At 67.3% G+C, this 354,228-nt stretch carries 306 protein-coding genes, 2 tRNA genes, 2 rRNA genes, 1 other RNA gene, 5 pseudogenes and 1 riboswitch (1 of these 317 running past the window's edge); of the genes and pseudogenes, 131 read left to right on the forward strand and 185 right to left on the reverse strand.

Annotated elements, in window-relative coordinates; genetic code table 11:
* The 4 genes from efeB to HWX00_RS17845 all read left to right on the forward strand — a co-directional run.
* Positions 1 to 1,091 carry the 3' portion of an iron uptake transporter deferrochelatase/peroxidase subunit gene (gene efeB / locus HWX00_RS17830; RefSeq protein WP_175868130.1) on the forward strand. It extends 217 nt beyond the left edge of the window, so 1,091 of the gene's 1,308 nt are visible here — the last part of the coding sequence; the start codon falls outside the window, past its left edge; the stop codon is at positions 1,089 to 1,091.
* Positions 1,092 to 1,152: 61 nt separating this feature from the next.
* Positions 1,153 to 2,187 carry an iron ABC transporter substrate-binding protein gene (locus tag HWX00_RS17835; protein ID WP_175029415.1) on the forward strand — a complete coding sequence of 345 codons (1,035 nt, stop codon included), beginning with the start codon at positions 1,153 to 1,155 and terminating at the stop codon, positions 2,185 to 2,187.
* A 14-nt stretch (positions 2,188 to 2,201) separates the two neighbouring features.
* A complete protein-coding gene (locus HWX00_RS17840; RefSeq protein ID WP_226194050.1) occupies positions 2,202 to 3,788 on the forward strand; it encodes an ABC transporter permease in 1,587 nt (528 codons plus the stop codon).
* A 28-nt stretch (positions 3,789 to 3,816) separates the two neighbouring features.
* On the forward strand, positions 3,817 to 4,866 hold the full coding sequence (locus tag HWX00_RS17845) for an ABC transporter ATP-binding protein (protein WP_175029123.1): 1,050 nt from the start codon (positions 3,817 to 3,819) through the stop codon (positions 4,864 to 4,866).
* Positions 4,867 to 4,894: 28 nt separating this feature from the next.
* Here HWX00_RS17845 and HWX00_RS17850 read toward each other — a convergent pair whose 3' ends face one another.
* The 9 genes from HWX00_RS17850 to HWX00_RS17890 form a co-directional block, all read right to left on the reverse strand.
* Positions 4,895 to 5,410: an SRPBCC family protein gene (locus HWX00_RS17850; protein ID WP_069707162.1), complete on the reverse strand. Its 516-nt coding sequence runs from the start codon at positions 5,408 to 5,410 to the stop codon at positions 4,895 to 4,897.
* 44 nt (positions 5,411 to 5,454) lie between these two features.
* A complete protein-coding gene (locus tag HWX00_RS17855) occupies positions 5,455 to 6,087 on the reverse strand; it encodes a LolA family protein (RefSeq protein WP_034187254.1) in 633 nt (210 codons plus the stop codon).
* Positions 6,084 to 6,506, reverse strand: coding sequence for a cupredoxin domain-containing protein (locus tag HWX00_RS17860; protein ID WP_034187455.1), 423 nt, complete (start codon positions 6,504 to 6,506; stop codon positions 6,084 to 6,086). The genes HWX00_RS17855 and HWX00_RS17860 overlap by 4 nt, the downstream gene beginning before the upstream one ends.
* 26 nt (positions 6,507 to 6,532) lie before the next feature.
* Positions 6,533 to 7,315, reverse strand: a complete 783-nt coding sequence (locus tag HWX00_RS17865) for an anti-sigma factor family protein (RefSeq protein WP_175029122.1) — start codon at positions 7,313 to 7,315, stop codon at positions 6,533 to 6,535.
* On the reverse strand, positions 7,312 to 7,827 hold the full coding sequence (locus HWX00_RS17870; protein ID WP_059557251.1) for a sigma-70 family RNA polymerase sigma factor: 516 nt from the start codon (positions 7,825 to 7,827) through the stop codon (positions 7,312 to 7,314). The genes HWX00_RS17865 and HWX00_RS17870 overlap by 4 nt, the downstream gene beginning before the upstream one ends.
* A 33-nt stretch (positions 7,828 to 7,860) precedes the next feature.
* Entirely contained in the window at positions 7,861 to 8,220 is a 360-nt protein-coding gene (locus HWX00_RS17875) for a COG4315 family predicted lipoprotein (RefSeq protein WP_059557254.1), read from the reverse strand.
* Positions 8,221 to 8,504: 284 nt separating this feature from the next.
* Complete coding sequence (locus HWX00_RS17880) at positions 8,505 to 10,904, reverse strand: beta strand repeat-containing protein (RefSeq protein ID WP_175029121.1); 2,400 nt, start codon at positions 10,902 to 10,904, stop codon at positions 8,505 to 8,507.
* 538 nt (positions 10,905 to 11,442) lie between these two features.
* Positions 11,443 to 12,687, reverse strand: coding sequence for an NAD(P)/FAD-dependent oxidoreductase (locus HWX00_RS17885; protein WP_069706556.1), 1,245 nt, complete (start codon positions 12,685 to 12,687; stop codon positions 11,443 to 11,445).
* 67 nt (positions 12,688 to 12,754) lie between these two features.
* A complete protein-coding gene (locus HWX00_RS17890) occupies positions 12,755 to 13,534 on the reverse strand; it encodes an ABC transporter substrate-binding protein (RefSeq protein ID WP_034187454.1) in 780 nt (259 codons plus the stop codon).
* A gap of 378 nt (positions 13,535 to 13,912) precedes the next feature.
* Here HWX00_RS17890 and HWX00_RS17895 point away from each other — a divergent pair, with 378 nt between their 5' ends.
* The 5 genes from HWX00_RS17895 (at position 13,913) to HWX00_RS17915 (ending at position 19,246) form a co-directional block, all read left to right on the forward strand.
* A complete protein-coding gene (locus tag HWX00_RS17895; protein WP_124607834.1) occupies positions 13,913 to 14,875 on the forward strand; it encodes an ornithine cyclodeaminase family protein in 963 nt (320 codons plus the stop codon).
* A complete protein-coding gene (locus tag HWX00_RS17900) occupies positions 14,872 to 15,666 on the forward strand; it encodes a helix-turn-helix transcriptional regulator (RefSeq protein WP_124607835.1) in 795 nt (264 codons plus the stop codon). Before HWX00_RS17895 ends, HWX00_RS17900 begins: the two co-directional genes overlap by 4 nt.
* A 182-nt stretch (positions 15,667 to 15,848) precedes the next feature.
* Positions 15,849 to 16,580: a DsbA family oxidoreductase gene (locus HWX00_RS17905; protein WP_069706555.1), complete on the forward strand. Its 732-nt coding sequence runs from the start codon at positions 15,849 to 15,851 to the stop codon at positions 16,578 to 16,580.
* Between the two features lie 138 nt (positions 16,581 to 16,718).
* Complete coding sequence (locus tag HWX00_RS17910; protein ID WP_175029120.1) at positions 16,719 to 18,158, forward strand: DHA2 family efflux MFS transporter permease subunit; 1,440 nt, start codon at positions 16,719 to 16,721, stop codon at positions 18,156 to 18,158.
* A gap of 299 nt (positions 18,159 to 18,457) precedes the next feature.
* Positions 18,458 to 19,246 carry a sulfite exporter TauE/SafE family protein gene (locus tag HWX00_RS17915; protein WP_034187453.1) on the forward strand — a complete coding sequence of 263 codons (789 nt, stop codon included), beginning with the start codon at positions 18,458 to 18,460 and terminating at the stop codon, positions 19,244 to 19,246.
* Between the two features lie 159 nt (positions 19,247 to 19,405).
* Here the strand turns inward: HWX00_RS17915 and HWX00_RS17920 are convergent, their stop codons facing one another.
* From HWX00_RS17920 to HWX00_RS17930, 3 genes are all read right to left on the reverse strand, one after another.
* Positions 19,406 to 21,241 (reverse strand): S10 family peptidase, encoded by a 1,836-nt coding sequence (locus HWX00_RS17920; RefSeq protein WP_049029236.1) that lies wholly within the window; start codon positions 21,239 to 21,241, stop codon positions 19,406 to 19,408.
* A gap of 612 nt (positions 21,242 to 21,853) precedes the next feature.
* Entirely contained in the window at positions 21,854 to 23,944 is a 2,091-nt protein-coding gene (locus HWX00_RS17925; protein WP_175029119.1) for a D-(-)-3-hydroxybutyrate oligomer hydrolase, read from the reverse strand.
* A gap of 138 nt (positions 23,945 to 24,082) precedes the next feature.
* Positions 24,083 to 24,448, reverse strand: a complete 366-nt coding sequence (locus tag HWX00_RS17930) for a BON domain-containing protein (protein WP_059557268.1) — start codon at positions 24,446 to 24,448, stop codon at positions 24,083 to 24,085.
* Between the two features lie 439 nt (positions 24,449 to 24,887).
* Here HWX00_RS17930 and HWX00_RS17935 point away from each other — a divergent pair, with 439 nt between their 5' ends.
* The 3 genes from HWX00_RS17935 to HWX00_RS17945 all read left to right on the forward strand — a co-directional run bounded on the left by HWX00_RS17935 (position 24,888) and on the right by HWX00_RS17945 (position 28,083).
* Positions 24,888 to 26,333: a TAXI family TRAP transporter solute-binding subunit gene (locus HWX00_RS17935; RefSeq protein WP_124607838.1), complete on the forward strand. Its 1,446-nt coding sequence runs from the start codon at positions 24,888 to 24,890 to the stop codon at positions 26,331 to 26,333.
* Positions 26,334 to 26,427: 94 nt separating this feature from the next.
* Positions 26,428 to 27,066, forward strand: coding sequence for a DsbA family protein (locus HWX00_RS17940; RefSeq protein ID WP_175027601.1), 639 nt, complete (start codon positions 26,428 to 26,430; stop codon positions 27,064 to 27,066).
* Positions 27,067 to 27,135: 69 nt separating this feature from the next.
* Positions 27,136 to 28,083, forward strand: a complete 948-nt coding sequence (locus HWX00_RS17945) for a LysR family transcriptional regulator (protein WP_034187239.1) — start codon at positions 27,136 to 27,138, stop codon at positions 28,081 to 28,083.
* An 11-nt stretch (positions 28,084 to 28,094) separates the two neighbouring features.
* Here the strand turns inward: HWX00_RS17945 and HWX00_RS17950 are convergent, their stop codons facing one another.
* The 4 genes from HWX00_RS17950 to xdhA form a co-directional block, all read right to left on the reverse strand.
* Positions 28,095 to 28,496 (reverse strand): nuclear transport factor 2 family protein, encoded by a 402-nt coding sequence (locus tag HWX00_RS17950; protein ID WP_034187238.1) that lies wholly within the window; start codon positions 28,494 to 28,496, stop codon positions 28,095 to 28,097.
* Between the two features lie 93 nt (positions 28,497 to 28,589).
* Positions 28,590 to 29,207: a xanthine dehydrogenase accessory protein XdhC gene (xdhC, locus tag HWX00_RS17955; protein WP_034187237.1), complete on the reverse strand. Its 618-nt coding sequence runs from the start codon at positions 29,205 to 29,207 to the stop codon at positions 28,590 to 28,592.
* A 1-nt stretch (position 29,208) separates the two neighbouring features.
* The gene (gene xdhB, locus HWX00_RS17960) at positions 29,209 to 31,572 is read right to left on the reverse strand and encodes a xanthine dehydrogenase molybdopterin binding subunit (RefSeq protein WP_175027602.1); all 2,364 of its coding nucleotides are present in this window, start codon (positions 31,570 to 31,572) and stop codon (positions 29,209 to 29,211) included.
* Between the two features lie 18 nt (positions 31,573 to 31,590).
* Positions 31,591 to 33,135 (reverse strand): xanthine dehydrogenase small subunit, encoded by a 1,545-nt coding sequence (gene xdhA, locus HWX00_RS17965; RefSeq protein WP_175027603.1) that lies wholly within the window; start codon positions 33,133 to 33,135, stop codon positions 31,591 to 31,593.
* 339 nt (positions 33,136 to 33,474) lie between these two features.
* On the opposite strand from xdhA, the gene HWX00_RS17970 reads away from it, so the two are divergent.
* Positions 33,475 to 34,689: an MFS transporter gene (locus tag HWX00_RS17970; protein WP_034187234.1), complete on the forward strand. Its 1,215-nt coding sequence runs from the start codon at positions 33,475 to 33,477 to the stop codon at positions 34,687 to 34,689.
* A 109-nt stretch (positions 34,690 to 34,798) separates the two neighbouring features.
* On the opposite strand, the gene HWX00_RS17975 is transcribed toward HWX00_RS17970, so the two are convergent.
* Positions 34,799 to 35,689 (reverse strand): DMT family transporter, encoded by an 891-nt coding sequence (locus HWX00_RS17975; protein WP_034187233.1) that lies wholly within the window; start codon positions 35,687 to 35,689, stop codon positions 34,799 to 34,801.
* A gap of 134 nt (positions 35,690 to 35,823) precedes the next feature.
* Between HWX00_RS17975 and HWX00_RS17980 the strand changes: the two genes are divergently transcribed.
* Complete coding sequence (locus HWX00_RS17980) at positions 35,824 to 36,759, forward strand: AraC family transcriptional regulator (RefSeq protein ID WP_034187232.1); 936 nt, start codon at positions 35,824 to 35,826, stop codon at positions 36,757 to 36,759.
* A gap of 27 nt (positions 36,760 to 36,786) precedes the next feature.
* Here the strand turns inward: HWX00_RS17980 and HWX00_RS17985 are convergent, their stop codons facing one another.
* The gene (locus HWX00_RS17985) at positions 36,787 to 37,998 is read right to left on the reverse strand and encodes a pyridoxal-phosphate-dependent aminotransferase family protein (RefSeq protein ID WP_175027604.1); all 1,212 of its coding nucleotides are present in this window, start codon (positions 37,996 to 37,998) and stop codon (positions 36,787 to 36,789) included.
* Between the two features lie 753 nt (positions 37,999 to 38,751).
* Between HWX00_RS17985 and HWX00_RS17990 the strand changes: the two genes are divergently transcribed.
* The 5 genes from HWX00_RS17990 (at position 38,752) to HWX00_RS18010 (ending at position 44,292) form a co-directional block, all read left to right on the forward strand.
* Positions 38,752 to 39,735, forward strand: a complete 984-nt coding sequence (locus tag HWX00_RS17990) for a LysR family transcriptional regulator (RefSeq protein ID WP_034187231.1) — start codon at positions 38,752 to 38,754, stop codon at positions 39,733 to 39,735.
* Between the two features lie 30 nt (positions 39,736 to 39,765).
* Positions 39,766 to 40,764: a 2-hydroxyacid dehydrogenase gene (locus HWX00_RS17995; protein ID WP_034187230.1), complete on the forward strand. Its 999-nt coding sequence runs from the start codon at positions 39,766 to 39,768 to the stop codon at positions 40,762 to 40,764.
* 111 nt (positions 40,765 to 40,875) lie between these two features.
* Positions 40,876 to 41,625, forward strand: coding sequence for a 5,6-dimethylbenzimidazole synthase (gene bluB, locus HWX00_RS18000; protein WP_175027605.1), 750 nt, complete (start codon positions 40,876 to 40,878; stop codon positions 41,623 to 41,625).
* Between the two features lie 243 nt (positions 41,626 to 41,868).
* Positions 41,869 to 43,038 carry an MFS transporter gene (locus HWX00_RS18005; protein ID WP_175027606.1) on the forward strand — a complete coding sequence of 390 codons (1,170 nt, stop codon included), beginning with the start codon at positions 41,869 to 41,871 and terminating at the stop codon, positions 43,036 to 43,038.
* A 93-nt stretch (positions 43,039 to 43,131) separates the two neighbouring features.
* Positions 43,132 to 44,292 (forward strand): MFS transporter, encoded by a 1,161-nt coding sequence (locus tag HWX00_RS18010; RefSeq protein WP_175027607.1) that lies wholly within the window; start codon positions 43,132 to 43,134, stop codon positions 44,290 to 44,292.
* A 64-nt stretch (positions 44,293 to 44,356) separates the two neighbouring features.
* On the opposite strand, the gene fahA is transcribed toward HWX00_RS18010, so the two are convergent.
* The 5 genes from fahA to HWX00_RS18035 are packed head-to-tail and all read right to left on the reverse strand — an operon-like array spanning position 44,357 to position 50,285.
* Positions 44,357 to 45,661, reverse strand: a complete 1,305-nt coding sequence (gene fahA, locus HWX00_RS18015; protein WP_175027608.1) for a fumarylacetoacetase — start codon at positions 45,659 to 45,661, stop codon at positions 44,357 to 44,359.
* Positions 45,658 to 46,992, reverse strand: coding sequence for a homogentisate 1,2-dioxygenase (gene hmgA, locus HWX00_RS18020; protein WP_175027609.1), 1,335 nt, complete (start codon positions 46,990 to 46,992; stop codon positions 45,658 to 45,660). The genes fahA and hmgA overlap by 4 nt, the downstream gene beginning before the upstream one ends.
* Positions 46,993 to 47,007: 15 nt before the next feature.
* Entirely contained in the window at positions 47,008 to 48,369 is a 1,362-nt protein-coding gene (locus HWX00_RS18025) for an MFS transporter (protein WP_049033129.1), read from the reverse strand.
* Positions 48,366 to 48,596 carry a DUF2783 domain-containing protein gene (locus HWX00_RS18030; protein ID WP_034187223.1) on the reverse strand — a complete coding sequence of 77 codons (231 nt, stop codon included), beginning with the start codon at positions 48,594 to 48,596 and terminating at the stop codon, positions 48,366 to 48,368. Before HWX00_RS18030 ends, HWX00_RS18025 begins: the two co-directional genes overlap by 4 nt.
* 27 nt (positions 48,597 to 48,623) lie before the next feature.
* Positions 48,624 to 50,285 carry an FAD-dependent oxidoreductase gene (locus tag HWX00_RS18035; RefSeq protein ID WP_059557287.1) on the reverse strand — a complete coding sequence of 554 codons (1,662 nt, stop codon included), beginning with the start codon at positions 50,283 to 50,285 and terminating at the stop codon, positions 48,624 to 48,626.
* A 352-nt stretch (positions 50,286 to 50,637) separates the two neighbouring features.
* Here HWX00_RS18035 and HWX00_RS18040 point away from each other — a divergent pair, with 352 nt between their 5' ends.
* Positions 50,638 to 51,441, forward strand: coding sequence for an EAL domain-containing protein (locus tag HWX00_RS18040; protein ID WP_034187221.1), 804 nt, complete (start codon positions 50,638 to 50,640; stop codon positions 51,439 to 51,441).
* 144 nt (positions 51,442 to 51,585) lie between these two features.
* On the opposite strand, the gene HWX00_RS18045 is transcribed toward HWX00_RS18040, so the two are convergent.
* Both HWX00_RS18045 and HWX00_RS18050 read right to left on the reverse strand, forming a co-directional pair.
* Entirely contained in the window at positions 51,586 to 51,996 is a 411-nt protein-coding gene (locus HWX00_RS18045) for a GFA family protein (protein WP_175027610.1), read from the reverse strand.
* A gap of 143 nt (positions 51,997 to 52,139) precedes the next feature.
* Positions 52,140 to 52,931, reverse strand: a complete 792-nt coding sequence (locus HWX00_RS18050) for an IclR family transcriptional regulator (protein WP_034187219.1) — start codon at positions 52,929 to 52,931, stop codon at positions 52,140 to 52,142.
* Between the two features lie 115 nt (positions 52,932 to 53,046).
* Here HWX00_RS18050 and HWX00_RS18055 point away from each other — a divergent pair, with 115 nt between their 5' ends.
* Positions 53,047 to 54,234: an acyl-CoA dehydrogenase gene (locus HWX00_RS18055; RefSeq protein WP_034187218.1), complete on the forward strand. Its 1,188-nt coding sequence runs from the start codon at positions 53,047 to 53,049 to the stop codon at positions 54,232 to 54,234.
* Positions 54,235 to 54,357: 123 nt separating this feature from the next.
* Here HWX00_RS18055 and HWX00_RS18060 read toward each other — a convergent pair whose 3' ends face one another.
* Entirely contained in the window at positions 54,358 to 54,996 is a 639-nt protein-coding gene (locus HWX00_RS18060; RefSeq protein WP_034187217.1) for a peroxiredoxin, read from the reverse strand.
* A gap of 317 nt (positions 54,997 to 55,313) precedes the next feature.
* On the opposite strand from HWX00_RS18060, the gene HWX00_RS18065 reads away from it, so the two are divergent.
* The 3 genes from HWX00_RS18065 (at position 55,314) to HWX00_RS18075 (ending at position 56,616) form a co-directional block, all read left to right on the forward strand.
* The gene (locus HWX00_RS18065) at positions 55,314 to 55,616 is read left to right on the forward strand and encodes an ElaB/YgaM/YqjD family protein (RefSeq protein WP_006494044.1); all 303 of its coding nucleotides are present in this window, start codon (positions 55,314 to 55,316) and stop codon (positions 55,614 to 55,616) included.
* A gap of 123 nt (positions 55,617 to 55,739) precedes the next feature.
* Complete coding sequence (locus tag HWX00_RS18070) at positions 55,740 to 56,129, forward strand: phage holin family protein (RefSeq protein WP_034187216.1); 390 nt, start codon at positions 55,740 to 55,742, stop codon at positions 56,127 to 56,129.
* 43 nt (positions 56,130 to 56,172) lie between these two features.
* The gene (locus HWX00_RS18075) at positions 56,173 to 56,616 is read left to right on the forward strand and encodes a DUF3318 domain-containing protein (RefSeq protein ID WP_034187215.1); all 444 of its coding nucleotides are present in this window, start codon (positions 56,173 to 56,175) and stop codon (positions 56,614 to 56,616) included.
* A 54-nt stretch (positions 56,617 to 56,670) separates the two neighbouring features.
* Here HWX00_RS18075 and HWX00_RS18080 read toward each other — a convergent pair whose 3' ends face one another.
* The 7 genes from HWX00_RS18080 to glyA all read right to left on the reverse strand — a co-directional run bounded on the left by HWX00_RS18080 (position 56,671) and on the right by glyA (position 61,462).
* Positions 56,671 to 57,117 (reverse strand): type IV pilin protein, encoded by a 447-nt coding sequence (locus HWX00_RS18080; protein WP_124669265.1) that lies wholly within the window; start codon positions 57,115 to 57,117, stop codon positions 56,671 to 56,673.
* Positions 57,114 to 57,587: a pilus assembly protein gene (locus HWX00_RS18085; protein ID WP_264166330.1), complete on the reverse strand. Its 474-nt coding sequence runs from the start codon at positions 57,585 to 57,587 to the stop codon at positions 57,114 to 57,116. Before HWX00_RS18085 ends, HWX00_RS18080 begins: the two co-directional genes overlap by 4 nt.
* Positions 57,588 to 57,781: 194 nt before the next feature.
* A complete protein-coding gene (locus HWX00_RS18090) occupies positions 57,782 to 58,621 on the reverse strand; it encodes a PilW family protein (RefSeq protein ID WP_175027611.1) in 840 nt (279 codons plus the stop codon).
* Positions 58,605 to 59,015, reverse strand: a complete 411-nt coding sequence (locus tag HWX00_RS18095) for a type IV pilus modification PilV family protein (RefSeq protein ID WP_034187213.1) — start codon at positions 59,013 to 59,015, stop codon at positions 58,605 to 58,607. The genes HWX00_RS18090 and HWX00_RS18095 overlap by 17 nt, the downstream gene beginning before the upstream one ends.
* The gene (locus HWX00_RS18100; RefSeq protein ID WP_175027612.1) at positions 59,012 to 59,575 is read right to left on the reverse strand and encodes a GspH/FimT family pseudopilin; all 564 of its coding nucleotides are present in this window, start codon (positions 59,573 to 59,575) and stop codon (positions 59,012 to 59,014) included. Before HWX00_RS18100 ends, HWX00_RS18095 begins: the two co-directional genes overlap by 4 nt.
* A 153-nt stretch (positions 59,576 to 59,728) precedes the next feature.
* A complete protein-coding gene (nrdR, locus tag HWX00_RS18105; RefSeq protein WP_006476792.1) occupies positions 59,729 to 60,208 on the reverse strand; it encodes a transcriptional regulator NrdR in 480 nt (159 codons plus the stop codon).
* Between the two features lie 6 nt (positions 60,209 to 60,214).
* On the reverse strand, positions 60,215 to 61,462 hold the full coding sequence (gene glyA, locus HWX00_RS18110; RefSeq protein ID WP_175027613.1) for a serine hydroxymethyltransferase: 1,248 nt from the start codon (positions 61,460 to 61,462) through the stop codon (positions 60,215 to 60,217).
* 137 nt (positions 61,463 to 61,599) lie between these two features.
* A riboswitch (ZMP/ZTP riboswitch) is annotated at positions 61,600 to 61,701 on the reverse strand.
* A gap of 180 nt (positions 61,702 to 61,881) precedes the next feature.
* On the opposite strand from glyA, the gene HWX00_RS18115 reads away from it, so the two are divergent.
* The 9 genes from HWX00_RS18115 (at position 61,882) to HWX00_RS18155 (ending at position 68,442) form a co-directional block, all read left to right on the forward strand.
* Positions 61,882 to 62,628, forward strand: coding sequence for an SDR family NAD(P)-dependent oxidoreductase (locus HWX00_RS18115; protein WP_034187210.1), 747 nt, complete (start codon positions 61,882 to 61,884; stop codon positions 62,626 to 62,628).
* A 107-nt stretch (positions 62,629 to 62,735) separates the two neighbouring features.
* Positions 62,736 to 63,221, forward strand: a complete 486-nt coding sequence (gene ybgC, locus HWX00_RS18120; RefSeq protein WP_034187209.1) for a tol-pal system-associated acyl-CoA thioesterase — start codon at positions 62,736 to 62,738, stop codon at positions 63,219 to 63,221.
* Positions 63,222 to 63,352: 131 nt separating this feature from the next.
* Positions 63,353 to 64,030, forward strand: a complete 678-nt coding sequence (tolQ, locus tag HWX00_RS18125; protein WP_021157170.1) for a protein TolQ — start codon at positions 63,353 to 63,355, stop codon at positions 64,028 to 64,030.
* Positions 64,031 to 64,040: 10 nt separating this feature from the next.
* Positions 64,041 to 64,490: a protein TolR gene (tolR, locus tag HWX00_RS18130; protein ID WP_006484943.1), complete on the forward strand. Its 450-nt coding sequence runs from the start codon at positions 64,041 to 64,043 to the stop codon at positions 64,488 to 64,490.
* Positions 64,487 to 65,554: a cell envelope integrity protein TolA gene (gene tolA / locus HWX00_RS18135; protein WP_034187208.1), complete on the forward strand. Its 1,068-nt coding sequence runs from the start codon at positions 64,487 to 64,489 to the stop codon at positions 65,552 to 65,554. Before tolR ends, tolA begins: the two co-directional genes overlap by 4 nt.
* 108 nt (positions 65,555 to 65,662) lie before the next feature.
* A complete protein-coding gene (tolB, locus tag HWX00_RS18140; RefSeq protein WP_034187207.1) occupies positions 65,663 to 66,958 on the forward strand; it encodes a Tol-Pal system beta propeller repeat protein TolB in 1,296 nt (431 codons plus the stop codon).
* A gap of 17 nt (positions 66,959 to 66,975) precedes the next feature.
* A complete protein-coding gene (gene pal, locus HWX00_RS18145) occupies positions 66,976 to 67,488 on the forward strand; it encodes a peptidoglycan-associated lipoprotein Pal (RefSeq protein WP_011883386.1) in 513 nt (170 codons plus the stop codon).
* 19 nt (positions 67,489 to 67,507) lie between these two features.
* Complete coding sequence (gene ybgF, locus HWX00_RS18150; RefSeq protein ID WP_034187206.1) at positions 67,508 to 68,257, forward strand: tol-pal system protein YbgF; 750 nt, start codon at positions 67,508 to 67,510, stop codon at positions 68,255 to 68,257.
* Between the two features lie 108 nt (positions 68,258 to 68,365).
* Positions 68,366 to 68,442 (forward strand) — tRNA-Lys (locus HWX00_RS18155).
* A 477-nt stretch (positions 68,443 to 68,919) separates the two neighbouring features.
* On the opposite strand, the gene HWX00_RS18160 is transcribed toward HWX00_RS18155, so the two are convergent.
* From HWX00_RS18160 to HWX00_RS18180, 5 genes are all read right to left on the reverse strand, one after another.
* Entirely contained in the window at positions 68,920 to 70,728 is a 1,809-nt protein-coding gene (locus HWX00_RS18160) for a coiled-coil domain-containing protein (RefSeq protein WP_175027614.1), read from the reverse strand.
* 838 nt (positions 70,729 to 71,566) lie between these two features.
* Positions 71,567 to 71,953, reverse strand: a complete 387-nt coding sequence (locus HWX00_RS18165; RefSeq protein WP_226194035.1) for a fatty acid desaturase family protein — start codon at positions 71,951 to 71,953, stop codon at positions 71,567 to 71,569.
* A 3-nt stretch (positions 71,954 to 71,956) separates the two neighbouring features.
* Positions 71,957 to 72,334 carry a hypothetical protein gene (locus tag HWX00_RS18170; RefSeq protein WP_226194033.1) on the reverse strand — a complete coding sequence of 126 codons (378 nt, stop codon included), beginning with the start codon at positions 72,332 to 72,334 and terminating at the stop codon, positions 71,957 to 71,959.
* Between the two features lie 179 nt (positions 72,335 to 72,513).
* A complete protein-coding gene (gene yiaA / locus HWX00_RS18175; RefSeq protein ID WP_034187204.1) occupies positions 72,514 to 72,957 on the reverse strand; it encodes an inner membrane protein YiaA in 444 nt (147 codons plus the stop codon).
* A gap of 103 nt (positions 72,958 to 73,060) precedes the next feature.
* Positions 73,061 to 74,008 carry a cupin domain-containing protein gene (locus HWX00_RS18180; protein WP_034187203.1) on the reverse strand — a complete coding sequence of 316 codons (948 nt, stop codon included), beginning with the start codon at positions 74,006 to 74,008 and terminating at the stop codon, positions 73,061 to 73,063.
* A gap of 130 nt (positions 74,009 to 74,138) precedes the next feature.
* Between HWX00_RS18180 and HWX00_RS18185 the strand changes: the two genes are divergently transcribed.
* Together HWX00_RS18185 and HWX00_RS18190 are read left to right on the forward strand one after the other, a co-directional pair.
* The gene (locus tag HWX00_RS18185) at positions 74,139 to 74,468 is read left to right on the forward strand and encodes a carboxymuconolactone decarboxylase family protein (RefSeq protein WP_034187202.1); all 330 of its coding nucleotides are present in this window, start codon (positions 74,139 to 74,141) and stop codon (positions 74,466 to 74,468) included.
* 195 nt (positions 74,469 to 74,663) lie between these two features.
* Positions 74,664 to 75,497 carry a class II glutamine amidotransferase gene (locus tag HWX00_RS18190; RefSeq protein ID WP_069706541.1) on the forward strand — a complete coding sequence of 278 codons (834 nt, stop codon included), beginning with the start codon at positions 74,664 to 74,666 and terminating at the stop codon, positions 75,495 to 75,497.
* Positions 75,498 to 75,518: 21 nt separating this feature from the next.
* Here HWX00_RS18190 and HWX00_RS18195 read toward each other — a convergent pair whose 3' ends face one another.
* The 20 genes and pseudogenes from HWX00_RS18195 to HWX00_RS18280 form a co-directional block, all read right to left on the reverse strand.
* Positions 75,519 to 76,193, reverse strand: coding sequence for a GNAT family N-acetyltransferase (locus HWX00_RS18195; RefSeq protein ID WP_175027615.1), 675 nt, complete (start codon positions 76,191 to 76,193; stop codon positions 75,519 to 75,521).
* Positions 76,190 to 77,520 (reverse strand): annotated as a pseudogene (locus HWX00_RS18200) (aminotransferase class I/II-fold pyridoxal phosphate-dependent enzyme). The gene HWX00_RS18195 and the pseudogene HWX00_RS18200 overlap by 4 nt, the downstream one beginning before the upstream one ends.
* 64 nt (positions 77,521 to 77,584) lie before the next feature.
* Positions 77,585 to 78,502 (reverse strand): UDP-3-O-acyl N-acetylglycosamine deacetylase, encoded by a 918-nt coding sequence (locus HWX00_RS18205; RefSeq protein WP_175027616.1) that lies wholly within the window; start codon positions 78,500 to 78,502, stop codon positions 77,585 to 77,587.
* On the reverse strand, positions 78,499 to 86,130 hold the full coding sequence (locus tag HWX00_RS18210) for a type I polyketide synthase (RefSeq protein WP_175027617.1): 7,632 nt from the start codon (positions 86,128 to 86,130) through the stop codon (positions 78,499 to 78,501). The genes HWX00_RS18205 and HWX00_RS18210 overlap by 4 nt, the downstream gene beginning before the upstream one ends.
* 3 nt (positions 86,131 to 86,133) lie before the next feature.
* Positions 86,134 to 87,662 (reverse strand): annotated as a pseudogene (locus tag HWX00_RS18215) (LTA synthase family protein).
* Complete coding sequence (locus HWX00_RS18220) at positions 87,659 to 88,450, reverse strand: SDR family NAD(P)-dependent oxidoreductase (RefSeq protein WP_175027618.1); 792 nt, start codon at positions 88,448 to 88,450, stop codon at positions 87,659 to 87,661. The pseudogene HWX00_RS18215 and the gene HWX00_RS18220 overlap by 4 nt, the downstream one beginning before the upstream one ends.
* Positions 88,443 to 89,648 (reverse strand): capsule biosynthesis protein, encoded by a 1,206-nt coding sequence (locus tag HWX00_RS18225; RefSeq protein WP_175027619.1) that lies wholly within the window; start codon positions 89,646 to 89,648, stop codon positions 88,443 to 88,445. Before HWX00_RS18225 ends, HWX00_RS18220 begins: the two co-directional genes overlap by 8 nt.
* Before the next feature lie 369 nt (positions 89,649 to 90,017).
* Entirely contained in the window at positions 90,018 to 90,977 is a 960-nt protein-coding gene (locus HWX00_RS18230; protein WP_034187193.1) for a phytanoyl-CoA dioxygenase family protein, read from the reverse strand.
* A 131-nt stretch (positions 90,978 to 91,108) separates the two neighbouring features.
* Positions 91,109 to 93,400, reverse strand: a complete 2,292-nt coding sequence (locus tag HWX00_RS18235) for a glycosyltransferase family 2 protein (RefSeq protein ID WP_244131180.1) — start codon at positions 93,398 to 93,400, stop codon at positions 91,109 to 91,111.
* Positions 93,401 to 93,591: 191 nt separating this feature from the next.
* Positions 93,592 to 95,880: a glycosyltransferase family 2 protein gene (locus tag HWX00_RS18240; protein WP_175027620.1), complete on the reverse strand. Its 2,289-nt coding sequence runs from the start codon at positions 95,878 to 95,880 to the stop codon at positions 93,592 to 93,594.
* The gene (locus HWX00_RS37170; RefSeq protein WP_257786211.1) at positions 95,877 to 95,999 is read right to left on the reverse strand and encodes a hypothetical protein; all 123 of its coding nucleotides are present in this window, start codon (positions 95,997 to 95,999) and stop codon (positions 95,877 to 95,879) included. The genes HWX00_RS18240 and HWX00_RS37170 overlap by 4 nt, the downstream gene beginning before the upstream one ends.
* Positions 95,996 to 96,880, reverse strand: a complete 885-nt coding sequence (rfbA, locus tag HWX00_RS18245) for a glucose-1-phosphate thymidylyltransferase RfbA (RefSeq protein ID WP_034187192.1) — start codon at positions 96,878 to 96,880, stop codon at positions 95,996 to 95,998. The genes HWX00_RS37170 and rfbA overlap by 4 nt, the downstream gene beginning before the upstream one ends.
* Before the next feature lie 237 nt (positions 96,881 to 97,117).
* A complete protein-coding gene (gene rfbB, locus HWX00_RS18250; protein ID WP_034187190.1) occupies positions 97,118 to 98,176 on the reverse strand; it encodes a dTDP-glucose 4,6-dehydratase in 1,059 nt (352 codons plus the stop codon).
* 101 nt (positions 98,177 to 98,277) lie between these two features.
* Complete coding sequence (locus HWX00_RS18255) at positions 98,278 to 100,371, reverse strand: HAD family hydrolase (RefSeq protein WP_481971369.1); 2,094 nt, start codon at positions 100,369 to 100,371, stop codon at positions 98,278 to 98,280.
* 145 nt (positions 100,372 to 100,516) lie between these two features.
* Positions 100,517 to 100,861 (reverse strand): annotated as a pseudogene (locus HWX00_RS37175) (rhamnan synthesis F family protein); the annotation flags it as partial.
* Positions 100,862 to 101,181: 320 nt separating this feature from the next.
* Positions 101,182 to 103,044, reverse strand: a complete 1,863-nt coding sequence (locus HWX00_RS18260; protein WP_175027622.1) for a methyltransferase domain-containing protein — start codon at positions 103,042 to 103,044, stop codon at positions 101,182 to 101,184.
* Between the two features lie 76 nt (positions 103,045 to 103,120).
* Positions 103,121 to 103,774: an ABC transporter ATP-binding protein gene (locus tag HWX00_RS18265; RefSeq protein ID WP_034187188.1), complete on the reverse strand. Its 654-nt coding sequence runs from the start codon at positions 103,772 to 103,774 to the stop codon at positions 103,121 to 103,123.
* Between the two features lie 12 nt (positions 103,775 to 103,786).
* The gene (locus HWX00_RS18270) at positions 103,787 to 104,581 is read right to left on the reverse strand and encodes an ABC transporter permease (protein ID WP_034187187.1); all 795 of its coding nucleotides are present in this window, start codon (positions 104,579 to 104,581) and stop codon (positions 103,787 to 103,789) included.
* Positions 104,571 to 105,677, reverse strand: a complete 1,107-nt coding sequence (locus tag HWX00_RS18275) for a KpsE/RkpR family capsule polysaccharide export protein (RefSeq protein WP_034187186.1) — start codon at positions 105,675 to 105,677, stop codon at positions 104,571 to 104,573. Before HWX00_RS18275 ends, HWX00_RS18270 begins: the two co-directional genes overlap by 11 nt.
* Before the next feature lie 2 nt (positions 105,678 to 105,679).
* Positions 105,680 to 106,864, reverse strand: coding sequence for a polysaccharide biosynthesis/export family protein (locus HWX00_RS18280; protein WP_034187185.1), 1,185 nt, complete (start codon positions 106,862 to 106,864; stop codon positions 105,680 to 105,682).
* A gap of 439 nt (positions 106,865 to 107,303) precedes the next feature.
* Between HWX00_RS18280 and HWX00_RS18285 the strand changes: the two genes are divergently transcribed.
* From HWX00_RS18285 to HWX00_RS18295, 3 genes are all read left to right on the forward strand, one after another.
* Positions 107,304 to 108,455 carry a glycosyltransferase family 4 protein gene (locus HWX00_RS18285; RefSeq protein WP_049034365.1) on the forward strand — a complete coding sequence of 384 codons (1,152 nt, stop codon included), beginning with the start codon at positions 107,304 to 107,306 and terminating at the stop codon, positions 108,453 to 108,455.
* Between the two features lie 27 nt (positions 108,456 to 108,482).
* Positions 108,483 to 110,486 carry a capsular polysaccharide biosynthesis protein gene (locus HWX00_RS18290; RefSeq protein WP_059557369.1) on the forward strand — a complete coding sequence of 668 codons (2,004 nt, stop codon included), beginning with the start codon at positions 108,483 to 108,485 and terminating at the stop codon, positions 110,484 to 110,486.
* Between the two features lie 233 nt (positions 110,487 to 110,719).
* Positions 110,720 to 111,532, forward strand: a complete 813-nt coding sequence (locus tag HWX00_RS18295) for a mechanosensitive ion channel family protein (RefSeq protein WP_034187183.1) — start codon at positions 110,720 to 110,722, stop codon at positions 111,530 to 111,532.
* A 75-nt stretch (positions 111,533 to 111,607) separates the two neighbouring features.
* Here HWX00_RS18295 and HWX00_RS18300 read toward each other — a convergent pair whose 3' ends face one another.
* The gene (locus HWX00_RS18300) at positions 111,608 to 112,291 is read right to left on the reverse strand and encodes a DedA family protein (RefSeq protein WP_034187182.1); all 684 of its coding nucleotides are present in this window, start codon (positions 112,289 to 112,291) and stop codon (positions 111,608 to 111,610) included.
* A 183-nt stretch (positions 112,292 to 112,474) separates the two neighbouring features.
* Between HWX00_RS18300 and mutL the strand changes: the two genes are divergently transcribed.
* Together mutL and miaA are read left to right on the forward strand one after the other, a co-directional pair.
* The gene (gene mutL / locus HWX00_RS18305) at positions 112,475 to 114,475 is read left to right on the forward strand and encodes a DNA mismatch repair endonuclease MutL (RefSeq protein WP_175027623.1); all 2,001 of its coding nucleotides are present in this window, start codon (positions 112,475 to 112,477) and stop codon (positions 114,473 to 114,475) included.
* Complete coding sequence (gene miaA, locus HWX00_RS18310) at positions 114,472 to 115,449, forward strand: tRNA (adenosine(37)-N6)-dimethylallyltransferase MiaA (protein WP_175027624.1); 978 nt, start codon at positions 114,472 to 114,474, stop codon at positions 115,447 to 115,449. The genes mutL and miaA overlap by 4 nt, the downstream gene beginning before the upstream one ends.
* Before the next feature lie 5 nt (positions 115,450 to 115,454).
* On the opposite strand, the gene tetR is transcribed toward miaA, so the two are convergent.
* The gene (gene tetR, locus HWX00_RS18315) at positions 115,455 to 116,087 is read right to left on the reverse strand and encodes a tetracycline resistance transcriptional repressor TetR (protein WP_175027625.1); all 633 of its coding nucleotides are present in this window, start codon (positions 116,085 to 116,087) and stop codon (positions 115,455 to 115,457) included.
* Positions 116,088 to 116,149: 62 nt separating this feature from the next.
* Here tetR and tet(64) point away from each other — a divergent pair, with 62 nt between their 5' ends.
* Positions 116,150 to 117,343 (forward strand): tetracycline efflux MFS transporter Tet(64), encoded by a 1,194-nt coding sequence (tet(64), locus tag HWX00_RS18320; RefSeq protein ID WP_175027626.1) that lies wholly within the window; start codon positions 116,150 to 116,152, stop codon positions 117,341 to 117,343.
* Between the two features lie 22 nt (positions 117,344 to 117,365).
* Here the strand turns inward: tet(64) and HWX00_RS18325 are convergent, their stop codons facing one another.
* Positions 117,366 to 117,761: a YybH family protein gene (locus tag HWX00_RS18325; protein ID WP_069707109.1), complete on the reverse strand. Its 396-nt coding sequence runs from the start codon at positions 117,759 to 117,761 to the stop codon at positions 117,366 to 117,368.
* 112 nt (positions 117,762 to 117,873) lie between these two features.
* Positions 117,874 to 118,929 (reverse strand): phosphoribosylformylglycinamidine cyclo-ligase, encoded by a 1,056-nt coding sequence (gene purM, locus HWX00_RS18330; RefSeq protein WP_034187177.1) that lies wholly within the window; start codon positions 118,927 to 118,929, stop codon positions 117,874 to 117,876.
* Between the two features lie 250 nt (positions 118,930 to 119,179).
* Between purM and hda the strand changes: the two genes are divergently transcribed.
* From hda to panB, 6 genes are read left to right on the forward strand one after another with little or no spacing between them, the layout of a single operon-like run.
* Positions 119,180 to 119,914 carry a DnaA regulatory inactivator Hda gene (hda, locus tag HWX00_RS18335; protein ID WP_034187176.1) on the forward strand — a complete coding sequence of 245 codons (735 nt, stop codon included), beginning with the start codon at positions 119,180 to 119,182 and terminating at the stop codon, positions 119,912 to 119,914.
* A gap of 11 nt (positions 119,915 to 119,925) precedes the next feature.
* Positions 119,926 to 120,603 (forward strand): histidinol-phosphatase, encoded by a 678-nt coding sequence (locus HWX00_RS18340; protein ID WP_049028593.1) that lies wholly within the window; start codon positions 119,926 to 119,928, stop codon positions 120,601 to 120,603.
* Positions 120,604 to 120,608: 5 nt separating this feature from the next.
* Positions 120,609 to 122,147 carry a polynucleotide adenylyltransferase PcnB gene (pcnB, locus tag HWX00_RS18345; protein WP_069707102.1) on the forward strand — a complete coding sequence of 513 codons (1,539 nt, stop codon included), beginning with the start codon at positions 120,609 to 120,611 and terminating at the stop codon, positions 122,145 to 122,147.
* A 35-nt stretch (positions 122,148 to 122,182) separates the two neighbouring features.
* Positions 122,183 to 122,725 (forward strand): 2-amino-4-hydroxy-6-hydroxymethyldihydropteridine diphosphokinase, encoded by a 543-nt coding sequence (gene folK, locus HWX00_RS18350; RefSeq protein ID WP_034187173.1) that lies wholly within the window; start codon positions 122,183 to 122,185, stop codon positions 122,723 to 122,725.
* Positions 122,722 to 123,408, forward strand: a complete 687-nt coding sequence (locus tag HWX00_RS18355) for a deoxynucleoside kinase (RefSeq protein WP_034187172.1) — start codon at positions 122,722 to 122,724, stop codon at positions 123,406 to 123,408. Before folK ends, HWX00_RS18355 begins: the two co-directional genes overlap by 4 nt.
* A 43-nt stretch (positions 123,409 to 123,451) precedes the next feature.
* Positions 123,452 to 124,267: a 3-methyl-2-oxobutanoate hydroxymethyltransferase gene (gene panB, locus HWX00_RS18360; RefSeq protein ID WP_034187171.1), complete on the forward strand. Its 816-nt coding sequence runs from the start codon at positions 123,452 to 123,454 to the stop codon at positions 124,265 to 124,267.
* Positions 124,268 to 124,383: 116 nt separating this feature from the next.
* Here panB and pabB read toward each other — a convergent pair whose 3' ends face one another.
* From pabB to grpE, 5 genes are all read right to left on the reverse strand, one after another.
* Positions 124,384 to 126,249: an aminodeoxychorismate synthase component I gene (gene pabB, locus HWX00_RS18365; protein WP_175027627.1), complete on the reverse strand. Its 1,866-nt coding sequence runs from the start codon at positions 126,247 to 126,249 to the stop codon at positions 124,384 to 124,386.
* A 4-nt stretch (positions 126,250 to 126,253) separates the two neighbouring features.
* Positions 126,254 to 127,390 carry a molecular chaperone DnaJ gene (gene dnaJ, locus HWX00_RS18370; RefSeq protein WP_175027628.1) on the reverse strand — a complete coding sequence of 379 codons (1,137 nt, stop codon included), beginning with the start codon at positions 127,388 to 127,390 and terminating at the stop codon, positions 126,254 to 126,256.
* 265 nt (positions 127,391 to 127,655) lie between these two features.
* On the reverse strand, positions 127,656 to 129,608 hold the full coding sequence (gene dnaK, locus HWX00_RS18375; RefSeq protein ID WP_021162213.1) for a molecular chaperone DnaK: 1,953 nt from the start codon (positions 129,606 to 129,608) through the stop codon (positions 127,656 to 127,658).
* Between the two features lie 147 nt (positions 129,609 to 129,755).
* On the reverse strand, positions 129,756 to 130,175 hold the full coding sequence (locus tag HWX00_RS18380; RefSeq protein ID WP_049036284.1) for a thioredoxin family protein: 420 nt from the start codon (positions 130,173 to 130,175) through the stop codon (positions 129,756 to 129,758).
* Positions 130,176 to 130,185: 10 nt separating this feature from the next.
* Complete coding sequence (gene grpE / locus HWX00_RS18385; RefSeq protein WP_034187167.1) at positions 130,186 to 130,731, reverse strand: nucleotide exchange factor GrpE; 546 nt, start codon at positions 130,729 to 130,731, stop codon at positions 130,186 to 130,188.
* 353 nt (positions 130,732 to 131,084) lie between these two features.
* Here grpE and HWX00_RS18390 point away from each other — a divergent pair, with 353 nt between their 5' ends.
* Positions 131,085 to 131,246 carry a hypothetical protein gene (locus tag HWX00_RS18390; protein ID WP_006476841.1) on the forward strand — a complete coding sequence of 54 codons (162 nt, stop codon included), beginning with the start codon at positions 131,085 to 131,087 and terminating at the stop codon, positions 131,244 to 131,246.
* On the opposite strand, the gene HWX00_RS18395 is transcribed toward HWX00_RS18390, so the two are convergent.
* The 3 genes from HWX00_RS18395 to hrcA all read right to left on the reverse strand — a co-directional run bounded on the left by HWX00_RS18395 (position 131,218) and on the right by hrcA (position 133,931).
* Positions 131,218 to 131,625 carry an RNA-binding S4 domain-containing protein gene (locus HWX00_RS18395; RefSeq protein WP_034187166.1) on the reverse strand — a complete coding sequence of 136 codons (408 nt, stop codon included), beginning with the start codon at positions 131,623 to 131,625 and terminating at the stop codon, positions 131,218 to 131,220. The two genes, HWX00_RS18390 and HWX00_RS18395, sit on opposite strands and share 29 nt — an antisense overlap.
* 84 nt (positions 131,626 to 131,709) lie before the next feature.
* Positions 131,710 to 132,774, reverse strand: coding sequence for a ferrochelatase (gene hemH, locus HWX00_RS18400; RefSeq protein ID WP_034187165.1), 1,065 nt, complete (start codon positions 132,772 to 132,774; stop codon positions 131,710 to 131,712).
* A gap of 134 nt (positions 132,775 to 132,908) precedes the next feature.
* Positions 132,909 to 133,931 (reverse strand): heat-inducible transcriptional repressor HrcA, encoded by a 1,023-nt coding sequence (hrcA, locus tag HWX00_RS18405; RefSeq protein WP_034187164.1) that lies wholly within the window; start codon positions 133,929 to 133,931, stop codon positions 132,909 to 132,911.
* A gap of 131 nt (positions 133,932 to 134,062) precedes the next feature.
* Here hrcA and HWX00_RS18410 point away from each other — a divergent pair, with 131 nt between their 5' ends.
* Positions 134,063 to 134,965 (forward strand): NAD kinase, encoded by a 903-nt coding sequence (locus HWX00_RS18410; RefSeq protein ID WP_034187163.1) that lies wholly within the window; start codon positions 134,063 to 134,065, stop codon positions 134,963 to 134,965.
* 19 nt (positions 134,966 to 134,984) lie between these two features.
* The gene (gene recN, locus HWX00_RS18415) at positions 134,985 to 136,634 is read left to right on the forward strand and encodes a DNA repair protein RecN (protein WP_175027629.1); all 1,650 of its coding nucleotides are present in this window, start codon (positions 134,985 to 134,987) and stop codon (positions 136,632 to 136,634) included.
* Positions 136,635 to 136,726: 92 nt separating this feature from the next.
* On the opposite strand, the gene glnE is transcribed toward recN, so the two are convergent.
* On the reverse strand, positions 136,727 to 139,531 hold the full coding sequence (gene glnE / locus HWX00_RS18420; RefSeq protein WP_175027630.1) for a bifunctional [glutamate--ammonia ligase]-adenylyl-L-tyrosine phosphorylase/[glutamate--ammonia-ligase] adenylyltransferase: 2,805 nt from the start codon (positions 139,529 to 139,531) through the stop codon (positions 136,727 to 136,729).
* Between the two features lie 230 nt (positions 139,532 to 139,761).
* Here glnE and HWX00_RS18425 point away from each other — a divergent pair, with 230 nt between their 5' ends.
* The 4 genes from HWX00_RS18425 to aroG all read left to right on the forward strand — a co-directional run bounded on the left by HWX00_RS18425 (position 139,762) and on the right by aroG (position 147,866).
* The gene (locus HWX00_RS18425) at positions 139,762 to 143,967 is read left to right on the forward strand and encodes a YhdP family phospholipid transporter (RefSeq protein WP_059557325.1); all 4,206 of its coding nucleotides are present in this window, start codon (positions 139,762 to 139,764) and stop codon (positions 143,965 to 143,967) included.
* Between the two features lie 48 nt (positions 143,968 to 144,015).
* Complete coding sequence (locus tag HWX00_RS18430; protein WP_049028365.1) at positions 144,016 to 144,843, forward strand: carbon-nitrogen hydrolase family protein; 828 nt, start codon at positions 144,016 to 144,018, stop codon at positions 144,841 to 144,843.
* A gap of 85 nt (positions 144,844 to 144,928) precedes the next feature.
* Positions 144,929 to 146,395, forward strand: coding sequence for a metalloprotease TldD (gene tldD, locus HWX00_RS18435; protein ID WP_175029311.1), 1,467 nt, complete (start codon positions 144,929 to 144,931; stop codon positions 146,393 to 146,395).
* 397 nt (positions 146,396 to 146,792) lie between these two features.
* A complete protein-coding gene (aroG, locus tag HWX00_RS18440) occupies positions 146,793 to 147,866 on the forward strand; it encodes a 3-deoxy-7-phosphoheptulonate synthase AroG (RefSeq protein ID WP_034187157.1) in 1,074 nt (357 codons plus the stop codon).
* Positions 147,867 to 148,115: 249 nt separating this feature from the next.
* Here the strand turns inward: aroG and hmpA are convergent, their stop codons facing one another.
* Both hmpA and HWX00_RS18450 read right to left on the reverse strand, forming a co-directional pair.
* Positions 148,116 to 149,324 carry an NO-inducible flavohemoprotein gene (hmpA, locus tag HWX00_RS18445; protein ID WP_175029312.1) on the reverse strand — a complete coding sequence of 403 codons (1,209 nt, stop codon included), beginning with the start codon at positions 149,322 to 149,324 and terminating at the stop codon, positions 148,116 to 148,118.
* A 95-nt stretch (positions 149,325 to 149,419) separates the two neighbouring features.
* Complete coding sequence (locus HWX00_RS18450) at positions 149,420 to 149,971, reverse strand: cob(I)yrinic acid a,c-diamide adenosyltransferase (RefSeq protein ID WP_175029313.1); 552 nt, start codon at positions 149,969 to 149,971, stop codon at positions 149,420 to 149,422.
* A gap of 136 nt (positions 149,972 to 150,107) precedes the next feature.
* On the opposite strand from HWX00_RS18450, the gene HWX00_RS18455 reads away from it, so the two are divergent.
* From HWX00_RS18455 to proC, 6 genes are all read left to right on the forward strand, one after another.
* Positions 150,108 to 151,517 carry an FAD-binding oxidoreductase gene (locus HWX00_RS18455; RefSeq protein ID WP_175029314.1) on the forward strand — a complete coding sequence of 470 codons (1,410 nt, stop codon included), beginning with the start codon at positions 150,108 to 150,110 and terminating at the stop codon, positions 151,515 to 151,517.
* Between the two features lie 41 nt (positions 151,518 to 151,558).
* Positions 151,559 to 153,052, forward strand: a complete 1,494-nt coding sequence (locus HWX00_RS18460; protein WP_034187153.1) for an FAD-linked oxidase C-terminal domain-containing protein — start codon at positions 151,559 to 151,561, stop codon at positions 153,050 to 153,052.
* A 185-nt stretch (positions 153,053 to 153,237) separates the two neighbouring features.
* On the forward strand, positions 153,238 to 154,326 hold the full coding sequence (gene glcE / locus HWX00_RS18465) for a glycolate oxidase subunit GlcE (RefSeq protein WP_034187152.1): 1,089 nt from the start codon (positions 153,238 to 153,240) through the stop codon (positions 154,324 to 154,326).
* A 7-nt stretch (positions 154,327 to 154,333) separates the two neighbouring features.
* Complete coding sequence (glcF, locus tag HWX00_RS18470) at positions 154,334 to 155,560, forward strand: glycolate oxidase subunit GlcF (protein WP_034187151.1); 1,227 nt, start codon at positions 154,334 to 154,336, stop codon at positions 155,558 to 155,560.
* Between the two features lie 120 nt (positions 155,561 to 155,680).
* Complete coding sequence (locus HWX00_RS18475) at positions 155,681 to 156,379, forward strand: YggS family pyridoxal phosphate-dependent enzyme (protein ID WP_034187443.1); 699 nt, start codon at positions 155,681 to 155,683, stop codon at positions 156,377 to 156,379.
* Between the two features lie 52 nt (positions 156,380 to 156,431).
* Complete coding sequence (gene proC, locus HWX00_RS18480; RefSeq protein ID WP_034187150.1) at positions 156,432 to 157,244, forward strand: pyrroline-5-carboxylate reductase; 813 nt, start codon at positions 156,432 to 156,434, stop codon at positions 157,242 to 157,244.
* 90 nt (positions 157,245 to 157,334) lie between these two features.
* Here the strand turns inward: proC and ubiA are convergent, their stop codons facing one another.
* From ubiA to recG, 7 genes are all read right to left on the reverse strand, one after another.
* On the reverse strand, positions 157,335 to 158,198 hold the full coding sequence (ubiA, locus tag HWX00_RS18485) for a 4-hydroxybenzoate octaprenyltransferase (protein WP_034187149.1): 864 nt from the start codon (positions 158,196 to 158,198) through the stop codon (positions 157,335 to 157,337).
* Positions 158,199 to 158,388: 190 nt separating this feature from the next.
* Positions 158,389 to 158,877, reverse strand: a complete 489-nt coding sequence (gene dpsA / locus HWX00_RS18490) for a non-specific DNA-binding protein DpsA (protein WP_034187148.1) — start codon at positions 158,875 to 158,877, stop codon at positions 158,389 to 158,391.
* A 129-nt stretch (positions 158,878 to 159,006) separates the two neighbouring features.
* Complete coding sequence (locus HWX00_RS18495; RefSeq protein ID WP_167361864.1) at positions 159,007 to 159,168, reverse strand: hypothetical protein; 162 nt, start codon at positions 159,166 to 159,168, stop codon at positions 159,007 to 159,009.
* A 110-nt stretch (positions 159,169 to 159,278) separates the two neighbouring features.
* Entirely contained in the window at positions 159,279 to 161,465 is a 2,187-nt protein-coding gene (gene katG / locus HWX00_RS18500) for a catalase/peroxidase HPI (RefSeq protein WP_034187147.1), read from the reverse strand.
* A 101-nt stretch (positions 161,466 to 161,566) separates the two neighbouring features.
* Positions 161,567 to 161,695 carry a hypothetical protein gene (locus HWX00_RS37180; RefSeq protein ID WP_260435749.1) on the reverse strand — a complete coding sequence of 43 codons (129 nt, stop codon included), beginning with the start codon at positions 161,693 to 161,695 and terminating at the stop codon, positions 161,567 to 161,569.
* A 396-nt stretch (positions 161,696 to 162,091) separates the two neighbouring features.
* Positions 162,092 to 163,051 (reverse strand): hydrogen peroxide-inducible genes activator, encoded by a 960-nt coding sequence (locus HWX00_RS18505; protein WP_175029328.1) that lies wholly within the window; start codon positions 163,049 to 163,051, stop codon positions 162,092 to 162,094.
* Positions 163,052 to 163,177: 126 nt separating this feature from the next.
* Positions 163,178 to 165,499 carry an ATP-dependent DNA helicase RecG gene (recG, locus tag HWX00_RS18510; RefSeq protein ID WP_034187145.1) on the reverse strand — a complete coding sequence of 774 codons (2,322 nt, stop codon included), beginning with the start codon at positions 165,497 to 165,499 and terminating at the stop codon, positions 163,178 to 163,180.
* Positions 165,500 to 165,666: 167 nt separating this feature from the next.
* Between recG and queA the strand changes: the two genes are divergently transcribed.
* The 6 genes from queA (at position 165,667) to HWX00_RS18540 (ending at position 173,571) form a co-directional block, all read left to right on the forward strand.
* The gene (queA, locus tag HWX00_RS18515) at positions 165,667 to 166,734 is read left to right on the forward strand and encodes a tRNA preQ1(34) S-adenosylmethionine ribosyltransferase-isomerase QueA (RefSeq protein ID WP_175029247.1); all 1,068 of its coding nucleotides are present in this window, start codon (positions 165,667 to 165,669) and stop codon (positions 166,732 to 166,734) included.
* 261 nt (positions 166,735 to 166,995) lie between these two features.
* Complete coding sequence (gene tgt, locus HWX00_RS18520; protein WP_049028475.1) at positions 166,996 to 168,183, forward strand: tRNA guanosine(34) transglycosylase Tgt; 1,188 nt, start codon at positions 166,996 to 166,998, stop codon at positions 168,181 to 168,183.
* Positions 168,184 to 168,415: 232 nt separating this feature from the next.
* Positions 168,416 to 168,739, forward strand: coding sequence for a preprotein translocase subunit YajC (gene yajC / locus HWX00_RS18525; protein WP_006476868.1), 324 nt, complete (start codon positions 168,416 to 168,418; stop codon positions 168,737 to 168,739).
* A gap of 106 nt (positions 168,740 to 168,845) precedes the next feature.
* Positions 168,846 to 170,867, forward strand: a complete 2,022-nt coding sequence (secD, locus tag HWX00_RS18530) for a protein translocase subunit SecD (RefSeq protein ID WP_034187143.1) — start codon at positions 168,846 to 168,848, stop codon at positions 170,865 to 170,867.
* Between the two features lie 18 nt (positions 170,868 to 170,885).
* The gene (gene secF, locus HWX00_RS18535; RefSeq protein ID WP_034187142.1) at positions 170,886 to 171,836 is read left to right on the forward strand and encodes a protein translocase subunit SecF; all 951 of its coding nucleotides are present in this window, start codon (positions 170,886 to 170,888) and stop codon (positions 171,834 to 171,836) included.
* 220 nt (positions 171,837 to 172,056) lie between these two features.
* Entirely contained in the window at positions 172,057 to 173,571 is a 1,515-nt protein-coding gene (locus tag HWX00_RS18540; protein ID WP_226194016.1) for a S41 family peptidase, read from the forward strand.
* 12 nt (positions 173,572 to 173,583) lie between these two features.
* On the opposite strand, the gene HWX00_RS18545 is transcribed toward HWX00_RS18540, so the two are convergent.
* The 4 genes from HWX00_RS18545 to HWX00_RS18560 form a co-directional block, all read right to left on the reverse strand.
* A complete protein-coding gene (locus HWX00_RS18545; RefSeq protein WP_124607867.1) occupies positions 173,584 to 174,861 on the reverse strand; it encodes an MFS transporter in 1,278 nt (425 codons plus the stop codon).
* A gap of 187 nt (positions 174,862 to 175,048) precedes the next feature.
* Complete coding sequence (locus tag HWX00_RS18550; RefSeq protein ID WP_034187441.1) at positions 175,049 to 175,630, reverse strand: YceI family protein; 582 nt, start codon at positions 175,628 to 175,630, stop codon at positions 175,049 to 175,051.
* Positions 175,631 to 175,695: 65 nt separating this feature from the next.
* The gene (locus HWX00_RS18555) at positions 175,696 to 176,256 is read right to left on the reverse strand and encodes a YceI family protein (RefSeq protein WP_175029245.1); all 561 of its coding nucleotides are present in this window, start codon (positions 176,254 to 176,256) and stop codon (positions 175,696 to 175,698) included.
* An 8-nt stretch (positions 176,257 to 176,264) separates the two neighbouring features.
* Complete coding sequence (locus HWX00_RS18560; RefSeq protein ID WP_175029244.1) at positions 176,265 to 176,825, reverse strand: cytochrome b; 561 nt, start codon at positions 176,823 to 176,825, stop codon at positions 176,265 to 176,267.
* A gap of 259 nt (positions 176,826 to 177,084) precedes the next feature.
* Here HWX00_RS18560 and HWX00_RS18565 point away from each other — a divergent pair, with 259 nt between their 5' ends.
* The 6 genes from HWX00_RS18565 (at position 177,085) to HWX00_RS18590 (ending at position 184,738) form a co-directional block, all read left to right on the forward strand.
* Positions 177,085 to 177,750: a paraquat-inducible protein A gene (locus HWX00_RS18565; protein WP_175029243.1), complete on the forward strand. Its 666-nt coding sequence runs from the start codon at positions 177,085 to 177,087 to the stop codon at positions 177,748 to 177,750.
* Positions 177,747 to 178,376: a paraquat-inducible protein A gene (locus HWX00_RS18570; protein WP_049028430.1), complete on the forward strand. Its 630-nt coding sequence runs from the start codon at positions 177,747 to 177,749 to the stop codon at positions 178,374 to 178,376. The genes HWX00_RS18565 and HWX00_RS18570 overlap by 4 nt, the downstream gene beginning before the upstream one ends.
* Positions 178,369 to 179,988, forward strand: a complete 1,620-nt coding sequence (locus HWX00_RS18575; protein WP_049028429.1) for a PqiB family protein — start codon at positions 178,369 to 178,371, stop codon at positions 179,986 to 179,988. Before HWX00_RS18570 ends, HWX00_RS18575 begins: the two co-directional genes overlap by 8 nt.
* Entirely contained in the window at positions 179,985 to 180,710 is a 726-nt protein-coding gene (locus HWX00_RS18580) for a PqiC family protein (protein WP_034187135.1), read from the forward strand. Before HWX00_RS18575 ends, HWX00_RS18580 begins: the two co-directional genes overlap by 4 nt.
* 455 nt (positions 180,711 to 181,165) lie before the next feature.
* Entirely contained in the window at positions 181,166 to 183,280 is a 2,115-nt protein-coding gene (locus HWX00_RS18585; RefSeq protein WP_175029242.1) for a site-specific recombinase, read from the forward strand.
* 153 nt (positions 183,281 to 183,433) lie between these two features.
* A complete protein-coding gene (locus HWX00_RS18590; protein ID WP_034187133.1) occupies positions 183,434 to 184,738 on the forward strand; it encodes a THUMP domain-containing class I SAM-dependent RNA methyltransferase in 1,305 nt (434 codons plus the stop codon).
* An 88-nt stretch (positions 184,739 to 184,826) separates the two neighbouring features.
* Here the strand turns inward: HWX00_RS18590 and HWX00_RS18595 are convergent, their stop codons facing one another.
* Positions 184,827 to 184,988 carry an SRPBCC family protein gene (locus HWX00_RS18595; protein ID WP_083286615.1) on the reverse strand — a complete coding sequence of 54 codons (162 nt, stop codon included), beginning with the start codon at positions 184,986 to 184,988 and terminating at the stop codon, positions 184,827 to 184,829.
* A gap of 379 nt (positions 184,989 to 185,367) precedes the next feature.
* Between HWX00_RS18595 and HWX00_RS18600 the strand changes: the two genes are divergently transcribed.
* Entirely contained in the window at positions 185,368 to 185,772 is a 405-nt protein-coding gene (locus HWX00_RS18600; RefSeq protein ID WP_034187132.1) for a VOC family protein, read from the forward strand.
* Between the two features lie 73 nt (positions 185,773 to 185,845).
* The gene (locus tag HWX00_RS18605) at positions 185,846 to 186,532 is read left to right on the forward strand and encodes a helix-turn-helix transcriptional regulator (protein ID WP_034187131.1); all 687 of its coding nucleotides are present in this window, start codon (positions 185,846 to 185,848) and stop codon (positions 186,530 to 186,532) included.
* 73 nt (positions 186,533 to 186,605) lie between these two features.
* On the opposite strand, the gene HWX00_RS18610 is transcribed toward HWX00_RS18605, so the two are convergent.
* Positions 186,606 to 187,529, reverse strand: a complete 924-nt coding sequence (locus HWX00_RS18610; protein WP_175028614.1) for a carbon-nitrogen hydrolase family protein — start codon at positions 187,527 to 187,529, stop codon at positions 186,606 to 186,608.
* 80 nt (positions 187,530 to 187,609) lie between these two features.
* Between HWX00_RS18610 and HWX00_RS18615 the strand changes: the two genes are divergently transcribed.
* The 4 genes from HWX00_RS18615 to HWX00_RS18630 all read left to right on the forward strand — a co-directional run bounded on the left by HWX00_RS18615 (position 187,610) and on the right by HWX00_RS18630 (position 192,188).
* Positions 187,610 to 188,530, forward strand: a complete 921-nt coding sequence (locus HWX00_RS18615; protein WP_034187129.1) for a LysR family transcriptional regulator — start codon at positions 187,610 to 187,612, stop codon at positions 188,528 to 188,530.
* Between the two features lie 250 nt (positions 188,531 to 188,780).
* The gene (locus HWX00_RS18620; RefSeq protein ID WP_049030822.1) at positions 188,781 to 189,290 is read left to right on the forward strand and encodes an NUDIX hydrolase; all 510 of its coding nucleotides are present in this window, start codon (positions 188,781 to 188,783) and stop codon (positions 189,288 to 189,290) included.
* Positions 189,287 to 190,450, forward strand: a complete 1,164-nt coding sequence (mnmA, locus tag HWX00_RS18625; RefSeq protein WP_034187127.1) for a tRNA 2-thiouridine(34) synthase MnmA — start codon at positions 189,287 to 189,289, stop codon at positions 190,448 to 190,450. Before HWX00_RS18620 ends, mnmA begins: the two co-directional genes overlap by 4 nt.
* 118 nt (positions 190,451 to 190,568) lie before the next feature.
* Positions 190,569 to 192,188, forward strand: coding sequence for an FMN-binding glutamate synthase family protein (locus tag HWX00_RS18630; RefSeq protein ID WP_034187126.1), 1,620 nt, complete (start codon positions 190,569 to 190,571; stop codon positions 192,186 to 192,188).
* 107 nt (positions 192,189 to 192,295) lie between these two features.
* Here HWX00_RS18630 and HWX00_RS18635 read toward each other — a convergent pair whose 3' ends face one another.
* Positions 192,296 to 192,910 (reverse strand): glutathione S-transferase family protein, encoded by a 615-nt coding sequence (locus HWX00_RS18635; protein ID WP_175028615.1) that lies wholly within the window; start codon positions 192,908 to 192,910, stop codon positions 192,296 to 192,298.
* Positions 192,911 to 193,091: 181 nt separating this feature from the next.
* On the opposite strand from HWX00_RS18635, the gene HWX00_RS18640 reads away from it, so the two are divergent.
* From HWX00_RS18640 to HWX00_RS18685, 10 genes and pseudogenes are all read left to right on the forward strand, one after another.
* Positions 193,092 to 194,477 carry an aminopeptidase P N-terminal domain-containing protein gene (locus tag HWX00_RS18640; protein WP_175028616.1) on the forward strand — a complete coding sequence of 462 codons (1,386 nt, stop codon included), beginning with the start codon at positions 193,092 to 193,094 and terminating at the stop codon, positions 194,475 to 194,477.
* A gap of 37 nt (positions 194,478 to 194,514) precedes the next feature.
* Entirely contained in the window at positions 194,515 to 195,702 is a 1,188-nt protein-coding gene (locus HWX00_RS18645) for a UbiH/UbiF/VisC/COQ6 family ubiquinone biosynthesis hydroxylase (protein WP_175028617.1), read from the forward strand.
* A gap of 138 nt (positions 195,703 to 195,840) precedes the next feature.
* Positions 195,841 to 196,908 (forward strand): tRNA dihydrouridine synthase DusB, encoded by a 1,068-nt coding sequence (gene dusB, locus HWX00_RS18650; protein WP_175028618.1) that lies wholly within the window; start codon positions 195,841 to 195,843, stop codon positions 196,906 to 196,908.
* Positions 196,905 to 197,138 carry a Fis family transcriptional regulator gene (locus HWX00_RS18655; RefSeq protein WP_006476892.1) on the forward strand — a complete coding sequence of 78 codons (234 nt, stop codon included), beginning with the start codon at positions 196,905 to 196,907 and terminating at the stop codon, positions 197,136 to 197,138. The genes dusB and HWX00_RS18655 overlap by 4 nt, the downstream gene beginning before the upstream one ends.
* 44 nt (positions 197,139 to 197,182) lie before the next feature.
* Positions 197,183 to 198,748 carry a bifunctional phosphoribosylaminoimidazolecarboxamide formyltransferase/IMP cyclohydrolase gene (gene purH / locus HWX00_RS18660; protein ID WP_034187122.1) on the forward strand — a complete coding sequence of 522 codons (1,566 nt, stop codon included), beginning with the start codon at positions 197,183 to 197,185 and terminating at the stop codon, positions 198,746 to 198,748.
* A 151-nt stretch (positions 198,749 to 198,899) separates the two neighbouring features.
* On the forward strand, positions 198,900 to 199,442 hold the full coding sequence (ruvC, locus tag HWX00_RS18665; protein WP_006476894.1) for a crossover junction endodeoxyribonuclease RuvC: 543 nt from the start codon (positions 198,900 to 198,902) through the stop codon (positions 199,440 to 199,442).
* A 164-nt stretch (positions 199,443 to 199,606) separates the two neighbouring features.
* Positions 199,607 to 200,188 (forward strand): Holliday junction branch migration protein RuvA, encoded by a 582-nt coding sequence (ruvA, locus tag HWX00_RS18670; RefSeq protein ID WP_031402135.1) that lies wholly within the window; start codon positions 199,607 to 199,609, stop codon positions 200,186 to 200,188.
* Positions 200,189 to 200,296: 108 nt separating this feature from the next.
* Positions 200,297 to 201,367: a Holliday junction branch migration DNA helicase RuvB gene (ruvB, locus tag HWX00_RS18675; protein ID WP_006483430.1), complete on the forward strand. Its 1,071-nt coding sequence runs from the start codon at positions 200,297 to 200,299 to the stop codon at positions 201,365 to 201,367.
* Between the two features lie 23 nt (positions 201,368 to 201,390).
* Positions 201,391 to 202,344 (forward strand): oxygenase MpaB family protein, encoded by a 954-nt coding sequence (locus HWX00_RS18680; RefSeq protein WP_175028619.1) that lies wholly within the window; start codon positions 201,391 to 201,393, stop codon positions 202,342 to 202,344.
* A 152-nt stretch (positions 202,345 to 202,496) separates the two neighbouring features.
* A pseudogene (locus HWX00_RS18685) lies at positions 202,497 to 203,626 on the forward strand (ParB/Srx family N-terminal domain-containing protein).
* 54 nt (positions 203,627 to 203,680) lie between these two features.
* On the opposite strand, the gene HWX00_RS18690 reads toward HWX00_RS18685, so the two are convergent.
* Genes HWX00_RS18690 through tyrS form a run of 3 tightly spaced genes read right to left on the reverse strand, consistent with a single transcriptional unit; the run spans position 203,681 to position 206,063 of the window.
* On the reverse strand, positions 203,681 to 204,343 hold the full coding sequence (locus tag HWX00_RS18690; protein ID WP_175028620.1) for a histidine phosphatase family protein: 663 nt from the start codon (positions 204,341 to 204,343) through the stop codon (positions 203,681 to 203,683).
* Between the two features lie 23 nt (positions 204,344 to 204,366).
* The gene (gene dtd, locus HWX00_RS18695; protein WP_034182741.1) at positions 204,367 to 204,825 is read right to left on the reverse strand and encodes a D-aminoacyl-tRNA deacylase; all 459 of its coding nucleotides are present in this window, start codon (positions 204,823 to 204,825) and stop codon (positions 204,367 to 204,369) included.
* Positions 204,822 to 206,063, reverse strand: a complete 1,242-nt coding sequence (gene tyrS, locus HWX00_RS18700; RefSeq protein ID WP_175028621.1) for a tyrosine--tRNA ligase — start codon at positions 206,061 to 206,063, stop codon at positions 204,822 to 204,824. Before tyrS ends, dtd begins: the two co-directional genes overlap by 4 nt.
* Positions 206,064 to 206,205: 142 nt before the next feature.
* Here tyrS and HWX00_RS18705 point away from each other — a divergent pair, with 142 nt between their 5' ends.
* Positions 206,206 to 207,354 (forward strand): anhydro-N-acetylmuramic acid kinase, encoded by a 1,149-nt coding sequence (locus HWX00_RS18705; RefSeq protein ID WP_175028622.1) that lies wholly within the window; start codon positions 206,206 to 206,208, stop codon positions 207,352 to 207,354.
* Positions 207,355 to 207,461: 107 nt separating this feature from the next.
* Here HWX00_RS18705 and erpA read toward each other — a convergent pair whose 3' ends face one another.
* From erpA to rplM, 3 genes are all read right to left on the reverse strand, one after another.
* Positions 207,462 to 207,833, reverse strand: coding sequence for an iron-sulfur cluster insertion protein ErpA (erpA, locus tag HWX00_RS18710; RefSeq protein WP_034187117.1), 372 nt, complete (start codon positions 207,831 to 207,833; stop codon positions 207,462 to 207,464).
* A gap of 228 nt (positions 207,834 to 208,061) precedes the next feature.
* The gene (gene rpsI, locus HWX00_RS18715) at positions 208,062 to 208,454 is read right to left on the reverse strand and encodes a 30S ribosomal protein S9 (protein ID WP_006476904.1); all 393 of its coding nucleotides are present in this window, start codon (positions 208,452 to 208,454) and stop codon (positions 208,062 to 208,064) included.
* Positions 208,455 to 208,464: 10 nt separating this feature from the next.
* Positions 208,465 to 208,893, reverse strand: coding sequence for a 50S ribosomal protein L13 (gene rplM, locus HWX00_RS18720; protein ID WP_009687896.1), 429 nt, complete (start codon positions 208,891 to 208,893; stop codon positions 208,465 to 208,467).
* Positions 208,894 to 209,204: 311 nt separating this feature from the next.
* Here rplM and HWX00_RS18725 point away from each other — a divergent pair, with 311 nt between their 5' ends.
* Together HWX00_RS18725 and HWX00_RS18730 are read left to right on the forward strand one after the other, a co-directional pair.
* Entirely contained in the window at positions 209,205 to 209,510 is a 306-nt protein-coding gene (locus tag HWX00_RS18725; RefSeq protein WP_069706505.1) for a DUF1090 family protein, read from the forward strand.
* 411 nt (positions 209,511 to 209,921) lie between these two features.
* Positions 209,922 to 210,386, forward strand: a complete 465-nt coding sequence (locus HWX00_RS18730) for an OsmC family protein (protein ID WP_175028623.1) — start codon at positions 209,922 to 209,924, stop codon at positions 210,384 to 210,386.
* Positions 210,387 to 210,456: 70 nt separating this feature from the next.
* On the opposite strand, the gene rnpB is transcribed toward HWX00_RS18730, so the two are convergent.
* The 3 genes from rnpB to pyrC form a co-directional block, all read right to left on the reverse strand.
* Positions 210,457 to 210,868: RNase P RNA component class A (gene rnpB / locus HWX00_RS18735), an RNA gene on the reverse strand.
* A 12-nt stretch (positions 210,869 to 210,880) separates the two neighbouring features.
* On the reverse strand, positions 210,881 to 211,759 hold the full coding sequence (locus HWX00_RS18740; protein WP_175028624.1) for a DUF3025 domain-containing protein: 879 nt from the start codon (positions 211,757 to 211,759) through the stop codon (positions 210,881 to 210,883).
* Positions 211,756 to 212,820: a dihydroorotase gene (gene pyrC / locus HWX00_RS18745; RefSeq protein WP_011350953.1), complete on the reverse strand. Its 1,065-nt coding sequence runs from the start codon at positions 212,818 to 212,820 to the stop codon at positions 211,756 to 211,758. The genes HWX00_RS18740 and pyrC overlap by 4 nt, the downstream gene beginning before the upstream one ends.
* Before the next feature lie 205 nt (positions 212,821 to 213,025).
* On the opposite strand from pyrC, the gene HWX00_RS18750 reads away from it, so the two are divergent.
* Positions 213,026 to 213,937, forward strand: coding sequence for a class II glutamine amidotransferase (locus tag HWX00_RS18750; RefSeq protein ID WP_034187113.1), 912 nt, complete (start codon positions 213,026 to 213,028; stop codon positions 213,935 to 213,937).
* Positions 213,938 to 214,541: 604 nt separating this feature from the next.
* The gene (locus tag HWX00_RS18755) at positions 214,542 to 219,767 is read left to right on the forward strand and encodes an autotransporter outer membrane beta-barrel domain-containing protein (protein ID WP_175028625.1); all 5,226 of its coding nucleotides are present in this window, start codon (positions 214,542 to 214,544) and stop codon (positions 219,765 to 219,767) included.
* A gap of 84 nt (positions 219,768 to 219,851) precedes the next feature.
* On the opposite strand, the pseudogene HWX00_RS18760 reads toward HWX00_RS18755, so the two are convergent.
* The 6 genes and pseudogenes from HWX00_RS18760 to HWX00_RS18785 form a co-directional block, all read right to left on the reverse strand.
* Positions 219,852 to 220,578, reverse strand: a pseudogene (locus HWX00_RS18760) (amino acid ABC transporter ATP-binding protein).
* Positions 220,575 to 221,252, reverse strand: a complete 678-nt coding sequence (gene gltK / locus HWX00_RS18765) for a glutamate/aspartate ABC transporter permease GltK (protein ID WP_034186442.1) — start codon at positions 221,250 to 221,252, stop codon at positions 220,575 to 220,577. Before gltK ends, HWX00_RS18760 begins: the two are co-directional and overlap by 4 nt.
* Complete coding sequence (locus HWX00_RS18770) at positions 221,252 to 221,992, reverse strand: amino acid ABC transporter permease (protein ID WP_175028626.1); 741 nt, start codon at positions 221,990 to 221,992, stop codon at positions 221,252 to 221,254. The genes gltK and HWX00_RS18770 overlap by 1 nt, the downstream gene beginning before the upstream one ends.
* An 84-nt stretch (positions 221,993 to 222,076) precedes the next feature.
* A complete protein-coding gene (locus HWX00_RS18775) occupies positions 222,077 to 222,970 on the reverse strand; it encodes a glutamate/aspartate ABC transporter substrate-binding protein (protein WP_034186451.1) in 894 nt (297 codons plus the stop codon).
* A gap of 218 nt (positions 222,971 to 223,188) precedes the next feature.
* The gene (locus HWX00_RS18780) at positions 223,189 to 224,475 is read right to left on the reverse strand and encodes a Glu/Leu/Phe/Val family dehydrogenase (RefSeq protein ID WP_034186440.1); all 1,287 of its coding nucleotides are present in this window, start codon (positions 224,473 to 224,475) and stop codon (positions 223,189 to 223,191) included.
* A gap of 283 nt (positions 224,476 to 224,758) precedes the next feature.
* Positions 224,759 to 225,712, reverse strand: coding sequence for a LysR substrate-binding domain-containing protein (locus HWX00_RS18785; protein ID WP_034186438.1), 954 nt, complete (start codon positions 225,710 to 225,712; stop codon positions 224,759 to 224,761).
* 270 nt (positions 225,713 to 225,982) lie between these two features.
* Here HWX00_RS18785 and purB point away from each other — a divergent pair, with 270 nt between their 5' ends.
* Positions 225,983 to 227,371: an adenylosuccinate lyase gene (gene purB, locus HWX00_RS18790; RefSeq protein WP_034186437.1), complete on the forward strand. Its 1,389-nt coding sequence runs from the start codon at positions 225,983 to 225,985 to the stop codon at positions 227,369 to 227,371.
* Between the two features lie 93 nt (positions 227,372 to 227,464).
* Here the strand turns inward: purB and HWX00_RS18795 are convergent, their stop codons facing one another.
* Positions 227,465 to 228,889 (reverse strand): NAD(P)/FAD-dependent oxidoreductase, encoded by a 1,425-nt coding sequence (locus HWX00_RS18795; protein WP_175028627.1) that lies wholly within the window; start codon positions 228,887 to 228,889, stop codon positions 227,465 to 227,467.
* Between the two features lie 277 nt (positions 228,890 to 229,166).
* Between HWX00_RS18795 and HWX00_RS18800 the strand changes: the two genes are divergently transcribed.
* On the forward strand, positions 229,167 to 229,814 hold the full coding sequence (locus HWX00_RS18800; RefSeq protein ID WP_175028628.1) for a TetR/AcrR family transcriptional regulator: 648 nt from the start codon (positions 229,167 to 229,169) through the stop codon (positions 229,812 to 229,814).
* 73 nt (positions 229,815 to 229,887) lie between these two features.
* Here the strand turns inward: HWX00_RS18800 and HWX00_RS18805 are convergent, their stop codons facing one another.
* From HWX00_RS18805 to edd, 4 genes are all read right to left on the reverse strand, one after another.
* On the reverse strand, positions 229,888 to 230,391 hold the full coding sequence (locus HWX00_RS18805; RefSeq protein WP_034186434.1) for a gluconokinase: 504 nt from the start codon (positions 230,389 to 230,391) through the stop codon (positions 229,888 to 229,890).
* Between the two features lie 13 nt (positions 230,392 to 230,404).
* Positions 230,405 to 231,766 (reverse strand): GntP family permease, encoded by a 1,362-nt coding sequence (locus tag HWX00_RS18810; protein WP_034186433.1) that lies wholly within the window; start codon positions 231,764 to 231,766, stop codon positions 230,405 to 230,407.
* 219 nt (positions 231,767 to 231,985) lie between these two features.
* Positions 231,986 to 232,612 (reverse strand): bifunctional 4-hydroxy-2-oxoglutarate aldolase/2-dehydro-3-deoxy-phosphogluconate aldolase, encoded by a 627-nt coding sequence (eda, locus tag HWX00_RS18815; protein ID WP_034186432.1) that lies wholly within the window; start codon positions 232,610 to 232,612, stop codon positions 231,986 to 231,988.
* Between the two features lie 19 nt (positions 232,613 to 232,631).
* Complete coding sequence (gene edd / locus HWX00_RS18820) at positions 232,632 to 234,488, reverse strand: phosphogluconate dehydratase (protein ID WP_059558028.1); 1,857 nt, start codon at positions 234,486 to 234,488, stop codon at positions 232,632 to 232,634.
* Positions 234,489 to 234,781: 293 nt separating this feature from the next.
* Between edd and HWX00_RS18825 the strand changes: the two genes are divergently transcribed.
* Positions 234,782 to 235,630: a MurR/RpiR family transcriptional regulator gene (locus HWX00_RS18825; protein ID WP_021158790.1), complete on the forward strand. Its 849-nt coding sequence runs from the start codon at positions 234,782 to 234,784 to the stop codon at positions 235,628 to 235,630.
* A 141-nt stretch (positions 235,631 to 235,771) separates the two neighbouring features.
* Here HWX00_RS18825 and HWX00_RS18830 read toward each other — a convergent pair whose 3' ends face one another.
* The 9 genes from HWX00_RS18830 to HWX00_RS18870 all read right to left on the reverse strand — a co-directional run bounded on the left by HWX00_RS18830 (position 235,772) and on the right by HWX00_RS18870 (position 244,982).
* A complete protein-coding gene (locus tag HWX00_RS18830; RefSeq protein ID WP_107938103.1) occupies positions 235,772 to 236,194 on the reverse strand; it encodes a CopD family protein in 423 nt (140 codons plus the stop codon).
* Between the two features lie 19 nt (positions 236,195 to 236,213).
* Positions 236,214 to 237,485 carry a glutamate-5-semialdehyde dehydrogenase gene (locus HWX00_RS18835; RefSeq protein WP_175028629.1) on the reverse strand — a complete coding sequence of 424 codons (1,272 nt, stop codon included), beginning with the start codon at positions 237,483 to 237,485 and terminating at the stop codon, positions 236,214 to 236,216.
* A 167-nt stretch (positions 237,486 to 237,652) separates the two neighbouring features.
* Entirely contained in the window at positions 237,653 to 238,747 is a 1,095-nt protein-coding gene (gene holA, locus HWX00_RS18840) for a DNA polymerase III subunit delta (RefSeq protein ID WP_034186429.1), read from the reverse strand.
* A gap of 18 nt (positions 238,748 to 238,765) precedes the next feature.
* Positions 238,766 to 239,317 carry an LPS-assembly lipoprotein LptE gene (locus tag HWX00_RS18845; protein WP_034186428.1) on the reverse strand — a complete coding sequence of 184 codons (552 nt, stop codon included), beginning with the start codon at positions 239,315 to 239,317 and terminating at the stop codon, positions 238,766 to 238,768.
* A gap of 38 nt (positions 239,318 to 239,355) precedes the next feature.
* A complete protein-coding gene (gene leuS / locus HWX00_RS18850; RefSeq protein WP_034186427.1) occupies positions 239,356 to 241,950 on the reverse strand; it encodes a leucine--tRNA ligase in 2,595 nt (864 codons plus the stop codon).
* Between the two features lie 181 nt (positions 241,951 to 242,131).
* Positions 242,132 to 242,590, reverse strand: a complete 459-nt coding sequence (locus HWX00_RS18855; protein WP_034186426.1) for an ExbD/TolR family protein — start codon at positions 242,588 to 242,590, stop codon at positions 242,132 to 242,134.
* A gap of 24 nt (positions 242,591 to 242,614) precedes the next feature.
* Positions 242,615 to 243,283 carry a MotA/TolQ/ExbB proton channel family protein gene (locus HWX00_RS18860; protein WP_175029126.1) on the reverse strand — a complete coding sequence of 223 codons (669 nt, stop codon included), beginning with the start codon at positions 243,281 to 243,283 and terminating at the stop codon, positions 242,615 to 242,617.
* Between the two features lie 17 nt (positions 243,284 to 243,300).
* Positions 243,301 to 244,098 carry a 4-hydroxy-tetrahydrodipicolinate reductase gene (dapB, locus tag HWX00_RS18865; RefSeq protein WP_049031358.1) on the reverse strand — a complete coding sequence of 266 codons (798 nt, stop codon included), beginning with the start codon at positions 244,096 to 244,098 and terminating at the stop codon, positions 243,301 to 243,303.
* A gap of 62 nt (positions 244,099 to 244,160) precedes the next feature.
* Positions 244,161 to 244,982: an outer membrane protein assembly factor BamE gene (locus HWX00_RS18870; protein ID WP_034186423.1), complete on the reverse strand. Its 822-nt coding sequence runs from the start codon at positions 244,980 to 244,982 to the stop codon at positions 244,161 to 244,163.
* A gap of 141 nt (positions 244,983 to 245,123) precedes the next feature.
* Between HWX00_RS18870 and fur the strand changes: the two genes are divergently transcribed.
* Positions 245,124 to 245,552 (forward strand): ferric iron uptake transcriptional regulator, encoded by a 429-nt coding sequence (fur, locus tag HWX00_RS18875; protein ID WP_006753314.1) that lies wholly within the window; start codon positions 245,124 to 245,126, stop codon positions 245,550 to 245,552.
* 114 nt (positions 245,553 to 245,666) lie between these two features.
* On the opposite strand, the gene HWX00_RS18880 is transcribed toward fur, so the two are convergent.
* The 3 genes from HWX00_RS18880 to HWX00_RS18890 form a co-directional block, all read right to left on the reverse strand.
* Positions 245,667 to 246,200, reverse strand: coding sequence for an ureidoglycolate lyase (locus HWX00_RS18880; RefSeq protein WP_034186449.1), 534 nt, complete (start codon positions 246,198 to 246,200; stop codon positions 245,667 to 245,669).
* Between the two features lie 14 nt (positions 246,201 to 246,214).
* Positions 246,215 to 247,222 carry an allantoicase gene (gene alc / locus HWX00_RS18885; protein ID WP_034186422.1) on the reverse strand — a complete coding sequence of 336 codons (1,008 nt, stop codon included), beginning with the start codon at positions 247,220 to 247,222 and terminating at the stop codon, positions 246,215 to 246,217.
* Between the two features lie 118 nt (positions 247,223 to 247,340).
* Positions 247,341 to 248,663, reverse strand: a complete 1,323-nt coding sequence (locus HWX00_RS18890; protein ID WP_034186448.1) for a C4-dicarboxylate transporter DctA — start codon at positions 248,661 to 248,663, stop codon at positions 247,341 to 247,343.
* A gap of 212 nt (positions 248,664 to 248,875) precedes the next feature.
* Between HWX00_RS18890 and HWX00_RS18895 the strand changes: the two genes are divergently transcribed.
* The gene (locus HWX00_RS18895; RefSeq protein WP_175029127.1) at positions 248,876 to 249,598 is read left to right on the forward strand and encodes a FadR/GntR family transcriptional regulator; all 723 of its coding nucleotides are present in this window, start codon (positions 248,876 to 248,878) and stop codon (positions 249,596 to 249,598) included.
* A gap of 36 nt (positions 249,599 to 249,634) precedes the next feature.
* Here HWX00_RS18895 and cynR read toward each other — a convergent pair whose 3' ends face one another.
* On the reverse strand, positions 249,635 to 250,525 hold the full coding sequence (gene cynR, locus HWX00_RS18900; RefSeq protein ID WP_175029128.1) for a transcriptional regulator CynR: 891 nt from the start codon (positions 250,523 to 250,525) through the stop codon (positions 249,635 to 249,637).
* A 310-nt stretch (positions 250,526 to 250,835) separates the two neighbouring features.
* On the opposite strand from cynR, the gene HWX00_RS18905 reads away from it, so the two are divergent.
* The gene (locus tag HWX00_RS18905; RefSeq protein WP_034186420.1) at positions 250,836 to 252,035 is read left to right on the forward strand and encodes an MFS transporter; all 1,200 of its coding nucleotides are present in this window, start codon (positions 250,836 to 250,838) and stop codon (positions 252,033 to 252,035) included.
* Positions 252,036 to 252,140: 105 nt separating this feature from the next.
* Here HWX00_RS18905 and HWX00_RS18910 read toward each other — a convergent pair whose 3' ends face one another.
* Positions 252,141 to 253,199 carry an L-idonate 5-dehydrogenase gene (locus HWX00_RS18910; protein ID WP_175029129.1) on the reverse strand — a complete coding sequence of 353 codons (1,059 nt, stop codon included), beginning with the start codon at positions 253,197 to 253,199 and terminating at the stop codon, positions 252,141 to 252,143.
* A 15-nt stretch (positions 253,200 to 253,214) separates the two neighbouring features.
* Positions 253,215 to 253,988 carry an SDR family NAD(P)-dependent oxidoreductase gene (locus tag HWX00_RS18915; RefSeq protein WP_034186418.1) on the reverse strand — a complete coding sequence of 258 codons (774 nt, stop codon included), beginning with the start codon at positions 253,986 to 253,988 and terminating at the stop codon, positions 253,215 to 253,217.
* 151 nt (positions 253,989 to 254,139) lie between these two features.
* On the opposite strand from HWX00_RS18915, the gene HWX00_RS18920 reads away from it, so the two are divergent.
* Positions 254,140 to 255,021, forward strand: coding sequence for a LysR family transcriptional regulator (locus tag HWX00_RS18920; protein ID WP_034186417.1), 882 nt, complete (start codon positions 254,140 to 254,142; stop codon positions 255,019 to 255,021).
* A 96-nt stretch (positions 255,022 to 255,117) separates the two neighbouring features.
* Here the strand turns inward: HWX00_RS18920 and gap are convergent, their stop codons facing one another.
* On the reverse strand, positions 255,118 to 256,128 hold the full coding sequence (gene gap / locus HWX00_RS18925) for a type I glyceraldehyde-3-phosphate dehydrogenase (protein WP_006485712.1): 1,011 nt from the start codon (positions 256,126 to 256,128) through the stop codon (positions 255,118 to 255,120).
* An 87-nt stretch (positions 256,129 to 256,215) separates the two neighbouring features.
* A complete protein-coding gene (tkt, locus tag HWX00_RS18930; RefSeq protein WP_034186416.1) occupies positions 256,216 to 258,288 on the reverse strand; it encodes a transketolase in 2,073 nt (690 codons plus the stop codon).
* Between the two features lie 215 nt (positions 258,289 to 258,503).
* Between tkt and speE the strand changes: the two genes are divergently transcribed.
* From speE to HWX00_RS18945, 3 genes are all read left to right on the forward strand, one after another.
* Positions 258,504 to 259,361, forward strand: coding sequence for a polyamine aminopropyltransferase (speE, locus tag HWX00_RS18935; protein WP_175029130.1), 858 nt, complete (start codon positions 258,504 to 258,506; stop codon positions 259,359 to 259,361).
* A 118-nt stretch (positions 259,362 to 259,479) separates the two neighbouring features.
* Positions 259,480 to 259,896 carry a VOC family protein gene (locus HWX00_RS18940; protein WP_034186414.1) on the forward strand — a complete coding sequence of 139 codons (417 nt, stop codon included), beginning with the start codon at positions 259,480 to 259,482 and terminating at the stop codon, positions 259,894 to 259,896.
* A gap of 17 nt (positions 259,897 to 259,913) precedes the next feature.
* Positions 259,914 to 260,681: a 16S rRNA (uracil(1498)-N(3))-methyltransferase gene (locus HWX00_RS18945; RefSeq protein ID WP_034186446.1), complete on the forward strand. Its 768-nt coding sequence runs from the start codon at positions 259,914 to 259,916 to the stop codon at positions 260,679 to 260,681.
* Between the two features lie 78 nt (positions 260,682 to 260,759).
* On the opposite strand, the gene HWX00_RS18950 is transcribed toward HWX00_RS18945, so the two are convergent.
* From HWX00_RS18950 to HWX00_RS18965, 4 genes are all read right to left on the reverse strand, one after another.
* Positions 260,760 to 261,467, reverse strand: coding sequence for a hypothetical protein (locus tag HWX00_RS18950; protein WP_049028426.1), 708 nt, complete (start codon positions 261,465 to 261,467; stop codon positions 260,760 to 260,762).
* 210 nt (positions 261,468 to 261,677) lie between these two features.
* Positions 261,678 to 262,241, reverse strand: coding sequence for a barstar family protein (locus tag HWX00_RS18955; RefSeq protein WP_034186412.1), 564 nt, complete (start codon positions 262,239 to 262,241; stop codon positions 261,678 to 261,680).
* Between the two features lie 16 nt (positions 262,242 to 262,257).
* The gene (locus HWX00_RS18960; protein WP_034186411.1) at positions 262,258 to 262,689 is read right to left on the reverse strand and encodes a guanyl-specific ribonuclease; all 432 of its coding nucleotides are present in this window, start codon (positions 262,687 to 262,689) and stop codon (positions 262,258 to 262,260) included.
* Between the two features lie 376 nt (positions 262,690 to 263,065).
* Positions 263,066 to 265,408 carry an NADP-dependent malic enzyme gene (locus tag HWX00_RS18965; protein ID WP_269465996.1) on the reverse strand — a complete coding sequence of 781 codons (2,343 nt, stop codon included), beginning with the start codon at positions 265,406 to 265,408 and terminating at the stop codon, positions 263,066 to 263,068.
* Positions 265,409 to 265,542: 134 nt separating this feature from the next.
* Here HWX00_RS18965 and thiL point away from each other — a divergent pair, with 134 nt between their 5' ends.
* The 3 genes from thiL to HWX00_RS18980 are packed head-to-tail and all read left to right on the forward strand — an operon-like array spanning position 265,543 to position 267,608.
* Positions 265,543 to 266,541 (forward strand): thiamine-phosphate kinase, encoded by a 999-nt coding sequence (gene thiL, locus HWX00_RS18970; RefSeq protein ID WP_059558041.1) that lies wholly within the window; start codon positions 265,543 to 265,545, stop codon positions 266,539 to 266,541.
* The gene (locus HWX00_RS18975; protein ID WP_034186408.1) at positions 266,531 to 267,076 is read left to right on the forward strand and encodes a phosphatidylglycerophosphatase A family protein; all 546 of its coding nucleotides are present in this window, start codon (positions 266,531 to 266,533) and stop codon (positions 267,074 to 267,076) included. Before thiL ends, HWX00_RS18975 begins: the two co-directional genes overlap by 11 nt.
* A gap of 31 nt (positions 267,077 to 267,107) precedes the next feature.
* A complete protein-coding gene (locus tag HWX00_RS18980; protein WP_034186407.1) occupies positions 267,108 to 267,608 on the forward strand; it encodes a CinA family protein in 501 nt (166 codons plus the stop codon).
* Positions 267,609 to 267,643: 35 nt separating this feature from the next.
* Here the strand turns inward: HWX00_RS18980 and HWX00_RS18985 are convergent, their stop codons facing one another.
* The 18 genes from HWX00_RS18985 to mpl form a co-directional block, all read right to left on the reverse strand.
* The gene (locus HWX00_RS18985) at positions 267,644 to 268,702 is read right to left on the reverse strand and encodes an HAD family hydrolase (protein WP_049030189.1); all 1,059 of its coding nucleotides are present in this window, start codon (positions 268,700 to 268,702) and stop codon (positions 267,644 to 267,646) included.
* 195 nt (positions 268,703 to 268,897) lie between these two features.
* Positions 268,898 to 269,740: an orotidine-5'-phosphate decarboxylase gene (gene pyrF / locus HWX00_RS18990; protein ID WP_034186405.1), complete on the reverse strand. Its 843-nt coding sequence runs from the start codon at positions 269,738 to 269,740 to the stop codon at positions 268,898 to 268,900.
* Between the two features lie 39 nt (positions 269,741 to 269,779).
* Positions 269,780 to 270,841 (reverse strand): aldose 1-epimerase, encoded by a 1,062-nt coding sequence (locus HWX00_RS18995; protein ID WP_059558043.1) that lies wholly within the window; start codon positions 270,839 to 270,841, stop codon positions 269,780 to 269,782.
* A gap of 51 nt (positions 270,842 to 270,892) precedes the next feature.
* On the reverse strand, positions 270,893 to 271,690 hold the full coding sequence (locus HWX00_RS19000; protein ID WP_034186403.1) for an SDR family NAD(P)-dependent oxidoreductase: 798 nt from the start codon (positions 271,688 to 271,690) through the stop codon (positions 270,893 to 270,895).
* 28 nt (positions 271,691 to 271,718) lie between these two features.
* Positions 271,719 to 272,735 carry an L-arabinose ABC transporter permease AraH gene (gene araH, locus HWX00_RS19005; protein ID WP_034186402.1) on the reverse strand — a complete coding sequence of 339 codons (1,017 nt, stop codon included), beginning with the start codon at positions 272,733 to 272,735 and terminating at the stop codon, positions 271,719 to 271,721.
* 69 nt (positions 272,736 to 272,804) lie between these two features.
* Positions 272,805 to 274,316 (reverse strand): L-arabinose ABC transporter ATP-binding protein AraG, encoded by a 1,512-nt coding sequence (gene araG / locus HWX00_RS19010; RefSeq protein ID WP_034186401.1) that lies wholly within the window; start codon positions 274,314 to 274,316, stop codon positions 272,805 to 272,807.
* A 68-nt stretch (positions 274,317 to 274,384) separates the two neighbouring features.
* Positions 274,385 to 275,380, reverse strand: a complete 996-nt coding sequence (locus HWX00_RS19015; protein WP_049030988.1) for an arabinose ABC transporter substrate-binding protein — start codon at positions 275,378 to 275,380, stop codon at positions 274,385 to 274,387.
* Between the two features lie 102 nt (positions 275,381 to 275,482).
* Positions 275,483 to 276,262 (reverse strand): SDR family oxidoreductase, encoded by a 780-nt coding sequence (locus tag HWX00_RS19020; RefSeq protein WP_059558089.1) that lies wholly within the window; start codon positions 276,260 to 276,262, stop codon positions 275,483 to 275,485.
* A complete protein-coding gene (locus tag HWX00_RS19025; protein ID WP_059558047.1) occupies positions 276,262 to 276,939 on the reverse strand; it encodes a 2-dehydro-3-deoxy-6-phosphogalactonate aldolase in 678 nt (225 codons plus the stop codon). The genes HWX00_RS19020 and HWX00_RS19025 overlap by 1 nt, the downstream gene beginning before the upstream one ends.
* Positions 276,940 to 276,961: 22 nt before the next feature.
* Positions 276,962 to 277,987: a 2-dehydro-3-deoxygalactonokinase gene (locus tag HWX00_RS19030; protein ID WP_124609731.1), complete on the reverse strand. Its 1,026-nt coding sequence runs from the start codon at positions 277,985 to 277,987 to the stop codon at positions 276,962 to 276,964.
* Entirely contained in the window at positions 277,984 to 278,883 is a 900-nt protein-coding gene (locus tag HWX00_RS19035) for an IclR family transcriptional regulator (protein ID WP_034186397.1), read from the reverse strand. The genes HWX00_RS19030 and HWX00_RS19035 overlap by 4 nt, the downstream gene beginning before the upstream one ends.
* Positions 278,884 to 279,232: 349 nt before the next feature.
* Positions 279,233 to 279,634: an EF-hand domain-containing protein gene (locus tag HWX00_RS19040; protein WP_034186396.1), complete on the reverse strand. Its 402-nt coding sequence runs from the start codon at positions 279,632 to 279,634 to the stop codon at positions 279,233 to 279,235.
* A gap of 82 nt (positions 279,635 to 279,716) precedes the next feature.
* On the reverse strand, positions 279,717 to 281,327 hold the full coding sequence (locus HWX00_RS19045) for a S10 family peptidase (protein WP_059558049.1): 1,611 nt from the start codon (positions 281,325 to 281,327) through the stop codon (positions 279,717 to 279,719).
* A gap of 424 nt (positions 281,328 to 281,751) precedes the next feature.
* Positions 281,752 to 282,489: a monofunctional biosynthetic peptidoglycan transglycosylase gene (gene mtgA, locus HWX00_RS19050; RefSeq protein ID WP_034186394.1), complete on the reverse strand. Its 738-nt coding sequence runs from the start codon at positions 282,487 to 282,489 to the stop codon at positions 281,752 to 281,754.
* Positions 282,490 to 282,503: 14 nt separating this feature from the next.
* Entirely contained in the window at positions 282,504 to 283,370 is an 867-nt protein-coding gene (gene aroE / locus HWX00_RS19055) for a shikimate dehydrogenase (RefSeq protein ID WP_034186393.1), read from the reverse strand.
* Positions 283,367 to 285,454 carry a ribonuclease catalytic domain-containing protein gene (locus HWX00_RS19060; RefSeq protein WP_034186392.1) on the reverse strand — a complete coding sequence of 696 codons (2,088 nt, stop codon included), beginning with the start codon at positions 285,452 to 285,454 and terminating at the stop codon, positions 283,367 to 283,369. The genes aroE and HWX00_RS19060 overlap by 4 nt, the downstream gene beginning before the upstream one ends.
* An 80-nt stretch (positions 285,455 to 285,534) precedes the next feature.
* On the reverse strand, positions 285,535 to 286,104 hold the full coding sequence (locus HWX00_RS19065; protein ID WP_034186391.1) for a YqiA/YcfP family alpha/beta fold hydrolase: 570 nt from the start codon (positions 286,102 to 286,104) through the stop codon (positions 285,535 to 285,537).
* Complete coding sequence (gene mpl / locus HWX00_RS19070; RefSeq protein ID WP_175027943.1) at positions 286,101 to 287,486, reverse strand: UDP-N-acetylmuramate:L-alanyl-gamma-D-glutamyl-meso-diaminopimelate ligase; 1,386 nt, start codon at positions 287,484 to 287,486, stop codon at positions 286,101 to 286,103. Before mpl ends, HWX00_RS19065 begins: the two co-directional genes overlap by 4 nt.
* 247 nt (positions 287,487 to 287,733) lie before the next feature.
* Here mpl and HWX00_RS19075 point away from each other — a divergent pair, with 247 nt between their 5' ends.
* From HWX00_RS19075 to HWX00_RS19120, 10 genes are all read left to right on the forward strand, one after another.
* Positions 287,734 to 288,378, forward strand: a complete 645-nt coding sequence (locus HWX00_RS19075) for a UDP-N-acetylmuramate--alanine ligase (RefSeq protein ID WP_175027960.1) — start codon at positions 287,734 to 287,736, stop codon at positions 288,376 to 288,378.
* Positions 288,379 to 288,385: 7 nt separating this feature from the next.
* Positions 288,386 to 288,937 (forward strand): TlpA family protein disulfide reductase, encoded by a 552-nt coding sequence (locus HWX00_RS19080; RefSeq protein WP_175027944.1) that lies wholly within the window; start codon positions 288,386 to 288,388, stop codon positions 288,935 to 288,937.
* 194 nt (positions 288,938 to 289,131) lie between these two features.
* Positions 289,132 to 289,584: a type II 3-dehydroquinate dehydratase gene (aroQ, locus tag HWX00_RS19085; RefSeq protein WP_175027945.1), complete on the forward strand. Its 453-nt coding sequence runs from the start codon at positions 289,132 to 289,134 to the stop codon at positions 289,582 to 289,584.
* Positions 289,585 to 289,650: 66 nt separating this feature from the next.
* On the forward strand, positions 289,651 to 290,124 hold the full coding sequence (gene accB, locus HWX00_RS19090; RefSeq protein ID WP_034186388.1) for an acetyl-CoA carboxylase biotin carboxyl carrier protein: 474 nt from the start codon (positions 289,651 to 289,653) through the stop codon (positions 290,122 to 290,124).
* An 87-nt stretch (positions 290,125 to 290,211) separates the two neighbouring features.
* Positions 290,212 to 291,579, forward strand: coding sequence for an acetyl-CoA carboxylase biotin carboxylase subunit (accC, locus tag HWX00_RS19095; RefSeq protein ID WP_034186387.1), 1,368 nt, complete (start codon positions 290,212 to 290,214; stop codon positions 291,577 to 291,579).
* Between the two features lie 2 nt (positions 291,580 to 291,581).
* A complete protein-coding gene (gene prmA / locus HWX00_RS19100; protein WP_034186386.1) occupies positions 291,582 to 292,484 on the forward strand; it encodes a 50S ribosomal protein L11 methyltransferase in 903 nt (300 codons plus the stop codon).
* A 45-nt stretch (positions 292,485 to 292,529) separates the two neighbouring features.
* Positions 292,530 to 293,879, forward strand: coding sequence for a zinc-ribbon and DUF3426 domain-containing protein (locus tag HWX00_RS19105; RefSeq protein WP_175027946.1), 1,350 nt, complete (start codon positions 292,530 to 292,532; stop codon positions 293,877 to 293,879).
* A gap of 74 nt (positions 293,880 to 293,953) precedes the next feature.
* The gene (gene tpx / locus HWX00_RS19110; RefSeq protein WP_034182673.1) at positions 293,954 to 294,457 is read left to right on the forward strand and encodes a thiol peroxidase; all 504 of its coding nucleotides are present in this window, start codon (positions 293,954 to 293,956) and stop codon (positions 294,455 to 294,457) included.
* An 85-nt stretch (positions 294,458 to 294,542) separates the two neighbouring features.
* A complete protein-coding gene (locus HWX00_RS19115; protein WP_034186384.1) occupies positions 294,543 to 295,481 on the forward strand; it encodes a carbohydrate kinase family protein in 939 nt (312 codons plus the stop codon).
* 19 nt (positions 295,482 to 295,500) lie between these two features.
* Positions 295,501 to 295,974: an outer membrane lipoprotein gene (locus HWX00_RS19120; RefSeq protein ID WP_034186383.1), complete on the forward strand. Its 474-nt coding sequence runs from the start codon at positions 295,501 to 295,503 to the stop codon at positions 295,972 to 295,974.
* 213 nt (positions 295,975 to 296,187) lie between these two features.
* Here HWX00_RS19120 and HWX00_RS19125 read toward each other — a convergent pair whose 3' ends face one another.
* The 7 genes from HWX00_RS19125 to HWX00_RS19155 all read right to left on the reverse strand — a co-directional run bounded on the left by HWX00_RS19125 (position 296,188) and on the right by HWX00_RS19155 (position 304,127).
* Complete coding sequence (locus tag HWX00_RS19125; protein WP_034186382.1) at positions 296,188 to 296,838, reverse strand: histone H1-like DNA-binding protein; 651 nt, start codon at positions 296,836 to 296,838, stop codon at positions 296,188 to 296,190.
* Between the two features lie 28 nt (positions 296,839 to 296,866).
* The gene (locus HWX00_RS19130; RefSeq protein WP_175027947.1) at positions 296,867 to 297,193 is read right to left on the reverse strand and encodes a hypothetical protein; all 327 of its coding nucleotides are present in this window, start codon (positions 297,191 to 297,193) and stop codon (positions 296,867 to 296,869) included.
* Positions 297,194 to 297,276: 83 nt separating this feature from the next.
* The gene (locus HWX00_RS19135; protein WP_034186381.1) at positions 297,277 to 298,488 is read right to left on the reverse strand and encodes a ribonucleotide-diphosphate reductase subunit beta; all 1,212 of its coding nucleotides are present in this window, start codon (positions 298,486 to 298,488) and stop codon (positions 297,277 to 297,279) included.
* Between the two features lie 365 nt (positions 298,489 to 298,853).
* Entirely contained in the window at positions 298,854 to 301,859 is a 3,006-nt protein-coding gene (locus HWX00_RS19140; RefSeq protein WP_124609726.1) for a ribonucleoside-diphosphate reductase subunit alpha, read from the reverse strand.
* Between the two features lie 456 nt (positions 301,860 to 302,315).
* A complete protein-coding gene (gene ampD, locus HWX00_RS19145; RefSeq protein ID WP_034186379.1) occupies positions 302,316 to 302,906 on the reverse strand; it encodes a 1,6-anhydro-N-acetylmuramyl-L-alanine amidase AmpD in 591 nt (196 codons plus the stop codon).
* Positions 302,903 to 303,220: a PP0621 family protein gene (locus tag HWX00_RS19150; protein ID WP_034186378.1), complete on the reverse strand. Its 318-nt coding sequence runs from the start codon at positions 303,218 to 303,220 to the stop codon at positions 302,903 to 302,905. The genes ampD and HWX00_RS19150 overlap by 4 nt, the downstream gene beginning before the upstream one ends.
* A 13-nt stretch (positions 303,221 to 303,233) precedes the next feature.
* Complete coding sequence (locus HWX00_RS19155) at positions 303,234 to 304,127, reverse strand: cytochrome C assembly family protein (protein ID WP_034186377.1); 894 nt, start codon at positions 304,125 to 304,127, stop codon at positions 303,234 to 303,236.
* An 89-nt stretch (positions 304,128 to 304,216) separates the two neighbouring features.
* Between HWX00_RS19155 and ffh the strand changes: the two genes are divergently transcribed.
* Both ffh and HWX00_RS19165 read left to right on the forward strand, forming a co-directional pair.
* The gene (gene ffh, locus HWX00_RS19160) at positions 304,217 to 305,584 is read left to right on the forward strand and encodes a signal recognition particle protein (protein WP_034186376.1); all 1,368 of its coding nucleotides are present in this window, start codon (positions 304,217 to 304,219) and stop codon (positions 305,582 to 305,584) included.
* Between the two features lie 95 nt (positions 305,585 to 305,679).
* Positions 305,680 to 306,231, forward strand: coding sequence for a hypoxanthine-guanine phosphoribosyltransferase (locus HWX00_RS19165; protein ID WP_034186375.1), 552 nt, complete (start codon positions 305,680 to 305,682; stop codon positions 306,229 to 306,231).
* Between the two features lie 82 nt (positions 306,232 to 306,313).
* Here the strand turns inward: HWX00_RS19165 and HWX00_RS19170 are convergent, their stop codons facing one another.
* Together HWX00_RS19170 and HWX00_RS19175 are read right to left on the reverse strand one after the other, a co-directional pair.
* Positions 306,314 to 306,916, reverse strand: coding sequence for a MarC family protein (locus HWX00_RS19170; protein WP_034186374.1), 603 nt, complete (start codon positions 306,914 to 306,916; stop codon positions 306,314 to 306,316).
* Positions 306,917 to 306,937: 21 nt separating this feature from the next.
* Positions 306,938 to 308,674, reverse strand: coding sequence for a proline--tRNA ligase (locus HWX00_RS19175; RefSeq protein ID WP_049030429.1), 1,737 nt, complete (start codon positions 308,672 to 308,674; stop codon positions 306,938 to 306,940).
* A 218-nt stretch (positions 308,675 to 308,892) separates the two neighbouring features.
* Here HWX00_RS19175 and HWX00_RS19180 point away from each other — a divergent pair, with 218 nt between their 5' ends.
* Together HWX00_RS19180 and HWX00_RS19185 are read left to right on the forward strand one after the other, a co-directional pair.
* The gene (locus HWX00_RS19180; RefSeq protein WP_034186372.1) at positions 308,893 to 309,540 is read left to right on the forward strand and encodes an RNA pyrophosphohydrolase; all 648 of its coding nucleotides are present in this window, start codon (positions 308,893 to 308,895) and stop codon (positions 309,538 to 309,540) included.
* A gap of 13 nt (positions 309,541 to 309,553) precedes the next feature.
* Positions 309,554 to 310,162 carry a CNP1-like family protein gene (locus HWX00_RS19185; protein WP_034186371.1) on the forward strand — a complete coding sequence of 203 codons (609 nt, stop codon included), beginning with the start codon at positions 309,554 to 309,556 and terminating at the stop codon, positions 310,160 to 310,162.
* Positions 310,163 to 310,265: 103 nt separating this feature from the next.
* On the opposite strand, the gene proB is transcribed toward HWX00_RS19185, so the two are convergent.
* From proB to rplU, 4 genes are all read right to left on the reverse strand, one after another.
* Positions 310,266 to 311,384, reverse strand: a complete 1,119-nt coding sequence (gene proB / locus HWX00_RS19190; protein ID WP_034186370.1) for a glutamate 5-kinase — start codon at positions 311,382 to 311,384, stop codon at positions 310,266 to 310,268.
* Between the two features lie 90 nt (positions 311,385 to 311,474).
* A complete protein-coding gene (gene obgE / locus HWX00_RS19195; protein WP_175027948.1) occupies positions 311,475 to 312,587 on the reverse strand; it encodes a GTPase ObgE in 1,113 nt (370 codons plus the stop codon).
* A 187-nt stretch (positions 312,588 to 312,774) separates the two neighbouring features.
* A complete protein-coding gene (gene rpmA, locus HWX00_RS19200) occupies positions 312,775 to 313,038 on the reverse strand; it encodes a 50S ribosomal protein L27 (RefSeq protein WP_006476999.1) in 264 nt (87 codons plus the stop codon).
* A 24-nt stretch (positions 313,039 to 313,062) separates the two neighbouring features.
* Positions 313,063 to 313,374, reverse strand: a complete 312-nt coding sequence (gene rplU / locus HWX00_RS19205) for a 50S ribosomal protein L21 (RefSeq protein WP_027783472.1) — start codon at positions 313,372 to 313,374, stop codon at positions 313,063 to 313,065.
* A 210-nt stretch (positions 313,375 to 313,584) separates the two neighbouring features.
* On the opposite strand from rplU, the gene HWX00_RS19210 reads away from it, so the two are divergent.
* From HWX00_RS19210 to HWX00_RS19250, 9 genes are all read left to right on the forward strand, one after another.
* Complete coding sequence (locus HWX00_RS19210) at positions 313,585 to 314,580, forward strand: polyprenyl synthetase family protein (RefSeq protein WP_031398933.1); 996 nt, start codon at positions 313,585 to 313,587, stop codon at positions 314,578 to 314,580.
* Positions 314,581 to 314,760: 180 nt separating this feature from the next.
* A tRNA-Pro gene (locus tag HWX00_RS19215) sits at positions 314,761 to 314,837 on the forward strand.
* 141 nt (positions 314,838 to 314,978) lie between these two features.
* Positions 314,979 to 316,271 carry an HlyC/CorC family transporter gene (locus HWX00_RS19220; protein WP_175027950.1) on the forward strand — a complete coding sequence of 431 codons (1,293 nt, stop codon included), beginning with the start codon at positions 314,979 to 314,981 and terminating at the stop codon, positions 316,269 to 316,271.
* An 83-nt stretch (positions 316,272 to 316,354) separates the two neighbouring features.
* Entirely contained in the window at positions 316,355 to 317,632 is a 1,278-nt protein-coding gene (locus HWX00_RS19225) for a GspE/PulE family protein (RefSeq protein WP_049030432.1), read from the forward strand.
* Positions 317,629 to 318,840: a type II secretion system F family protein gene (locus tag HWX00_RS19230; protein ID WP_175027952.1), complete on the forward strand. Its 1,212-nt coding sequence runs from the start codon at positions 317,629 to 317,631 to the stop codon at positions 318,838 to 318,840. The genes HWX00_RS19225 and HWX00_RS19230 overlap by 4 nt, the downstream gene beginning before the upstream one ends.
* Positions 318,841 to 318,886: 46 nt before the next feature.
* Complete coding sequence (locus HWX00_RS19235) at positions 318,887 to 319,798, forward strand: prepilin peptidase (protein WP_175027953.1); 912 nt, start codon at positions 318,887 to 318,889, stop codon at positions 319,796 to 319,798.
* 1 nt (position 319,799) lies between these two features.
* Positions 319,800 to 320,408 (forward strand): dephospho-CoA kinase, encoded by a 609-nt coding sequence (gene coaE / locus HWX00_RS19240; RefSeq protein WP_059558070.1) that lies wholly within the window; start codon positions 319,800 to 319,802, stop codon positions 320,406 to 320,408.
* Between the two features lie 109 nt (positions 320,409 to 320,517).
* Positions 320,518 to 321,273: a cell division protein ZapD gene (gene zapD / locus HWX00_RS19245; RefSeq protein ID WP_034186363.1), complete on the forward strand. Its 756-nt coding sequence runs from the start codon at positions 320,518 to 320,520 to the stop codon at positions 321,271 to 321,273.
* Between the two features lie 25 nt (positions 321,274 to 321,298).
* Positions 321,299 to 321,499 (forward strand): DNA gyrase inhibitor YacG, encoded by a 201-nt coding sequence (locus HWX00_RS19250; RefSeq protein WP_080287726.1) that lies wholly within the window; start codon positions 321,299 to 321,301, stop codon positions 321,497 to 321,499.
* Between the two features lie 62 nt (positions 321,500 to 321,561).
* On the opposite strand, the gene HWX00_RS19255 is transcribed toward HWX00_RS19250, so the two are convergent.
* From HWX00_RS19255 to secA, 4 genes are all read right to left on the reverse strand, one after another.
* A complete protein-coding gene (locus HWX00_RS19255) occupies positions 321,562 to 322,005 on the reverse strand; it encodes an NUDIX domain-containing protein (RefSeq protein WP_034186362.1) in 444 nt (147 codons plus the stop codon).
* Positions 322,002 to 322,871 (reverse strand): ATP-binding protein, encoded by an 870-nt coding sequence (locus HWX00_RS19260; RefSeq protein WP_069706783.1) that lies wholly within the window; start codon positions 322,869 to 322,871, stop codon positions 322,002 to 322,004. The genes HWX00_RS19255 and HWX00_RS19260 overlap by 4 nt, the downstream gene beginning before the upstream one ends.
* A gap of 19 nt (positions 322,872 to 322,890) precedes the next feature.
* Positions 322,891 to 324,132, reverse strand: coding sequence for a bifunctional glutamate N-acetyltransferase/amino-acid acetyltransferase ArgJ (gene argJ / locus HWX00_RS19265; protein WP_175027954.1), 1,242 nt, complete (start codon positions 324,130 to 324,132; stop codon positions 322,891 to 322,893).
* Between the two features lie 143 nt (positions 324,133 to 324,275).
* On the reverse strand, positions 324,276 to 327,074 hold the full coding sequence (gene secA, locus HWX00_RS19270) for a preprotein translocase subunit SecA (RefSeq protein WP_034186359.1): 2,799 nt from the start codon (positions 327,072 to 327,074) through the stop codon (positions 324,276 to 324,278).
* A 256-nt stretch (positions 327,075 to 327,330) separates the two neighbouring features.
* Between secA and HWX00_RS19275 the strand changes: the two genes are divergently transcribed.
* A complete protein-coding gene (locus HWX00_RS19275) occupies positions 327,331 to 327,807 on the forward strand; it encodes a DciA family protein (RefSeq protein ID WP_034186358.1) in 477 nt (158 codons plus the stop codon).
* Between the two features lie 80 nt (positions 327,808 to 327,887).
* Here HWX00_RS19275 and lpxC read toward each other — a convergent pair whose 3' ends face one another.
* The 18 genes from lpxC to coq7 all read right to left on the reverse strand — a co-directional run bounded on the left by lpxC (position 327,888) and on the right by coq7 (position 348,174).
* Positions 327,888 to 328,805, reverse strand: coding sequence for a UDP-3-O-acyl-N-acetylglucosamine deacetylase (gene lpxC, locus HWX00_RS19280; protein ID WP_006487145.1), 918 nt, complete (start codon positions 328,803 to 328,805; stop codon positions 327,888 to 327,890).
* Positions 328,806 to 329,045: 240 nt separating this feature from the next.
* Positions 329,046 to 329,552 (reverse strand): peroxiredoxin, encoded by a 507-nt coding sequence (locus HWX00_RS19285; protein ID WP_124609720.1) that lies wholly within the window; start codon positions 329,550 to 329,552, stop codon positions 329,046 to 329,048.
* A gap of 188 nt (positions 329,553 to 329,740) precedes the next feature.
* Complete coding sequence (gene ftsZ, locus HWX00_RS19290; protein WP_021159911.1) at positions 329,741 to 330,937, reverse strand: cell division protein FtsZ; 1,197 nt, start codon at positions 330,935 to 330,937, stop codon at positions 329,741 to 329,743.
* A gap of 111 nt (positions 330,938 to 331,048) precedes the next feature.
* Positions 331,049 to 332,281, reverse strand: a complete 1,233-nt coding sequence (ftsA, locus tag HWX00_RS19295) for a cell division protein FtsA (protein WP_006487138.1) — start codon at positions 332,279 to 332,281, stop codon at positions 331,049 to 331,051.
* Between the two features lie 26 nt (positions 332,282 to 332,307).
* The gene (locus HWX00_RS19300) at positions 332,308 to 333,060 is read right to left on the reverse strand and encodes a cell division protein FtsQ/DivIB (RefSeq protein ID WP_034186356.1); all 753 of its coding nucleotides are present in this window, start codon (positions 333,058 to 333,060) and stop codon (positions 332,308 to 332,310) included.
* 19 nt (positions 333,061 to 333,079) lie between these two features.
* Positions 333,080 to 334,021 carry a D-alanine--D-alanine ligase gene (locus tag HWX00_RS19305; RefSeq protein ID WP_034186355.1) on the reverse strand — a complete coding sequence of 314 codons (942 nt, stop codon included), beginning with the start codon at positions 334,019 to 334,021 and terminating at the stop codon, positions 333,080 to 333,082.
* Positions 334,022 to 334,153: 132 nt separating this feature from the next.
* Positions 334,154 to 335,551: a UDP-N-acetylmuramate--L-alanine ligase gene (gene murC / locus HWX00_RS19310; RefSeq protein WP_034186354.1), complete on the reverse strand. Its 1,398-nt coding sequence runs from the start codon at positions 335,549 to 335,551 to the stop codon at positions 334,154 to 334,156.
* The gene (gene murG / locus HWX00_RS19315) at positions 335,548 to 336,648 is read right to left on the reverse strand and encodes an undecaprenyldiphospho-muramoylpentapeptide beta-N-acetylglucosaminyltransferase (RefSeq protein WP_124670804.1); all 1,101 of its coding nucleotides are present in this window, start codon (positions 336,646 to 336,648) and stop codon (positions 335,548 to 335,550) included. The genes murC and murG overlap by 4 nt, the downstream gene beginning before the upstream one ends.
* The gene (gene ftsW, locus HWX00_RS19320) at positions 336,645 to 337,928 is read right to left on the reverse strand and encodes a putative lipid II flippase FtsW (RefSeq protein WP_034186352.1); all 1,284 of its coding nucleotides are present in this window, start codon (positions 337,926 to 337,928) and stop codon (positions 336,645 to 336,647) included. The genes murG and ftsW overlap by 4 nt, the downstream gene beginning before the upstream one ends.
* Complete coding sequence (murD, locus tag HWX00_RS19325) at positions 337,925 to 339,436, reverse strand: UDP-N-acetylmuramoyl-L-alanine--D-glutamate ligase (protein WP_175027955.1); 1,512 nt, start codon at positions 339,434 to 339,436, stop codon at positions 337,925 to 337,927. Before murD ends, ftsW begins: the two co-directional genes overlap by 4 nt.
* A gap of 28 nt (positions 339,437 to 339,464) precedes the next feature.
* Entirely contained in the window at positions 339,465 to 340,634 is a 1,170-nt protein-coding gene (mraY, locus tag HWX00_RS19330; protein ID WP_006477019.1) for a phospho-N-acetylmuramoyl-pentapeptide-transferase, read from the reverse strand.
* Between the two features lie 16 nt (positions 340,635 to 340,650).
* Positions 340,651 to 342,057 (reverse strand): UDP-N-acetylmuramoyl-tripeptide--D-alanyl-D-alanine ligase, encoded by a 1,407-nt coding sequence (locus HWX00_RS19335; RefSeq protein ID WP_175027956.1) that lies wholly within the window; start codon positions 342,055 to 342,057, stop codon positions 340,651 to 340,653.
* A complete protein-coding gene (locus HWX00_RS19340) occupies positions 342,054 to 343,592 on the reverse strand; it encodes a UDP-N-acetylmuramoyl-L-alanyl-D-glutamate--2,6-diaminopimelate ligase (protein WP_059558080.1) in 1,539 nt (512 codons plus the stop codon). Before HWX00_RS19340 ends, HWX00_RS19335 begins: the two co-directional genes overlap by 4 nt.
* The gene (locus HWX00_RS19345) at positions 343,589 to 345,436 is read right to left on the reverse strand and encodes a peptidoglycan D,D-transpeptidase FtsI family protein (RefSeq protein WP_034186348.1); all 1,848 of its coding nucleotides are present in this window, start codon (positions 345,434 to 345,436) and stop codon (positions 343,589 to 343,591) included. The genes HWX00_RS19340 and HWX00_RS19345 overlap by 4 nt, the downstream gene beginning before the upstream one ends.
* Entirely contained in the window at positions 345,433 to 345,774 is a 342-nt protein-coding gene (gene ftsL, locus HWX00_RS19350; RefSeq protein WP_034186347.1) for a cell division protein FtsL, read from the reverse strand. Before ftsL ends, HWX00_RS19345 begins: the two co-directional genes overlap by 4 nt.
* Positions 345,771 to 346,712, reverse strand: a complete 942-nt coding sequence (rsmH, locus tag HWX00_RS19355) for a 16S rRNA (cytosine(1402)-N(4))-methyltransferase RsmH (protein ID WP_175027957.1) — start codon at positions 346,710 to 346,712, stop codon at positions 345,771 to 345,773. Before rsmH ends, ftsL begins: the two co-directional genes overlap by 4 nt.
* A 23-nt stretch (positions 346,713 to 346,735) precedes the next feature.
* Positions 346,736 to 347,164, reverse strand: coding sequence for a division/cell wall cluster transcriptional repressor MraZ (gene mraZ, locus HWX00_RS19360; protein WP_006487094.1), 429 nt, complete (start codon positions 347,162 to 347,164; stop codon positions 346,736 to 346,738).
* A 386-nt stretch (positions 347,165 to 347,550) separates the two neighbouring features.
* A complete protein-coding gene (gene coq7 / locus HWX00_RS19365) occupies positions 347,551 to 348,174 on the reverse strand; it encodes a 2-polyprenyl-3-methyl-6-methoxy-1,4-benzoquinone monooxygenase (RefSeq protein ID WP_034186346.1) in 624 nt (207 codons plus the stop codon).
* 279 nt (positions 348,175 to 348,453) lie between these two features.
* On the opposite strand from coq7, the gene HWX00_RS19370 reads away from it, so the two are divergent.
* Positions 348,454 to 349,605, forward strand: a complete 1,152-nt coding sequence (locus tag HWX00_RS19370; RefSeq protein ID WP_034186345.1) for a porin — start codon at positions 348,454 to 348,456, stop codon at positions 349,603 to 349,605.
* A gap of 231 nt (positions 349,606 to 349,836) precedes the next feature.
* Here the strand turns inward: HWX00_RS19370 and HWX00_RS19375 are convergent, their stop codons facing one another.
* The 4 genes from HWX00_RS19375 to HWX00_RS19390 form a co-directional block, all read right to left on the reverse strand.
* The gene (locus tag HWX00_RS19375) at positions 349,837 to 351,510 is read right to left on the reverse strand and encodes a long-chain fatty acid--CoA ligase (protein ID WP_034186344.1); all 1,674 of its coding nucleotides are present in this window, start codon (positions 351,508 to 351,510) and stop codon (positions 349,837 to 349,839) included.
* Positions 351,511 to 351,646: 136 nt separating this feature from the next.
* On the reverse strand, positions 351,647 to 353,722 hold the full coding sequence (locus HWX00_RS19380) for a molybdopterin-containing oxidoreductase family protein (RefSeq protein WP_175027958.1): 2,076 nt from the start codon (positions 353,720 to 353,722) through the stop codon (positions 351,647 to 351,649).
* 180 nt (positions 353,723 to 353,902) lie between these two features.
* A 5S ribosomal RNA gene (gene rrf / locus HWX00_RS19385) occupies positions 353,903 to 354,015 on the reverse strand.
* A gap of 122 nt (positions 354,016 to 354,137) precedes the next feature.
* A 23S ribosomal RNA gene (locus HWX00_RS19390) occupies positions 354,138 to 354,228 on the reverse strand; the annotation flags it as partial.

A 354,228-nucleotide genomic window follows, 5' to 3' on the forward strand; every position in this document is an offset into this window, starting at 1 on the left:
GCAACGCATATTTCGCGGCGCTCGACCTCACCACGACCCAACGCGCGGACGTGATCGCGCTGCTGAAGACCTGGACCGACGCGGCCGCACGCCTCACGCGCGGCGCCCCCGCGCAGCCGCTGCCGGCGAACGGCGGCGACGACGTCGCGCCGGCCGACTCGGGCGACGCGCTCGGCATCGGCGCGTCGCGGCTGACGATCACGTTCGGCTTCGGGCCCGGCCTGTTCGCGGTCGCGGGCAAGGACCGCTACGGCCTCGCGAAGCAGCGCCCGGCCGCGCTCGTCGACCTGCCGCGCTTCAACGGCGACCAGCTGATTCCGGAGAAGACCGGCGGCGACCTGTTCATCCAGGCGTGCGCGAACGACGCGCAGGTGGCGTTTCACGCGGTGCGCCAGCTCGTGCGCCTCGGCGGCAAGGCCGTGCAGATGCGCTGGGGCCAGGCCGGCTTCACGTCCGGCAAGCCGGGCGAGACGCCGCGCAACCTGATGGGCTTCAAGGACGGCACGATGAACCCGTCGCGCGACGATCCGGCCGCGATGAACGAATTCGTGTGGGCCGGCAACGAAGGCCCGGCGTGGATGAACGGCGGCACCTACACGGTCGTGCGCCGCATCCGCATCACGCTCGAACACTGGGACAACACCGAGCTCGGCTTCCAGGAACAGGTGTTCGGCCGCAAGAAATACAGCGGCGCACCGATCGGCGGCCAGCACGAGTTCGAGGCGCTCGACCTCGACGCGGTCGACAAGGACGGCAATCCGGTGATCCCCGACAACGCGCATGCGCGTCTCGCATCGCCTCAGGTGAACAACGGCGCGCAGATCCTGCGCCGCGCGTATTCGTACAACGACAGCACGAACTTCTACATCGAGCGCTGGCCGCCGTGGCGCCAGCAGACCGAGTACGACGCGGGACTGATGTTCGTCGCGCACCAGCGCGACCCGCGCCGCGGCTTCATCCCGATCAACGAGAAGCTCGCGAAGCTGGACATCATGAACCAGTTCACCACGCACGTCGGCAGCGCGATCTTCGCGTGTCCGCCGGGCGCGCAACCCGGTTCGTACATCGGCGCCGCGCTGTTCGAAGCGTAACGGCATCGCGACGCCACGCTCCATTTCCCCGGCCCGCCCGGATGCAACTCACGACGACGACATGAACACTTTTCCCGTTAGCCGCCCGCTGCGGCACCTGATCGCCGCGGCCGCCGCCGCGCTGATGCTGACCGGCGCGCTGCACGCCACGCGCGCGCACGCCGCGACGCTCACGCTGTACAACGCGCAGCACGAGCAGGTCGTCAACCAGCTCGTCAAGGACTTCGAGGCACAAAGCGGCATCACCGTGAAGGTGCGCTCGGGCGAAGGCCCCGCGCTCGCCGCGCAGATCGTCGCGGAAGGCGACCGCACGCCGGCCGACGTGTACTTCACCGAGAACTCGCCGGAACTCGTGCTGCTCGACCGCAAGGGCCTGCTCGCGAAGACCGACAGCGCAGCGCTGCAGGCGGTCCCCGCCCGCTTCAACCCGGCCGACGGCAACTGGGTCGGCGTGCTCGCGCGCGAGAACGTGCTCGTCTACAACACCGCGAAACTCCAGCCGCAGCAACTGCCCGCGTCGCTGCTCGATCTCGCGAAACCGGAATGGAAGGGCAAGGTCGGCATCGCGCCGAGCGATGCGGACTTCCTGCCGCTCGTGAGCGCGGTGCTCGCGCTGCACGGCGAAGCCGCGACGCTGCAATGGCTGAAGGGCCTGAAGGCCAACGCGCAGATCTTCGACGACGACGAAGGCGTGACGGCGGCCGTCAACCGCGGCGGCGTGCAAACCGGCATCATCAACAACTACTACTGGGACCGCCTGCACGCGGAGCTCGGCGACAAGTCGACGAAAAGTGCGATCCACCACTTCGGCAACCATGACGTCGGCGCAGCCGTGAACGTGTCGGGCGCCGCCGTGATGAAGGCATCGAAGCACCAGGCCGATGCGCAGAAGTTCGTCGCGTATCTTGTCGGCGAGCGCGCGCAGAAACTGATGGCGAACGGCCGCATCAGCTTCGAGTATCCGCTGCATCCGGGCGTCGCCCCCGATCCGATCCTGAAGCCGTTCAACGAACTGAGCCCGCCGGCACTGACGTTCGAACAGCTCGGCGACGACAGCCAGGCCGGCAAGCTGCTGCGCCAGGCCGGCCTGCTCTGACCGTGAGCGACGCCGTGTCCCGCACGGCGCGCATCGCGCGCGACGCAGCGCGCCCCGCGACGCGTCGGCGCCCGTCGCGCGCGCTCGTCGCCGCGGCCGCGTGCGGGCCGCTCGCGATCCTGCTGCCGCTCGCCTTCACGCTGTACCGCGCGGCCACCTTCGGCGTCGACGATGCGATCGCGCTGCTGTGGCGCCCGCTCGTCGGCGAGCTGCTCGTCAACACGCTGTCGATCGCATGCGCCGCGACGCTCGCATGCGCGCTGCTCGGCACCGCGGCCGCGTGGTTCATCGAGCGCACCGACCTGCCCGCGCGGCCGCTGTGGACCGCGCTCGCCGCGGCCCCGCTCGCGGTGCCGCCGTTCATCACGAGCTACGCGTGGGTGTCGCTGAGCCTCGACCTGCAGGACTTCGCCGGCGCGCTGATCGTGCTGACGTCCGCGTACTTCCCGCTCGTCTACCTGCCGGTGGCCGCCGCGCTGCGCGAGCTCGACCCCGCGCTCGAAGAAAGCGCGCGCACGCTCGGCTGCCCGCCGTGGCAGACGTTCTTTCGCGTCGTGCTGCCGCAATTGCGCCCCGCGCTGTGCGGCGGGATGCTGCTCGTCGCGCTCGGCGTGCTGTCCGAATTCGGCGCGTTCCAGCTGCTGCGCTTTCGCACGTTCACGACCGAGATCTATGCCGAGTACCGCACCGCGTTCGACGGCGGCGGCGCATCGCTGCTCGGCTGCGTGCTGATCGCGCTGTGCCTGCTGTGCCTCGCGATCGAGGCGCGCGCTCGCGGCCACGCGCGCTACGGTCATACGCACCGCGCCGCACGCCGCGTCGCGATGCGTTATCCGCTCGGCCGGTGGCGCGGCCCCGTCACCGTCGCATTCGCCGCGCTCGCGGCCGCGACGCTCGGCGTGCCGCTCGCGATGATCGGCTACTGGCTCACGCAACAAGGGGCCGCCGCCGTCACGCCGGCCGACGTGTCGCCCGAACTGCTGTGGCAAGCCACGCTCGCATCGTCCAGCTACGGCCTGATGGCGGCAGCCGTTACCACGCTGCTCGCGCTGCCGCTCGCGTTCCTGCTGGTCCGTTATCCGGGCCGCGTCGCGACGCTCCTCGAGCGCACGGCGATGACCGTGCAGGGCGTGCCGGGCATCGTCGTCGCGCTCGCGATCGTGTCGATCACGGTGCGGCTGCTGCAGCCGCTCTACCAGAGCGCGCCGGCGCTCGTCGCCGCGTACGCGATCCTGTTCCTGCCGCTCGCGGTCGTGAGCGTGCGCGCGGCGCTGTCGCACGTGCAGGTCCGGCTCGAGGAAACCGCACGCTCGCTCGGCCTCGGCTGGCGCGCAACGCTCACGCGCGTGGTGCTGCCGCTCGCGGCACCCGGCCTCGGTGCGGCCGCGACGATGGTGTTCATCTCGGTCGTCACCGAACTCAACGCGACGCTGCTGCTGTCGCCGATCGGCACACACACGCTCGCCACACAGGTATGGAGCGATACGGCGACGCTCGCGTTCGCGGCCGCGGCACCGTACGCGGCGCTGCTCGTCGCGCTGTCGCTCGGCGCATCGGGACTGCTGTTCCTGCTGCTCGGCCGCGCGTCGGTGCGCAACTGAGCATCGCCCCTTTTTCCCGGAACCGCCCATGAGCGAACTACGCATCCACGGCCTGTCGAAATCGTTCGGATCGCATACCGTCCTGCACGACATCGATCTCACGGTACGGCGCGGCTCGCGCCTCGCGCTGCTGGGCCCGTCCGGCAGCGGCAAGACGACGCTGCTGCGCGTGCTGTGCGGCTTCGAGCGCGCCGAGCGCGGCACCGTCGAGATCGACGGACGCCGCGTGGCCGCCCCCGACGTGCACCTGCCGCCCGAACGGCGCCGGATCGGCTACGTGCCGCAGGAAGGCGCGCTGTTTCCGCACCTGTCGGTGGCCGACAACATCGCGTTCGGGCTGCCGCGCGCGGCACGGCGCCGCCATCACCGCGTCGACGAACTGCTCGAGATGGTCGGGCTGCCGGCGTCGTATGCGAGCCGCGCGCCGCAGCAGCTGTCCGGCGGCCAGCAACAGCGCGTGGCCCTCGCGCGCGCGCTGGCGCCCGAGCCCTCGCTCGTGATCCTCGATGAACCGTTCTCCGCGCTCGACACGTCGCTTCGCCATGAAACGCGCAGCGCGGTGGCCGACGCGCTTGCCGCGGCCGGCGCGACGTCGGTGCTCGTCACGCACGACCAGCCCGAGGCGATGACGCTCGGCGACGAAGTCGCGGTGATGTGGCAAGGCAGGCTCGTGCAGACGGCCGCGCCGCAGATGCTGTACCGGCAGCCCGTCACGCGCGACGTCGCGTCGTTCGTCGGGCAGGCCGTGCTGCTCGCGGGTCACGTGCGCGATGCGCGCATCGCCTGTGCGCTCGGCGAGCTGCCGCTCGTCGCCCCGCTGCCCGACGGGCCGGCCGACGCGATGCTGCGTCCCGAGCAGATCGACATCGTGCCGGTCGCGCAGGCCGGCGCGGCGAGCGGCCGGACGGCGCGCGTCGAAGCCGCGCAGTTCGCGGGCCAGGATGCCGACGTGCTCGCACGCCTCGATGCCGATCGCGACGTGCTCGTGCGTATCCGCGTACCGGGACACCGGTGCCCGGCCGTCGGCGAACGCATCGCGCTGGCGGTGGACGGCGCGGTGATGGCGTACGCGCGCTGACCGACGCGACGCGCGTCCTCACGCGCTGCTACGCATCGGCGCAGCCTGCGCCGGACAGCGGCCGGAAGGTCCGGCCATCCGTCTCGACGGCCGCCCCCAGCAATCGCGCGAGCCCCTTCGCGCCTTCGCGCATCACGACGTCGTGATTCCAGCGGAACAGCGGGCGCGCGAGCGGCTCGAGCCAGTTCATCCAGCGCACCTGCGTGCGAATGTGCCAGTCGTAGCGCACGACGGTGTGCGCGCCGTCGCCGGCGAACGACCAACGCCCGTCGCCTTCGATCGCGCCGCTTGCGCGGCCTTCGAGCGCATGCGGCCGCTCGACGCGCCGCACGCGCATGTCGAACGTCAGCCGGTACGGCAACGCGCCCTTCCACGTATACCGGTGCAGCGCCCCGACGCCGCGCGCGTCGCCATGCTCGATCTCGACGGTGCGCACGGCGCCCTTCCACCAGTCGGGCCAGCGGTCGACCTGGTAGATCGCGTCCCAGACCGCCGCGAGCGGCGCGTCCACGCGCCAGGTCGTCGAGAACCGGTATTCCGCCATGCAGCCTCCGGGCTGTCCGTCACGGACACGCGCCCACTCGTCGGTCAAGGTGCGAAGAAACGCTCGGGGAACGCGACGTCGATTTCGACGTCGTCGAGCGTCACGGTTTCGAGCGGCACGTCGTCGCCGTCGGCGAAGCTGACGACCTTCAGCGGAAAGCCGTCCCCGGCGTCCAGCCACAGCCGGTAGCGATGCACGCCGTCGACCGCGTGCGCGGGTGCGCCGGTGACCGACACGCGCAGCGCGGTCCGGCCGCCGACGGCCTCCTCGCCTTCGGTCACCGTCGCGCCGCCCTGCTGCAGCGCATGCACGTTGCGCAGCAGTTCGCCGACGTCCGACCGGTCGACCCGGTGGCCGCTGCGGTCGCGCACGAGCGGATTGGACGGCGACAGCGTCAGCGCGGGCGGCGCGTGCGCGCCGAACGGGCGCAGCCGCACCTTGCCGTCGCCGGGATCGTACGCGAGCACCGCGCCGCGGTGCGGCGACACGAAATCCATCCGGACGAAGCCCGGTTTCAGGTAGGCGTAGCGGATTTCGGTGTGTTCGCCACCGCGCGCCGACGAGCGGATCGTCGCGCGATACGAGCGGACGTGGTCGAAATGCGCCTGGGCGACGGTCACGGGGTCGGCTGTCATGCTCGCTCCTATCAGGCTCGCGGCCAGCAACGCGGCGATCACGGCGCCGCCTCGACATCGAGCACGCCTTCCATTCCGCGCTCGCGATGGCTCCTGAAAAACAGCAGCCGATGCGTGCAATAGTAGGCGAACCGGCCCGGCTGCGCCGGCGTGAAGCGGAACGTCTTCGGCGTCGTGCCGAGCTCGGTGCGCACCGCCATGCCGGCCTGCGGCGGCGCAGCGATCTCGAAGCTGTGCGGCACGACGCCCGGCTCCGCCGACACGGTCAGCTCGACCGGCACGTGCGCGCGCACGATCACATGGTTCGGCCGGAAGAAATAGCTGCCGCCGACGATGGCGACCCGCTGCACGCCGTCGGCGTCGACCGGCACGCGCACGGGCGCGTCGCCGTCCGCCCGCGCGAGGGTCGCACCCGCGGCGAGCGCCGCCGCCACGAGCACCTTCGTCATCGTCGTCTTCATCGCCTGCTCCCTGCCGGTGGCACGCGTCAGCTCTTCCACGCGTCGGTCGGGCCGCCGAGCGCGCCGCACGCCTCGATCGCGAGCGCGCGCAGGCGCCGTTCGTCGCCGCGGCCGGACAACGCATAACCCATGCCGCGATCCGACCAGAAATACGTGTAGCGGCCGTCGGCCGACATCGACTGCGGCGCGAGATGCCGCGCATCGTAGGCGGTCACGTAAAGCGTCACGCGTGCGCCGTCCGCGCGCTGGTACATGAACTGCGCGGCCGGCCCGCCATCGCCGGGGAGCAACCGGCCGCCCAGCAGCACGTAGCCGTATTCGTCGAGCGACGGGGCGCGCACGGGCCGTCCGACGCGCGCCGACAACCACGCGGCGAGATACGCGGGATCGCCCGCGCCGACCTCGACCGGATGGTCGCGATCGGCTGCGTACACGGCATACGCGACATCGGCGCGCGCGGCGAACGCCGGGTCGCGGCCGATCGCCAGCCAGCCCGCAGGCAGCGCAACGCCGATCAGCAGCCCGGCGGCCAGCCCCGCGAACGCATACGCGAAGGCACGACGGCGCGGCGCGCGACGCTGCACGAACAGCGCGGGGGCCGCGCCCGGCAGCGGGAACAGCGCCTTCAGCGCGTCGCGCTGCGCGCGGTAATGCGCGAATCGTTCGGCCTCCTCCGGATCGGACTGCAGGCGCTCGAGCATCTCGCGCCGCTCGCTCCCGGACAGCTCGCCGTCCAGCAACGCGGACAGCAGTTGCGCCGACGCGTCCTCGTCCCGCCCGTTCGAAGGCTTGTGCGGATCGTCCATCATGTTTTCCCGATCACCCGTAACGCGGCCGTGCCGTGCGCCGACGGCTCGTCCGACAGCAAGGCGCGCATCTGCGCGCGCGCCCGCGCGAGCCGCGACATCACCGTGCCCACCGGTACGCCGAGTACCTGCGCGGCGTCGCGATAGCTCAATTCTTCAAGCGCGACCAGCAGCAGCACCTCGCGCTGCTCGACCGGCAACCGGTACAACGCGCGCTGCACGTCGCGCAGCACCAGCCCACCGATCTCGCCGGCCGGCGCGGCCATCGTCTGCCACGGCGCGGTCGCATCGTCGACCGCGATCTCGCGCCGCGCGCGCAACTGGTCGATGAAACGGTGCCGCAACAGCGTCAGCAGCCACGCGCGCAGGTTGCCGCCGTCGCGCGGCGGCCGGTTCAGCGCACGCTCGAGCGTGTCCTGCACGAGATCGTCCGCCCACGCGCGGTCGCCCGTCAGCGCACGCGCATAGCGCGTGAGACGCGGCAGCCACACCAGCAGATCCGATTCGTAGCTCATCAGGAAGCCTTGCGCATCCGCATCGCCGCGCGGTCACGGGTGCGCGACGTGCCACATGCCGCCGATCCCGTCGCCGCCCGCGTCGCCCGCCTTGCGGTCCATCTTCCAGCGATACAGCGGGCGGCCGCGGTACGCCCATTGCTTCTTGCCATCGTCCCGCGCGACGAGACTCAGTGCGCCCGATGCCTTGTCGTACGCGTCCGCGATCGCGGGCGGCCAGTTGGCCGCACACGCGCTGTCGCACGCGCTCTTGCCGGGCGCATCGCGATCGAACACGTACAGCGTCATGTGTGCCTCGTCGACCAGTTTCCCGTCGCTCACCTGAGGCGGTTCCGCGGCCGCCGGCCGCACGATCGCCGCCGTCAGCGCGGCGGCAAAGACCATCCGTTTCATTCCCGTTCTCCTTGGCAGGGCCTGGCGGCACGGCGCCGCCGGACGGGACGATCGGTTTCGTTGCGACCATTATCCCGCCGGCGGGCCGGGCCGGAACTCGGTAGGTAAACGGACGGCGGGAACCGGTTATTCCATGCCGCGTTGAAATAGTCGGCGGCGGTTGCTCATGCGACGCAAGACAGCGGGAAGCCCGAAAAGACAACGCGGCATGACATCGCTGTCATGCCGCGTTGCGCGAGCGCGGCGCACGGCGGCCATGCGGCGCCGCCGTGCGGATCCGGCCCTTACTTCGGCAGTGCGCCGGTCAGCGACTGGAGCAGCGACGTCACCGGCGCGAGCGGGTTGTTCGGCGCGCTATTGCCCGAATGCGGCGTCACCGACAGGCTCGGCGCGGAACCGAGCGCCGTACCCACCGACGTGCCGGCCGCATTGACGACCGTCGCCGTCGCGTTGGCGCCCGTCGTCAGCAGCGAGCCGACTGCACCCGCCGTGCCGCCGGCCGCGTTCGCGCCCGAGCCGAGCAGGCTGCCGCCCGCCGCGGCCGTCGAACCGGCCGCGCCCGACAGCGCACCGGCCGCCTGGCCGAGGGCTGCCGGGCCGTTCGCGAGTGCGCCCGTCACCGAGCCGAGCGCACCGGTCAGTGCGCCGGCCGGGTTGCCGCCGCCCGTCAGGCCGTTCACGAGGTTCGTGATCGGGGCGATCGGGCTGCTGCCCGCCGCGCCCGACAACGCGCCGACGACCTGGTTCACGACGCCTTGCACCGGCGCCAGCGGGTTCGTGCCGCCGAGGTTGCCGAGCGTCCCGACGACCTGGTTGACGACACCCTGTACCGGCGCCAGCGGGTTCGTGCCGCCCAGCGCGCCGAGCGCACCCGCAACCGAGCCGACCGCGTTGCCGAGGGCGCCCGTGGCCGTCCCGACCGCGTTGCTCAACGTGCCGGCCGGATTGCTCCCGCCGAGCGTGCCGACGACCTGGTTGACGACACCTTGCACCGGCGCCAGCGGGTTCGCGCCGCCGAGGTTGCCGAGGGCGCCCGTGACCGAACCCAGTGCGCCGGTCAGCGCACCGGCCGGATTGCCACCCGGCAGCGCGTTCTGCAGGCCGTTGACGAGGTTCGTGATCGGCGCGATCGGGCTGCCGCCGCCCGCACCCGACAGCGTGCCGACGACCTGGTTCACGACGCCCTGCACCGGCGTCAGCGGATTCGCGCCGCCGAGCGCACCCGTCACGGCGTTCAGCGCGTTCGTCAGCTCGCCGGCCGGATTGCCGTTGCCGAGCGTGCCCGCGAGTTGCGTCACGACGCCTTGCACCGGTGCCAGCGGGCTCCCGGCGCCGCCGAGGTTACCGAGCGAGCCCGTGATCGTGTTGACCGCGTTGCTCAGCGTGCCGGCCGGATTGCCGCCGCCAAGCGTACCCGTGACCTGGTTGACGATGTTCTGGATCGGGGTAATTGGATTCGTGCCGCCGCCGATGCCGCCCAGTGCGCCCGTGACCGTACCGAGGGCGCCGGTCAGCGCGCCAGCCGGGTTGCCGCCGCCGATTCCGCCCAGTGCCCCCGTGACCGTACCAAGTGCGCCGGTCAAGGCACCTGCCGGGTTCCCGCTACCGAGTACGCCCGTGACACCGTTCACGACGCCTTGCACCGGCGCCAGCGGGTTCGAGCCGCTGCCGAGATTACCTAGCGCCCCCGTCACCGTGTTGACGACACCCGTGAGTGCGCCCGCCGGATCGCCGCCACCAATCGACCCCGTAAGCCCGTTCACCACACCCTGCACCGGCGCCAGCGGGTTCGAACCGCCGCCGATACCACCCAGTGCACCCGTCACCGTGCCGAGTGCGCCCGTCAGCGCCCCGGCCGGGTTGCCACCACCCAACGCGCCCGTGACTTGATTCACCACACCTTGCACCGGCGCCAGCGGGCTCGACCCGCCGCCGATACCGCCCAGTGCGCCCGTCACCGTGCCGAGCGCACCGGTCAGCGCGCCGGCCGGGTTCCCGCCACCGAGCGCACCCGTGACCTGATTCACCACACCTTGAACCGGCGCCAGCGGGCTCGACCCGCCGCCGATGCCGCCCAGTGCGCCCGTCGCGGTGCCGAGCGCATTGCTCAGCGCGCCGGTCGCCGTATTCAGCGCGCCCGTCAGTGCACCGGCCGGATTGCCGCCGCCGAGCGCGCCCGTCACCTGATTCACCACGCCCTGCACCGGCGCCAGCGGGTTCGAACCGCCGCCGACATTCCCCAATGCGCCCGTTACGGTGCCAACCGCATTGCTCAGCGTCCCCGTCGCCGTATTCAACGCACCGGTCAGCGCGCTTGCCGGGTTGCCGCCATTCAGCGCCCCCGTCACCTGGTTCAACACACCCTGGACCGGCGCGAGCGGCTGCACCGTGCCGCCGCCGAGTGCGCCCGTCACCGCCCCCACGGCTCCCGACAGCACTTGTCCCGGATCGCCGAGCGACGTCTGGATCGCGCCCGACCCGCCCGCCGTCACGGTGACCGAGCCCAGCGGCGACGTGCCCGTGGCGACCAGCCCGACCGACACGCTGTTCGTCGGCGGGTTGACGATCACTTGCGGGATCGGCAGCGAATCGAGGGCACCCGCCACTGCGGAACCCGAAGCCAGTACCCCGAACACCGTCGCGACCGACAGCGCCACACCCGTCAATTTAAGATTGTGTCCCATCGTTATTTTCCCTATCTCGGTTGGCACTACGTTGATAAAGCATGGGGACGGATTGCACGAAGCGTGCCAATTCAAAAAAAGGACGGATTCGTCAGCCTATTGACCGGCAATAACGATTTTTTAATCGATTTAAGACGAAATTCAGGGGTTGCCCAGGGATTGACGGGCATCAATCGTCTGATGAAAAAGGCGGACAGGGCGTGGATGTAACGTAACGTTTGCGAGCCCCGCAGTAACGTGTTCCGGTACATTCCACGCGGCGCCGGAACAGCCGGTCGCGATGGTGCCCGATACCGTCATGGACGGCTGCCCATTACGCATTTCACCGATATGAAAATGCATTGATAAATCGCTGATTTACTAATTTTTTGATTCGCGATTTTCTTTCTTGACGATTACGCAGATCATTTTCGATCACGCGGCTCTCGATTATCCGGACAGCAGAATGAAATACTGTGAATGCCCTCTCGTGATCGGCGCGCGTGACGCGACGCACGGCGGCGGCGGCAGGCGCCGCTTCGCCGCGTAGCGTCGCCGGTCAACCGAAGCGCGCGGGCCGGTATGGACGGGGATCGATGTAGGTCGGCGCGCCGGTCATCATTTCGGCGAGCAGGCGCCCGGTCGCGGGGCCGAGCGTGAGCCCGTGGTGGCAATGACCGAACGCGAACCACAGATGGCGATGGCGCGGCGCGGGCCCGATCACCGGCCGCATGTCGGGCGTGCACGGCCGCATCCCGAGCCACGGCTCGGGATCGAGCCGCTCGCCGATGCCGAACGCGTCGCGCGCCAGCGGTTCGGCGCGCGCGAGCTGCACGCCGGTCGGCGGCGCACCGCGCAGCGCGATCTCGACGCCGGTCGTGAGCCGCAGGCGGCCGCCCTCCATCGGCGCGACGACGAATCCTTCCTCGGTATCGCACACGGGCACGTTCAGCGGCGTGCGCGTCGGCCGGTAATGCATGTGATAGCCGCGCTTCGCGCGCAGCGGAATGCGGTAGCCGAGCGGCGCGAACACATGATCGGACCACGGTCCGAGCGCGACCACGGCCGAACGTGCCGAAATCGGCCCGTGTTCGGACCCGACCCGCCAGCCGCCGTCCACCTGCGCGAGCGTCCTCGCGTCGCCGAGCGCGAACGTGCCGCCGTCGCGCTCGAACAGCCGCGCGTAGGCCTTGGTCAGTCCGCCCGGGCTCGACACGGTCTTTGGGTCCTGCCAGTGGAAGGCGCCGCAGAATGCGTCGCCGATGCCGGGCTCGCGCTCGCGCAGCGCACGCGCGTCGAGCACGGCCATCCGCAGGCCGTGCTCGACAGCCACGCGTTGCTGCGCGCGCGCTTCGGCATCGAACAGCGCGGGCGAGCGGAACGCCTCGATCCACCCGCCGTCGTGCACGAGCGGCTGGGCATCGGTACGCGCGAGCAGCGCGTCGTGCTCGACGACGCTCGCCGCGACGAGCGGCAGCAGGTCGCGTGCGGCGGCCGCGAGCCGCTGCGGCGACGATTCGCGCCAGAACCGCGCGAGCCAGCCCGCATAAGCGGGCAGCGCGCGGTAGTCCCAGTACAGATCGACCGAACGGTTGCGCGCGTAGCGCAGCAGCGTGCCGAGCCGGCGCGGAAACGCGTACGGCACGACCGACGAGCGTTCGATCAGCCCGGCATTGCCGTGGCTGGTTTCCTCGCCGGGCGCGCGCCGATCGACGAGCGCGACGCGCAGCCCGCGATCCTGCAGGTGCAGCGCCGACGACACGCCGACGATGCCGGCCCCCAGAACGATGACGTCGAAATCCATGGTTCCCCGTCCTGCGTCGAGATTCGATGCGCCGCGCGCCGGCACCGCGGCCGGCGCGCGGCGGTGCTTATTTCGCGATGATGTCGCGCTTGAAGTACTTCTGCGACAGCGCGCTCAGCGTACCGTCCTTCTTCAGCGCATCGAGCGCGCCGACGATCTTCGCCTGCAGCGCCTTGTCGCCCTTGCGCATCCCGAAGCCCGTGCCTTCGCCGAGCGTCGCCGGATCCTTCAGCGCGTCGCCGACGATCTGGTAGTCGCGGCCGGCCGGCTTGTCGAGGAACCCGTCCTGCGCGGTCTGCGCTTCCTGGACGGCCGCGTCGAGCCGCCCCGCGACGAGATCGGCGTAGATCTGGTCCTGATCCTGGTACGACACCACGGCCACGCCCGCATTGGCCCAGTGCGCCTTCAGGAAATCCTCCTGCGACGAACCCTGCAGCACGCCGACGTGCTTGCCGCGCAGGCTCGCGACGTCGGGCCGCAGCGGCGAGCCGCGCTTCGCGACCATCACGATCGGCACCACGTAGATCGGCGGCGTGAAATCGATGCTCTGCTTGCGCTTCGCGGTGATGTTCATCGCCGAATTGATCGCATCGAACTTGCGCGCCTGCAGCGCCGGGATCAGCCCGTCGAACGCGTTCTCGACCCACACGCATTTCACGTTCAGCTTCGCGCACACCGCGTTGCCGAGGTCGACGTCGAACCCCTGCAGCTGGCCGGCCGGCGTCTTGCTCTCGAACGGCGGATAGGCGGCTTCGATGCCGAAACGCAGCGTGGTCTGTTCCGCATGGGCCGTGACGGCCGCGCACGCGAGCGCCGCAGCGGCGCAAAGGGAAAGCTTCCAGTTCATGACGGTCCTTCTGTTCCGGATTGAGGCGAGGAAGATCGGTCGCACGACGCCGTCGGACAGGCGCCGGATCGGCCGATGCAGGCGGCCGCCGCAACGCGACATGCCGTATCCCGCAGCCGAAATATAGACTCAAAGTCTACTATAGACTATAGGGGATACGATGATCGTGCGTCGTCGCGTGACCTCCCCGCTTGTGCCCGCCACGACGAACACCGTTGATTTACCTATGTTTTCCCGGAAAACCACGGCGAAACACGGTCTCGAAAAGAAAAATTCTCCAGATCTTGTTTGTCTATATTAGACTTTTCGTCCATCACGAACACCGCCGGACACCGTCTTTCGAGACCGTCCTGTCCGGCCCCGACCGGAGATGTCCCCATGACGCAAACCGCCCCGACCCCGCCACTGACCGTCGACGAAGCCGCGGTGCGCGCGGCCCTGCCGTCGCTCGACGTGCTCGGCACGTTGCGCCGCATGTTCGCGTCGCTCGCCGCGGCGCGCGCGGTGCAGCCGCCGCAGACGCTCACGCTGTTTCCCGACCAGGCCGGCGACTTCATCACGTATCTCGGCGCGCTCGCCGATGCGCAGGTGTTCGGCGCGAAGTTGTCGCCGTACGTCGTGACGGGCGGCAAACCGATCGTCACGGCCTGGACCGCGCTGATGTCGATGCAGACCGGCCAGCCGCTGATGTGGTGCGACGCGGGGTTGCTGACGGTCGAACGCACGGCCGGCACGACGGCGCTGGCGGTCGACTGCCTCGCGCCGCGCGACGCACGCCGTCTCGCGATCGTCGGCGCGGGCGCGGTCGGTCTCGCGCATCTGCGGCACACGGCGGCGCTGCGCGACTGGGAGACGATTCGCGTGTACTCGCCGGCGCTGGCCGGCAATGCGCCGCTGCAGGCCACGCTCGCCGAACTCGACCCGCGCGCCCGTGCGGCGGCGAGCGTCGCAGCCTGCGTGCGCGACGCGGACGTGGTGATGCTGTGCACGTCGTCGGGCACGCCCGTGCTCGGCGACGGGATGCTCACGCGCCCGGCGCTCGTCACGTCGATCAGCACGAACGTCGCGCGCGCGCACGAAATCCCGCCCGCCTGGCTGCCCGACATGGATGTCTACTGCGACTACCGGCACACGACGCCCGCCAGCGCCGGCGAAATGCAGATCGCGACGGCCGATCACGGCTGGGATGCCGGGCGGATCGTCGGCGACCTGCCCGCGCTCGTCGCCGGCACCTGCGCGGCGCCGTCGCGCACGCGTCACGCGTTCTTCCGCTCGATCGGCCTCGGGCTCGAGGACATCGCGATCGCGCACGCGCTGTACACGCACCTGACGCACGCATGAGCGGCGCGCGCGCGCGGGGCCGATACAATGGCGCAACCGCCGCGGCGGCCGCGCGCGGGCGCACGGGCATGCCGGCCACCGGTATGCCCGTGCGCCGGCCCGATGCGCTGCCCGGCCCCCGCCCACCCGAGATGGCGACACCGATGCGCAAGAAGAAATCCCCCGTCAAAGACCTGCTGCTCACCCGCTATGCGCCGATCGCCGACGGTATCGCCGCGCTGTTCTTCCCGTACGCGGAAGTCGTGATCCACGACCTGCACGACCAGACCGTGCTGTATCTCGCGAACAACCTGTCCAAGCGCGAGGTCGGCGACGATTCCGCGCTCGAGGAAATCGATCATTCCGCGCGCGAACGCGTGATCGGCCCGTACGAGAAGCTGAACTGGGACGGACGGCGGATGCGCTGCGTCAGCAACGTGCTGTTCGACGACGAAGGCCGCCCGGCCGGGATGATGTGCATCAACTTCAACATCGCGGTGTTCGACGAGGTGCGCGCGACGCTCGACCTGTTCATCAAGGGCGCGGGCGTCGTCGCTCAGCCCGACGAGCTGTTCCGCGACGACTGGCAGGAGCGCATCAACACGTTCCTGCACGGCTGGCTGCGCGAGCGGCAGGTCGGGCTGAACGGGCTCACGCGCGAGCACCGGCGCGAGCTCGTCGAGGCGCTGTACGCGGAAGGCGCGTTCCGCGGCAAGAGCGCGGCCAACTACGTCGCGAACGTCCTCGGGATGGGGCGCGCGACAGTCTACAAGCACCTCAAGCACCTGAAGGAAACGCAGGGCGACGCGTAAGCGCCCTGCGGCGGGCGCACGACGGCCGCCTCGGTCATCGCTATCGGGATGCCGTTTCCCTGTCTATGCTTCGTGGTACGCCGGGCGCGCCCCCGCTCCACACGGAGCTTCGCGCGACCGGCGGTGTCGAAGCACGAAATGATACAATCACGGTTACATTTCATTGCCGCCCGGAACCACCCATGACGACTGCTCCCGCCCCGACTGCCCGCCCGACCCTGACCGTCGAAATCTGGTCCGACCTGATCTGCCCGTGGTGCTGGATCGGCAAGCGCCGCTTCGACGAGGCGCTCGCCGCGTTCGCGCACGCCGATCGCGTCGATGTCGTGCTGCGCGCGTACCGGCTGATGCCCGGCCAGCCGGTCGAGCCGGTCGAGGTCATGCTCGCGGGCAAATACCGGATGTCGCCCGCGCAGGTCGACCAGATGCTGCGCCAGGTGACCGATGCGGCCGCGAGCGTCGGACTGCGCTACGACCTGCCCGGCACGCTCGTCGGCGATACGCTCGACGGCCACCGGCTCGTGAAGCTCGCGGAAGCGACGGGCCGCGCGCACGCGCTGACCGAACGGCTGTACCGCGCGTATTTCTGCGAACACGGCTCGCTGTTCGATCACGCGGCGCTGACCGAATTCGCGGTCGAGGCGGGGCTCGAACGCGCGGCCGTCGAAGCCGTGCTGCGCAGCGATGCGTACCGCGACGAAGTCGAAGCCGACATCGCGCGCGCCGCGCAGATCGGCGGGCGCGGCGTGCCGCTGTTCGTGTTCGGCGGCCGCTACGCGGTGTCGGGCGCGCAGCCGGCCGACGCCTTCGCGCAGGCGCTCGACCAGGCGTGGCGCGACGGCATCGTCGAACTCGACGGCGCCGACGCGGCCGCCTGCGGCCCCGACGGCTGCGCACTGCCGGCGCGCGCGTAACGCGCGTCGATGCGTCCGGCCCGCCCGTCCGCGGATGCGTGCCACTACGCGACGCTCCTGCCACAAACCGGCAGGAAGCGCGCACCGATGACGTCTACAATGCATCCCTTCAAATAACTGTCAGAAGGCTGCGAGCCCATGACTCACGGGATCCACGGCGAGAAACGCTGGTACGCGCTGATCGTTCTCTGTCTCGGCGTGCTGATGATCGTGCTCGACAGCACGATCGTGAACGTTGCGCTGCCGTCGATCAGCACCGACCTCCATTTCACCGAAACGGCCCTCGTGTGGGTCGTCAACGCGTACCTGCTGACGTTCGGCGGCTGCCTGCTGCTCGGCGGCCGGCTCGGCGACCTGTACGGCCAGCGGCGCATGTTTCTCGCGGGCCTCGTCGCGTTCACGCTCGCGTCGCTCGCATGCGGCCTCGCGCAATCGCAGACGATGCTGATCGCCGCGCGCGCGGTGCAGGGGCTCGGCGGCGCGGTGGTGTCGGCCGTCTCGCTGTCGCTGATCATGAATCTCTTCACCGAGCCCGGCGAGCGCGCACGCGCGATGGGCGTCTACGGCTTCGTCTGCGCGGGCGGCGGCAGCATCGGCGTGCTGCTCGGCGGGCTGCTGACGAGTTCGCTGTCGTGGCACTGGATCTTCCTCGTCAACCTGCCGATCGGCATCGCGGTCTATGCGATGAGCGCGGCGCTGCTGCCGCGCAGGCGCGCGCCGGCCGGCGCCGCGCGGCTCGACGTCGCGGGCGCGATCACCGTGACCGCTTCCCTGATGCTGGCCGTCTACGGGATCGTCGGCGGCAACGAGGCCGGCTGGCTGTCGACGCAGACCGTCGCGCTGATCGGCGCGGCCGCCGTGCTGCTCGCGCTGTTCATCGCGATCGAGGCGCGCAGCGCGCATCCGCTGATGCCGCTCTCGCTGTTCGCCGCGCGCAACGTCGCGCTCGCGAACGTGATCGCCGTGCTGTGGGCGGCCGCGATGTTCGCGTGGTTCTTCCTGTCGGCGCTGTACATGCAGCGCGTGCTGCAATACGGGCCGCTGCAGGTCGGGCTCGCGTTCCTGCCGGCGAACCTGATCATGGCCGCGTTCTCGCTCGGGCTGTCGGCGCGGATCGTGATGCGCTTCGGGATCCGTGGCCCGATCGCGGCCGGCCTGCTGATCGCGGCCTGCGGCCTCGCGCTGTTCTCGCGCGCGCCGGTCGACGGCGGCTTCGTGTTGCACGTGCTGCCCGGCATGACGCTGCTCGGCATCGGCGCGGGCGTCGCGTTCAACCCGATGCTGCTCGCCGCGATGAGCGACGTCGATCCGGCCGATTCGGGGCTGGCGTCGGGGATCGTCAATACCGCGTTCATGATGGGCGGCGCGCTCGGCCTCGCGGTGCTCGCGAGCCTCGCGGCCGCCCGCACCGATGTGCTCGCGGCCGCGCAGGCCGCGCCGCTCGCCGCGCTGAACGGCGGCTACCACGCGGCATTCGCATTCGGCGCGGTGTTCGCCGCCGTGGCCGCGCTGATCGGCTTCGCGCTGCGGATCCGGCGGCAGGAAGCCGTCGAAAGCACCGGCCCCGCGATGCACTGAGCGGCGGCCGCCGCCATCGAACCGGGGCGCGCACTGTCGCGCCCTTTTTTACGCATGCCGGGCGCGGCACGCGCCGGATTCGTCATGCGTTTGGCGCGATCGCGCACGATCGGCCGCACCGCCCGTGCGAACGACCGCGCCCCCGCCGTCCGCCGCCCGCCGTCCCGTCGCACGGGCTTTCCCGGCCTATTTTTAACGCAGTCGTACGCCGACGCGCCACATTTGCGACAATGGCGGACTTTGATGCGCGCGCCGCAGCCACGCGCCGCCGCAGAACGCCGCATAACCGCCTGCTTCCGATGTCGCTTCCCCATATCGATCTGCTGTACTCCCTGTCCGGCCTGTTCGTCGGCATTCTCGTCGGCTTGACGGGCGTCGGCGGCGGTTCGTTGATGACGCCGATCCTCGTGCTGCTGTTCGGCGTGCACCCCGCGACGGCGGTCGGCACCGATCTGCTGTACGCGGCCGCGACCAAGGCCACCGGCACGCTCGTCCACGGCCTGAAAGGGTCGATCGACTGGCGCATCACCGGCCGGCTCGCGGTGGGCAGCGTCCCGGCCGCGGCCATCACGCTGTGGTGGCTGCATACGCACGGGATGAATGCGCCCGGCACCGCGCGGATGATCCAGCTCGTGCTCGGCATCGCGCTGCTGCTCACGTCGATCGCGCTGATCTTCCGGCCGCAACTCACCGCGTTCGCCGCGCGCAACCCGCTCGCGCCGAGCCCCGCGCGCACGCTGTGGTCGACCGTGCTGACGGGCGCCGTGCTCGGCGTGCTCGTGTCGATGACGTCGGTCGGTGCCGGCGCGATCGGCGTCACCGTGCTCCTGCTGCTGTATCCGCTGCTCGCGACGACCCGCATCGTCGGTTCCGACATCGCGCACGCGGTACCGCTCACGCTGGTCGCCGGCATGGGCCACTGGCTGCTCGGCTCGGTCGACTGGTCGATGCTGCTGTCGCTGCTGCTCGGCTCGCTGCCGGGCATCGTGATCGGCAGCCTGCTGTCGGCGCGCGCGCCCGAGCGGCTGCTGCGCAACCTGCTCGCCGCGACGCTCGTCGCGGTCGGCGTCAGGCTCGTGCTCGCGTAAGCGGTTCCGGCGTCGCCCTTCCCTCGCGGTTGCGCCTTTTCCCGGCGGGCGCCTCCGATACGCCGCCCATCCTCCGCGGACCCAGGAAAAAACAGCCCGGCCGGCCTGCGCCGATCGGGCTGTCGTCCATCCGGGGCGGCGACGTGCCGCCCGCGCCGCTTACTGCCCCTGCTGCTGCAGTTTCTGCTGCTTGAGCTGCTGCGTGCGCGCCTGCAGTTTCAGCACGCGCTGCAGTGCGGTACGGTTCGCGAGGATGCCGTCGTAGAAGTTGGCGAGATCGCCCTTCAGCGCGGTCCGCGACGCGTCGTTCAGGTAGATCATGTGGCCCGACGGGTAGTTCTTGATCGTCAGGTTCTGCGCCTTGAGCGTCGGATCGAGCGGCATCTGCGCGAGCGTCAGCTCCGTCTGGTGGAACGGCGTGACGGCGTCGAAATAGCCGTTCGCCGACAGCACCTTCAGGTCCGGGTTCACGCTCATCGTCGATGCGAGGTCGCCGGCCGTGTACAGCGTATTGCCGCCGCCCTTGTTCGCGCCGGTCGGGTCGATGTGACTGAAATCCCAGTTGTTGAAGACCTGGTCGTTCAGGTCCACGAACGACGACGTCGACGTGTACTTGAGGTCGGTGTTGATGTAGCTGTTCCACAGCACCGTGTACGCGCCGCCGACGTTCGTGATCGACGGATCGTTGCTGCCCGAGTTCGGCAGGATGTACGGCGCGATGCCCTTGCCCGTGAAGTTCGCGCGGCCGTCGTACTGGCCGATCTGCGTGCCCGGCACGAGCGTCAGGAAGAACGTGTACGGCGGGTTGTCGTCCGACGACGGCACGTTGCCGAGCGCGGCCGGGTTGCCGAACGTCTGGATCAGCGACGTCGGATCCGTGCCGATGTACGCGCCCATCTGCTGCGCGGTCTGCAGGTTCAGGTTCAGCCGCACGTTGACGAAGCCGCCGTCCTGCGGGTTCGGCTTCTGCGCGAGCGGCGCTAGCGTGTTGTCCGCGTAGTTGCGGGCCTGGATCATGTACGCGTCGAGATCGGTCGGCGTCGGGTTGAGCGTCGTCTTCTTCCAGTAGAACGCATCGGCCGCGAGCGTCGGGAACGTGCCCGGCGCGGACAGCGCGTTCGCATAGTCGAGGATCGACGACTGCAGCGTGATCCCGTTCAGGTCGATGCCGTCCTCGTGCAGCACCCATGACACGACCGCGCTGCGCGCGGTGCCGTACGACTCGCCGTACAGGAACTTCGGCGAATTCCAGCGCGAGTACTTGGTCAGGTAGCGCTGGATGAAGCGGTCGATCGAGTGGGCGTCCTGGTCGGTGCCCCAGAAATCCTTGTTCTTCGCCGGGGCGATCGCCGTCGAATAACCGGTGCCGACCGGGTTGATGAACACGAGGTCGGTGCGGTCGAGCAGGCTGTCCGGGTTGTCGAGCAGCTTGTACGGCGCGGGCGGCGTGAAGTTCGGGAACGACGACTGCAGGCGCTTCGGCCCGTACGAGCCGAGCAGCAGGTAGACCGACGACGAGCCGGGGCCGCCGTTGTAGAAGAACGTGACCGGGCGCGGCTTCGACGGGTCCGGGTTGTCCTGCGTGTACGCGACGTAGAACATCTTCGCGTTCGGCGCCGACGTGACCGGATCGATCGTCGTCAGGTGGCCCGTGGTGGCCGTGTACTTGATCGTCTTGCCGCCGATCGTGACCTGGCGGTGCACGACCGCCGCGCCTTCGGTCGAATCCGTGACCGCGTCGTTCGGCCCGGTGCCGTACACGTCGGTGTCGACGTACGGCTGGTCGGCCGCGGCGGCGGCCGTCGCATTGGTGTTGGCCTGCGTGCTGCCGCTGGACGTCGCGGCCGCCGCGGCGGCCGAAGCAGTCGGGCTCGGCCCGTCGTCGCCGCCGCACCCCGTGACGAGCAGCGCCGCGGCCGCTGCGGCGGCGAGCGGCACGCTCAAGGTCGTTCCGAATAGCGCGAAACCGTCTTTCAAGGACTTCCGTGTCGTCATTATTGCCTCTCGAACAGAACGATAAATACCGCCGGCCGCAAAGGATCATTTGCGCCGGCGCTCCGCACCGGGAATGCATTCGTTATGCGACGCACTCCGAGTTTTTTACCGGGTCGACGAATATCGACCGGCATGATTTACCCCACCCATTTTTTGCGACTGCACAATGGAAGCAATTCCATTGCAAACGACAATTCAATAATCCGCAGCAATTCGGATTCATTCCGCCAATCCGCATTTGCACAAAATCGACGGCAATGAGACGCCCCGCAAAGCATGCCCGGCAAGGCACCTTCGCTTCAGATAGACGAACGAACCCCCTCGGCGAGATGCAGATTAATCGCCAAACGGCGACCAAGCGCAGCCCGAGCCGATTTAACAAAATCGAAAGGATCGATTAACTAAACGGAAAGGAATATTCTCGTATCTGGAATTTATTAAATTAAGTGAAAATACCGGCGCATAATAGGTTCCGGATTTTCCGCCGTAAAGTAACAATTTGTTACGGCGCTCGCCAATCCGATAAAAGGCTATACGGGACCGATTCCAGACGACGAAAAGAAAAAAGCCGGACGACTGTCCGGCCTGGCGGGGGCGGCGCGGCGGCGGCCGTCAGAGCGGCACGTCGATCGCGCCGGCGCCGGTCGTGATCGCGTTCGCGCCCGGCGCGGCCGAGATCGGCGGCAGGTTCGCGCTCGTCAGCGCCGGCGCGGCGCCCGGGCTGCCGCCGCGCGGCACCGTGCGGATCACCTGCGACGGCGGCAGCGGCGCGCCGTTCTTCAGGTGCTGCCACATCAGGTTCAGCGCCTGCAGGTTGTAGTAGTGGACCGGCACGAAGCGCGTGTCGAAGCCCGCAACCGGCAGGAACGCGTCGAAGTGCTGGCCGTTCGTCACCTCGTAGAACACGAGCTGGCTGCGCCCGGCTTCGCTGATGCCGTTCTGCGCGACGTATGCGCGCGACGCGTGGTTCACCGGCACGAGCGCGTCGCTGCGGCCCTGCACGATGATCGCCGGCTTGCCGTGCAGGTTCGCGTTCACGCGTACCGCATCGACGTTCGCGGGCATCCCGAGCATCCCGTTCGTCCACAGCTGGCGCAGGCACAGCGCGCCCGCGAAGCTCGCATCGGGCGTCGCGAGCCGGTGGTCGACACCCGCGCCGTTGTTGAACACGAGGTTGATGCCGGCCGTCGGCGGCACGCCGTTGCCGACGCCGAACACGGCCGGCATCGGCGAGGCAGCCGGCGCCGCGACCGCGCCCGTCGCCGGATCGGTCGTCGCGAAGCTGAAGTTGCACAGGTTGTCGGTGACGCGCGAGCGCGTGTACGCATTCGCGTAGGTGACCGCGATCGCCGGAATCGCCTGCGAATCCCACATCGGCGCCTGCAGCAGGTCGGAATCGGCCAGATAACCGGCCGCATGGAGCTGCGCGAGCGCGTCGGCCGCCTGGCTCTGCGTGTCGGCGCCCGACACGAGCCCGGCCGCGGCGAGCGTCGCGCAGCGCTGGGTGCGGATCGACTGCGTGGTCGCGGCCGGCAGCGCGCTCAGGTACGGCGCGCCGGCGAGCGACGCCGACGCGGCCGCGCACGGCTGCAGCAGGTTCGCGAGCGTCGCGTAGTCGGCCAGCGGCCGGCCGAACGACGGCACCGGCTGGCCGCCCGTGCGCACGACCGCATTCGGCGACATCCGCACGTTGATCTGCGGCTCGCCGACCACGACCGCGGTGATCCAGCCGCGGCTGTCCTGCTCGGCCGCCGCGAGCGACGCGCCGCCGCCGTTGCTGACCGACGCGGCGATCGTCGTGATGTCGCCCGCGCGATAGCGCACGCCGTGATGCGAACCGTCGATCAGCGGCCCGAACTGCTCGTTGAGCGCCCAATACGCGAACTCGACCGACTGCAGCGTCACGCGTCCCCAGTCCTGCTCGGGATTCTGCTGCGAATGCGCATGCTTGAATGCGTAGCGGTTCGGAAAGCGGTTGTTGAACGCGGCGAGATCGCCGCTCGTCACGTTCGCGGTGAACAGGCTCGCGGTGCCGGCCAGCACCGCGTTGGCGAGCGTGCCGTCGATCAGCGTGACGGTGTCGGTACCGAGCTCGTGCGCGCCGTTGCCGCCGCCCTTGTCGTTGTAGGCCACCGCGCAGCCGCGCTTGAGCGCCCACTCGCCGGCCGCGGAGATCGCGCCGTACACGCCGCGCGAGCCCGACGACGTCGCGGTGACGATACATGGCTGCGCGGGATCGAAGCGGGCGGGAACCTGCACGAGCAGCGTCACGTTCCTGGTGCCGCTGCCGTCGTCGGAGTACGCGAGGTATTCGGTGCCGGGGATCTTGCCTTCGCCGAGCGTGTCGTTGCCGTCGAGATCGACGTTCGGCCCCCAGAAGCGGCCGTAACCGCCGTTCGCGCTCATGTCGACGAGCGCACGGTAGTTCGACCAGATCGCGAGGCGGCGCAACTCGGCGCTCGTCGGCCGCGCCGGATTCGCGAAGCCGGGCGCACTCGCCGCCGCCAGCCCCGTCTTGCCGAGGCCGGCCGTCAGCAGGTCGTCGCTCGCGCCGTCGTAGGCCGTCGTGCGCACGCTGCCGGACACGAAGCCGGGCAGCCGATTGCGCTCGGCCGTATCGTCGCCGTTGCACGCACCGAGCATCGCGAGCGCTGCCAGCACCGCGCCCCACCCCATCCGCCTGCCCCACCCGAGTCTCGTCATCGCCGCCCCCTCGATTTCGTTATCGGTCCGCCGCCGCGTCGCGCGCGGCCCGCGGCCTCTGAAGCGCAAACGGGCCCCGGCATGCCGGGGCCCGCCTGGAAACGGGCGCGCGCGGCGCTCGCGCGCCGCCGCCCGGCGTCACTGCTGCTGAACCGTCAGCTTGTTCGTGACCGACGTCACGCCCTTCACGTCCTTCGCCGCGGCTTCGGCCTTGTCGATCTGGTCCTGGGCCGGCATCGTGCCTTCCAGCGTGATCGCGCCGCCCTTCGAACGAACGACGAGGTTCGACACGTTCACGCCCTGTTCCTTCGAAATGGCCTTGCGCACCGCGTAGCCGAGCTTGCGGTTGGCCTTCTTCGCGGTTTTCGCGGCGGCCTTCGGCGAGCTGGTCGCGGCCGCCGGCGCTTCCGTTGCCGCTGCGTCGCTCGACTGCGCATACACGCTGCCCGACAGGCAGGCCGCCACGGCGGCAACGCCCAACGCTCTCAACACGATCGACTTCATGCTATCTCCTTATCACTCCGGAACGGCCGTGCACAGTACGGCCGGATACCCCCAAAAACAGCCGGCCCGCGCGCGAACGGGCGGGACAGCCGGTGTTTTCCACGGCGATACGAGAGAGGCGACACGGGCCGGCGGCCGGCGCACGCTGATAGCGGGCCGGCCGGGCCGGACAGCCGCCGGCCGGACGCGCCCGGTCTCATTGCGTGCCGGGTCGCGCGCGAATCGGGCGCGGCTGCGTCGCACAATGTAATCCAGCGCCCGCGGAAGCGCAAAGCTTTTGACGCGGGGCCGCCCGCCGCTGTCGCCGCCGCGCCGCGCCGGGCTGCCCGATTCGCGCACGCACGGTGAAACCGGGTACCATCGCCGCGAGCATCCGCATCGCCCGCGACAATCGCCCGACCGTCATCGATGCGTCACGCCAGCGTCATCCGCCGACCCCATGAAGCCTGCCCGCCCTCGTCCGCCTCGTCGCATCCTCGCCCGCTTCGTCGCGGTGTCGTGGCGCGACCTCGCGCTGTCGATCGGCCCGACCGTCCTGCTCGCCGCCGCGGCCGTCTGGCTCGCCGTCAGGCTGATCCAGCCGGCGCCGCCGTCCACGCTCGTGATCTCGTCCGGCCCGCCCGGCAGCACGTACTGGAACGCCGCGCAGAAGTACAAGACGATCCTCGCGAAGAACGGCGTCACGCTCGACGTCCAGTCGTCTGAAGGATCCGCGCAGAACCTCGCGCGGCTGTCCAACCCGAACGCGCCGGTCGACGTCGGTTTCGTGCAGAGCGGCATCGGCCCGAAGGAGCGCGACGAGCACCTCGTGTCGCTCGGCAGCATCGGTTACGTGCCGCTCGCGATCATGTACCGCGGCCCGGTGGTCGCGCGCCTGTCCGACTTCAAGGGCAAGCGGCTCGCGCTCGGCGCGGAAGGCAGCGGCGCGCGCGAGCTGAGCCTCGCGCTGCTGAAGATGAACGGCATCGTGCCGGGCGGCTCGACCGAGCTGCTGCCGACCGCCGGCGAGGACGCGGCAACCGCGCTGCTCGACGGCAAGATCGACGCGGCGTTCCTGTCCGGCGACTCGACGCAGATCCCGGTGATGGCGAAACTGTTCCGTGCGCCGGGCGTGCACGTGTACTCGTTCACGCAGGCCGAGGCGTACGCGCGGCGCTTTCCTTACCTGACCGCGATCACGCTGCCGATGGGCGTCTACGATCTCGGCCGCAACCTGCCGCCGGCCGACATCCACACGGTTGCACCGACGATCGAACTCGTCGCGCGCGATTCGCTGCACCCCGCGCTGTCGGACCTGCTGATCGAGGCCGCGCGCGAGGTGCACGGCCACGCGACGATCCTGCAGCACGCGGGCGAGTTCCCGTCGTCCGTCACGCGCGGATTCCCGCTGTCCGACGACGCCGCGCGCTACTACAAGTCGGGCAAGACCTTCCTGTACCGGCGGCTGCCGTTCTGGGTCGCGAGCCTGGTCGACCGGCTGCTGGTGGTGGTCGTGCCGCTGATCGTCGTGCTGATCCCCGGGCTGCGGCTCGTGCCGTCGCTGTACGGCTGGCGCGTGCGCTCGCGCATCTACCGCTGGTACGGCGCGCTGATCGCGCTCGAGCGCAGCGCGCTCGGCGAGCACACCGCCGAGGAACGCGTCCAGCTGCTCGACCAGCTGGACGACATCGAGGAAGCCGTGAACCGGATGAAGATGCCGCTCGCGTACGCCGGGCAGTTCTACGTGCTGCGCGAGCACATCGGCTTCGTGCGCGAGCGGCTCACGTCGCACGACCCGGATACGCCGACGGCCCCGCCCGGCGCGGGCGGGCCGCCGCCGGCACGCGCCGAAGCCGCGCCGCCGCCGGCCGACGGCGCCCCCCGGGCGACTCCCGGTTCCGCGTGAGCGGACGATCCGCGATCATTGCTGCATGCGCGTGCCGCCGCGTAACATGGAGGCCGCCGCCAGGCGCCGCACGCCCCACCCTCTGGAGAACGACATGACAACCGGCCTCGATACCGCCCAACCTGCCTGGTTCTTCGACTTCGTGTCGCCGTTCTCGTATCTGCTGCTCGAGCAGCACGACAAATGGCCGGACGCGCCGTTCGAACCCGTCGCCGTCTCGCTGCTCGACCTGCAGCGCCACTGGGGGCAGCGCCCGAGCGCCGACGTGCCGGCCAAGCGCGTGTTCACGTACCGTCACGCGCTGTTTCGCGCGGAACAGCTCGGCATCCGCTTCAAGATGCCGCCCGCGCACCCGTTCGATTCCGACAAGCTGCTGCGCCTCGCGATCGCGCTGCGTGCCGACATCGCGACCGTGCTGGAAATGTTCCGCTTCATCTGGCGCGAGGGCAACGATCCGTCGACGCCGGAAGGCTTCGCGGCGCTGTGCGAGCGCGTCGGCGTCGGCCATGGCGATGCGCTGATCGAATTCGAGGAAACGAGCGCGCAACTGGCCCGCAACAACGCCGATGCGATCGCGCTCGGCGTGTTCGGCGTGCCGACGTTCTGGATGAACAAGCAGTTGTTCTGGGGCGAGGATGCGCTGCCGATGGTGCTGTACTGCGCACGCACGCCGAACTGGCTCGAATCGCGCGAGGTCAAGCGGATCAGTGCGCTGCCGAAGGGTCGCGCGTGATGGCCGGTATCACGCACGCCAACGCGCGGCTGCGGTAAGGTTACGCGTCACCCGAATCACCCCCATCCGATGGAAGACGACGACCGTACCGCCTCGCTCGATATCTGGCTCGTGCGCGTGTTGCGCACGCTGCTGCTCGAGCGCAGCGTCACGCAGGCCGCGCTGCGGCTGAACCAGACCCAGCCCGCGATCAGCACCGCGCTGCGCAAGCTGCGCGAGACGCTGAACGACCCGATCCTCGTGCGCGGCAAATCCGGCATGGTGCCGACCGAATACGGCGCATCGCTGCTCGAGGCCGCGTCGCGCGCGCTGCGCGAGGTCGACTTCATCGCGACGCCGCACGGCGACTTCGATCCGTCGTCCGCGCGGCGCACGTTCCGCGTCGCGGCGCCCGACTACCTGAACGATTTCTTCATGCCGACGCTGATCGAGCGCTTTCGCGACGCGGCGCCGCATGCGCATCTGGAAATCGACTCGCTGAATCCCGCGCTCGACCACGCGGGCGCGCTCGAATCGGGCGCGCTCGACCTCGTGATCGGCAACTGGCCGAAGCCCGACCCGCGGTTCGTGCGCCAGGATCTCTTCTCCGACACGATCGTGTGCCTGATGCGCGATACGCATCCGCTCGCGCACGTGCCGCTCACGCGCGAAGCGTATGCGTCGGCCGCGCACGTCGCGCCGACGCCGTACACCGGCGACAAGCGCAACGCGATCGAGATCGGCCTCGCTCGTGCGCGCCTCACGCGGCGCATCGTGACGACGCTGCCGTACTTCGGGATCGTGCCGCAGGTGCTGCTGCAGTCGGACCTGATCTTCACGACGACGCGCCGCTTCGCGACGCACTATGCGCAGTTGCTGCCGCTCGTCGTCGTCACGCCGCCCGTGCCGTTCCCGCGCATCAAGAGCTACCTGCTCACGCATCCGCAGCCCGACCGGCCGACCGACATCGCGTGGCTGGGCGCGCTGATGCAGAGCGTGTCCGACGAATTGACGGTCGCCCGCACGCGCAAGCGCTGATACGCGGCCGCTCAGGCCGTGCAGAAGGTTTCCTGCAGATGGGTCCAGCGCACGACGCCCGCCGCGTCGCGCTCGAACACGGCCGTCGCGCGGCGCGCAGGCAGCGCGCCCGCCGCCGCGTGCTGCGCTTCGAGATAGGTGATCACCGCATGCGATGCGTCGGCCGCGAGCACGCGGATCTCCGACAGCGTGATGCGCAGCCCCGGCTTCGCGCCGACGAGCTTCGCGAACAGCGCGCGCGTGCCGTCACGGTCGACCACGCGGCCATCGGTCAGGATCATCGTGAAGCCGGGGGAAAACGCGGCGAGCAGCGCGTCGAGCGCCGCGGGCGCGGTGTCGATGCCGGACAGCCAGCGCTCGATGGCGGCGACGCTCGCATCGAGCGCGTCGAGATAGATCGGGTGATCGGACATGGCATGTGCACGGTGACGGGATGCGCAGCCCGATGCCGCGCGTTGCCGTGCAGTGTATGCAAAAACGCGCGGCCCTGCGCCGGCCGCGCGGTGCTACCGCGAGCAGGACACCTCGTCGCATGCGCGGCCGGCCGCCAGCGCCTTCGCATCGGCCACCGGCATGCCCGAGCGCGCCTGCAGCAGCTCCGCGCACACGGCCACCGCGATCGCGCCCGGCGCCTTGTCGACGATACCCGCGACGCCGATCGGGCACACCATCTCCACGAGCCGCGCCGGATCGACACCGCGCGCGGCGAGCCGGCGCTCGAACTTCACGCGCTTGGTGCGCGAGCCGATCATCCCGAAGTACGCGTAGTCGCGCCGCCGCATGATCCGCGCGGCGAGCGAGAAGTCGAGCGCGTGGTTGTGCGTCATCACGAGGAAGTACGCGCCCGGCGGCGCCGCGTCGACGACGGCCTCCGGCGTGTCGGTCGGCTCCGGCTGCACGTTCGGCGGACATTCGTCCGGGAACAGCTCGTCGCGCGTGTCGACCCACTGCACGACGCACGGCAGCGCGCCGAGCAGCGTGACGAGCGCGTGACCGACGTGCCCGGCGCCGAACAGCACGATGTGCATCGGCGCCGGCGCGCCGCTCGCGCGGTTGCGCTGGCCGGTGCCCTGCGCGAACGCCGGGGCCGGCGCGGTGCGAAGCGAACGTGCGGGGCCGTTCATGTCAGCCTGCCTGCGTGGCGCGGGCCGCACGCACTGCCGTGATCGCGCGCAGGATCGACTCGCCGGTGGCCGGCGCGTCGAGCGGCGGGTTCACCCGGTAGTCGCCCACGGCCGCGACCGCGTCGCGCACCGCGAAGAACACCGAGAACGGCAGCAGCAGCGGCGGCTCGCCGACGGCCTTCGAACGGTGGATGCTGTCCTCGATGTTGCGGTTCCGGAACAGCCGCACGTTGAACTCGGGCGGCGTGTCGTTCACCGTCGGGATCTTGTACGTCGACGGCGCGTGCGTCATCAGCTTGCCGCCCTTGTTCCACCACAGCTCCTCGGTCGTGAGCCAGCCCATCCCCTGGATGAACGCGCCTTCGACCTGGCCGACGTCGAGCGCCGGGTTCAGCGACGCGCCCACGTCGTGCAGCGCATCGACGCGCAGCGTGCGCATCTCGCCCGTCAGCGTGTCGATCACGACTTCCGACACGGCCGCGCCATACGAGTAGTAGTAGAACGGCCGGCCCTGCAGCTTCGACTGGTCCCAGTACAGCTTCGGCGTCGCGTAGAAGCCGTCGGACCACAGCTGCACGCGCGCGAGGTACGCCTTCGCGATCACTTCGCCGAACGGCACGCCGTGGCCGCCGACCGACACGACGTCGTTGCCGAACGTCACGTCGGCCGCCTCGACCTTGCCGTCGCCGAACTGCTTCGCCGCGAACACCGCGAGCCGCTCGCGCAGCTGGCGCGCCGCATCCTGCGCGGCCTTGCCGTTCAGGTCGGAGCCCGTCGACGCGGCCGTCGCGGACGTGTTCGCGACCTTGCTCGTGTCGGTCGCCGTCACGCGGATCCGGCCGAAGCGGATGCCGAGCTCGTGCGCGACGACCTGCGCGACCTTCGTGTTGAGCCCCTGCCCCATCTCCGTGCCGCCGTGGTTCACGAGCACCGAGCCGTCGGTGTAGATGTGCACCAGCGCGCCGGCCTGGTTGAAGTGCGTGACGTTGAAGGCGATGCCGAACTTCACCGGCGTGATCGCGATGCCCTTCTTCAGCACCGCGTTGCGCGCGTTGAATTCGCGCACGCCCGCGCGCCGTGCGCGATAGTCGCTCGTCGCCTCGAGTTCGCCGAGCAGCTCCTGCAGCACGTTGTCCTCGACCGTCTGCCCGTACGGCGTCACGTTGCGTTCGGTCTTGCCGTACAGGTTCGCGTAGCGCACGTCGAGCGGATCGCGGCCGAGCGAACGCGCGACGTCGTCGAGGATGTACTCGATCGCGAACGCGCCCTGCGGACCGCCGAAGCCGCGGAACGCGGTGTTCGACTGCGTGTTGGTCCTGCCGCAGTAGCCGGCGATGGCGACGTCGCCGAGCCAGCACGCGTTGTCGAAGTGGCATACCGCGCGCGTCATCACCGGGCCCGACAGGTCGGCCGAGAAACCGCAGCGCGACGTCATGTCGAGCGCCACGCCGTCGATGCGGCCGTCGTCGTCGTAGCCGACGTCGAAGCGGTAATGGAAGTCGTGCCGCTTGCCGGTGATCATCATGTCGTCGTCGCGGTCCGGCCGCAGCTTCACCGGGCACAGCAGCTTCCACGCGGCGAGCGCCGCGCAGCACGCGAACAGGCCCGACTGCGATTCCTTGCCGCCGAACCCGCCGCCCATCCGGCGGCATTCGACGAGCACGTTGTGCGACGCGACGCCGAGCACGTGCGCGACGAGGTGCTGCATCTCGCTCGGGTGCTGCGTCGAGCAGTACACGTGCATCCCGTCGTCGTCCTTCGGCACCGCGTAGGCGATCTGCCCTTCGAGATAGAACTGCTCCTGGCCGCCGAGCAGCATCTCGCCCGACTCGCGGTGCGGCGCGACGGCGAGCCGCGCGGCCGCGTCGCCGCGCGCGAGCTTCAGCGGCGGGATCACGTAGGTTTCGGCCGCGCGCGCCTCCTGCGCGGTCAGGATCGCCGGCAGTTCCTCGTAGTCGACCTGCGCGCGGCGCGCGGCGAGCCGCGCGATTTCGTGCGACGTCGCGACGACGATGAACATCGGCTGGCCGACGAACTGCACGATGCCCTTCGCGAGCACCGGGTCGTCGTGGATGATCGGGCCGCAATCGTTGACGCCAGGAATATCGTCGGCCGTGAACACGGCGACCACGCCCGGCGTCGCGCGCACCGCGTCGAAGTTCATCGACACGATCCTCGCGTGCGGCTTCGCCGACAGGCCGAGCGCCGCATGCAGCGTGCCCGCGACGACCGGAATGTCGTCGGTGTAGGTGGCGCGTCCGCTGACGTGCAGGTGCGCGGATTCGTGCGCGCGCGACACGTGGACCTGCGCGGCGTCGGCTTGCGGGTCGAGGGTGCTCAGGAACGGTTCTGCTTGCTGGTTCATTGTCGGGGTTCTCCGTCTTCAGACGCGCGCCGCGCCGGCGCCGGCTTCGGCGGCCACTTCACGCACATTCAGGGCTTGCGGCGGCAGCGGGTCGTGCGGGCGCGTCTCCAGCCAGAATCGGTACATCAGGTTCTTCGCGGTATCGAGGCGGTACGCGCTCGTCGCGCGCATGTCGGACAGCGGCTGGTAGTCGCGCTCGAGCGCCTGCATCGCGGCCTGCGCGGTGGCTTCGTGCCATTGCGCGCCGTCGAGCACGGCTTCGGTGTGGGTCGCCCGCTTCGGCGTCGCGGCCATCCCGCCGAACGCGATGCGCGGCTCGCGGATCGTGTCGCCGTCCGCGATGAACGCGAAGGCCGCGCACACGGCCGAGATGTCGGAGTCGAACCGCTTCGACAGCTTGTACGTGCGGAACTGCAGCTTCTCGCGGGCGCCGGTGCGGGTCGGCACCTTCAGGCCGACGACGAATTCGTGCGGCGCCATGTCCTTCTGCTGGTACCCCGTGTACAGCGCTTCGAGCGGCAGCTCGCGCACCGTGTCGCCGCCGCGCAGCACGACGCGCGCGCCGAGCGCGATCAGGCCCGGCATCGAATCGCCGATCGGCGAGCCGTTCGCGACGTTGCCGCCGATCGTGCCCGCGTTGCGGATCGGCAGCGACGCGAAGCGCTTCCACATCTCGGTCAGTTCCGGGTACGTGCCGGCCAGTGCCGCATAGGCCTTCTCGACCGTCACGCCCGCGCCGATCTCGATCCAGTCGCCGCGTTCGGCGAGGCGCTGCAATTCGGCGATCCGGCCGACGTAGATCAGGTCGTCGAGCCGGCGCATCTGCTTGGTGACCCACAGGCCGATGTCGGTACTGCCTGCGAGGATGCGCGCGTCGGGACGCTCGGCCTTCAGCGCGGCCAGCGCGTCGAGCGTGCGCGGCGCCGCGAAGCGCGCGCCGTCGCTCGTCGTGTAGTCGAACGTGTCGTCGCGCTTGAGCGACGCGAGCGTGCGGGCCAGCGCGGCCGTGTCGACCGGTGCCGACGGCGCCGGCGCATCGAACATCTGCACGGCCGCATCGACGATCGGGCGATAGCCGGTGCAGCGGCACAGGTTGCCGGTCAGCGCATCGGCGATCTCGGTGCGCGTCGGCACGTCCTTCGCCTTCGTGCACGCGCCGGCACAGCCTTCGTGGCCATGCTTCTCGTACAGCGCCCACATCGACATCACGAAGCCGGGCGTGCAGAACCCGCATTGCGAACCGTGGCAGTCGACCATCGCCTGCTGCACCGGGTGCAGCGCACCGTCCGGCTGGCGCAGGTCCTCGACCGTGAGCAGCGCCTTGCCGTCGAGCGTCGGCAGGAACTGGATGCAGGCGTTGACGGCCTTGAACTCGACCGCGCCGGCGTCGTTCAGCTCGCCGACGACGACCGTGCACGCGCCGCAGTCGCCTTCCGCGCAGCCTTCCTTGGTGCCGGTGCAATGCGCGTCCTCGCGCAGGTACTGCAGCACGGTGCGGGTGACGTCCGCGCCGCTGACTTCGCGGATCGCGTGACGATGGTAGAAGCGGATCGGCTCACTCATGTCTCGATGGTTCTTCAATTGGGGGGGCAAGGCGGCCTGCGCGGAGCGCCCGACCGACGTTTTTCTGACAGTTTGCACGCTATCACCATCAAATTTCGCAACCCATAGCCCATCACGCATGGGGCCCATATAACTGCCGCGATATGAGCGCCGGGGCCGCCTGCGGCCCTTTCCGCACGGTACTCCGCGCCCGTGCCCGACGCGCCCGCAACCATCCGCCATCGCCGAAAACAGGTCGCGATGAACTAAATGGTACCTGCGGGAAAACCGGTTCCATGGGAAAATCCCGATTCCCTTTTTCGCCGTCTTCCGTCTGCTTCGTTCATTCGTTCCGACCCCATGTCCTCCGATTCCGCCACACCGCCGCGCAGCGGGTTCGCGGTCACGCTGCAAATCGTGTCCGTCGTTTGCTTCACGTTCATCTGCTATCTGACCATCGGCCTGCCGCTCGCGGTGCTGCCGGGCTTCGTCCATGGCGACCTCGGCTTTTCCGCGATCGTCGCGGGCGGCGCGATCAGCGTCCAGTACTTCGCGACGCTCGCGTCGCGGCCGCTCGCCGGGCGCCTGGCCGATACGCTCGGCCCGAAGCAGACGGTGCTGCGCGGGCTGATCGGCTGCGGCGCGTCGGGCGTGCTGCTGCTCGTCGCGCTGCTGCTCGCGCGCTGGCCGGTCGCGAGCCTCGTGCTGCTGGTCGCGAGCCGGCTCGTGCTCGGCGTCGGCGAAAGCCTGTGCGGCACCGGCGCGATCCTGTGGGGCATCGGCCGCGTCGGCGTCGCGCACAACGCGAAGGTGATCTCGTGGAACGGCATCGCGACCTACGGCGCGCTCGCGCTCGGCGCGCCGGTCGGCGTCGCGATCGCGAATACGCTGAACCCGGCGCTGATCGGCGTGATCGTGATCGCGCTGGCCGCGAGCGGCTTCTACCTCGCGCGCCTGATCGCCCCGGTGCCGCTCGTGCACGGCGAGCGGATGTCGTATGCGAGCGTGTTCACGCGCGTGCTGCCGCACGGCCTCGGCCTGGCGCTCGGTTCGGCCGGCTTCGGCTCGATCGCCACCTTCGTCACGCTGTACTACGCGGCGCGCCACTGGCCGAACGCCGCACTGTCGCTGACCGTGTTCGGCACGCTGTTCATCGGCGCGCGGCTGCTGTTCGCGAACACGATCAAGACCTACGGCGGCTTCCGCGTCGCGATCGTGTCGTTCGCCTTCGAATGTTCGGGCCTGCTGCTGCTGTGGCTCGCGCCGGTGCCGCACATCGCGCTCGTCGGCGCCGCGCTGACGGGTTTCGGCTTCGCGCTGATCTTCCCGGCGCTCGGCGTCGAGGCCGTCGCGCTCGTGCCGCCCGCGAGCCGCGGCGCGGCGCTGTCCGCGTATTCGGTGTTCCTCGACCTGTCGCTCGGCATCACGGGCCCGCTCGCGGGCTATGTCGCGGGCGCGTTCGGCTATCCGCAGGTGTTCCTGTTCGCGGCGGTGGCCGCCGCCGCGGGCGTCGCCCTGTCGATGATGCTGTACCAGCGGCAGGGGCGCGTGGCGGGGAGCGGCGCCGCGGCCTGACCATGCCGTGCGTCGGACGGCAGCCGGTCGCGCCCGTCGCGCCGCCGGCGCCTCAAGAAAAACGCCTGCATCGCGCAGGCGTTTTTTTATTCGTCGGCGACCGCGACGCTCAGGCCGTCCGCAAGAACAGCCGGCGCGTCAGGTCGAACGCGACGAGATTGCCGGCCACCACGAGCAGCAGCCCGATCACCGCGAGCGGCGACCACTGGTAACCCTCGAACACCGTCGACACGGCCAGCGCGACGATCGGGAACAGCACCGTGCAGTACGCGGCGCGTTCCGGCCCGATCCGGCCGACGAGCGTCAGGTACGCGGTGAAACCGATCACCGAGCCCGGCACGGCGAGGTAGACGAGCGCCCCCAGATAGCGCGGGCTCGTATCGAGCGTGAACGGCATCCCGGCCGCCACGCTGCCGACGGTCAGGATCGCCGCGCCGATCAGCATCGCCCAGCCGTTGGTCACGAGCGGGTGCAGCCCCATCGACTGCATCCGGCTCGACAGCAGGTTGCCGATCGAGAAGCACATCGTGCCCGCGAACGCGATCGCGAGCCCCGTCCAGGTCGCATGATCGTCGAGATGGCCGGCCATCTGCTGCCAGAACAGGCACGCGATGCCGGTCAGCCCGAGCAACGCGCCGGCGATCGCCGACGGCCGCAGCGGGCGGCCCATGAACAACCGGCCGTTGATCGAATTCAAGAGTGGCGCGGTCGAGAAGATCACCGCGACGAGGCCGCTCGGCACGACCTGCTCCGCATAGTAGAAGCACAGGAAGTTCACGCAGAACAGCGCGAAACCCTGCGCGACGAGGAAACGCCACGCGTCGCGCGGCGGGCGCACCGGCCGGCGCATCACGCGCAGCAGCGCGAACAGCACGACGGCCGCGAGCCAGAAGCGCCATGCGATCGACACGGGCGGCGGCACCGAGCCGAGCTGCCACTTGATCGCGATCCAGGTGGTGCCCCAGATCAGCACGGTGACGAAATAAAGCGACAGGTTCATGGCGGCAATCCGGAAAATCGGGTGAATCGGGATCCCGACTATGCCGCCGCACGGGGTGGGATGATTGTCCGGAATTGCGGTCTTTTTCGGGACGCCGCACGCGCTGCCGCGCGCCCGCTTATACTCGGCCCATCATGAGCCTCTCCCTCTCCGCCCCACCCGTCGACCACGCCGCCGCCCTGGCCGGCGGCGATCTGCCGTTCGGCCTGCAGTCGGTCTGCCGCACCCTCGCCGAGGCGAACGCGACGCTCGAGCGCTTCGCGTGGCTCGGCGACCACCTCGCGATCGCCGAATGGACGCGGATCACCGACGAAAGCGAGACGGTCTACGAACAGCCCGGCCACCACACGCTGTCGTGCTACCTCGACGGCGGCTACCGGACCGAGCGCCAGCGCGTGCCGCGCTACGGCGCGCCGAGCCTGCTGTGCGCGCTGCCGGGCGACCATGAATCGCGCTGGTGGGTGCGCGGCGAGATGCACTTCGTCCACCTGTATTTCCTGCCCGAGCACTTCACGCAGCGCGCGATCCGCGAACTCGACCGCGAGCCGCGCGAGCTGAAGCTCGCCGATCGCACCTATTTCGAGGATGCGCGCGTCGCCGCGCTGCTGCGCTCGCTCGCGCTCGACGGCTGGGACGACGCCGACGAGCGGCTGCGCGTGAACGAGACCGCGCACGAGGTGCTGAGCCTGCTGCTGCGCGGGCAGAGCACGACGCGCACCGACACGACCTTCCGCGGCGGGCTCGCGCCGGCCGTGCGCCGCCGCGTGCGCGACTACATCGACACCTATCTCACGCAACCGCTGACGCTCGGCGAACTGGCCGAGGTCGCCGCGCTGTCCGAATACCACTTCTCGCGGATGTTCCGGCTGTCGTTCGGCCGCGCGCCGCACGCGTGGGTGGCCGAGCAGCGCCTCGCACGGGCGCGCGAGCTGCTGCGCACGACGGCATTGCCGCTCGCGCAGGTCGCGGCCGACTGCGGCTACGCGAACGCCGGCCACTTCAGCCACCGCTTTCGCGACGCGCACGGCACGACGCCGAATACGTACCGGCGCGCGATGCAGGGCCGCTGAGCGCGGCCCGTTTTCACGCTTTCCCGCTTACGCGCCGCGCCGGGACAGTTCCTGCTCGAGCGCCGCGACACCGGCCGGCAGGTCGACCGGCACCTTCAGGTCGACCATCGTGCGGCCGAACGCATGCAGCGTGCGGAACAGGTTGTGTTCGCGGCATTGCTCGCCCATCTGCCCGATCCGTACGATCGGCAACCCGAACGAGCCCGAGATCTCGACCTGATACTGCTTCGAGATATGGCCGCAGACCATGCCGGGCGTCAGCCCTTCCGGCGTCTCGATCCCGACCACCGAATTGAGCCGGCAGTCCTTCGGCGCGTAGAGCCTGAGCCCCATCGACTCGACCCCCGCCTGCAGCGCGAGCGAGCAGCGCAGATGGCGTGCAAAGCGGCTTTCGAGCGTCTCCCCGCAGACGAGCCGCAGCGCCTCGTGCAGCGCCAGCACGCCGGACACGGGCGCCGTGTAGTGATAGCCGGCGTTGTGCCAGAAGTTCTCCGCGAGCGCCATGTCGAGGCACCAGTGCGCGTTCGGCTCGGGGCGATGCTTCATGCGCTCCCACGCGGCGTCGGAGAAGGCGATCAGCGACACGCCCGGGATCGACGACAGCCCCTTCTGGCCGCCGGTGATCACCGCGTCGATACCCCACGCGTCCATCTCGAGCGGCATCGTCGACAACGTGCACACCGCGTCGACGACGACCAGCGCGCCGGCCGCCTTCGCGAGCGCCGCGATTTCGCGCAGGTCGCGGTTCCATACCGTGTTCGACGTCTCGCCCTGCACGATCGTGACGATCTCGGGCCGCTCGCGCGCGATCGCATCCGCGATCTCGTCGAGGCTCGCGACCGCGCGGTCGGCCACCTCGAGCGTCGCGACGTCGGCGCCGACGCGCGTGGCCATCTCGGCCATCCGCGCGCTGAAGAAGCCGTTGCGGATCGACAGCACGCGCGTGCCGCGCCACGCGAGGTTCGAGATCGCCATCTCCATCGCCGCCGAACCGGGGCCCGCGACGCCGAGCACCCACTTCGTGCGGGTCTGGAACACGTAGCGCGCCATCTCCTTCACCTGCTCGATGATCTTCGCCATCGTCGCGCCGAGGTGGTTGATCACGATCGTGTTCGCCTTCGCGACGGCGGCCGGGATCGGAACCGGGCCGGCCCCCATCATCAGCAGCGGTTCTTCGGGCAGGATCGCGTCGAGCGGCACGACGACGGGACAGGGAATCGGCGAGTAATCGATGGACATGGCTGGCAAGAGGTGAGGAAAGGACATGCTCGGACGCTCGCCGCACGGCATGGCGAACTGATCGATCATTCCGCGTTCCGCGGCCTCGCGCAAGAGGCACGCGCGGCCGGACAGCGCGACGGTGGCCCGGTCGCCGGACCGGGCCAGCCGGCCGCGTGCGTGTCGCGCGATGGCCATCCCGATTGAAAAGGGATGGCGGGCCGGTCGTGAAACGGTTCCATTCGGCTTCCGCCTCGCGTGATTTTCTTCGCCAATAACGTCGCGATTCGCCGATACCGGTGGCATGCGACGACTTTCGCGTCAGTCGAAATAGACCGGCTGCCCGATAAAAACCGCCGCCCGGAATGCGGCATGCAATATCGCCCCCACCCGAAAAACATCCATTACCGCAGCATGTATTGGGGAACGACTCCGCAAATTAACGAAACCAGGCCACCTTATCACCCGACAAGCCATTGATTAACATAGATAATATTCGCCACCTTGGCGCATATTCCAATACCGCGTCAGTTTTGCGCGGTACGCAAATGCTGCATTGCAACGTTTAACCGTTACCCGTGATTTCGATTTTCCGCAACCCGCCCATTTTCTCAGGTTGACGAATATAGGTTCAGTATTGAACAATCGTCTGCGGAATCGAAAAAAACGATTTTTCGATACGAGGGAGAACTGGGGTCGTGCGATGGGCTTTCGAGGTCGCATGGCGAAAAATCACAACCATAATCAATCAACCGGGCCAGAAATACGCAAGCCATGAACCAGATTCAGACCATGCGTGTATTCGTCTGCGTCGCCGAGCAGCAAAGCTTCCGGCGCGCGGCGCACCATCTCGGCGTGTCCAATGCACTCGTCACGCGTTCGATCGCGATGCTCGAGGGCCATCTGAACACACGGCTGATCCACCGCACCACGCGCAACCTGTCGCTCACCGAGGCCGGCGTGCGCTACCTCGACGGCTGCCGCGCGCTGCTCGAGGAATTCGACCACCTCGAGTCGTCCGTCACGCATGCCGTGCGCGAGCCGGCCGGCACGCTGCGCGTCGTGGCGTCGGGGCTGCTGTCGCCGCTGGCGCTGACGCCGCTCGTCAGCAGCTTCCGGCTCCGCTACCCCGAGCTGCGCGTACAGCTGACCGTCGCCGAGGGGCCGCTCGACGTGCTCGATTCGGGGTACGACGTCGGCATCGTCACGGGCAACCGGTTCGACGGCAATCCGTCGCTGATCGGCCATGCGCTCGCGCCGAACCCGTTCGTCGCATGCGCGGCGCCGGCCTATCTCGACCGGCGCGGCGAGCCGCGCGCGCCCGACGACCTGCCAGGCCACGACTGGGTCACGCTCGCGCCGCACCAGCATGCGCCATCGTGGCAACTGGTCGGCCACGACGGCGTCGCGCATTCGGTCACGGTGCGCCCGGCATGCACGGTCAACCAGCTCGCGCTGGTGCAGGCCGCCGCCGTGGCCGGCGCGGGCATCGCGGTGCTGCCCGAGCCGTGCGTCGCCGACGCGCTCAACAGCGGCACCCTCGTGCGCCTGCTGGCCGGCTACCGGATCGACGATCCCGACACGCAACTGTCGCTCGTCTACCCGAACCGCCAGTACGTGCCGGCCCGCACGCGCAGCTTCGTCGAGCACGCGCTCGACCACTTCAGCGCACCGACGCCCCGCGACCGGACCGACTACGGCTTCCTGCGGCCGCCGCGCGGGCCCGAGCGGCCCGACATCGTCACGGGGCTGCAGTAAACTGCGCGCGTCAGCCATCGGAGGTGCAGCGTGCGCGTGATCCTGTTCAGCAGCCGGCAGTACGACGACGATTCGTTTACCGCCGCCAACCGGCAGTTCGGCTATCGGCTGCATTTCCAGCCGTCGCACCTCGATGCGGAAACCGCGATCCTCGCGCACGGCTATGAAGTCGTGTGCCCGTTCGTCAACGACACCGTCGACGCGGCCGTGCTCGAACGGCTCGCCGACGGCGGCACGCGGCTGATCGCGCTGCGCTCGGCCGGTTTCAATCATGTCGACCTCGCGGCCGCCGCACGGCTCGGCATCACGGTCGTGCGCGTGCCCGCGTATTCGCCGCATGCGGTTGCCGAGCACGCGGTCGCGCTGATCCTCGCGCTCAATCGCCGGCTGCCGCGCGCGGTCGCGCGCACCCGCGAGGGCGACTTCTCGCTGAACGGCCTGCTCGGCTTCGACCTCCACGGCAAGACCGTCGGCGTGATCGGCACCGGCATCATCGGCAGCGTGTTCGCGAAGATCATGATGGGCTTCGGAATGCACGTGCTCGCGCACTCCGTGCCGCCGTACAACGACGAGCTGATCGCGTTCGGCGCGCGCTACGTCGAGCTCGACGAGCTGCTGCGCCACGCCGATATCGTCAGCCTGCACTGCCCGCTGCTGCCGTCGACGCACCATCTGATCAACGGGCAGACGCTCGCGCGCATGAAGCACGGCGCGATGCTGATCAACACCGGCCGCGGCGGCCTCGTCGATGCACAGGCGCTCGTCGACGCGCTCAAGAGCGGCCAGCTCGGCCACCTCGGGCTCGACGTGTACGAAGAGGAAAGCGGGCTGTTCTTCGAGGATCACTCCGACCTGCCGCTGCAGGACGACGTGCTCGCGCGCCTGCTGACGTTCCCGAACGTGATCGTCACGTCGCACCAGGCGTTTTTCACGCGCGAGGCGCTGGCCGAGATCGCGCATACGACGCTGCTGAACATCGAGGCGTGGCACGCGGGCACGCCCGCGAACGTCGTGAGCGCGAATCGCTGACGCATCGCACGCATTCCCTCAACAATCCCGCCTTTTGTTTCGACTGACGTAACGCGGCACGTGCGCGGTCTGCTATCGTTGCGCCGACGTCCTTCCCTGCTCCTGCCGCTCATGCGTTTCGACGACTCCGACATCGCCGCGGTCTACCGCGCCATTTTCGAACGGCGCGACATGCGCCACTTCACGCCGGCGCCCGTCGATCCAGCCGTGCTCGCGCGCTTGCTGCGCGCGGCGCATCATGCGCCGAGCGTCGGCTTCATGCAGCCCTGGCGCTTCATCCGCATCACCGATCCCGCGCTGCGCACCGCGATCCACGCGCTGGTCGAGGCCGAGCGGCGCGCGACCGCCGATGCGCTCGGCGAACGCCAGGACGCATTCATGCGGCTGAAGGTCGAGGGCGTGCGCGAATGCGGCGAGCTGCTGGTCGTGGCGCTCGCCGACGGCCGCGAGCGCCACGTGTTCGGCCGCCGCACGCTGCCGGAGATGGATCTGGCATCCGCCGCATGCGCGATCCAGAACATGTGGCTCGCGGCACGCGCGGAAGGGCTCGGGATGGGCTGGGTATCGCTGTTCGACGTCGATGCGCTGCGCATGCTGCTGCGCATGCCCGACGGCGCGAAGCCGATCGCCGTGCTGTGCATCGGGCACGTCGACGCGTTCTACGCGAAACCGATGCTCGAACAGGAGCGCTGGGCCGCGCGAATGCCGATCGAGGCATGCCTGTTCGAGAACGGCTGGGACGACCCGGCTGCCATCGACGGCGCCCGCGCAGCCTCGTCTCCCGTGAATGCGGATTCGGATGCCGACGTGACGAACGCGTCCGATGCCCTTCCCGACGGCGCACCCGAACGCATCGCGTGACGGCGGCGCCTCGCAATTTCCTCCGCTCTGGCCCCGATACGGCCCGACGCGGAAAATCGCCGTCCGATCCCACACTGTGAGCTTTCGGCATCGCGCCCCGTCGCACGCCGGCAACAACCGTTTTGGCCCCGAGCGTAGGGGTTTTCACTGAAGTAGAATCGCGGCTGTCGACCGTCTTACCGTCCGCCCGTCCCGCGCATCCCGCGCCCGGCATGAGCGGCGGCTTTTCCCGAGCCTACCGCGATGCCCTTGCCTCTTTTCGCCCTTGCCGTCGCCGCCTTTGGAATCGGTACCACCGAATTCGTGATCATGGGGCTGCTGCCCAATGTCGCGCGCGATCTCGGTGTGTCGATTCCGGCCGCCGGGATGCTCGTGTCGGGCTACGCGCTCGGCGTGACGATCGGCGCGCCGATCCTCGCGGTCGTCACCGCGAAGATGCCGCGCAAGCGCGCGCTGATGGGCCTGATCGGGCTGTTCATCGCCGGCAACCTGTTCTGCGCGATCGCGCCGGGCTATGCGGTGCTGATGGCCGCGCGGGTCGTCACCGCGTTCTGCCACGGCGCGTTCTTCGGGATCGGCTCGGTCGTCGCGAGCAGCCTCGTCGCGCCGAACCGCCGCGCGCAGGCGATCGCGCTGATGTTCACCGGCCTCACGCTCGCGAACGTGCTCGGCGTGCCGCTCGGCACCGCGCTCGGCCAGGCATTCGGCTGGCGCGCGACGTTCTGGGCCGTCACCGGCATCGGCATCGTCGCGGCCGCCGCGCTCGCGGTGGGCCTGCCGAAGCACCTCGCGATGCCCGACACCAGCATCACGCGCGAATTCAGCGTGCTGAAGCACCCGCAGGTGCTGATGGTGCTCGGCATCAGCGTGCTCGCATCCGCGAGCCTGTTCAGCGTGTTCACGTACATCACGCCGATCCTCGAGGACGTGACGGGCTTCTCGCCGCATCAGGTCACCTATGTGCTGCTGCTGTTCGGTCTCGGCCTGACGGTCGGCGGCACGCTCGGCGGCAAGCTCGCCGACTGGCGCCGGATGCCGTCGCTGATCGCGACGCTCGCGCTGATCGGCATCGTCCTCTCGCTGTTCGCGGGCACGATGCACGTGCCGTTCGCCGCGCTCGCGACGATCTTCGTGTGGGGCATCCTCGCGTTCGCGATCGTGCCGCCGCTGCAGATCATGATCGTCGATCGCGCGAGCGATGCGCCGAATCTCGCGTCGACGTTGAACCAGGGGGCGTTCAACCTCGGCAACGCGACCGGCGCATGGCTCGGCGGGATGGCGATCGGCTCCGGCGTCTCGCTCGTGAACCTGCCGTGGGTCGGGGTCGCGATGGCCGTCGCGGCGCTCGCGCTCACGCTGTGGTCGGCATCGCTCGAACGCCGCCCCGTGGCGGTGCCGACCCACTACGTATAACGCAACCCTGCCGCAATCGTTGCGGACACAACCCCATTCGATCCTGATGGCCTTCATGGACCTTTCAAGGACCGCGGTGTAGCATCCCGGCCGATGAAAGCCATTCTCAATCGCGATTTCCTCGCGCTGATCCTGAGCGTCGCGGTCGTCGGCCTCGGCACCGGCGCCACGCTGCCGCTCACCGCACTCGCACTGACCGAAGCCGGGCACGGCACCAACGTCGTCGGCATGCTGACGGCCGCGCAGGCGCTCGGCGGCCTCGCGATCGTCCCGTTCGTCACCGCGCTCGCGCGGCATATCGGCTCGCGGCGCGCGATCGTCGTGTCGGTCGTGCTGCTCGCGGCCGCCACCGCGCTGATGCAGTTCACGTCGAACCTGATCGTGTGGGGCGCGCTGCGCGTGCTGTGCGGCGCCGCGCTGATGCTGCTGTTCACGATCGGCGAAGCGTGGGTCAACCAGCTCGCCGACGATGCGACGCGCGGCCGCGTCGTCGCGATCTACGCCACCAATTTCACGCTGTTCCAGATGGCGGGCCCCGTGCTCGTGAGCCAGATCGCCGGCGCGACGCGCATCCGCTTCGCGCTGTGCGGCGCGCTGTTCCTGCTCGCGCTGCCCACGCTCGCGACGATCCGGCGCGCACCGCTCGCCGGCGACGACGCGCATCACGCAGCGCACGGCCGCTGGCTCGACGTGCTGCCGCGCATGCCCGCACTGATCATCGGCACCGGCTTCTTCGCGCTGTTCGACACGCTCGCGCTGTCGCTGCTGCCGCTCTATGCGATGGATCACGGCGTCGCGAGCGCGACCGCCGTGCTGCTCGCGTCGATCATGCTGTTCGGCGATACCGCGATGCAGTTCCCGATCGGCTGGCTCGCGGACAGGCTCGGCCGCGAACGCGTGCACCTCGGCGCCGGCTGGATCGTGCTGGCCGGCCTGCCGCTGCTGCCGTTCGTCATCGCGAATCCGTGGCTGTGCTGGCCGCTGCTGTTCATGCTCGGCGCGGCGGCCGGCAGCATCTATACGCTGTCGCTCGTCGCGTGCGGCGAACGCTTCCGCGGCGCGGCGCTCGTCACCGCGAGCTCGCTCGTGTCGGCATCGTGGAGCGCCGCGAGCTTCGGCGGCCCGCTGGTGGCCGGCGCGCTGATGGAGCAACTGGGCAGCCATGCGCTGGTCGGCGTGCTGCTCGCCTGCGTCGCGGCGTTCGTCGCGGCCGCGCTGTGGGAACGCCGCGCCGCGTTGCAACGCGCGGTCTGATCCGTATCGACGAAACGACAACGGCCCGCACGATGCGGGCCGTTCGGTCTTGCCGTGCGACGCGTTATGCGTGGCGCGCCGGCAGGATCTTCCCGACGCACGTGCCGAAGCCGACGCGATAACCGTCGCCCTGGCACCAGCCGGCGAGCGTGAGCTCGTCGCCGTCCTCGAGGTACGTCCGGCTGCCGCCGCCGTTCAGCGCGACCGGCTCCTTGCCGTTCCACGTCAGTTCGAGCAGGCTGCCGAACGAATCCTTGGTCGGCCCGCTGATCGTGCCCGAGCCCATCAGGTCGCCCACGCGCGTGTTGCAGCCCGCGACCGTGTGATGCGCGAGCTGCTGCGCCATCGTCCAGTACATGTGCTTGAAGTTGGTGCGGCAGATCGACGTCGCGTCGGCCGCGCCTTCGGCACGCAGCGTCACTTCGAGCGCGATGTCGAACGCATGCCGGCCCGCGTGCCGCAGATACGCGAGCGGCTGCGGCGACTGTTCGGGTTGCGCGGTGCGGAACGGTTCGAGCGCGTCGAGCGTGACGATCCACGGCGAGATCGTCGTCGCGAACCCCTTCGAGTTGAACGGGCCGAGCGGCACGTATTCCCACTGCTGGATGTCGCGCGCGCTCCAGTCGTTCAGCAGCACCATCCCGAAGATATGCGCTTCCGCATCCTCGCACGCGATCGGCTCGCCGAGCGCGTTGCCCTGGCCGACGATGAAGCCCGTCTCCAGCTCGATGTCGAGTTTGCGGCAGGCACCGAACACCGGGCGTTCCTGGTCGGGCAGCTTCAGTTGCCCGTTCGGCCGCCGCACCGGCGTGCCGCTCACGACCACCGACGACGCACGGCCGTTGTAGCCGATCGGCATCTCCGACCAGTTCGGCAGCAATGCATTCTTCGGATCGCGGAACATCGAGCCGACGTTGGTCGCATGCTCCTTCGACGAATAGAAATCGGTGTAGCCGGGAATCTCGACCGGCAGATGCAGCGTCGCGTCGCGCTGCGCGACGAGCACCTGCGCGCGCAGCGCCGCATCGTCTCGCAGCGTCGCGTTGTCGCGCGAGAACAGGCCCGACAGCTGCACGCGCACGCCGCGCCAGGCGTCGCGGCCGAGCGCGATGAACGCATTGAGCGTCGGCGCGGCGAACGCGTCGGCGCCGGCCGGCAGCGTCACGAGGCCCGCGCGCGCGAGCGCCGCGAGATCGACGATCTGGTCGCCGAGCGCCACGCCCGCGCGACGCGCCGGCTGCTGCGCATCGCTGAAGATCCCGAACGGCAGGTTCTGGATCGGGAAATCGCAGGCGGGATCGTTCGCGGTGTCGAGCCAGCTCTTGCGAGCCGGGTCGAGCGTCGCGCGCCAGTCTTGGGTGTCGCTCATCGTTGCTCCGGATTGAAGTGTTTCTTGATGCCTTGCCAGCATTCGAAGTAGTCGGCCTGCAGTTGCGCGGTGTCGAGCGCGTAACGCGTCGGCCGGATCAGCGTGCGGGTTTCGAACATGAACGCCATCGTCGCGTCGACCTTGTGCGGTTTCGTCGTGTCGCTCGCGGACGCCTTCTCGAACGTGTCCGCGTCGGGCCCGTGGCCCGACATGCAGTTGTGCAGGCTCGCGCCGCCCGGCACGAAGCCTTCGGCCTTCGCGTCGTACGCGCCGTGCACGAGTCCCATGAACTCGCTCGCGACGTTGCGGTGGAACCAGGGCGGGCGGAACGTATCCTCGGCCGCGAGCCAGCGCGGCGGGAAGATCACGAAGTCGATCGTGTCGACGCCCGGCGTGTCGCTTTGCGCCTGCAGCACGAGGAAGATCGACGGATCGGGATGGTCGAAGCTGATCGAGCCGATCGTGTTGAACAGGCGCAGATCGTACTTGTACGGCGCGTAATTGCCGTGCCACGCGACGACGTCGAGCGGCGAATGGCCGATGTCCGCGCGCCACAGGCGGCCGTTCAGCTTCGCGATCAGTTCGAACCCCCCTTCGCGGTCTTCGTACGCGGCTTGCGGCGTCAGGAAGTCGCGCGGGTTCGCGAGCCCGTTCGAGCCGATCGGGCCGAGATCCGGCAGGCGCAGTTGCGCGCCGAAGTTCTCGCAGATATAGCCGCGCGCGTCGCCGTCCGGCAGCGCGACGGAAAAACGCACGCCGCGCGGGATCACCGCGATCTCGAACGGCTCGACGTCGACCCGGCCGAATTCGGTCGCGATATGCAGCCGCCCCTGCTGCGGCACGATCAGCAGCTCGCCGTCCGCGCTGTAGAAGAAGCGGTCCCGCATCGAGCGGTTCGCCGCGTACAGGTGGATCGCGCAACCGTTCATCGCGGCGGCCGAGCCGTTGCCGGCCATCGTCACGAGCCCGTCGACGAAATCGGTCGGCTCGACCGGCATCGGCAGCGGATCCCAGCGCAACTGGTTCGGCGGCGTCGGCGGCACGTCGGCCGAATCGCCGAATTCCGCCACGAGCCGCTGCGGGCCCGCGTACGGCTCGAACGGCCGGTGCACGGCCGCCGGGCGGATGCGGTACAGCCACGAACGGCGGTTGTGGCCGCGCGGCGCGGTAAACGCGGTGCCCGACAGTTGCTCCGCATACAGCCCGTACGGCGCGCGCTGCGGCGAGTTGCGGCCGTGCGGCAACGCGCCGGGCAGTGCCTCGGTGGCGAATTCGTTCCCGAAACCGCTCAGGTAGCCGGCGTTCGCCGGTTTCGACAGGTCAAGCGTCATCGTTTCCTTTCTCCCTCAATTCGTGGCGGCGGTCGGCGCCTGTACGCCGTTGCGCCGCGTTACGCCCGCGAGCCCGAGGACGAACAGCGCCGAGCACAGCACGGGCACCGCGGCCGCGTGGAACAGCGCGCCATTCGACCAGTTGAGCGCAATCAGTTGTCCGCCGACGAGCGGCCCGAGCACCGAGCCGATCCGGCCGATGCCGAGGCTCCAGCCGATGCCCGTCGAGCGCAGCGACGTCGGGTAATACTGGCCCGCGAGCGCGTTCACGGCCGGCTGCCCGCCGACCACGCAGAACCCGCCCGCGAACACGACGACCAGCAGCCACGGCAGCGCGTGCGCGACCGAGCCGATCAGCCCCACCGACACGGCCGCGCAGGCGAAGCACACGAACAGCACGCGCACGAAGCCGTGACGTTCGATGAACCAGCCGAGCGACAGCGTGCCGATCACGCCGCCTGTCTGCAGCACCGTGCCGACGATCACCGCGGTGCCCGGCGAATAACCGGCGTCGCGCATCACGGTCGGCAGCCAGTTCGACAGGAAATACAGATCGATCAGGTTCATGAAGCTGATCGCCCACAGCAGCAGCGTGACCGGCAGGCGGCCGTGGCTGAACAGTTCGGCGACCGGTGCGCCGCTCGCCGCGCGCTCGCGCACGACGAGCCGCGTGTTCGCGTCGATACCAGCCTGCGGCGCGAATCGGGCGAGCCAGCCGCGCGCCTGCGCGACGCGCCCTTTCAGCACCAGGAACTGCAGCGACTCGGGCAGCCGCGCGAGCATCGCGATCGTCAGCACGAGCGGCACCGCGCCGCCGACGAAGAACACCGAACGCCAGCCGAACGCCGGAATCAGCGCGGCGCTGATGAAGCCGCCGAGCGCCGCACCGAGCGTGAAGCCGCACGACACGATCATCATCCGCTTCACGCGATGCGCGGCCGGGCTGAACTCGCCGACCAGCGCCATTGCGTTCGGCATGATGCAGCCGAGGCCGAGCCCGGTCACGAAGCGCAGCGCCATCAGCACCGGGATCGAACCCGCGAACGGCGTCGCGAGCATCGTCACCGCGAAGAACAGCGTCGAGCCGATCAGCACCGGGCGGCGCCCGATCCGGTCGGCCAGCACCGACAGCCCGAGCGCGCCGAGCAGCATCCCGAACAGGCTCGCGCTGAACACCGGGCCGAGCGCCTGCTTCGGCACGCCCCATTCGGCGATCACGCTCGGCGCCACGTAGCCCATCGCCTGCGCATCGAAACCGTCGATCACGAGGCACAGCCCGCACAACGCGAGCAGCATCCAGTGAAAGCCCGGGCGATGGGTCTCGTCGATCACGCGCTCGACTTCGAGCACGCGTGCGTCGGCCGGCGCCGCGCTCATTGCGCCACCTCGGCGGCCGGGTGCACGGGCGGCGTCACGCCCTGGCGCGCGAGCGCCATCGCTTCGCGCAACACGTCGGCATCGCCGATCTGGTTCGCGAGCAGCAGGATCAGCTTCGCGTTGACGAGCTGGCTGTCGCTGTCGGACAAGTCGCGATGCATGTCGATCAGCGCTTCATAGAACGCGTCGGGGTCGGTCAGGCGCGGGCGGGTGTCGAGTGAAGGCATGACGGGTCTCCGGTGTCTTTATCGTATTCAGCGTGCGCAGGTCGCGCGCGCCAGCGCGTCGGCAATCGCCTGACGGTCGAGCGTGCGCGTGCGCGCGCAGACGTGCTGATCGGGACGCAGCAGGTAGAAGGTGCCCGGCTGCGCGTCGTAGCGTTGCGCGGCGAGCCCGTCGACGTCCTCCACGACGTCGACGCCGGCCGCCGGCCGCGCATGACCGGCCGGCACGACGAGCACGGGCCGCACCGGCAGCGCGAGGCCGTCGACGGCCTTCGCGAGCGCGGGCGCATCGCCCGGCAACCCGAACAGCACGCCGGTGAAGCCATCGCGCAGTCGCTGCAGCAGCCAGCCCGGCGCGCCCTGCACGCGCACCGGCGCATCGGCTGCCGCCGCGCCCGGCCGCATCGCGCACGCGAACGCGTCGCCGCCGCGATCAGGCGTATTCAGCGGGGAATCGGCGAGCACCGCCGGCACGGACAGGCGGCCGCTGTTCACGAGCTTGCGCGCGAACTCGCAGTCGCGCGCCAGCTTCAGCGTCGCGTCGCGGAACACGCGCGACACCGCGCTCTTCGGCGTGATGAAGTCGGTCGAACGCGTCGAGTTGCGGATGTTCTCGTCGGCCGCGAATTCGCGTTCGCTCGCATACGTATCGAGCAGGCTGTCGGCCGAGCGGCCGTCGAGCACGAGCTTCAGCTTCCACGCGAGGTTGTCCGCGTCCTGCACGCCGCTGTTCGCGCCGCGCGCGCCGAACGGCGACACGCCGTGCGCGGAATCGCCCGCGAACAGCACGCGCCCGTGGCGAAACGTGTCCATCCGCTGGCAGCGGAACGTATAGACGCTCACCCATTCGAGTTCGAACTCGGCATCCGGCCCGAGCAGCGCGCGCACGCGCGGGATCACCCGCTCCGGCTGCTTCTCGGCGACGGGGTCGGCGTCCCAGCCGAGCTGGAAGTCGATGCGCCACACGTTGTCCGGCTGGCGATGCAGCAGCACCGACTGGTTCGGGTGGAACGGCGGATCGAACCAGAACCAGCGCTCGGTCGGAAACTCCGCCTTCATCTTCACGTCGGCGATCAGGAAGCGGTCCTTGAACGTGCGGCCGCGGCTTTCGAGCCCCATCATCGTGCGCATCGGGCTGCGCGAGCCGTCGGCCGCGATCACGTACCGCGCGCGCAGCGTCGCGACGCCGTCCGGCGTCTCGATCGTCAGCACCGCGTGTTCGGCCGACTGCTCGATGCCCGTCACCTTGTGCTTCCAGCGGATGTCGATGTTCGGCAGCTCGAACGCGCGGTCGGCCAGATAGCCTTCGACGTAGTACTGCTGCAGGTTGATGAACGCGGGGCGCGCATGCCCTTCCTCGGGCAGCAGGTCGAACGCATACAGCTGCTCGTCCTGCAGGAACACCTTGCCGACGTGCCAGCTCACGCCCTTGTCGACGAAGCGCTCGCCGCAGCCGAGCCGGTCGAAGATCTCGAGCGTGCGCTTCGCGAAGCAGATCGCGCGCGAGCCGGTCGACAGCGTGTCGTCGTCATCGAGCAGCACGACGGGCACGCCTTGCTGCGCGAGGTCGATCGCGGCCGCGAGGCCCACCGGGCCGGCGCCGACGACGATCACCGGATGGACGGCCGCGTCATGGGCGCGTGCGCGGTACTCGAACTTCAGCGTCTGGTAATCGATGCTCATGGTCGCCATCCGCTCGTCAACCCTGCCGTGCGCGCACCGGCGCGCCCGTCGTTCCTTTCGTCTCCTGCCGGCGTGCCCGCCCGCCTGTGCTGTCATCCGCCACGTCTCGCTCCTTGCTTCCTGTTGATTCGCGAACGGCGCCGTCCCGCGGCGCCCGCATGCCGCATTTCTTGATCGGCGACAAATTCTGAATTTACGAATAGTAAAACCAATTACGAATAGTGAAATCAACGTAAACCCTAGGCGCTGCCTCCGGGATGGGATAACCATATGAATGAAACGGCGAGCCGAGCGCGGCGCGCGCTGCTAATATCAAGAGACGAGGCGGCCCTTTCGGCCGCCATTTTTCCTTTTCACGCCGATGATTCCGCCCACCATCCCCGAGCTGGTCGCCCGTGCCGGGCAACTGCCGTATCTGCGGGAACACCTCGCGCTGGCCGAAGGCGGCACCGCGTGCGCGAATCTGCCCGAGCGCACGCTCGCCAGCGCGTACGAACCGATCTACGACGTGACGATGCCCGGCGCGCCGCAATCGACGTCGTTCGCCGACGCGATCGAGCGCTACGGCGACGAGCTCGGCTTCCAGGCGGTCACCGTCGTCACGGGGGCGGCGCACGATCCGGTCGACTCGGCCGTCGACGACCAGACGCTGGTCGCGATCGACCGCCTGTCGCGCGCGCTGCATGCAATCAACTTTTTCGGCGCGCAGCGCCACGGGCTGCTGTTCCTGCGCGTGCACGAACGGCTGCTGAAGAGCGTGAAGTACGACCACGGCAAGCACTTCTCGTCGGTGCTGCAGCGCTTCGGGCTGCCGCCGGAGCGGATCGTGATCGAGCTGCCGGCGGTCGCGGTCGCGCACAAGACCTTCCTCGGCTACCTGACGCGCAGCTACCAGCATCACGGCTTCAAGGTCGCGGACAAGCTGCCCGATCCGGGTCGTATCCTCGCGGTCGAATCGGACATGGCGCGGCCCGACTTCATCAAGATGGATGCGGGCATCGCATTGCGCGACGGGATGGTCAAGGCGCTCGTCGCCTATGCGCAGCGCGTGCGGATTCCGCTGATCTTCGACGGCGTCGTCGACGAGACGCAGTGCGAGCTGCTGCGCCAGTACGACGTGCGGTTCATGCAGGGGCCGGTGTTCGCCAAGGTCGTGACGGCCTGATCGGCAGGCGGGGACCGCGCGTGCGGGCAGCGGCGCGCGGGATGCCGGGCCCGGATGTCGCGTGGCGCGCGGGCCGGGGGAGAAACAGGCCGTCAGGCACGCGCCGTCGACTCGCGCCTGTCCGCCCGTGTCGACGGTTACCGCTCACGGCACGCCATCATCGTCGTACTTGGGCAACGCGTCGTCGATCTCGATGCCCGGGAAACGGTCCCGATACCAGACGTGCCAGGCCGGACGCAGCCGCGCCGGCTCGTCGAGCGTCGCGTAATTGATCTCGACCGTCTGCGGCGCCTCGGCGAGCCGGTATTCGAGTTGCGCGCCGCACCGGCCGCAGAAGCGTCGCTCGCCCCACGCGCTCGACACGTAGACGGTCGGTTCGCCTTGCAGGTATTCGAACGCGCCGATCGGCACCGATGCCGATGCGACGACCGCCGCACCGGTCGTGCGCTGGCAGAGCCGGCAATGGCAGAAACCGGCATCGGTCGGCACGTCGGCGATACGGTAGCGGATCGCCCCGCACGCGCATCCGCCTTCCATCGGTTCCGGGTCGGGCATCGCACACCTCGTCGTCGGGAAGCAGGCGAACGATGATGAGCGCGCTCCGGCCACAGTACAAGTGGCAGCGCCGTCGCCCGCCCTCACGCACGACGCGGAAGGCGCGCTTGCGGAGCGACGGCGATCGCCGCGCGCCGCGTTGCTCAGGCCGTCGGCCCGAGCCGCTGCGCGAGCGCCTTCAGCTTCGGCCCGACCTGCGTGCGGAACACGTCCTCGCCCATCGACGACGCGGGGCCGCTGCAGCTCAGGATCAGCCAGCGCCCCTCGCGCGGCTCGCGAAACGGAACGGCCGCCGCGTTCACGTCCATGTGCCACGCGCGGAACGAATAACAGCACCCGCCCGCCGAGAACTCGGCCACCGCGTGCTGCGCGGCCGCGACGAGCGCATCGGCATCGGCCGCGCCGCCGGCCGCGCGGTGCAGTTCCGCGTACAGCGCGCGGCGCACGTCCTCCGGCTGCACGGCCAGGTACGCACGCCCCATCGAACTCGTCAGCATCGACAGCCGCGAACCGGGCGCAAGCCCGAGCGTCAGCGCCGTCTCGCTGCGGATCGTCTCCAGATAGATCATGTCGAGCCCGTCGCGGCAGCCGAGCGACACGGCCGCGCCGATCTCGCGCGCGAGCGCCTGCATGTGCGGGCGTGCGAGGTCGATCGTCCCCGAACCCGCCAGCAGCGCGTAGCCGAGCGACAGCACGCCGGCGTCGAGCGCATACTTTCCGAGCGTCTCGTCGTAGCGCAGGTAACCGAGCACGGTCAGCGTGTAGGCGAGCCGGTTCACGGTCGCTTTCGGCAATCCCGTGCGCTCCGCGAAGTCGCGGTTGCCGAGCATCGTCTCGCCGGGCCGGAATGCGCGCAGCAGGTCGAGCCCGCGTGCGAGCGCGACGACGAACTTGCGCTCGTCGATCGTGGTTTCGTCGATGGTTGAAAGTGTCATCTGGTGCTACACTGGGTTCGATTTGCAAAACATTGTTCCGCACAGCGGAACTACAGTCAAGCGAACTTTGGGCATGGGGCCCGGCTGGAAGACCGGACCAACAGGAGATGAAACGATGACCGCTGCAACTTTTCACTGGGACGATCCGCTGCTGCTCGACCAGCAGTTGACCGAAGAAGAGCGGATGATCCGCGACGCGGCGCAGGCGTACGCACAGGACAAGCTCGCGCCGCGCGTCACCGAAGCGTTCCGCCACGAGCGCACCGACGCCGCCATCTTCCGCGAGATGGGCGAAATCGGCCTGCTCGGCCCGACGATTCCCGAGGAATACGGCGGCCCCGGCCTCAATTACGTGAGCTACGGACTGATCGCGCGCGAAGTCGAGCGCGTTGACTCGGGCTACCGGTCGATGATGTCCGTGCAGTCGTCGCTTGTGATGGTGCCGATCCACGAATTCGGCTCCGACGCGCAGAAGCAGAAGTACCTGCCGAAGCTCGCGACCGGCGAATGGATCGGCTGCTTCGGCCTGACCGAGCCGAACCACGGCTCCGATCCGGGCAGCATGGTCACCCGCGCGAAGAAGGTGCCCGGCGGCTACGCGCTGTCCGGCGCGAAGATGTGGATCACGAACTCGCCGATCGCGGACGTGTTCGTCGTGTGGGCCAAGCTCGAGGAGAACGGCAAGGACGCGATCCGCGGCTTCATCCTCGAGAAGGGCTGGAAGGGCCTGTCGGCGCCCGCGATCCACGGCAAGGTCGGGCTGCGCGCGTCGATCACGGGCGAGATCGTCCTCGACGAGGTGTTCGTGCCCGAGGAGAACCTGATGCCGAACGTGAGCGGCCTGCGCGGCCCGTTCACGTGCCTGAACTCGGCACGCTACGGGATCGCGTGGGGTGCGCTCGGCGCCGCCGAGTCCTGCTGGCACACCGCGCGCCAGTACGTGCTCGACCGCCAGCAGTTCGGCCGGCCGCTCGCCGCGAACCAGCTGATCCAGAAAAAGCTCGCCGACATGCAGACCGAAATCACGCTCGGCCTGCAAGGCGTGTTGCGCCTCGGCCGGATGAAGGACGAAGGCACCGCGGCCGTCGAGATCACGTCGATCATGAAGCGCAACTCGTGCGGCAAGGCGCTCGACATCGCCCGCCTCGCGCGCGACATGCTCGGCGGCAACGGCATCTCCGACGAATTCGGCGTCGCGCGCCACCTCGTGAACCTCGAAGTGGTCAACACGTACGAGGGCACGCACGACATCCACGCGCTGATCCTCGGCCGCGCGCAGACGGGCATCCAGGCATTCTTCTGATCATCCGGGCGTGACGCACGCGACAGCGGTGCCGCGTGTGCGCTCCCCAAGCAAACGGCCCGCCCGGCATCACTGCCGGGCGGGCCGTCGTTCATCGGAACCGCGGTTGCGGGCCGCCGATGCTTACTTGTTCGGCTGCGGCGTCAGGCGCAGATACGGACGCACCGCGTTGAAGCCCTTCGGGAAACGCTTCTTCAGCTCTTCCGGATCCTGCAGCGACGGCACGATCACGACGTCGTCGCCGTCCTTCCAGTTACCGGGCGTCGCGACCTTGTAGTTGTCGGTCAGCTGCAGCGAGTCGATCACGCGCAGCACTTCGTCGAAGTTGCGCCCCGTGCTGGCCGGATAGGTGATCGTGAGCCGCACCTTCTTGTTCGGGTCGATCACGAACAGCGAGCGCACCGTCAGCGTTTCGTTCGCGTTCGGATGGATCATGTCGTACAGCTGCGACACCTTGCGGTCCGCGTCGGCGATGATCGGGAAGCCGACGACCGTCGACTGCGTTTCGTTGATGTCGTTGATCCAGCCCTTGTGCGATTCGACGCCGTCGACCGACAGCGCGATCACCTTCACGTTGCGTTTCTCGAATTCGCCCTTCAGCTTCGAGGTCAGCCCGAGTTCCGTCGTGCACACCGGCGTATAGTCGGCCGGATGGGAGAACAGGACGCCCCAGCTGTTGCCGAGCCAGTCGTGAAACTTGATGGTGCCCAGGCTCGATTCCTGCTCGAAATCCGGTGCGATGTCGCCAAGACGCAGACTCATGATGTTCCCTCCTCGAACGATGCTGGTTGAAACCACGCGCCTGACGGCGCGGGACAGTCCATCAGCTTACGGGAAGCAATGGGCCGTGCGAACGATTATTCCGTTTGATATACATACTTTTTTGTCATTTTTACCCGGTGTCGAGCGGAACAGTCGGCCGCGAGGGAAACTTTTCACCCCGTTTGCCGCTCTGTTCATGATTACAAGTCGTTTACCATGCAGTCTTGCACTGCCGCCGTGTGTCTTCCCGGCTCGCCAGCAGGCAGGGGTTTCGCTACGATGTGAACCTGCAGCATGACAGCATGAAGGGAGTTGCAATGTCGGAAATCAACAAGGAGAAACTGATGTCGGATATCAAAACCGTTCTCTCGGACGCCGAAGACCTGCTCAAGCAAGCGGCGAGCAGCACGGGCGACCGTGCGGCCGAGCTGCGCGAGAAGGCGATGTCGCGCCTGAAGCAGGCCAAGGAAAAGGCAGCCGACGTCCAGGTCGTGGTGGTCGAGAAAGGCAAGAAGGCCGCACGCGCCACCGACGATTACGTGCACGAGCACCCGTGGACGTCGATCGGCGTGGCCGCCGGCGTCGGCGTGCTGATCGGCCTGCTGATCAACCGCAAGTAACGGGCTCTGCGCCGTTTCGTCCCGCGGGCCGCGTCACGCGGCTCGCGGGCGTCGAAGCCAGCCTGCGGAATTCGCCGGCCGGCTTTGTTCTAGCTGCTCACTGCACGCGCACGCACCTCATCCATGACGACAGACACCACCTCGCAGCCGTCCGGCCAAGGACCGCTGCGCCGCCTCGTCGGCTCCGCGATCGGACTTCTGCAGACGCGCCTCGAACTGGTGGGCATCGAGCTTGCCGAGGAGAAGGAGCGCCTGATGGGCGTGCTGTTCCTCGGGCTCGCCGCGATGATGCTCGCGACGATGGCGCTCATCAGCCTGACCGTGCTGGTCGCGATCGCGTTCTGGGATACCTATCGCTGGCAAGCGCTCGCGGCGATCACCGCGCTGTATGCCGTTGGCGGCATCGCGTGCGCGCTGAAGGCACGCTCGGGCCTGCGCGATGCGCCGACCGTTTTCGAGGCGACGCTCGCCGAACTCGAGAAAGACCGCGAACTGTTCCGCGGCAAGCCGTGAGCGCCATCGCGCTCGCCCCATCCACCTACTTCGCCGACGCGCCATGAGCCAGAACGTCACGGGCAATTCACCCCGCTCCCATTCGTCGCGATCGAACTGGAGTGCGTCGCAGCATCGCGCGCTCCGCAAGGAATTGCTGATCCTGAGATCCGACGTCGAGCGACTCGAACTCGCGGAAGCCGCCGGCGAGATGCGCCACGCCGTCACGCGCTTCAGCTGGCTCAAGGTGTTCATCCCCGGCCTTTCCACCAACAAGTTCAGCCAGTCCGCGAAGAACCTGAACGCGAGCCTCGGCAATCTCGTCAACCAGTATCCGATGCTGAGTTCGCTCGCGTCGCTCGTGCTGGCGAAGCCCGTTCGCTCGCTGCTGCGCGCGAGCGCGGGCCCCGCGCTGAAGTGGGGCACGCTCGGCTTCGCCGCATGGGAGGTCTACCGGATCTGGAAGCAGTCCCGCGACGAGCGCGGGCTCGACACGCACGACGACTGACCGCCGGCATCCCGCGCGCGCGGCCATGGGCCGTTGCGCGCCGTTCCTGCAGAGTCAACGCGTACCCCAGCACGCCGTGCCCGGTTCGTCCGCGTCATCGCGCCGCGCATTGCCTTTCGTTCCGGCCGAATCCAGCGTGAAGGTACCGCAGGTATCGTCGTGCATCGGACCCGTGTCCAACGGGCTGGCCTCCAGTTCGTAGCTCACCGGCGAATCGTCGCCATCCGGCCGCCGCAGCGTCAAGCGATACACGGCTCGCCCGTCCGGCGGTGCCAACGCGAGCGCGTCCGGTAACGCCGAAGGCGGAGAACCCTGCAGCGTTTCGAGATACTGGGCCGCGCGGTACAGCGCGGCGACCGCCGACGCGCGATGAACGCGCGCGACATGCTCGCGATACGACGGGACGGCCCATCCCGCCAGCACCGCGACGATCGCGAGCACGATCATCAGCTCGACCAGCGTGAATCCCGTCGATCGGAAGACGATAGAGCGACCGTTCATTGCAGCACAGTCGCGACCCGACGCCAGCGCAGCGCGACGACACGCGCGTCGCGTATCGCGACCTGGTGCTGCAACCAGACCGCGCTCGATGGGTGCGCACCGATGCCGCGCGCGGTGACGAGATAAGCACGGCTACCGGGCGGCCCAGCTCCGCGCCATGCCTCGATCAAACACCGCGGCGGCCCTGCGGCCATCGGCCATCCAGCGAACGGCGTGAATGCTTCGGCGGACGCGAGCGGCGGCATGCGCCGCCAGCTGTCCGGCTCCACGTGCGATTCGCGCTCCCTCACATAGGGTGCCGAGCCACCGAGCAATCGCGCGGTGCACGCCGCCAGCGCGGCATCGGCTGCGTGGAATGCGATCAGCCGATCGGACAGCGCTCGCGTACGGCGCGCTTCCGTCAGCGCGGCTTCGAACCACGTGCCTGTCAGCGCTGCAATGGCCGCACCGACCGCAATGACTGCCGGCAATGCGAGCCCTGCGTCGCGACGCCAGGGCCGGTGTGCTGATCGGACGCGGATGCGCGGTAGCTCGTGCGCGTTCGCGGCCACGGCGCTGGTGCACGCAGCCTGTCCTCGTTCGTCGCCGCTTGCGGCGACACACCCATTCGCGTTGCCTGTTGCAACGCATCGCGCTATTGCCCGCGTGCATCGATCGGCTCCGCTCATCGCAACACCTCACGCGTGTGCGCTGCATCTGGCAACGCCGCGTCGAAGCCGAGCGCGACGTTCCGCAACGCGATGATGCGATCGAGCGTCAAACCTGCGCGGCCGTCCCGGGCAACGACAACACGACCGTTGCAGTCGACATGGCTGGCCGGCTCGCGCATCGGCTCGCCGCGTGCCCGCACGCAGACATGCACGGCTACGACATCGCGCCAGTCGTCGACACGCATCGCGTCTGCGTCGACAAACTGCGCGCCGCCGCGACGCAAATAGCGCACGCGCAATTGATCGATGCCCGACACGACGGGCTGCGGCGTCCCCGGACGGCCGCTACCTTCGCAATACAGCTCGGGCTCGCCCGTCGACGGACTGACATGCGCGTCGAAACGGTTCTCCACCTGCGGCCGTGCGCCGGGTGCGCCTACGCCCTGCCCGAGACAATCCGACACCTGGCCGCTCACCGTCGACCACGTCGACACCGCATCGCCGACATACCGGACCAGGAGGGCGTCCGATGCAGCGCGCGCGGACTCGCACTGCGCCTGTGCGCCCTCACCCCGCACACGCGCCATCGAACAGCCGAACACCGGCGGCAACGATGACGCACCATCCGTATCGAGCGGCCGGAACCCCGCCATCTGGATCTGCTGGCCGATCAACAACAGCGCGGTGCCTGCCGCATCGCGCATCCGGAATCCGTCTTCCGCACGCCGTTGCGCAATGCGCTGTGCATGATGGAGCGCGCCGGCCGCTGCCAGCACGAGGAAACCGACGGTCATCGCAATCAGCACCTCGAGCAAGGTGTGTGCGCGCATACGACGATCAGCGTGCATCGGCATCAGTCTCCCGAAATGGAATCCGGACGCACGAGGGCGGCTGCGCCGACGCGCCCGCGGCTTCGCAACGCGGCGACGCAGCCGTGTTGCCGCTGCGCCAGCCGACGACCGCGTAGCGGGCACCGCCCGGCCCGGCGTCGAGTGTCATCGTGCCGCCGGGCAACGACGCAGCCGCCAGCGCCGCAAGGCCGTCGTTTGCCCCTGCGCCTGCGTACGAGCGCTCGATACGCGCATCGGCCAGCCACAACGCACGCTCGCGCCAGATCGTCGCCCGCTGAGCGCGCGCCATCGCGAGCTGACTGCCTGCCACCGCCAGCATCACGGTCGCGAGCAGCGCGATGGCCAGCGTCGCCTCGATCAGCGACGTGCCGCGCATGGCGTTGCGCCGCGCGCTCATGCCGAGCCGCAGCGGCCGGCGACGACCCGCGCCCGGCCGCCTGCCGCAATCCGCACGCAACGCGCCCAGCGTGCGTCTTCCGCGTCGGACACCCCGCGCCGCGGACGCAATTCGAAACGCCGGATTCCGCCGATGGCCTGACCGGCCGGCGGTGCGAAAGCCAGATCGTGCGCGGCGCCCGCGACGACCACTTCGGCATCGCGCGGGTAGCGTCGCAGCACGCGCGACTGCCCGTCGACCCGCCCGCTGACGATCCAGTCGCACGACCATTCGGCCGCGTCGCCCTGCTCGCCGGCACGCAGGCAGGTGCCGTCGTTCCCGGCCCGGCACAGCGTGACACGCGTGCCAAGACGCGTCGCTTCGGTACGCGCAAACGACAGCGCGCCGAGCAGCGCACGCGAGCGTGCATCCACGCGCTCGCGCATGCGCCACTGGTCGAATGCAGGCGCCGCGTAGAGCGCGAGCCCGGCCGCCAGCGAGAGCGCGACCATCAGCTCGACGAGCGTGAACCCGCCCGCGAGCCGCGCCGAACTTTTAAAGGGATGAGCGCGCAGTTCCATCGCAATCGTCCTCCACCAGGATGAGACGAGGACTGTAGCGACGCGTGCGGACGCGCGCCATTTGCCGAACGGCCGACTGGCGACAAACGATCGCGGCCGACACAATCGGCGCGAACTGGACCAACGGAGGAAACGATGAACGGACGCAGCGCGTCAGCGCTTACGCGGGGTCTTGGCGGGAGAGGCGCGACGGAACTCTTCGATCACGTCGGCAAATTCGGAAACGTCCTCGAAGCGGCGATACACCGATGCGAAGCGGACATAAGCGATCGTATCGAGGCCGCGCAGCTCGTTCATCACGAGTTCGCCGAGCTTCTCGCTACGCACTTCACGCTCGCCTGTCGCGAGCAGTTGATATTCGATACGAGCGACCGCCGCGTCGATCGCGTCGGCAGCAACCGGCCGCTTGCGCAGCGCGAGTTGCATGCTGGCGACGATCTTGCGACGGTCGAATTCGGTGCGACTGCCGTCCTTCTTCACGACGAACGGCAGCGACAGCTCGACCCGCTCGTACGTCGTGAAGCGCTTGTCGCAAGCCGAGCAGCGACGGCGCCGGCGAATCGCGGCGCCATCCTCGGACACGCGCGAGTCTACGACCTGCGTGTCGTCATGCCGGCAGAACGGGCAGCGCATCGTCGATCAGCGATAGACCGGGAAACGCTTGGTCAGCTCGGCGACCTGCGCACGCACGCGCTCGATCGTCGCCGCATCTTCCGGGTTCTCCAGCACGTCGGCGATCAGGTTGCCCACTTGCTCCGCTTCCGCCGGGCCGAAGCCACGCGTCGTCATCGCCGGCGAGCCCAGACGGACACCGCTCGTCACGAACGGCTTTTCCGGGTCGTTCGGGATCGCATTCTTGTTCACCGTGATGTGTGCCGCGCCGAGTGCCGCTTCCGCTGCCTTGCCCGTGATGTTCTTCGCACGCAGGTCCACCAGCATCACGTGGCTTTCCGTCCGGCCCGACACGATCCGCAGCCCGCGCTTCACCAGCGTCTCGGCCAGCACGCGTGCGTTCTCGACCACCTTCTCCTGGTATGCCTTGAACTCCGGCGACAGCGCTTCCTTGAACGCCACCGCCTTCGCCGCGATCACGTGCATCAGCGGGCCGCCCTGGATGCCCGGGAAGATCGCCGAGTTGATCGGCTTCTCGTACTCGGCCTTCATCAGGATCACGCCGCCGCGCGGGCCGCGCAGGCTCTTGTGCGTCGTCGTCGTCACGAAATCCGCGTGCGGCACCGGGTTCGGGTACACGCCGGCCGCGATCAGGCCTGCGTAGTGCGCCATGTCGACCATCAGGTACGCGCCCACCGACTTCGCGATCTTCGCGAGGCGTTCGAAATCGATCTTCAGCGAGAATGCCGATGCGCCCGCGACGATCAGCTTCGGCTTGTGCTCCTGCGCGAGCTTCTCGGCCGCTTCGTAGTCGATGTCTTCGTTTTCGTTCAGGCCGTAGCTCACGACGTTGAACCACTTGCCCGACATGTTCACCGGCGAGCCGTGGGTCAGGTGACCACCGTGCGCGAGGCTCATGCCCATGATCGTGTCGCCCGGCTTGAGCATCGCGAAGAACACGCCCTGGTTCGCCTGCGAACCCGAGTTCGGCTGCACGTTCGCGGCTTCCGCGCCGAACAGCTGCTTCACGCGGTCGATCGCGAGCTGCTCGACGATGTCGACGTACTCGCAGCCGCCGTAGTAGCGCTTGCCCGGATAACCTTCCGCGTACTTGTTCGTGAGCTGCGAGCCTTGCGCGGCCATCACGGCCGGGCTCGTGTAGTTTTCCGACGCGATCAGCTCGATGTGATCTTCCTGGCGGCGGTTTTCCTGCTCGATCGCTGCAAAGACTTCGGGATCGACGTTCGCGATGGTGCTTTGGGCTCTGTCAAACATACGGTTTCCGTTAAGTGTGTACAGGTTGACCGGGGCGGCCTAGTACGGTGCGCTGCTGGCGGGACCAGCTCGACGTGGCGGAAGAATCCGTATGACGCGAGGCAGGACAGCCACCGGCGATGCACGCGACGGCGCACAACGGCTGCCCAGGCGAACGGCAAAAACGGCGCCCCGCGCTTCACGGTGGGATGCTCCACCTTGACCCCGAAAGGGTTCTATCGCCAGTCACGCAGGGGTGATGAGCGCATTAGTGTATTGGATGCGTCATGATTAGGCAACCGCACGGCAGTGGCCTCCAAACAATAAGGGCCAGACTCTACGCGCCCGTGCCGAAACACTTCGCCGTCTTGCCGCGGTGCGGCATTCTCAGTAGGCTTGCGGGATTCCACCCGCTATTCCGTTACCGACCAGGAGCAGCAATGATCGTGTTCGTCACAGGTGCGTCCGCCGGCTTCGGCGCCGCCATCTCCCGCGCCTTCGTCAAGGGCGGCCATCGCGTCGTCGCCACCGCGCGCCGCAAGGATCGCCTCGACGCGCTCGCGGCCGAACTCGGCGACGCCCTGCTGCCGTTCGAGCTTGACGTGCGCGACCGCGCGGCCGTCGAAGCCGTGCCGGCCGCCCTCCCCGCCGAATTCGCGGCGCTCGACGTGCTCGTCAACAACGCCGGCCTCGCGCTCGGCGTCGAGCCGGCCCAGAAGGCAAGCCTCGACGAGTGGCAGACCATGATCGACACGAACTGCTCGGGCCTCGTGACCGTCACGCACGCATTGCTGCCCGGCATGATCGCGCGCGGTCGCGGCCATATCTTCAATCTGGGCTCGGTGGCCGGCACCTATCCGTATCCCGGCGGGAACGTATACGGCGCAACCAAGGCTTTCGTCAGACAATTCAGTCTGAACCTGCGTACCGATCTGATCGGCACGCCGTTGCGCGTAACCGACATCGAGCCGGGCCTGTGCGGCGGTACGGAATTCTCGAACGTCCGCTTCCGCGGCGACGACGCAAAGGCGGCGAACGTCTACGAGAACGTCCAGCCGCTCACGGCCGAGGACATCGCCGATACGATCTACTGGATCGCCACGCGTCCCGCGCACGTCAACATCAATACGATCGAAATGATGCCGGTCGCGCAAGCCCCGGCGGGCCTCACGATCCATCGCGGCTGACACGTCGCCCGCGGCCGCAGGCCCGCCCGCGGCCGGCCGCGGTGTGCCACGACGCACTACATTCCGTTACGAAACGGTTACGAATCCGGCCTTTGCCTTCCGGTAGAATGCGCGCCATGACTCAGCCTACCCGCTCCCCGGAAGCGCCGTCCGGCTTCACCTGGCCGGTGCGCGTGTACTACGAGGATACCGATGCAGGCGGCATCGTCTTCTATGCCAACTACCTGAAGTTCTTCGAGCGCGCCCGCACCGAGTGGCTGCGCGCGTGCGGCATCGACCAGCGCCAGCTCGCCGACGATACCGGCGCGATCTTCATCGTCCGCAGCACGTCGCTCGACTACCGCGCGCCCGCGCGACTCGACGACACGCTGACGATCACGAGCCGGCCCGGACGCATCGGCCGCGCGTCGGTGGATTTCACGCAGGAAGCCTGGTGCGGCGACACGCTGCTCGTGGCCGGACACATTCGCCTCGGCTGCGTCGACCGCGACGGTATCCGGCCCGCGGCCATCCCGCCGGCTGTGCTCGACGCGCTGCAACGCGGGCCCGTCATCGACGCCGGGCACACTCCATTGTCAACGAAGCTCGCATGAGCGCCGTTTAGACAAAGCCTATGAACTTGCGGTTCTGATTCGATACTAAGCAAGGTTCGGCGTCAGGCATGGCCGGCGCGCCGCGCCGCACGCATACCGGGCGCCCCCGAAGGGCCGTTACTCAAACCTCTATGAACACTTCTCAAGACCTGTCGATCATTTCCCTCGTCCTCAATGCGAGCGTGCTCGCCCAGGCCGTGATGGGACTGCTGCTGTTGCTGTCGCTGATGTCGTGGACCTTCATCTTCCGCAAGTGGTTCGCGATCCGCCGCGCGCGCGCGCAGACCGAACGCTTCGAGAAGGATTTCTGGTCGGGCGGCGACCTGCAGGCGCTGTACCAGAGCGCGGCCAACAACCGCCACACGATCGGCGCGCTCGAGCGGATCTTCGAATCGGGGATGCGCGAATTCCTGAAGGCGAAGGAAAAGCGCATCAGCGATCCGGGCCTCGTGCTCGACGGTGCGCGCCGCGCGATGCGCGCGTCGTTCCAGCGTGAGATGGACGTGCTCGAAGCCAACCTCGCGTTCCTCGCGTCGGTCGGCTCGGTCAGCCCGTACATCGGCCTGTTCGGCACCGTCTGGGGGATCATGAACTCGTTCCGCGGCCTCGCGAACGTGCAGCAGGCGACCCTCGCGAACGTCGCACCGGGCATCGCCGAAGCACTCGTCGCCACCGCGATCGGCCTGTTCGCCGCGATTCCGGCGGTGGTCGCGTACAACCGCTACGCGCACGACATCGACCGCCTCGCGATCCGCTTCGAGACCTTCATCGAAGAGTTCTCGAACATCCTGCAGCGTCAGGCCCAGTAAGGAGCGCGCCATGGCAGGAAGTCCCATCCGATCCAGCATGCGCGGCGGCCGCTCGCGCCGTGCGATGGCCGACATCAACGTCGTGCCGTACATCGACGTGATGCTGGTGCTGCTCGTGATCTTCATGGTCACCGCACCGCTCGTCGCCCCGTCGATCATCAACCTGCCGACCGTCGGCAATGCCGCGCCGCAGGAGCAGACGCCGCCCGTCGTCGTCAACATCAAGGCCGACCGCACGATGAGCGTCAAGTACAAGGGCGACTCGGGCGCGACCCAGGAAGACACGATGACGAAGGCCGAGCTCGACAGCTTCATCTCGGCCCGGCAGGCCGATCACCCTGACCAGCCGGTCGTGATCGCGGCCGACAAGACCGTGCAGTACGATGCCGTCATGACCGTGATGTCGGATCTGAAGGCGCGCGGCGTCAAGCGCGTCGGTCTCCTCGTCAAATCGCAATGAACCGGCAGCAATCCACGCGCAGCGCCGCCTACCCGCCTCAGCCTCCCCGCGAGCGCGGCACCTGGCGCGCGTTCGCGCTCGCCGCGCTGATGCACGTGCTGCTCGCGCTGTTCCTCTATCACGGCGTGCAGTGGCAGAACAGCACGCCGGCCGGCGCCGAAGCCGAACTGTGGACCGAGGTGCCCGACGTGCCCGCGCCGCGGCCCGTCGTCACGCCCGCGCCGCCCGCGAAGGTCGCGCCCCCCGCTCCGCCGGTGCGCGACGAGCAGGCCGACATCGCGCTGCAACAGAAGAAACGTCAGCAGGAAGCGGCCGCGCGCGAAGCGCTGCTCGAGCAGCAGCGCCGCGCGCAGCAGTTGAAGCAACAGGAAGAGGAAGCGCGCCGCGCGCAACTCGCCGCGCAGCAGGCCGCCGCGCTCGCCGCGGAAAAGGCCGCCGAACGCGACAAGCAGAAGCAGGCGGCGAAACTGAAGCAACAGCAGCTCGCGGAGCAGCAAAAGCTCGAACAGCAGAAGCTCGAGCAGCAAAAACTGCAACAGCAGAAGCAGGCGCAGCTCGAAGCACAGCAGGCAGCGAAGGCCAAGGCGGACGCCGCCGCGAAAGCGAAGGCGGAAGCGCAGGCGAAGGCAAAGGCCGAAGCGGCTGCGCACGCGAAGGCCGACGCGGCCGCCAAGGCGAAGCTCGACCGGGAACGAAATGCGCGCCTCGCGCAGATGCAGGGCCTCGCGGGTGCCGGTGAAGGCGGCGGCCAGGGCCTCGCGAAAAGCGGCACCGGCACGGGTTCCGGCGGCAACGCCGCATCGCCCGGCTACGCCGACAAGGTGCGCCGCCGCGTGAAGCCGAACATCGTCTGGGGCGGCGAGCGCGCGGGGCTCACGACCATCGTCAAGATCCGCTGTACGCCCTCGGGCGACCTGCTGAGCGTGTCGGTCTCGCGATCGAGCGGCAATTCCGGGTGGGATCAGGCGGTCGTCAATGCGATCCAGGCGTCGGTTCCGTTACCGCCCGATACTGACGGTCATACCCCGTCGAGCATTACGATTACCTTCAAGGCGGCGGAGTGAGCGCAAATGCGCTTAAACTCCGTGCGTCGCTGCCGGACGGGAACGAATCGGGTATTTTTACTGTCTCTGCGGTTGCGCAGCGATCCAAGTCACATGGGAAGCAGAAGCATGAGTTTGATGACAAAGCTAGGTTTCAGGGCACTCGTGGCCTCGTGTCTGATTACGGCGGGCAGCGCCGCTAACGCCCAGGTCAACGTGCTGATCACCGGTGTCGGGTCGACCCAGTTCCCCATCGCCACCGCGAATTTCACGAACGAGGCGAGCCTGCCGCAACAGGTCACGTCGATCGTTCGTGCCGACCTCGCCCGCAGCGGCAAGTTCACCAACATCGACGCCGGCAGCACGCCCGTGCCCGAGACCGCATCGGTCGATCTCGGCGCATGGAAGGCCAAGGGCGCGAACGCGTTCGTCGCCGGCAGCGTGAACCGCGACGCGAACGGCCAGTACAAGGTCAACTTCATCCTGTACGACACCGTGAAGCAGCAAAGCCTCGGCGGCCTGTCGCTGACGGCGACCGACACCACGCTGCGCACGGCCGGCCACAAGATCGCCGACTACATCTACCAGAAGCTGCTCGGCGTGCGCGGCGTATTCGCCACGCGCCTGTCGTACGTGATCAAGACCGGTAATCGCTACCAGTTGCAGATCTCCGATTCGGACGGCCAGAACGCGCGCATCGCGCTGTCGAGCACCGAGCCGATCATCTCGCCGGCGTGGTCGCCGAGCGGGACGAAGGTCGCGTACGTGTCGTTCGAGCGCAAGAAACCGATCGTCTACATCCATGACCTGCCGACCGGCCGCCGCTACATGGTCTCCGACCAGAAGGGCAACAACAGTGCGCCGGCGTGGTCGCCGGACGGCAACACGCTCGCCGTCGCGCTGTCGCTGACGGGCAATACGCAAATCTACACGGTCAACGCGAATGGCGGCGGCCTGCGCCGTCTCACGCAGAGCAGCTCGATCGATACCGAGCCGTTCTACTCGCCGGACGGCCGCTGGATCTACTTCACGAGCGATCGCGGCGGCGCGCCGCAAATCTACCGGATGCCCGCACAGGGCGAAAGCGCCGGTGCCGCGCAGCGCGTGACCTTCACCGGCAGCTACAACACGAGTCCGCGGATCAGCCCGGACGGCAAGCTGCTCGCTTACATCTCCCGCACGGGCGGGGGCTTCAAGCTGTACGTTCAGGATCTGCAATCCGGCGCGGCGAACGCCATCACGAATACCAATCGCGACGAATCGCCGAGCTTCGCGGCAAACGGCCAGTACGTTCTGTACGCTACCCAGTCGGGTGGTCGCAATGTTCTGGCCGCAGTGCCTTCCGACGGCAGCGCGCCGCCGCAAATCCTGTCCGTCCAGGGCGGCTCCGTTCGCGAGCCGTCGTGGGGGCCCTTCATGCAATGACCACAAGGAGAGTAACCATGATGTCGAATAAAGCTCGTCTGGCCCTGGCCGTGATGATGATCAGCGCGCTCGCCGCATGTAAGTCGGGCGTGAAGCTCGACGACAAGGCGAACAACGCGGGTGCCGTCAGCACGCAACCGAGCGCCGACAACGTCGCGCAAGTGAACGTCGATCCGCTGAACGACCCGAACAGCCCGCTCGCGAAGCGCAGCATCTACTTCGACTTCGACAGCTATTCGGTGAAGGACGAGTACCAGCCGCTGCTGCAGCAGCACGCTCAGTACCTGAAGAGCCACCCGCAGCGTCACGTGCTGATCCAGGGCAACACCGACGAACGCGGCACGAGCGAGTACAACCTCGCGCTGGGCCAGAAGCGTGCGGAAGCCGTCCGCCGCGCGATGGCACTGCTCGGCGTGAATGACTCGCAAATGGAAGCCGTGAGCCTCGGCAAGGAAAAGCCGCAGGCAACGGGCCACGACGAAGCATCGTGGGCGCAGAACCGTCGCGCCGACCTCGTCTACCAACAGTAAGTAACGGAAGAATCGCCGTATGACGCACCGTGTAACCTGGCTGCGTGCAGCCGCAGCTCTCTGCGTCGCCGGCGCGGCGTGGTCGGCCGCGCCGGCGCACGCCGGCGTGTTCGACGACAACGAAGCGCGCCGTGCCGTGCTCGATCTGCGTAGCAAAACCGACAACCTGGCGAACCAGTTGTCGGCCGCCCAGCGTACGATCCTCGATCAATCCGGCCGTCTCGACCAGCTGAACCAGCAGGTCGCGACGCTGCGCGGCGAGAACGAGGATCTGACGAACCGGCTGACGACGCTCGAGCGGCAGCAGAAGGAGTACTACCAGGATCTCGACACGCGGCTCAAGAAGTTCGAGCCGCAGCAGGCGACGATCGATGGTGTCGAAGGCACCGTGCAGCCGGGTGAAACGGATGCGCTCAATGCGGCGCAACAGCAGTTCCGCAACGGCAACTTCAAGGCGGCCGCGGCTTCGTTCCGCGCGTTCATCGCGAAGTATCCGCAGAGCCCCTACCAGCCGACCGCGCAGTACTGGTACGGCAATGCGCAATACGCGCTGCGCGACTACCGCGGTTCGACCGCGACGTGGCAAGGGATCGTCAGCAAGTTCCCGCAGCACCCGCGCGCGGCCGATGCCCTCGTGGCGATCGGGACGAACCAGCTCGAACAAGGCCAGAAGGCGGCCGCGAAGAAGACGTTCGAGCAAGTCGTGTCGCAGTACGCCGGGTCAAACGCGGCGCAGACGGCGCAGGGCAAGCTCGAAACGATCAAATAATTATCGCGGCGGGTTGTTGACACCCCATCAATCCGCCGCTATAATCTTTTGCTCTTTGGGTCGCTTGCCAAGTTGTTAAAGCAACGAACCAACAGGTTTCAAGAACGTGGGGTGGTAACTCAGTTGGTTAGAGTATCTGACTTTTAATCAGAGAGTCGAGGGTTCGAGTCCCTCCCACCCTACCAACTATCTTTGATAGTGCATTCAAGCCTCCCGCGTGGAGGCTTTTTTGCGTCTGTCGCTCCTGTGCCGAATCCGACATTTCTGCTTACCTGCGCGGAGTGCGCGTTCGAGCCACGCGCGCCCCACTCAGGGGTTAGCTCCGCCGCCCGCCAGTTCATTTCAAGTCGGTGCTCGCATGCACGCGATTTTCGCTTGAAGACTGCCGTATCAAAGGCTATCGAGATCAGCAAGCCCGCGCTCGCCGCGCCAGCAAATTCCCTGAGGTAAAAAATCCAGCACCTAGTTACGCTCAACGGCGAATCAGCTGGCGAGCGACCTCTCGGGCCGCCAGATCCGATCGGCACTGACATATCCCGAACCACCTAACCCGCGTTGGCCAAACACGACCCCGAGCAGGTCGCCAATCATTCTCGATAGCAAGAGCGCGAGACGCCCCAAAACGCGTCTCGGCACTCAGATCCGGCACTCAAGGCCGTCGTCTATTCATGGGTCGATTGCCGCTCAAGGTCCGCCGTTCTACGTAACAGCGCCTCGATCTCGCTCCGTGACGCTTCGAATTGACTTCGCATCCTTGAAAGTTCGCTTTCAAGGATGCTGGCCCGCTGTTCAAACTCATCCACCAAGATCGACTGCTTCTTATTGGCGGCGTCGATCATTACGGCACGCGCCTCATCCATACCCAAATGCAACCGCGCAATCTGCTCTGCGTGGGCTTGCGAGCGCTCCAGTTGCTGACGAAGCAGCAGCTCAATCTCCTGACGCGCTTTATGCAACTGGTCCTGCGCATCCAGCAGACGCTTCTCCAGGGCACTCGTGCGCCTCACATGCTCTTCAATCAGCGGCGTGTACGTTTTCTCGGCGGCCTCGATCGAAGCAAGGCGCTCTCGATCGATTCTCGAATGTGCATGAGCAAGTTCCTCTGCGTACTTTCGCTCTCTTTCCGCCTGCTGCCGCAGCAATGCTTCGACCTCGCCGCGGATGCTCACCGTTACCTTCGCGCACTCTGCGTCCGATTTGATACGTTCGCGAGCCAACTCTTCCTTGAGTTCATTCAACTCCTGCGACTTCTCTGCAAATCCCTCTTTGGCTTTCGACCAGCCACCATTCGCCCCTGCCATCCAGATCCGTCCTGTCTCGTACCGGCCATGGGCAATGAAATGGGCATAGGGGGGCGTACCCGCCGCAAGAATGTCGGTGTTATTAAGCAAGTAAGCAATTGGATCAAAATCCTGCGGGATCAACGGATCATTTGCCAGATGCCAATCGATGTTCAACAAGGCACTCGCTACGTGCGAGGCGCCGGACTGCTGAGTCAGCGCAATTTTTTCCAACGCCCAGTTCAGCACCAGATCGCGCACGCGTGCCTCGTGGCCGACCATCTCGCCTTCTATACTCAGCGAGGTCTCAACGGCTAAGGCTTGGCAATCGGTCTTGTTACGCTCGCCGGAAAGCGAAACAACATCAGCGCCACCAAAGAAATGACTATTGACCCAGTCGATATCGGCCCTATACCGCTTCTCGAGCCCTCCCTCGACCTCGTCAGTCATCTCGACAGACTCTGATTTGGCAAACGGCTCCGCATAAATCATTCGATCCGAAACTTCCTCGGAGAACGAAGCACCAAACTCCCGATTAATTCTACGAAGAAGGCTACGCTCCACGCCAGTCAGGGATCGATTGACAATTCGATCCTGATTCTCAAGGGTAGAAACTCCAATCAGGTCAACAAAGGAATCAACCACCCGCTTTTTGATTGCCTCGTAGCTGACGACAGTTACTTCATCGCTGGATAACACTTCGGAGAGGGATCTGAGTGTGGATATATGCAACCATTCAGCCGTATCGACCCATACCTCGAAATCCTCACACAATCCGTGACGCTTGATGAGCTGATCATAGACTGACTTCATGAACGGGATCACGTTTCGCACGTAGAAAACCACACGCAGACGAATGCCCTCTCCTCGACAAACATCGGCTAACAAACGCCAATTTTCGGAAGAAAATTCACTGAACAATTCAGATGAACAAATCGCGTTTGAATACTCACCAAAATAAGACCTAATTACAGCAGCAATTATCGAAACATCATTTCTTTCATCGCAAATGGCCTCACGCAACATCTCACCATTTCCGCTCGAAATCTGATGTTCGAACACCATCCCGGTTTTATTCAGATATCCTATGTCGCGCGCACCGAGCTTTTCGGAGTTGAATTCAAGAAAACTCTGCAGCGCAGACGATCCTGTTTTCGGGCCACCCGCATGCAAGAACAATGTAGATTTCATGTTTTTATAACCGACTCAGATCGACTTGAGTTGCGCGAATTGCGACCCACTTCCCGCCGAAATAAAATATCCGTACATCAATGAAAATTTCTTAAATTTCATGCCTTTTATCAACTCACTGAGGCCGCCTCACTCGCGATGGTTTGCAACAACCAAATTCGAATTCTCAATGTAAATATTCGTGCACTGAAACCAACACGCTTGCTTACCGCAATCTTACTGCCTTTCCTTGCACTTCTCCACGAAATTCATCCATTCGGCAGGTCGAATATCCGCTGACGAAATTGGACGGGCAACAAGCCATCAAGGAAAAAGGGGCAAATGCACGCTTCACACTGAGGCAGCGACGGTTACGAAAAATCGGCCTATGTTCAAAGCAGAATCACTGGAACAGCCAACACGGGCAGTCCACAAGCTACTGCATGCGCCCGCGGTCATTGCGGACTCCAGTTCTATCACCGCAACCGGCACCTGTGCTGCCGGCGCTCCAGGCTCGCGCGCGATAGCAAGACTTGCTTCTTTCCGGTTCCGACAAGCAGTTCGCCTGCTGCGCGACGACAATCCATTCGGACGATCCAGCGCTTCGGTAACACAAAATGCCGCCCCCCCCTGCTGCTCTATGGTCATCACGCATTGCTCCTCGTATCGATCTGCAAATGTCAATGATTGCTGCCGTCGCTTGTGCATGCGCCGCCGCTCGCATTAGGCCGGATGCGGACAGGCACGCCCCGCTACTCTCATCCCAGGCGTCAACGAAAGTAGCGCCGGATTCAGTACCCGTCACTCGAAATCGACTCGCGCGCTTTTTTGAATAGAAACGAGTTTGCCGAACAAAACGTCAGCGCTCACTCACGTCCCGCAGCCCACCCCATATCCCGTGCACAGATGCCCTCAGGCAGCAGCAGCCGCTGCGAGAGTTGCCGATGCGCGATCGTGCAGGCAATGAAACTGCATCCGCGCGAACAGTGACGTTCGATATGAAAATGAATCGTACATGCGGGCCGAACAGGAACGTCTGCCACGAACGCTCGACGATCGTGCGCGCGTTGCAGCTCCGGCCCTCGCCAGCCGGCAACCCCGCGCGCTCGAAGATCGCGCGCACCCGCCCGGCAAGCGACACCAGCGTGACGAACGGCACGATCCACAATGCGATATACAGCAGCGGGCGTCCGGTGAACGCGAGCGCGCCGAACAGCAAGCCATCGCAGGCCAGCATCAACGCCACCTCTCACGCCGCATACGCGCGCGAATTTCCGTCCTTCGGCACCACATGCGCGAACTTGCTGCGCGCAAGCTTCACGACGCTCGTCACACAGCCGATCCCGCACGCAAAAGCGAGCAAGCGGCCGTTCTTCGCATCGTAGTTAGCGGTATTTACGCCGATCTCGACGAAGTCGATCGGGCGGCCGGCCAGCGCGGTGATTTCGGCGCATGCATCCGCCGGCAAGCCGTGGTGCGTGATGACCCATTGCACCAGTGCCGCTGGCGGCACGGTCTGTTGCAACAGCGCAGACACGAGGCGCTTCAGGCTGTCGACGGTCTGCGCCATGCCCGCGCCGCCACGCAGGCTGTTCGTCTCCAGCACGAGCGCGGTCTTCGCCGCCACGGAACGAGCGACCGCGGTGCGGCTTCATTGAAGTTAGGCATCCGGAATATCTCCGCCGTCATGCGCGGCGGCATGGATGAACCGACAGTAAGGAGGCTTGTGGCACGCCGACGAAAGCGGGCCGCCGCGACCCTCATCGCGAAGCGGGCCGCCCGATCAGGCGCCCGCCGTGCGCAGCATCACTCCTGGATCGACGGCGCGGACTCCGCGTCGGCAAAACGCGGCTTCGCGTTCTGCAGGTCGCGCGTGTTCTTTTGCACGGCCACCGAGCCGAACAGCGCGAGCACGAACGACATCGCGTAGAAACCCTTTTCGCTCAGTTGCAGCGTGGCATTGAACAGGCCGACGATCAGCAACGCGATCGACAGCAGCAGCGCGATCCAGCTGAGGCCGTAGTAGATGCCGGTGACGGGAATACCTTCCGCGCGGTCGCGCACGCTCTTCTGCAGCGAGATCGCCGCGTAAAGGCCGAATACCAGCACGGTGAAGTAGTAACCCTTCTCGTTGAGCTGCATGCCGGCGTTCCAGAGGCCGATCAGGAATGCCGCGAAGCCGGCGAGCAGCGCGGCCCACGATGCTGCCACGAACGCGAACGACGGCTGATGGATGGTGGTCTGGTTCATTGCTTTGCCCTCTCTCTCTTCTTGTTCGAAATCGTTTTCGTTGAACTGCGTTTTGCGCATGGTAGCAGCTTTGGTCCGCGAGACGACAGCCGCCGGTGCAGTCTTACATGCCGCGCTGCGCGCGGCGCCAGCGCCCGGGCGTCATGCCGAGCACCGCGCGAAACGCCTTGCCGAAGGCAGCCTCGGACTGGTAACCGACCGCCTGCCCGATCTCCGCCTGACCGCGCTGCGTGTCCTGCAGCAACGCGCATGCATGCATCATCCGGATCTGCGCGACGAACGCGCCGACACTCATCCCGGCTTTCTCGCGGAAATGCCGCGCATACGTCGCGCGCGACATGGCCGCCGCGTCGCCAAGCGACTCGACCGTCCACGGCTGCTCCGGCGCCCGCAGCACGGCCTGGACCGACGGGCCGAGCCGCGCGTCGGCCGCGAGCGCGAGCCAGCCGGACGGCACGCTCGCGCCGCGGCCATAGGCGCGCAGCGCATACGCGAGCAGCGCCTGGCCGAGCGCGTTCACGATCGCGCCGGCGCCCGGCTGCACGTTCGACGCCTCGGTGCGCAGCACGCTCGTCAGCAGTTGGAGCGGCTCGAACCCCGAGGCCTCTCGCAATCCGACGTGCAGCACCTGCGGCAACGCGCGCATCAGCAATTCGCCTGCACCACGCGCGTAGACGAACCGTCCGCACAGCAGGTCCACACTCGCGCTGTGCGGCGCGGCCGGATCGAGATTCGACTTGACCGGCAGCACCGCGCCGTCGCCGGCACCCGAATCGCGTAGCGGCACGACCGGCTGCGACCGGTCGCGCCCCGTGTCGAGCAAATCGTGTGCGCCGCCGGCTGGCAACAGCAGGAAATCGCCTTCGGCGAGCTGCAGCATGCGCCCGTCGGCCGTGCGCAGCCGGCACGTGCCGGTCAGCACCAGATGGAACGCCGCCTCGCCGGGCGGCAGCGGGTCGTGCGGCATCGCGAATGGCCCGTCGAGCAGGCATCGCACGTCGAGCTCGACATGGCTGCGCCCCAGCGACAGCAGTTGACTCAAGGCATCCATGAGACGATTGCGCTAAAAATTGACACTCTAGCGTATCGAAACCCTCAGCGCGAACGATCAAAATAGGTCTGCATCGCCCGAGATCGCGGCGCCCGCCGCCCTCCTCACCTCTTCTCGAAAAGGACGCATCATGCTGAACTGGAACGAATACCGGAAGGAACTCTCGACGCGCATCGGCGACATCGCCAAGCTGTCGCCCGATACGCTGGCCGGGTACAAGGCGCTGTCCGGCGCCGGCGCCAAGACCGGCCATCTCGACGCGAAGACGCGCGAGCTGATCGCGCTCGCGGTGGCCGTCACGACGCGCTGCGACGGCTGTATTGCCGTTCACACCGCCGAGGCGACGAAGCACGGCGCAACCAAGGAGGAAGTGGCGGAAGCGCTCGGCGTCGCGATCGCACTGAATGCAGGCGCGGCGCTCGTCTATTCGGCGCGCGTGATGGACGCGCTCGGCGACTGACCGTCACCGCAGTGCCGTCGCGGGCCACCCTGCTGCGTGGCGCCCGGCCGTCCGGCCGGGTGGCCACGCACCTCGCGATGGTTGAAGATTGGCCGGCGTGCTCGCGCCGGCAGCCGCCGCTGCGCCGCGCGCAGGCGCGGGCATGCCGCGAAGTCGGCTACCATGCGCGAACGATCCATCGTGAAGGAGCGTTCCATGTGCCGCTGGCTCGCCTATACGGGTAATCCGATCCATCTGGAAACCGTGCTGTTCCGCGCGAAGCATTCGCTGATCGACCAGAGCCTGCATTCGGAACTCGGTGCCACGACCACCAATGGCGACGGCTTCGGCATCGGCTGGTACGGGCGCCCCGACGAGCTCCCGTTCCGTTACCGGTCCGTCCATCCGGCATGGAACGACCGCAACCTGCGCGAAGCCGCGCGCGCGATCCGCTCGCGAATGTTCATCGCACATATCCGCGCGGCGACCGACACGCCGGTACAGGAAACCAACTGCCACCCGTTCCGCCACGGCCGCTGGCTGTTCGCGCACAACGGGTTGATCCGCGACTTCCACAAGCTGCGCCGCGACCTGACGATGAAGGTCGATCCCGCGCTGTTCCCGACGCTCGAAGGCTCGACCGATTCGGAGCTGATGTTCCGCCTGGCGCTGACTTACGGCCTCGAACAGACGCCGCTGCCGGCACTCGAACGAATGGTCGGCGTGGTCGAGGAAACCGCCGCGCGGCATCGCGTGGCCGATCCGCTCAACATGACGGTCTGCGCGACCGACGGCGACCGGATCATCGCGGTGCGCTATTCGAGCGAACGGCAATCACGCTCGCTGTTCCACAGCACGTCGTTCAAGCACCTGCACGAGTTGTATCCACATAACCCGCGCATCGCCGAAGCCGGCGACGACGCGTTCATGGTCGTGTCGGAACCGCTCGTCGACCTGCGCGGTGCATGGGAGGAAGTGCCGGAGGGGATGGCGATTGTCGCGCATGGCGCGGATGTACTGCAGCAGCCGTTCGCGCCGCGGCACAAGTAGCGGGCGGCGCCGTGCGCGCCGTCAGCCGCGGCGCGAGAACCGCATCCGGATCGAATCGAGCTCGGCCGGCAGCCGGCGCGAACGCTCGCGCCGCCGCGGCAGCGCGGCGAACCCCAGCCGCTCGTACAGCGCCCGGGCGCGCCCGTTGCGGGTCAGCACGTCGAGCACGACCTCGCGGCTGCCGTCGGCCGGCAACGCACCGGCGTCCAGCGCATCGCGGAACAACGCACTGAAGATACCCGTGCCGCGCTGCCGCTCGTCGGTCGCGCAATGCGCGACGAGGATCTGCGAACGCTTCGGCGCCGGGAGCTCCGTTTCGAGGATCAGCCCGCGCAGCAACTGGCCGATCGTGCGGCGCACGCCGAAGAAACGCGCGAGGGCCCACACGACATGCACGTCGTCGAACATCGTCCGATGCCCGTCGTGAATCGCCATCACGGCAAGCACGGTGCCGTCTTGCGCAACCGCGACGCGGTGCCGGCGCCACGAGAAGCGCCCGTGACGCGAGCGGAATGCCCGCTGCAGGAACGCGATGCAGCGCGCGTCGCTTTCGCCGAGAAAGAACCCGAATTCGGCCACGCCGGACGCAAACACGAGCGGCCCGCACGCCGCCGCATCATCCGCATCAGCCGCGCGAAACCGCACGGGCTCGCCGGCGCGCGGAACCGCCCGCACAAACGCGGCGGCCTGCGTCATGCGCTCCGTCCCGCCAGGCGCGACAACACCCGAACCGTCCGGCTGATCTGCTCCGGTTCGTGCGTCGAGCAGATGAAGAAACGCAACCGCGCCGCCTTTTCCTCGACGGCCGGATAGAAGATCGGCTGCACGTTGATCCCTTCGTCGAACATGGCATTCGCCCATTGCGCGGCCTTCAGCGAGCTCCCGGTAATCACCGGCACGACCGCATAACCCGCACTCGTGCCGGTATTCAGCCCGGCGGCGCGCGCCTCGGTCAGGAACTGCCCCCCCCGCGCGCCTGCAGTTGCGCGACGCGCGCCGGCTCCGCCTGCAGGCGTTCGAGCGCGGCCAGCGACGCTTCGGCGAGCGTCGGTGCGAGTCCGACGCTGTACAGAAAACCCGGCGCCAGATGACGCAGCATGTCGACGAGCGGCTGGCAGCCGGCGATGAAACCGCCGCAGCCGGCCAGCGTCTTGCTCATCGTGCCCATCCACATGTCGACCTGATCGGGGGCGACGCCGCAATGCTCGCGGATACCCTTGCCGGTCGCGCCAAGCACGCCGAGCGAGTGAGCCTCGTCGACCAGCAGGAACGCGCCGTGGCGCGTCTTCACGTCGACGAAGCGCTGCAGGTCGGGGAAATCGCCGTCCATGCTGTACAGCCCTTCGATCGCGATCAGCACGTGCCGATATTCGCGGCGCACGCGCGACAGCAGTTCGTCGAGCGCCTGCCAGTCGTTGTGCGGGAAGCTCAACCGCTTCGCGCCGCTCAGCTGCGCGCCCTGCACGATGCTGTTGTGCGCGAGCGCATCGTGGACGACAAGGTCGCCCGGGCCGAACAGCGCGCCGATCACGGTCACGTTGGTCGCATGCCCGCTCACGAACGCAACGCAGTCGTCGGTCTCGTAGAACGCGGCCAGCGCGCGTTCGAGGTCGCGCTGCACCGGGCGTTCGCCCGCGACCATGCGGCTTGCCGATGCCGACGTGCCGTAGCGGTCGATCGCGGCTTTCGCACGCGCGGACACGTCCGGGTCGCCGGCCAGGCCGAGGTAATTGTAGTTCGCGAAGTTCAGGTATTCGCGGCCGCCGATCTGCGTCGTCGCACCGGCGACGCCGTCGTGCACGCGGAAAAACGGCGAGTCGACGCGCAGCTTCTCGCCCATCTCGCGCATGATCCGGACCTGCTGATACTGCGGCATCGATTCGAAGCGGCTGCGCGCCGACGCGGTCTGCGCAGCTGGCGTGCCGGGCACGCCGGGCGCCGCCGCGGCATCGGTCGCGCGTTCCAGTTGCCGTTTCAGGGCTTTCGCCGCCAGTTGCTGGCGAAGATGCTCTCCCAGTGCCATCGCTTCCTTCGCTTTATCTCGAAAAGACGCTATGTTACGCCGCGTATTTTGAAAAAGCGTGGATTCAAGTCTCGGAAAAGTCGGCCCACTGCCACGCATCGGGCGTAGCGAGCAGCGCATCGACCAGCCGGAAGTTCATTTCGTGGCTCGGCCGCAGCGCGCTCACGCGCGCCAGCAGCGGCGCACCGGCCAGCGCGAGATCGCCGACCAGGTCGAGCACGCGATGCCGGACGAACTCTTCCGGCAGCCGCATCCCGCCCAGCACGCGATTGCCGACGATGGACGCGGTACACGACGGCCGCGCGCCGCGCAGGATCGGCACGCCGCGCAGATACCCGGCGACGATCGCCGGCACGGCCCACTTCACGCGCCCGTACGAGCGCGACGGCGCGATTTCGGTCGCGAATGCGGCCGGCGTCAGCGCGCCGTCCCAGTGCATGTCGCCGAAGCCGCGCAGGTCGTTGCGTACGCTCAGTTCATAGCGCGACGCCGGCTCGATCCGCATTTCACGCCGCTGGTCGCCCTCGCCGTCCGTGACGACGACGGGCCGCAGCACACGGATGAAGCGTTTCGGCGCATCGAGCGCGACGCGGCCGCATGCGCGGATCGCATCGACCCACGGCGTTGCGCTGCCATCGAGAATCGGCACCTCCTCCGCGTCGAGCTCGACGATCGCGTGATCGATTTCGCACGCGAGCAGCGACGCAAGCAGATGCTCGACGGTGCGCACGCCGACGCCGTCGGCATTGCGCAGCATCGTGCAGAGCGGCTGCGCGCGGCGCAGCGCGGGATCGACCGGCAGCGTCGCGAGTGTGCGCCCGTGCGCGACGCGGCGGAACGCAATGCCCGTCACGCCGTCTTCCGGGCGTCCGGGCAGGATCCGCACGCCCACCCGGCGCCCCGTGTGCAGCCCGTGCCCGTCGATCGTCAGCGGCTGTGCCAGCGTACCCTGGCGCGTCGCCCAGCCTGCCGGTGCGCTCATCGCGCGACCTCCAGCGTCGGCGACACCTGGCCCGCCACGGGCGCCGGTCGCGTATCGAGCATCGCGCGCGCCTCGCCTTCGATCGCGTGTTTTGCGGCAAGCGCCGCAACCGCCTCCTGAGCGGCATCGGTCGCCGCCCCGGCGTCGGACGCATCGGCCGACGCGCCGATCGAATCGACGATGCGCCCGGCCAGCGTCGTGACCGACGCGCCTTCGGCAATCGCCATCACCGACAGCTTGACCTCGAACGCTTCCTCGACGGCAAGGCCGAGCTCCATCCCCATCAGCGAATCCATGCCCATGTCGAGCACCGACTTGTCGAGCGCGATGCGGTCGGGCGTCATGTGCAGAATCCGCGCAATCTGCGCCTGCAGCGTCCGCGCCACCAGCGCGATCGCTTCGTCGCGCGGCAACGCGAGCACCTCTTCGCGCAGCTGCGTGCCGCCGTCGCGCGCATCGCCGCCGCTCGCGTGCGATTGCAGCAGCGCATACCGGCGCGCCTTCGCGGCCGGCATCCCGCGCGCCACCGCGTGCCAGTCGAGCCGGACCACGGCTTCGCCGGCCGCGCCTGCAACCAGCGTGCGCTCGAGCGCGACCATCGCCTCGTCGGACGTGATCGACGCACCGCCGATCCGCGACTGCAACGCTTCGCGCGTATCGGCGTGGCGTGCGAGGAAACCGACGTCCTCGAGCGGCCCCCAGGCCATGAACGTGCCCGGCAACCCTGCCGCGCGGCGATGTTCGACCAGCGCTTCCAGGAAGGTGTTGGCCGCGACGTAGTTCGATTGCCCCGGATTGCCGAGATAGGTCGTCGCCGACGAATAGACCACGAACAGGTCGAGCGGCAGCGCGCGCGTCGCGCGATGCAGGTTCCACGCGCCGGCCACCTTCGGTGCGAGCACCGCGGCCATGCGTGCATCGTCGAGATTGCGCACGAGACCATCGTCGATCGACATCGCGGAATGCAGCACGCCCTTCAGCGGCACGTCGCGCCGGACGATCGCGGCGATCATCGCGTCGACCGCCGCGGCATCGGTCACGTCGCACGACACGACATCGACGGTGACGCCCAGCGTGTCGCGCCAGCTCGCGACCTCGTCGCGCGCCGCGGCGGCGAGTTCGCCGGAGCGGCTCGCCAGCGTGATCCGGCGCGCGCCGCGCTCGACCATCCAGCGCGCGCTCGCGAAGCCGAGCCCGCCCGTGCCGCCGACCACCAGGTACGCACCCCGCGGATCGAGTGCGAGCGAGCCCGCGCCCGTCACACCGCGCGTCGGCGCCGGCGTGCCGGACGGATAGGTCACGAGCACCTTGCCAATCTGGCGCGCCTGCTGCATGTAGCGGAACGCATCCTCGGCCCGTTCGGCGGGGAACGCGCGATACGGCAGCGGATGCAGCACGCCTGCCGCGAACAGCGCCATCACTTCGCCGAACAGGCGTTCGGTCAGCTCCGGCAACGCGCCCATCAACTGGTCGGCATCGATGCCGAAATAGCTGATGTTGTTGCGGAACGGCCGCAGCCCGATATGGCTGTTTTCGTAGAAATCGCGCTTGCCGAGCTCGAGGAAACGACCGAACGGACGCAGCGTGTCGATGCTGCGCACCATCGCTTCGCCGGCCAGCGAGTTCAGCACGATGTCGATGCCCTGCCCGCCCGTCATCGCGCGGATCTCGTCCGCGAACGCGAGACTGCGCGAATCGAGCACGTGATCGGCGCCAAGCAGGCGCACGAATTCGCGCTTCTCGTCGCTGCCGGCCGTCGCGAACACTTCCGCGCCGAAGTGGCGCGCGAGCTGGATCGCGGCGATCCCGACGCCGCCCGCGCCGCCGTGCACGAGCACGCGTTCGCCGCGGCGCAGCCGCGCGAGTTCGACGAGCGCGTAATACGCGGTGAAGAACGTGGTCGGCACGGTCGCCGCTTCCTCGAACGACAGGCGTTCGGGCTTCGGCGCGATCGCTTGCGCACGCGTCCTGACGCGCGTCGCGAACGATGCCGGCGCGAAGCCGAGCACCGCGTCGCCCGGCGCAAATGCCTTCACCGCGCGGCCGACCCGGACGACGCGGCCGGACAGCTCCATGCCGATAGACGCGCCCGCGAAGCCGGTTTCGACCGCCTCATCGGACAGGAGCCCCATCGCATACATCACGTCGCGGAAATTCAGGCCGGTGGCAACCGGCTCGATTTCCACCTCGTCCTCACCCAACGGGCTTTCGGGCAACGCAAACCATTCGAGATTGCGCAACGAGCCCGGCGCGTCGAACGCGAGCACCGACGCGCGCGCGATCGCGCCATTGCTGCGCGCCGCGGCTTGCGCGGCCGTCAGCATGCGCGGCACCCGCCGCCCGTGTGCGCTCAGGACGACTTCCTCCTCGACCGCCGAGCCGGTCAGCTCGCGAATCAGCGCATCGGGAATCCCGTCCGCCGTCTGGTCGACGTCGATCAGGCGGCACGCGAGTTCGGGATGCTCGTTCGCGAGCACGCGACCGAGGCCCCACAGCGTCGCCTGTTCCGGGTGCGCATTCGCGGCCCCGGCAAACGGCGCGCCGCCGCGCGTGACGACGGTCAGCCGCGTGGCCGCGTTCGGCTGCGCGCCGAGCGCGCGCACGAGTGCCGCCAGCGCGATCGCGCCGTGACGCTGCGCGGCCATCAGGACGTCGCCCGTCGCGGCCTCGGCGAGCGGCGTTTCCGGTGCGCAGAACACGACGTGCGCCGGCTGCCCGGCCGGCAACGACGCAATCGCGTCGGCCGCATGCGCGAGGTCGACGATATCGGCCGGATAGCCCGCCTGCGCCAGCGCATCGGCCAGTTGCCCGCCGAAACCGCCGACCGCATCCGGCGCGTGCATCACGAGCCAGCGTTCGTTGCGTGCGAGCGTTTCGAGATCGCTCGGGTCGCTGCCATGTTGGGCGGCCTTCGTGCTCGCGGGATTGCGCGCGACGACGAACGTCGGCGTGCCGTCCAGGTCGAGCGATTGCTCGACGTGCCGCACAACGTCGACGTAGCCTGCGCGCGCGAGCGCGGCCTCGAGATCGGCCGGCGCCAACGGCACGGGCGTGTCGGCTTCCGTCGACGCCGCCTGCGCGGCGAACACGATGTCGGAGAAACGGCCGCGGCGCGACTCGGCCAGCAACAGCAATCCACCGGGCGCCAGCCACGACCGCATCGCATGCAGCGCGTCGGCCACGTCGTGACGGCCGCTCAGCGCGCGGTTCGCGACAATCAGGTCGTAAGGCCCAGTGTCGTCGGCCGACAGCGACAATCGCTCGCCCGACTGCAGCGCCACCGTGCGCACCGCCGCTTCCGCGTCCGTGTCGAACCCGGCCAGCTGGCCGGCCGTCGCGGCAATCGTGTGATCGCAGCGTGCGGCCGCGAGATGCATGCCGAGCGTCTGCAGCACGTCGCCGTCCGTCGCACCGAGTTCGAGCACGCGCAGCCGGCGTGCCGGCTGCCATGCGTCGACCGCGTGCCCGACGCCGGCCGTCAGCAGCGCGTGCACGTGCTGCCAGGTCGGCGACGCGGCAAGGAGTTGCTCGACCAGACTGTGGCCGGTCGGCGACAGCCAGCGTGCGCCATCCTTCGCGCCGCTCAGCACGTCGGCCAACGCCGCGCCGCAATGCGCAAGCAGCGTCAGCTCGGCCACGTGCGCCGGCGATTCGGCCAGCAGCCCGCGCCACAGCTCGTCGAGCGGCGGCAACGCCGCGCACGCCGCGTCGTCGCGTACGAGGTGCCCGCCGTCGCGATGGGCCAAGCCGTCCTCGACGAGCATGTCGGCAAGACGCGCCGCCAGCGCCGCACGCCCGGGCGCCGGCTGCCAGGTGTCGGCGAACGCGCCGAGCGCATCGAATGCGCGCAGCACGTAGAGGCTCGCGAGCACGTCGAGCAGCGGCAGGATTTCGGTCAGATGCCGCGTGCGGCGGCCGTCGTCCTCGGCCGTCTCGAGCCGGGCGACCGCCTGCGCAAGCAGCGCGTCGGGCGCCGGCAGACCGGCCGCATCGACATCGCCCGGCAGCGGCGCCTCTTCGAGGCGGTACACGAAGCGCGCAGGCAGGTTCTGCCGGCGGCCGACGAGGTCGACGCGCCGGAACCGGCAAGCGCCGAGCCGCGCGACGATCGCGCCTTGCGCGTCGAGGAATTCGAAATGCGCGACGACCGAATGCGGGCTGCGCCGGTCGATCCGCGCGAGCACGCGAGCGACCGTATCGCCGCGCAGGTAGTCGACCCGGCCGATCTGCACCGGCACGTAAGCCGGACGCTCGCCATCGCGCGCGTGCGCGGCGAGCAGCGCGAACAGCGGATGAAACCCGCTGTCCATCAGCGCCGGATGCAGCAGATAGGCGGACAACGCCCGCGCATCGCCGCATGCGGCGGGTGCCGAGACATCGGCCAGCGCCGCGTCGTCGCCCGCGGCGACCCGCAGGCTCCGGACCCAGCGGAACGCCGGCCCGTACGTGAGGCCGATCGCTGCGGTGTTCGCGTACAGCGTGTCGCCGTCGGCGGCCGGCAGCGCAAGCAGGCGCTCGAGCGTACCGGACGGGACGACCCGCGCGGCGCCGAGCGCGCAGCCGCTTTCCAGCATCCGCCCCGTCACGTTCAGCGTCCATGCGCCGTCCGACATCCGGTCGCGCGTCTCGATCGTGAAGGTCGCGGTGCGCGGCTCGATCACGAGCCGGAACAGCTTCGACTGCTGCGGCTGGAACACGACCGGCGTGCGGATCTCGACGTTTTCGAGTGCCGCATCCGGCGTATCGAAAAAGGTGCGCGCAGCGGCAAGCGCCATTTCGACGTAACCCGCGCCCGGGAACGCCACGCCGCCGTCGACGACGTGATCGGCCAGCATCGGCAGCTTCGCCGGATCAAGCTGGTTTTCCCAGCCGAATGCATGTTCATGCAGGCGATAGCCGAGCAGCGGATGCTCGCGGCGGCGATTGACGAGGCCGTAGCCTTCGACGGTCGGCGTCAGCCAGAACCGGTCGCGCTGCCACGGATAGGACGGCAATGCCGCGCGCGACGTGCCCGGTGCAAAGCGATCCGGATCGACGCTCGCACCGTGCGCGATCGCCGCGAGAATCGCCTGTCGCAGCGTCGCCGCGCTGCCGTGATCGCGCTTGAGCGTCGGCAGCGCCGTGCCGGCCACGCCGGCAGCCGTGAACGCCTGCTTCACGTACGTGCGCAGGATCGAATGCGGCGACACTTCCACGAACAGCCGGACGCCCTGCTCGATCAGGTACGCGATGCCGTCACCGAAGCGCACGGGCTCGCGGATGTTGCGCCACCAGTAGCGCGCGTCGAGCTCGGTACCGGAGAACGCCCCGCCGGTCACGGTCGATACGAACGTACCGTTGCCCGGTTGCGGCCGCAGGCTGGCCAGTTCGGCCAGCACGATCGGCTCGATGCGATCCATGTGGCTGCTGTGGAACGCGTAGTCGAGATCGAGCATCTGGAAGAACTTGCCGCTGCCGCGCAGCGCGGCCTCCAGTGCCTGTAGGCCCTGCAGTTCGCCCGCGAGCGTGACCGCGTCGGGGCTGTTGATGCCGGCGATTTCGACGCGCCGCGCGAGCCCGTGGCGCGCGATCAGTTCGCGTGCGGCCGCGTCGCCGATGCCGACCGCGGCCATCCGGCCGCTGCCGCGCGTCATCGCCTGCGCGCGGCTGCGGATCTTGATCACGCGCACCGCATCGGCGAGCGACAGCGCACCCGTCACCCACGCCGCGGCAATCTCGCCGACGCTATGGCCGATCGCCGCGTCGTAACGCATCCCGCGCGCATCGATCACGCGGATCATGCCGACCTGGATCGCGAACAGCAGCGGCTGCGCGTTCTCGGTCGCGGCGAGCCATTCGGCGCCCGCGCCGGCCAGCCATTCCGCGCCCGGGCCGCCGCGCATCACGTCGACGAGCGATGGGCTGCCGTCGGCGCACCACAGCGCGTCGACTTCGTCGAGCGCCGCGCGGAAGACGGCGTTTTCCGCGTAGAGTTCGTTGCCCATCCCGACCCACTGGCAACCGTTGCCCGAGAACACGAGCGCGGTGCGCGGCGTGTCCGCGGGCGCCTGACCGGTGACCACGCAGGCCGGCACGCCTTCCCGCGCCGGCTGAGCCAGTGCCGCCAGCGCCGCGCGGCCTTCGGCCACGTCGGCCGGCGCGATGATCGCGCGATGTTCGAGCCATTGACGGCGGCGTGCGGCCGCGGCGGCAAGCGCCTGCCAGTCGCCGCCGTTGTCGAGCGTCGCCAGATAGCGGCCCGCGAGCGCGCCGAGCGCAGTCGCGCTGCGCGCGGTCAGCACGAGCGGAGACAGCGCATCGGCCGGTTCCGGCGCAGCCGTCGACACGTCGCGGGCAGCCGGCGCCTCGGTCAGCACGACGTGTGCGTTCGTGCCGCCGAAACCGAACGAGTTGACGCCGACCGTCAGCGGCGCGTCGCCCGCGTCGAGCGGCATGAAGCGATCGACGACGCGCAGGTGCCCGCCGTCGAAATCGATGCCGGGATTGGGCGTGACGAAATGCAGCGAGCGCGGCACCGCGCGATGCTTCAGGCACAGCACGGCCTTCAGCAGGCCGGCCATGCCGGAGGCCGTTTCAAGGTGGCCGATGTTGGTCTTCACCGAACCGATGAGTAGCGGACGGTCCGCCGGGCGCTGGCCCGACACGACGTCGATCAGCGCGCGCGCCTCGATCGGATCGCCGACCGCCGTGCCGGTGCCGTGCGCCTCGAGGTACGCGAGCGACTGCGGATCGATACCGGCGCGCGCGTACACGCTGCGCAGCAGCGACGCTTGCGCGGCCGCGCCGGGCACACTGATGCCGCCCGGCGAGTGGCCGACCGAGTTCACGCCGGAGCCGGCGATCACCGCATGGATCGTGTCGCCGTCGGCGAGCGCGCGATCGAGCGGCTTGAGCACCACGAGCGCGCCGCCTTCGGAGCGAACATAACCATCGCCGGTCGCATCGAATGCGCGGCAACGGCCGCGCGGCGACAGCATCGACGCCTTGGAGAAGCTGACGAAGCCGAACGGATGCAGCAGCAGGTTGACGCCGCCCGCGAGCGCCATCTCGGCTTCGCCGGACTGCAGCGCCTTGACGGCCTGGTGGAGCGCGACGAGCGACGACGAGCACGCCGTGTCGACGGACATGCTCGGACCGCGCAGGTCGAACAGGTAGGACACGCGGTTCGACGCGATGCTCAGTGTGTTGCCGGTCGCCGAATACGGATCGATCACGTTCAGATCGTCCATGTTGCGGTTGCCGTAATCCATGCTGGCAGCGCCGACGAACACGCCGCAGTTGCTGCCGCGCATGTCGGCCGGGCGCACGCCCGCGTCCTCGAACGCTTCCCATGCGAGTTCGAGCAGCAGGCGTTGCTGCGGGTCCATCTGGGCCGCTTCGCGCGGGGAAATGCCGAAGAATGCGGCGTCGAAGCCGGCGACGTTGTCGAGCACGCCGGCCGCGAACGTGTAGCTCTTGCCCGGTTCGCGCTTGGACGGGTGCTGGTAGAAATCGGTGCCGAAGCGGTCGGCGGGGATTTCGGTCACTGCGTCGCGTTCGTCGCGCAGCAGTTGCCAGAAGTCGCCGAGATTGTTAGCGCTCCCGGGAAACCGACAAGCCACCCCAATTATTGCAATCTTACTGTTCATCTTTTATGTCGCTTTCTCGGATGCGTGCGGCTCTTCCACGCGATTTCCGTCATCTTGTACCACATGCAAAAGTACCGACCCGAGTTCTTCGGCAGCCAGGTCACGGCGTTCGGGAGTATCCGTGCCGTAGTTCCGCCATATGAAGTAGTCGCTGTTTTGCGGTGTAACGCCTAGTTTTTCGAATACATGAGGCAGCGCGGGAACGTGGTCGCCGTAGAAACAAACGACTGTTTCACGATCGCTGGTACGCAAATGATCGAGCAAGCGCCCGATCATTGCGTCGGCATTTTCAATGTGCCGTAGATATGCGGTCAGGTCGCGCCAGGAGGCGTCTTCGCCAAGAGTATGCCTCGAAGACGATTCTCCGGGTAAAACCTGCTCCAGGTGCAGGGGGCCGTGGTTTTCCATTGTCATTGCGAAGATGAAGCGCGGTTTCTTGCGCTCGCCTTCCAGCAAGGCAATCACTGCGTCCAGCACGGCGGCGTCGGAGATATACGGGCCGGCACGCGGCGCGTCGGCAAAGTATTCGATATCGAGAAATGTGTCGAATCCCAACAACGGAAAGACACGATTGCGGCCAAAGAAATCGGCGTAGTACGGATGAAGCGCCAGCGTCTCGTAACCGCCGCGGCCGAACCAGCTTGCGATCGACGCGCCCGCGCGACGCACGAACGCATATGGATAAAAGCGCGCGTAACCGAGGCGCTCGAACGACAGGCCGGTCAGCATCGAGAATTCCGTGCGCATCGTGTTTGCGCCCCATGCCGGCACCGAAAGCTCGCCATAGCAGACCGCTTCGCGTTTCGCGCGATCGAAACGGGAAAGGACGGCAGGCGCAATCGCGGGTGAGATGCGTCGCACGTCAAAGAGCGATTCGCTCTGGATCACGATGACGTCGGGGCGCTGCACCGACGTACCCGAGACGAAGGGGCCCGCTTCGACCACGCGCCGGAAGGCTTCGAATGCCGCGGGACGCATGCCGTTCAGCAAGTATGCGATGAAGACTGCGAAAAACCGTGACGGCGCTGATCTTCCTCGGCGTCGAGCGCCAATGGCAGGTGAGCTGCAATGTATCGCGCCAGTAAGAATGTAAAAACTGCAACAGCCGCCAGCGCGAGCACCGGACTCGGCGTGACGGGCGCCTCGGCGAGATAGCCAGTGACGACGAGCACGATCCCCGCGCCGATCGCCACGACCTTGCCCGCGCTCAGGAACGGCAGATAGAGCCGCGGGTGCGAGAACAACTGACTGAACAGGCTGAGATCGGTAAAAACGAACGGTTCGCGCAGGGATTCATATTTGGCATTGCTCACAACCGCGACGAGCCCGACCAGCGCGACCGCGACGGATGCAGAAAAGATCGGGCGCGCGGTGGCTAGCAGCATCAGCGCCGCGAAGAACACAACAGAAACCACGTGCAACAGCAGCGCATCTGTGCGACGCCGCAACGACGCACGCGGAATTGCGATCAGGTCCGGCAGAAACGATATGCCTGCCGCAACGGCGAGCGCGAGCCAGATAGCGCCCGTCAATTTACGTCTTCCTTGCCGGGCAGATACGAAAGCTTGTCGAGAATTGCATCGGCCAGCGTGATGGGCAACACGGTCAGGATGCGCATGCCGAACGCAAGCAGGCCCGGGAATGCGATTTCCGCGCGCCCGGCATCGAGCTTTCTGCGGATATATGCCGCGGCCTGCCCGGCAGTCCACATGAACGGCTTGTCACCGGGGAAAACGTCGCTCATCGACGTCTTGACAAAACCGGGAAGAATGACCGAGACACCGATTCCGTCTCGCTTCAGCAGCGGACGAACAGAATCGGCATAGGCCTTGATCGCCGATTTGCTTGCGCAGTACGCGGGCGAAATCGCCATGCCGCGAAGCGCAGCCAGGGAACTGACCGCGGCGATGCGGCCGCGCTTGCGGGCACGCATGCGTTCGACAACCGGGAGGACCGTGTGCATCGCACCGTAGAAATTCGTATCGACGACGGTGGTGATACGGTCGAGGTCCTCCCGGTCAGATGCGGAGGACAGCGTGCTCGCGACGCCAGCATTGGCGATGAGCAGCTCGATCGGATACTGATCGTCGAAACGATGCAGCCACTCGCGAACCGGTTCGGCGTCCCGCACGTCGACGATACCGACAATCACTGTCGCGCCTCGCGCGCGGCAGGCCGCCGCGGTCGATTCGAGTTGCGCTTCGTTCCGTCCGATGATGCCGAGCACGGCGCCGGATTGCGCATACGCAAGCGCAAGCGCACGCCCGATGCCCGCGCTTGCTCCCGTGACTACGACGCTCCGGATCGGCGCCCTAGTCATCCGCACGCTCTAGCCGGGCGACCGCGCCCGCAATGGCCATTGCGATACCGGACCGGGTGTAGAAATCGCCGTTGATCTGCGTGTGATGCATCACATAGTCGAGGAACGCGTGATAAAGGTCCATATCAGGAGGCATCCCGCCAAGCCAAAAGTCATCGAGATCACCCTGCCAGGTCAGGCCGCTCAGATTGTAGATAGCCGATCCAAGCGCGACCAACGGCCGCTTGTGATGCAGCGCGGACAACCCGACCGTGCTATTGATGACCACGACCCCGCGTGCGCGTTCAAGCAATGTCGGAAGATGGCCGGCGTCGATGAAACGAATCCGATCTTCCATGCCTGCGGCACGCGCAATTTTAAGCGAAAAATTGCGATACTCGATCAGCCCTGTGTCCAGCGGGTGATTTTTGATGACCAGCAGCGCATCTGGCGGCGCATATCGCGCGAAGGATTCCAAAACATGGCTGATTGCCGCCCGAATTCCATCGAAAGAAGAATGCACGACGATTTGCGCATCCGAATTCAATTGAAGAGGAAACAGGTAGTAAGGCCGCACGCCGTCGAGCAATTCCCGCGTTACGCGCTCTGCTTCACGCCGGTGCTTGCGCTGCAGAAGCATCCGGACAGCGAGCCCTGAATACTCGAGAAATCCATTTTTAGGCCGGTGACTGCGATACTTCGGAAAACGGGGCCAGCACATCGCGTTTGCAAAACGATACGCAATGTCGTGGAACGCGCGCTCGTACAGGTTATAGCCCGTGGCCTGCCACTGCTCGGCAGGCGGTGTCACGCTGCGTTGCTGCAGATACCAGGCGGGATCGCGCGGCAGCAACGAGCGCCCGTTGACACCGTGGCTCTCCAGCGTGATCCAGTGCGGCCGGACGTAACCTTCTTCGAATACGTGAACCCGCAGATCATGCTCAGCCGAGACCGCCAGCATCTCGCGATGTATGTCGCGGCAGTCGCCGAACATGACGACGTCGGTGATTCCTTCTCGCCTCACGACATCGTCGTACCACTGCGGCAAATTCCCAACCTCGCCGCGATAATTCAAAACAGCCCCTGTCCCACCATACAACAAATCGCCACCGCAAAAATTTACTCGATGGACGGCAAACCCCTTGTCCTGGAGGGCACGCGCGAGTTGATAGAAAAAAAGCGAGGCAGTGCCTTGCAGCACGAGAAACGAGCGCGGCATCTAAGTTATTGAATCGAGGATCGAAGAGACGCTAAGCACGAGCGCAATGATTTGGAAAGGCACATGTAATGCGCGCAATCCCCGTAATCTCTCGTGTCAGCCTCAATGGCTGAATGAGGCGGCGATGACCGCCGCAAGGTAGGGAGGATACCTCATTGCAATGCAAATGAGAAATATGCGTGATCGTCAAAAAAACGACATATACCCCTCTCCGAATCCGCTTTCGCACGAGCGTCGCATATTTGCGGGTGGACCGGCTCGACAGGAGGCCGGCATCCGCACCGATTGCTTCTCCATGCCGTCCGCCTCGTCGCCGGCCTGGGGCCCGGCGCGTCGCAGGGACGCCCCGCCTTCCGCATTCGGCACGCATCACCCCTGCATCCACTTGCGCAGTCGTCCCGTCAAGGTTCGCGATTTGCGCGGCATGCCGCCGGCCGGCGACTGCGTGACCATCTCGCCAAGATAGGAATTGGGTTTGGGTGTACCGTCGACGATGTTGACCAGATTGCGAAGCTGCAAACGGCCCAGGTATTCGTCGGAAAACGCGGGCGTATAGTAGACGCAATCATCGAAAAAATAGTGCGTCACTTGCGACCAGCGTGACATGGCGGGATCGATTTGCGGACTCCCGCCGTGCAGCAGATTGGCACACCAGATCAGCGCCTGCCCTTTACGCGCTTCGAATGTCTTGATGGTGGCGCCCTTTGCCGCCACCATGCAATCCCAGATTTCCTGATAGGGCAATTGCGCCGATTCGCCGGACACCCCAAACCCGCGCCGACCGGCCGTTGCATTGTCGATCATCGGCCAGTTGTGCGATCCGGGGACCAGTTGAAGCGGCCCTGACTCCGGCGAGATGTCTTCGAGAGCGACCCACACCCCGCACATGAAGCGCTGCGGGATCGACGAGAAATGCACCGCGTCGGTATGCAACGGTTGCTGCGTACCAACCCGGAAATTGAGCGTCTGGAATGGAAATGCGGCCCGACCATACAAGCGTTCGAGCAAATCCAGCATCTGACGATTGGTGGCAATCGCCTTGACGTCCGGGTCCTTTATCCACGCGTCCTGGATACGGCCAGCACCATGGACCACGCCATCGCTACTCAGTCCCGTTTCGACAAACTGCCCGGCCAGGCGCTCGCGAATACGCGTAATCCGCGCATCGAGTTCAGCATCGGGAAAATCGATCACCGCATAGCCGTTGCGATTCAACGCCCGCGCAATCTCGCGCTCGCCGGACGTCAACTCCGCCTGCTCAATCTCGGCGTCGAACAGTGGGGACTCGATCAACGGAATGCCCGGAAGCAGACGCTTTTTTACATCCATGAATACTCCTTTTGCGTTACCTTACCCTCTCCGGGATACACCAGGGGGGGGATCACATAACAGCCAAAAATCCTATTCCTTCACGGAATCCCGCCTGTATTCCGGAAGAATTTTAAAATAGCAAAAACAACTCATTTCGCTCGAACTTGCCAGGGATTATATACCCTTGAAAAATCCGAAATAGCAAAATCCTCCCGATCAAGGGTCAAATTTTCATTGTAGTACGGATCATTAAATTGATCGGTTCGCCACCTGGAAAGCATGAAGCTCTTCTCCCCATTAAATCTGGCGCGCTTCTCGGGAGACATCTGATCATCGCCCCTGCTATAGGATTCATAGTGATACAAGACTGCGTAAGGGGTCCACAATATTCGATAGCCCGCTTCCCGCACACGAAGGCACAAATCGACATCGTTGAATGCCACCGGAAGATTTTCTTCGTCAAATCCACCAACAGCTTGAAACACTTCACGCCGCATGACCAGGCACGCTCCCGTGACTGCCGAGAAATTCTGCGTCAACATCGCACGCCCGGCATAGCCCGGGTGCGCCGCGGGATACAACTTGTGCGCATGGCCGGCGAAACCGCCAATCCCCATCACCACGCCCGCATGTTGGATGAATCCGTCCGCGTAGAGCAGCTTCGCCCCTACGGCACCGATCTCCGGGCGCCACGCGTGCGAAACCATCTCTTTCAACCAGTCCGGCTCGCTTGCTTCCACGTCGTCATTCAAAAAACACAGCACATCGCCTGATGCATGCTTGACAGCGAAGTTGTTTATTGACGAGTAGTTGAAAGGGAAATCATACTTCAAAACCATCACACCGATTTTCGCCGACAGGGACTGCAAATAATCAACCGTCTCCCGGCTTTCGCTTTGATTATCGACCACGATGACCTCCAGGTTCTCATAGGAGGTTCCGTGAAACAGGCTATGGATGCATTTCTTCAATAACGGGCCGCCATCTCGAGTCGGTATGATGACGGTGACCCTTGGTGCGGGCGTGGGCACCGGATACTGCACCCGATAAGTTCCAGCTAGATGCCCGCAGGAAACGCTCACTCCGGGTTGATCCTTGAAGTAATCCGAAAGCGCCCTCTGCCCGGCCTGGCCAATGCCATTGTCCGGATCGCATCCGGGCCCATTCCCACGCCGGGAATGATAGAGCACGCGCGGGATATGACAAATCTGGGACGCCGTGCTCGCTTTCACGCAACGAAGTGCGAGATCGTAGTCCTGAGCGCCCTCGAATTCGACCCGAAACCCGCCTATCTCGCGCAAGACGGATGTTCTATACGCAGCCAGATGCGAAATCAGATCGCAGGAGAAAAACAGGTCAGGGTTCCAGGAACTCTTGAAACAGCCATCGCCTCGAATCCCGTTTCGATCGATTTCATCCTTGTCTGAATATATTACATTCAGTCCATCAATTTCATTGACCTTCAAGGCAACGAAATAAAGTGCGTGAAGCGAGAGAACATCATTTCGGCCGAGAATCGTGGCGAACTCCCCCGTCGCCATCTCGAGGGCACTATTTTCAGCGATTGATACGCATCCACCCATCTCCCGAGAAACAATCTTTACCCGATCATCTTTTCCAGAAACCGACTCCAAATACGAAACCACTTCCGGATCATTCACCTCGTCGGCAGCAATGCATAATTCCCAATTTTCATAGATCTGCCCGAAAACGGACTGCACGGCAGATTTCAAGTAATCGATCGATGCCTCACACGCCGGCATCAGAACCGAAATCAACGGCTTCTTGATGAAAGAATCGATGTGCTGCCTGATCTCTGAAATATCGGATTGACGCAAGGTATCAAATTTTCTTACATACGATTCGTAATCCATCGGAGCAGAATGGAATCGCAATTTTGCACAATCCGCGTATGCGCCCTCCAGATCCGTCAACAAACGAGTCCAAGTGAGATTGTATTTTCTTGCTTGATTGGTATTTTTGAATTTTATCAGATCACCGATTACCTGCCCGGCCATTCTGATAACCTTCTCTGCACGAGTTATTCGAGTGATTCGCAGAAACTCCAACCGGACGATACCTTCGCCACACATGGGCGACAGCCGCAAACGGCGCGCCCCGGGCGAGATTCTGACGACATGTTTGACAATTCCCAGCCGAGTCGCGGGAATGACAAAGGACTCTGCATCGGTAAAACCCAATCCGGTATCCACGTGGAGCCGGGCCACCAGATGCGCGCCCCGCCGGATCATCCTGGATTCGATATGCACCCAGCCCGTCGGGACGACATCGGCCCCGCTCTCCGGCGCCAGATCGAAGAGGGGATGCTCGCCTGTCGACATCCAGTCGGAAGACGTCGGCCCGGACAAAGCCAGATCCCGGACAGGATTGACCTTGAATCGAACGGTTCGACGCACAATCGACAGGAGAAAATCTTTCATATTGATCGAAAATGGAGAAGCTACCGGCGACAAATCGGTCCCGCCGCCCGAGATGTCGCGCGCGGCGCGCAAGCGGAGACAGCGTACATACAGTCTCGCGCCCCCGTCATGCACCGTCCGAGCGAGTACGGTGAAGCACATCAAGTCCGCACGGGGCAAGCCTTGACAAGACTACGGTCAAGGATCGGCACTCAATCTGCCGCTACCCCGGGCGTACGAAGCGCGAGACGCCGGAGCGATGCAACACGCGGCGGCCACGCCAACTGGCAATCGAATCGATCGAGCGAGAGATTCGGGCTATAAGCCGGATCGTTCGCGATCAGGTCATGCCAATGACGCCGCATGTAATCGATCTCCCGAGCGGCACGGGCCATCTTCTCGGCGGTATCGTCCTGCCCCCGCGTTGCGGATTCGTGGTGATACAGCACGGCGTGCGGTGTCCAGAGCACCGTATAGCCGGCTTGACGAACGCGCAGGCAAAAATCGACATCGTTGAATGCAACGGCGAGGTCGACCTCGTTCAAGCCACCCAGTTGCTGATACAACGACCGCCGAACGACAAGACATGCACCGGTGACCGCGGACAAGGACTGCGTCGTGACCGCACGTGCCTGATATCCCGGCTCGTCGCGTCCCAACCCGCGATGCAGGTGATCCGCGCAGCCGCTGAGCCCGACGATGACGCCCGCATGCTGAACGCTTCCGTTTGTATAGAGCAGCTTGACACCGACGACACCGACTTCCGGCCGTAACGCGTGCCCCATCACTTCATCGAGCCAGTCGCCATCGATGACTTCCACATCGTTATTGACGAGCGCGACGAACTCCCCGCTCGCCATTTCGACCGCACGATTGTTGAGGGCCGAATAATTGAACGGACGATCGTCCCGGAGGATGCGTACCCCGTGATCGACTGCAAGCCGCGCCATGTAGTCGAGCGTATCCGGGTCGTCCGATCCGTTATCGACAATGATGATTTCGAATGCTCGATAGTGCGTCTTGGTGATAATCGAATCGACGCAACGGCTAAGCAACGAAAACCCGTTGCGGGTAGGAATCACGAGCGTGACGAGCGGCGCCCGTTCGGGCACGGGGTACCGTACGTGATGGCCGTATGCCGTCGACGAAACAGTCGCTTGAATACCGGCCCGCGACAGGTGACGTACGACCGCAAGCCTGCGTGTATCGCGCGCATCACGTCGGGCAACCGGGTCCTGAGTCGATCCGGGTTCGGCACGCTTGTGGTAAAGCACACGCGGAATGTGCAGGATCCGATCCTGAGTGGTATGCGGGAGACACCGCAGTGTCATGTCGTAACGCGACGCCGCCCCGTGGCGATGATCCCGCCCGCCGGACAAAGTAAACACTTCGGTTCGGTAAACGCCAAGGCCGGAAAACAGATCAGACGAGAGCATCAGATCCTCGTCCCAGTCGCTCTTGAACCGTGGACTGTGCCGAACACCGTCGATGTCGATGCAGTCTTCGTCCGAATAGAGCAGATCGACATCGGGGCGCCGGTCGATCGCATCCGCCACGACGTAGAGACCATGTCGCGGCAGTACGTCATCCTGTCCGAAGAACACGACCCAGTTGCCACTTTCGGCAAGCGTGCGGTCAAGCGTCGAATGTACGTTTGCCAAAGCGTGATCCGGAATCGCACGGATGCGCGCATCGTCACGAAGGTCCCGCGGGATCAAATCGGTACGGTCGGCGCCGGGGCGTCGATCGACGATCAAAAGTTGCCAATTCGGGTAGATCTGCGCTGCAACCGAACGGATCGCCGTTTCCCAGTGCGGCGACGGCACATCGGACACCTCCATGCCGATCGCGAACACCGGGCTGGTGGCGAAGCGATGGAGACTATCCTGCATGATCTTGTACGTGTCGAGGCTTGGCGTATCGAAATGTCGAATCCAGTCCGGGTACCCAACCAGCAGCTCCGATTCCTCGAACAGGCAACAGTAGTCGCGCCACGCTTGCGCCATGTCGCCGCGCCCGCGACGGCTGTCCGCAAGATCGTAGTCATCGCCGCACGGCTTGTATCTCGGATGCAGCGCTTCGAGCTTGGTCATGATGCGCGAATGCGCAAACCGCGACGTGACCCGGGCAAGGCGGAACGTCTCGATGCGATCGGCAGACGGATCGTCGAAATCAATCTCGATCTCGATCTTTCCCCGCGCCGGGAGATGCACAAGCCGCTTGCTCACTTGCCGTGAGCCGAGCGCCATTGCAAGCGTTTCAGCCGACGGCCCGCCGGGCAGCCTTACCCGCGCTCGCAGCTGCGCCGCATGACTGCTCGTGCGCAGCTCGATCATGTACCAACCCGGCAGCAACCGGACGTCGACCAGATACACTCGGGTTCCCGGCCGATCCTTCGACGCGTGCATTTCGGCACTGGTTGAATCGACCAGGAACGGCATCCCCCACGTCAGGCGCAGGGCATTGAAGTCAAACATGGGCTTGCGCAGGAGGCGGCTCAAAAGTATTCGGCATCCTCGAAAGCAGGCGCCGCTGCATCCGTTTCGGATAACAGCGCGTCGCCCGATACCTTCGGCTTGAAAAGCTTCACACCCGGAGTGGTGGTCGCAATTGCGTTCACCGGCCCGTTCCTTCCTTCAGAATGCCCTGCAGGTAGCGGCCATAGCCGTTTTTGCTGAGGGGTTGCGCGAGACGCTCCAACTGCTCGTCGTCGATGTAGCCAAACCGATAGGCAATCTCTTCGACACACGCAATCTTCAGCCCCTGCCGGTGCTCCATCGTCGCGATGAACTGCGAGGCCTCGAGCATCGAATCGTGCGTACCGGTATCAAGCCACGCAAAACCGCGCCCCATCGTCTGCACGTTGAGCAAACCATCCTTCAAATACAGCGCGTTGAGATCCGTGATCTCCAGTTCTCCACGCAAGGACGGCTTCAGCGATTTCGCAAACTCCACCACCTGCTCATCGTAGAAATAGAGTCCGGTCACCGCATAATGCGACTTCGGCACTTCGGGCTTTTCCTCGATACTGATTGCCTTGCCCGCCGAATCAAACTCGACAACACCGTATCGCTCCGGATCCTGTACATGGTAGGCGAAGACCTGGGCGCCGACGCTCTTGCTGACCGCGCTCTTCAACAGTCCGCCGAGATCGTGCCCATAGAAGATATTGTCGCCCAGAATCAGCGCCGAAGGATCGCCATCGATGAAGGACTCGCCCAACAGGAACGCCTGTGCGAGCCCGTCCGGACTGGCCTGCACCTTGTATTGCAGACGGATCCCCCACTGCGATCCGTCACCCAGCAACTGCTCGAATCGCGGCGTGTCCTGGGGCGTCGAAATGATCAGGATATCCTGGATCCCCGCCAGCATCAGCGTGCTCAACGGGTAATAGATCATTGGTTTGTCGTAGATCGGCAGCAGTTGCTTGCTGACTGCCTGTGTCGCCGGATAAAGGCGGGTACCCGACCCTCCGGCAAGAATAATGCCTTTGCGCTTCATGCTCGTTCTTCTTCCGTTTCAGTCGTGCAGTTGCTCGAATACGTCACCGTGCCATGTGGCAATCGAGACGGGCCTCCATGGGTCGCTTTGCGGGATGCTGAAACTCATGTGCCGCAACCGCCGCGATATCGCAAGTGCACAACGCCAGACCGACGCTACGCACTTCCGCAAACGCCGCGATGCGCATACTCGCGCCCGTTCCTCTCCCCTAATGCCGCGACTTGTCAGGCGAGGCGACTATTGTGCGTAGTGGCGGTCGATCCACGTACGATACTGGCCACTCGTGACGTTTTGCACCCACTGCTGATTCGTCAGGTACCACTCGACCGTCTTCCGGATACCCGTGTCGAAGGTTTCGGCGGGCTTCCAGCCGAGCTCGCGCTCGAGCTTTCGGGCATCGATTGCGTAACGCCGGTCATGGCCCGGCCGGTCCTGGACAAAGCTGATCTGCTCCGCATACGACTCGCCGTCATCGCGCGGCTGCAGTTCGTCGAGGATCGCGCAGATCGTCCGCACCACTTCGATGTTCGGCTTCTCGTTCCAGCCGCCGACGTTGTAGGTCTCGCCGGGCACACCATTCGCCAGAACCGCGCGGATCGCCGAGCAGTGATCCTTGACGTAGAGCCAGTCGCGAATCTGCTGGCCATCGCCGTAGATCGGAAGCCGCTTGCCGGCCAGCGCATTCAGGATGATCAGCGGAATCAGCTTCTCGGGAAAATGATAGGGACCGTAGTTGTTCGAACAATTGGTGGTCACCACCGGCAACCCGTACGTATGGTGCCAGGCGCGTACCAGATGATCCGATGCGGCCTTGCTCGCCGAATACGGGCTGTTCGGCTCGTACGTGTTGGTTTCGGTGAATGGTGGATCATCCGCACCGAGCGTGCCGAACACTTCGTCGGTAGAGACATGCAGGAAGCGAAACGCCTGGCGTTCGTCTGCCGCGAGGTCGGACCAGTAGGCACGCACTGCTTCGAGCAGATTGAAGGTCCCGACAACGTTTGTCTGAATGAAATCTCCCGGGCCGTGAATCGACCGGTCGACATGCGACTCGGCAGCAAAATTGATCACCGCACGCGGCCGATGCTCGGCGAGCAACCTTGAAACAAGGTGACAATCACCGATATCACCCCGGGCGAAATGATGCCGCGCATCGCCTTCCAGCGATTTCAGGGTGTCCAGGTTCCCCGCATAAGTCAACTTGTCGAGATTGACGACGGGTTCATCCGAACCGGCAAGCCAATCGAGGACAAAGTTTCCGCCGATGAACCCTGCGCCCCCCGTGATAAGCAACATACTCGCTACCTTTACTCATTTCAGAAAATTGATGTCCCGTGCGTGATTGCGAGGCATTCGCCGACATCGGACCCCGCCCCCGCCGCAATCACACACCATGCTCACTCGGCCACGATGCCTCTGCCGCAGTAGAAATCGTCGAGCGCGAGAGACGAGAAAATTCGCTTTTCGTTGCTGGACAATCTCGCAACGAACCGCGAAAACAGTTCCTCACAACGCGCCTTGCTGATTTGCAGCGACCCAGACATGTCGTCGCGGAAACGAACCGCTTCCTTGACGAAATCCATGGCCCCCTGCTGCAACTCGTGCCGGCATTTCCGCCCTTGATCGATGTAGTCACCCGATTCACGAAACTCGACGGAATCGGTAGAGGCGTAACGAATCACCTGCTCGTCATCTGCACTGAGCATCTTTTCCAGCAGGAAGCTGTTCAGGAACATGAGCGGCGCGGTAGGCGCACGTTCGACACCCTCCGCGAAGCATCCTGCCGCCCGAACGCCGGCACCGGCCTCCAGCGACTGTCCCTTGGTATCGGTCATCAGATACAGGCCGTGCACCTTCTGATCGAGCAGCTTGATCAAATGCCGCTGGATGGTCGCGCCATAACCGACATCGACCACGGCGCCCCGGCTATCGGTATCGAGCCCCTTGTCGCGCAGATAAGCGACCGCGTTCGCACGCTCCAGCCCGGCCTGCTTGAGGATATGCGGCGTGATGAAGTGCAGGAAGGGGCGAATATGATCAATATCGTGATCCATGATCGTCAGCGGCTCGTGCCGCGCCCATACCTTCGCCCGTTCGCATTCGGCCCATTGCCGATCGTCCAGTACGGTGCCGAACCGTTCGTCCAGGAACATCGCCATGGACGCGCCATAGAAGTTGTTGGCAGCCGCGATGTCGAAGATGTCCTCGACCGTGCGAATGCAGGGCACGGTGACAGCCCGGCGAGAGATCAGCAGATATTCGCTGCGAACCGCTTGCTCCAGGCCGCCCTGCCAGCAATCGAAGACCTCTTTAAGGAACTTGCCCTCGCGCGCCAGGAAATACAGACGATCGAGGTTGTTGTCCCGCACCTGGCCACGCAACCATTCCGAAAACGCGACCACGATCGGACCGAGCAGGCTGTAGCCGATCGACCGTGCGCTCGAGCCGAACATGTCGTCGGCCGAGAAATCGGGATAACTGACAGGTCCGTAATTTTCCGACGCAAGCGTGCCGAACAGGAACTGATCGGCCGCCGGTGCCGTTTCCGCATCCGGGATCAGGTCGGTGAGTAGCGGCATCGCACGCATCATGTTGATCGGCTTGACGACGTGCGTTGCCCGGATGCCCATGTCCGCAGGGATCTGGAAATCCGATCGCTCGTTATCGCCGATCATCACCATCTGGTACGGCAAAATTTTCTCTTCTGCCAGAATATGCTCGTACAGCTTGCCGCTATCCTTGCGCACGCCGACTTCGGACGACAGATAAAGATGGTCCCAGCCGTCAACGCCGCAACGCCGCAGCATCTCTTCGATGACTGCCCGCGTCAGGAACATGTCGCTGGCCAGGATGACCTTCTTGCCCTTTTGAGCGGCGAATTTCAGGAGCGCCACCATTTCATGCCGCGGCCGGACCGACTTGATCTCGAGATCGATTTCCCGGTCAGGCGTCAGCGATTTCCGCTCCCCGCGGTCGTCGACAGCAAGGTGCCGGTAGATATCGTGGATGTCGACATCGCGTCCCTTGGCTTCCCGCGCCCGACCTTCGGCCTGCACGCGAAGCTCGCGGAAACCGGCGATCCCTTGCCGCGCATATTCGGCGTCCAGCAAACACTTGACGTAGTCGGCATCGAGAAATGGTCGGGTCAGCAGGGTGTCGAAAATGTCGAACGCAACGACCTTCACATCATCGCTTTCGATCATCGAGTGCAGATGCGCGAGCGGCCGGTCGATGTACTGATTGAGCCGCCAACGCGACCAGCTCGGCGTCCGCGTGTCACGAATGACACCGAGCTGGAAATTCCGGGACGTCGGAATAACACCCAGCATCCGTTCGATGCCGTGAGCCAGCGTTCCGTCGGTCTGCCCTTGTTCCGGCGGGAAATTGCTCCACTCCAGCCCCGCTTCCAGCAAAGGCCGCACGGCTTCCGTACACGCCCAGAACATCGATCCGGCCGGAAAATCGAAATACCCGTCTGGGAGCTTCTCCACTCCGAAACGCGGCGCCCACGCTCGCGCCACGCCCGAATTGGCCAACCAGGTATTGGCCATGTAGGGCAAGTTGTAGAAGCACTGCGGATAAATCATCCCGTAGCGACCGCTCTTGAGCGCGCAAGAACAGTGCGATTCTTTCCGGCTGCTCGAACAGCGAACCTAGCAGATACTCCCGCCAGCCGTCCGTCTTCCCGTTGTTGTACAACGACTTTTTCGTCTGGATGTGCGAAATGACGTCATATTTCGCCAGATCCTTGCCGAACTCGACAACGAACGGAGCGATGTCACGGCCGATATTGGGCACGACACGAACATCAACGCGGGCGGCATTCGGGATGGTCGCAAATACCTTCTCGACGGACTCGCGGGCCGCCTCGTTTGCCGTGGAAGCATAGAGATCGAACGAACACGGGATCCGGCTCAGGTACTGCGCGAACTCGCCGGCCAGATCCGCATAGTACATATGCGCGTGTACGGCCACGGACATGCCTTGAACCGCAGCCACGTCGATGCCGCCCGGGCCGACGAACTCCGCCGGCTGCGCGCGCACATGCCCGATATCCGGCCGATCCGAAAAATCGCCTTCATCGATTCTTTTCAGGAGATCTCTGGTTCCGGAATAATTTTCCGTGAAATAAGTAAAGTTGGCCGACGGCCGTCGGCCGATCCGGGCGCCTATCCACAAATAGTGATATGCCGGCTCGAGACCAATCCAGCCGACATCCGGATACTCTCGCAAATACCACTCGGCATCGAAATGCTTCCACCCGCGAATAGCGGCTACTTCTCTCTCATTGATAGTGTCGATCACAGTCGCACCCCTTTTTTAATAATGCGTCCCTCGTTGATGCCGTGATTGATGTAGTGCCGCAGAGGGTCTGCCCTGCCTTCCAGAACGTCGGGATAGGTAGCGACATAATCATCCGGATCGAACAAGCCTTGCTCTTTCAGCGAGACCTTCTGTCTCTTGTGGCTGAAATACGCCGGCAGCCAGGCGAGCGCTCGCGCCTTGCTGGAAGTCGAAAAACCTTTCGTCAACACCGAAATAACCCGGCATAACCATTCGATCTGCATCTTCAAGCCGGAAATTTGCTGATCGCGCTGTTGAATGTACTGATCGCGCTCCACAATGAGCCGCGTCAGCCCGCCGATCTCGCGAAAACGCTCGTGCAGGCGCTCTTCGCTTGTCGCCTTCTGCGCGGCAAGTTCCGCGAGCCGCGCTTCCAGAGCAAGCTGCATCTCCGTGGAGTCGGCGTGCTCCCTCGCGCGGTCCGACGTCATTGCCTGCAACTGCGTGCGCAATTCCGCGATATGGTGATCACGTTCGTGGATGTGTTGATCACGCTCCTGGATAAGCCGCGTCAGCCCGCCAATCTCACGGAATCTCTCCTGCAGGCGCTCGTCACTCGCTGCCTTTTGAACAGCAAGCTCCGCAAGCGCGGCCTCGAAAGCCCCCTGTCTCGCAGTCGCCTCTGCCCGCTCCGTCGCAAGCTCGGAAGTCAGCGCCTGCAGCTGCCCGCTCTGTTCGTCCAGATGCTCGTCATGCTCGCGAATCAGTTGTACCAATTCGCCGATCCGTTCCTGCAAGCGCACTTCGCTCGCCGTTTTCTGAGCGTCGAACTCGGCATGCTGGGCCTCCAAAGCACGCTGCAATACAGCAGAGCCGGCCTGCTCCTTCTCGAGTCTCTCCGTCAGCACCCGCAACTGATTGTCCTGATCCGCAAGATGCTGGTCGCGCGTCCGAACAAGCGTCGTCAATTCATCGATTCGCGTCTGCAAACCGGCTTCGCTCGATGCCTTCTCGGCCGCAAGTTCCGCCAACCGAGCCTCGAAAGAGCGCTGCGACGCCATGGCGTCGGCACGCTCCTTCTCAAGTTCCTCGGTCAGTGCCCGCAATTGACCGCCCTGCGTCTCGAGTTGCTGGTCGCGCTCCTGAAGAAACTGCGTCAGACCGCCAATCTGGATGTGCAAGTGCTTTTCGCTCGCCGCCTTCTGATCAGCCAGTTCCGCGAGACGCGCCTCGAAAGAGCGCTGGTGCGCGACAGCCCGCTCCGCGTCGTCACGTGCCTGACGCAGAAGACGCATGTCCTCTGTCGCTTCCATCGAATCGACAATCAGCGACGACCGCCAGTTGAGCGCATTGGTACAACGCACCTTGTTGTGGACGAAGTCCAGATTGAGCTCGGCATCGCACGGCCCGCGCCGGAACACGGCACAGAAATCGTTCCACGAATCAGCTTCCCGCTCTGCGACGAAGCTTTCCACGAGGGTCAACTCAAAGCCTTCGGTGCGCGCCAACTCTTCCAGTGCAAGCCCGGAATCCGGGTAGAAGCGCCAATAATCCTTCGGATAGCGGTGCACCGACCCATTGGAAGGCGCACTGACATAAACATGCCCACCCGGCTTCGCCTTCCGACACATCTCGATAAAGGTCCGCCAGAAGGCATTGTCATGTTCGAAGACCGATGACGCGATGACCAGATCAAAGTGATCGTCCGGTACGCCCCAATCGCTGATGCCGGTGATGACGACATCGACCCCGTCTCCCGCCACAAAATCCAGCCCGACATACTCGGCATTGCGCGGAGAATGATCTCGCAATGTGCCGTTGATGTTCTGCGCGCCGATCTCGAGTATCTTCGAAGGGATCGATGGCAAATAGGTATCCATGACCAGACCACCAATCTTATATGCAGTGTCATGCATACGCCGCTTCCTTATACATAGAGTTCACTCTCGCTTTATTTCAAAGCGACTCATAAAGTCGAATCGCGTCCTCAACGGTCTCGCAAGTCTTGAGCACGCCGTTTTCCAGAACCGCGGCATGAGTGCAGACATTGCGAATCAGATCCGTCTGGTGCGCAACGATGATCATGGCGCGATCACCCCGTTTTTCGAACAGCTCGACATTGCATTTCTGATGAAAACGGTGATCGCCGACCGACATGCCCTCGTCGATCAGGAAGCAATCGAATTCGATCGACATCGAAATGGCAAAAGCCAACCTCGAGGCCATCCCGGAAGAGTACGATTTGACCGGCTCGTCAAGATACGCACCGAGTTCGGCAAAATCCTCGACCAGATCAAGGGTCTTGCGATAATCGACGTCGTATATGCGGGCAATCAGCCGCACATTGTCCTTGCCGGTCAGGCTACCCTGGAACGTCCCGCCGAATGCCAGCGGCCACGATACCGACATCGTCTTGATGACCTCGCCGGAATGCGGTTTGTCCGACCCGCTGATAATGCGAATCAGAGTAGATTTTCCCGCTCCGTTGCGGCCGAGGATGCCCCACCGCTCGCCCGCCTGAACACGAAGGTTGACGCCTTTGAGCACTTCGCGATGCGATCGCCCGTGATGGATCGAATACCGTTTGGTGACATTACGCAGTTCAATCATGCCGGCCTCAACTCAGTTCAATTGCACGCGCCGGATGGCGATGTGCGCAATCGACAGAGCAAAGAGAGTAAAAAACAACAATACGGTTACCGTATAGCCAAGGTAGTACAGCGTAGGCATTCGGTCCCCGTAATATCCGTAATGGAAATACTCCACCGCGTCGACCAACGGAAAGTACGTCAGCAATTCCGCGAGCCGCGGCGGCAGGACGTATGTCGGAATGAAAACACCCGAAAAGGGGATCATCAGGTACAGGATGACGTGCGAGACGCGCTCCACCGCCTCGCTCAGCTCGGACAACGCCGCCATCGTCATGACGAAGTTGAACGAAAACCAGACGACCAAAAAATATCCGAGAATCATGCTGAGCGGATCAGCGGGAAGCTGGCAAATGCCGATCACCACCAATACCGTGTACAGCAGGAGAAACGAAGCGGTAGCGCCTGCAAATTCAAGAATGATGCGCGAGTACAGTATGTCGATCGGGCGGATCGGCTTGTGATGCAGCAACGAGCGATTATATTCGATGGCCTTGATTACCCGGCTGGCTGTATTTCGCCAGAACAGCAGGGTCGGATAGCTGACCGCCAAATATTCGGCAACCGAATACTTGGCCTTCGATTCCGTATGACTGAAAATAATCATCACGCCGACAACAAACATCGCCGGCTCGGCCATCATCCACAATACGCCGAGCCCTTCGCGACCGAAACGCGTGATCATCTCGCGCATGACCAGCGCCCAGATCACGCGGATCTGAATGCGCGACTGCTCCCAAAATGTCGGCGGACGATAGTCAGCGGTCATAGTGTTCTTTCACTCCACCGATGACGATGGTCAACACGCCCCACAAGACAAGGCCAAGCAGGAAAGTGGCGAGAATGGCTCGCCCCCGGCGCGGGCTCATCGCATAGTCGGGCAGACTGGGTTCAGCAATACGCTCAAGGTAAAGCTGCTTGCGCTCGGCCTCGACGCGCGCCTGATCCAGCAAGGTGATGGCGCCTGCAAGGATTTTGTCGGCCACCTCCTTCTCCAGTGTCAGACGCTGGAATTCGGCGGCCTTGCTGGCCAGCGAAGCCCCTTGCGAACCCGCCACGCGCTGGCTCACCTGATCGATCGCCTGCTGCAGCAGCTTCGCGCGATCGCGCAGGGTCGGCAGTCCCGGATTGTTCGGCGACAATCGTTCCATTTGGGCAATCTGCACACGTGTGGCAATCAAATCGTCCTGAAGCTTTCCAACCTGCTGCAGCGGGATCGTGGACTGGCGCTCGGGGTCGATCACGCCCGCACTGTTCCGATAATGCGCCAATGCCAGCGTGGCGACCCGGTCACGTTCCTTTGCCACGTCAACATCGTGCTGGGCCGTATTGATCAAGTCTGCCCGGGCGCGCGTATTCATCTGATTGACGATCCGCTCACCCAGTTCCAGCAGGCGCTTGTTCATGCTCCATGCAAGATGGGGGTCGTATGCGTTGGTATTCAACGTCACGATCGAGGAATCGGTCTCGACCTTGGCATCGACGATATTCTTGCCGTAGTAAAGATAAAACTCTTCCAGGCTGCTGTTGAGCCCGAAGATAGAAAAACGATTAATAAAGTCAATCGATCCACTCTGAAACGCCGACTTGATGTGCTGTTCTTTATCCAACACCATCATCGCATCACGAGAAAGAATGTATTTCTGAACCGTATAGGCATCGCCGTCTGATTGAGAAAATCCACCGACGCCTTTCAGCAATCCGCCCAACCCTGACGCACTGGACTGTTGCGGACTGCGAATCAGAAAACTGCTAACCGACGTATATTGATCGCTGGCAACAAGACCAAAATAAACAATCGAAGCAGCAGTAGGAATGACGACCGTTATCAAAAACAAACGGTTAATTCGCTTCAAAAATTTCATAATCACTTAAACGTCTGGACGCCAGACACGATCGGATAGGCTACGGAGAACACGAGGTTCAGCACTTTCTGCAGTTCTGCCACCGGCGCATTGGAGACGTAGAGAACGTCCCTGTTGTCCATCATGAAGCTCTGCGCCACGAAGAACGAATCCGGGTCTTTGAGGTTGATGTGATAGATGACCGGGACTTTGCCATTTGCCGTCGTTCGCACCGGCTGGTTGGGCCAATTGAGCGCCTGCTGATCCTCCAGCCGGAAGATGAACACGCCCTGCGCATCCGAACGCGAGTCTTGCAAGCCGCCTGCCCGCGCCAACGCCTGCGCCAGCGTGATGCCCTGCGCCTCGAAATTGATTTCCTCGTTCTTGCCGGTCGCACCGAACGCGGTGAAGCTGTAGGGCTGGAACAATGCCGTAACGACATCGCCCGCCCTGAGCGGGACATTCTGGCGCGGATCACGTATCACCGTCTCCAGGGGCTCGAGCGCAACCGTCTCGCCACGCGTCACCTGAATCATGATTTTGTTGATCGGCTGTTTAACGCCACCGGCCGCGGCAACCGCGTCGAGAACGCGCTCGCCGCGTGCGCTCAACTGCATGCGCGTGCTGCTCGATACGTCGCCCACCACCGTGACGTACGACGTTTCGTTACGCGCCAATTGCACCAGCACCTGCGGGTCGTGCGCGATATTCTTGAGGCGCGCTGCTACAAGCGCCTGCAACTGACTCGGCGTACGGCCCGACGCCTTGACGGCACCGACGAACGGCACGTGGATGTTGCCACTCCCGTCGATCACTTGCGTCGGCAGCTTGGTCAGCCGTGCGCCAGTCGGTAGACTGCTGGATGTCGGGGCGTCACTCGTGCCGCCGCCGAACAGCGTGGCAGGCGGCGCTTCCCAGATCGACACCTCCACCACGTCGCCCACGCCCAGCTGTTGCTGAAACGCCGAGTTATCGCCTAACGTTGCAGCGAAATCAGTGTTCTTGCGGCCGGCGTAGAGTTGCCGCGCAATCTGATCGGTCACATTGACGACCTGGATTCCTTGCGAACTGACCTGATTTGTGCCGCTACCACTAGCATTAATCTCGGAACGACTCGGCCCGGACGTGGGAATGGCCCCGCAAGCAGCCAGCCCAATGGCACCGCCGATGGCAGCAGCCAACCAAACACTGCGATTTAAACTCTGCATTTAACAATCCAGTCATTCAAAGGCCGCCGGATTTTACCGCACAATGTAAGATGTACCGGGGAATTCACCGGCGTGGAGCACCCGAATCGCCGACAGACACCCGTGGGGCTCCTTCGGTTTTTCGCCGCCCAGCGGCCCTGGCTTACAAGCAGCCAAATCCTTCGCCCGCCAAGGCGCGGGCCGATTTGGTGCAAACAGGCGCGGTCTCAAAAGTCCATTGCAGCCGCGCGCGACGGCGCGAGCGGATCGGTAAATCTGACATCAAGCTTCAATTGGGTTTGGCATGCTCGGCATTTGCACGGGTCAATAGACGCGTGCGCGATTTGTCCCGTCATCCGAGATGCCATAGAATTACCCGGCGGAATTGTTGCATGAGCCGTCAAGCTTCGGCAAACAGAAACATTTTTCATTTCCGCAAGCACAACCACATTGCACCCGCGTGACCAAAATACTTCTAGACGTCACTCGTCTTGCCACTCGCTTTTATGATGGCCTGATCCCCACCGGGGTAGACCGAGTCGGACTGGCCTACATCCGCCGGTATGGCGACCGCGCACGTGCAGTCCTGAGCGAACGTGGCTTTTCCACGGTTTTAACGGAAAAAGACTCGCAGAAGGCCTTCTCGCTGCTGCTGTCGTCGAGTCACGATCGATGGGCGCTGCGCAGAATTGTTGCTTCCGCGTTGCTGAACCAGCTTTATCCGCCACGATTCGATCGCGCAATTTTGTTGCATACCAGTCACAACGGGATGGAGTTCACCCGGTACTATCGGGCGATGGCGCAACGTAACGCGCGCTCGGTCTTCATGGTTCACGACCTCATTCCGTTGACGCACCCGGAGTACTGCCGCCCGGGTGTGGACGCGTCGCATCGCACCCGCATCCATACTGCGCTACGGCATGCGAGTGGCCTGATCAGCAATTCACAGGCGACTTACGACGAACTGGCGAACGAAGCGCGACAAGCGTCGCTGCCGCTTCCACCGGTCGTCGTCGCGCCGCTCGCCCCCGCGGTAGAGCCTCATCCGCCGAGCCCGCCGCCGATCGAGGCGCCTTATTTCGTGATGCTCAGCACGATCGAGCCGCGCAAGAACCACTGGTTCATCCTGCACGTATGGCGACGCCTGGTCGAGCAGATGGGCGACGCCGCCCCCAAGCTCGTCGTCATCGGCCGGCGCGGCTGGGAATGCGAGAACGTCGTCGACATGCTGGAGCGGTGCGCCACAATTCGCGGTGCGGTCATCGAGGAATCGGATTGCAGCGACGATCGGCTGCATGCGTGGTTGCAGCATGCGCGAGCGCTCGTGTTCCCGTCGTTCGCCGAAGGCTACGGCATGCCGCTCGTCGAGGCGTTGATGCTGGGCGTGCCGGTGCTCGCCAGCGACCTGCCGGTCTTTCACGAGATCGCGTCGGACATTCCCGACTATCTCGACCCGCTCGACGGGCCGGGATGGCTCTCCCGGATTCGCGCGTACGCCCGGCCGGACAGCGCCGAGCGAGCGAACCAGATCGCGCGGCTCGAATGCTTTCGAGCGCCGACGTGGGCCGAGCACTTTGAACGAATCGACGGCTTTCTCGAGTCGCTCCGCTAAATGATTCCGGCACCGACCGAATCTCAGATGACGCCCGAAATCAAGCCACCCGCCGCAACCGACATTGTGCCCGGCAAGCGCAGAAGCAAGTGGCCAACCGGAAAGTCGCCGTTCGTGTGGATCGATTCGTGGCTCGGCATCACGCTTGCCCGCACGTCGGCATCGCTCGGACGTACCGTCTGCCCGGTCTGTCCCGGCCCCGTCTTCGTTCGACATGCGCCGCCTCTTTCCTGGTTCCGCATTCCGCCGGATCTGGTCGCGCGCGGCGGGCTTGTCGCCGCACTCGACCGCGTGCTCCAGGCTTCGCCCGTCGCCGACGCGAACGCACGATGTCGCGATCTGATCCACCGAGTCCTCGATAGCGATGCGTTGCACGTTCGGCACCGGGTGGCCGAATTGCCGGACGCATGGCACGCATCCGGTCGCGACAGGCGCATCGTGCTGATCGACGAACGAGAAACGTCGCATGCCGATATCTGCACACCGGCAGGGCACCGCCGCGGAAACTTTGCTGCGATGGCAGATGCAGCACGTATTGCGCACCCCGGCGCCGACGTGTGGATCCTTCGCTCCGCCGACGCAGGCGCCGGCGATTGGTTGTCGAACAAAACACAACTGCCCGGGAATGCCGGAGTCCTCGACGCCGCACATTCGTTGAGGGACATCCTTCGACGGGTGGACGCCGTCTATGTCGTCGGCGCGTCCGAAGGGATGGCGGCGCTTCTGTCCAGCATCCCGGTCCATGTGTTCGGTACACCCTATTACGCCGGCTGGGGACTGACCCAGGATCGCACCACGATGGCGGAGCGGCGTGCGCGCCCGTCCGTGTTTGCGTTGTTCGATGCCGTGTTCCTGCAACTCGCGCATTACCTCGACCCGGCACGCGGCACCCGGGGCACGCTCGAAAACGCCCTCGACTGCATTGAGCTGCAGCATACCGTCGCCGCCCGCTACAGCGACCTCGGACGGGTTGCCGGCGTGCGCTTCCAGTGGTGGAAGCGGCCGTATGCGACGCCGTACCTGTCGGCAGGGGGCGGGACATTACGTTGGGTTGCGGATCCACGCGACACGCACAGCGACGAACATGCAGCGATATGGGGCGGACGTTCCGCCGAAGGCCTGCCGGACGGGGCAGCACACATCCGGATTGAAGACGGTTTCATCCATTCGACGGGACTCGGTTCCGACATGTCTCCGCCGTGCAGCCAGGTGATCGACCGCCGCGGCCTGTATTTCGACGCGAGTCGCCCGAGCGACCTGACCGTCATTCTCAACCAGGCGACGTTCAGCGAACCGGAATTGCGGCGCGCGGCAGCGCTACGGCAGACGATCGTGCAGTTCGGGCTCACGAAATACAATCTCGGCCGCCAAGCGCCGACATGGCGCATTCCGCATGACAAGCGCATTGTCCTCGTCGCGGGCCAGGTTGCGGACGATGCGTCGATCCGGCTGGGAACGGGCACGATAGCCACGTCGGAAGCCTTGTTGCAGGAAGTGCGTGCTCGCCGACCTGACGCATTCGTCATTTACAAGCCGCATCCGGACGTGCTGTCCGGCAATCGCGCCGGGCTCGTCGACGCAGCGCACCTCGCAGACGTCGTCGATGCGCACGCTGATCTCATTTCGCTGATCGACGTGGCGGATGAACTGCATACGCTGTCCTCACTCGCCGGCTTCGACGCGTTGATGCGCGGGAAAGAAGTCCATACCTACGGCTTGCCCTTTTACGCAGGCTGGGGACTGACGCATGATGCGCTGGACCAGCCGTGGCGCGAACGCCGACTGTCGCTCGACATGCTGACAGCGGGCGTGTTGCTGCGTTACGCGATCTATTGGGACTGGCAGCGCTCGCTGTTCACGACGCCCGAGGCAATCGTCCGGCAACTCGCGCCGAATGCGGCTCGACCGCTCGAGAAAATACGTGGCAACCGCGCTCGCCCGCTCGTCAAGGCGATACGCTGGACGCGCAATGCGATACGTTATGCCGGTTGGCAAGGGCGGCAATATTTTCGCGATCGAACGATGCGTTGACGGCACTCGATACTCGGTCGCCGAATCATCAGGTACAACCTGTTCGAGCCATTTCAGACGCCTTTGGCACGAGGCCGACACCCACCACGGGCAGCACGCACACGCGTCCTGCCCGTCTTTCATTTCGTCAAGCAACGTAAGACAGGTTGCCCGCCGCTCCCCGCTCAGGTTATAAAAGCGCCACCCATTCCGGTGCATGCGCCGCCCTTTCTACCCTTGACTTCGGAGAACGCATGATCGATCTCGCCACCGCCCAGCAATTCCTGATGACCCGCGGCCTCGACTTCGGCCTCAACCTCCTCGCCGCGATCGTCCTGTGGTTCGTCGGCCGCTGGGCGATCCGCATCGGTACCCGCCTGCTCGGCAAGGTCGTCCGCCGCAGCGGCAAGGTCGACCCGACGCTCACCGACTACCTGACCTCCGTCGTCGGCGTGTTGCTGACGATCCTGCTGATCCTCGCGATCCTGCAGATCTTCGGCGTGCAGACCACCTCGTTCGCCGCGCTGCTCGCCGGCCTCGGCCTCGCGATCGGCACGGCCTGGGGCGGCCTGCTCGCGCATTTCGCCGCCGGCGTGTTCATGCAGGTGCTGCGTCCGTTCAAGATCGGCGACGTGATCAGCGCGGGCGGCGTCACGGGCACCGTGAAGGAACTCGGCCTGTTCGGCACGACGATCATCACGCCCGACAACATCGTCACGATCGTCGGCAACAACAAGATCTTCTCGGACAACATCGCGAACTACAGCGCGACGTCGCACCGCCGCGTCGACCTGACCGCAAAGATCGCGAACAGCGTCGACGCCGTCGACGCGATCAACCGCCTGAAATCGTCGATCCAGCAGATCCCGAACGTGCTGACCAACCCGGCGCCGGACGTCGGCGTGCTGCAGTTCACGCCGGAAGGCCCGTTGCTGTTCGTACGCCCGTCCACGGCACCCGAGCACTACTGGCAGGTGTACTGCGACACCAACCGCGTGATCCTCGAGACGTTCCGCGACGCGCAATACCCGACGCCCGAAACGCCGGTCGCGCATCGCAACGCGTAACGGCATCGGCGGACGAAAAAAAGCGTGGCACTCGCCACGCTTTTTTATTGCGCCAAAGAGACGGCAAACGCGCGCTCAGCGCCCGCCCGTCTTCTGCGCATTGTCCGACTGCTTCCCGCGCACCAGCTTCCACACGGCGCCGAGCGCGACCGGCACGATCGCCGCGCCGATCCCGACCAGCACGATCACGTTCAGGTACTGGCGGATAAACGGGATGTTGCCGAAGAAATAACCGAGCAGCACGAGCAGCAGCACCCACACCAGCGCACCGATCACGTTGAAGAGCTGGAAGCGCGCGGCGCTCATCGACGACGCGCCCGCAACGAACGGCGCGAACGTGCGCACGACCGGGATGAAACGCGCGAGCACGATCGTCTTGCCGCCGTGCTTGTCGTAGAACGAGTGGGTCTTCTGCAGCGCGGCGCGGTCGAGGAAGCGTTCGAGCACCGGGATGTGCGTATTGAACACCTTCGGGCCGACCCAGCGGCCGATCAGGTAGTTTACGGTGTTGCCGGAAATCGCCGCGACGAGCAGCAGCACGATCAACAGGCCGACGTTCATTTCGCCCGTCGCCGCGAACGCACCGCCGATGAACAGCAGCGAATCGCCGGGCAGGAACGGGAACACGACGAGCCCCGTCTCGCAGAACACGATCAGGAACAGCACGAGATAGACCCACGCGCCGTACTGCCGGATGAAATCGCCGAGGAAAGCGTCGATATGCAGGACAAGATTGACGAAATGAAGCAGCGTATCCAAATGCGATTCCTCGAAGGCGAGAGGGCCGGAGCGGCCGGAAGAGACCAGACATGGCAGAGGCGCCCGCCAGCCAGGGCGGCGCGCGCAGTGGAGCCATGATACCGAAACTACCTTAAGGCTCCGTGAAAAAACGTAACGGATCGCCGCCCCGGCACGCGGGCGCAGCCTCGCTATAATTCGGCCATGTCCGATATCACCGAAACGGCCGCGGGCGCCGCGCCCGCCCCCGCTCCGCGCCCGCTGCGCGCGATCCAGCCCCTGCCCGACCAGCTGATCAGCCAGATCGCCGCCGGCGAGGTCGTCGAACGCCCGGCGTCGGTCGTCAAGGAGCTGCTCGAGAATGCGATGGACGCCGGCGCGACGTCGCTGCGCATCGTGCTGGAAGAAGGCGGCGTGAAGCGCATCTCGATCACCGACGACGGCTGCGGGATTCCGCCCGACGAGCTGGCACTCGCGCTGATGCGCCACGCGACCAGCAAGATCCGCTCGCTCGAGGAGCTCGAAGCCGTCGCGACGCTGGGTTTTCCCGGCGAAGCGCTCGCGTCGATCGCGTCGGTGGCCGAAATGTCGATCACGAGCCGGACGGCCGATGCCGCGCACGCGATGAAGATCGACGCGCAGACGGGCGTGCTGTCGCCCGCCGCCGGCTCGACCGGCACGACGATCGAGGTGCGCGAGCTGTACTTCAACACGCCGGCGCGGCGCAAGTTCCTCAAGAGCGAGCAGACCGAATTCGGCCACTGCCTGGAAATGATCCGCCGCGCGGCACTCGCGCGGCCGGACGTCGCGATCTCGGTGCTGCACAACGGCAAGGCCGTCGAGCACTGGAATGCGACCGAGCCCGCGCAGCGCGTCGCGAAAATCCTCGGCGACGGTTTCGCGACCGCGCACCTGCCGCTCGACGAGCAGGCGGGCCCGCTCGCCGTCTACGGTTGCGCCGGGCTGCCGACCGCCAGCCGCGGGCGCGCCGACCAGCAGTATTTCTTCGTCAACGGCCGCTTCGTGCGCGACAAGCTGCTGACGCATGCGGTGCGCGCGGCCTACGAGGACGTGCTGCACGGCGACCGCTACCCGTCGTACGTGCTGTTCCTCGACCTGCCGCCCGAAGCCGTCGACGTAAACGTGCATCCGTCCAAGATCGAGGTGCGCTTCCGCGATTCGCGCTCGATCCACCAGTACGTGTTCCATGCGGTCCAGCGGGCGCTCGCGCGCCATGCGGGCGCGTCGCCGGAAACCACGGCGGGCGGCCATGCCGCGCATCTCGAGCCCGCGCCGCGCGGGCCGTCTTCGTTCCTGGACACGCCGCTCGGGCAGAACCTGGGCCACGCGACGGGCGGCGGCGCCGGCAGCGGCGGCGGTGGCTTCTCGTCGCCGTCGTCCTCGTCGTCAGGCAACACCTGGATGCGCCAGGCGCGCATGACGCAGGGCACGCTGCCCGTCGCGCAGCCGCTGGCGCTCTACGACGCGCTGTTCGGCCGCAAGGACACCGGCGCCGGCACGCCGGACGGCACGACGCCCCTCGCACGCGATTCGGCCGGCGCACCCGTCGCGCCCTTGCCGGGCTTCGCCGCCTCGCCGATCGCCGCCACCCCGCACGACGAGCAGCCGCTCGGCTTCGCGCTCGGCCAGATCCACGGCATCTACGTGCTCGCGCAGAACGCGCACGGCCTCGTGATCGTCGACATGCACGCGGCGCACGAGCGGATCCTGTACGAACAGTTCAAGAACGCGCTCGCCGACCGCACGGTCGCCGTGCAGTCGCTGCTGCTGCCGATCTCGATGACGGCCACGCCGGTCGAGATCGGCACGGTCGAGGAAGAACGCGACACGCTCGAATCGCTCGGCTTCGACCTGGCGGTGCTGTCGCCGACGACGCTCGCGATCCGCGCGGTGCCGGCGCTGCTGAAGGACGCCGACCTGCAGTCGCTCGCCCGCGCGGTGCTCGCCGACCTGCACGCGTTCGGCGGCTCGCGCGTGCTCACCGAGCGGCAGCACGAGCTGCTCGGCACGCTCGCATGCCATCACGCGGTGCGCGCGAACCGGCGGCTGACGCTCGACGAGATGAACGCGCTGCTGCGCCAGATGGAGGCGACCGAGCGCGCGGACCAGTGCAATCACGGCCGGCCGACCTGGTATCAGCTCACGCTGAACGATCTCGACCGTCTCTTCATGCGCGGCCAATGAGCGCTACGCTGCACCCCGCTCCAACGACGATCGCCTGCCTGCTCGGCCCTACCGCCTCGGGCAAGACGGCCGCGGCGCTGGCGCTCGCCGCGCGTCGCCCGATCGAGATCGTCAGCGTCGATTCGGCGCTCGTCTACCGCGACATGGACATCGGCACCGCGAAACCGTCGCGCGAAGAACGCGCGAGCGTGCCGCACCACCTGATCGACATCATCGACCCGGCCGACGCGTATTCGGCCGCGGAATTCCGCGCGGACACGCTGCGCCTGATCGGCGAGATCGTCGCGCGCGGCCGCACGCCGCTGCTCGCGGGCGGCACGATGCTGTACTACAAGGCGCTGACGCAGGGGCTCAACGACCTGCCCGGCGCCGATCCGGACGTGCGCGCCCGGCTCGACGCCGACGCCGCACGCGACGGCTGGCCCGCGCTGCATGCGCGGCTTGCGCAGGTCGATCCCGACACGGCCGCGCGGCTCGCGCCGAACGATTCGCAGCGGATCCAGCGTGCGCTCGAAATCTTCATGCTGAGCGGGCAGCCGATGTCGGTGCTGCTCGCCGCGCCGCGCCGCACGGACGATGCGGCGGCCGCGTACCGCTTCGTGCCGGTCGCGCTCGAACCGTCGGATCGCGCGGTGCTGCACGCACGGATCGCGCAGCGCTTCGACGCGATGCTCGAGGCGGGCTTCATCGACGAAGTCGAACGGTTGCGCCGCCGCGACGATCTCCATCCCGACCTGCCGTCGATGCGCTGCGTCGGCTACCGGCAGGCGTGGGAATTCCTCGACGGCGATACCGACTACCGGACGATGCGCGACAAGGGCATTTTCGCGACGCGCCAGCTCTGCAAGCGCCAGATCACGTGGCTGCGCGCGATGCCGGAGCGGATCGTCGTCGACTGCATCGCGCCGGATTCTACGGTCCGCGCGCTCGACGCGCTCGAACGCGTCCTCGACAGCAGCACGCCGGGGAGCTGAACGCGTCAGCCGTCCCGGCGCGCCGCGAGCCGCGCACGGGCGCCGTCGACGAGCCACGCGATGCCGCGCTCGAACGCCTCGTCGCCGCTGCGTTCGCGCAGCGCGGCCCAGCCTTTCGCGAGCAGCGGATACTCGGCCGCATCCGGCAGCGGCGCCTCGGCGTCGCCGTCCGGTTGCGCCTGCTCCTCCAGCACCCATCCGACCACGAAGCGGCCCAGCGCATACATCACGTCGACCGCCTCCTCTGGCGCGAAACCCGCTTCGCCGAGCAGCGCGACCTTGCGTTCGATCGAGCTGAAATGCAGCGCCCGCGGCCGCGTCCCGGCATGCAGGCGCGCGCCGTCGCGATAGGCCAGCAGCGCGTGGCGAAAACTGCGCGCGTTGTCGAGAAGCCACGCATCCCACGCGTCGCCCGGCCGCGGCAGCGACGCGTCGTGGCGCTCGAGCATGATCGCCTCCGCCATCGCGTCGAGCAGTTCGGCCTTGTTCCTGAAATGCCAGTACAGCGTCGGCGACTGCACGCCAAGCCGCTCGGCGAGCCGCCGCGTCGACAGGCCATCGATCCCCACTTCGTCCAGCAAGTCGAGCGCCGCGCGCAATACCGTGTCGCGCGTCAGTCGCGCCCCTGTGTCCTTCATCTCTATCACCGATAGGGAAACTATGGAATAATCACCACTCTATCATCGATAGAGTGACCTTCTTGAATCCATCCCTGATTGCCATCCTGGCCACGGTTTTGCTCGACGCGATCGGCGTCGGAATCGTGATGCCGATCCTGCCCGGGCTGCTGCGCGCGCTCGCCGGCGCGGGCGGCATCGATACCCACTACGGGATCCTGCTCGCGCTGTACGCGTTCGCGCAGTTCCTGTGCGCGCCGCTGCTCGGCGCGCTGAGCGACCGTTTTGGCCGCCGCCCGGTGCTGCTCGCGTCGCTCGCGGGTGCCGCGCTCGACTATCTGCTGATGGCGCTCGCGCCGACGCTCGCCTGGCTTTACGTCGGGCGGCTGATCGCGGGCATCACCGGCGCGAACGTCGCGGTCGCGACCGCCTACGTGACCGACGTGACGGCCGAACCCGACCGCGCCCGGCGCTTCGGCCAGCTCGGCGCGATGATGGGCATCGGCTTCATCGCAGGCCCGTTGATCGGCGGGCTGCTCGGCGCGCTGCATCTGCGCGCGCCGTTCGTCGCGGCCGCGCTGCTCAATGCGCTCAACCTCGCGCTGGTCTGGCGCGCGCTGCCCGAATCGCGGCCGCGTTCGGCCCGCGAAGGCCACACGGCCGGCACGCTCAACCCGTTCGCGAGCCTGCGCCGGCTGAGCGGCGCGCCCGCGCTTGCGCCGCTGGTCGGCATCTACGTGATCGTGGCGCTCGTGTCGCAAGCGCCCGCGACATTGTGGATCCTGTACGGCCAGGAACATTTCGGCTGGTCGACGCCGGTCGCGGGGCTGTCGCTCGCCGGCTACGGCGCGTGCCACGCGCTTGCGCAGGCGTTCGCGATCGGGCCGCTGATCGCGCGGCTCGGCGAGCGCCGCGCGCTCGCACTGGGCCTCGCGGGCGACGCGCTCGGGCTCGTGGCGATTGCGTTCGCGACCGCCGCGTGGGTGCCGTTCGCGCTGCTGCCGCTGTTCGCGGCGGGCGGCATGACGCTGCCGGCGTTGCAGGCGATGCTCGCGCGGCAGGTCGACGATGCACGCCAGGGCGAACTGCAGGGTACGCTCGCGAGCGTGGCGAGCCTGATCGGCGTCGCGGGGCCGCTGGTCGTCACCGCAACCTATGCGGCGACGCGCGCAACGTGGCCGGGGCTGGTGTGGGCTGCCGCCGCGCTGCTCTACCTGCTGGTGCCGCCCTTGCTGGCCGGCGCGCGTCCGGCGAACGCGCCCCGGCCGTCCGCCTGAGCGGCGGCGCGCGCCGCCGCGCTCAATGCACGCGCGTCACGAGATTCGCGTCGCGCACGAGCTGCCAGCGGCCGTCGGCCTTGCGGAAGATCGTCAGCGTAGGGCCCGAGCGGCGAATCGTGTCGCCGCCCGGCGGCGTCGCGTCGATCTCGATGAAATTGCGCATGTACGCCCAGTCGCCGATCACGCGCAGTTCGTCGATCCGGTAGCGGCCGTCGATCGTCGGCGCATGCTCGGCGCCCGCGTTCGCGTCGCGCGACGCAGCCGCGAACGCCGCCTTGTCGAACGGCGGCTTGCCGGCCACCATGAAGATCGCGTCGTCGGCGATCAGGTCGAGCACGGTGGCCAGATCGCCGCGCCGGCTCGACACGAACCAGTTTTCCACGAGCGCGCGGATCGCATGTTCGTCTTCGGTCATCGTCGTCCCTCCTTCATCGGCGCGCGTCCGCATGCCGCGCGGCGCCCGAAAAAAAAGCCGCCCGGATCGACTCCGGGCGGCTTTCCTTGCGGCATCTGCTGCTGGCGGCGCGTCAGACCACGACCGTCTGCGCCTCGCCTTCGCGGGTCGCACGCACGGTGCCGATCTTCCACACCTGTTCGCCGGCGGCGGTCAGGTCCGCGATCGCCGCGTCGGCATCGGCCGCCGAGACGATCACGGCCATGCCGATGCCGCAGTTGAACACGCGGTGCATTTCCGCATCGGCGACACCGCCGTGCTCCTGCAGCCACTTGAACAGCGGCGGCAGCGGCCAGGCGTTCTGGTCGAGCTCGGCGGTGAGGCCTTCGCGCAGCACGCGCGGGATGTTCTCGACGAGGCCGCCGCCCGTGATGTGCGCCATGCCTTTCACCGGCAGCTTCTGCATCAGCGCGAGCAGCGGCTTCACGTAGATGCGCGTGGGGGCCATCAGCGCGTCGGCGAGCGAGCGGCCGTGGAAATCGGCCGACAGGTCGGGGTTCGCGCGCTCGATGATCTTGCGCACGAGCGAGAAACCGTTCGAATGGATGCCGCTCGACGCGAGGCCCAGCACCACGTCGCCTTCGGCGATCGTGCTGCCGTCGATGATCTTGCTCTTCTCGACCGCGCCGACCGCGAAGCCGGCCAGGTCGTATTCGCCGTCCGGGTACATGCCCGGCATTTCGGCCGTTTCACCGCCGATCAGCGCGCAGCCCGACAGTTCGCAGCCCTGCGCGATGCCCTTGACGACCGTGGCGGCCGTGTCGACGTCGAGCTTGCCGCACGCGAAGTAGTCGAGGAAGAACAGCGGCTCGGCGCCCTGCACGAGGATGTCGTTCACGCTCATCGCGACCAGATCCTGGCCGACCGTGTCGTGTTTGTTCAGATGAAACGCCAGCTTGAGCTTGGTGCCCACGCCGTCGGTGCCCGACACGAGCACGGGCTCCTGGTACTTCTTCGGCACTTCGAACAGCGCGCCGAACCCGCCGATGCCGCCGAGCACGCCGTCGCGCAGGGTTTTCTTCGCAAAAGGCTTGATCTTGTCGATGAGCGCGTCGCCTGCGTCGATGTCGACACCTGCGTCACGATAGGACAGACCCTGAGCGTCGGGAGCGGATTTCGGAGGATTCATGGGGGAATGCGAGAAGGTCGGTAAAATGCGATTTTACCCGAAGCCGGCCCGTTGGCCGGAATTCCCAGCACCGAATCGTCAGGGATTGCATCTTGGTCAACACGTCCCCGTTTTCATCGCCGAGCCGTCCGCGCCGAAACCCGCGCGGCGCCGTGCGTGCGGCCGCGCGTGAAGCCCACGGATCCGCAAGCCCCCGGGCGCGCCCGGCGTACGGCGCGCGTATTTTCAACCGACCTGCATTGTGACTGTTGTGTCCCGTCAACTGACGCTCGATCTCGGCACGCCGCCGCCCGCCACGTTCGACAACTTCATCATGAACGAGGAGAACGACGAGCTCATCTCGCGCCTGCAGAAGCTCGACCTCGCGCTCGCGGCGGGCCCCGTGCCGGACCGGTCGTTCTATATCTGGGGCGAGCCCGGCAGCGGCCGCACCCACCTGCTGCAGGCGCTCGTGAGCGATGCGTCGTACGGCTATGCGCGCTACCTGACGCCGCAGAGCCCGCTCGGCGCGTTCACGTTCGACCCGCGCATCGGCATCTACGCGATCGACGACTGCGACCGGATGAGCGACGCGCAGCAGGTCGCGCTGTTCAATCTGTTCAACGAAGTGCGCGCGCACCCGTCGAGCGCGTTCGTCGCGGCGGGCCCCGCGGCGCCGCTCGCGCTCGACGTGCGCGAGGATCTCCGCACGCGCCTCGGCTGGGGGCTCGTGTTCCACCTGTCGCCGCCGTCCGACGCCGGCAAGATCGCGGTGCTCAAGCTCGCCGCGAAAGAGCGCGGGATCGCGCTCACCGACGACATCGCCGCCTACCTGCTGACCCATTTCCGCCGCGACATGCCGAGCCTGATGGCGCTGCTCGACGCGCTCGACCGCTTCTCGCTCGAGCAAAAACGCGCGGTCACGCTGCCGCTGCTGCGCCGGATGCTCGCGCGTCCCGGCGACGACATCACACCACCGGGCACGGGCCCGAACCGCTTCGAGTAAAATGCGCTTCCATGACTAATCTGGCACTCTTTGACCTCGATCACACGCTGATCCCCACCGATAGCGACCACGAATGGGGCCGCTTCATGGTGAAGCTCGGCATCGTCGACGCGGAAAGCTTCTCGCGGCAGAACGATCAGTTCTTCGCCGACTACAAGGCCGGCAAGCTCGACATCCACGCGTACCTCACGGCGATGCTCACGCCGCTCGCGAAGTATTCGCGCGCGCAGCTCGCGCAATGGCACGAGCAGTACATGCACGAGGTGATCCGGCCCGCGATGACGCCCGCCGCGCTCGAACTGGTGCGCAAGCACCTCGACGCGGGCGACCTGTGCTGCGTGGTGACCGCGACCAACGAGTTCATCACGCGCCCGATCGCGACCGCGTTCGGCGTCGATACGCTGATCGCGTGCGAGGTCGAGACGACCGACGGGCATCCCGACTCGCCTTACACGGGCCGGCCGACCGGCACGCCGAGCTACCGCGAAGGCAAGATCGTGCGGACCGAAGCATGGCTCGCATCGCTCGGCAAGCACTGGGACGACTTCGCGCACAGCTATTTCTACAGCGACTCGCACAACGACATCCCGCTGCTCGAGAAAGTCACCGACCCGATCGCGACCAACCCTGACGACACGCTGCGTGCGCATGCAAGCACCCGCGGCTGGCGTATCCTCGATCTTTTCTGAACGTCGTGATCAAAAAATTCATCCGCAAGCTGCTCGGTCAGGACGAAACCGGGCAAACGTCTCCCGCAGCGGCCCCGGCCGACGAAGCGGCCCCTGCTGCCCCGCGCGCGCCGAAGGGCGCCCGCGGCGCCGGCACGAAAAAGCCGCGCAGCAACCATGAGCCGACCGTCGTGCCGGCCAGCGTGCACGGCATCAATCCAGCGCTGATCTCGAGGAACGCCGTGCGCGTGACCGACACGCTGCAGCAGGCGGGCTTTCGTGCGTTCATCGTCGGCGGCGCGGTACGCGACCTGCTGCTCGGCATCGCGCCGAAGGACTTCGACGTCGCGACCGACGCGACGCCGACCGAAGTCCAGCGCCTGTTCCGCCGCGCGCGCCTGATCGGCCGCCGCTTCCAGATCGTCCACGTGCAGTTCGGCCAGGAACTGATCGAGGTGTCGACGTTCCGCGCGCTGGTCGACGCGCCGCCCGAGGCCGCCACCGCCGAGCCGCCGAAGCGCCTGAAGCGCGACGAACTCGATCGCCGCACGCATGCGGTCGACGCCAGCGGCCGCGTGCTGCGCGACAACGTGTGGGGCGAGCAGCACGAAGACGCCGCGCGCCGCGACTTCACGATCAACGCGATGTACTACGACCCGTCGACGCAGACGGTGCTCGACTACCACGACGGGATGGCCGACATGCGCGCCCGCCTGTTGCGGATGATCGGCGATCCGGCCACGCGCTTCCGCGAGGATCCGGTGCGGATGCTGCGCGTCGTGCGCTTCGCGGCGAAGCTCGGCTTCGAGATCGAGCCGCATACGCGCGAGCCGATCCACGCGCTCGCCGACCTGATCAACAACGTGCCGGCCGCGCGCCTGTTCGACGAGATGCTGAAGCTGCTGCTGTCGGGCCACGCGCTCGCGTGCCTGACGCGGCTGCGCAAGGAAGGCCTGCACCACGGGCTGCTGCCGCTCCTCGACGTCGTGCTCGAACAGCCGCAGGGCGAGAAATTCATCACGCTCGCGCTGAACAACACCGACGCCCGCGTGCGCGCCGGCAAGCCGGTGTCGCCGGGCTTCCTGTTCGCGACGCTGCTGTGGCACGACATGCGCCAGCGCTTCGAGCAATACACGGCCGACGGCGAAATTCCGGTGCCGGCGCTCCATCGCGCGATGGACGACGTGCTCGACATGCAGACCGAGAAACTGGCGATCCACAAGCGCTATTCGGCCGACATGCGCGAAATCTGGGGCCTGCAGCTGCGCCTCGAGAAGCGCTCGGGCCGCAGCGCGATGCGGCTGCTGGAACACCAAAGGTTTAGAGCGGGGTATGATTTCCTCCTGTTACGCTGCGAATCCGGCGAGCTCGATGCGGAAGTCGGACAGTGGTGGACGGATTTCATCGAAGGCGACGCGGCCGCTCGCGAGGCCTTGCTCACGCAGGGCGGCTCGAAGGAAAAATCGCCCCGCAAGCGGCGCCGCCGCGGCGGTGTGCGAAACCGCAAGCCGGGCGAAGGTGCGGCCGAGCAGGTGCCGGATACCTCGGGCGGGTCCGACGACTGACGCGCTCGCCGGCGAACGACGTAGGAAGTGATGCCATGACGGTTGCATATATCGGACTGGGGGCGAATCTCGGCGATGCGCGCCAGACCCTGAAGGACGCGGTGGTGTGCCTCGCGCAGCAGCGCACCATCTCGATCCTCGGCAAATCGAGCCTGTATCGCACGGCGCCCTTCGAAGCGGGCGGCGACGACTACTACAACTGCGTCGTCAAGCTCGATACGACGCTGTCGGCCCGCGAACTGCTCGCGCTTTGCCAGAAGATCGAACATCACTTCGGGCGCGAGCGCCCGTATCGCAACGCGCCGCGCACGCTCGACCTCGACATCCTGCTGTTCGGCGCCGATTCGATCGACGAACCCGACCTGATCGTCCCGCACCCGCGCCTCACCGACCGTGCGTTCGCGCTCGTGCCGCTCGTCGAGATCGAACCGGCGCTCGACATTCCCGCGCGCGGCCGTGCCGATGCCTTCCTCGCCGCCGTGGCAGACCAGCGCGTCGAGAAGGTGCAAACCTGCCAGTGCCCGATGCAGAAGGCGCTCGCTGCCGGCGAAGACGCCGACAAGACCCGCTGCCGATGAACTCCACTCCGCTGACCGTCACCGCACCCGACCTGCGCGCCCCGCACCGTTATCTCGTGATCGAAGGCCCGATCGGCGTCGGCAAGACGACGCTCGCGCGCCTGCTCGCCGAGCGCTGGTCGATGCAGACGCTGCTCGAACGCCCGCAGGACAACCCGTTTCTCGAACGTTTTTACCGCGACACCGCGCGCTACGCGCTGCCCGTGCAGCTGTCGTTCGCGCTGCAGCGCGCGCAACAGGCGCGCGAGCTGATCGGCGCGCTCGACACGGGCCGCCCCGTCATCGCCGATTTCATGCCGCAGAAGAACGACATCTTCGCGCGGCTGAACCTGCCGGAAGACGAATGGCAGCTGTATCGTGCGGTCGCGACGCACGTCGACGTGCCGCAGGCGCCGTCGCCCGACCTCGTCGTCTATCTGCAGGCAAGCCCCGAAGTGCTGTTCTCGCGCATCCAGAAGCGCGGGCTGCCGATGGAGCTGCAGATCAGCGATGCGTACCTGCGCTCGCTCGTCGACGCGTACAACGAATTCTTCTACCACTACGACCGCACGCCGGTGCTGACGGTCGCCGCGGAACACCTGAACCCGCTGGATTCCCCCGAAGATCTCGCCCTGCTGATCGAGCGCATCGAGACGATGCGCGGCCGCAAGGAGTTCTTCGTCAAGGGCGAGACGACGCGCTGACGCGTCCCGCCTGTCGTTCCTCACTTATCGACCCGGATTTCCCATGACCTATCTCCAGGAATCGAGCCGGCCTGCCGTGACGGTGCCCAAGCTGCAGGCAATGCGCGACGCCGGCGAGAAGATCGCGATGCTCACCTGCTACGACGCGAGCTTTTCCGCGCTGCTCGATCGCGCCGGCACCGACGTGCTGCTGATCGGCGATTCGCTCGGCAACGTGCTGCAGGGCCATACGACCACGCTGCCCGTGTCGCTCGACGACATCGCGTACCACACGGCCTGCGTTGCTCGCGCGCAACCGCGCGCGCTCGTCGTCGCCGATCTGCCGTTCGGCACGTACGGCACGCCGGCCGAGGCGTTCGCGAACTCGGTCAAGCTGATGCGCGCCGGCGCGCAGATGGTCAAGCTCGAAGGCGGCGAATGGCTCGCCGATACGATCCGCTTCCTCGTCGAGCGCTCGGTGCCGGTGTGCGCGCACGTCGGCCTCACGCCGCAATCGGTGCATGCGTTCGGCGGCTTCAAGGTGCAGGGCAAGACCGAAGCCGGCGCCGCGCAACTGCTGCGCGATGCGCGCGCGGTCGAGGACGCGGGCGCGCAGCTCGTCGTGCTCGAAGCCGTGCCGACGCTCGTCGCGTCCGAAGTCACGCACATGCTGAAGATCCCGACGATCGGCATCGGCGCGGGCGTCGACTGCTCGGGGCAGGTGCTCGTGCTGCACGACATGCTCGGTGTATTCCCCGGCAAGCGGCCGCGTTTCGTGAAGGATTTCATGCAGGGCCAGCCGAGCATTCAGGCGGCTGTCGAAGCCTATGTGAGCGCGGTGAAGGATCGGTCGTTCCCCGGCCCCGAGCACTCGTTCTGACGCGTCATCGGCCGGATGTGAAAAAGCGCGGCGCCCTTTGCGGGGCGCCGCGCTTTTCGTTGGTGCGCTGAAAGTCCGGTGGCCGGCGCGAGCGCGAGGCCCGCTCCGTCACATCGTCACGTCAACACCGCGTCGAGCGCACCGCGCAATGCATTGGTCAGCAGCAACCCTTGTGCGCGCGCAAGATCGTCGCGGGTCACGACGCGCTCCACCGCGCCGAACGCCCGGTCGTCGAGCAGCACGCCGCGCATCACGCCCGGCAGCACGCCGCACGCCAGCGGCGGCGTCACCCACTGGCCGTCGAGCTTCACGAACAGGTTCGAGCGGCCGCCCTCCGTCACCTCGCCGCGTTCGTTGACGAACAGCATGTCGAAACCGCCGAGCGACTCGGCCGCCTGCCACGCGCGGTCGTATTCGGCACGGCGCGTGGTCTTGTGCAGCAGCAGCGCGTCGCTCGCGCGGGTCGGCGCGAAACCGTGCGCGGACGCCAGCAGTACGCCGACCGGCCCCGCCGGCAGCGGCTTCAGCGGCGCCGCGACGATCTCGATCGTGCCGTCCTTAGCCAGCGCGAGCTTCATCCGGTACGCGCCGTCGCCGTCGAGCGCCGCGCAGCGCGCGTCGATCTCGCGACGCAACGCGTCGGCGTCGAAGCGGAAGCCGAACGCATCCGCGCTGCGCTGCAGCCGCGCGAGGTGTCGATCGAGATGCCGGATGCCGTCCGCACGCGTGGCCGCGGTCGTTTCGAACAACTGGAAACCGGGATCGGCATCCGTCAGGAATCGCGCTTTCAATTCGCACTCCGCATATTCGTCGGCCGCGACGCTGTCGAGCACGATGCCCGCGCCGACCCCCATCGTGCCATGATGCCGCGTTGCCGCACCGGATGGGTCGACACCGGTCTCGGCTCCGTCGAGCGTCAGCGTCCGGATCGCGACCGACAGGCAGAAATCGCCGCAGCCGGCCGCGCGGTCACCCGGCGCGTCGAGCCAACCGATCGCGCCCGTATAAAGCCCGCGCGGCGTCGACTCGATCGCATCGATCAACTGCATCGTCTTGTACTTCGGCGCGCCCGTGATCGACCCGCACGGAAACAGCGCGCGCAGCATCTGCGCGAACGTCGTGCCGTCGCGCCAGCCGGCCTCGACCGTCGACGTCATCTGCCACACCGACGCATACGGTTCGACGGAGAACAGCGCCGGCACCTTGACGGTGCCGGTGCGCGCGATCCGCGACACGTCGTTGCGCAGCAGGTCGACGATCATCACGTTTTCCGCACGGTTCTTCGGATCGCTCGCGAGGAACGCGGCGGCCGCCGCATCGTCGCGCGGATCGGCCGAACGCGGCGCGGTGCCCTTCATCGGCCGCGCGCGCAGCACGTCGCCGTGCTTCTCGACGAACAGCTCGGGCGAGCACGACACGACCCACGCGCCGCCGGGCAGCGCGATCAGCGCGCCGTACCGCACGGGCTGGCGCGCGCGCAGCCGCCGGTACAGTGCGAGCGGCGTGCCGAACACGTCGAAATCGAGCCGGTACGTGTAGTTGACCTGGTAGGAGTCGCCCGCGCGCAGCGCGTCGTGCACCGCGGCGATCGCTGCATCGAACGCGTCGCGCGACACGCTCTTCGCGACATGCGCAACGCCCGCGATCGACGGCGCGCCGCCGTCGTCTTGCCGCGCGAGCCATGCGTCGACCTCGTCGCGCGACAGGCGCTCGCAGCGCGCATACAGCAAAAAGCGCAGCGGGGCCTGGCCCGGCTGCGCCCGTTGCAGGTTGCGTCCGAATTCATAATCGCCGACGACGACCGCGTGCAGCCCGTCGCGCAGGTCCTGCGCGACCGCCGCATCGATGTCGTCGAGCCGCGCCGGATCCGTGCACACGCGTTCGCGCACGAATCCCGAATACAAACGACTCGACCGCGCGGACGCGGTCGAGTCGCAATCGTCCAAGAGCGCGAACGACGCGCTCTCGTTGCCTTCAGTCATGCCGTTACTCGAAGAAGCTCTTCACACGGTCGAACCAGCTCTTGCTCTGCGGGCTGTGACGCGCGCCGCCCTCGGCCAGCGACTTCTCGAACTGCTTGAGCAGATCGCGCTGGGTGTCGGTCAGCTTCACGGGCGTCTCGACCTGCACGTGCACGTACAGATCGCCCGCGATGCTCGAACGCAGCCCCTTGATGCCCTTGCCGCGCAAGCGGAACGTCTTGCCCGACTGCGTGCCTTCCGGCACCGGGAACGACGCACGGCCGGCCAGCGTCGGCACCTCGATCTCGCCGCCGAGCGCGGCGGTCGTGAACGGGATCGGCATCTGGCAATGGAGATCGTCGCCGTCGCGCTCGAACACCGCGTGCGGCTTGATGTGGATCTCGACGCACAGGTCGCCCGGCGGCCCGCCGTTGATGCCCGGCTCGCCGTTGCCGGCCGAGCGGATCCGCATCCCGTCGTCGATCCCGGCCGGGATCTTTACTTCGAGCGTCTTGGTTTCCTTCACCTTGCCCGACCCGTGGCAGTGCACGCACGGCTCGGGGATGTAGGTGCCCGTGCCATGGCACTTCGGACAGGTCTGCTGGATGCTGAAGAAGCCCTGCGACATGCGCACCGTGCCCTGGCCATGACAGGTCGGGCAGGTTTCCGGCTTCGTGCCGGGCTTCGCGCCCGACCCGTGGCACACCTCGCACGACACCCAGCTCGGCACGCGGATCTGCGTGTCGTAGCCGTGCGCGGCCTGCTCGAGCGTGATTTCCATGCTGTAGCGCAGGTCGGCGCCGCGGTACACCTGCGGGCCGCCGCGGCCGCCGCGTGCGGCGCCGCCCGCGGCCTGGCCGAAGATGTCGCCGAAGATGTCGCCGAATGCATCCGCGAAGCCGCCGAAGCCCTGTGCGCCCGCACCGCCCATGTTCGGATCGACGCCCGCGTGGCCGTACTGGTCGTACGCGGCCCGCTTCTGGCCATCCGACAGCATTTCATAGGCTTCCTTCACCTCCTTGAAATGCTCTTCCGCATCCTTGCTGTCCGGATTGCGGTCAGGGTGATACTTCATCGCAAGCTTGCGATATGCCTTCTTGATTTCGTCGTCGCTCGCATTCTTCGCGACGCCCAGAACCTCGTAGTAATCCCGTTTCGCCATATCGATTCACTGTGCCGCCACGCATCGCGCACACGGCGGCTCCTTTCGCCTGCAGTAAAGTCTCTCGACTCGTCTGGCGCTGCGCCGTCCGCGGACGGCTCGCGCAGCACCCGCCAAAAAACAAATGTGCCCGGAGGGCCGCGAGGCCCGCCAGGCGTGGAGTCGATCCGGCCATCCGGAAGGAAAGACAGACCGCTTTTCAGCCGCTGGTCAGTCGCGCCGCGCGCGGTCTCGCGCGCGGCGTGCGGTGCCATTGCAACCCGGCTTAGTCCTTCTTCACTTCCTTGAACTCGGCGTCGACGACATCGTCGGCGGCCTGCTGGGCACCGCCCGCGTGGGCCGCGCCTTCCGCCGCACCGGCCGCGCCAGCCGCACCTGCCTGCTGGGCCTGCATGTCGGCGTACATCTTCTCGCCGAGCTTCTGCGACACCTTGCCAAGCTCCTCGACCTTCGCGTCGATCGCCGCCTTGTCGGCCGACGTGTCCTTCAGCACTTCCTCGAGGGACTTCAGCGACGCTTCGATCGCTTCCTTCTCGCCCGCGTCCAGCTTGTCGCCGTACTCGGTCAGCGCCTTCTTGGTGCTGTGGACCAGCGCGTCGCCCTGGTTGCGCGAATCAGCCAGCTCGCGCAGCTTGTGGTCTTCCGCCGCGTTCGCTTCCGCGTCCTTGATCATCTGGTCGATTTCGGCTTCGGACAGGCCCGAGTTCGCCTTGATCGTGATCTTGTTTTCCTTGCCGGTCGCCTTGTCCTTCGCGCCGACGTGCAGGATGCCGTTCGCGTCGATGTCGAAGGTCACTTCGATCTGCGGCACGCCGCGCGGTGCGGGCGGAATGCCTTCGAGGTTGAACTCGCCGAGCAGCTTGTTGCCCGCTGCCATTTCGCGTTCGCCCTGGAACACCTTGATCGTCACGGCGCCCTGGTTGTCGTCGGCCGTCGAGTACACCTGTGCGTGCTTCGTCGGGATCGTCGTGTTCTTGCTGATCATCTTCGTCATCACGCCGCCGAGCGTCTCGATACCGAGCGACAGCGGGGTCACGTCGAGCAGCAGCACGTCCTTGCGGTCGCCCGACAGGACCTGGCCCTGGATCGCCGCGCCGACTGCGACGGCTTCGTCCGGGTTCACGTCACGGCGCGGATCCTTGCCGAAGAACTCCTTCACCTTCTCCATGACCTTCGGCATGCGCGTCTGGCCGCCGACCAGGATCACGTCGTCGATGTCCGACACCTTGACGCCTGCGTCCTTGATCGCGATGCGGCACGGTTCGATCGTGCGCTCGACGAGGTCTTCCACCAGCGCTTCCAGCTTCGCGCGGGTGATCTTCAGGTTCAAGTGCTTCGGGCCCGACGCGTCCGCCGTGATGTACGGCAGGTTGATTTCGGTCTGCTGGCTCGACGACAGCTCGATCTTCGCCTTTTCGGCGGCTTCCTTCAGGCGCTGCAGCGCGAGCACGTCCTTCGACAGGTCGACGCCCTGCTCCTTCTTGAACTCGCCGATGATGTAATCGATGATGCGCTGGTCGAAGTCTTCGCCGCCGAGGAACGTGTCGCCGTTGGTCGACAGCACTTCGAACTGCATTTCGCCGTCGACGTCCGCGATCTCGATGATCGACACGTCGAACGTGCCGCCGCCGAGGTCATACACGGCGATCTTGCGGTCGCCCTTCTCGGCCTTGTCGAGGCCGAACGCGAGCGCGGCCGCGGTCGGCTCGTTGATGATCCGCTTGACCTCGAGGCCCGCGATGCGGCCGGCGTCCTTGGTCGCCTGGCGCTGGCTGTCGTTGAAGTACGCCGGCACCGTGATCACGGCTTCCGTGACCGGCTCGCCGAGGTAGTCTTCGGCCGTCTTCTTCATCTTGCGCAGCACTTCCGCCGAAACCTGCGGCGGCGCGAGCTTTTCGCCGTGTGCTTCGACCCATGCATCGCCGTTGTCGGCCTTGATGATCGAGTACGGCATCAGGCCGATGTCCTTCTGGACTTCCTTCTCTTCGAAGCGGCGGCCGATCAGGCGCTTCACCGCGAACAGCGTGTTCTTCGGGTTGGTCACCGACTGACGCTTGGCCGGCGCGCCGACGAGGACTTCGTTGTCGTCCATGTACGCGATGATCGACGGCGTGGTGCGCGTGCCTTCCGAGTTCTCGATGACCTTGACCTGGTTGCCTTCCATGATGGCGACGCACGAGTTCGTGGTGCCGAGGTCAATACCGATGATCTTTCCCATTTTTCCTAATCTCCAGAAATGCCTGTTTGCTGCGCGAAAACCCGCGTTTTGGGGCGGTTTCGCGCGCCAGAATTCAACTCTGTTCCCGAAATGCGTCCGTCCGGTTCGTTTTCAAGACCCGACGAGCGATGCGGATATTAAATTTTTTCAATCGCCGCCGGTAGCCGGATCGTGCGGGCCATCGCCCGCCGCCGCGACCTTCGCGCGCGCCGCCGACACGGCCGCCTGGAACTGCGCGAGGCCATGCCAGCCCGTCGCGCGGCCCAGCCGCTTGCCGCGGTGGAAAAAGAACCACGTCGGCACGCCGTGCAGCCCGAAGCGGCGCCCCAGCTGATGGTGTTCGTACACGTTGCAATGGAACCACTTCAGATCCAGCGCGCGGATCGCGTCGGGCTGGGCGAGCATCGCCTTCTTCGCGATTTCGCAGTTGAAGCAGTCGACGCCCCAGAAGAACACCACCGCCAGCGCGTCGCCCGCGCCGTCGAGCGCCGCGTCGAACGAACCGGCGTCGAGCGCCTGCATGTCGAACGCGTCGAACGCGGCCGGATCGACGCCGGCGGGCACCATGGCGGCGGCCTTACTTCGGCTGGGCGACGGTGACGAGCGCCGGGCGCAGCACGCGGTCGGCGATCGTATAGCCCTTTTGCAGCACGGTGACGACGGTGTTCGGCTCCTGCTCGGCCGGCACCATCGAAATCGCCTGGTGCTGGTGCGGATCGAACTTCTCGCCGACCGGGTTGATGGCGACGACGCGGCCCTTCTCGAGCGCGCTCGTCAGCTGGCGCAGCGTCAGCTCGACGCCTTCCCGCACCTTCGCGATGTCGCCGGAGGTGTCGCTGACGGCCGCTTCCAGGCTGTCCAGCACGGGCAGCAGGTGTTCCGCGAAGCTCTCGATCGCGAACTTGTGCGCCTTCGACACGTCGTCCTGCGCGCGGCGGCGGACGTTCTCGGTCTCGGCCTTCGCCCGCAGGAAGCTTTCCTGCAGCTCGGCGACCTTGGCTTGAGCCTCCGCGAGCGCCGCGTCGGCGGCTTCGGCGGCGGGCGCGGCGCCTTGCGCCGCCTGCTTCTCGCTGCCGTTGTCTTCGGCCGATTGGGGTGCCGGGTTCTCTTGCGTGTTTTCCATGTCGCTGAAAGTCGATTAGAGGTTGAAGCCAAATCGGCAATCGCCGGATCGTATAACCGGCGGTACCGCACATTGCTGGTGCAGATAAGGGCGGAAACTGCGATTTCAAGAGGGTTATTCGCCGGCATTCTCCAATGCCGCGAAACAACCGCGCGTTTCGCCGGTGCATGCGCCGCATAGTCCGCCAGATCGGGCGAAACGGCCTGTAACAACGCTTACCGGGCAAGGACTAGCTCCGCACAGGCCGGCTGCACTACACTCCACTCAAGCGTCGGAAAAGCGTGTTTACCCTAGCTGACCGACGCCTTACACCACCTGGCGCCGTTTTCACCCTTGTGTTCGAGGGGAGTACCGTGAAACTGACCTTTGCGATATCGGTGGTCGCGCTGGTACTCATTGCCGGCACCACCACCATCTGCCTGTCGGGAGCCGTCACCGACCGCACGACCGAATACGGCAGCGCGCGGGCGACCTTCGACCAGATGTTCAGCTCCCACCAGAAAATCTGTCGATGATGCGCCGGTCGCGCTTCGTCGGCCGGCCGTGCAGTTCGGCCGCCGGCTCGCGATACGTGCGGCGCCGCTCCAGTTCGGCGAGCCGCGCGGCCCGCCCCGCTTCCGTTTCCTGGTAAAGCGTCTGCGCGACGCTCGCCGGCCCGCGCACGTCGCACACGCCCAGCACGGCAATGTGCCAGACGATGCCGTCGATCGCAATCTCGACCTCGTCGCCGACCCGCACGTCCTTCGCCGGCTTGACCGCCGCGCCGCCGATCTTCACGTGCCCCTTGTCGACCGCATCGGTCGCAAGCGAGCGCGTCTTGAAGAAGCGGGCCGCCCATAGCCATTTGTCGATGCGCAGCTTCGCGCCCGGATCCGTGGAAATCCTGTAATTCATGTCGGCCTCCGCCGGGCCGCCCCAGGGAGGCTCGCCGCCCCGTCGGGCGGCGGCGAACCAGGCGGGCGTGAGAGTCGTTTCATCTCAGTTCACCGTCTCGGGCTGCGCGGCCTTGACCGGCCAGCCCTGCAGATTCTCGGCGACGATCTCGCCGAGCGCGCCGATCCACGCGTGCGCGCCGTTCAGGCACGGAATGCGGTGGAACGTCTTGCCGCCGCCGGCGAGGAACTCGTCGCGCACTTCCATGCCGATCTCCTCGATCGTCTCCAGGCAATCGGCCGTGAAACCGGGACAGAACACGTCGGCCCGCCGCACGCCGGCCTCGCCGAACTCGCGCAGCGTCGGCGCCGTGTACGGCTGCAGCCATTCGGCCTTGCCGAAGCGCGACTGGAACGTGACGCGGCACTCGGTCGTCGACAGCCCGAGCGCGGCCATCAGCAACGCGCCCGTCTGCTGGCACTGGTCGTGATACGGGTCGCCGAGGTCGAGCGTGCGCTTCGGCACGCCGTGGAAACTCAGCACGAGCTTGTCGCCGGCCGCGAAGTCGGGCCGGCCGTGCTGTGCCCAGTACTGGCGCACCTGCTCGGCCAGCGCGTGGATATAGGCCGGATGGTCGGCGTAGTGCCGCACCGTGCGGACTTCCGGCTGGTTGCGCATGCGCGCGAGCGCGTCGAAGGCGGCATCGAACGCGGTGGCCGTGGTCGACGCCGAATATTGCGGATACATCGGCATCAGCAGCACGCGCTCGACGCCCGCGCGCTTGAACTGCGCAAGCGCGTGCGAAATGTTCGGGCTGCCGTAGCGCATCGCGTAGTCGACCATCACGTGATAACCGTTCGACGCGAGCAGGTGCCGCACGCTGTCGGTCTGGCGCTCCGTGTACACGCGCAGCGGCGAGCCTTCGGGCATCCAGACGGCCGCGTACTTCTTCGCGGAGGCGCGGCCGCGCAGCGGCAGGATCAGCGTGCGCAGCAGCACCTGCCAGACGGCCTGCGGAATCTCGACGACGCGCGGATCCGACAGGAATTCGGCCAGGTAGCGCCGCACGGCGCGCGGCGTGGGTGCGTCGGGCGTGCCGAGATTGATCAGCAGCACCCCGATGCGATGGGCAGCAGCGATGCTCGAAGGCGGCTCAAGATCGAAACGCATGGGCAAGAACGTGCTCGGGGCACGGGACCGGACGGCTCTCAATTATAGCGGGCCGCCCCTTGCCGTTCGGCCGACTGTCGGCGCGGGCGGCATGACGACATGATGACGGGGCGGGATCAGGTGCCGATTGCAGGCTATTGCTGGCTCAGCGTGAGCGACAGCAGGCGCGCGGTGATGTCGACGATCGGTATCACGCGGTTGTACGCCATCCGGGTCGGGCCGATCACGCCGAGCGTGCCGACGATCTTCCCGTTCACCTCGTAAGGCGCGGTGACGACGCTCATTTCCTCGATCGGCACGAGCGTCGATTCGCCGCCGATGAAGATCTGCACGCCCTGGGCGTGGCTCGACACGTCGAGCAGTTGCAGGAGGCCCGTCTTTTGGTCGAACACGTCGAACAGCTTGCGCAGCCGCGCCATGTCGGACGACAGATCCGCCACTTCGAGCAGGTTGCGCTCGCCGGAAATCAGCACGGTGTCCTCGGTGTCGGGCACCTCGGTACTGGCCGTCACGGCCGCGTGCATCAGCGTGGTCATGTCGCCGCGCAGCTGGTCGATCTCGTCGCGCAGGCGGCGGCGCACCTCGTCGAACGACAGGCCGGCGAAATGCGCGTTGATGTAGTTGGACGCCTCGGTCAGCTGCGACGGCGAATAGTCGCGCGGCGTCGCGAGCATGCGGTTCTGCACGTCGCCCTCGGGCGTGACGATGATCAGCAGGATGCGCTTGTCGGACAGGCGCATGAACTCGATCTGCTTGAATACGTGGCTGCGGCGCGGCGTCAGCACGACACCCGCGAACTGCGACAGGTTCGACAGCACGCTCGCGGCGGCCGCGACCACCCGCTGCTGCGGCTCGCCGGCCTGCAGCGTGTGCTGCACCTGCCGCGCGACGGCCTCGGCGTCGATCGGCGCCTCGACCGTCAGCATCGTGTCGACGAAGAGCCGATAGCCGCGCGGCGTCGGCACGCGGCCGGCCGACGTGTGCGGGCTCGACACGAGGCCGAGCTCCTCCAGGTCGGACATCACGTTGCGGATCGTCGCCGGGCTCAGCTCGAGCCCGGAGTAACGGGACAACGTGCGCGATCCGACTGGCTGACCGTCGGCGATATACCGTTCGATCAGGGTTTTCAGGAGGGTTCGTGCGCGAGGATCTAGCATGGTGGAAAATTTTAGCGCAACCGCGCGACCGCGGCGAGTGGCGTCGGCCACCATTGCGCGGGCCGGCCCGATCCGGCCCCGTCGGCGCACAGCCGGTTCTTTTCGTCAACGAGCTATGGTGTAATGCCGGCATGAAAACCGGTAATCAGTTCAATACTGTCGCGCTCGTCGGCCGGAGCAACACGCCCGGCATCGCCGAACCGCTCGCCACGCTGGCCGCCAGCATCGCGAAGCTCGGCTTCGAGGTCGTGTTCGAAGGTGACACCGCGCGCGAGATCGGCATCACCGGCTACCCGGCGCTCACCCCGGCCGAAATCGGGGCGCGTGCGGACGTGGCGGTCGTGCTCGGCGGCGACGGCACGATGCTCGGCATCGGCCGCCAGCTGGCGCCGTACCGGACACCGCTGATCGGGATCAACCACGGGCGGCTCGGCTTCATCACGGACATCGCGGCCGCCGACATGCACGCGCTCGTCCCGGTGCTGCTGTCCGGCAAGTTCGAGCGCGAGGAGCGCGCGCTGCTCGAGGCGCGGATCATGCGCGACGGCGAACCGATCTACCACGCGATCGCGTTCAACGACGTCGTCGTGAACCGCAGCGGCTTCTCCGGGATGGTCGAGCTGCGCGCGTCGGTCGACGGCCGATACATGTACAACCAGCGTTCCGACGGCCTGATCGTCGCGACGCCGACCGGCTCGACCGCCTACGCGCTGTCGTCGGCCGGCCCGATTCTGCATCCGCAGCTGGCCGGCGTCGTGCTCGTGCCGATCGCGCCGCACGCGCTGTCGAACCGGCCGATCGTGCTGCCCGACGACTCGAAAATCGCGATCCAGATCGTCGGCGGGCGCGACGTCAACGTGAACTTCGACATGCAGTCGTTCACGTCGCTCGAGCTGAACGACACGATCGAGGTGCGCCGCTCGAAGCACACGGTGCCGTTCCTGCACCCGATCGGCTACAGCTACTACGCGACGCTGCGCAAGAAGCTGCACTGGAACGAACACGCCTCGAACGAAGACGACAAGGCGTCCTGACGCCGCTCCGCCCGACACCATGCTCCGTCACCTCTCGATCCGCGACTTCGTCATCGTCGCCGCGCTCGATCTCGAATTCGACAGCGGCTTTTCCGTCTTTTCCGGCGAGACCGGCGCCGGGAAATCGATCCTGATCGACGCCCTTGCCCTCGCGCTCGGCGAACGCGCCGACGCGAGCGTCGTGCGCACCGGCTGCGGCCGCGCCGACATCACGGCCGAATTCACGCCGCACGACCGCGTCGCGCGCTGGCTCGACGAACACGCGTTCGACACCGAGGACACCGTGATGCTGCGCCGCGTGATCGACGCGAACGGCCGGTCCCGCGCGTTCATCAACGGCACCAGCGCGACGCTCGCGCAGCTGCGCGAACTCGGCGAAATGCTCGTCGACATCCACGGCCAGCATGCGCACCAGCTGCTGATGCGGCCCGACGCGCAGCGCGAGCTGTTCGACACGCACGCGGGGCTCGTCGCCGATGCGGCGAACGTCGCGCGCGCATGGCGCGTGTGGCGGGACGCGACACAGGCGATCGACGCCGCGAAGGCGCACGAGCGCGAACTGCAGCTCGAACGCGAAAAGCTCGCGTGGCAGCTCGCCGAACTCGACAAGCTCGCGCCGCAGCCCGGCGAGTGGGACGAAGTCAGCAACGAGCACAAGCGGCTGTCGCATTCGGCGAACCTGATCGAGGGTGTGCGCGGCGCGCTCAACGCGCTGTCCGAATCCGACGACGCGATGCTCGCGCAGCTCGGCGCGATCGTGTCGAAACTGCGCAGCCTGGCCGACTACGACACCGCGCTCGGCGACGCGCTCGCGTCGCTCGAACCGGCCGAGATCCAGCTGCAGGAAGCCGTCTATTCGCTGTCGCACTACGCGCAGCGCGTCGATCTCGATCCCGAGCGGCTCGCGCAGGTCGAGACGCGTCTCGATGCGCTGCACTCGACCGCCCGCAAGTTCCGGCTGCCGCCCGACACGCTGCACGAGGAACATGCGGCGCGCCGCGCGCAGCTCGCCGCGCTCGACGCGGCAGCCGATCTCGGCGCGCTCGTGGCCGCCCAGGCGAAGGCGCGCGAAGCCTATCTCGCCGACGCGCGGCACCTGTCCAAGGCGCGCGCGCAGACCGCGAAGGCGCTCGGCACGGCCGTCACGGCCGGCATGCAGGAGTTGTCGATGGCGGGCGGCAGCTTCGAAGTCGCGCTCGTGCCGCTCGCCGACGGCGGCCCGCACGGGCTCGAACAGGTCGAATTCCGCGTCGCCGGGCACCCGGGCGTGCCGCTGCGGCCGCTCGCGAAGGTCGCGTCGGGCGGCGAGCTCGCGCGCATCAGCCTCGCGCTCGCGGTCATCGCCAGCGCGGCGAGCCCGACGCCGACGCTGATCTTCGACGAAGTCGACACGGGGATCGGCGGCGGCGTCGCCGAAGTGGTCGGCCGTCTGCTGCACCAGCTCGGGCGCGACCGCCAGGTGCTGTGCGTGACGCACCTGCCGCAGGTCGCCGCGCGCGGCGACCATCACTTCCAGGTCGCGAAGGGCGCCGACGATCGCGGCGGCACCGTGTCGACGGTCGTCGCGCTCGACCGCGCCAGCCGGATCGAGGAAGTCGCGCGGATGCTCGGCGGGCTCGAGATCACGGCCACGACGCGCAAGCACGCGAAGGAAATGCTGGCGGCCTGACACGGCCGTCGGCCTGCGCCGCTCCAGCCCGGCGCGCTCGCGATACGCGGCGGACGGTACGCGCGTCGAAACCGCGCCCGCCCTGCCTTCGTTCAAACGCCCGTTTCAACCGCACCGAACACGCGCACCCACAGCGCCGTCACGGCCGCCCGCTCGTCCGCCACCACGGCCGGATCGACGCGCGCCTTCTCCATCCCGTCGAGCCGCAGCTTGTGCTGCAGCTTCCGGTACTTGCGGTACGCGGCGCCGACGCGCTCGGCCTCGTCCTCGCCCATCAGCCCGAAGCGCGCGACCTCGCGCAGCAGCGCGATGTTGCCGGTATTGCGGATCAGCTCGGCGTCGCTCGACGCGTGCAGCAGCACCCAGTACTGGACGATGAACTCGATGTCGACCATCCCGCCGCGATCGTGCTTCAGGTCGAACAGCTCGGTCTGGTTCGGATGGCCGGCAAACACCTTCTCGCGCATGTCGACGATCTCCTTCGCGAGCACGCCGCCGTCGCGCGGCGTGGTCAGCACCTGCTGGCGGATCGCCTCGAAAGCCTCGCCGATCCGCGCATCGCCCGCGCTGTAGCGGGCACGCGTCAGCGCCTGGTGCTCCCACACCCATGCCGTGTTCGCGGCGTCGCCCTCGCGCAACTGGTAGCGGCGGAACGCATCGAGATCGGTGACGAGCAGCCCGGCCTCGCCGTTCGGCCGCAGGCGCAGGTCGATGTCGAACAGCGCGCCGGCACCGGTCGCGGTCGTGAGCCACGTGATCAGGCGCCGCGTGAAGGTCGTGTAGACATCCGCCGAGCGCTCGTCGGGGTCGTCGTACAGGAAGATCAGGTCGAGATCGGACGCGTAGCCGAGCTCCTTGCCGCCCAGCTTGCCGTACGCGATCACCGCGAATTTCGGCACATCGCGATGGCGTTTCGCGAGCTGCGACCAGACGACTTCGATCGTCACGTCGAGCACCGCGTCGGCCAGCTCGGACAGCCGGTCGCTCACATGCTCGACCGACAGTTGCCCGGCCAGGTCGATCAGCAGGATCCGGAACACCTCGGCGTGCTGCGCATGGCGCAGCAGGTCCATCTGCTGCTCGGGGCCGTCGGCCGCCGCGAGGCGCGCGCGCAGCGCGTCCTTGAACGCGGGCCAGTCGAACGGGCTCGCGATCACCTCGTCGTCGAGCAGTTCATCCAGCAATTGCGGGTGGCGGATCAGGTAGCCGCCGCCCCAGCGCGTCGCGCCGAGCACCGACAGCACGCGATCGAGCGCGGCCGGATATTCGGTCAGCAGCGCAAGATAAACGCCGCGCCGGCTGACCGTCTCGAGCAGGTCGAACAGGCGCACGATCGTGTCGTCGCGCCGCGCGGCATCGATCGTCGGCGCGGCGTCGAGCGCCCGCTGCGCGACGCGGTCGAAGCGCTGCCGGCTCTTTTCGGGCAGGCCCATGTAGCGCGTCGATTGCCAGATCGCACGCAGCCGCGCGAGCACGGCGGCCGGATCGGCGAAGCCGAGGCCGTCGAGGCGCGCGACCAGCGCGTCGTCCTCGCCGTCGTCGCCCAGCGCGCCGCTCCAGATCCATGCAGCGGCCGTGTCGTCACCCGCCGCGCAAGGGCCGCCGCCCTTCACCTTGTCCGCGAAGATCTGGTCGAACTGCGCCTCGACGAAGTTCCGGTGCTCGTCCAGCACCGTCATCAGCGCCGCGTAGTCGGCAAAGCCGAGCGAGGCGGCCAGCGCCGCGCGTTCGTCGGACTCGACCGGCATCGCATGCGTCTGCGCGTCGTTGCGGTACTGCAGCCGGTGCTCGAGCGTGCGCAGGAAATTGTAAGCATCGGTCAGGCGGGCGCGCACGTCCTCGCCGATCAGCCCGCGCGCCTGCGCATGACGCAGCACCGCGAGCGTCGGCCGCACGCGGAATTCCGCATCCTGGCCGCCGCGGATCAGCTGGAACACCTGCGCGCTGAACTCGATCTCGCGGATCCCGCCGCGCCCGAGCTTGACGTCGTCGGCCTTGTCGGGCCGCATCGACGCGCGGCGCGCGGCTTCCTGCCGGATCTGCTGGTGCAGCGAACGGATCGCACCGATCACGCCGAAATCCAGATAGCGGCGGTACACGAACGGCTTGACGAGCGACTCGAGCTGCGCGGCGAGCCGCTGCGCCGCGTCGCTGGCGCCTTCCGACACGAGCCGCCCCTTGATCCATGCGTAGCGCTCCCACTCGCGCCCCTGCACGTAGAAATATTCCTCGAGCATCCCGAGGCTGCACACGAGCGGCCCCGAATCGCCGTTCGGGCGCAGCCGCATGTCGACGCGAAACACGTAGCCGTCGGCCGTGACCTCGGACAGCACGCCGATCAGGCGCCGGCCGAGCCGCGTGAAGTATTCCTGCGTGGACAGCGGCGAACGCGTGCCGCCCGTCGTCTCGCCGTCGTCCTCGTAGACGAAGATCAGGTCGATGTCCGACGACACGTTCAGCTCGCGGCCGCCCAGCTTGCCCATCCCGACCACGCCGAGCACGACGCGCTGGCCGTCGGCGCCGCGCGGCTCGCCGTACAGCACCTCGAGTTCGGCCGACAGCAGCGCGAGCGAGCGCTGCACGGCCACTTCGGCGAGATCGGTCATCGCGCCCGTCACCTCGGCGACGTCGGCCAGCCCGCGCAGGTCGCGCTCCGCGACCGCGCCGAACGCCTCGGCGCGCAGTTGCCGCAGCGCGCGCTTCAGTTGCTCCTCGGTCGGCGCGGCCGTGCCGGCCGGCGTCGCGAGCAATTCGGTGAGGCGTGCATCGAGTTGCACGCGGCCGAGCGGCGCGGCCGCCCACGCGGCAACCTGCTCGGCGAGCGCGGGCCGTGCGGCGGCCGCGCGGGCAAGGTAGCGGGAATAGGACGTGCTGATCAGGGCGGAAGCGTCGGTCATCGAGAAGCGGGCCTGGCGGAACGGCCGGCCGGCGCGGGCCGGCGTGTGCGCGCCCCGCTGCCGGCCGGCCTCGTGAACTCGGCGCGGCCTCGCGGGACGCTCGCGCGTCCGCCGCGGCACCGCGCGCCGGAAAGCCCGTGCCGCGCTGCCGCAACGGCCGCCGGCACGAACCCGTGTGATACATTTCAACGTCAGTCTGCAAAACTACCATATCGCCGCCCGTCCGCCGCATGTCCGACCGTCAGGAATCCGCCGTAGCTGCGCCCGAAGCGGGACCTCCGAAGCACGATCATCCGGTCCTGCGTCGCGTATTCAGGGTGACGCTGGCAGTCGGGATCGGCACCTACTTCGTCGCGTCCGGCGCCTTCCTCGGGCTGCGCTACGTCCTGCTGCCCCGCATCGACGAATTCCGCCCGCGCATCGAGCGCGCGGTGTCCGACAAGCTCCACGCGCAGCTTTCGATCGGCAGGCTTTCCCCGAACTGGTCCGGCATGCAGCCGGGCGTCGAACTCACGAACCTGACGATCCGCGGCCGCGACGGCAAGGTCGCGCTGTCGGTGCCGCACGCGACGGCCGCGCTGTCGTGGATGTCGCTGCTGCGGCTGTCGCCCGCGCTGTCGAGCCTGATCGTCGACCAGCCCGACCTCGTCGTCGCGCGCGCGGCCGACGGTTCGCTGAGCGTCGCGGGCGTCGGCGTGGCAACCACCCACGGCGGCAGCGACACGTTCGGCACGTGGCTGCTGAAGCAGGAAGCGATCGTGCTGCGCGGCGGCACGCTGCGCTGGCGCGACGCCCAGCACGACGCGCCGGAGCTCGTGCTGTCCGGCATCCGGCTCGCGGTGCTCAACAGCGGCCGCGTGCACAAGGCCGCGCTGCAGGCGCCCGCGAACGGCACGCTGCTGCTCGGTCCGCTCGATTTCCGCGCGCGCTTCAGACACAAGCCGCTCGCGCCGATCGGCAAGCCGTCGAACTGGACCGGCGACGCGTACCTGTCGACGGGCCCCGTCGACCTGCAGACGCTGACGCGCTACCTCGACGTGCCGCTGACGATTCACGCGGGCCGGATCGACAATGCGATCTGGGCGACCTTCGGCGACGGCCACCTGCGCGCCGCGGGCGGCGACCTGCAGGGCGCCGACGTCGCGCTGCGGGTGCGCCCGACGCAGCCGCGGCTCGACGTGCCGACGGTCGGCTTCGGCTGGGACATGGTGCTCGACGCCGGTCACGACTACACGCTGCACCTGACGCGCTTCAACGCGGAGCTCGGCCAGCCGCCGCTGCCGGACGGCACGCCGCTCGCCCGTTCGCTCGCGCTGTCGACGCTGACGGCGCGCTACCGCGTGCCGACCGCGACGCAGGGCCAGCTGATCAGCGTCGTGGGCGACCGCGTCGATCTCGGCATCCTCAGCGAGTTCATCCGCGGGCTGCCGCTGCCGGCGCGCCTGCGCAACGAGCTGATCAAGATCGACCCGCGCGGGATGGTGTCGAACTATCACATCGAGGTCGAGCGCGCGAAACCCGCGCGGCCCGACCTCGCCGACGAAGAGCGGCGCATGGGCGCCGCGCCGATCGTCCGCTACCGCTTCCTCGGCGATCTGCAGGGCATCAGCTTCGCGGCCCAGGAGCCGCCGCCCGGACTCTCGCCGCGCGGCCACCCGCGCGCCGGCTGGCCGGGTATCGAGAACCTGTGGGGCCGCGTCGACGCGAACGAAACGGGCGGCAACGCGCATTTCGACACGGTCCAAGCGGCCGTCACCGTGCCCGGCGAATTCGACGAGCCGCGCCTGACGTTCGACCGGCTGCGCGGCAACGCAAAATGGACGATCACGCCCGCGCCCGGCGAGAAACACGCGCGCGTCGACGTATCGCTGCCCGACCTGCTCGTGTCGAACCCCGATGCCGAAATCGCGGTGTCGGGCTCGTACTCGAACCCCGGCCACGGCCGCGGCACGCTCGACCTGCGCGCCGATTTCGCGCGCGCGTCGGTGGCGCGCATTCCGCGCTACCTGCCGACCGGGATGTCCGAGCACCTGCGCGACTATCTTGGCCACGCGCTGCAGGACGGCAAGGTAACCAAGGGCGCGTCGATCGTCGCGCGCGGCCCGCTCGAGAAATTCCCGTTCGAGCACGAGCCGGACGCCGGCGTGTTCCATATCGTCGCGCCGTTCACCGGCGGGCGCTTCGAGCCGACGCCCTACCCGCCGCGCAAGCTCGCGAACGGCACGCCGAGCGTCTGGCCCGCGCTCGACGGAATCGACGGCGTGTTCGAGCTCAAGCAGAACAAGCTGCGCTTCGACATCGACCGCGCGCACTACAAGCGCGTCGCGCTGACGAAGGTCGCGGGCCGCATCGACGATCTCGGCAATCCGTCACACTCGCCGCTGATCATCGACGGCCATGCGCAGGGCCCGCTCGCCGACCTGATCGATTACGCGGACAACAGCTCGCTCGGCACGATGAGCGGCCATATCGGCCAGCGGATCGACGCGCAGGGGCCGGCATCGCTCGGGCTCAAGATCACGATTCCGCAGCACGTCGCGCATCCGCATACGCACGTCGAAGGCGCGCTCGCGTTCGGCGGCAACACGCTGTCGACCAGCGGCGTGCCGCCGCTGTCGGCGCTGCGCGGCAGCGTCCGCTTCACCGAGGCCGGCGCGTCGCTGCACGGCCTGTCGGGGCGGTTCCTCGGCGGCCCGGTGCGCGCGAACGGCAACTTCCGGTCGCACGGCCCGTACACGGTGGACGTCGACGGCCGCCTCGCGCTCGACGCCGCACGCGGCCTGAACCTGCACGGCGCGGCCGCCGCGCTGCTCGAGCACGTGGTCGGCGACGCGCCGTACAAGGTCGCCGTGCGCGGCGCGCCGGGCCGCCTGCCCGACATCCACGCGCAATCCGACCTGACCGGCGTGGCGCTGAATTTCCCCGCGCCGTTCGCGAAGCCGGCCGGCACGCCGATGCCGTTCAGCTTCACGCTGCAGCCGGCGCCGCAGGCGGACGGCAAGCGCCTCGAACATGCCGACCTGACGCTCGGCCCGGTGTCCGCGACCTACCTGCTCGACGCGACGCGCGGCCAGCCGCTGCGCGCGGTGCGCGGCGCGATGGGCATCCACCGGATGCCCGACATGCCGCAGGACGGCGTGAGCGCGGCCGTCGACGTCGGCGAACTGGACGCCGACGCGTGGCTCGCGCTCGCCCACACGCTGCAGCCCGACACGCCGCGCGCACCGGAGCCGCAGGGCGCGCCGCGCGTCGATTTCGCAAGCTTCGCGCCGAAGCGCTTCGCGCTCCACTTCGGCACGCTGAAACTGCTCAAGCGCAACTGGGAAAACGTGATCGTCGGCGCGTCGCACGTCGACGATCTCTGGCAGGCGAACATCGCGTCGAACCAGGTATCGGGCTACCTGTCGTGGGCGCCGGGCGGCGGCCACAACGGCGCGGGCGTGCTGAATGCGCGCCTCGCGAAGCTCGTGGTGCCGCAGAGTTCGCAGCACGACCTCGTCGGCCGCGCGATGAACCTGCCGACGCCGACCGACCGCCCGATGCCGTCGATCGACCTGATCGTCGACCAGGTCGTCGCGCGCGACCACGACATCGGCCGTCTCGTCGTCAACGCGCGCAACATCGACGAAGACGGCACGCCCGTGTGGCAGCTCGACAAGCTGGAGCTGTCGAACCCGGCCGCGAAGCTCACGGCGACCGGCAACTGGCGCACGTCGCGCCGCGCGCTCGCCCGCGGCGCCGACGAAAGCGAAGCGCCGCGCCGCAGCGTGTTCGATTTCAAGCTCGCCATCGACGACGCCGGCGCGCTGCTCGATCGCGTCGGCCTGCCGCGCACGCTCGAGCGCGGCCACGGCACGGTGACGGGCAAGGTCGGCTGGCGCGGCGGTCCGACCGCGGTCGACTTCCCGACGTTCGGCGGCCAGGTCGCGCTCGATCTCGAACACGGCCAGATCCTGAAGGTCGATCCGGGCGCGGCCAAACTGCTCGGCGTGCTGAGCCTGCAGAGCCTCGCACGCTTCCTGACGCTGAACTTCCGCGACGTCATCGGCAAGGGCCTGCCGTTCGACAAGATCACCGGCACGAGCCGGATCTCGAACGGGATCGCGCGCACCGACGATTTCTCGATGATGACGGGGCCCGCCAACGTCACCGTACGCGGCGCGGTCGATCTCGGTACCGAGACGCAGGACCTCCATGCGCACGTCGCGCCGAAAATCAGCGCGGGTGCGGCCGCGATCGGGGCGGCCGTCATCAACCCGCTGCTCGGCGTCGGCGTGCTGGCCGCGAACTACGCGCTGTCGGAGACGCTGTCGCGCGCATTCGCGCTCGACTACGCGATCACCGGCTCGTGGGCGCACCCGCACATCGAGCGGGTGCGGGGCGATCAGGGTAAGATGAATCACGGTCCGGCCGATCCGGCGCATCCGGGTCAGTGAGCCGATGGCGCCGGGCCGCACCCCATTTATGACGCAACCGATCCCGCGATGACCGACCACACCCGTTCCGCCACACCCTTCCGGGTCGCCGCGCTGCAGATGGTGAGCACGCCGGACGTCACACGCAATCTCGCCGAAGCGGGCCGCCTGATCGCGGAAGCCGCCGGCGAAGGCGCGCAGCTCGTATTGCTGCCCGAATATTTCTGCTTCATGGGCCACCGCGACACCGACAAGCTCGCGCTCGCCGAACCGTACCGGGACGGCCCGATCCAGCGCTTCCTCGCGGACGCCGCGCGCCGCCACGGCATCTGGGTGATCGGCGGCACGCTGCCGCTGAAGGCGCCCGAGCCCGATCACGTGCTGAACACGACGCTCGTATTCGATCCGTCCGGCAGCGAAGCCGCGCGCTACGACAAGATCCACCTGTTCAACTTCGAGAAAGGCGACGAATCGTTCGACGAGGCCCGCACGATCCGCGCGGGCGACACGGTCGTCGCGTTCGACGCGCCGTTCGGGCGGGTCGGCCTGTCGGTCTGTTACGATCTTCGCTTTCCGGAGCTGTATCGCCGGATGGGCGACTGCGCGCTGATCGTCGTTCCGTCGGCGTTTACGTATACGACGGGCCGCGCGCACTGGGAAACGCTGCTGCGCGCGCGGGCCGTCGAGAACCAGTGCTACGTGCTCGCGGCCGCGCAGGGCGGCAAGCACGAGAACGGCCGGCGCACCTGGGGCCACAGCATGCTGATCGATCCGTGGGGCGAAATCGTCGCGGTCAGCGATGTCGGCGCCAGCGTCGTGCCCGGCACGATCGATCCGCAACGTATTGCCGAGGTGCGCCAGAGCCTGCCCGCATGGCGGCACCGCGTACTGACCTGAATCCGCCGCGCCGCTTGAAACGCCGCGCGGCCCACCCATCTGCCCAGCAGCACCCGACAACTTTTTGAGAACCCCCGATATCCGCATGAACATCATCGAACCCGGCATCCGCAACCTCGCGCTGGCGAAGGACATCCTGCTCACGCCGTACGGCCTCGACGAAAGCCTGCTCACGCGCACGATCGCCGACATCTTCACGCATCGCGTCGACTACGCGGACCTGTACTTCCAGGCGACCCGCAGCGAAGCGTGGAGCCTCGAGGAAGGCATCGTCAAATCGGGCAGCTTCAGCATCGACCAGGGCGTCGGCGTGCGCGCGGTCGCGGGCGACCGCACCGCGTTCGCGTACTCGGACGACCTGTCGCCGGAGGCGATCGCGCAAGCCGCTGCCGCCACCAAGGCGATCGCGGCAGCCGGCGGCAGCCGCCAGAAGATCAAGGCGGCCAGCTCGCTGAAGGGCATCTCGGGCCGCGACCTGTACCTGCCGTCCGATCCGCTCGCGTCGCTCGACGCGACGGCCAAGGTCAAGCTGCTCGAGCGCATCGAGCAGATGGCGCGCGGGCGCGACCCGCGCGTCACGCAGGTGATGGCCGGCCTCGCCGGCGAATACGACGTCGTGCTGGTCGCACGCAGCGACGGCGCGCTCGCCGCCGACATCCGCCCGCTCGTGCGCGTGTCGGTCACGGTGATCGCCGAGCAGAACGGCCGCCGCGAAATCGGCTCCGGCGGCGGCGGCGGCCGCTTCGACTACGGCTACTTCACCGACGAAGTCCTGTCGCGCTACGTCGACGACGCCGTGCATGCGGCGCTCGTCAACCTCGACGCGCGCCCCGCGCCGGCCGGCGCGATGACGGTCGTGCTCGGGCCGGGCTGGCCGGGCGTGCTGCTGCACGAAGCGATCGGCCACGGCCTCGAAGGCGACTTCAACCGCAAGGGCTCGTCCGCATTCGCCGGCCGGATCGGCGAGCAGGTCGCGGCCAAGGGCGTGACGGTGGTCGACGACGGCACGCTGCCGAACCGCCGCGGCTCGCTGAACATCGACGACGAAGGCAACCCGACGCAGTGCACGACGCTGATCGAGGACGGCGTCCTGAAGGGCTACATCCAGGACACGCTGAACGCACGCCTGATGAAGATGCCGGTCACGGGCAACGCGCGGCGCGAATCGTACGCGGCGCTGCCGATGCCGCGCATGACGAACACGTACATGCTGAACGGCGACAAGGATCCGCAGGAAATCATCGCGTCGATGAAGAACGGCCTGTACGCGGTGAACTTCGGCGGCGGCCAGGTCGACATCACGAACGGCAAGTTCGTGTTCTCGGCGTCCGAGGCGTACATGATCGAAAACGGCAAGATCACCTACCCGGTGAAGGGCGCGACGCTGATCGGCAGCGGCCCCGAATCGCTGAAGTACGTGAGCATGATCGGCAACGACATGTCGCTCGACACGGGCGTCGGCGTGTGCGGCAAGGAAGGCCAGAGCGTGCCGGTCGGCGTCGGCCAGCCGACCCTGCGGATCGACAAGATGACGGTCGGCGGTACGGCATAACCGCATCGCGGCGCAGACAATCCGCGCATTTCGGGTGAAACGCGCGGATTGTCCGCATTTTTGACCGCTGCCGGTTGCCAGCCGCCCGGCGACGCGGTATAAATTCCGAATCAACTTTTTTGACGAACCCCATTCCCGTCATGTCCGCCAAGTTTTACTTTTACTTTTTTTGGTATCTCAGACCGCTGGCGGATCGAGAGGGTTGATGGCGCGTAAAGCGCAACCGAAATTCCCGAAAAAACCGCCGGCGAACCCGGCGGTTTTTTTTCGCCCTTCGCCACCCGGTCGCCGCCGCAGCGGTCCCGCGGCCCCCGACCGAAATCACTGAATCGCTTGAATTGATGAATCCGCCGCACGCCCACTGATCGAACGGCGCCCGGAACCTAGGAGAAACAGCATGCCCCCGCACAATACCGACGACGTCCGCATTCGCGAACTCAAGGAACTGACGCCGCCCGCCCACCTGATCCGCGAATTCGCGTGCTCCGAAGCCGCGTCCGAGCTGATCTACAACTCGCGCCAGTCGATGCACCGCATCCTGCACGGGATGGACGACCGGCTGATCGTCGTCATCGGGCCGTGCTCGATCCATGACACGAAGGCGGCGATCGAATACGCGGGCCGGCTCGTGAAGGAGCGCGAGCGCTTCAAGGGCGAACTGGAAGTCGTGATGCGCGTGTACTTCGAGAAGCCGCGCACGACGGTCGGCTGGAAGGGGCTCATCAACGATCCGCACCTCGACAACAGCTTCAAGATCAACGAAGGGCTGCGCACCGCGCGCGAGCTGCTGCTGCAGATCAACGAGATGGGGCTGCCGGCCGCGACCGAATACCTCGACATGATCAGCCCGCAGTACATCGCCGACCTGATCTCGTGGGGCGCGATCGGCGCGCGCACGACCGAGTCGCAGGTGCACCGCGAGCTCGCGTCGGGGCTGTCGTGCCCGGTCGGCTTCAAGAACGGCACCGACGGCAACGTGAAGATCGCGGTCGACGCGATCAAGGCCGCGTCGCAGCCGCACCATTTCCTGTCGGTGACGAAGGGCGGCCACTCGGCGATCGTGTCGACAGCCGGCAACGAGGACTGCCACGTGATCCTGCGCGGCGGCAAGACGCCGAACTACGACGCGGACAGCGTGAACGCCGCCTGCGCGGACATCGGCAAGGCCGGCCTCGCCGCACGCCTGATGATCGACGCGAGCCACGCGAACAGCTCGAAGAAGCACGAGAACCAGATCCCCGTCTGCGCGGACATCGGCCGCCAGATCGCGGCCGGCGACGCGCGCATCGTCGGGGTGATGATCGAGTCGCACCTCGTCGAGGGCCGGCAGGACCTGAAGGAAGGCTGCGCACTGACCTACGGCCAGAGCATCACCGACGCGTGCATCGCGTGGGACGACAGCGTGAAGGTACTCGAAGGCCTCGCGGAATCGGTCAAGGCACGCCGCGTCGCGCGCGGCAGCGGCAACTGACGGACGCGAACCGGCTGGCCGTATGGCCCGCCCGGCGACGGCATTGCCGGATTGTCCGGACCATGCCGATGCGTTCGACCGCGTGACCGTCGCGCAAGCCCGAAGGCATGCGACCGGTCAGCGCCGATGCCGAAGTGTGGCGCGGTCACGCGAGGCCGAAGCGCCACGCACGACGCCGTGCCCGCCCCCCCAATCAAAGCCCGGCTCACGCCGGGCTTTTTCATGAAGCGCAGGTCTCGCGCGCGGGCCTCACTCGAGCGCGCCCGACCCGAAGATCTCGGTATGGATGCGTTCCGGCGCGACGCCGAGCGCGATCAGCGCATCGCGTTGCGCCTGCATGAATGCGATCGGGCCGCAAACGTAGTAGTCGGCATCCGGCACCAGCGCGTATTGCTGCACGCGCTCCGGCGTCAAGCGCCCTTCGAGGTCGTGATCGACCCCGGCCCGGTCTTGCAGGCCAACCCGTTCGTACAGCACCGTGCGCTTGACGTTCGCGTGCGTGCGCACCGTCTCGTTCAGCCAGTCGCGGAACGCGTGCACCGCGCCCGAGCGGCACGCGTGGACGAACCGCACTTCACGCGGGCTGCGTTCCTCGACCAGCGTCGACGCCATCGACACCATCGGCGTCAGGCCGACGCCGCCGGAGATCAGCACGACCGGCGTCGCGACGCCGCGCTTCAGCGAAAATTCGCCCATCGGCGCGGTCACCTCGACGATCGCGCCCTCTTCCACGCCGTCGTGCATCAGCGTCGACACCTTGCCGGCCGGGATCGCTTCCGGCCGGCCGGCCTCGCGCTTCACCGAGATGCGCAGCCACTTGCCGTGCGGCGCGTCGGACAGGCTGTACTGGCGCGGCTGATCGACACCGAGTTCGCCGACGAAACGCTTCACCGTGACGTACTGGCCCGGCTCAAAGGCCGGCGCCGCGCCGCCGTCGGCGGGCATCAGGTGGAACGACGTGATCTCGTCGCTCTCGCGCACCTTGCGCGCGACCTTGAACGGGCGGAAGCCGCTCCACGCGGCACCCGCATACAGATCGGCCTCGGCGCCGATCAGGATCCGCGCGAGCTGGCCGTACGCGACGCGCCACGCCTCGAGCGTCTCGGCGTCGACCGCGTCGCCGAGTACCTCGACGATCGACGCGAGCAGGTTCTCGCCGACGATCGGGTAATGCTCGGGGCGGATGTTCAGGCTTGCGTGCTTGTGCGCGATGTGCGACACCGCGCCGCCCAGCGCACCGAGATTGTCGATGTTCGCGGCGTACGCATAAACGGCCTTCGCGAGCGTTTCCGGCTGGCTGCCGGTCTTCTGGTGCGTCTGGTTGAACAGGTTCTTCAGTTCCGGATGGCGCGCGAACATGCGCTGGTAGAAGTGCTTCGTGATCGTCGCGCCGTGAACGGCGAGGACAGGAGCAGTGGCCTTCACGCGAGCCATCTGGTCAGCGGTGATGTGGGTCATGTTCGTTCTCCGTTAAACATGCACACACAATACATCTTTAAAAATACACGCTCCCTCTGGCAAATTGTCGCAGTGCGCAACAACCCGACCGCGCGTCAGCGGACGCGCCCGCGCTCCCACAGCACGTCCGTCCCGCCGCCGGCGCGGTTCAGCACGCGCGCCAGCACGAACAGCAGGTCGGACAGCCGGTTCACGTAGCGCCGCGGCGCATCGTTGAGCGTGTCGTGGCGGCCGAGCGCGACGATCGAGCGCTCGGCACGGCGGCACACCGTCCGGCACACGTGCGCGAGCGACGCCGCGCGCGAACCGGCCGGCAGGATGAATTCCTTCAGCGGCGGCAGCGTCGCGTTGTAGTCGGCGAGCCACTGGTCGAGGCGCGCGAGATGCGTGTCGTCGAGCACCGCGTGGCCGGGAATGCACAGCTCGCCGCCGAGATCGAACAGGTCGTGCTGGATCGTGACGAGCGCCGTGCGCACGTCGTCCGGCAGCGTCTCGGCGAGCAGCACGCCGAGGTTCGAATTCAGTTCGTCGACGTCGCCGATCGCCGCGATCCGCGCGTCGTCCTTGCCGATGCGCCGTCCGTCGCCGAGACGGGTGGTGCCGTCGTCGCCGGTGCGCGTGGCGATCTTGCTCAAGCGGTTGCCCATGCGAATGTCCTCTCGTACGCGGCCGTGATGCGGCCCGGTTGGCTGGAACGCGATTATCGCAGCCCGCGGCGGCAGGCGCAGCGGGTGTTACGGCGTAGAATGGGCCGAAAGTTCGACAAGCCGTCAGGAGACGTTCGTGAATCACCCTGCCCCGCCGGCCGCCGCGCGCCGCCCGCTGCCCCCCGCCATGCTCGATGCGCTGCGCGCCGCCTTCGGCGAGCGCGTGTCAACCGCCGACGCGGTTCGCGCGCACCACGGCCGCGACGAATCGCCGTTCGATCCGCAACTGCCCGACGCCGTCGTGTTCGCGCACAGTCCCGACGACGTGCGCAAAGTCGTGTCGCTGTGCGCGCTGCACAGCGTGCCGCTGATCCCGTACGGCGCCGGCTCGTCGCTCGAGGGCCACCTGCTCGCGGTGCGCGGCGGCGTGTCGCTCGACCTGTCGGAAATGAACCGCGTGCTGTCGATCAACGCCGAAGACCTGACCGTGACGGTCGAGCCGGGCATCACGCGCAAGGCGCTCAACGACGCGCTGCGCGACACCGGCCTGTTCTTCCCGATCGATCCCGGCGCCGACGCCAGCATCGGCGGAATGACCGCGACCCGCGCATCGGGCACCAACGCCGTACGCTACGGCACGATGCGCGAGAACGTGCTCGGCCTGACCGCGGTGCTCGCCGACGGCCGCGTGGTGAAAACCGGCTCGCGCGCGCGCAAGTCGTCGGCCGGCTACGACCTCACGCGCCTGTTCGTCGGCTCCGAAGGCACGCTCGGCGTGATCACCGAGATCACGCTGCGCCTGCACCCGCTGCCGGAAGCCGTATCGGCCGCGATCTGCACGTTCCCGACGATGGGCGACGCGGTGCGCACCGTGATCGAGACGATCCAGATCGGCGTGCCGATCGCGCGCGTCGAATTCGTCGATGCGCTCGCCGTGCGCTCGATCAACCGCCATTCGAACCTGACGCTCACCGAAGCGCCGACGCTGTTCTTCGAATTCCACGGCACCGAGGCCGGCGTGAAGGAGCAGGCCGAACTCGTGCAGGCGCTCGCCGGCCAGAACCACGGCCAGGGCTTCGAATGGGCGACACGCCCCGAAGACCGCAGCCGGCTCTGGGCCGCGCGCCACAACGCGTACTTCGCGATGCTGCAGCTGAAGCCGGGCTGCCGCGCGGTGACGACCGACGTGTGCGTGCCGATCTCGCAGCTCGCCGCGTGCGTCGAGGAAACCGAAGTCGACCTGCGCGCGTCGTCGCTGCCCTGCCCGATCGTCGGCCACGTCGGCGACGGCAATTTCCACGTCGCGATCCTGATCGATCCCGACAAGCCCGAGGAGCTCGCCGAAGCCGAACACATCAACGACCGGATCGTCGAGCGCGCGCTGCGCCTCGGCGGCACCTGTACGGGCGAGCACGGCGTCGGGCTGCACAAGATGCGTTTCCTGCCGAAGGAGCACGGCGACAACGCGATCGACACGATGCGCGCGATCAAGCTCGCGCTCGACCCGCGCAACCTGATGAATCCGGGCAAGATTTTCACGTGCTGACACGGCGGCGCGACCGCGCGCCGCCCGCTGCAGGAGACCTCATGAACGCCCCCGTCGAACTGTCGAGCGCTGCCCGCGCGCAGCGCCAGCGCGAAGTCGTGCAGGCGCTGATGGCCGTGCTGCCGACGCACTGCCTGCTGTATCGCGACGAAGACACCGCACCGTACGAATGCGACGGCCTGTCCGCGTACCGCCGCCTGCCGCTCGCGGTCGCGCTGCCGGAAACGGAATCGCAGGTCCAGCGGATCGTGCAGATCTGCCGCCGCATGGAAGTGCCGATCGTGCCGCGCGGCGCCGGCACGAGCCTGTCGGGCGGCGCGCTGCCGATCGCGCTCGGCGTCGTGCTGTCGCTCGCGCGCTTCACGCGCATCGTCGAAGTCGATCCGTACGCGCGCACGGCGACCGTGCAGCCCGGCGTGCGCAACCTCGCGATCTCGGAAGCCGCCGCGCCGTACGGCCTGTATTACGCACCCGACCCGTCGTCGCAGATCGCGTGCACGATCGGCGGCAACGTCGCGGAAAACTCGGGCGGCGTCCACTGCCTGAAATACGGGCTGACCGTGCACAACGTGATGCGCGTGCGCGCGGTGACGATCGACGGCGAAATCGTCGAATTCGGCTCGCTCGCGCTCGACATGCCGGGTCTCGACCTGCTCGCCGTGATGATCGGCAGCGAGGGGATGTTCGCAATCGTCACCGAGGTGACGGTGCGCCTGATTCCGAAACCGCAGACCGCGCAGCTCGTGATGGCGAGCTTCGACGACGTCGTCAAGGGCGGCGAGGCCGTCGCGGCGATCATCGCGTCGGGCATCATCCCGGCCGGGCTCGAGATGATGGACAAGCCGGCCACGCAGGCCGTCGAGGCGTTCACGCACGCGGGCTACGACCTCGACGCGAAGGCGATCCTGCTGTGCGAATCGGACGGCACGCCGGAGGAAGTCGCCGAGGAGATCGTGCGGATGACGGCCGTGCTGCGCGAACACGGCGCGACGCGCATCCAGGTGTCGCGCAACGAACAGGAGCGGCTGCGCTACTGGTCAGGCCGCAAGAATGCGTTTCCGGCCGCCGGCCGCATTTCCGCGGATTATTACTGCATGGACGGCACCGTGCCGCGCCGTGCGATCGGCCCGCTGCTCGCGCGCATCGAACAGCTCGAAACGCGCTACGGGCTGCGCTGCATCAACGTGTTCCATGCGGGCGACGGCAACATGCATCCGCTGATCCTGTACAACGCGAACGATCCGGACGAGCTGCACCGCGCCGAGCAGTTCGGCGCGGAAATCCTCGAATGCTGCGTGGAATTCGGCGGCAGCGTGACGGGCGAGCACGGCGTCGGCATCGAGAAGCTCAATTCGATGTGCGTGCAGTTCTCGCCGCAGGAGCGCGACGCGTTCTTCGCGGTCAAGCGCGCATTCGATCCGGCCGGCCTGCTGAACCCGGACAAGGGCATCCCGACCCGCGCGCGCTGCGCCGAGTACGGCCGCCAGCACGTGCGCGGCGGGCTGTTGCCGCACCCCGACCTGCCACGCTTCTGAGCGGCGCGCGCGGGTCGCGGCCCGTGCCCGCGGCCCGGCCGCGGCGGCCGGCCGTGCCCGCGCGGCCCGTTCGCGCAGCGACGCGGGCATGCGATCCGCGATACGGGGCTTAGGGATAGTCGCGATGTGGAATCGCGCCACCCCGGTACAATCGACCGAACAACAAGTCGAGGCAGCAACAGAACATGGAAGAGGACGACATCGTCGCCGAATGGGCCGAGCGTATCCGCGCGGCCAGTGCCGACGGCCGGCCGCTGCGGATTCGCGGCGGCGGCACCAAGGACTGGTACGGCCAGGCGCTCGAGGGCGAAATACTCGACACGCGCGCGTTTCAGGGCATCGTGTCGTACGACCCGGCAGAGCTCGTCGTCACGGTCCGCGCGGGCACGCCGCTCGCGCAGCTCGAAACCGTCCTCGCCGAGCGCGGCCAGATGCTGCCGTTCGAGCCGCCGCACTTCGGCCGCGCGGCCACCGTCGGCGGCTGCGTCGCGGCCGGCCTCGCGGGCCCGCGCCGCGCCACCTGCGGCGCACCGCGCGATTTCGTGCTCGGCGTCACGCTGATGAACGGCCGCGGCGAAATGCTGCGCTTCGGCGGCCAGGTGGTGAAGAACGTCGCCGGCTACGACGTGTCGCGCCTGATGGCCGGCGCGCTCGGCACGCTCGGGCTGATGCTCGACCTGTCGATCAAGGTGCTGCCGATGCCCGTCGCCGAGGTCACGCTGAAGTTCGAGATGACCGCGACCGACGCGGTGCGCAAGCTCAACGAATGGGGCGGCCACCCGCTGCCCGTCAGTGCGAGCGCCTGGCGCAACGGCACGCTGGTGCTGCGCCTGTCGGGCGCCGAGGCGGCCGTGAAATCCGCGAAGACGCTGCTCGGCGGCGAAGTCGTCGACGCGGTCGAAGCCGAGCGCTTCTGGGCCGGCCTGCGCGAGCATACCGACCCGTTCTTCAACGGCATCCCGCCGGGCTACGCGCTGTGGCGCCTCGCGCTGCCGTCGATCACCGAGCCGATGCACCTGCCCGGCACCCAGCTGATGGAATGGGGCGGCGCGCAGCGCTGGTGGATCACCGACGCCGACGCGCAGACCGTCCGCATGAGCGCGAAGCAGGCCGGCGGCCACGCGACGCTGTTCCGCGCCGGCGACGCGTACGACCGCAGCGCGGGGGTGTTCACGCCGCTTCCCGCCCCGATGATGAAAATCCACCGCGGGCTGAAGGCCGCCTTCGATCCCGCGCGCATCTTCAACCGCGGCCGGCTCTACCCCGACCTCTGAGGGCTCGATGCAAACGAACCTCGCCGATTTCATCCGCAACACGCCCGACGGCGACGAGGCCGACGCGATCCTGCGCAAGTGCGTGCACTGCGGGTTCTGCACCGCGACCTGCCCGACCTACCAGCTCCTCGGCGACGAACTCGACGGCCCGCGCGGACGCATCTACCTGATCAAGCAGATGGTCGAAGGCGCGCCCGTCACGCGCAGCACGCAGCAGCACCTCGACCGCTGCCTCACGTGCCGCAGCTGCGAGACGACCTGCCCGTCCGGCGTCCAGTACGGCCGGCTCGTCGAGATCGGCCGCAAGCACGTCGAGGCGCAGGTGCAGCGCCCGGCGCAGCAGCGGCTCGTGCGCCGCATGCTCGCGAGCCTCGTGCCGAATGCCGCGCTGTTCTCGCCCGTGATGCGGCTCGGCCAGCATGTGCGGCCGCTGCTGCCGAAGCGGCTGCGCGACAAGGTGCCGCCGCGCACGCGGCTGCTCGAATGGCCGCACCGCACGCATCCGCGCAAGATGCTGATGCTCGGCGGCTGCGTGCAGCCGTCGATGCTGCCGAACATCAACATCGCGACCGCGCGCGTGCTCGATGCGCTCGGCATCGAGACGGTCGTCGCGCCCGACGCGGGCTGCTGCGGCGCGATCCGCCTGCACCTGAACTATCACGACGAAGCGCTCGACGACGCGCGCCGCAACATCGACGCATGGTGGCCGCACGTCGAACAGGGCGCCGAGGCGATCGTGATGAACGCATCGGGCTGCGGCGCGACGGTGCTCGAATACGCGCACCTGCTGCGCGACGATCCGGCTTACGCGGAGAAGGCGCAGCGCATCGTGTCGCTGACGCGCGACATCTCCGACGTGCTGCTCGCATTCGAGGCCGAACTCGCGACGCTCGCGCGGCGCCGCGCGGTCCATACGGTCGCGTACCACCCGCCGTGCACGCTGCAGCACGGCCAGCAGTCGCGCGGCAAGGTCGAGCGGCTGCTCGAGACGCTCGGCATCGACGTGCGGCTACCGGCCGACAGTCATCTGTGCTGCGGCTCGGCCGGCACCTATTCGCTGACGCAGCCGTCGCTGTCGTACCGGTTGCGCAAGCAGAAGCTGCTGAAACTGCAGGCGCTCGAACCGCAGATGATCGTGTCCGGCAACATCGGCTGCATCGCGCACCTGCAGAGCGGCACGCAGATTCCGGTCACCCACTGGGTCCAGCTCGTCGAGCATTTGCTGTACGGCTGACGTGACGCGCCGCCGCGGCCGGCGTCCGCGCGCGGCGTCCGTATAATGAGCGGATCGATGCGCCGCGTGTCGCGGCGCATCGGCTTCATGCCCGCTTTCGTGCCTGCTTTCGCGCCCGTCATGTCCGATCTCGCCGCCCGTCTCGAATCCGTTCACCGCCGCATCGCCGACGCCGCCCGCGCGGCCGGCCGCGATCCCGCCACCATCTCGCTGCTCGCCGTGTCGAAGACGTTTCCCGCCGACGACGTGCGCGCCGCGCACGCGGCCGGACAACGTGCATTCGGCGAAAACTACGTGCAGGAATCGATCGACAAGATCGATGCGCTCGCCGACCTGCGCGCGTCGCTCGAATGGCATTTCATCGGGCCGCTGCAATCGAACAAGACGCGCCCCGTCGCCGAACGCTTCGACTGGGTCCATTCGGTCGACCGCCTGAAGATCGCGCAGCGCCTGTCGGAACAGCGCCCCGCGCACCTGCCGCCGCTCAACGTGTGCGTGCAGGTGAACATCAGCGGCGAGGCGTCGAAGAGCGGTGTCGCGCCGGCCGACGTGGCCGAGGTCGCGCGCGCGGTCGCCGCGCTGCCGTCGCTGCGGCTGCGCGGCCTGATGGCGATTCCCGAACCGGCCGGCGACACCGACGCGCAACGCGTGCCCCACCGCGCGCTGCGCGCGCTGTTCGACACGTTGCGCGCCGACGGCCTGCCGCTCGACACGCTGTCGATGGGCATGTCCGCCGACCTCGACGCGGCCGTGCTCGAAGGCGCGACGATCGTGCGCGTCGGCACCGCGATCTTCGGCGCGCGCGATTATTCGCACTGAACGCCACGCCCTTTTCCGCCTTTCCGTTCACTCACTCGCTCATTCGGACATCATGAAAATCGCATTCATCGGCGGCGGCAACATGGCCGCGGCCCTGATCGGCGGCCTGATCAAGCGCGGCGTCGCCGCCGACGGCCTGTATGCCATCGACGTCAACGAGGACGTCCGCGCGCGCGCCGCGCAGCAATTCGGCATCCGCACCGGCGCGGCCGTCGACGCGACGCTCGCCGGCTACGACGCGATCGTGCTCGCGGTGAAGCCGCAGGTGCTGAAGGACGTCGCGCAGGCGCTCGCGCCGCACCTGACGTCGCAGCTCGTGATCAGCATCGCGGCCGGCATCCGCGGCACGGATCTCGCGCGCTGGCTCGGCGACTACCCGCGCGTCGTGCGCACGATGCCGAACACGCCCGCGCTGGTCGGCATGGGCGTGACGGGCCTCGCCGCGCTCCCCGCGGTCGACGCAGCGGGCCGCGAACTCGCGTCGAACGTGCTCGGCGCGGTCGGCGAGATCGTGTGGTTCGACGACGAGTCGCAACTCGACGCCGTCACGGCCATTTCGGGCAGCGGCCCCGCGTACGTGTTTTATTTCATCGAAGCGCTGCAGGAAGCCGCACGCCGCCTCGGCATGAACGACGAACAGGGCCGCGCGCTCGCGGTCGCGACGTTTACGGGCGCCGCGCAACTGGCCGCGCAATCGGGCGAGCCGGCGAGCGTGCTGCGCGAGCGCGTGACGTCGAAGGGCGGCACGACGGCCGCCGCGCTCGCGGCATTCGACGCGCAGGGCGTGAAGGAAGCGATCGTGCGCGGCGCGCTGGCGGCGGAAGCGCGTGCGAAGGAAATGGGCGACGAACTCGGCCGCGCGTAAGCGCGGGAGCGCTTGCCGGATTACCGGCGCCCGATGTAAAAAAAGCGACCGTCAGGTCGCTTTTTCATTGGCGGCGCTCGGCTTCGTCGTTCAGTTGCCGGCCAGCAGGTAATGCGCGGCGATGCCCGCGAACAGCACGCCGCCGAGCCAGTTGTTGTGCCGGAATGCCGCGAAGCACGGCATCCGTTCACGATCCTTGATCAGCGTGTAGTGATACAGCGCGCAGCCGGCCGCGGCGGCCCAGCCGGCCCAGTACACGAGACCGAAGCCGAGCGTCACGCCGACCCACACGTAGATGCCGAGCGTCGCCGCGTAGCACGCCATCACGGCCGCGACGTCGAAGCGGCCGAACGTCAGCGCGGACGTGCGAATGCCGATCTTGATGTCGTCGTCGCGATCGACCATCGCGTACTCGGTGTCGTATGCGACCGACCAGAAGATGTTCGCGACCAGCATCACCCACGCGATCGCCGGCACCGTGTCCTGCACGGCCGCGAACGCCATCGGGATGCCGAAGCCGAACGCGATGCCGAGATACGCCTGCGGAATCGCGAAGAAACGCTTCATGAACGGATACGAGCCCGCGACGAACAGCGCGACGACGGACAGTTCCTTCGTCAGCGTATTGAGCGGCAGGATCAGCAGGAACGCGACGAACGACAGCCCGACCGCGATCGCGACGGCTTCCCATGCGTGGATCTTGCCCGACGTCAGCGGCCGGTCGGCCGTGCGCTTCACGTGACGGTCGAAATCGCGGTCGGCGTAGTCGTTCATCGCGCAGCCGGCCGAGCGCATCAGCAGCGTGCCGAGCACGAAGATCACGAGCAGCGGCCAGCGCGGATGGCCGTCCGACGCGATCCACAGCGCGTTGAGCGTCGGCCACAGCAGCAGCAGGCTGCCGATCGGCTTGTCCATCCGGACGAGCCGCAGATACAGCGGAAAACGGGCAAGCATGGCGAAGCACCGGGAAGATAACCCCGGCATTTTAGAGCCGAGCGGCGCTCCGCGTCATGTCGGGAGCGGCCCGCAGACGGCTACCGGCGGGCGCGCACACGCCGCCCAGGCCCGCTGCGCGCGGCTGTGCCGCATCGCGCGTCAATCAAGGGACAGAGTCGACCGCATCGCGGATCGGGCCGCACCGCGCTTACGCGAGCAGCGACCGCAGCATCCACGCGGTCTTTTCATGCGTCTGCAGGCGCTGCGTCAGCAGGTCGGCGGTCGGCTCGTCGCTGGCCGCGTCGGCGATCGGGAAGATGTCGCGCGCGGTGCGCACGACCGCCTCGTGCCCTTCGACGAGCTGGCGGATCATCTCCTCGGCGGCCGGTACGCCCTTCGCTTCGGGCACCGACGACAGTTTCGCGAACTCGGCGAACGTGCCCGGCGCGACGACGCCGAGCGTGCGAATGCGCTCCGCGACGGAATCGACCGCGAGCCATAGCTCGTTGTACTGCTCCTCGAACATCAGGTGCAGCGTGTTGAACATCGGCCCGGTCACGTTCCAGTGGAAATTATGGGTCTTCAGGTACAGCGAAAACGTATCGGCGAGCAGGCGCGACAGGCCGTCCGCGATCTTCTTGCGGTCCTTGTCGCTGATGCCGATGTTGATCGGCGTGGCGTTGCCTTTCCTGGCCATCTTCGGGACTCCTCGTTCGAAATGTTGAACCGGTGAAAATGCGTCGAGCAATCCGCATGCCGCGTCGCACGGCATCCGTTCGCGACTCGCACGTCTGGCGTTGCGAAACCGTCGCTGCCGTCGCTGCCGTCAACCACCTGCGACCGGCGCGAGCGCGTGCAGCGCCTGCGAGACCAGTTCCGCCGCCCCGCCGATGACGATCGCGAAGCCGACGACGTAGCGCGCCAGTTCGACCGGCGATCGCAGAACGGGCGACGCCGCCGCACGCATGTTGAGCATCATTTGCGTCATGGTCGTTACTCCCTTGACAAGACATCGTTCCGAGAAGAAACGGCCGGTCGTTCGACCGGCCGTTCCGCGTTACTGCGTCACTGCATGACCGCATGAGCATGCGGCCGGTTTCATGCGAGGTCGAAGCGGTCGAGGGTCATCACCTTGTTCCAGGCGGCGACGAAATCGCGCGCGAACTTCTCCTTCGCATCCGCGCTGCCGTACACCTCGGCCAGCGCGCGCAACTGCGAGTGCGAGCCGAAGATCAGGTCGACGCGCGTGCCCGTCCACTTGACCGCGCCCGTCGCGCGGTCGCGCCCCTCGAACACGTCGTTCGCGGCCGACACCGGCTTCCACTCCGTGGCCATGTCGAGCAGGTTCACGAAGAAGTCGTTCGTCAGCGTTTCCGGACGATCGGTGAACACTCCGTGCTTCGAGTCGCCGGCGTTCGCGCCGAGCACGCGCAAGCCGCCTACGAGTACCGTCATCTCCGGCGCCGTCAACGTCAGCAGTTGCGCCTTGTCGACCAGCAGCGCCTCGGCCGGCGTCTTGTACGCGGCCTTCAGGTAGTTACGGAAGCCGTCGGCGAGCGGCTCGAGCACGGCCATCGCCTCGACGTCGGTCTCTTCCTGCGTCGCATCCGCGCGGCCCGGCGCGAACGGCACCGTCACCGCGATACCCGCGTTCTTCGCGGCCTGCTCGACGCCGGCCGCACCGGCCAGCACGATCAGGTCGGCGAGCGACACCTTCTTGCCGCCCGTCTGCGCGTCATTGAACGCCTTCCGCACGCCTTCGAGCGTCTCCAGCACCTTCGCGAGCTGGGCCGGGCGGTTCACTTCCCAGTCCTTCTGCGGCGCGAGGCGGATGCGCGCACCGTTCGCGCCGCCGCGCTTGTCCGACCCGCGGAACGTCGCTGCCGACGCCCATGCCGTCGACACGAGCTGCGACACCGACAGGCCGGTCGCCAGCACCTTCGCCTTCAGCGCGGCAACGTCGGCGGCGTCGATCAGCGGGTGGTCGACTGCCGGGATCGGGTCCTGCCACAGCAGGTGTTCCGCCGGCACTTCCGGGCCGAGATAACGGGAGCGCGGGCCCATGTCGCGGTGCGTGAGCTTGAACCACGCACGCGCGAACGCATCGGCGAACTCGGCCGGGTTCTCGTAGAAACGGCGCGAGATCTTTTCGTAGGCCGGGTCGAAACGCAGCGACAGGTCGGTCGTCAGCATCGTCGGGCGATGCTTCTTCGACGCGTCGAACGCATCGGGAATCACTTCGCCGGCGTCCTTCGCGACCCACTGGTGCGCGCCGGCCGGGCTCTTCGTGAGCTCCCACTCATAGCTGAACAGGTGCTTGAAGAAGTCGTTGCTCCACTTCGTCGGCGTCGAGGTCCACGTGACTTCGAGGCCGCTCGTGATCGCGTCCTTGCCCTTGCCCGTGCCGAACGTGCTCTTCCAGCCGAGACCCTGCTCCTCGAGGCCCGCGGCTTCCGGCTCGGGGCCGACGTTCGACGCCGGACCGGCGCCGTGCGTCTTGCCGAACGTGTGGCCGCCCGCGATCAGCGCGACCGTCTCTTCGTCGTTCATCGCCATCCGCGCGAACGTCTCGCGGATGTCGTGCGCGGCGGCGACCGGGTCGGGGTTGCCGTCCGGGCCTTCCGGGTTCACGTAGATGAGGCCCATCTGCACGGCGGCGAGCGGGCTTTCGAGCTCACGCTTGCCCGAGTAGCGGCTGTTCGGGCCGCCGCTCAGTTCCAGCCAGATCTTTTCCGAGCCCCAGTACACGTCGTCCGGTTCCCACGTGTCGACGCGGCCGCCGGCGTAACCGAACGTCTTGAAGCCCATCGATTCGAGCGCGACGTTGCCCGTCAGGATCAGCAGATCGGCCCACGAGATGTTGCGGCCGTACTTCTGCTTGATCGGCCACAGCAGCCGGCGCGCCTTGTCGAGGCTCACGTTGTCCGGCCAGCTGTTGAGCGGCGCGAAGCGCTGCTGCCCGCCGCCCGCGCCGCCGCGGCCGTCGGCCGTGCGGTAAGTGCCGGCGCTGTGCCATGCCATGCGCACGAACAGGCCGCCATAGTGGCCGAAGTCGGCCGGCCACCAGTCCTGCGACGTCGTCATCAGCGCGTGCAGGTCCTGCTTCACCGCCGCGAGATCCAGCTTCTTGAACGCTTCGGCGTAGTCGAAATCCTGGTCCATCGGATCGGACAACGCCGAATGCCGGTGCAGGACATTCAGGTTCAGCTGATTCGGCCACCAGTCCTTGTTCGTCGTGCCGCTGCCTGCGGTGTGGTTGAACGGACACTTCGCTTCGTTCGACATGCTTTTTCTCCTTTACTTGCTCGTAGGCCCCCACGTGCCGGGCGCGGTTCGTGGAGCATTGCGGGGGATAAGAAACGGAACAGGCAGATCCTCCTGCCGTACTACGGGATGTCGTGCGCGGCCTTCGGCTCGCGTTCCCGCTGCAACGCGCCGCAGGCGGGGCGCTCGGGGAAGCCACTGCCGGCAGTCGTCGTGCCGGCGATGCGTGCGGTGGTCATGCTGTCGGGCATGCAATGCTCCCTCATGGCTTGATGGCGGGTGAATCGGGGGAACACCGGACCGGCGCGCGGCGGCACTCATCCGCCATACACGCGATCCGCCAGGTACGCGAACGCAATCGGACGCAGGCTGCGAACCGCGGCCCTGGCGCGATGTACGACCGTGTCGCGCGACGGGATGTTCCGCTGCGCGTGCTGCAATACCGACCGCATCATGACATCCTCCTTTGACGCTTGCATCCAACGTGCATGTCGCTTCTCGGCCAAGGCGCCGATCCATGTAGAGGATTCTATCTATATCTATCAATTATTTGAATTTAATAAATTTCATCTATGCGATAGGAAAAAATAAACGGGGTCGCAAGACCCCGTTCATCATGCTGCCATACGCGCAGGCGACCTACGCGCTCAGTTCATCGTGGCCGGCATGTCGAGCTTCGCGACGCCCGGCAGTTCGCACGCGGAAATCGCGTCGCTGATCGCGTCGATCGCGGGCATCCGCGTGAAGCTCTTGCGCCACACGAGCACCACGCGGCGGTCGGGCACCGGTTCGTTGAACGGCACGTACGACAGCAGCTCCGCATCGGGGCCGTTCGCGCGCGGGCCGACCTCGGCGACCGACATCCGCGGCAGCACGGTGATGCCGACACCGCTCGCGACCATATGGCGAATGGTTTCGAGCGACGAGCCCTCGAAGGTCTTCTGGATGCCGTCGGCCGTCTGCGAGAAGCGCATCAGCTCCGGGCACACGCCGAGCACGTGATCGCGGAAGCAATGGCCGTTGCCGAGCAGCAGCATGGTTTCCTGCTTCAGGTCCTCGGCATTGATTTCCTCGCGCTTCTCCCACGGATGGCCGGCCGGCAGCGCGACGACGAACGGTTCGTCGTACAGCGGACGCACCATCAGGCCGGTTTCCGGGAACGGCAGCGCCATGATCGCGGCGTCGATCTCGCCCTGCTTGAGCGGTTCGAGCAGCTTCAGCGTGTAGTTCTCCTGCAGCATCAGCGGCATCTGCGGAACACGCTGGATCATCTGCTTGACGAGCGTCGGCAGCAGGTACGGCCCGATCGTGTAGATCACGCCGAGGCGGAACGGGCCGACCAGCGGGTCCTTGCCCTGCTTCGCGATCTCCTTGATCGCGAAAGTCTGCTCGAGCACGCGCTGCGCCTGCGTGACGATCTGGTCACCGATCGGCGTCACGCTCACTTCGCTCGCGCCGCGCTCGAAAATCTGCACGTTGAGCTCGTCTTCGAGCTTCTTGATCGCCACCGACAGCGTCGGCTGGCTCACGAAGCAGGCCTCGGCCGCGCGGCCGAAATGCCGTTCGCGCGCGACCGCGACGATGTATTTCAATTCAGTCAGCGTCATTGTGGGTCAATCAGGTATATACAGGCGATAGGTTTAATTTATACACCCTCCGGCACCGGTTCGCCAAGTTTCTCGACATCCGATGCATCGATCGACGGCTTTCTGATCCGGCCCCGAGCTGCCGAATCAAGCCTTCAGGTACTGTTCCCGCGCACCGAGCCAACGGGCGAGATGCTGCGTGACGATGTCGGGGTACGCGGCAATCAGCCGCGTCGCGGCCTCTCGGGCCGGGTCGATCAGCCAGCCGTCGGTCTCGAGGTTGGCAAAACGCAGCATCGCCGCGCCCGACTGGCGCGCCCCGAGGAATTCGCCGGGGCCGCGGATTTCGAGGTCGCGCCGCGCGATCTCGAAGCCGTCGGTCGTCTCGCGCATCGTCTTCAGCCGCTCGCGGCCGGTCAGCGACAGCGGCCCCGTGTACAGCAGCACGCACACCGACGCCGCGGTGCCGCGCCCGACGCGGCCGCGCAGCTGGTGCAGCTGCGCGAGGCCGAAACGCTCCGCGTGCTCGATCACCATCAGCGACGCGTTCGGCACGTCGACGCCGACCTCGATCACGGTCGTCGCGACGAGCAGCTGCACTTCGTTGCGCGTGAACGCCTCCATCACGGCGGCCTTGTCGGCGGGCGACAGCCGGCCGTGCACGAGCCCGACCTTCAGTTCGGGGAGCGCCGCCGCCAGCGTCTCGTAGGTTTCGACGGCCGTCTGCAGCTGCAGCGTCTCGCTTTCCTCGATCAGCGGGCACACCCAGTACACCTGGCGCCCGGTCAGCGCGGCCTCGCGCACGCGGGCGATCACCTCGTCGCGCCGCGCGTCGCCGACGAGGCGCGTCAGCACGGGCGTGCGGCCCGGCGGCAGCTCGTCGATCGTCGAGACCTCGAGATCCGCGTAGTACGTCATCGCGAGCGTGCGCGGGATCGGCGTGGCCGACATCATCAGCTGGTGCGGCTGGAAATCGCGCGCGCCGTTGGCCGCGTTCGCGGCCTTCGCGCGCAGTGCGAGACGCTGCTCGACGCCGAAGCGGTGCTGCTCGTCGACGATCACGAGGCCGAGCCGCGCGAATTCGACCGTGTCCTGGATGATCGCGTGCGTGCCGATCACGAGCTGCGCGGTGCCGAGCGCGGCCGCCTCGATCGCCGCGCGCTTCTCCTTCGCCTTCAGGCTCCCCGCGAGCCACGCGACCGACACGCCGAGCGGCTCGAGCCATGCGCGCAGCTTGCGCGCGTGCTGTTCCGCGAGGATTTCGGTGGGCGCCATCAGCGCGGCCTGGTAGCCGGCGTCGATCGCCTGCGTGGCGGCCAGCGCCGCGACGACCGTCTTGCCGCTGCCGACGTCGCCCTGCAGCAGGCGCTGCATCGGGTGCGCGAGCGTGAGGTCGTGCGCGATCTCGTCGACGACGCGCGCCTGCGCGCCCGTCAGCGTGAACGGCAGCGCCGCGTAGAGCCGCGTCGTCAGCGCATCGGCGTCGCTCGCGGTGCGGCGCGGCATCGCGGGCGCGGCACGCGTGCGGCGCTCCTCGTGCGCCCGCTTGAGCGACAGCTGCTGCGCGAGCAGCTCCTCGAACTTGATGCGCGTCCACGCCGGATGCGAGCCGTCCATCAACGCGGCTTCGTCGGAATCGACGCGCGGGTGGTGCAGGATGCGCACGGCCTGCTCGAGCGTCGGCACGTCGAGCGGCTTCAGGTAGTCGCGCTGGATCTCGGGCGGCAGCAGCTCGGGCAGCGGCGTGCGCTCGACCGCATTCTCGATCGCCTTGCGCAGGTAGGCCTGCGACACGCCGGCCGTGCTCGGGTAGACGGGCGTGAGCACCTGCGGCAGCGGCGCGTCCGCTTCGACGACGCGCACGGCCGGATGCACCATCTCCATCCCGAAGAAACCGCCGCGCACGTCGCCACGCACGCGCAGCCGCTGGCCGACGGCCATCTGCTTGACCTGCGACCCGTAGAAATTCAGGAAGCGCAGCACGAGCTGCTCGCCGTCGTCGTCCTGGATCTTCACGACGAGCTGGCGGCGCGGCCGATAGGCGACTTCGTTGTCGAACACGACGCCTTCGGTTTGCGCGATGCCGCCCGGCAGCAGTTCGCCGATCGGCGTGAGCGTGGTTTCGTCCTCGTAGCGCATCGGCAGATGCAGCACGAGATCGATCGAACGCGTGAGGCCGAGTTTCGCGAGCTTGTCGGCGGTTTTCACCGGTTTGTCGGCGGCAGGCTTCTTCTTGCGCTTCGTGCCCGATGCACCGGGCGCGTCGGCGTCGTCGCCGCCCGCGCCCGGTTCGACGTCGGGCGCGGCGGCAGCGGGCTGCGCGAGCCGGCCGTCGGCGCCGCGCTTCGGGCCGGCGCGGCGCGCGCCGGCGGCCGATGCGGGCGGCGCAGGCGTGGCGGCATCGTCCGCGTCGAACGGATCGGCGGAATCGGCAACGGCGGCGGCGGAACGGCGTGGTGACACAGGCATCGGATCGTCAGGGTGCTTCGCAAGGCAAGTACAATAGCGGCTTTCACGTCGTCCGAACGAACGACGCCGGCCAGGCCGCGCATCCCGCCATCATAGCGGCTCGCGCGCCCCATTTACGCGTTTCCGCCCTGCCGGCGACGCCCGCCGGCCGCTTCGAACCAGCCCGCATGTTCACGCTTTCCGATTTCGATTTCAATCTGCCGCCCGAGCTGATTGCCCAAACCGCGCTGCCCGATCGCACCGCGAGCCGCCTGCTCGAGGTCGACAATACCGCCGAGCCCGCGCGCCTCGTCGACCGCCGTTTCACCGAGCTGCCGTCGTGCATCGCGCCCGGCGACCTGCTCGTGTTCAACGATACCAAGGTGCTGAAGGCGCGTTTCTTCGGCCAGAAGGCCAGCGGCGGCAAGATCGAGGTGCTGATCGAGCGCTTGACGGGCACGCACACGGCGCTCGCGCAGATCCGCGCGAGCAAGTCGCCGGGCGCCGGCACGACGCTGCGTCTCGCCGACGCATTCGACGTGACGGTCGGCGAGCGCGTCGAGCCGTTCTTCACGCTGCACTTCCCCGCGCCGTGCCTCGACCTGATCGAGCAGTTCGGCCGCCTGCCGCTGCCGCCGTATATCGAGCACGACGCCGACGCGACCGACGAGACGCGCTACCAGACCGTCTATGCGAGCAACCCGGGCGCGGTCGCCGCGCCGACGGCCGGGCTGCATTTCGACCAGCCGCTGCTGGCGAAGCTCGACGCGATGGACGTCGAGCGCGCGACGCTGACGCTGCACGTCGGCGCCGGCACGTTCCAGCCGGTGCGCGTCGAGAACATCGCCGAGCACAAGATGCACAGCGAGTGGTACGACCTGCCGCAGTCGCTCGTCGACAAGATCGCCGCGACCCGCGCACGCGGCGGCAACGTGATCGCGGTCGGCACGACGTCGATGCGCGCGCTCGAAGCCGCCGCGCGCGCGGCCGACGATGCGGGCCGACCGCTCGCGGCGACGCAGGCCGAGACCGACATCTTCATCACGCCCGGCTACCGGTTCCGCGTGGTCGACCGGCTCGTCACGAATTTCCACCTGCCGAAATCGACGCTGCTGATGCTGGTGTCCGCGTTCGCGGGCGTCGAGACGATCCGCGCCGCGTACCGGCACGCGATCGAAGAACGCTACCGCTTCTTCAGCTACGGCGACGCGATGCTGCTGACGCGGCGCGACACGCCGGAGGCGCCGGGCGCGTAAGCGCGGCAGGTGCGATGACGCGCCGGCGCGCGACTGCGCAACGGCCGCTACGCTTCGCGCTGTCGCGCGCCGCGCCGGTGTCCCCGCGCTGTTGCCCCGTTTTCCTGCGGTACGCGCTACGATGGCGCGCACCCGCTTTTTCCCGCCGCCGGTTACCCGGCGGCGTTTCCAACATGCGCCGGACTTGCGATCCGGAGTCAGCGCTTCAGCGCATACTCCGGTCCCATGCAACGCTTTTCCGGTGGCAAGGAGAATGACGCGATGACCGAAGGTTCATCCCACGATACGCACGCGCCCGTGCAGGACCGCCCGGCGAACGGGCTCGAATTCGAACTGCTGACGACCGACGGCCATGCGCGCCGCGGCCGCGTGAAGCTCAATCACGGCGTGGTCGAGACGCCGATCTTCATGCCGGTCGGCACCTACGGCACCGTGAAGGCGATCCAGCCGCGCGAACTGCACGAGATCAAGGCCCAGATCATCCTCGGCAACACGTTCCACCTGTGGCTGCGTCCGGGCCTCGACACGATCGACGCGCACGGCGGCCTGCACGGCTTCATGGGCTGGAACAAGCCGATCCTGACCGACTCGGGCGGCTTCCAGGTGTTCTCGCTCGGCGACCTGCGCAAGATCACCGAGGACGGCGTCACGTTCGCGTCGCCGATCAACGGCGACAAGCTGTTCCTGTCGCCGGAAGTGTCGATGCAGATCCAGAAGGTGCTGAACTCCGACGTCGTGATGCAGTTCGACGAGTGCACGCCGTACGCGACCGACGGCGTGCCCACGACGCACAAGGAAGCGGCCGACTCGATGCGCATGTCGCTGCGCTGGGCGAAGCGCTCGCTCGACGAATTCAACCGGCTCGGCAACCCGAACGCCCTCTTCGGGATCGTCCAGGGCGGGATGTTCGAGGACCTGCGCGACGAATCGCTCGCGGGCCTGGCGGAGCTCGGCTTCCACGGCCTCGCGATCGGCGGGCTGTCGGTCGGCGAGCCGAAGGAAGACATGATGCGCGTGCTGCGCCACGTCGGCCCGAAGCTGCCGGCCAACAAGCCGCACTACCTGATGGGCGTCGGCACGCCGGAGGATCTGGTGGAGGGCGTCGCGAACGGCGTCGACATGTTCGACTGCGTGATGCCGACCCGCAACGCGCGCAACGGCTGGCTGTTCACGCGCTTCGGCGACGTGAAGATCCGCAACGCGACGCACAAGAACTCGCTGAAGCCGCTCGACGCGAGCTGCACGTGCTACACGTGCCAGAACTTCTCGCGCGGCTACCTGCATCACCTGCACCGCGTCGGCGAAATCCTCGGCGCGCAGCTCAACACGATCCACAACCTGCACTACTACCTGCAGCTGATGAGCGAGATCCGCGAGGCGATCGAAACGCATACGTTCGACGCGTTCCGCCAGCGCTTCGCGGAGGACCGTGCCAGAGGGGTCGACTGACCGGCCAGCGGGCCGTACCGCGCCAGTCGCATAGGACGCGGACTAAATAACGCGTTTCGATGGCCCGTCGCGACCGCCAAATATTACAATTTCCTTTCCAAACAAGTCGCGACGGTATCGGTTCGCGCTTTAACAGCTTGATCCGAAAGCGCATTTGCCGATCCGTTTGCACATGGGGCCGGTGGTAGAATAACCGGCTTATTTTTCGATCTTCCCCTACGGAGAGACCAACGTGCCGTTCATTTCCAATGCCTTCGCGCAAGGCGCCGGTGGCGCCGAATCGAGCCTGATGAGCTTCCTGCCGCTCATCCTGATGTTCGCGGTGCTCTACTTCATCATGATCCGTCCGCAGATGAAGCGCCAGAAGGAACACCGCAACATGCTCGCGGCCATGGCGAAGGGCGACGAAGTCGTCACGAGCGGCGGCCTCGTCGGCAAGGTGACGAAGGTCACCGAAGGCTACATCGGCGTCGAAATCGCCGAAGGCACTGAAATCACCGTGCAGAAGGCTGCGGTCACGACCATTCTGCCGAAGGGCACGATCAAGTCGCTGTAAGCCCTTCACCGAGCGTCCGGCTCCCCGCGCCGTGCCCGCCTGAGAGAGCGGGCCGCCGCGGCGCCGGACGCGACGCTTTCACGCCAACCACCCGTTCGGCCCCCTCATGAATCGTTATCCACTCTGGAAATATGTCGTGATGGTCGTGGCGCTCGCCATCGGCCTTCTGTACACATTGCCCAACTTCTTCGGCGAAGCGCCGGCGGTGCAGGTGTCGAGCGGCAAGGCCACGGTCAAGCTCGACTCGACCACGCTGACCCAGGTCGAAGCGGCGCTCGCGTCCGCGCAGATCACGCCGGACGACGTCACCTTCGAGAACACGGCGACCAACGCGAACATCCGCGTGCGCCTGAAGGACACCGATACGCAGCTGCGCGTCAAGGACCTGCTGCAAAAGTCGCTGAACGCCGACCCGAACGATCCGCAGTACGTCGTCGCCCTGAACCTGCAGAGCGCGTCGCCGCGCTGGCTGACGGCCCTGCACGCGCTGCCGATGTATCTCGGCCTCGACCTGCGCGGCGGTGTCCACTTCCTGCTCCAGGTCGACATGACGGGCGCGCTCACGAAGAAGCTCGACTCCGACGCGTCCGACGCACGCTCGCTGCTGCGCGACAAGAACATCCGTGACGGCGGCGTGAGCCGCGTCGACCAGTCCGTGGTCGTCAACTTCAGCGATGCGCAGACGGCGGAAGACGCCCGCAAGGTGCTCGCCGCGTCGATCACCGAACTGCAATGGGCGACCCAGCCCGGCGGCGGCGGCACGCAAGTCGTCGGCACCTTCACGCCGGCCGTGCAGAAGTCCGTCGAGGACGCGGCACTCAAGCAGAACCTGACGACGCTCCACAACCGCGTGAACGAACTCGGCGTGTCCGAGCCGATCCTGCAGCAGCAAGGCAGCGACCGCATCGTCGTCGAACTGCCGGGCGTGCAGGACACCGCGAAGGCGAAGGACATCATCGGCCGCACCGCGACGCTCGAGGCACGCCTCGCCGACCCGATCAACACGCACCCGAACCCGAACGACCCCGTTCCGCCGGGCGAGGAGCTGTTCACGCAGGGCAACCAGGCGCCCGTGCTGCTGAAGAAGGACGTGATCTTCACCGGCGACCGCATCATCGATGCATCGGCCGGCTTCGACGAACACCAGCGTCCGTCGGTCAACATCCGCCTCGACTCGGCCGGCGGCCGCGCGGTGCGCACGGTGTCGCGCGACAACATCGGCAAGCCGATGGCGATGGTGCTGTTCGAGAAGGGCAAGGGCGAAGTGCTGACGGTCGCGACGATCCAGTCCGAGCTCGGCGACCGCTTCCAGATCACGGGCCAGCCGACGCCGCAGGCCGCGGCCGACCTCGCGCTGCTGCTGCGCGCCGGTTCGCTCGCCGCGCCGATGGACATCATCGAGGAACGCACGATCGGCCCGAGCCTCGGCGCGGACAACATCAAGATGGGCGTCCACTCGGTGATCTGGGGCTTCTGCGCGATCGCCGTGTTCATGATCGCGTACTACATGCTGTTCGGCGTGGTGTCGGTGATCGGCCTGTCGGTGAACCTGCTGCTGCTCGTCGCCGTGCTGTCGCTGATGCAGGCCACGCTGACGCTGCCCGGCATCGCGGCAATCGCGCTCGCGCTCGGCATGGCGATCGACTCGAACGTGCTGATCAACGAGCGCGTGCGCGAGGAACTGCGCGCCGGCCAGCCGCCGCAGCTCGCGATCCAGGCCGGTTACGCGCATGCCTGGGCGACGATTCTCGACTCGAACGTCACGACGCTGATCGCCGGTCTCGCGCTGCTCGCGTTCGGCTCGGGCCCGGTTCGCGCGTTCGCGATCGTGCACTGCCTCGGCATCCTGACGTCGATGTTCTCCGCGGTGTTCTTCTCGCGCGGGATCGTCAACCTCTGGTACGGCGGCCGCAAGAAGCTGAAGTCGCTCGCGATCGGCCAGGTGTGGAAGCCGGAAGGCGCCGCTGCCGCCGCATCGTTCACCGACGCGGACGAATCGACCGACACCGCGCGCGCCGCGAAGCTCGCCGCCCCGGCGAAGGGCAACGCGCCGCGCGCCGGCAAGCCGCAGCTGCGCAACCGCGCGCAGCAAGGCGTGTCGCCGAAGAAACCGGGCTCGACCCAATAAGGCCCCGGAGACGAGACCATGGAATTTTTCCGCATCCGTAAAGACATTCCGTTCATGCGGCACGCGCTGGTGTTCAACGTGATCTCGCTGGTCACGTTCCTCGCCGCCGTGTTCTTCCTGTTCCACCGCGGGCTGCACCTGTCCGTCGAATTCACCGGCGGTACGGTGATCGAGGTGCAGTACCAGCAGGCCGCGGAACTCGAACCCGTGCGCGCGACGCTCGGCAAGCTCGGTTATGCCGACGCGCAGGTGCAGAACTTCGGCACGTCGCGCAACGTGCTGATCCGCCTGCAGCTGAAGGAAGGCCTCACGTCCGCGCAGCAGAGCGACCAGGTGATGGGCGCGCTGAAGGCGCAGAACCCCGACGTCACGCTGCAACGCGTCGAGTTCGTCGGCCCGCAGGTCGGCCGGGAGCTCGCGACCGACGGCCTGCTCGCGCTCGCGTGCGTCGTGATCGGCATCGTGATCTACCTGTCGTTCCGCTTCGAATGGAAGTACGCAGTGGCCGGCATCATCGCCAACCTGCACGACGTCGTGATCATTCTCGGCTTCTTCGCCTACTTCCAGTGGGAGTTCTCGCTGGCGGTGCTCGCGGCGATCCTCGCGGTGCTCGGCTACTCGGTCAACGAGTCGGTCGTCATCTTCGACCGGATCCGCGAGACGTTCCGCCGCGAACGCAAGATGAACGTGCAGGAAGTGATCAACCACGCGATCACGACCACGATGTCGCGCACGATCATCACGCACACGTCGACGGAAATGATGGTGCTGTCGATGTTCTTCTTCGGCGGCCCGACGCTGCACTACTTCGCGCTCGCGCTGACGGTCGGCATCATGTTCGGCATCTACTCGTCGGTGTTCGTCGCGGGCTCGCTCGCGATGTGGCTCGGCATCAAGCGCGAGGACCTGATCAAGGAAAAGAAGACCGCGCACGATCCGGACGATCCGAACGCGGGCGCGCAGGTTTAAGCGCCGCGCCGTTTCGGCATCGCACCCAAGCCGGCCCATTCGGGCCGGTTTTTTTATGCGCGGGCCGCCGCGGTACACGGCGCGCGGGCGACACGAGCAGCGCCGTCGCGGGCGTCGGCTACAATCGTCACCACCCTGCCCCGCTTGCATGCCGGCCGCGCGCTGGCCGGGCAAGCACACTCGCCACCCGTCCCAACGTGCGGTCCCGATGATGCCTCCCATGCGTGCCGTTCGTCGCCTTGCCGCCTGCGCAGCCGTCGCGGTCGGGCTCCCGCATGCGCCGCTCGCCGTCGCGCAAGCGGCATCCGCGCCGCCCGCCGCGGCATCGGCCGCCGCCCCGACGCCGTCGCCCTGCCCGCCCGATTGGGAACCGCAGCTCTGCGAACTGAAGGCGGCCGTCGAAGTACTGAAGAAGCAGCACCTGACCGATGTCGACATCGGCGCGCTGCTCGACGCCGCCACCCACGACGGGATCAAGACGCTGCCGTACGCGCGCTTCTTCAACGCGAAGGAGGAGCAGGAGCGGCGCGACGACGAGCAGCGCGCGCGCAACGGCACGCCGGGCATCGGCATCGTGTTCGAGACGCGGCCCGACGGGCTGCACATCATCGACGTGATTCCCGACGCACCGGCCGAGAAAGCCGGCGTGCGGCCGGACGATCTCGTCGTCGCGATGAACGACCGGAGCGTCGTCGGCATCGACAGCGGCGAACTCCTGAAACTCGCGAAGGGCGACGCGGGCGCGCCGCTGAAACTCACGGTGCAGCGCGGCCCGAAGCATGCGGTGCTGACCTTCGCGCCGGTGCGCGCGATCGTCAAGCCGCATCCGGCGATCGCCAAGCGGCTCGACGGCGACATCCTGTACACGCGGCTGTCGAGCTTTCCGGAGCCGGCGGTCGGCGATTACATCGACGCGGTGCAGGCCGCGCGGCGCACGGGCCCGCCGGTGACAGGCATGATCCTCGACCTGCGCATCAACGGCGGCGGCGCGCTCAACGCGGCGATCGGCATCACCGCGCTGTTCGCGGGACGCGACCGCACCGCGATGGTGACGGTCGAGCGCGGCGACACGCAGCGCCGCCGCTACACGACCAACTGGCCCGACTACGCGCTGCCCGTCATGCACGGGCAGGATCCGCTGGCACCGCTGCAGGCCGACGACTGGTGGCGCACCGTGCCGCTCGTCGTGCTCGTCGACGGACAGAGCGCGTCGGCCGCCGAGGCGACCGCGGCCGCGCTGAAGGATCTCGGCCGCGCGAAACTGCTCGGCATGCCGACCTACGGGAAGGGCCTCGCGCAGACGGGCGTCGACCTGATCGACGGCACGCGCCTGAATTTCACGTATGCGCGCAACCTGCGGCCGAACGGCTGCCCGATGGACGGCTACGGCGTCGTGCCGGACTGGCTCGTGCCACCGCGCCGCGATTCGGACGTCGACGGCGTGCTGCTGTGGTACCGGGAAGCCGATCTCGCGCGGGCGCCGTATGCGGACCGGCTGGCGCCCGACCCGTTCGCGCAGGTGCGCAAGGCGCGGCAGGCGCTGCGCGAGCAGCGCGTGCGCGCGAAGGTCGATACGGCGAGGAGCACGGCGCTGCCGCAGCGCGCGTTCGGCACGGCCGGCGACTGGCAGCTTCGGCAGGCGCTCGCCGCGCTCGCGGGGCGTCCGGTGCGGACCGTCGACGCGCCCGCGCAACTGATGCCGGCGCAGCCGGTATGCGAGCGCGCCGACAACTGACGCGCCGCCCCGCTACCGGAAACCGAACCGTCGACGGAGCACGGCCAGCGCCGCGAGGCTCAGCACGGCCGCGAACATCAGGTAGAAACTGGGCGCCGTCTTCATCCCGGTCGCGCGGATCAGCCACGCGATGATGAACGGCCCGAAGCCGCCGAAGATCGTCACCGCGACGTTGTACGCGAGCGACATCCCGGTCGTGCGCGTCTGCACCGGAAACACCTCGGACAACAGGCCCGGCAGCGCCGCGAAGTAGCCCGTCATCAGGAACGCGAGCAGCACCTGCAGCGCGATCAGCGTGCCGAAGCCCGGATGCGCGACGAGGTACGCGAACGCCGGATAGATCAGCACGAGGATGCCGACGGCCGGCGCGATCATCACGCGCACGCGGCCGTATCGATCCGACCAGTGGCCGACGAGCGGCGCGAACGCCATCTGGATCACGCCGACGACGAGGATCGCCGCGAACGCGGCGGACGGCGCGAGGCCGAGCTGCTTCACGCCGTAGGTCGGCATGAACAGCACGAGATAGGTGGCGACGGTGCCGAGCACGACCACGCCCATCGCGGCAACCAGGCGCGCCTTGTGCGAGGCGAACGTGTCGCGCAGCGGGTTCGCGGTGCCTTCGGCCGCGAGGAATTCGGGCGTCTCGTCGACCTTCGTGCGGATGTAGTACGCGACGGGCCCGAGCAGCAGCCCGAAGAAGAACGGCACGCGCCAGCCCCACGACGCCATCTGCGCGGCCGAGAGCTGCGCATTCAGCACGGTGCCGAAGCCGGCGGCGAGCAGCGTCGTGAGCCCCTGGCTCGCGACCTGCCAGCTCGCGAAGAAGCCGCGCCGGCCCGGCACGTGTTCGGCGAGGAACGCGGTCGCGCTGCCGAACTCGCCGCCGGCCGAGAAGCCCTGCATCAACCGCGCGGCGACGAGGATCACCGGCGCGGCGACGCCGATCGTCTCGTAGGTCGGCAGCACCGCGATGATCAGCGTGCCGGCCATCATCAGCAGGATCGACAGCGTGAGCGCGGCCTTGCGGCCCGCGCGGTCGGCATACGCGCCGAGCACGATCGCGCCGAGCGGCCGCATGAAGAACGACACGCCGAACGTGCCGAGCGTGAGCAGCAGCGACACGGTGTCGTTGCCGGCCGGGAAGAACAGTTTCGCGATCGTCACCGCGAAGAAGCCGTAGACGACGAGATCGAACCACTCGAGCGCATTGCCGATCGACGCGGCGACCACCGCGCGCCATACGCGCGGCGACGAGGCAATGGAACGGGACGGCGTGACGGCATGCATCGGCGATCTCCTTGTCGTTGTACGTTCTGTTCGAGGCAGCCGCTGTCGCGCCGTCGGCCTGCCCGGCGCCGCACGCGGCGCTCGGGCGATTATAGGCGCGCAAAAAAAACCGCCGCGCCCCCGGTAACGGGAGCGCGGCGGTCGGGCCCGCGGCAGGCCGGCACGGCGGCCGGCCTCGCCGGAAGCCTTACTGCTGCTTGACCGCTTCGGCCGTGATCAGCAGCTTCGTCTTCATCTTGAAGCCGTACTGCTTGCCGTAGTCGAGGCCGAAGTCGTCGCGGCTGAATTCGCCGACCGCGTCGACGCCGCACACTTCACGCTTGAGCATCGGGTGCGGCATGCACTTGAACGAGTCGATCTTCAGCGTGAGCGGCTTCGTGACGCCGTGCAGCGTCAGGTTGCCGACCACCGACACCGGCTTGTCGCCGTCGAACTTGATCGTGCCCTTGTAGTTCGCCTGCGGGAACTTCGCCACGTCGAAGAATTCGGCCGTCTGCAGGTGCTCGTCGAGCTTCGCGCTGCCCGTGTGGATCGACGCGATGTCGGTCGTCACGTCGACCGTACCGGTCTTCGCCGCGCGGTCGAGCGTCACGGTGCCGCTCGACTTGTCGAACTTGCCGCGCCAGACCGACAGGCCGCCGAAGTGGTCGGCCTCGAAGCTCGGGTACGTGTGGCTCGGGTCGAACTGGTACGTCGCGCTTTCGGCGAAGGCCGAGAACGACAGGGACGCGGCCAGCGCGCCCGCGGCGATGATCAGATGCTTTTTCAAACTCATTCTCCTTGGAACGGCGCCGCGCCCTCGCGCGGCATTCGGGTGAAGCGACAGCCCGCCGCTTACTTCGTGGCGACGAGATGGAACTTGATCTGCACTTCGTCGGCGACGATCGACGTGTCCTTCCACTCGCCGGTGCCGACGTTGAAGGCCGAACGCTTGATCGGCAGCACGCCGTCGAACGTCAGCGTCGCGCCGCTTTGCGCGACCGTGACGGGCACCGTGACGGTCTCGGACTTGCCCTTGATCGTCAGCTTGCCGGTCACGTTGTACTTGTTGCCGCCCGCCGGCGCGATCGCCGACGACACGAACGTCGCCTGCGGATACGCCTTCGCGTCGAACCAGTCCTTGCCGGCGACCTGGTCGTTGTACATCTTGTCGCCGAGGTCGAAGCTCGCGATGTCGATGGTCATTTGCGCGCTGCCCTGCGCGGCCTTCGCCGGATCGAACTTCACCTGCGCGGAAAACTTCTTGAACGCGCCTTCGGTGGGCACGTTCATCTGCTTCGACACGGCGGACACCTTGCTCTTCGCGAGATCGACATCGGCGTGCGCCGCGCCCGACGCGACAAGTGCCGCCGCGGCGAACGCGGTCAGCATGGAGCGGGAGAAAGACACTTTCATGGGATCCTTCATTTGGCAAAGGGAAGCATTCGCGACAGCAGGCCGTCGCGGTCCAACACCTGGTGCTTGAGCGCCGCGAGCACGTGCATCGCGACGAGTGCAAGCAGAATGTAATTCAAAGACACGTGCAGCGTCTTGAAGGTTTCCTTGAGCACCGGATCGGGGTCGATCAGCCGCGGCAACGGCACGATGCCGAGATACACGACCGGGATGTTCGATGCCGAGCTGTACAGGTAGCCCGTCACCGGGATCACGATCATCAGCGCGTAGAGCAGCATGTGCACGCCGTGCGACGCCGCGCGCTGCCACGCGGGCGTATCGCCGGGCAGCGACGGCGGCAGGTGGGTCGCCCGCCACAGCACGCGGATCACCGCCAGCGCGAACACCGTCACGCCGATCCACTTGTGCCACGAGAAGTACTTCAGCTTCGTCGGCGTGAAGCCGGGGATGTCGGTCATCACCCAGCCGAGCGCGAAGCCGCAGACGATCAGCAGCGCGATCAGCCAGTGCAGCGCGATTGCGGTCTGCGTGTAGCGCACCGGCCGGGCCGGCAGCGAATTCGATGCCATCTTGGAGTTCCTCAGTTCAGCGAACGGCCGCGCCGGCCAGGAGTCCGACGCTTGTCAAGGGCGCCATGCTACCGCAACCTTTTGACGCGCGCGGACTCTGAGGACAGGCGTGCCAGCCGGCTGACGGCTTGCCGCCATGTTACCGATCGGTCACGACGCGCACGATCCTTGACACACCGAAAAAGGCCTTTTGGTAAGATTGGCGCGGGTTCCGGCCCCGTCGACGCGTTCCCCCAGCCGTCGCACAACTGCCTTTTCCATGCAACGAAACGACCTGATTGCCTGTCACGAGTGCGACGCACTGTTGCACAAACCACGCCTGAGCGGCCGCGAAATCGCGCGCTGTCCGCGCTGCGACGCGCTGCTGTACCGCAACAGCGCCGCGCAGATCGAGCGGATCTGCGCGCTCGCGCTCGCCGCGCTGATCACGTTCACGATCGCGCAGGCGTTCCCGATCCTCGAAATGGACGTGAACGGCAACCGCGTGCAGACCACGCTGATCGGCGCGATCGATTCGCTGTGGCACCAGGACATGGCGATCGTCGGCGTGATGGTGTTCTGCTCGACCGTGCTGTTCCCGCTCGTCGAGATGGCCGCGCTGCTGTACCTGCTGCTGCCGATCCGCCGCGGCGTCGTGCCGCCCGGTTTCAACCTGGTCCTGCGCGCGATCGAGCTCGTGCGGCCGTGGGGCATGATCGAGGTGTTCATGCTCGGCATTCTGGTCACGATCGTGAAGATGGTGAGCCTCGCGCGCGTCGTGCCCGACGCCGCGCTGTTCGCGTTCGCCGCACTCACGCTGATGATCGCGGTCGTGCTGATGTTCGATCCGCGCACGCTGTGGGACATCGCCGACGACCTGCGCGCCGGGCGCTCGCCCGGGCAACCCGACTCGGCCGCCCCGCTGCCGGAAGCCACCCGCCGATGACGACACCGACCGCCGCACGCGAAGGCTACGCGAGCTGCCACACGTGCGGGCTCGTACAGACGCTCGACCGGCCGCACGCGCACTGCGCGCGCTGCGGCACCGCACTGCACTTCCGTACCCCGAACAGCATCATGCGCACCTGGGCGCTGCTGCTCGCGGCCGCGATCCTCTACATTCCCGCGAACCTGCTGCCGATCATGCGCACCGCGTCGATCGTCGGCTCGCAGGAAGACACGATCATGAGCGGCGTCATCTATTTCTGGGTGTCGGGCGACTGGCCGCTCGCCGTCGTCGTGTTCGTCGCGAGCATCCTCGTGCCGATGCTCAAGCTCGGCGTGCTGCTGATCCTCGTGATCAGCGCGCAGCGCCGCACCGCGTGGCGGCCGCAGCAGCGCACGCGGCTGTTCCGGATCGTCGAGCGCATCGGCCGCTGGTCGATGCTCGACATCTTCGTCGTGACGCTGACCGTCGCGCTCGTCCATTTCCGTTCGCTCGCCGTCATCACGGCCGGCCCCGGCGCGCTCGCGTTCGGTTCCGTCGTGATCCTGACGATGCTCGCGTCGATGCAGTTCGATCCCCGCCTGATCTGGGATCCAGTCGAAAACTCAGGGAATCACCATGAATAGTCCACAAGGCCCGCAGCACGACGCGCCCCGGCCGCCCGATCCGACGATCTCGACGAAAAGCGGCTGGCTGCCGTCGCTCGTCTGGCTCGTGCCGCTGATCGCCGCGCTGATCGGCATCGGCCTCGTGATCAAGTCCGTGCGCGAACGCGGCCCGGAAATCACGATCAGCTTCCACAGCGCCGAAGGGCTCGAGCCCGGCAAGACCCAGGTCAAGTACAAGGACGTCGAGATCGGCATGGTCAAGACGATCAAGCTGTCGAAGGACCTGTCGCGCGTGCTCGTCCAGGTGCAGCTGAAGAAGGAAGCCGAGGACTTCGCGGTCAAGGGCTCGCGCTTCTGGATCGTGCGGCCGCGCGTCGGCGCGACCGGCGTGTCGGGGCTCGGTACGCTGCTGTCCGGCGCGTACATCGGCGTCGACGCCGGCCACGGGCAGGATACGCTGACCGACTTCACGGGCCTCGAGACGCCGCCCGCCGTCACGGGCGACCAGAAAGGCACGCAGTACGTGCTGCGCGGCGATTCGCTCGGCTCGGTCGACATCGGCTCGCCGGTCTATTACCGCCGCGTGCAGGTCGGCCAGGTGGTCGGGTTCTCGCTCGACAAGGACGGCACGGGCGTCACGTTCAACGTGTTCGTCAATGCGCCGTACGACCAGTACGTCGGCGTCAACTCGCGCTGGTGGCAGGCGAGCGGCGTCGACCTGCGGCTCGATTCGAGCGGCCTGAAGCTGAACACGCAGTCGCTCGCGACGGTGATCCTCGGCGGCATCGCGTTCCAGACGCCGCCGAACCAGGGCAGCGGCGCGACGGCGCCGAACAACACGACGTTCCGCCTCGGCTCCGACGAAGGCGACGCGATGCGCGACCCGGACGGCCAGCCGCTGCAGGTCGTGATGAACTTCAACCAGTCGCTGCGCGGGCTCGCCGTCGGCGCGCCGGTCGACTTCCGCGGCATCGTGCTCGGCGAAGTGACGAACATCGGCATCGACTTCGATCCGAAGACGAAGAACTTCCTGATGCCGGTGACGATGAACGTGTATCCGGAACGTCTCGGCCGCCGCTTCCGCGAATCGATCGAGAGCAAGGGCGAACCGGCCCGTCGCGAGATCGTCGAGCGGCTCGTCCAGCACGGGCTGCGCGGCCAGCTGCGCACCGGCAACCTGCTGACGAGCCAGTTGTACGTCGCGCTCGACTTCTTCCCGAAGGCGCCGGTCGTGAAGATCGACACGGCACGCCAGCCGCTCGAGCTGCCGACCGTGCCGAATACGCTCGACGAACTGCAGCTGCAGGTCGCCGACATCGCGAAGAAGCTCGACAAGGTGCCGTTCGACCAGATCGGCGCGAACCTGAACAGCGCGCTGTCGAACGCCGACAAGCTGTTCAAGCAGCTCGACACGCAGGTCGCGCCGGAAGCGCGCGACACGCTGTCGGCCGCCAAGCAGACCTTCTCGACCGCCGAGGCGACGCTGCAGCAGGATTCGCCGCTGCAGTCCGACGTGCGCGGCGCGCTGAAGGAACTCACGCGCACGCTGCAATCGCTGAACGCGCTCGCCGACTATCTCGAGCGTCACCCCGAATCGCTGCTCAAGGGCAAGCCAGGAGACAAGCAATGACGACACGCGTGAACGGTTTCGCGCGCAGCGCGGCGGCGGCCCTCGCCGCCCTCGCGCTCGCCGCGTGCAGCTCGCCGCCCGCCCGGTTCTACACGCTGAGCCCGGCCGACGCCGCGGCGCCGCTGCGCACCGCGCCGGCCAACCCGGCGTTCCTGATCGAGGTGCCGTCCGTCGGCGTGCCCGAGCAGGTCGCGAAGAACCAGCTGGTCGTGCAAAAGAACGCCGCGCAGGTCGACGTGCTCGAGCAGGAGCGCTGGGCGTCGCCGCCCGCCGACGAGATCCGCCGCGCGCTGTCGGACGATCTCGCCGCGCAGCTCGGCACGATCGACGTCGCGAATTCCGCGACGCCGCCCGGTGTGCCCGTGTATCGCATCAGCGTGAACGTGCAGCGCTTCGAGTCGTGGCCGGGCAAGCGCGCTGCGGTCGACGCGGTGTGGAGCGTGCGCTCGCTCGCCACGCAGGCCGTGATGACGTGCCGCACGAGCGTCGCGGAACCGGTCGCCGACGGCTACGACGCGCTCGTCGCCGGCCACCGGCGCGCGCTCGACGTGATTGCGACGCAAGCCGCGGCCGGCGTACGCGCGATGGCCGCACGCCGCGGCACGGCGGCCACGCCGGCGCCTGCGTCCGGCAGCAAGACGGCCGCCGCGCCGGTCGTGCCGTGCCCGGCCAACCCGACCTCGGGCGGCGACGCCGGCGCGACGGGCAAGTCCGGCGCCTGAGCGGGCGCCGCGCAGGCGAGCGTTCGATGCGACGCTGGCCCGCGCGGCGCATCCGATAGCGATCGCCGCCCGTTACCGGCCGGCATCACGCCGCCGCGACCGGCCCCGCGCATCGCGCCGAACCGCGAGTTTGCATTGTTTGTCAAATCGGCCGGAACCGGCGCCGGCCAACGCGGTCGGCTTGCGTTTTCCGGCCCGATTGACGATCCTACGCACTTTCCGGCTCGCGCCGTTCGTCGTGCGCGCCAGCCAGCGGCGCCGGGCCGCGTTCGGCCCGACCGCCGTGCCTCCCGGCGCCCGCACGCGATCGGCGTGCAGCGCAGCGGGGCAGCCGCATCGCGGGTTGCCGCGCATCGTCCGGCCACCGCCCCGTCTCACCCGTTCTCCCCGGCGCCGTGCCGCTTCCCCGGCCGGCATCCCGAACCCGCCCGTCCAGGGCTTTCGCTATTCCGTTTATGTTTCGTTCCCTGACGACCCTGATCAAGAAGTGGCGCGCGTCGCGCAATGCCGGTCACCAGCTCGATGCGCTGCTCGCGCACGCCGACGCCGATGCATCGTATGCCGAGCGCAGCGAATGGCTGATCGAGCTCGCGCACTGGCTGCGCCGCAACGGCACGATGCAGGAGACCCCGGCCGAGCGCGACGCCGACACGCGCGCGTATCCGGCCCATGCGCGGCTGCGCTACCTGTTCCACGTGCTCGATCGCAACCCCGCCTGGAAAGCGCACGCCGCGCGCATCCTGCGCGGCATCCTGCGCGAATGCGACGGCATCTCGCTGCTGTGCGACGCCGGCATGCCCGTGCACTCGGGCTTCTTCGGCGCGCTGTTCGAGCGGATCGACTCGTCGCTGATCCCGCCCGCGCCGAACCGCCGCGAGCTGTCGGCACTGTTCACGCTGATGTTCCCGGCACCGGAGGACGCGAAATGGATCGACGCGCTGCCCGACGACCTGCTCGCGCGCCTCGCCGAGCTGATCTCGTTCGACGTCACCGAGGAGGAACGCCACGAGCCCGGCTCGTTCTCGCGCGACCTGCTGGCCGCGCTGCATAACCTGACCTGCCAGATCAGCTCGACCGGCCTGTCGCAGACGGTGCGCAGCCGGCTGTCCGACGACGATGCGCGCAAGCCGCTCGAATCACAGCCGTTCTACCGCCTCACGCGCGCGATGCTCGCGGTCGAGACCGCGCACGCGGCCGTCGAGGACGGCGGCGACCCGAGCAAGCTGCTGCACGAGGTGAACTACCTGCGCGTGCTGCTCGACGAATGCCGGATCGCCGTCGACGACGTGTTCTCGCACCTGTACCGCAACGGCGTGTCGGTCGACATCGTGTTCCAGGTCGAGCGGATGCGCATGCGCATCCTGCGCGCGGAGACGCTGCTGAACGCGTGGATGGCCCGCGACGACCTGCACGGAATGGCCCGCCTGACGGCCGAGCTGGTCGACGCGAACCAGAACAGCCAGAGCGTCACGCACCTCGTGCGCAGCAACTTCTCGCTGTTCGCACGCAAGCTCGTCGAGACCAACGCGGACACGGGCGAGCACTACATCTCGCGCGGCCGCGCCGAATACCTGAAGATGCTGCGGATGGCCGCGGGCGGCGGCCTCGTCACCGTCGTGACCGTGTGCGTGAAGTTCGCGATCACGGGCGCGCACCTGCAGTCGATGCTCGAAGGGCTGCTCGCGGGCATCAACTACGCGGCCAGCTTCATGCTGATGCACTTCCTGCACTTCACGCTCGCGACCAAGCAGCCCGCGATGACCGCGCCGACGCTGGCGCGCGAACTCGACGACACCGGCCACGACGAAGGCGTGAAGGCGTTCGTGTCGTCGGTGATCGCACTGATCCGCACGCAGGCGGCCGCGATTTCCGGCAACGTGCTCGTCGTGCTGCCCGTCTGCCTGCTCGTGCAGCTGTTCGCGGGCAACGTGCTGCACACGAACGTGATCTCGCCGGAGAAGGCGCATGCGACGCTGCACTCGTTCTCGCTGCTCGGCCCGACGCCGTTCTACGCGGCGCTCACGGGCGTGCTGCTGTGGGCGTCGAGCCTGCTCGCGGGCTGGGCCGACAACTGGTTCGTGCTGCACCGCGTCGGCGACGCGCTCACCTACAACCGCCGGCTGCGCCTCACGCTCGGCGCGGCCGGTGCCGCGAAGCTCGCGCATTTCTGCCGGTCGAACGTCGCCGGCGTGGTCGCGAACGTCGGCCTCGGCCTGATGCTCGGCCTGATCCCGGCGATCGTCAGCGTGTTCGTGTTCCCGTTCGAGGTGCGTCACGTGACGCTGTCGGCCGGCTCGATCGGGGTCGCGCTCGGCGTGCTGGGCAAGAGTGCGCTGAGCACGCCCGAACTGTGGTGGGCCGCCGCCGGCGTGCTCAGCATGGCGATCCTCAACGTGCTCGTCAGCTTCGCGCTCGCGTTTACGATGGCCGTGCGCTCGCGCAGCCTGCGCCCGACCAAGGTGCGCGCGCTCGTCGCCGCGATCGTCCGCACGGTGCTGTCGCATCCGCTCGCGCTGTTCTGGCCGGCCGGCGGCCAGGCCGCGCGCGCCGGCCACACGGGCTCGCACTGACCCACTGAACCCGCGGCGGGCGCGTCAGGCCGCGCCGCACCGGTCTCCCGGTGCGCGCCCGCGGCCGTCGCGCGGGCGGTGCGGCGCCGAAACGCCGGCCCCGGCCGCCCGCGCCGCGTACAATAGTGGACTTTTGCACGTCCTCACCGCCTTATGTCCTCGCCCACCCTGTTTGAATTCTTCGCCCCCTGCCCGCGCGGCCTCGAAGCGGCGCTTGCCGCCGAGCTGGCCGAAATCGCCGGCCGCCACCTGAACGGTGCGCCGTTCACCGCGGGCGCGCAGGTGCCGGGCGGCGTCCATTTCAGCGGCGGCTGGGCCGCCGGCATGGCCGCGAACCTCCATTCGCGGATCGCGAGCCGGATCCTGCTGAAGATCGCGCACCGCGCGTACCGCAACGAGCAGGACGTCTATGCGCTCGCGCTCGAGCAGCCGTGGGAGCGCTGGTTCGCCGCCACGCAGACGCTGCGCGTCGACATCACCGCGATCAAGTCGCCGCTGAAGAGCCTCGAGTTCGCGACGCTGCGCGTGAAGGACGCGATCTGCGACCGGATGCGCGACAAGACCGGCGCGCGCCCGAGCATCGACACCGGTGCGCCGGACGTGCGCGTGTTCGCGTTCCTGACGGCCAACGAATGCACGCTGTACCTCGATACGTCGGGCGAGCCGCTGTTCAAGCGCGGCTGGCGCCTCGACAAGGGCGCGGCACCGCTGCGCGAGAACCTCGCGGCCGGCATCCTGCGCCTGACGGGCTGGACGCCCGGCACCGCGCTGTACGACCCGATGTGCGGCAGCGGCACGTTCCTCGCGGAAGCCGCGCAGATCGCGCTCGGCGTCGCGCCCGGCGTCGAACGCCGGTTCGGCTTCGAAAAGCTCAAGCAGTACGACATCACCGCGTGGCAGGGCCTGAAGGTCCCGGCGCTGGACGCGAAGCGCGCGGCGCGCGGCAAGCGCAACGAAGCGCTCGGCGTGTACGGCAGCGACATCTCCGGCGACATGCTCGAGAAGGCGCGCGCGAACCTCGAGCGCGCGGGCGTGCCGTCGGTGTGGCTCAAGCAGGTCGACGCGCGCGGGATGACGCCGCCGTGCGACGCGCCGGGCATCATCCTCGCGAACCCGCCGTACGGCGAGCGGATCGAAGTGCGCGGCCGCAGCGCGCGCGGCGAGGTGCGCGAAACCGGCCGCAACCGCGGCAACGACGATGCGTTCCGACGCACGCACACCGACGCACCGGACAGCGAGTTCTTCAACGTGCTGGGCGATGCGCTGAAGCAGCGCTTCACGGGCTGGCAGGCGTTCCTGCTGACATCCGACCGTTCGCTGCCGGGCCAGCTGCGGCTGCGCGAATCGGCAAAGACCCCGCTGTTCAACGGCGCGCTCGAGTGCCGGCTGTTCCGCTTCGACCTGATCGCCGGCAGCGTGAAGGCGCGTCCGGCCGCGCCGGAAGGCGGCGACGCGTAATCCGCGTCCATCGGGGCCGCCCGTGCGGCCGCCGCGGCACCGACAAACGCCGCCGTTACCGCACCCGCGGCAACGGCGGCGTTTCGTTTCAGTGCTTCGACTCCGACCCGCGCGCCATCCTGAATGGCAGTGCACGCCCGGTCTCGAGCAGCGTCTTCAGGCTCGACAGCACGACCGGCCAGCCGCCGCGAATCCCGCGATCCCTCTCCGAACCGGGCACGAGCCCGTCGTGCGTGACGGTCCGCTTCACGACGCCGGCCTGCGGCTCGACGAGGTAGATCCCGCGCGATTCTTCACCCTCCCCCCGACGGCGTGCGCCACGTGACGACCAGCCGGCGCGGCGGACCGTTCTCGATTACCTCGCCGACGATGTCGACCCGCGACGGATCGTCGTCGTCCTGACGTTCCCAGCACGACCCCGGCCGCCAACAAAACGAGGTCCATGCCGCTCCCGGGTCCATGCCGCTCCCGGGTCAATGGCGTCATTGCGCAACCCCATGGTTGCATGTCAAGGGTGACAACTCTACTGACAATACGGTGTCAGCAGCCCGCGCTCACACTTCAATCCCGGCGCAATGCAGGCTGGTTTCCACACCGAACCCGAATAACAACGCAACAAGGAGCTCGTCATGACGTCCGCAACGGCCACCGCCACCCTGGAACGCGCAATCGCGTGGTTCGACATCCCGTCCCTCGATTTCGAACGGGCGATCCGCTTTTACGAAACCGTGCTGCAAACCACGTTGCAGCGCGCGATCATCGGCGGCGTGCCGATGGCCACGTTCGATCACGAAGCGTCGAGCACCGGCGGCAGCATCGTGTTCGATCCGCAGCAGATCAAGCCGAGCGCGAACGGCGTGCTCGTCTACCTGAACGCCGGCGAATCGGTCGTCGCGGCGCTCGAACGCGCGAAGCGCGCGGGCGGCGTCGTGCAGGGCTCGGTCGTCGAGCTGCCGAACAACTACGGCTACGTCGGCTACCTGATCGACACCGAAGGCAACCGCGTCGGCCTGCACGCGCCGAAATGCCACTGAGCGCACCGGCCGGCGGCCCGGCGCGGCGCTATCATCGCGAAATCCCCGTAGCCAGAGGAATCGAGGTGCCGTCATGACCCGCCGTGCCGACCGCCTGTTCCAGATCGCCGAGCTGTTGCGCGGGCGTCGTCTCACGACCGCGCAACAGCTGGCCGACTGGCTGTCGGTGTCGCCGCGCACGGTCTATCGCGACGTGCGCGACCTGCAACTGTCGGGGGTGCCGATCGAAGGCGAGGCCGGCATCGGCTACCGGCTGAACCGCAACGCGAGCCTGCCGCCGCTCACGTTCACGGCCGAGGAGCTGGCGGCGCTCGCCACCGGCGCGCGGATGCTCGAAACCTGGGGCGGCGCGCGTTTCGCGAGCGGCGCGCGCTCGGCGCTCGCGAAGATCGCGTCGGCGATGCCGGCCGACAAGCGCACGGCGCTCGACCGCCTGCCGGTGTTCGCGCCGTCGTTCCACATCGACGAGACGTTCTGCGCCAAGGTCGACGCGATCCACCAGGCCATCGACACGCGCCACGTCGTCGGTTTCGACTATCGCGACCGGCTCGGCGCGCATTCGCAACGCCGCGTCTGGCCGCTCGGGCTCGTGTACTGGGGCGGGCGCTGGACGATCGGCGCGTGGTGCGAGCTGCGCGGCGATTTCCGCACCTTCGACATCGCGCGCATGGGCGACATCACCGTGCACGAGCAGTTTCCGGACATGGAAGGGCGGCGGATCGCCGACTACATGCGGATCGCGGAAGCGCCGATGCGCTGACGCGGCACGGCAGCGGGCGTCCACCGAGCAAGGGGCGCGCGCCGGCGCCGGTCCGGCCTTCATTACTCGCCGATTAGCCGCCGAACACCACCGGCCGCTTCGGCCGCTCGTCCACGTGCAGCGAAAACACGTCCGCCCGCGCGTAGTGGCCGACGACGTCGAAGTCGTAACGCGCCCGCACGAGTTCGTCGGTATCGATACGCGCGGTCACGAGCCCGGCCTCGCCGATCAGCGGCTCGGTCAGCAGGTCGCCGAGCGGCCCGACGATCACGCTGCCGCCGCGGATCAGCGGCCGCTCGGGATCCCAGCCCGGCACGTCGATACCGAGCGCGCGCGGCGACGGCTGCACCTGGCACGCGCTCACGACGAAGCAGCGCCCTTCGTGCGCGATGTGCCGCATCGAGTTCTGCCACAGATCGCGCTCGTCGACGGTCGGCGCACACCAGATCTGCACGCCTTTCGCGTACATCGCGCAGCGCAGCAGCGGCATGTGGTTCTCCCAGCAGATCGCCGCGCCCGCGCGGCCGGCTGCCGTCTCGACGACGGGCAGCGTCGAGCCGTCGCCCTGCCCCCAGATCAGCCGTTCGGTGCCGGTCGGCATCAACTTGCGGTGTTTCGCGACGAGCCCGTCGCGCGGATCGAAGAACAGCGCCGTGCAGTACAGCGCGCTGCCGCCGCGCTCGATCACGCCGACCACGAGGCTCGCGCCCGTGCGCTGCGACAGCGCGGCCAGCTCGTCGGTTTCCGGACCCGGCACGTCGATCGCCTGCGCGGCGTAGCGCGCATACGCGTCGCGGCCCTCGGGCAGCCGGTAGCCGAGGCGCGTGCCGAAGATCTCGCCTTTCGGATAACCGCCGAGCACGGCCTCGGGCAGCACGACGAGCGACGCGCCGCTGTCGCGGATCGCGGTTTCGTAGCCGAGGATCGTGTCGAGCGTGGCGCGCGTGCCGGCGGGCGATGCGCCGATCTGCAGCGCGGCGATGACTGACGTGGACATGAAGGCGTCTCCGGTGAATGAGGTGACGCCATCTTTATCGATATCATTTCATCGATCAAATCGATACAACGATAACTGACATGAATGCAGATGATATCGCCGGCCTCGACCTGAACCTGCTGAAGGTGTTCGAGGCGCTGTACGAGGAAGGCGGCGCGAGCCGCGCGGCGCTGCGGCTCGACCTCACGCAGTCGGCCGTCAGCGCGGCGCTTGCGCGGCTGCGCGTGATCTACGCCGATCCGCTGTTCGTGCGCACCGGCCGCGGGCTCGCGCCGACGCCGCGCGCGGACGAACTGAAGCCGATCCTGTCCGACGCGCTCGACCGCTGCCGCGAAAGCCTCGCGATCGCGGCCGACAGCGGCGACCGCGTCGGCCGCACGATCTCGGTCGGGCTGTCGGACGACTTCGAGATCGCGCTCGGCCGCGCGTTGATCGATGCGGTCGCGCGGGAAGCCGCGGGCATCCGGCTGATCTTCCGGCAGACCCACAGCGGCATCGCCGGCGACGCGCTGCTGCGGCACGGCGTCGATCTCGCGATCGCGTCGGGCGGGTTCTCGGCGAACGGGCTGAGCCGGCGTGCGGTCGCGACGGGCGGGTACGCCTGCCTGATCGATCCGGCCGCCCGCGCGCAGCCGCCGCGCGCGCTGACGCTCGCCGATTTCCTGCGGCGCGACCACCTGCTCGTGTCGTCGGGCGGCGTGATCGGGATCGTCGACGAGGCGCTGGCCGCGCTCGGCCACAAGCGGCGCGTCGCAGCGTCGACCACGCATTTCGCCGCGTTGCCGTACCTGCTCGCCGGCTCCGACGCGGTCGCGACGATTCCCGCGCACGCGGCGCGCGCGATCGCCCATTCCACGCCGCTGCGCGCGCTTGCCTGCCCGGTCGACCTGCCGCGCTATCCGGTCGAAATCGGCTGGCGCACGAGCACGCAGCGCGACCCGGCGATCGTGCGCGTCCGCGACACGATCGCCGCGTGCGTCACGCGCCTCGTCGCGCCGTGAATGCACGTGCGTCGGGATTGCCGGCCGCGCCGCCGGCGCGTGCCGCACACCACCCGCAACCGCGCTGGCGCCGCTTTCCACCCGGGACGACGGCCGTGCCCGCACCTTCCGCACGATCGATCGCGCACGGCCGCGGCGCCCGCCGGCACCGCATCGCCCCCCCCGACGGCAAGACGCGCAGCTTACGGGGTCGGATTCGCAAGACCAGACGGCCGGCAGCGTTCGGGCGCAACCGGTAAAATGCCGATCCATGAAACCCGAAATCTGGACCCCGCATGTGACGGTCGCCGCGCTCGTCGAGCACGCCGGCCGCTTTCTCGTGATCGAGGAAGAAACCTCGACGGGCCTGCGCATCAACCAGCCGGCAGGCCATCTCGAGGCCGGCGAAACGCTGGCCGACGCCGTGATCCGCGAAACGCTCGAGGAAACCGCGCACCCGTTCACGCCCGACGCGCTCGTCGGCGTCTATCTCGCGCACTACGACCGCCCCGGCACCGCCGGCGCGACCTACCTGCGCTTCACGTTCTGCGGCACGGCCGGCGAACCGGTCGCGGGCCACGTGCTCGACGACGGCATCGTCCGCACGCTGTGGATGACGGCCGACGAACTGCGCGCGTGCAGCGAGCGTCACCGCTCGCCCGCCGTGATGCGCTGCGTCGACGACTATCTCGCCGGGCGGCGCATTCCGCTCGATTTCGTGCACACGCATTCGGTCGCGCCGCGCCCCGAAGCATTCGAACGTCAGGCGGTCAACAAATGAGCAAGCGCCGTGTAGTAGTGGGCATGTCGGGCGGCGTCGATTCGTCGGTGACCGCGTGGCTGTTGAAGGAACAGGGCTACGACGTGGTCGGCCTGTTCATGAAGAACTGGGAAGACGACGACGACGGCGAATACTGCTCGACGCGCCAGGACTGGATCGACGTCGTGTCGGTGGCCGACCTGATCGGCATCGACGTGGAGGCCGTCAACTTCGCCGCCGAATACAAGGACCGCGTGTTCGCCGAGTTCCTGCGCGAATACTCGGCCGGCCGCACGCCGAACCCCGACGTGCTGTGCAACGCCGAGATCAAGTTCAAGGCGTTCCTCGACCACGCGATGTCGCTCGACGCGGAAATGATCGCGACCGGCCACTATGCACGCGTGCGCGAGCGCGACGGACGCTTCGAACTGCTGAAGGCCTTCGATCATACGAAGGACCAGTCGTACTTCCTGCACCGGCTGAACCAGGCGCAACTGTCGAAGACGATGTTCCCGCTCGGCGAGATCCCGAAGACGAAAGTGCGCGAGATCGCCGCGCAGATCGGGCTGCCGAACGCGAAGAAGAAGGATTCGACCGGCATCTGCTTCATCGGCGAACGGCCGTTCCGCGATTTCCTGAACCGCTACCTGCCGACGAAGCCCGGCCCGATGAAGACGCCCGACGGCAAGGTGGTCGGCGAGCACATCGGCCTCGCGTTCTACACGTTCGGCCAGCGCAAGGGCATCGGCCTGGGCGGCAGCAAGAGCGGCAGCGGCGAACCGTGGTTCGTCGCCGCGAAGGACATCGCGTCGAACACGCTGTACGTCGTGCAGGGCCACGATCATCCGTGGCTGCTGTCGCGCCAGCTCGTCGCCGGCAACGTGAGCTGGGTCGCCGGCGAGCCGCCGGCCGACGGCTTCGCGTGCGGCGCGAAAACGCGCTACCGGCAGGCCGACGCCGCCTGCGCGTTCGGCGCGGCCGCGCCCGGCCCGGCAGGCGAAGCGCGCTTCTCGCTCGCGTTCGACGACGCGCAGTGGGCCGTCACGCCCGGCCAGTCGGCCGTGCTGTACGACGGCGAGATCTGCCTCGGCGGCGGCATCATCGAGCTCGCGGCAACCGACGCGCCCGGTCGGGCCGCACCGGCGGAAGGCCACGCACCGGCGCTCGCCGACGCACGCTGACACGTATTCGGTTTAGACTTGCGGCACGCCGCGCCCGGCGGAACACGAATCCGCCGCGGCCGGCGCGCCGCCGCGCAGCGCACGCATGGCGGCATTTCAAGATTCTTATGGAGTCCCCATGCTTTCACGACGCTATCTGGCGATGTGGTGTGCCGTCCTGTTGCTCGTCGCGGCGGCCGCGCTCGCGTCGGCCCACGTGCTGTCCTGGTTGTGGATCATCATCCCCGTCGCCCTCGTCGCGCTCGGCCTGTACGACCTGAAGCAGGACCGTCACGCGATCCTGCGCAACTACCCGCTCTGGGGCCACTTCCGCTTCCTGTTCGAATTCATCCGACCTGAAATCCGCCAGTACTTCGTCGAGGACGACACCGACGAGAAACCGTTCTCGCGTGCGCAGCGCAGCCTCGTGTACCAGCGCGCGAAGAACGTCGCCGACAACCGCCCGTACGGCACCGAGCTGAACGTGAAGGCCGTCGCGCACGAATGGATCAGCCACTCGCTCGCGCCGACGAAACTGCCGAACCACGATTTCCGCATCCGCGTCGGCGCGAATCGCGCGCAACCGTACGACATTTCGATCTTCAACATCTCGGCGATGAGCTTCGGCTCGCTGTCCGCGAACGCGATCCGCTCGCTGAACCTCGGCGCGAAGAAAGGCGGGTTCGCGCACGATACCGGCGAAGGTTCGCTGTCCAAGTACCACCGCGAGAACGGCGGCGACATCATCTGGGAAATCGCGTCCGGCTATTTCGGCTGCCGCAACGAAGACGGCACGTTCAACCCCGACAAGTTCGCGAAGCAGGCCGCCGATCCGCAGGTCAAGATGATCGAGGTGAAGCTGTCGCAGGGCGCGAAGCCCGGCCACGGCGGCGTGCTGCCGGCCGCGAAGATCACGCCGGAAATCGCCGAGACGCGCGGCGTGCCGATGGGCAAGGACTGCATCTCGCCCGCGACGCACTCGGAGTTCTCCACGCCGCGCGGGCTGCTCGAATTCGTCGAACGGCTGCGCACGCTGTCGGGCGGCAAGCCGACCGGCTTCAAGCTGTGCATCGGCCATCCGTGGGAATTCTTCGGCATCGCGAAGGCGATGATCGAGACCGGCATCGTGCCCGACTTCATCGTCGTAGACGGCGCGGAAGGCGGCACCGGCGCGGCGCCGCTCGAATTCACCGACCACGTCGGCGTGCCGCTGCAGGAAGGGCTGCTGCTCGTGCACAACACGCTCGTCGGGATCGGCGTGCGCGACCGCGTGAAGATCGGCGCGAGCGGCAAGATCATCACCGCGTTCGACATCGCCCGCACGCTCGCGATCGGCGCGGACTGGGTGAACTCGGCGCGCGGCTTCATGTTCGCGGTCGGCTGTATCCAGGCGCAGCACTGCCACACCGACCGTTGCCCGACCGGCGTCGCGACGCAGGACCCGGTGCGCCAGCGCGCGCTCGTCGTGCCCGACAAGGCCGAGCGCGTGTACAACTTCCACCGCAATACGCTGCATGCGCTGCAGGAACTCGTGCAGGCGGCCGGCCTCGGCCATCCGTCCGAGCTGCGCGCGCATCACATCGTGCAGCGGGTCGCGCCGCACGAGGTGCGGCTGATGTCGCAGTTGCTGAAGTACCTGAAGCCCGGCGCGCTGCTCGACGGCCGAACCTGCGGCTTCACGCTGTACGACAAGTGGTGGCCGATCGCGCGCAGCGATTCGTTCACGCTCGGCGAGGCCGTGTACGCGTCGATCGAGTGACGCGCGCGGCCGCCCCGTTCCGCCGGCGGCCCGCGCGGCAAAAAGAAAAGCGCCCCGCGGGGCGCTTTTCTTTTGTCTGCCGAATGCGGGACTGCGTGGCCGGCCGCTCAGCTCTGCGCCAGCGTGTCGGCGAACGATTGCCGCTGCTGCAGCTTCACGAAATGCTTGTCGAGGTTCGGGTGGCGATCGCGCCAGTTGAGCTCGGGCATCCGGAAATCGAGGTAGCCGAGCGCGCAGCCGAGTGCGATGTCGGCCAGCGTGTAATGATTGCCGACGCACCAGGTCTTGCCGCCGAGGCCCTGCGACATCGCGACGAGACCGTCGTCGATCTTGCGCTGCTGGCGGGCGATCCAGCTCGCGCTGCGCTGCGCCTCGTCGCGCATCGTGTGTTCGACGCGAATCGCGACCGCCGCGTCGAGCACGCCGTCGCCCAGCGCTTCCCAGCAGCGCACCTCGACGCGCTCGCGGCCCGACGGCGGAATCAGCTTGCCGACCGGCGACAGCGTGTCGACGTATTCGCAGATCACGCGGGAATCGAACACCGCGGCACCATCCTCCATCACGAGGCACGGCACCTTGCCGAGCGGGTTCGATGCATGAATATTCGTGTCCGGCGCCCACACGTTCTCGAGCTCCAGCTTGTAGTCGATCTTCTTTTCAGCGAGCACGATCCGCGCCTTGCGGACGTACGGGCTGCCGAGCGAACCGATTAATTTCATCATCTGCCTTTTTTGGGGAACCGCCGAGAGTATACGTTGTCGCCGATCATAACCGGCCGGCGCGGCCGGGTAGAAAATCGCCGGCCCGGCCTGTGGATGGTTTGCAACAACCGCCGCGCGGCCTTCCGGCGCGGCTTCGGGCGCCCCTCTCACGCACCGCGTCGCGCGGCGCTACAATCGCACGATGAATGCGCCCATCGATACCGCCATCGCCGTCGACGTCTACCGCCAGCGCCGTGAACGCGTGCTTGCCGCACTGCGTGCCGCGGGCGGCGGCGTCGCCATCGTTCCCACCGCGCCGGAACTGCTGCGCAACCGCGATACGGCCTACCCGTACCGGTTCGACAGCTACTTCCATTACCTGACGGGCTTCACCGAGCCGGATGCCGTGCTCGTGCTGAACGCGGCCGCGCCGCACGGCGCGCCGGAGTCGATCCTGTTCTGCCGCGGCAAGAACGTCGACCGCGAGATCTGGGAAGGCTTTCACTACGGCCCCGAGGCCGCGCGCGACGCGTTCGGCTTCGATGCGGCATTCGCGGTCGACGTGATCGACACCGAGATGCCGCGCCTGCTCGCCGACGCGGGCACCGTGCACTACCGGTTCGGCGCATCGGCCGACTTCGACCGCCAGCTCGCCGGCTGGATCGACGCGGTGCGCGCGCTGGCGCGCACGGGCGTCGCCGCGCCGGACGCGCTGCTCGACCTCACGCCGCTGCTCGACGACATGCGGCTCGTGAAGGACGAACACGAACTCGCGATCATGATGCGCGCCGCGCACATCTCCGCGCTCGCGCACCGCCGCGCGATGCAGGCGTGCCGCCCCGGCATCCGCGAATACGAACTCGAGGCCGAGCTGCTGTACCTGTTCCGCAAGCACGGCGCGCAGTCGCCCGCGTACGGCTCGATCGTCGCGGCCGGCGCGAACGCGTGCGTGCTGCACTACCCGGCCGGCAACGCGGCCGCGCGGGACGGCGACCTGATCCTGATCGACGCCGCGTGCGAACTCGACGGCTATGCGTCGGACATCACGCGCACGTTCCCGGCCAACGGGCGCTTCTCGCCCGCGCAGCGCACGCTGTACGACATCGTGCTCGCCGCGCAGCAGGCCGCGATCGATGCGACGCGCGCGGGCGTGCCGTTCGAGGCGCCGCACGATGCGGCCGTGCGCGTGCTCGCGCAGGGGTTGCTCGACACCGGCATCATCCCGAAGGCCCGCTTCTCGAGCGTCGACGACGTGATCGCCGAGCGCGCGTACACGCGCTTCTACATGCACCGCACGGGCCACTGGCTCGGGATGGACGTGCACGACTGCGGCGACTACCGCGAGCGGCTCGCCGCGCGTGACGCCAACGGCGCGCTGCCGTGGCGCACGCTGAAGCCCGGCATGACGCTGACGGTCGAGCCCGGCCTGTACGTGCGCGCGGCCGACGACGTGCCGCCCGAGTACTGGAACATCGGCATCCGCATCGAGGACGACGCGATCGTGCGCGAGCACGGCTGCGAACTGATCACGCGCGGCGTGCCGGTCGACGCCGACGAGATCGAAGCGCTGATGCGCGCGGGCGCATGACCGGCCGCCGACCGATACCACCGTTTCACGAATCAAGATGACGACCGCTTCCCCCCCGGCCACGCCGGACTACGACCTCGCCATCGTCGGCGCGGGCCCCGTCGGGCTCGCGCTCGCCGGCTGGCTCGCGCGCCGCAGCGCGACGCAGCGCGCATCGATCGCGCTGATCGATGCGCGCGAACCGGCCGCGACCGCGAACGACCCGCGCGCGCTCGCCGTGTCGCACGGCAGCCGCGTGCTGCTCGACACGCTCGCGTGGCCCGCCGATGCGACACCGATCGAACATATCCACGTGTCGCAGCGCGGCCATTTCGGCCGCACGCTGATCGACCGCGACGAACACGATGTCGCCGCGCTCGGCTATGTCGTGCGCTACGGCTCGATCGTGCAGGCGCTCGCCGGCGCCGTGCGCGGCACGAGGGTCGACTGGCTCACGTCGACCACCGCACGCGCGCCGCAACAGGACGCCGACGGCGTCACGCTGACGCTCGACGGCCCGCAGGGCGAGCGCACGCTGCGCGCGCGCATCGTGATCAATGCCGAAGGCGGGCTGTTCCACGAACAGCAGGCCGATACGGCCAAGCACCGCCGCGACTACGGACAGACGGCGCTCGTCGGCACGGTCACGGTATCGGCGCCGCGCCCGAACGTCGCGTGGGAACGCTTCACGCACGAAGGTCCGCTCGCGCTGCTGCCGCTCGGCGGCCCACGCCAGGCCGACTACTCGCTCGTCTGGTGCTGCACGCCCGACGAAGCGGCACGACGTGCCGCGCTGCCCGACGACGCGTTCCTGCGCGAGCTCGGCAGCGCGTTCGGCGAACGCATGGGCGACTTCGTCGCGATCGCCGGACGCGCGTCGTTCCCGCTCGGGCTGAACGCCGCGCAGACCCTGGTCAGCGGCCGCGTCGCGTTCGTCGGCAACGCCGCGCAAACCCTGCACCCCGTCGCGGGCCAGGGGCTCAACCTCGGGCTGCGCGATGCGCATACGCTCGTCGACGTGCTGTCCGCGCAAGGCTTCGAAGCAACCGCGCTCGCGGCCTTCAACGCGCGCCGCGCGCTCGACCGGCGCTTCACGATCGGCGCGACCGACACGCTGGCGCGGCTGTTTACGATCGATTCGGGCCCGCTTCCGCTGCTGCGCGGCGCGGCCCTCACCGCGCTCGAATTCGTGCCGCCGCTCAAGAAGGCGATCGCGCGCCAGATGATGTTCGGCCAGCGCAACTGACGCGCCCAGCACCGCGCGATTGCGCGCGGCCACGCCAGGCAAACCGGGTCAAATCGGCAGGGCATGGGAATACGGTAAAATGCCCGTTTTCCGTCTTCCCTTCCCCTGCCCGCGCCAGTCGCGGGCGGTGCCATTGCGATGCCCGTTATCGGCCCTCACGTATTGCGTAACAACCTGTTCGTCGCCCCGATGGCCGGCGTGACGGATCGTCCGTTCCGCCAGCTGTGCAAGCGGCTGGGGGCCGGTTACGCCGTGTCCGAGATGGTCGCGTCCAACGCGCAGCTGTGGAAAAGCGCGAAGACGATGCGGCGCGCGAACCACGAAGGCGAGGTCGAACCGATCGCGGTGCAGATCGCCGGCGCCGATCCGGCGATGATGGCCGAAGCGGCCCGCTACAACGTCGACAACGGCGCGCAGATCATCGACATCAACATGGGCTGCCCGGCGAAAAAGGTCTGCAACGTCGCGGCCGGCTCCGCGCTGCTGCAGAACGAGCCGCTCGTGCAGCGGATCGTCGAGGCCGTCGTCGCGGCGGTCGGCACGGGGCCCGATGCGGTGCCCGTCACGCTGAAGATCCGCACCGGCTGGGACCGCGAGCACAAGAACGCGATCACGGTCGCGCGCCTCGCCGAAGCGGCCGGCATCTCGATGCTCACCGTGCACGGCCGCACGCGCGCCGACCTGTACCGCGGCGACGCCGAATACGACACCATCGCGGCCGTGAAGGCGGCCGTTCGGATTCCGGTCGTCGCAAACGGCGACATCACGTCGCCCGCGAAGGCGAAGGCCGTGCTCGATGCAACGGGCGCCGACGCGCTGATGATCGGTCGTGCCGCGCAAGGCCGGCCGTGGCTGTTCCGCGAAATCGATCATTTCCTGCAAACCAGCGAGCTGCTGCCCCCGCCGCGGATCGACGAGATCCAGCACGTGATGAACGAACACCTGGAAGACCACTACGCTTTCTATGGTGAATTCACGGGCGTCCGTACTGCGCGCAAGCACATCGGCTGGTACACTCGCGGCCTTTCCGGCGCCAACGGGTTCCGGCACAGGATGAACACGCTCGATTCCACCCGCGAGCAGCTCGCCGCCGTCAATGCCTTCTTCGAGGCGCAAAAGGCGCTGTCGGACCACCTCGTCTACGTCGATGACGAAGAGGAAAACGGCCAGGGCGAGTCGGACGACCATAACCAGTTAGCAGCATGAGCAAGCACAACATCGAACAATGTGTCCGCGAGAGCCTGGACGTGTATTTCCGGGATCTAGACGGCTCCAATCCGCACGACGTCTATGAAATGGTGATGTCCTGCGTCGAAAAGCCGATGCTCGAGGTCGTGCTCGTACAGGCGGGCGGCAACCAGTCGCTCGCCGCGGAGTACCTCGGCATCAACCGCAACACGCTGCGCAAGAAGCTGCAGCAGCACGGCCTGCTGTAGCCGGCCGTCCCGTCCCCGTTTCCCTGGCTATTGGTGGTTCCATCATGATCAAGCAAGCGCTCATTTCCGTTTCCGACAAGACCGGCATCGTCGACTTCGCGAAGTCGCTGTCCGACCTCGGCGTCAAGCTGCTGTCGACGGGCGGTACCGCGAAACTCCTCGCCGACGCCGGCCTGCCCGTTACCGAAGTAGCCGACTACACGGGCTTCCCGGAAATGCTCGATGGGCGCGTGAAGACGCTTCACCCGAAGGTGCACGGCGGCATCCTCGCGCGCCGCGACCTGCCCGAGCACATGCAGGCGCTGGAGCAGCACGGCATCCCGACGATCGACCTGCTCGTCGTGAACCTGTACCCGTTCGTCGCGACGATCGCGAAGGACGACTGCACGCTCGCCGACGCGATCGAGAACATCGACATCGGCGGCCCGACGATGCTGCGCTCGGCCGCGAAGAACCACCGCGACGTGACGGTCGTCGTCGATCCGGCCGACTACGCGGTCGTGCTCGATGAAATGAAGGCGAACGGCAATACGGTCGGCTACCCGACCAACTTCCGCCTCGCGACGAAGGTGTTCGCGCACACCGCGCAATACGACGGCGCGATCACGAACTACCTGACGAGCCTGACCGACGAGCTGCAGCACGCGTCGCGCAGCACGTACCCGGCCACGCTGAACATGGCGTTCGACAAGGTGCAGGACCTGCGCTACGGCGAGAACCCGCACCAGAGCGCGGCGTTCTACCGCGACCTCGCGACGCCGGCCGGCGCACTGGCGAACTACCGCCAGCTGCAGGGCAAGGAACTGTCGTACAACAACATCGCGGATTCGGACGCGGCGTGGGAATGCGTGAAGACGTTCGACGCGCCGGCCTGCGTGATCATCAAGCATGCGAACCCGTGCGGCGTCGCGGTCGGCAACGACTCGGCCGACGCATACGCGAAGGCGTTCCAGACGGATCCGACTTCCGCATTCGGCGGCATCATCGCGTTCAACCGCGAAGTCGACGAAGCAGCCGCGCAGGCAGTCGCGAAGCAGTTCGTCGAAGTGCTGATCGCCCCGTCGTTCTCCGACGCCGCGAAGCAGGTGTTCGCCGCGAAGCAGAACGTGCGCCTGCTCGAGATCGCGCTCGGCGACGGCCATAACGCCTTCGACCTGAAGCGCGTGGGCGGCGGCCTGCTCGTGCAGTCGCTCGATTCGCGGAACGTGCAGCCGAGCGAGCTGCGCGTCGTCACGAAGCGCCAGCCGACCGCGAAGGAAATGGACGACCTGCTGTTCGCGTGGCGCGTCGCGAAGTACGTGAAGTCGAACGCGATCGTGTTCTGCGGCAACGGCATGACGCTCGGCGTCGGCGCCGGCCAGATGAGCCGCGTCGATTCGGCACGCATCGCAAGCATCAAGGCGCAGAACGCGGGCCTCACGCTGGCCGGCTCGGCGGTCGCGTCGGATGCGTTCTTCCCGTTCCGCGACGGCCTCGACGTCGTGGTGGCCGCAGGCGCGACCTGCGTGATCCAGCCGGGCGGCTCGATGCGCGACGACGAAGTGATCGCGGCGGCCGACGAGCACGGCATCGCGATGGTCCTGACGGGCGTGCGCCACTTCCGTCACTGATCGCATGCGGCCCGCGCGGGCCGAACACGAAAACCCGGCGGCGTCGCACCCGCCGGGTTTTTTATTGCGCGGCGCCTTCGCCCGCAACCGGGCGGCCGGCGCGTCGCACCATTCGTTGTAGTATCGCTGCATCAGGCAACTCTCCTCACTCATGCGAATTCTCGGCATCGACCCCGGCCTGCGCGTCACCGGCTTCGGCGTCATCGACGTCAGCGGCCACCGGCTCGCCTATGTCACGAGCGGCGTGATCCGCACGCCGACGGCCGACCTGGCCACCCGGCTCGGCACGATCTTCCAGGGCGTCTCGACGATCGTGCGCGAACATGCGCCCGACCAGGCCGCGATCGAAAAGGTGTTCGTCAACGTGAACCCGCAGTCGACGCTGCTGCTCGGCCAGGCGCGCGGCGCCGCGATCTGCGGCCTCGTCGCGGGCGGCCTGCCGGTCGCCGAATACACGGCGCTGCAGCTGAAGCAGGCGGTGGTCGGCTACGGCCGCGCGACCAAGACGCAGATGCAGGAGATGGTCACGCGCCTGCTCAATCTCTCCGGCCAGCCGGGCTCGGACGCGGCCGACGCGCTCGGCATGGCGATCTGCCATGCGCACGGCGGCAACACGCTCAGCACGCTTGGCGGCCTCGCGCCGGCGCTCGCACAGAAAGGGCTGCGCGTGCGGCGCGGGCGACTGGTCGGCTGACCCCAGCGCGCGCGGTCACCCGGCATGCCGGTTCGGTGCCGAGACCGTCCCGAACGCGCGCGGCGCACCCACGACACGTATCGCCTCGGCCTGACGGCCGGGCCCATCGGCATTGCGCCGCGCGTGCGCTACACTCGCGCTTTATTCCTCTCGTCCCGCCCTCCATGATCGGTCGCATCGCCGGCATCCTGCTCGAAAAGAACCCGCCTCATCTGCTCGTCGACTGCAACGGCGTCGGCTACGAAATCGACGTGCCGATGAGCACCTTCTACAACCTGCCGCAGACGGGCGAGCGCATCGTGCTGCTCACGCAGCAGATCGTCCGCGAGGACGCGCATCTGTTGTACGGCTTCCTGACGCCGCAGGAGCGCACGACCTTCCGCGAGCTGCTGAAGATCACCGGCATCGGCGCACGCATGGCGCTCGCCGTGCTGTCCGGCATGAGCGTGCAGGAGCTCGCGCAGGCCGTGACGATGCAGGACGCCGCGCGCCTCACCCGCCTGCCCGGCATCGGCAAGAAGACGGCCGAACGCCTGCTGCTCGAGCTGAAGGGCAAGCTCGGCGCCGACCTCGGTGCGCTTGCCGGCGCCGCGTCGCCGTCCGATCACGCGACCGACATCCTCAACGCGCTGCTCGCGCTCGGCTACTCCGAGAAGGAAGGCCTGGCCGCGATCAAGAACGTGCCGGCCGGCACCGGTGTGTCGGAAGGCATCAAGCTCGCGCTGAAGGCGCTGTCGAAGGCGTAACGCGCGGTCGATCCGGCCGTCGAAACCAGTGTCGCGCGGCGCCGCGCCGCGCGCCAGTCGGCCGTTCGGCCAGGTGGGCCGGACCGCGTCGCGCGGTACAATGGCCGCATGATCGAAACCGACAAACTCGCCACCGAGCAGCGGATCATCGCCGCCACGCCCGCCTCGTCGCACGAGGAGGTGTTCGAACGTGCGCTGCGGCCGCGCCAGCTCGACGACTACGTCGGCCAGGAAAAGGTGCGCGGCCAGCTCGAGATCTTCATCGAAGCCGCCAAGCGCCGCTCCGAGCCGCTCGACCACGTGCTGCTGTTCGGGCCGCCGGGCCTCGGCAAGACGACGCTCGCGCACATCATCGCGCGCGAAATGGGCGTGAACCTGCGCCAGACGTCCGGCCCCGTGCTCGAGCGCGCGGGCGATCTCGCCGCGCTGCTGACCAACCTCGAAGCCAACGACGTGCTGTTCATCGACGAGATCCACCGGCTGTCGCCGGTCGTCGAGGAAATCCTGTATCCGGCGCTCGAGGATTACCAGATCGACATCATGATCGGCGAAGGCCCGGCCGCGCGCAGCGTGAAGCTCGACCTGCAGCCGTTCACGCTGGTCGGCGCGACCACCCGCGCGGGGATGCTGACCAACCCGCTGCGCGACCGTTTCGGGATCGTCGCCCGGCTCGAGTTCTACGATGCCGATCAACTGTCGCGCATCGTGCGGCGCTCGGCGTCGCTGCTGAATGCGCAGATCGATCCGAACGGCGCGCTGGAAATCGCGAAGCGCTCGCGCGGCACGCCGCGGATCGCGAACCGGCTGCTGCGCCGCGTGCGCGACTTCGCCGAAGTGAAGGCCGACGGCCAGATCACCGCGGCCGTGGCCGATGCCGCGCTCGCGATGCTCGACGTCGATCCGGTCGGCTTCGACCTGATGGACCGCAAGCTGCTCGAAGCGATCCTGTACAAGTTCGACGGCGGCCCGGTCGGCATCGACAACCTCGCGGCCGCAATCGGCGAGGAGCGCGACACGATCGAGGACGTGCTCGAACCGTACCTGATCCAGCAGGGCTTCCTGCAGCGCACGCCGCGCGGGCGCGTCGCCACGCTGCTCACCTATCGCCACTTCGGACTGTCGGTGCCCGACGCCCGCCGCCCCGAACGCGACGAGTGGGATACCCCCGACGGAAAGTAATCCGTCACCCGAGCCCCCCCGCCATGACGACGCCGCCCAGCCGCCACCCCGCCGCACCCGCACCGGGCCCGCGCTGGGCCGAGCCGATCCGCAGGCGGCTGGTGGCCGGCATCACGCACCTGACGGCGGGCGGCGGCGGGCCGTCGCTCGATCTCTCTTCGCCGCCCGGCGACCCGGGGCTGTTCGGCCCCGATGCCGTCTGCTGGCGCGTGCATGCGGATTTCACGTCGATGATGACGGGCGGCATCGCCGCGCTGCTGCTGCAGGCGCTCCATCCGCTCGCGCTCGCGGGCGTCTGGGATCACTCGTCGTTTCGCACCGACATCCTCGGCCGCTTGCGGCGCACCGCCACGTTCATCACGGGCACGACGTTCGGCAGCCGCGCCGACGCCATCGCGCTGATCGAGCGCGTGAAATCGATCCACGCGCGCATCTCGGGCACCGCGCCCGACGGGCGGCCATACCGCGCCGACGATCCGGCCTTGCTCGCCTGGGTACACGTCGCGGAAGTGTCGAGCTTCCTGGCCGCGCATCTGCGCTACGTGAATCCGTCGCTGTCGGGCGAGCTGCAGGACCGCTACTACGCCGAAACGGCGTTGGTCGCCGAACTGCTCGGCGCCCAAGGGGTACCGCGTTCGCGCGCCGAGGTCGCTGCCTATCTCGCGCGCATGCAGCCGGAACTCGAGGCCGGGCCGCACACCTTCGACGTGATGGAGATCCTGCTGAATGCGCCGGTCGCGACGCCCGCGCTGCGACCGGCCGCGTCGCTGATGATGCATGCCGGAATAGACCTGTTGCCGCCGTGGGCGCAGCGCATGCTCGGCGTGTCGACGTTCGCGCCGCTGCGGCGCGCGGTAGTCCGGCCCGGCGTACGGGCCGTCGCCCCCGTGCTGCGCTGGGCGCTCGTCAACGGCGCGTCGAAACGCGCACGCCGTCGCGCGACCGCGCCCCCGCCCGACAGCACCCCGTCCGCCTGACGATCCGGCTCTTCCGATCATTTCAATTGGCTGTCAAATTCCTGTGACAAGCTGACGGGCTTGCACCCGCCCACGGTCGTACGCCCCGCCCGTCCCGCCTGCCCGTGATCCGCGCGAGGTCCCGTTCACCCAACCGATACCCGATGCCCGCGATGCTCCGCCTGCCGATCCGTTTCGCCCTCGCCGCCAGCCTGTCCGCCGTCTTCGCCCTCACCGCATGCGGAGGCGACGAAATCGCCGCCGTGGCGCGTACCGATGCGCAAACGCCGTCCGGCGGCACCACGACCCCGCCGGCCCCCCCCCGCCGCCGGCCACCGTCACGCCGCAACCGGGCAAGTGGAAAGCCGCGCGCGCGGGCGACCTGATCGACGTGACGCTCGGCGACCTCCATCCGACACAGGGTGCGATCGGCTACGACCAGATCTATTACAAGCTCGGCCGCTACGAGCTGCAGCCCGACAAGAAGTTCGACGACTTCTGCGCGGACGAAGGGCTCGGCGGTCTCGCATCGGGCGGCTACACGGCCAGGTCGTCGCTGCGCGAACCGGCGAGCTATACATGCACGACGGCCGACGCGAACGCCCGCGACCGCTCGGTGCTGAACCCCGTCGTGATCGGCCCGAACGGCGATGCGCTGTACCTGACCGACGGCCATCACGGCCTGTCGACCTACTACGAGACGCCCGACGGCGGCCCGGCGCTGCACGTGCACGTCGTCGTCAAGGACAACCTCGGCGACTACTCGGGCGACGCGTTCTGGCAGCAGATGCAAAGCCGCGGTTATCTGCGCCTGAAGAATGGCGAAGGCAAGGCGATCACGGCCGCGCAACTGCCGACCGGACTCGGCCTGTCGCTGGGGATGACGAACGATCGCTACCGGTCGCTCGTCTATTTCACGCGCGACATCGGCTACGGCAAGCCCGCGCAAGCGACCGACTACCTCGAGTTCTACTGGGCCGACTGGCTGCGCGCGCAGCCCGGCACGTTCGCGCTGGCGAGCTACGACCTCGCGCGCGGCGGCACGACCGATCCCGATCCGGCGAAGGCCGACACGGGCTACCTGAATGCGGTCTGGAATGCGTCGACGCGGATGGTCGCGGCAACGGACCCGGTGATCGACGGCAAGACGGGCGCCGATCTCGGGCGCGCCGATGCGATCAACGGCGGGAAGAAATACAGCAAGGGAGAGTTCGACAAGCTGCGCCAGCCGATCACGGCCGACAAGCCCGGCAAGATCGCGTACGCGCTCGACTACAAGACCCGCCACGCGTTGCCGCGGTAAGCGGCACGCGGCGACGAAAGCCCCGACCGGCAACGCCGCACGGGGCCCGTGGACTCAGCGCACCTTGCGGTACCCGTCGTCGTCGCTCGCCGCCTCCAGATGCGACACGTCGGCCCACTTCACGACCTGCGCGCGGCCATCCACGTAATCGACGACGTTGACGCTCGTATTGAGCAACTGGTAAGTGCGCGGCGCCGACAGCTCGATCGCGTTCGCGAAGCGGTACACGCAGTCGAGCACGCCGCCGTGCGCGACGCACGCGATCCGGCCGCCCGGATGCGCGGCGACGATCGGTTCGAGCGCATGCAGCACGCGGTGATAGAACGCGCGCTGCGACTCGCCGCCTTCCGGCGCGAAGCCCGGATCGCGCGTCTGCCAGGCCGCGTAAGCGTCCGGGAACAGCGCCTCGATCTCGGTGCTGTCGTACCCCTGGAACGCGCCGTACGAGCGTTCGCGCAGCCCTTCGCGCAACTGCAGCGGCAGACCGAGCGCCTCGGCAAAAGGTTGCGCGGTCTGTTGCGCGCGCATCAGGTCGCTCGAATAGATCGCGTCGATCCGCGCGCCGTCGCGCGCCTCTCGTTCGAGCCGGGCCGCCAGCCGCTTCGCCTGTGCGAGGCCGGTGTCGGCCAGCGGAATGTCGATATGACCCTGGATGCGCTTGATGCGGTTCCAGGCCGTCTCGCCATGGCGGATGAAAAGAATCTGCGTGCTGGCCATCGCCGCGCGTCTCCGGGAAAGAATCAGGGCCGCACTTGCAGCCAGAACGTCACGGGGCCGTCGTTGACGAGCGACACCTGCATGTCGGCGCCGAACTCGCCCGTTTCGACGACCGGATGGCGCGCCCGCGCGGCCGCGACGAAATAGTCGAACAGCCGCGCGCCTTCGTCGGGCGGCGCGGCCGGCGTGAAGCTCGGACGCAGCCCGCTGTTGGTGTCGGCCGCCAGCGTGAACTGCGACACGAGCAGCAGCCCGCCCGCGCGGCCCGCGCCGTCGATGTTCGACACCGGCAGGTTCATCTTGCCGGCTGCGTCGCTGAACACGCGGTAGCCGAGCATCTTCGCGAGCAGCTTGTCGGCTGCCGCGTCGGTGTCGCCGCGTTCCGCGCAGACCAGCGCGAGCAGGCCCGCGCCGATCTCGCCGGTCGTCCGGTCGCCGACGCGGACGTCGGCGCGCTTCACGCGCTGGATCAGCGCGATCATGCGGTCAGCGTGACGCGCGCGAAGCGGCGCTTGCCGACCTGCACGACGAACTCGCCGGCTTCGACCTTCAGGCCCTTGTCCGACACCGTCGCGCCGTGGATCTTCACGCCGCCCTGCTCGATGTTGCGCAGCGCTTCGCTCGTCGACGGCACGAGGCCGGCCTGCTTCAGCAACTGGCCGATCGCCAGCGGCGCGCCGGCGAGCGTGACCGCCGGAATGTCGTCCGGCACACCGCCCTTCGCGCGATGGTTGAAGTCCTCCAGCGCGCGCTCGGCATCGGACTGCGAGTGGAATCGCGCGACGATTTCCTGCGCGAGCAGCACCTTGAAGTCACGCGGGTTGCGGCCGCCTTCGGCCTCGCGCTTGAAGCCGGCGATCTCGTCGAGGCTGCGGAACGACAGCAGCTCGAAGTAACGCCACATCAGCGTGTCCGAGATGCTCATCAGCTTGCCGAACATGTCGGTCGGCTTCTCGCTGATGCCGACGTAGTTGCCCTTCGACTTCGACATCTTCTCGACGCCGTCGAGACCCTCGAGCAGCGGCATCGTCAGGATGCACTGCTGTTCCTGGCCGTACTGCTTCTGCAGCTCGCGGCCGACCAGCAGGTTGAACTTCTGGTCGGTGCCGCCGAGCTCGAGGTCGGCGTTCAGCGCGACCGAGTCGTAGCCCTGCATCAGCGGGTACAGGAATTCGTGGATCGAGATCGGCACGCCGCCCTGGAAGCGCTTCGTGAAGTCTTCGCGCTCGAGAATCCGCGCGACCGTATAGCGCGACGCGAGCTTGATCATCCCGTCCGCGCCGAGCGGCATCGACCATTCGCTGTTGTAGCGGATTTCGGTCTTTTCACGATCGAGCACGAGGGCGGCCTGCTCGAAGTAGGTCTTCGCGTTCGATTCGATCTGCTCGCGCGTGAGCGGCGGGCGCGTCGCATTGCGGCCCGACGGATCGCCGATCAGCGACGTGAAATCGCCGATCAGGAAGATCACCGTGTGGCCGAGGTCCTGCAGCTGACGCATCTTGTTCAGCACGACCGTGTGGCCGATGTGGATGTCGGGCGCGGTCGGGTCGAGGCCGAGCTTGATGCGAAGCGGCGTGTTCGTGGCCGCGCTGCGCGCGAGCTTCTGCGCGAACTCTTCCTCGATCAGCAGTTCGTCGACGCCGCGCTTCGTGACGGCGAGCGCATGCCGGACTTCGTCGGTGATCGGGAAAACAGGCTTGGAACTGGGTTCGGTGCTCATCGGTGCCGGGAAGAATGTCGCAAAAACAGGGATTTTCCCATAACTTGCGCGCGCATCGCTTAACGGCGCGTCAGGTTGCGCGGATAATCGGGCGCAAGGCGCGCGGCACCGGCCCGCGCCGCACGATCCAGGAGAACCCAACGTGCCGCAACGACAGCCGCAAAATGCCCATCCGGCCGACGGCATCTACTTCGGGCTGATGTCGGGAACCAGCATGGACGGCGTCGACGGCGTCGCCGTGCGTTTCGAGGCCGGCCGCGCGCCGGTCGTGCTCGCGGAAGCGTTCGTCGGCTTCGCGCAATCGCTGCGCGACGCGTTATTCGCGCTGCAACAACCCGGCGACGACGAGATCGACCGCGAATCGCTCGCGGCGAACGCGCTCGTCACGCGCTATGCGGTGTGCTGCCACGAATTGCAGCGCACGGCCGGACTGTCGCGCGACGAGATCCGCGCGATCGGCGTGCACGGGCAGACGGTGCGTCATCGCCCCGAGCGCGGCTATACGCGGCAGCTCAACAACCCGGCGCTGCTCGCCGAACTGACCCAGGTCGACGTGATCGCCGATTTCCGCAGCCGCGACGTGGCCGCCGGCGGCCACGGCGCGCCGCTCGCGCCGGCCTTCCATGCCACGGTGTTCGGCGCGCCCGGCGAAACGCGCGTCGTCTGCAATCTCGGCGGGATCAGCAACATCACGATCCTGCCCGGCGACGGCGGCGACGTGCGCGGCTTCGACTGCGGCCCCGCGAACGCACTGATCGACGCATGGGCGACCCGCCATCTGGGCAAGCCGTACGACGACGGCGGCAAGTTCGCCGCGCGCGGCACCGTGCACGCGCCGCTGCTCGATGCACTGCTCGACGAACCGTATTTCGCCGCGCCGCCACCGAAAAGCACCGGCCGCGACCTGTTCAATCCCGCATGGCTCGACGCGAAGCTCACCGCGTTCGCCCAGGTCGCGCCGGAGGACGTGCAGGCGACGCTCACCGTGCTGACCGCGGTGTCGGTCGCACGCGAGGTGGCCAAACACGCGTCGGGCTGCAAGGCCGTCTTCGTCTGCGGCGGCGGCGCACGCAATCCGGTGTTGCTCGACGCGCTCCGGCACGCGCTGCGCGAGGCCGGCGTGCCGGCCACCGTCGATACGACGGCGGCACTCGGCGTGCCGCCGCAGCAGGTCGAGGCGCTCGCGTTCGCGTGGCTTGCGTACCGCTTCACCGCGCGCCAGCCCGGCAATCTCGCGACGGTTACCGGCGCAGCCGGCAATCGCGTGCTCGGCGCGCTCTATCCGCGCTGACGCGAGACCTGCGGTGCGGCGGACGCAGCACGGCAGACGGGTATAAAAAAAAGGGGCATGAAGCCCCGTTTTTCATGCCGGCGAACCGGCGCGGATCGGATGCGCGCTCAGACCGAGAACGACGAACCGCACCCGCAGGTGGTGGTCGCGTTCGGGTTCTTGATCACGAACTGGGCGCCGTTGAGATCGTCCTTGTAGTCGATCTCGGCGCCGACGAGATACTGGTAGCTCATCGAATCGATCAGGAGCTGGACGCCGTTCTTGTCCATCACGGTGTCGTCCTCGTTGACTTCCTCGTCGAACGTGAAGCCATACTGGAAGCCGGAGCAGCCGCCACCCTGCACGAACACGCGCAGCTTGAGGTCGGGGTTGCCCTCTTCGTCGATCAGTTGCTTGACCTTGTCGGCCGCCGCGTCGGTAAAGACAAACGGAAGCGGCATATCGGTCGTCGTTGCTGCGGATTCGGTAACAGCGTTCATTCGAACTCTCCAAAAAGCTTTAGCCGCTATTGTAGGGCCGATCAGAAGATCGTGCTGAAGTCCATGAAATCAATAGGTTCTTGTCGATTTCGTCAAACGTGCCCGCGCGGGCGGCCGCGGCGGCGGCCCGGGACAGGCAAAAAGCGGGCATAAAAAAACCGCCAGCGTGGAAGCTGGCGGTTTTTCCGGCGGACGCCACCCGAGGGGCGGCGAGGCCATGAAGCGGAATTAACGCTTCGAGAACTGCTTTGCGCGGCGTGCCTTGCGCAGACCGACCTTCTTACGCTCGACTTCACGCGCATCGCGCGTGACGAAGCCTGCGCTCGACAGCGACGGCTTCAGCGTCGCATCGTAGTCGATCAGTGCACGGGTGATGCCGTGGCGCACTGCGCCTGCCTGGCCCGTTTCACCGCCGCCGTTCACGTTCACCTTGATGTCGAACGTCTGGCCGTGGTTCGTGAGTTCCAGCGGTTGACGCACGATCATCAGCGACGTTTCGCGCGAGAAGTAGTCAGCGATGGGCTTGCCGTTGACGATGATGTCGCCCTTGCCAGCCTTGATGAAGACACGTGCGACTGCGCTCTTGCGGCGGCCCGTACCGTAGTTCCAGTTACCGATCATGTGGGTCCCCTTAGATCTCGAGCGCCTTCGGCTGTTGAGCCGAGTGCGGATGCGTCGCTTCTGCGTAGACCTTCAGCTTCTTGATCATCGCGTAGCCGAGCGGGCCCTTCGGCAGCATGCCCTTGACCGCCTTCTCGAGCGCGCGGCCCGGGAAGCGTTCTTGCATCTTGCCGAACGTCGTTTCATAGATACCGCCCGGGTAACCCGAGTGACGGTAGTACTTCTTGTCCAGCGTCTTGTTGCCCGTGACCTTCAACTTGCTCGCGTTGATGATGATGATGAAATCACCAGTGTCGACGTGCGGGGTGAACTCAGGCTTGTGCTTGCCGCGCAGACGGCGTGCCACTTCGCTGGCAACACGGCCGAGAACCTTATCCGTCGCGTCAATCACGTACCATTCGCGCGTCACCTCATGGGCTTTTGCGGAAAACGTCTTCATGATCGATCCAAAAAAAATGCTTTGCCCGATGTGTTCTTCCTGCTTGTCTGTGTGCGCTTCGAGGCGCGGTGCAGGCTCTCCCTGTTCTTTTTCCGTGGGCATGAAAGCGGAAAAGCCCTGAATTATAAAGGAAATACGGCGAAGCGGTCAAAGGGAATCCACGTCCCGTGTCCGCGGCGGCCGAAATGGGCCAAAATTCGGTCGTGCCCCAACCAGCCAGGCGAACCGAGCGTCTGGGGCGGCACCCGTCGACGCGCGGCACCTGACCTTGCCGCGCCCGACCGGCCGAACCCGGAAAACAACAAACAAGCATGATGAAACAAAGACTTACGCCCTTTCTCGCAGCCGCGCTGCTGGCCATCGCGGCGCCTGCCGTCGCCGCTCGCACCGGCTGCGAAGCCAAGCTCGACGCGCTCGATGCGCGCATCGCCGACGCCCGGAACGCTCATGCCGAGGATCGCGTCGCCCGCCTGCGCGCGGTGCGCGAACGCGTCCGCCACTTCTGCGCGCGCGGTCACGGCCATGCGTCAGCCGTCCATGCACCTGCGCCTGACACGCGCTCGCGCGGCGCGGCGCCCGACGCGGCATCGCCGCCTGCCGCACGGCAGCCCGCGTGACGCTGCCGGCGCGCGCAAGCCGCGCGCCGATGTTTGCACGGGACGAAAAAAAGCCCGAACGGATGGTTCGGGCTTAATCCACCTTAGGAGGAGGGTGGAGGAGACATTCGGAGGTTGCCGCAGCGCGACAACCAATGAGGCTCATTATACGAATGCGTCGCCGACTGAACAAGAAAATTTGCATGGCGAAATCCAAAACCATAATGCGAAATTCACGACGTGACGCTCGAAAACAATGATTTTCCCTTTTAAATCAATGGCATGATTCCGACGCCCGGGAACCGGAATCTCCGTCATCTAGAGCAAAACCCCTAAAAGAAGCAGGGAAATTGCCGTCGGACGCCCTGCCCGCACGGCGCCGGCATTGCACGTCGTGCAGCGCATCAGCCGACCGTTGCGCTGCGGGCTACAATGCCGGATCGAATCCGAATCAGGCAACGCTGGAGTGCAAGCATGGAATGCAAAGTAAGCTGGATGGGCCAGGACGGCATGGCGTTTTCCGCCGAGACCGGCAGCGGGCATCTCGTCGCGATGGACGGCGCGCCCGAGGGCGGCGGCCACAACCTCGCGCCGCGTCCGATGGAAATGGTGCTGCTCGGCACCGGTGGCTGCACGGCCTATGACGTCGTGCTGATCCTGAAGAAGAGCCGCCAGGAAGTCACCGGCTGCTCGGTCACGCTGAAGGCCGAGCGCGCGAGCGAAGACCCGAAGGTGTTCACGAAGGTGCACTTCCACTTCACCGTCACCGGCCGCAACCTGAACCCGGGCACGGTCGAGCGGGCGATCAACCTGTCGCACGACAAGTACTGCTCCGCGTCGATCATGATCGCGAAGACGGCCGAACTCACGCATTCGTTCGACATCGTCGCCGCCTGAACGCACCGCGCTCACGCATGAAAAAAGGGCCGGCGCTCCGCAAGGAGACGCCGGCCCTTTCGCATTCGAACGGCAAAGCAGGCCGATAAGCCGGATTCTGTGCACGCCGCGCGCCGAAGCGCGCCACGCGTGGCAGCCATTCCTCTAGGCGCGCCATTGCTGACGCGCTCAAGCTTCCTACCCGCAGGCGAGACGGGGGCCCCGTCCTGCATCCGAAGATGCACGCCTGCCTACTTGGAATTGCTCCGGGTGGAGGTTACCGTGCCGGCGGACGTCGCCGTCGCCGCGGTGCGCTCTTACCGCACCGTTTCACCCTTACCTGATCCCGGCTTGCGCCGGGCCATCGGCGGTTTGCTTTCTGTTGCCCTGTTCCGCGTGTCGCCACGGATGGCCGTTAGCCATCACCCTGCCCTGTGGAGTCCGGACTTTCCTCGCCCTCGCGCGCCCGAAGGCGGCGAGGCCGCGACTGCCTGGCCTGCTTTGCGACGCGCATTCTAGCACTGCGCGCCGCCGCCGGCAGCACGCACGCGTCGGCCGCTGCGGAATACCGCCGGATCGTCATAAAACGCGGCATCGGCATTCGCGGCGCACCAGCCCGGTACGCCGAGTACCGGCAGCGGCGCGAAATCGCGGCTCGTCAGCGCGCGCGTCGCGAGTTCGGCGGCCACCCGCGTGTCGACATGCGCGTTGCGCTGCGCGTCGGGCCATGAAAAATAGTCGGCGCTCACTTCGACGATCCACGTGTGCGCGGTGCAGGACTTGTAAGGCGTCACGAGCTGTTCGAGCAGCGCATGGCCGACGAGCCGCGCTTCGCAGCGCGTGCCCCACGCGTCGCGCGCGGCGACCAGCAGCCGCGGCCAGTCGAAGCCGCGCAGCGCAGCGGCGAGCGCGCGGTCGGCCGTGACGAACAGCGCGGCGTTCTCGTCGAACAGCGTGAGCGCGTCGCGCAGCGAACCGCGCACGGGCCCGACACCGCCCGCCGCGTCGATCGCGGCGGCCTGACGCGCGTTCAGCGCGGCCTTGGTGCGCGGATACGCGAACCAGACGAGTGCATTGAAGAAGTCGTGAAGATGGTGGCGAGTCGGCACCCCGCCGGTGTCGGCGACATGGGTTTCGTATGCGATGCCGGGCGGCAGCGCGGCCTGCGGCACGAACCGCAGCGGCCTGCCGCGACCGCTGACACGCGCGCCGTCGCGCAACACGCCATTCAGCGCATCGAGCAGCGCGGCGTCACCCGCCAATACGGCCGCCTGGACGGCGCGGCCCGGCTCCGCATAGGGTCCGAGCCACGGCGCGGACCAGTCGATCCGCGCGAAATCCGCCGCCATGCGGCCGGCCGCATGGCCGGACCCGCGCGGCGGCGCAACGGTCACGCCAGTTTCCAGCCGATCGTCTCGCCGCCGCGCAACGGCACGACCGGCGTGTCGCCCGCGAAGATCTCGCGCGGCAGTTCCCACGCCTCGCGGCGCAGCGTGACCGTCTCGGCGCTGCGCGGCAGCCCGTAGAAATCGGCGCCGAAGAAGCTCGCGAACCCTTCCAGCTTGTCGAGCGCGCCGGCCGTGTCGAACGCTTCCGCGTACAGCTCGAGCGCGTGCAGCGCCGTGTAGCAGCCGGCGCAGCCGCACGCGGTTTCCTTCGCGTCGCGCGCATGCGGCGCGCTGTCGGTGCCCAGGAAGAAACGCGGGTTGCCCGACGTCGCGGCCTCGACCAGCGCCACGCGATGCGTTTCGCGCTTCAGCACGGGCAGGCAGTAGTAATGCGGGCGAATCCCGCCGACGAACAGCGCGTTGCGGTTGTACAGCAGGTGATGCGCGGTGATCGTCGCGCCGAGCAGGCCGGGCGCCGCGTCGGCGTCGCGCACGTAGTCGGCCGCGTCCTTCGTCGTGATGTGCTCGAACACGACCTTCAGGCCCGGGAAATCGCGGCGCAGCGGCGTCATCACGCGGTCGATGAACACCTTCTCGCGGTCGAACAGGTCGATCGACGCATCGGTCACCTCGCCGTGCACGAGCAGCGGCATGCCGGTTTCCTGCATCGCCTCGAGCGTCTTCGCGCATTTGGCGAGATCGGTGACGCCGTGGTCGGAATTCGTCGTCGCGCCGGCCGGGTACAGCTTCACGCCGTGCACGAAGCCGCTTTCGCGCGCGCGGCGGATCTCGTCGGGCGGCGTGTTGTCGGTCAGGTACAGCGTCATCAGCGGTTCGAACGTCATCCCGGCGGGCAGCGCGGCGAGGATGCGCTCGCGATAGGCCTGCGCCTGCGCGGTGGTCGTCACCGGCGGTTTCAGGTTCGGCATGACGATCGCGCGGCCGAACTGGCGCGCGGTGTGCGGCAGCACGGCGGCCAGCATGTCGCCGTCTCGCAGGTGCAGGTGCCAGTCGTCGGGACGGGCGAGCGAGAGCGTCGCCGGGGAGGAAGCGTTCGAGGCAGTCATAGGAGGCGTCGTGAGGAACGTGCTTGCCGTTGGCGGGGCCGGAACACGCATGCGCGGGCCAACTGACGGCAAACCGCAACACGGGACCTTTGGCCAGCGGAATCCGCTTTTTACCGCTCAGGGCTCGGTGATATGCTTGAAGCCGCATTGTACCGGGGTTCGCCCGGTTCGTTACCCCCCGCTTCAGCCTGCCGCCCCAAGTAAAATGTGCCAACTCTTAGGAATGAACTGCGCCGCGCCGACGGACGTCACATTCTCCTTCACAGGTTTCGCGGCCCGGGGCGGGCTGACCGATCACCATGCCGACGGCTGGGGCATCGCGTTCTTCGAGGACAAGGCCTGCCGCCTGTTCATCGATCACCAGGCATCGGCCACGTCGCCGATCGCCGAAATGGTGAAGCGCTACCCGATCAAGTCCAAGAACACGATCGCGCACATCCGCAAGGCGACGCAAGGGCACATCCTGCTCGAGAACAGCCACCCGTTCATGCGCGAGCTGTGGGGCCGGCACTGGATCTTCGCGCATAACGGCGACCTGCAGGACTACGCGCCGAACATGGACGGCAGCGTCTACCACCCGGTCGGCACGACCGACAGCGAACAGGCGTTCTGCGTGCTGATGCAGGGGCTGCGCGAGGCCTTTCCCGGCGCGCAGCCGCCGCTGCCGGAGTTGTTCGAGCGCGTCGGCGAACTCACGCGCGGGATCACCGATCACGGCGTATTCAACTTCCTGATGTCGAACGGCCAGGCGCTCTTCGCGCACTGCTCGACGCGCCTGCACTATCTGGTGCGGCGCTGGCCGTTCTCGACCGCGCATCTCGTCGACGAGGACCTGTCGATCGACTTCGCGAAATACACGACGCCCGAAGATCGCGTCGCGGTGATCGCGACGCAGCCGCTCACCGACAACGAGGTCTGGACCGCGTTCGAGCCGGGCGAGCTGATCATGTTCCAGTGCGGCGACGTCGCCGCGCGGATGCAGATCCCGGTGCCCGAGCGTGTGCTCGAGAAACTGCGCAACCCGGCGCTCGACGCATCGGCGTCCGCGCCGCGCGAGGTCCGTGAGGCACTCGCCACCGCCGCCGACGGCGACTCCGACGACGCAATCGATTTCTGAACCCGGTACGGCAAGCGCCGCAACCTGCGTCCTTTCCGCTCGAGCGAACCTCGCGTCGAGGCCGACGCATCCCTTACCGGTGAAAATCGGCGCGCCTCGGCCGATGCCGTTTCACTCGGGCCGCCATTCGGCGCAATGAATCGGCACCATGAGAAATTCGCTTGATTTTATTAATTTACAAGCGAAAATAAAAAACAACCAAATCAAGAAACGGCAAATTCTTCCCATTAAATATAATCTCGGGCGCGCATTCTAGCTTATCGGTTGCCATCAATCCGTGCGGTATCCCACCCACCCCACCGGCCATTCCTGATTTTCACCCCAGCCTCCGGGTCCATTGACCTGCATGGCTTTCGGTTCGATTAACCACACAAATCAAAAATACAACCCACTACGGTTGGCATCCCCACATTTCCCGATTTCTCGATAATCGACCGTGCTCCGAATCAGTAGACTCCGCCCATCGCTGGTGTAACGAAACACGATTGGCGCGATACGCAGCCGTAGCCGCCGCACGCCCCTTTCGGATTATTTCTCCACCGCGGATTGCGAATTCGCCGAATTCCGGCGAATGCCATTTCAAAACAAGAAATAGGGGCTTGTCGTGAATCACTCATTTCGATCGATATGGAGCGAAACCACCGGCTGCTGGGTCGCGGTGGCGGAAACGGCACGGGCGCGCGGCAAGCGCTCGGGTAGCGCATCGGGCACGAACCGCCGCGCGGTAGCGCTCGGCGCATTGCTGGCCATGCTGTCGGCCGGCGGCGCGCATGCATCGACCTGCGGCAGCGGCGCGGCCGTCGCGAGCGGCGGCACCTGCGCGCTCGGCAGTTTCAGCCCGACCGTCAACGACAACCTGGCCGGTGCCACCACCGTGTCGGGCGGCGACACCGTCGGCGTGTCGGGCGCATGGACCGGCGCCGGCGGCGACCCGGGCTACACGCTCACGCCGATCGGCAGCACGACCATCGTGTCGGGCAACCCGAACCAGCCGCTGCTGTCGCTCGGCGGCAAGACGCACAGCGTGAGCACGCCCGACTCGATCACCGGCACCCGCACGTCGGTCGCGACCTACGACTCGTCCGCGTTTTCCGCGTCGACGGCCGGCGCGACCGAAGTGCCCGTCTACCACGACGTGAACGGCGATCAGTACGTGAACACGCGCATCGGCACCGTCGCCGCCAGCGGCGGATCGCTCAACGTGTCGATCGGCAATGCGGCGAACGCGCCCGACGCAGCCGGCAACGCGATCTCAATCGCCGCGAAGGGGACCGACCTTACCGTCGCGGACGGAACGGGCTCCACGACGAGCACCGTCACCTGGAACTCGCGCAACCAGATTCAGTTCACCACCGGCGACTATCTTGCGGACGGCGGTGCCGTCGGCAGCCGCCAGCTCGACGTGCCGGCCTACGCGGGCACCTTCACCGCATTCGACGGCAGTACGTGGAAGGTCACCGACGCCGCATCGCTTGCCGCGTACAACGACTTTCTCGTGCGCTCGGTGCAAAGCGGCGCGCTCGGCTCGCAGGCCGCCTACGACAGCGCGTTCAGCCAGGCCGTGACGTTCTCGCAGCAAAGCTTCCAGTATCAGAACGCCGTGTCCGCGGGCGACAAGAACACGCTGCCGATCGATTTCCTGTCGGTCATGCACGGCACGGGCGCGAACGCGACGCTGCAGATCGGCAAGGACGGCCAGATCGACTTCCGCGGCACCAACACGATCGTCCCGAGCTCGGCCGTCCTCGCGGAAAACGGTGCGCACTTCATCAACGACGGGCGCCTGTCGGGCGACTTCACGCTGGTGCGCCTGCTGAGCGGTGCAAGCGGCGTCAACAACGGCACGATCTCGTCCGGCTACGCATCCGGCGACAACTTCGACACGAGCGGCAGCGCGCCGCCCGCCAACTTCGGCTTCAACGCTTACACGGAAGGCAACGGCGTGTACGCAAGCGGAACTGGCACCTCGTTCGTCAACAACGGCGTGATGAACGTCGGCGCGTGGACGCTCGACGGCAACCAGCCGAACCTGCAGAACTACGCGGTAGGTGTGACAGACGGCGCGACCGGGTCGAACGCCGGCACGATCAACGTCGGCGTCAACGCGACGACGCTCGACAGCCAGGTGATCGGCGGCCTCGTCGACGGCGGCAGCTTCACGAACCAGGCCGGCGGCACGATCTATCTCGGCCGCGCGGCCCAGTACGCACCCGGCGGCACGGCAAGCGACGTCGCGCTCGCCGCGCACGCATACGGCATCCTGCTCGGCGCATCGGGCACCGCGAGCAACCTCGGCACGATCGTGATCGGCTCGCAGACACAGAACGGCGCGGCGCTCGCGAGCATCGGCTCGACGTCCGGCACGTTGACCAACGCGGGAGCGATCGTCGTCAACGGCACGGCGCCCGGCACGCCGCTCGCCAACGTCGGCATGCTCGCGGCCGATACGGCCGCGACCGTGACCAACACCGGCACGATCACGCTGAATGGCGTGAACGGCATCGGCGTGATGGTGCTCGGCACCGGCACGCAAGCGACCGCCGCGACGTCGACCGGCACGATCGACGTGGCCGGCGGCCTCGATCCCGCGTCGGGCACGCGCAACTACGGCGTGTGGGCCGAAGGGCCGCTTGCGAAGGCCACGCTCGACGGCGCGCTCAACCTGACGGGCACCGGCGCGATCGGCGTGCACGCACGCTCGGGCGCGACGATCGACGTCGGCGCGAACGCGGTGCCGGCCTTCATGTCAGGCACGAACCAGATCGGCTTCTACGCATACGGCGCGGGCTCGAAGATCAACGTGGCCGCGCAGCACCTCAGCGTCGACACCGACGACTCGACGCTGTTCCGCGTCGCGGGCGGCGCGGCGTACACGGGCGCGTCGGCGGCCGGCACGCTGACGACCGACGTCAACGGCCAGCGTGCGCATGGCGTGCTCGCGACCGACGCCGGCACGACGCTGTCGACCGGCAACGCGACCTACAACGTCAACGGCGCGAACGGCATCGCGATCGCGGTCGAGGGCGGCGCGAACGGCACGATCGACGCCGGCGCGACGATCAACCTGAACGCGGCCGGCGCGATCGCGGGCGTCGTCGACGGGCAGGCGCACGACCTCGCCGGCGCAAACACCGGTGGCCTGGTCGCGACGACGCTGACCAACCATGCCGCCGTGACGTCGTCGACCGCCGGCGTGACGGGCTTCGTCGCGCAAAACCTCGGCACGTTCGATAACCGCAATACGGTGTTGCTGACCGGCGCCGGCTCGACGGGCGTCGTCGTCGGCACGCAAGGCACGGTAAACAACGCGTCGACGATCCGCGTGTCCAACGGCACCGGCGCGCTCGTGCAGGGTGCATCGGCGACGCTCGCCAACGCCGGCTCGATCGAAGCGGACGACGGTATCGCTGGGGTGCGCCTGACGGGCACCGGCGCATCGGTCGCGCTGTCGGGCGCCGGCACCGTGATCGCGAACGGCAGCGCGGACGGCGTGCTGATCGACTCGACCGTCACGGGCGGCGGCCTCGCGGCCGGCATGACCTCGATCACGGCTGGCGGAGCGGGCAGCGGGATCCGCAACCTCGGCGCGAACGCAACCATCGCGCTGGCCGGCACGCAGATCGCCACGACCGGCAACGGCGCCGACGGCGTCACGTCGACCGGGGCGGGCGCGCACATCGCGACCGATGCGGCGACGGTCGTCCGCACCGCCGGCGCCAACGCGCGCGGCCTTTACGTATCGGGCGCCGCTTCGACGCTCGCGGCCAACGGCACGACGATCGCGACGACCGGCGCCGGCGCGCATGCGGTCGTCATCGACAGCGGTGCGACGGCGCTGATGTCCGGCACGACAATCGCCACCTCGGGCAGCGTAGCCGACGGCATCGTCGCGCAGAACGGCGGGCGCATCGCCGACACGGGTTCGTCGATCGACAGCGCAGCCGGCAACGGCGCCACCGCGAACAGCGGCGGCTTGCTCGCGTTGACCGGCACGACGCTCAAGGGCGCCGCGGCCGGCGTGCTGACGTCGGACACGCTCGCGAACGGCGCGACGAGTTCGGTCCTGGTCGACGGCGGCAGCGTGACGTCCGTCGCCGGGCCGGCCTTCGCCGCGCGCGGCGGCACAGCCGACATCGCGGTACGCAACGGCACGGTCGTGACGGCCGGCAACGGCACGCTGCTGAACCTTGCGAACGGCAGCAACGTGACGTTCAACGCATCGGCCGTGAACCTCGCGGGCGACATCGTCTCCGACGCATCGAGCACCGGCAACGTGTTCCTCGCGAATGGCACGACGCTGACCGGCAAGATCGATCCGGTCGCGCTGACCGTCGACGGCACGAGCACGTGGCGCATGACGGGCAGCTCGGTCCTGAGCAGCCTGAACAACGCGGGCCTCGTCGCGTTCGCCGCACCGGTCGGTTCGCCGACGCTCACCGGCAGCTACAAGACGCTGACGACCGGCAGCTACGTCGGCAACGGCGGCACGATCGCGCTCAATACGTATCTCGGCGCCGATGCGTCGCCGACCGACCGGCTGATCGTGAACGGCGGCGCCGCGAGCGGCATGACCGGCCTGAAGATCGCGAACACGGCCGGCACCGGCGCACAGACGACCGGCGACGGGATTCCGGTGGTCGTCACGGCCAACGGCGGCACGACCACCGCGTCGGCCTTCCATCTCGCCGGGCCCGTCCAGGCCGGCGCGTACGAATACCGGCTCTATCGCGGCGGTCAAAGCGACGCGAACGGCTGGTACCTTCGCTCGCAGCTCGACCAGACCGACCCCGGCGACCCGATCCACCCGTCCGGCGGCGGCGACGGCGGCAACAACGGGAACGGCAACGGCGGCACGCTCGCGTACCGCCCGGGCGTCGCCGGCTACGCGCTCACGCCGCTCTTGAACGCCGACTACGGCTTCTCCACGCTCGGCAAGCTGCACGAGCGCGTCGGCGACATCTACAACGTCGAGAAGCAGCAGCCGGGCAACCGCGACGGCGTATGGGGGCGCATCGGCGGCCAGAGCCTCGATGCGAACGCGGGCCGCTTCGCGGCCGACGAGCGCACGTTCTTCGCGCAGTTCGGCAAGGACTGGACGCTCGACCAGGCGCCGAACGGCGCGGGCAGCACGCATGCGGGCGTGACCGCCAGCATCGGCGTGTCGAACGCGAGTTTCAGCGACATGGCGCGCGCCGACGCGCAGGACCTGTCGACCTCGACGGGCTCGGTCGAGATGCACGCGCAGAGCGTCGGTGGCTACTGGACGCGCTATCTGCCGGACGGCACCTACTTCGACAGCGTCGGGCAGGTCACGCACTACGGCAACCGCTATCGCGACAGCTACGGCAACGAGGCGTCGCAGAACGGTTTCGGTATTGCGCTGTCGCAGGAAGTCGGCAAGCCGTTCGCGATCGGCGGCACGCCGATCGCGATCGAACCGCAGGCGCAGCTGATGTACCAGTACCTGAAGCTGAACGGGTTCAACGACAACGTGTCGGCCGTATCGGGCACGACGACGAACGCGCTGCGCGGCCGCGTCGGCGTACGCATCTTCCGGCCGAACCTCCAGTCGGATGCGGGCGGCGGCGCCGCGACGCCGTACTTCACGGCCGACGTGCTGCACGACTTCCTGTCGCCGGGCCAGACCGTCGTCGGCGGCACGCCGTTCGCGACGCACCTCGGCCGCACCTGGTACGAGCTCGGGGTCGGCGTGAGCGCGAGCTTCGGCAAGTCGGGCGAGCTCTACGCGAACGCGAAAATCGCGCGCAACATCGGCGGCGATTACCGGCGCGGCATCGTCGGGCAGGTCGGCTACCGCTACAGCTGGTAACGCACGCGACCGGCGGCCGAAAAAAAACCGCCCGGCTCGATGCCGGGCGGTTTTCGCATGGACGCGCGCGAAACGCGCGAACGCTCAGTGCAGGATCTTCGCGAGGAAGTCCTTCGCGCGTTCCGATTTCGGATTCGAGAAGAAATCGTCCTTGCGGTCGTCCTCGACGATCGCGCCCTTGTCCATGAAGATCACGCGATGCGCGACCTTCTTCGCGAAGCCCATCTCGTGCGTGACGACCATCATCGTCATCCCTTCCTGCGCGAGTTCGACCATCACGTCGAGCACTTCGTTGATCATCTCGGGATCGAGCGCGGACGTCGGTTCGTCGAACAGCATCGCGATCGGGTCCATCGACAGCGCGCGCGCGATCGCGACACGCTGCTGCTGGCCGCCCGACAGCTGCCCCGGGAACTTGTGCGCATGCGCCTTCAGGCTCGACGCGCTCGAGCAGCTTCATGCCCTTCTCGGTCGCTTCGTCCTTGCCGCGGCCGAGCACCTTGACCTGCGCGAGCGTCAGGTTCTCGGTGATCGACAGATGCGGGAACAGCTCGAAATGCTGGAACACCATCCCGACCTTCGAGCGCAGCTTCGACAGGTTCGTCTTCCTGTCGCCGACCGACTGGCCGTTCACGAGGATCTCGCCCTGCTGAAACGGCTCGAGGCCGTTGACGGTCTTGATCAGCGTCGACTTGCCCGAGCCCGACGGGCCGCACACGACGACCACTTCGCCTTTCTTGACCTCGGTCGTGCAGTCGGTGAGGACCTGAAACTGGCCGTACCACTTCGAAACGTTCTTGATGGAAATCATCTTGTGACCTTTTTCTGGAGACCCTTGACGAGAGCAGACGCCAACGAGCAAATCACGAAATAACATGCGCCGGCGAACAGGACCATCTCGACGGTCGTGCCGTCGCGATCGCCGATGTTGGCCGCCGTGCGGAAGAAGTCCGCGAGACTGATCACGTACACGAGCGACGTATCCTGGAACAGGACGATCGCCTGCGTGAGCAGCAGCGGCACCATCGCGCGGAACGCCTGCGGCAGGATCACGAGGCGCATCGCCTGCGCGTAGTTCATGCCGAGCGCGAACGCGGCATTCACCTGCCCGCGCGGCACCGCCTGGATGCCGGCGCGGATGATCTCGGAATAATACGCGGCTTCGAACAGCGAGAACGCGACCATGGCCGACGCGAGGCGGATGTCGATCGTCGGCGACAGCCCGAGCACGCCCTGCAGCAGCTGCGGCACGATCAGGAAGAACCACAGCAGCACCATCACGAGCGGGATCGAGCGGAACACCGTCACGTAGCCCTGCGCGAACCACGCGAGCGGCTTGACGCCCGACAGCCGCATCAGCGCCAGCAGCGTGCCCCAGACGATCCCGACCACGATCGCGATCAGCGTGATCTGGAACGTGACGACGGCCCCCGTCCACAGCGTCGGCAGCGCGCCGGGAATACTACTCCAGTCGAACTGATGCATCACTTGCCTCCGATATAGCCGGGCAGCCGCGTGCGGCCTTCGATCCAGCGCATGAACGCCATCACGACGAGGTTGATGATCACGTACGCGAGCGTGACGGCGATGAACGACTCGTACGTCTGCGCGGTGTAGTCGACGAGCTGGCGCGCCTGCGCGGACAGGTCGAGCAGGCCGATCGTCGACGCGACGGCGGAGTTCTTGAAGATGTTCAGGAATTCCGACGTGAGCGGCGGCACGATGATCCGGTACGCAACGGGCAGCAGCACGTAGCGATACGTCTGCCATTGCGTGAAGCCCATCGCGAGACCGGCCGCGCGCTGGCCCTTCGGCAGCGCGTTGATCCCCGAGCGCACCTGTTCGCACACGCGCGCGCCGGTGAACAGGCCCAGACAGACGATCGACGCGGTAAAGAACTGCGTGGTCGGCGGCAACTGCTTGATCCAGCTACCGATCGACGCGGGCAGCAGCTCGGGTATCACGAGATACCAGACGAAGAACTGCACGATCAGCGGAATGTTCCGGAAGATCGACACATACACGGTGCCGATCGCGGACAGCCATTTGTTCGGCGCGGTGCGCAGCACGCCGAACAGCGACCCGACGATCAGCGCGATAACCCAGGCGACGAGCGACACTTCGATCGTCACCCAGAAGCCGGACATCAGCCATCCGAAATAAGTCGTCGGCTCGCCGGTCGACACGGGGCTCAGGAAGATGCCCCAGTTCCAGTGGTAAGACATGGGCAAGACTCCAGCAAAAAGAGACGGAAGAAGCGTGGCCTCTTCCGTCTCATTAGCGTCATTTCTGCATCAACGGCCGTGTGGTCAGTCGAGTGCCTTGTCGTTCGGGTTCGCGTACAGCTTCTTCATCGAATCGGACAACGGGAAGTTCAGGTTCAGCCCCTTCGGCGGGATCGGATTCTCGAACCACTTCGCGTAGATCTTCGCGGCTTCGCCCGACTTCTCGACTTGCGAGATCGCGTCGTCGACGACCTTCTTGAAGTCGGCATCGCCCTTGCGCATCATGCAGCCGTAGGCTTCTTCCGATTGCGGCGTGCCGACGATCACCCACTCGCCCGGCTGCTTCGCCTTCGCGCGCTCGCCCGCGAGCAACGCGTCATCCATCATGAACGCGACCGCGCGGCCCGATTCCAGCGTGTTGAAGGAATCGCCATGATCCTTCGCGCTGATGATGTTCATGCCCAGCTGCTTGTCGTTGTTCATCTTGCGCAGCAGGCGCTCCGACGTCGTGCCGGCGGTCGTCACGACCGTCTTGCCCTTCAGGTCGGCGAAATCCTTGACGCCCGAATCCTTCTTCGTCATCAGGCGCGTGCCGATCACGAAGATCGTGTCGGAGAACGCAGCCTGCTGCTGGCGCTCGGTGTTGTTGGTCGTCGAGCCGCACTCGATGTCGACCGTGCCGTTCTGCACGAGCGGAATGCGGTTCTGCGACGTGACGGGGATGTTCTTCACCTGCAGGTTCGGCAGGTTCAGCTTCTTCTTCACCGCGTCCACGATCTTCATCTGGAATTCGCGCGAATAGCCGACCACCTGCTGGTTCTGGTCGTAATAGGAGAACGGAATCGACGATTCGCGGTGGCCCAGCGCGATCACGCCCGTGTCCTTGATCTTCTTCAGCGTGCCCGTCTCCTGAGCATGCGCGCCGCTTGCGAACGCGCAAAGCGCCGCGACCATCAGGACTGCCTTGTGGTATTTCATTTTGGTCATCTCCTTGGCTAAAACCCGCGCCAGTGTATCAAAGTAATATTTTTGAAAGTACTGGTTGTTTACCGCACTACGAATCGCCCTGCACGAAGCCTTCCTCCCGGCTCCTGGCGCCCGAATGCGCGCGCGGGCGAGGCCGGATCCGGCATCGCCCGCGAGGGTTCATTTCCGCAATCGGGGGGATTGCGTCATGAATGGATCATAGTCAACGATCAGGGGTAGAGGCCACGCATTTCGCGCGCCATCAGGATGCGCTTGCACGCGACGATGAACGCCGCCGTACGCACCGTCACCTTGTGCTCTTCCGCGACCGCCCACACGCCGGCGAACGCTTCGCGCATCACGCGCTCGAGGCGGTGGTTGATCTCGTCTTCCGTCCAGAAGAAGCTCGAGAAATCCTGCACCCATTCGAAGTACGAGACGGTCACGCCACCGGCGTTCGCGATCACGTCGGGGATCACGAGCACGCCGTTCGCGCTCAGGATGTCGTCCGCCGCCGTCGTCGTCGGGCCGTTCGCGCCTTCGACGATGATCTTCGTGCGGATCTTCGCCGCGTTCTTCTCGGTGATCTGGTTTTCCAGCGCCGCCGGGATCAGGATGTCGGTCTCGACCGTCCAGAACTCGTCGTTCGGCATCGGCTCGGCGCCTTCGAAGCCCGCGACGCCGCCCGTGCGTGCGACGTGGTCGAGCAGCTTGTTCGAATCGAGGCCGGCCGGCTGGTAGATCGTGCCCGTGTGATCCTGCACCGCGATCACCTTCGAGCCGGCTTCCTGGAACAGCTTCGCCGCGATGCCGCCGACGTTGCCGAAGCCCTGCACCGCGATGCGCGCGCCTTCGATTTCCAGCCCCTTCTTCTTCGCCGCTTCCGAGCCGACGACGAACACGCCGCGGCCCGTCGCTTCCTTGCGACCGAGCGAACCGCCGAGCGCGATCGGCTTGCCGGTCACGACGCCGGTCGACGTCTGGCCCTGGTTCATCGAGTACGTGTCCATCATCCACGCCATCACCTGTTCGTTGGTGTTGACGTCCGGCGCCGGAATGTCGGTGTTCGGCCCGATGATGATGCCGATTTCGCTGGTGTAGCGGCGCGTCACGCGCTCGAGCTCACCCCGCGACAGCTTGCGCGGGTCCACGCGGATGCCGCCCTTCGCACCGCCGTACGGCACGTTCACGGCCGCGTTCTTCACCGACATCCATGCGGACAGCGCCATCACTTCCGACAGCGTCACGTCCTGGTGGTAGCGCACGCCGCCCTTGCCCGGGCCGCGCGACACGTTGTGCTGCACGCGATAGCCTTCGAAGTGCGCGACGGTGCCGTTATCGAGCTCGATGGGGCAATCGACGATCAGGATGCGCTTCGGACGCTTCAGCGTTTCGAGCCAGCGCGACAGCGAACCGAGGTACGGCGCGACGCGATCGACCTGCTGAAGGTAGTTGCCCCACGGGCCGAGATCGTCGGCGTGCAGGTAGGACGGGATGGACTGCTGTTGCGAAGACATGGAAGCTCCAACGTTCAACGGATTGCGCACATTGTCGAAAAACCCGTTTTTTTTATCCAATGCCGTTTGCTTATTCGATTATGCGTTTCTTGCATGATCGCGATTTTTCGCAAATCCGCGGTCGATTTGCGCAAGAACGCCCGCGATCGGCCGTGCATCGCGCCGGCGAAAAAATCGGCTGGCTTGCGCGCGGGCCGGCCGCCGGACAGCCGCCCGACAGGCACCGCAAGGGCGCCGTCAGCCGGCCGCGACCGACCGGCGGCGGTCGATTAACCGCCGGCGGTTAATTCGGGGTGTCGCGCAGCTCGTCGCGCACGACCTCCCACAGCGCGCGCACGAGTTTCTGGCGCGGATCGTCGCCCTGCAGCGCGAGCTTGTCGCAGTACAGCCGGATCTCCATCGTCAGCGTGAACGGATGCGCGCCGCCGCGCGCCGACCGGTCGAGCCGGATCAGCCGGCCGCCCGCGACCGAATCCTCGACCGCGCTGTGCGGCAGGAACGCGACGCCGTGGCCCGCGAGCGCCATCGCCTTCAGCCCTTCGGCCATGTCGGTCTCGTAGACGCGGTCGAGGAACAGCCGGGTCGGCGCGTTCGCGATGATGACCTCGGTCATCCGGCCGAGATACGCGTTCGGCGTATACGACAGGTACGGCACGCGCGCGTCGGCCGCGCCCGGCAGCGTATGGCGCGGCCGGCCGGCGCGGCCGGGCGCCGAGAACGGGCTGATCGGCTCGCTACCGAGGATCAGCATGTCGTAGCGCGCCGGGTCGAGCGCGACCGGATGGCTCGGGTGGTGGTAGCCCATCACGAGATCGCAGCCGCCCTCGACGAGCGACAGCACCGCGTCGTGCACGTTCAGCGCGCGCAGCCGCGTGTGGACCTGGCCCATCTTCGCCTCGATCCGCTGCAGCCAGCGCGGAAAATACGTGAGCGACAGCGTGTGCGGCACCGCGAACTCGATCGTCGGCACCGGCGCGCCGACGTGGCCGCGCAGCAGCGTGCGCGCCTCGTGCGCCTGCGACAGCATCGTCAGCGCCTGCTCGTAGAAGATCTGCCCGGCCTGCGTGAGCCGCGTCGGATAAACCGAACGATCGATCAGTTCGGTCGCGAGCCACGCCTCCAGCGCCTGGATCCGCCGCGAGAACGCCGGCTGCGACACGTGCCGCAGTTCGGCGGACCGGCTAAAGCTGCGCGTTTCCGCGAGCGAAACGAAGTCTTCGAGCCATTTCAGTTCCATGCAGGCGGGGCGCGGCGGGCGGCGGTCGGGAAGAAGCCTGCATTCTACCGGCGGGCAGCCCCGGTCGGCGGCGGCGGCGCGGACACGCGCAAGCGGCCCTTTCTGGCACCGGCCCGCCGTCACGCGCCCGCCGTCCCGCACTGGTCGCCCGCACTGGTCGCCCGCGCCGGTAGCGGCCGGACCGGTTCGGCCGGGATCGCCCCGCGCCAATGGTAAAATGCCGGATTCTCCTTCCCCCTCGCACGACCCGGCCCCAAGGCCCGCCCGATCATGTCCGACACTCGTCCCGATACGCTTTTCGCCCTCACCGCGCTCTCGCCCATCGACGGCCGCTACGCCAGCAAGACCGAAGCGCTGCGCGACTGGCTCTCCGAAGCCGCCTTCATGCGCCACCGCGTCACCGTCGAGGTGCACTGGCTGATCGCGCTGTCGCGCGCCGGCTTCGCGGAAATCCCGCGCTTCTCCGATGCGTCCGAGCAGTTCCTGCTGCAGCTCGCCGAGCGCTTCACCGCGCACGACGCCGCCCGCATCAAGGAAATCGAGCGCGTGACGAACCATGACGTGAAGGCCGTCGAATACTGGCTGAAGGAATCGGTGAAGGGCCAGGCCGAACTCGAGCAGGCCAGCGAATTCATCCACTTCGCGTGCACGTCCGAGGACATCAACAACACGTCGCACGGCATGATGCTCGCCGGCGCGCGCGAACACGTGATCCTGCCGGCGCTGCGCACGGTCTACCAGCGCCTCGTCGCCCTCGCGCACGCGCACGCCGAGCAGCCGATGCTGTCGCGCACGCACGGCCAGCCGGCCAGCCCGACGACGCTCGGCAAGGAACTCGCGAACGTCGCCGCGCGTCTCGCCCGTGCGATCACCCGCATCGAGAAGGTCGAGATCCTCGGCAAGATGAACGGCGCGGTCGGCAACTTCAACGCGCACCTGTCCGCGTATCCGGCATTCGACTGGGAAGCGTTCTCGCGCGACGTGATCGAGAACCGCCTGAAGCTCACGTTCAACCCGTATACGATCCAGATCGAGCCGCACGACTACATGGCCGAGCTGTTCGACGCCGTCGCGCGCGCGAACACGATCCTGCTCGACCTCGACCGCGACGTGTGGGGCTACATCTCGGTCGGCTACTTCAAGCAGAAGACGAAGGCCGGCGAGATCGGCTCGTCGACGATGCCGCACAAGGTCAACCCGATCGACTTCGAGAACTCGGAAGGCAACCTCGGCCTCGCGAACGCGACGCTGCGCCACCTCGCCGACAAGCTGCCGGTGTCGCGCTGGCAGCGCGACCTGACCGACTCGACGGTGCTGCGCAACATGGGCGTCGCGCTCGGCTACTCGCTGCTCGCGTACGACTCGCTGATCCGCGGCCTCGACAAGCTCGAGGTGAACCCGCAGCGCCTGAACGAAGATCTCGACAACTGCTGGGAAGTGCTGGCCGAGCCGGTGCAGACGGTAATGCGCCGCTACGGCATCGAGAACCCGTACGAGCAGCTGAAGGAACTGACGCGCGGCAAGGGCATCACGCGCGAGGCGCTGCAGGAATTCGTCGGCACGCTCGCGATCCCGCAGGACGCGAAGGATCTGCTGCTTGCGATGACGCCCGCGTCGTACATCGGCAAGGCCGTCGAACTCGCGAAGCGGATCGCATAAGCACCGCCGTCCCCGGACGAAAAAAAGCCCGATGCGAGCGATTCGCATCGGGCTTTTTCATTGACGGCGCGCGGCAGCCTGAACACCGGACCATCAGAACGAGATCATCCGCCCCGGGTTCAGCGCGCTCATCACGCTCATCGCGGCCTTCGCGGCGGGAATCGCGATCGGCGACAACTGCCGGCCAAGCGGAATCGCGCGGTGATCGATGCCCGTGAGCATCGAGAAATCGTCGTTGCGGCCGACGAAATCGTCGCAGATCGCCTTGCCGATCCGCACCGTCTGCGCGACGCCGTGGCCGCTCCAGCCCTGCACCATGTACATCGGCACGCGGGCGTCGGTCTTGCGGCTGTCGGTGGCGCCGTTCAGCGTGAAGTCGCTGACGCCGCTCCAGCAGTAGTCGAGCGCGATGCGGCCGTCGGTCTGCGGAAACACCGTGTTCAGCCGCGTCAGCAGATACGCGTTGACGTCGGGCTGCGCCCAGCAGGTGCCGGTGCCCTGCCCGCCGAACAGCAGGCGGTTGCCGCGCACCGGCCGGTAGTAGTCGATCTGGAACTGCGTGTCGTACACGGGCATGCCGGCCGGCATCAGCGTCGCGACATCGACGTCGAGCGGCGCCGTCACGCTCACGTAGGTAAAGAACGGCACCGTGGTTGCCGCGCCGTCGTCCAGCAGCCGGAACGTCGTGTTGTGCAGCGCGAGCACGACGCCCTTGCGCGCGGTGATCGTGCCGCCCGGCGTCGTCGCGACGACGCCCGCGGGCGTCTCGTCGAGTTCGAGCACCTCGGTGCCCTCGAACAGCGCGCCGCCGTTCAGCCGGAAGCCGTGCACGAGGCCGCGCACCAGCGCGAGCGGATGGATCTGGCCGCCGATCGCATCGATCGCCGCGCCGTGATACAGCCCCGAGCGGACGTATTCGTCGTGCAGCTGATGGCGGCCGACGAGCGTCACGCCCGCGTCGCCGAGATGACGGCGCGCATCCGCGCCGTCGAGCAGCGCGCTCATGTGGCCCGGGTGAACGGCCGCCGTGACGTGGCCGCGCTTGCGGTCGAGGTCGAGCGCGTAGCGCGCGCCGATCGCATCGATCAGGTCCATCGACTCGGCCGACGCGAAGCGCCACAGCCGCTTCGCGTCGTCGTGCGACAGATGGTCGATCATGTCGGCCGCCTCCCAGCGCGCGAGGCCGGGCGTCAGCTGGCCGCCGTTGCGGCCGGACGCGGCCGAACCGACGTGGTGCTTGTCGACGAGGATCGTGTCGACGCCCGCTTCCGCGAGATGCAGCGCGGCCGATGCGCCGAGCAGCCCCGCGCCGATCACGAGCACGTCGCACACCGCATCGTGCGTGAGCGGCGCGCCGTTCGCATGACGCGACAGCGACGCCTCATACCAGTTGGCCGGGCGCTCGCCGTCGTAGCGAGCCGGGTCGCACCAGTTCCAGTTGTCTTTTTCGATGTTCAGTTGCGTTTGCTCGAAACGCGATTCGCCCTGGATCAGGGGTCGTTGGTGGTTGGACGTCATGATTGCACTTGCATGGTCTTGGGCCGCCTGTCGAATAGCCTTCTGGCTTCGCGGGTGGGGCAGCCGGTTCCACATGGGTGTCAACGAGAAGAGGGGGCGCGATGGCCCGTGTTGACGGCGGGCACGCTCGTGCCGCCTGGATCCCGGACTGTGCGAAAGCACGTCTTGAAAGGTGCCGGGACACCCAATTTCTACACCGCAGAAATAATTCTACAGTGTAGAATAAGCTTTCGTCAAGTTTACGGCCGGTCCCACACCGGCGTGCCCGCCCGCCTCGATGAAGGACAAACCCGCCCAAGGCCCGCGCGGCCTCGACAAGGACGCGATCGTCGCGGCCGCCCTCGCGCTGCTCGAAGACGTCGGAGAAGCCGCATTCAGCGTGCGCAAGCTCGCGCAGTCGGTCGGCTGCGACCCGATGAGCGTGCTGTATCACTTCAAGTCGAAGGAAGGCCTGAACCGCGCGATCGCGAACGCGCTGTCGCGCTCGCTCGTGCCGGTCGACCTGTCGCTGCCGTGGCGCGAGCGGCTGCGCGACCTCGCGCGCCAGTACCGCGCGCTCGCGCTGCGCTACCCTGCCGCGTTCGCGCTGCTGCAGCGGCACATGAGCACGGGGCCGGCCGACCTCGCACACATCGAGGCCGTGCATCGCGCGCTGACCGACGCCGGCATCCCGCGCGCGGCGCTGCCGGCGGTGTGTGTCGGCTGGTACGCGAGCGTGATCGGGCTCGCTGCCGCCGAAGCCGGCGGCCTCACGCGTGCGGCCAACGACGTCGAACTCGCGGAGATGAACGCGCTGTCCGACGCCGAGCATCCGCTCGTCAGGTCGGCCGCCCCGCTCTATGCGCAGCTGGACCCGGCCGTCGTGCACGACACGATGCTCGACGTGCTGCTCGACGGCATCGCGCGGCGCGCGCACGCGGCCTGACCGGCCGGCTTCGCGCCAACGCAAAAGGCGCCCCGAAGGGCGCCTTTTGCGTGACGATTGCCGCGAACCGCGCTCAATGCTGCTGCGCGGTACCGATCTTCAGCATGACCTGATCGACGATCCGTTCGGGCGTCAGCTCGATGCTGACCTCGATCGCTTCGTCCGGGCCCGGCTCCTCGAGCGTATCGAGCTGGCTCTTCAGCAGCGACGGATCGAAGAAATGGCCGGTGCGGCTCTTCAGGCGCTCCTGCAACACCTCGAACGACCCCTTCAGATACACGAACCGCACATCGGTGTCGGTGCCGCGCAGCACGTCGCGGTACGACCGCTTCAGCGACGAGCACGTGAACACGGCCGTTTCGCCGGCACGCTGCTTTTCCTCGATGGCCGCGCGGATCGTGCGCAGCCACGGCCAGCGGTCGTCGTCGGTCAGCGGAATGCCGTTATGCATCTTTTCCTTGTTCGCCGCGCTGTGAAACGCGTCGCCGTCGGTATAGCTGCACGACAGGCGTTCCGCCAGCATTTCGCCGATCAGCGACTTGCCTGCGCCCGATACGCCCATTGCGATCAGAATCATTGACTACCCCTTGTTACAAAACCATGCTCAGCAGCAGCGTGAAGCCCAGACCAAGCACTGAAATGATGGTTTCGAGCAACGACCAGGTCTTGAACGTCTGACCGACCGTCATCCCGAAGTATTCCTTGATCAGCCAGAAGCCGCCATCGTTCACGTGCGAGAAGATCAGCGAGCCCGAACCGGTGGCCAGCACCAGCAGCTCCGGGCTGACCGTCGTGCCGGCCGCCGCCGCGATCGGCGCGACGATGCCGCAGGCCGTCGTCATCGCGACCGTCGCCGAGCCGGTCGCGAGACGCATCAGCGCCGCGACGAACCAGCCGAGCAGCAGCGGCGACAGATGCGCGTGCTTCGCGGTCTCGACGATCTGCTGCGAGATCCCGCTGTCGCGCAGGACACCGCCGAAGCCGCCACCCGCGCCGACGATCAGCGTGATCCCGGCGATCGGCGCCAGACACTCGCTGCAGAACTTCTGGATCTGGTCGCGGTTGAAGCCCTGCAGCTTGCCGAACGTGAAGAAGCTCACGAGCACGGCGATCAGCAGCGCGACGTCCGAGTTGCCGGCGAAGCGCAGCAGGTTGTTCGGCAGCGACTTCGGCGTGAACAGCAGGTCGGCCCAGCTGCCGACGAGCATCAGCACGACGGGCAGCAGGATCGTGAACAGCGTGATGCCGAAGCTCGGCAGTTCGCGCGTGCGGCCGTCCGTGCGCGAATCGACGAATTGCGACGCGAGCGGGTTGTTGTCCGGCAGCTTCACGAACTTCGAGATCGTCAGCGCGAACAGCGGGCCCGCGATGATCGCGGTCGGCACGCCGACGAGCAGGCCGAACGCGATCGTCTTGCCGATATCGGCGCCGTATTGCTGGACAGCCAGCAGCGCGGCCGGGTGCGGCGGGATCAGCCCGTGCACGACCGACAGGCCGGCCACCATCGGCAGGCCGACGACGAGCAGCGACTTGCCGGTGCGCTTCGCGACGTTGAACGCGATCGGGATCAGCAGCACGAAGCCGACTTCGAAGAACACCGGCAGGCCGACGATGATCGCGACGAACATCATCGCCCAGTGGATGTTCTTTTCACCGAACCAGTCGATCAGCGTGGTCGCGATCCGTTCGGCGCCGCCCGATTCGGCCATCATCTTGCCGAGCATCGTGCCGAGGCCGACGACGATCGCAATGTGACCGAGCGTGCCGCCGGTGCCCGTCTCGAACGACTTGACGATCTTGTCCATCGGCATGCCGACGACGAGACCAAGGCCGAGCGAAACGATGATCAGCACCAGGAACGGGTAGATCTTGTAGCGCGCGATCATCAGGATCAGCGCGGCAATCGCGATCAGCGTGAATACGAGCAGCATGCTGCCTTGGACAGCCCCCATGTGGCACTCCTCCTAGAATTGTTCGAACCGGGCGAGCTGTTGCGAGTATGCCCGGCTATGCAGGTCTCCGAAACACGGGGGGTACCCACCCCGTCAGGACGCTGAATTTTACTTATCTTTACGGCCTGCGGATAGAACCGGTTCCATCAGCAAAAACCCTCGGTAAAACAAGCACTAAGCGCTCGCTTCCGAGGGTTCTTTCTTCATTTCATACAAGCATTAGCGCGGCAGCTGGCTCGCGGCTTGCGCGAGGCGCGTGACTTCGGCCCAGTCCTGCGCGGCAAGCGCGGCCTTCGGCGTGAGCCACGAGCCGCCGACGCACACGACGTTCGGCAGTTTCAGGAAATTCGGCGCGGTGTCGACCGTGATGCCGCCGGTCGGGCAGAACTTCAGCGCCGGGAACGGGCCGTGGAACGCCTGCAGCATCGGCACGCCGCCTGCCTGCTGCGCGGGGAAGAACTTCACGATCTCGTAGCCGAATTCAAGCGCCTGGATGATGTCGCTCGGCGTCATCACGCCCGGCAGCAGCGGCAGGCCCGCGTCGAGCGACGCGAGGTGCAGGTCCTTCGTCAGGCCCGGCGACACGCCGAACTTCGCGCCGGCGCGCTTCGCCTGCGCGCAGTGCTCGGGTTTCGTGATCGTGCCGACGCCGACGACGATGTCGTCCGCGAGCTGGCTCGCGCGCTGGATCGCCTCCAGGCCGGCCGGCGTGCGCAGCGTGATCTCGAGTACCTTCACGCCGCCTGCGTGCAGCGCGCGCGACACGTGTTCGCCCTGCTCGACCGAGTCGAATGCGAGCACCGGAATGACCGGGCCCAGCTTCACGATTTCAGCAATCGTCTTCATTGAATTGGCTCCTTGAAATTCATGCGGCGACGTGGGCGGCCGTTTCGCCGACCAACGTCCCGAAAACCGATGCGCCCTGCTCGGCCGGCGCCGCGGCCGCGCGGAACACGCCGAACAGTTCACGCCCGAAGCCGACCTCGTTCTCGGCCTGGTGCAGCGGCTGCGCGACCGGGCGCGCATGCCACTCCGCGTCGTCGATCTCGATGTCGAGCACGCCGGCTTCCGCGTCGATCACCAGCGTATCGCCCGTCTTCACCTTGCCCAGCGGGCCGGCCAGCAGCGCTTCCGGCGACACGTGGATCACGGCCGGCACCTTGCCCGACGCGCCCGACATGCGGCCGTCGGTCACCAGCGCGACGTGGAAGCCCTGATCCTGCAGCACGCCGAGCAGCGGCGTCAAACGGTGCAGCTCGGGCATCCCGTTCGCGCGCGCGCCCTGGAAGCGCACGACCGCGACGAAATCGCGCTTCAGCTCGCCGCGATCGAACGCTTCCTGCACGGCTTCCTGCGAATCGAACACGATCGCGGGCGCCGTCACCTTGCGGTGCTCGGGCGCGACCGCCGAAATCTTGATCACGCCGCGGCCGAGCCGGCCCTGCATCAGGCGCAGACCGCCGTCCGGCTGGAACGGGTCGCGGATGCCGCGCAGCACCTTCGTGTCGTGGCTCTCGGCCGCGCCGTCGACCCACGTCAGCTTGCCGTCAATCAGCTTCGGCTCCTTCGTGTAGTGCGACAGTCCCTTGCCGGCGACCGTCGTCACGTCCTCGTGCAGCAGGCCGCCTTCGAGCAGGTTGCGCACCAGGAACGCGACGCCGCCCGCCGCGTGGAAGTGGTTCACGTCGGCCTTGCCGTTCGGGTAGATCTTCGCGAGCAGCGGCACGACGGCCGACAGTTCGTCGAAGTCGTTCCAGTCGATCAGGATGCCGGCCGCGCGCGCGATCGCGACGAGGTGCAGCGTGTGGTTGGTCGAGCCGCCCGTCGCGAGCAGCGCGACGATGCCGTTGACGATCGCCTTCTCGTCGATCACATGGCCGATCGGCGTGTAATGGCCGCGCTCGACGGTCAGGTCGAGCACGCGGCGCGCGGCCTCGGCCGTCAGCGCGGTGCGCAGCGGCGTGTGCGGATGAACGAAGGCCGAGCCCGGCAGGTGCAGGCCCATCAGCTCCATCAGCATCTGGTTGCTGTTCGCCGTGCCGTAGAACGTGCAGGTGCCGTGGCCGTGATACGCGGCCGATTCGGCTTCGAGCAGCGCGTCGCGGCCGACCTGGCCGGTCGCGAACTGCTGGCGGATCTTCGCCTTGTCGTCGTTCGACAGGCCGCTCGTCATCGGGCCGGCCGGCACGAAGATCGTCGGCAGGTGGCCGAACTGCAGCGCGCCGATCAGGAGGCCCGGCACGATCTTGTCGCAGATGCCCAGGCACAGCGCCGCGTCGAACATGTTGTGCGTGAGCGCGATCGCCGTGCCCATCGCGATCGCTTCGCGCGAGAACAGCGACAGCTCCATCCCCGGGTTGCCCTGCGTGACGCCGTCGCACATCGCCGGCACGCCGCCGGCGAACTGCGCGACCCCGCCGTTCTCGCGCGCGGCCGCCTTGATGATCTCGGGGAAATCCTTGTACGGCGCATGCGCGGACAGCATCTCGTTGTACGAGGACACGATGCCGATGTTCGGCTCGCGAATCGCCTTGATCGAGAACTTGTCGTTGCCTTCGAGGCCCGCGAAGCCGTGCGCGAGGTTCGCGCACGACAGCGCGCCGCGTGCCGGGAACTTGCCCTGCGCGCCGTCGATGCGCTGCAGATAGGCGGAACGGGTCGATTGGCTGCGGGCGATCACGCGTTCGGTGACCTTCGCCAGGGTGGGGTGCAGCGACGTCATGCTGGGCGCTCCTGTATGCCGACCGACACCGGCGGTTGGAATCGTGGGGACGGTCGAGTGCGTCGACCGAACGAAGCCAGTCTAGTAGAAAAACTACAAGCACGCAATGCGGATCGACAGCCGCGCAACCTTTATTCCCGCCACCAGCAAGGCTTAAACTAGTGAAAACCCTAATTTCACCTGCCGTCACCCCATCAAAAGCACCACAATGACGCTAGTAATTTCATGTAGATTTTCTACAATTCGATTGCGATACACTCGCTCATCCGAACCCGATTTTCACGTACCGCCCCATGCTGCCTCGCATTGAAGCGATCCGCGCCGAGTTGCGCCCGTCCGAGCGCAAGCTCGCCGACTACATCCTCGCCGCGCCGCGCGAGGTGCTCGACCTCGCGATGACCGAGCTGTCGACGCGCGCGGGCGTCAGCCAGCCGACCATCGCCCGCTTCTGCCAGGCGCTCGGCTGCAGCGGCTTTCGCGAATTCAAGATCCGGCTCGCACAGAGCGTCGCGCCGGGCGTGTCGTCGGTCTATCGCGACGTCGAGCCCGACGAACCGGCGCCCGGCATCATCGGCAAGGTGTTCGACCGCACGATCGGCGCGCTGATCGAAGTACGCAACAGCCTGTCCGCCGGCAGCGTCGCCGAGGCGATCGCGCTGCTGTCGAACGCGTCGCGGATCGAGTTCTACGGCGCCGGCGGCTCGGGCATCGCCGCGCAGGACATCCAGCACAAGTTCTTCCGGCTCGGCGTGCCGAGCGTCGCGTACTCGGATCCGCACACGTTCTCGATGTCGTCCGCGCTGCTCGGGCCGCACGACGTCGTCGTCGCGATCTCGAACACCGGCCGCACGCGCGACATCGTCGACGCCGCGCGCTCCGCGCTCGCGTGCGGCGCGAAGGTCGTCGCGATCACGCAGAGCCATTCGCCGCTCGCGAAGCTCGCGACCGTGAGCCTCGCGTCGAACGTTGCCGAGGAAACGGACGTGTTCTCGCCGATGACGTCGCGGATGTCGCACCTCGCGATCGGCGACATCCTCGCGGTCGGCGTGGCGCTGTCGCGCGGCCCCGCGCTGATGGAACGGGTCGGCCGCGCGAAGGAAGCGATTACGCGGCGCCGGATCGACGACGGCACGAAGGATTGACGGCGCGTGGCGGTCGGCCGGCGCATGACCGGCGCATCAGCCGGCACGTAACACGCACGTCAACGACAAACGGCGCCCCGAGGGGCGCCGTCGCGCAGGGGTCCGCACCGGCCACCGCGCCGGCCGCGCCGGCCGCGCCGCTCAGAACGGCTTGATCACGACCAGTGCGACCGCGGCAAGCATGCCGAGCACCGGCAGTTCGTTGAACACGCGATACCACTTGTCGGTACGCTTGTTCTCGCCGCGCTCGAACACTTTCAACAAGTGCCCGCAGTACGCGTGGTAGATCACGAGCAGCAGCACGACCGTCACCTTCGCATGGATCCAGCCCTGCCCCTGCCCGATGCCGATCACGAGCCACAGCCACAGCCCGCAGGCCAGCGCCGGCACCGCGATCATCGTCATGAAGCGGAACAGCTTGCGCGCCATCAGCAGCAGGCGGCGTACCGCGGCCGGATCGGTCTCCATGGCCAGGTTCACGTAGATGCGCGGCAGGTAGAAGAGCCCCGCGAACCACGCGGCGATCAGAACGATATGGAACGTCTTGACCCAGAGCATTGCCATTGGTGGTGCGCCTCGCGGGTTACTGGCGGCCTTCGCCGTGTCCGAGCACGACGTACTTCAGCGACGTCAGCCCTTCCAGGCCGACGGGGCCGCGTGCGTGCAGCTTGTCGTTCGAGATGCCGATTTCCGCGCCGAGGCCGAACTCGAAGCCGTCCGCGAAGCGGGTCGACGCGTTGACCATCACGCTCGCGGAATCGACCTCGCGCAGGAAACGCATCGCGCGGTCGTGATCCTCGGTAACGATCGCATCGGTGTGATGCGAGCCGTAGTGGTTGATGTGCTCGATCGCGGCGTCGAGGCCGTCGACGACCTTGATCGCGAGCACCGGCGCGAGATATTCGGTATGCCAGTCTTCTTCGGTCGCGTCGACGAGCGGACCGACGCCCGCATCGGCGAGCACCGCGCGCGCGGCCGCATCGACGCGCAGCTCGACCTGCTTGTCGCGATACAGCTTGCCGAGCGGCGGCAGCAGCGCAGCCGCGATGCCGCCCGACACGAGCAGCGTCTCCATCGTGTTGCAGGTGCCGTAGCGGTGCGTCTTCGCGTTGTCGCAGACGGTCAGCGCCTTGGCGAGATCGGCGCGATCGTCGACGTACACGTGGCAGATGCCGTCGAGGTGCTTGATCATCGGCACGCGCGCCTCGTTGATCAGGCGCTCGATCAGGCTCTTGCCGCCGCGCGGCACGATCACGTCGACGTATTCGGTCATCGTGATCAGCTTGCCGACCGCCGCGCGATCGGCCGTCGCGACGACCTGCACCGCGTCCTGCGGCAGGCCGGCCGCCTCGAGCCCTTCACCGATCAGCTTCGCGAGCGCCGCGTTCGATTCGAGCGCTTCGGAGCCGCCGCGCAGGATCGTCGCGTTGCCCGACTTCAGGCACAGCGCGGCCGCGTCGATCGTCACGTTCGGGCGCGATTCGTAGATGATGCCGATCACGCCGAGCGGCACGCGCATCTGGCCGACCTGGATCCCGCTCGGGCGATACTTGAGGTTGCCGATCTCGCCGATCGGATCGGCGAGCGACGCGACCTGGCGCAGCCCTTCGACCATCGTTTTCAGCGCCTTGTCCGACAGCGTCAGGCGGTCGACGAACGCTGCATCGAGCCCCTTTTCACGGGCGCGGGCGACGTCGCGCGCATTCGCGTCCTTCAGCACCTGCGCGTCGCGTTCGATCGCGCGGGCCATCGCGTCGAGCGCCGCGTTCTTCGCGGCCGTGCTGGCGCGCGCCATCGCGCGGGAAGCGTGCCGGGCGCGACGGCCCAGGTCGGTCATGTACTGATCGATATCCATCGTGTGACTCGAGAAGCGAGCCGCGCGGAGCGGCATGAATTCGTGGGGGAGCGCGCGGACGGCCATCCGGGGCGGCCATCCGCGCCAGGCCGCGGCAGACACGCCGCGCCGGCAATCGAAATATTGTAAGCGGGTTGCGCCGTGCGCGCTGACGGCCCGGACGGGACCTAGCGTCGCACGCGACCCGCGGTCGGCGGTCGTTCGCCGCGCGCGCCCGCGACCGTCATCGCGAGCTGGAACAGCCCGTCCCACGGATCGGGCGGCGGCTCGTCCTGCGTGCGGCGGCCCGGCACGACGGCCGTGAGCCCCTTGACCTGCCGGTCGAGCTTCGCGGCGAACGCGAGCGCCTTCTCGAGCACGCCTTCCGACACGCGGTTCAGCGCGGGGCCGATCAGCCGCTCGCGCGGCCCCCATACGCGGTTCTCGCGCAGCAGCGTCGCCAGCGGCTTGCCGGCCGTCGCGCCGCGCTTGATCCGCAGCAGCGTGCGCAGTTCCTCGACGACGGCCCACATCACGAGCACGATCGCCTCGCCCTCGCCCTTCAGCCCGTCGATCATCCGTGCGAGCCGCGCGGCGTCGCCGGCGAGCATCGCTTCGTTCAGCTTGAAGACGTCGTAGCGCGCGACGTTCAGCACCGCGTCGTGCACCTGCTCGAACGACAGCGTCCCTTGCGGATACAGCAGCCCGAGCTTCTGGATTTCCTGGTGCGCGGCGAGCAGGTTGCCTTCGACGCGCTCGGCAATGAACTGCAGCGCGCGCCGCCCGTCGTCGCCGGGCGCGGCCCGCTGGCCCTGCATCGCGAGACGCTGGCCGATCCAGTTCGGCAGTTGCGCGCGATCGACCGGATCGATCTTCAGCGCGACGCCGCCGTTCTGCAGCGCGGTAAACCACGCGGATTTCTGCGTGGCCGCATCGAGACGCGGCAACGTGACGAGCATCAGCGCGTCGGGATTGGGCGCGGCCGCGAGCGTCTTCAGCGCATCGGCGCCTTCCTTGCCGGGCTTGCCCGACGGGATGCGCAGCTCGATCAGCTGGCGCTCGCCGAACAGCGACATCGCCTGGGTCGCGCCGAGCAGCACGCTCCAGTCGAAGCCGCGCTCGACCGTATGCACCGAACGCTCGGTGAAGCCGGCCGCGCGTGCGGCCGCACGAATGCGGTCGCACGCTTCCTGCGCGAGCAGCGGCTCGTCGCCGTAGACGGTATAGAGCCCGGCCAACCCCTTCGCGAGGTGCGGCTCCAGCGCATCAAGTCGCAATTGCATCGCTACGTGCGCCGTCGATCAGAGCGGCGGCGGCGGCAGCGGCGCGCGCGGCGCGACACCCGGCACCACGTCCTCCGGCGCCGGCGTCAGCGAATGGACGATCGCGAGACGTCGCATCAGCTGGTCGACCGCGTCGTTCTGCATGTCGCCGTACAGGATGTCGGCTTCCTGCGCCTTCGCGTTCGTGTACTGGTCGCTGTACGTCATCGCGCGGTTCAGCGCGATCGCGCTCGGCGGGATCAGCACGGTGCCGTCCTTGCTCGTCAGCGTGTAGTTCAGCGTATAGAACAGCGCGTATTCCTGCGCCGAGCCGAACTTGTTGAGCGTCAGCGTGTTCTGCCCACGCGACTCCCACATGCGCAGCACGGCGTCGGCGTCGTCCGCCGACTTGACGATCTTCGTGTCGCTGCCGGCCTCGACGAGGCGCGTGAGACGCGCCTCGACGGGCGCCGGCGCACCGGCCACCAGCAGGTGCTTGAACGCGTAGTCCTGCTGGCCGCGCAACTGGAAGCCGCATGCCGACAGCGCGACCGCGCTGCCGACGAGCATCAAAAACGATCTGCGGATCACCTTCGCTCCTTCTGGGTACGTCCGACGGCCGGCGGCCGTCAGACGACGATGTTCACGAGGCGGCCCGGCACGACGACGATCTTCTTCGCCGGCTTGCCGTCGCTGAACTTCGCGAATGCTTCGTCGGCCACCGCCGCGGCTTCGATCGCCTCGCGGCTCGCGTCCTTCGCCACCTTCAGCGCGCCGCGCACCTTGCCGTTCACCTGCAGCACGAGTTCGATCTCGGCCTGCTCGAGCGCGGCCTCGTCGACCTTCGGCCACGGCGCGTCGAGCAGCGGGCCGAATTCGTCCGCGTAGCCGAGTGCCTTCCACAGCTCGAACGTGACGTGCGGCACGACCGGGTACAACACGCGCAGCAGCACGCCGTACGCTTCGCGCAGCACGCCGGGCGTCGCGCCCTTCGCGCCGTCGATCGCGTTCAGCATCTTCATCGCGGCCGACACGACCGTGTTGTACTGCAGGCGCTGGTAGTCGAAATCGGCCTGCTTCAGCACGCTGTAGATCTCGCGGCGCAGCGCCTTGTCGGCTTCGCCGAGCGCGGCTGCATCGAAGCCCGCGCGCGCGGCGAGCGCCTCGCGGTTGCCGTAGCCGAAGCTCCACACGCGGCGCAGGAAGCGGCTCGCGCCTTCGACGCCCGCGCCCGACCATTCGAGCTGCTGCTCGGGCGGTGCGGCGAACATCGTGAACAGGCGCGCGGTGTCGGCGCCGTACAGGTCGATCAGCACCTGCGGATCGACGCCGTTGTTCTTCGACTTCGACATCTTCTCGATGCCGCCGAGCACGACCGGCTGGCCGTCCGTGTTCAGCGTCGCGCCGACCGGGCGGCCCTTGTCGTCGTGCGTGACCGTCACGTCGGCCGGGTTGTACCAGGTCTTCTTGCCCGAAGCGTCCTCGCGGTAGAACGTCTCGTTCAGCACCATCCCCTGCGTGAGCAGGTTCTTCGCCGGCTCGCCGAACTTCACGAGGCCGAGGTCGCGCATCACCTTGGTCCAGAAGCGCGAATACAGCAGGTGCAGGATCGCGTGCTCGATGCCGCCGATGTATTGGTCCATCGGCATCCAGTAATCGGTGCGTGCGTCGACCATCGTGTCGGCGTCCGGCGCCGTGTAGCGCGAGAAGTACCACGACGAATCGACGAACGTGTCCATCGTGTCGGTTTCGCGCTTCGCGGCCGCGCCGCACTTCGGGCACGAACAGTTCAGGAACGCTTCCGACTTCGCGAGCGGGTTGCCCGAGCCGTCCGGCACGAGGTCTTCCGGCAGCACGACCGGCAGGTCCTGTTCCGGCACCGGCACGTCGCCGCACGACGGGCAGTGGATGATCGGGATCGGCGTGCCCCAGTAGCGCTGGCGCGATACGCCCCAGTCGCGCAGGCGCCACGTGACCTGCTTGTCGCCGAAGCCGCCGGCGTTCAGGTCGGCCGCGACCGCGTCGACCGCTTCCGCGTAGCGCAGGCCGTCGTACTTGCCGCTGTTCACGCAGACCGCGGTTTCCTTGTCGCCGTACCACTCCTGCCATGCGTCGAGCGAGTACGTCTGGCCTTCGGCCGAGATCACCTGCTTGATCGGCAGGTCGTACTTCTTCGCGAACGCGAAGTCGCGCTCGTCGTGGCCCGGCACGCCCATCACCGCGCCTTCGCCATAGCTCATCAGCACGTAGTTGCCGATCCACACCTCGACCGGCTCGCCGGTCAGCGGGTGCTTGACCGAGAAACCCGTCGCAACGCCCTTCTTTTCCATCGTCGCGACGTCGGCTTCGGCGACGCCGCCGCGCTTGCATTCGTCGATGAACGCGAGCAGTTCCGGCTTGTCCTGCGCCAGACGCGTGGCGAGCGGGTGCTCGGCCGCGATCGCGCAGAACGTGACGCCCATGATCGTGTCGGCGCGCGTCGTGAACACGCGCAGCAGCTTCTGCTCGCCGTCGAGTTCGTACGGGAAGCCGAAGTTCACGCCGAAGCTCTTGCCGATCCAGTTCTGCTGCATGATCTTCACGCGCTCGGGCCAGCCGAGGCCGTCGAGGTCGTTCAGCAGTTCATCGGCGTACTGCGTGATGCGCAGGTAGTACATCGGGATCTCGCGCTTCTCGACGAGCGCGCCCGAGCGCCAGCCGCGCCCGTCGATCACCTGCTCGTTCGCGAGCACGGTCTGGTCGACCGGGTCCCAGTTCACGGTGCCCGTCTTCTTGTACGCGATGCCCTTCTCGAGCATCTTCAGGAACAGCCACTGGTTCCACTTGTAGTAGTCGGGCTTGCACGTCGCGATCTCGCGCGACCAGTCGATCGCGAGGCCCATCGACTGCATCTGGCCCTTCATGTAGTCGATGTTGTCGTAGGTCCACTTCGCGGGCGGCACGCCGTTCGCCATCGCGGCGTTCTCGGCCGGCATCCCGAACGCGTCCCAGCCCATCGGCATCAGCGTGTTGTAGCCGTTCATCCGCAGATAGCGGTACATCACGTCGTTGATCGTGTAGTTGCGCACGTGACCCATGTGCAGCTTGCCGGACGGGTACGGCAGCATCGACACGCAGTAGAACTTCGGCTTCTGCGAATCTTCCTGCGTCTTGTAGGCATCGGCTGCGCGCCAGTCGCCCTGGGCGGCGGCTTCGACGTCGGCGGGTACGTATCTTTCGTGCATGGTGTGGTTCGGGCTAGGCTTTAAGCGGCGCGACGGCTCGCGCGCAGAAGTGGATCGAAAGGCGTGCATGCCCGGCGCGGGAACAGGCGGGCTGTTGCCGGACCGGGAAAAACGACGATTATACCGCCCGCGCCGGCCCGCACGGCCGGTCTCGCGGGCCGGGGCCCGCAACCGGGGCGCGTCAGGGTTTCGCCGGGGCGGCGGCCGGCGCGGCGGCGCCCGCCTGCGGCGGCACGTCGGTCACGAAACCGATCCGCGTGAGGCCCGCGGCCTGCGCGGCGCCCATCACCTGCGCGATCACGTCGTAGCGCGTCGCGCGCGACGCGCGCAGCCGCAGCTCGGGCGGCGCGGCGCCCGCGGCGGCGGCCCGGAAGCGCGCGGGCAGCGCGTCGAGCGCGACGGGCGCGTCGTCCCAGTACAGCTTGCCGGCGTCGTCGATCGACAAGGTGACGGATAACGGCGTGTCGCGCGCGACGCTGGCCGCGACCTTCGGCAGGTCGAGCCGGATCGCGTGCGTCATCAGCGGCGCGGTGATGATGAAGATGACGAGCAGCACGAGCATCACGTCGATCAGCGGCGTCATGTTGATCTCCGCCATCGGCGCGGACGTCTTGTGGTGCTCGAGCCCGCCGAATGCCATGGTCGTTCCTCCCGCGCCCGTCGGTCAGGCGCCCGCCGCGCACACGAACACGTGCAGGTCGCGCGCGAAACCGTCGAGTTCCTCGGCGAGCTGCCGGACGAGCCGCCCGAGGATGTTGTAGGCCAGCACCGCGGGAATCGCGACGACGAGCCCGAACGCGGTCATGATCAGCGCCTCGCCGACCGGCCCCGCGACGTTCTCGATCTGCGCCTGCCCGCTCGCGGCGATGCTGCCGAGCGCGTGGTAGATGCCCCACACGGTGCCCAGCAGCCCGACGAACGGCGCGGTGCTGCCGATCGACGCGAGCAGCACCTGGCCGAATTCGAGACGCCGCTGCGAGCGCAGCATCGCGTGGCGCAGCGCGCGCAGCACGCGTTCGCCGCGCTCCACGCGCGCGGCCAGCATGGCCGGGTCATGGTCGTCGGCCGCGTCGCGCGCGGCTTCGGCGAGCGGCACGAACACGCGCTCGCGATCCGCGCCGGCGAGCGCGGCAATGCCCGCGTCGAGCGACGGCGCGCGCCAGAACGCGGCGAGCGCGCGCGGCCCCTGGCGCTTCGCGCGGACCAGGAGCCAGGCTTTCATGAAAAGGAAGCACCAGCTGGCGACGGACATCGCCAGCAGCACATAGGCGACCGCATGCGTGATCGCATCGCCGCTTTCGAGGTAGTGGACAACGCCGGTGGGTATCGCCATCGGAGTTTCCCCGTGGGTCAGCGCAGGCCGAGCACGTCCTGCATGTCGAACAGGCCGGCGCCGCGCGCCGACAGGAAGCGGACCGCGCGCAACGCGCCCTGCGCGTACGACACGCGGCTCGACGATTTGTGCGTGATCTCGATGCGCTCGCCGATCCCGGCGAACAGCACGGTATGATCGCCGACGATGTCGCCGCCGCGCACGGCCGCGAAGCCGATCGACGACGGGTCGCGCTCGCCCGTCACGCCGTGGCGGCCGTACACCGCGCACTCGTCGAGCGAGCGGCCGAGCGCGCCGGCGACGGCCTCGCCCATCATCAGCGCGGTGCCCGACGGCGCATCGACCTTGTGGCGGTGGTGCGCCTCGATGATCTCGATGTCGTAGCCGTGCGAGAAATGCTTCGCCGCGAATTCGAGCAGCTTCAGCGTGACGTTCACGCCGACGCTCATGTTCGCCGCGAACACGATGCCGATCCTGGCCGCCGCGGCCTGCAGCTCGGCCTTCTGCTCGGCGGTGAAGCCGGTCGTGCCGATCACGAGCTTCACGTCGTGGCGCAGCGCGGCCGCGATGTGGGCCATCGTGCCTTCCGGGCGCGTGAAATCGATCAGGTAGTCGGCCTGCGCGAACACGGCGTCGAGGTCGTCGGTCAGCTTGATCCCGGTTTCCTTGCCGAGGAACGCACCGGCGTCCTGGCCGAGGAACGGCGAATCGGCGCGGTCGAGCGCGCCGACGAGCTGCGCGTCGGCATCGTTGAGAACGGCTTCGATCAGCATCCGGCCCATTCGGCCCGATGCGCCGGCAATCGCAATCTTCATGGCTTTCTACACGACAGGTCTAAAGGCGGGCGGCGCGAGCCGCCCTGGTTCCGCAACCGCGCTTACTGCGCCGGCGCGGTGAGCGGCTGGTTCTGCAGGTTGTCCGAACCTTGCGGACCGACGGGCGGCGACGCCTCGTTCGACACGTTCGGCTGCGGCGGACGGTGGAACTGGAACTGCGGCTGGATCGCCGGCGCGGCGCCCGGCGGCTGGCCGCCCGGCACCGGTGCGCCGCCCGAGGCCTGCGCGGACGGCGTGAAGCGGCGTGCGGCCGAACCCTGTCCCGACACCTGGTTGGTCGCGCGGTTCGCCGCACGGGCGGCCTGCGCGTTCGCATCCTGGTCGACCGCCGCGCCGGAGGCCGGCACGACGGACGGGCTGGCGACGACATCCGGCACCGGCGTACTCGCCGCCGCCTGCGCCTGCGCGGCGCTCGCGGCAGCGGCTTCCGACGCCTTCCGCGCCGCCGCGGCCGCCTTCGCCTTCTTGCCGCCGCGGTCGCCGTCGATGTCGGCCAGCAGGTCGAGCTCGGACGGCAGGTTGTCGGCGCCCGTCCAGCCCGCGAGGCGATCGCCCGCGAACGTCACGACGAGATCGCGCTGCTGGACGATCGACGTCGAGCCGCGCTTGAAGTAGAAGAGGTAATCCCAGCGGTCGGCGTGGAACATGTCCGCCAGCAGCGGCGTGCCGAGCAATGCCCGGACCTGCTCGCGCGTCATGCCGACCTGCAGTTGCGCGGCTTTCTCCTGCGATACGAAGTTGCCCTGCACGACGGTGATCCGATAGGGCGTGATGCTCTGCGCAATGCGCTGCGTCACGCTGTCGTACGACGAACAACCCGCCAGCGCGACGACGGCGGCGGCAGCGATGATGGCACTCCGCATGCGACTCCTCTGAAAGTGCGAAAGCGATTCTGGGATCATTTCCTTCACCGTGCTGGCCCGCGTGCAGGCCGCGCGTGTTTCTGGAACGGCGAAAAGCCGGTAACATTGAAGCCCTGCATTGTACTCTAGGGATGCCTAGCCATGACCAATCCGACGGATCTCAAGAATATCGGGCTAAAGGCCACCCTACCGCGCCTCAAGATTCTCGAGATCTTCCAGCAGAGCCCGGTGCGCCACCTGACGGCCGAAGACGTCTACCGGAACCTGCTCAACGAGCAGCTCGACATCGGGCTCGCGACCGTCTACCGCGTGCTCACGCAGTTCGAGCAGGCCGGCCTGCTCACGCGCAGCAACTTCGAATCGGGCAAGGCCGTGTTCGAGCTGAACGAGGGCTCGCACCACGATCACCTCGTGTGCCTCGATTGCGGCCGCGTCGAGGAATTCTTCGATGCCGAGATCGAAAGCCGCCAGCAGGCGATCGCGAAGGAGCGCGGCTTCCGGCTCCAGGAGCACTCGCTCGCGATGTACGGCTCGTGCACGACCGAGAACTGCCCGCACCGCAAGCACTGAGCCGCCGATTCGCGTGCGTCGCGCACGCAGCACGGCCCGGCCGGCATCTCGCCGCCCGGGCCGTTGTTCTTTTCGGGCCGCGCCGCGCGGGGCGCGCGGGCCGGCCAATATTGCTTACGAATGCCCTTCGACGCTCGCGCAAGCCGGCTCGAATGCCAGCGTCCATGCGCACTCGAGCGGGATCTCGTCGCAGTTCGGCTGCGGGCCGCCGCGATCGACGATCACGAAATCGCTGAGCGCGTCGAGCGCGAGCAGCGGATGGTGCCAGACGCCCTTCGCATAGTTCACGCCCTGCCAGCCTTCGGCCAGGAACGCGCGCATCGCATCGGGCCGGAAGTCGCCGGCCGGCGCGACGACGATCGCATAGCGCGACACGGCCGCGAGCGGGATGAATGCCTGGCTGCCGTGCGGATGGCGCTCCATCAGCGTGACCGCGACCGGCAGCGCGCGCGGCTGCGCGCGAAACACGCTGACGAGCGGCCGGCCGCCGTCCGCGCACACGTCGATCGCCGCGAGATCGTGGAAGCGCTCGGTCGTGCCGCCGTTGATCGGGAAGTGCCGCGCGCCTTCGAGCGCGATCACGTCGCCGAACGGCGCGAACGCCTCGCGGGTCAGCCGTTCGACGCGCAGGATGCGGGATCCGGTCATGACGCTGCCCTCCTTCAGGCCGGCTCGCCCCACAGACGCAGGCGCGACACGCCGCCGTCCGGGAAGATGTTGAAGCGCACGTGCGTGACGGGGCCGAGCGCCGCGAGCTGGTCGAACGTGTGCACGTGATCCATCTGCAGCTTCTGCTCGCCGAGCAGTTCGGCCCAGAACATCGCCTGCGTGACGAGCGAATCGTCGGTGCCGCCCGCGACGTGCGCGGCCTGCAGCGAACAGCGGTCGGGGAAATTGCCCTTGAAGAACGCCGTGTCGACCTCGACGCGCCGGATGATGCCCGGCCGCGCGAGCGCGACGATCGCCCAGTCGTTGCCGGGCTCGCGGCGGCGCCGCGTTTCCCAGCCGTCGCCCATGTTCGCGCCGCGCCCCGGCATCAGCATCTGCGATGCCGGCCCGAAGTGCTGGTTGTTCGCGGCCACCAGATAACCGCCGTTCTCGATCGCCGCGAGATCGACGAGCTCGCCGGCCGGCACGTGGCGCCAGTCGCGCTGCGGCTGGCCGTACACGCGCAGCCGTGCGAGCCCGCCGTCCGGATACAGGTTCACGCGCAGGTGCGTGACCGGCTGCGCGTCGTCGACGCTCACGTAGTGGTGCGAATTGCCCTGCAGCGTCGTCGCGGGGACGATCGTCCGCCACGCGGCGTCGTCGGGCGGCGTGTCGCCGTCGACGGCGCACGCCTCGATCGACGCGGCCGGCGGAAAATTACCGGTGAAGTGGCTCGTATCGAGGTCGACGCCATGGATCACGCCCGGCCGCGCGAGGCGCACCACGCAGAAATCGTGGCCGGTCGTGCGCTTGCGGCGCGTTTCCCAGCCGTCCATCCACTTGCCGTGGTCGTCGTACTTGCCGGGAATGAACACGGCCGGCTCCGGATTCAGCATGCGCTCCTTCGGCGCGAAGAATTCGTCGCTGGCGAACAGCGCCTGCGCCCCGAGGCGCGGGTCGGCAAGGTTCATGTAGCGCCGCGCAAACGCGGGCGCGTTCGGATCGAGAATGGGGGCTGCCATGTCGTCTCCTGATTTCCGGTTATTTCTGGTGAAAGGCCGGCGCATCGAGGCGCCGGCGCATGCAAGACGAGCGCGCGCAACGGCCGGGGGCGAAGCCGGCCCGCGCGCCGAGCCGCGCTCAGAGCGCGTGAGCCTGGTCGCCGCCCACCGGCGCCGCGCGGCCTGCCTCGTCGGCCGGCACGTAGCGCAGCTCGCGGTTCAGCACGCGCGTCGCACGGGCGCGGTCGATGTCGTTTTCCCATACCGCGACGACGACCGTCGCGACGCAGTTGCCGATCAGGTTGGTCAGCGCGCGGGCGATGCCGACGAACCAGTCGACCGGCAGGATCAGCACGAGGCCGAGCACCGGGATCGCGGGGATCGCCGACAGCGTCGCCGCGAGGATCACGATCGCCGAACCGGGGATGCCGTGCGCGCCCTTCGACGTGACGAGCGACACGAGCAGCACGACGATCAGGTCATGGGTCGACAGCGGCGTGTTGGTCGCCTGCGCGATGAACAGCACCGCGAGCGTCAGGTAGATCGAGAAGCCGTCGAGGTTGAACGAATAGCCGGTCGGGATCACGAGGCCGACCGTCGAATCCTTGATGCCCATGTATTCGAGCTTGCTCATCACCTGCGGCAGCACCGCGTCCGACGACGCCGTGCCGAGCACGATCGACAGTTCCTCGCGCAGGTAGCGAATCAGCTTGAACACCGAGAAGCCCGCGATGCGCATCACGATGCCGAGCACGACCGTGACGAACACGAAGCAGCTCACGTAGAACACCGCGACGAGGTAGCCGAGCTGCTTGAGCGACGCGACGCCGTACTTGCCGGTCGTGAACGCGATCGCGCCGAGCACGCCGAGTGGCGCGAGCTTGATGATGAAGCCGATGATCCGGAAGAACACGTGCGACAGTTCCTCGATCAGCGAGTTGACGCGCTGCGCCTTGTCGCCCAGCAGCGACAGCGCGGAGCCGAACAGCACCGCGAACACGAGGATCTGCAGGATGTCGCCCTTCGCGAACGCGTCGATCGCGGTGTCGGGGATGATCTTCATCAGGTAGCCGGCCGTGTCCTTCAGGCTTTCGGCGTTCTTCGCGTACGACGCGAGCGACGCGGCGTCGAGCGAGCGCAGGTCGATGTTCATCCCGACGCCCGGGCGCGTGAACCACGCGAGCACCAGGCCGATGCCGAGCGCGATCGTCGTCATCACCTCGAAGTAGACGACGGCCTTCAGGCCGACCCGGCCGACCTTCTTCAGGTCGCCCGCATTGGCCATCCCGCTGACCACGACGCAGAACACGATCGGGCCGATGACCATCTTGATCAGCTTCAGGAAGCCGTCGCCGAGTGGCCGCAGCGACTCGGCGAAGTGCGGGAAGAACGCGCCTAGCGCGACCCCCAGGATCAATGCGACGACTACCCGGCCAAACAGCGAATTGAGGAATTTCGACACGGCGCTCTCCCGATCCAACGGTTGCAGTTTCGTCTGTTCATACTGGTAAGACCAGTGATGTTATGGTGGATAGTAGGAAGCCGATATAGTGGCGTCAAGGACCGACAAAATAGGGATTTCCCGCCCCTGCCCGCCCGCTTGGAACGCATCTGACAGGGTCGGATCGTGGCTTTCCCGTAGGGGCGTCGTGCACTGCCCGCGTGCGGATTACAATGCCGGTCAGACCGGCCAAAGTCCACACCATGAAAAACGTTCCGCATACCGTGACCGACGCCGCCATCGCGACGATCCGCGACCGGATCGAGGCAGGCGTTTATCCGGTCGGCAGCCTGCTGCCGGCCCAGCGCCAGCTCTCCGAGGAGCTGGAAATCAGCCGCGCGTCGCTGCGCGAGGCGCTGTCGACGCTCGAGGCGCTCGGGATGCTGCGCATCCGGGCGGGCAAGGGTGTGTATGTCGAAAGCGCGCAGGCGTCGGCCGCGCATCCGTGGCAGTTCTCCGAACAGTCGTCGCCGCCCGATACGTACCAGATGCGCTATGCGCTCGAAGGGTTCGCCGCGCGGATGGCCGCGCGCGTCGTCAGCGACGCCGACATCGCATGGTTCGAGGACAACCTCGCCGACCTGCACGTCGCGCTGACCGACAACGCGATCGACGAAGCGTCGCAGCTCGACTTCGACTTCCACATGCGGATCATCCATCTGGCCGGCAACGCGGCGATCGAATCGGTGCTGCGCAGCAGCGCGGACATCATGAAGGAAAGCCAGCGCATGCCGTTCTACCGGCGCGAGCTGCTGCTGTCGACGTGGCACGAGCACCGCGCGATCGTCGACGCGCTGATCGCGCGCGATGCGGCCGCCGCGGGCACCGCGATCGAAACGCACATCGCGAACGCCGCGCAGCGCGCAGGCATCTTCTTCCCGACGCCAGGCGCCTGACGCGCCCCCGGTTCCCAAACGGCCCGGGCGTCCCGGTCACCCGCCCGACGGATAGCGGAACGCGAGCGCGCGCTCGATGAACGCGCGCGCCGCGACGCTGCGGTACGCGCCCTTGCGCGTGAGCAGCGCGGCCGTGCGGGCCGGCAGCGGCGGATCGATCTCCAGCGCGCACAGCTCGCCGCTCTCGCGCGCGATCGCATCGGGCAGCACCGTCGCAAGCCGGCCGCATCGCACGAGCTCCAGCACCGCGCTGATCGTATTCGTCTCGATCGCGATCGTCGGCCGCGCGCCATGCTCGATGAAGTACCGGTCGATGCGCTCGCGCGTCGCGAACGCGCGGCTCAGCAGCACCAGCGGCTCGCCGCCGAGCTCGGCCGGCGTCAGCGCGCGGCGGCGCCGCGCGAGACGGTGCGTGCGGCCCGTCACGAGCGCGAGCGGCTCGTCCCACAGCGGCAGCGCGTCGATGTCCGGCGCGCGCGGCGGCATGAACGCGAAACCCGCGTCGAGCCGGTCGTCGGCGAGCAGCGCCTCGATGCGCGCCTGCGGCATCGCGTCGATCGTCAGCGCGACGTTCGGGTAATCGGTGTGAAAACCGTCGATCAGCGAGCCGCTCAGGTAGGCCGCGAAGGTCGGCATCATCGCGAGCCGCAGCGACCCGCCACCGAGATCGGCAACGTCGTGCAGCGCGCGCTGCCCCGCATCGAGCTCGTGCAGCGCGGCGCGCGCATGGCGTGCATAGACTTCGCCGAATTCGGTGAGCCGCACCGTGCGGCCCGAGCGGTCGAACAGCTGCACGCCGAGCGTGTCCTCGAGCTGGCGCACCTGCTGCGACAGCGTGGGCTGCGACACGTGCAGCGCATCGGCCGCGCGCGTGAAACTGCGTTGCTCGGCGACGGCCAGGAAATAGCGGATGTGGCGAAGAAGCATCGCGGCCAATGTATTGGTTTTGCCAATGAATACCATAACGATCCAGTCTTGGACGCTATGGGGCGACTCCCGCATCATACGCACATCCGTTCCCGTGCCTCGCACCTGTCCGCACCGGAGCGGCCCGCCCGGGCCCGCCCTGCCTGCGCCCGCCGCACGACGATCCGCCGCGCGCCCGATCCGGGCCCGGCCGCGATCCGCCCGGCGCGCATCGGCCCACCGCCGATCCGTCACACCGGCCCCGATTTCCGTCACCCCGCGCAACCGACGGCCCCGTGCCGCCGGCCGGCGCCGCCGTTTTTTCACGACCATGGAACCGCATCACGACAACCATCCTCCGCTGACCCGCGGCATGACGCTGCTGTTCGCCTGCGCGTGCGGCATCGTCATCGGCAACATCTATTACGCGCAGCCGCTGCTCGCCGCGATCGCGCGCAGCTTCGGCCGCGCGCCGGCCGAGCTCGGCTATCTCGTCACGCTGACACAGCTCGGTTATGCGGCGAGCCTGCTGCTGATCGTCCCGCTCGGCGACGCGGTCAACCGCCACACGCTGATCGTGCGGCTGCTGATGCTCAACGTCGTCGCGCTGGCCGCCGTGACCGTCAGCACCAATTTCACGACGTTCGTCGTCGCGAACGTCGCGGTCGGCTTCGTCACCTGCTCGACGCAGCTGCTCGTCCCGTTCGCGGCATCGCTCGCCGACGCGCGCTCGCGCGGCCGCGCGGTCGGCACCGTGATGAGCGGCCTGTTGCTCGGCATCCTGCTCGCACGCGTCGCGGCCGGCGCGATCGCCGACGGGTTCGGCTGGCGTGCGGTGTACGGCATCGCCGCGGTGATGGTGCTCGCGCTGACCGGCGTGCTCGCCGTGAAGCTGCCGAAGGATCGCCGCGACACGCGCGTCGACTATGCGGCGCTGATGAAGTCGCTCGTCGCGCTGGTGCGCGCGCAACCGCTGATCGCGCTGCGCTCGACCTACGGCGCGCTGGTGTTCGCGTGCTTCAGCCTGCTGTGGACGGGCCTCACGTTCCTGCTGAGCCAGCCGCCGTACGGCTATTCCGAAGGCCGGATCGGCCTGTTCGGCGTCGTCGGCGCGGTGGGCGCGCTCGCGGCGACGTCGGCCGGCCGGCTCGTCGATCGCGGCCACGGCAACGCGGCGACGGGGCTGTTCGCCGCGGCCGTGCTCGCGTCGTTCGCACTGATCGCGGCCGGCGCGCATTCGCTCGCGGCGCTGATCGCGGGCATCCTGCTGCTCGACGTCGGCGTGCAGGGCATGCACATCTCGAACCAGAGCGTGATCTACGCGCTGGCCGGGAACGCGCGCAGCCGCGTGACGACGATCTACCTGACGAGCTACTTCATCGGCGGCGCGCTCGGGTCGTTCGCGGCGAGCGTCGCGTACGGCATCGCCGGCTGGCGCGGCGTGTGCATCGCGGGCGCGGCGCTGTCGGGCGTGCTGATCGCGCTGTGGCTCGCCTCGCAGCGTGTCGGCACGCGGCAGGTCACGCCGTAACGCGATCCTCCGTTTCCGCGACACGACGACCGAGGCACGCCGCGCGAATCGCGGGCGTGCCTCGTGGCGACGGCGTCGAGGCCGTCGCGGGTCAGCGCCGCGCCGTCACGCGGTCTCGCCCGCGAAATCGATCAGCACCTTCATCGCGCGCTGCCGGTCGCCGGCCAGTTCGAACGCGAGATTCGCATCGCGCATCGGGAACACGCGCGTGACGGCCGGCCGCAGGTCGACGCGCCCCGCATTGATCAGCTGCACCGCGAGCGCGAATTCCGCGTGGAAGCGGAACGATCCGCAGATCGACAGCTCCTTCGCGACCACGACGTTCTGCGGCAGGCTGACGTCGCCGCCGAGCCCGAGCTGCACGACGACACCGCGCGGCCGCATCACGTCCAGCCCGTCTCGCAGCGCCCGCGCATTGCCCGAACACTCGATCATCACGTCGAACGTGCCCTTGTCGGCGGCGTAACGCGCGACCCAGCCGGCATCGGCGGCCGCGTTGATCGTGCGGTCGGCGCCGAGCGCACTGGCCACCGCCAGCGGCGCCTCGACGACGTCGGTCGCGACGATCTCCGTCGCGCCGTGCACGCGCGCGGCCGCGACCGCAAGCACGCCGATCGGCCCGCACCCCGACACGAGCACCCGCTTGCCGATCAGCGGGCCCGCGCGCGACACCGCATGCAGCCCGACCGCGAACGGCTCGGCGAGCGCCGCGAGCGACAGCGGCACGTGATCGGCAACCTTCACGCACTGCACGGCGTCGCATACGAGCGCGTTGCGGAACGCGCCCTGCACGTGCGGCATGCGCATCGCGCTGCCGTAGAAGCGCATGTCGAGACACTGGTTCGGCAGCCCTTCGAGGCAGTAGCGGCACGCGCCGCACGGCCGGCTCGGATTGACCGCGACGCGGTCGCCGACTTTCACCGACGTCACGTCCGGCGCGACCTCCGCGACCGCGCCGGCCACCTCGTGGCCGAGCACCATCGGCTGCTGCAGCCGGATCGCGCCGAAGCCGCCATGCCGGAAGTAATGCAGGTCGGAGCCGCAGATGCCGCCCATCGCGACGTCGACGCGCACCTGGCCCGGGCCGATCTCGCCCGCGTCCTGCTCCTCGACCCGCAGGTCGTTCGGCCCGTGGATCACCACACACATGCAACGCATACGCATGACCCTCTCCTCTCGTCAAACGGCGCTGGTCAGGCCGCCATCCACGAACAGCGTCTGGCCGTTCACGAAATCGGAGGCGGCCGACGCGAGAAAGATCGCCGCGCCGCACAGCTCGTCGACGCGCCCCCAGCGACCGGCCGGCGTGCGCTTGCACAGCCAGTCCGAGAACGCCGCGTCGTCGACCAGCGCGCGATTCAGTTCGGTTTCGAAATAGCCGGGCGCGAGGCCGTTCGCCTGGATGCCGTGGCGCGCCCAGTCGGCGCACATCCCCTTCGTCAGCATCCGCACCGCGCCCTTGGTCGCCGCATACGGCGCGATCGTCGGCCGCGCGAGTTCGCTCTGCACCGAGCAGATGTTGATGATCTTCCCGTGGCCGCGCGCGATCATGTGCCGCGCGACGGCCTGCGCGACGTTGAACACGCCGTCGAGGTTCACGCGCATCAGCGCATGCCAGTCGTCCGGGTCGAACGTGTCGAGCGGCGCGCGGCGCTGGATGCCCGCGTTGTTCACGAGGATGTCGATCGCGCCGATGCGCGCCTCGGCATCGTCGATCGCCGCGCGCACCTGCGCGTGCTCGGCCACGTCGAACACCGCATGGTCGGCCGTGAAGCCTTCGTCGCGGAAACGGCGCGCGAGCGTCGCGGCCTTCTCCTCATTGCGATCGTTGATGACGATCGCCGCGCCGGCTTCCGCGAGTCCGCGGGCGAGCGTCAGCCCGATCCCGCGTCCGGAGCCGGTAATCAGTGCGCGGCGGCCGTCGAGGCGGAACCGGTCAAGCGCGTGGGTCATCGATGTCTCCTCATCTCAGGGGAGCCGGCTGCCCGTCGCGGCCGGTCTCGCGTCGACGTTATCTTCCACCGGCGGCCGGGCCCCGCGCCAATGCTTGTTTTTGATCCGGTTATCATGAAATCTGATTACCGCCCACGGGGGCCCGCCGACCATGGAACTCAAGCAATTGCGCGCCTTCGTCACGCTCGCGGAAGAGCTGCATTTCGGGCGCGCCGCGCGGCGCCTGTGCATCGTGCAACCCGCGTTGAGCATGCAGATCAAGGCACTCGAGGAAGCACTCGGCGCGCGCCTGTTCGAGCGCGACCGGCACAAGGTCGAACTGAGCGACACCGGGCGCGTGTTCCTGCCCGAAGCACGCGCCACGCTGCAGCAGGCCGCGCGCGCGGAGCAGATGGCGCGGCTGTCGAGCCGCGGCGAAATCGGCACGCTGCGGATCGCGTTCGTGTCGTCGGTGCTGCCCGCGCTGCTGCCGGCCGTGCTGCGCACGATGCGCGAGCGTTATCCGCTGATCGCGCTCGACCTGAAGGACATGCCGACGCCCGACCAGATCGCCGCACTGCGCGACCGGCGGATCGATTTCGGGATGATCCGGCTGCCGGCCGCGTATGCGGGCATCGACACGCGCGTGATCCTGGAAGAAGGCTTCGTCGTCGCGCTGCCGCTCGATCATCCGCTCGCGGTGCACGACCCGATCCCGCCGGCCGCGCTGCGCGGCCAGCCGGTGTTCGTACTCGCGCGCCGCTACGCGCCCGGCTTTCACGACGACATGCTGCTCGCGCTGAGCCGCGCGGGCACGACGCTCGAGATTGCCCAGGAGTTCGGCGAATTCACGACGATGCTCGCGCTCGTCGCGGCGGGCATGGGGATCGGACTGATCCCGGCGGAAGCCGCGAGCGCGCTGCCGCCGAACGTGCTCGCGCGGCCGCTCGACCTGGCCGGGCACCGCACCGGCATCGGCCTCGCGTGGACCGATCTCGACAGCCCGCTGAAGCGTGCGTTCGCCGCCGCGCTCGAGCAGGTGACCGCGGCGTGAGCCACCGAACGCGGCAACAAAAAAGCCCGACCGGAAAAACCGGCCGGGCTCGTTCGCCGCGCAGGCCGCGTCGCGGCGGCCGCGCAACGTGCGGGATTACTTCGCGTTCGCGAATGCGACAGCGGTATCCAGCATGCGGTTCGAGAAACCCCACTCGTTATCGTACCAGCTCGACACCTTGACGAGACGGCCCGACACCTTGGTCAGCGTCGCGTCGAACGTCGACGAAGCCGGGTTGTGGTTGAAGTCGATCGACACCAGCGGTGCGTCGTTGTAGCCGAGGATGCCCTTCAGCGCGCCTTCCGATGCTTCCTTCATGATCGCGTTGACTTCCTCGACCGTCGTGTCGCGCTTTGCGATGAACGACAGGTCGACGATCGACACGTTGATCGTCGGGACGCGGATCGCGTAACCGTCGAGCTTGCCGTTCAGTTCCGGCAGCACGAGGCCGACGGCCGACGCCGCGCCGGTCTTCGTCGGGATCTGGCTGTGCGTGGCCGAACGCGCGCGGCGCAGGTCTTCGTGATAGACGTCCGTCAGCACCTGGTCGTTCGTGTATGCGTGGATCGTCGTCATCAGGCCGGTTTCGAGGCCGATCTTGTCGTTCAGCGGCTTGACGAGCGGCGCGAGGCAGTTCGTCGTGCACGATGCGTTCGAGATGACGGTGTGCTCGGCCTTCAGCACGTCGTGGTTCACGCCGTAGACGATCGTCGCGTCGACGTCCTTGCCGCCCGGCGCCGAGATGATGACCTTCTTCGCGCCGCCCTTCAGGTGCGCGCTCGCCTTTTCCTTCGTCGTGAAGAAGCCCGTGCATTCCATCACGACGTCGACGCCCAGCTCGCCCCACGGCAGTTCGGCCGGGTTGCGGTTCGCCAGCACGCGGATCTTGTCGCCGTTCACGACGAGGTAGTCGCCGTCGACCGACACTTCGCCCGGGAACTTGCCGTGCGCGGTGTCGTACTGGGTCAGGTGCGCGTTGGTCTTCGCATCGCCCAGGTCGTTGATCGCGACGATCTCGAGATCGTGCTTCTTGCCGTTTTCATAAAACGCGCGCAGCGTGTTGCGGCCGATACGGCCGTAGCCGTTGATTGCGACGCGAATCGTCATGGTCTATCTCCTGATGGCTGAAAAAATTCGTTTCGTGCAGCTTCACGGTGCGACGCGCGCGACGGGTGGCGCGCGTCGCGTATGTTGTCAGGCCAGTACGGCCTTGGCGGTCTCGACGACGTGCTCGACGGTGAAGCCGAAGTACTTGAACAGCACGCCGGCCGGCGCCGATTCGCCGAACGTGTCGATCCCGACGACGCCGCCTTCCAGGCCGACGTACTTGTGCCAGAAGGCCGTCACGCCCGCTTCGATCGCGACGCGGCGCACGCCGTGCGGCAGCACGCGCTCACGGTATTCGGCGTCCTGGCGGTCGAACACGTTGGTCGACGGCATCGACACGACGCGGGCCGCGATGCCCTGCTGCGCGAGCGGCTCGACGGCCTTCATCGCGAGTTCGACTTCCGAGCCCGTCGCGATCAGGATGATCTTGCGCGCGACGATCTCTTCGTCCCAGTCCTTCAGCACGTAACCGCCCTTCTCGATGTTCGCGATCTGCGCATCGGTACGCGGGTTGAACGCGAGGTTCTGGCGGCTGAAGATCAGGCTCGACGGTCGGTCGGCGGCGACCGCGTGGGTCCACGCGACGGCCGTCTCGACCGTGTCGGCCGGACGCCACACGTCGTGGTTCGGGATCAGGCGCAGGCTCGACACGTGCTCGATCGACTGGTGCGTCGGGCCATCCTCGCCGAGGCCGATCGAATCGTGCGTGAACACGAAGATCGACGGCACCTTCATCAGCGCGGCCACGCGCAGCGCGTTGCGGCTGTAGTCGGAGAACGTCAGGAACGTGCCGCCGAACGGCTTGTGGCCGCCGTGCAGCGCGAGGCCGTTGATCGCGGCGCTCATGCCGAATTCACGCACGCCGTAGTTGATGTGGTTGCCCAGCACGACGCCCGGGCCTTCCGGATTCGCGCGGACCGCCTTCGACGCCTTCCAGTTGGTCAGGTTCGAGCCGGTCAGGTCGGCCGAGCCGCCGAGCAGTTCCGGCAGCGCGGCGGCCAGGCCTTCGATCGCCTGCTGCGACGCCTTGCGGGTCGCGACCGTTTCGGCGCGCTCGTTCGCGCCGGCGATGATCGCCGCGGCCTTTTCAGCCCAGTCGGCCGGCAGCTTGTTGGCCATCCGGCGCTCGAATTCGGCGGCTTCCGCCGGGAACTTCGCGCGATAGGCGGCGAACGTCGCGTCCCATTCGGTTTCGGCGCGTTTGCCGGCTTCCTTCGCGTCCCATGCCGCGTAGACTTCCTGCGGAATCACGAACGGCTCCCACTTCCAGCCGAGCGCTTCGCGCGTCTTCGCGATTTCTTCCGCGCCGAGCGCCGCGCCGTGCACGTCGTGGCCGCCGGCCTTCGTGGCCGCGCCCTGGCCGATCACCGTCTTGCAGCAGATCAGCGTCGGCTTGTCCGACAGCTTCGCCTTCGCGATCGCCGCGTCGACCGCGTCGACGTCATGGCCGTTCACGTTCGGGATCACGTTCCAGCCGTACGCTTCGAAACGCTTCGGCGTGTCGTCGTGGAACCAGTTCACGACGTCGCCGTCGATCGAGATGCCGTTGTCGTCGTACAGCGCGATCAGCTTGTTCAGCTTCAGCGTGCCGGCGAGCGAGCAGGCTTCGTGCGAGATGCCTTCCATCAGGCAGCCGTCGCCGAGGAACACGTACGTGTGGTGATCGACGATCTTCGCGCCGTCACGGTTGAACTCGTCGGCCATCAGCGCTTCGCCGAGCGCCATGCCGACCGCGTTCGCGAGGCCCTGGCCGAGCGGGCCGGTGGTCGTCTCGACGCCCGGCGTGATGCCGTATTCCGGGTGGCCCGGCGTCTTCGAGTGCAGCTGGCGGAAGTTCTTCAGCTCTTCCATCGGCAGGTCGTAGCCGGTCAGGTGCAGCAGCGAGTACAGCAGCATCGAGCCATGACCGTTCGACAGCACGAAGCGGTCGCGATCGGCCCAGTGCGGGTTCGTCGGGTTGTGCTTCAGATGGCGCGACCAGAGCGCGACGCCGATTTCGGCCATGCCCATCGGCATGCCGGGGTGACCGGAGTTCGCTTGCTGGACGGCGTCCATCGCGAGCGCACGGATCGCGTTGGCCATCAGGGTGGTGGAGGCGGGAGACGAAGTCGTCATGTCGAGTCCGGAGAACGAGTCGAGGAAACGGGGGCACGGCGGCATCCGGAAGCGCGAGCGTCGATCGTTCCCGGCGCGTGGTGCGGCGCCTGACGGACGCGAAGCGGACGGAGCCTACGGACGGGGCTGCAAAGCTCGTCATTTTAACAGATGGGCCGACATTTCCCTTGTCGGCGCGTAGTGTTCCGGCACGGTTTTCCGTCGAACCGCCCGCCTCCTATAATTCAGACGTCGGAACTGCCTGCCCCAAGGGTCCGCCCGTGAGCACCACGCTTCTCTTCCACCCTACGCCCCACGCCACCTACGGCTTCCCGAATGCCCGGCGGCTCGCGCGCGTCGCGTCCTCGCACCAGCAGATCGAGGTCTGGGAAACCCCGCAGCTCGGCCGCCTGTTCACGCTGGACGGCCGGCCGATGACGTCGGTCGGCGACGAGTACGTGTATCACGAGTGCATGACGCACCCGGCCGCGCTCGCGCACCCGTCGCCGAAGAAGGCGCTCGTGCTCGGCGGCGGCGACGGCGGCGCGGCCCGCCAGCTGCTCAAGCACGCGTGCATCGAGCGGATCGTGATCGCGGAGCTGGACGACGAGGTGGTCGGGATGGCGCGCCGCTATCTCGACGACGTGCACCAGGGCGCGCTCGACGACCCGCGCGTCGAGGTCGTGATCGGCGACGCCGCGCACTTCGTCGAGTCGACCGTCGAGCATTTCGATCTCGTCGTGTTCGATCTCACGCCGCCCGATTCGCCGGCGGCCGGCCTCTACACGCGTGCGTTCTACGCACGCCTCAAGCGCATTCTCACGCCGTGCGGCGCGATTTCGATGCACCTCGGCTCGCCGATATTCCACGCCACGCGCATCGCCGCGCTGCTCGACGACCTGCGCGCGAGCTTCGCGGTCGTCGATCCGTTGTCCGCGCACGTGCCGCTGTACGGCTCGCAGTGGCTGATGGCGATCGCGAGCGACACGCTCGACGCGGCCGCGCTGTTCGCGCACGACATCGACGATCGCCTCGCGGCCCGCCGCGTCCACGACCTGCGCTACTACGATGCGCGGTTGCATGCGTCCCTCTTTGCCCTGCCGCGCGCGCTGCGCGATACACTGGGCGTTCGCCGCTGAGCGTCCGGGCGGCCGCATCGTTCCGTTTTTCCCGTGGGGTTGCGCATGGTTCGCCGTGCGAAACGCGGAACCGGAATGACCCGGATGCAGCGCCCACCTGGTCCCACAGGAGATTTTCATGACCGATCCACGTCCGGCCAACGTGCCTTGGTTGACGCCCTACCTGGCCGTACGCAACGCGCGCGCGGCCATCGATTTCTTCAAGGCCGCCTTCGGCTTCGCGCTGCGCGACGTGCACGACGAGGACGGTGCGATCATGCACGTCGAGATGACCTACCGCGGCCAGCTGATCGTGATGTTCGCGCCCGAAGGCGCGTTCGGCTCGACCGCGCTCACGCCGAGAAGCGCGAACATGACCGCACCGCAATCCTTCTATCTGTATGTCGACGACGTCGACGCCACCTGGCAGCGCGCGCTCGACGCGGGCGCGAAATCGCTGAGCGCGCCGCAGGACCAGTTCTGGGGCGACCGCTTCGCGCAGATCGAGGATCTCGACGGCTACCGATGGGCGCTTGGACACCGTCTCGACGCATGACCGACACCGCAACACGCATGAACGAAGCCACCACCACCGCGGCCGTGCCGCGCTTTTTCGTCGACGCCGCGTTGCGCGCCGACGCCACGCTCGCGTTGCCGGCCGACGTCGCGCGCCACGCCCAGGTGCTGCGCCTGCAGCCGGGCGACGTGCTCGCGCTGTTCGACGGCACCGGCGGCCAGTACCGCGCCCGGCTCGTCGAGATCGACAAGCGCAACGCGATCGCGCAGATCGAAACGTTCGAACCGGCCGAAGCCGAGCCGCCCTATCGCGTGACGCTCGCGCAGGGAATCGCCGGCGGCGACAAGATGGACTGGGTGATCGAGAAGGCCGTCGAGCTTGGCGTCGCGGCGGTCGTGCCGCTGTCGACCGCGCGCGGCGTCGTGAAGCTGTCCGGCGAACGCGCGGACAAGCGCGTCGCGCACTGGCGCGGCGTCGTGCGTGCGTCGTGCGAGCAGTGCGGACGCAACCGTGTGCCCGACGTCGCGCCGGTCGCCGGCTTCCATACGTGGCTCGACGCGCTGCCGGCCGCACCGGCCGACGGCGAACTGCGGCTGCTGCTGTCGCCGCGCGCGAGCATCCCGTTCGCGTCGCTGCCCGGCACGCCGCCCGCCGCCGCCGTCACGCTGCTGATCGGCCCCGAAGGCGGGCTGTCGCCCGACGAGGAAAACGCGGCGCGCGCCCGCGGCTTCACCGCGCTATCGCTCGGGCCGCGCGTATTGCGCACCGAAACGGCCGGCGCGGCCGTGCTCGCGGCGCTGGCCGCGCGTTGGGGCGGGTGGTAACGAGCGGGGTGTGCCGCCGCGAGGCAGCACGGCCCTTCCCCGCTCGCACGCGACGCGGACGCCGCGGTTCGTCGCACGTTACTTGTCGCTCGACGAGCCGTGCGGCATCGAATCGGACAACGCGTCGACCACCGGCGTCAGCACGTCTCCCGGACTACCGGTCGTCCAGCCGCCTTCCTTGAGGCTGTAGATGTCGATCTTGCCCGCCACCGGATGCGTCACCGGTGCGTCGTCCAGCACCTGCGCGATGCCCGAGAAGATCGTCTTGAGCGACGCAATGCGCGCCGCCTCGCTCTTCAGGCGCCGATTCGGCCCCAGCTTCGCCTCCAGCGCCTTCGCGCCTGGCCCCGCATCGGCCACGCGACACGCGAATTCGACTGTCGCGATCGTCGCGCCCTCGACGTCCGGGTTCGGTTGCTGCGATGACCCGGTCGTCTTGCATGTCGAGCGATTGAGCGCGCGCTGATACGCGGCGGCCATGCTCTCGACCGACGGACGCAACGCGGCACTGGCCTTCGGCGGCATCGGCGCCAGTATCCCGTCGGCCATGTCCCTGCGCATCGACTCGCCCATCGTCGACAGCACGCCGATGTCGAGCGCGTCCTTGCCGCTGTAGCTCTCACGAACCGCGTCGTTGAATTCGCGCGCTTTCGACACGTCGCCGTTGACGAGCGCGCCGATGTAAAGGTCGACGGTCTGCTCGGGCGTCAGCGGCGCGGCATGCGCGGCGCCGGCCGCGACCAGCAGGGGCAGCACGACGGCGCGTGCGGAACGGGAAATATTCATGGGAAGACAGCCCTCTCTCGATGGTTTGTTGTACGCACCCGGTGCGGCGGCTGCCACAGCCGGGCCGACCGGATTGTCCCGAAAAACGGCGCCGGATGAAAGGCGGATGTCGGCAAGCGGCGCGCGCACCGGCCCGGACGCATCGCGCAGGCGCAAAAAAGCCCGCTCGAGGCGGGCTTCCTGCCGGATCGGCCGCGGGCCGGTGCGTGCTTACGCGAACGAGTAGAACACGCGGAACGCGACCTTGCGCTCGGCCCAGAACTCGGCCGCCTCGCGGAACACGTCGAGCAGCGTCTCGCGCCCTTCCTTGTCGAATTTCTGCGCGATCGGCAGCCCTTCGAGAACGATCACGAAACCGGGCTGCGCGCCGGCCTTCGCGACGAGGTCGGTCAGGCAGTCGTACAGTGCATCGTAGTTCTTCCCGAAATGCTTCGGGAACAGGAACGACGTCGCGATCGTTTCCATCACTTCCTGCTTCGACTGCGCGGCGCCGCAATACGCGAACAGGAAGTGCTGGCCGAGCCGGGTGGCTTCGTCGGCGAGATCCTGCACGCGGAACGCGCGGATCGACTGCACGAGATTGGGTCGCACGGTCGTGAAAAGGCTCATAGGCTCCTCGTTCGATGAAAGCCCGGGTTCGGCTTCCTGTTGCTCCGGCGTGCTGCCAGCCTGCGCCGCCGCGTGCAGCTGGATCACGCGCTGAAACAGATTGCCGTCGCCGGCAGCGAACAGATCCGCCGCCGCCGTATCGTGCGCGTAGATGGAGTCGCTCATGCCATTCGTCCCGAAGTCATTCAACAATACGTTTAAAACTGTTGTAGTGGTCGCCCGTGTAGTAACAGTTGTCGATCCGGCGCAAGGGCCCGCCACAGACGATCCGGCGCGCCCCGCGATTGCGGGCACGCGGCGTCGGCACCGTGTACTCATGGTAGTAGCCGCGCTTCGCCTTCGGCAGGATCCGCTCGCGGTTGCCGAATACGACGCCGTCTTTCTCGTACGGATAGGGGCCGCCCGCGCCGATCAGGCCCAGCGTGGTCACGGCCTCGCGCGGAAGACTGGCAACCGGAATCGTATCGAGCCCGCTGGCGGCCACGTCGGCCGGAACGGCCTCCCGTGCGTAAGCGGCGGAAACCAGACTGCCCGTCGGCGTGCCGACGATACCCATCGCGAACATCGCGAAGACGGACGCGAGCGCGCCGTTGCGGAGCCACTTGCGTGCCATGAACCAGGGTTCCCGCTGTTAAATCAAGTAGTTGACGACCAACAAAGGCGTTAGCGTAGCGTTATTGGCCGCGCGAATCAATGTCCGTTTGGGAATCGAAAGCGTCGCGATACCCGGAATCGCGCATTTCTTACCGAAATTACACTACATTTATCTTACATAGGATAAAATCCGGATGGCATCTCGCTGTTGGCAGGACCTGCCTCCCTGCCGCGCTCGCTGTCTGGAGTGGAGAGATGCTGCTTGTTGCTTGCGGGAAGCGCGTTTGCGCCCTGCCCGGCGGCGTGCCCGTTGCGGGCACGCCTCTTTTTGCTTTTGTTTACAATTTTCCCGACGCGCCACGCCGGTTCGACCGGCCTGGCGCGTTCGTTTTGGCTCAGCGCGCCGCGTTCACGTCGGCGACCAGCAGCGCCGCCATGTTGACGATGCGGCGAACGGTCGCCGATTCGGTCAGCACGTGCACCGGCTGCGCGGCGCCCAGCAGGATCGGCCCGATCGCGATGTTGTTGCCGGCGGCCGTCTTCAGCAGGTTGTACGCGATGTTCGCGGCGTCGATGTTGGGCAGGATCAGCAGGTTCGCTTCGCCTTCCAGCGTCGATTCCGGCAGGATTTCCTTGCGCAGCGCGGCGTCGAGCGCGACGTCGCCGTGCATTTCGCCGTCGACCTTCAGCTCCGGCGCGGTTTCCTGCAGGATCGCGAGCGTATCGCGCATCTTCTTCGCCGAAGGCGCGTTGCTCGTGCCGAAATTCGAGTGCGACACCAGCGCGACCTTCGGCTCGATGCCGAAGCGGCGCACTTCCTCTGCCGCCATGATCGTGATCTCGGCCAGTTGCTCCGGGGTCGGATCGACGTTCACGTGCGTGTCGACGAGGAAAATCTGGCGGCCCGGCAGCACGAGGCCGTTCATCGCCGCGTACACGCTGCAGCCCGGGCGCTTGCCGATCACCTGGTCGATGAAGTGCAGGTGGCGGTGCGTGGTGCTGATCGTGCCGCAGATCATCCCGTCCGCTTCCCCCTTCTTCACCAGCATCGAGCCGATCAGCGTCGTGCGGCGGCGCATCTCGACGCGCGCGAGCTGCTCGCTGATGCCCTTGCGCGCCATCATCTTGTAGTACGTCTGCCAGAAGTCGCGGTAGCGCTCGTCGTGCTCGGTGTTGACGACCGTGAAATCGGTGCCCGGCGTCAGGCGCAGGCCGTAGCGCTGGATACGGTGCTCGATCACCGACGGGCGGCCGATCAGGATCGGCTTGGCCAGCTTCTCGTCGACGATGATCTGAACGGCGCGCAACACGCGCTCTTCCTCACCTTCCGCGAACACCACGCGCTTCTTCTCTTCCGACGCGGCGCGCGCGATCTGGAAGATCGGCTTCATCGTCGTGCCGCTGTGATACACGAACTGCTGCAGGTGCTGCTTGTAGGCTTCCATGTCCTCGATCGGGCGCGTCGCGACGCCGCCGTCCATCGCGGCCTGCGCGACGGCCGGCGCGATCTTCACGATCAGGCGCGGATCGAACGGCTTCGGAATCAGGTATTCGGGCCCGAACGACAGATCCTGGATGCCGTACGCGGTCGCGACGATGTCGCTCTGCTCGTGCTGGGCCAGCTCGGCGATCGCGTTGACGGCCGCGATCTCCATTTCACGCGTGATCGTCGTCGCGCCGACGTCGAGCGCGCCGCGGAAGATGAACGGGAAGCACAGGACGTTGTTGACCTGGTTCGGGTAGTCGGTGCGGCCGGTCGCGAGAATCGCGTCGGGGCGCACTTCGAGCGCCGCTTCGGGCAGGATTTCCGGCGTCGGGTTCGCGAGCGCGAGGATCAGCGGACGCTCGGCCATGCCCTTCACCATCTCCTGCTTCAGCACGCCCGCGGCCGACAAGCCGAGGAAGATGTCCGCGCCGTCGATCACTTCGGCCAGCGTCCGGGCGTCGGTTTCGCGCGCGAAACGCTCCTTGTCCGGATCCATCAGCTCGGTGCGGCCCTTGTAAACCACGCCGGCCAGGTCGGTCACCGTGATGTTCTCGAGCGGCAGGCCGATGTCGACCAGCAGGTCGAGACACGCGAGCGCCGCCGCGCCCGCGCCCGAGGCGACGAGCTTGACCTTCTTGATGTCCTTGTTGACGACCTTCAGGCCGTTCGTGACGGCCGCGGCCACGACGATCGCGGTGCCGTGCTGGTCGTCGTGGAACACCGGGATCTTCATTCGCTTGCGCGCTTCGCGCTCGACGATGAAGCAGTCCGGCGCCTTGATGTCTTCCAGGTTGATCCCGCCGAAGGTCGGCTCCAGCGCGGCGATCACGTCGACGAGCTTGTGCGGGTCCGACTCGTTCAGCTCGATGTCGAACACGTCGATGCCCGCGAACTTCTTGAACAGCACGGCCTTGCCTTCCATCACCGGCTTCGACGCGAGCGGGCCGATGTTGCCGAGACCGAGCACCGCCGTGCCGTTCGTGACGACGCCGACCAGGTTGCTGCGCGCGGTGAAGCGCGCGGCGTTGAGCGGATTCTCGACGATCTCCTCGCACGCGTACGCCACACCCGGCGAGTACGCGAGCGCGAGGTCGCGCTGGTTGATCATCTGCTTGGTCGGGGCGATCGCAATTTTCCCGGGCGTCGGGAATTCGTGATAGTCGAGTGCGGCTTCGCGGAGCTTGGCTTTGGAGGAGGCTTGGGTGGACATGTGTCTCGTGACGGGCGGATTAGAATAACTGTTCGACGGCATTGTAGCGCCAATCATCGGCCGCCAGACCGGCGATTCGGGTGCAACAGCCGCGACAAAAATGTACCGGATGGTGCAGAAGCGCCGCCGTTCGCCTCGTACAATGCCGTTCCTTCAACCGTTCCGGATCGCCCGACGTGCCAGCCGCCCTCTCCGAGTTTTCGCTGATCGAACGCTTCTTCACGCGCCGCGCCGCGCAGGGGGCGCGCGCGTCGACGCTCGGGATCGGCGACGATTGCGCGCTGATCACGCCGCGATCCGGGAAATTGCTGGCCATTTCGACGGACATGCTGGTGGAAGGCCGCCATTTCTTTCCCGATGTCGCGCCCGACGCGCTCGGCCACAAGACGCTCGCGGTCAACCTGTCCGATCTCGCGGCGATGGGCGCCGAACCGCGCGCGTTCACGCTCGCCTGCGCGCTGCCGCGCGCCGACGCGGCGTGGCTCGAGGCCTTCAGCAACGGGCTGTTCGCGCTCGCCGAGCGCTACGGCTGCGAGCTGATCGGCGGCGACACGACGAGCGGGCCGCTGAACCTGTGCGTGACCGTGTTCGGCGAAGTCGCGCCCGACGCGGCGCTGCGGCGCGACGCCGCGCGCGACGGCGACGACGTGTGGGTGTCCGGCACGCTCGGCGACGCCCGCGCGGGCCTCGGCGTCGCGCGCGGCGAATGGGCGGCCGGCGCGGCCGAAGCGGCCGCGTTCCGGCGCGCGCTCGAGCGGCCCGAGCCGCGCATCGCGCTCGGCCTGGCGCTCGCGGGCGTCGCGCACGCGGCGCTCGACCTCTCCGACGGCCTCGCCGGCGACCTGCAGCACATCCTGACGCGCTCGAACGTGCGCGCCGAGATCGATGCCGACGCGGTGCCGCGCTCGGCCGCGCTCGCGACGCTGCCGCCCGACGTGCAGCGCCGTTGCACGCTGGCGGGCGGCGACGACTACGAACTGTGCTTCACCGCGCCGGCCGCGGCCCGCGCGGCGGTCGAGGCGGCCGGCGCAACGGCCGGCGTGCCGGTCACGCGAATCGGTACAATACGCGCGATGTCCGCGCCGTCGGCGCTCCCCGCGATCGCGTGGCACGACGCCGCCGGCGCGCCCCTCGCTCTCACGTTGCACGGCTTCGACCACTTCCATGCAGACTGACCCGACGCCCGCGCCTGCCGCGGCCGAGACCGGCGCCGCACCCGACGCGCCGCAGCGCGTGACCGCGCGCTTCATGCTGTCGCACCCGGCGCACATCGTGTCGCTCGGTTTCGGCAGCGGGCTCGCGCCGATCATGCCCGGCACGTTCGGCTCGCTGTTCGGCTGGCTGACGTTCGTCGTGCTCAACCGCTACCTGACGGTGCCCGAATGGTGGGCGTTGATCGCCGTCGGCTTCGCGGCGGGCACGTGGATCACCGGTTTCACCGCGAGGAAGACGGGCAGGTCCGATCCGGGCGCCGTCGTCTGGGACGAAATCGTCGCGATCTGGCTCGTGATGCTGTTCGTCACGCCGGCGACCTTCATCGGCCAGCTGTGGGCGTTCGTCGCGTTCCGCTTCTTCGACATGCTCAAGCCGCCGCCGATCCGCTATTTCGACCGCCGCCTGAAAGGCGGGCTCGGCATCATGGCCGACGACCTGGTCGCCGCGTTCATGACGCTGCTCGTGATCGCCCTGTGGCGCTCCGTCGTCGGCTGACCGATTTCCCGACTCCCGTATCCCGACGCGCATGCCAACCGATTCCGTCGTCCATCAGCTTGCGATCCGCGCAGGCAACAAGCTGCGTGACGAGCACCTGACGCTCGCCACCGCCGAATCCTGCACCGGCGGGATGATCGCCGCGGCGATCACCGACATTTCCGGCAGCAGCCAATGGTTCGAGCGCGGGTTCGTCACGTACTCGAACCAGGCCAAGATCGAGATGATCGGCGTGCCGCCCGACCTGATCGACAAGCACGGCGCCGTCAGCGAGCCCGTCGCGCGCGCGATGGCCGAAGGCGCGCTGCGCAACAGCCGCGCGCAGGTCGCGCTGTCCGTCACGGGCATCGCCGGCCCGGCCGGCGGCAGCGAGAAGAAGCCGGTCGGCACCGTGTCGTTCGGCTGGAGCAACCGGCTGCATACCGACGTCGAGACGCTCGTGTTCAAGGGCGACCGCGAGCAGATCCGCACGCAGGCGGCCGCGCATGCGCTGCGCGGGCTGCTGAAGCTGCTCGACGAGCGCGAAGGCTGACCGGGCCGGGGCGCGCGACGCGGCCCGCTTGCCGCTTACTGGATCGCGTCGGGCTTCACGACGATCCAGTTCTTGTCCGCCGTCACCGGCAGGCCGAGCGATTTCTGCTTCGCGGCCGATTCGTCCGACCACGCGCGGATCTGCGTCATCTGCTTGTCCTTCTTGTTGACCCACACGCGCACGCCGCCGCGCGCGACGTCGGTCGCGTTCAGCAGCATGTAGCCGTCGGACGCCGGCGTGTCGCCCGCGACCAGCACCGGCTTCTTCCACTGGTCGATCCAGCCGACGATCGAACCGAGCTTGCCTTCGTACCACGTCATCGGGTTCATCAGGAACGGCGTGATCACCAGGCTGCGGTTCGCCGCCTCGTCGTACTTGCCGGCCTTGATCTGCAGCCGCGACGTCGTCAGCGCGCCGGTCGCCGGGTTGCGCAGCAGCGTCGTCACGCCGATCACGTTCTGCGGCTTCACGTGGTAGCCGTACTTCGGGTCGGACAGCACGAGCCGCGCGAGCTCCTCGTGCGCGGCCGTCATCACGTAGACGTCGATGCCGTTCTCGCGCAGCGCGGTGTACAGCTCCTGCATGCCGCGGAAGAAGCGCGGCGGGTTCACCGTGCCGTCGACCACCTTGTCGCCCTGCCAGTAGCGGACCGGAACCGGCTTGCCGTCGGCGAGCATCGCGTCGACGTGGCGCTTCAGATCGGCGAGCGACTGCCCGGCGAACGCCTGCGCGATCCACGGGTAGCAGACGAGGTCGTCGATCTCGCACAGCCGGTAGTAATAGCTCGTCAGCGACTCCCGGTAGTCGGCGGAATCCTTGAACGGGATCAGCTTCAGCGACGGGTCGAGCGTGTCGCGCGTCAGCACGCCGCGGTTCTCGAGGTACGGCAGCAGCGATTCCTCGAGGTCGTAGCGGTAGGTCGTGTTGTCGGCGTCGAACACCGCGTAGTCGCCGCGGTGCGCGTGCGCGGCGATCATCGCGTTCAGCGCCTTCGCGCTGTCGGCCGGCCAGTGCGACAGGTCCGCCGCATGGGCGAACGTCATGCACCACGATGCGGCGAACGCGCTCAGGACACGGCGGGACAGCTTGGGCATGGCGTCACTCCCTTTCTTGACATTTTCGTTACAGATCGATGACAAGCGGCAGCATCGCGCGAATGAACGGCGGGCATGCGGTGCGGAAGCGACGGGAAGTTGTTCGTGTGCGCCAGCGCGGCACACACGCGATGAAGGCGCGCGGCCCGCGGGCGCGGGCGCGGCCGGTGGCCGCCCGAACGGGCGGCCGGCATGTCAGCGATGCGCGTTGATCGTGTCGCGCGTCTTCTGCGCGGCGAGCGCCGCGGCTTCGGCGAAGTCCTCGCCCTTGCTCGCGTACAGGATCGCGCGCGACGAGTTGATCATCATGCCGGTGCCGTCGGCCGTGCGGCCCGCGCTGACGGTCGCCTGCACGTCGCCGCCCTGCGCGCCGATGCCGGGGATCAGCAGCGGCATGTCGCCGACGATCCCGCGCACGATCTCGATTTCCTTCGGGAACGTGGCGCCGACCACGAGGCCGAGCTGGCCGTTCCTCGCGTTCCACTTGTTCGCCGCGAGGTCGGCGACGACCTGGTACAGCGGCCGGCCTGGATGGCCGGCCCCGCCCGTTTCGAGGAACTGCAGGTCGGAACCGCCCGGGTTCGACGTGCGGCACAGCACGATCACACCCTTGCCTTCGTGCTCGAAGTACGGCTCGACCGAGTCGTAGCCCATGTACGGGTTCACCGTGACGGCGTCCGCGCGATAGCGCTCGAACGCTTCGCGCGCGTACTGCTCGGCCGTGCTGCCGATGTCGCCGCGCTTCGCGTCGAGGATCACGGGCAGGCCCGGATGCTGGAGGTGGATGTGCGCGATCAGGCGCTCAAGCTGGTCTTCCGCGCGATGCGCGGCGAAGTAGGCGATCTGCGGCTTGAACGCGCTCGCGTACGGCGCGGTCGCGTCGACGATCTGCCGGCAGAATTCGAAGATCGCGTCGGGCTGGCCGTCGAACTGCACGGGAAAGCGCGACGGCTCGGGATCGAGGCCGACGCACAGCAGCGAGTCGGTGCGCTGCCACGCGGCGCGCAGCGATTCGATGAAAGTAAGCGGGGAAGACATGGCGGGTACTCGCGGCAAACCGTTGGTAGACCGCGTATTTTACCCGCGTCGCCGGCGTCCCTCGCGTGTCGCGGCATGGCCGCGTGCATCGACGCGTTCGACGGTGAACGCGAAGCGCCGCGTGAGGCGCTCGCCGGGCGCGAGCAGCGTCATCCCGTGCGCGGCCGCGCCGCCCGGCAGGTTCACCGCATTGATCGGATGATCGACCGGCTCGAAGCAGAAGAAATCCTCGCCCGGCGGCGTGTAGAGCACGTACGCGTCGGCGTCCGCCGCGACGGTCAGCGACAGCCCGCGGCGCGGCCAGCTCACCGTCGCGTGGCCGCCCCAGCCGGTAAACGCGTGATTGACGAGCGCGGCCGGCAGCGGATACGCGACGCCGAACTGCCAGGCCGGCGGCACGCTCACGTGCCGCACCGGCAGGAAATCGGCGCCGGACAACCACAGCCCGCCGGCCGCCGCGGCCAGCTCGGTCACGCTGTCGCGCACGAGAAACGGATGCACGCCGAGCCCGAACGGCAGCCGCGCGCGCCCCGCGTTCTCGATCGTCAGCGCGATCGACAGCGTCGCATCGTCGAGTTCGAACGACTGGATCGCGCGGAACGCATACGGCGCGCCGCCCGCGCGGTCGAGCGACAACTGCAGCGTCGTGCCGGTCGCATCGTCCACCTGCCACGGCGCGAGCCAGCCGTCGCCGTGGATCGGCAGCGGCTCGTCGCGGCGGTTGCGCGGCACCGCGATCTTGCGCCCGTCGCATTCGAAGCGCCCGTCGCCGATCCGGTTCGAGTAAGGCAGCAGCGGATAACACGCGAGCTCGTTCGGGTCCGTCGCCGTCTCCGGGTGCTCGCAGCGGCGGAACACCGGCATCAGCGCGCCGTTGTCGCCGCGCCAGTCGAAGCGCGCGATGCCGCCGCCGAGGTGCGGCAGCACGTCGAGCCGCAACGACGCGTTCGACAGCGTGACGGCCGCCGCATGCGCGGCGCCGACGCCCTGCGCGAACGCGGCCGTCTGCGGGCCGGGGCTGACCGGCTGCGCGGCGGCGGCCAGGCGCGCGCGGCGCGACTGGCTGGTGGACGACGATGCGTGCGAGGACGGGGCGGTCATGGCGAACTCCTTTCCTTCGTCGAGGAAACGATGCAGGTCGGTGCGAACGGGTCAGGCCCAGCCGCCGTCGACGATCACGTCCTGCGCGGTGATCATCCGGCTGTCGTCGGCCGCGAGAAACAGCGCCATCCGCGCGAGGTCGGCCGGCAGCAGCTCGGCGTCGATGCACTGGCCGGCCTTGATCGCCGCGCGGCCCGCGTCGTCGAGCCACAGCCGGCGCTGCTTGTCGGTCATCACCCAGCCCGGCACCAGCGAATTCACGCGGATGCCGAACGGGCCGAGGTCGCGCGCGAGCCCGCGCGTGAGCCCCTGCACGGCGGCCTTCGCCATCACGTAGACGGGATAACCGCCGTTTTTCAGCATCCAGCTGATCGAGCCGAGATTGATGATCGCGCCGCCGCCCTGCTGCTTCATGTCGTCGATCACCGCCTGCGCGGCGAAGAACTGGTGGCGCAGGTTCACCGCGATGCCCGCGTCGAACGCGTCGGGCGTCACGTCGCCGATCGCGTGGCGCGCGTCGTTCGCCGCGTTGTTCACGAGCACCGCGATCGCGCCGATGCGCGCGCGGATCGCGTCGATCGCACGGCGCAGCGCGTCGATGTCGGTCAGGTCGCACTGGATGAACAGCGGCGCGTGGCGCACGTGCGCGAGGCTGTCCGCCAGCGCGGCGCCCGCGGCCGCGTCGAGGTCGACGAACGCGACGCGCGCGCCCTGCGCGGCGAAGTGCTCGACGAACGCCGCGCCGATGCCGGTCGCGCCGCCCGTGATCAGCACCGCGCGATCCTCGAGGCTCGGGTATCGCGCGTATCGCGCGGCGCTCGCGCCGTGCGCGGAAGTGTCGATGGTCATGCGGTTCGTCTCCGTGGAAACCGGTCGGTCAATCGCGTACGCCGCGGTTCTTCAGCTGGTCGAGCAGCACGGCCGCGAGCAGGATCGCGCCGCGCACGAGGTACTGGTAGAACGCGTCGATGTTCAACAGGTTCATCACGTTCTCGACGGTGCCCATGATCAGCACGCCGATCACGACGCCGGAGATCGTCGCACGGCCGCCCATCAGCGACACGCCGCCGAGCACGCACGCGGAAATCACGTTCAGTTCGAAGCCCTGCGCGGCGTTCGGCTGGCCCGACGTGATGCGCGATGCGAGGATCACGCCCGCGAGCGCCGTCACCGCGCCCTGGATCAGGAAGATGTAGACGCGCGTGCGTTCGACGTTGATCCCCGCGAGCCGCGATGCCTCGGGGTTGCCGCCGATCGCGAGCGTGTTGCGGCCGTATACCGTCTGGTTCAGCAGCACGCCGAACGCGATGAAGCACAGCAGCGTGACCCAGATCGGCAACGACACGCCGAAGAGCGTGAGCCCGCCGAGCGCGATGAAGGTATCCGACGACACGCCGACCGCCTGCCCTTTCGACACGATGAAGCCGAGCCCGCGCACGATCTCCATCGTCGCGAGCGTCGTGATCAGCGCGTTGATGCGCAGGTACGCGATCACCGCGCCGTTCACGAAGCCGATCGCGGCGCCGGCCGCGACCGCCGCGACGATCGCGACGAACGTGTTGTCGGTCGCGTTCAGCACCATCGCGCACAGCACGCCGGAGAACGCGACGGTCGAGCCGATCGACAGGTCGAAGTCGCGCGACGCGAGACAGAACATCATCGTGCACGCGACCATGCCGATCTGCGAGATCGACAACGCGAGGCCGAGCATGTTGTCGATCGAGAAGAAATGATCGACCGTCAGCGACATCGTGATGAACATCACCGCGAAGATCGCGATCAGGCTGTATTCGGTCAGGTGCTGCCACCACTTCTGGCGGTCGCCCTGCTGTGGAACCAGCGCGTCGGCCGTCGGCTTCACGGCGGCGCTGGCGAGGTTTTCGTTGACTTGCATGGTGTGTCTCCTGCTCCTGCTTCGCGCGGCCCGCGCCGCGCAGGTTCGATTCGATTGTCGCCGGTCGCGTCAGGCTGCCTCGACCGCGCTCGTCTGCGGCAGCGCGAGGCTCAGCACCGCGTGCTCGTTCGCCCGTTCGCGCGGCAGCTCGCCGGCGATCCGGCCTTCGCGCATCACGACGATGCGGTCGGACACGCCGAGCACTTCCGGCAGCTCCGACGACACCATCACGATCGCGCAGCCGCGCTCCGCGAGCCGGTAGATCACGTCGTAGATCTCGTGCTTCGCGCCGACGTCGATCCCGCGCGTCGGCTCGTCGAGGATCACGACCTTCAGGTCGGGCTCCGCCAGCCAGCGCGACAGGATCGCCTTCTGCTGGTTGCCGCCCGACAGGAAGCGGATCTTCTGGCGCCGGTTCGGCGTCTTGATCTTCAGCCGCTGGATGAAGCGGTCGGCCGTTTCGCTTTCGGCCTTGCGGTTGATGAACAGCCCCGCGCGCAGCGAATGGCGGCGGCAACTGATGTTGATGTTCTCCGCGACCGACGCGATCGCGATGATCCCTTCTTCCTTGCGGTCCTCGGGGCACAGCACGATGCCGTGGCGGATCGCGTCGCCGGTGCGCTTCACGTCGATGCGCGCGCCGTCGAGCGTCAGCACGCCCGCGCGCCGGTGGTCCGCGCCGTACACGAGCCGCATCAGTTCGCTGCGGCCCGCGCCCACCAGCCCGAAGAAGCCGACGATCTCGCCCGCGCGCACCGAGAAGCTCGCGGGTTCGCGCAGCGCATGGCCGTCGATGCCTTCGGCGGAGAACCGCACGTCGCCGAGCGCGCGCGGCGCGTAATGGTAGATGTCCGAAATCTCGCGCCCGACCATCTCGGCGACGAGCCGTTCACGCGGCACGTCGGCGAGCGACTCGTGCGACGCGATCTTGCGCCCGTCGCGGAAAATCGTGCACGCATTGCAGAGCCGGTAGATCTCGTCCATCCGGTGCGAGATGTAGATCAGCGCGCGGCCCTGCGCACGCAAGTCGTCGACGAGCTTGAACAGCACCTCGGTCTCGCGATGCGACAGCGAACTGGTCGGTTCGTCGAGCGCGATCACGCGCGCATTGCGCATCAGCGCCTTGCAGATCTCGACCATCTGCCGCTGCGCGATCGACAGCCGCCCGAGCTTCGCGTCGGGATCGAGGTCGACGCCCATCGCCGCGAGCCGCTCGCGCACGTAGCGCTTCGCCTCGCGCTTCCTCACCCAGCCGAACGCGTTCGGCAGGCGGCCGAGCAGCAGGTTTTCCGCGACCGTCAGGTCGGGGACGTACTGCAGCTCCTGGTGAATCACCGCGATGCCGGCCGCGATCGACGCGGCCGCATTCGCGAACTGCACGGGCTGGCCGTCGACCAGCACGCTGCCCGCATCGGGCTGGTATTCGCCGCCGAGAATCTTCAACAGCGTCGACTTGCCCGCGCCGTTCTCGCCCATCAGGCCATGCACTTCGCCCGCCTGCACGTCGAACGAAATGCCGTCGAGTGCGCGCACGCCGGGAAATACCTTGCCGATATTGTCAAAACGCAGTGCCGCTGACACGTCGTCTCTCCACTTCCGAAATCGATCGACCGCCGGCCGCCGCATCGCCGCGGCAGCCGGCGGGCCGCTTACTTCGACGCGAGCCCCATCTCGTCGCGTACCTTCGACACGTTGTCGCGCGTCGCGAGCATGCCCGTCGTCAGCGTCAGCGGCGGCGGCGCCTTGCCCTGCGTGATCCACGTGTACATCAGGTCCGAGGTTTCCTCGCCGTGGCGCTTCGGGCTGATGATCACGGTGCCGTAGAAGCCCGTCGGCTGCGGCTTCTTGAACTCGTTCAGCGCCGAGTCGGACCCGCCGATGCCGATGCCGATCATGTTGTCGGCCTTGAAGCCGCGCCCTTCGGCCGCGCGTACCGCGCCGAGCACGGCCTCGTCGTTCAGCCCGTACGCGACCCAGTGCTTGAACTGCGGGTTCTTCGTGAGCGCGATGTTCGCCGCGTTGAACGCGTTTTCCGTATCGGTCTTCGCCTGCGGCGCCGCGATCACGTTCGCCTTCGGGAAGCCGGCGGCCACCAGCGCGTCGGTCGCGCCGCTCGTGCGGTCGTGCGCGGTCGGCAGCTGCTCGTAGGTGATGTCGATCGCGCCGACGTCCTTCATGTCCCAGCCGCGCTTCTTGATCTCGGCCGCGATGCCGTCGCCGACCTGCTTGCCGATGTTGTACGCGGAGATCCCCATGTGCGGGACCGACTCGATCGGCTTGCCCGCGCCGTCGACGAGGCGGTCGTCGACCGTCATCATCTTCAGGTTGTGCGACTTCGCCTTCGCGACGATGCCCGGCCCGAGCTTCACGTCGGGCGTGCAGATGATGAAGCCCTGCGCCTTCTGCGCGGACAGGTTGTCGATCGCGCTCATCACCTTCTCGCCGGACGGCGCGCCGATCTTCACGAGCGTGAAGCCCTTTTGTTTCGCCGCGATTTCGGCGAACTTCCACTCGTCCTGGAACCACGGCTCTTCCGGCTGCTTCACCAGGAAACCGATCTTGACCGGGTCGGCCGCGTGCGCGACCGGGCTGCCCATCACCACCGCGGCCGCGGCCGCCAGCGTTACGAACGTTCTGCGTTTCATCTCCAGTGTCTCCTTGTTTTCATCGAACAGGATGCAGCCGCTTGTTGGTTTCGACGCAGCGTGCGCGCGGCCGTCGCACGTGCGGTCTTTCGAATCGTTGCGTCAGTCGTGGTACAGCGCCGCGCGCCCGCCGTCGACGGTGATGCAGGCGGCATTGATGAACGGTGCCTCGTCGGACGCCAGGAACACGGCTGTCATCGCGACCTCCTCCGGCCGGCCGATCCGCTTCATCGGCTGCAGCGCGAGCGTCGCGGCGCGCGCGGCGGCCGGATCGGGTTGCGCGTCCCACCAGTCGCGCGTGAGCTGTGTCTCGATGTAGCCCGGCGCGATCGCGTTCACGCGCACGTTGCGCGCCGCGTATTCGATGCCGAGCGCGCGCGTGAGACCGAGCACGCCGTGCTTCGCGACCGGGTACGGAAAGCAGCCCGGGATGATCCTGAATGCATGCGTCGACGCGATGTTCACGATGCTGCCGCGGCCGCGCTCGACCATTCCCTCCAGCGCCGCGCGGCAACCGTGCCACACGCCGTCGAGATCGACCGCGAAGCAGCGGCGCCAGTCGTCGTCGGTCATCGTCAGCGGATCGGCGAACACGTTGATGCCCGCGTTGTTCACGAGCACGTCGAGCGGACCGAACGCCGCTTCGGTCCGCGCGAGCGCATCGCGCACCGCATCCTGCCGCGCGACGTCGGCCTGCAGCGGCAACACGCGCGCGCCGTCGAATTCGCGCGCGATCGCGGCGGCCGTGTGCTGCGCCTGCGGGAAATCGAGATCGACGAGCGCGACGGCCGCGCCCTCGCGAACGAACGCGCGGGCGATCGCGGCGCCGATACCCCGGCCCGCGCCCGTCACCATCGCGACCTTGCCCGCGAGGCGGCCCATCATGCCGCTCCGCCGCGCGCGACGCGCAAGCCGGCCTGGAACGCGCGCGCGTTCACCGCCGTCGTGTCGGCCGACTGGCCGGGCCGGTACAGCGCCGAGCCGAGGCCGAAGCCGTTCGCGCCCGCGTCGAGGAACGGCGCCATGTTGTCGGGCGAAATGCCGCCGACCGGGATCAGCGGCACCGCGCGGTCGATCACCGCGCGCCATGCCTTCACGACCGGCACGCCGAGCTGTTCGGCCGGGAACATCTTCAGCACGTCGGCGCCGTGCGTCAGGGCCGCGAACGCCTCGGTCGGCGTCGCGACGCCCGGTGCGCTCGCGAGGCCGCGCTCGCGGGCGCGGCGGATCACCGCCGCGTCGCTGTGCGGCATCACGATCAGCGCGCCGCCCGCGTCCTGCACGCGGTCGACGTACTCGGCACGCAGCACGGTGCCCGCGCCGACGATCGCGTCGTCCGGCAGCGCGCGCCGCAGCGCCGCGATGCTGTCGAACGGATCCGGCGAGTTGAGCGGCACTTCGACGATCCGGAAGCCGGCCTCGTACAGCGCGCGGCCGTGGTCGGCCGCCTCGGCGGGCGTGATGCCGCGCATGATCGCGATCAGCGGACACGCGTCGAACGCGCGCATCAGGGCGGCGTGGGGCGTGTACGGCGCGGGCAAGGTCAGGTCGGACGGCATCGAAGATTCCTCTGCAAGCAGTTCATTGGTCGGCGCAGACGGGCTCGCCGTCCGCGCGCACGAGCCCGGCACGCGACGCGATGCGCCACAGGCCGCGCTCGGTCGCATGCGCGGCAACGCGCGCATGCGCATGGCCGAATACCTCGAGCGCGTCGACGTAGCGCGCGCACAAGCCGTCGTCGCCGACCAGCAAGAGCGGCTGGTCCGCGAGCGCGATGCCGCGCTCCGCGAGCATCGCGTCGAGCGCATTGAGTTCATGGCCGATCAGCAGGCCCGACAGGTAGTCGCCCTGCGCATCGGGCGCGAGCCGGTCGGTCAGCCCCAGCGTGCGCGTGCTGAAAATCGTCGCGAGCAGCCCGGTGCGCTGCGCGCCGCGCGCGACCGACACGCCGCGCACGAATGCGTCGCGGTCGGGCGAGGCGCCCGCGCGCATCGTGCGGCCGAGGATCGTGTGATCGCGCAGCACGGCAAACAGCTCGCCCGTCATGAAGGTCTGGAAGCGTTCGATCAACCCGTGCTTCACCCACGCCCATTTCGCATGCGTGCCCGGCAAGCCGATCAGTACCCCTGAACGATCGGCGCCAAGCGTGGGATCGCTCGCGAGTGCGCCGACGATCTGCGTTTCTTCGCCGCGCATCACGTCGGGCAGTTCGCCCGTCGCGATCACGCCCGGCACGATCGAGACCGTCGCGCCGCGCGACGTCGTCACCGTGATGAGGCCCGCGACGAGCGCGTCGGCGCCGGCCGGCACCGCGACGTACGGCGCCTCGCGCCAGCCCTGCGCGCTGCCCACCATCCCGGCGGCAAGCACCGGCAGGCCGGGCGTGCGGTCGAGCCAGTCGCCGCACGCTTCCTCGAAGACGGCGTCGAACGCGCGCGCACCGCCGCCCGGCACATGCATCACGCCCGCCGCGCGGCTGCGCGTGTCGAGCAGCGCGCCGCGCGCGTCGTACAGGTAGGCGCGCAGCGACGTCGTGCCCCAGTCGAGCGCGATCAGCGACGGAAAGGCGGTGCTGGCGTCCGGAGCGGGCCGGGTCGAAGTGGTCATCGTTTGATCCTGCGGGTACCCTGCGGCGGGCTCCAGCCCAGTTCCGCGGAAATGGCTCGCGCTTCGCGCTGCACGAGCGGAATCAGTTCGTCCATCCGGTCGTGCGGCATGTACGGAATGGTGCTGGCGACCGACACGGCCGCGACGATCGCGCCCGACGCGTCGCGGATCGGTGCGGCCACGCAGCGGATCGACGCCTCGTTCTCCTCGAGGTCGAACGTATAGCCGCCGGCCGCGTAGTGGGCCATGCGCTGCAGGAACGCGCTCGTCTCGGGCCGGTTGTCGGGCTTGAAATTGACGCCGGCCAGCGCGCGTCGCGCGGCCTCGAACAGCGAACGCCACAGGTCCGGATCGAGGTCGAGCATCATTGCCTTGCCGATGCCGGTCGACGCGAGCGGCATCCGGTGGCCGACGCGCGAGCGCATCTCGAGGCCGCGCGTGCCGGGAATCTTGTCGATGTACAGCACGTCGTCGCCGTCGCGCACGCCGAGGTGGATCGTGTCGAGCGTCGCTTCCGCGAGCGCTTCGAGATGCGGCCGCGCCACAGCGGTGAGCGGCATCTGCTCGAGCGCGATCGTGCCGAGCTCGATCAGCTTCGGGCCGAGCAGGTAGCCGCCCTGCACCTGGCGCAGGTAGCGCGCCTGCACGAGGCTGCTGACGAGACGGTGCGTCGTGCTGCGCGTCGTCCCGAGCGCCGCGCCGATCGCACGCATGTCGCGCGCGCCGTTCGCGATCGCCTCGAGGATCGCGAGGCCGCGCAGCAGCGTCTGCGTGCCGGCCTGCTGCGCGGCGAGATCGAGCGGCGTGCTGGTCGCGCCGATGCTGTCGGTCAGCGAGACATCGGCCGGCGTCGCGCGCCGGGCGTCGAGGGCAAGGGAATCGGGCATCTTGGTCATGGAACGGGCTTCTTCAACGGAATCGGTGAAGCCGCACGCGCGGCGCCGGAACGAGGTCCCGTGCTGCGGCGTGGCGGCGGTCGATGCACCGAGTAAAGCGCCCGGCGAACTTCATGGAAGGTGTCTCCGTGTGCGACGGGCGCCGCGCGATGCGTGGGTCCGAAGCTGTCGATGTGCTTCGGATTGTAGGAGCGCACGCACTCGGCTCCAATATTTGAATGCGTTGTCCAGATAATGAGAATCCGGCGGAAACCGGCCGCGGGTGCGAGGCAACGGCCGCGCCATGAACACGGGGGCGGAACCCGCCGTGTCGCGGGTTCCGCCCCCGTTGGTTCACGATCCGCCGCGCTTACTGCTGGCTGCTCGTGCTGCGTGCCTGCATGTAGCGCTGCACGTCGGCGAACGACACGCGGCCGTTGCCGCCCGCATCGATCTGCCGGAAGTGATTCGCGACATAGCCGAGGCCGGCCGCGCGCGCCTGCGACTCGGTGATCGAGCCCGTGTTCTGCGTGTCGGCCGCGCTGAACTGGCTCGCGAGCTTGCGCACCACCTGCGCATGCAGCGCGGCGCCGGTCGTCTGCGTGCCGGCGGTCGCGCGGCGCGCGGCCGGCGGCACGTACGGATCGCCGAGCTGCGCCTGGCGCGCACGCGCCGGTGCGGCGGCATCGCTCGCCTGCGCGAACGCGGATACGGATGCTGCGGCGCCGACCCATGCGAGCGCCGCGGCAACGACGATGAAACGGTTCTTCATATCAGGCTCCAGTCTGGAATGAGGTCGTCGACGGCCGGCGGACGGCGCCATCGCGGGCGCCCGACGCCGGCCCGGCGCTGCATCAGTGCGCGGCCGCGTTGTAGAAGGTCACGAGGTCGGCTTTCTCCTGCGGACGCGACGTATCGTCGAGATAGACCATGTGTCCGCCCTGATAGTCCTTGATCGTCAGGTTCGGCTGCGTCCCGAGCCGCGCGAGGTCGAGCTCGGTCTGGTAGAACGGCGTCGCGATGTCGTGATACCCGTTCAACGACAGCACCTTCAGCTGCGGGTTCAGCGTCAGCGCCGCGGCGAGGTCGGGAATCGTGTCGGGCATCGCGAGCCCGTCGTGCGTCCAGTCCCACGTGTTGATCGCGTTGCTGCTCACCGAGTAGGCCGACTGCGCGGTGTACTTCAGTTCGTTCGGCAGGTAGCGGCCGATCGTGTCGGTGAACGGCTTCGTGATGAACGAGCTCGACGGATCGCCGTCCGCCGCGAGCGGGCTCGACACGGGCACGTTCACGCGCGCGTCGTAGCGCCCGATCAGCGTGCCCGGGACCAGCGACAGCTGGAAGCTGTTGTCGAAGAAGGTCGGGATCACGTTGAAGTCCGCATTCCACAGCGACTGCTTCACGCCGGTCGCATTCACCATCGTCGTCACGAGGTTCGGCGGCGGCGGCGTATGGCTCGCGAGGTACGCGTTCACGGCGGGCGCGTAGCTGCCGGCCGTCAGCAGGCGCATCTGGTCCGCGTACTGCGGCAGGTTCGACGGGTTCGGATTGTCGAGCTGATAGTACGCGCCGACGGCCCCGTACGACGGCACGAAGCCCGCGCAACTCACCGGGCTCGACCCGTTGTTCGAGTTGCCGACGTAGTCGCTCGCCATGTCGCAGTTCGTGTTGTAGTTCAGGATCGACGACTGCAGCACGATGCCGTCGAGCTTCACGCCGGCCGTCTCGAGCAGGTTCGCGAGCACGTCGGTGCGCGGCGTGCCGTACGATTCGCCGAACAGGTATTTCGGCGAACCGGTGCGCTGGTTCACGGTCAGGTAGCGCGTGACGAAATCGCGGAATGCGCCGCCGTCCTGGTCGACGCCCCAGAACGTCTGGTTCGTGTTCGGCGCGATCGCTTCGGAAAAGCCGGTGCCGATCGCATCGACGAACACGAGGTCGGTCGTGTCGAGCAGGCTTTCCTGGTTGTCGACGAACGGGAACGTCGACGTATTCGCGTTCGGGTCGCCCGTCTGGATCCGGCGCGGGCCGAACGAACCGAGGTGCAGCCACACCGATGCCGAGCCCGGGCCGCCGTTGTACAGGAACGTGACGGGCCGCTTCGCCGCGGGCTGGTTGTCGGCCGTGTAGGCGACGTAGAAGAACGAGGCTTCGGGCGCGCCGGTCTGCGGATTGCGCGCGACGAGGTGGCCGGCCGTGGCCGTGTAGCGGATCGTCTTGCCGTTCAGCGTGATCTGGTGATGCGTGACGGCGGCCTTTTCAACCGCGGCGGAAGGGTCGAGCGACGCGTTCGCACTCGACGAATAACTGTTCGGATCGTTGTACGCCCGGTCCGCCTGAGCGGCGGGATCGGCTGAATTGGCGGCGCTCGCAGCGGCGGACGATGTGACGTCGTCGTTGCAGGCCGTCAGGATCAGCGAAGAAAACACTACCCCCAACAACAGCTTCGCTTTGCTCGCTGGCATCGTTGCTTTCCTTCTCGGATGTTTTTTGTGTCGAGCAGCCGGATAAGCCGCCCCCCGCCTCGCTTGCGGCCGATGAGCCGAGGCGCTGGCCAATATACGCGAGCCCGTCAGCTTTGAAAAATTTTGAAATATTTGGCCGGCCGACGGTGCGGCGCACACCTTTCAGGAATGCTTCGAATCGCGAAACGTTGCATTTCACGTGGCTTTCATCGGCTTTCGCGTTTACCCGCAGCGACTAAAAAAGGGCGAAATTCGTGCCATGCAGGCAAACAAAAACGCACGGTCGCCCGCATTGCTCAGGAAAGCGAAATAGACGAATTCGTCTAACGGATGTGGCCCGACATGCGCGCGACACGAATGCGCTGCGGCGCAGCAATGGCGCACGGGCGACGGAACGGACAATGCGACGGCGCGCTCGCGCCGCTCACTCCGATTGCGGCAGTTCGGCCGTCCCCATCCGGCGCGCGATGACCGCCGCGCGCTGTGCCTGGTAGGCCGAGCCGCGATGCGCGTCGAACCAGCGCGGCTTCGGCAACATCACCGCGAGACGCGCCGACTGCCATGCACCGAGCCGGCTCGCGGGAACCTTGTAGTAATAGCGTGCGGCCGCCTCGGCGCCGTACACGCCGCGGCCCCATTCGACGGAATTCAGGTAGATCTCGAAGATGCGCTCCTTGTCGAGCACCGCTTCGAGCATCCATGTGATGATGAGCTCCTGCCCCTTGCGGATGTAGCTCTTCTCGCGCGACAGGAACAGGTTGCGCGCGAGTTGCTGCGTGATCGTCGAGCCGCCCGCGACGATCCTGCCGCGCGCCTTGTTCTTCTCCCACGCCTGCAGGATCGCGTCGACGTCGTAGCCGTTGTTGGTCGCGAAGGTCGCGTCCTCGGACGCGATCAGCGCGCGCTTCAGGTTGCGCGAGATCTGGTCGTACGGCACCCACTGGTGCTGGATCTGCGCGGGCGGCGTCGCGCGCGACAGCCACCACGCGTCGGTGCGCATGAACGCGGTCGAGCCCGGGTTCACGAACGACCACAACGCGATCTGCGCAAGATAGAACAGCTGCGTCGCGAGCCACGCGAGCGCGAACACCGATCCCGCATAGGCGATCCAGCGAGCGAGGCTCACCGATCGCGTGCGCTGCGTGCTGCTCACCGCCACCACGTGCCGCGCTCCGGTCAGCTCGCCGCGAGCGCCTGGCGCAGCGCGGCCAGTACCGGTGCGCCGTCCGGCCGCACGCCGCGCCAGATGAAGAACGATTCGGCCGCCTGTTCGACGAGCATCCCGAGCCCGTCGGCCGTGCGCGCGCCGAGCGACGCCGCGTGCTGCATGAACACGGTCGGCTGCGCGCCGTACATCATGTCGTATGCGAGCGTGCCCGCGCCGAACGCGGCCGCGTCGCATTCCGGCAACGCGGCGTCGAGGCTGCCGGCCGTCGCATTGATCACCACGTCGTACGGCTCCGCGCGCACGACGTCGGGGCCGCCGCCCGCGAGCGTGCAGCCCGCATCGTGCGCGGCCTGCATGAACTGGCCGACGAGTGCCTCGGCCTTGCTCGCGGTGCGGTTCACGATCGTGATCGACAGCGGCGCGCGGTCGAGCAGCGGCAGCACGACGCCGCGCGCCGCACCGCCCGCGCCGAGCAGCAGGATGCGCGCGCCCGCGAGCGACACGCCGAGATTCGCTTCGATGTCGCGCACGAGGCCGACGCCATCGGTGTTGTCGCCGTGAATACGGCCGTCGGCATCGATGCGCAGCGTGTTCACCGCCCCCGCCGCCGCCGCGCGCGGCGACAGCGAGTCGGCCAGCGCATGCGCCTCGAGCTTGAACGGCACCGTCACGTTCGCGCCGCGGCCGCCTTCGGCGACGAAGGCGCGCACGGCGGCTTCAAAGCCGTCGACCGGCGCAAGCCGGTGCGCATACTCGATCGGCTCGCCCGTCTGCGCGGCGAACTGCGCGTGGATGAACGGCGACTTGCTGTGCGCCACCGGGTTGCCGAACACGACATAGCGGTCGGCACCGCTCGTCGACACCGCCGCGGTCATGATGCGCGCCCTTCTTCGCCGTCGTTGCCGTTCGCGGCTTCGCCGCCCGCCTCCGATGCCGCGCCGTCCGCTTCGGCCAGCGCTTCGGCTTCGGTTTCCGCAGACGCGTCTTCCGCGTCGACCAGCGTGTCGTCGCCGCCTTCGGCGTCATCCTCTTCGTCGGCCGCGTCGCCGCTCGTCACGGTCGGCGCGTCGAGCACGTTCAACAGGCGCACCGACGCCTCGATCGTCAGCTCGTCGAGCGACATCACGTCGAGCAGCACGCGCGTGCCGCGCGCATGCACGCCGAGCCCCGGCACATGCAGCAGCAGCGGAATGTCCTCCAGGCGCACGAGATCACCCTTCACGACGCTCGCGACCACCTGCTTCTTCTGCTCCTGCGCGAGCCAGCGCAAGCACCAGAAGTACTCCATGCGGCGCTGGTAATCGGCATAGGCCGTATAGGTATCGTCGAAACCCTGCACGACCGCGTACAGGTCGGCGTCCTTCGGCTTGAACGGCGCGGCGAGCTTCGCGGTGACGCCATGCTGCACGCACGCGAGCAGCTGCCACTGGTTCACGAGGTCGACGTAGCGACGCAGCGGCGACGTGCTCCATGCGTACTGGGCCACGCCGAGGCCTTCGTGCGGCGCGGCCGTCGTCTGCATCCGCGTGCGCTTCGGGCCCGGCGCGCCGAAGCCGCGCTGCGAGCGATAGATGCCCGGCACCGTGTGGTCGTGCAGGAACGCGCCCCAGGTCGAGTTCGCGAGGATCGCGAGCTCCGACACGATCAGGTCGAGCGGCGACCCGCGGCGACGCGGCGTGATCGACACGTGCTCGCCTTCGACGTAGAAGTTGTAGTCGGTGTTGCGCTGCACCTCGCGCTTCAGGCCGTAGCCCGCGCGGGCGACCTGGCGCTTCTCGAACAGCGCCTGCGCGAGCGGCCACAGCACGGCGATGTCGTCCTTGTGCGGATAGTCGCCGGTGCCGGCCGCGAGCGTCTCTTCGGTGACGAGCTCGTCGAGCGTGTTGTGGCGCAGGTTGTTCTTCACGAACACGAGCTCGGCGCGCGTCTCGTTCGCGACGATCTCCTGCGTTTCGCGGTTGACGATGATGTACAGCGACAGCGCCGGACGGTAATCGCCCTCCTTCAGCGTGAACACGTCGACGACGTCGTCCGGCAGCATCGTGATCTTGTCGCCCGGCATGTAGACGGTCGACAGGCGCGTGCGCGCGATCGCATCGACCGCGTCGCCGCGCACGATGCCGAGCGCCGGCGCCGCGATGTGCACGCCGATCCGCACGCGGCCGTCGGACAGGTGCTCGACCGAGAACGCATCGTCGATCTCGGTCGTCGTGATGTCGTCGATCGAAAATGCCTCGACGTTCGCGCGCGGCAGGTCGTCCGGCAGCGGGCCGACCGCGACGGGCGGAAAGCCCGTGCCGTGCGGGAAGAATTCCGCGAGGAAGCGCGCCTCGTGCAGCGCACGCGGCGACGCGATGCCGCCGCAGTCGAGCATCAGCCGCGCCGGCGACACGCCGCGCGCGCCGGCCGCCGCTTCCATCGCCTTGTATTCGATCGCGTTCTTGTCCGGCCGCGTCAGCAGCCCGAGCACCTTGCCCGCGAACGCGTCCGGCAGCTTGCCGGCCTTCAGTTCCTCTTCGTACTGCGCCTGGACCAGCGCCTGCTGGCGCTTGCGCTCGAGCGACGCGAGCGCCATCTTGAGCTGCTCTTCCGGCGCGCGCTGATACTGGCCGCGCCCCTTGCGGCGGAAGTAGACGGGCGAGCCATGCAGCCGCAGCACCAGCGCCGCGCGCTCGACCGGGCCGTAGGCCGCGCCGAAGTACTCGGCGGCCAGCGCCGTATACGCAAACTCGTCGGCCGGCGCGCATTCCCACAGGAAATCCAGGTCGATCTGCTGCGCGGCCGTGTCGGCCTCCTGCATCAGCTCGCTCGCGGCCGGCTTCTCGAATTCGATCAGCACGTCTTTCGCGCGGACCTTCGCGCGCCGCCCGCCGGGCAACTCGACCTGAAATGCATCGCCCTGGCGCGACAGCACGCTGCCCGCCTTGAAACTGCCCGATTCCTCGAAGAAAACGTTCACTCAGTACTCTCGTTCAGACTGCCCGGCGCCGCGTCGGCGGCACCGCATGATGATGGGAATTCGATCGGCACAGGGCCGGTTTATGACGTCTTTCCGTCGCAAAATGCGAGAACGTCGTCGACATAGTCGGCAAATTCGCTGATCCCGTGATCGCTGCCTTCGATCACGCGCGTTTTCGCACCCGGGTAATGCGCCAGCATCTCGCGATAGTCGAGCACTTCGTCGCCGGTCGCCGCGAACAGATAGTAGCGTTCGGCGCGCGTGATTGCCGGCACGCGCAGCGCGTCGAGCTCATGCAGGTGACGGCGCTCGACGACGATCGTGCCGCCGCCGTGCCACAGCGGCTGTTCGCCCAGGTGCTGCTCGAGATCGCGTTGCGGCACGATGGCCGGATTCAGCAGCACGGCCTTCCAGCCGTGCTTTTCCGCCAGCCACGTCGCGTAATAGCCGCCGAGCGAGCTGCCGATGACGGTCACGTCGCGCGCGCCCGCCACTTCCGCTTCGGCCACCGCGATCGCCTCGAGCGGCGACACCGACAGCGACGGGCACCGCCACTCGCCGGTACGGCCGAGTTCGGCCATGCGCGCGGCGAGCAGCCGCGATTTCTGCGATTCCGGCGACGACCGGAAGCCGTGCAGATACAGGATCACGTGCGGCTCCCGAGCGCATCGAGCAGCTTCTGGTGCACGCCGCCGAAGCCGCCGTTGCTCATCACGAGCACGTGGTCGCCCGGGCGCGCGGCCTCGACGACGGCCTTCACCAGCAAGTGGAGATCGTCGAACGCGCGTGCCTTGTCGCCCAGCGGCGCCAGCGACTCGCCGAGATTCCAGCCGAGCGCGTCGCGCCCCGTCGGGGCGCCGTAGCCGAACACGAGATCGGCATCGGCGAGGCTGGCCGGCAATTGCGACTTCATCACGCCGAGCTTCATCGTGTTCGAGCGCGGCTCGAGCACGGCGAGGATGCGGGCATTCTGGCGACCGATGCGCGCACGAAGGCCGGCGATCGTGGTTTCGATCGCGGTCGGATGGTGCGCGAAATCGTCGTAGACGGTCACGCCGTCGATGCTGCCGCGCACTTCCATCCGGCGCTTCACGTTGCGGAACGACGCGAGCGACGCCGCCGCCTGCGCGGGCGGCACGCCGACGTGGCGCGCGGCGGCGATCGCCGCGAGCGCGTTCATCCGGTTGTGGTCGCCCTGCACCTGCCACGCGACTTCGCCGACGCGCTCGGCCTGCGAGTGCACCGCGAAGCGCTCGTCGACCGGCACGCCGTCCTCGGCCGGCAGCGCCTGCCAGCCGCCGTCGACGCCGAAGCGCTCGACCTCGCTCCAGCAGCCGCGCGCCAGCACGCGTTCGAGCGCGTCCGAGCGGCCGTTCGTGACGATCCGGCCGACGCCCGGCACGGTGCGCACGAGATGGTGGAATTGCGTCTCGATCGCGGCGAGATCCGGGAAGATGTCGGCGTGATCGAATTCAAGGTTGTTCAGCACCGCGGTGCGCGGCCGGTAGTGGACGAACTTCGAACGCTTGTCGAAGAACGCCGTGTCGTACTCGTCGGCCTCGATCACGAAGAAGCTCGAGTCGGTGAGCCGTGCCGACACGCCGAAATTCAGCGGCACGCCGCCGATCAGGAAACCGGGGTTCAGGCCCGCGTCCTCCAGCAGCCACGCGAGCATCGACGACGTGGTCGTCTTGCCGTGCGTGCCCGCGACCGCGAGCACCCACTTGCCGGCGAGCACGTGCTCGCCGAGCCACTGCGGGCCCGACACGTACGGCAGGCCGCGATCGAGGATCGCCTCCATCAGCGGATTACCGCGCGTGACGACGTTGCCGATCACGAACAGGTCCGGTTTCAGGTCGATCTGTTCGGCGCCGTAGCCTTCGATCAGCGTGATGCCCTGTGCCTCGAGCTGGGTGCTCATCGGCGGATAGACGCCCGCGTCGCAACCCGTCACCGTGTGGCCCGCTTCGCGCGCGAGTACGGCGAGACCGCCCATGAAGGTGCCGCAGATGCCAAGAATATGGATGTGCATAGAGATGAATGCTTTCGCGCCGCCGGGCGCCGTCGATTCGGAAAGGATGCATGTGCGGCGCGCCGGACGGACCGCGCGACCGGCGCCGACCCACGACTTTTGCCGCGACACAAAGATGGCTATTGTAACTGACGGCCTGCGCTGCCCGGCGGCCCGAACGATGCGGGCGAACCCCGGCCGGGCGTCGGGCGGCGGCCCGCCGTACCCGTGCTCGGGCCCGTCGGCGATCGAGTATGATTGCCGGATCATGTCTCGCAAATCCCTTCTCGACCCGCGGCGCGTCCGCGAGGAAATCGCCCAATCCGCCGCCCGCCTGATCGCGGAGGACGGCCTGGACTATGCCGGCGCGAAGCGCAAGGCCGCGCGCCAGTTGCTGGGCGATTCGCGCGTTGCCGGCGAATGGCTGCCGGATAACGACCAGATCGAGGAAGAACTGCGCGAATACCTCGCGCTGTTCCAGAGCGATACCCAGCCGGACGAACTGCGCCGCCTGCGCGAGATCGCGCTCGACTGGATGCGCCGGCTCGCCGAGTTCCATCCCTATGTGACGGGCGCCGTGCTGAACGGCACCGCGAACGCCCATTCGGATGTCCATTTGCAGGCATTCACCGACAACCCGAAGGACGTCGCCATCTACCTGCTGAACCAGAACGTCCAGTACGACGTCTCCGAGACGCGGCACTTCGCGGGCCGCGCCGACGTCGAGACGCTCAGTTTCCTGTGGCGCCCGCGGCGCGACATGGACGCGATCGGCATCCATCTCGCGCTCTATGCGAGCGACGACCTGCGCGGCGCGGTCAAGGCCGACGCGCGCGGCCGCGTCGCCCGCGCCGATGCCGCCGCGCTGCGCGCGCTCGTCGAGGCGGGCAAGACCCCTTCCGAACCGGAATGATTCAACGATGATGATGAAACGCATGTTGGCGCTCGCGGTGGTCGCGGCCGCCGCCGTCGCCGGCGGACTGACCGCCGGCCATTGGTTCCGCGGCAGTGCCGACGACGGCGTCGCCGTCGCCGCGCCCGCCGCGCAGGGCAACCCGGTCGACCAGCTGTGGGCGTCGTCGCTGACGGGCACCGACGGCAAGCCGGCCTCGCTGGCCGCTTTCAAGGGCCAGAAGGTCGTCGTCAATTTCTGGGCATCGTGGTGCGGCCCGTGCGTCGAGGAAATGCCCGAGCTCGTCGCACTGTCGCACCAGTACAAGCAGAAAGGCATCCGTTTCATCGGGATCGGCGTCGATTCCGAGCAGAACGTGAAGAATTTCCTGCGGAAGGTGAAGGTCGACTATCCGGTCTTCGTCAGCGGTTACGCAGGCGCCGATCTGGCCCGTAATTTTGGAAATACCGCCGGCGCGTTGCCGTTTACGGTCGTGATCGACGAAACCGGCAAGATTCGCGAGACAAAATTGGGACAAATCCAGCCGGCCGAGCTGAAAAAGACGCTCGACGCGCTGTAACCGGCCCGAACGGCGGCCCGCACGTTGGCGGCGATTTGCCTGTCGATCGCCGCAATTTCGCGTGAATTCGCCGATACTTTGCCTCCATGCCGGTAATTCTTGCAGGTCCGTCGCGCCCGGCCGTTCGGCAAAACTAGACAAATTTCTCTAAATAGCGCTAAAGTTCGCGCAATTCCGCAGAAATAGAAGCGACCATGACACGATTGCTGGTGCTGCACGGCCCCAACCTGAACCTTCTCGGCACCCGGGAACCGGAGGTGTACGGCCGCGTCACGCTCGCTCAGATCGATCAGGCGCTTGCCGCGCGCGCCCGGGAAGCCGGCGCCGAGCTGTCGTCGTTCCAGAGCAACCATGAAGGTGCGCTGGTCGACCGCATCCAGGCCGCGCGGGAGGAACAGACCGATTTCATCCTGATCAATCCGGCCGCGTACACGCACACGAGCGTTGCGATCCGGGACGCGATCGCCGGCGTTGGCATCCCGTTCGTCGAGGTTCACTTGTCGAACGTGCATCGCCGCGAAGCGTTCAGGCACCACTCCTACTTTTCCGACCTGGCCGAAGGCGTGATCTGCGGGCTCGGCTGGAAAGGTTATCTGTACGCGCTCGAGTACGCGCTGGACAAGCTGCAAGGCACGTCGCGCGGCTGATTTCGCGATCTAGATTCAGCGCCGGCCCCTAACCGGCGCTTTCACGTATTGAAAGGGGAATTCCCGATGGATCTTCGTAAGCTGAAAACTCTGATCGACCTCGTTTCCGAATCCGGCATCTCCGAGCTGGAAGTGACGGAAGGCGAAGGCAAGGTGCGCATCGTCAAGAACGCACCGCCGGTCTACGTGCAGCCGACGGCTGGGTATGCCCCGCAAGTCAGCGCGCCCGCTCCGTCGGCCGCGCTGCCGACCGAAGGCGCCGCCGCGCCGGCCGCGGGCGCTCCCGCCGCACCGGCCGCACCGCAAGGCCACGTCGTGACGTCGCCGATGGTCGGCACGTTCTATCGCGCGCCGTCGCCGGGCGCGGACCCGTTCGTCCAGGTCGGCGACACGGTCAAGGAAGGCCAGACCATCTGCATCATCGAAGCGATGAAGCTGCTCAACGAGATCGAGTCGGACAAGGCCGGCGTGATCAAGGAAATCCTCGTCGAGAACGGCCAGGCCGTCGAATACGGCCAGCCGCTTTTCGTGATCGGCTAAGCCCGCCGCGCGGCCGTCCCGGCCGCGCGCCGCCGAGATGCTCGCCTGGCGCCGTTCGCGCGCCCCTCGAAGAGACGAATACTCGCTATGTTTGAAAAAATCCTCATTGCCAACCGCGGTGAAATCGCGCTGCGCATCCAGCGCGCGTGCCGCGAGCTCGGCGTCAAGACGGTGGTCGTCTACTCGGAAGCCGACAAGGAAGCCAAGTACGTGCGCCTCGCGGACGAAGCCGTCTGCATCGGCCCGGCTCCGTCGAACCTGAGCTACCTGAACATGCCGGCGCTGATCAGCGCCGCGGAAGTCACCGATGCCGAGGCGATCCACCCCGGCTACGGCTTCCTGTCGGAAAACGCCGATTTCGCGGAGCGCGTCGAGCAGTCGGGCTTCACGTTCATCGGCCCGCGCCCGGAAACGATCCGGATGATGGGCGACAAGGTCACCGCGAAGCAGACGATGATCAAGACCGGCGTGCCGTGCGTGCCGGGCTCGGAAGGCGCGTTGCCGGACGATCCGAAGGAGATCGTCAAGATTGCGCGCGCGATCGGCTATCCGGTCATCATCAAGGCGGCCGGCGGCGGCGGCGGGCGCGGGATGCGCGTCGTGCACACCGAGGCTGCGCTCGTCAACGCGGTCAACATGACCCGCGAGGAAGCCGGCCGTGCGTTCGGCAACCCGCAGGTGTACATGGAGAAGTTCCTCGAGAACCCGCGTCACATCGAGATCCAGGTGCTGTCGGACGCGTACAAGAACGCGATCTGGCTGGGCGAGCGCGACTGCTCGATGCAGCGCCGCCACCAGAAGGTGATCGAGGAAGCGCCGGCGCCCGGCATTCCGCGCCGCCTGATCGACCGCATCGGCGACCGCTGCGCGGACGCCTGCAAGAAGATGGGCTACCTCGGTGCGGGCACGTTCGAATTCCTGTACGAAAACGGCGAGTTCTACTTCATCGAGATGAACACGCGCGTGCAGGTCGAGCATCCGGTATCGGAGCTGATCACGGGCGTCGACATCGTGCAGGAACAGATCCGCATCGCGGCCGGCGAGAAGCTCGCGCTGCGCCAGCGCGACATCCAGTTCCGCGGACATGCGATCGAATGCCGGATCAACGCCGAGGATCCGTTCAAGTTCACGCCGTCGCCGGGCCGGATCACGTCGTGGCATACGCCGGGCGGCCCCGGCGTGCGCGTCGACTCGCATGCCTACAATGGCTATTTCGTGCCGCCGAACTATGATTCGATGATCGGCAAGCTGATCACCTACGGCGCGACGCGCGAGCAGGCGATCCGCCGCATGCGCATCGCGCTGTCGGAAATGGTCGTCGAAGGCATCCAGACCAACATCCCGCTGCACCGCGAGCTGATGATCGACTCGAAGTTCGTCGAAGGCGGCACCAGCATCCACTATCTCGAAAACCGGCTCGCGCAGAAGCAGCAGGTCGCACCGGAAGAAGCGTAAGCATGAGCTATCGCGAACTCGTCGTCGAACTGGCCCGTGAGCATGCGGAGGCGCTGTCCGACGCGCTGCTCGACCTCGGCGCGCTGTCGGTGTCCGTCGAGGACGCCGACGCCGACACGCCCGACGAACAGCCGCTCTTCGGCGAGCCGGGCCTCGTGCCCGACCGCACCGCGTGGCAGCACTCGCGCGTGGTCGCGCTGCTGTCGGCCGACCATGAGCCGGCCGTGCTGCTCGCCGCGGCCGCGAACGAGATCGGCATCGCCGAAACGCCGAAGTTCGTCGTCCGCGAAGTCGAGGAACAGGACTGGGTGCGGCTCACGCAATCGCAGTTCGAGCCGATCCCGATCGGCGAGCGGATCTGGGTCGTGCCGTCGTGGCACGACGCGCCCGATCCCGATGCGCTCGTCCTCGAGCTCGATCCGGGCCTCGCATTCGGCACCGGCAGCCACCCCACTACCCGTCTGTGCATGGAGTGGCTCGAACAGTCGGTGAAGCCCGGCCAGTCGGTGCTCGACTACGGCTGCGGCTCGGGCATTCTCGCGATCCTCGCGAAGAAATGCGGGGCGAACCCCGTCATCGGCATCGACATCGATCCGCAAGCCGTCGAATCGGCGCGGCAGAACAGCGAGCGCAACCGTGCGGAAGTCACGTACGGGTTGCCCGACGCATGCCCGGACGGCGAGTTCGACATCGTCGTCGCGAACATCCTGTCGAACCCGCTGAAGCTGATGGCGTCGATGCTCGCATCGAAGGTCAAACCGGGCGGGCGCATCGCGCTGTCGGGCGTGCTCGCGCGCCAGGCGGACGAAGTCGCGGCCGTCTACGCGCGCTACGTCGACATCTCGGTCTGGCGTGAACACGAAGGTTGGGTATGCCTCGCCGGAACCCGGCGGGAAAGCCATTAGAATAGCGCTGTCCTTCACTCTGGCCAGCAGGCCGCCCGGCTCGACATGCTTCTTGCGACGCGCTGCCCTCATTGCGAAACCGTCTTCCGGCTGCAGCAGGAACAGCTCTCGCTGCATGACGGGCTCGTGCGCTGCGGCCATTGCCACGAAGTCTTCAACGCGTCCGAATCGCTCGTTCCCGCGCACGCGCCGCAGCCCGAACCGGCCCTGACCGACGCGGCTGCGGCGCCGGACCACGGCGACGCGCATCATCAGGCCCCGCCCGCACGGCTGTTCACCGCCGACGCGCCGGCCGCGTCGCCGTCCCACACCGATTACAAGCCGGAAGGCTGGGACATGTGGGCGCCGTGGCTCGACGCCGGCGTCGATCCGTCGCTGCAGCACAGCGTCGAGACCGTCCGCGTCGAGCCGCTGGTGCCGCTCGCGCTCCCGGCCGCGGAAGCCGGCGTCGTTCATCTGTCGGGCACGCCCGTGCCGTTCCCGTCCCCGACCGAACTCGACGCCGCTTCGACTGGCGTCGAGCAACCGGCCGAACCGCATTCGCAGCCGACGGAACACGACACCGCTGCCTCGCCCGCGCCGATCGAGCGCGACCCGCGCGAGCCGCGCTTCGTCGCCCACCTCCCGTCGGAGCCGCAAGCCACGCCCGATGCCGCCGAACCCGCCGGCCACGCGCACTTCGCCGTGCCGGACGACGAACGCGCACCGCGCGAGCCGCGTTTTGCGTTCACGCCGGCGCCGGCCGTCACCGAACCCGAACCCGCAACCGGATCCGGATCCGACGCGTTCCCCCGTCATGATCAGGCCGCGCCCGCGGCGGCAGCCGAGCCGGCGGCACCGTTCCCGGCCGCACTGTCCGACGACGACCGTCCGCACTTCGCCGTCACGCGCGAGACGCGCGCGCCGCAGCCGCGCGGGATGCTCGGCGGTTTCTTCGGCGGCCTCGTCGCGGCGGTGCTGGCCGTGCTGCTCGTCACGCAGCTCGCGTGGTGGCAACGTGAAACGCTGATGATCGACTGGCCCGTCACGCAGGGCTGGTTCCGGCAGGCTTGCGCGCCGCTCGGCTGCACGGTCGCGCCCCCGCGCGCGATCGACGGCCTGCGGCTCGACGCGACCGACCTGCGCCAGCTCGACGGGCCGCGCGAACTCGAATTGAAGGTACCGCTGACGAACCGCTACCGCGTCGCGCTCGCGTACCCGTCGCTCGAACTCACGCTGCTCGACGACGCCAATCGCGTCACCGTGCGCCGCGTGCTCGCACCGCGCGACTACGTGCGTCCGGGCACGCCGATCGACGCCGGGCTGCCGCCCGGCACCACGCAGACGATGGTCGTCCGCCTCGAAACGAACGGCACGCCCGCCTCGAATTTCCGCGTCCAGATCTTCTATCCGTGACGCACCGCGGCGCGCGCATGCGCGCCCGTCTCAACCCGCGCGCCTCAAGCGGCGCGCTATTTCGGAGCACGAACATGAGCAAAGTTACGCTGGGTGGCAACCCGATCGATCTCGCCGGCACGTTCCCGGCCGTCGGCGCCCAAGCCGCCGATTTCAAGCTGGTCGGCAAGGACCTCGCCGACCTGTCGCTCGCCAGCTTCGCCGGCAAGCGCAAAGTGCTGAACATCGTGCCGAGCCTCGACACGCCGACCTGCGCGACGTCGACCCGCAAGTTCAACGAAGCCGCGTCGTCGCTCGACAACACGGTCGTGGTCGTCGTGTCCGCCGACCTGCCGTTCGCCGCCACGCGCTTCTGCACGACCGAGGGTCTCGCCAACGTCGTGACGGCCTCGACGTTCCGCACCGGCCGCGCGTTCGCGAACGCGTACGGCGTCGACGTGACGAGCGGCCCGCTGAACGGCCTGACCGCCCGTGCCGTCGTCGTGCTCGACGCGCAGGACAAGGTGATCCACGCGGAACTCGTCGGCGAAATCAAGGACGAGCCGAACTACGATGCAGCGCTCGCCGCACTGAAGTAAGCTTTCTACCGCTTTCCCCTGCCGCGCCGCGCCCTTCGCGCGGCGTTGTCGCGCAGGGTCCCTCATTTCTACAGGAACGCACACCTTGGCTACGCTGATTTGCGGCTCGATCGCCTACGACTCCATCATGACCTTCGAAGGGCGGTTCCGCGAGCACATCCTGCCCGACCAGGTGCACCTCATCAACCTGAGCTTCCTCGTGCCGACGATGCGCCGCGAATTCGGCGGCTGCGCGGGCAACATCGCGTATGCGCTGCACCTGCTGGGCGGCGATGCGCGCATGATGGGGACGATGGGCGCGCTCGACGCGCAGCCGTATCTCGACCGGCTCGACCAGCTCGGCCTGCGCCGCGACCACGTTCGCGTGCTGCCCGATACGTATACGGCGCAGGCGATGATCACGACCGATCTCGACAACAACCAGATCGCCGCGTTCCACCCGGGCGCGATGATGCAGTCGCACCTGAACCATGCGGGCGACGCGCCGGACATCCAGCTCGCGATCGTCGGCCCGGACGGCTTCGACGGGATGGTGCAGCACGTGGAAGAACTGGCCAAGGCCGGTGTGCCGTTCGTGTTCGACCCGGGCCAGGGTCTGCCGCTGTTCGACGGTGCGACGCTGCGCCGCAGCATTGAACTTGCGACCTATGTGGCGGTCAACGACTACGAGGCCAAGCTGGTGAGCGACAAGACGGGATGGTCCGAAGATGAAATCGCCAGCCGGGTCGATGCCCTCGTCATTACGCGTGGCGAGCACGGCGCGACCATCCGCCACAAGCAGGGCACGGAGCAGATTCCTGTCGTACCGGCCGAGCGCATCGCCGATCCGACCGGCTGCGGCGACGCCTTCCGGGGCGGCCTGCTGTACGGCATCGAGCATGGCCTCGACTGGGCGACCACGGGGCGCCTCGCCAGCCTGATGGGCTCGCTCAAGATCGCCCACCAGGGGCCCCAGAGTTACGTACTGACGCGCGCGGAAATCGACGCACGCTTCGAGACTGCATTCGGTTACAGTCTCAAATGAATATTGTGGGAGAGCAAAGATGTTGACGAACAAAACCCTCACGCTCGCGGCCATGCTGACGGCCACGCTGACGCTCGCCGGCTGCTTCACGGCACCCGGTTCCGCCGATGTCTATAGCGTCGGCCAGGCGCAGCGCGAACAGACGGTCCGCATGGGCACGGTCGAAAGCGTCCGCGCGGTACGCATCCAGTCCGACGGCGGCGGCAGCGCGATCGGCACGCTCGGCGGCGGCGCACTCGGCGCGGTCGCAGGCAGCGCGATCGGCGGCGGCAAGGGCTCGATCCTGACGGCGATCGCGGGCGGCCTCGTCGGCGCGGTCGCGGGTAACGCCGTGGGCGAAAACCTCAGCACGGCGAACGGTGTCGAAATCACCGTGCGCCTCGACAACGGCGATCTGCGCTCGATCACGCAGGCGGCCAGCGGCGAAGCGTTCCGTGCAGGCGAGCGCGTACGACTGCTGTCGAGCGGCGGCGTCACGCGCGTCACGCACTAACCGGTATCCTCAGCACGCGGCGCAAGCCGCGGTCGAACGCATGTGCGACGCTGCACATGCGTTTTTTTTCGTCCGTACTCACCGCAGCCGACACCTCGGCGAGTACGGACGAAAAAAATCCCGCCACCTGAGCCAGATGGCGGGACTGATTGAGTAGCGCTACTCAACCCGCGGACACCACGTGAGTGTCCGGGTGGTGCTGGTCAGCCGCGATTACGGACGGCTGCCGGTCGGGAACGGCCACGCCGCTGCCGGGTTGAGCGCGGTCTTCACGCCCGATGCCGGCGCAACCGATGCGGTCGACGCGGTCGTTGCCGGCGCAGCCTTCTTCACGACGGCCTTCTTCGGTGCAGCAGCCTTCTTCGCCGGCGCAGCAGCCGCCTTCGCAGGGGCAGCCTTCTTGGCAGGCGCAGCCTTCTTCGCGGCAGCCTTCTTCGCAGGCGCAGCCTTCTTCGCGGCAGCCTTCTTCGCCGGTGCCGCCTTCTTCGCAGCAGCCTTCTTAGCCGGTGCTGCCTTCTTCGCAGCAACCTTCTTCACGGCGACCTTCTTCGCTGCAACTTTCTTCGCAGCAGCCTTCTTCGCCGGTGCCGCCTTCTTCGCAGCAACCTTCTTCACGGCGACTTTCTTCGCTGCGACCTTCTTGGCTGCAACCTTCTTCGTTGCGACCTTCTTGGCTGCGACCTTCTTCGCTGCGGCCTTCTTCGCCGGTGCTGCCTTCTTCGCAGCAACCTTCTTCACGGCGACTTTCTTCGCTGCGACCTTCTTCACTGCAGCGGCCTTCTTCGCCGGAGCAGCAGCCTTCTTCGCAACGGTCTTCTTGGCAGCAACCTTCTTAGCAGCCGGTTTCTTCTTGGCAGTAGCCATGTTGTTCTCCTTCAGGTTCAGATGAGAGTCAGTTCAAACTACACCCTTCGTCAAAACCCGCTTCCCGCGGACGCTGTTCAAGACGTGCGCTTCGAAGCGGGCTATTCATCGGCGTACGCAGGTACCGCGCGCTTACGCTAATGAATACGGTATGGCGCGCGTGACCACTCGGCCTCGCGCGCCAAATCAAGTCGGTAGCCGGCGCACCGCGCGCCGCTACCCCTAATCGCTTGATCAAGCGGACCGCCACACGGCCGTCCGCTTTATCCGGAGGGAAGTTTGCCCATCCCACTGAAGGGTTCGCAAAGTGCCTGTCGTATCGTTGGGCCGTTAAGGCACCGGGCATGCTTTGCATCAGGCGTTCTTGCTCCTAAACCTTGGGCCGGGGCCGAGAGGCCGCCGGCTGCTCACATCATGTGACGGGTTCGCTGCTGCGGGTTATTCCCAGGACAGCGCGCCCCCCGTCTGATACTCGATCACACGCGTCTCGAAGAAGTTGCGTTCCTTCTTCAGGTCGATCATCTCGCTCATCCACGGGAACGGGTTTTCCTCGTTCGGGTACAGCGGATCGAGGCCGATCTGCTGGCAACGGCGGTTGCTGATGAAACGCAGGTAGCTCTTGAACATCGACGCGTTCAAACCCAGCACGCCGCGCGGCATCGTGTCTTCGGCGTAGCGGTATTCGAGTTCGACAGCCTGCTTGAACAGCTCGCGGATCTCGGCGCGGAATTCCGCGGTCCAGAGATGCGGATTCTCGAGCTTGATCTGGTTGATCAGGTCGATGCCGAAGTTGCAGTGCATCGACTCGTCGCGCAGGATGTACTGATATTGCTCTGCAGCACCCGTCATCTTGTTCTGGCGGCCGAGTGCGAGGATCTGCGTGAACCCGACATAGAAGAACAGGCCTTCCATGATGCAGGCGAACACGATCAGCGACTTCAGCAGCTTCTGATCCGCTTCGAGCGTGCCGGTCTTGAAGGCCGGGTCCGTCAGCGTGTGGATGAACGGGATCAGGAATTCGTCCTTCGCGCGGATCGACGTGACCTCGTGGTACGCGTTGAAGATCTCGCCTTCGTCGAGACCGAGCGATTCGACAATGTATTGGTACGCGTGCGTGTGGATCGCTTCCTCGAACGCCTGGCGCAGCAGGAACTGCCGGCACTCGGGCGCCGTGATGTGGCGGTACGTGCCGAGCACGATGTTGTTCGCCGCGAGCGAATCGGCCGTCACGAAGAAGCCGAGGTTGCGCTTCACGATGCGGCGCTCGTCCTCGGTCAGACCGTTCGGGTCCTTCCACAGAGCGATGTCGCGGGACATGTTGATTTCCTGCGGCATCCAGTGGTTCGCGCAACCGGCCAGATACTTTTCCCACGCCCACTTGTACTTGAACGGCACCAGCTGATTCACGTCAGTCTGGCCGTTGATGATGCGCTTGTCGGCGACATTGACCCGCGCTTCCGTACCGCCGGCGGGAACAGCCGATGCTTGCGGCGGCACCGCAAGATCGCCTTCGAAAATGTCACGGACCTGATGGGCGGCAGGCGCAGCGGCCTGCATTCCGACAGCCATCCCGGCGGAGGTGCGCAACGCGTTTTGCTGCGCTCCGCTCGCGGGGGTTACGGCAGTCTTCTCGTCATCCCAGTTGAGCATAAATTCTCACCATCAATTTAGAACGGTTTGTACCATCTTTTCCTGAGCGATAAAAGGGTTCGCTCACGAAAAATCCTTTTTTCGATTCGCGTTGCGACCTCGATACAACACTTTGAGCAACGCATCGTCGTTCATGCAGCGCGCGAAGTGAGTTGCGCATGTATCGCGAGGTGCGCCCGACGCATCGAACGCCGATCGAAACGCGACGCCGTCGGGGATGTTTCGATCGCTTGTCACTGCCTGCAACGCAGGTGGCGCGTTACAGATTCCTTATCATTTTTTTAGTTGAGAGCGGCGCACACTTCAACCTCGATCGGTCGTCGTGTGCGCCGCCTTTGCCTGCTTCTCAGGTCAGGCGCACTGCGTTACTGGCACGCTTCGCACTCGTCGAAGCCCGGATCGCCCGGACGCATCGTGCACACCGGACCGTCCGCCTCGACCGGCGCGAGTGCCGGCGCTGCATTGATCGCGCCCGACGACACATCGCCACCCGCCGCACCGAAGCCGCCTGCCGCGCCTTGCGCGCCGCCGCTGCCCGAACCGCCGTTGCCCGCGCCGCCCGTCGGCACGGCGTTCAGCGCGCCGTGTGCGACCGTCGACTTCTCGACGTGCGTCGCCGCCATCGTGCGGAGGTAGTAGGTCGTCTTCAGGCCGCGCAGCCATGCGAGCTTGTAGACCTCGTCGAGCTTCTTGCCCGACGCGCCGCCCATGTAGATGTTCAGCGACTGCGCCTGGTCGATCCACTTCTGGCGACGCGATGCCGCTTCGACCAGCCACGTCGGGTCGACTTCGAACGCGGTCGCGTAGATCGCGCGCAGGTCGGCCGGGATGCGGTCGATGCGCGACAGCATGCCGTCGAAGTACTTCAGGTCGGCGACCATCACTTCGTCCCACAGGCCGCGTTCCTTCAGGTCGCGCACCAGGTACTCGTTCACCACCGTGAATTCGCCCGACAGGTTCGACTTCACGTACAGGTTCTGGAAGGTCGGCTCGATACAGGCCGACACACCGATGATGTTCGAGATCGTCGCCGTCGGCGCGATCGCGACGCAGTTCGAGTTGCGCATGCCGTGCGCGGCGATCCGCGAACGCAGCGTCGTCCAGTCGAGCGACTCCGACGTGTCGACCTCGACATAGCCGCCGCGCGCTTCCGTCAGCAGCTTCAGCGTGTCCTGCGGAAGGATGCCGCGATCCCACAGCGAGCCGCGGTAGCTCGAGTAGCGGCCGCGCTCTTCGGCCAGCTCGGTCGACGCGTAGTACGCGTAGTAGCAGACCGCTTCCATCGACCGGTCCGCGAACTCGACCGCCGCTTCCGACGCGTACGGCGTGCGCAGCAGGTGCAGGCAGTCCTGGAAGCCCATGATGCCCATGCCGACCGGGCGGTGCTTCAGGTTCGAGTTACGCGCCTTCGGCACCGCGTAGTAGTTGATGTCGATCACGTTGTCGAGCATGCGCATCGCGACGCTGATCGTGCGCTTCAGCTTGTCGTGGTCGAGCGCGTAGCTGCCGTCGGCCTGCTTCACCAGGTGGGCGACGAGGTTCACCGAGCCGAGGTTGCACACCGCGATTTCGGTGTCGCTCGTGTTCAGCGTGATTTCCGTGCACAGGTTCGACGAGTGGACGACGCCGACGTGCTGCTGCGGCGAGCGGACGTTGCACGGATCCTTGAACGTGATCCACGGGTGACCCGTCTCGAACAGCATGCCGAGCATCTTGCGCCAGAGCTGCTGCGCCGGGATCTTCTTGAACAGCTTGATCTCGCCGCGCGCGACCTTCTCTTCGTAAGCCGTGTAAGCCTTCTCGAAGTCGGCACCGAACTTGTCGTGCAGGTCCGGGCAGGTCGACGGCGAGAACAGCGTCCAGTCGGCGCCTTCCATCACGCGCTTCATGAACAGGTCGGGAATCCAGTTCGCCGTGTTCATGTCGTGCGTACGGCGACGGTCGTCACCGGTGTTCTTGCGCAGCTCGAGGAACTCCTCGATGTCGAGGTGCCACGATTCGAGGTACGCGCAGACCGCGCCCTTGCGCTTGCCGCCCTGGTTCACCGCGACGGCCGTGTCGTTCACGACCTTCAGGAACGGGACCACGCCTTGCGACTTGCCGTTCGTGCCCTTGATATGCGAGCCGAGTGCGCGCACACGCGTCCAGTCGTTGCCGAGGCCGCCGGCGAACTTCGACAGCAGCGCGTTTTCCTTCAGCGCTTCATAGATGCCGTCGAGATCGTCCGCGACCGTCGTCAGGTAGCACGACGACAGTTGCGAGCGGTGCGTGCCCGAGTTGAACAGCGTCGGCGTCGAGCTCATGAAGTCGAAGCTCGACAGCACGTTGTAGAACTCGATCGCACGCGTTTCGCGGTCGATCTCGTTCAGCGACAAGCCCATCGCGACGCGCATGAAGAATGCCTGCGGCATTTCGATGCGGGTGCCTTCGACGTGCAGGAAGTAGCGGTCGTACAGCGTCTGCAGGCCCAGGTAGCCGAACTGCAGGTCGCGGTTCGCGTCGAGGGCTTCGCCGAGGCGCTTCAGGTCGAACTGCAGCAGCTTGTCGTCGAGCAGGCCGGCGTCGACGCCGCGCTTCAGGAACTGCGGGAAGTATTCCGCGTAGCGGGTCGACATCTCGGCCTGCACGACTTCCTCGCCGAGGATCTCGCGACGGATCGTGTGCAGCAGGATGCGGGCCGTGACCTGGCTGTAGGCCGGGTCCTTCTCGATCATCGTGCGCGCCGCGAGGATCGCCGAGTCGTAGACCTGGCTCATCGGCACGCCGTCGTACAGGTTCTTCACCGTCTCCGCGACGATCGGGTCAGGGTTAACCGCAGCACCGAGGCCGTCGCATGCCGACACGATCAGCGCGCGCAGCGCGTTCAGGTCGAGCGGGCGCGTGACGCCGTTGTCGACGACGTTGATGCCGGTGCTCGACTCGCCGCCCGCTGCCGCTGCGTCCTCGCCCGCATGCTGGCGCTCGAGGTGACGCTTCTCGCGATACAGCACGTACGCACGCGCGACGTTGTGCTCGCCGCCGCGCATCAGCGCGAGTTCGACCTGGTCCTGGATGTCTTCGATATGGAACGTACCGCCGTTCGGGCGGCTGCGCACGAGTGCGCGCACGACGTTGTGCGTCAGCTGTTCGACCTGCTCGCGCACGCGTGCCGAAGCCGCGCCCTGCCCGCCGTTGACGGCCAGGAAAGCCTTGGTCACCGCGATCGCGATCTTCGAGGGTTCGAACGACACCACGCTGCCGTTGCGGCGGATCACCTTGTAGTCGGCGAACGTGGCCTGCGGCGCGAGCGCCTTCGCGCCCTGTTCGGTCCCGCCGAGCGGACGGCTCGAGGCGCTCTCGTACTGGGACGTCGCGTTGTCGGTGGTTTGCATGTGCAAAGCTCCTGGTGTTGGATGGTGCGGAGAGAAAGAACCGCGGATTAAAACGAACGCTGCGCAACGCGGTGCGCGAGCGGTAAGAGGCGAGCGATGCGCCGGGGAAGCCGGTTCGGTCGATGCGCGACAACCTGGCCGGTCGTGTGCTTCGTCATGTCTACCCTGCCCCGTCGATGTTCGCTGCGCTGATCGCGACGCCCGGACCGCCCGGCCTGACGCGTCGCCCTGAGAACCCTGTCCGCCGGCGTTGCCCGCCGGCCGGTGCCGCTCGGGTTTTCCCCTGCGACACACACTATATCTAGTACAGAACTGCTCAACTGGCACCAAGTATAGTGGACATTCGGACGAGGTCAAAACGGATAATTTGCGGCGAAGGTCTTGACATCGCTCACGCGCAGACACGACAAGGCATTGGTCGGAGAAAAAACTTTCTCCGCTCAAAAAACCCCGCGATCAGTGCTGACGGAAAGGAAAGTATTCGGCGGAAAAACCGGCATCGCTCGCGAAGCGTTGCCAATCGAAGTGCGGGCCCGGGTCGGTCTTGCGGCCCGGCGCGACGTCCGAGTGCCCGGCGAATGCGTCGACCGGGTAGCGCGCGGCGAGCGCGCGGGACAGCGCGGCGAGCACCGCGTATTGCGCGTCGTCGAACGGCACGTCGTCCGCGCCTTCGAGCTCGATGCCGATCGAGAAGTCGTTGCAGCGCGTCCGGCCGAAGAACTCGGACGAGCCCGCGTGCCACGCGCGCTCGTCGCACGACACGAACTGCACGAGCTCGCCGCCGCGGCGGATCAGGAAATGGGCGGACACGCGCACGCCGCGCAGGTGGCGCTGGTAATACGGGTGCGCATCGCAGTCGAGGCGGTTCAGGAACAGCGACTCGATCGCGTCGCCGCCGAATTCGCCGGGCGGCAGGCTGATGTTGTGGACAACCACGAGCGTCGGCACCGCGCCCGCGGGCCGCCTCTCGAAGTTCGGCGACGGCGCATGGCGCGCTTCGCGCACCCAGCCGTTCGCGTCGACCGACAACGTCGGCGCGTCGCTCATCGCACGTCGCGACCGTTCGCGCGCGCGGCGTGGCGCTGCGCGTGCTCGGCGCTGCAGAAGTAGTCGCCGCCCGCGGCGACCGCTTCGCCCTTCGGCGCATGCACGCCGCATTCGGCGCAGCGCACCATCGGCTCGGGCAGCGACCGCGCGTCGCCGTTCGGCCGCGCGGCTCCGGGGCCGCCGGCGCCGGACGCGCCGTCATAACCGGCGCCGCGGCCGGTGCGCGCCTGCGCATGCTCCTGCGCGTGGCGCAGCTTGCGCGCGAGCCACGAACCCGCGAAGAAGAGAAGGATCAGGAGAAGAATCTGTCGCATCGGAAACCTGCGGTCAAACCACGGAACGGTGCAGCAGCACCTCGAAAACGAACCGGCTGCCGACATACGCGAGCAGCAGCGCGGCGAACGACACGAGCACCCAGCGCGCGGCGCCGCGGCCGCGCCAGCCCGATGTCTTGCGGGCAACCAGCAGGCCGCCGAACATCAGCCACGACAGGATCGCGAACACGGTCTTGTGATCGAGCCGCAGCGCGCGCGCGTCGATCTGCTCGCTGAACAGGATGCCCGACGCGAGCGTCAGCGTGAGCAGCACGAAGCCGGCGCCGATCAGGCGGAACAGCAGCTTCTCGAGCGTGAGCAGCGGCGGCAGCGTTTCGAGCCAGCTCGCGATCCAGCCCGTCGAGCCGTCGCGCCCGCCGCTGCGCAGCGACTGCAGCCGCCGCTCGACCATCAGCATCAGGATCGCGTGCAGCGCGGCGATCGCGAACAACCCGTACGCGATGTTCGCAATCAGGAAGTGCAGCTTGAACAGCGGCGCCGCGGCATAAGGAAGCACCCGCACGCCGCCGAACACGAGCGGCAGCAGCGACGCGCCGCACGCGAGCGGCAAGACCAGCAGGCGCAGGCTGTCGAGCGGGAAGAAGAAGCTCTCGATCCAGTAGATGCCGGCGCCGAGCCAGAACATCGCGGACAGCGCGAACGCGAAGCCGAACACCATCGCGTCGTTCGGAAAGATCGTCATGTGGAGCAGTACGCCGTGCGCGACGAGCGCGGCGAACAGCAGCGCGCGGCCGGCCCCGCTCATCCCCGACGCGGCGGACGCGGGAACCGGCACGGCCGGCACGCTCGCGACGAGCGGCGTCGCACCCTGGCGGTGCGTGCGCCAGCCTGCGACGGCGAGGCCGCCGTACAGGAATGCGGTGAGGGCATACAGTACAATATCCATGTTCGAAGTTTACACTAGGCCCCCTTCCCGCGACGGCTCCCTTTGTTCGGTTCCGCCGCGCCTTCGGGCCCCACTGTCCATCGCTCCCCATGCTCGACAATCTCACTCAACGGATGGCGCGCGTCGTCAAGACGCTGCGCGGCGAGGCCCGGCTCACCGAGGCGAACACGCAGGAGATGCTCCGCGAGGTGCGTCTCGCGCTGCTCGAGGCCGACGTTTCGCTGCCGGTCGTCCGCGAATTCATCGCCAAGGTCAAGGAAAAGGCGCTCGGCGAAGAAGTGATCAGCAGCCTGTCGCCGGGCCAGGCGCTCGTCGGCGTGGTCCAGAAGGAACTGACCGCCGTGATCGGCGGCGACTACGAAGGCAAGGCCGCCGAGCTGAACCTCGCGGTCACGCCGCCCGCCGTGATCCTGATGGCCGGCCTGCAGGGCGCGGGCAAGACCACGACCGCCGGCAAGCTCGCGAAGCTGCTGCGCGAGAAGTACAAGAAGAAGGTGCTGACCGTGTCGTGCGACGTGTATCGCCCGGCCGCGATCATGCAGCTGAAAACGGTGAGCGAACAGGTCGGCGCCGACTTCTTCCCGTCCACGCCCGACCAGAAACCCGTCGACATCGCAATTGCGGCCGTCGACTGGGCGAAGCGCCACTACCATGACGTACTGATCGTCGACACGGCCGGCCGCCTCGGTATCGACGAGGCGATGATGCAGGAAATCGCCGCGCTGCACGGCACGCTGAAGCCGGCCGAAACGCTGTTCGTCGTCGACGCGATGCTCGGCCAGGATGCGGTCAACACCGCGAAGGCGTTCAACGACACGCTGCCGCTCACCGGCGTCGTGCTGACCAAGCTCGACGGCGACTCGCGCGGCGGCGCCGCGCTGTCGGTGCGCCACATCACGGGCAAGCCGATCAAGTTCGTCGGTGTCGCCGAGAAGCTCGACGGCCTGGAAGTGTTCCACCCCGACCGGATGGCGAACCGGATCCTCGGCATGGGCGACATCCTCGCGCTCGTCGAGGAGGCACAGCGCGGCGTCGACGTGCAGGCCGCGCAGAAGCTGGCCGACAAGGTCAAGAAAGGCGGCGACTTCGACCTGAACGATTTCCGCGCGCAGATCTCGCAGATGAAGAACATGGGCGGCCTGTCGTCGCTGATGGACAAGCTGCCCGCGCAGTTCCAGCAGGCGGCCGCCGGGGCCGACATGGGCCAGGCCGAAAAGCAGATCCGCCGGATGGAAGGCATCATCAGCTCGATGACGCCGGCCGAGCGTGCCAAACCCGAAATCATCAAGGCGACGCGCAAGCGCCGCATTGCAGCCGGCGCGGGCGTGCCGGTGCAGGAAGTCAACCGGATGCTGAACCAGTACGATCAGATGCGTACGATGATGAAGAAGCTGAAGGGCGGCAACATGCAGAAGATGATGCGCGGCCTGAAGGGCATGATGCCCGGCATGCGCTGATTCCGCCCGCCGGCCGGGCGCGCGGGTTTTTGCTGTAGCGCGCGCCCGCCGTTCTGCTTCATTCTTATTTGTATACCGACTGCCCGCCAGAACACATGAACCGCGAAGAAGCCCTCCACATTTTCAACCACTCCGAAGAGATCGTGTCGGCCGATGCCGTCAACGCGTCGATCTCCAAGATGGCCGACGCGATCCGCGCCGAGATCGGCGACGCGTTCCCGCTCGTTCTCTCGGTGATGGGCGGCGCCGCGGTGTTTACCGGGATGCTGCTGCCGCATCTCGATTTCCCGCTCGAATTCGACTACATCCACCTGACCCGCTACCGCAACACGACGCAGGGCAGCCCGGAAATGCACTGGCGCGTCGCGCCGCGCGAATCGGTGAAGGACCGGATCGTGCTCGTGCTCGACGACATCCTCGACGAGGGCGAGACGATGGCCGCGATCCGCGACCGGATCCTCGACATGGGCGCGCAGCGCTTCATGTCGGCCGTGCTGTGCGAGAAGACGCTCGCGAAGGCGAAGCCGCTGCACCCCGACTTCTGCGGCTTCTCGGTGCCGGACCGCTACGTGTTCGGCTGCGGGATGGACGCAAAGGGCTACTGGCGCAACCTGCCGACGATCCGCGCGCTGACCGCCGACGTCTGATCGCCGCCCTGCCGGCCCCATAAGAAAAGCGGCGCGCCGGTTTCCCGGCGCGCCGCTTTTTTTCGTGCGTACGCGGCCTGCCCTACAACTGGTGCACGAACGCGCGAATGCCGGCCAGCAGCATCTCGACCGAGATCGCGACGAGCACGAGGCCCATCAGCCGCTCGAACGCCGCGACCGTCCGCTCGCCGAGCCATTGCTGGATCCGCTCGGCCAGCACCAGCGTGATCGCGCAGACGAGCATCGTGACCGTCAGCGCGCCGGCCCACTCGAGCATCTTGCCGGGCGCCTGCGACGTCAGCAGCATCACCGTCGCCAGCGCGGACGGCCCGGCGAGTGCCGGAATCGCGAGCGGCACGATGAACGGTTCGCCGCCCGCGCGCGGATCGCTGCCGAGCGCGCCGTCCGGGTGCGGGAAGATCATCCGCAGCGCGATCAGGAACAGCACGATCCCGCCGCCGAGCCGCAGCGACAGGTCGGTGAGGCTCATCATCCGCAGGAAGCGGTCGCCGACCACCATGAAGAACAGCAGGATCACGAACGCGATCCCCACTTCACGCAGGATCAGCTTCACGCGCCGCTCGCGCGGCACGTCCCGCATCGCCGAAATGAACAGCGGGATGTTGCCGAGCGGATCGGTGATCAGCACCAGGAGCACGGTGGCCGACAGGAACGTGTATTCCATCGTGTCCCCCGGGCGCCGAGCTTAGCGGGCGAGCGCGGCGCGGATCTTCTCCGCGACCGTCGCCGCAGCCGCGTCGGCCGGCAACAGCGTCGCTTCGGCGTCGCGGCGGCCCTGGTACTCGATCTTGCCTTCCTTCAGGCCGCGCTCGCCGATCACCAGGCGGTGCGGCACGCCGATCAGTTCCCAGTCGGCGAACATCACGCCCGGGCGCTCGCCGCGGTCGTCGAGGATCACGTCGATGCCGGCCGCGACGAGTTCCGCGTACAGCTTGTCGGCCGTCTCGCGCACCATCTCGCTGCGGTCATAGCCCATCGGACACAGCACGACTTCGAACGGCGCGATCGACTCGGGCCAGATGATGCCCTTGTCGTCGAAGTTCTGTTCGATCGCCGCGCCGAGAATGCGCGTGACGCCGACGCCGTAGCAGCCCATCAGCATCGGCTGCGGCTTGCCCGACTCGTCGAGGAACGTCGCACCCATCGCTTCCGAATACTTGGTGCCGAGCTGGAACACGTGGCCGACCTCGATCCCGCGGCAGATGTCGATCACGCCCTTGCCGTCCGGCGACGCGTCGCCCTTCTTCACGTTGCGCACGTCGGCGACGTCCGGCTCCGGCAGGTCGCGGCCCCAGTTCACGCCGGCGATGTGATAGTCGACCTCGTTCGCGCCGACGACGAAGTCGCTCATGTTCGCGACCGTACGGTCCGCGATCACCTTCACGGGCTTCTTCGTGCCGACCGGGCCGAGGTAGCCCGGCGGCGTGCCGAACCACTCGACGATTTCCTGTTCGGTCGCGAAGCGGTGGTTCTTCAGACCCGGCAGCTTCGACACCTTGATCTCGTTCAGGTCGTGGTCGCCGCGCAGCATCACCAGCCAGATCGTCGGCTCGGCGCCTTCGTTGTCGGTCGCGAGCACGATCGACTTGATCGTGCGCTCGAGCGGGATCGCCAGCAGTTCGGCAACGGCTTCGCACTTCGCCTTGCCGGGCGTCGCGACCTTTTCCAGCGCTTGCGCCGGCGCCGCGCGTTCGGCGATCAGCGGCAGGGCTTCGGCCGCTTCGATGTTCGCCGCGAAGTCGGAGGTCGGGCAGTAGGCGATCGCGTCCTCGCCGGTGTCGGCGATCACGTGGAACTCGTGCGAGAAATTGCCGCCGATCGAGCCGCTGTCGGCCGCGACCGCGCGGAACTCGAGGCCGAGGCGCGTGAAGATGCGCACGTACGCGTCGTACATCTTGCGATACGACTCGTTCAGGCCGGCCGCGTCCTTGTCGAACGAATACGCGTCCTTCATGATGAATTCGCGGCCGCGCATCACGCCGAAGCGCGGACGGATCTCGTCGCGGAACTTCGTCTGGATCTGGTAGAAGTTCACCGGCATCTGCCGGTAGCTCTTGATCTGGTTGCGCGCGATGTCGGTAATGACTTCCTCGTGCGTCGGCCCGATCACGAAGTCGTTGTCCTTGCGGTCCTTGAAGCGCAGCAGCTCGGGGCCGTACTGTTCCCAGCGGCCCGATTCCTGCCACAGCTCGGCCGGCTGCACGGCCGGCATCAGCAGCTCGATGGCGCCCGCCCGGTTCATTTCCTCGCGCACGATCGCCTCGACCTTGCGAATCGAACGCAAGCCGACCGGCAGGTAGTTATAGATGCCGCCGGCGACGCGACGGATCATGCCGGCGCGGACCATCAGCTTGTGGCTGACGATCTCCGCGTCGGCGGGAGCTTCTTTCAGGGTGCCGATAAAGAAACGGGAAGCTTTCATGCGGACGGTTCCAAAAACGGCGCCCCCAGGCGGGGCGCCCGAAAAAGTTTCAAGGTGAAAAAGCTGCGCGCGACGAACGACGATGGCGCAGATGACGTAGCAGACTAATCAGGGACAATTCAGTCGGTGCACCCCGCGCGGTTTCGCTCCGTCACGGTGCGCAGCGCCCGTTATCTGTTTATAATCAAAGCAATTTTAAAGGATTCGAAGGTGGTTGTATGCTGGATCGTGAAGGCTTTCGCCCGAACGTCGGCATCATCCTCTTGAACGCGCGCAACGAGGTGTTTTGGGGCAAGCGGCTCCGCGAGCATTCCTGGCAGTTTCCTCAAGGTGGGATCAAGTACGGCGAGACCCCCATGCAGGCGATGTACCGGGAACTGCACGAGGAAACGGGCCTGCATCCGGAACACGTCAAGATAATCGGCCGCACTCGCGACTGGTTGCGTTACGAGGTGCCTGACAAGTTCATCAAACGCGAAGTACGCGGTCATTACCGCGGCCAGAAGCAGATCTGGTTCCTGCTGCGGATGGTTGGACGCGATTGCGACATTTGCTTGCGCGCGACCGATCACCCGGAGTTCGATGCGTGGCGCTGGAACGAGTACTGGGTACCGCTCGATGCGGTGATCGAGTTCAAGCGGGATGTCTATCAGTTGGCGCTGACGGAACTGTCGCGCTTCCTGCGCCGCCCGGCGCAGCGAGCCGAGAAGCCGCGCGGGCCGCGAATGTCGCGCTATCCGCGCGTCATTGGCGTACAGGCCCAGCAGACGCTGACGATTGTCGACACATCGGTAGTGTGTTCGGAGATCGAAGTGGAGGCGAGCACGCTCGACGAGATGCCGCCCCACGTGATCGTCGGCAAATGACGAGTCGGACTGCATGACCGGGCGCGACCATGGTGTCGCGCCCTTTTTTTACGAGGAATGCATATTGAAAGCGATTGCTCTCGCGCTCGCATCGATCGCCGCGATGGCTGCCCTGGCCGGCTGCGCGAATTCGAAAGCGCCGTCCAACAAGGATGACAGCGAGTTCGTCTATCTGCTGGACCGCCAGGGGAACTGGAAGGAAAACACGGTCGACACGCTGCCGCCGCTGCCGCAAACGGGCGACCTGCTGCCGTTCAACGTATCGCAGAACACGCCGCTCAAGTTCTTCGTCGACGCGAAGTCGCTCGACGTCGGCTCCGATGGCGTCGTGCGCTACGCGGTCGTCATCACGAGCCCGGCCGGCGCGCGCAACGTGAACTACGAAGGCATCCGCTGCGACACCTACGAATGGCGCCAGTACGCGGGCCTGAACTCGGACCACAACGGCTGGGATCGCACGGTCGAGAACGACTGGCGGCGCATCGAGAACGGCGAACTGAACGCTTACCACTCCGCGCTGTATCAGGACTACTTCTGCTCGAACAAGATGCCGCAAGGCTCGACCCGGCAGATCCTGGAAAACATCCGGTTCCACCGCACCGCGATGACGCAGTTGCGTTGACGGCGCACGGTGCGGGCCCTCCGCATCGCATGCCACTCGAAAAAGCCCGCGTCGCGCGGGCTTTTTCATTGGACTGCCTGGACACCCGAAACCTGGCCGGCGATCACACCAGCACGAGGTTGTCGCGATGGATCAGTTCCGGCTCCAGCATGTAGCCGAGCACCGCCTCGATCTCGCCGCTCGGCTTGCGGTGAATCAGCTTCGTTTCCGCGCTGCTGTAGTTCGTGAGCCCGCGCGCCACTTCGCGCCCGTCGGGGCCGACACACGCGATCACCTCGCCGCGCGCGAACGCGCCCTGCACGTCGATCACGCCGATCGGCAGCAGGCTCTTGCCGCCGGCCGTCAGCTTTTCGACCGCGCCGGCGTCGATCACGACATGGCCGCGCACCTGCAGATGGTCGGCCATCCATTGCTTGCGCGCCGCCATCCGCGCGGTACGCGCGATCAGCTGGGTGCCGATCGCCTCGCCGGCCGCCAGGCGCACGAGCACGTCGGCCTCCCGGCCGCTCGCGATCACGGTGTTCGCGCCGCTGTGTGCCGCACGCTTCGCCGCGAGGATCTTCGTCAGCATCCCGCCGCGACCGAGGCTCGAACCGGCGCCGCCGGCCATCGCCTCGAGCTCCGGCGCGCCCGCATTGGCCTCGGCGACGAGCGTCGCGTTCGGGTCCTTGCGCGGATCGGCCGTGAACAGCCCGGTCTGGTCGGTCAGGATGATCAGCGCATCGCCTTCGATCAGGTTCGCGACGAGCGCGCCGAGCGTGTCGTTGTCGCCGAACTTGATTTCGTCGGTGACGACCGTGTCGTTCTCGTTGATGATCGGCACGACGCCGAGCCGCAGCAGCGTGAGCAGCGTCGAGCGCGCATTCAGGTAGCGCTCGCGATCGGCCAGGTCGGCGTGCGTGAGCAGGATCTGCGCGGTGCGGATGTCGTGTTCGGTGAAGCGGCTCTCATAGACCTGCGCGAGCCCCATCTGGCCGACCGCCGCCGCGGCCTGCAACTCATCGATTTCGCGCGGCCGCTTGCTCCAGCCGAGGCGCTGCATCCCTTCCGCGATCGCGCCCGAACTGACGAGCACGACTTCCTTGCCCTGCGCGCGCAATGCGGCGATCTGGGCTGCCCAGCGGCCGATTGCAGCATGATCGAGCCCCTTGCCGTCGTTGGTCACGAGGCTGGAACCCACCTTCACCACCAATCGCTTCGAATCCGCGATGATCGAACGCATCCTGCACTGTCTCCTGTATCTGATGCCTGCCCGGCAGGGCGCGATTGAACGCCGACGCCGGGCGGCACGCCCGGCGCGTTCCGGAACCGCTCAGGCGTCGTCGCCCGGCGCCGCACTGCCGTTCGCCGGCGGCGCATCGCGGAAACGCACGTCCGCCGCGAGATCTTCCGCTTCCGCCGCACGGTGTGCGTCCGAATGCTCGGACAGGTAATCGTAGATCGCGTAGCACAGCGCTTCGCACCCCTGGCCCGTCAACGCCGAAATCTCGAACACGGGGCCGTCCCAGCCGAAACGGTCGAGGAAATCGGCGACGCGCGCCTCGCGCTCGTCTTCCGGCACCATGTCGAGCTTGTTGAGCACGAGCCAGCGCGGCTTTTCGTACAGCGCTTCGTCGTACTTGCGCAGCTCGCCGACGATCGCGGTGGCTTCCGCGACCGGATCGACGCTTTCGTCGAACGGCGCCAGATCGACCAGATGCAGCAGCACGCCGGTGCGCTGCAGGTGGCGCAGGAACTGATGCCCGAGGCCCGCGCCTTCGGCCGCGCCCTCGATCAGCCCCGGGATGTCGGCGATCACGAAGCTCTTGCTCGGGCCGACCCGCACCACGCCGAGGTTCGGCGCAAGCGTCGTGAACGGGTAGTCGGCGATCTTCGGCCGCGCGTTCGACACCGACGAGATGAACGTCGATTTGCCCGCGTTCGGCATGCCGAGCAGACCGACGTCGGCGAGCACCTTCAGCTCAAGCTTCAGCATGCGCCGCTCGCCCGGCTTGCCGTCCGTCTTCTGGCGCGGCGCACGGTTCGTGCTCGACTTGAAATGCAGGTTGCCGAGCCCGCCGGCACCACCCTGGGCAAGCATCACCTGCTGGTCGTGCTCGGTCAGGTCGGCGATCAGCTCGCCGGTATCCATGTCGCTGATGATCGTGCCCACCGGCATGCGCAGCGTAACGTCGTCGCCGCCCTTGCCGTAGCAATCCGAGCCGCGACCGTTTTCGCCGTTGCGCGCGAGATGCTTCTTCGCGTATCGGTAGTCGATCAGCGTATTGATGTTGCGGTCGGCGATCGCGTAGACGCTGCCGCCCCGGCCGCCGTCGCCGCCGTCCGGCCCGCCGAACGGGACGAACTTCTCGCGGCGCATCGACGCGCTGCCATCACCCCCGTCTCCGGCGATGACTTCGATTCGTGCTTCGTCAATGAACTTCATTCGTCACTCCGCCCAGTATTTCCGCTATTGTGCCGCGCGCCGGCACGCTTGAACAATCTGCCGTTCGGCCGATCGTACGCCGGTTGCGCGAGGGTCGCCGGCCCGCGCATGCGCCCGGCGACCAAATAAAAAAAGGCCCCGCGAAGACTGCGGGGCCTTTCGGCTACGAAGCCCGTGGGTGCCTGACTTAGGCAGCCGCCGGGACGACGATGACCAGATGCTTCTTGTCCGCGCCCTTCGTCGCGAACTTGACGTGACCGTCGACCAGCGCGAACAGGGTGTGATCCTTGCCCATGCCGACGTTCTCGCCTGCGTGCATGCGCGTACCGCGCTGACGCACGATGATGCCGCCGGCATTGATTGCCTGGCCGCCGTACACTTTCACGCCGAGACGCTTCGACTCGGAGTCGCGGCCGTTCCGGGAAGAGCCGCCTGCCTTTTTGTGTGCCATCTGATTGCTCCTTTACCGAGGCGCTTACGCGTTGATCGCGTCGATGCGCAGCTCAGTGTAGTTCTGGCGGTGGCCGCCGTGCTTTTGGTAGTGCTTCCGGCGACGCATCTTGAAGATGGTGACCTTGGCATGACGACCGTGCGACACAACGGTGGCCTTGACGGAAGCCCCACTGACCAGCGGCGCACCGAACTTAATCGATTCGCCTTCGCCCACTGCGAGAACCTGGTCGAGCGTGATTTCAGCGTCAATGTCAGCCGGTATCTGTTCTACTTTGAGTTTTTCGCCAACGGCAACCTTGTACTGCTTGCCGCCGGTTTTTATGACCGCGTACATTGAGAACCTCACTCTGGATCCAATTTTTCCGCACACCACGCGCGGAAAACACGTGATTATACATGGGGTTAGCACCGAAGTCAAAACCGATCGACGATTGCCGCGCACAAGCCCCGGCCGAACGGCCAAAATCACGGCTGCGGCACGTCTGACAGACCGGGATTTCGCGGATTCGACTTATAATCCGCCGCATCACCCAATTCCATCATCATGTCGTCGTCCACCGCCTCCCCCACCCTCAGCGCCGCCCACCTGCTCGCTCCGATCACCAGCGACATGGAGCAGGTAAATCGCGTTATCCGGCAAAGCCTCGCGTCCGACGTGCTGCTGATCAACCAGATCGCCGAGTACATCATCGGTGCGGGCGGCAAGCGGCTGCGTCCGGCGTTGCTGCTGCTCGTCGCCGGCGCGCTCGGCGAAACGTCGCACCAGCGGCACGTGCTGGCCGCCGTCGTCGAGTTCATCCACACGGCCACGCTGCTGCATGACGACGTCGTCGACGAATCCGAGCTGCGCCGCGGCCGCCAGACCGCCAATGCGCTGTTCGGCAACGCGGCGAGCGTGCTGGTAGGCGATTACCTCTACTCGCGCTCGTTCGAGATGATGGTCGGCGTCGGCAAGATGCGCGTGATGGAGATCCTGTCCGAAGCGACGACGATCATTTCCGAAGGCGAGGTGCTGCAGCTCCTCAACATGCACGACGCGGACGTCGACGAAACGCGCTACATGCAGGTGATCCGCTACAAGACGGCCAAGCTGTTCGAGGCGTCGGCCCGCCTGGGCGCCGTGCTCGCGGGCGCCGATGCGCCGACCGAGGCCGCCGCCGCCGAATACGGGCGCCGCATCGGTACCGCGTTCCAGATCATGGACGACTGGCTCGACTACGCAGGCACCGTCGAGGCCATGGGCAAGAACGCCGGCGACGACCTGCGCGAAGGCAAGCCGACGCTGCCGCTCATCTATCTGATCGAACGCGGCACGCCCGAGCAGTCGGCACTGGCGCGCGAAGCGATCGAACAGGGCGGCACCGATCGTTTCGACACGATCTTCGACGCGATCACGCGCTCCGGCGCACTCGATCACACGCTCGAATGCGCGCGTCAGGAAGCGCAGGCCGCAGCCGCCGCGATCGCCGCGTTCCCCGATTCGATCTACAAGGAGAGCCTGCTCGCGCTGTGCTCGTATTCGACGTCGCGACAGTCGTAAGCCGATCGCGTGCGTCGCCGCCACGGCTGCGACGACGCACCGTCGACACGGGAAATTCACCTGTCTCGAAAATTTTCTTCTCCAAGGCCTTCCCTTTTTAAAGAAACGTCGTTATAGTTATGTTCTTGCTCGACGACGCAGCGGTCTTGAAGAAGACGGCGAAATCGGAAGAGTCCAAATCGGGGTGTAGCTTAGCCTGGTAGAGCGCTACGTTCGGGACGTAGAGGCCGGAGGTTCGAATCCTCTCACCCCGACCAGATTTGTAAAAAACCGTGCACCGTGTGCACGGTTTTTTTTTGCCCGGCCGCCTCAGGCCCCATGTGTCGCGCACGACACATCGCGGTCGCCGGCCTCTGCTATATTCCCTCCATCCCTGTCCTTCACTGCCCATCCGACGCGTGGACCAAATTCCCTTATGGGCGCAAATCGGCGCCGTCTTCCTGCTTCTCCTCTGTTCCAGCTTCTTTTCGATTTCCGAGACCGCGATGATGGCGCTCAACCGCCATCGGCTGAAGCATCTCGCCGGCCAGGGCGCGCTCGGCGCGAAAACCACGCAAGGCCTGCTCACGCGCACTGACCTGCTGCTCAGCGTGATCCTGATCGGCAACAACCTGTTCAACACGATCATCCCGGTCCTGACGACGTCGCTCGCGCTGCATACGTTCGGCCGCAACAACCTCGCGCTGTCGATCGCGACCGGCATCGTCGCGTTCCTGATCATCGTGTTCGCGGAAATCGCACCGAAGATCGTCGGCGCGACCTTCCCCGAACGCATCGCCCTGCCCGCGAGCCTCGTGATCGCGCCGCTGATGCGCGTGTTCAAGCCGGTCGTCTGGTTCGTCAACGCGCTCGCGAACGGCGTGCTGTGGGCGCTGCGCATCAACACGAAGAAGGGTCGCGACCAGCGGATGTCGGCCGACGAGCTGCGCGCCATCGTGCTCGAGTCGAGCAGCTTCATGCCGACCAAGCACCGCAGCATCCTGCTCAACCTGTTCGACCTCGAGAACATCACGGTCGATGACGTGATGGTGCCGCGCCGACAGATCGAGTCGCTCAACTTCTACGCGCCGCTCGACGACGTCCTGCACCAGCTCGAGACCTGCTATCACAACCGGCTCGTCGTCTACGAAGGCGACATCGACAAGGTGCTCGGCGTGCTGCACGTGCGCAAGACGCTGACCGCGCTCCACAATCAGGAGTTCGACCGCGAGACGCTGCGCACGCTGCTCGCCGAGCCGTACTACGTGCCGTCGGGCACGCCGGTGGTCCAGCAGCTCCAGTTCTTCCAGGAAACGCGGCAACGCACCGCGCTCGTCGTCAACGAGTACGGCGAGCTCGAAGGGCTCGTCACGCCCGAAGACATCATCGAGGAACTGATCGGCGAATTCACGACGTCGATGCCGCGCAGCGAACGCGCGGGCGGCTGGGACGAGAACGGCGAATGCATCGTGTCGGCCAGCATGCCGCTGCGCGAACTGAACCGCTGGCTGCACCTGAAGCTGCCGACCGACGGTCCGAAGACGCTGAACGGACTGGTGCTCGAAATCCTCGAGGAAATTCCGGAAGACGACGTGTGCCTGAAGATCGGCGACGTGATGCTCGAGGTGATGCGCAGCGACGATCAGGCCGTGCGCACCGTCAAGCTCTTCAAGCCGCGCGGCGCGCGCACCGCACGCGCCGCCACCCGCTAGCCGAACGGCCGACTGCCGGCGCCGCCCGCGACGCGCGACCATCTGCAGGTCACGGTCAACAGGCGGCCAGCGTGCCGGCTCACATGCCTTTTCCTCCTTCCGGGGCGCCGCTGCGCATGCAGCCGCCGCCCGCCCGCTCCGCCGCGCCGCCTGCCGCCGTGCCTCACGCACTCGACGCGGCCCAGCTCGACGATGCGCCGGCCGTGCGGCTGCTGACGGACACGCTGCACGCGGCACGCGTGCGCGATGCATCCGACATCCACGTCGAGCCGTTCGAAACCGGCTGGCGCATCCGCCTGCGTATCGACGGCGTGCTGCACGACCACGCGCGGCCGCCCGCGCACCTGCGCGACGCGCTCGTCACGCGAATCAAGGTGCTCGCGCGCATGGACATCGCCGAGCGGCGACTTCCGCAGGACGGCAGGCTGCGCATCGCGATCGACGGCGGCACGCGCGGCGACTATCGCGTCAGCTCGCTGCCGACGCTGTTCGGCGAAAAGCTGGTGCTGCGGCGCCTCGACACGCTGCCGCCCGATCTCACGCTCGCCCGTCTCGGCTTCGACGCGCAGCAGGCCGCCGCGATGGAGGCCGCGATACGCGCACCGCATGGCCTCGTGCTCGTCACCGGCCCGACCGGCAGCGGCAAGACGCTATCGCTCTACTGCGCGCTGCAGATGCTCGATCGCGACGCGCACAACGTCTGCACGGTCGAGGATCCCGCCGAGATCCAGCTCGACGGGATCAACCAGGTCGGTGTCGCCGAAAAGGCCGGGCTCACGTTCGCGACGGCGCTGCGTGCGCTGTTGCGGCAGGATCCGGACATCATCATGGTCGGCGAGATACGCGATGCCGAAACGGCCGACGTCGCGATCAAGGCCGCGCAGACCGGCCATCTCGTACTGTCGACGCTGCACACGAACGACGCGCCGGCCGCCATCGCCCGCATGCTCGATATCGGCGTCGCGCCGTACAACCTCGCGGCCGCGCTGCAGCTCGTCACCGCGCAGCGCCTCGTCCGGCGCCTGTGCGTCGCATGCCGTGTCCCGTCGGACGCACCGGCGCGCGGGCTGCGGGAAGCCGGCTGCGACCCGGCGGCGCTGGCGGCCGGATGGCGGCCCTTCGTCGCGCGCGGCTGCGCCGCCTGTCACGGGATCGGCTATCGCGGCCGCATCGGGCTGCATCAGACGATGCCAGTCTCGCCGGAACTCGCGGAGCGCATCGTCGCGCGCGCAAGCGTCGGGGCGCTCGCGCAATGCGCGGCAGCCGAAGGCGTGCGCAACCTGCGCGATGCCGCATTCGCACGCGTGCGGGACGGCACGACGAGCCTCGCGGAAGCCGTCGCCGCCACCCCCGCCGTATGAGCACGCCCACGCCGCCGCGCGAAACCCGCTTCGCGTGGCGCGGCCGCCGTCGCGACGGCACACCGCACCGCGGAACCGTCGTCGCCTTCGACGCCGCAGCCGCGCGCGCCACGCTCGCACGCGACGGCATCGCGGTGTTGTCGCTCGACGTCCGCGGGCCGGCCCGACCGCCGACGGCCGGCGCGCGGGAGATCACGCGTTTCACGCGCCAGCTCGCGAGCCTGTTGCAGGCCGGGCTGCCGATCGCACCGTCGCTCGAGATGCTCGCGCGTACACGGTCGCGCGACGGCGTGCCGCGCATCGCCGCGGGCCTCGCCCGCGAGATCGTCGGCGGGCGGCGCTTCGCCGACGCGCTCGCGCGCTATCCGTCGCAGTTCGGCACGCTGTACCGTCAGTTGATCGAAGTCGGCGAAGCGTCCGGCTCGCTCGGCATCGTGCTGACGCGCGTCGCCGAACACCGCGAGCGCGCCGATACGCAATGGCGCAAACTGCGGGCCGCCCTCGCGTATCCGGCCGCCGTCATCCTGTTCGCGCTCGCGATCTCGGCCGCGCTGATGGTGTGGGTCGTGCCGACGTTCCGGCAGATTTTCGACGGTTTCGGCGCAGCCCTGCCCGCGCCGACCCGCGTGCTGCTCGCGCTGTCTTCCGCATTGTCGGCGTGGGGCGGCGCGCTCGTGGCCGGCGCCGCGGCAGCGGCACTCGCCGCGCAGCACGCGCTTCGGCGGTCCGCACCGTTGCGCCATGCGGTCGCGCGCTGCCTGCTGCGGGCGCCGCTCGCGGGCAGCGCGCTCGAGCGATACGCGGCCGCACGCTGGTGCCGTTCGCTTGCAACGCTGCTCGGCGCCGGCGTGCCGCTCGCCGACGCCTTCGCCACCCTCGAGCGCACGGCCGGCCATCCGGTGTTCGCGCACGCCACCGCGCACGTCGCGGCACGCGTGTTGCGCGGCGCGCGCCTCGCCGATGCGATGCGCTCGGCCGGCTGCTTTCCGGACGACGTCGTCCAGCCGATCGCCGTCGCCGAGGAAACCGGTGCGCTCGACACGATGCTCGCCGACATCGCGGCGCTCTGCGAACGCCAGCTCGACACGCGTCTCGATGCGCTCGCGGCGCTCGGCGAACCGCTGATCGTGATCGTCCTGGGCGCACTTGTCGGCGGCCTCGTGATCGCGATGTACCTGCCCATCCTTCAGCTCGGCAACGTGGTGTAGCATCGCAACCGATTCTGTCGCCTTTTAAGTCCGAACCTTGAGCCTCATGACGCCCGCGCCCCTGTCCGCCGTTTCCGAATCGCCCGAGAGCACGCTGCTCGTGCTGGCGATGCTGCCGCCCGCGCTGCAGTACGCGTTCGCGGTCGTCATCGGCCTGTGCGTCGGCAGCTTCCTGAACGTGGTCGTGCACCGGCTGCCCGTGATGATGCAGCGCGCGTGGCAGGCCGAGATCGACGAAGCGACCGGCAACGCCGGCGCCGCGCCCGACGACGGTTATCCGCCGCGCTACGACCTGTGGCGCCCGCGCAGCGCCTGCCCGCATTGCGGCCACGTGCTGCGCGCATGGGAGAACATCCCGCTCGTCAGCTATCTGATGCTGCGAGGGCGCTGCCGCCGCTGCGGCCACGCGATCGGCATCGGTTATCCCCTCGTCGAGCTCGCGTGCGCGCTGCTCGCTGCCGGCTCGCTCGCCGCGTTCGGTCCGACCGTCGCCGCGCTCGCCGCATTCGCACTGTGCGCCGCGCTGCTCGCGATGAGCGCGATCGACATCCGCACCGGCTACCTGCCCGACTCGATGACGCTGCCGCTGCTCTGGGCCGGGCTCGTGCTGAATCTCGGCGGCACGTTCACGTCGCTGCGCTCGGCCGTGATCGGCGCGATGGCCGGCTATCTGTTCCTGTGGTCCATCTACTGGCTGTTCAAATGGCTGCGCGGCATCGAGGGCATCGGCTTCGGCGACCTGAAGCTGCTTGCCGCGCTCGGCGCGTGGATGGGCTGGGCCGCGCTGCCGCAGGTCGTGCTGTTCGCCGCCGTGACGGGCGCGATCGTCGGGCTCGTCGCGACCTGGCGCGGCCGCATGCGCCTCGAGGAGCCGATTCCGTTCGGCCCGTTCCTCGCGGCCGGCGGCGCCGCGACGCTGTTTTTCGGCACGCCGTTCTATTTCGCGCTCGGAGGCTGACATGTACGCAGTAGGACTCACGGGCGGCATCGGCAGCGGCAAGACGACCGTCGCCGACCTGTTCGGCGCCCGCGGCGCGTCGCTCGTCGATACCGATCTGATCGCCCACCGCATCACCGCCCCCGGCGGCCTCGCGATGCCCGCGATCGAACAGGCGTTCGGCCACGACTACGTTGCCGCCGACGGCTCGCTCGATCGCGCGAAGATGCGCACGCTGATCTTCAGCGACGACGATGCGCGCCGGCGCCTCGAAGCGATCACGCATCCGCTGATCCGCGCGGAAACCGATCGCGAAGCACGCGACGCGCAGGGCCCGTACGTGATGTTCGTCGTGCCGCTGCTCGTCGAGTCGGGCAACTGGAAGGCGCGCAGCGATCGCGTGCTCGTCGTCGATTGCCCGGTCGAAACGCAGATTGCGCGCGTGATGCGGCGCAACGGCTTCACACGCGAGCAGGTCGAAGCGATCATCGCGCGACAGGCGTCACGCGAAGCCCGCCTCGCGGCGGCCGACGACGTGATCGTCAACGACGCGGTGACGCCCGATGCACTCGCCGCGCAGGTCGATGCACTGCACCAACGTTATGTCGCGTTCGCGGCCGCCGCGCACTGAGCATCGCGCGCGATCGTGATGGTGTACGAAATTGGCGCGTTGCTAGGGTAGAGAGTGAGCATTAGAATGTCCTGCATTGTTTCCATCCCTACCCAAGAGGCGAGCGCGCTTGATTCTTTACGAGTATCCGTTCAACGAGCGAATTCGCACGCTGTTGCGCCTCGAAGATCTGTTCGAGCGCTTCGCGTTCTTTTTGGCTCAGGAGGACCCGCGTGAACACCACGTCGCGCTGACGACGCTGTTCGAAATCGCCGAGGTAACGGGCCGCGCGGACCTGAAATCGGATCTGATGAAGGAGCTCGAACGTCAACGCCAGACGCTCGCCCCCTTTCGCGGCAATCCGGGCATCGAGCAGAACGCGCTCGAAGCCGTGCTCGGCGAAATCGAGCAGACGCTGGCCAATCTCGCGCAGATGCAGGGCAAGACCGGCCAGCACCTCGTGGACAACGAATGGCTCGCCAGCATCCGCAGCCGTGCGGTGATTCCCGGCGGCACGTGCAAGTTCGACCTGCCGTCGTACTACGCGTGGCAGCAATGGCCCGCCGAGCAACGGCGCCAGGACATCGCGAAGTGGATTCTGCCGATGCTGCCGCTGCGCGACGCCGCGTCGATCGTGCTGCGGCTCGCGCGCGAATCGGGTCAGGCGTCGAAGGTCATGGCGATGCAGGGCAGCTACCAGCAGATGCTGTCGGGCCGCACCTACCAGCTGATGCAGGTCCGCGTGCCGCCGGAGCTGCGCGTCATTCCCGAAGCGAGCGCCAACAAATACATGCTGTGGGTACGGTTCACCATGCAGGACGGCGATGTGCGGCCGCGCGCGGTGGATATCGACGTGCCGTTCCATCTGACACTGTGCAATCTGTAACGGCCGTGTGCCGGATCGCTTTCGTATGACTACCGTTGTGAAATGCCCGTCGTGCGGCGCCGCAGTGCGCTGGACGCCTGAAAATCAGTTCCGCCCGTTCTGTTCGGCCCGCTGCAAGCAACTCGATCTCGGGGCCTGGGCCGCGGAAAAGTACCGGATCGGCGGGTCTTCCGACGAGGGCCCCTCGTCGGAAGAAGACGGCACGGACGACCGTCGCGATAGCTGAGACAGCCGAGCGGCACCGCCCGTCGGCGATATGGCCCGCCTTTCCGGCAGGCCGCCACGGCGTCAGTTCGACGCCGCCTCCTTCTCGAGCAATTCGAGCACCGGCAGCGCCGCCGGCAGCAGCGGCGCAACGGCGACCGGCAGTTTCTGCCAGACGAACGCCTGCCCTTCCTTGCTGTGCGGCTCGCCCGTCCAGCCCGTCACCTTGCAGAAATAGAGCCGCACGTACGCATGCGGATAATCGTGCTCGAGCGTGTGCCAGCGATGGCTGGCCGTGACCTCGATGCCGAGCTCCTCGTGGAGTTCGCGCGCGAGCGCGTCCTCGACGCTTTCGCCGGCCTCCAGCTTGCCGCCCGGAAACTCCCAGTACCCTTCATACGGCTTGCCCTGCAGGCGTTGCGCGAGCAGGTAGCTGCCGTCCGGCTGAACCATCACGCCGACCGCGACTTCCGTCACCTTGCGGCCGTCCGGTGCGCGCACGGCGCCTTGTGCGAGATCCGCGCTCATGCCTGCTCCTTGCGGCCCGACCAGTCACGCGCGAACTGCCACGCGACGCGCCCCGACCGCGAACCGCGCTCGAGCGCCCACACGAGCGCGTCGCCGCGCGCGGACTCGATCTCCGCGTCCGGGCAGCCGAAGTGGCGCAGCCAGTGCCCGACGATGTCGAGATAATCGTCCTGCTTGAACGGATAGAAGCTGACCCACAGGCCGAAGCGCTCCGACAGCGAGATCTTCTCCTCGACGACTTCGCCGGGGTGAATCTCGCCATCCGGGAGATGCTTGTACGACTCGTTGTCGCTCATGTACTCGGGCAGCAGATGGCGGCGGTTCGACGTCGCGTAGATCAGCACGTTGTCCGACTGCGCGGCGATCGAGCCGTCGAGCGCGACCTTCAGCGCCTTGTAGCCCGATTCGCCCTCCTCGAACGACAGGTCGTCGCAGAACACGATGAACCGCTCCGGACGCTGCGAGATCAGGTCGACGATGTCGCCGAGATCGTGCAGGTCGTCCTTGTCGACTTCGATCAGGCGCAGCCCGTCGTTCGCGTACGCGTTCAGGCATGCCTTGATCAGCGACGACTTGCCGGTACCGCGCGCGCCGGTCAGCAGCACGTTGTTGGCCGGCTTCTTCTGCACGAACTGCCGCGTGTTCTGCTCGATCAACCCTTTCTGGCGATCGATGTTGTGCAGGTCGGCGAGCGTGATCGACGACACGGCCGGCACCGGCTGCAAGTAGCCGCGCCCCTGGCGCTTGCGCCAGCGGAATGCGTGGGCGGCGTTCCAGTCGACGGCCGCCGGCGCGGGCGGCAGCATCCCCTCGAGGCGGCCAAGCAGCGCTTCGGCGCGGGTCAGAAACTGTTCAAGCTTGTCCATGGCGTTCGAACGCCCCCGATCAGGAGCGGTAATCCGCGTTGATGCTCACGTAATCGTGCGACAGGTCGCACGTCCAGACGGTGGCCTGCGCGTCGCCGCGGCCGAGCAGCACGCGAATCGTGATTTCGCTCTGCTTCATCACGCGCTGGCCGTCCTCTTCCTGGTAGGCCGGGTTGCGGCCGCCCGCCTTCGCGACGAGCACGTCGTCGAGATAGAGGTCGATCTTGCCGACGTCGAGATCCGCGACGCCTGCATAGCCGATCGCCGCGAGAATCCGGCCGAGGTTGGGGTCGGATGCGTAGAAAGCCGTCTTCACGAGCGGCGAATGGCCGATCGCATAGGCGATCTGGCGGCATTCGGCGACGCTCTTGCCGCCTTCGACCTGCACCGTCATGAATTTCGTCGCGCCTTCGCCGTCGCGCACGATCAACTGCGACAGCACCTGCGCGACTTCCGTCACCGCGTCGCGCAGCGCCGCATAAGCCGGCGAATCGGTCGACGTGATGGCCGGCAGCGTGCTCTTGCCCGATGCGATCAGGATGAACGAGTCGTTCGTCGACGTGTCGCCGTCGATCGTGATGCAGTTGAACGAGCGGTCGGCGACTTCCTTCACGAGCGTGTCGAGCACCGGCTGCGCGACGTTCGCGTCGAATGCGAGGAAGCCGAGCATCGTCGCCATGTTCGGCTTGATCATGCCCGCGCCCTTGCTGATGCCCGTCAGCGTGACCGTGTGGCCGTCGATCGTCACCTGGCGCGACGTGGCCTTCGGCAGCGTGTCGGTCGTCATGATCGCCTGCGCGGCATCGAACCAGTTCGCGGCCTTGCGGTTCGCGAGCGCGGCCGGCAGCCCGGCCTTCAGGCGGTCGATCGGCAGCGGCTCGAGGATCACGCCGGTCGAGAACGGTAGCACCTGCGCCGGCTCGATGCCCGCGAGGCGCGCGAGTTCCGTGCAGGTTTCGCGCGCGTTCGCGAGGCCCGGCTCGCCGGTACCGGCGTTGGCATTGCCCGTATTCACGACGAGCGCGCGAATGCCCGCACCGCCCGCGCGCACCTTCGCCAGATGCTCGCGGCAGACGATGACCGGCGCGGCGCAGAAGCGGTTTTCGGTGAACACGCCCGCGACCGTTGCGCCTTCGTCGACGGAGATGACCAGCACGTCCTTGCGATTCGGCTTGCGGATATTCGCTTCCGCCCAGCCGAGCGTGACGCCGGCGACGGGATGCAGTTGGGCGGGATCGATCGACGGAAAATTGACAGCCATGGGGCACACCTGCCGGATGGAAAATGCCGGCATACGCCGGCATCGATTGGAAGAACCGGCGGCCGCACGCGCGGGCCGCCGCAACTCACATCAGTCACGCGAAGCTGGATCGAAGCGGCACGCGTGACGCGCGCCGCCGCCGATCATGACAGCTTCCCGTGACACTGCTTGTACTTCTTGCCGCTGCCGCACGGGCACGGGTCGTTGCGGCCGACCTTCGGCATCTCGCCGCCCGGGCCGCTGTGCGTCATCGCGCTGCCGACCATGTCGGCCGTCGCCGTGGCGGCCGCGGCAGCCGTGACGTTCGCCACCGGCGCACCGGCGTCCGCGTAGTCGGCGTGCTGATACTCGACGTTCTCGAGATGACCGGCGCGCTCCTCGATCTGCTCGGCGGCTTCCTCGAGCTGCTCCGGCGACTGGATCTGCACGTTCATCACGACACGCGTGACTTCCTGCTTGATCGCCTCGAGCATCGCGGCGAACAGTTCGAACGCCTCGCGCTTGTATTCCTGCTTCGGGTTCTTCTGCGCATAGCCGCGCAGGTGGATGCCCTGGCGCAGGTGGTCGAGCGCCGCGAGGTGTTCGCGCCACAGGCGGTCGACCGTCTGCAGCATCACCGAGCGCTCGAACGCGCTGAACGATTCGCGGCCGACCATCGCGACCTTGCTCTCGTACTGCTCGTCGGCGGCCGTCATCACGGCATCGAGAATTTCCTCGGCCGTGATCGACGACGACTCGTTCACCATTTCCTGAATCGCGAGGTCGAGCTGCCAGTCGTTGCGCAGCGCTTCCTCGAGCTCGGGCACGTCCCACTGCTCTTCGATGCTGCCTTCCGGCACGAACTGGCGGACGACTTCGGTGATCACGCCATGACGCATCGCGGTGATCGTCTCGGTGATGTCGTGCGCTTCGAGCAGCTCGTTGCGCTGCTGGTAGATCACCTTGCGCTGGTCGTTCGACACGTCGTCGTATTCGAGCAGCTGCTTGCGGATGTCGAAGTTGCGCGCTTCGACCTTGCGCTGCGCGGATTCGATCGAGCGCGTGACGATGCCGGCCTCGATCGCCTCGCCTTCCGGCATCTTCAGGCGATCCATGATCGAGCGCACGCGGTCGCCCGCGAAGATGCGCAGCAGCGGATCGTCGAGCGACAGGTAGAAGCGCGACGAGCCCGGATCGCCCTGGCGGCCCGCACGGCCGCGCAGCTGGTTGTCGATCCGGCGGGATTCGTGGCGCTCGGTGCCGATGATGTGCAGGCCGCCCGCCGCCTTCACCTGCTCGTGCAGCGTTTCCCACTCGTCGTGCAGCTGCTGGATGCGGCGCGCCTTTTCGTCGGCCGGGATCGCGTCGTCGGCCTCGATGAACGCGGCCTGCTTCTCGGCATTGCCGCCGAGCACGATGTCGGTACCGCGGCCGGCCATGTTGGTCGCGATCGTCACGCGGTTCGGCCGGCCGGCTTCCGCGACGATCGCGGCTTCACGCTCGTGCTGCTTCGCGTTCAGCACTTCGTGCGGCAACCCGGCCTGCTTCAGCAGGTGCGACAGCAACTCGGAGTTCTCGATCGACGTCGTGCCGACCAGCACCGGCTGGCCGCGCTCGTAGCAGTCGCGGATGTCGCGGATCACCGCGTCGTAGCGCTCCTTGGCCGTCTTGTAGATCTGGTCCTGTTTGTCGATCCGCTTCGGCGGACGGTTGGTCGGGATCACGACCGTTTCGAGACCGTAGATCTCGTTGAATTCGTACGCTTCGGTGTCCGCGGTACCGGTCATGCCGGCCAGCTTCGCGTACATCCGGAAGTAGTTCTGGAACGTGATCGACGCGAGCGTCTGGTTCTCGCTCTGGATCTTTACGTGCTCCTTGGCCTCGACCGCCTGATGCAGGCCGTCGGACCAGCGGCGGCCGGCCATCAGGCGGCCCGTGAATTCGTCGACGATGACCACTTCGCCGTTCTGCACGACGTAGTGCTGATCCTTGTGGAACAGCGTGTGCGCGCGCAGCGCCGCGTACACGTGGTGCATCAGCGTGATGTTCTGCGGCGCGTACAGGCTCTCGCCCTCGCCGATCAGGCCCCATTCGGCGAGCAGGCGCTCGGCCTTCTCGTGGCCCGACTCCGTCAGGAACACCTGGCGCGCCTTCTCGTCGAGCGTGTAGTCGCCCGGCTTCTCGACGCCCGTGCCGTCGGCCTTCTCTTCGCCAATCTGGCGCTCGAGCAGCGGCGGCAGCGCATTCATCCGCACGTACAGCTCGGTGTGATCCTCGGCCTGGCCCGAAATGATCAGCGGCGTGCGCGCCTCGTCGATCAGGATCGAGTCCACTTCATCGACAACCGCAAAGTTCAGCGCCCGCTGCACGCGCGCATCGGTCTCGTAGACCATGTTGTCGCGCAGGTAGTCGAAGCCGAACTCGTTGTTCGTGCCGTACGTGATGTCCGCGGCGTACGCCTGCTGCTTCTGGTCGTGCTCCATGCCGGACAGGTTGATGCCGACCGACAGACCGAGGAAGTTGTAGAGGCGCGCCATCCATTCGGCGTCGCGCTGCGCGAGGTAGTCGTTGACGGTCACGACGTGTACGCCGCGGCCGGCGAGCGCATTCAGGTACACGGGCAGCGTCGCGACGAGCGTCTTGCCCTCGCCGGTGCGCATTTCCGCGATCTTGCCGTAGTGGAGCACCATGCCGCCGATCATCTGCACGTCGAAGTGCCGCATCTTCAGCACGCGACGGCTGGCCTCGCGACAGACCGCGAACGCCTCGGGCAGCAGCTTGTCGAGCGACTCGCCGGCCGCGACACGCTGGCGGAATTCGTCCGTCTTGCCGCGCAACTGGTCGTCCGTCAGCTTCTCGATCTGCGTTTCGAGCGCATTGATCGTCGCGACGGTCTTTTGGTATTGCTTGACGAGCCGCTGGTTGCGGCTGCCAAAAATTTTCTGGAGAAAACCGGTTGTCATCGGATCGGATCCTGCGTCGCAGCACCGGCGCCCGGCGCGTGTTGCGCGCCCCGGCGCCCGAGCCTCGGCGGCTTAGCGAATTAGTGGACTCAAACGTCGAATTTTAGCACGCGGGGAAGCGCACGCCTGTCTCTCGGCGGGACGGGCGCCGCACGCCGACGGCCGGGCCGGCGGGGCGAAAGCCGCCCGGGCATGGGCCGGCGCGGGTACAATCGGCGGCAACGTCCGCGCGCGTGCGCGCCCGAAGAATGCCTCGATGAACCGATTTTCCAAGCGTTTCGGCCCGCTCGCCGCCTATCGCCCGCAACCCGTGTCGGAAGTGCTCGGCCGCACCGACGCGTTCGCGGCGCTGCGCGCCGGCGTCGAGCAGATCGCGTCGCTGCAGCGCGATCTCGCCGCGCTCCTGCCCGACTACCTCGCGAATCACATCGAACCGGGCTTCATCAAGGACGGCACCCTGACCCTCTTTGCCGCGCACAATGCGCTGGCTGCCCGGTTGCGGCAGGTCGAGCCGCGGCTGCTCGGCGATCTGCAGAAGCGCGGCTGGCCCGTGACGACGCTGCGCGTGCGCGTGCGGCCGAAGGACGCGCCGGAGCCGCCGCACGTGAAGCAGGCGCGGATGACCTCGGTCGGCGCCGCCGCCCTGCGCGATCTTGCCGATCATCTCGAACCATCGCCGCTGCAGGCCGCGCTTGCCCGCATGGCGGCCCGGCACGGCGCCAAGTCGCGCTGACGGCGCCTTTGGCCGGCAGCGGCCGGCCAACAAAAAAGCGGCCCGAAGGCCGCTTTTTTATCGCTCGCGCAACGCGCCGGTTACGCAAAGGCCGTCTGCGCGTCGAACGCGAAGCCCTTCGGCGCGGCCTGCGGATCGTCGAACGTCACGATCTCGTACGCGTCTTCGTGCGCGAGCAGCTCGCGCAGCAACGCGTTGTTCAGGCCATGACCCGACTTGTACGCGGTGTACGACGCCAGCAGCGGGTGACCGATCACGTACAGGTCGCCGATCGCGTCGAGCATCTTGTGCTTCACGAATTCGTCGTCGTAGCGCAGCCCGTCGTTGTTCAGGATGCGGTACTCGTCGAGCACGATCGCGTTGTCCATGCTGCCGCCGCGCGCCAGGCCGATCTCGCGCAGCATCTCGGCTTCGTGCGCGAAGCCGAACGTGCGCGCACGCGCGATCTCGCGCACGTACGACGTGGTGGCGAAATCGACTTCGAGCTCCTGGCCCGTCTTGTCGACGGCCGGGTGACGAAAATCGATCGAGAACTTCAGCTTGAAGCCGAAATACGGGTCGAGACGCGCGAACTTGTCGCCATCGCGGATTTCGACCGGCTTCTTCACCTTGATGAAGCGTTTCGGCGCGTTCTGCTCCTCGATGCCGGCGGACTGGATCAGGAACACGAACGTTGCCGCGCTGCCGTCCATGATCGGGATTTCCTCGGCCGTCACGTCGACATACAGGTTGTCGATGCCGAGCCCCGCGCACGCGGACATCAGGTGCTCGACGGTCGACACGCGCACGCCATCCTTCTGCAGCACCGACGCGAGCCGCGTGTCGCCGATCGACATCGCCGAGGCGGGAATGTCGACGGGCGTGGGCAGGTCGACGCGTGAAAAGACGATGCCCGTGCCGGGCGCGGCGGGACGGAGCGTCAACTCGATCTTGCGACCCGAGTGGACACCGATACCGACGGTCTTCACGATGGACTTGATGGTGCGCTGCTTCAACATGGTGTTCTTCGTCTTGATTGAAGATATCAATCAGGAGTTATATTCGATAGGCGGGATTATAGCGTAATTCCCTATTCAACGCTGTTTGCAACTGCGTATCAATCTGTTTCGACAGTTTACCCGTGCCGATACGGGACGGGCCGATGCCCGGAACGGAGGCGTTTCCGGTCATCAGCCCGTGTTACAACTGCCCTGAGGCCGGTGAGCAGCGTTGCCGGCAGGCAACGGCGCACCGCACGATCAGGACGTCAACGTCGCGAGAACACTCGCCGCATCGCTCACTTCGAATTTGCCCGGCGCCTCGACGGCCAGCGTCTTGACCACACCGCCGTCAATCACCATCGCGTAGCGCAGGGAACGAATCCCCATGCCACGCGCGGACAAATCCTGCGTCAGCCCCAGCGCAAGAGTGAAAGCCGCGCTGCCGTCCGCCATCATGCGCACCTTGCCCGCGGTGTGCAGATCACGTCCCCATGCGCCCATCACGAATGCGTCGTTGACGGACACGCACCAGATCTCGTCGATACCCGCCGTGCGCAATTGCTCGGCGTGTTCGACGTAGCCCGGTACATGCTGCGCCGAGCAGGTCGGCGTGAACGCGCCCGGCAATCCGAAGATCACCACCCGCTTCCCCGCAACCTGGTCGCGCACGCTGTAGGCGTTCGGCCCCAGCGTGCACCCTTCGCGCGCGTCGTCGATGAACTCGAACAACTGCGCGTCGGGCAGCGCGTCGCCCACTTGAATCATGGCTGGTCCCTCATAGCGATACGGTTTTTCAGCGTGTTGCGGACAGCACGGTCCATCCCGCCCCGCCTGAGCGAAGAGGGCACGTTTCCCGGCCCGGCGTCGCAGCCGACGCGGCCTGTCCTGGTCCGTAGCATCCGTCACGCCGGCGATACCGCGGCGGTTTCGCCGCGGCTTCGCCTGTGTTTGCGTCAGTCAGCCTGCTTGCGCAGGAAAGCCGGGATGTCGTACGTGTCGACACCCTTCTCCTGCAGCGCCTGCACGTGCGATGCCGCGGTTTCGCGCGAATTGCGCCACACTGCCGGCGTATCCAGCGCGCCGTAGTCCGCCGTGCTGACGTGATGAGCCGGTGCATAGCCGTGCGACACCGCGCTGACCGGCTGGTTGTCCGTACCCGTGCGCAGCAGCGTCATCGGTGCCGACTGCTGCTTCTTCGCCGCACGGCCCAGACCCGTTGCCACGACCGTCACGCGCAGCGCATCGCCCATCGCGTCGTCGTACACCGCACCGAAGATCACCGTCGCATCTTCCGCCGCGTAGCTCTTGATCGTGTTCATCACTTCGCGGGTTTCCGACAGGCGCAGCGAACGGCTCGACGTGATGTTGACCAGCACGCCGCGCGCGCCCGACAGATCGACGCCTTCGAGCAGCGGGCTCGCCACGGCCTGTTCCGCCGCGAGGCGTGCGCGATCGACGCCGGCAACCGTCGCCGTGCCCATCATCGCCTTGCCCTGCTCGCCCATCACCGTCTTCACGTCTTCGAAGTCGACGTTCACGAGGCCATCGACGTTGATGATTTCAGCGATGCCGGCGACCGCGTTGTTCAACACGTCGTCCGCGCACTGGAAGCACTTGTCCATCTCGGCGTCGTCGCCCATCACGTCGAACAGCTTGTCGTTCAGAACGACGATCAGCGAGTCGACGTGATCCTCCAGTTGCTGCGAACCTGCTTCCGCGACGCGCATGCGCTTGCCGCCTTCGAACTCGAACGGCTTGCTGACGACGCCAACCGTCAGGATGCCCATCTCCTTCGCGATCTGCGCGACCACCGGTGCCGCGCCCGTGCCCGTGCCGCCACCCATGCCGGCGGTGATGAACACCATGTGCGCGCCGCGCAGTGCGTCGGCGATGCGCTCACGCGCTTCTTCCGCTGCCGCGCGGCCCATTTCCGGTTTCGCGCCGGCGCCGAGGCCGGTGTTGCCGAGCTGGATCACCGACGATGCGCGCGAACGCGACAGCGCCTGGGCGTCCGTGTTCATCACGATGAAGTCGACGCCCTGCACGCCGCGGTTGATCATGTGCTGGACGGCATTGCCGCCAGCGCCGCCAACGCCGACCACCTTGATGATGGTGCCGTTGGTCTCGGTTTCCAGCATTTCGAATTCCATGTTGCCTCCGTCAAGAGAAAAACTGCTAATCGGCCGTTATTCGGCAGGAGATCGGGCAACCTCCTGTCGCGCGCCAGCCGCCGGCACCAGCGCGAATTTCGATTCGGTTCGTCAAAAGTTGCTCAGGAACCATTCCTTCATCCGCGAGAACACCTGCCCCGCGTTGCCGGACTGCACGGCGACCTTGCGGCCGCGCATGCGCTGAGCACTGCCTTCGACCAGCAGCCCCATCGCCGTCGAGTAGCGCGGATTGCGCACGACGTCGGAGAGGCCGCCTGCATATTCCGGCGCGCCGATGCGCACCGGTTTCAGGAAAATGTCTTCGCCGAGCTCGACCATGCCGGGCATCATCGACGCACCGCCGGTAATGACCACGCCGGAGCTCAACAGTTCTTCGTAACCCGATTCGCGCACGACCTGCTGCACGAGCGAGAACAGTTCCTCGACGCGCGGCTCGATCACGGCCGCGAGCGCCTGGCGCGACAGCGTGCGCGGGCCGCGTTCGCCGAGGCCCGGCACTTCGACCATTTCGTCCGGATCGGCGAGCGCCTGCTTCGCGATTCCGTAGCCGACCTTGATGTCTTCCGCATCCGGCGTCGGCGTGCGCAGCGCCATCGCGATGTCGCTCGTGATCTGGTCGCCGGCGATCGGAATCACCGCGGTGTGACGGATCGCGCCTTCGGCGAAGATCGCGATGTCCGTCGTGCCGCCGCCGATGTCGACCAGCACCACGCCGAGATCCTTCTCGTCTTCCGTCAGCACCGCCAGCGACGACGCGAGCGGCTGCAGGATCAGGTCGTTCACTTCCAGCCCGCAGCGGCGCACGCACTTGACGATGTTCTGCGCGGCGCTCACCGCGCCCGTCACGATGTGCACCTTCACTTCCAGCCGGATACCGCTCATCCCGATCGGCTCGCGCACGTCTTCCTGACCGTCGATGATGAATTCCTGCGTGAGGATGTGCAGCACCTGCTGGTCGGTCGGGATGTTGATCGCCTTCGCGGTCTCGATCACGCGCGCGACGTCCGTCTGCGTGACTTCCTTGTCCTTGATCGCGACCATCCCGCTCGAGTTGAAGCTGCGGATGTGGCTGCCCGCGATCCCCGTGAACACGTTGGTGATCTTGCAGTCGGCCATCAGCTCCGCCTCCTCGAGCGCGCGCTGGATCGACTGCACGGTGGCCTCGATGTTGACCACCACACCTTTCTTCAGACCCTTCGACTCGCTCTGGCCGAGACCGATCACCTCGTAGTGACCCTCGCCCTTCAGCTCGGCGACGATGGCCACCACCTTCGACGTGCCGATGTCGAGGGAAACCAGCAGATCCTTGTAGTCTTTGCTCATAAAGTGCTCTTGCGTGTGATCTCTCGTTACTTCTTGCGCTTGTCGGTATCGGTCAGGAACCGCATGCCTGCCGCGCGAATCGCGAATCCGTTCGGATAGCGCAGGTCCGCGTACTCGATGTCGTTGCCCCAACGCTCCGTGACGGCCGGCCAGGCCGCGACCAGGCGCTGGCTCCGGTCATGCAACGTGTCGCTGTTGCGTTCCTTGCCCAGCTCGACCTGCATGCCGTTCGACAGCTTCACCGTCCACGCGTACCGCGCCGACAGCGTCACTTCTTCCGGCGCCGCCTTCAGCGGCGCAAACCATTTCCCGAAGTCGCGGTACCGCGTGACGACTTCCTTCGCACTGCCTTCCGGGCCGTCGAACGCCGGCAGTTCCTGCTCCAGCTCGCCCTGGTTCGCGGTGAACAGCTCGCCGTCGACGCTCACCAGCTGGTCGCTGCCCCAGGTCCCGAGCGGTTTGTACTCCTCCAGCGTGACAGCCAGCGCATTCGGCCACACCCGGCGCACGCTCGCATGGCGCACCCACGGCATCTGCTCGAACGCGGCGCGCGCCGCATCGAGATCGACCGTGAAGAAATTGCCCTTCAGTCGGCCGACCACGCCCGCGCGCACCGTCGGCGAGTTGATGTGCTCGGTATCGCCGTCGATCCGGATTTCCCGCAGCGCGAACGTCGGGCGCTGGATCAGCCAGTAGCAACCGGCCGCCGCCAACACGAGCAGCAGCAGCGCGTACAGCGCGCTGGCGGCAAGGTTGAGTTGGCGAACGTTGTTCCACATACGTCGTTCCGTTCCTGCGTCAGTCGTTGAGCGTGAGCGACAGCACCTTCACGACCAGCTCCGAATAGCTGATGCCGACCGCGCGCGCCGCCTTCGGCGGCAGCGAGTGGTCGGTCATCCCGGGGGCCGTGTTCACTTCCAGGAAATACGCATTGCCGGCCGCGTCGAGCATGAAATCCGCGCGGCCCCAGTCGGTACAGCCGAGCACGTCGAACGCGCGGCGCGCGATGCGCTTCAGTTCCGCCTCCTGTTCGGCGGGCAGGCCGCACGGGATCAGGTACTGCGTGTCGTCGGCGACGTACTTCGCGTGGTAGTCGTAGAACTCGCCCGCCGGCACGATCTTGATCAGCGGCAGGTCGAGATCGCCGGCGATGCACGCGGTGTATTCGCCGCCGCCCTCGATGCTCTTCTCGACGATCACGATCTTGTCGTGCGTGGCGGCCTCTTCCAGCGCGGCCGGCAACGCGTCGGCCGTCTTCACCTTCAGCACCGCGACGCTCGAGCCTTCGCTCGCCGGCTTCACGAACAGCGGCAGGCCGAGCTTCGCGACGATGTCGGCCGCGCGCGCGGCCAGATCGTCGCCGCGCATCACCGTCTCGAACGGCGGCGTCGGCACGCCCGTCTGCTGCCATACGAGCTTCGTGCGGAACTTGTCGAGGCCGAGCGCCGACCCGAGCACGCCGCTGCCCGTGTAGCGAATGCCGTAGAAATCGAGCGCGCCCTGGATCTGGCCGTTCTCGCCGTAGCCGCCGTGCAGCGCGTTGAACGCGCGCACGAAACCTTCGTCCTTCAGCGCCGACAGCGGCCGCTCGGCCGGGTCGAACGGATGCGCATCGACGCCCGCGTCGCGCAGGCCCTGCAGCACGAGGCGGCCCGAGGTGAGCGACACCTCGCGCTCGGCGGATTCCCCGCCGAACAACACCGCCACCTTGCCGAAACGTTTCGGATCGATTCCGCTCATGCCAGCCTCCGCCGGGCCGCCCCAAGCAGGCTGACCACCCTCGCGGGGGGCGCCTTGCACGGGACCGGAGTAAGCGCTAAAGCGCCAACTCCGGTCGACAGCGAACGAAGTGAGCGTGGGGGTCGTTTCATGTCATGCCTTCTGTTGAATGTGTTGCACGAGCTTCGCCGGCACGCCGCCGATCGAGCCCGCGCCCATCGTGATCACCACGTCGCCGTTCTGAGCGACCTTCGCCAATGCATCCGGCACGTCGTCGACCGTCGCGACGAACACCGGGTCAACCTTCCCGACCGCGCGCAGCGCGCGCGACAGCGCGTCGCCGTTGGCCGTCGGGATCGCGGCCTCGCCGGCCGCGTAGACTTCCGTCAGCACCAGCGCGTCGACCGTCGACAGCACGTTGACGAAATCGTCGAAGCAGTCGCGCGTGCGCGTGTAGCGGTGCGGCTGGAACGCCAGCACGAGGCGGCGGCCCGGGAACGCGCCGCGCGCGGCCGCGATCGTCGCGGCCATCTCGACCGGGTGATGACCGTAGTCGTCGATCAGCGTGTACTGGCCGCCGTCGGCGGTCGGCACCTCGCCGTAGCGCTGGAAGCGCCGGCCGACACCGTTGAATTCGGCCAGCGCCTGCTGGATCGCGTCGTCCGCCACGCCGAGATCGGTCGCGATCGCGATCGCCGCGAGCGCGTTCTGCACGTTGTGCAGGCCCGGCAGGTTCAGCACGATCGCGAGCGGCGCGCGCCCTTCGCGGATCACCGTGAAGTGCATCCGGCCGTCGCGCGCGTCGATGTCTTCCGCGCGTACCTGTGCGTCCGGCGACAGGCCGTAGCGCACGACCGGCTTCGAGATGAACGGGATGATCTGCCGCACGTTCGGATCGTCGACGCACACGACCGCGCTGCCGTAGAACGGCAGGCGTTGCGTGAATTCGATGAACGCCTGCTTGAGCCGCGCGAAATCGTGGCCGTAGGTGTCCATGTGGTCGGCGTCGATGTTCGTGATGACTTCGATCACCGGATACAGGTTCAGGAACGACGCGTCCGACTCGTCGGCCTCGGCGACGATGAAGTCGCCCGTGCCGAGCCGCGCGTTCGCGCCGGCGCTGATCAGCCGCCCGCCGATCACGAAGGTCGGGTCGAGCCCGCCCGCCGCGAGCACGCTCGCGACGAGGCTCGTCGTCGTGGTCTTGCCGTGCGTGCCGGCGATCGCGATGCCCTGCTTCAGGCGCATCAGCTCGGCGAGCATCACCGCACGCTGCACGATCGGCACGCCCTGGCTGCGGGCGGCCAGCACTTCCGGGTTGTCCGAGCGCACGGCCGTCGACACGACGACCGCGTTAGCGCCCGCGATGTTCGCCGCGTCGTGGCCGATCGCGATCCGTGCGCCGAGCGCCTGGAGGCGATCGGTCACCGCGTTGCGCGAGAGATCCGAGCCGCTGACCTCGTAGCCGAGGTTGACGAGCACTTCGGCGATGCCGCTCATGCCCGCGCCGCCGATCCCGACGAAATGAATGTGTTTGACGATGTGTTTCATAGTGTTTCCAGGTGCGCGCCGGCCGCCTTCGCGCACACGCGCGCGACTTCGTCGGTAGCCTCGGGCTTCGCCAGCGAGCGCGAACGTTCCGCCATGTCCGCGAGCGATGCCCGCGACTGGCCGCGCAGCCAGTCGGCGAGCAGCTCCGCCGACAGGTCGCGTTGTTGCACCAGCACGGCCGCGCCCGCATCGGCGAGGAACGCGGCATTGGTCGTCTGGTGATCGTCGACCGCGTACGGGAACGGCACGAACAGCGCCGCCACGCCCACCGCCGCGATCTCCGACACCGTCATCGCGCCCGACCGGCAGATCACCAGATCCGCCGCCGCGTACGCAGCCGCCATGTCGTCGATGAACGGCACGAGCCGCACGTCCTCGCCGGCCGCGAAACCGGCCGCTTCGTAATTCGCCTTCAATGCGTCGATGTGCTTCACGCCGGCCTGGTGCACGACGCGCGGGCGTTCGCCCGGCGTCAGCAGCGCCAGCGCGCGCGGCACGACTTCGTTCAGCGCGGCCGCCCCGAGGCTGCCGCCGACGATCAGCACGTTCAGCGGACCGCTGCGCGACGCATAGCGTGCTTTGGGCGGTTCCGTGTGCGCAAGTTCCGCGCGAATCGGGTTGCCGGTCCATTCCGCGTGCGGCAGCGCGCCGGGGAACGCGACGAGCACGCGCTTCGCGAGTTTCGCGAGCACCTTGTTCGTCAGGCCCGCGATCGAATTCTGTTCATGCAGCACGAGCGGACGCCCCGACAGCGCGGTCATCACACCCGCCGGGAACGTGATGTAGCCGCCCATCCCGAGCACGACGTCCGGCCGCACGCGGCGCAGCGCGCCGAGGCTCTGCCAGCACGCGCGCAACAGGTTGACCGGCAGCGTCAGCTTGGTCTTCAGGCCCTTGCCGCGCAGCCCGCCGAACCGCACGTATTCCATCGGAATGCCGTGCTTCGGCACGAGCGTCGCTTCCATCCCGGCCGGATTGCCGAGCCACACGACGCGCCAGCCCGCCGCTTCCATCCGGTGCGCGACCGCGAGCCCCGGGAACACGTGGCCCCCGGTGCCGCCTGCCATCACCATCAGCGTGCGTTGCGACGCGGTCATACCTTCCCTCCGCGCATCAGCACCCGGTTTTCGTAGTCGACCCGCAGCAGCACCGCCAGCGCGACGCAGTTCAGCAGGATGCCCGAGCCGCCGTAGCTCACCAGCGGCAGCGTCAGGCCCTTGGTCGGCAGCAGCCCGAGGTTCACGCCCATGTTGATGAACGTCTGCGCGCCGAACCAGATGCCGATACCTTTTGCCATCAGGCCCGCGAACGTGCGGTCGAGCGCGAGCGCCTGGCGGCCGATCTCGAACGCGCGGCGCACGATCCAGTAGAACAGCAGGATCACGACCAGCACGCCGACGAAGCCGAGTTCCTCGCCGATCACCGCGAGGATGAAGTCGGTGTGCGCTTCCGGCAGGTAGTTCAGTTTCTCGACGCTGCCGCCGAGGCCGACGCCAAGCCATTCGCCGCGGCCGAATGCGATCAGCGAGTGCGTGAGCTGGTAAGCCTTGCCCTGTGCGTAGCGCTCGTCCCACGGATCGAGATACGCGAAGATCCGCTCGCGACGCCACGGCGACAGCCACACCAGCATCGTGAACGTGCCGACCGCCGTTGCGACGAGGCCGCCGAACAGCTTGCCGTTCACGCCGCCGAGGAACAGCACGCCCATCGCGATCGCGGCGACCACCATGAACGCGCCCATGTCCGGCTCGAGCAGCAGCAGCGCACCGACCAGGCCGACCGCGAACGCCATCGGCAGGAAGCCCTTCGCGAAGCTCTGCATGTATTCCTGCTTGCGCACCGTGTAGTTCGCCGCGTAGATCGTCACCGCGAGCTTCATGATTTCCGACGGCTGCATGTTCGTGATGCCGAGCGGAATCCAGCGGCGCGCCCCGTTCACGCCCTTGCCGACGTGCGGGATCAGCACGATCACGAGTCCGACGAGCGCGATCAGGAAGAGATGCGGCGCGTACTTGTCCCATGTCGAGACGGGCACGCGGAACGCGATCACCGCCGCGACGAACGCGACGCCGAGCGAAATGCAGTGGCGCATCAGGAACGCGTAATCGTGATACGACGCGTATTTCGGCGAATCAGGCATCGCGATCGACGCCGAATACACCATCACGACGCCGAGGCCGAGCAGCGCGATCGCGACCCACAACAGCGAGTAGTCGAAGTCGAGCATCCGCGAACGGCTCGGGCGCACGCCGTTGACGACGCTCGCGAGGCCGCCCGTTGCGGCGCGCGTGGCCGACGCGACGCGGCCGCCCGCGGCATTGCCGCCGGTGTCGCGCCGGTCGTTGAACCGGGAGACGAGGCGATCGGACCAGCTCATGGCGTCGCTCCTTTGTCGATGGCGATTTCGTCGACCGCCGCGCGGAACACATCCGCGCGATGGGCGTAGTTCCTGAACATGTCGAGGCTCGCGCATGCGGGCGACAGCAACACCGCGTCGCCCGGCTCGGCGAGATCGGCCGCCGCGTGCACCGCGCTTTCGAGCGTCGCGTGATCGGCGAGCGGCACGCCCGTTTCGGCGAGCGTGTCGCGGATTGCCGGCGCGTCGCGGCCGATCAGCATCACCGCGCGGCACCAGCGTGCGACCGGTGCGACCAGCGGTGCGAAATCCTGGCCCTTGCCGTCGCCGCCCGCGATCAGCACGATCTTCTGCGCGAGCCCGTCGAGCGCGGCGACCGTCGCGCCGACGTTGGTGCCCTTGCTGTCGTCGACGTAGTCGACGTCGTCGATCGTCGCGATCACTTCGACGCGATGTGCTTCGCCGCGATATTCGCGCAGCGCGTGCAGCAGCGGCGCGGCCGGCAGGTCGATCGCGCGGGCAAGCGCGAATGCGGCCAGCGCGTTCGCCGCGTTGTGCAGCCCGCGGATGCGCAGCGCGTCGGCCGGCATCAGGCGCTTCTGCGCGATGTCGGGCGTATGCGCGGCGTCGCGCCTGCGCCGGCGGGTCGTCGTCACTTCATCCGGTGCGTCGCGATCGACGGCTTCCACCAGCCATGCAATGCCGTTGTCGCGCGACAGCCCGTAGTCGCCGTCCTGCACCGGCTCGTTCAGGCCGAACGTGACCGTGCGCGGCGCGTCGGCCGCGCCGACTGCCGGCGCGAACTTCATCACGGCCGCATCGTCGCGGTTCAGCACGCGCGTCGTCGTCGCACCGAAGATCCGGCCCTTTGCCTGCGCGTACGCGTCGAAGCCGCCGTGCCAGTCGAGGTGGTCCTGCGTGATGTTGAGGATCACGGCGGCATCGGGTGCAAACGTGCGCGCGGTCTCGAGCTGGAAGCTCGACAGTTCGAGCACCCACACGTCGGGCAGCGCGGTTTCGTCGATCGCGTTCGCGAGCCGGTCGAGCATCGCCGGGCTGATGTTGCCCGCGACGGCGACCTTCTTGCCCGCGCGCCGGCACAGCAGGCCCGCGAGGCTCGTCGTCGTGGTCTTGCCGTTGGTGCCGGTGATCGCGAGCACCTTCGGCTGGTAGCCGCTCGTGCCGAGCGCGCGCAATGCCTGCGCGAAGAATTCCAGCTCGCCCCACACCGCGATCCCGCGCTCGTGCGCGGCCGCGACCAGCGCCGCGAGTGCCGGTTCGAGCGGCGACAGCCCGGGGCTCAGCCCGACGATCTCGACGCCGCCGTCGAGCAGTGCGGGCGTGAATGCCCCGCCGACGAATTCCGCATCGATGCCTTCGGCCTGCAGCGCGGCAAGGTTCGGCGGCGCCTCGCGGGTATCGGCAATACGCAGCCGGCACCCGTGCCTCGCGCACCATCGCGCGATCGCGAGACCCGATTCACCGAGCCCCAGTACGAGCACCATCGGCCGTTGCCGATCTCCAAACATCTCGCCAGACATCCTTGTTACCTTTCCTTTACCGCAGCTTGAGGGTGGTCAGACCAAACAGGCACAGCATCAGCGTGATGATCCAGAAACGCACGACCACCTGCGTTTCCTTCCAGCCGGACAATTCGAAATGGTGATGCAGCGGCGCCATCTTCAGCAGGCGCCGCCCTTCGCCGTAACGCTTCTTCGTGTACTTGAACCACGAAACCTGCAGCATCACCGACAGCGTTTCCGCGACGAAGATGCCGCCCATGATGAACAGCACGATTTCCTGGCGCACGATCACCGCGACCGTGCCGAGCGCGCCGCCGAGCGCCAGCGCGCCGACGTCGCCCATGAACACCTGCGCGGGGTGCGTGTTGTACCAGAGGAACGCGAGCCCTGCCCCGCCCATCGCGGAGCAGAAGATCAGCAGCTCGCCCGCGCCCGGGATGTGCGGGAACAGCAGGTATTTTGAATAGACCGCGCTGCCCATCACGTACGCGAACACACCCAGCGACGCGCCGACCAGCACGACCGGCATGATCACGAGGCCGTCGAGGCCGTCGGTCAGGTTCACCGCGTTGCTCGCGCCGACGATCACGAAGTAGGTCAGCACGATGAAGCCCCACACGCCGAGCGGGTAGCTGATCGACTTCAGGAACGGCAGCATCAGGTCGGCACGTGCGGGCAGCCCCATCGACAGGCCGCTCCTCACCCATGCCATGAACAGGTCGAACACGCGCACGTTGTTCGCCTCGGACACGCTGAAGGCCAGGTAGACGGCCGCGAACAGCCCGATCACCGATTGCCAGAAATACTTCTCGCGCGACGACATCCCGCGCGGGTCCTTGTGGACGACCTTGCGGTAATCGTCGACCCAGCCGATCACGCCGAAGCCGAACGTGACGAGCATCACGATCCAGATGAAACGGTTCGTCAGGTCGCCCCACAGCAGCGTCGCGACCGCGATGCCGATCAGGATCAGCACGCCGCCCATCGTCGGCGTGCCGGACTTGACGAGGTGGGTCTGCGGGCCGTCCTTGCGCACGGCCTGCCCGACCTTCATTTGCGTCAGCTTGCGGATCACCCACGGTCCGCACACGAGCCCGATCCCGAGCGCGGTGATGGTGGCCATCACCGCACGGAACGTGAGGTACGTGAACAAGCGCAAAAAGCTTGCGTCTCCTTGCAGCCATTGCGCCAGCGCCAGCAGCATGCTTCCTTCCTTCTACTCAGTGTGCGGCGGGCGCCGTGCCCGCCGCGGGTTGGTTCGTCAGCGCGTCGACCACGCGCTCCATCTTCATGTACCGCGAGCCCTTCACCAGCACCGTCGCCGGTGCGCCGTATCCGGCCGCGAGCAGCGCCGACACGAGCGCGCCGACGTCATCGAAATGGCGGGCCGTGTCGCCGTACGCCGTGCACGCGTCGCGCGACGCGTCGCCGAGCGCGAACAGCGCATCGATCCCGCGATCGCGCGCATAGGCGCCGATCTCGCGGTGGAAAGCCGGCCCTTCTTCGCCAACCTCGCCCATGTCGCCGATCACCAGCACGCGCGGCCCCGATTGCGCGGCGAGCACGTCGATCGCGGCGCGCATCGAATCGGGGTTCGCGTTGTACGTATCGTCGACGACCGTCGCGCCCGCGAGGCTCCCGGCAATCGCCTGCTTCACCTGCAGCCGGCCCTTGACCGGTTCGAACGATTCGAGGCCCTGCCGGATCGCCGACAGCGAGACGCCGGCGCCGAGCGCCGCGGCCGTCGCGGCCAGCGCGTTGCGTGCATTGTGCTCGCCGAGCGCGCGCAGCCGCACCGTGACGGCACCCGCCGGCGTGTCGATCGCGAGTTCGCCGCCGTGCAGACGGCCGACGACCTGCGCGTCGTTCTGCCGTTCGGCGTCGTGCAGCGCGAAATCGAGGATCCGGTTGCCGGTCGCCGCGACGCGCCAGATGCCCGCGTACGCGTCGTCGGCCGGGAACACCGCGACGCCGTCCGGCGGCAGCGCGTGAATCACGGCCGCGTGTTCGAGCGCGACGGCTTCGACCGTCGACATGAATTCCTGGTGCTCGCGCTGCGCGTTGTTGACGAGCGCGACCGTCGGCGCCGTGAGGCGCGCGAGGACTTCGGTCTCGCCCGGATGGTTCATCCCGATCTCGATCACCGCGAGACGATGGGCGGCCGACAGGCGCAACAGCGTCAGCGGCAGGCCGACATCGTTGTTCAGGTTGCCGGCCGTCGCGAGTCGCGCGTCGGCGCCGACCGCCGCCGCGAAGATCGACGCAATCATTTCCTTGACCGTCGTCTTGCCGTTGCTGCCCGTCACCGCGACGAGCGGCAGCGGGAATCGCATGCGCCAGCCGTGCGCGAGCGCGCCGAGCGCGGCACGCGTTTCGCCGCCCACGATCGCCGGCATCGTGACGCCCGCCGGCACGTGCGCGACGAGTGCCGCGGCGGCACCGCGCGCGGCGACGTCGCCGAGGAAGTCGTGCGCGTCGAAGCGCTCGCCCTTCAGCGCGACGAACAGGTCGCCCGGCCCGGCCGTGCGGCTGTCCGTCGACACGCGGTCGAACGTGACGCCCGCGTCGCCGTGGACGGTGGCGCCGGGAATCAGACGGGCGGCTTCGCCGAGACTGAGCATCGTCATTCGCCGCCTCCCTTGCCGTGCGTCGCGCGCGCCGCCAGCGCGAGCCGCGCGTGATCCTGATCGGAGAACGTACGCTTCTTGCCCATGATTTCCTGCGTGGCCTCGTGGCCCTTGCCGGCCAGCACGACGACATCCTCGCGTGCGGCGCCGCGCACGGCCTGCAGGATCGCGCTCGCGCGATCCTCGATGCGGCGTGCGTGATCGGGTGCGGTCATGCCCGCGACGATCTGGTCGATGATGCGCTGCGGATCCTCGCTGCGCGGGTTGTCGCTCGTGACGACGGTCTCGTCGGCGAGCCGCTCCGCGATCGCGCCCATCAGCGGGCGCTTCGTTGCGTCGCGATCGCCGCCGCAGCCGAACATGCAGACGAGCCGGCCACCGCGCGCCGTGGCGATCGGGCGCAACGCGTCGAGCGTCTTTTCGAGCGCGTCGGGCGTGTGCGCGTAGTCGATCACGACGAGCGGTTCGTCGTTCTGCAGCCGGCCGCCGAGCCGCTGCATCCGGCCGTTGACCGACTCGAGCCGCTCGATCTCGGCGAGCGCCGCGTCGAACGGCACATCGGCCGCGAGCAGCGAGCCGAGTACGGCAAGCAGGTTGCTGACGTTGAAGGTGCCGAGCGTGCCGACCTCGACGTCCGCGTCGCCCCACGACGAACGCAGGCGGAATGCGGTGCCGGTGGCGGTCGCACGCACGTCGAGCGCGACCAGCTCGCGATCGGCGTCGGGTGCCGCCGCGTCGCCGATCCCGTACGCGATCGTGCGCACGCGGCCGGCCAGCTTCTCGAGCAGGCGCCGGCCGGCTGCGTCGTCGCGATTGATCACCGCCGCGCGCAGGCCGCGCCACGCGAACAGCTTCGCCTTCGCGGCTTCGTACGCATCGAACGTGCCGTGATAGTCGAGGTGATCTTGCGTAAGGTTCGTAAATACCGCGATATCGAAGGCCGTGCCGTTCACGCGGCCCTGATGCAACGCGTGCGACGACACTTCCATCGCCACCGCCTTCGCACCGGCGTCGCGCAACTGCGCGAGGCTGCGCTGCAGTTGCGGCGCGTCGGGCGTCGTGAAGCCGGTCGGCACGAGCTGGCCGGGCATCCCGCTGCCGAGCGTGCCGATCACCGCGCACGGCTGATGCAACGCCGTCAGCGCGACAGCGAGCCATTGCGTGCACGACGTCTTGCCGTTCGTGCCCGTGACGCCGACCGCGAGCAGGCTGTCGCTCGGATCGCCGTACCAGCCGCTGGCGATCTCGCCGGCGAGCTGGTCGAGCGCCGGCACCGCGAGCGCGACGGGTACGGCCGGCGCGGCGGCCAGCCCTTCCGGCTGATACAGCACGGCGGCCGCACCTTGTGCGACGGCGTTGGCAATGAAGGCGCGATTGTCTGCCCCGTCGACCGCATACGCGACGAACACGTCGCCAGCCTTGAGACTGCGCGTGTCGGCATGCAGTTGCGCCGCGGGGGCCACATGCTGACGCAGCCACGCAAGCGCGGCGGCGATCTGCTGATGCGCCGGATGGGAACTACGGGCGGCGCTCATCGAACAACTCCTGGTGAATTACGCGTCGTGCTGGACACGATCATATGCTTCGCACCGCTCCCCGCGGCCAGCTTTTGCGGCCCCGTTGCGCTCGGCGCTGCCGGCGAATCGTCAGACACGACGAGTTGCTTGATCGGCATGTTCGGCGGGACGTTCAACGCACGCATCGTGTCGCCGGCGATCGCCGAGAATACGGGGCCGGACACCTGGCCGCCGAAGTGGCTGCCGGCGGTCGGCTCGTCGACCGACACCGCGACGACGATGCGCGGATTCGGCATCGGCGCCATCCCGACGAACGACGCACGGTACTTGCGCGTGTAGCCGTGCCCTTCATGCTTGTACGCGGTACCGCTCTTGCCGCCGACGCGATAGCCCGGCACGGCCGCATCCGGCGACGTACCGCCCGGCGCGACCACCGTCTCGAGCATCGCGCGCACTTCGCGCGCGGTGGTCGGGTTGAATACCTGCGTGCCCGTGATCGGCTGATTGGGGTCGGTCTTGAAAATGGTCACGGGCATCAGCTCGCCGTCGTGCGCGATCGCCGTGTAGGCGCGCGCGAGCTGGAACAGCGACACCGACAGGCCGTAGCCGTACGACATCGTCGCCTGCTCGATGCGGCGCCAGCTCTTCCACGGACGCAGGCGGCCGGCCACCGCGCCCGGGAACCCGACCTTCGGCGCCTGGCCGAGGCCGATGCTCGTATACATATTCCACATTTCCTCGGGCCGCATCGTCATCGCGATCTTCGTCGCGCCGATGTTGCTCGACTTCTGGATCACGCCGCCGACCGTCAGCGTGCCGAAACCCGCGTCGTCGGTGATCGGCGCGCCGTCGAGCACGAAATGCCCGTTGCCCGTTTCGACGAGCGTGTTCGGCGTCACGCGGTGCAGATCGAGCGCGAGCGACACCGTGAATGGCTTCATGATCGAGCCCGGCTCGAACACGTCGGTCATGATCCGGTTGCGCAGTTGCTCGCCCGTCATGCGCGAGCGGTCGTTCGGGTTGTACGTCGGGTAGTTGACGAGCGCGAGCACTTCGCCGGTACGCACGTCGACGACCATCGCCGCGCCGGCCTTCGCCTTGAACTTCTCGACGGCGGCCTTCAGGTTCGCGTACGCGATGTACTGGATCTTGCTGTCGATCGACAGGTCGACGTCGGTCCCGTTGTGCGGCGGGATCTGCTCGGCGACGTCCTCGACGATGTGCCCCATCCGGTCCTTGATCACGCGCCGCACGCCCGACGTGCCGGACAGCAACTTCTGGTCGCCGAGCTCGACGCCTTCCTGCCCTTCGTCCTCGACGTTCGTGAAGCCGATCAGGTGAGCGGTGATCTCGCCTTCCGGATAGAAGCGCTTGTATTCGTTGCGCTGGTAGATGCCGGGAATGTCGAGCGCGGCGACCTTGTCCGCGACGTCGAGCGGCACCTGGCGCTTCACGTAGACGAAACCCTTGTCTTCCGACAGCTTCACGCGCAGTTCCTTCGGCGTCATGCCGAGGAGCTTGCCGAGCTGGTTGATCTTGTCGGCGTCGAGATCGTCCGGCACCGCGTCGGGAATCGCCCAGATCGCGCGCACGGGCAGGCTCGTCGCGAGCACGAGCCCGTTACGGTCGAGGATCTTGCCGCGCGTCGCGGGCAGCTCGAGCGTGCGCTGGTAGCGGCTTTCGCCCTGCTTCTGATAGAACGCGTTGCCGGGCCCCTGGATCCAGAACGCCCGCGCGGCCAGCGCGACGAACGCCATGAACAGCAGGAACACGACGAACTTCGAGCGCCACATCGGCAGGTGCACGCCCAGCACGGGGCTCGACGAGAACTTCACGTTCTGGCGCTTCTGGGACGGCTTCATCGCGCGCCCCCCTTGCCCTTGCCTGCCGTGTCGGCCGACGCCGGGATCGGCGCGTCGATCGCCTTCGCCGCGCCCGGCGGCAGCGTCAGGTATTGCGTGCGGCCAGTCGAGATCGCCTGCATCTTCAGCGAATCGTTCGCGAGTTGCTCGATGCGCGACGTCTTCGACAGCGCGCTCTGCTGATATTGAAGCTGCGCGTAGTCCTGCTGGAGCTGGCGCTCCTGCGACTGCGCGCGCTGCAGCTGGATGAAGATCTGCCGCTGCTGATTCGTCGAGTTGACGACCGACAGCGCGCAACCCATCACGATGATCAGCAGGAAGATATTGAAGCGGCTCATGGCGTGACGCGCTCCGCAATGCGCATCACGGCCGAGCGGGCGCGCGGATTCGCGGCGACTTCCGCTTCACTCGGAAACTGACGGCTGATGATCTTGAGCGGCGGGCTCGGGAGGTCGACGGCGCGGATCGGCAGGCGACGATCGACCGCAGGCGCACTGGCGTGCGCCTGCATGAATCGCTTGACGATCCGGTCCTCGAGTGAATGAAAGCTGATCACCACCAGCCGCCCCCCTTGCTCCAGCAACGACAGTGCCGCGTCTAGTACGACTTGCAGGTCCGCAAGCTCTTGATTGACGTGAATCCGTATAGCCTGAAAGGTGCGGGTTGCCGGATCCTTGCCCTTCTCACGGGTTTTGACGACGTGACCCACGATTTGGGCAAGCTCGCCCGTGGTGTCGAGAGGCCCAAGACGGTCGGACTCTGCCCGGCGAGCAACAAGCGCCTTTGCAATCTGAAAAGCAAACCGTTCTTCCCCATAATCCCGTATCACCTCCGTCAATTCCTGCACCGAAGCCCGCGCGAGCCATTCGGCCGCCGACTCGCCACGCGTCGGATCCATTCGCATGTCCAGCGGACCATCGGCGCGGAAGCTGAAGCCGCGCGCCGGATCGTCCACCTGCGGCGAGGACACGCCCAGGTCCAGCAACACACCCGCCACCTTCTCGACGCCGCGCGCCGCAAGCGCGTCGCGCATCGATGCAAAGCTGTCATGCACGATCGAGAGGCGCGCATCCTCGATGCCCTGCGCCGTCTCGATCGCCCTCGGGTCCTTGTCGAACGCGATCAGCCGCCCGGCCGGCGCGAGCCGCGCGAGCACCGCGCGGCTATGCCCGCCCCGCCCGAACGTACCGTCGACGTACACGCCGTCCGGCCGCGTCACGAGCGACTCGACCGCCTCATCCAACAGCACCGTCCGATGCCGCAATTCATTTCCCATCGCGGGCGTCTCCGTCACCGCAATCAGAACGTGAAATTCTTCAGCGCGTCGGGCATGCCCTGCGCCATCGCTGCCTGCTCCTTCGCGTTGTAGGTTTGCGAATCCCACAGCTCGAAGTGACTACCCATTCCCAACAACATGACTTCCTTTTCCAGTCCGGCTGCCATGCGCAGCTCGGGCGATACGAGAATCCGGCCCGCGCTGTCGAGATCGACGTCCATCGCATTGCCGAGAAAAATGCGCCGCCACCAGTGCGCGTCCATCGGCAGCGCGGCGATCTTGGCGCGGAATACTTCCCATTCGGGGCGCGGAAACAGCAACAGGCAGCCGTCCGGGTGCTTGGTCACAGTCACCCGTCCTTCTGCCTGTCCTTGCAGCGCTTCGCGATAGCGAGCCGGCACCGACATCCGCCCTTTCGCATCGAGCGTCAGCGCCGACGCCCCTTGGAACACTTTCCGCTCTCCCGTTCAGGGCACCGAAGCACCCGCTCAATGCTGAGAATTTAGCCGGAATAGCCCGCTAAATCACACAAAAATACACTTTCTCACACTGTCTCCCACTTTAGAGGAAGGGTGTGGCACGGTCAAGGGAGCGGCCCGCTTTTTTGACGAATTTTGTTAGTTAGAACAAGGACTTACGCGCACATGCTCATGCGACCCCTCATACCAAAAACCGTTATAAATGAATGAGCTAGTGCAACTTGTGAAGGTGATACGTGAGAAAGACGGGCCAGACAGGCGTGCGGACGGGGCTTTCGGGGGCGGGAAAACGAGGAGTCGGCGGGCGGTATCGGGGGCGGTGAACCAGGGCGGCGTCACGCGTCGCCCCGGCGCAATTCTCAGAGATAGTACGCAGTGCTCGTCATGACTTTCGACGCGGCGCGCATCAGCATCCGCGCGGGCAGCGGCAACTCGATCCCGCCTGCGTCGGTCGCGGCCTTGCCGTGCTTCACCTCGTCGATCCGCATCTGGTCGACGATCGCGCGCGACGCCGCGTCGGTCGCCGGCAGCTCGGACATATGGCCTTCGAGATGATTCTCGACCTGCCGCTCCGTCTCGGCCATGAAGCCGAGGCTGACCTTGTCGCCGAGCGTGCCGGCCGCGACGCCGATCGCAAGCGCGCCGGCATACCACAGCGGATTCAGCAGGCTCGGGCGCGAGTCGAGTTCCTTCAGGCGGTGCGCGGTCCACGCGAGGTGATCCTCTTCCTCGCGCGCGGCCTCCTCGAACATCGCCTTCGCCGACGCCGTGCGCGCGGTGAGCTTCTGCGCCTGGTAGAGCGCCTGCGCGCAGACCTCGCCGACGTGGTTCACGCGCATCAGCCCGGCGGCATGCGTCCGTTCGGCCGGCGTCAGCTCGACGTCGGGCGCCTCGGCCGGCGTGGGCACCGGGCGGCTCATCCGGCTAATGCCGGTCAGCGATCGCAAGCCGCGATCGAATTCGCTGATCAGTTCATCCAACACGTTCCTGTTCTCCTGGCTGCAGGTGCCGCCGCGAGCGGCAAGGGCACGAGTCCGCTGCGTAACCGACTTGATTATTCAGCGGAAATTGCGGTTAACCCGTGATTTTAACCATTGTTGCATAAAGGAAACATGGCGGCCTTGCGCCACGGCATTTCGCTTTGTGGCAAAAAACGGTTTTGCTACATTACGTCCGACTTCTTGCGAAGTTGATGGGGCCCGTCAACAGAACATAACTATCTGCCCCGCCAAAAAAATTCAGTGATTCTTGGAGATCCGTTAATGAAAAAGTCGCTTCTCGCGCTCGTCGCGCTGGGCGCGTTCGCTGGCGCTGCCCAAGCGCAAAGCAGCGTGACGCTTTACGGCATCATCGATGAAGGCCTGCTCTTCAACAACAATGCAGGCGGCAAGCACCTGTACAGCATGGCCAGCGGCGTGATGCAAGGCAGCCGCTTCGGCCTGCGCGGCACCGAAGACCTCGGTGGCGGCCTGAAGGCAATCTTCACCCTCGAAAACGGTTTCGACGTGAACAGCGGCAAGCTCGGTCAGGGCGGCCTGATGTTCGGTCGTCAGGCCTACGTCGGCCTGTCGAGCCAGTACGGCACGGTCACGCTGGGTCGTCAGTACGACTCCGTCGTCGACTTCGTCGGCCCGCTCGAGGCAGGCGACCAGTGGGGCGGCTACATCGCCGCTCACCCGGGCGACCTGGACAACTTCAACAACGCCTATCGCGTGAACAACGCGGTCAAGTTCACGAGCCAGAGCTACGGCGGCATCACGTTCGGCGGCCTGTACAGCTTCGGCGGCCAGGCAGGCCAGTTCTCGAAGAACCAGGTCTGGTCGCTCGGCGCAGGCTACAACAACGGCCCGCTGGTCCTCGGCGTCGGTTACTTGAACGCACGTACGCCGAACCAGTTCGGCGGCATGTTCAACAACGGTTCCGCATCGTCGTCGGTTTCGTCGCCGATCTACGGCGCGTACGCGAACAACGCGAACACGTACCAGGTCATCGGTGCAGGCGGCGCCTACACGTTCGGCGCGGCAACGATCGGCGCGACGTACTCGAACACGAAGTTCAAGGGCTTCTCGGCAGGCCCGTTCGTGAACCAGACCGCGACGTTCAACAACGGCGAAATCAACTTCAAGTATCAGCTGACCCCGGCGCTGATTCTCGGCGCGGCGTACGACTACACGCAAGGCAGCAAGATCGACGGCAACTCGGCAGCCAAGTACCACCAAGGCTCGCTGGGCGTCGACTACTTCCTGTCGAAGCGCACGGACGTCTACGCAATCGGCGTGTACCAACACGCTTCGGGCAACGTGCTCGACGCGAACGGCAACGTCCTGAAGGCAACCGCGGCGATCAACGGTCTCGCAGGTTCGAGCTCCGCCAACCAGGTCGCAGCGCGCGTCGGTATCCGTCACAAGTTCTAATCAGCTTGCCTGACAAGCCGCAGCATATTGAAGGCGCCTTCGGGCGCCTTTTTCTTTTCCCCGGCAGCGACCATGCTGGACCGGCGCGCCATGTGCGCCGGTCGTGTCGGCACAATCGACGATGCGATGGGCCGCCGGCCCGCCGCGGAAAGCGGCTGGTTCCGATCCGCTTCATCCGCAAACAAAAAAGCCCGGCGTCTGCCGGGCTTTTTCGCTCAACCTCGCCGCGACTTACGCGCGTCCGTCGCGCAACTCGCGCCGCAAGATCTTGCCGACGTTCGTTTTCGGCAGCTCCGTACGGAATTCGACCAGCTTCGGCCGCTTGTAGCCGGTGAGCCGCTCCTTGCAGTAGGCCAGGATGTCCTTGTCGGTGAGCGCCGGATCCTTCTTCACGACGAACAGCTTCACGGCCTCGCCGGAATGCTCGTCGGGCACGCCGACCGCCGCCACCTCGAACACGCCCGGATGCGACGCCACCACGTCCTCGACTTCGTTCGGATACACGTTGAAGCCGGACACGAGGATCATGTCCTTCTTCCGGTCGACGATCTTCACGTAACCGCGCGCGTCCATCACGCCGACGTCGCCCGTCTTGAAGAACCCGTCCGGGAACATGACCTTCGCGGTCTCGTCGGGCCGGTTCCAGTAGCCCGCCATCACCTGCGGCCCGCGGATGCAGATCTCGCCGGGTTCGCCGAGCGCCACGTCATTGCCGGCATCGTCGCGGATCGCCACCTCGGTCGACGGCAGCGGCAAACCGATCGTCCCGCTGTATTCGGTCGCCGTCACGGGATTGCAGGTCGCCACCGGCGACGTTTCGGACAGCCCGTATCCTTCGATGATCGCGGTATGGGTCTTTTCATACCAGCGCTTCGCGACCCCTTCCTGGATCGCCATGCCGCCGCCGTTGGCGATCACGAGCTTCGACAGGTCGAGCTGACTGAATTCGGGATGGTTCAGCAGCGCGTTGTACAGCGTGTTGACCGCCGGAATCGTCGAGATCTGATAGCCCTTCAGCTCCTTGATCATGCCGGCGATGTCGCGCGGGTTCGGGATCAGGACTCCCATGCCGCCCGTGCGCATCGTCAGGAAACCGCAGACGGTCAGTGCGAACACGTGATACAGCGGCAGCGCGACGACCGTCACGAACTGTTTCACCTCCGGGTATTTCTCGTGTGCCGGATGGTGCCAGGCGCCGGCCTGCAGCACGTTCGACACGATGTTCCGGTGCAACAGCGTCGCGCCCTTCGCGACGCCGGTCGTCCCACCCGTGTATTGCAGGAACGCGACGTCGTCGGGGCCGATCTTCTGCGGCTTGAACGCCTGCCGCGCGCCTTCCGACAGCGCGGCCTTGAAGCGCGTGAACGACGGCAGCTGCCATGCAGGCACCATCTTCTTCACGTTGCGCACCACGTAATTGACGAGCCACCCCTTGATGCCCAGCAGGTCGCCCATCGATGCGACGACCACATGCTTGACGGCCGTATTGGCGATGACGGACTGCAGCGTCGACGCGAAATTCTCGAGGATGACGATCGCTTCCGCGCCGCTGTCCTTCAACTGGTGCTCGAGCTCGCGCGGCGTATAAAGCGGGTTGACGTTGACGACGGTGTAACCGGCCCGCAGTACCGCAGCGATCGTCACCGGATACTGGAGCACGTTCGGCATCATGATCGCGACACGCGCGCCGCGTGCGAGACCACGGGATTGCAGCCACGCGCCGAACTGCCGCGACAGCTTGTCGAGTTCACCGTACGTGATGCCCTTGCCCATGCAGACGAACGCCGTGCGATCGCGATACTGCCGGAAGCTTTCGTCGAGCAGGTCCGGGACAGAAGGATAGGGAGACGCGTCAATTTCGGCTGGAACGCCGGGTGGGTACGATTTCAGCCAAATTTTGTCCATGCCGCGCGTCTCCTCACAGATTTTCGAATGGTCGTGCTAAAACGCATCGTAACGGCTCCCCCGCCCCGAGACAACAGGGTTAGATGTCCACTTCGAACTTCCGAGGATATTCGTCCGACCATAACGCGATATTCGATCAAATTCGTTCAACTTCCACAAGACAATCGTAAAACGTCGCCGAATTGCCGAGATCGGTCAGCGCCTGGCTTGTCACCTCGTTCGCGTTCCTGCCGTCGGGCGACAGTTTCTTCCACCAGATCGACAGTCCGACGACGAGCCCCGCCCGCGCGCGATCGGTAACCCGTGCGAGCGCCTGCATCGAACCGCGATCGTTGAAGATGCGGACGACGTCGCCCTCCGCGATGCCGCGCGCCTCGGCGTCGGACGGGTGCATGTCGAGGTGCGGCTCGCCTTCCGTCGTACGCAGGCTGTCGACGTTCACGAACGTGCTGTTCAGGAAGTGGCGGGCCGGCGGCGAGATCATCGCGAGCGGATAACGCGCGGCGAGCTCGGGCGCGGCCTCGGCCGATTCGAACGGCGGCAGGTAGTCCGGGACGGGGTCCATGCCCATCTGCTCGAGCCGCGGGCTGTAGAACTCGCACTTGCCTGACGGGGTGCGGAAACCGCCGTTCGCGAACGGCGCCTCCGGCAGCTTGAGCTTCAGCCAGCCTTCCCGCTTCAACGTTTCCCAGTCGCTGTCGAGTGCCGGGTCGTCCCAGCGGAGCGCCGCACGCGCGACCTCTTCGTCGGTGTGGTACAGCGCCGGCTCGTCGAGCCTCATGCTGCGCGCGATGCCACGGAAGATCTCCGTGTTCGGCCGCGCCTCGCCCACCGGCGGAATCGACGGCAGGTTCGCCATCACGTAGGTGTGGCCATACGATTTGTGAATATCGAGATGCTCGAGCTGCGTGGTCGCCGGCAACACAATGTCGGCGAAATCGACGGTATCTGTCTTGAAATGCTCGAGAACGACCGTAAACAGATCATCACGCGCGAACCCAGCGGCGACCTTCGACGAGTCCGGCGCGACCGCCACCGGATTCGAGTTGTACACGATCACGGCTTCGACTTTCGGCCCGAATGTCGCATCGCCGGGGTGCAGCAGCGCGTCGCCGATCGCATTCATGTTGATGATGCGCGGCAGCTTGTGCGGCCAACCCGGCATCAGATCCGGGCGCAGCAGCGCCGCCTGGTTGACCGGTGCGGATTCCGACGACGACAGCAACAGCCCGCCCGCGCGGTCGCGCCACGCTCCCGTCAGCGCCGGCAGGCTGGCAATCGCGCGCACGGCATTGCCGCCGCCGCGAACGCGCTGCATGCCGTAGTTGAGGCGGATCGATGCCTTTCGCGTGGCGCCGTAGCGACGCGCAAGATCGATCAGCTCCGACGCATCGACGCCGCAGATCTGCGCGACCCGCTCCGGCGGATAGGACATGGCGCGCGCCTTGAGCGCGTCAAAACCCAGCGTATGGTCAGCGATGTAGTCGTGATCGAGCAGATTTTCGGTGATCAACACATGCATCATGCCGAGCGCAAATGCACCATCGGTACCCGGTTTCAGCGCAATGTGCTGATGGCACTTCTCCGCGGTCAGCGAGCGATAGGGATCGATCGCGACAAGACGCGCACCGCGGCGCTTCGCTTCCTGCGCGCGGGTCCAGAAGTGCAGGCTCGACGCGATCGGATTCGCGCCCCATATCAGAATCAGTTCGCTTTCCTCGAAGTGCTCGAGGTGCATGCCGAGACTGCCGCCATACGTGTATCGCAGCCCCGCCGCGCCTGCTGCCGCACAGATCGTGCGCTCGAGCCGCGATGCGCCGAGCGTGTGGAAGAACCGTTGGGCGATGCCCTCGCCCTGCACGAGCCCCATCGTTCCGGCGTAGCTGTACGGCACGATCGCTTCCGGCGCGCGCGCGGCGATTTCACCCAGGCGACGGCCGATCTCGTCGAACGCCTCGCTCCAGCTGATCGGCTCGAAGCGCCCTTCGCCCTTCGGGCCGACGCGTTTGAGCGGAACCGTGAGGCGATCGGGATGATGGACGCGGTCGGCGTAACGGCTGACCTTCGTGCACAACACACCTTGCGTCGGCGGATGATCGGGATCGCCCGTTACCTTGATCGCCTTCCCGTTCTCGACGGACACGCGCATTGCGCACGTGTCCGGACAATCGTGCGGGCAAACGGCCCGGGCTACCTGGGTGGCGGCGTTCATCGTCTTGAATGCGGAGGTGGGGATTCGCGAATTTTACGTGGACACGCCGGATAACGCGCTCATTTCGTTCAGAGCTCGGGTTATCTGAACGAAGACCGACTGACATTGTCGCGCACGTGCGTTTTCGCCGCCGAAATGCAAAAACCCCCGCCTTTCGGGCGGGGGTTCTTGGCTTAGGGAGCCTGACGATTACCTACTTTCACACGGGAATCCGCACTATCATCGGCGTAGAGTCGTTTCACGGTCCTGTTCGGGATGGGAAGGGGTGGGACCGACTCGCTATGGTCATCAGGCAAAGGGGGTTGTTGTGCTGGCTTCGCAGCACAACCAATCTTGGAAGAAGCAGTAATTTTTGAGTTGTGCGTATCAGCACATCGCGGTCATTCAACCGCTGTCTGTAAAACAGACTTGTTATAGGATCAAGCCTTACGGGCAATTAGTATCAGTTAGCTGAACGCATTACTGCGCTTACACACCTGACCTATCAACGTCCTGGTCTCGAACGA

Origin of the sequence: Burkholderia seminalis DSM 23518, assembly GCF_902832885.1 — a bacterium.
GTDB lineage: Bacteria > Pseudomonadota > Gammaproteobacteria > Burkholderiales > Burkholderiaceae > Burkholderia > Burkholderia seminalis.

What these genes read in the sequence shown, in the direction of transcription:
- HWX00_RS17835 (WP_175029415.1), top strand. Translation starts at nt 1,153, where the DNA reads ATGAACACTTTTCCCGTTAGCCGCCCGCTGCGGCACCTGATCGCCGCG.
- HWX00_RS17845 (WP_175029123.1), top strand. Translation starts at nt 3,817, where the DNA reads ATGAGCGAACTACGCATCCACGGCCTGTCGAAATCGTTCGGATCGCAT.
- HWX00_RS17850 (WP_069707162.1), bottom strand. Translation starts at nt 5,410, where the DNA reads ATGGCGGAATACCGGTTCTCGACGACCTGGCGCGTGGACGCGCCGCTC.
- HWX00_RS17860 (WP_034187455.1), bottom strand. Translation starts at nt 6,506, where the DNA reads ATGAAGACGACGATGACGAAGGTGCTCGTGGCGGCGGCGCTCGCCGCG.
- HWX00_RS17865 (WP_175029122.1), bottom strand. Translation starts at nt 7,315, where the DNA reads ATGATGGACGATCCGCACAAGCCTTCGAACGGGCGGGACGAGGACGCG.
- HWX00_RS17870 (WP_059557251.1), bottom strand. Translation starts at nt 7,827, where the DNA reads ATGAGCTACGAATCGGATCTGCTGGTGTGGCTGCCGCGTCTCACGCGC.
- HWX00_RS17875 (WP_059557254.1), bottom strand. Translation starts at nt 8,220, where the DNA reads ATGAAACGGATGGTCTTTGCCGCCGCGCTGACGGCGGCGATCGTGCGG.
- HWX00_RS17880 (WP_175029121.1), bottom strand. Translation starts at nt 10,904, where the DNA reads ATGGGACACAATCTTAAATTGACGGGTGTGGCGCTGTCGGTCGCGACG.
- HWX00_RS17885 (WP_069706556.1), bottom strand. Translation starts at nt 12,687, where the DNA reads ATGGATTTCGACGTCATCGTTCTGGGGGCCGGCATCGTCGGCGTGTCG.
- HWX00_RS17890 (WP_034187454.1), bottom strand. Translation starts at nt 13,534, where the DNA reads ATGAACTGGAAGCTTTCCCTTTGCGCCGCTGCGGCGCTCGCGTGCGCG.
- HWX00_RS17895 (WP_124607834.1), top strand. Translation starts at nt 13,913, where the DNA reads ATGACGCAAACCGCCCCGACCCCGCCACTGACCGTCGACGAAGCCGCG.
- HWX00_RS17900 (WP_124607835.1), top strand. Translation starts at nt 14,872, where the DNA reads ATGAGCGGCGCGCGCGCGCGGGGCCGATACAATGGCGCAACCGCCGCG.
- HWX00_RS17905 (WP_069706555.1), top strand. Translation starts at nt 15,849, where the DNA reads ATGACGACTGCTCCCGCCCCGACTGCCCGCCCGACCCTGACCGTCGAA.
- HWX00_RS17910 (WP_175029120.1), top strand. Translation starts at nt 16,719, where the DNA reads ATGACTCACGGGATCCACGGCGAGAAACGCTGGTACGCGCTGATCGTT.
- HWX00_RS17915 (WP_034187453.1), top strand. Translation starts at nt 18,458, where the DNA reads ATGTCGCTTCCCCATATCGATCTGCTGTACTCCCTGTCCGGCCTGTTC.
- HWX00_RS17920 (WP_049029236.1), bottom strand. Translation starts at nt 21,241, where the DNA reads ATGACGACACGGAAGTCCTTGAAAGACGGTTTCGCGCTATTCGGAACG.
- HWX00_RS17925 (WP_175029119.1), bottom strand. Translation starts at nt 23,944, where the DNA reads ATGACGAGACTCGGGTGGGGCAGGCGGATGGGGTGGGGCGCGGTGCTG.
- HWX00_RS17930 (WP_059557268.1), bottom strand. Translation starts at nt 24,448, where the DNA reads ATGAAGTCGATCGTGTTGAGAGCGTTGGGCGTTGCCGCCGTGGCGGCC.
- HWX00_RS17935 (WP_124607838.1), top strand. Translation starts at nt 24,888, where the DNA reads ATGAAGCCTGCCCGCCCTCGTCCGCCTCGTCGCATCCTCGCCCGCTTC.
- HWX00_RS17940 (WP_175027601.1), top strand. Translation starts at nt 26,428, where the DNA reads ATGACAACCGGCCTCGATACCGCCCAACCTGCCTGGTTCTTCGACTTC.
- HWX00_RS17945 (WP_034187239.1), top strand. Translation starts at nt 27,136, where the DNA reads ATGGAAGACGACGACCGTACCGCCTCGCTCGATATCTGGCTCGTGCGC.
- HWX00_RS17950 (WP_034187238.1), bottom strand. Translation starts at nt 28,496, where the DNA reads ATGTCCGATCACCCGATCTATCTCGACGCGCTCGATGCGAGCGTCGCC.
- xdhC (WP_034187237.1), bottom strand. Translation starts at nt 29,207, where the DNA reads ATGAACGGCCCCGCACGTTCGCTTCGCACCGCGCCGGCCCCGGCGTTC.
- xdhB (WP_175027602.1), bottom strand. Translation starts at nt 31,572, where the DNA reads ATGAACCAGCAAGCAGAACCGTTCCTGAGCACCCTCGACCCGCAAGCC.
- xdhA (WP_175027603.1), bottom strand. Translation starts at nt 33,135, where the DNA reads ATGAGTGAGCCGATCCGCTTCTACCATCGTCACGCGATCCGCGAAGTC.
- HWX00_RS17970 (WP_034187234.1), top strand. Translation starts at nt 33,475, where the DNA reads ATGTCCTCCGATTCCGCCACACCGCCGCGCAGCGGGTTCGCGGTCACG.
- HWX00_RS17975 (WP_034187233.1), bottom strand. Translation starts at nt 35,689, where the DNA reads ATGAACCTGTCGCTTTATTTCGTCACCGTGCTGATCTGGGGCACCACC.
- HWX00_RS17980 (WP_034187232.1), top strand. Translation starts at nt 35,824, where the DNA reads ATGAGCCTCTCCCTCTCCGCCCCACCCGTCGACCACGCCGCCGCCCTG.
- HWX00_RS17985 (WP_175027604.1), bottom strand. Translation starts at nt 37,998, where the DNA reads ATGTCCATCGATTACTCGCCGATTCCCTGTCCCGTCGTCGTGCCGCTC.
- HWX00_RS17990 (WP_034187231.1), top strand. Translation starts at nt 38,752, where the DNA reads ATGAACCAGATTCAGACCATGCGTGTATTCGTCTGCGTCGCCGAGCAG.
- bluB (WP_175027605.1), top strand. Translation starts at nt 40,876, where the DNA reads ATGCGTTTCGACGACTCCGACATCGCCGCGGTCTACCGCGCCATTTTC.
- HWX00_RS18005 (WP_175027606.1), top strand. Translation starts at nt 41,869, where the DNA reads ATGCCCTTGCCTCTTTTCGCCCTTGCCGTCGCCGCCTTTGGAATCGGT.
- HWX00_RS18010 (WP_175027607.1), top strand. Translation starts at nt 43,132, where the DNA reads ATGAAAGCCATTCTCAATCGCGATTTCCTCGCGCTGATCCTGAGCGTC.
- fahA (WP_175027608.1), bottom strand. Translation starts at nt 45,661, where the DNA reads ATGAGCGACACCCAAGACTGGCGCGCGACGCTCGACCCGGCTCGCAAG.
- hmgA (WP_175027609.1), bottom strand. Translation starts at nt 46,992, where the DNA reads ATGACGCTTGACCTGTCGAAACCGGCGAACGCCGGCTACCTGAGCGGT.
- HWX00_RS18025 (WP_049033129.1), bottom strand. Translation starts at nt 48,369, where the DNA reads ATGAGCGCGGCGCCGGCCGACGCACGCGTGCTCGAAGTCGAGCGCGTG.
- HWX00_RS18030 (WP_034187223.1), bottom strand. Translation starts at nt 48,596, where the DNA reads ATGCCTTCACTCGACACCCGCCCGCGCCTGACCGACCCCGACGCGTTC.
- HWX00_RS18035 (WP_059557287.1), bottom strand. Translation starts at nt 50,285, where the DNA reads ATGGCGACCATGAGCATCGATTACCAGACGCTGAAGTTCGAGTACCGC.
- HWX00_RS18040 (WP_034187221.1), top strand. Translation starts at nt 50,638, where the DNA reads ATGATTCCGCCCACCATCCCCGAGCTGGTCGCCCGTGCCGGGCAACTG.
- HWX00_RS18045 (WP_175027610.1), bottom strand. Translation starts at nt 51,996, where the DNA reads ATGCCCGACCCGGAACCGATGGAAGGCGGATGCGCGTGCGGGGCGATC.
- HWX00_RS18050 (WP_034187219.1), bottom strand. Translation starts at nt 52,931, where the DNA reads ATGACACTTTCAACCATCGACGAAACCACGATCGACGAGCGCAAGTTC.
- HWX00_RS18055 (WP_034187218.1), top strand. Translation starts at nt 53,047, where the DNA reads ATGACCGCTGCAACTTTTCACTGGGACGATCCGCTGCTGCTCGACCAG.
- HWX00_RS18060 (WP_034187217.1), bottom strand. Translation starts at nt 54,996, where the DNA reads ATGAGTCTGCGTCTTGGCGACATCGCACCGGATTTCGAGCAGGAATCG.
- HWX00_RS18065 (WP_006494044.1), top strand. Translation starts at nt 55,314, where the DNA reads ATGTCGGAAATCAACAAGGAGAAACTGATGTCGGATATCAAAACCGTT.
- HWX00_RS18070 (WP_034187216.1), top strand. Translation starts at nt 55,740, where the DNA reads ATGACGACAGACACCACCTCGCAGCCGTCCGGCCAAGGACCGCTGCGC.
- HWX00_RS18075 (WP_034187215.1), top strand. Translation starts at nt 56,173, where the DNA reads ATGAGCCAGAACGTCACGGGCAATTCACCCCGCTCCCATTCGTCGCGA.
- HWX00_RS18080 (WP_124669265.1), bottom strand. Translation starts at nt 57,117, where the DNA reads ATGAACGGTCGCTCTATCGTCTTCCGATCGACGGGATTCACGCTGGTC.
- HWX00_RS18090 (WP_175027611.1), bottom strand. Translation starts at nt 58,621, where the DNA reads ATGCCGATGCACGCTGATCGTCGTATGCGCGCACACACCTTGCTCGAG.
- HWX00_RS18095 (WP_034187213.1), bottom strand. Translation starts at nt 59,015, where the DNA reads ATGAGCGCGCGGCGCAACGCCATGCGCGGCACGTCGCTGATCGAGGCG.
- HWX00_RS18100 (WP_175027612.1), bottom strand. Translation starts at nt 59,575, where the DNA reads ATGGAACTGCGCGCTCATCCCTTTAAAAGTTCGGCGCGGCTCGCGGGC.
- nrdR (WP_006476792.1), bottom strand. Translation starts at nt 60,208, where the DNA reads ATGCGCTGCCCGTTCTGCCGGCATGACGACACGCAGGTCGTAGACTCG.
- glyA (WP_175027613.1), bottom strand. Translation starts at nt 61,462, where the DNA reads ATGTTTGACAGAGCCCAAAGCACCATCGCGAACGTCGATCCCGAAGTC.
- HWX00_RS18115 (WP_034187210.1), top strand. Translation starts at nt 61,882, where the DNA reads ATGATCGTGTTCGTCACAGGTGCGTCCGCCGGCTTCGGCGCCGCCATC.
- ybgC (WP_034187209.1), top strand. Translation starts at nt 62,736, where the DNA reads ATGCGCGCCATGACTCAGCCTACCCGCTCCCCGGAAGCGCCGTCCGGC.
- tolQ (WP_021157170.1), top strand. Translation starts at nt 63,353, where the DNA reads ATGAACACTTCTCAAGACCTGTCGATCATTTCCCTCGTCCTCAATGCG.
- tolR (WP_006484943.1), top strand. Translation starts at nt 64,041, where the DNA reads ATGGCAGGAAGTCCCATCCGATCCAGCATGCGCGGCGGCCGCTCGCGC.
- tolA (WP_034187208.1), top strand. Translation starts at nt 64,487, where the DNA reads ATGAACCGGCAGCAATCCACGCGCAGCGCCGCCTACCCGCCTCAGCCT.
- tolB (WP_034187207.1), top strand. Translation starts at nt 65,663, where the DNA reads ATGAGTTTGATGACAAAGCTAGGTTTCAGGGCACTCGTGGCCTCGTGT.
- pal (WP_011883386.1), top strand. Translation starts at nt 66,976, where the DNA reads ATGATGTCGAATAAAGCTCGTCTGGCCCTGGCCGTGATGATGATCAGC.
- ybgF (WP_034187206.1), top strand. Translation starts at nt 67,508, where the DNA reads ATGACGCACCGTGTAACCTGGCTGCGTGCAGCCGCAGCTCTCTGCGTC.
- HWX00_RS18160 (WP_175027614.1), bottom strand. Translation starts at nt 70,728, where the DNA reads ATGAAATCTACATTGTTCTTGCATGCGGGTGGCCCGAAAACAGGATCG.
- yiaA (WP_034187204.1), bottom strand. Translation starts at nt 72,957, where the DNA reads ATGAACCAGACCACCATCCATCAGCCGTCGTTCGCGTTCGTGGCAGCA.
- HWX00_RS18180 (WP_034187203.1), bottom strand. Translation starts at nt 74,008, where the DNA reads ATGGATGCCTTGAGTCAACTGCTGTCGCTGGGGCGCAGCCATGTCGAG.
- HWX00_RS18185 (WP_034187202.1), top strand. Translation starts at nt 74,139, where the DNA reads ATGCTGAACTGGAACGAATACCGGAAGGAACTCTCGACGCGCATCGGC.
- HWX00_RS18190 (WP_069706541.1), top strand. Translation starts at nt 74,664, where the DNA reads ATGTGCCGCTGGCTCGCCTATACGGGTAATCCGATCCATCTGGAAACC.
- HWX00_RS18195 (WP_175027615.1), bottom strand. Translation starts at nt 76,193, where the DNA reads ATGACGCAGGCCGCCGCGTTTGTGCGGGCGGTTCCGCGCGCCGGCGAG.
- HWX00_RS18205 (WP_175027616.1), bottom strand. Translation starts at nt 78,502, where the DNA reads ATGAGCGCACCGGCAGGCTGGGCGACGCGCCAGGGTACGCTGGCACAG.
- HWX00_RS18210 (WP_175027617.1), bottom strand. Translation starts at nt 86,130, where the DNA reads ATGAACAGTAAGATTGCAATAATTGGGGTGGCTTGTCGGTTTCCCGGG.
- HWX00_RS18220 (WP_175027618.1), bottom strand. Translation starts at nt 88,450, where the DNA reads ATGACTAGGGCGCCGATCCGGAGCGTCGTAGTCACGGGAGCAAGCGCG.
- HWX00_RS18225 (WP_175027619.1), bottom strand. Translation starts at nt 89,648, where the DNA reads ATGCCGCGCTCGTTTCTCGTGCTGCAAGGCACTGCCTCGCTTTTTTTC.
- HWX00_RS18230 (WP_034187193.1), bottom strand. Translation starts at nt 90,977, where the DNA reads ATGGATGTAAAAAAGCGTCTGCTTCCGGGCATTCCGTTGATCGAGTCC.
- HWX00_RS18235 (WP_244131180.1), bottom strand. Translation starts at nt 93,400, where the DNA reads ATGAAAGATTTTCTCCTGTCGATTGTGCGTCGAACCGTTCGATTCAAG.
- rfbA (WP_034187192.1), bottom strand. Translation starts at nt 96,880, where the DNA reads ATGAAGCGCAAAGGCATTATTCTTGCCGGAGGGTCGGGTACCCGCCTT.
- rfbB (WP_034187190.1), bottom strand. Translation starts at nt 98,176, where the DNA reads ATGTTGCTTATCACGGGGGGCGCAGGGTTCATCGGCGGAAACTTTGTC.
- HWX00_RS18260 (WP_175027622.1), bottom strand. Translation starts at nt 103,044, where the DNA reads ATGGATACCTATTTGCCATCGATCCCTTCGAAGATACTCGAGATCGGC.
- HWX00_RS18265 (WP_034187188.1), bottom strand. Translation starts at nt 103,774, where the DNA reads ATGATTGAACTGCGTAATGTCACCAAACGGTATTCGATCCATCACGGG.
- HWX00_RS18270 (WP_034187187.1), bottom strand. Translation starts at nt 104,581, where the DNA reads ATGACCGCTGACTATCGTCCGCCGACATTTTGGGAGCAGTCGCGCATT.
- HWX00_RS18275 (WP_034187186.1), bottom strand. Translation starts at nt 105,677, where the DNA reads ATGAAATTTTTGAAGCGAATTAACCGTTTGTTTTTGATAACGGTCGTC.
- HWX00_RS18280 (WP_034187185.1), bottom strand. Translation starts at nt 106,864, where the DNA reads ATGCAGAGTTTAAATCGCAGTGTTTGGTTGGCTGCTGCCATCGGCGGT.
- HWX00_RS18290 (WP_059557369.1), top strand. Translation starts at nt 108,483, where the DNA reads ATGACGCCCGAAATCAAGCCACCCGCCGCAACCGACATTGTGCCCGGC.
- HWX00_RS18295 (WP_034187183.1), top strand. Translation starts at nt 110,720, where the DNA reads ATGATCGATCTCGCCACCGCCCAGCAATTCCTGATGACCCGCGGCCTC.
- mutL (WP_175027623.1), top strand. Translation starts at nt 112,475, where the DNA reads ATGTCCGATATCACCGAAACGGCCGCGGGCGCCGCGCCCGCCCCCGCT.
- miaA (WP_175027624.1), top strand. Translation starts at nt 114,472, where the DNA reads ATGAGCGCTACGCTGCACCCCGCTCCAACGACGATCGCCTGCCTGCTC.
- tetR (WP_175027625.1), bottom strand. Translation starts at nt 116,087, where the DNA reads ATGAAGGACACAGGGGCGCGACTGACGCGCGACACGGTATTGCGCGCG.
- HWX00_RS18325 (WP_069707109.1), bottom strand. Translation starts at nt 117,761, where the DNA reads ATGACCGAAGACGAACATGCGATCCGCGCGCTCGTGGAAAACTGGTTC.
- purM (WP_034187177.1), bottom strand. Translation starts at nt 118,929, where the DNA reads ATGAATCCTCCGAAATCCGCTCCCGACGCTCAGGGTCTGTCCTATCGT.
- HWX00_RS18340 (WP_049028593.1), top strand. Translation starts at nt 119,926, where the DNA reads ATGACTAATCTGGCACTCTTTGACCTCGATCACACGCTGATCCCCACC.
- folK (WP_034187173.1), top strand. Translation starts at nt 122,183, where the DNA reads ATGACGGTTGCATATATCGGACTGGGGGCGAATCTCGGCGATGCGCGC.
- HWX00_RS18355 (WP_034187172.1), top strand. Translation starts at nt 122,722, where the DNA reads ATGAACTCCACTCCGCTGACCGTCACCGCACCCGACCTGCGCGCCCCG.
- panB (WP_034187171.1), top strand. Translation starts at nt 123,452, where the DNA reads ATGACCTATCTCCAGGAATCGAGCCGGCCTGCCGTGACGGTGCCCAAG.
- pabB (WP_175027627.1), bottom strand. Translation starts at nt 126,249, where the DNA reads ATGACTGAAGGCAACGAGAGCGCGTCGTTCGCGCTCTTGGACGATTGC.
- dnaJ (WP_175027628.1), bottom strand. Translation starts at nt 127,390, where the DNA reads ATGGCGAAACGGGATTACTACGAGGTTCTGGGCGTCGCGAAGAATGCG.
- dnaK (WP_021162213.1), bottom strand. Translation starts at nt 129,608, where the DNA reads ATGGGAAAGATCATCGGTATTGACCTCGGCACCACGAACTCGTGCGTC.
- HWX00_RS18380 (WP_049036284.1), bottom strand. Translation starts at nt 130,175, where the DNA reads ATGGTGCCCGCCGGCGTCGATCCGGCCGCGTTCGACGCGTTCGACATG.
- grpE (WP_034187167.1), bottom strand. Translation starts at nt 130,731, where the DNA reads ATGGAAAACACGCAAGAGAACCCGGCACCCCAATCGGCCGAAGACAAC.
- HWX00_RS18395 (WP_034187166.1), bottom strand. Translation starts at nt 131,625, where the DNA reads ATGAATTACAGGATTTCCACGGATCCGGGCGCGAAGCTGCGCATCGAC.
- hemH (WP_034187165.1), bottom strand. Translation starts at nt 132,774, where the DNA reads ATGCGTTTCGATCTTGAGCCGCCTTCGAGCATCGCTGCTGCCCATCGC.
- hrcA (WP_034187164.1), bottom strand. Translation starts at nt 133,931, where the DNA reads ATGCTAGATCCTCGCGCACGAACCCTCCTGAAAACCCTGATCGAACGG.
- HWX00_RS18410 (WP_034187163.1), top strand. Translation starts at nt 134,063, where the DNA reads ATGAAAACCGGTAATCAGTTCAATACTGTCGCGCTCGTCGGCCGGAGC.
- recN (WP_175027629.1), top strand. Translation starts at nt 134,985, where the DNA reads ATGCTCCGTCACCTCTCGATCCGCGACTTCGTCATCGTCGCCGCGCTC.
- glnE (WP_175027630.1), bottom strand. Translation starts at nt 139,531, where the DNA reads ATGACCGACGCTTCCGCCCTGATCAGCACGTCCTATTCCCGCTACCTT.
- HWX00_RS18425 (WP_059557325.1), top strand. Translation starts at nt 139,762, where the DNA reads ATGTCCGACCGTCAGGAATCCGCCGTAGCTGCGCCCGAAGCGGGACCT.
- HWX00_RS18430 (WP_049028365.1), top strand. Translation starts at nt 144,016, where the DNA reads ATGACCGACCACACCCGTTCCGCCACACCCTTCCGGGTCGCCGCGCTG.
- tldD (WP_175029311.1), top strand. Translation starts at nt 144,929, where the DNA reads ATGAACATCATCGAACCCGGCATCCGCAACCTCGCGCTGGCGAAGGAC.
- aroG (WP_034187157.1), top strand. Translation starts at nt 146,793, where the DNA reads ATGCCCCCGCACAATACCGACGACGTCCGCATTCGCGAACTCAAGGAA.
- hmpA (WP_175029312.1), bottom strand. Translation starts at nt 149,324, where the DNA reads ATGACCCACATCACCGCTGACCAGATGGCTCGCGTGAAGGCCACTGCT.
- HWX00_RS18450 (WP_175029313.1), bottom strand. Translation starts at nt 149,971, where the DNA reads ATGGGCAACCGCTTGAGCAAGATCGCCACGCGCACCGGCGACGACGGC.
- HWX00_RS18460 (WP_034187153.1), top strand. Translation starts at nt 151,559, where the DNA reads ATGAACGCCCCCGTCGAACTGTCGAGCGCTGCCCGCGCGCAGCGCCAG.
- glcE (WP_034187152.1), top strand. Translation starts at nt 153,238, where the DNA reads ATGGAAGAGGACGACATCGTCGCCGAATGGGCCGAGCGTATCCGCGCG.
- glcF (WP_034187151.1), top strand. Translation starts at nt 154,334, where the DNA reads ATGCAAACGAACCTCGCCGATTTCATCCGCAACACGCCCGACGGCGAC.
- HWX00_RS18475 (WP_034187443.1), top strand. Translation starts at nt 155,681, where the DNA reads ATGTCCGATCTCGCCGCCCGTCTCGAATCCGTTCACCGCCGCATCGCC.
- proC (WP_034187150.1), top strand. Translation starts at nt 156,432, where the DNA reads ATGAAAATCGCATTCATCGGCGGCGGCAACATGGCCGCGGCCCTGATC.
- ubiA (WP_034187149.1), bottom strand. Translation starts at nt 158,198, where the DNA reads ATGCTTGCCCGTTTTCCGCTGTATCTGCGGCTCGTCCGGATGGACAAG.
- dpsA (WP_034187148.1), bottom strand. Translation starts at nt 158,877, where the DNA reads ATGGCCAGGAAAGGCAACGCCACGCCGATCAACATCGGCATCAGCGAC.
- HWX00_RS18495 (WP_167361864.1), bottom strand. Translation starts at nt 159,168, where the DNA reads ATGACGCAAATGATGCTCAACATGCGTGCGGCGGCGTCGCCCGTTCTG.
- katG (WP_034187147.1), bottom strand. Translation starts at nt 161,465, where the DNA reads ATGTCGAACGAAGCGAAGTGTCCGTTCAACCACACCGCAGGCAGCGGC.
- HWX00_RS37180 (WP_260435749.1), bottom strand. Translation starts at nt 161,695, where the DNA reads ATGCCCGACAGCATGACCACCGCACGCATCGCCGGCACGACGACTGCC.
- HWX00_RS18505 (WP_175029328.1), bottom strand. Translation starts at nt 163,051, where the DNA reads ATGACGCTGACTGAATTGAAATACATCGTCGCGGTCGCGCGCGAACGG.
- recG (WP_034187145.1), bottom strand. Translation starts at nt 165,499, where the DNA reads ATGCCTGTGTCACCACGCCGTTCCGCCGCCGCCGTTGCCGATTCCGCC.
- queA (WP_175029247.1), top strand. Translation starts at nt 165,667, where the DNA reads ATGTTCACGCTTTCCGATTTCGATTTCAATCTGCCGCCCGAGCTGATT.
- tgt (WP_049028475.1), top strand. Translation starts at nt 166,996, where the DNA reads ATGACCGAAGGTTCATCCCACGATACGCACGCGCCCGTGCAGGACCGC.
- secD (WP_034187143.1), top strand. Translation starts at nt 168,846, where the DNA reads ATGAATCGTTATCCACTCTGGAAATATGTCGTGATGGTCGTGGCGCTC.
- secF (WP_034187142.1), top strand. Translation starts at nt 170,886, where the DNA reads ATGGAATTTTTCCGCATCCGTAAAGACATTCCGTTCATGCGGCACGCG.
- HWX00_RS18540 (WP_226194016.1), top strand. Translation starts at nt 172,057, where the DNA reads ATGCGTGCCGTTCGTCGCCTTGCCGCCTGCGCAGCCGTCGCGGTCGGG.
- HWX00_RS18545 (WP_124607867.1), bottom strand. Translation starts at nt 174,861, where the DNA reads ATGCATGCCGTCACGCCGTCCCGTTCCATTGCCTCGTCGCCGCGCGTA.
- HWX00_RS18555 (WP_175029245.1), bottom strand. Translation starts at nt 176,256, where the DNA reads ATGAAAGTGTCTTTCTCCCGCTCCATGCTGACCGCGTTCGCCGCGGCG.
- HWX00_RS18560 (WP_175029244.1), bottom strand. Translation starts at nt 176,825, where the DNA reads ATGGCATCGAATTCGCTGCCGGCCCGGCCGGTGCGCTACACGCAGACC.
- HWX00_RS18565 (WP_175029243.1), top strand. Translation starts at nt 177,085, where the DNA reads ATGCAACGAAACGACCTGATTGCCTGTCACGAGTGCGACGCACTGTTG.
- HWX00_RS18570 (WP_049028430.1), top strand. Translation starts at nt 177,747, where the DNA reads ATGACGACACCGACCGCCGCACGCGAAGGCTACGCGAGCTGCCACACG.
- HWX00_RS18575 (WP_049028429.1), top strand. Translation starts at nt 178,369, where the DNA reads ATGAATAGTCCACAAGGCCCGCAGCACGACGCGCCCCGGCCGCCCGAT.
- HWX00_RS18580 (WP_034187135.1), top strand. Translation starts at nt 179,985, where the DNA reads ATGACGACACGCGTGAACGGTTTCGCGCGCAGCGCGGCGGCGGCCCTC.
- HWX00_RS18585 (WP_175029242.1), top strand. Translation starts at nt 181,166, where the DNA reads ATGTTTCGTTCCCTGACGACCCTGATCAAGAAGTGGCGCGCGTCGCGC.
- HWX00_RS18590 (WP_034187133.1), top strand. Translation starts at nt 183,434, where the DNA reads ATGTCCTCGCCCACCCTGTTTGAATTCTTCGCCCCCTGCCCGCGCGGC.
- HWX00_RS18600 (WP_034187132.1), top strand. Translation starts at nt 185,368, where the DNA reads ATGACGTCCGCAACGGCCACCGCCACCCTGGAACGCGCAATCGCGTGG.
- HWX00_RS18605 (WP_034187131.1), top strand. Translation starts at nt 185,846, where the DNA reads ATGACCCGCCGTGCCGACCGCCTGTTCCAGATCGCCGAGCTGTTGCGC.
- HWX00_RS18610 (WP_175028614.1), bottom strand. Translation starts at nt 187,529, where the DNA reads ATGTCCACGTCAGTCATCGCCGCGCTGCAGATCGGCGCATCGCCCGCC.
- HWX00_RS18615 (WP_034187129.1), top strand. Translation starts at nt 187,610, where the DNA reads ATGAATGCAGATGATATCGCCGGCCTCGACCTGAACCTGCTGAAGGTG.
- HWX00_RS18620 (WP_049030822.1), top strand. Translation starts at nt 188,781, where the DNA reads ATGAAACCCGAAATCTGGACCCCGCATGTGACGGTCGCCGCGCTCGTC.
- mnmA (WP_034187127.1), top strand. Translation starts at nt 189,287, where the DNA reads ATGAGCAAGCGCCGTGTAGTAGTGGGCATGTCGGGCGGCGTCGATTCG.
- HWX00_RS18630 (WP_034187126.1), top strand. Translation starts at nt 190,569, where the DNA reads ATGCTTTCACGACGCTATCTGGCGATGTGGTGTGCCGTCCTGTTGCTC.
- HWX00_RS18635 (WP_175028615.1), bottom strand. Translation starts at nt 192,910, where the DNA reads ATGATGAAATTAATCGGTTCGCTCGGCAGCCCGTACGTCCGCAAGGCG.
- HWX00_RS18640 (WP_175028616.1), top strand. Translation starts at nt 193,092, where the DNA reads ATGAATGCGCCCATCGATACCGCCATCGCCGTCGACGTCTACCGCCAG.
- HWX00_RS18645 (WP_175028617.1), top strand. Translation starts at nt 194,515, where the DNA reads ATGACGACCGCTTCCCCCCCGGCCACGCCGGACTACGACCTCGCCATC.
- dusB (WP_175028618.1), top strand. Translation starts at nt 195,841, where the DNA reads ATGCCCGTTATCGGCCCTCACGTATTGCGTAACAACCTGTTCGTCGCC.
- HWX00_RS18655 (WP_006476892.1), top strand. Translation starts at nt 196,905, where the DNA reads ATGAGCAAGCACAACATCGAACAATGTGTCCGCGAGAGCCTGGACGTG.
- purH (WP_034187122.1), top strand. Translation starts at nt 197,183, where the DNA reads ATGATCAAGCAAGCGCTCATTTCCGTTTCCGACAAGACCGGCATCGTC.
- ruvC (WP_006476894.1), top strand. Translation starts at nt 198,900, where the DNA reads ATGCGAATTCTCGGCATCGACCCCGGCCTGCGCGTCACCGGCTTCGGC.
- ruvA (WP_031402135.1), top strand. Translation starts at nt 199,607, where the DNA reads ATGATCGGTCGCATCGCCGGCATCCTGCTCGAAAAGAACCCGCCTCAT.
- ruvB (WP_006483430.1), top strand. Translation starts at nt 200,297, where the DNA reads ATGATCGAAACCGACAAACTCGCCACCGAGCAGCGGATCATCGCCGCC.
- HWX00_RS18680 (WP_175028619.1), top strand. Translation starts at nt 201,391, where the DNA reads ATGACGACGCCGCCCAGCCGCCACCCCGCCGCACCCGCACCGGGCCCG.
- HWX00_RS18690 (WP_175028620.1), bottom strand. Translation starts at nt 204,343, where the DNA reads ATGGCCAGCACGCAGATTCTTTTCATCCGCCATGGCGAGACGGCCTGG.
- dtd (WP_034182741.1), bottom strand. Translation starts at nt 204,825, where the DNA reads ATGATCGCGCTGATCCAGCGCGTGAAGCGCGCCGACGTCCGCGTCGGC.
- tyrS (WP_175028621.1), bottom strand. Translation starts at nt 206,063, where the DNA reads ATGAGCACCGAACCCAGTTCCAAGCCTGTTTTCCCGATCACCGACGAA.
- erpA (WP_034187117.1), bottom strand. Translation starts at nt 207,833, where the DNA reads ATGAACGCTGTTACCGAATCCGCAGCAACGACGACCGATATGCCGCTT.
- rpsI (WP_006476904.1), bottom strand. Translation starts at nt 208,454, where the DNA reads ATGATCGGTAACTGGAACTACGGTACGGGCCGCCGCAAGAGCGCAGTC.
- rplM (WP_009687896.1), bottom strand. Translation starts at nt 208,893, where the DNA reads ATGAAGACGTTTTCCGCAAAAGCCCATGAGGTGACGCGCGAATGGTAC.
- HWX00_RS18725 (WP_069706505.1), top strand. Translation starts at nt 209,205, where the DNA reads ATGATGAAACAAAGACTTACGCCCTTTCTCGCAGCCGCGCTGCTGGCC.
- HWX00_RS18730 (WP_175028623.1), top strand. Translation starts at nt 209,922, where the DNA reads ATGCCGGATCGAATCCGAATCAGGCAACGCTGGAGTGCAAGCATGGAA.
- pyrC (WP_011350953.1), bottom strand. Translation starts at nt 212,820, where the DNA reads ATGACTGCCTCGAACGCTTCCTCCCCGGCGACGCTCTCGCTCGCCCGT.
- HWX00_RS18750 (WP_034187113.1), top strand. Translation starts at nt 213,026, where the DNA reads ATGTGCCAACTCTTAGGAATGAACTGCGCCGCGCCGACGGACGTCACA.
- gltK (WP_034186442.1), bottom strand. Translation starts at nt 221,252, where the DNA reads ATGCATCAGTTCGACTGGAGTAGTATTCCCGGCGCGCTGCCGACGCTG.
- HWX00_RS18770 (WP_175028626.1), bottom strand. Translation starts at nt 221,992, where the DNA reads ATGTCTTACCACTGGAACTGGGGCATCTTCCTGAGCCCCGTGTCGACC.
- HWX00_RS18775 (WP_034186451.1), bottom strand. Translation starts at nt 222,970, where the DNA reads ATGAAATACCACAAGGCAGTCCTGATGGTCGCGGCGCTTTGCGCGTTC.
- HWX00_RS18780 (WP_034186440.1), bottom strand. Translation starts at nt 224,475, where the DNA reads ATGTCTTCGCAACAGCAGTCCATCCCGTCCTACCTGCACGCCGACGAT.
- HWX00_RS18785 (WP_034186438.1), bottom strand. Translation starts at nt 225,712, where the DNA reads ATGGAACTGAAATGGCTCGAAGACTTCGTTTCGCTCGCGGAAACGCGC.
- purB (WP_034186437.1), top strand. Translation starts at nt 225,983, where the DNA reads ATGTCCGACACTCGTCCCGATACGCTTTTCGCCCTCACCGCGCTCTCG.
- HWX00_RS18795 (WP_175028627.1), bottom strand. Translation starts at nt 228,889, where the DNA reads ATGACGTCCAACCACCAACGACCCCTGATCCAGGGCGAATCGCGTTTC.
- HWX00_RS18800 (WP_175028628.1), top strand. Translation starts at nt 229,167, where the DNA reads ATGAAGGACAAACCCGCCCAAGGCCCGCGCGGCCTCGACAAGGACGCG.
- HWX00_RS18805 (WP_034186434.1), bottom strand. Translation starts at nt 230,391, where the DNA reads ATGATTCTGATCGCAATGGGCGTATCGGGCGCAGGCAAGTCGCTGATC.
- HWX00_RS18810 (WP_034186433.1), bottom strand. Translation starts at nt 231,766, where the DNA reads ATGGGGGCTGTCCAAGGCAGCATGCTGCTCGTATTCACGCTGATCGCG.
- eda (WP_034186432.1), bottom strand. Translation starts at nt 232,612, where the DNA reads ATGAAGACGATTGCTGAAATCGTGAAGCTGGGCCCGGTCATTCCGGTG.
- edd (WP_059558028.1), bottom strand. Translation starts at nt 234,488, where the DNA reads ATGACGTCGCTGCACCCCACCCTGGCGAAGGTCACCGAACGCGTGATC.
- HWX00_RS18825 (WP_021158790.1), top strand. Translation starts at nt 234,782, where the DNA reads ATGCTGCCTCGCATTGAAGCGATCCGCGCCGAGTTGCGCCCGTCCGAG.
- HWX00_RS18830 (WP_107938103.1), bottom strand. Translation starts at nt 236,194, where the DNA reads ATGGCAATGCTCTGGGTCAAGACGTTCCATATCGTTCTGATCGCCGCG.
- HWX00_RS18835 (WP_175028629.1), bottom strand. Translation starts at nt 237,485, where the DNA reads ATGGATATCGATCAGTACATGACCGACCTGGGCCGTCGCGCCCGGCAC.
- holA (WP_034186429.1), bottom strand. Translation starts at nt 238,747, where the DNA reads ATGCAATTGCGACTTGATGCGCTGGAGCCGCACCTCGCGAAGGGGTTG.
- leuS (WP_034186427.1), bottom strand. Translation starts at nt 241,950, where the DNA reads ATGCACGAAAGATACGTACCCGCCGACGTCGAAGCCGCCGCCCAGGGC.
- HWX00_RS18855 (WP_034186426.1), bottom strand. Translation starts at nt 242,590, where the DNA reads ATGGCATTCGGCGGGCTCGAGCACCACAAGACGTCCGCGCCGATGGCG.
- HWX00_RS18860 (WP_175029126.1), bottom strand. Translation starts at nt 243,283, where the DNA reads ATGGCGATACCCACCGGCGTTGTCCACTACCTCGAAAGCGGCGATGCG.
- dapB (WP_049031358.1), bottom strand. Translation starts at nt 244,098, where the DNA reads ATGAAGATTGCGATTGCCGGCGCATCGGGCCGAATGGGCCGGATGCTG.
- HWX00_RS18870 (WP_034186423.1), bottom strand. Translation starts at nt 244,982, where the DNA reads ATGCGGAGTGCCATCATCGCTGCCGCCGCCGTCGTCGCGCTGGCGGGT.
- fur (WP_006753314.1), top strand. Translation starts at nt 245,124, where the DNA reads ATGACCAATCCGACGGATCTCAAGAATATCGGGCTAAAGGCCACCCTA.
- HWX00_RS18880 (WP_034186449.1), bottom strand. Translation starts at nt 246,200, where the DNA reads ATGACCGGATCCCGCATCCTGCGCGTCGAACGGCTGACCCGCGAGGCG.
- alc (WP_034186422.1), bottom strand. Translation starts at nt 247,222, where the DNA reads ATGGCAGCCCCCATTCTCGATCCGAACGCGCCCGCGTTTGCGCGGCGC.
- HWX00_RS18895 (WP_175029127.1), top strand. Translation starts at nt 248,876, where the DNA reads ATGCCGGTCAGACCGGCCAAAGTCCACACCATGAAAAACGTTCCGCAT.
- cynR (WP_175029128.1), bottom strand. Translation starts at nt 250,525, where the DNA reads ATGCTTCTTCGCCACATCCGCTATTTCCTGGCCGTCGCCGAGCAACGC.
- HWX00_RS18905 (WP_034186420.1), top strand. Translation starts at nt 250,836, where the DNA reads ATGGAACCGCATCACGACAACCATCCTCCGCTGACCCGCGGCATGACG.
- HWX00_RS18910 (WP_175029129.1), bottom strand. Translation starts at nt 253,199, where the DNA reads ATGCGTATGCGTTGCATGTGTGTGGTGATCCACGGGCCGAACGACCTG.
- HWX00_RS18915 (WP_034186418.1), bottom strand. Translation starts at nt 253,988, where the DNA reads ATGACCCACGCGCTTGACCGGTTCCGCCTCGACGGCCGCCGCGCACTG.
- HWX00_RS18920 (WP_034186417.1), top strand. Translation starts at nt 254,140, where the DNA reads ATGGAACTCAAGCAATTGCGCGCCTTCGTCACGCTCGCGGAAGAGCTG.
- gap (WP_006485712.1), bottom strand. Translation starts at nt 256,128, where the DNA reads ATGACGATTCGCGTCGCAATCAACGGCTACGGCCGTATCGGCCGCAAC.
- tkt (WP_034186416.1), bottom strand. Translation starts at nt 258,288, where the DNA reads ATGCCGCCGTGCCCCCGTTTCCTCGACTCGTTCTCCGGACTCGACATG.
- HWX00_RS18940 (WP_034186414.1), top strand. Translation starts at nt 259,480, where the DNA reads ATGACCGATCCACGTCCGGCCAACGTGCCTTGGTTGACGCCCTACCTG.
- HWX00_RS18945 (WP_034186446.1), top strand. Translation starts at nt 259,914, where the DNA reads ATGAACGAAGCCACCACCACCGCGGCCGTGCCGCGCTTTTTCGTCGAC.
- HWX00_RS18950 (WP_049028426.1), bottom strand. Translation starts at nt 261,467, where the DNA reads ATGAATATTTCCCGTTCCGCACGCGCCGTCGTGCTGCCCCTGCTGGTC.
- HWX00_RS18955 (WP_034186412.1), bottom strand. Translation starts at nt 262,241, where the DNA reads ATGAGCGACTCCATCTACGCGCACGATACGGCGGCGGCGGATCTGTTC.
- HWX00_RS18960 (WP_034186411.1), bottom strand. Translation starts at nt 262,689, where the DNA reads ATGGCACGCAAGTGGCTCCGCAACGGCGCGCTCGCGTCCGTCTTCGCG.
- HWX00_RS18965 (WP_269465996.1), bottom strand. Translation starts at nt 265,408, where the DNA reads ATGCCGTCGAACAGTTATTCTAATCCGCCCGTCACGAGACACATGTCC.
- HWX00_RS18975 (WP_034186408.1), top strand. Translation starts at nt 266,531, where the DNA reads ATGCAGACTGACCCGACGCCCGCGCCTGCCGCGGCCGAGACCGGCGCC.
- HWX00_RS18980 (WP_034186407.1), top strand. Translation starts at nt 267,108, where the DNA reads ATGCCAACCGATTCCGTCGTCCATCAGCTTGCGATCCGCGCAGGCAAC.
- HWX00_RS18985 (WP_049030189.1), bottom strand. Translation starts at nt 268,702, where the DNA reads ATGCCCAAGCTGTCCCGCCGTGTCCTGAGCGCGTTCGCCGCATCGTGG.
- pyrF (WP_034186405.1), bottom strand. Translation starts at nt 269,740, where the DNA reads ATGTCTTCCCCGCTTACTTTCATCGAATCGCTGCGCGCCGCGTGGCAG.
- HWX00_RS18995 (WP_059558043.1), bottom strand. Translation starts at nt 270,841, where the DNA reads ATGACCGCCCCGTCCTCGCACGCATCGTCGTCCACCAGCCAGTCGCGC.
- HWX00_RS19000 (WP_034186403.1), bottom strand. Translation starts at nt 271,690, where the DNA reads ATGACCATCGACACTTCCGCGCACGGCGCGAGCGCCGCGCGATACGCG.
- araH (WP_034186402.1), bottom strand. Translation starts at nt 272,735, where the DNA reads ATGCAAGTCAACGAAAACCTCGCCAGCGCCGCCGTGAAGCCGACGGCC.
- HWX00_RS19015 (WP_049030988.1), bottom strand. Translation starts at nt 275,380, where the DNA reads ATGAAACGCAGAACGTTCGTAACGCTGGCGGCCGCGGCCGCGGTGGTG.
- HWX00_RS19020 (WP_059558089.1), bottom strand. Translation starts at nt 276,262, where the DNA reads ATGGGCCGCCTCGCGGGCAAGGTCGCGATGGTGACGGGCGCGGGCCGG.
- HWX00_RS19025 (WP_059558047.1), bottom strand. Translation starts at nt 276,939, where the DNA reads ATGCCGTCCGACCTGACCTTGCCCGCGCCGTACACGCCCCACGCCGCC.
- HWX00_RS19030 (WP_124609731.1), bottom strand. Translation starts at nt 277,987, where the DNA reads ATGACCACTTCGACCCGGCCCGCTCCGGACGCCAGCACCGCCTTTCCG.
- HWX00_RS19035 (WP_034186397.1), bottom strand. Translation starts at nt 278,883, where the DNA reads ATGACCAAGATGCCCGATTCCCTTGCCCTCGACGCCCGGCGCGCGACG.
- HWX00_RS19040 (WP_034186396.1), bottom strand. Translation starts at nt 279,634, where the DNA reads ATGAAGAACCGTTTCATCGTCGTTGCCGCGGCGCTCGCATGGGTCGGC.
- HWX00_RS19045 (WP_059558049.1), bottom strand. Translation starts at nt 281,327, where the DNA reads ATGCCAGCGAGCAAAGCGAAGCTGTTGTTGGGGGTAGTGTTTTCTTCG.
- aroE (WP_034186393.1), bottom strand. Translation starts at nt 283,370, where the DNA reads ATGACCGCGGCGGTGTCGACGAGCGGTGCCGACCGCTATGTCGTGTTC.
- mpl (WP_175027943.1), bottom strand. Translation starts at nt 287,486, where the DNA reads ATGCACATCCATATTCTTGGCATCTGCGGCACCTTCATGGGCGGTCTC.
- HWX00_RS19075 (WP_175027960.1), top strand. Translation starts at nt 287,734, where the DNA reads ATGTCTCGCAAATCCCTTCTCGACCCGCGGCGCGTCCGCGAGGAAATC.
- HWX00_RS19080 (WP_175027944.1), top strand. Translation starts at nt 288,386, where the DNA reads ATGATGATGAAACGCATGTTGGCGCTCGCGGTGGTCGCGGCCGCCGCC.
- aroQ (WP_175027945.1), top strand. Translation starts at nt 289,132, where the DNA reads ATGACACGATTGCTGGTGCTGCACGGCCCCAACCTGAACCTTCTCGGC.
- accB (WP_034186388.1), top strand. Translation starts at nt 289,651, where the DNA reads ATGGATCTTCGTAAGCTGAAAACTCTGATCGACCTCGTTTCCGAATCC.
- accC (WP_034186387.1), top strand. Translation starts at nt 290,212, where the DNA reads ATGTTTGAAAAAATCCTCATTGCCAACCGCGGTGAAATCGCGCTGCGC.
- prmA (WP_034186386.1), top strand. Translation starts at nt 291,582, where the DNA reads ATGAGCTATCGCGAACTCGTCGTCGAACTGGCCCGTGAGCATGCGGAG.
- HWX00_RS19105 (WP_175027946.1), top strand. Translation starts at nt 292,530, where the DNA reads ATGCTTCTTGCGACGCGCTGCCCTCATTGCGAAACCGTCTTCCGGCTG.
- tpx (WP_034182673.1), top strand. Translation starts at nt 293,954, where the DNA reads ATGAGCAAAGTTACGCTGGGTGGCAACCCGATCGATCTCGCCGGCACG.
- HWX00_RS19120 (WP_034186383.1), top strand. Translation starts at nt 295,501, where the DNA reads ATGTTGACGAACAAAACCCTCACGCTCGCGGCCATGCTGACGGCCACG.
- HWX00_RS19125 (WP_034186382.1), bottom strand. Translation starts at nt 296,838, where the DNA reads ATGGCTACTGCCAAGAAGAAACCGGCTGCTAAGAAGGTTGCTGCCAAG.
- HWX00_RS19130 (WP_175027947.1), bottom strand. Translation starts at nt 297,193, where the DNA reads ATGCAAAGCATGCCCGGTGCCTTAACGGCCCAACGATACGACAGGCAC.
- HWX00_RS19135 (WP_034186381.1), bottom strand. Translation starts at nt 298,488, where the DNA reads ATGCTCAACTGGGATGACGAGAAGACTGCCGTAACCCCCGCGAGCGGA.
- HWX00_RS19140 (WP_124609726.1), bottom strand. Translation starts at nt 301,859, where the DNA reads ATGCAAACCACCGACAACGCGACGTCCCAGTACGAGAGCGCCTCGAGC.
- ampD (WP_034186379.1), bottom strand. Translation starts at nt 302,906, where the DNA reads ATGAGCGACGCGCCGACGTTGTCGGTCGACGCGAACGGCTGGGTGCGC.
- HWX00_RS19150 (WP_034186378.1), bottom strand. Translation starts at nt 303,220, where the DNA reads ATGCGACAGATTCTTCTCCTGATCCTTCTCTTCTTCGCGGGTTCGTGG.
- HWX00_RS19155 (WP_034186377.1), bottom strand. Translation starts at nt 304,127, where the DNA reads ATGGATATTGTACTGTATGCCCTCACCGCATTCCTGTACGGCGGCCTC.
- ffh (WP_034186376.1), top strand. Translation starts at nt 304,217, where the DNA reads ATGCTCGACAATCTCACTCAACGGATGGCGCGCGTCGTCAAGACGCTG.
- HWX00_RS19165 (WP_034186375.1), top strand. Translation starts at nt 305,680, where the DNA reads ATGAACCGCGAAGAAGCCCTCCACATTTTCAACCACTCCGAAGAGATC.
- HWX00_RS19170 (WP_034186374.1), bottom strand. Translation starts at nt 306,916, where the DNA reads ATGGAATACACGTTCCTGTCGGCCACCGTGCTCCTGGTGCTGATCACC.
- HWX00_RS19175 (WP_049030429.1), bottom strand. Translation starts at nt 308,674, where the DNA reads ATGAAAGCTTCCCGTTTCTTTATCGGCACCCTGAAAGAAGCTCCCGCC.
- HWX00_RS19180 (WP_034186372.1), top strand. Translation starts at nt 308,893, where the DNA reads ATGCTGGATCGTGAAGGCTTTCGCCCGAACGTCGGCATCATCCTCTTG.
- HWX00_RS19185 (WP_034186371.1), top strand. Translation starts at nt 309,554, where the DNA reads ATGACCGGGCGCGACCATGGTGTCGCGCCCTTTTTTTACGAGGAATGC.
- proB (WP_034186370.1), bottom strand. Translation starts at nt 311,384, where the DNA reads ATGCGTTCGATCATCGCGGATTCGAAGCGATTGGTGGTGAAGGTGGGT.
- obgE (WP_175027948.1), bottom strand. Translation starts at nt 312,587, where the DNA reads ATGAAGTTCATTGACGAAGCACGAATCGAAGTCATCGCCGGAGACGGG.
- rpmA (WP_006476999.1), bottom strand. Translation starts at nt 313,038, where the DNA reads ATGGCACACAAAAAGGCAGGCGGCTCTTCCCGGAACGGCCGCGACTCC.
- rplU (WP_027783472.1), bottom strand. Translation starts at nt 313,374, where the DNA reads ATGTACGCGGTCATAAAAACCGGCGGCAAGCAGTACAAGGTTGCCGTT.
- HWX00_RS19210 (WP_031398933.1), top strand. Translation starts at nt 313,585, where the DNA reads ATGTCGTCGTCCACCGCCTCCCCCACCCTCAGCGCCGCCCACCTGCTC.
- HWX00_RS19225 (WP_049030432.1), top strand. Translation starts at nt 316,355, where the DNA reads ATGCCTTTTCCTCCTTCCGGGGCGCCGCTGCGCATGCAGCCGCCGCCC.
- HWX00_RS19230 (WP_175027952.1), top strand. Translation starts at nt 317,629, where the DNA reads ATGAGCACGCCCACGCCGCCGCGCGAAACCCGCTTCGCGTGGCGCGGC.
- HWX00_RS19235 (WP_175027953.1), top strand. Translation starts at nt 318,887, where the DNA reads ATGACGCCCGCGCCCCTGTCCGCCGTTTCCGAATCGCCCGAGAGCACG.
- coaE (WP_059558070.1), top strand. Translation starts at nt 319,800, where the DNA reads ATGTACGCAGTAGGACTCACGGGCGGCATCGGCAGCGGCAAGACGACC.
- HWX00_RS19250 (WP_080287726.1), top strand. Translation starts at nt 321,299, where the DNA reads ATGACTACCGTTGTGAAATGCCCGTCGTGCGGCGCCGCAGTGCGCTGG.
- HWX00_RS19255 (WP_034186362.1), bottom strand. Translation starts at nt 322,005, where the DNA reads ATGAGCGCGGATCTCGCACAAGGCGCCGTGCGCGCACCGGACGGCCGC.
- HWX00_RS19260 (WP_069706783.1), bottom strand. Translation starts at nt 322,871, where the DNA reads ATGGACAAGCTTGAACAGTTTCTGACCCGCGCCGAAGCGCTGCTTGGC.
- argJ (WP_175027954.1), bottom strand. Translation starts at nt 324,132, where the DNA reads ATGGCTGTCAATTTTCCGTCGATCGATCCCGCCCAACTGCATCCCGTC.
- secA (WP_034186359.1), bottom strand. Translation starts at nt 327,074, where the DNA reads ATGACAACCGGTTTTCTCCAGAAAATTTTTGGCAGCCGCAACCAGCGG.
- HWX00_RS19275 (WP_034186358.1), top strand. Translation starts at nt 327,331, where the DNA reads ATGAACCGATTTTCCAAGCGTTTCGGCCCGCTCGCCGCCTATCGCCCG.
- lpxC (WP_006487145.1), bottom strand. Translation starts at nt 328,805, where the DNA reads ATGTTGAAGCAGCGCACCATCAAGTCCATCGTGAAGACCGTCGGTATC.
- HWX00_RS19285 (WP_124609720.1), bottom strand. Translation starts at nt 329,552, where the DNA reads ATGATTCAAGTGGGCGACGCGCTGCCCGACGCGCAGTTGTTCGAGTTC.
- ftsZ (WP_021159911.1), bottom strand. Translation starts at nt 330,937, where the DNA reads ATGGAATTCGAAATGCTGGAAACCGAGACCAACGGCACCATCATCAAG.
- ftsA (WP_006487138.1), bottom strand. Translation starts at nt 332,281, where the DNA reads ATGAGCAAAGACTACAAGGATCTGCTGGTTTCCCTCGACATCGGCACG.
- HWX00_RS19300 (WP_034186356.1), bottom strand. Translation starts at nt 333,060, where the DNA reads ATGTGGAACAACGTTCGCCAACTCAACCTTGCCGCCAGCGCGCTGTAC.
- HWX00_RS19305 (WP_034186355.1), bottom strand. Translation starts at nt 334,021, where the DNA reads ATGAGCGGAATCGATCCGAAACGTTTCGGCAAGGTGGCGGTGTTGTTC.
- murC (WP_034186354.1), bottom strand. Translation starts at nt 335,551, where the DNA reads ATGAAACACATCGTCAAACACATTCATTTCGTCGGGATCGGCGGCGCG.
- murG (WP_124670804.1), bottom strand. Translation starts at nt 336,648, where the DNA reads ATGACCGCGTCGCAACGCACGCTGATGGTGATGGCAGGCGGCACCGGG.
- ftsW (WP_034186352.1), bottom strand. Translation starts at nt 337,928, where the DNA reads ATGAGCTGGTCCGATCGCCTCGTCTCCCGGTTCAACGACCGGCGCGAC.
- murD (WP_175027955.1), bottom strand. Translation starts at nt 339,436, where the DNA reads ATGTTTGGAGATCGGCAACGGCCGATGGTGCTCGTACTGGGGCTCGGT.
- mraY (WP_006477019.1), bottom strand. Translation starts at nt 340,634, where the DNA reads ATGCTGCTGGCGCTGGCGCAATGGCTGCAAGGAGACGCAAGCTTTTTG.
- HWX00_RS19335 (WP_175027956.1), bottom strand. Translation starts at nt 342,057, where the DNA reads ATGACGATGCTCAGTCTCGGCGAAGCCGCCCGTCTGATTCCCGGCGCC.
- HWX00_RS19340 (WP_059558080.1), bottom strand. Translation starts at nt 343,592, where the DNA reads ATGAGCGCCGCCCGTAGTTCCCATCCGGCGCATCAGCAGATCGCCGCC.
- HWX00_RS19345 (WP_034186348.1), bottom strand. Translation starts at nt 345,436, where the DNA reads ATGAAGCCGTCCCAGAAGCGCCAGAACGTGAAGTTCTCGTCGAGCCCC.
- ftsL (WP_034186347.1), bottom strand. Translation starts at nt 345,774, where the DNA reads ATGAGCCGCTTCAATATCTTCCTGCTGATCATCGTGATGGGTTGCGCG.
- rsmH (WP_175027957.1), bottom strand. Translation starts at nt 346,712, where the DNA reads ATGGGAAATGAATTGCGGCATCGGACGGTGCTGTTGGATGAGGCGGTC.
- HWX00_RS19370 (WP_034186345.1), top strand. Translation starts at nt 348,454, where the DNA reads ATGAAAAAGTCGCTTCTCGCGCTCGTCGCGCTGGGCGCGTTCGCTGGC.
- HWX00_RS19375 (WP_034186344.1), bottom strand. Translation starts at nt 351,510, where the DNA reads ATGGACAAAATTTGGCTGAAATCGTACCCACCCGGCGTTCCAGCCGAA.
- HWX00_RS19380 (WP_175027958.1), bottom strand. Translation starts at nt 353,722, where the DNA reads ATGAACGCCGCCACCCAGGTAGCCCGGGCCGTTTGCCCGCACGATTGT.